Origin of the sequence: Streptomyces sp. NBC_00080 (genome assembly GCF_045041255.1) — a bacterium.
GTDB classification, from domain to species: Bacteria; Actinomycetota; Actinomycetes; order Streptomycetales; family Streptomycetaceae; genus Streptomyces; species Streptomyces coriariae.
In genome coordinates this window covers 975,231-1,432,978 of the sequence record NZ_CP108235.1, presented here as the reverse complement: position 1 = coordinate 1,432,978, position 457,748 = coordinate 975,231, and the positions used below count along the sequence as shown (strand labels likewise).

396 protein-coding genes, 12 pseudogenes and 1 riboswitch (2 of these 409 cut by a window edge) are annotated in these 457,748 nt (G+C 71.8%); of the genes and pseudogenes, 200 read left to right on the top strand and 208 right to left on the bottom strand.

The window, feature by feature from the left end:
• Nucleotides 1–538: the beginning of an amidase gene (locus OHU34_RS06370; protein WP_230196673.1), read on the bottom strand. It extends 884 nt beyond the left edge of the window; the window shows 538 of its 1,422 coding nt (coding positions 1–538); its start codon is at nt 536–538; its stop codon lies off the left edge, out of view.
• Between the two features lie 259 nt (nt 539–797).
• Between OHU34_RS06370 and OHU34_RS06365 the strand changes: the two genes are divergently transcribed.
• Nucleotides 798–2,186: a glycoside hydrolase family 43 protein gene (locus tag OHU34_RS06365; protein WP_405765274.1), complete on the top strand. Its 1,389-nt coding sequence runs from the start codon at nt 798–800 to the stop codon at nt 2,184–2,186.
• Between the two features lie 57 nt (nt 2,187–2,243).
• Here OHU34_RS06365 and OHU34_RS06360 read toward each other — a convergent pair whose 3' ends face one another.
• The 4 genes from OHU34_RS06360 to OHU34_RS06345 all read right to left on the bottom strand — a co-directional run bounded on the left by OHU34_RS06360 (nt 2,244) and on the right by OHU34_RS06345 (nt 7,264).
• Entirely contained in the window at nt 2,244–3,584 is a 1,341-nt protein-coding gene (locus OHU34_RS06360) for a DUF3500 domain-containing protein (RefSeq protein ID WP_405765271.1), read from the bottom strand.
• Nucleotides 3,585–3,750: 166 nt separating this feature from the next.
• On the bottom strand, nt 3,751–5,265 hold the full coding sequence (locus OHU34_RS06355; RefSeq protein WP_405765268.1) for a sensor histidine kinase: 1,515 nt from the start codon (nt 5,263–5,265) through the stop codon (nt 3,751–3,753).
• Nucleotides 5,262–5,987: a response regulator transcription factor gene (locus OHU34_RS06350; protein WP_142267313.1), complete on the bottom strand. Its 726-nt coding sequence runs from the start codon at nt 5,985–5,987 to the stop codon at nt 5,262–5,264. The genes OHU34_RS06355 and OHU34_RS06350 overlap by 4 nt, the downstream gene beginning before the upstream one ends.
• 155 nt (nt 5,988–6,142) lie before the next feature.
• Complete coding sequence (locus tag OHU34_RS06345; protein ID WP_142267314.1) at nt 6,143–7,264, bottom strand: PP2C family protein-serine/threonine phosphatase; 1,122 nt, start codon at nt 7,262–7,264, stop codon at nt 6,143–6,145.
• A 640-nt stretch (nt 7,265–7,904) separates the two neighbouring features.
• Between OHU34_RS06345 and OHU34_RS06340 the strand changes: the two genes are divergently transcribed.
• On the top strand, nt 7,905–8,723 hold the full coding sequence (locus OHU34_RS06340) for an SGNH/GDSL hydrolase family protein (RefSeq protein ID WP_405765265.1): 819 nt from the start codon (nt 7,905–7,907) through the stop codon (nt 8,721–8,723).
• A gap of 71 nt (nt 8,724–8,794) precedes the next feature.
• Here the strand turns inward: OHU34_RS06340 and OHU34_RS06335 are convergent, their stop codons facing one another.
• The 4 genes from OHU34_RS06335 to OHU34_RS06320 all read right to left on the bottom strand — a co-directional run bounded on the left by OHU34_RS06335 (nt 8,795) and on the right by OHU34_RS06320 (nt 14,793).
• Nucleotides 8,795–9,337: a DUF1707 domain-containing protein gene (locus tag OHU34_RS06335; RefSeq protein WP_230196679.1), complete on the bottom strand. Its 543-nt coding sequence runs from the start codon at nt 9,335–9,337 to the stop codon at nt 8,795–8,797.
• 138 nt (nt 9,338–9,475) lie between these two features.
• Nucleotides 9,476–10,612 (bottom strand): NlpC/P60 family protein, encoded by a 1,137-nt coding sequence (locus OHU34_RS06330; RefSeq protein ID WP_142267317.1) that lies wholly within the window; start codon nt 10,610–10,612, stop codon nt 9,476–9,478.
• A 169-nt stretch (nt 10,613–10,781) separates the two neighbouring features.
• The gene (locus OHU34_RS06325; RefSeq protein WP_230196681.1) at nt 10,782–11,450 is read right to left on the bottom strand and encodes a M15 family metallopeptidase; all 669 of its coding nucleotides are present in this window, start codon (nt 11,448–11,450) and stop codon (nt 10,782–10,784) included.
• A gap of 184 nt (nt 11,451–11,634) precedes the next feature.
• Nucleotides 11,635–14,793, bottom strand: a complete 3,159-nt coding sequence (locus OHU34_RS06320; protein WP_405765261.1) for an AfsR/SARP family transcriptional regulator — start codon at nt 14,791–14,793, stop codon at nt 11,635–11,637.
• A 499-nt stretch (nt 14,794–15,292) separates the two neighbouring features.
• Here OHU34_RS06320 and OHU34_RS06315 point away from each other — a divergent pair, with 499 nt between their 5' ends.
• A complete protein-coding gene (locus OHU34_RS06315) occupies nt 15,293–15,982 on the top strand; it encodes a GAF and ANTAR domain-containing protein (protein ID WP_142267319.1) in 690 nt (229 codons plus the stop codon).
• 148 nt (nt 15,983–16,130) lie between these two features.
• Here OHU34_RS06315 and OHU34_RS06310 read toward each other — a convergent pair whose 3' ends face one another.
• Nucleotides 16,131–17,192 (bottom strand): hypothetical protein, encoded by a 1,062-nt coding sequence (locus OHU34_RS06310; RefSeq protein ID WP_405765258.1) that lies wholly within the window; start codon nt 17,190–17,192, stop codon nt 16,131–16,133.
• A gap of 233 nt (nt 17,193–17,425) precedes the next feature.
• On the opposite strand from OHU34_RS06310, the gene OHU34_RS06305 reads away from it, so the two are divergent.
• The gene (locus tag OHU34_RS06305; protein ID WP_405765255.1) at nt 17,426–18,064 is read left to right on the top strand and encodes a hypothetical protein; all 639 of its coding nucleotides are present in this window, start codon (nt 17,426–17,428) and stop codon (nt 18,062–18,064) included.
• A 37-nt stretch (nt 18,065–18,101) separates the two neighbouring features.
• On the opposite strand, the pseudogene OHU34_RS06300 reads toward OHU34_RS06305, so the two are convergent.
• The 3 genes and pseudogenes from OHU34_RS06300 to OHU34_RS06290 form a co-directional block, all read right to left on the bottom strand.
• Nucleotides 18,102–18,224 (bottom strand): annotated as a pseudogene (locus tag OHU34_RS06300) (IS5/IS1182 family transposase); the annotation flags it as partial.
• A 685-nt stretch (nt 18,225–18,909) separates the two neighbouring features.
• Nucleotides 18,910–20,028, bottom strand: coding sequence for an acyl-CoA desaturase (locus tag OHU34_RS06295; protein ID WP_142267322.1), 1,119 nt, complete (start codon nt 20,026–20,028; stop codon nt 18,910–18,912).
• A 7-nt stretch (nt 20,029–20,035) separates the two neighbouring features.
• Nucleotides 20,036–21,091: a ferredoxin reductase gene (locus OHU34_RS06290; protein WP_142267323.1), complete on the bottom strand. Its 1,056-nt coding sequence runs from the start codon at nt 21,089–21,091 to the stop codon at nt 20,036–20,038.
• Between the two features lie 86 nt (nt 21,092–21,177).
• Here OHU34_RS06290 and OHU34_RS06285 point away from each other — a divergent pair, with 86 nt between their 5' ends.
• Together OHU34_RS06285 and OHU34_RS06280 are read left to right on the top strand one after the other, a co-directional pair.
• Entirely contained in the window at nt 21,178–22,317 is a 1,140-nt protein-coding gene (locus OHU34_RS06285) for a PucR family transcriptional regulator (RefSeq protein WP_405765251.1), read from the top strand.
• 116 nt (nt 22,318–22,433) lie between these two features.
• Entirely contained in the window at nt 22,434–22,772 is a 339-nt protein-coding gene (locus OHU34_RS06280; RefSeq protein WP_142267325.1) for a co-chaperone YbbN, read from the top strand.
• Between the two features lie 316 nt (nt 22,773–23,088).
• Here the strand turns inward: OHU34_RS06280 and OHU34_RS06275 are convergent, their stop codons facing one another.
• Entirely contained in the window at nt 23,089–23,514 is a 426-nt protein-coding gene (locus OHU34_RS06275; RefSeq protein WP_142267326.1) for a hypothetical protein, read from the bottom strand.
• 379 nt (nt 23,515–23,893) lie between these two features.
• On the opposite strand from OHU34_RS06275, the gene OHU34_RS06270 reads away from it, so the two are divergent.
• Nucleotides 23,894–26,440 carry a hypothetical protein gene (locus tag OHU34_RS06270; protein ID WP_142267327.1) on the top strand — a complete coding sequence of 849 codons (2,547 nt, stop codon included), beginning with the start codon at nt 23,894–23,896 and terminating at the stop codon, nt 26,438–26,440.
• 391 nt (nt 26,441–26,831) lie between these two features.
• On the opposite strand, the gene OHU34_RS06265 is transcribed toward OHU34_RS06270, so the two are convergent.
• The 8 genes from OHU34_RS06265 to OHU34_RS06230 form a co-directional block, all read right to left on the bottom strand.
• Complete coding sequence (locus OHU34_RS06265) at nt 26,832–29,048, bottom strand: glycoside hydrolase family 3 N-terminal domain-containing protein (RefSeq protein ID WP_405765247.1); 2,217 nt, start codon at nt 29,046–29,048, stop codon at nt 26,832–26,834.
• 508 nt (nt 29,049–29,556) lie between these two features.
• Nucleotides 29,557–30,393, bottom strand: a complete 837-nt coding sequence (locus OHU34_RS06260) for a carbohydrate ABC transporter permease (RefSeq protein ID WP_142267328.1) — start codon at nt 30,391–30,393, stop codon at nt 29,557–29,559.
• A gap of 2 nt (nt 30,394–30,395) precedes the next feature.
• Entirely contained in the window at nt 30,396–31,385 is a 990-nt protein-coding gene (locus OHU34_RS06255) for a carbohydrate ABC transporter permease (RefSeq protein WP_142267329.1), read from the bottom strand.
• A 77-nt stretch (nt 31,386–31,462) separates the two neighbouring features.
• Nucleotides 31,463–32,806: a sugar ABC transporter substrate-binding protein gene (locus OHU34_RS06250; RefSeq protein ID WP_230196685.1), complete on the bottom strand. Its 1,344-nt coding sequence runs from the start codon at nt 32,804–32,806 to the stop codon at nt 31,463–31,465.
• Between the two features lie 133 nt (nt 32,807–32,939).
• A complete protein-coding gene (locus OHU34_RS06245; protein WP_405765243.1) occupies nt 32,940–34,409 on the bottom strand; it encodes a glycoside hydrolase family 32 protein in 1,470 nt (489 codons plus the stop codon).
• Nucleotides 34,410–34,632: 223 nt separating this feature from the next.
• On the bottom strand, nt 34,633–34,785 hold the full coding sequence (locus OHU34_RS06240) for a hypothetical protein (protein ID WP_160160022.1): 153 nt from the start codon (nt 34,783–34,785) through the stop codon (nt 34,633–34,635).
• A 94-nt stretch (nt 34,786–34,879) separates the two neighbouring features.
• Nucleotides 34,880–35,938 (bottom strand): LacI family DNA-binding transcriptional regulator, encoded by a 1,059-nt coding sequence (locus OHU34_RS06235; protein WP_142267332.1) that lies wholly within the window; start codon nt 35,936–35,938, stop codon nt 34,880–34,882.
• Nucleotides 35,939–36,171: 233 nt separating this feature from the next.
• On the bottom strand, nt 36,172–36,318 hold the full coding sequence (locus tag OHU34_RS06230; protein ID WP_200839876.1) for a hypothetical protein: 147 nt from the start codon (nt 36,316–36,318) through the stop codon (nt 36,172–36,174).
• A gap of 478 nt (nt 36,319–36,796) precedes the next feature.
• Between OHU34_RS06230 and OHU34_RS06225 the strand changes: the two genes are divergently transcribed.
• Entirely contained in the window at nt 36,797–40,105 is a 3,309-nt protein-coding gene (locus OHU34_RS06225) for an RHS repeat-associated core domain-containing protein (protein ID WP_230196693.1), read from the top strand.
• Nucleotides 40,106–40,817: 712 nt separating this feature from the next.
• Here OHU34_RS06225 and OHU34_RS06220 read toward each other — a convergent pair.
• Nucleotides 40,818–42,050, bottom strand: coding sequence for a DUF418 domain-containing protein (locus OHU34_RS06220; RefSeq protein WP_142267334.1), 1,233 nt, complete (start codon nt 42,048–42,050; stop codon nt 40,818–40,820).
• 212 nt (nt 42,051–42,262) lie between these two features.
• On the opposite strand from OHU34_RS06220, the gene OHU34_RS06215 reads away from it, so the two are divergent.
• Both OHU34_RS06215 and OHU34_RS06210 read left to right on the top strand, forming a co-directional pair.
• Nucleotides 42,263–42,475 carry a hypothetical protein gene (locus tag OHU34_RS06215; protein WP_142267335.1) on the top strand — a complete coding sequence of 71 codons (213 nt, stop codon included), beginning with the start codon at nt 42,263–42,265 and terminating at the stop codon, nt 42,473–42,475.
• 74 nt (nt 42,476–42,549) lie between these two features.
• The gene (locus OHU34_RS06210) at nt 42,550–44,337 is read left to right on the top strand and encodes an ABC transporter ATP-binding protein (protein ID WP_142267336.1); all 1,788 of its coding nucleotides are present in this window, start codon (nt 42,550–42,552) and stop codon (nt 44,335–44,337) included.
• A gap of 204 nt (nt 44,338–44,541) precedes the next feature.
• Here the strand turns inward: OHU34_RS06210 and OHU34_RS06205 are convergent, their stop codons facing one another.
• Both OHU34_RS06205 and OHU34_RS06200 read right to left on the bottom strand, forming a co-directional pair.
• Nucleotides 44,542–45,660: a sensor histidine kinase gene (locus OHU34_RS06205; RefSeq protein WP_405765237.1), complete on the bottom strand. Its 1,119-nt coding sequence runs from the start codon at nt 45,658–45,660 to the stop codon at nt 44,542–44,544.
• Complete coding sequence (locus OHU34_RS06200) at nt 45,657–46,316, bottom strand: response regulator (RefSeq protein ID WP_405772163.1); 660 nt, start codon at nt 46,314–46,316, stop codon at nt 45,657–45,659. Before OHU34_RS06200 ends, OHU34_RS06205 begins: the two co-directional genes overlap by 4 nt.
• 211 nt (nt 46,317–46,527) lie before the next feature.
• Here OHU34_RS06200 and OHU34_RS06195 point away from each other — a divergent pair, with 211 nt between their 5' ends.
• From OHU34_RS06195 to OHU34_RS06185, 3 genes are all read left to right on the top strand, one after another.
• A complete protein-coding gene (locus OHU34_RS06195; protein WP_405765234.1) occupies nt 46,528–47,733 on the top strand; it encodes a DUF418 domain-containing protein in 1,206 nt (401 codons plus the stop codon).
• A gap of 60 nt (nt 47,734–47,793) precedes the next feature.
• Nucleotides 47,794–48,390 carry a hypothetical protein gene (locus tag OHU34_RS06190; RefSeq protein ID WP_405765231.1) on the top strand — a complete coding sequence of 199 codons (597 nt, stop codon included), beginning with the start codon at nt 47,794–47,796 and terminating at the stop codon, nt 48,388–48,390.
• Between the two features lie 380 nt (nt 48,391–48,770).
• Complete coding sequence (locus OHU34_RS06185) at nt 48,771–49,250, top strand: hypothetical protein (RefSeq protein ID WP_230196690.1); 480 nt, start codon at nt 48,771–48,773, stop codon at nt 49,248–49,250.
• Nucleotides 49,251–49,319: 69 nt separating this feature from the next.
• Here the strand turns inward: OHU34_RS06185 and OHU34_RS06180 are convergent, their stop codons facing one another.
• Nucleotides 49,320–49,775 carry a MarR family winged helix-turn-helix transcriptional regulator gene (locus tag OHU34_RS06180; protein WP_020127572.1) on the bottom strand — a complete coding sequence of 152 codons (456 nt, stop codon included), beginning with the start codon at nt 49,773–49,775 and terminating at the stop codon, nt 49,320–49,322.
• A 167-nt stretch (nt 49,776–49,942) separates the two neighbouring features.
• Between OHU34_RS06180 and OHU34_RS06175 the strand changes: the two genes are divergently transcribed.
• A complete protein-coding gene (locus OHU34_RS06175; RefSeq protein ID WP_405765226.1) occupies nt 49,943–51,400 on the top strand; it encodes an MFS transporter in 1,458 nt (485 codons plus the stop codon).
• Nucleotides 51,401–51,468: 68 nt separating this feature from the next.
• On the opposite strand, the gene OHU34_RS06170 is transcribed toward OHU34_RS06175, so the two are convergent.
• The 4 genes from OHU34_RS06170 to OHU34_RS06155 form a co-directional block, all read right to left on the bottom strand.
• The gene (locus OHU34_RS06170) at nt 51,469–52,113 is read right to left on the bottom strand and encodes a response regulator (RefSeq protein WP_405765223.1); all 645 of its coding nucleotides are present in this window, start codon (nt 52,111–52,113) and stop codon (nt 51,469–51,471) included.
• Nucleotides 52,110–52,766: a sensor histidine kinase gene (locus OHU34_RS06165; protein WP_200839877.1), complete on the bottom strand. Its 657-nt coding sequence runs from the start codon at nt 52,764–52,766 to the stop codon at nt 52,110–52,112. The genes OHU34_RS06170 and OHU34_RS06165 overlap by 4 nt, the downstream gene beginning before the upstream one ends.
• Nucleotides 52,767–52,956: 190 nt before the next feature.
• Nucleotides 52,957–53,946 (bottom strand): helix-turn-helix domain-containing protein, encoded by a 990-nt coding sequence (locus tag OHU34_RS06160; protein WP_142267343.1) that lies wholly within the window; start codon nt 53,944–53,946, stop codon nt 52,957–52,959.
• Between the two features lie 392 nt (nt 53,947–54,338).
• Nucleotides 54,339–55,313 carry an alpha/beta hydrolase gene (locus OHU34_RS06155; protein WP_142267344.1) on the bottom strand — a complete coding sequence of 325 codons (975 nt, stop codon included), beginning with the start codon at nt 55,311–55,313 and terminating at the stop codon, nt 54,339–54,341.
• A 240-nt stretch (nt 55,314–55,553) separates the two neighbouring features.
• Here OHU34_RS06155 and OHU34_RS06150 point away from each other — a divergent pair, with 240 nt between their 5' ends.
• Entirely contained in the window at nt 55,554–56,588 is a 1,035-nt protein-coding gene (locus OHU34_RS06150) for a TerC family protein (protein WP_405765218.1), read from the top strand.
• Here the strand turns inward: OHU34_RS06150 and OHU34_RS06145 are convergent.
• Nucleotides 56,578–57,525 carry an FkbM family methyltransferase gene (locus OHU34_RS06145; RefSeq protein WP_142267346.1) on the bottom strand — a complete coding sequence of 316 codons (948 nt, stop codon included), beginning with the start codon at nt 57,523–57,525 and terminating at the stop codon, nt 56,578–56,580. The genes OHU34_RS06150 and OHU34_RS06145 overlap by 11 nt on opposite strands.
• A 192-nt stretch (nt 57,526–57,717) precedes the next feature.
• On the opposite strand from OHU34_RS06145, the gene OHU34_RS06140 reads away from it, so the two are divergent.
• Complete coding sequence (locus OHU34_RS06140) at nt 57,718–58,599, top strand: LLM class F420-dependent oxidoreductase (RefSeq protein WP_142267347.1); 882 nt, start codon at nt 57,718–57,720, stop codon at nt 58,597–58,599.
• 105 nt (nt 58,600–58,704) lie between these two features.
• Here OHU34_RS06140 and OHU34_RS06135 read toward each other — a convergent pair whose 3' ends face one another.
• Nucleotides 58,705–59,268, bottom strand: a complete 564-nt coding sequence (locus tag OHU34_RS06135; protein WP_142267348.1) for an NAD(P)H-dependent oxidoreductase — start codon at nt 59,266–59,268, stop codon at nt 58,705–58,707.
• A gap of 100 nt (nt 59,269–59,368) precedes the next feature.
• On the opposite strand from OHU34_RS06135, the gene OHU34_RS06130 reads away from it, so the two are divergent.
• On the top strand, nt 59,369–60,070 hold the full coding sequence (locus tag OHU34_RS06130; RefSeq protein ID WP_142267349.1) for a TetR/AcrR family transcriptional regulator: 702 nt from the start codon (nt 59,369–59,371) through the stop codon (nt 60,068–60,070).
• Here OHU34_RS06130 and OHU34_RS06125 read toward each other — a convergent pair.
• A complete protein-coding gene (locus OHU34_RS06125) occupies nt 60,054–61,205 on the bottom strand; it encodes an FAD-dependent oxidoreductase (RefSeq protein WP_405765214.1) in 1,152 nt (383 codons plus the stop codon). The genes OHU34_RS06130 and OHU34_RS06125 overlap by 17 nt on opposite strands.
• On the bottom strand, nt 61,202–61,873 hold the full coding sequence (locus OHU34_RS06120) for a TetR/AcrR family transcriptional regulator C-terminal domain-containing protein (RefSeq protein ID WP_142267351.1): 672 nt from the start codon (nt 61,871–61,873) through the stop codon (nt 61,202–61,204). Before OHU34_RS06120 ends, OHU34_RS06125 begins: the two co-directional genes overlap by 4 nt.
• Before the next feature lie 116 nt (nt 61,874–61,989).
• Between OHU34_RS06120 and OHU34_RS06115 the strand changes: the two genes are divergently transcribed.
• Genes OHU34_RS06115 through OHU34_RS06105 form a run of 3 tightly spaced genes read left to right on the top strand, consistent with a single transcriptional unit; the run spans nt 61,990 to nt 65,719 of the window.
• Nucleotides 61,990–63,039: a LacI family DNA-binding transcriptional regulator gene (locus OHU34_RS06115; RefSeq protein ID WP_200839878.1), complete on the top strand. Its 1,050-nt coding sequence runs from the start codon at nt 61,990–61,992 to the stop codon at nt 63,037–63,039.
• Nucleotides 63,040–63,064: 25 nt separating this feature from the next.
• On the top strand, nt 63,065–64,243 hold the full coding sequence (locus tag OHU34_RS06110; RefSeq protein ID WP_405765210.1) for a 4-hydroxybenzoate 3-monooxygenase: 1,179 nt from the start codon (nt 63,065–63,067) through the stop codon (nt 64,241–64,243).
• 39 nt (nt 64,244–64,282) lie between these two features.
• A complete protein-coding gene (locus OHU34_RS06105) occupies nt 64,283–65,719 on the top strand; it encodes an aldehyde dehydrogenase family protein (protein WP_142267354.1) in 1,437 nt (478 codons plus the stop codon).
• Between the two features lie 48 nt (nt 65,720–65,767).
• Here the strand turns inward: OHU34_RS06105 and trxA are convergent, their stop codons facing one another.
• Nucleotides 65,768–66,172, bottom strand: a complete 405-nt coding sequence (trxA, locus tag OHU34_RS06100; protein WP_142267355.1) for a thioredoxin — start codon at nt 66,170–66,172, stop codon at nt 65,768–65,770.
• Nucleotides 66,173–66,315: 143 nt separating this feature from the next.
• Here trxA and OHU34_RS06095 point away from each other — a divergent pair, with 143 nt between their 5' ends.
• A complete protein-coding gene (locus OHU34_RS06095; RefSeq protein WP_405765206.1) occupies nt 66,316–67,734 on the top strand; it encodes a dihydrolipoyl dehydrogenase family protein in 1,419 nt (472 codons plus the stop codon).
• A 26-nt stretch (nt 67,735–67,760) separates the two neighbouring features.
• Here the strand turns inward: OHU34_RS06095 and OHU34_RS06090 are convergent, their stop codons facing one another.
• Nucleotides 67,761–68,405 carry a peptide deformylase gene (locus OHU34_RS06090; RefSeq protein WP_230194007.1) on the bottom strand — a complete coding sequence of 215 codons (645 nt, stop codon included), beginning with the start codon at nt 68,403–68,405 and terminating at the stop codon, nt 67,761–67,763.
• A gap of 160 nt (nt 68,406–68,565) precedes the next feature.
• Between OHU34_RS06090 and OHU34_RS06085 the strand changes: the two genes are divergently transcribed.
• The gene (locus OHU34_RS06085) at nt 68,566–69,993 is read left to right on the top strand and encodes a PepSY domain-containing protein (RefSeq protein ID WP_142267358.1); all 1,428 of its coding nucleotides are present in this window, start codon (nt 68,566–68,568) and stop codon (nt 69,991–69,993) included.
• Between the two features lie 65 nt (nt 69,994–70,058).
• On the opposite strand, the gene OHU34_RS06080 is transcribed toward OHU34_RS06085, so the two are convergent.
• The 4 genes from OHU34_RS06080 to OHU34_RS06065 all read right to left on the bottom strand — a co-directional run bounded on the left by OHU34_RS06080 (nt 70,059) and on the right by OHU34_RS06065 (nt 71,813).
• The gene (locus OHU34_RS06080; protein ID WP_405765202.1) at nt 70,059–70,430 is read right to left on the bottom strand and encodes a tetratricopeptide repeat protein; all 372 of its coding nucleotides are present in this window, start codon (nt 70,428–70,430) and stop codon (nt 70,059–70,061) included.
• A 72-nt stretch (nt 70,431–70,502) separates the two neighbouring features.
• Nucleotides 70,503–70,955, bottom strand: coding sequence for a MarR family transcriptional regulator (locus OHU34_RS06075; RefSeq protein ID WP_142267360.1), 453 nt, complete (start codon nt 70,953–70,955; stop codon nt 70,503–70,505).
• 2 nt (nt 70,956–70,957) lie between these two features.
• Nucleotides 70,958–71,440: a MarR family winged helix-turn-helix transcriptional regulator gene (locus tag OHU34_RS06070; protein WP_405765199.1), complete on the bottom strand. Its 483-nt coding sequence runs from the start codon at nt 71,438–71,440 to the stop codon at nt 70,958–70,960.
• Nucleotides 71,441–71,528: 88 nt separating this feature from the next.
• A complete protein-coding gene (locus OHU34_RS06065; protein WP_405765197.1) occupies nt 71,529–71,813 on the bottom strand; it encodes an Atu4866 domain-containing protein in 285 nt (94 codons plus the stop codon).
• 304 nt (nt 71,814–72,117) lie between these two features.
• Between OHU34_RS06065 and OHU34_RS06060 the strand changes: the two genes are divergently transcribed.
• A complete protein-coding gene (locus tag OHU34_RS06060) occupies nt 72,118–73,509 on the top strand; it encodes an amidohydrolase family protein (RefSeq protein WP_405765194.1) in 1,392 nt (463 codons plus the stop codon).
• Between the two features lie 67 nt (nt 73,510–73,576).
• Here OHU34_RS06060 and OHU34_RS06055 read toward each other — a convergent pair whose 3' ends face one another.
• Entirely contained in the window at nt 73,577–73,924 is a 348-nt protein-coding gene (locus OHU34_RS06055; RefSeq protein ID WP_405765191.1) for a hypothetical protein, read from the bottom strand.
• Nucleotides 73,925–73,976: 52 nt separating this feature from the next.
• Nucleotides 73,977–75,923: a glycoside hydrolase family 9 protein gene (locus tag OHU34_RS06050; RefSeq protein ID WP_405765189.1), complete on the bottom strand. Its 1,947-nt coding sequence runs from the start codon at nt 75,921–75,923 to the stop codon at nt 73,977–73,979.
• 115 nt (nt 75,924–76,038) lie between these two features.
• On the opposite strand from OHU34_RS06050, the gene OHU34_RS06045 reads away from it, so the two are divergent.
• Nucleotides 76,039–76,893 carry a helix-turn-helix transcriptional regulator gene (locus OHU34_RS06045; RefSeq protein WP_405772160.1) on the top strand — a complete coding sequence of 285 codons (855 nt, stop codon included), beginning with the start codon at nt 76,039–76,041 and terminating at the stop codon, nt 76,891–76,893.
• Between the two features lie 41 nt (nt 76,894–76,934).
• Here the strand turns inward: OHU34_RS06045 and OHU34_RS06040 are convergent, their stop codons facing one another.
• The 3 genes and pseudogenes from OHU34_RS06040 to OHU34_RS06030 form a co-directional block, all read right to left on the bottom strand.
• Nucleotides 76,935–77,501 carry a universal stress protein gene (locus OHU34_RS06040; protein WP_405765186.1) on the bottom strand — a complete coding sequence of 189 codons (567 nt, stop codon included), beginning with the start codon at nt 77,499–77,501 and terminating at the stop codon, nt 76,935–76,937.
• A gap of 117 nt (nt 77,502–77,618) precedes the next feature.
• Entirely contained in the window at nt 77,619–77,798 is a 180-nt protein-coding gene (locus OHU34_RS06035) for a hypothetical protein (protein ID WP_230194003.1), read from the bottom strand.
• Nucleotides 77,799–78,078: 280 nt separating this feature from the next.
• A pseudogene (locus OHU34_RS06030) lies at nt 78,079–78,792 on the bottom strand (5-methyltetrahydropteroyltriglutamate--homocysteine S-methyltransferase); the annotation flags it as partial.
• 191 nt (nt 78,793–78,983) lie between these two features.
• On the opposite strand from OHU34_RS06030, the gene OHU34_RS06025 reads away from it, so the two are divergent.
• Nucleotides 78,984–79,253 (top strand): hypothetical protein, encoded by a 270-nt coding sequence (locus OHU34_RS06025; RefSeq protein ID WP_142267366.1) that lies wholly within the window; start codon nt 78,984–78,986, stop codon nt 79,251–79,253.
• 33 nt (nt 79,254–79,286) lie between these two features.
• Here the strand turns inward: OHU34_RS06025 and OHU34_RS06020 are convergent, their stop codons facing one another.
• A complete protein-coding gene (locus tag OHU34_RS06020; RefSeq protein ID WP_230194001.1) occupies nt 79,287–79,775 on the bottom strand; it encodes a nuclear transport factor 2 family protein in 489 nt (162 codons plus the stop codon).
• A 70-nt stretch (nt 79,776–79,845) separates the two neighbouring features.
• A complete protein-coding gene (locus OHU34_RS06015) occupies nt 79,846–80,214 on the bottom strand; it encodes an STAS domain-containing protein (protein WP_142267368.1) in 369 nt (122 codons plus the stop codon).
• 172 nt (nt 80,215–80,386) lie between these two features.
• Between OHU34_RS06015 and OHU34_RS06010 the strand changes: the two genes are divergently transcribed.
• A complete protein-coding gene (locus OHU34_RS06010; RefSeq protein ID WP_142267369.1) occupies nt 80,387–80,836 on the top strand; it encodes an ATP-binding protein in 450 nt (149 codons plus the stop codon).
• A gap of 71 nt (nt 80,837–80,907) precedes the next feature.
• Here OHU34_RS06010 and OHU34_RS06005 read toward each other — a convergent pair whose 3' ends face one another.
• Nucleotides 80,908–82,275: a M1 family metallopeptidase gene (locus tag OHU34_RS06005; RefSeq protein WP_405765180.1), complete on the bottom strand. Its 1,368-nt coding sequence runs from the start codon at nt 82,273–82,275 to the stop codon at nt 80,908–80,910.
• Between the two features lie 244 nt (nt 82,276–82,519).
• The gene (locus tag OHU34_RS06000; RefSeq protein WP_142267371.1) at nt 82,520–83,164 is read right to left on the bottom strand and encodes a dihydrofolate reductase family protein; all 645 of its coding nucleotides are present in this window, start codon (nt 83,162–83,164) and stop codon (nt 82,520–82,522) included.
• Nucleotides 83,165–84,045: 881 nt separating this feature from the next.
• On the opposite strand from OHU34_RS06000, the gene OHU34_RS05995 reads away from it, so the two are divergent.
• Nucleotides 84,046–85,059: a hypothetical protein gene (locus tag OHU34_RS05995; RefSeq protein WP_142267372.1), complete on the top strand. Its 1,014-nt coding sequence runs from the start codon at nt 84,046–84,048 to the stop codon at nt 85,057–85,059.
• A gap of 326 nt (nt 85,060–85,385) precedes the next feature.
• Nucleotides 85,386–86,246, top strand: coding sequence for a glycosyltransferase family 4 protein (locus tag OHU34_RS05990; protein ID WP_160160024.1), 861 nt, complete (start codon nt 85,386–85,388; stop codon nt 86,244–86,246).
• Here the strand turns inward: OHU34_RS05990 and OHU34_RS05985 are convergent.
• The 4 genes and pseudogenes from OHU34_RS05985 to OHU34_RS05970 form a co-directional block, all read right to left on the bottom strand.
• Complete coding sequence (locus OHU34_RS05985) at nt 86,235–88,853, bottom strand: hypothetical protein (protein WP_142267374.1); 2,619 nt, start codon at nt 88,851–88,853, stop codon at nt 86,235–86,237. The two genes, OHU34_RS05990 and OHU34_RS05985, sit on opposite strands and share 12 nt — an antisense overlap.
• 213 nt (nt 88,854–89,066) lie before the next feature.
• Nucleotides 89,067–89,212: pseudogene (locus tag OHU34_RS05980) on the bottom strand (IS5/IS1182 family transposase); the annotation flags it as partial.
• A gap of 616 nt (nt 89,213–89,828) precedes the next feature.
• A complete protein-coding gene (locus OHU34_RS05975; protein ID WP_142267375.1) occupies nt 89,829–90,605 on the bottom strand; it encodes a hypothetical protein in 777 nt (258 codons plus the stop codon).
• Nucleotides 90,606–90,833: 228 nt separating this feature from the next.
• A complete protein-coding gene (locus tag OHU34_RS05970) occupies nt 90,834–91,418 on the bottom strand; it encodes an ALF repeat-containing protein (protein WP_405765176.1) in 585 nt (194 codons plus the stop codon).
• A 224-nt stretch (nt 91,419–91,642) separates the two neighbouring features.
• On the opposite strand from OHU34_RS05970, the pseudogene OHU34_RS05965 reads away from it, so the two are divergent.
• A pseudogene (locus tag OHU34_RS05965) lies at nt 91,643–91,899 on the top strand (alpha/beta fold hydrolase); the annotation flags it as partial.
• A gap of 764 nt (nt 91,900–92,663) precedes the next feature.
• Here OHU34_RS05965 and OHU34_RS05960 read toward each other — a convergent pair.
• Nucleotides 92,664–93,497: a helix-turn-helix transcriptional regulator gene (locus OHU34_RS05960; RefSeq protein ID WP_405765173.1), complete on the bottom strand. Its 834-nt coding sequence runs from the start codon at nt 93,495–93,497 to the stop codon at nt 92,664–92,666.
• Nucleotides 93,498–93,614: 117 nt separating this feature from the next.
• Here OHU34_RS05960 and OHU34_RS05955 point away from each other — a divergent pair, with 117 nt between their 5' ends.
• Complete coding sequence (locus OHU34_RS05955; protein WP_142267378.1) at nt 93,615–94,679, top strand: aldo/keto reductase; 1,065 nt, start codon at nt 93,615–93,617, stop codon at nt 94,677–94,679.
• A 115-nt stretch (nt 94,680–94,794) separates the two neighbouring features.
• Here the strand turns inward: OHU34_RS05955 and OHU34_RS05950 are convergent, their stop codons facing one another.
• Complete coding sequence (locus tag OHU34_RS05950) at nt 94,795–94,956, bottom strand: hypothetical protein (protein ID WP_405765170.1); 162 nt, start codon at nt 94,954–94,956, stop codon at nt 94,795–94,797.
• 92 nt (nt 94,957–95,048) lie between these two features.
• Here OHU34_RS05950 and OHU34_RS05945 point away from each other — a divergent pair, with 92 nt between their 5' ends.
• Nucleotides 95,049–95,378 (top strand): hypothetical protein, encoded by a 330-nt coding sequence (locus OHU34_RS05945; protein ID WP_405765168.1) that lies wholly within the window; start codon nt 95,049–95,051, stop codon nt 95,376–95,378.
• On the opposite strand, the gene OHU34_RS05940 is transcribed toward OHU34_RS05945, so the two are convergent.
• Complete coding sequence (locus OHU34_RS05940; protein ID WP_142267380.1) at nt 95,362–95,955, bottom strand: snapalysin family zinc-dependent metalloprotease; 594 nt, start codon at nt 95,953–95,955, stop codon at nt 95,362–95,364. The genes OHU34_RS05945 and OHU34_RS05940 overlap by 17 nt on opposite strands.
• Nucleotides 95,956–96,194: 239 nt before the next feature.
• A complete protein-coding gene (locus tag OHU34_RS05935; RefSeq protein ID WP_405765165.1) occupies nt 96,195–96,482 on the bottom strand; it encodes a hypothetical protein in 288 nt (95 codons plus the stop codon).
• 13 nt (nt 96,483–96,495) lie between these two features.
• Between OHU34_RS05935 and OHU34_RS05930 the strand changes: the two genes are divergently transcribed.
• Nucleotides 96,496–96,846 carry a hypothetical protein gene (locus tag OHU34_RS05930; RefSeq protein ID WP_405765162.1) on the top strand — a complete coding sequence of 117 codons (351 nt, stop codon included), beginning with the start codon at nt 96,496–96,498 and terminating at the stop codon, nt 96,844–96,846.
• A gap of 408 nt (nt 96,847–97,254) precedes the next feature.
• Here the strand turns inward: OHU34_RS05930 and OHU34_RS05925 are convergent, their stop codons facing one another.
• The 3 genes from OHU34_RS05925 to OHU34_RS05915 form a co-directional block, all read right to left on the bottom strand.
• Nucleotides 97,255–98,220, bottom strand: a complete 966-nt coding sequence (locus tag OHU34_RS05925) for a pirin family protein (RefSeq protein ID WP_142267382.1) — start codon at nt 98,218–98,220, stop codon at nt 97,255–97,257.
• Between the two features lie 77 nt (nt 98,221–98,297).
• On the bottom strand, nt 98,298–98,786 hold the full coding sequence (locus OHU34_RS05920) for a hypothetical protein (protein WP_230193988.1): 489 nt from the start codon (nt 98,784–98,786) through the stop codon (nt 98,298–98,300).
• Between the two features lies 1 nt (nt 98,787).
• Nucleotides 98,788–99,279 carry an ATP-binding protein gene (locus OHU34_RS05915; RefSeq protein WP_230193987.1) on the bottom strand — a complete coding sequence of 164 codons (492 nt, stop codon included), beginning with the start codon at nt 99,277–99,279 and terminating at the stop codon, nt 98,788–98,790.
• A gap of 123 nt (nt 99,280–99,402) precedes the next feature.
• Between OHU34_RS05915 and OHU34_RS05910 the strand changes: the two genes are divergently transcribed.
• Both OHU34_RS05910 and OHU34_RS05905 read left to right on the top strand, forming a co-directional pair.
• A complete protein-coding gene (locus tag OHU34_RS05910) occupies nt 99,403–99,633 on the top strand; it encodes a DUF397 domain-containing protein (protein WP_107095593.1) in 231 nt (76 codons plus the stop codon).
• Nucleotides 99,634–99,788: 155 nt separating this feature from the next.
• Nucleotides 99,789–100,712: a helix-turn-helix transcriptional regulator gene (locus tag OHU34_RS05905; protein WP_028806474.1), complete on the top strand. Its 924-nt coding sequence runs from the start codon at nt 99,789–99,791 to the stop codon at nt 100,710–100,712.
• 11 nt (nt 100,713–100,723) lie between these two features.
• Here the strand turns inward: OHU34_RS05905 and OHU34_RS05900 are convergent, their stop codons facing one another.
• Nucleotides 100,724–101,542: an SAM-dependent methyltransferase gene (locus tag OHU34_RS05900; RefSeq protein WP_142267384.1), complete on the bottom strand. Its 819-nt coding sequence runs from the start codon at nt 101,540–101,542 to the stop codon at nt 100,724–100,726.
• A 173-nt stretch (nt 101,543–101,715) separates the two neighbouring features.
• Between OHU34_RS05900 and OHU34_RS05895 the strand changes: the two genes are divergently transcribed.
• From OHU34_RS05895 to OHU34_RS05885, 3 genes are all read left to right on the top strand, one after another.
• Entirely contained in the window at nt 101,716–102,444 is a 729-nt protein-coding gene (locus tag OHU34_RS05895; protein ID WP_405765157.1) for a transcriptional regulator, read from the top strand.
• On the top strand, nt 102,441–103,415 hold the full coding sequence (locus tag OHU34_RS05890; protein WP_142267386.1) for a threo-3-hydroxy-L-aspartate ammonia-lyase: 975 nt from the start codon (nt 102,441–102,443) through the stop codon (nt 103,413–103,415). The genes OHU34_RS05895 and OHU34_RS05890 overlap by 4 nt, the downstream gene beginning before the upstream one ends.
• A 141-nt stretch (nt 103,416–103,556) precedes the next feature.
• The gene (locus OHU34_RS05885) at nt 103,557–103,916 is read left to right on the top strand and encodes a cupin domain-containing protein (protein ID WP_142267387.1); all 360 of its coding nucleotides are present in this window, start codon (nt 103,557–103,559) and stop codon (nt 103,914–103,916) included.
• Between the two features lie 17 nt (nt 103,917–103,933).
• Here OHU34_RS05885 and OHU34_RS05880 read toward each other — a convergent pair whose 3' ends face one another.
• The gene (locus OHU34_RS05880; RefSeq protein ID WP_405765153.1) at nt 103,934–105,286 is read right to left on the bottom strand and encodes a vWA domain-containing protein; all 1,353 of its coding nucleotides are present in this window, start codon (nt 105,284–105,286) and stop codon (nt 103,934–103,936) included.
• Nucleotides 105,283–106,140, bottom strand: coding sequence for a MoxR family ATPase (locus OHU34_RS05875; RefSeq protein WP_230193983.1), 858 nt, complete (start codon nt 106,138–106,140; stop codon nt 105,283–105,285). The genes OHU34_RS05880 and OHU34_RS05875 overlap by 4 nt, the downstream gene beginning before the upstream one ends.
• A 123-nt stretch (nt 106,141–106,263) precedes the next feature.
• Between OHU34_RS05875 and OHU34_RS05870 the strand changes: the two genes are divergently transcribed.
• The gene (locus OHU34_RS05870) at nt 106,264–106,842 is read left to right on the top strand and encodes a hypothetical protein (protein WP_142267390.1); all 579 of its coding nucleotides are present in this window, start codon (nt 106,264–106,266) and stop codon (nt 106,840–106,842) included.
• 2 nt (nt 106,843–106,844) lie between these two features.
• On the opposite strand, the gene OHU34_RS05865 is transcribed toward OHU34_RS05870, so the two are convergent.
• Nucleotides 106,845–107,690, bottom strand: coding sequence for an SDR family oxidoreductase (locus OHU34_RS05865; RefSeq protein WP_230193981.1), 846 nt, complete (start codon nt 107,688–107,690; stop codon nt 106,845–106,847).
• A 103-nt stretch (nt 107,691–107,793) separates the two neighbouring features.
• Here OHU34_RS05865 and OHU34_RS05860 point away from each other — a divergent pair, with 103 nt between their 5' ends.
• On the top strand, nt 107,794–108,159 hold the full coding sequence (locus OHU34_RS05860; RefSeq protein ID WP_142267392.1) for a helix-turn-helix domain-containing protein: 366 nt from the start codon (nt 107,794–107,796) through the stop codon (nt 108,157–108,159).
• Between the two features lie 48 nt (nt 108,160–108,207).
• On the opposite strand, the gene OHU34_RS05855 is transcribed toward OHU34_RS05860, so the two are convergent.
• From OHU34_RS05855 to rhaI, 6 genes are all read right to left on the bottom strand, one after another.
• Nucleotides 108,208–108,849 carry an LUD domain-containing protein gene (locus tag OHU34_RS05855; RefSeq protein WP_142267393.1) on the bottom strand — a complete coding sequence of 214 codons (642 nt, stop codon included), beginning with the start codon at nt 108,847–108,849 and terminating at the stop codon, nt 108,208–108,210.
• Complete coding sequence (locus tag OHU34_RS05850; RefSeq protein WP_142267394.1) at nt 108,846–110,330, bottom strand: LutB/LldF family L-lactate oxidation iron-sulfur protein; 1,485 nt, start codon at nt 110,328–110,330, stop codon at nt 108,846–108,848. Before OHU34_RS05850 ends, OHU34_RS05855 begins: the two co-directional genes overlap by 4 nt.
• Complete coding sequence (locus OHU34_RS05845) at nt 110,327–111,082, bottom strand: (Fe-S)-binding protein (protein ID WP_142267395.1); 756 nt, start codon at nt 111,080–111,082, stop codon at nt 110,327–110,329. Before OHU34_RS05845 ends, OHU34_RS05850 begins: the two co-directional genes overlap by 4 nt.
• 74 nt (nt 111,083–111,156) lie before the next feature.
• Nucleotides 111,157–112,593 (bottom strand): rhamnulokinase family protein, encoded by a 1,437-nt coding sequence (locus OHU34_RS05840; protein ID WP_142268199.1) that lies wholly within the window; start codon nt 112,591–112,593, stop codon nt 111,157–111,159.
• A 5-nt stretch (nt 112,594–112,598) separates the two neighbouring features.
• A complete protein-coding gene (locus OHU34_RS05835) occupies nt 112,599–114,638 on the bottom strand; it encodes a bifunctional aldolase/short-chain dehydrogenase (RefSeq protein WP_230194016.1) in 2,040 nt (679 codons plus the stop codon).
• Nucleotides 114,639–114,758: 120 nt separating this feature from the next.
• On the bottom strand, nt 114,759–115,919 hold the full coding sequence (gene rhaI / locus OHU34_RS05830) for an L-rhamnose isomerase (protein WP_142267396.1): 1,161 nt from the start codon (nt 115,917–115,919) through the stop codon (nt 114,759–114,761).
• Between the two features lie 261 nt (nt 115,920–116,180).
• Here rhaI and OHU34_RS05825 point away from each other — a divergent pair, with 261 nt between their 5' ends.
• The 10 genes from OHU34_RS05825 to OHU34_RS05780 all read left to right on the top strand — a co-directional run bounded on the left by OHU34_RS05825 (nt 116,181) and on the right by OHU34_RS05780 (nt 127,006).
• A complete protein-coding gene (locus OHU34_RS05825; RefSeq protein ID WP_020127635.1) occupies nt 116,181–117,698 on the top strand; it encodes a sugar ABC transporter ATP-binding protein in 1,518 nt (505 codons plus the stop codon).
• Nucleotides 117,695–118,789, top strand: a complete 1,095-nt coding sequence (locus OHU34_RS05820; RefSeq protein ID WP_142267397.1) for an ABC transporter permease — start codon at nt 117,695–117,697, stop codon at nt 118,787–118,789. Before OHU34_RS05825 ends, OHU34_RS05820 begins: the two co-directional genes overlap by 4 nt.
• Nucleotides 118,782–119,774 (top strand): ABC transporter permease, encoded by a 993-nt coding sequence (locus OHU34_RS05815; RefSeq protein WP_020127637.1) that lies wholly within the window; start codon nt 118,782–118,784, stop codon nt 119,772–119,774. The genes OHU34_RS05820 and OHU34_RS05815 overlap by 8 nt, the downstream gene beginning before the upstream one ends.
• A 34-nt stretch (nt 119,775–119,808) precedes the next feature.
• Nucleotides 119,809–120,891: a rhamnose ABC transporter substrate-binding protein gene (rhaS, locus tag OHU34_RS05810; protein WP_142267398.1), complete on the top strand. Its 1,083-nt coding sequence runs from the start codon at nt 119,809–119,811 to the stop codon at nt 120,889–120,891.
• Between the two features lie 40 nt (nt 120,892–120,931).
• The gene (locus OHU34_RS05805) at nt 120,932–121,252 is read left to right on the top strand and encodes an L-rhamnose mutarotase (RefSeq protein WP_020127639.1); all 321 of its coding nucleotides are present in this window, start codon (nt 120,932–120,934) and stop codon (nt 121,250–121,252) included.
• A 95-nt stretch (nt 121,253–121,347) separates the two neighbouring features.
• Nucleotides 121,348–122,772 (top strand): BNR repeat-containing protein, encoded by a 1,425-nt coding sequence (locus tag OHU34_RS05800; protein WP_142267399.1) that lies wholly within the window; start codon nt 121,348–121,350, stop codon nt 122,770–122,772.
• Between the two features lie 102 nt (nt 122,773–122,874).
• Nucleotides 122,875–123,933 carry a LacI family DNA-binding transcriptional regulator gene (locus OHU34_RS05795; protein WP_142267400.1) on the top strand — a complete coding sequence of 353 codons (1,059 nt, stop codon included), beginning with the start codon at nt 122,875–122,877 and terminating at the stop codon, nt 123,931–123,933.
• 127 nt (nt 123,934–124,060) lie between these two features.
• Nucleotides 124,061–125,362, top strand: a complete 1,302-nt coding sequence (locus tag OHU34_RS05790; RefSeq protein WP_142267401.1) for an alpha/beta fold hydrolase — start codon at nt 124,061–124,063, stop codon at nt 125,360–125,362.
• A 28-nt stretch (nt 125,363–125,390) separates the two neighbouring features.
• Nucleotides 125,391–126,134, top strand: a complete 744-nt coding sequence (locus OHU34_RS05785) for a PIG-L deacetylase family protein (protein ID WP_142267402.1) — start codon at nt 125,391–125,393, stop codon at nt 126,132–126,134.
• A 41-nt stretch (nt 126,135–126,175) separates the two neighbouring features.
• The gene (locus tag OHU34_RS05780) at nt 126,176–127,006 is read left to right on the top strand and encodes a pentapeptide repeat-containing protein (protein ID WP_142267403.1); all 831 of its coding nucleotides are present in this window, start codon (nt 126,176–126,178) and stop codon (nt 127,004–127,006) included.
• On the opposite strand, the gene OHU34_RS05775 is transcribed toward OHU34_RS05780, so the two are convergent.
• The gene (locus OHU34_RS05775) at nt 126,968–128,551 is read right to left on the bottom strand and encodes a cytochrome P450 (protein WP_142267404.1); all 1,584 of its coding nucleotides are present in this window, start codon (nt 128,549–128,551) and stop codon (nt 126,968–126,970) included. The genes OHU34_RS05780 and OHU34_RS05775 overlap by 39 nt on opposite strands.
• A gap of 107 nt (nt 128,552–128,658) precedes the next feature.
• On the opposite strand from OHU34_RS05775, the gene OHU34_RS05770 reads away from it, so the two are divergent.
• Together OHU34_RS05770 and OHU34_RS05765 are read left to right on the top strand one after the other, a co-directional pair.
• Nucleotides 128,659–129,273 (top strand): TetR/AcrR family transcriptional regulator, encoded by a 615-nt coding sequence (locus OHU34_RS05770; protein ID WP_405765143.1) that lies wholly within the window; start codon nt 128,659–128,661, stop codon nt 129,271–129,273.
• Nucleotides 129,274–129,408: 135 nt separating this feature from the next.
• On the top strand, nt 129,409–130,134 hold the full coding sequence (locus OHU34_RS05765; RefSeq protein WP_142267406.1) for a DUF2470 domain-containing protein: 726 nt from the start codon (nt 129,409–129,411) through the stop codon (nt 130,132–130,134).
• Here OHU34_RS05765 and OHU34_RS05760 read toward each other — a convergent pair.
• Both OHU34_RS05760 and OHU34_RS05755 read right to left on the bottom strand, forming a co-directional pair.
• On the bottom strand, nt 130,102–131,286 hold the full coding sequence (locus OHU34_RS05760; protein WP_405772158.1) for a lactonase family protein: 1,185 nt from the start codon (nt 131,284–131,286) through the stop codon (nt 130,102–130,104). The genes OHU34_RS05765 and OHU34_RS05760 overlap by 33 nt on opposite strands.
• Before the next feature lie 222 nt (nt 131,287–131,508).
• Nucleotides 131,509–132,765: an aromatic acid exporter family protein gene (locus OHU34_RS05755; protein ID WP_142267407.1), complete on the bottom strand. Its 1,257-nt coding sequence runs from the start codon at nt 132,763–132,765 to the stop codon at nt 131,509–131,511.
• Nucleotides 132,766–132,947: 182 nt separating this feature from the next.
• Here OHU34_RS05755 and OHU34_RS05750 point away from each other — a divergent pair, with 182 nt between their 5' ends.
• Nucleotides 132,948–133,595 carry a TIGR03086 family metal-binding protein gene (locus tag OHU34_RS05750; RefSeq protein ID WP_142267408.1) on the top strand — a complete coding sequence of 216 codons (648 nt, stop codon included), beginning with the start codon at nt 132,948–132,950 and terminating at the stop codon, nt 133,593–133,595.
• A 351-nt stretch (nt 133,596–133,946) separates the two neighbouring features.
• On the opposite strand, the gene OHU34_RS05745 is transcribed toward OHU34_RS05750, so the two are convergent.
• Nucleotides 133,947–134,546, bottom strand: a complete 600-nt coding sequence (locus OHU34_RS05745; RefSeq protein WP_142267409.1) for an HD domain-containing protein — start codon at nt 134,544–134,546, stop codon at nt 133,947–133,949.
• Between the two features lie 69 nt (nt 134,547–134,615).
• Here OHU34_RS05745 and OHU34_RS05740 point away from each other — a divergent pair, with 69 nt between their 5' ends.
• The 4 genes from OHU34_RS05740 (at nt 134,616) to OHU34_RS05725 (ending at nt 137,922) form a co-directional block, all read left to right on the top strand.
• The gene (locus tag OHU34_RS05740) at nt 134,616–135,029 is read left to right on the top strand and encodes a hypothetical protein (RefSeq protein ID WP_405765139.1); all 414 of its coding nucleotides are present in this window, start codon (nt 134,616–134,618) and stop codon (nt 135,027–135,029) included.
• Between the two features lie 22 nt (nt 135,030–135,051).
• Nucleotides 135,052–136,014 carry a phosphotransferase family protein gene (locus tag OHU34_RS05735; RefSeq protein WP_405765137.1) on the top strand — a complete coding sequence of 321 codons (963 nt, stop codon included), beginning with the start codon at nt 135,052–135,054 and terminating at the stop codon, nt 136,012–136,014.
• Between the two features lie 91 nt (nt 136,015–136,105).
• Complete coding sequence (locus OHU34_RS05730; RefSeq protein ID WP_405765134.1) at nt 136,106–137,398, top strand: ROK family protein; 1,293 nt, start codon at nt 136,106–136,108, stop codon at nt 137,396–137,398.
• Nucleotides 137,399–137,658: 260 nt separating this feature from the next.
• Nucleotides 137,659–137,922 carry a hypothetical protein gene (locus OHU34_RS05725; RefSeq protein WP_142267412.1) on the top strand — a complete coding sequence of 88 codons (264 nt, stop codon included), beginning with the start codon at nt 137,659–137,661 and terminating at the stop codon, nt 137,920–137,922.
• A 103-nt stretch (nt 137,923–138,025) separates the two neighbouring features.
• Here OHU34_RS05725 and OHU34_RS05720 read toward each other — a convergent pair whose 3' ends face one another.
• The 3 genes from OHU34_RS05720 to OHU34_RS05710 all read right to left on the bottom strand — a co-directional run bounded on the left by OHU34_RS05720 (nt 138,026) and on the right by OHU34_RS05710 (nt 141,130).
• Nucleotides 138,026–138,988 carry an SDR family NAD(P)-dependent oxidoreductase gene (locus tag OHU34_RS05720; protein ID WP_230193975.1) on the bottom strand — a complete coding sequence of 321 codons (963 nt, stop codon included), beginning with the start codon at nt 138,986–138,988 and terminating at the stop codon, nt 138,026–138,028.
• 408 nt (nt 138,989–139,396) lie between these two features.
• Nucleotides 139,397–140,053 carry an HAD family hydrolase gene (locus OHU34_RS05715; protein WP_142267414.1) on the bottom strand — a complete coding sequence of 219 codons (657 nt, stop codon included), beginning with the start codon at nt 140,051–140,053 and terminating at the stop codon, nt 139,397–139,399.
• A gap of 36 nt (nt 140,054–140,089) precedes the next feature.
• Nucleotides 140,090–141,130 carry a PHP domain-containing protein gene (locus tag OHU34_RS05710; protein ID WP_142267415.1) on the bottom strand — a complete coding sequence of 347 codons (1,041 nt, stop codon included), beginning with the start codon at nt 141,128–141,130 and terminating at the stop codon, nt 140,090–140,092.
• Nucleotides 141,131–141,226: 96 nt separating this feature from the next.
• Here OHU34_RS05710 and OHU34_RS05705 point away from each other — a divergent pair, with 96 nt between their 5' ends.
• On the top strand, nt 141,227–141,463 hold the full coding sequence (locus OHU34_RS05705) for a hypothetical protein (RefSeq protein WP_028806480.1): 237 nt from the start codon (nt 141,227–141,229) through the stop codon (nt 141,461–141,463).
• A 6-nt stretch (nt 141,464–141,469) separates the two neighbouring features.
• Here the strand turns inward: OHU34_RS05705 and OHU34_RS05700 are convergent, their stop codons facing one another.
• Together OHU34_RS05700 and OHU34_RS05695 are read right to left on the bottom strand one after the other, a co-directional pair.
• Nucleotides 141,470–141,946 (bottom strand): VanZ family protein, encoded by a 477-nt coding sequence (locus OHU34_RS05700; RefSeq protein ID WP_142268202.1) that lies wholly within the window; start codon nt 141,944–141,946, stop codon nt 141,470–141,472.
• A gap of 604 nt (nt 141,947–142,550) precedes the next feature.
• Nucleotides 142,551–143,231 carry a DUF4230 domain-containing protein gene (locus OHU34_RS05695; protein WP_020127661.1) on the bottom strand — a complete coding sequence of 227 codons (681 nt, stop codon included), beginning with the start codon at nt 143,229–143,231 and terminating at the stop codon, nt 142,551–142,553.
• 429 nt (nt 143,232–143,660) lie between these two features.
• Between OHU34_RS05695 and OHU34_RS05690 the strand changes: the two genes are divergently transcribed.
• A complete protein-coding gene (locus tag OHU34_RS05690) occupies nt 143,661–144,611 on the top strand; it encodes a ribose-phosphate pyrophosphokinase (RefSeq protein WP_142267416.1) in 951 nt (316 codons plus the stop codon).
• A gap of 54 nt (nt 144,612–144,665) precedes the next feature.
• Here OHU34_RS05690 and OHU34_RS05685 read toward each other — a convergent pair whose 3' ends face one another.
• Together OHU34_RS05685 and OHU34_RS05680 are read right to left on the bottom strand one after the other, a co-directional pair.
• Nucleotides 144,666–145,073 carry an anti-sigma factor antagonist gene (locus tag OHU34_RS05685; RefSeq protein ID WP_082412745.1) on the bottom strand — a complete coding sequence of 136 codons (408 nt, stop codon included), beginning with the start codon at nt 145,071–145,073 and terminating at the stop codon, nt 144,666–144,668.
• A gap of 164 nt (nt 145,074–145,237) precedes the next feature.
• The gene (locus OHU34_RS05680) at nt 145,238–145,702 is read right to left on the bottom strand and encodes a MarR family winged helix-turn-helix transcriptional regulator (RefSeq protein ID WP_142267417.1); all 465 of its coding nucleotides are present in this window, start codon (nt 145,700–145,702) and stop codon (nt 145,238–145,240) included.
• Nucleotides 145,703–145,806: 104 nt separating this feature from the next.
• On the opposite strand from OHU34_RS05680, the gene OHU34_RS05675 reads away from it, so the two are divergent.
• Entirely contained in the window at nt 145,807–147,261 is a 1,455-nt protein-coding gene (locus OHU34_RS05675; RefSeq protein ID WP_230193972.1) for an aldehyde dehydrogenase, read from the top strand.
• Nucleotides 147,262–147,291: 30 nt separating this feature from the next.
• Complete coding sequence (locus OHU34_RS05670; RefSeq protein ID WP_405765126.1) at nt 147,292–148,398, top strand: NAD(P)-dependent alcohol dehydrogenase; 1,107 nt, start codon at nt 147,292–147,294, stop codon at nt 148,396–148,398.
• 7 nt (nt 148,399–148,405) lie between these two features.
• On the opposite strand, the gene OHU34_RS05665 is transcribed toward OHU34_RS05670, so the two are convergent.
• Nucleotides 148,406–149,356: an NADP-dependent oxidoreductase gene (locus tag OHU34_RS05665; RefSeq protein WP_037734603.1), complete on the bottom strand. Its 951-nt coding sequence runs from the start codon at nt 149,354–149,356 to the stop codon at nt 148,406–148,408.
• 71 nt (nt 149,357–149,427) lie between these two features.
• Between OHU34_RS05665 and OHU34_RS05660 the strand changes: the two genes are divergently transcribed.
• Together OHU34_RS05660 and OHU34_RS05655 are read left to right on the top strand one after the other, a co-directional pair.
• Nucleotides 149,428–150,384: a GlxA family transcriptional regulator gene (locus tag OHU34_RS05660; RefSeq protein ID WP_142267420.1), complete on the top strand. Its 957-nt coding sequence runs from the start codon at nt 149,428–149,430 to the stop codon at nt 150,382–150,384.
• Between the two features lie 74 nt (nt 150,385–150,458).
• Nucleotides 150,459–151,313, top strand: a complete 855-nt coding sequence (locus tag OHU34_RS05655) for a hypothetical protein (protein WP_405765123.1) — start codon at nt 150,459–150,461, stop codon at nt 151,311–151,313.
• 7 nt (nt 151,314–151,320) lie between these two features.
• Here the strand turns inward: OHU34_RS05655 and OHU34_RS05650 are convergent, their stop codons facing one another.
• Nucleotides 151,321–151,884 carry a TetR/AcrR family transcriptional regulator gene (locus OHU34_RS05650; RefSeq protein WP_142267422.1) on the bottom strand — a complete coding sequence of 188 codons (564 nt, stop codon included), beginning with the start codon at nt 151,882–151,884 and terminating at the stop codon, nt 151,321–151,323.
• Nucleotides 151,881–152,243 carry a DUF1304 domain-containing protein gene (locus tag OHU34_RS05645; protein ID WP_020127671.1) on the bottom strand — a complete coding sequence of 121 codons (363 nt, stop codon included), beginning with the start codon at nt 152,241–152,243 and terminating at the stop codon, nt 151,881–151,883. Before OHU34_RS05645 ends, OHU34_RS05650 begins: the two co-directional genes overlap by 4 nt.
• 136 nt (nt 152,244–152,379) lie before the next feature.
• Between OHU34_RS05645 and OHU34_RS05640 the strand changes: the two genes are divergently transcribed.
• Nucleotides 152,380–152,844 (top strand): pyridoxamine 5'-phosphate oxidase family protein, encoded by a 465-nt coding sequence (locus OHU34_RS05640; RefSeq protein WP_054241085.1) that lies wholly within the window; start codon nt 152,380–152,382, stop codon nt 152,842–152,844.
• Between the two features lie 74 nt (nt 152,845–152,918).
• Entirely contained in the window at nt 152,919–153,311 is a 393-nt protein-coding gene (locus OHU34_RS05635) for a VOC family protein (protein ID WP_142267423.1), read from the top strand.
• Between the two features lie 70 nt (nt 153,312–153,381).
• Here the strand turns inward: OHU34_RS05635 and OHU34_RS05630 are convergent, their stop codons facing one another.
• Complete coding sequence (locus OHU34_RS05630) at nt 153,382–153,678, bottom strand: DUF4235 domain-containing protein (RefSeq protein ID WP_020127674.1); 297 nt, start codon at nt 153,676–153,678, stop codon at nt 153,382–153,384.
• Nucleotides 153,679–153,720: 42 nt separating this feature from the next.
• Nucleotides 153,721–154,740, bottom strand: coding sequence for a glutathione S-transferase family protein (locus tag OHU34_RS05625; protein ID WP_142267424.1), 1,020 nt, complete (start codon nt 154,738–154,740; stop codon nt 153,721–153,723).
• A gap of 126 nt (nt 154,741–154,866) precedes the next feature.
• On the opposite strand from OHU34_RS05625, the gene OHU34_RS05620 reads away from it, so the two are divergent.
• On the top strand, nt 154,867–155,970 hold the full coding sequence (locus tag OHU34_RS05620; RefSeq protein ID WP_142267425.1) for a cation diffusion facilitator family transporter: 1,104 nt from the start codon (nt 154,867–154,869) through the stop codon (nt 155,968–155,970).
• Between the two features lie 134 nt (nt 155,971–156,104).
• Here the strand turns inward: OHU34_RS05620 and OHU34_RS05615 are convergent, their stop codons facing one another.
• Together OHU34_RS05615 and OHU34_RS05610 are read right to left on the bottom strand one after the other, a co-directional pair.
• Nucleotides 156,105–156,554, bottom strand: a complete 450-nt coding sequence (locus OHU34_RS05615; protein ID WP_142267426.1) for a nitroreductase family deazaflavin-dependent oxidoreductase — start codon at nt 156,552–156,554, stop codon at nt 156,105–156,107.
• 107 nt (nt 156,555–156,661) lie between these two features.
• Complete coding sequence (locus OHU34_RS05610) at nt 156,662–157,285, bottom strand: LysE family transporter (RefSeq protein ID WP_230193968.1); 624 nt, start codon at nt 157,283–157,285, stop codon at nt 156,662–156,664.
• Nucleotides 157,286–157,588: 303 nt separating this feature from the next.
• Here OHU34_RS05610 and OHU34_RS05605 point away from each other — a divergent pair.
• Both OHU34_RS05605 and OHU34_RS05600 read left to right on the top strand, forming a co-directional pair.
• Nucleotides 157,589–158,188: pseudogene (locus OHU34_RS05605) on the top strand (cytochrome P450); the annotation flags it as partial.
• 5 nt (nt 158,189–158,193) lie between these two features.
• Complete coding sequence (locus OHU34_RS05600) at nt 158,194–158,397, top strand: ferredoxin (protein WP_054241080.1); 204 nt, start codon at nt 158,194–158,196, stop codon at nt 158,395–158,397.
• Between the two features lie 277 nt (nt 158,398–158,674).
• Here OHU34_RS05600 and OHU34_RS05595 read toward each other — a convergent pair whose 3' ends face one another.
• Complete coding sequence (locus OHU34_RS05595; RefSeq protein WP_405765116.1) at nt 158,675–159,253, bottom strand: TetR/AcrR family transcriptional regulator; 579 nt, start codon at nt 159,251–159,253, stop codon at nt 158,675–158,677.
• Between the two features lie 116 nt (nt 159,254–159,369).
• Here OHU34_RS05595 and OHU34_RS05590 point away from each other — a divergent pair, with 116 nt between their 5' ends.
• The 3 genes from OHU34_RS05590 to OHU34_RS05580 all read left to right on the top strand — a co-directional run bounded on the left by OHU34_RS05590 (nt 159,370) and on the right by OHU34_RS05580 (nt 161,396).
• Nucleotides 159,370–159,831: a nuclear transport factor 2 family protein gene (locus tag OHU34_RS05590; RefSeq protein WP_142267429.1), complete on the top strand. Its 462-nt coding sequence runs from the start codon at nt 159,370–159,372 to the stop codon at nt 159,829–159,831.
• A gap of 9 nt (nt 159,832–159,840) precedes the next feature.
• Entirely contained in the window at nt 159,841–160,356 is a 516-nt protein-coding gene (locus OHU34_RS05585; protein ID WP_230193966.1) for a flavoprotein, read from the top strand.
• Between the two features lie 71 nt (nt 160,357–160,427).
• Nucleotides 160,428–161,396 (top strand): aldo/keto reductase, encoded by a 969-nt coding sequence (locus OHU34_RS05580; protein WP_142267431.1) that lies wholly within the window; start codon nt 160,428–160,430, stop codon nt 161,394–161,396.
• Between the two features lie 81 nt (nt 161,397–161,477).
• On the opposite strand, the gene OHU34_RS05575 is transcribed toward OHU34_RS05580, so the two are convergent.
• A complete protein-coding gene (locus tag OHU34_RS05575; protein WP_142267432.1) occupies nt 161,478–162,302 on the bottom strand; it encodes a phytanoyl-CoA dioxygenase family protein in 825 nt (274 codons plus the stop codon).
• 68 nt (nt 162,303–162,370) lie between these two features.
• Between OHU34_RS05575 and OHU34_RS05570 the strand changes: the two genes are divergently transcribed.
• Both OHU34_RS05570 and OHU34_RS05565 read left to right on the top strand, forming a co-directional pair.
• Entirely contained in the window at nt 162,371–163,330 is a 960-nt protein-coding gene (locus OHU34_RS05570) for a helix-turn-helix domain-containing protein (RefSeq protein ID WP_405765113.1), read from the top strand.
• Nucleotides 163,331–163,635: 305 nt separating this feature from the next.
• Nucleotides 163,636–165,633, top strand: a complete 1,998-nt coding sequence (locus tag OHU34_RS05565; RefSeq protein WP_405772156.1) for an RICIN domain-containing protein — start codon at nt 163,636–163,638, stop codon at nt 165,631–165,633.
• 9 nt (nt 165,634–165,642) lie between these two features.
• Here the strand turns inward: OHU34_RS05565 and OHU34_RS05560 are convergent, their stop codons facing one another.
• Together OHU34_RS05560 and OHU34_RS05555 are read right to left on the bottom strand one after the other, a co-directional pair.
• The gene (locus OHU34_RS05560; protein ID WP_230193962.1) at nt 165,643–166,938 is read right to left on the bottom strand and encodes an arsenic transporter; all 1,296 of its coding nucleotides are present in this window, start codon (nt 166,936–166,938) and stop codon (nt 165,643–165,645) included.
• A 72-nt stretch (nt 166,939–167,010) separates the two neighbouring features.
• Nucleotides 167,011–169,380, bottom strand: a complete 2,370-nt coding sequence (locus OHU34_RS05555; RefSeq protein ID WP_405765110.1) for a SpoIIE family protein phosphatase — start codon at nt 169,378–169,380, stop codon at nt 167,011–167,013.
• 300 nt (nt 169,381–169,680) lie between these two features.
• Between OHU34_RS05555 and OHU34_RS05550 the strand changes: the two genes are divergently transcribed.
• On the top strand, nt 169,681–172,767 hold the full coding sequence (locus tag OHU34_RS05550) for a glycoside hydrolase family 2 TIM barrel-domain containing protein (RefSeq protein WP_405765107.1): 3,087 nt from the start codon (nt 169,681–169,683) through the stop codon (nt 172,765–172,767).
• A gap of 89 nt (nt 172,768–172,856) precedes the next feature.
• Here OHU34_RS05550 and OHU34_RS05545 read toward each other — a convergent pair whose 3' ends face one another.
• Complete coding sequence (locus OHU34_RS05545; RefSeq protein WP_142267436.1) at nt 172,857–173,423, bottom strand: isochorismatase family protein; 567 nt, start codon at nt 173,421–173,423, stop codon at nt 172,857–172,859.
• 216 nt (nt 173,424–173,639) lie between these two features.
• Here OHU34_RS05545 and OHU34_RS05540 point away from each other — a divergent pair, with 216 nt between their 5' ends.
• The 4 genes from OHU34_RS05540 to OHU34_RS05525 all read left to right on the top strand — a co-directional run bounded on the left by OHU34_RS05540 (nt 173,640) and on the right by OHU34_RS05525 (nt 178,741).
• A complete protein-coding gene (locus OHU34_RS05540; protein WP_405765103.1) occupies nt 173,640–175,880 on the top strand; it encodes a glycoside hydrolase family 9 protein in 2,241 nt (746 codons plus the stop codon).
• Nucleotides 175,881–176,031: 151 nt separating this feature from the next.
• Nucleotides 176,032–176,277 carry a hypothetical protein gene (locus OHU34_RS05535; protein WP_037735240.1) on the top strand — a complete coding sequence of 82 codons (246 nt, stop codon included), beginning with the start codon at nt 176,032–176,034 and terminating at the stop codon, nt 176,275–176,277.
• 3 nt (nt 176,278–176,280) lie between these two features.
• Nucleotides 176,281–176,658 carry a hypothetical protein gene (locus OHU34_RS05530; protein ID WP_020128970.1) on the top strand — a complete coding sequence of 126 codons (378 nt, stop codon included), beginning with the start codon at nt 176,281–176,283 and terminating at the stop codon, nt 176,656–176,658.
• Nucleotides 176,659–177,097: 439 nt separating this feature from the next.
• The gene (locus OHU34_RS05525) at nt 177,098–178,741 is read left to right on the top strand and encodes an RICIN domain-containing protein (protein WP_142267438.1); all 1,644 of its coding nucleotides are present in this window, start codon (nt 177,098–177,100) and stop codon (nt 178,739–178,741) included.
• A 100-nt stretch (nt 178,742–178,841) separates the two neighbouring features.
• Here OHU34_RS05525 and OHU34_RS05520 read toward each other — a convergent pair whose 3' ends face one another.
• From OHU34_RS05520 to OHU34_RS05510, 3 genes are all read right to left on the bottom strand, one after another.
• Nucleotides 178,842–180,011 carry a lactate 2-monooxygenase gene (locus tag OHU34_RS05520; protein ID WP_142267439.1) on the bottom strand — a complete coding sequence of 390 codons (1,170 nt, stop codon included), beginning with the start codon at nt 180,009–180,011 and terminating at the stop codon, nt 178,842–178,844.
• A gap of 92 nt (nt 180,012–180,103) precedes the next feature.
• Nucleotides 180,104–181,702: a purine-cytosine permease family protein gene (locus OHU34_RS05515; RefSeq protein ID WP_405765099.1), complete on the bottom strand. Its 1,599-nt coding sequence runs from the start codon at nt 181,700–181,702 to the stop codon at nt 180,104–180,106.
• A gap of 156 nt (nt 181,703–181,858) precedes the next feature.
• Entirely contained in the window at nt 181,859–182,464 is a 606-nt protein-coding gene (locus OHU34_RS05510) for a hypothetical protein (RefSeq protein WP_142267441.1), read from the bottom strand.
• A 369-nt stretch (nt 182,465–182,833) separates the two neighbouring features.
• Here OHU34_RS05510 and OHU34_RS05505 point away from each other — a divergent pair, with 369 nt between their 5' ends.
• Nucleotides 182,834–183,268 carry a protease inhibitor gene (locus tag OHU34_RS05505; protein WP_054241066.1) on the top strand — a complete coding sequence of 145 codons (435 nt, stop codon included), beginning with the start codon at nt 182,834–182,836 and terminating at the stop codon, nt 183,266–183,268.
• A 199-nt stretch (nt 183,269–183,467) separates the two neighbouring features.
• On the opposite strand, the pseudogene OHU34_RS05500 reads toward OHU34_RS05505, so the two are convergent.
• The 10 genes and pseudogenes from OHU34_RS05500 to OHU34_RS05455 all read right to left on the bottom strand — a co-directional run bounded on the left by OHU34_RS05500 (nt 183,468) and on the right by OHU34_RS05455 (nt 195,443).
• Nucleotides 183,468–184,231, bottom strand: a pseudogene (locus OHU34_RS05500) (IS5 family transposase).
• Between the two features lie 106 nt (nt 184,232–184,337).
• The gene (locus OHU34_RS05495; protein WP_142267442.1) at nt 184,338–184,535 is read right to left on the bottom strand and encodes a CDGSH iron-sulfur domain-containing protein; all 198 of its coding nucleotides are present in this window, start codon (nt 184,533–184,535) and stop codon (nt 184,338–184,340) included.
• A complete protein-coding gene (locus OHU34_RS05490) occupies nt 184,516–185,178 on the bottom strand; it encodes a HemK2/MTQ2 family protein methyltransferase (RefSeq protein WP_142268205.1) in 663 nt (220 codons plus the stop codon). Before OHU34_RS05490 ends, OHU34_RS05495 begins: the two co-directional genes overlap by 20 nt.
• A 12-nt stretch (nt 185,179–185,190) precedes the next feature.
• Nucleotides 185,191–186,207, bottom strand: coding sequence for an iron-containing redox enzyme family protein (locus tag OHU34_RS05485; RefSeq protein ID WP_230193958.1), 1,017 nt, complete (start codon nt 186,205–186,207; stop codon nt 185,191–185,193).
• Between the two features lie 164 nt (nt 186,208–186,371).
• Nucleotides 186,372–187,457, bottom strand: coding sequence for a Ppx/GppA family phosphatase (locus OHU34_RS05480; RefSeq protein WP_142267444.1), 1,086 nt, complete (start codon nt 187,455–187,457; stop codon nt 186,372–186,374).
• A 119-nt stretch (nt 187,458–187,576) separates the two neighbouring features.
• Entirely contained in the window at nt 187,577–189,079 is a 1,503-nt protein-coding gene (locus OHU34_RS05475) for an MFS transporter (RefSeq protein WP_230193956.1), read from the bottom strand.
• 155 nt (nt 189,080–189,234) lie between these two features.
• Nucleotides 189,235–192,114, bottom strand: coding sequence for an NHLP bacteriocin export ABC transporter permease/ATPase subunit (locus OHU34_RS05470; RefSeq protein WP_405765093.1), 2,880 nt, complete (start codon nt 192,112–192,114; stop codon nt 189,235–189,237).
• Between the two features lies 1 nt (nt 192,115).
• The gene (locus OHU34_RS05465; RefSeq protein WP_142267447.1) at nt 192,116–194,338 is read right to left on the bottom strand and encodes an NHLP family bacteriocin export ABC transporter peptidase/permease/ATPase subunit; all 2,223 of its coding nucleotides are present in this window, start codon (nt 194,336–194,338) and stop codon (nt 192,116–192,118) included.
• Nucleotides 194,335–195,141, bottom strand: a complete 807-nt coding sequence (locus OHU34_RS05460; RefSeq protein WP_142267448.1) for an HlyD family efflux transporter periplasmic adaptor subunit — start codon at nt 195,139–195,141, stop codon at nt 194,335–194,337. Before OHU34_RS05460 ends, OHU34_RS05465 begins: the two co-directional genes overlap by 4 nt.
• Nucleotides 195,142–195,227: 86 nt before the next feature.
• On the bottom strand, nt 195,228–195,443 hold the full coding sequence (locus OHU34_RS05455) for a hypothetical protein (protein ID WP_020128984.1): 216 nt from the start codon (nt 195,441–195,443) through the stop codon (nt 195,228–195,230).
• 1,028 nt (nt 195,444–196,471) lie between these two features.
• Between OHU34_RS05455 and OHU34_RS05450 the strand changes: the two genes are divergently transcribed.
• The gene (locus OHU34_RS05450) at nt 196,472–197,983 is read left to right on the top strand and encodes a S1 family peptidase (RefSeq protein ID WP_142267449.1); all 1,512 of its coding nucleotides are present in this window, start codon (nt 196,472–196,474) and stop codon (nt 197,981–197,983) included.
• A 72-nt stretch (nt 197,984–198,055) separates the two neighbouring features.
• On the opposite strand, the gene OHU34_RS05445 is transcribed toward OHU34_RS05450, so the two are convergent.
• On the bottom strand, nt 198,056–200,212 hold the full coding sequence (locus OHU34_RS05445; protein WP_405765089.1) for a SpoIIE family protein phosphatase: 2,157 nt from the start codon (nt 200,210–200,212) through the stop codon (nt 198,056–198,058).
• Between the two features lie 225 nt (nt 200,213–200,437).
• On the opposite strand from OHU34_RS05445, the pseudogene OHU34_RS05440 reads away from it, so the two are divergent.
• Nucleotides 200,438–201,043 (top strand): annotated as a pseudogene (locus OHU34_RS05440) (LuxR C-terminal-related transcriptional regulator); the annotation flags it as partial.
• Here OHU34_RS05440 and OHU34_RS05435 read toward each other — a convergent pair.
• The 4 genes from OHU34_RS05435 to lanKC all read right to left on the bottom strand — a co-directional run bounded on the left by OHU34_RS05435 (nt 200,966) and on the right by lanKC (nt 207,843).
• Nucleotides 200,966–203,098: an ATP-binding cassette domain-containing protein gene (locus OHU34_RS05435; RefSeq protein WP_405765087.1), complete on the bottom strand. Its 2,133-nt coding sequence runs from the start codon at nt 203,096–203,098 to the stop codon at nt 200,966–200,968. The pseudogene OHU34_RS05440 and the gene OHU34_RS05435 sit on opposite strands and share 78 nt — an antisense overlap.
• The gene (locus tag OHU34_RS05430; protein ID WP_405765085.1) at nt 203,095–204,873 is read right to left on the bottom strand and encodes an ABC transporter ATP-binding protein; all 1,779 of its coding nucleotides are present in this window, start codon (nt 204,871–204,873) and stop codon (nt 203,095–203,097) included. The genes OHU34_RS05435 and OHU34_RS05430 overlap by 4 nt, the downstream gene beginning before the upstream one ends.
• 113 nt (nt 204,874–204,986) lie before the next feature.
• Complete coding sequence (locus tag OHU34_RS05425) at nt 204,987–205,103, bottom strand: SapB/AmfS family lanthipeptide (RefSeq protein WP_020128989.1); 117 nt, start codon at nt 205,101–205,103, stop codon at nt 204,987–204,989.
• 88 nt (nt 205,104–205,191) lie between these two features.
• The gene (lanKC, locus tag OHU34_RS05420) at nt 205,192–207,843 is read right to left on the bottom strand and encodes a class III lanthionine synthetase LanKC (RefSeq protein ID WP_142267453.1); all 2,652 of its coding nucleotides are present in this window, start codon (nt 207,841–207,843) and stop codon (nt 205,192–205,194) included.
• Between the two features lie 210 nt (nt 207,844–208,053).
• On the opposite strand from lanKC, the gene OHU34_RS05415 reads away from it, so the two are divergent.
• The 7 genes from OHU34_RS05415 to OHU34_RS05385 all read left to right on the top strand — a co-directional run bounded on the left by OHU34_RS05415 (nt 208,054) and on the right by OHU34_RS05385 (nt 214,981).
• Nucleotides 208,054–210,504 carry a SpoIIE family protein phosphatase gene (locus OHU34_RS05415; RefSeq protein ID WP_142267454.1) on the top strand — a complete coding sequence of 817 codons (2,451 nt, stop codon included), beginning with the start codon at nt 208,054–208,056 and terminating at the stop codon, nt 210,502–210,504.
• 49 nt (nt 210,505–210,553) lie between these two features.
• A complete protein-coding gene (locus OHU34_RS05410) occupies nt 210,554–210,928 on the top strand; it encodes a DUF6479 family protein (RefSeq protein ID WP_142267455.1) in 375 nt (124 codons plus the stop codon).
• Between the two features lie 75 nt (nt 210,929–211,003).
• The gene (locus OHU34_RS05405) at nt 211,004–211,186 is read left to right on the top strand and encodes a hypothetical protein (protein WP_142267456.1); all 183 of its coding nucleotides are present in this window, start codon (nt 211,004–211,006) and stop codon (nt 211,184–211,186) included.
• A 67-nt stretch (nt 211,187–211,253) separates the two neighbouring features.
• On the top strand, nt 211,254–212,321 hold the full coding sequence (locus tag OHU34_RS05400) for a glucose-1-phosphate thymidylyltransferase (RefSeq protein WP_230193947.1): 1,068 nt from the start codon (nt 211,254–211,256) through the stop codon (nt 212,319–212,321).
• Nucleotides 212,318–213,286, top strand: a complete 969-nt coding sequence (gene rfbB / locus OHU34_RS05395; protein ID WP_142267458.1) for a dTDP-glucose 4,6-dehydratase — start codon at nt 212,318–212,320, stop codon at nt 213,284–213,286. The genes OHU34_RS05400 and rfbB overlap by 4 nt, the downstream gene beginning before the upstream one ends.
• Nucleotides 213,283–214,191: a dTDP-4-dehydrorhamnose reductase gene (gene rfbD / locus OHU34_RS05390; RefSeq protein ID WP_405765078.1), complete on the top strand. Its 909-nt coding sequence runs from the start codon at nt 213,283–213,285 to the stop codon at nt 214,189–214,191. Before rfbB ends, rfbD begins: the two co-directional genes overlap by 4 nt.
• Nucleotides 214,178–214,981 carry a class I SAM-dependent methyltransferase gene (locus OHU34_RS05385; protein WP_405765075.1) on the top strand — a complete coding sequence of 268 codons (804 nt, stop codon included), beginning with the start codon at nt 214,178–214,180 and terminating at the stop codon, nt 214,979–214,981. The genes rfbD and OHU34_RS05385 overlap by 14 nt, the downstream gene beginning before the upstream one ends.
• Here the strand turns inward: OHU34_RS05385 and rfbC are convergent.
• Both rfbC and OHU34_RS05375 read right to left on the bottom strand, forming a co-directional pair.
• The gene (gene rfbC, locus OHU34_RS05380; RefSeq protein ID WP_142267461.1) at nt 214,971–215,570 is read right to left on the bottom strand and encodes a dTDP-4-dehydrorhamnose 3,5-epimerase; all 600 of its coding nucleotides are present in this window, start codon (nt 215,568–215,570) and stop codon (nt 214,971–214,973) included. The two genes, OHU34_RS05385 and rfbC, sit on opposite strands and share 11 nt — an antisense overlap.
• 4 nt (nt 215,571–215,574) lie before the next feature.
• Nucleotides 215,575–217,506, bottom strand: a complete 1,932-nt coding sequence (locus OHU34_RS05375; protein WP_142267462.1) for a glycosyltransferase — start codon at nt 217,504–217,506, stop codon at nt 215,575–215,577.
• Nucleotides 217,507–217,640: 134 nt separating this feature from the next.
• Between OHU34_RS05375 and OHU34_RS05370 the strand changes: the two genes are divergently transcribed.
• Nucleotides 217,641–218,144 carry a metallophosphoesterase gene (locus tag OHU34_RS05370; RefSeq protein WP_020129000.1) on the top strand — a complete coding sequence of 168 codons (504 nt, stop codon included), beginning with the start codon at nt 217,641–217,643 and terminating at the stop codon, nt 218,142–218,144.
• Between the two features lie 204 nt (nt 218,145–218,348).
• Here OHU34_RS05370 and OHU34_RS05365 read toward each other — a convergent pair whose 3' ends face one another.
• Complete coding sequence (locus OHU34_RS05365; RefSeq protein ID WP_405765071.1) at nt 218,349–219,449, bottom strand: XdhC family protein; 1,101 nt, start codon at nt 219,447–219,449, stop codon at nt 218,349–218,351.
• A gap of 203 nt (nt 219,450–219,652) precedes the next feature.
• Here OHU34_RS05365 and OHU34_RS05360 point away from each other — a divergent pair, with 203 nt between their 5' ends.
• Nucleotides 219,653–221,515, top strand: coding sequence for a cellulase family glycosylhydrolase (locus OHU34_RS05360; RefSeq protein WP_200839881.1), 1,863 nt, complete (start codon nt 219,653–219,655; stop codon nt 221,513–221,515).
• 76 nt (nt 221,516–221,591) lie between these two features.
• Here OHU34_RS05360 and OHU34_RS05355 read toward each other — a convergent pair whose 3' ends face one another.
• Nucleotides 221,592–222,851: a YncE family protein gene (locus tag OHU34_RS05355; protein WP_142267464.1), complete on the bottom strand. Its 1,260-nt coding sequence runs from the start codon at nt 222,849–222,851 to the stop codon at nt 221,592–221,594.
• A 180-nt stretch (nt 222,852–223,031) separates the two neighbouring features.
• Here OHU34_RS05355 and OHU34_RS05350 point away from each other — a divergent pair, with 180 nt between their 5' ends.
• Nucleotides 223,032–223,694: a TetR/AcrR family transcriptional regulator gene (locus tag OHU34_RS05350; RefSeq protein WP_142267465.1), complete on the top strand. Its 663-nt coding sequence runs from the start codon at nt 223,032–223,034 to the stop codon at nt 223,692–223,694.
• 32 nt (nt 223,695–223,726) lie between these two features.
• A complete protein-coding gene (locus tag OHU34_RS05345) occupies nt 223,727–226,513 on the top strand; it encodes a P-loop NTPase fold protein (RefSeq protein ID WP_230193944.1) in 2,787 nt (928 codons plus the stop codon).
• Nucleotides 226,514–226,522: 9 nt separating this feature from the next.
• Here OHU34_RS05345 and OHU34_RS05340 read toward each other — a convergent pair whose 3' ends face one another.
• Nucleotides 226,523–227,758 (bottom strand): glycosyltransferase, encoded by a 1,236-nt coding sequence (locus tag OHU34_RS05340; protein WP_142268207.1) that lies wholly within the window; start codon nt 227,756–227,758, stop codon nt 226,523–226,525.
• Between the two features lie 208 nt (nt 227,759–227,966).
• Here OHU34_RS05340 and OHU34_RS05335 point away from each other — a divergent pair, with 208 nt between their 5' ends.
• The gene (locus tag OHU34_RS05335) at nt 227,967–229,925 is read left to right on the top strand and encodes a ricin-type beta-trefoil lectin domain protein (RefSeq protein ID WP_405765067.1); all 1,959 of its coding nucleotides are present in this window, start codon (nt 227,967–227,969) and stop codon (nt 229,923–229,925) included.
• 147 nt (nt 229,926–230,072) lie between these two features.
• Nucleotides 230,073–230,864, top strand: a complete 792-nt coding sequence (locus tag OHU34_RS05330; RefSeq protein WP_405765065.1) for a hypothetical protein — start codon at nt 230,073–230,075, stop codon at nt 230,862–230,864.
• 347 nt (nt 230,865–231,211) lie between these two features.
• Here OHU34_RS05330 and OHU34_RS05325 read toward each other — a convergent pair whose 3' ends face one another.
• Nucleotides 231,212–231,577 carry a nuclear transport factor 2 family protein gene (locus OHU34_RS05325; protein WP_142267469.1) on the bottom strand — a complete coding sequence of 122 codons (366 nt, stop codon included), beginning with the start codon at nt 231,575–231,577 and terminating at the stop codon, nt 231,212–231,214.
• Nucleotides 231,578–231,748: 171 nt separating this feature from the next.
• On the opposite strand from OHU34_RS05325, the gene OHU34_RS05320 reads away from it, so the two are divergent.
• Nucleotides 231,749–232,045, top strand: a complete 297-nt coding sequence (locus tag OHU34_RS05320; RefSeq protein ID WP_142267470.1) for a hypothetical protein — start codon at nt 231,749–231,751, stop codon at nt 232,043–232,045.
• A gap of 67 nt (nt 232,046–232,112) precedes the next feature.
• On the opposite strand, the gene OHU34_RS05315 is transcribed toward OHU34_RS05320, so the two are convergent.
• Nucleotides 232,113–233,867, bottom strand: coding sequence for an ABC transporter ATP-binding protein (locus OHU34_RS05315; protein WP_405765061.1), 1,755 nt, complete (start codon nt 233,865–233,867; stop codon nt 232,113–232,115).
• A 173-nt stretch (nt 233,868–234,040) separates the two neighbouring features.
• Here OHU34_RS05315 and OHU34_RS05310 point away from each other — a divergent pair, with 173 nt between their 5' ends.
• The 3 genes from OHU34_RS05310 to OHU34_RS05300 all read left to right on the top strand — a co-directional run bounded on the left by OHU34_RS05310 (nt 234,041) and on the right by OHU34_RS05300 (nt 236,805).
• Nucleotides 234,041–235,126, top strand: a complete 1,086-nt coding sequence (locus tag OHU34_RS05310; RefSeq protein ID WP_142267472.1) for an S-(hydroxymethyl)mycothiol dehydrogenase — start codon at nt 234,041–234,043, stop codon at nt 235,124–235,126.
• Complete coding sequence (locus OHU34_RS05305; protein WP_142267473.1) at nt 235,126–235,755, top strand: MBL fold metallo-hydrolase; 630 nt, start codon at nt 235,126–235,128, stop codon at nt 235,753–235,755. The genes OHU34_RS05310 and OHU34_RS05305 overlap by 1 nt, the downstream gene beginning before the upstream one ends.
• A 135-nt stretch (nt 235,756–235,890) precedes the next feature.
• Complete coding sequence (locus OHU34_RS05300; RefSeq protein WP_405765059.1) at nt 235,891–236,805, top strand: SDR family oxidoreductase; 915 nt, start codon at nt 235,891–235,893, stop codon at nt 236,803–236,805.
• A gap of 4 nt (nt 236,806–236,809) precedes the next feature.
• On the opposite strand, the gene OHU34_RS05295 is transcribed toward OHU34_RS05300, so the two are convergent.
• Nucleotides 236,810–237,346, bottom strand: a complete 537-nt coding sequence (locus OHU34_RS05295; RefSeq protein ID WP_142267475.1) for a hypothetical protein — start codon at nt 237,344–237,346, stop codon at nt 236,810–236,812.
• A gap of 100 nt (nt 237,347–237,446) precedes the next feature.
• Here OHU34_RS05295 and OHU34_RS05290 point away from each other — a divergent pair, with 100 nt between their 5' ends.
• The gene (locus OHU34_RS05290) at nt 237,447–238,727 is read left to right on the top strand and encodes an MFS transporter (protein ID WP_405765057.1); all 1,281 of its coding nucleotides are present in this window, start codon (nt 237,447–237,449) and stop codon (nt 238,725–238,727) included.
• Here OHU34_RS05290 and OHU34_RS05285 read toward each other — a convergent pair.
• Nucleotides 238,705–240,093 (bottom strand): pyridoxal phosphate-dependent decarboxylase family protein, encoded by a 1,389-nt coding sequence (locus OHU34_RS05285; RefSeq protein ID WP_405765054.1) that lies wholly within the window; start codon nt 240,091–240,093, stop codon nt 238,705–238,707. The two genes, OHU34_RS05290 and OHU34_RS05285, sit on opposite strands and share 23 nt — an antisense overlap.
• Nucleotides 240,094–240,154: 61 nt before the next feature.
• Between OHU34_RS05285 and OHU34_RS05280 the strand changes: the two genes are divergently transcribed.
• The 3 genes from OHU34_RS05280 to OHU34_RS05270 are packed head-to-tail and all read left to right on the top strand — an operon-like array spanning nt 240,155 to nt 241,505.
• The gene (locus OHU34_RS05280) at nt 240,155–240,307 is read left to right on the top strand and encodes a hypothetical protein (RefSeq protein ID WP_405765051.1); all 153 of its coding nucleotides are present in this window, start codon (nt 240,155–240,157) and stop codon (nt 240,305–240,307) included.
• Nucleotides 240,304–240,768: an aminotransferase class I/II-fold pyridoxal phosphate-dependent enzyme gene (locus OHU34_RS05275; protein ID WP_405765048.1), complete on the top strand. Its 465-nt coding sequence runs from the start codon at nt 240,304–240,306 to the stop codon at nt 240,766–240,768. The genes OHU34_RS05280 and OHU34_RS05275 overlap by 4 nt, the downstream gene beginning before the upstream one ends.
• Before the next feature lie 41 nt (nt 240,769–240,809).
• On the top strand, nt 240,810–241,505 hold the full coding sequence (locus tag OHU34_RS05270) for a L,D-transpeptidase family protein (RefSeq protein WP_142267478.1): 696 nt from the start codon (nt 240,810–240,812) through the stop codon (nt 241,503–241,505).
• Between the two features lie 48 nt (nt 241,506–241,553).
• On the opposite strand, the gene OHU34_RS05265 is transcribed toward OHU34_RS05270, so the two are convergent.
• The 4 genes from OHU34_RS05265 to OHU34_RS05250 are packed head-to-tail and all read right to left on the bottom strand — an operon-like array spanning nt 241,554 to nt 246,049.
• Entirely contained in the window at nt 241,554–242,756 is a 1,203-nt protein-coding gene (locus tag OHU34_RS05265) for a Gfo/Idh/MocA family protein (RefSeq protein WP_142267479.1), read from the bottom strand.
• A gap of 15 nt (nt 242,757–242,771) precedes the next feature.
• Nucleotides 242,772–244,118 (bottom strand): ABC transporter substrate-binding protein, encoded by a 1,347-nt coding sequence (locus OHU34_RS05260; RefSeq protein WP_405765045.1) that lies wholly within the window; start codon nt 244,116–244,118, stop codon nt 242,772–242,774.
• 11 nt (nt 244,119–244,129) lie between these two features.
• Entirely contained in the window at nt 244,130–245,068 is a 939-nt protein-coding gene (locus tag OHU34_RS05255) for a carbohydrate ABC transporter permease (RefSeq protein WP_142267481.1), read from the bottom strand.
• A 15-nt stretch (nt 245,069–245,083) separates the two neighbouring features.
• On the bottom strand, nt 245,084–246,049 hold the full coding sequence (locus OHU34_RS05250) for a carbohydrate ABC transporter permease (RefSeq protein WP_405765042.1): 966 nt from the start codon (nt 246,047–246,049) through the stop codon (nt 245,084–245,086).
• Nucleotides 246,050–246,221: 172 nt separating this feature from the next.
• Between OHU34_RS05250 and OHU34_RS05245 the strand changes: the two genes are divergently transcribed.
• The gene (locus OHU34_RS05245; protein WP_142267483.1) at nt 246,222–247,382 is read left to right on the top strand and encodes an ROK family transcriptional regulator; all 1,161 of its coding nucleotides are present in this window, start codon (nt 246,222–246,224) and stop codon (nt 247,380–247,382) included.
• 111 nt (nt 247,383–247,493) lie between these two features.
• On the top strand, nt 247,494–247,664 hold the full coding sequence (locus OHU34_RS05240; RefSeq protein ID WP_020129024.1) for a hypothetical protein: 171 nt from the start codon (nt 247,494–247,496) through the stop codon (nt 247,662–247,664).
• Between the two features lie 60 nt (nt 247,665–247,724).
• Here the strand turns inward: OHU34_RS05240 and OHU34_RS05235 are convergent, their stop codons facing one another.
• The 3 genes from OHU34_RS05235 to OHU34_RS05225 form a co-directional block, all read right to left on the bottom strand.
• Entirely contained in the window at nt 247,725–249,083 is a 1,359-nt protein-coding gene (locus OHU34_RS05235; RefSeq protein ID WP_230193938.1) for a S1 family peptidase, read from the bottom strand.
• 152 nt (nt 249,084–249,235) lie between these two features.
• Complete coding sequence (locus OHU34_RS05230; protein ID WP_142267485.1) at nt 249,236–250,069, bottom strand: SAM-dependent methyltransferase; 834 nt, start codon at nt 250,067–250,069, stop codon at nt 249,236–249,238.
• A 50-nt stretch (nt 250,070–250,119) separates the two neighbouring features.
• Entirely contained in the window at nt 250,120–251,154 is a 1,035-nt protein-coding gene (locus OHU34_RS05225; RefSeq protein WP_405765038.1) for a hypothetical protein, read from the bottom strand.
• A gap of 25 nt (nt 251,155–251,179) precedes the next feature.
• Here OHU34_RS05225 and OHU34_RS05220 point away from each other — a divergent pair, with 25 nt between their 5' ends.
• The 7 genes from OHU34_RS05220 (at nt 251,180) to OHU34_RS05190 (ending at nt 258,376) form a co-directional block, all read left to right on the top strand.
• A complete protein-coding gene (locus OHU34_RS05220; protein ID WP_142267486.1) occupies nt 251,180–252,358 on the top strand; it encodes a MalY/PatB family protein in 1,179 nt (392 codons plus the stop codon).
• A gap of 216 nt (nt 252,359–252,574) precedes the next feature.
• Nucleotides 252,575–253,906, top strand: a complete 1,332-nt coding sequence (locus tag OHU34_RS05215) for a sugar ABC transporter substrate-binding protein (protein ID WP_142267487.1) — start codon at nt 252,575–252,577, stop codon at nt 253,904–253,906.
• Complete coding sequence (locus OHU34_RS05210; protein WP_405765034.1) at nt 253,903–254,817, top strand: carbohydrate ABC transporter permease; 915 nt, start codon at nt 253,903–253,905, stop codon at nt 254,815–254,817. Before OHU34_RS05215 ends, OHU34_RS05210 begins: the two co-directional genes overlap by 4 nt.
• Nucleotides 254,814–255,758, top strand: a complete 945-nt coding sequence (locus tag OHU34_RS05205) for a carbohydrate ABC transporter permease (RefSeq protein ID WP_142267488.1) — start codon at nt 254,814–254,816, stop codon at nt 255,756–255,758. The genes OHU34_RS05210 and OHU34_RS05205 overlap by 4 nt, the downstream gene beginning before the upstream one ends.
• 49 nt (nt 255,759–255,807) lie before the next feature.
• Entirely contained in the window at nt 255,808–256,716 is a 909-nt protein-coding gene (locus OHU34_RS05200) for a 5-dehydro-4-deoxyglucarate dehydratase (RefSeq protein WP_142267489.1), read from the top strand.
• Nucleotides 256,713–257,969 carry a glucarate dehydratase family protein gene (locus OHU34_RS05195; protein WP_230193934.1) on the top strand — a complete coding sequence of 419 codons (1,257 nt, stop codon included), beginning with the start codon at nt 256,713–256,715 and terminating at the stop codon, nt 257,967–257,969. The genes OHU34_RS05200 and OHU34_RS05195 overlap by 4 nt, the downstream gene beginning before the upstream one ends.
• A 26-nt stretch (nt 257,970–257,995) precedes the next feature.
• On the top strand, nt 257,996–258,376 hold the full coding sequence (locus OHU34_RS05190; RefSeq protein ID WP_142267491.1) for a PPOX class F420-dependent oxidoreductase: 381 nt from the start codon (nt 257,996–257,998) through the stop codon (nt 258,374–258,376).
• Nucleotides 258,377–258,441: 65 nt separating this feature from the next.
• Here OHU34_RS05190 and OHU34_RS05185 read toward each other — a convergent pair whose 3' ends face one another.
• The 6 genes and pseudogenes from OHU34_RS05185 to OHU34_RS05160 form a co-directional block, all read right to left on the bottom strand.
• A complete protein-coding gene (locus tag OHU34_RS05185) occupies nt 258,442–261,252 on the bottom strand; it encodes an alpha/beta hydrolase family protein (RefSeq protein ID WP_405765030.1) in 2,811 nt (936 codons plus the stop codon).
• A 197-nt stretch (nt 261,253–261,449) separates the two neighbouring features.
• Nucleotides 261,450–262,213, bottom strand: a pseudogene (locus OHU34_RS05180) (IS5 family transposase).
• 221 nt (nt 262,214–262,434) lie between these two features.
• On the bottom strand, nt 262,435–263,685 hold the full coding sequence (locus tag OHU34_RS05175; protein WP_405772108.1) for an IS701 family transposase: 1,251 nt from the start codon (nt 263,683–263,685) through the stop codon (nt 262,435–262,437).
• Nucleotides 263,686–263,765: 80 nt separating this feature from the next.
• Entirely contained in the window at nt 263,766–264,179 is a 414-nt protein-coding gene (locus OHU34_RS05170; RefSeq protein ID WP_020129036.1) for a Zn-ribbon domain-containing OB-fold protein, read from the bottom strand.
• A gap of 196 nt (nt 264,180–264,375) precedes the next feature.
• Nucleotides 264,376–265,215, bottom strand: coding sequence for a TetR family transcriptional regulator (locus OHU34_RS05165; RefSeq protein ID WP_405765027.1), 840 nt, complete (start codon nt 265,213–265,215; stop codon nt 264,376–264,378).
• Between the two features lie 85 nt (nt 265,216–265,300).
• Entirely contained in the window at nt 265,301–266,149 is an 849-nt protein-coding gene (locus OHU34_RS05160; RefSeq protein ID WP_142267494.1) for a bifunctional methylenetetrahydrofolate dehydrogenase/methenyltetrahydrofolate cyclohydrolase, read from the bottom strand.
• Between the two features lie 185 nt (nt 266,150–266,334).
• Between OHU34_RS05160 and OHU34_RS05155 the strand changes: the two genes are divergently transcribed.
• Together OHU34_RS05155 and OHU34_RS05150 are read left to right on the top strand one after the other, a co-directional pair.
• On the top strand, nt 266,335–267,162 hold the full coding sequence (locus OHU34_RS05155; RefSeq protein ID WP_142267495.1) for a hypothetical protein: 828 nt from the start codon (nt 266,335–266,337) through the stop codon (nt 267,160–267,162).
• A gap of 57 nt (nt 267,163–267,219) precedes the next feature.
• Complete coding sequence (locus OHU34_RS05150) at nt 267,220–268,059, top strand: peptidoglycan-binding protein (protein WP_405765023.1); 840 nt, start codon at nt 267,220–267,222, stop codon at nt 268,057–268,059.
• A 217-nt stretch (nt 268,060–268,276) separates the two neighbouring features.
• On the opposite strand, the gene OHU34_RS05145 is transcribed toward OHU34_RS05150, so the two are convergent.
• The 7 genes and pseudogenes from OHU34_RS05145 to OHU34_RS05115 form a co-directional block, all read right to left on the bottom strand.
• Nucleotides 268,277–270,655, bottom strand: coding sequence for a SpoIIE family protein phosphatase (locus OHU34_RS05145; protein ID WP_405765021.1), 2,379 nt, complete (start codon nt 270,653–270,655; stop codon nt 268,277–268,279).
• A 101-nt stretch (nt 270,656–270,756) separates the two neighbouring features.
• A complete protein-coding gene (locus OHU34_RS05140) occupies nt 270,757–271,137 on the bottom strand; it encodes a hypothetical protein (protein WP_020129043.1) in 381 nt (126 codons plus the stop codon).
• A gap of 303 nt (nt 271,138–271,440) precedes the next feature.
• The gene (locus OHU34_RS05135; protein WP_054241013.1) at nt 271,441–272,364 is read right to left on the bottom strand and encodes a MurR/RpiR family transcriptional regulator; all 924 of its coding nucleotides are present in this window, start codon (nt 272,362–272,364) and stop codon (nt 271,441–271,443) included.
• A 98-nt stretch (nt 272,365–272,462) separates the two neighbouring features.
• A pseudogene (locus tag OHU34_RS05130) lies at nt 272,463–272,872 on the bottom strand (phospholipid carrier-dependent glycosyltransferase); the annotation flags it as partial.
• Nucleotides 272,851–273,240 (bottom strand): hypothetical protein, encoded by a 390-nt coding sequence (locus tag OHU34_RS05125; protein WP_230193929.1) that lies wholly within the window; start codon nt 273,238–273,240, stop codon nt 272,851–272,853. The pseudogene OHU34_RS05130 and the gene OHU34_RS05125, both read right to left, overlap by 22 nt.
• Before the next feature lie 21 nt (nt 273,241–273,261).
• On the bottom strand, nt 273,262–275,178 hold the full coding sequence (locus OHU34_RS05120) for a phosphatase PAP2 family protein (RefSeq protein WP_230193928.1): 1,917 nt from the start codon (nt 275,176–275,178) through the stop codon (nt 273,262–273,264).
• A 236-nt stretch (nt 275,179–275,414) separates the two neighbouring features.
• Nucleotides 275,415–276,323 (bottom strand): BadF/BadG/BcrA/BcrD ATPase family protein, encoded by a 909-nt coding sequence (locus tag OHU34_RS05115; RefSeq protein WP_142267500.1) that lies wholly within the window; start codon nt 276,321–276,323, stop codon nt 275,415–275,417.
• Nucleotides 276,324–276,643: 320 nt separating this feature from the next.
• Here OHU34_RS05115 and OHU34_RS05110 point away from each other — a divergent pair, with 320 nt between their 5' ends.
• From OHU34_RS05110 to OHU34_RS05085, 6 genes are all read left to right on the top strand, one after another.
• Nucleotides 276,644–277,777 (top strand): ROK family transcriptional regulator, encoded by a 1,134-nt coding sequence (locus tag OHU34_RS05110; RefSeq protein WP_235034602.1) that lies wholly within the window; start codon nt 276,644–276,646, stop codon nt 277,775–277,777.
• A 277-nt stretch (nt 277,778–278,054) separates the two neighbouring features.
• A complete protein-coding gene (locus OHU34_RS05105) occupies nt 278,055–279,383 on the top strand; it encodes an extracellular solute-binding protein (protein WP_142267501.1) in 1,329 nt (442 codons plus the stop codon).
• Nucleotides 279,384–279,493: 110 nt separating this feature from the next.
• Nucleotides 279,494–280,405, top strand: a complete 912-nt coding sequence (locus OHU34_RS05100) for a carbohydrate ABC transporter permease (RefSeq protein ID WP_142267502.1) — start codon at nt 279,494–279,496, stop codon at nt 280,403–280,405.
• On the top strand, nt 280,402–281,304 hold the full coding sequence (locus OHU34_RS05095; protein ID WP_142267503.1) for a carbohydrate ABC transporter permease: 903 nt from the start codon (nt 280,402–280,404) through the stop codon (nt 281,302–281,304). Before OHU34_RS05100 ends, OHU34_RS05095 begins: the two co-directional genes overlap by 4 nt.
• Nucleotides 281,305–281,306: 2 nt before the next feature.
• A complete protein-coding gene (locus OHU34_RS05090) occupies nt 281,307–283,025 on the top strand; it encodes a hypothetical protein (protein WP_405765014.1) in 1,719 nt (572 codons plus the stop codon).
• A gap of 49 nt (nt 283,026–283,074) precedes the next feature.
• On the top strand, nt 283,075–284,931 hold the full coding sequence (locus OHU34_RS05085; RefSeq protein ID WP_405765011.1) for a hypothetical protein: 1,857 nt from the start codon (nt 283,075–283,077) through the stop codon (nt 284,929–284,931).
• Here OHU34_RS05085 and OHU34_RS05080 read toward each other — a convergent pair.
• Both OHU34_RS05080 and OHU34_RS05075 read right to left on the bottom strand, forming a co-directional pair.
• Nucleotides 284,921–285,556 (bottom strand): DUF6461 domain-containing protein, encoded by a 636-nt coding sequence (locus OHU34_RS05080; RefSeq protein ID WP_405765009.1) that lies wholly within the window; start codon nt 285,554–285,556, stop codon nt 284,921–284,923. The genes OHU34_RS05085 and OHU34_RS05080 overlap by 11 nt on opposite strands.
• A gap of 10 nt (nt 285,557–285,566) precedes the next feature.
• On the bottom strand, nt 285,567–286,247 hold the full coding sequence (locus OHU34_RS05075) for a nucleoside/nucleotide kinase family protein (protein ID WP_405765006.1): 681 nt from the start codon (nt 286,245–286,247) through the stop codon (nt 285,567–285,569).
• A 63-nt stretch (nt 286,248–286,310) separates the two neighbouring features.
• Here OHU34_RS05075 and OHU34_RS05070 point away from each other — a divergent pair, with 63 nt between their 5' ends.
• From OHU34_RS05070 to prcB, 4 genes are all read left to right on the top strand, one after another.
• Nucleotides 286,311–286,706 (top strand): SgcJ/EcaC family oxidoreductase, encoded by a 396-nt coding sequence (locus tag OHU34_RS05070; RefSeq protein ID WP_020129056.1) that lies wholly within the window; start codon nt 286,311–286,313, stop codon nt 286,704–286,706.
• A gap of 57 nt (nt 286,707–286,763) precedes the next feature.
• Nucleotides 286,764–287,534, top strand: a complete 771-nt coding sequence (locus tag OHU34_RS05065) for a beta-phosphoglucomutase family hydrolase (RefSeq protein WP_405765002.1) — start codon at nt 286,764–286,766, stop codon at nt 287,532–287,534.
• Complete coding sequence (locus OHU34_RS05060; protein ID WP_142267510.1) at nt 287,531–289,873, top strand: glycoside hydrolase family 65 protein; 2,343 nt, start codon at nt 287,531–287,533, stop codon at nt 289,871–289,873. The genes OHU34_RS05065 and OHU34_RS05060 overlap by 4 nt, the downstream gene beginning before the upstream one ends.
• 86 nt (nt 289,874–289,959) lie before the next feature.
• Nucleotides 289,960–290,823: a proteasome subunit beta gene (gene prcB / locus OHU34_RS05055; RefSeq protein ID WP_405765000.1), complete on the top strand. Its 864-nt coding sequence runs from the start codon at nt 289,960–289,962 to the stop codon at nt 290,821–290,823.
• Between the two features lie 487 nt (nt 290,824–291,310).
• On the opposite strand, the gene OHU34_RS05050 is transcribed toward prcB, so the two are convergent.
• Both OHU34_RS05050 and OHU34_RS05045 read right to left on the bottom strand, forming a co-directional pair.
• A complete protein-coding gene (locus tag OHU34_RS05050; RefSeq protein ID WP_142267512.1) occupies nt 291,311–292,270 on the bottom strand; it encodes a hypothetical protein in 960 nt (319 codons plus the stop codon).
• Between the two features lie 11 nt (nt 292,271–292,281).
• Nucleotides 292,282–293,754, bottom strand: coding sequence for an APC family permease (locus tag OHU34_RS05045; RefSeq protein ID WP_405764997.1), 1,473 nt, complete (start codon nt 293,752–293,754; stop codon nt 292,282–292,284).
• 332 nt (nt 293,755–294,086) lie between these two features.
• Between OHU34_RS05045 and OHU34_RS05040 the strand changes: the two genes are divergently transcribed.
• Complete coding sequence (locus OHU34_RS05040) at nt 294,087–294,548, top strand: DUF5709 domain-containing protein (protein WP_054238856.1); 462 nt, start codon at nt 294,087–294,089, stop codon at nt 294,546–294,548.
• A gap of 37 nt (nt 294,549–294,585) precedes the next feature.
• Here OHU34_RS05040 and sthA read toward each other — a convergent pair whose 3' ends face one another.
• Entirely contained in the window at nt 294,586–295,989 is a 1,404-nt protein-coding gene (gene sthA / locus OHU34_RS05035) for a Si-specific NAD(P)(+) transhydrogenase (RefSeq protein WP_142267514.1), read from the bottom strand.
• A 63-nt stretch (nt 295,990–296,052) separates the two neighbouring features.
• A complete protein-coding gene (locus OHU34_RS05030) occupies nt 296,053–296,259 on the bottom strand; it encodes a hypothetical protein (RefSeq protein ID WP_057603951.1) in 207 nt (68 codons plus the stop codon).
• A gap of 140 nt (nt 296,260–296,399) precedes the next feature.
• On the opposite strand from OHU34_RS05030, the gene OHU34_RS05025 reads away from it, so the two are divergent.
• Nucleotides 296,400–298,664 (top strand): MMPL family transporter, encoded by a 2,265-nt coding sequence (locus OHU34_RS05025; RefSeq protein ID WP_372481675.1) that lies wholly within the window; start codon nt 296,400–296,402, stop codon nt 298,662–298,664.
• Here OHU34_RS05025 and OHU34_RS05020 read toward each other — a convergent pair.
• Nucleotides 298,609–299,712 (bottom strand): PP2C family protein-serine/threonine phosphatase, encoded by a 1,104-nt coding sequence (locus tag OHU34_RS05020; RefSeq protein WP_405764993.1) that lies wholly within the window; start codon nt 299,710–299,712, stop codon nt 298,609–298,611. The two genes, OHU34_RS05025 and OHU34_RS05020, sit on opposite strands and share 56 nt — an antisense overlap.
• 230 nt (nt 299,713–299,942) lie before the next feature.
• Here OHU34_RS05020 and OHU34_RS05015 point away from each other — a divergent pair, with 230 nt between their 5' ends.
• Nucleotides 299,943–300,830 (top strand): GNAT family N-acetyltransferase, encoded by an 888-nt coding sequence (locus tag OHU34_RS05015; RefSeq protein ID WP_142267517.1) that lies wholly within the window; start codon nt 299,943–299,945, stop codon nt 300,828–300,830.
• 29 nt (nt 300,831–300,859) lie between these two features.
• Here OHU34_RS05015 and OHU34_RS05010 read toward each other — a convergent pair whose 3' ends face one another.
• From OHU34_RS05010 to OHU34_RS04995, 4 genes are all read right to left on the bottom strand, one after another.
• Nucleotides 300,860–301,750, bottom strand: a complete 891-nt coding sequence (locus tag OHU34_RS05010) for a Gfo/Idh/MocA family protein (RefSeq protein WP_405764989.1) — start codon at nt 301,748–301,750, stop codon at nt 300,860–300,862.
• Nucleotides 301,751–301,882: 132 nt separating this feature from the next.
• Complete coding sequence (locus OHU34_RS05005) at nt 301,883–302,086, bottom strand: hypothetical protein (RefSeq protein ID WP_020129069.1); 204 nt, start codon at nt 302,084–302,086, stop codon at nt 301,883–301,885.
• 71 nt (nt 302,087–302,157) lie between these two features.
• Nucleotides 302,158–303,549 (bottom strand): diaminopimelate decarboxylase, encoded by a 1,392-nt coding sequence (locus OHU34_RS05000; RefSeq protein ID WP_405764986.1) that lies wholly within the window; start codon nt 303,547–303,549, stop codon nt 302,158–302,160.
• Nucleotides 303,550–303,699: 150 nt separating this feature from the next.
• Nucleotides 303,700–305,526, bottom strand: coding sequence for a CdaR family transcriptional regulator (locus tag OHU34_RS04995; protein WP_142267520.1), 1,827 nt, complete (start codon nt 305,524–305,526; stop codon nt 303,700–303,702).
• A gap of 250 nt (nt 305,527–305,776) precedes the next feature.
• On the opposite strand from OHU34_RS04995, the gene OHU34_RS04990 reads away from it, so the two are divergent.
• The 11 genes from OHU34_RS04990 to OHU34_RS04940 all read left to right on the top strand — a co-directional run bounded on the left by OHU34_RS04990 (nt 305,777) and on the right by OHU34_RS04940 (nt 319,975).
• Nucleotides 305,777–306,697 (top strand): dienelactone hydrolase family protein, encoded by a 921-nt coding sequence (locus OHU34_RS04990; RefSeq protein WP_200839883.1) that lies wholly within the window; start codon nt 305,777–305,779, stop codon nt 306,695–306,697.
• Between the two features lie 231 nt (nt 306,698–306,928).
• Nucleotides 306,929–309,916, top strand: coding sequence for a LuxR C-terminal-related transcriptional regulator (locus tag OHU34_RS04985; RefSeq protein ID WP_405764983.1), 2,988 nt, complete (start codon nt 306,929–306,931; stop codon nt 309,914–309,916).
• A 108-nt stretch (nt 309,917–310,024) separates the two neighbouring features.
• Nucleotides 310,025–311,356: a PucR family transcriptional regulator gene (locus OHU34_RS04980; RefSeq protein WP_405764980.1), complete on the top strand. Its 1,332-nt coding sequence runs from the start codon at nt 310,025–310,027 to the stop codon at nt 311,354–311,356.
• A gap of 470 nt (nt 311,357–311,826) precedes the next feature.
• Complete coding sequence (locus OHU34_RS04975; protein WP_054238842.1) at nt 311,827–312,609, top strand: ABC transporter ATP-binding protein; 783 nt, start codon at nt 311,827–311,829, stop codon at nt 312,607–312,609.
• Nucleotides 312,606–313,526: an ABC transporter ATP-binding protein gene (locus OHU34_RS04970; protein WP_405764976.1), complete on the top strand. Its 921-nt coding sequence runs from the start codon at nt 312,606–312,608 to the stop codon at nt 313,524–313,526. The genes OHU34_RS04975 and OHU34_RS04970 overlap by 4 nt, the downstream gene beginning before the upstream one ends.
• Nucleotides 313,523–314,419 (top strand): branched-chain amino acid ABC transporter permease, encoded by an 897-nt coding sequence (locus OHU34_RS04965; protein WP_054238840.1) that lies wholly within the window; start codon nt 313,523–313,525, stop codon nt 314,417–314,419. The genes OHU34_RS04970 and OHU34_RS04965 overlap by 4 nt, the downstream gene beginning before the upstream one ends.
• Nucleotides 314,412–315,524, top strand: a complete 1,113-nt coding sequence (locus OHU34_RS04960) for a branched-chain amino acid ABC transporter permease (RefSeq protein WP_405764973.1) — start codon at nt 314,412–314,414, stop codon at nt 315,522–315,524. The genes OHU34_RS04965 and OHU34_RS04960 overlap by 8 nt, the downstream gene beginning before the upstream one ends.
• The gene (locus OHU34_RS04955; protein WP_142267529.1) at nt 315,521–316,798 is read left to right on the top strand and encodes an ABC transporter substrate-binding protein; all 1,278 of its coding nucleotides are present in this window, start codon (nt 315,521–315,523) and stop codon (nt 316,796–316,798) included. Before OHU34_RS04960 ends, OHU34_RS04955 begins: the two co-directional genes overlap by 4 nt.
• Before the next feature lie 169 nt (nt 316,799–316,967).
• Nucleotides 316,968–317,828 carry an aldo/keto reductase gene (locus OHU34_RS04950; protein ID WP_405764970.1) on the top strand — a complete coding sequence of 287 codons (861 nt, stop codon included), beginning with the start codon at nt 316,968–316,970 and terminating at the stop codon, nt 317,826–317,828.
• Nucleotides 317,829–317,854: 26 nt separating this feature from the next.
• Nucleotides 317,855–319,624, top strand: coding sequence for an ABC transporter ATP-binding protein (locus OHU34_RS04945; protein WP_230193575.1), 1,770 nt, complete (start codon nt 317,855–317,857; stop codon nt 319,622–319,624).
• Nucleotides 319,625–319,729: 105 nt separating this feature from the next.
• Entirely contained in the window at nt 319,730–319,975 is a 246-nt protein-coding gene (locus tag OHU34_RS04940) for a DUF5133 domain-containing protein (protein WP_142267532.1), read from the top strand.
• Between the two features lie 64 nt (nt 319,976–320,039).
• Here OHU34_RS04940 and tgmB read toward each other — a convergent pair whose 3' ends face one another.
• The 3 genes from tgmB to OHU34_RS04925 form a co-directional block, all read right to left on the bottom strand.
• Nucleotides 320,040–321,026, bottom strand: a complete 987-nt coding sequence (gene tgmB / locus OHU34_RS04935) for an ATP-grasp ribosomal peptide maturase (protein WP_142267533.1) — start codon at nt 321,024–321,026, stop codon at nt 320,040–320,042.
• A gap of 16 nt (nt 321,027–321,042) precedes the next feature.
• Entirely contained in the window at nt 321,043–321,234 is a 192-nt protein-coding gene (gene tgmA, locus OHU34_RS04930) for a putative ATP-grasp-modified RiPP (protein ID WP_405764966.1), read from the bottom strand.
• A gap of 223 nt (nt 321,235–321,457) precedes the next feature.
• Entirely contained in the window at nt 321,458–321,742 is a 285-nt protein-coding gene (locus OHU34_RS04925) for a DUF1232 domain-containing protein (protein WP_200839884.1), read from the bottom strand.
• A 227-nt stretch (nt 321,743–321,969) separates the two neighbouring features.
• On the opposite strand from OHU34_RS04925, the gene OHU34_RS04920 reads away from it, so the two are divergent.
• Nucleotides 321,970–323,067 (top strand): hypothetical protein, encoded by a 1,098-nt coding sequence (locus tag OHU34_RS04920; protein ID WP_405764963.1) that lies wholly within the window; start codon nt 321,970–321,972, stop codon nt 323,065–323,067.
• Here the strand turns inward: OHU34_RS04920 and OHU34_RS04915 are convergent.
• The 4 genes from OHU34_RS04915 to OHU34_RS04900 all read right to left on the bottom strand — a co-directional run bounded on the left by OHU34_RS04915 (nt 323,064) and on the right by OHU34_RS04900 (nt 328,173).
• A complete protein-coding gene (locus OHU34_RS04915) occupies nt 323,064–325,178 on the bottom strand; it encodes a xanthine dehydrogenase family protein molybdopterin-binding subunit (protein ID WP_405764960.1) in 2,115 nt (704 codons plus the stop codon). The genes OHU34_RS04920 and OHU34_RS04915 overlap by 4 nt on opposite strands.
• Complete coding sequence (locus tag OHU34_RS04910; protein WP_405764958.1) at nt 325,175–326,215, bottom strand: FAD binding domain-containing protein; 1,041 nt, start codon at nt 326,213–326,215, stop codon at nt 325,175–325,177. The genes OHU34_RS04915 and OHU34_RS04910 overlap by 4 nt, the downstream gene beginning before the upstream one ends.
• Nucleotides 326,216–326,281: 66 nt before the next feature.
• Nucleotides 326,282–326,842, bottom strand: coding sequence for a (2Fe-2S)-binding protein (locus tag OHU34_RS04905; RefSeq protein WP_142267538.1), 561 nt, complete (start codon nt 326,840–326,842; stop codon nt 326,282–326,284).
• Nucleotides 326,843–327,003: 161 nt separating this feature from the next.
• Complete coding sequence (locus OHU34_RS04900) at nt 327,004–328,173, bottom strand: hypothetical protein (protein WP_142267539.1); 1,170 nt, start codon at nt 328,171–328,173, stop codon at nt 327,004–327,006.
• 910 nt (nt 328,174–329,083) lie between these two features.
• Between OHU34_RS04900 and OHU34_RS04895 the strand changes: the two genes are divergently transcribed.
• The 4 genes from OHU34_RS04895 (at nt 329,084) to OHU34_RS04880 (ending at nt 332,905) form a co-directional block, all read left to right on the top strand.
• Nucleotides 329,084–330,160: an enoyl-CoA hydratase/isomerase family protein gene (locus tag OHU34_RS04895; RefSeq protein WP_142267541.1), complete on the top strand. Its 1,077-nt coding sequence runs from the start codon at nt 329,084–329,086 to the stop codon at nt 330,158–330,160.
• A 76-nt stretch (nt 330,161–330,236) separates the two neighbouring features.
• Nucleotides 330,237–330,384: riboswitch (cobalamin riboswitch) on the top strand.
• A 36-nt stretch (nt 330,385–330,420) separates the two neighbouring features.
• On the top strand, nt 330,421–330,642 hold the full coding sequence (locus OHU34_RS04890) for a CbtB-domain containing protein (RefSeq protein WP_020129103.1): 222 nt from the start codon (nt 330,421–330,423) through the stop codon (nt 330,640–330,642).
• A 25-nt stretch (nt 330,643–330,667) separates the two neighbouring features.
• Nucleotides 330,668–331,429 (top strand): CbtA family protein, encoded by a 762-nt coding sequence (locus tag OHU34_RS04885; protein WP_028806727.1) that lies wholly within the window; start codon nt 330,668–330,670, stop codon nt 331,427–331,429.
• A 387-nt stretch (nt 331,430–331,816) separates the two neighbouring features.
• A complete protein-coding gene (locus OHU34_RS04880; protein WP_142267543.1) occupies nt 331,817–332,905 on the top strand; it encodes an FAD-dependent oxidoreductase in 1,089 nt (362 codons plus the stop codon).
• A gap of 18 nt (nt 332,906–332,923) precedes the next feature.
• On the opposite strand, the gene OHU34_RS04875 is transcribed toward OHU34_RS04880, so the two are convergent.
• Nucleotides 332,924–333,073, bottom strand: coding sequence for a hypothetical protein (locus OHU34_RS04875; protein WP_327486915.1), 150 nt, complete (start codon nt 333,071–333,073; stop codon nt 332,924–332,926).
• 170 nt (nt 333,074–333,243) lie between these two features.
• A pseudogene (locus OHU34_RS04870) lies at nt 333,244–333,408 on the bottom strand (PadR family transcriptional regulator); the annotation flags it as partial.
• A gap of 189 nt (nt 333,409–333,597) precedes the next feature.
• Here OHU34_RS04870 and msrA point away from each other — a divergent pair.
• Together msrA and OHU34_RS04860 are read left to right on the top strand one after the other, a co-directional pair.
• Nucleotides 333,598–334,110, top strand: coding sequence for a peptide-methionine (S)-S-oxide reductase MsrA (gene msrA, locus OHU34_RS04865; protein ID WP_142267544.1), 513 nt, complete (start codon nt 333,598–333,600; stop codon nt 334,108–334,110).
• Nucleotides 334,111–334,845: 735 nt separating this feature from the next.
• The gene (locus OHU34_RS04860) at nt 334,846–336,423 is read left to right on the top strand and encodes a protein kinase domain-containing protein (protein WP_142267545.1); all 1,578 of its coding nucleotides are present in this window, start codon (nt 334,846–334,848) and stop codon (nt 336,421–336,423) included.
• 111 nt (nt 336,424–336,534) lie between these two features.
• On the opposite strand, the gene OHU34_RS04855 is transcribed toward OHU34_RS04860, so the two are convergent.
• On the bottom strand, nt 336,535–336,945 hold the full coding sequence (locus tag OHU34_RS04855) for a MarR family winged helix-turn-helix transcriptional regulator (protein WP_230193581.1): 411 nt from the start codon (nt 336,943–336,945) through the stop codon (nt 336,535–336,537).
• Between the two features lie 64 nt (nt 336,946–337,009).
• Here OHU34_RS04855 and OHU34_RS04850 point away from each other — a divergent pair, with 64 nt between their 5' ends.
• Nucleotides 337,010–337,771, top strand: a complete 762-nt coding sequence (locus OHU34_RS04850; protein WP_142267547.1) for an alpha/beta fold hydrolase — start codon at nt 337,010–337,012, stop codon at nt 337,769–337,771.
• Between the two features lie 27 nt (nt 337,772–337,798).
• Here the strand turns inward: OHU34_RS04850 and OHU34_RS04845 are convergent, their stop codons facing one another.
• Both OHU34_RS04845 and ppk2 read right to left on the bottom strand, forming a co-directional pair.
• On the bottom strand, nt 337,799–339,511 hold the full coding sequence (locus tag OHU34_RS04845; RefSeq protein ID WP_230193582.1) for a sulfate permease: 1,713 nt from the start codon (nt 339,509–339,511) through the stop codon (nt 337,799–337,801).
• A gap of 639 nt (nt 339,512–340,150) precedes the next feature.
• Nucleotides 340,151–340,954 (bottom strand): polyphosphate kinase 2, encoded by an 804-nt coding sequence (ppk2, locus tag OHU34_RS04840; protein WP_142267549.1) that lies wholly within the window; start codon nt 340,952–340,954, stop codon nt 340,151–340,153.
• Between the two features lie 51 nt (nt 340,955–341,005).
• Here ppk2 and OHU34_RS04835 point away from each other — a divergent pair, with 51 nt between their 5' ends.
• Entirely contained in the window at nt 341,006–341,215 is a 210-nt protein-coding gene (locus OHU34_RS04835; RefSeq protein WP_230193583.1) for a hypothetical protein, read from the top strand.
• A gap of 18 nt (nt 341,216–341,233) precedes the next feature.
• On the opposite strand, the gene OHU34_RS04830 is transcribed toward OHU34_RS04835, so the two are convergent.
• From OHU34_RS04830 to OHU34_RS04820, 3 genes are all read right to left on the bottom strand, one after another.
• Nucleotides 341,234–341,752 (bottom strand): GNAT family N-acetyltransferase, encoded by a 519-nt coding sequence (locus OHU34_RS04830; RefSeq protein ID WP_200839887.1) that lies wholly within the window; start codon nt 341,750–341,752, stop codon nt 341,234–341,236.
• A 308-nt stretch (nt 341,753–342,060) separates the two neighbouring features.
• Nucleotides 342,061–343,065 carry an NADP-dependent oxidoreductase gene (locus OHU34_RS04825; protein WP_142267552.1) on the bottom strand — a complete coding sequence of 335 codons (1,005 nt, stop codon included), beginning with the start codon at nt 343,063–343,065 and terminating at the stop codon, nt 342,061–342,063.
• 113 nt (nt 343,066–343,178) lie between these two features.
• Nucleotides 343,179–343,379, bottom strand: a complete 201-nt coding sequence (locus OHU34_RS04820; RefSeq protein ID WP_230193584.1) for a hypothetical protein — start codon at nt 343,377–343,379, stop codon at nt 343,179–343,181.
• Between the two features lie 32 nt (nt 343,380–343,411).
• Between OHU34_RS04820 and OHU34_RS04815 the strand changes: the two genes are divergently transcribed.
• Nucleotides 343,412–343,729, top strand: coding sequence for an antibiotic biosynthesis monooxygenase (locus tag OHU34_RS04815; protein ID WP_230193585.1), 318 nt, complete (start codon nt 343,412–343,414; stop codon nt 343,727–343,729).
• A 526-nt stretch (nt 343,730–344,255) separates the two neighbouring features.
• Here the strand turns inward: OHU34_RS04815 and OHU34_RS04810 are convergent.
• From OHU34_RS04810 to OHU34_RS04785, 6 genes are all read right to left on the bottom strand, one after another.
• Nucleotides 344,256–345,107 carry a class I SAM-dependent methyltransferase gene (locus OHU34_RS04810; protein WP_405764939.1) on the bottom strand — a complete coding sequence of 284 codons (852 nt, stop codon included), beginning with the start codon at nt 345,105–345,107 and terminating at the stop codon, nt 344,256–344,258.
• A 234-nt stretch (nt 345,108–345,341) separates the two neighbouring features.
• Nucleotides 345,342–345,542 carry a hypothetical protein gene (locus tag OHU34_RS04805; protein WP_142267556.1) on the bottom strand — a complete coding sequence of 67 codons (201 nt, stop codon included), beginning with the start codon at nt 345,540–345,542 and terminating at the stop codon, nt 345,342–345,344.
• 76 nt (nt 345,543–345,618) lie between these two features.
• Nucleotides 345,619–346,191, bottom strand: a complete 573-nt coding sequence (locus tag OHU34_RS04800; protein ID WP_405764937.1) for a TetR/AcrR family transcriptional regulator — start codon at nt 346,189–346,191, stop codon at nt 345,619–345,621.
• Between the two features lie 149 nt (nt 346,192–346,340).
• Complete coding sequence (locus tag OHU34_RS04795; RefSeq protein ID WP_230193586.1) at nt 346,341–347,408, bottom strand: alkene reductase; 1,068 nt, start codon at nt 347,406–347,408, stop codon at nt 346,341–346,343.
• A gap of 379 nt (nt 347,409–347,787) precedes the next feature.
• A complete protein-coding gene (locus tag OHU34_RS04790; RefSeq protein WP_405764935.1) occupies nt 347,788–349,677 on the bottom strand; it encodes a propionyl-CoA synthetase in 1,890 nt (629 codons plus the stop codon).
• A gap of 211 nt (nt 349,678–349,888) precedes the next feature.
• A complete protein-coding gene (locus OHU34_RS04785; RefSeq protein WP_142267559.1) occupies nt 349,889–350,281 on the bottom strand; it encodes a signal peptidase I in 393 nt (130 codons plus the stop codon).
• 305 nt (nt 350,282–350,586) lie between these two features.
• Here OHU34_RS04785 and OHU34_RS04780 point away from each other — a divergent pair, with 305 nt between their 5' ends.
• The 7 genes from OHU34_RS04780 (at nt 350,587) to araB (ending at nt 361,374) form a co-directional block, all read left to right on the top strand.
• A complete protein-coding gene (locus tag OHU34_RS04780) occupies nt 350,587–351,660 on the top strand; it encodes a LacI family DNA-binding transcriptional regulator (protein WP_405764933.1) in 1,074 nt (357 codons plus the stop codon).
• A 425-nt stretch (nt 351,661–352,085) separates the two neighbouring features.
• The gene (locus tag OHU34_RS04775) at nt 352,086–353,477 is read left to right on the top strand and encodes an ABC transporter substrate-binding protein (RefSeq protein ID WP_405764930.1); all 1,392 of its coding nucleotides are present in this window, start codon (nt 352,086–352,088) and stop codon (nt 353,475–353,477) included.
• Between the two features lie 75 nt (nt 353,478–353,552).
• Complete coding sequence (locus tag OHU34_RS04770; RefSeq protein WP_372481661.1) at nt 353,553–354,497, top strand: carbohydrate ABC transporter permease; 945 nt, start codon at nt 353,553–353,555, stop codon at nt 354,495–354,497.
• Nucleotides 354,494–355,429, top strand: coding sequence for a carbohydrate ABC transporter permease (locus OHU34_RS04765; RefSeq protein WP_142267562.1), 936 nt, complete (start codon nt 354,494–354,496; stop codon nt 355,427–355,429). The genes OHU34_RS04770 and OHU34_RS04765 overlap by 4 nt, the downstream gene beginning before the upstream one ends.
• 50 nt (nt 355,430–355,479) lie before the next feature.
• Nucleotides 355,480–357,663, top strand: coding sequence for a beta-galactosidase (locus OHU34_RS04760; RefSeq protein WP_142267563.1), 2,184 nt, complete (start codon nt 355,480–355,482; stop codon nt 357,661–357,663).
• Between the two features lie 90 nt (nt 357,664–357,753).
• Nucleotides 357,754–359,490: an RICIN domain-containing protein gene (locus OHU34_RS04755; RefSeq protein ID WP_405764927.1), complete on the top strand. Its 1,737-nt coding sequence runs from the start codon at nt 357,754–357,756 to the stop codon at nt 359,488–359,490.
• 162 nt (nt 359,491–359,652) lie between these two features.
• On the top strand, nt 359,653–361,374 hold the full coding sequence (araB, locus tag OHU34_RS04750) for a ribulokinase (protein ID WP_142267565.1): 1,722 nt from the start codon (nt 359,653–359,655) through the stop codon (nt 361,372–361,374).
• A 64-nt stretch (nt 361,375–361,438) separates the two neighbouring features.
• On the opposite strand, the gene OHU34_RS04745 is transcribed toward araB, so the two are convergent.
• The gene (locus tag OHU34_RS04745; RefSeq protein ID WP_230193616.1) at nt 361,439–362,473 is read right to left on the bottom strand and encodes a LacI family DNA-binding transcriptional regulator; all 1,035 of its coding nucleotides are present in this window, start codon (nt 362,471–362,473) and stop codon (nt 361,439–361,441) included.
• A gap of 201 nt (nt 362,474–362,674) precedes the next feature.
• On the opposite strand from OHU34_RS04745, the gene OHU34_RS04740 reads away from it, so the two are divergent.
• The 5 genes from OHU34_RS04740 to OHU34_RS04720 all read left to right on the top strand — a co-directional run bounded on the left by OHU34_RS04740 (nt 362,675) and on the right by OHU34_RS04720 (nt 366,459).
• Entirely contained in the window at nt 362,675–363,172 is a 498-nt protein-coding gene (locus OHU34_RS04740; RefSeq protein WP_142267566.1) for a helix-turn-helix domain-containing protein, read from the top strand.
• A 111-nt stretch (nt 363,173–363,283) separates the two neighbouring features.
• Nucleotides 363,284–363,817, top strand: coding sequence for an SRPBCC family protein (locus OHU34_RS04735; protein ID WP_142267567.1), 534 nt, complete (start codon nt 363,284–363,286; stop codon nt 363,815–363,817).
• Nucleotides 363,817–364,908: an LLM class flavin-dependent oxidoreductase gene (locus OHU34_RS04730; RefSeq protein ID WP_405764923.1), complete on the top strand. Its 1,092-nt coding sequence runs from the start codon at nt 363,817–363,819 to the stop codon at nt 364,906–364,908. Before OHU34_RS04735 ends, OHU34_RS04730 begins: the two co-directional genes overlap by 1 nt.
• Before the next feature lie 220 nt (nt 364,909–365,128).
• On the top strand, nt 365,129–365,743 hold the full coding sequence (locus OHU34_RS04725; RefSeq protein WP_230193590.1) for a TetR/AcrR family transcriptional regulator: 615 nt from the start codon (nt 365,129–365,131) through the stop codon (nt 365,741–365,743).
• A 44-nt stretch (nt 365,744–365,787) separates the two neighbouring features.
• Nucleotides 365,788–366,459, top strand: a complete 672-nt coding sequence (locus OHU34_RS04720; RefSeq protein WP_405764920.1) for an enoyl-CoA hydratase-related protein — start codon at nt 365,788–365,790, stop codon at nt 366,457–366,459.
• A gap of 85 nt (nt 366,460–366,544) precedes the next feature.
• On the opposite strand, the gene OHU34_RS04715 is transcribed toward OHU34_RS04720, so the two are convergent.
• The 6 genes from OHU34_RS04715 to OHU34_RS04690 all read right to left on the bottom strand — a co-directional run bounded on the left by OHU34_RS04715 (nt 366,545) and on the right by OHU34_RS04690 (nt 375,311).
• Nucleotides 366,545–367,231 (bottom strand): DUF5825 family protein, encoded by a 687-nt coding sequence (locus OHU34_RS04715; RefSeq protein ID WP_142267570.1) that lies wholly within the window; start codon nt 367,229–367,231, stop codon nt 366,545–366,547.
• A gap of 95 nt (nt 367,232–367,326) precedes the next feature.
• Nucleotides 367,327–369,258: a RiPP maturation radical SAM C-methyltransferase gene (locus OHU34_RS04710; RefSeq protein WP_142267571.1), complete on the bottom strand. Its 1,932-nt coding sequence runs from the start codon at nt 369,256–369,258 to the stop codon at nt 367,327–367,329.
• Between the two features lie 284 nt (nt 369,259–369,542).
• A complete protein-coding gene (locus OHU34_RS04705) occupies nt 369,543–371,516 on the bottom strand; it encodes an alpha/beta hydrolase family protein (RefSeq protein WP_405764917.1) in 1,974 nt (657 codons plus the stop codon).
• Entirely contained in the window at nt 371,513–372,997 is a 1,485-nt protein-coding gene (locus OHU34_RS04700) for an MFS transporter (protein WP_405764916.1), read from the bottom strand. Before OHU34_RS04700 ends, OHU34_RS04705 begins: the two co-directional genes overlap by 4 nt.
• A 989-nt stretch (nt 372,998–373,986) precedes the next feature.
• Nucleotides 373,987–375,003: a DNA-directed RNA polymerase subunit alpha gene (locus OHU34_RS04695; RefSeq protein ID WP_054238786.1), complete on the bottom strand. Its 1,017-nt coding sequence runs from the start codon at nt 375,001–375,003 to the stop codon at nt 373,987–373,989.
• 155 nt (nt 375,004–375,158) lie between these two features.
• Nucleotides 375,159–375,311 (bottom strand): hypothetical protein, encoded by a 153-nt coding sequence (locus OHU34_RS04690; RefSeq protein WP_160160026.1) that lies wholly within the window; start codon nt 375,309–375,311, stop codon nt 375,159–375,161.
• A 278-nt stretch (nt 375,312–375,589) separates the two neighbouring features.
• Between OHU34_RS04690 and OHU34_RS04685 the strand changes: the two genes are divergently transcribed.
• From OHU34_RS04685 to OHU34_RS04670, 4 genes and pseudogenes are all read left to right on the top strand, one after another.
• Nucleotides 375,590–376,198: a DM13 domain-containing protein gene (locus tag OHU34_RS04685; RefSeq protein ID WP_405764914.1), complete on the top strand. Its 609-nt coding sequence runs from the start codon at nt 375,590–375,592 to the stop codon at nt 376,196–376,198.
• Between the two features lie 192 nt (nt 376,199–376,390).
• Entirely contained in the window at nt 376,391–376,822 is a 432-nt protein-coding gene (locus OHU34_RS04680) for an NfeD family protein (protein ID WP_142267575.1), read from the top strand.
• 4 nt (nt 376,823–376,826) lie between these two features.
• Nucleotides 376,827–377,864 (top strand): SPFH domain-containing protein, encoded by a 1,038-nt coding sequence (locus tag OHU34_RS04675; RefSeq protein WP_142267576.1) that lies wholly within the window; start codon nt 376,827–376,829, stop codon nt 377,862–377,864.
• Between the two features lie 89 nt (nt 377,865–377,953).
• Nucleotides 377,954–378,698 (top strand): annotated as a pseudogene (locus tag OHU34_RS04670) (sulfite exporter TauE/SafE family protein).
• Nucleotides 378,699–378,729: 31 nt separating this feature from the next.
• Here the strand turns inward: OHU34_RS04670 and OHU34_RS04665 are convergent.
• Entirely contained in the window at nt 378,730–379,017 is a 288-nt protein-coding gene (locus OHU34_RS04665) for a metal-sensitive transcriptional regulator (protein ID WP_142268214.1), read from the bottom strand.
• A gap of 100 nt (nt 379,018–379,117) precedes the next feature.
• Here OHU34_RS04665 and OHU34_RS04660 point away from each other — a divergent pair.
• Nucleotides 379,118–379,716, top strand: a pseudogene (locus OHU34_RS04660) (rhodanese-like domain-containing protein).
• Between the two features lie 139 nt (nt 379,717–379,855).
• Here the strand turns inward: OHU34_RS04660 and OHU34_RS04655 are convergent.
• Together OHU34_RS04655 and OHU34_RS04650 are read right to left on the bottom strand one after the other, a co-directional pair.
• Complete coding sequence (locus OHU34_RS04655; RefSeq protein WP_142267577.1) at nt 379,856–381,427, bottom strand: oleate hydratase; 1,572 nt, start codon at nt 381,425–381,427, stop codon at nt 379,856–379,858.
• 405 nt (nt 381,428–381,832) lie between these two features.
• Nucleotides 381,833–382,414 (bottom strand): hypothetical protein, encoded by a 582-nt coding sequence (locus OHU34_RS04650; RefSeq protein ID WP_405764910.1) that lies wholly within the window; start codon nt 382,412–382,414, stop codon nt 381,833–381,835.
• Nucleotides 382,415–382,725: 311 nt separating this feature from the next.
• Between OHU34_RS04650 and OHU34_RS04645 the strand changes: the two genes are divergently transcribed.
• Nucleotides 382,726–383,730, top strand: a complete 1,005-nt coding sequence (locus OHU34_RS04645) for an Acg family FMN-binding oxidoreductase (protein WP_142267579.1) — start codon at nt 382,726–382,728, stop codon at nt 383,728–383,730.
• A gap of 174 nt (nt 383,731–383,904) precedes the next feature.
• Nucleotides 383,905–384,732 (top strand): universal stress protein, encoded by an 828-nt coding sequence (locus tag OHU34_RS04640; RefSeq protein WP_200839888.1) that lies wholly within the window; start codon nt 383,905–383,907, stop codon nt 384,730–384,732.
• A 562-nt stretch (nt 384,733–385,294) separates the two neighbouring features.
• On the opposite strand, the gene adhE is transcribed toward OHU34_RS04640, so the two are convergent.
• Entirely contained in the window at nt 385,295–387,955 is a 2,661-nt protein-coding gene (gene adhE / locus OHU34_RS04635; protein ID WP_230193595.1) for a bifunctional acetaldehyde-CoA/alcohol dehydrogenase, read from the bottom strand.
• A 218-nt stretch (nt 387,956–388,173) separates the two neighbouring features.
• Complete coding sequence (locus OHU34_RS04630; protein WP_142267581.1) at nt 388,174–388,884, bottom strand: CBS domain-containing protein; 711 nt, start codon at nt 388,882–388,884, stop codon at nt 388,174–388,176.
• A gap of 560 nt (nt 388,885–389,444) precedes the next feature.
• On the opposite strand from OHU34_RS04630, the gene OHU34_RS04625 reads away from it, so the two are divergent.
• From OHU34_RS04625 to OHU34_RS04615, 3 genes are all read left to right on the top strand, one after another.
• A complete protein-coding gene (locus OHU34_RS04625) occupies nt 389,445–390,137 on the top strand; it encodes a response regulator transcription factor (protein WP_142267582.1) in 693 nt (230 codons plus the stop codon).
• A gap of 141 nt (nt 390,138–390,278) precedes the next feature.
• On the top strand, nt 390,279–391,307 hold the full coding sequence (gene gap / locus OHU34_RS04620) for a type I glyceraldehyde-3-phosphate dehydrogenase (RefSeq protein WP_405764904.1): 1,029 nt from the start codon (nt 390,279–390,281) through the stop codon (nt 391,305–391,307).
• A 244-nt stretch (nt 391,308–391,551) separates the two neighbouring features.
• Nucleotides 391,552–392,541: an Acg family FMN-binding oxidoreductase gene (locus tag OHU34_RS04615; RefSeq protein ID WP_142267584.1), complete on the top strand. Its 990-nt coding sequence runs from the start codon at nt 391,552–391,554 to the stop codon at nt 392,539–392,541.
• 258 nt (nt 392,542–392,799) lie between these two features.
• On the opposite strand, the gene OHU34_RS04610 is transcribed toward OHU34_RS04615, so the two are convergent.
• Nucleotides 392,800–393,483: a CBS domain-containing protein gene (locus tag OHU34_RS04610; protein ID WP_405764902.1), complete on the bottom strand. Its 684-nt coding sequence runs from the start codon at nt 393,481–393,483 to the stop codon at nt 392,800–392,802.
• 37 nt (nt 393,484–393,520) lie between these two features.
• The gene (locus tag OHU34_RS04605) at nt 393,521–393,985 is read right to left on the bottom strand and encodes a cyclic nucleotide-binding domain-containing protein (protein WP_028806818.1); all 465 of its coding nucleotides are present in this window, start codon (nt 393,983–393,985) and stop codon (nt 393,521–393,523) included.
• A gap of 244 nt (nt 393,986–394,229) precedes the next feature.
• Here OHU34_RS04605 and OHU34_RS04600 point away from each other — a divergent pair, with 244 nt between their 5' ends.
• The 15 genes from OHU34_RS04600 to OHU34_RS04530 all read left to right on the top strand — a co-directional run bounded on the left by OHU34_RS04600 (nt 394,230) and on the right by OHU34_RS04530 (nt 413,686).
• On the top strand, nt 394,230–395,711 hold the full coding sequence (locus OHU34_RS04600) for an APC family permease (RefSeq protein ID WP_405764899.1): 1,482 nt from the start codon (nt 394,230–394,232) through the stop codon (nt 395,709–395,711).
• Nucleotides 395,712–395,762: 51 nt separating this feature from the next.
• Entirely contained in the window at nt 395,763–396,977 is a 1,215-nt protein-coding gene (locus OHU34_RS04595; protein ID WP_405764896.1) for an arginine deiminase, read from the top strand.
• A gap of 34 nt (nt 396,978–397,011) precedes the next feature.
• Complete coding sequence (gene argF / locus OHU34_RS04590; protein WP_405764893.1) at nt 397,012–398,013, top strand: ornithine carbamoyltransferase; 1,002 nt, start codon at nt 397,012–397,014, stop codon at nt 398,011–398,013.
• Nucleotides 398,014–398,017: 4 nt separating this feature from the next.
• Nucleotides 398,018–398,941, top strand: coding sequence for a carbamate kinase (locus OHU34_RS04585; protein WP_405764891.1), 924 nt, complete (start codon nt 398,018–398,020; stop codon nt 398,939–398,941).
• Between the two features lie 140 nt (nt 398,942–399,081).
• On the top strand, nt 399,082–401,340 hold the full coding sequence (pflB, locus tag OHU34_RS04580; RefSeq protein WP_405764888.1) for a formate C-acetyltransferase: 2,259 nt from the start codon (nt 399,082–399,084) through the stop codon (nt 401,338–401,340).
• A gap of 5 nt (nt 401,341–401,345) precedes the next feature.
• A complete protein-coding gene (gene pflA, locus OHU34_RS04575; RefSeq protein WP_200839977.1) occupies nt 401,346–402,074 on the top strand; it encodes a pyruvate formate-lyase-activating protein in 729 nt (242 codons plus the stop codon).
• Between the two features lie 162 nt (nt 402,075–402,236).
• Nucleotides 402,237–403,148, top strand: a complete 912-nt coding sequence (locus OHU34_RS04570; protein WP_142267590.1) for a universal stress protein — start codon at nt 402,237–402,239, stop codon at nt 403,146–403,148.
• 385 nt (nt 403,149–403,533) lie between these two features.
• A complete protein-coding gene (locus tag OHU34_RS04565; RefSeq protein ID WP_142267591.1) occupies nt 403,534–404,172 on the top strand; it encodes a DoxX family membrane protein in 639 nt (212 codons plus the stop codon).
• A gap of 152 nt (nt 404,173–404,324) precedes the next feature.
• Nucleotides 404,325–405,230 (top strand): universal stress protein, encoded by a 906-nt coding sequence (locus tag OHU34_RS04560; protein ID WP_142267592.1) that lies wholly within the window; start codon nt 404,325–404,327, stop codon nt 405,228–405,230.
• A gap of 29 nt (nt 405,231–405,259) precedes the next feature.
• On the top strand, nt 405,260–406,282 hold the full coding sequence (locus OHU34_RS04555) for a zinc-dependent alcohol dehydrogenase (protein ID WP_142267593.1): 1,023 nt from the start codon (nt 405,260–405,262) through the stop codon (nt 406,280–406,282).
• Entirely contained in the window at nt 406,279–407,160 is an 882-nt protein-coding gene (locus OHU34_RS04550) for a universal stress protein (RefSeq protein WP_142267594.1), read from the top strand. Before OHU34_RS04555 ends, OHU34_RS04550 begins: the two co-directional genes overlap by 4 nt.
• 44 nt (nt 407,161–407,204) lie before the next feature.
• Nucleotides 407,205–409,589: a phosphoketolase gene (locus OHU34_RS04545; protein WP_142267595.1), complete on the top strand. Its 2,385-nt coding sequence runs from the start codon at nt 407,205–407,207 to the stop codon at nt 409,587–409,589.
• 144 nt (nt 409,590–409,733) lie between these two features.
• Nucleotides 409,734–412,427, top strand: a complete 2,694-nt coding sequence (locus OHU34_RS04540) for a bifunctional GNAT family N-acetyltransferase/acetate--CoA ligase family protein (RefSeq protein ID WP_142267596.1) — start codon at nt 409,734–409,736, stop codon at nt 412,425–412,427.
• A gap of 13 nt (nt 412,428–412,440) precedes the next feature.
• Nucleotides 412,441–413,172, top strand: coding sequence for a CBS domain-containing protein (locus OHU34_RS04535; RefSeq protein WP_142267597.1), 732 nt, complete (start codon nt 412,441–412,443; stop codon nt 413,170–413,172).
• Between the two features lie 16 nt (nt 413,173–413,188).
• Nucleotides 413,189–413,686, top strand: coding sequence for a flavodoxin domain-containing protein (locus OHU34_RS04530; protein WP_230193600.1), 498 nt, complete (start codon nt 413,189–413,191; stop codon nt 413,684–413,686).
• Nucleotides 413,687–413,807: 121 nt separating this feature from the next.
• Here OHU34_RS04530 and OHU34_RS04525 read toward each other — a convergent pair whose 3' ends face one another.
• Both OHU34_RS04525 and OHU34_RS04520 read right to left on the bottom strand, forming a co-directional pair.
• Complete coding sequence (locus OHU34_RS04525) at nt 413,808–414,419, bottom strand: hypothetical protein (protein ID WP_230193601.1); 612 nt, start codon at nt 414,417–414,419, stop codon at nt 413,808–413,810.
• A 102-nt stretch (nt 414,420–414,521) separates the two neighbouring features.
• A complete protein-coding gene (locus OHU34_RS04520; RefSeq protein WP_230193602.1) occupies nt 414,522–414,830 on the bottom strand; it encodes an STAS domain-containing protein in 309 nt (102 codons plus the stop codon).
• Nucleotides 414,831–415,174: 344 nt separating this feature from the next.
• Here OHU34_RS04520 and OHU34_RS04515 point away from each other — a divergent pair, with 344 nt between their 5' ends.
• The 3 genes from OHU34_RS04515 (at nt 415,175) to OHU34_RS04505 (ending at nt 417,510) form a co-directional block, all read left to right on the top strand.
• The gene (locus OHU34_RS04515; RefSeq protein ID WP_142267600.1) at nt 415,175–416,245 is read left to right on the top strand and encodes a zinc-dependent alcohol dehydrogenase family protein; all 1,071 of its coding nucleotides are present in this window, start codon (nt 415,175–415,177) and stop codon (nt 416,243–416,245) included.
• A gap of 19 nt (nt 416,246–416,264) precedes the next feature.
• On the top strand, nt 416,265–416,939 hold the full coding sequence (locus OHU34_RS04510) for a pyridoxamine 5'-phosphate oxidase family protein (RefSeq protein ID WP_142267601.1): 675 nt from the start codon (nt 416,265–416,267) through the stop codon (nt 416,937–416,939).
• A 130-nt stretch (nt 416,940–417,069) separates the two neighbouring features.
• Nucleotides 417,070–417,510, top strand: coding sequence for a pyridoxamine 5'-phosphate oxidase family protein (locus OHU34_RS04505; RefSeq protein ID WP_142267602.1), 441 nt, complete (start codon nt 417,070–417,072; stop codon nt 417,508–417,510).
• A 64-nt stretch (nt 417,511–417,574) separates the two neighbouring features.
• Here the strand turns inward: OHU34_RS04505 and OHU34_RS04500 are convergent, their stop codons facing one another.
• The 7 genes from OHU34_RS04500 to OHU34_RS04470 all read right to left on the bottom strand — a co-directional run bounded on the left by OHU34_RS04500 (nt 417,575) and on the right by OHU34_RS04470 (nt 424,968).
• Nucleotides 417,575–418,627: a class I fructose-bisphosphate aldolase gene (locus tag OHU34_RS04500; RefSeq protein WP_142267603.1), complete on the bottom strand. Its 1,053-nt coding sequence runs from the start codon at nt 418,625–418,627 to the stop codon at nt 417,575–417,577.
• Between the two features lie 369 nt (nt 418,628–418,996).
• A complete protein-coding gene (locus tag OHU34_RS04495) occupies nt 418,997–420,022 on the bottom strand; it encodes a 6-phosphofructokinase (RefSeq protein WP_142267604.1) in 1,026 nt (341 codons plus the stop codon).
• A gap of 506 nt (nt 420,023–420,528) precedes the next feature.
• A complete protein-coding gene (locus tag OHU34_RS04490; protein ID WP_372481662.1) occupies nt 420,529–421,521 on the bottom strand; it encodes an Acg family FMN-binding oxidoreductase in 993 nt (330 codons plus the stop codon).
• Nucleotides 421,522–421,579: 58 nt separating this feature from the next.
• Complete coding sequence (locus tag OHU34_RS04485) at nt 421,580–422,482, bottom strand: pyridoxamine 5'-phosphate oxidase family protein (protein WP_405764877.1); 903 nt, start codon at nt 422,480–422,482, stop codon at nt 421,580–421,582.
• Nucleotides 422,483–422,619: 137 nt separating this feature from the next.
• Nucleotides 422,620–422,907, bottom strand: coding sequence for a DUF1876 domain-containing protein (locus OHU34_RS04480; protein ID WP_142267606.1), 288 nt, complete (start codon nt 422,905–422,907; stop codon nt 422,620–422,622).
• A gap of 11 nt (nt 422,908–422,918) precedes the next feature.
• The gene (locus tag OHU34_RS04475) at nt 422,919–424,310 is read right to left on the bottom strand and encodes a nicotinate phosphoribosyltransferase (RefSeq protein WP_405764875.1); all 1,392 of its coding nucleotides are present in this window, start codon (nt 424,308–424,310) and stop codon (nt 422,919–422,921) included.
• A 52-nt stretch (nt 424,311–424,362) separates the two neighbouring features.
• On the bottom strand, nt 424,363–424,968 hold the full coding sequence (locus tag OHU34_RS04470; protein WP_142267608.1) for a hypothetical protein: 606 nt from the start codon (nt 424,966–424,968) through the stop codon (nt 424,363–424,365).
• Nucleotides 424,969–425,289: 321 nt separating this feature from the next.
• Between OHU34_RS04470 and OHU34_RS04465 the strand changes: the two genes are divergently transcribed.
• Both OHU34_RS04465 and OHU34_RS04460 read left to right on the top strand, forming a co-directional pair.
• Nucleotides 425,290–426,159 carry a universal stress protein gene (locus OHU34_RS04465; protein ID WP_230193606.1) on the top strand — a complete coding sequence of 290 codons (870 nt, stop codon included), beginning with the start codon at nt 425,290–425,292 and terminating at the stop codon, nt 426,157–426,159.
• Nucleotides 426,152–427,672 carry an AAA family ATPase gene (locus tag OHU34_RS04460; RefSeq protein WP_405764872.1) on the top strand — a complete coding sequence of 507 codons (1,521 nt, stop codon included), beginning with the start codon at nt 426,152–426,154 and terminating at the stop codon, nt 427,670–427,672. The genes OHU34_RS04465 and OHU34_RS04460 overlap by 8 nt, the downstream gene beginning before the upstream one ends.
• A 394-nt stretch (nt 427,673–428,066) precedes the next feature.
• Here the strand turns inward: OHU34_RS04460 and ppdK are convergent, their stop codons facing one another.
• Nucleotides 428,067–430,754 (bottom strand): pyruvate, phosphate dikinase, encoded by a 2,688-nt coding sequence (gene ppdK / locus OHU34_RS04455; RefSeq protein WP_142267610.1) that lies wholly within the window; start codon nt 430,752–430,754, stop codon nt 428,067–428,069.
• A 262-nt stretch (nt 430,755–431,016) separates the two neighbouring features.
• Between ppdK and OHU34_RS04450 the strand changes: the two genes are divergently transcribed.
• Nucleotides 431,017–432,735 carry a GAF domain-containing protein gene (locus OHU34_RS04450; protein WP_405764868.1) on the top strand — a complete coding sequence of 573 codons (1,719 nt, stop codon included), beginning with the start codon at nt 431,017–431,019 and terminating at the stop codon, nt 432,733–432,735.
• Nucleotides 432,736–432,808: 73 nt separating this feature from the next.
• Here OHU34_RS04450 and OHU34_RS04445 read toward each other — a convergent pair whose 3' ends face one another.
• Nucleotides 432,809–433,465: a CBS domain-containing protein gene (locus tag OHU34_RS04445; RefSeq protein WP_142267612.1), complete on the bottom strand. Its 657-nt coding sequence runs from the start codon at nt 433,463–433,465 to the stop codon at nt 432,809–432,811.
• 592 nt (nt 433,466–434,057) lie between these two features.
• On the opposite strand from OHU34_RS04445, the gene OHU34_RS04440 reads away from it, so the two are divergent.
• A complete protein-coding gene (locus OHU34_RS04440; protein WP_235034604.1) occupies nt 434,058–434,261 on the top strand; it encodes a hypothetical protein in 204 nt (67 codons plus the stop codon).
• 333 nt (nt 434,262–434,594) lie between these two features.
• Here OHU34_RS04440 and OHU34_RS04435 read toward each other — a convergent pair whose 3' ends face one another.
• Entirely contained in the window at nt 434,595–434,816 is a 222-nt protein-coding gene (locus OHU34_RS04435; RefSeq protein WP_405764865.1) for a hypothetical protein, read from the bottom strand.
• A gap of 62 nt (nt 434,817–434,878) precedes the next feature.
• Nucleotides 434,879–435,607, bottom strand: a complete 729-nt coding sequence (locus OHU34_RS04430) for a CBS domain-containing protein (protein WP_230193609.1) — start codon at nt 435,605–435,607, stop codon at nt 434,879–434,881.
• Between the two features lie 307 nt (nt 435,608–435,914).
• Here OHU34_RS04430 and OHU34_RS04425 point away from each other — a divergent pair, with 307 nt between their 5' ends.
• The 5 genes from OHU34_RS04425 to OHU34_RS04405 all read left to right on the top strand — a co-directional run bounded on the left by OHU34_RS04425 (nt 435,915) and on the right by OHU34_RS04405 (nt 441,966).
• Nucleotides 435,915–436,790, top strand: a complete 876-nt coding sequence (locus tag OHU34_RS04425) for a universal stress protein (RefSeq protein ID WP_142268223.1) — start codon at nt 435,915–435,917, stop codon at nt 436,788–436,790.
• Nucleotides 436,791–436,838: 48 nt separating this feature from the next.
• Entirely contained in the window at nt 436,839–437,597 is a 759-nt protein-coding gene (locus tag OHU34_RS04420) for an HAD family phosphatase (RefSeq protein WP_142267613.1), read from the top strand.
• Nucleotides 437,594–440,026 carry a glycoside hydrolase family 65 protein gene (locus tag OHU34_RS04415; RefSeq protein ID WP_405764858.1) on the top strand — a complete coding sequence of 811 codons (2,433 nt, stop codon included), beginning with the start codon at nt 437,594–437,596 and terminating at the stop codon, nt 440,024–440,026. Before OHU34_RS04420 ends, OHU34_RS04415 begins: the two co-directional genes overlap by 4 nt.
• A 63-nt stretch (nt 440,027–440,089) precedes the next feature.
• Entirely contained in the window at nt 440,090–440,989 is a 900-nt protein-coding gene (locus OHU34_RS04410) for a universal stress protein (protein ID WP_230193610.1), read from the top strand.
• Between the two features lie 80 nt (nt 440,990–441,069).
• Nucleotides 441,070–441,966, top strand: a complete 897-nt coding sequence (locus tag OHU34_RS04405; RefSeq protein WP_230193611.1) for a universal stress protein — start codon at nt 441,070–441,072, stop codon at nt 441,964–441,966.
• A 41-nt stretch (nt 441,967–442,007) separates the two neighbouring features.
• Here OHU34_RS04405 and OHU34_RS04400 read toward each other — a convergent pair whose 3' ends face one another.
• Nucleotides 442,008–442,889, bottom strand: a complete 882-nt coding sequence (locus OHU34_RS04400; protein WP_142267616.1) for a universal stress protein — start codon at nt 442,887–442,889, stop codon at nt 442,008–442,010.
• 309 nt (nt 442,890–443,198) lie between these two features.
• On the opposite strand from OHU34_RS04400, the gene OHU34_RS04395 reads away from it, so the two are divergent.
• Nucleotides 443,199–444,023 carry a universal stress protein gene (locus OHU34_RS04395; protein ID WP_405764853.1) on the top strand — a complete coding sequence of 275 codons (825 nt, stop codon included), beginning with the start codon at nt 443,199–443,201 and terminating at the stop codon, nt 444,021–444,023.
• Between the two features lie 201 nt (nt 444,024–444,224).
• Here OHU34_RS04395 and OHU34_RS04390 read toward each other — a convergent pair whose 3' ends face one another.
• Together OHU34_RS04390 and OHU34_RS04385 are read right to left on the bottom strand one after the other, a co-directional pair.
• On the bottom strand, nt 444,225–444,926 hold the full coding sequence (locus OHU34_RS04390) for a CBS domain-containing protein (protein ID WP_142267618.1): 702 nt from the start codon (nt 444,924–444,926) through the stop codon (nt 444,225–444,227).
• Between the two features lie 292 nt (nt 444,927–445,218).
• Nucleotides 445,219–445,641, bottom strand: a complete 423-nt coding sequence (locus tag OHU34_RS04385) for a pyridoxamine 5'-phosphate oxidase family protein (RefSeq protein ID WP_230193612.1) — start codon at nt 445,639–445,641, stop codon at nt 445,219–445,221.
• A 398-nt stretch (nt 445,642–446,039) separates the two neighbouring features.
• On the opposite strand from OHU34_RS04385, the gene OHU34_RS04380 reads away from it, so the two are divergent.
• A complete protein-coding gene (locus OHU34_RS04380; protein WP_142267620.1) occupies nt 446,040–446,525 on the top strand; it encodes a roadblock/LC7 domain-containing protein in 486 nt (161 codons plus the stop codon).
• A 49-nt stretch (nt 446,526–446,574) separates the two neighbouring features.
• Here OHU34_RS04380 and OHU34_RS04375 read toward each other — a convergent pair whose 3' ends face one another.
• Nucleotides 446,575–447,147, bottom strand: a complete 573-nt coding sequence (locus OHU34_RS04375; protein ID WP_405764851.1) for a hypothetical protein — start codon at nt 447,145–447,147, stop codon at nt 446,575–446,577.
• 242 nt (nt 447,148–447,389) lie between these two features.
• Here OHU34_RS04375 and OHU34_RS04370 point away from each other — a divergent pair, with 242 nt between their 5' ends.
• On the top strand, nt 447,390–449,021 hold the full coding sequence (locus OHU34_RS04370) for a serine/threonine-protein kinase (RefSeq protein ID WP_142267621.1): 1,632 nt from the start codon (nt 447,390–447,392) through the stop codon (nt 449,019–449,021).
• A 28-nt stretch (nt 449,022–449,049) separates the two neighbouring features.
• Here the strand turns inward: OHU34_RS04370 and OHU34_RS04365 are convergent, their stop codons facing one another.
• Entirely contained in the window at nt 449,050–450,645 is a 1,596-nt protein-coding gene (locus OHU34_RS04365) for a serine hydrolase (protein ID WP_142267622.1), read from the bottom strand.
• Between the two features lie 112 nt (nt 450,646–450,757).
• Here OHU34_RS04365 and OHU34_RS04360 point away from each other — a divergent pair, with 112 nt between their 5' ends.
• Both OHU34_RS04360 and OHU34_RS04355 read left to right on the top strand, forming a co-directional pair.
• Nucleotides 450,758–451,126, top strand: coding sequence for a PadR family transcriptional regulator (locus tag OHU34_RS04360; RefSeq protein ID WP_405772149.1), 369 nt, complete (start codon nt 450,758–450,760; stop codon nt 451,124–451,126).
• Nucleotides 451,123–452,154: a hypothetical protein gene (locus OHU34_RS04355; RefSeq protein WP_230193614.1), complete on the top strand. Its 1,032-nt coding sequence runs from the start codon at nt 451,123–451,125 to the stop codon at nt 452,152–452,154. Before OHU34_RS04360 ends, OHU34_RS04355 begins: the two co-directional genes overlap by 4 nt.
• Nucleotides 452,155–452,192: 38 nt before the next feature.
• Here the strand turns inward: OHU34_RS04355 and OHU34_RS04350 are convergent, their stop codons facing one another.
• From OHU34_RS04350 to OHU34_RS04335, 4 genes are all read right to left on the bottom strand, one after another.
• Nucleotides 452,193–453,158 carry a DUF1152 domain-containing protein gene (locus OHU34_RS04350; RefSeq protein WP_405764846.1) on the bottom strand — a complete coding sequence of 322 codons (966 nt, stop codon included), beginning with the start codon at nt 453,156–453,158 and terminating at the stop codon, nt 452,193–452,195.
• A 142-nt stretch (nt 453,159–453,300) separates the two neighbouring features.
• Nucleotides 453,301–454,665, bottom strand: coding sequence for an FAD-dependent oxidoreductase (locus OHU34_RS04345; RefSeq protein ID WP_142267624.1), 1,365 nt, complete (start codon nt 454,663–454,665; stop codon nt 453,301–453,303).
• Nucleotides 454,666–454,797: 132 nt separating this feature from the next.
• Nucleotides 454,798–457,494, bottom strand: a complete 2,697-nt coding sequence (locus OHU34_RS04340; RefSeq protein ID WP_405764843.1) for a SpoIIE family protein phosphatase — start codon at nt 457,492–457,494, stop codon at nt 454,798–454,800.
• 51 nt (nt 457,495–457,545) lie between these two features.
• Nucleotides 457,546–457,748, bottom strand: the 3' end of a protein-coding gene (locus OHU34_RS04335; protein WP_142267625.1) for a SpoIIE family protein phosphatase. The gene runs 2,404 nt beyond the window's last position; only the last 203 of its 2,607 coding nucleotides appear in the window; its start codon lies beyond the right edge, outside the window — the gene reads right to left on this strand; its stop codon occupies nt 457,546–457,548.

The window sequence follows — 457,748 nt, the reverse complement described above, 5'->3', positions numbered from 1 at the left end:
TGCGGACCGAGCCGGCCCCGTCCGAGCCGAGCGCGGCCGGCACCAGACCCGCCGCCACCGCGGCCGCCGAACCGCCGGAGGAGCCGCCCGGGGTGTGCTCGGTGCTCCACGGGTTACGGGTCGCGCCGAAGGCCGGGCCCTCGGTGAACGGCCACTGGCCCAGCTCGCAGGTGTTGGTCTTCCCGACGATCACGGCCCCGGCCGCGCGCAGCCGGCGGACCGCCTCGCCGTCCTCGGTGACCGCGGCGTGCACGCCCTGGCAGCCGAAGGCGGTCGGCTCGCCCGCCACGTCCATGTCGTCCTTGACGGCGACGGGGACGCCGAGCAGCGGCCGTCGGCCCCCGGCCGCCAACTCCCGGTCGGCCGCGTCGGCTTCGGCGAGCGCGGCCTCGGCCCGGACGATCCGGAAGGCGTTGAGGGTGCCCTGGCTCGCCTCGATCCGGGCGAGGGTGTGCTCGACGAGCGTGCGGGAGGACACCTCGCCCTCGGCCAGCGCGCGGGCGGTGGCGGTCAGGCCTGCGGCACGGTCGGGCGTCATGCGGGCACCTCCGGGACGACGATGTCTACCGCACGGTAACGTCTGGCGGCCCGGCGGTGGAACGGCACGCGGGCGGAAGGGGTTTGCCCGTCCGCCACAAGGGCGGCGGCCGTCCCGCCACAGACGTCCCACAGGCATCGTCCGTTCCTGCGCAAAGGATTGACGTGTTCCTGCCTCACCCCTACCTTCTGATCGACTTTCCGAACTTTGTTCGGAATATCGAACCGCTGGACGTGCCTTGAGCCGTAGGAGAGCCGCCATGACGCCCCGTCCCCCCGCCCCGTCCCGCCGTGCCCTGCTGCGCGCGATGGCCGTCCTGCCCGCCACGGCACTCGTGCTCGGCGAGGCGCCCGGCCTGCTCGGCACGGCCCTGGCCGCCGCACCGGCCGCCGGTTCGGCCACCCGCTACACGATCGTGCCGTTCCTCAACAGCAACGACGGAACGGTGAACGTGTACCAGTCCGACGACGCCACCGACTTCCGGCTGCTGCAGTCCTCCGCCTACACCCCGCCGAGCAACCGCATCCGCGACGCGAGCGTCTTCAAGCACACCAACGGCTACTACTACGTCACCTACACGACCCACACCTGGCAGGACGCCAGCACCACCATCGGCTTCGCCCGCAGCTCCGACCGGGTCAACTGGACGTTCCTGTACGACTACACGGTCCCGATCGTCAACCTCTCCCGCGCCTGGGCGCCGGAGTGGTTCGTCGACAGCGACGGCAGCGTCAACGTCATCGTGTCCTGCTCCGTGACCAGCGACGAGTGGATCTTCACCCCTTATCTGCTGAAGGCCACCAACTCCGCGCTCACCGCCTGGACTTCACCGGTCGCCCTGTCCGGCATCGGGCCGAACCACATCGACACCTACATCGTGAAGGTCGGCTCGACCTACCACGCGTTCACGAAGAACGAGACGGCGAAGTACATCGAGTACGGCACGGCGTCGAGTCTGGCCGGTCCCTACACGATCACCAGGACCGGCGACTGGGCGGGCTGGGGCAGCTACCGCGAGGGCCCGTCCGTCATCCAGCTCGACAACGGCGCCTGGCGGATCTTCTTCGACGGCTACGGCGACGGCAACTACTACTACAGCGACAGCTACGACTCGTTCGCCACCTGGAGCGCGCCCAAGGCGCTGCCCGGCATCTCCGGTACGGCACGCCACTTCACGGTCATCAAGGAGACGGTGACCGGTGGCCCCGCCCTCACGAAGAACGCCACCCGCTCCTTCCGGTCCGGCAACTACACCACCCGGTACTGGCAGGAGCAGTCCGCGCTGCTCAACCTGCCCGTGGTGACCAGCTCCAGCACCACCGCCGAGAAGCAGGCGTCCACCTTCACCGTGGTGGCGGGCCTCGCCGACGCGAACGCCTACTCGTTCCGCGACGCCGCCGGAAACTACCTGCGCCACTACTCCTTCCGGGGCCGCTTCGACGCCAACGACGGCACGGCGTCCTTCGCGAAGGACGCCACCTTCATCGCCCGGACGGGCTCGGCGAGCGGTTCGGTCCGCTTCGAGTCGTACAACTACCCCGGCTACTACCTGCGCCACTACAACTACCAGCTCCGGGTGGAACAACCCGACGGCACCGACCTGTTCCGCCAGGACAGCTCCTTCGTGGCGGCGACCGCCTGGGCCTGAGCCGGTGGACCGGGCCGGGACGACGGGGCCCCGGCCCGGTGGCTCACCGGTACGACCTCACCGGTGGTGCGGCGACGTCAGGTAGTGCTGCCTGAGGAGCTCCTTGCCGTAGTCGTTGCCGTTGGGGGTACGCACGACGGAGTGGACGTGCTTCTGGGTGGCGCCGCTGCCCTGGCTGGCGCCGTACGCGCCCGCGAGGGGTCCCGGGGCCTGGCAGTCGACCTCGATCCAGACGACGGGGCTGTGGACGCGGACGTAGAAGGCGTCGTCGTCGCCGGTGCCGCCGGCCCAGGTGACGTAGGTGTCGTCGACGTGCTTGCGGACCTCGGCCAGCGTCACCTTCGCCACATCGGCCTTGGCCCGCCCGGTGAAGGCCTGCACGATGCCGAGGAGCTTGGTCTTCTGGGCGGCGGTCAGGGCGTTGCCGCGGATGCCGGTGTACTCCTGGACCGCGTTGTCGCAGAACGCGCCCGCCTTCATCGACTCGTTGGACTTGGTGGAAGACTCGATGGCGACCGCCTGCTGCGCCGCGCTCAGGGAGTTGATGAAGGCGAGGCCGGCGACGACCTCCTCGTGGCAGACCGTCACCGTCTCGCCGTCGATCTCCATCGAGGTCGGCTCCGAACCCCAGAAGCAGGGGCTCATCACGACCTGGTCGCCGAGGACGAAGTAGTTGATGACCAGGTGGTGGCCGTCGAACTGGAAGCCCCAGGGCTCGGTCGCCGACGGGGTGCCCATCACGGTCCAGTAGTAGGCGTCCTCGTTGAAGGAGTTGGTGTTGCCGATGGCCTCGCCGGCCGCCTGGTTGATCTTCCGGATCTTCTCGGTGGTCTCCAGGCCGTCGGCGCTGAGCGCCGACTTCAACAGAGCCGTGCCCAGGGCCTTCTGGTCGTCGCTCAGGTCGGCGAGGGACACGCCCTGGCGGGCGTAGGAGTCGACGTTGCTCCACAGCCGCCACTCGGTCGAGCGGACCGTGAACTGCGTCGAGGTCTTCTGGGTGTCGCTGAGCCCGGCCAGGAAGGCGTTCGCGGCGGCGACCACCGGGGCGGTCCTCACGCCCGTGGAGTGGATCGTGAACAGGTCGTCGACCCGCGTGCCGTCGGTGGTGAGGCCGAAGAAGTCCTCGGTGATCGACTGGTTGCCGGGGCCTCCGGCGCCGCCGCCCGGACCCCCGCTGGGCGCGCCGCTCGGCACCGCGCTCGGATCGGCGGCGGCGGTGGTGGTGGTGGCGTCGGCCAGCGCCGCCCAGGCGCCGGCCCCGCCCATGGTCGCGACGGCCGTGGCACCGCTGGCGAAGAAGACCTTGCGCATGAAGTTGCGGCGGCTCGCGTGAGCACGGCGGCCGGCTTCGGACTGGGTCTCGTGGGCCGTCGGTTCACCGGAGTCGAGCTCGGTCATCGTCGCTGCTTCCCTTCGTCAGGGGCACGTCCCCGCTGGACGGCCGCCGGGTGATCACTCTGGGGGAGCCGGCTGAGGCAGGCCTGAAGCGGTGACCGGGCGGCCGTCGCAATCGGTGCGCGCGGGGCCTGCGCACCCGGTCCGAACTGCGGTTCTGTGAGGGTCCTTAGAGTTGCGGGGAGGACGGGGCGGCGGAGCGGCCGGCCGTCGGAAGCGTCACCGAGAACTCGGTTCGCCCCGGTTCGCTCTCCACGTCGATCCGGCCGCCGTGTGCCTCCGTGAGGGCCGCCGCGATGGCCAGGCCCAGGCCCGTGCCGCCCCCTTCGCCGGGCATGCGGGAGCGGGAGCCGTCGGCCCGGGTGAACCGCTCGAAGATCGAGGGGAGCAGGCCGGGCGGGATGCCCGGACCGTCGTCCCGTACACGAATCACGCATCGGGCGGTCTCCAGCGACTCCACGACGACGGTGACCTTGGTGCCGGCCGGCGTGTGCACACGGGCGTTGGCCAACAGGTTGGCCACCACTTGATGGAGCCGGGACGGGTCGGCGACGACCGTCACCGGCCCGTCGAGGCGCAGCGCGAGCTGCCAGTCGTGCTCGCCTCCCGCGGCCTGCGCGTCCCAGACGGCCTCCGCCACCAGCGTCGCGAGGTTCACCTCGGTCCGCCGGAGCGGCCGCCCCTCGTCGAGGCGGGCGAGCAGCAGCAGATCCTCCACCAGACCGGTCATCCGGGCCGACTGGGCGCAGACGCGACGCCAGGCCAGCTCCGGCGCGATCGTCCGGTTGCCGCCGTTCATGTACTCGGCGTACCCCGCGATCGAGGCGAGCGGTGTGCGCAGTTCATGACTGGCGTCGGCGAGGAACCGGCGCATGCGTTCCTCGGTGCGCCGACGTTCGGCGAGCGAGGACTCCACGTGGTCGATCAGCTGGTTGAGCACGACGCCGACCTGCCCGGCCTCGGTGCCGGGGTCGGTGTCCCGCGCGGCGACACGGGCGAGGACGGCGACCTCGCCCCGGTCCAGCGGCACCCGGGCGACCTCGGCGGCGGTGGCCGCGACCCGGCCCAGCGGGCGCAGCTGCCGGCGTATGACGACGGCGGAGGCGCAGGCCGCGGTGGCCGGTCCGACGGCGGCGATCGCCGCCTCGACGACGACGAGACGGTCGATCACGCGCTGCACGTCGGTCATCGGGAGCCCGGCCAGGACGGGCACCCCGTCGCCGCCGAGCGCGGTCACCCGGTACGTGCCGAGACCGGGAAGGTCGCGGGTGTGCAGCGACCCGTCCGCGGTGATCCCCTGCAGGGCGGCACGCTGAGCGGCGGTGAGGACCCGCTGACGGCCCTCCTCGGTCACCACCTCGGCGGCGATGATCTCCCCGTCGGCGAACCGGGCCGCCAGGGTGCCGGCCGGCTGCCCGCGTTCGTTGAGGAACCCCAGATCCGTCGCACCGCCCGTACGGCGCTGCAATCCGCCCTGGCTGCGCTCGGCGGCGTCGGTGACACGCTGGTCCAGGTCCCCGAGCAGATAGACGCGTTGGACGAGGACGGTGCTGAGCGCCATGACCGCGCACACGGCGACCAGGGTCACGGAGACGAAGAGCACGAGGCGCACCCGCAGGGACCGCTGGCCCAGACCGGTGCCGGACGGGCTCGCCCCGCGCCGCCGGCCCGACAGGACCGTCATGCCCCTTCGTCCGCGGCTCTGATCGCGTACCCCGCGCCGCGCACGGTACGGATCATCGGCGTCCGCCCTTTGTCGATCTTGGCGCGCAGTCCGTAGATGTAGACCTCGACCAGGTTCCCCTCGCCGTCGAAGGAGGCGTTCCAGACGTGGTCGAGGATCTGGGCCTTGCTGAGCACCTGGTGCGGGTGGCTCATGAGGAACCGGAGGAGGTCGAACTCCTTGGTGGTCAGCGGGACCGGCACTCCGCCGCGCCGCACCTCGCGGGTGCTCTCGGCCAGCACGAGATCGCCCAGCACCCGCACGGGACCCTGGTCGGCGCTGTCGCCGGGGCCGGACCTGCGCAGCAGACCGCGCAGCCGCAACACGACCTCTTCCAGGGAGAACGGCTTGGTCACATAGTCGTCCGCGCCGGCCGACAGCCCGTCGATGCGGTGCTCCAGGGCATCCCGTGCGGTGAGCATCAGCACGGGCAGCCGGGTGTTCTCGCTGCGCAGCCTGCGCAGTACCTCGACCCCGTCGACGTCGGGCAGCATGCCGTCGAGGACGACGACGTGCGGGGCGCAGTCGCGCGCGATGCGCAGCGCGCTGCGTCCGTCGGCCGCCGCGAAGGACCGCCACCCCGCCTCGGTCACGGCGGCCGACAGCAGCTCGGTGAGCTCGGGCTCGTCGTCGACTATCAGCACGCGAACCGTGCCTGTACGGGTACCGGGGACGCCAGACATGGCTCGACCCTCTCTCCGTTCACCATGAGGAGCATGTGCGCGAGCTGAGCGCGCGCCATGGGATGGACGAGGCGGGGGCCGGACGAGGCAGGGGGCGGACGAGGCAGGGGGCGGACGAGGCAGGGACGGACCGGCCGCCGGGCCGGCGGCCGTGTTCAGTGACGCGGTGACCGGCGGACGGTCAGCACGGCGACGTCGTCGTGCCGGTGGTCGTACCCGGCGTACGCGCGGGCGTCCTCGTGCAGGGCCAGGGGCAGCTCGGTGGGGGAGAGGTCGAGGTGCTGCAGCAGACGCTCGTCGACCGGGTAGAAGGTGCCGTCGTGGGCGCGGGTCTCGGTGAGGCCGTCGGTGGTCAGCACCAGCGTGGAACCGGCCGGGAACGCGAACCACCCGACCGTGGTGGGTTCGGCGGCCAGGTCCGCGAGCCCGAGCGGGACGCCGGTGTCCACCGCCGGCGTGGTGACGGCGCCGTCGTGCACCAACCGGGGCGGAATGTGCCCGCAGTTGACGAACTGCGCCTCCGCGCCCGCGTCGACGCCGATGATCAGGGCGGTGACGAACCGCTCGTCGTCGCCGGTCTGTTCGGCGTAGGAGTTGTGCCGGACGACCGCGGCGTCCAGGGCGTCGACGAGCGCGGTGAGCGTGGGCTCCCGGTGGGCCGCCTCACGGAAGGCGCCGATGACGGCGAACGCGGCGCCCACCGCGGCCAGCCCCTTGCCCTGCACGTCCCCGATCAGCACGCGCGTGCCGAAGGGCGAGGCCACGACGTCGTAGATGTCGCCGCCGACGAGCCGGTCCTCCTGCACGGGTTCGTAGACGCCGTTGACCAGCACGTCGTCCGTGAGCAGGGGCAGGGGGTGCAGGATGTGCCGCTGCATCGCGGCGGCGGTGGAGCGCAGCCGCAGCATCTCGCGTTCGCGCGCGATGCGCCGGTGGCAGGCGTAGACGGAGGCGGCTCCCAGGGCGAGGGTGAGCAGCACCAGCAGCGCCCGGTCGAGCCACCGGCCGTTGTCGTCGGCCCGTACGAGCAGGGTGAGGGTGACGAACAGGGTGGTCCAGGCGGCGACGAACTTCGTCTGCTGGACGGTGCACAGCGCCGACGCCGTACCCGGCAGGAAGACCAGCAGCCCGAGGAGCCACACCTCGGATCCGGACAGGACGCCGAGCACCTCCACCAGGACCGTCACCGACAGCACACCGACGACCGTCTCGGCGTTGCCCGGGGGCTCGATGGCTTCGAGGGCGTCGGCGGGGCGCGTCCGACGAGGACCGGTCATGGGAACTCCCGCGCAGGTGGTGATCTCTCTGTACTTTAGACAGGTCCTCGGCCCGGGTGGGTGGTGCTGTCGGCCGGGGAGCACGTCGGCCCCGGACGCGCGACGCGGCCGGGGCTTCCGGAACCACCAGGGCCCCCCGGCCGCAGCAGCGACAGGGGCAAGGGCCGGGGCCGGGACGGAAACCCGGGTCGCGGACACCGCAGCCGGCTCCCGACAGGGCCCGCGCCGCGCCTCGTCCAGACCGCACACGGCCGGGAGATCGGCGACGAACTCCCACTCCGGCAGCCTGTCCCGCGACAGCACAACCTCCCGCGGCGGCCGCGCCGGCGGCCGTGCCGATGCCGGGCGGGCCAGCCGGGGAGCGGCGCCGGAGGCGGGGGCTGTACCGATGCAGGATCAACGAATTCCTGTCTTTCCGGGCTCGGCGGCACGACACTTCCCCGCAGCGGCGCGCAAGCGTTCAGAGGTCTCCCGGCCTCTCCTGAAGCCAAGGATGTTATTAGTCATTTTATTGACTATGATGAGGTGGCGGACGAGGCAAGGGGGGCTCCGGCAACTGCGCGGCTCCGCCTTCGAGAACGGCCACCGGGACGGGTGCCTGCGGATCGCAACGGTCCTGCGGAAAGGCGGACGACGACTCATGCCGAGCGGTGCGTACCTGCGCTACGTCGCCCTGGGCGACAGCCAGACCGAAGGACTGGGCGACGGCGACGACACCGTCGGCCTACGCGGCTTCGCCGACCGGTTCGCCGAGCACCTCGCAGTCCTCGACCCAGGCCTCCGATACGCCAATCTGGCCGTACGCGGACGTACCGCCGGCCAGGTCCGCACGGAACAGCTGGGACCTGCCCTGGCCCTGCGCCCCGACCTGGCCACCGTCGTCGCCGGGGTCAACGACCTGCTCCGGCCGCGGTACGACGCCGCGGAGGTGGCCGGGCACCTGGAAGAGATGTTCGCCGCGCTCACGGATGCCGGGACCCACGTGGTGACACTGACCTTCCCCGACATCGCGAAGATCGCGCCCCTTGCCCGGCCCCTCAGATCCCGCGTGGCCGACCTCAACACCCGCATCCGCGCCGCGGCCGCCCGTCACGGCGTCACGGTCGCCGAAACCGGCCGGCACGCCGTCACCACCGACCCCCGGCTGTGGACCGCGGACCGACTGCACGCAAGCGCCCTCGGCCACGAACGGATCGCCGCAGCCCTCGCCCAGGCCGTCCACCTGCCCGGAAGCGACGACGCCTGGACACTTCCTCTCCCGCCCCAGAGGGTCCCCTCGCGCCGGCAGGCCGTAGGAGCCGAACTGCGCTGGGCGTCCGCACACCTCGGCCCCTGGCTCGGACGCCGTCTGCGCGGCCGGTCCTCCGGCGACGCCCGCACCGCGAAACGCCCCCGGCTCCTGCCCGTGCACGCCACGCCCGACCCCGCGGCGGACACCGGCCGACGCCCGTCCCCGTAAGGGCAGCACGGCCGTCGTGCCGGCACGGACCTGGCGCCCGACACAACCTCAACGCCGTGCGTGGGGGATCTTCAACGCCGTGCGTGACGGATCTTCAGCCGTCCGAACCCCATGGCCCCGGAGATCCGGATCCTCGGACCGCCCCCGCGGGGACTGCGCGGCGCCCGGTACCGCGTGTCCTTCCACCCGGTGTGCAGCTCCTCGTACTCGACGATCGCGTCGCGCGGCACCGTGATCTTCGCCCGGCCGGTGCCGAGCCGCAGCTCGATGTCGACCACCGGATGCTCGACGACCGCCCGCGACAGGTCCAGACGCACACTCGCGAAAGCGGACTCGACCTTGAGGAACCGCGGTACCCGCCATGCCCCGCTGCGCTTGATCCGTCCGCCGGCCGCGGCGATCGTGGACGTGGTGCCCGCGTTCTCCTCCGGCAGCGAGGCCAGCGCCGCCACGAGCTCGCCGTGCGTGGTGACGGTGAGCACCCGGTGCAGGCGTTCGTCCAGATCCTCGTGCGAGAGGTGGCCTTCGGCGTACGCCTCCCGCAGGCGCCGTACCGCCGTGTCACGGTCCTCTTCGCCGATCAGCGGCGGCCGGTCGTCCGGCAGAGCGGTCACCCTTTCACCCTACTGCCGGGCCGGCGACCCGCACCCGATCCCGCCGCGCCCCGCGGACCGTACGGCCGCCCGGCGACGGACACCGCGGCAGCCGACGACGCGTCGGGCGACGCCGAGGCAGCCGATCACTCGCACCGTTCAGCAGGCGGGGACACCGGGCAGCCAGGCCGGACCCTCGATGTAGATGTTGGTCAGCCACGAGCCGTCGGTCAGCCGGGACCAGGCGTCGTTGGTGTAACCCTCCGCCGTCACCTCCTGGGCATGGGCCTGGCACACCACGTTGATCGTCGTCGGCTGCGCGAAGTATCCGACCACCGCGGCGTTGACGCTCGGTTCGCTGTGCGTGCGCACACCGGTGCCCCACGTCCGGTGCGCCGTGCTGCCGGCGGCCGGCGGCGGAGCGCTGCTGCCGGCGCAGTCCGCGACACCGGGCAGCCAGGCCGGGCCCTTGATGTAGATGTTGGTCAGCCACGAGCCGTCGGCCAGCCGGGACCAGACATCATTGGTGTAGCCCTCGGCGGAGACGGACTCCGCATGCTGCTGGCACTGGACCGACACCTGGGCGGGACCGGCGAAGGTGTCCACGACCGCGGCGCGCACACTCGGCGTCGCACGGGTACGGACGCCGGTGCCCCAGGTCTCGAACGTCGAACCCCCGTTCGCGGGCGGGGGAGTGGGGGTGCCGGACCCGTTGACCCGGACCGCTCCCGCGTAGTCGCCGCCGGTGCGCACCGGCGCGACCCGGATACGGGTACCCGACTCGTACGCCTCGACCATCTGCCCCGCGCCCAGGTACATGGCGACGTGGTGGATGTGCCCGCTGCCCCAGAACATCAGATCGCCCGGCAGCAGCGGACCGGTGCCCTCGGCGGCGGAGATGCGGGCGGAGGCCTGCGAGGTGTGGAACTGGTCGTCGGCCGTGCCGTTGAGCAGGTCCTTGCCCGTCGCCCGGTAGTACGCGTACCGCATCAGGCCGGAGCAGTCGAAGCCCATGCGCTCGTTGTCGTGCAGGCTGTCCGGGTCCGAGCCGTCGTAGTAGCCGTAGCTGGCGCCCGGCGTGGCCCCGTGGCCGCCGCCCCAGCTGTACCAGACGCCGGTCTGCGCGCAGGCCGCGGCCACGGCGGCCTGCGCGGTGGCCGAGGCGCCCGGCGCGAGAACCGAACAGGAGGCGTCAGGCGCGGCGTGGGCCGGCACGCAGCACCACGCGGAAAGGGCCAGGACACAGGCGCCCAGGAGTGCGCCGCCCGTCCGGCGGCGGGTACGGGTGATCTTCAAGGAACTCTTCCTTCGTCGACGTGAGGTCACCGGCACCCCGGTGACGGCCAATTGACGGCCAGAGCGCACGGCCCCGTGTCACACCCCACCCCCGTGGAGGTGCGACACGGAGACCGGCGGATGAACGCGGCCCCCTCCCGGGCGGCCGGACCCCCGGTCGGAGCGTCGGTCAGACCGCCGGGCGGGGCGCAGTTGCAGGGCCGTAGCGGGCGGCCGGCGCCCCGCGCAGCAGGGCCCAGTACCGGTCGCCGTACGACCAGTGCCACCACTCGGTCGGATAGTTGACGAAACCGGCCGCCGTCAGAGCCCAGGCCATCAACGCCCGGTTCGCACGCGCCTCGGCGCCGATGTCGCCCGCCTCGGTACGACAGGCGCCCCTGCTCTCCTGCGGGGTCGCGTTGACCTCCGTACCCAGCGGCAGCTCTCGGCCGTCCTGGTTGCACAGCGTCAGATCGACCGCACCGCCGCTCACGTGCGGGGCGACCTCCGGCGGGGAGATGTAGGCACTCGCCAGCTCCCGTATCCGCTCCGGTGCCGCGTCCGGATGCTCCCGCCACAACGCCGCCGCGTACTCCTCGAAGTAACGCCGCTGCAGGCCCGGCGGCCGGTACCCCTCCACCACCAGGAACCGCACCCCGGCCGGCAACAGGCGCTGCGCCCGCACGAGCCGGTCCAGCGCCCCCGACCGCAGATGGGCGAAGCTGCCGTCTTCGTCGGCCTGCCGGTGATCGAGCCACAGCGAGCCGCACCCGCGCAGGTCGACCAGCGGCTCCCCGCATTCGTCCTCCACGACCGCGGCGACCCTGGGGTCCGAAAGCGTGATGATGTCGTCTGTCACGGCAACAGCGTCACCCCACCCCCTGCAAATCCTCTGCAGGTCGCCTGCAAGCAGCCCACCGGGCTTCCCCGGGGTCGACCGGTCCGAACGACAGGGTGGGCTTCTCGGCCGGCCAGGGCCCACGCCCCCACGACCTCCACAAGGCGCTCCCGCCTCGCTACCCCCCGCCTCCGTCCCCGCCTCGCTACCCCCCGCCTCCGTCCCCGCCCCGCTCCCGCGCCTCGCGGCACCCCAGCTCCGCGAAGACCGCCACCGCTTCCGAGCGGGCCGCCCGTGCCCGGCCCCCGTCACCGTCCGCCGCCCACACCTCGGCCAGATCCCAGACCGTACGCGCCCGCCACAGCGGCAGCCGCAGAGCCTCCCAGCCCGCCAGGGCCCGCTCCAGCGGCTCCCGGGCCCGGCCGGGATCACCGGCCGCCAGATGCCATTCGCCCAGGGTCCGCAGGACCAGCGCCTCCCCGAACCGGTCCTGCCGCTCCCGCGCCACCGCCAGGCATCGGCGCAGCCGGTCGGCCGCCTCCTCCAGCCGGCCCTCCCGCAACTCCACCTTGGCCAGCGACTGCTCGGTGTACATCACGCCGAACGTGTCCCCGAGACCACCGAAGATCCGCAGCGCCTCGTGCAGCAGCAGCCCGGCCTGCGCCCGTGCCCCCTCCGCCCGGTGACACAGGGCCAGCGACCGCAGCGTGAGCGCCTCGCCGTGCCGGTCCGTCTCCGCCCGGTACAGCTCCAGCGCCCGCTCCAGGGCCTCCCGTGCCTGCGCACCGCGGCCCTGCTCCCGGTGCACGTACCCGATGCCGTACAGCACGCGGGCCCGGGCACCGCGGTCGGCGTCCGGCCCGAACCGCTCGAGCGCCGCACCGAGCAGCTCGAGCGCCTCGGCGTAGCGGGCCTGCTCGCGCCGGGCCGTGCCCATCCCCGCCAGCGCCGTCGCCGCCCCCTGCGAAGGCCCCCCGCGCTCCTCGAACAGGCGCAGCGCGTCACCGAACCGGGCGTACGACTCCTCGAACTCATCTTGTTCGTAACGCAGTTGACCCAGACCGGTGAGCAGCCACGCCTCGCCCTCACCGTCCTCGCCGCGGCGCACCGCCGCCATGGCCGCGGCATGCGAACGCGACCAGGCGTCGAACTGGTTGTACAGCGCGGCCGAACTCGCCATCAGCGCCCCGGCGAGATCCCGGGCCGGCCGCTCCATGCCGTGGTCGGCGCAGTACTCCACCGCCGCCAGCAGACAGGACTGTTCGGCGGCGAACCAGGCCGCCGGCCGCTCCAGCAGCGCCTCCTCGATCTGCGCACCCAGCGCACGCACGGCCGCCGGCTCGGGGAAGTACCTGGCCGCGCCGCCCGGCCCGCGGGCGGCCGCCTTCCTGGCCAGCCCCAGCCAGCAGGCCACCAGCCGCAGCACGGCCGCCTCGCGCTGCTCGGCGCTCTCCTCGACCAGACAGCGCTCGCGGGCGTGCTCACGGGCCAGGTCGTGAATGCGGTAGCGGCTGCGGCCGGTGTCGTCCACGCCGATCACGTCGACGAAGTGACAGTCCACCAGCCGCTCCACCGCCTCCTCGGCCTCCTCGCCGTCGATGTCCAGCAACGGAGCCGCGATCCAGCCCGCGAAGTCGGGCAGGTCGAGCAGCGCCAGCCGGCGCAGCGCCCGGCGCTCCTGCAAGTCGAGGTCGGTGTAACCGAGTTCCAGGCTGGTGCGCAACTCCAGGTCCCCGGCCCGCAGTTCGTTGAGCCGGCGGCGTTCGTCGCGCAGCCGCCGCGCGAGCTGCCCCGGCGCCCAGTGCGGGCGGGCCGCCAGCCGCGCCCCGGCGATCCGCACGGCCAGCGGCAGCCGCCCGCACAGCGAGACGATCTCCGCCGCCCGCTCCGGCTCCGCCCCCGTACGGTCCCCGCCCGCCACACGCCGCAGCAGCTCCAGCGCCTCCTCCCCGCCCGGCACGGCCAGATCCAGATGGGCGGCCCCCTCCAGCGCCACCAGCCGTCGGCGGCTGGTCACGAGCACCGCGGAGCCCGGACCGGGCGGCAGCAGCGGCCGTACATGCGCCTCCCCGGCCGCGTTGTCGAGGATCAGCAGGATGCGCCGGTGCCCGATGTGCGTGCGGTACAGCCCCGTCAGCTCCTCGACCGAGCCGGGCAGCATCTCGGGATCGGCGCCCATCGCGCGCAGCAGCCGGGCCAGCGCGTCGGCCGGCTGGAGCGGCGCGGTGTCGGCGGCCCGCAGATCCACGAACAGGCGGCCGTCGGGGAAGAGGCCGGCCGTGCGGTGACCGACATGCACGGCCAGCGCCGTCTTGCCGGTCCCCGAGCGCCCGGAGATCACACCGATCGGCGGCGCGGTACGGCCGGCGTCGCCGACCCCCTTCAGCAGCGCGGTGGCCCACCCGATCTGCTCCGTGCGGCCCACGAAGTCGGCGATGTCGGGCGGGACATGGGACGGCGCGGGCCCCGCCCGCACCCCCGCCCGCACCCCCGCCCCTGCCCCCGCGCCCGTCCCGGGGGCCGGTGCCGCCGTGCCCGCGGCCCCCCGCGCCTCCCCGGCACCCGCCCCGGTGCCGGTGCCGTCCGGCGCCGCCGACGGCGGGTCCGCGCCCAGCACCGCGGTGTCGCCGGTCAGCACCGCCCGGTGCAGCGCCCGCAGCTCCGGGCCGGCGTCGATGCCCAGTTCGTCACGCAGGACCGCGCGCCCCTGCTGATACGTGCGCAGGGCATCGGAGACCCTGCCCGTACGGAACAGCGCGGTCATCAGCAGGGCGCGCGGCCGTTCCCTGAGCGGGTGGGCGGCCACGTGCGCGAGCAGCGGCGCGATCGCCCGGTCCGCGCGTCCGAGCCCCAGCTCGAGCGCGAAGCGCTCCTCCTGGGCGACCAGCCGCAGCTCCGCCAGCCGCGCCGCCTCGATCCGGGCGAACGACTGGCCGAGCCCCTCCAGTGCCTCCTGGCCCCGCCACAGCCCCAGCGCCGCGGCCAGCAGCTCGGCGGCCTCGTCCGGGCGGCCGCGCGCGGCCGACGCCCGGCCCGCCGCGAGCAGTTGCTCGAAGCGGCGGGCGTCGATCTGGGAGGGGTCGAGTTCGGCGAGGTAGCCGGGCGCCCGGGTCCGGATCACCTCGGCCCCGCCGACGCGGGCCAGCGCCCGACGCACCGCGGAGACATGAGTGGCGACCAGCGCGCCGGCGGTCGCGGGAACCTGTTCGTCCCAGACGAAGTCCACGAGCCGCTCGGTGGAGAGCACCTGGCCGAGATGGACGACCAGCGCGGACAGCACGGCCAGGGGCCTGACCCCACCGAGCGGCGCCCGCCGGCCCCCTTCCCACACCTCGACCGGACCGAGTAGACGCACCTCGAGCATGAGTCCCCGATCGCTGTACCGTCCCCGCACCACGGAGCGCGACAACGATATCGGCGGCCGCCGCCCGCAGAATGCCGCACAACGGCCCGCCTGGCCGGATCCCGCCGGTGCCCCGGCCCGGACACACCCGCCCCCGGACCCCCGGCCCCCGTCAGCGGCAGTCGCCCGCCGGGCCCCGCACCCCACGGCACCTGACCGGATCCGGACGGTGGGACCGGCGCGGCGCGTCCGAGGAACAGCACACACGCTGCCCCCGATGACCAGGACCGTCATGAACGGACACCGTAGCGAACACACCGTCACCGGTCGCCCTCGTCGCCGCGGCGTCTGCTACGCGCCGGACGGGGGCCGCGCGGGCCTGCCGTGCCGGGTGCCCCTCCGGCACCGTGGGCAGGTCGCCTTCCGGTCAGATGGAGCGCCATCCACAGGCACCGCTGTGCAGGTTGCGTGAAAGGCTGGGTAGGAGGCTTCTCCAGGCAGGCGACGGACAGGAGTCGGAGTGGACTGGGGTCGGTTCGCACAGCAGATGGCCTCGATGGCGCGTGACCTGCTTGCGCAGGATTCGGTCGACGACACACTGGAGCGGATCACCGCATCGGCCACCGAACTGGTCGACGGCTGCGACGCCGCCGGCATTCTCGTACGGCACACCGCGAAGGTGCGGACCCTCGCCCCCACCGACCAACTCGTCGTCGACAGCGACCGCCTCCAGGAACAGCTCGGCGAAGGACCCTGCTTCGACGCCGCCCGCAGCACGCGCGGAGAACGGCTCTTCCGCATCGCCGACCTCACCGGCGAGAACCAGCGCTGGCCCGCCTACGCCCCCAGGGCCCACTCGCTCGGCGTGGGCAGCATGATGGGCTTCCTGCTGTTCACCGAGGACGAGAACCTCGGGGCGCTGAACCTCTACTCCCGCAAGCCCGGCGCCTTCACCGAGGCCGGCGAGACGGCCGGCTGGCTGCTCGCCTCCCACGCCGCGGTCGCCCTCGCCAGCGCCCGCACCCACGCCCAGATGGAACAGGCCATCGCCACCCGGCACGCCATCGGCGAGGCCATGGGCATCCTCATGGGCAGCCACCACATCACCGAGGAACAGGCCTTCGACGTGCTGCGCCGCTACTCGCAGGAGAACAACGTCAAACTCCGCGAAGTCGCCCGCCTGGTCTGCGCAGACGGCGGCCTGCCATAACCATGCAAGTCGGCCTGCCGCAACGGGGGGAGGGCGGCCTCCCCGGCTGGTGGGCCGGACCGGCGAACGAAGCCAGGGCCAGGGCCGCACCGCCCGGCATCCGGCATCCGGCGCCCGGACTGCGCACCGCCGCCGGTGCGCCGACAGATCACCGGCCGGTGAAATGCGCTTCGCGGTAGTCGTCGAGCCGGTCGAGGACCAGCAGCAGGAGGCCGCGAAGCAGACCGTCGTGCCGCCCGCTCCCGGCAGGCCCGCCCTGTTCGCCGATCACCCGGGCCCGGGCGATCGGTTCCGCGGGATCGGCGCCGGCCAGCGCGCGGACCAGCGCGTGCCGCACGGCGTCCAGCAACGGGCCGAGGCCCTCGCAGACATGAGCGTCACCGGGGCGGGCCGCCGCCGGCCCGCCCGCGGCCTGCAACTGCGCGGTGAGGCAGTGCAAGGGAGCCGCGGTGCGTTCGGCCAGCCGGATGCGGTGTCCGACCTCGTCGAGCGCGGCGGCCGAACGACGGTGCGTCACACTCCAGCGCAGCGCCCGCCGGGCCCGGCCCAGATCCCGCGCGAGGTCATGGGGCTGCTGCCACAGGTCCCCCGCCTGCACCGACCCCTGCACCGCCCCCTGCCCAAGCGGGGCCCGGCCGGGACGGCGGCCCAGCTCCACCAGCAGGCGGTCGAGCCGGCCGCGGTAGGCGTCGAGCCGGCCGGACAGCAGACGGAAGGGGTCGGGAGGCCACAGCAGGGGACCCAGGAGGATGACCACCGCGATCCCCACCAGGTTCTCCAGAACGCGCTGCTCCGGATAGCCGGAGACGGGCACACCGAAGACGAGCACGGCGCTGACGAGCACCTGCTGGCTGGGAGCACCGTCGATACGCAGCAGGAGACTCGCGAGGTATCCGGCGCTCACCACGACGGCGAGGGAGAGCGTGGACACGGGAAGCCAGCGCAGGGCGACCGCGGCGATGCCCACCCCCAGCAGGACACTGCCCAGACGGTAGAGCCCCAGCCGGGGGGCCCACAGCGGGATCCCCGACAAGGTGAACACCGCGGGCAGCACAGCGGCGATGGGGGCACTGTTGATGCCCAGCTCGACCGCCAGGTACCACGACAGCGTGGCGCACAGCACCATCCGGGCCCCGCCCCGCACCTCCTGCACGCTCAGCCGGCGCAGCCCGCCGCGCACCGGACGGCAGAGGCGGCCCAGGACGCTCACCGCCGACGGCAACGCGCAGCCCAGCCCGCAGCCCCATCCCCGTACGGCGGCACGAGCACACTCCCCTCCCACAGGCGATGAGACCCGACCAGATTACGAGCCGCCCGCACGCCCGCGGCTCTGTGCGGAACGTGTCTCCCGCCCTCCCTCAACGTGCCGGTCGGCAGCCGTCTACGCTCGTCGACCGGCGCGGCACGGATCGCGCCGGACGGGTTCACAACGGGGGAGTTGCGGTGCGCGCGGGACTGATCGGGCTGTGGCGGTGGACGGCGTGGGGCGGGATCGGGCTGAGCCTGTACGCGGGCTGGCTGACGGCCGACGACCTCCGCGACCGCGCCTCCAGCGAGCGCGACATCAGCGCGGCGTGCGACGGCCTCGTGTCGGGGGCCGCGGTGATGGACCTCCAGGGCGGCATGATCCGGGCGAAGGCCAGCGACTACGACGAGTACCGGATCGACACCCGCGAACTGCACAGTTCCTGCACCGTCTACAAGGTGCCCGGCCCCGGAAAGACCACGAGCCTGTTCACGCTGGTGGTGCGGCGCAGCGACGCCTCCGAGCCGATGAACTGGATCGGTGACGACAGCGGACTCGAGCCGTTCTATGACACCGATGACACCGAGGTCCTCGGCGGCCAGGACGCGATCATCGAGGCGGGAACGGCCGGACACGCCGACGGAGCGTGGTGGGCCTCCTCCGTCTGCGACGGCAAGCCCGCCCTGCACACGCTCAGTTCCAGCTACACCTACGACGACATCCTCGGCTCCCGGCGACTGAACACCCTGTTCCGCGCCTACGTCGACGACATCACCAAGCGGCGCGGCTGCACCGACGTGACCTACCCGGACGCGAAGGACTTCCGCAGCCTCTGAATCGCGACGACACCACCCGGGCACAACGGATCTCTGAGCGGGCTCGGGCTCCCGCTGCATGCTGATGGGCCCGACAGGAAGTGGAGTCCATGCTCACCATGCCCTGATCAATCCGGCCCTCAGCATCCGCATCGGCCTGAACGACCCGCAGGACCCGGTCCCGACAGGTGCCGGCCGTCCTGGCGGATGGCGGGATGCCCTGCACGGACATCCGCCATCCGTCTCACAGACCCAGGCAGGTCTCATGGACTGGGAGCATCCACCGCACCGGCATCGCGTACTGCGGCGACCACCGGCGGATGCGCGCTCCCGTAGCGATCTCCCCGGGCGCGCAGCGCGGGCCAGGCCGGGAGAGCGCGTACGAGGGCGCCGGCTGTTCCCGGATTCGATCTCCGGGAACGAAGCCGCCAGGCTCGTGCCGCGCCGGGAGTGCAGCACTACTAGGCCCGCGTCGACGGAGTCCAGGGCCCGCCACCCGTCCCACGCCGGCTACCCGCCCAGCCCGACAGCAGCGCGGGGTCGGACACAGGGGCGGCGAGCATCGGTTCCGGCAGTGTCCGTGTCACGGCCCATGCCTTCCGCCCAGCCCGCCCGTCGGCACACCGAGTGCGCGTACGCACCCGACTACCGGCCCGACCATGGCAGGTCAGCGCACGACAACACCTCGCCGGGTGCTGTGTGCCGAGCTTCTGGCGCGCGCACAGGCAGCAGCGCAGCCGGACACCGGCTGCCCCGGATCCCGTGCCGTACGGTCTGCCGTCGCGGTCGCCCGCCGTCCGCGACGGATCTCACCGAAACCGGCGGTGCCGCCGGTACGGCCGAGAGATCTGAATCAATCCCGGGAATCAGGCCGCGACCAGCTCCTGCTCGCGGTCCGGCGTCCTGACCTTCGGCTTCTTGTTCGGCAGCGAGAGCCGGAAGACCTTGTGCCAGGCGGAGAACACCTGCTTGGGCAGCGGGCCGGTGACGTACTCCAGCTCGTACTTCTCGAACAGCGCGCGCACCTTCACCGCGACCTCGGCGTACCGGTTGCTCGGCAGGTCCGGGAACAGGTGGTGCTCGATCTGGTGCGACAGGTTGCCGGTCATGAAGTGCATGGCCTTGCTGCCGCTGATGTTCGCCGAGCCCATCATCTGGCGCAGATACCACTGGCCGCGCGTCTCGCCCCTGATCGACCGGCGCTCGAAGACCTGCACGCCCTCGGGGAAGTGCCCGCACATGATCACCGAGTGGGTCCAGATGTTGCGGACCAGGTTCGCGGTGAACGTGGCGGCGAGCGTGGTGAGGAACGACGGGCCCGACAGCAGCGGGTGGATCACGTAGTCCTTGAGCACCTGCTTGCGGATCTTGCGGCCCACGGCCCTGGCCCGCGCGCGGAACTCCGGGTTCTTGCGGCGGCGCTTGTGCAGGTTCTTGCCGAGCTCCAGGTCGTACGCCGCGATGCCGTACTCGAAGAAGCAGGCGTTGATGAAGTTCCACAGCGGCTGGCCGAGGTGGAACGGGTGCCACTTCTGGTCCTCGTCGACGCGCATGATGCCGTAGCCGAGGTCGTTGTCCTTGCCGATCACGTTGGTGTACGTGTGGTGCAGCTCGTTGTGCGAGTGCTTCCACTGGTCGGCCGGCGAGACGTGATCCCAGTCCCAGGTGGTGGAGTGGATCTTCGGGTCCCGCATCCAGTCCCACTGGCCGTGCAGGATGTTGTGGCCGATCTCCATGTTGTCCATGATCTTCGCCACGGACAGACCGGCGGTGCCGATCAGCCATGCGGGCGGGAAGATCGAGAACAGCAGCACGCCCCTGCTGGCCAGCTCGAGCTTGCGCTGCGCCGAGATGACCTTGCGGATGTAGGCGGCGTCCTTCTCGCCGCGGCCGGCGATCACCTCGTCGCGGATCGCGTCCAGCTCGCGGCCCAGTTCCTCGATCTGCTCCGCGGTCAGGTGGGCGGTGGGGTCGATGGCGGTCAAGGTGCTCCTACCGTTCGATGTCGCAGGGGCCCGCCGCGGCGGACACGCAGGTCTGGATGAGGACGCCCGGCTCGGCCTCGGTGATCTCGCCGGTGCGCAGGTCGCGGACGGCGCCCGCCTTGAGCGGCGTGACACAGCCGAAGCAGATGCCCATGCGGCACCCGGAGGGCATGAGCACGCCGGCCTCCTCGCCGACGTCCAGCAACGGCGTGGCGCCGTCCGCGTCGACGGTCTTGCCGGTGGCGCTGAACGTGACCTCGCCGCCGTCGCCGGTGACGACGATGCCGGGGCGGAAGCGTTCGGTGTGCAGGCGCTCCTGGACGCCGTGCTCGCTCCAGTGCTCCTCGGCGGCGTCGAGCAGGCCCGCGGGCCCGCAAGCCCAGGTCTCGCGCTCGGCCCAGTCGGGCACGAGTTCGTCGAGACGAGAGATGTCGAGCATGCCGTCCGTGTCGGTGTGCACCTCGGTCAGCCGCAGCTTCTTGTCCGCGACCAGGCCGTGCAGATCGTTGCGGAAGATCACGTCGTGCGGCTGTGGCGCGCAGTGGACCATGACGACGTCGTCGAACTCGATGTCGCGCAGCATGCCCATCACGGGCGTGATGCCGCTGCCGGCCGTCAGGAAGAGCACCTTGGCGGGCTTGGCCTGCGGCAGCACGAAGTCACCGGTCGCCTGGTCGAGCTGGATCAGCGTGCCCGGTCTCGCCCTGCGGACCAGGTGGTTGCTGACCTTGCCGTCCGGGATCGCCTTCACGGTGATCGTGACGCGGCCGTCCTGGCGGTTTGTCGGCGAGGTGATGGAGTAGGCACGCCACAGGCGCACCCCGTCGACGTCGACCCCGATCCGCACGTACTGGCCGGCCGTGTGGCCGCGCCAGCCCCGTCCAGGCCTGATCACGACAGTCGCGGCGTCATCCGTCTCGGGGTGCACGGCCTCGATGCGCCCACGCAGGTCAGCGCCCGCACGCAGCGGGCTGACCAGGTCGAGGTAGTCCGACGGCAGCAGCGGCGTCGTGACCATCTCCAGCAGTTTCCACGCCCTGCTGCGGAGGGCTGCACTCGTCATGACTCCAGCTTGCTGCGCCTCAGGGCGTAAAGTCCTGACCGCAGGACGTAAATCTGGTCGGCTGAATTGTTCGCAGGGAACAAAACATGAGTCATGCGCTCCGCAGGGCCACCGAACTGGCCCTGGACGAGCCGACGGTCACCGCACTTCGGGCCGCGCTGAAGACCACCGCCGACGAGGTCGTCCAGGCGATCATCGACGAGGTCCCTCCCTACGCCAACGCCCTTTCGGGCCGCATGGGCGCCACCATCCGCCGAGCCGTCCGCACCGCCCTGGGGCACTACCTGGACCTCGCGAGCGGGAACGCCACGGGCGGCGACGGCGGTGACGCAGCCTACGAGCTGGGCCGCGGCGAGGTGCGCGACGGCCGTTCGATGGACGCCCTGCTCAGCGCCTACCGCGTCGGCGCCCGCGTGGCCTGGCGATGCCTGGCAGCGGGTGCCGTACCCGCAGGTCTGCCCGCTGCCGAGGTCGCCAAGTTCGCCGAGCTGACCTTCGCCTACATCGACGAGCTCTCCGCCGCGAGCGCCGCGGGCCACGCCGACGAACTGGCCGCCCGGGGCAGGGCCCACGAGCGCCACCTGGAACACCTGGCCCGCGACCTCCTCGCCGGCGCGAGCCCGGACGTGCTGCTGGCCTCTGCCCAACGGGCCGGGTGGCAGCCTCCGGCGTCGCTGACCGCGGTCCTGCTGCCCGCCGACCAGGCCCGGCCCGCCTACCGCGCGCTCGACCCGAGCACCCTCGTCCTCGACGATCTGCCGGATGCCACCGGTGTGCTGCTCGTCCCCGATGCCGACCGATCACATCTCCTGCGGCAGCTGACCGACCGCACCGCCGTGGTCGGCCCGGCCCGGCCATGGACTCGTGCGTCCGCCTCGTACGCACGAGCCGTACGCGCGCGCTCCCTCTCCTCGGACATTCGCGACACCGAGGACCACCTGCCCGAGCTGGTGCTGAGCGCCGACGTGGAAGCGTTCGCGGACCTGCGCGCCAGGGCCCTCGCACCGTTGCGGACCTTGCCTGTCGCGACCGCACGGCGGCTGGAGGAGACGTTGCGGGCGTGGCTGCTGCACCAGGGCAGGCGGGACGAGGTGGCGGCGGCGTTGTTCGTCCATCCCCAGACGGTCCGGTACCGGATGTCGCAGCTGCGGGAGCTGTTTCCGGATCTCGGATCGCCACACCGGGTCCTCGAACTGACGCTGGCGGTCGGTCTTCGGGCCGGCTGACGCGTACTACGACCCGTCCACGACCACGTCCAGCCGGACGACCGACCGGGCCGGCCCGGCACACCGCGCGGGGGATGATGGGGATGGAATGACGGAACATGAGGTCAGGAGCTTCCATGGCGACGCGGGTTCACCGACCCCGTGAGGACGCGGAGTTCAATTTCATCCTCGGGATGAGCAAGGTTCCGGTCCTCGCGTACTTCACCGGGACATGGCCCAAGGCAATCGAGCCCTGCCGGGTGATGGACCTCGTCGTGGGTGACATCGCCGAGGACTACACGGGCCGCCTGACGGCCGTCCGCACCGACATCACGCGCTGCCCGGCCGCAACCGAGCGCTACGGGATCACCGGAGCCCCGTCCTACGTCCTGCTGAAGGACGGAGAGGCCGTGGCGCACGGCACCGGGCCCATGACCATCGCCGAGGTACGGAAGTTCCTGGACGGCCACCTCTGAGCGGCCGCGGCGGCACCTGGCCGCGACGCCGTCACGTCTCGTCCATGGGAGCTGCGCCGCCTGAGACCCCCTGGGGCCGAGACACCCCCACAGGTCACACAATCCCGTCCTCCGTCTCGGCGATGGGCCCTTCCAGCGGTGCCCATGCCCAGGCCTGTTCGCGCCGGCCGTCCACTTCCACGGGTACACAGGACGGGGACGCGGTCGGCGCGGTGTGCACCGACTTCGGCTCTGGGCGGAGTGGGGATGGCCGCCTCCCTCCGGGCGCGCGAAGACCCGGCCGTCGCGGGAACGGTCGGGCCAGGCTGTGGGTGGGTCAGCTCGTACAGAACCCTGTCTCCTCCAGAGCCTCGTTGATCCTCTTGCCCTGGGCCTCGCTGGTGACGACGTCCTGGTATGTGAAGCGCTGCGAGGCGAGGTAGTCCAGTTTCTGGGCGCCGCCGTTGATGGCACCGCACTGGTTGCGGGCGGCGTCGATGGCCTTGTCCTCGTACTTCACGACGTCGGGCGAGGCCTGGGTGAGCGCGTCGAGGAGCGCCTGGCGTCTGGCGCCGGTCGGCTTGGACGGGATGCCGGAGTCCGCGAGGGCGGCGCTGGTGTCGGGTGTGGCCGATGTCTTTGCCGCGGTGGCCTTCGGCGTGCCGGCTTTCGCGTCGTCGCCGGTGTCGACGCTGCACGCGGTGAGTGCGAGTGCGGTGATCGCGGTGGCCGTGGTGAGGTGTGCGATGTGGCGGTTGCGCATGTTCCCCCCTGGAACGTGTGGTGAGGGGGCATCATGCCGCATTCGCACTGATCGTTTCCGGGCATGCCGGATCTGCGGGACGCGATCTCGGTGGGGGCGCAGCCCGGCAACCACTGGACGCAGGACTTCGGCACGGTCCGCTGAAGCTCACGGGGTTCGTGAGCCCGGCCGGGGGTGGTACCGGCGGGTCGGCGCTCGGCGGAAGCCACCGCCGCACCGGCGCCCCGGCGGGTCGGTGCTCGGCGGAAGCCACCGCCGCACCGGCGCCCCGGCGGAAGCCGCCGCGCACTGCCCGCCCGTAGTGCGCCCCCGCTTCCGGGCGTATCGGGTCGGCGGGATATCGTCCCGCTGCTTGTTCACTTTTTCTCACAGGAGCCTCATGCGCCTCAGACAGGTCTCCCTGGTCGCGACCCTCTCGCTCGTGGCCGGCCTGACCGCCGCCACCGTCGGACCGGCCGGCTCCGCGGTGTACGCCGACGGCACGGCCGCGCTGCCGCTGTCCGGTTACGCGCATCTGGTGGTCGACCCCGCCCACCGGCACGTCTTCGTCAGCCAGGGCGCCGGCTCGACCGGCATCGTGGTGACCGATCTGTCCGGCACCCCGATCACCACCGTTGCGGGGGAGCAGGGCGCCACGGGTCTGGCGCTGTCGCCCGACGGCGGCACGCTGTACGCGGCACTGGCGGACGGCGGCGCGATCGCCGCGATCGACACCGCGACGCTCATTGAGACCGCCCGCTGGTCCACCGGCGCGGGCAGCTCCCCGGTCTCCGTCGCGGTGGCGGGCGGCCGCGTCTGGTACGGCTACACGGCCGACGGCAAGGGCGGCATCGGCTCGGTCGACCCGTCCGCGCCCGCGCCCGCAGCGATTCCGCAGCCCGCCCTGTCGCAGTGGACGTCCGCACCCCTGCTCGCCACCGGCGGCGATGTGCTCGCGGCCGAGGAACCGCAGGGCAACCTCAGCCACGTGGCGACCTTCGGCGTCGCTTCGGGCACGGCGTCGGTCAAGGCGGACACCCTGGTCCACGGCGGCACGGCAACCGGGCTCGCCGTCACCGGCGACGGCACGCGGGTGCTGCTGGCCGCCCCGCAGCAGCTCGCCCTGCGGGCGTACCGCAGCACGGACCTCGCGGCCGCAGACCCCGCCGGGTACTTCACCGGCGGCTCCGGTTCCGCGCCCGGCTCGTTGGCCGTCGACACCGACGGCACGGTCGCCGTCGCCGGCACCTCCGGCGTATACCTCTACGCCGCCACGAACACCCTCGCCGAGAACCACCTCACCCTGCCGTCCGGCACGGTCGCCCCGGACGGCCTGGAGTGGGGTGGCGACGGCACGACCCTCTACGCCGTCACCAAGGACTCCTCGGGTGCCTACAGCCTGAACGTGCTGGGCGCCCCGAAGCTGACGGACAGCGAACTCGCCCTGCGCCACCCGCAGTACGCGGTGCCGACCGAGCGGTACACGGTCGGTGGCTCGCTGAGCACCCTCGGCCTCCTGCCGGCCGGCGCCGCGCTGAAGGTCACCCGCGACGGCACCGCCCTGCCCGACACCACGCTCGGCGCGGACGGCACGTTCACGTTCACCGATCTCCGGCAGGACGAGGGCCCGTACACCTACCAGGTGGCGTACGCCGGTGACGCCACCCACCGCCCCGCGGCGGCCTCACTGATCGTGAACGTGGCGAAGCTGCCGACCGATGTCGTGGGCACCGACATCACCTCGGCGAACCCCGGCTCGGTCGTCCTCACCGGCCGCCTCATGGCCCAGCTGGGCCTGGGCACCTTCCCGCCGGGCACCACGGTCCAGGTCGCCCGGCGCGACGAGAGCACCCAGCAGACCGTGCCGCTGGGATCCGTACCCGTGGACCCGACCACCCTCCGGTTCACCGTCACCGACGCCCCGGGCGTCGCCGGCTCGTTCATGTACGTCTTCACATACGCCGGGGACGCCACCCACCAGCCGTCCGAGAGCGGCATGAGCCTCCTGGTCGCCCCGTACGCCCCGGCGCTGACGCTGAGCGCCCCGGCGACCGCCGTCCGAGGGGCGGCCCTGTCCTTCGGCGGCAAGCTCGGTGACGGCCCGTACGCCGCCGGCCGGACGGTCACCGTCTCCCGCAAGGACGCCGCCCACAGCACCCCGGTGACCTGGACCACGCCGGTGGCCGCCGACGGCACCATCACGGTGAAGAACACCCCCGACATCGGCGGCGCCAACACCTACACGGTCACCTACCCGGGTGACGCCTCCCACAAGGCGGCCACCGCGGTCGCCACCGTCCAGGTGTCCCGCGCGGCGGCCGCCCTGACCGTCACCAGCAGCGCGCCCTCGTACGCGTACGGCGCGACGGCCACCGTCACCGCACACCTGGGCACCACCTACAACGGCCGCACGGTGTCGATCCACGCCACGCCCTACGGCGGGGCGAAGACCCTGGTCACGACGGGCACCGTGGACGCCTACGGCAACCTGAGGACCACCTACAAGGTCACCCGCAACACCACCTTCACCGCGTCCTTCGCGGGCGACTACCGCTACGCCCCCGCGACGGCCACCCGCGCCGTCAACGGCTACGTGAAGATCGCGACGGCGCTCGGCGGCTACTACACGAGCACCACGTACAGCGGGATCACCTACCGCGTCTTCCACAAGACGGTGAAGCCCACGGTGACCGCGACCGTCACGCCCAACAAAGCGGGCCAGTGCGAGCGTTTCGAGGTCCAGCGGTACTACAGCGCCGCCTGGCACACGCTCACCACGTCGGGCTGCTACGCCCTGTCGTCGGCGAGCAGTGCGAAGGCGCAGCTCAGCCTCACCAACGCGCTCAACCAGAAGTTCCGCGTCCGCCCCAAGTACGAGCGCTCCACGAAGGACCTCAGCAACGTGAGCACATGGGGCGGCTGGCTCTACTTCGTGGTGCGCACCTGAAACCCGTGACGCGGCCGGAGGCCGCCCGGACGACGCCGGGCTGTGCCCGCCATGTGCAGCCTGGCGTACGCCGCACCGGCCCTGCCGGACCAGCCCTCAGGGACCTGTCCGTGCTGGATGTCGTCTGGCTCGACTGAACCACCCCCGTACGAGCATCGGCCCGTCCCCGGCATCGGAGTTGCCGGGGACGGTGAGGCTGGATTTCAGCGGGTCCTCCTCGGGGCGCCGCGCCTGCTCGGCCTGCCGCCGGCCCCGGTTGTGCCGCATCCGGTCTACCGGTGCCCGCATCGCCTCGTACGAGAGCGCCTCGCCCACCAGACCCGCCACGTGCGCACGGTCTTCACAGCCCTCGGGTTGGCGGGGCGCTGGGCTTCGAGCCCGTGTGCGGGATTCAGGGCCGGATGCGGAATCCTGCGCTCAGCTGTTGCTCCCGCCGTGAGCTGGCGCCGACGCGGAGTGCGAACTCACCTGGTTCGACCACGCGGCGGTTGTCGGCCGTGACGAGTGAGCAGTGCGAGGCAGGGACGCTGAGGTGGACCTCCAGGCTTTCGCCGGGAAGGATCTCGATCTGGGTGAAGCCCTTCAGCTCCTGCTCGGTCCAGGTCACGCTGGTGGTCAGGTCGCTGACGTATGCCTGGACCGTTTCCAGGGCCGGACGGCTGCCGGTGTTGGTGAGCCGTACCGTGGCGTCGACAGTGCCGTCAGCCGTGACGTCCGGGCCGTGTACGACAAGGTCGGAGTAGGTGACGGTGGTGTAGGTGAGGCCCTCGCCGAACGCGAACAGGGGGTCCTGGGTGAGGTCCGCGTAGCGGCTCCCGTGCTGGCCTCGCACCTGGTTGTAGAAGACCGGTTGCTGTCCGACGTGGCGTGCGAAGGAGACCGGGAGCCGGCCGCTGGGTTCGGTGAGTCCGAGGAGGAGTTCGGCGACGGCGCGGCCGCCGCGCATGCCCGGGTTGAACGCCTCGATGAGTGCCGCCGCGTTCAGTGCCGAGTCCGGCAGGGTGCTCGGCTTGGACTGGGCGAGTACGACGATCGTGGGTGTGCCGGTGGCGGCGACCGCGTCCAGCAGTGCGATCTGGCCTCCTTGGAGGTCGAGCGTGGCTGTGGAGCGCAGCTCACCGGTGAGGGCGATGGTGTCTCCCACGACCACGACGGCGTAGTCGGCGGCCTCCGCGGCGGCGGTCGCCTCCCGAAGCTGTGCCTGGTCGACCGGGGCGGGGATGAAGACGGGCGGCTGCGGTTGGCCGTCGGGCCCGACCGACCAATCGCCCATGGACGCAGGGCTTTCGATGTCGGCTCCGCGGGCGTGGGTGATGGTCCAGTCGGCGGGTGCGACGGCGCGCAGGCCGTCGAGCACCGTCTCCACCGTCTCGCGTGGATGCCCGTCGGGCATCCACCCGACCTGTCCGGATGCGCCCGCCCAGTCGCCGAGCATGGCTTCCTGGCTGTCGGCGTTGGGGCCGATGACCGCGATCGTCCGCGGCGTGCCCCGGTTCGCGGCGCGGCCGGTTCCGTCGGCGGTCAGCCCGCCGTCGAGGGGCAGGGTGCCGTCGTTGCGCAGCAGCACCAGGGAGCGTCGGGCGGTTTCCAGGTTGAGGTCGGCGTGCGCGCGGCAGCCGATCACCTGCGCCTGCCGCTCGGGGTCGGGGGTGCGGGGGTCCTCGAACAGCCCAAGTTCGAACTTCAGCCGCAGAATCCGCCGTACGGCGTCGTCGATCTGTTTCTCGTCGATCAGGCCGCGGGTGACCGCCTCCTGCGCGCCCTCGAAGAACGCCGGCGTGGCCATGATGAGGTCGTTGCCGGCGTTGACGGCGACCGCCGCCGCCTCGACGTGGTCGGCGCAGGTCCGCTGGTCGTAGACCATCCGGCCGACGTTGTCCCAGTCGGTCACCAGGGTGCCGGTGAAGCCCCACTCGCCCTTGAGTACGTCGTTGATCAGCCACTGATGCGCGGTGATGGGCACGCCGTCGATCGACTGGTAGCCCAGCATGAAAGTGCTGCAGCCGGCCTGAGCCGCCTTTTCGAAGGGGGGCAGGAACCAGGAGCGCAGCTTGCGCGGGCTGAGATCGGCTTCGCTCGCGTCGCGCCCGCCCAGGGTCTCGGAGTAGCCCGCGAAGTGCTTGGCGCACGCCAGCACGGCTGTCGGATCGCTGAGGCCCTCGCCCTGGTAGCCACGCACCATCGCCGCCCCGAGTTCACCGATCAGGAACGGGTCCTCGCCGAACGTCTCGTTGACCCGGCCCCAGCGCAGGTCCCGGGTGATGCACAGCACCGGCGAGAACGTCCACTGGATTCCGGTCGCCGCGATCTCGGTCGCGGCCACCCGGGCGACACGGTGGAGCAAGGAGGGGTCCCAGGTGCAGGCCATGGCCAGCTGGGTCGGGAAGATGGTCGCGCCCGGCCAGAACGAGTGGCCGTGGATGCCGTCGTCTGCCGTCAGCAGCGGAATACCGAGCCGTGTCCGCCGGGCCAGTTCCATGGCATCCGGCATCCTCTCGGGCGACACGTGCAGGACCGATCCGGCCAGCTTGGCCGACACGATGTCCGCCAGGTCCCCGTGTTGTGCGTCGAGCGTCAGCAACTGCCCGACCTTCTCCGGGATAGTCATCCGTGCCAGCAAGTCTTCGATCCTCGCTTCCACGGACGCTTCCGGATCCAGGTACGCGGCAGAGTGGACCGGCTGTCCCACTGTGTTCTCCAAGGGATGAGTCGTACGGGGGCAGGAGGTTGATCGGCGACGGCGGGTGCCTCTGCCATCAGGTGCGCATCGCGACGCCGTCGCGTCGGTGCGGGCTCGGCTGTGACGTCGGGCCACGGATCACGAGGCTGGTGGGAATGGTGCGCGAGGGGGCGGCCTCGGGCGATCCGCGCACGGGCTCGCCCTTGCCGTTCAGCACCCGGGAGACCGGCGTCCTGCCGACCCGGCCCGCGAGGCCACGTCGGCGACAGTGACTCCCATGCCACCTCCCCTCCCTTCCAGCAGAGGCGGAAGACTTCCCTCCCGCACCGAAGGACCGATCGCACAGAGCCCTCGCGGAATCGGTGTCGGAAGCGGTCCCGGAACCGGTTCCGGGACCGGAAGTGACGCGCCGAAAGGCTCGACCGGTAAAGCGGGCTCAGCCCTTTACGGCGGAGCTGGCCACGCCCTGCACGAACCACCGCTGGAAGAACGTGAAGACGATCAGTACCGGCAGGACCAGCAGGACGCCGAAGGCGAGGACCTGGCCCCAGTCCACGGGCTGCTGGCCCTGGAAGACGCTCATCTGCAGCGGGAGGGGACGTACTGAGGGGTCGGAGACCATCAGGACGGGCCAGAGGAAGGAGCCCCACTGGCCGAGGAAGGTCAGGATCGCCACCGACGCGTACACCGGCTTCGACATCGGGACGACGATCGCGAAGAAGGTGCGCCAGGGGCCGGCGCCGTCGATGCGGGCGGCTTCCTCGATGCTGGGCGGGATCGCGCGGAAGTAGGTGGCGAACTGGAAGATGGAGAAGGCTTGGGCGATGAAGGGGATGGCCTGGATGTAGATGGTGTTGCGCTGGTCGTTGAACATGTAGAACAGCGGGACGGCCACTGCTTCGAACGGGACGAGCAACAGCAGCAGCACGAGCGTGAAGACGGTGTTCTGGCCTTTCCACCGCAGCCGGGTGAGCCCGTAGGCGGCCATGGAGTTGACGATCAGCCCGCCGAGCACGACGACGGCGGACAGGAGCAGTGAGATGCCCATGAACCGCCAGAAGTAGCCGGTGGCGTCGGAGTCGAAGCTGTCCAGGACGGCCGTGTAGTTGTCCAGCGACAGGTGGGTGGGCAGGAAGCCGGTCAGGCCGTTCAGCACTTCGTCGGAGGGCTTGAAGCTGCCCAGGAACAGGTAGAGGACGGGCAGGACGAAGATGAAGGCCAGGACGCTCAGGACGGCGTAGTCGAGGAAGTGGCGCAGGGGTGAGCGGGTCATGGTCAGTCCTCGTTGCCCGCGCGGACGACGCGGCGCTGGGTGAGGGTCAGGGCGACGACGATCAGGAAGAAGACGACGGTGATCGCGGACGCCTGGCCGATGTTGTTCTGGTCGAAGGCCGTGGTGACGGCCTGGTACATCACCGTGCGGGTGGCGTCCTCGTCGAGTCCGCCGCCCTTGACGAGGACGTAGACCTGGTCGAAGACGCGGAAGGAGAACACCGAGGTGAGCAGGGCCACGAAGACGAGGGTGCCGCGGATGCCGGGCAGGGTGACGTGGCGGAACTGCTGCCGGCGGGAGGCACGGTCGAGCTGGGCGGCCTCGTAGAGCTCGCCGGGGATCTGCTGGAGTCCGGCGAGGAGGATGACCATCTGGAAGCCGACGCCCTGCCAGACGGACAGCACGATGATCGAGGCCATGGCGGTGAGCCCGTCGCCGAGCCAGTCGAAGGCGCCCCAGTTGCCGAAAGTCACCGCGTCCAGGGCGGAGTTGAGCAGGCCGTCGCCGCTGCGGGCGAGGATGAGCCGCCAGATGACGGCGACCAGGGCCATGGGGAAGACGACGGGCAGGAAGAACAGGGACCGGAACAGTCCGATGGCCTTGAGTTTGCGGTTGAGGAGGATCGCCAGGGCCAGTGCCAGGCCGGTCTGCAGGGGTACGACGACCACGGCGAAGGTCAGGTTGTTGAGCAGGGCCCGCAGGAACGGGCCGGACATGTCGGGGTCGGTGAAGATGCGCCGGTACTGCTCCAGGCCGAAGAAGCGGGGCGGGAGCGGCGAGCCGAGGCGCACGTTGTAGAAGGAGAGCACGACCGCGTAGACGAAGGGGGCGCCGACGAAGGTGATGAGGCCGACGAGGGCGGGTGCGGACATCAGCAGCCCGTGCAGCCAGTCGCGGTTTCTGCGCCCGGACCGTTTGGGCTTGGCGGATGTCGGTGGTGAGGTCGGTTTCCTGCCGGCGGGCGTGGCGGGTGCGGGATTGACGGTGGTCACGGTAGGGGTCCTCTTCCCGGCCGGGAGGGGCGGGTGCTGCCAGGGTGCGCCCGGCCCTCCCGGCTGCTGGATGCCGGTTACGGCAGCTGGTAACCGTCGTTGTCCGAGTAGTCCTGGTCGATGGCGCGGGCGGCCTTGGCGAGAGCGGTCTTCGGGTCGGCGCCGCCGTAGATGTCGCTCAGCGCCTGGCTGAACTTGGCGGTGACCGTGGGGTATCCGGCGGTGACCGGGCGGGTCACGGCCACGCAGGACTTCGTGATGTCACTGTCGCCACACGGCTTGGCCAGCTGGTCGGCGTAGAGCTGGAGCGGGCCGCCCTGCTTGTACAGCGGGCTCTCGGCGAGCACGGACTTGGTGCCGGGAGGGGCACCGTTGGCCGTGGTCATCGCGGAGACGTTGGTGTCGTTCATGAGGGAGTCGAGGAAGGCGCCGGCGGCCTTTCCGTTCTTGGTGTCGGCGCCGATGCCCCAGGCCCAGGAGCCCTGGCCGGTCTTGGGGCCGTTGCCGAAGTCGGGCAGCGGCAGCACGACGAGGTCGTCACCGAGGGCCTTGCTGTAGGCGGGGTACATCCAGTGGCCCACCCAGCTGAGGGCGACGCGGCCCTTGGTGAAGGCGTTCGAGTCGGTGTTGGGGTCGACGTAGTTCTTCCAGGACTGGAAGGTCTTCAGCGCCGAGGCCACGGCCGGGGTGTCGAGAGCGCCTTCGGCCTTGCCGTTCTTCAGCAGCGAGCCGCCCGCCGACCAGACGACCGGGCCGAAGCCGTAGGTGCCCCACTCGTTGGCGAAGCCGCCGCCCTCCTGAAGGTCCAGGCTCTTGCCGTCGGGGTCCTTGGCGGCCAGCTTCTTGACGGCCGCGGTGAACTCGGCCGCCGTCCAGGCGTCGGACACACCGGTGGGGTACTTCACCCCGGCCGCGTCCAGCAGCTTCTTGTTGCCGTAGATGCCGAGCCCGGAGTCGTACATGCCCAGGCCGTAGTGCTTGCCGTCGATCTCGCCCTCGGCCTTGACGGCGTCCGTGGCGTTGGCCAGGGTCTTGGCGGAGACGTAGTCGTCGATCGCGGCGAGCTTCTGGTTGTAGACGAAGTTCGCCATGGTGGGGCCGTCGAACTCCATCACGTCCGGCAGCTTGGAGGCGTCGGTCGTGGTGATGGTCTTGGTGTAGTCGTTGTCGGGGATCAGCGTCAGCTTGACCTTGACCTTCTTCTGCGAGGAGTTGAAGGTCTTCACCGCGTTCTGCACGGCGCCGGCCTCGCTCTGCTGACCCTGGTGGGCCCAGACAGTGATGGTGCCCGTGCCGCTGCCCTTCTCGGCGGAGGTGTCGGTGCCACTGCCCCCGCCGCAGGCGGCCAGCGCGGCCAGCGGAAGGACGAGGGCCAGGGCCGTACAAGCCGTCCGGCGGGAATTTCTACTGCCGATGTTCATGGTGGGTGCCTCCGGTGTGTGGTGCGGGTCAGGGCGGGAGGTGCGGATGGGGCGTGGAGGGTGGAGAACTGGGGTGGGAACGGGCCCTACGGCGTGGGCAGGGCTGCCTGCGCGTGCGGAGAGAGGTGGGGGCTCATGCGGACTGTCCTTCGGGCTTGGCGGAGTTGCCGCTCGCCTCCTTGATCACGAGAGGCCGCAGCTCCCAGGCGTCGACCGCGTAGCCGAGGTGCGCGTTGGGCGCGCTGCGTGCCTGGAGCCGCCACGGGCCGTCCCCGGTCGGGTAGAAGCGCAGGGTGAGGACCTGGCCGGTGGAGGTCAGGAAGACTTCGGCGATGGAGTGGTCGACGACCACGCGCAGGTCGACCGGCCGGCTGGTGAGACAGGGCATCCGGTAGGAGCCGCCGCGGGCCCGGGTGTCCAGCGAGGCGTGGTCGCGGTCGACGACCAGTTCGCCCGTGTCGGCGTCGAGGCGGATGTCGAGGTACTCCGAGCCGTCCGGGGTGGTGAGCAGCCGCAGACCGGCGTTCCCGGTCGGCTCCAGACGGGCCGTCAGGTCGAAGGCGCGGCCCACGCTGCCGAGGTCCACCGGGCCATCTGTCACGCCCTCGGTGTGGACGGCGTGCTCGCCGCGCAGGTCGAGCAGTTCGGTGGCGGGCTGCTGGCGCAGCGTTCCGTCGCCGCCGACCGAGATCTCGCGAGGCAGGGTCAGCACGCCGGCCCATCCGTCCGCGACCGCCCAGGCTTCCTCCCGGGCTTCCACGGACCAGCCCCACAGCAGCCATCTGCCGCCGGGCGCACGCAGCAGGGCGGGTGCATAGCAGTCAGGGCCGTGGTCCACGAGGACTGGCGCGCCGGCCTCGAAGACGGCGCCGTGTTCCTCGCCGACCAGAGCCGTGACGCACCGTGGGCTGTCGTCGTCGTTCCAGGCGCTGAAGACAAGAGCACCGGGCCGTCCGGACTGCGCCGGGAGGTACTGGGGACATTCCCAGCCCTCGCCGGTGTGCAGGTCGGTGCCGCCGACCGGCTCCTGCTCGCGGGCGTCGAAGGGACCCAGGTAGGTCCAGGTCTCCAGGTCGGGCGACTCGTAGAGCAGGGCCGCGCCACGGCCGTCCGCGAGTGCGGCGCCGACCAGCATCCGCCAGCCGTCGCCGTCCTGCCAGACGTACGGGTCGCGGTACATGGTGCAGCTCTCGGGCCAAGCGGGGACGACCAGTTCGCCGCGCGGGCGGAAGGTCAGGCCGCCGTCATGGGAGGTGGCGTAGGTGACGGGCTGGTGCTGGGGCGAGCGGTCCTCGCGGTGCGCGGAGTAGAAGGCGACCAACCGGTCGCCATCGGAGACGGCGTTACCGGAGAAACAGCCGTCGGCGTCCAGGCCGCCCGGGGTCGGGGACAGGGCGATCGGCAGCGGCTCCCAGGTCAGCAGGTCGGGGCTGCGGAAGTGGCCCCAGTGCATGTTCGCGTGGGTCGACCCGTACGGGTTGTACTGGTGGAAGACGTGGTAATGGCCGTCATGGAAGACGAGCCCATTGGGGTCATTGATCCAGTTGTGGGGCGGGCGCAAGTGCGCAACGGGCCGGAACAGATCACGGGGCGCGGTGGACACACACGTGCCTTTCGGTAAGTACAGAGGGCATGCGAAGGGCGGTCACCGGACGAAACCGGCCACGATCCCTTCGCAGAATTCGAAGAAAGTGACCTTCACCAGCACACGCGGCAGGCCCCCGGTGACATGCCAACGGAAGCGAGGTCCGGCGCGATGCCGGCGGCGAGCTGCGGGAGAGAGGCCTGGTGACGCGCCGACACCTGGTCGGCGAGGAGCGCGAGGCTCAGTGCCCTCGCGCCTGAGGGGCCGGGCCGCTGGAGGAGCGGGACGAACTGGCGCGGACCAATCCGCCCGCGCCTACCGGCGGGGCGGAGGCGGCGTCCAGCACCAGCAGGGTGCGACGGCTCGACGCCTCGTTGAAAATCTCAGGGGACATGTGTGTACCCTCACTGTGTTCCAAGTACTGACAGGACCGACGACCGGTTGCGACGGTCGCCTGTCATGGTGTGAAATGCTTCGCCGTCCCGGGGTCAGAGTCGGGGCGGCGAAGCAACCGATGCCCGCGCCACCAGCGGGCAAAGCAGAATCTCCTGGATGTCCGGGCCCGGTGGCCGGCCCGGCGTCTTGGTGAGCGTGAGCAGCTGGGCCACAGCCCGTGCCCCCATCTCGTAGTGCGGGAGCTGAACCGTGCTCAGCGCGGGGTAGACGGCCTCGCAGACCAGCTCTTGGTTGTCGAACCCGATGACCGACAGATCACCGGGGATGGACAGTCCCAACTCGGCGGCAGCGCGATAAGCACCGGCGGCCATCCGGTCGTTGAAACAGAACAGTGCCGTGGGGCGCTGCTCCGCCGTCAGCAGGCGCCGGGCAGCCCGGTAGCCCGCGTCCACATCGCCGACCGTCGTCCCGAAGGACACTGCCGTCTCCGCGGCGACCAAAGACGGGTCATAGGGGACACCGACCTCGGCCAGCGCCTTGCGGTAGCCCTCCAAGCGGCCCTGCCGGGCGGGAACGTCGACGGTCTGCACGGTCATGCCGATCCTGCGGTGCCCGTGGTCGATCAGCTCACGCACCGCCGTGTATCCGCCCTGGACCTCATCGGGCACCACGAAGGGGATGGCGGGGTCCTCGGAGCGCGCGTCCAGCAGCACGGTGGGCGTCGAGCCCAGGCTCTCCGGCACGCGCACGTTCCGGTGGTACATCGCCGCGTACAGCACGCCGTCCACCTGCCGCTGGAGCAGCATCTCGATGCTGGTGCGCTCCAGTTCGGCATCGCCGCTGGTGTTGACCAGCAGCAGCACCAGGCCCGCGGCTGTGGCGGCCTCCTGGGCGCCCAGGATCGTCCGGCTGGCATGGGGGGTGGTGGCGATCTCATCGCTGACGAAGCCGATGGTCTGCGACCGCTTCAGCCTCAGCCCCCTTGCGAGGCCGTTCGGCGCGTACCCGAGTTCGTCGGCGACCCGCAGGACGCGCTGCCGGGTCTCCGCACTGGCCCGCTTGCCCTCGACGCCGTTCAGAATGTGCGACACAGTCGCGGTCGACACACCAGCCGCCGCGGCCACGTCCTTGATCCCGATCCGGCGCGCCATTGCCCCTGCCCAAAGTAGTAGATACCGGGTTGGTTAATCGTTTAGTCAACCGCGTGCCCATGAGATTGCCCATGGCCAGAGCTCCTGTCAATGGCTCGTTACGAACTCTTGGCCGTCGGATGTCCCATGCGGAGGTCCAGCGGCAACGTCGCGCCCACTCCACGCCGATCGCCTGAGCCAAGCCACCCACCTCCAGACGCGACGTCGTACACGACCCCGGTCCGCGCCGGACCTCAGGCGTTGCCGACGAGGTCGGCCTCGATCCCCGCCAGGACGGCATCTTCCTGTCCTCGAGCGATGGTCAGGTGCGGCACGATCTCGGCGAACCGGCCGCCTCGTCCCGGCACCTCCGCGAGAGCGAAGCAGGCGAGCGCATCCATTCGGCTCTCGTCGAGGAACGGGAAGAGCACGGTGATGTGGGCTGGAACCCCGGCCCGGGCCGAGGGGCGCTCACCACCGACGTCGGATGGACGGCCAGTTGTCGGTGCGGCCTGCGTACCCGCACTTCACCACGTCCGGAGATTCGAGCCGGTGCAGTCTCAGGGGGAGGCTTTCGGCCGCGTTCTGCCTGCGGGAGGCGTGCGGTTGCCGCCCAGCCGTGTTCTCTGCGTGTCCTATGCGAGCTTCTGTACCTTTCATGCACTCGAAGGGGAGGGGCTGATTCCTGCCCGAATGGCGAGGCGAACGGTGGGAATCGCACGGATTCTTGTGCGATTCCTGTGTCAGTTTGTGTGCACCTGGTGACCACTGGGGTCGCCGGGGCCGTCTTTCATGTGGGGGAATTCCATGTACACGCGTGCCTTCGGCATGCCCTTTCGGCGTGCCCGCGAAAGATCAGCCGCTCTCGCCGCCTCGGCGATGATGGTCTCCGCGGCGCTGGCCCTGTCGGCACTGCCGGCCGCCGCGGTCGCCGACGACACCAAGCCCACTTCGGTCTGGGGCCCGGACAGCCCCGACTTCGAAGTGCCGGCAGTGAAAGTCGGCCCGAACCGGCCCGTGAAGACTGAGCCATCGCAGAATCCGACCGACGAGGTGTACGCGCCCTGGCTGCGGGAGCAGCGCGAACACGCCAAGGGCGCACCGTCCGAGAAGGCCAAGTCCCGTAGCAGCGCGGCGGGCACCTCGGCGGCGTCGCTGGTGCCGGAGGGGCAGGGCAACGTGCCCTGGCACCGGTACACCAGCTTCGCCATCACCGATGCTCTGACGGCGAAGGTCGATTACTCGACCGGCAACCTGATGCTGACGGCCACCGACTTCGACATCGCCGGGGTGGGGCAGCGCCTGACGCTGGCGCGGACGTACAACTCGCTGGACGCGCCGTGGGGGAAGGTCTCGCAGCGCTGGTGGCAGCAGTACGAGCGCTACCTGTCCCTGTCCTCCACCGAGGCGCTCTTCTACGACGCCTCCGGCGCCACGGTCCGCTTCGCCAAGAACGGCGACGGCTCCTTCACCACGCCTAAGGGCTACTCCGAGGACCTGAAGAAGAACGCGGACGGCACCTACACGCTGACGAAGTGGAAGTCAGGGGCGACGGAAACCTATGACGCCAACGGCACGCTGACGAAGGTCACCGACCGCAACAAAGGCACGGTCACCGTCACCCAGCACGACGAGGGCGGCGAGCACAAGGGTTTCAAGCTGACCGAGACGCGCTCCGGGCGTTGGATCGACCTGCTGAAGACGGACGCCTCGCAGTGGCAGGCCAAGGACAACACCGGCCGCACCGCCGTCTTCAACCTCGACAGCACCGGCAACCTGGCCACCACCACGGACACCGAGGGCAAGACGGTCACCTTCCGCTACGACACCTCGGGCCGTATCGACAAGATCACCACCGTGGAGGGGCGGGTGACCGTCTTCACCTACGACGACGCCAACCGCGTCACCTCCATGTTGCGTGGCACCGGCTTCAACAGTGACGGCCACACCGGTCCGACCTGGACCTACAGCTACACCAGTGACTCCGCAACCGCCGCCGGCACGACCACCGCCACCGACCCGGAGACGCACGCCACGAAGTACACGCACGATGGCGACGGCCAGGTCACCGAGGTGACCGACGCGCTCGGCCACAAGCGGTCCACCAAGTTCGACGCCAACCACAACATCGACACCGCCACCGACGCGATGGGCTCCGGCACCACCCCGGGCAACGTCACCGACTACGGCTTCGACACCCGCAACAACCTCAAGACCGCCACCCTGCCAACCGGTGGGGCGACGGTCAACAACTGGCAGACCATCGCCGGCGGCGACGTACCCAAGGACTCCACCAACCCCGACGGTGAGAAGACCGCCTTCACCTACGACACGGCCGGCAACACCAAGACGGTCGCGCAGACCGGCACCGGCGGCGGCAGCGTCTCCTACGACTACAACCCCGCCACCGCCGGCTGCGGCGGCTTCGAGGGCCAGCGCTGCGCGCAGAAGACGAAGATGACCTCCTCCAAGACGGTGGAGACGGACTTCCACTACGACGCCAAGGGCAACCTGGAATGGGCCAAGGCACCGGCGCCACTGGGAAAGACGACGTACACCTACGACGACCTGGGCCGCACCAGGACCGTCACCGACGCCCGTGGTGTCACGGTCACCTACACCTATGACAACCGCGACCGCCTCCGCACCGTCACCTCACCGAACACGGTGAAGGTCGAGTACTGGTACGACGGTGACGGCAACCTCAGGCAGCGCTCCGACAACACCGGCACCATCTCCTACGAGTTCGACCCGCTGCAGCGCGAGACGGTCCGCCACCTCCAGGACGGCTCCCAGACCCTGCTGACCTACACGGCGGCCGGCAACGTCGACTCCTACCAGGACCCGGCCGGCACGGTCGACTACACGTGGAACGAGGTCAACAAGCTCAAGGAGCTCAAAGACCCACAGGGCCGGGTCACTTCGTACGCGTACAACAACAACGACGTCCGCAGGACGACCACGTACCCCGGCGGCACGGTCCAGACGGTCGAGGTCGACAAGTCCAGCCGGCCGCAGTCCATCAAGGTCACCTCGGACCAGGGCACCCTGGTGAACCTGGCCTACACCTACGGATACGGCACCAACAGCGCCACCGACGGCAGCAAGATCCGCACCAGCACCGACAGCGTCACCGGGCTGAAGCGGACGTACAGCTACGACGGGGCGGGCCGCTTCTCCTACGCCAAGGAGGAGAAGGCGGGCGCGATCGCCGACTCCTGGCAGTACTGCTACGACCTGGCCGGCAACCTCACCTCCCAGGGCACCGAACCCGGCTGCCCGCGCGGCACCACCTACACCTACAACGACGCCCAGCAGCTGACGAACAAGTCGAGTTCCACGGGCACTTGGTCCTACGACGCCATCGGCAACGAGACCGCCGCCGCCTCCACCGACGACTACCTCCGCACCGGCGAGACCTGGACCGACCACTCGCAGATGACGTCGATCACCGTCGACAGCAAGACGTACGTGGGCCAGTACGGCTCCACCGACCAGAGTGAACGCGTCAAGCTCGGCGACACGTTCTTCCACAACGGTCCGCTGGGCCTGTCCGCGAAGACGACCGCCGGTGTGGACATGGGCTTCAACCGGGAACCCGGGGGCACGTTGAACTCCATGACGACCGGGGACAAGACGTACTTCTACCTCACCGACGCGATCGGCAGCGTGATCGGTCTGGCGGACGAGGGCGGCAACAAGGTCGACACCTACACCTACAGCCCCCGCGGCGTCCGCGTCCTGGCCCAGTCCACCGAACCGGTCGCCCAGCCCTACCGCTTCGCCGGCAATTACCAGGACTCCACCGGCCTCTACCACCTGCGGGCCCGCTACTACGACGCCAACATAGGCCGCTTCACCCAGCCCGACCCCTCGGGCCAGGAACAGAACCCGTACCTGTACGCCGAAGGCGACCCCGTCAACCGCATCGACCCCGACGGATTGCTGAGCCTGGGAAGCATCGGGGACGGACTCGGCGTCGCGACCATCCTCTACGAGGGATTCACCGGCGGCACGGGCGCGGCTGAGAAAGCCACCGCAGCCATGATCGCGGACATCGGTATCACGGGGCTCTGCGAAGCTGGAGCCGCGGCGTTCACCGGACCGGGTGCTGTCCCGGCGCTCCCATACTGCATGACCATCGGCGCGGCCGCAGGCACTTACATCGGTGCCACCTACAAGAGCTGACGAACGGACCGATCGTGTTTGCCGGAGCAGGCGTTGTCTTGCTCCGGCACCCGCGGTTCCGAACAGGGAGAATGAGATGATCCAACCGGGAAGAGGGCGCCAGATCCTACTCTTCGGCATGCTAGCTCTCGTCTGCGGTGCACTTCTCCTGGCAATCTCCTCCGGGAGCCCGGCAGGCGCATTCGGATGGCTGCTCATTGCGGGTGGAGCCCTCTGTGTGCCTGTGAGTCTGATCAGCAAAAAGAAGGGGCAGAGGTGATGTGGTCTCTTTCTGCCCCGCCGTTGCTGCGAGATGGGCAATCGGCGCTCTTGTTCACCGTCGGATTTATCGTGCTGGTAGGAGTCGCTATTTTCTTCTTCAGCAAGAGGAACAGGTGAAGTGCCCGTGACGTCGTAGCACGAACGCGGTGGGTGTGGCCCGACCCAGCGGTACGCATACGTCAGCCGGCCACGAGGCCGGTCTGCGTACGGCGCGAGCTGCTGCGCCAGTCGCGGCCGCTGCTGCCCATCCTCGACGCCAACGTCCTCCTGGTCGAAGCCCGCGCTCCGGCCAAGAGCAACGGGAAGCACACGATATGCGCGTCGGCAGCGGCAGCGGCTCTGACCGCGCGCTCGGCTCGCACCACGGAGTCAGAACCGACCTGAAGGTGGCGTCAACCGTCACCTACGAAGCCAGGGGTGGGACGCGGCGGCGAGCCACCCCGGCTGGGGTTCATCGGATGTGCTTCGCCGGCTTGGTGGCGGCGTTGAGCAGGTACTCCAGGGGGCCGCGGCGGAAGAAGCGGGACCAGATCGCGGCGAACACGATCGCCCCGAGGACGAACATGAGAAGCGGCACCCAGGACTGCTCGGTGCCGGGCCCGACCCCGAGCTCGGACAGCCAGGACTGTACGACGAAGTGGCCGACGTAGGCGGTCAGGGACATGGTGCCCACGGCGACGACCGGTTTGGCCAGGCGGCGCAGTCGCGGGAGGCGGTCCATGACCGCCGTCGCGCCCACGATCACGAGGATCGCGACTCCCACGCTGCCGATGATGTCGAACGTGGTCCCGCTGTGCGGCCCGGCTGTCAAGAGCATCGATGCCTGGGGCTCGAACGACCCGCCGTCGGAGGGCATCGACCCGGAGCTACCGGACGACCCTCCGCTTTCCGCCAAGCTGTCCAACGCGTGCTTGCCGGCCAGCAGCAAGGACATGCCGTACGCGGCCACGGTGAGGCCGGCGCCGAGCGCGGCCAGGCGCCACTGGACGGCGGTCCGGGACAGGTCGAGGCGGGCCAGCGCCATACCGGCGATCACGAACGATATCCACGTGATCGTCGGGTAGAAGCCGGTGAACAGCAGATCGAGCACTCCCACGTCGCTGAGCCGGTGGAGCGGGTCGTAGGCGTTGATGCTCTGCTGGACCGGCTCGGTCAGCAGCGAGCTCAGGGCGAAGGACAGCTGTGGTGTGACGAGCGCGAGGGCGAGGCCGAGGACCGCGAGCGTCCTGGCCCGCAGTCGCACCAGGGGCAGCGCCAGGAGGAAGTAGACCCCGTAGAAGCCGAGGATGATCACTCCGCCGTATTCCATCGCCATCACGGTGCCCAGCGCCAGCAGAACCACGGCGCGGATCGCGATCCTGGCCTTCGCCTGCCGGCCGGCCAGGCCGGTCTTCGGCTGACGTCGGCCGGAGAGCAGCATCAGGGAGAACCCGGCGAGGGTGGCGAACAGGACCGACGAGTGACCGTCCGCAAGGTACCGGATCCAGTTGGCGACGCCGTCCGTGGCCGACAGCGGGGGGCCGATGTGCACGACGTACATGCCGAAAACCGCCAGCGCGCGGGCCAGATCCACCCCGACGAGGCGTTCCGTCGAAGGACCGGGCGAGGCCGGCACGGCGGACTCGGGGGAGGAGGTTCGGGGCTGCGGAGCTGACGTCTCCCGCAGCGGCTGCGACTTTGTCATACGGAGAATCTCGCGTGGACGTCAGGAGGCGGACCATCCGGCAGGCTTCGGTATCGGCCCCGCCGATCGGCGGGTACCACCCTGCCGACCGGCGGAGTCTCCTCACGACCGGTCCGACGTGACCGGACAGCGGACTTTTCCAGCCACTCGGCGGGGGTGCACCCGACAGTTGCCGGATGGGCGCGAGGCGGCCGGACTTCCAGGCTGGAGGTATGACACACCGTGCCCGACACAAGGAGCGCCAGGACTTCCCCGGATCATCGGCCGATGTACCGCGCCGTGACGCCGTCCCGGGCAGGGGCGAGTTTCTGGAATTCCTCGGCATGACGCTGGCGGCCGGCGCCTTCACCCTGTTCGTCGTGCGCCCTGAGGCATCCGAGGCGTTGGTGCACCTCGCCGCGAGAGCGGCCGCATTCGTCCACTGAGCCGACGCAGGCTCACCCCTGATGTGCCGGACCGCTGATGCGGTGCTCGGCGGACTGCAAAAGAGAGGCATTTCGTGAACACCGCATCCGCCCCGATGACGGATGACAGGTCCCTGTCCGCCCGAGAGACGCTCACGACACTGTGCGCGTATGTCCGGCCGCACCGGTGGGCCGTCGCTCTCGGCCTGCTGTGCGCCCTGGCCGGGGCCGCCGGGGGACTGCTGCAGCCGCTGGCCACGAAAGCCCTGGTGGACCGGCTCGCGACCGGTGAGACCGTCGCCGGGATCCTGATCGGGCTCACCGTGCTGGTGGTGCTGGGCACGGCGGTCGAGGCGTTCGGCGCGTATGTGCTGGAGCGGACGGCGGAGTCGGTGGTCCTGGCCGCGCGGCGCACCCTTGTGGGGCGGTTGCTGCGGCTGCGGATCGCGGAGTGGGAGCGGATCGCGCCGGGTGACCTGATGTCGCGGGTCACCTCGGACACCACGCTGCTGCGGGCGGTCAGCACCCAGGCGGTCGTCTCCGCGGCCACCGGCGCGGTGGCCTTCGTGGCGGCGTTCGTGATGATGGCGTTCCTGGACGTCGTGCTGCTGGGGGTGACACTCGGTGTGGTCGTGCTGGTCGGCGGGGCCGCCGCGCTGGTGATGCCGAGGATCGCGCAGGCCACCGAGCGGTCGCAGGAGGCGGTCGGGGAGATCTCCGTCGCGTTGGAGCGGGCCTTCGGGGCGTTTCGCACGGTGAAGGCGTCCGGTGCCGAGGAGCGGGAGACCGCCCGGGTGGAAGCGGCGGCACGGCGGGCGTGGCGGCACGGCGTGAAGAGCGCGAAGTGGGAGTCCGTGGCAGGCTCGACGGACGAACTCGCCGTACAGCTGGCCTTCCTCGCGGTGCTCGCGGTCGGCGGGGCGCGGGTGGCGTCCGGGGAGATCCCCGTATCCACCCTCATCGCCTTCCTGCTGTACCTCTTCTACCTGATCGAACCGGTGTCCAAGCTGGTCGACGCCATGTCCCACTACCAGGAGGGAGCGGCCGCGATCTCCCGGATCGCGCAGGTGGAACGCCTGCCGACGGAACCGCCCGCCCGACGGACGGGCGCCCTGCCCCGGCAGCGGGCAACGGTGTCGGGTCCGGCGTCGGTCCGCTTCGAGGACGTGTCCTTCCGCTACCGTCCGGGCCTGCCGTACATCCATCAGCAGGTGAGTTTCGAGGTACCGGGGACCGGGATGACGGCCTTCGTGGGCCCCTCCGGTGCGGGCAAGTCGACGGTCTTCGCGCTCATCGAGCGGTTCTACGAGGCCACCGGCGGCCGGGTCCTGGTCGACGGCGAGGATGTACAGGACTGGTCCCTGTCCGAGCTGCGGTCCGCCATCGGGTACGTGGAGCAGGACGCTCCGGTGCTGGCCGGCACGCTGCGCGAGAACCTGGTCTTCGCCGCGCCCCGCGCGACGGACGACGACATCCGCGACGTCCTGTCCCGGACGAGGCTCGACACCCTCGTCGAGCGCCTGCCCCACGGCCTGGACACCCCGGTCGGACACCGCGGCTCGAAGCTGTCCGGCGGCGAGCGGCAGCGCGTCGCCATCGCCCGCGCCCTGCTGCGGCGGCCCCGGCTGCTGCTTTTGGACGAGGCGACCTCGCAGCTCGACGCCGTCAACGAGCTGGCGCTGCGGGACGTCGTCGCGGACGTGGCACGGGAGACGACCGTGCTGGTGGTGGCCCACCGCCTGTCGACGGTGACAGGCGCCGACCGGATCGTCGTCATGGACGCCGGACGAGTACGGGCCGTGGGCACCCATGAGGAACTTGCGGCCCAGGACCAGCTGTACGCCCGGCTGGCGGCCACCCAGTTCCTGACCCCCACGCGATGACCCACCACACGCAGGGTTGTGCATGTTGGGTCACGGCCGCCGAGGACCCCTCGTCAAGCTCCTGTCGTCCGCCCGTGGGTGAGGCGTGAACCGGTGCTGTCAGCCTGGTGCCGGGATCTTTGCCGTCCTGACGTGGTACCGAACACGGTCAGGGCGGGGAGCCGGACGAGCGCGCAGGACTGGGCCGGCGAGAGTCCTGGTCGGTCAGTCCGCGCTGAGGGGAATCCGCAGCCGCACCCGGTAGCCGCCCTCCGTGGTCGGGCCCGCCTCCAGTGTTCCGTGCAGGATGTCAGCCCGTTCCCGCAGGCCGACCAAACCCTGCTGTGATCCCGGGAGGGACAGAGAAGGGCGCGTGGGCGGGGTGTTGGCGACGGTCACGCCGACGTGGTCGCCGTCCTGCCACAGCTCGACGCAGGCCGTGGCGCCGGGGGCGTGCTTGCGGACATTGGTCAGCGCCTCCTGGACCGTGCGGTACAGAGCCCGTTGGGCAGGTGTGCCCACGATGGGCGGGAGGTCGCCCTTCAGCTGTGCGTGAGTGCCGCTTGACTCCACCAACTTGTGCAGGTCGGCCAGGGTGGGCTGAGGCGTCAGCTCGGTGGCCTGGCCGCCGGAGGCGCGCAGCAGCGTGACCATGGTGCGCAGTTCGTCGAGTGTGGTGACGCTCAGCGAACGGATCGTACGGGCGGCCTCTTTGGCGTTCGGGTCCTTGGCGGCGACCTGCATGGCTCCGGCCTGGACGGCGATCAGGCTGACCTGGTGGGAGACCACGTCGTGCATCTCACGGGCCAGCTGGGCACGTTCGCGGGCGAGCACGGCCTGGGCATGCAGGGCCCGCTCGTGCTCCCTGGCCTCCTCGATCTCCGCCAGCCGCCGCGCCAAGTCCCGGTGCGCCTGGAGGAGTTGCCCGAAAAGGACCGGGGCGACAGCGGTGGCCAGGCTGTACACGAAGTCGATCAGTGTCATGGTCCGGCCGACCTCGGAGAAGCTGGCCAGGGGCCACGGAAAGCTGCTCGCCACGGCGGTCAGGGCGACGCATCCCGCGAGGAGAGGACGGCTGCGGGAGCGTTCGGCCAGGGTGAACAGCGCCACCAGCGGGGCGAGGGCGACCGGCTGCGTCAGTGCGATGGGCAGGGTGAGCAGAAAGACGCCGAGCGGGAACCTGCGCCGGAAACCCAACGCGGCACAGCCGAGCGTGGCCAGCCCGACGCCGAGGCGCGTGTGGTCCCACATGGTCAGCCATACGTCCACGGCCGCCACCGCCACCAGGACGATGTCGACGACCGGCGCGGGCCCCCGCTCCCACAGAGCGCGTCCCCGGCTCATCGTGTGGCTTTGGGCTGCGGGCGCTCATCGAGCAGCCCGGCCCGCTGCGCCAGCAGCGCGGCCTGCACCCGGCTGGTCACCCGCAGCTTGGTGAGGATCGCGCTGACGTGGTCCTTCACGGTGCCGGCACCCAGGTGGATGCGCGCCCCGATGTCGGCGTTCGACAACCCCTCGGCCACCAGGACGAGGACATCGCGCTCACGGGCGGTGAGCAGCCGGACGCGGGCCGCTTCCTCGTCGACGGCGGCTTCGGCGCGGGAGTGGCTGTGCAGCAGGGTCCGCGAGGCCTTGGGGGACAGCACCACACCGCCCGCGGCCAGAGTGCGCACCAGGTGGGCGAGTTGCTCCGGTTCGGTGTCCTTGAGCAGGAAACCGGCGGCTCCGGAGTGCAGCGCGGTCAGGATGTACTCGTCGGCGTCGAACGTGGTCAGCATCGCCACCACCGGAGCATCCGGCATCGTCCGCAGTTCGCGCAGGACGGTGAGTCCGTCGACGTCCGGCATCCGGATGTCCAACAGCACCACGTCGGGCCGCTCCCGGCGGACGGTCTCCACGGCGTCGCCGCCGCTCGCGGTCGCGACGACCTCGATGTCCTCGGACGCGCCGAGAATGAGCCCGAAACCCGAGCGGACCAGTGCCTCGTCGTCCACCACCACTACCCGCACCACCCGGTTCACGTGCGCTCCGCCTCACCTTCGTCCCTACCGCCCGGCTCATACCGCCTCGACCCTAAAGCCCCGGAGCGTCCCTGCAGCGTCTCGGGTGGCAGCTCCAGCCACCCGGCGGGGTATCGCCCTCCAGTCGGCAGGGGCACGGCAGCCTTCTGCCGGATACTCCGCGGCTCGCCCGGCTTCCAGCCTGAGAGCCATGACACAGCGCGCAGACTCCCCGCCGGCCGATGCACCATCCCCTGACCACGAGCGCGGTGAGCCCGTGCCGGGCACGCACGGCACGGGCCGGCTGGTCGGACTGGACCTGGCCCGCGGCCTCGCCGTCTTCGGCATGTACGCGGTCCATGTCGGCCCCGCCCCGGGCCAGGACGGTGTCATCGGCTTCCTGATGGAGCCGGCGCAAGGCCGTTCCTCCGCTCTGTTCGCCGTCCTGGCCGGCTTCGCGGTCGCCCTCATCACGGGGCGCCGCACACCGAAGACCGGGCTGGCCGGCCGCCAGGCCGTCGCCAAGGTCGTCATCCGGGCCGTGATCCTGATGGCCCTCGGCACCGCCTTGACCTTGACCGGCACCCCGGTCGTGCCGATCCTCGCCTTCTACGGACTGTTCTTCCTGCTCGTGCTCCCCCTGTACCGGCTGGGCACCAAGCCGCTGGCGCTGATCGCGGTGGGCTGGGCCCTGGTGGGTCCGCAGCTGCTGTACGCGCTGAAGCCGGTGGTCGGCGGCCGCGTATTCCTCTCCTACGGCCAGGCCGACGGCCCCGTCTCGCTGTTCTTCACCGGCGGCTATCCGGCCCTGACCTGGGTCCCGTTCGTCATCGCCGGCATGGCTGTCGCCCGCTGCGACCTCGCCGCCAAGGCTGTCCGGATACGCCTCGCCCTCACCGGCGTCGCCCTCGCCGTCACCGCCTACGGCGGCTCCTGGCTGGCGGTGCGTCTCGTGCCCGGTGCCGCCGAGGCCGTCCGGAAAGCCGAAGAAGGAGCGGGCATGTCGTCAATGTCGTCCGTATCGCCGGACAGCATCGGCATCTTCGGCGACACCCCCGCCGGGATGCTGGCCTCCGCCCCGCACAGCGAGGCGACCCTGTCCATCGTGGGCGCCACCGGTGTGGCGATCCTCGTGATCACCGCGTGCCTGGCCGCCATGGACGCCCTCCCCCGGCTGCGCCGCCCGGCGGGGCCCGTCATCGCGGTCGGCACGATGTCGCTGACGGCGTACGTCTACCACATCGTCGCCATCTGGCTCCTGGACACCGAGACCCTGACCGTCCAGCCGCTGTACATCCTGCTCGGCTTCATCACGTCCGTCACCGTCCTGGCCACCGTATGGTCCCGCTTCTTCCGGCGAGGGCCGCTCGAATGGCTGATGGGCAGGGCGACCGGGATTGCCCGCCGAATTCAATGAGGCGCATTCGCAGCATGGCGGGTGCACTTCACTCGTCGCGAACTGGCACGGCCACGCGAAGTGACCTCGTTCATAAGGGAGTTCGGCTCGCCGTTCGCCGGACCCGATCGGTGGTCGGACGAGCGGGGCGTGCCGGAGGGGCAGCCGTTCTTGTGGTTTGCGCGGGACGAGTGCAGTTGGAGGGTTGCGACGGCGGACGACCGTGCGGCGTACGAGTGGCGGCGTCGGTGGGACGAGCAGGGGCCGCGTGTTGAAGACGGCACTTGGGACCGGGAGGTGTCCCCGGTCGATCAGTGTCTGTGGGCGATCGAGCAGGACCTCGTACGGGCAAATCCGTTCCGGCAAAACGGGCCTGAGGTTGTGCCGCAGTCGGCACTGACGGTGTTCGAGCTGCCGGAGATGCCGTCTGCCGGGTCGGGCATTGTCAACGCCCGTACGGTGCTGCCGCATGCGATCGCCAAGGGCTCCTCGGGGCGGGCGGTGCACTGGCCGGTGCCGGCGTTGCGGGATGTGCGCGACTACATGAAGTGGGACCGGCGTGCCGACCACTGGGAGATGCACCCGGAGGCCGAGGGTCCAACGCGCGACAGTTGCCGTGGCTCGTCGCGGGCGCCGCCTTCGTCATCGGCGTGCCGATGTTCTTCGAGGTCGGCCTGATCGTGCCTCGCAGTCGGTGTCGGGGTCGGCCGCGCGGGCGTCGGAGAGGGCGGCGGCGACGATGGCTCCGACCGCCGCAGCGGCCACGCCGCCGATCACGGCCGGTTCGCCGGCGCCTCCAAGGCCAGTCCATCCGTCAGCGATGCGCCGACGCAGGGCCTTCTTCCCATCGCTGCCTTTTGGCGGCGGGTCGGCCTGCGTGTCCTCTGAAGAGGGTTCCGGGCAGTGAGTGTCTTCGGCGGAGGCCATGCGGGGAGCCTGGTGGTCGCTGAACAGGCGCCGGTGTCCGCCCGTACCCCTTGCCGAACGCCCGTCCACGGGCCCGTCGGCAGGCGCGTCCACGGGAGGTGACGGGAAGAGCGCCGACCACGGAGTTGTACGTGCTTCAGCAGTCCACGGCCCGCCTCGTGCGCGGTGCCGCACTGGCAGGCAGCCTGGCCCTGCTCTCCTTCGCCACCGCGTGCGGCGGCGCCGGGAGCGAGGCCACCGCCGAGAAGGGCACACCCGCGCCGACCGCGGTCACCGCCGCTCCCGCGGCGGGCGTCGTGGCACCGGCGAAGGTCGAGGTGATCGCCGGACTGACCGGCTGCACGGCCGAGATCCGCATCGACGCGGCCGAGCTGCGCCAGGGTGTCTGCCACACCGAGGAATCCGACTACCTCATCACCACCTTCCCCGAGGAGCAGTACAAGGAGACGTGGCTCGAGTCCGCGAGCATCTACGGGGGCCAGTACCTCGTGGGTTCCCGCTGGGTCGTCAGCGCGCAGCCGAAGATGCTGACGCGGTTGCGGCCCGTGCTCGGCGGGGCGATCCGGCAGCTGGGCTCCACGGGCCCGAGCGCGGCGCCCGGCGCGTCGTAGCGCCGCCGCCTGCGGCCATGGCCGGCTCGGCGACGGCGACGAGGTCATCCGGCCAGGAGGGTCACGCCGTCACGGGCGTGGCCAGGGGCGGCCGCCGATCGCCTCGATGCCGTAGTTGAAGCGCCGTAGATAGCCCGCGAAGGCGGCGATGTCCTCGTCCGGCCAGTCGGTCATCACCTGGTCCAGGATGTCCACGATCCCCTCGCGCTCCGAGTCCAGCAGGCGCGTGCCCTCGTCGGTGAGCCGGAACTTGCGGGCCATCCCGCCCTCCGGGTCGGGGATCCGCTCGATGAGCCCCGCCCGCATGGCCGCCGCGGTCTGCCGGTTCAGGGTGGAGGCGTCCAGTCCGAAGGCCTCGCTGAGTTCCCCGATCGACATGGGCCCCTGGACCCGGATCCGGCTGAGCAGGATGTAGGCGCTGCGCTCCATGAGGCTGTTCTTGCGGCGGCCGCCCCGCTGGTTCAGGAACGTGTGGCGGCTGAGCAGCATCTGCTCGTACTCGACCTCGTGTGTCGGCGTGTCCATGTGCCCGACCTCCTGCTTCCGTGCGCCCGCACCATCCTGGCACACCGCTGTGCACGGGCCACAGCATGTGCTTGATACACACGACATGTACGATGCACATCCTTCGCGTGCTGCGCGCAGACCCTTCCCGCGGACCTTCACCGCACATCCCAAGTCGAGGAGTCCCCATGGGCGCCCCCGCTCTCCAGCCCACGGCCCGCCCAGGTGCCGTGATCGCCACGCTGGCCTTCGCCGGCACCACCGCGGCGATCATGCAGACGCTGGTCACCCCGCTCATCGCCGAGCTGCCGCAGATCCTGGACACCTCGTCCTCGAACGCGGCCTGGGTAATCACGGTGACCCTGCTGGTGGCCGCCGTGTGCGTGCCCGTCGTCGGCCGCCTCGGCGATCTGCTGGGCAAGCGCCGGATGCTGCTCGCCTGTTCCGTGCCGCTGATCGTGGGTTCGGTGGTGTGCGCGTTCGCCTCCGACGTCGTGACGATGATCGTGGGGCGCGGTCTCCAGGGCATGGGCATGGGCATGGTGCCCCTCGGCATCGCGCTGCTGCGGGACGTCGTACCGGCCGAGAAGCTCAGCGGCTCCATCGCGCTGGTCAGCGCCTCCATGGGCATCGGCGGGGCCGTCGGCCTGCCGCTGGCCGCCGCGGTCGCCCAGTACGCGAACTGGCGCGTGCTGTTCTGGGGCTCCGCCGCCCTGGCCGCCGTCGTCGCCGTCCTGATCTTCGTGCTCGTCCCGGACGTCCCGGCCGGCGCCAGGGGCCAGCGGTTCGACCTGCCCGGCGCGATCGGCCTCGGCGTCGGCCTCGTCTCGCTGCTGCTCGCTGTCTCCAAGGGCGCCGACTGGGGCTGGGCCTCGGGCACCACGCTCGGTCTGTTCGCCGCCGCCGTCGTGGCCCTCGTCGGCTGGGGCGTGTGGGAGGTGCGCACCACCGACCCGCTGATCGACCTGCGCACCACGGCCCGTCCCCGGGTGCTCCTCACCAACCTCGCCTCGGTCTTCATCGGCTTCGGCATGTACGCGAGCATGCTGGTGATGCCGCAGCTCCTCCAGTTCCCGGAGGCCACCGGCTACGGCCTCGGCCAGTCGATGCTCGCGGCCGGCCTGTGGATGGCGCCCGGCGGCCTGATGATGATGCTGATCTCCCCGCTCGGCGGAAGGCTCACCAACGCCCGCGGTCCGAAGTTCACCCTGGTCTGCGGTGCCCTGGTGCTGGCCGCCGGCTACTTCGTCTCCCTGGCGCTGATGGGGTCCGCCTGGGGCGTCATGGTGGTCACGCTCATCACCAGCGGTGGTGTGGGCCTCGCCTACGGCGCCATGCCCGCCCTGATCATGAGCTCGGTCCCGCTCACCGAGACCGCCGCCGCCAACGGCTTCAACACCCTGATGCGTTCGCTCGGCACCTCGATCGGCTCCGCCGTCATCGGCGTGATCCTCTCCCAGATGACCACGACCATGGGCGGCCACACCTTCGCCTCCGAGGACGGCTTCCGCACCGCGCTCCTGGTCGGCGGCGCCCTCGCCCTGATCTCCGCGGCCATCGCCGCCGTCATCCCCGCCGCCCGCGCCGCTGCGGCCGCCGAGGACGCGACCGGCCAGAGCGCCGAGCCCGAGCAGGCCAAGGTCTGAGACACCGGAGGGGGCGACCGCGGCAGGTCGCCCCCTCCGTGCCGCCTCCGCTGCGTGCCGCCCCCGCGCTACGCCAGATCCAGCAGTCCCCTGCGTACCGCCTCCGACACCGCCGCCGCCCGGTTGTCCGCACCCAGCTCGCGGTAGACCCGCACCAGGTGCGTCTTGACGGTCGCCTCGCTCAGGAACAGCGCCTCGGCGATCGCCCGGTTGCTCAGCCCCTCCGCGAGCAGCCGCACCACCTCCACCTCCCGCCCGCTCAACTCCCCCTGCGGAGCCGGATTCTGGGCGACCAGCTCGCCCACCACCTCCGACGCCAGCCCGAGCGCACCGGCCGCGGCACCCCGTACCGCCCGGAACAGCTCCTGCGGTGGCCCCGCCTTCAGCACATATCCCCGGGCACCCGCCTCCAGCGCGCGCACCACGTCGGCCCGGCCCGAATAGCTCGTCAGCATCACCACCGGGATCCCCGGCGCCTCGGCCGCGAACCTGCGCACCGCCTCGATCCCGTCGATGCCGGCGCCGCTGCCGAACCGCAGGTCCATCAGCACCAGGTCCGGCAGCAGCCGCGCCGCGAGCCGTACGGCGTCCTCCCCGGACCCCGCCTCGGCGACCACCTCGAGATCCGGCTCGCCCTCCAGCAGCGCGCGCAGCCCCGCCCTGACGACGGCGTGGTCGTCCGCCACCAGCAGACGCAACGACGCACCGCTCACCGGGCGGCCACCTGAGCCGCCGGGCGGCTCTTCGCCAGGGCCGGCACCGTCGCCCGGACGCACGTGCCGCGCCCCGGCACGCTGCCCACGACGAGATCCCCGCCGCACTCCCGCAGCCGCGCCCGGGCGGCCGGGATGCCGAGCCCCCGGACGGCCCTTGCCGGGACGCCGACCCGGCCGGTCTCGAACCCCGCGCCGTCGTCGCGCACTTCGAGCTCCGTCCGGTCCGCGTACCCGTGCAGCGTGACCAGGACGTTCACCGCGCGCGCGTGTTCGCGGACATTGGCCAGTGTGCTCTGTGCCACCCGGAACAGGGTCGCCGCCGTGGGCCCGTCCAGGACCGGCCGGCGCTCGCCCGCCGAGAGGAACCGCACCCGGGCCGCCGCGCCCTCCGCCTCCGCCCGCACGCACAGCAGCCGCAGCGCGCCCTGGCGTGTCGCCGCCGGCGTAGACGACGAGCCGCCGCCTTCCGCGAGCGCGGCCCGGTACAGCTCGTCGAGGGACCTGCTCTCCTCGGCGCCGGAGGCCCGCGCGGGAGCGGCCGATGCCGGGGTGGCGGATGCCGGGGAGGCGGCGGCGCCGAGCGCGCCGAGGCCGAGGGCGGCACCGGCACCGGTGCTGAGCAGGCGTCTTCTGCTGGGGAAGCTGGGCATGGCGGGGAGACCTCTTGCGAACACTGAGGGGGTGGGGGACCGGGCGCCACGGCCGAGGTCGATTCTGCTGCGCCCGGCGGTCGGCCCGCGTCGTCCGGACGGAGCGAAGGACGCGCGTGCGGTGGAATCCCCGTTCAACCGATCGGCTGAACGCCCCCTCCCCGAGGAGCGCGGCCGCGCGGGAGCGCCGTCACGGCCGTGCCAGCCGCCGCATCGTCAGCGCGAGGTGCAGCCGCAGCCGGCCCTGGGGCGTGCGCACCGGCCACCCCAGCAGATGCTCCGCGTGGGCCAGCCGGTCCTGGAGGGTGGAGTGATGGACGTTCGCCTCGGCCGCCGCCGACCGCAGGCTCGCGGTGGCGGTGACGGCGTGCAGGGTGGTGAGCAGCCAGGGTGCGTCCGCGGCCGCCGCCTCGACCGCGAGGACGTCCGCCGGGGGTTCGGCCCCCGGTGCGACGAGGTCGGCCAGCAGGGCGATGCCGCCCAGCTCGTCGGCGTACACGACCCGGGGGCCCGGGTCCTGCGCGGTGCCGTCCGCGGTGAAGCGGAGCGCGGTGCGGGCCTCGGCCCAGGAGCGCGGCAGGTCTGTCACGGGCACGGCGGGCCCGACCCCCACCCGGCCGGCCGGAACGGCGTCCCGGGCGTCGGCGGGCAGCACCCTGGGCCGGCCGCCGGGCGTGGCCAGGGCGCGGGCCGGGGCCGCGGGGCCCAGGCCGAGGTGGCGGGCCGCGTGCAGCCGGGCCGGTTCGGCGGCCGTGGCGTCGAGGAGCGTCTCGACCAGGGCGGGGTCGTCGAGCGGCGCCCGCCCCCGGGTGCGGTCGAGCACGGCGCGGGCCGCGCCGGCCGCCCGTTCCAGGATCACGGCGTCCACGACGCTGGGCATCGCACCGGCGCGTTCCAGCCACAGCGCGGGCGGCCCGTCGGGCGTCAGTGCCGTGCACGGCCAGTCCGGGTCCGGCGGCAGCTCCGTGTCCCGGCGCGTGCCGTCGGGCTCCACCCGGACCCGCACCCGCCGGTCCTCGTCGACGAGCCGCGCGGGCACCCCGGCGAGCACCGCGGCCCCGCGCAGCAGCGCCTCCACCCCGGCCCGGGACTCGGCCAGCCGGTCGAAGTAGGCGATGACCCGCACGGCGGCGCCGGCGTCCGGGTCCAGCGCGGTCAGGCGCCCGGCCAGCTCTTTCATACGGCCATGATGCGCCACGCGAGCGCCGACGAGGAGGGGTGCGGCCACCGCTTCCGCTCGGAACCGGCCTCGACGTCCGGCTCCGAGCTCCCTGCGCCACAGTGGCGAAAGACCGACGGACGGTGGGGGCGGGATGCCGGAGCGCGGCAAAGGGCGGAACACGGCGCCGGGGGCCGCACCGGTGCGGGCGGAGCCCATCGCCGGCCGGTCCTGCACGCGGACGGGACCACGGCGACGAACGCGGCCCCGCGGAGTTCAAGCGCCGCCGAGCGGCCCCGCCGCTGGGCCGCCCGCGGGGTGTGGCCGGGCGCGGGGTGTGGCCGGGCGCGGGCCGGAGCGGCGGGGCCCAGGCCGAGGCGGCGGGCCGGGTGCGGGCCCGCCGCCCGTGCGCGTCACTCGGCGAGCAGCCGTCGCAGCCAGTCCAGGTGGGCCGCGCGGGCCGACCTGGACAGCGCGGCCTGCGGCGCGAAGCCGTCGAAGCCGTGGAAACCGCCCGGCCAGACATGCAGCTCCGCGATCCCGCCGGCCTGCCAGATCCGGGAGGCGTAGGCCACCACCTCGTCCCGGAACGTCTCGGCGGAGCCCACGTCGAGAAAGGCCGGCGGCAGCCCGGACAGGTCCTCGGCCCGGGCGGGCGCCGCGTACGGGGAGACGTCCGGGCCGCCGCGCCGCTCGCCGAGCAGGGCCGTCCACCCGGTCTCGTTGGCCGTGCGGTCCCAGACGCCGAGGCCCGCCATCTGGTGGCTGGAAGGGGTGTCGTTGCGGTCGTCGAGCATCGGGCACATCAGCAACTGGCCGAGCGGCCGTGGCCCTTGGCGGTCGCGCAGCAGCAGGGCGAGCGCGGCGCCGAGGCCGCCGCCCGCGCTGGCCCCGGCGAGCACGATCCGCTCGGGGTCCGCGCCCAGTTCCGCGGCGTGCTCCGCCGTCCACAGCAGACCGGCGTACACGTCCTCGACCGGCGCCGGGTGCGGGTGCTCGGGCGCCAGCCGGTACTCCACGGAGACCACGACCATGTCGAGTTCGCGCGCCCAGTCCAGGGCCACGTCCACGCCGACCCGGTTGTTGCCGAGGACCATGCCGCCGCCGTGCACGTGATAGACGACCGGACGCGGGCGTGCCGGAGCCGGTGCGGTGGGCCGGCAGATCAGCAGCGAGATCCCGGGAGCGCCCCGGGGTCCCGGCACCGTCCGGTCCTCGACCTCGAAGGCCCCGCCCAGCGTCAGGTCCAGTTCGGCCAGCAGGGCGATACCCGGCCCCTGGCGGACGGTTGCGATGTCCTCGGCGGTCAGCCCCGGCTGGATCATCTCCCGGATGAGTTCCAGGGCGGCGCCGAGTTCGGGGTCGAAGGGCGGCGGTGCGGACGTCATGGGCTTCTCCTCACGCGGAGCGCGGTTGCGCGGCGGCTCGTGCGGCCCATGATCGGCGCGGCCGCCGCCCGCAGGGGCGCCGCCGTACGGCGGGAGCTGCCCGCCGTACGGCGGGTGACAGCCCTGCCCCGCACCGCAGCTTGCCAGCTCATGACCTTCTGTTCACCAGAGTGGGGTGGAAAGAAGCAGCCGCGGGCGACAACGATTTTCACCCCCACACAGGTACCAGGAGTGACCCCGGTGAACGTCTCGCTCTTCGTCTGGCTGCTGACCGTCGGGGCGCTGTGCGCGCTCGTCGCCGTCGACTTCCTCATCGGCCGTAAACCGCATGACGTCTCGGTCCGCGAGGCCGGGACCTGGACCGTCGTCTGGGTCGTCCTGGCCTGTCTGTTCGGCCTCGGCGTGTTCCTCTTCGGGGGCGGCAGGCCGACGGGGGAGTTCTTCGCGGGCTACATCACCGAGAAGTCGCTGAGCGTGGACAACCTGTTCGTGTTCGTCCTGATCATGGGCAAGTTCGCGGTGCCCTCGCAGTACCAGCAACGGGTGCTGATGGTGGGCGTGCTGATGGCCCTCGTGCTGCGCGCGCTGTTCATCGCGGCGGGCGCGGCGATCATCTCGACGTTCTCCTGGGTGTTCTACCTCTTCGGCGCCTTCCTGATCTGGACGGCCTGGAAACTGATCCAGGATGCCAAGAAGGGCGGCCACGAGGAGGAGTTCGAGGAGAACAAGCTGCTGAAGGCCGTGGAGAAGCAGTTCGGCGTGGCCGACCGCTATCACGGGACGAAGCTGTGGATCGAACAGAACGGCAAGCGGGTCATGACCCCGATGCTGGTCGTGATGCTCGCGATCGGTTCCACCGACGTGCTGTTCGCGCTCGACTCGATCCCCGCCATCTACGGGCTGACCGAGGACCCGTACATCGTGTTCACCGCCAACGCGTTCGCGCTGATGGGGCTCAGGCAGCTGTACTTCCTGATCGGCGGCCTGCTGAGGAAGCTGGTCCACCTCGGCTACGGCCTGTCGGTCATCCTCGGTTTCATCGGCGTCAAGCTGGTGCTGCACGCGCTGCACGAGTCCGGGGTGCACGTGCCCGAGATCGGCATCCCCTTCTCGCTCGGCTTCATCGTGCTCGTCCTGGCGGTCACCACCGTCACCAGCCTGCGTGCCTCCGCCCGACAGGAGCGACAGGAGCAGCAAGAGCGAGAGGAGCAGCAAGAGCGACAGGAGGGAGAGGGGCGGCCGGAGGGGACGGCGCGGGACGGCTCTACGGTGTAGGCGCGGCGTCCGCGCGCATCATCACGCAGTCGAACTCGATCACCCGCCCCGTGGTCGCCTCGCGCGTCACGGGGTACATGCCGGTGATGCCGAACCCGGCGGCCTCGTACACCGCGACGGCCTCGCCCATGCCGGGACTGCCCTCGTACAGCTTCAGCACCGCGACCTCGGACTGCATCCCCACGAACTCCGCGATCCGCTCGCCGGCACCGGCGAACACCTCGAGGTCGTAGCCCTGGGTGTCCATCTTCAGGTAGGGGCGCGGATCGGCGAGGCCGTCCAGTGCCTCGGTCATGGCCTCGTCCAGTCGGCGGACCCGGATCTCCTCGGTGTCGGACTTCGCGAACCTGCTGTAGCGGCCCTTGCCGTAGTCGCTGGCCGGCAGCAGGGAGTTCATCGTCTTCCAGCCGACATGGATCTCGGCCGTCGTCTCCTCGCGGCCCAGTCCGCACCGGTACACCTGCCAGTCGGGGTCGTCCGCCGCGGCCTTCTCGAGCCGGGCGAACGTCTCCGAGGTGGGCTCGAAGGACACGATCCGGCCGGTGTAGCCGAGTTTCCGCAGCCGCCTGGCGTACTGGCCGTTGTTGGCGCCGACGTCGAAGACGCAGTTCACGCCGTAGAGCTCCAGCATGGCGGCCACGTGCTGGGTGCAGAGGTACTCGGCGGCCGCAAGCTGGAGTCTGCGCTCGTCCTGGCCGTCCGGGGTCTCCGTCAGGAGCAGCGCGCCGGTGTCGCCCAGCCGCACGGCGCCGCCCGCGGCGACCTCGGAACGGGCCTTGTCCCGGGTCCGCCGCAGCACCCAGGTGTCCTTGTCCGCGCGGGTCACCCGGTACGCGCCGCCGCGCCGCGAGACCACCGCCGTCCCCGGTCCGAGGTCGGTCACCTGGACACCGATACGGGGCATCAGGCCGAGCAGTCGTCGATAGAGGGTCTGCATCTGCCCAGCCCTATCAGACGCGACGGCAGGCGGTCTTCGGCTTGAACGAGATTCGCCGACCGGATGACCGGACGAAGACGCGGGGGCCGGGTCCGGCCGGTCTCCCTTGACTTCGAGAGCGCTTCAAGGTCTAGCGTCACCGGGGCCGGTGAACGGCGAGAAGACCGCGGGACCGGACGATCGGAGACGGACATGCGTGTGGGCGTGCACATCAATCGGTTCGGCGAGGCGGGAGGCGCGCCCGCGCTGGGCGCCGAGCTGGCCGCGGCCGGTGCCGCCGCTGAGGCGGCCGGGGTGAGCCGGCTGTCGGTGATGGACCACTACTTCCAGATGGAGTTCAACGGCGGCGCCGAGGCCCCGATGCTGGAGGCCTACACGACGCTGGCGTTCCTCGCGGCCCACACCTCCACGGTCAGACTCGGCACCCTGGTCACCGGTGTGACCTACCGGCATCCCGGACTGCTCGCCAAGATCGTCACCACGCTCGACGTGCTGTCCGGCGGACGGGCCTCGCTGGGTATCGGGGCGGCCTGGTACGACCGTGAGCACGAGGGGCTCGGGGTGGCGTTCCCGTCGACGGCGGAGCGGTTCGAGCGGCTGGAGGAGACCCTGCGCATCTGCCTGCGGATGTGGGACCCGGAGGACAACGGGCCGTTCGAGGGCGAGCACTACCGGCTGGCCGAGACCCTGTGCGTGCCCGCGCCGGTCAGCTCGCCGCGCCCGGAGATCCTGATCGGCGGCGGAGGCGAGCGCAAGACGCTGCGGCTGGTCGCCCGGTACGCGGACGCGTGCAATCTGTTCGTCTCGACCCCGGAGGAGGTCCGGCACAAGCTGGACGTCCTGCGCGGGCACTGCGAGGCGGAGCGGCGCGACTACGACACCGTCCTGAAGACGATCACCTACTCCGGCGACGCCGCCGACGAGGGTGATCTGGACGGCCTTCTGCGTGACCTCACCGGCTACTCGAAGCTCGGTATCGACACGGTGATCCTCGCGCCGCGCCTGGGCGAGACGGCCGGCTGGATCGAGCGTTTCGTGGCACCGGCCGTGGTGCGGCTGGCCGAGCTGGACTGACCGGACCGGGGGCGCGGGGTGCGGGAGCCGCGTACGGGGAAAGGGGCCCGGAAAGAGTTCCGGACCCCTGTGTCCTCGCGTCCTGCTGTGTCAGGTTGCCGTCGGTCAGGCGGCCGCGACCTCGCCCGCGTGGCCGTGCAGACGGGCCACGACCTCGGTCAGCTGGGCGGCGACCTCGGCGTCGTCCACCGGGTGGGTCTCGGCGAAGCGGGTCAGCGAGCCCGGGATGGAGAGCTTGAGGTCCTCGATGACCTTGCCGCCGGCGATGCCCACGGCCTTGCGGGCCTCGTCCTGCGCCCACACGCCACCGAACTGGCCGAACGCGGTACCGACCACGGCGACGGGCTTGCCGCCGAAGGCGCCGGCGCCGTACGGGCGGGACAGCCAGTCGATGGCGTTCTTCAGGACGGCCGGGATGGTGCCGTTGTACTCGGGGGAGAAGAGCAGGAAGGCATCGGCGGCCTGGGCGGCCGCACGCAGCTTGGCGGCGGCGGCCGGGACGGCGCCCTCGACGTCGAGGTCCTCGTTGTAGAAGGGAATCTCGGCCAGGCCCTCGAAGAGGTCGACGGTGGCGCCCTCGGGAGCGACCTTGACGGCCGCCTCGGCGAGCTGGCGGTTGGTCGAACCGGCGCGAAGGCTGCCGACGAGCGCGAGGATGCGGACAGACATGGGTACTCCCAGAGGCTGAAACATGGCCGTTACGAATACGGACCGGGGTCCGTTTAATGTTCTAGCATCCTAACCGGACCGCGGTCCAGTTTCATTCCCGATGCTTTACGCTGAGTTCATGTCCGCCGTTCTGCCTCCCTGTCCGGAGCCCGAGGAGAGCCTGACCGAGCCCGAGCTGCTGCACCTGGGGTCGGCCGAGGACGAGCCGTGTCTGCGCGCCGACGCGGCCCGCAACCGGGCCAGGCTGCTGGACGCCGCCGCCCGGCTGATCGCCGAGCACGGCGCGGCCGGGGTCACGATGGAGGCGGTGGCGAGCGCGGCGAACGTGGGCAAGGGCACGGTGTTCCGGCGTTTCGGCGACCGCACCGGGCTGCTGACCGCGCTCCTGGACCACTCGGAGCGCAACTTCCAGGCCGCCTTCCTCAGCGGCCCCCCGCCGCTGGGACCGGGCGCGGAGCCCGTGGAGCGACTGCGGGCGTTCGGCGTCGCCATGCTCAGGCGGGCCGTGGACGAACTGGACCTCCAGCTGGCGGCCGAGCCCGGACCGGACCGCCGGTACTCGGTGCCGCCGCGCCGTGTCCACCACAGCCACCTGGTACTGCTGCTGCGCCAGGCCCTGCCCGACGCGGACGCCGAACTGCTGGCCCACACGCTGATGGGCTACCTCAGCCCGGTCCTCGTCCACCACCTCACCCGCCAGTGCGGCATGCCGGCGGCGCGCCTGGAGGCGGGCTGGAGCGAACTGGTCGACCGGGTGGCCGGCGGGGTGCCGAGCGGGGCGCCGGTCAGGGCGCCGCGGTGAAGAGGTCGACGACGGCCCGCGGGGCGTCCTCGGCGAACAGGGCCACGCTGCTGTGGGCGGAGGCGGCCGCGGCAGCCTCGCCGCGCGGGAACAGCTTCTCCTCGTAGGCGGCCAGCGCGGCCTCGCGCTCGCCCGGGTGCGCGGCCAGGGCCAGGCCCAGTTCGGCGCCGTCCAGCATCGCGAGGTTGGCGCCCTCGCCCGCGAACGGCGACATCAGGTGGGCGGCGTCGCCGAGCAGGGTGACGCCGGGGATGCGGGCCCAGCGGTGGCCGACCGGCAGGGCGTGGATCAGGCGCGGCACCAGTGGTCCGTCGGCGTCGGCGACCAGTGCCCGCAGGCTCTTGTCCCAGTCCGCGAAGTGCTCCAGGACGTGCCCCTTGGCCGCCTCGGCGTCGCCGAAGTCGACGCGGTCCGCCCAGTCCTCGCCGACCCGCAGGGCGGTGTAGACGTGCAGGCTCCCGTCGGGTTCGCGGTGCGCGAGGAAGCCCTTGCCGGCGCCGAGCGCGAGGAGGAACCCGCCGCCGACCACGCCGGCGCTCACCGGATGGCGTGCGTCCGCCTCCAGCAGGTCCGTCTCGACGAACGACACGCCCGTGTACGCGGGCCGGGCGTCGGAGAGCAGCGGCCGGATCCGTGACCAGGCTCCGTCGGCGCCGACCAGCAGGTCCGTGGTGAAGGCGGAGCCGTCCTCGAGACGCACCTCGTGCCTCCCGTGGCCCAGCGGACGTGCGCCGGTGACCTTCGCGCCCCAGTGGACCGTTCCCTCGGGCAACGCGTTCAGCAGCAGGTCGCGCAGGGCGCCCCGGTCGACCTCGGGGCGCTCGCCGGTCCCGTCGTCGGCCCCCTCGAAGCGGACCACCGCGTCCTTGTCGAGGACCCGGGTGGCCTGGCCGCCGGGCAGGACGAGCGCGCGGAACTTCTCGTGCAGTCCGGCGGCGCGCAGCGCCTCCTGGCCGGAGTCCGGATGGATGTCGAGCATGCCGCCCTGGGTGCGGGCGCCGGGCGAGGCGTCCAGGTCGAGGACGGTCGCCTCGATGCCGTGCACGTGCAGTACACGGGCGAGGGTGAGGCCGCCGAGTCCGGCGCCGATGATGGCTATGGGGTGGTGCACGGTTCCTCCTGTGGTCGTCGTCATTCGGGTACGGCGGTCCGCTCGATGCCGCTGATCAGTGCCTGGAGTCCCCAGGAGAGGCGGGATCCGGGCGATCCCGAGAGCAGCGGTCCGGCGAGGCCGGCGATGTGCGGATGGGTCCGCTCCGACGCCTCGCGCACCGCGTGCACCAGGGCGTCCCAGTCCTGCGGGGAGGCCTCGTCCGTGTGCTCGGCGGCCGTCGCGGTGGCGTGCTGGAGCAGCAGGTCGACGCCCCACGCGGCCTGCGTGGGCGGTACCCCGCCCTCGTCGAGCAGGGCCAGCAGGGTCTCGATCAGGTTGAGGTAGTGCGGGCCGCTGGGCCGGGCGGTGATCGCGGAGCGGGCGAGGTCGGGATAGGCGAACAGCATCGCGGTGTACGAGGCGAGCACGCCCTCCAGCCGCTCGCGCCAGCTCCCCGCGGCCGGGGCGGGCAGGGCCGTGCCCAGCAGTTCGTCGAGCACGGCCGCGTGCAGCTCCGCCGTGTTGCGGACGTAGACGTACAGGGAGGCCGGGCCGGTGTCGAGCTCCTGTGCCAGGCGCCGCATGGTCAGCTTCCGCAGGCCTTCGGCGCGCAGCACCGCGAGGGCGGCGGCCACGATGCCCTCCCTGGTCAGAGCGGGCTTGGCCGGGCGTTCGCGGCGGCTGCGCGGGGTGTCGGGGCGTGCTGTCATGTCTTCACCGTACCGAACATGTTCGTTGCGAACAAGTACGTCACGAACATGTTCGTTGACGCCTCATCGGATTTCGGTGTCCCCCGCCCGGAAGGTCGCTCACAGCTTCTGCCAAGATGCCGTACGTCATGGTGCAGATACAGAACACGCCCGCGCCGACGAAGTCGCCGGTGCCGCGCCCCGTGCCCACGAGCGCCGACGTGGCCCGCCTGGCCGGCGTCTCGCGCGCGACCGTCTCCTACGTCCTGAACAACGCCAGCGCCGTACGCATCAGCGAGCCCACCCGCCGCCGCGTGCACGAGGCCGCCAAGGAACTCGGGTACGTGCCGCACGCGGCCGCCCGTACCCTGCGGGCCGGCCACAGCCGCATGGTCCTGATGCCCACCCTGCCCGTCCCGGCCGGCCCCCTCTACTCCCAGTTCGTGCACGACTTCCAGGGGGCGCTGAGCCGCCTCGACTACACCGTCGTCCAGTACGGCGCCACCGGTCTGCGCGGTGACGACGCGGCCCGGGCCTGGGCCGAACTGCGGCCCGTCGCCGTCCTGGTGCCGAGCCCCGGCGTCGGCCCGGAGGGGGTCGCCGTACTGAAGAGGTCCGGCGCCCGGGCCGTGGTGACCCTCGGTCCCGAGGCGGTCGAGGGCGCCCGCGCGCTGCTTCTGGACCATGCCGACGTCGGCCGCAGCGCCGCCGCGCACCTGTACGCCCGTGGCCGCCGCCGGATCGGGGTGGTCGTCCCGGCCGAGCGCGGCATGGAGATGTTCTCCGCGCCCCGCCTGGCCGGCTCCCGTGAGGCGCTGCACGGCACGGACGCCACCGTCACCGAGCTGTCCCTGGCCTACACGGAGGAGTCCGCGGCCGCCCTCGCCGCCCGCTGGCCCGCCCTCGGCCTCGATGCCGTCTTCGCCCACAACGACGAGTACGCGATGCTGCTGATGCGCGCCCTTCAGGACGCGGGTGTGCGCGTCCCCGAGGACGTCGCCGTCATCGGTGCCGACGATCTGATGCTCGGCCGGCTGGTGCGGCCCAGGCTCAGCACCGTGCGGATCGCGCTGCCGTCCGGCCGCGATCTCGCCTCGCTGGTCGACCGGGCGGTGCGCAGCCCCGCGGCCGCCCCCGAGGCGCACGAACCGTTCGGAGCCACCGTGGTGCAGCGCGACTCCAGCTGAACTACGGTCTCAGGGGAGGCGTGCCATGCGTGCGACGGTCGGCATCATCGGCGGCGGCCCCGCGGGACTGCTGCTCGCCCGGCTGCTGCACCGCGCGGGAGTCGACTGCGTGGTCCTGGAGAGCAGGGCCAGGCAGTACGTGGAGCGGCGCCAGCGTGCCGGAATGCTGGAGCAGGGCACGGTCGACGCCCTGCGCGCGGCGGGCGCCGCCGACCGGCTCGACGCCGAGGGCCTGGTGCACCACGGCATCGAGCTGCGTTTCGACCGTGAACGCCACCATCTCGACTTCCCCGTGCTCACCGGCGGCCGCACGGTCACGATCTACGCCCAGACGGAGATCGTGAAGGATCTCGTCGCGCTTCAACTCGCCGACGGTCCGCCCCTGTTGTTCGGGGCGGCGGCGCTGGCCGTGGAGAAGCCGCTGAGCGGGTCGCCCGTCGTGCGGTTCCAGTACGAGGGCCGCGAACAGACCCTCTCCTGCGACTGGGTGGTCGGCTGCGACGGCTCGCACGGCGTCGCCCGCGAGGCCTTCCCGGCGACCGCGGGCCGGACGTACACGCACGACTACCCCTACTCGTGGCTCGGCGTCCTCGCCGAAGTGCCGCCCTCCTGCGCGGAATTGATCTACGCACGCCACGAACGCGGCTTCGCCCTGCACAGCATGCGTTCGCCGCGCATCTCCCGGCTCTACCTCCAGGTCCCCAACGGAACCGAACTGCGGGAGTGGCCCGACGACCGGATCTGGGACGAACTCGCCGCCCGCTTCGCCGTCGACGCCGACTGGACGCTGCGCCCCGGCCCGATCATCAGCAGGTCCGTGACGCCGATGCGCAGTCTCGTCCACGAGCCGATGCGCCACGGCCGGCTCCTGCTCGCCGGGGACGCGGCCCACATCGTCCCGCCGACCGGTGCCAAGGGGCTCAACCTGGCCGTATCGGACGTACGGCTGCTCGCGCGGGCCTTCGCCGAACTGCGCGACACCGGGTCCACGAGGCTGCTGGACGGGTACTCGGATCTTTGTCTGCGACGTGTGTGGCAGGCGACCCGCTTTTCCGACGACATGACTAGGATGTTGCACGCTCAACCAGATGGAGATGCGTTCGACCATCGGCTGCAGCTCGCCCGGCTGCGCCGGATCACCGCATCCCGCCACGCCGCCGCCGAACTGGCGGCCAACTACACGGGACTTCCCCTCACCTCGTGAGAGCCGCGAGTCCCGCGGGTCACCGATCGGAGAGCCTTCATGCCGCTGCTCGACCCCAAGAACTGGCAGTCCCGCACCTTGTCGGGCCCCCGGTACACCGTCACCGAGCCCGCCACCGGCGACCCGCTGGGCACCGTCGACCTGGCGGGCGCCGTGGACGTCGGTCCGGCCGCCGAGGCCGCCCGGGCCGCGCAGACCGAGTGGGCCCGGCTGCCCCACTTCGTGCGCGCCGGTGTGCTGCGCAAGGCCGGTGACCTGTTCACCGCCCACGCCGACGAACTGCGCGAGTGGATCGTCCGCGAGTCCGGATCCATCCCGGGCAAGGCCGACTTCGAGCTGCATGTCGCCGCCCAGGAGTGCTACGAGGCCGCCGCACTCGCCTCCCGCCCGGCCGGACAGGTCCTGCCCAGCGAGGCGCCCCGGCTGTCGTACACCCGGCGGGTGCCCGTCGGAGTCGTGGGCGTGATCTCCCCGTTCAACGCCCCGCTCATCCTGTCGATCCGGTCCGTCGCGCCGGCCCTCGCGCTCGGCAACGCCGTCGTCCTCAAGCCGGACCCGCGGACGGCGGTGTGCGGCGGACTGGCCCTGGCCGCGGTCTTCGCGGAGGCGGGCCTTCCCGAGAACCTCCTGCACATCCTCCCGGGCGGCGCCGAAACCGGCGCGGCCCTGGTGGCCGACCCGCAGGTGCCGGTGATCTCCTTCACCGGATCCACCGGGGCCGGCCGGGCGGTCGGCGAGGCCGCCGGCCGCCACCTCAAGCGGGCCCACCTGGAGCTCGGCGGCAACTCCGCCCTGATCGTGCTGGAGGACGCCGACCTGGACGCGGTGATCTCCACCGCGGCCTGGGGCTCCTTCTTCCACCAGGGCCAGATCTGCATGACCACCGGCCGCCACCTGGTGCACACCTCCCTCTACGAGGAGTACGTGGAGCGCCTCGCGGCGAAGGCCGACGCCCTCGCCGTCGGCGACCCGCACCGCGCGCAGGTCCACCTCGGCCCGCTCATCGACGGCGGCCAGCTCACCAAGGTGCACGGCCTGGTGGAGGCCAGCACCGCGGCCGGCGCGAAGCTCGCCGCGGGCGGCAGGCACGAGGACCTCTTCTACCGGCCGACCGTCCTCGCGGGCGTCGACGAGGACACCCCCGCCTACGCGGAGGAGGTCTTCGGCCCGGTGGCCCCCGTCCGCTCCTTCGGCACCACGGACGAAGCGGCGGCCCTGGCCGCGCGCAGCTCCTACGGCCTCTCGCTCGGCATCGTCACCCGGGACGCCGCCCGCGGTCTGGACCTCGCCGAACGGATCCCGACCGGCATCGTGCACATCAACGACCAGACGGTGAACGACGAGGCCGTCGCCCCCTTCGGCGGGGTCGCCGCCTCCGGCACCGGCGCCCGCTTCGGCGGCGAGGCCAACCTCGAGGCCTTCACCGACGTCCGCTGGACGACGGTCCGCGCGGACGTGGCGCCGTACCCCTTCTAGGGGTTCCCGGGGTTCCCGGGGTTCCCGGGATTCGGGGGACTCCCGGGCCTACTCGCCCTGAGCGGCCGGGGAGCCGTCGGCCCCGGCCTTCGCCTGCTCTTCCTCGATCGACTTGCGGACCTCGTCCATGTCCAGCTCGCGCGCCTGTCCGATGACGTCCGTGAGGGCGGCCTCGGGCAGGGCGCCCGGCTGCGCGAACACGGCGACCCGGTCCCGCACGATCATCAGCGTCGGGATGGACTGGATACCGAAGGCCGCGGCCAGCTCCGGCTGCGCCTCGGTGTCCACCTTGCCGAACACCAGGTCCGGGTTCTCCTGCGCGGCCTTGTCGTAGACCGGGGCGAACTGACGGCACGGGCCGCACCAGGACGCCCAGAAGTCGATCAGGACGAAGTCGTTGTCGGTGACCGTCTGGTCGAAGTTCTCCTTGGTGAGCTCCACGGTGCTGCTCATGGCGTGATTCCTCTTCCCGGTGCTTCCTGCCAGGGGTCTCCTGACATGGGGTGAAGCCGTCCGCCACAACACGGCCGGCCCGACGCGTATTCCGCGCCCCTACCCGTGTGGCCACCCCGCACACCACCCACCAGACTGACCCCATGACGGAAACGGAAACCAACCTGTACGACGTGGTTGTGCTCGGAGCCGGGCCCGTGGGGGAGAACGTCGCCGACCGCACCCGTGCGGCCGGCCTCACCACCGCGGTCGTGGAGAGTGAACTGGTCGGCGGCGAGTGCTCGTACTGGGCCTGCATGCCCAGCAAGGCCCTGCTGCGCCCGGTGATCGCCCGCGCGGACGCACGCAGACTGCCCGGCCTGCGCGACGCGGTGCAAGGCCCCCTGGACGCGGCGGCGGTCCTCGCCCGCCGCAACTGGTTCACCGGCGACTGGACGGACGACGGCCAGGTCGACTGGATCAAGAGCATCGGCGCGGACCTCTACCGCGGCCACGGGAGACTGACCGGCCCGCGCACGGTGACGGTGGGGGACAAGGTGCTCACGGCCCGCCACGCGGTCGTCGTCGCCACCGGTACCCGCGCGGCGCTGCCCGACCTGCCGGGCCTCGCCGAGGTCAGGCCCTGGACGAGCCGGGAGGCGACCAGCGCCCAGTCGGCGCCCGGCCGGCTCGTCGTGGTCGGCGGGGGAGTCGTCGCCACCGAGATGGCCACCGCCTGGCAGGCGCTCGGCTCACAGGTCACGCTCCTCGTGCGGGGCAAGGGCCTGCTCGACCGGATGGAGCCGTTCGCGGGCGAACTGGTCGCCGAGGCGCTCACCGAGGCCGGCGCGGACGTGCGCACGGGCACCTCGGTGGCGTCGGTGACCCGCTCCGACGGCACCGTCGTGGTCGTCACCGACACCGGCGAGCGCATCGAGGCCGACGAGATCCTCTTCGCCGTCGGCCGCGCCCCGCGCACCGAGGACATCGGCCTGGACACGGTCGGCCTGGCGCCCGGCTCCTGGCTCACCGTCGACGACAGTCTGCGCGTCACCGGCACCGACTGGCTCTACGGGGTGGGCGACGTCAACCACCGGGCCCTCCTCACCCACCAGGGCAAGTACCAGGCCCGGATCGCGGGCGCCGCCATCGCCGCCCGCGCGGCCGGTACCGACCTGCCGGAGAGCGACCCGTGGAGCGCCCACGCCGCCACGGCCGACCACGAGTCCGTCCCCCAGGTCGTCTTCACCGACCCGGAGGCGGCCGCCGTCGGCCTCTCGCTCGCCGAGGCGGAACAGGCCGGACACCGGGTACGGGCCGTCGACGTCGACATGTCGTCCGTGGCCGGAGCCGGTCTGTACGCCGAGGGCTACAAGGGCCGCGCCCGGATGGTCGTCGACCTGGAGCGGGAGATCCTGCGCGGCGTCACCTTCGTCGGTCCCGGTGTCGGCGAGCTGATCCACTCGGCGACGATCGCGGTCGCCGGGCAGGTCCCGCTCGCCCGGCTGTGGCACGCCGTCCCGTCCTACCCGACGCTCAGCGAGGTGTGGCTGCGGCTGCTGGAGGCCTACCGGGACAACTGAGCGCACCCGGCCGACGGGCCCGCCGCTCAGGGGAGTTCGAACCCCAGCGCCCTCGCGGCCAGGTCCGCCGTCGGCTGCGTCCAGCGGTCGAGCACGGCCTCGTTGGCCGCGAGGGAGCGCGGTTCGGCCCGGTCGAGGTAGAGCAGGCCGTCGAGGTGGTCCGTCTCGTGCTGGACGATACGGGCGGGCCAGCCGGCGAACACCTCGTCCAGCGGCCGGCCGTGCTCGTCGGCGCCCGTGAGCCGCACCTCGGCGTGCCGGGCCACCACCGCCTGGTAGCCCGGCACGCTCAGGCAGCCCTCGAAGAAGGCGGCACGGGCCGAACCGACCGGCTCGTAGGAGGGGTTGACCAGGACCCGGAACGGCTGCGGCACCCGGCCGCGGGCCAGCCGCACCTCCTCGGGCACCGGTGCCGGGTCCTCGATGACGGCGATCCGCAGTTCCACACCGACCTGCGGGGCGGCGAGGCCGACGCCCGGCGCCGCGTGCATGGTGACCCGCAGGGCCTCGACGAAGCGGGCCAGCAGGGCGGGGTCGAGCTGGCCCTCGTAGCGCGTCGTGCCCGTCCGCAGGACCGGGTCTCCGGCCGCGACGATGGGCAACGGGCCGCCGGGAGCGAGGAGTTCCTCGATCCGATCGGCAAGGGGTGCGCGAGGACTGGGAGATGCCATCGGGCCAGCATGCCACGGCCGCATGGCATGTGACGCGCGTCACTCGAAGTGGCGGGAACTCGGCGCCGTCCGCCACCGACTACTGGTGCGTCACGGCTGAAAAGCGTCCCCCGGGCCGCTGTCCCCGACCCACTCCTCCTGCCCCCGGAGAAGCGCCACGATGTCCACCGCTCCCTCGACCTCCCCCACCCCCGGCTCCGCTCGAGCCGGGGGATCGGACGAGGCCCCGCAAGCCGGGGCCCCCGCGCCGAAGTCCCGCGGCCCGTGGGCCCCGCTGCGCCCGCTGATATTGCGTCTGCACTTCTACGCCGGCGTGTTCGTGGCGCCGTTCCTGCTGGTCGCCGCCGCCACCGGGTTCCTGTACGCCGCCGCGTTCCAGGCCGAGAAGCTCGTGTACTCCCACGAGTTGACCGTGCCGGTCGGCGACGCGTCGCTGCCGATATCCGAGCAGGTGGACGCCGCCCGCAAGGCCTACCCCGAGGGTACGGTTTCGGCCGTCCGCCCCTCGCCGGAGGACGACGCCACGACCCGGGTGATGCTGTCCGGCGTCGAGGGCGTCGATGCCACCCACACCCTCGCCGTGTTCGTCGACCCGTACACGGGCAAGGTACGCGGCGCGCTGGAGCAGTACGGCTCCACCGGCGCGCTGCCGTTGCGCACCTGGATCGACGAGTTCCACCGCGATCTGCACCTCGGCGAGAACGGCCGCCTCTACAGCGAACTCGCCGCCAGCTGGCTGTGGGTGATCGCGGGCGGCGGTCTGGTGCTCTGGTTCTCCCGGCGGCGCGCCCTGCGCAAGGTCCGCGGCACCACCGGACGGCGCCGGACGCTGGGTCTGCACGGCACCGTCGGCGTGTGGGCCGCCGCCGGCTTCATCTTCCTGTCCGCGACCGGACTGACCTGGTCCACCTACGCGGGCGCCAACATCGACGTCCTGCGCACCTCGCTCGGCCAGGCGACCCCGTCGGTCTCGGCGGCCGCGAGCGGCGGCGACCACGCCGGTCACGACACGGCCTCCGGCGCGGGCGGGGACGCCGAGCACGGCGTCGGCCTCGACAGGGTTCTGGCCGCGGCGCGGGCCGAGGGGCTGGGCGACCCGGTCGAGATCGTCCCGCCCGCGGACGCCTCCTCCGCGTTCGTGGTCAAGCAGGTGCAGCGCAGCTGGCCCGAGAAGCAGGACGCGGTGGCGATCGACCCGGCCACCGGCGAGGTCACCGACGTGCTGCGGTTCGACGACCACCCGCTGCTCGCCAAGCTGACCCGCTGGGGCATCGACCTGCACACCGGCGTCCTGTTCGGTCTGGCCAACCAGCTCGCGCTGATGGCTCTCGCGGGGTCCCTGATCCTGTTGATCGTGTGGGGCTACCGCATGTGGTGGCAGCGCGGCCGCGGGTCCGCCTTCGGCCGGCCCGTCCCGCGCGGTGCCTGGGCGCAGGTCCCGCCGTACGTCCTCGTCCCGCTGATGGCGACGGTCGCCGTGATCGCCTACTTCGTGCCGCTCCTCGGCATCCCGCTCGTCGCCTTCCTGGTCGTGGACGTCGTCCTCGGCGAGATCGCGCACCGGCGGGGGCGGCGGGCGGCTGTCTGAGCGGGCCCGTGCACGGCGGCGGCCCGGCGGTGGAAGCCACCGCCGGGCCGCTCGCTGTTGCGGGCTCAGGTTTCGGGGAACTCCCCGGCCAGCGCCGAGGCGAGCCGCAGGTGCGGTCCCGCCTCGGCGTGCCGCCCCTGGCGCTCCAGGGTCCGGCCCAGCATCAGCCGGGCGTACTGCTCCACCGGGTCCCGCTCGACGATCAGCCGCAACTGGGTCTCGGCGCGGAGAAGTTGGGCCGAGTGGTAGTAGGAACGGGCCAGCAGCAGCCGCGGTCCGGTCTGCTCCGGCACCTCCTCGACCAGCCCGGCCAGCACCCGCGCGGCGGCGGCGTATTCCTTCGCGGCGAAGAACAGCCGCGCCCGCTCCCACCGCTCGGCCGGCGTTCCGTGGGCGTAGTAGGCGGTGTTGTCGGTCGTCTCGTATGTGGTGTCCACTCGTGCCTCCTTCGAGGCCGACAACCGGGCGTGGTGATTGAATATTCCACTACCCGGAGGGGGTGCACTGCGCTACCGGGCCGCGCGTGTCAGCTCCGCCAGCTCCGCCTCGGCCCGCTCGGTGACGCGGGCCAGGACGCGGCCGGTGGTCGCCAGATCCTCCGGAGGGATCCCGGCATAGATCCGGGCCGAGATCTCGCCCGTCTCGGCGCCGACGACGGCGAACAGTTCGCGCCCGGCGTCCGTGGGCCGGATCAGAAGGCCGTCGGCCGCCAGCAGCCCTGCGGCGAGCAGCCCGTCGACGGTGGCGTGTGCGTCCGCCGCTTCGGTCTTGAGTGCGCCGGTCACCTGCTCGACGAGCGCGCCGCGTGCCAGCGGTCCGGCGGCGGTGACGGCCGCCCGCAGGGTGATCTGCTGCTGGAAGGTGGCGCCGTGCCGTGCCAGGACGCGCTCCAGGACGGCGCGGCCCGCGTAGTGGGCCAGCCCTATGGTGCGGCCGCCGACGGGCGGTGCGGTGTCGGTCATCGTCACTCCTGCGTTCTCTCGTCGGTGAGGTCGAGCGGTACGTCGAGCAGAAGGGCCAGTTCGCCGGTGAACGCGCGCGTTCGCGGGCTCTTCAGGCCGCCGAGCGGTTCCAGCAGCTGTTCCAGCAGCCCCTGGACCACCCTGACGGCCCGCTGTGTCACGTCCTGGCCCCGCTCGGTCAGAGCGAGCTGTACGGCGCGCGGGTCGCGGGGATCCCGGGTGCGCTCGACGAGGCCGGCGGACTCCAGGGCGCGCGCCAGCTTGGAGACGTAGAGCGGCTCGAGGCCGGTGTGGTCGGCGAGCCGGCGCTGGCTGGGCCGTTCCCCGGCGCGCTGCATGCCGTAGAGCGAGGCGACCAGCGAGTACTGGGCGTGGGTCAGACCGAGCGGGGCCACCGCCCGGTCCACGGCCACGCGCCACTTCGTCGACAGCCGCCACACCAGAAAACCGGGCGTCGCCCCTTCGGGACCCTTGCGCTCACTCATGCACAATAGAGTACATGGCTACTATGTCCATGGCTACTTAATCTGCTCGGATTCGGTCGGCGCGGAGCCGTGGCCCGGCCCGTGGTCGTCAGGCTCGCTGCCGGGTGTGCGCTTCGTCCTCGCGGTGGAGGACCAGGTGCTCGTGGAAGAGAACGCCGTCGCGGACGTCGCCGGTGGCGGTGAAGCCGGTGTCGTCGGCGTAGTCGATGTGGCTGCCGGTGACGGTGTAGCTGCCGGTGTAGGCGCTGCGGCGGTTGCCGCGGGCCTCGTCGTAGCGGCCGTTCGGCAGCCGTTCCTGGCGGATGAAGCCGTCCGCGGTCACCCACATCCCGACGTACAGGTGCGGGTCGCGGGGCGTGTCGTTGCTGGTCACGGCTCCACGATCACCCCGGCTGCCGATGCCAACCAGGCCGCCGTCTCCCCAGGTGACAGCTTCCTGGGTGCCGCACACCCAGCATCGCGGGCGACGGGGCCTTCCCGGGGGTACGGCGACGGCGCGGGCGCCGTCAGGGCGTCGTCCGGGGCCTCCCCAGGCCCCTCCGTCGTACGCGACGGGACGAACCCTGGGTGTCCGACACCCAGGGACAGTGCGGCCTGGTTCCGGTTCCCCCGCGCCACGAACCTGTTGGTCGGGCGGCCACCTGGGCCGACTCCGCCGTACGGAAGGAAGACCTCTCATGAACGTGCACGACACCACCAGCGCCGCCGTGCTCGAAGAGCTCCGGCGCAGGCCGGCCGACCGGCGGCGCATCCTGTTCACGGGCGCGACCGTCGTCACCATGGACCCCGACCTCGGTGTCGTCGACGGCGGTGACCTGCTCGTCGAGGGCGACACGATCACCGCCGTCGGACGCGATCTCGCCGCGGGCGACGCCGTGGTCGTCGACGCCACCGGCACACTCCTCGCCCCCGGCTTCGTCGACACCCACCGGCACGCCTGGGAGGCCCAGCTGCGCAGGATCATGCCGGACGTCGACGACCTCGGCGGCTACGTCATGGCCACCCTGGCCGGCTACGCCACGGTCTACCGGCCCGAGGACATGTACATCGGCACCCGGTTGGCCGCCCTGACCGCGATCGACAGCGGCATCACGACCATGCTCGACTTCTCCCACAACTCCCGCACCCGCGAGCACTCCGACGCCGCCGTCGAGGCCCTCCTGGACACCGGAATCCGCGGTGTGCACGCCTCCATGGGCCCGCACTTCGGGCAGTGGGACCGGCAGTGGCCCGGCGACCTGACCCGCCTCAAGGACCGGTACTTCAGCAGCGACGACCAGTTGCTCACGCTGCGCCTGGCGGCCCTGGCCACCGACGAGATCGCCGGACCGGCGCTCGCCTACGGCCCCGAACTCTCCCGTGCCGCCGCCGAATTGGGAATCGGAGTGAGCGTGGACGCCGTCTTCGGCACGTCCTCCTCCGAGGCGGTCCTGCGGTGGGCCGAGGACGGTGTTCTCGGCCCCGCCGTCACCCTCATCCACTCCACCGGACTGACTCCCGAGGCGTGGAAGGCGATGGGGGAGACCGGCACCACCGTGGCCCTCGCCCCGACCTCCGACGCGCAGATCGGCCTGGAGACCGCCGTCCCCGCCGTCGACGAGGCCCTGTCCGTCGGCATCCGCCCCGGACTGAGCATCGACGTCGAAGTCGCCCTCGCCAGCGACATGTTCACGCAGATGCGGGCCCTGCACGCCATCCAGCGGATGCGGGCCGTCAACGCCGCTCACGGCACCGACCGGCAGCCCTCCCGCATCACCACCCACGACGTCCTCGACTTCGCCACCCTCCAGGGTGCCCGTACCAACGGCCTGGCCGCCGTCACCGGCTCCCTCACCCCCGGCAAGAAGGCCGACCTGCTGGTCATCCAGGCCGAGGACCTCAACAACATGCCGCTCAACGACCCGATCGGCACGATCGTGCTGGGCTCCGACGCCCGCAACATCAGCGCCGTCCTCGTCAACGGCGAGCCCCGCAAGTGGGACGGACACGTTCTCGACGTCGACCTGGCCGCCCTGCGCGGCGAGGTGCACGCCTCGCGCGAGTACGTGCTGAACACCCCGGCCGTCTGAGGAGAGACAGGAGTGGCCGTGACGGTGGTCGATCGCGGCGTGCCGGATCACCCGGATCACCCCCGGTTCACTCCGGATGGGCCGCTGCGTCTGCCACTGCCTCCCTCTGCAGTTGCACCGCCGCCAGCAGGCTCAGCTTCCGTTCGGCCTGGCGCAGCGCCTTCACCGCCGCGACCGAGGCGATGTCGCCCGTGAAACCGACGGCGGCCAGCCGGGAGCGGACCCAGCGGGCACGCAGCTGGGTTTCGGTGGCGGCGGCGGTGGACTCGACGAGTGCGGCGGCGCGTTCCAGGCCCGGGCGCTCCTGCGGCGAGGCCTCGGCCAGCGCCCGCCGCAGAGCCCCCGCGATCAGGTCCGCGTCCCGGATCGCCAGCACGAAGTTGTTCTTCTTGCTCAGTCCCGTGATTCCTGTCATGGGCGACAGCCTGACGGCCATGATCCGTGCGTGCCAAGCGACTTGAGGAGTCTCAGAGGCTCGGTTGTTCGCTGCCGCCCTGTGCGGTCAGGGCGAAGGCCAGGAGCGCCGTCGTGGTGAAGTCCAGTGCGGGCTCCACCGTCTGCCAGGCGCCCACGTCGTCGACGTACCGTGCGCCCTTCCCGTCGAAGTCGGTCCAGGCGCCGGTCGGCGGGGCGGCCGTGCACTTCTTCATGGTCGGGAAGCCGTTCAACTCCCTGAGCCGCGCCGCGGCGTTGGGGCCGTTGACCACGGCGCCCCGCAGAATGGCGCCCGTTCCGTCACGGCTGCCCCGGAGGTTGGCGAGCTGGTGTTCCGGGCAGTGCGGGTAGACCTCACCGGCACCGATCACGAAGCTGGTTCCCCAGGCGTTGGCACCGAGGGCCCAGCCTCGCTGCCGGCCGGCGAAGGCCGCGTAGCGGGTGTCCCCGGTGGCCTTGGCGTACAGGCGGGCGGTGGCCACCAGCCCGAAGGTGTGCGGTACGGCGTCGAAGTCGTCGTAGACGGCGCCGGCGCCGAACGGGTCGTGCCCGGCGCGGGCGACACCGTCGTCCAACTGGCGGCGCAGGTCCGCGTACAGCTCCTCGGCCCCGATGCCGTTCGTCCGGGTGCCGTCCAGGACCGTGGCCAGGTCGACGTGGGCCAGGGCGCTGACGTCCGCGACGTTGAGAGTGCCCTTGACGTCGGAGTCGAGATAGTCCCCGGCCCATCCGGCGGCGGCATCGGCCCAGTCGCCCTCCCGGTCGTCCCCGAGTTCCCGTGCCGCCAGGGCCAGCTCCGCGCCGCCGAACTCCATGTCGTCCTGCCATGAGTCCTCGGGATAGAAGGCGCCCGGGAATGCGGTGACGAGCTGCTCGTCGGGCTCGTGGCCGGTGTCGGCCAGGTCGTAGACGGCGGCCGCCTTGTCCAGCCAGTCCTGCGCCTCCTCCGGCTCCGTGGCGGCGGCGCGCTGTGCGGCGAGGGCGAAGGCCGCGGCCACCCGTCCCGCCAGGTTGGGGCTGATCGGCTCGCCCGGTGCGGCCGCGCGGAAGACCGGCCGGTGCTTGATCGTGTAGTCCGGGTCGCCGGGGGACGCGTCGAGTCGGTCGTCGGCCTCCGGCAGCCGCCACACGTCGTGGTCCGTCAGTACGGCGTCGTTGCCCGCGCCGATGCCGACCTGTGCGTAGAGGGTCTCGCTCTCCTCGTCCCACATCCTGTCCAGCCAGGCCAGCCCGTGCGAGGCCTCGGCGGACAGCTCGGTCAGGCCCGGCAAGCCGCGCTGGGCCAGCAGGAGTTCGGCGACCGAGTAGGAGGTGGTGCCGGTGAACTTGAGGAAGTCCCCCGCGTCGAACCAGCCGCCCGAGACATCGACCCGGTCGCCGGTCGGGGTCAGCTGCTCGTCGAGCAGCTCGTCCCCCTCCTCGTCGTAGTCCGGGTCGGCGTAGACGGTCGCGTCCTGGTCGGCCAGATGCGAAGGGCCGCGCCGCAGGGCGCCGGGAAGCACGTCGGATCCGTCGCGCTGTGCCTGCAGGAAGCGGACGTTGTCCCGGACGAGCGGGGTCATCAGCTCGCGGGCACCGGCGATCCGGAATGCGGGCGAGCGGCCGGCCGCGGTGCCGGTCAGGACGATGCGGTAGGTGCCGGGGGTGTCGAGCGTGGTGAGGTCGACGGTACGCACCGACGGGTACTTGGCGTTCCAGCGGCCGGTGGAGGCACCGAGCCGCCCCGCCGTGACGACGTCGTTCTCGGCGTCGACGACCTTGAAGCGCGCTCCGGCGAGGGCCGCCGAGGGCCCAATGACGTAGGCCTGCTTCGCCTCGCCTCGTACATAGCCGACCTGGTCGACCCGGATGGCCACCTCGGTCGAGGCAGGCCCGTTGTCGTCGCCGAAGGGCAGGCCGTGCACGGTCGCGGCGAGGAGCAGGGTGCCGAGTCCCGCGGCGGTTCCGACCAACAGCCGGGGCTTGCGCAGAGTGTTCATGCGCCCATCTTGAGATCCGCGACGGCCACGCTCCGCGCGGGGGCCGTCGCGAACCCCACGCCCCGAGGCTGGGCAGCAAGCCGTCTAGTCTTTGCGTGTGACCAATGGGACGCCTTTGGGTGACTTCCTCAGAGCCCGCCGAGAAGCCTTGAAGCCACACGACGTCGGTCTTCCGGCATACGGGCGACGCAGGGTGCCGGGACTGCGCAGAGAGGAAGTCGCGCTGCTCGCCGGCGTCAGCTCCGACTACTACATCAGGCTGGAACAGGGGCGCGAGAACAGCCCGTCGCCACAGGTCCTCGATGCCGTGGCGCAGGCGCTGAAACTGGACGCGGAAGCCACCGACCATCTCAACCGCCTCTGTCTCACCGCCTCGCAACGCCCGCGCGACCGGGGCGAGACGGACGTCAGCGGGCAGCTGCTGCGGCTGATGGACGGATGGGAGCACACTCCGGCCTTCGTCGTCGGCCCGGCCCTCGACATCATGGCGGCCAACTCCCTCGCCACGGCGCTGCACAGCGGGTTCGACCGGTTCGACAACCTCGCCCGGATGGTGTTCGTCGACCCGGCAGGACGCGATTTCTACCAGGAATGGGAGCGAGCCGCCCACTCCTGTGTCGCCGAGATCAGGGCCGCCCACGGCCACGACCCCGCGTCGGCCCGTATCGCCGAAGTCGTGGCGGAACTGTCCGCACAGAGCCACGAGTTCGCCGCGATCTGGCGGCTGCACGAGGTCAAGAGCAAGTCCCAGGAATGCAAGCAGCTCAAACACCCCCAGGTCGGGGACCTGTTCATCGAATTCGCGGCTTTCACCGTCAACGGGGCCCCGCACCAGCAACTGGTGGTCTACCAGGCCGAACCGGCCGGCCCGACGGCGGCCGCCTTCGAGACGCTGAGGTCCCTGGCCACCCGGCCGGAACAGACCCAGGCAGCCGTGCCCGCGGCCGTCCGCGCCGTCAACGAGCAGTAACGGCGGCCTTCATGAGGGAGGCGCTCACCGAATCCGTCGCCTCAGGCGTCGGGCGGCACGGTGTCGAACTCCCTCGCCACATGCCTGGTGTCCAGTCGCAGCCGCCACGCGTTCCGGCGCCGCGCAGCCGCGAGGGTGGCCTCGAGAGGTGACGGCGGCACCGCCAGGACCGGGCATCCGGCACGGGCGAGGCAGTAGCGGCTGGTGGACGGCCACAGCGCACGGTGCAGCAGGCCACGCCGTCCGGCGCCGACCACGAGGAGGTCGCCCTCCCGGTCGGCGGTACCGACCAGCGCCGGACCCGGGGTGCCGCGCGCGATGAGGGGGCGTGTACGCAACCCGTGGCCGTCACCGTCGAACACCTCACGCAGGGCACCGCGCAGCCGCTCACGCGCCAGCCGTTCCCAGTCCTCGACCAGAACGGCCGCGGCCGTCGTCCTGCGGGCGGCGAGCTCCCCGCCCGGCGGCTCCCAGGCCAGCACCGGCCAGAGCTCGGCTCCCCGGCGCCGCGCCTCGTCGGCGGCCCGGACCAGGGCGGTGAGACTGCCCAGTGAGCCGCTCACCCCCACGACGACACGGCCGGCCGAGGACGGGCGGAACTCGGACATCGCTTCCTCCGTTCTGCGTGCGCCGGCCGGTCCCTCCGGGCGGCGACCTTCCGCAAAACCGCTTCCACCCCACCTACCCTGCAAGGCTCCGAACAGCCCGTACTCTCCTTCCCTACGTCACCACCCACCCTCCTTGGCCGGTTCCAGGGCTTCGAAAACGGTGAGCGCGTCGCGGAGGGCGGCGACATCGTGGGTGCGGATGTAGTCGGCCCCGCCGCGCGCGCCCGAGTTCGATGACGGCGGCCCCCGGATCGCGGTCCAGAGTCCGGCTTCGGCCGCCGCGCTGCGGGGCGGCATTAATTCGAACGAGCAGGACCGGCCACCTCGTGCGAGGAGGTCGCGAATCGATACCGCGCTGTCCGTTCTCGTGCTGGGGATACCGAGCGCCGTGTGAACAAGCCGTCCGTTCCTCGCCGTTCGAGGGCTTTCGCCCCGCCGATGCTGTCTCCGATGCCGATGCCGATGCCGATGCCGATGCCGATGCCGATGCCGATGCGGATGCGGATGCCGAGGGCCGGGGGCCGGGGGAGGACGGCGACTGCTTCCTCCCCCGGCCGCTCGGCGGCTCGGCCTGCCGTCAGGACGCGGAGAGTTGCTCACGCACGGCGCGGGCGGCGGCGACCAGGTTCACCAGCGAGGCCCGGGTCTCGGGCCAGCCGCGGGTCTTCAGGCCGCAGTCGGGGTTGACCCAGAGACGCTCGGCGGGAATGGCCCTGAGCCCGGTACGGAGCAGCTCGGCGGCCTCCTCGGCGCTCGGGACGCGGGGGGAGTGGATGTCGTAGACACCCGGCCCGGCCTCACGCGGGTAGCCGTGCGCGGCGAGTTCGCGGGCCACCTGCATGTGCGAGCGGGGGGCTTCGAGGCTGATGACGTCGGCGTCGAGGTCGTCGATGGCCTGGACGACGTCGCCGAACTCGGCGTAGCACATGTGGGTGTGGATCTGCGTGTCCGGACGCGCTCCGCCGGTGCTGAGCCGGAACGCCTCCGTGGCCCAGGCCAGGTAGGCCGGGCGGTCGACGGCCCGCAGCGGCAGGGTCTCGCGCAGCGCGGGTTCGTCCACCTGGATCACCGAGGTCCCGGCCGCCTCCAGGTCGTCGACCTCGTCGCGCAGGGCGAGGGCGACCTGGCGGGCGGTGTCGCCGAGGGGCTGGTCGTCGCGGACGAAGGACCAGGCCAGCATGGTGACGGGGCCGGTGAGCATGCCCTTGACCGGGCGGTCGGTGAGGGACCGGGCGTACGTCGTCCAGCGCACGGTCATCGGTTCGGGGCGGGAGATGTCGCCGGCCAGGATGCGACGCATCCCGCCTGGCGGACGGGGCGAACCAACGGCACCGGCCAGCCTACGGGGCGGTCCTCCGGCGTGGTGGATCACCTCGGCCATTCGGATGGTGAGGTGGAGCACGCGTTCGGCATGCTGGAACGCGCCGAGGGCGGGAAACGCCGCACTCGCGCTTCCCGCCCGTCCACGCAGCGAGGATGACCATGTCCAAGGACCGTCCCTGGAACCGCAGTCCCGAATCCGAGCCGGCCGGGCAGCCCGAACCGGCGCACATCGTCCCGCCGTTGGCCGGGCTCGAGATCCACGGCATGAACGACGAGCAGGTCAGGGCCCACTGTCTGCGTCAGGCCCGGTACTGGCTCGCCTCGTACGAACACCTGCGTCGCCGCAATGACGAGCACCTGGAGACCGCCACCAGGTACGCGGTCCTCGCTGATGCCTTCCGGCCCGGGTCCACGCCCACGGAGCAGTAGCCGCGCGCACCACGGGCCGATCGCGGCGACGCGTCACACAACCGGAGCCGGCCGGATCTCCGGGGCCGGCTCGGGCGGCCGACCTGTGGTCCACAACGCCTGGACGGACATGCGGCTGATGCGCCAGCCCTCGCGCTCGCGCCGCAGTTCGGCCTCCCAGTAGCCGCCCACCGTGAAGAGAGGGTCGGCGTCCTCGCCGCGCTGCCGAAGAGTGGTGTCGTGGTGAACGTGCGTCATCAACGCGTTCCAGGACGCCGTGGCCCTCCCCGAGGCCGGTTCGACGTCGACCAGGACGTCGGAGGCGATGTGCTGGGTGCGGGCGTACCTCTCGAGTGCCTCCCTGGCGTGTGCCATCGCTTCGGCGCCGTCGGCCGCGCCGATCGGGGTCGTCGTCCGGACGTCGTCGGTGACATAGTCACGGGCCCAGTCGCCCTCGAACTTCCGCTCGTCCAGCGCTCGGAAGAATCGGCTGACGAGCATGCTGATCTCGATGTGATCCGTCTGCGTGGTCGTAGTGGTCATAGCCGAAGCGTCGGCCCTCGACCGCACTTGAGGTCAAGGCCGGAGCACCTCGGGTCGGAGCACATCGGCCTCAGGGGTTCAGGGCCTGCTCGGTGGTGGTGTGACAGGAGAGGAGGGCGTCGACGCCGACCAGTCGCAGGACCTGCAGGACGGGCTCCTGCGCCGCGGCGATGCGCAACCAGCCCTGCGCGCCGCTCACCTGCCGGTGGGCGGCGAGGACGACGTTGATGCCCCTGGAGTCCATGAAGGTCACGCCACCGAGGTCTGCCACGATCCGCGGGGGCGGCACCGCTCCGTCCGCGCCGAGCAGGGCTTCACCGAGGACGTCCTTGACGTCGTGGTCGATCTCGCCCCGCATGGTCACGACACGGACGCCGTCGACCACGCGCTGTTCGACGGACAGGCTCTTCGGCCGGTCCGCTTTCCCGATGTCGGTCACCGTCTCCTCGACTGCGTTTAGGCTGGCCCCGGGTGAGGGCGTGCGCGGAGGATTCTGCCCCACCACCGCGGCGGGACGCACCCGGGCGGCTGTGCCGAGCGGCATCCCGTGGCATGCATGGCGCGATCGCGGGTACCGGCGCACGTGACCGGGGGAGTGAGGGCGAGGACACGTGGAATCCCACGCCGGAGGCGACGGCTCTACCGGGCTGGACGGCCACCTGATGCGCGTCGGCTACTCCCTGGGCGCGGACGACGGCAGCATCGCGGACGCCCGCCACCATGCCGTCGACTTCCTCGACCAGGCCCATGACCACCATCGCCTGCCCGATCCCGCCCGCGCGCGCGACCTGACGCAGCTGGTGGTGAGCGAGCTGGTCACCAACGCCCGCAAGTACGCCCCCGGCCCCGTGCTGATGGAACTGCGCCTCACGGCCCACGCGGTGGAAGTCGTCGTGTGGGACAGCGACCCCACGGTGCCCACAGCCCGGGCGAGCGATCCCGGCCGGATCGGCCAGCACGGCCTGGAGATCGTCAAGGCCGTGACGGAAGACCTCTTCGTCGAGCAGGAACCGGTCGGCAAACGCATCACCGCCCGGATCGCCCTCGACGGTCCCCGCTGACCCGCCCCGCACCGGCGCCACCCGCACCGGGCGCGGTGGCAAGACACCTCTGCCCGGCGGTCGTTGTACCGTCACCGGATGCGGTGGATCTCCCAGAAGGGGCGCAGGTCCTCGTCCGTCACGGACTGGGCGGCCTTCTTGAAGTCGGCGGTGGTGGAGACGCCGTACCAGTGGTCCCGGGCGTACTGCTCCAGGAGCCGGGCCATGGTGTCGGCGCCGAGGACGCGTTCCAGGTCGGCCAGGGCGCAGGGCCCGGCCGTGTAGACGAGGTGGTACGTGCCGCGGTGTTGCGACCAGTAGGCCATGGAGGCGGTCAGCTCGGCGTCGTCGTCGGGCCAGTAGACGTCGGACCAGCAGTCGTCGGTCTCCCAGCCGTAGAAACGGGCGTTGGCGTACTGGGCGAAGCTCTCGTCCAGCCACGGTGAGGTGTACTCGTCGTTGCCGACGATGCCGTACCACCACTGGTGCGCCAGTTCGTGGACGACGGCGCCGCCCTCCTCGGTGGTACCGAGGAGGACGAGGCCGGGGTACTCCATGCCGCCGCCGAACCCGGGGGTCATCACGAGGTCGATCTCGCCGTACGGATAGCGGCCGAACTCCCGGCCGAACCGGTCGATCGCGGCGACGGCGTCCGCGCGGGTGAGGCGCACTCCCGCGGTGGGGGTGTCGGCCGCCCAGTACGACTTCACGCGCACGCCCCCGGGTGTGGTCTGCGCCGCCGTGCGGAACGGGCCCGCGGCCCACGCGAAGTCCCGCACCCGGTCCGCGACACCGAGGGTGACCGTACGGCCGGGTCCGCCGGGGAGGGTGCGGGTGTGACCGGTCGTGGGCACCTTCAGGGCCGACGGGTGGTCGAGACGGACGCGGAAGTCGCTCGTCAGGGCGTAGAAACTCTCACCGAGCGCCACGTACGGGTCGAGGTGCCACCCCTTCGTGTCGTGGACGGCGAGCACCGGCAACGCGTTGCCGAGAAAGCGGTAGGCGCCTTCACGGCCGAAGCGGGCATTGCGCTCGGGCACCGTGACGGAGACATCGAAGGCGACGGCCGTCCGCGCGCCGCGCGCGAGCGGCTTCGGCAGGGCGATGCGCAGGGCCGTGCACTCCACGGCGGGACGCCCCGGGGTGCCTCCCGCCACGTTCGACACGACGACGGGGGAGGGCGCGCCGGGTGTGCCGCACGTGTCCTCGCCGTTGCCCCACAGCCGCAGGTACACCTCACGCAGCGGCCGGTCGGACGCGTTACGGAACGACACCCGCTGCCGGCCGGTCCAGTGGCCGCCGTCGGCGTCGGAGCGCAGAGTCACGTCGTAGCGCGCGCGATCGGGCGTCGCCGCTGCACTGGGCACCCCCGGCCCGGCTGCCGCGCCGGCCTCACGCACACCGGCGCCGGCCGCCGAGAGCAGCACGAGCAGCACGACGAACAGACGACGAACGGGCATGGGCGCCCACACGGCCAACGGCGACATGCCAGCCGATACTGCCACAACACCCCGACTGTGGCGCCGAGTCGGCCGGACCTGCCGCCGGGACCACTCCTCGAACTCGTCGTCTTCCTTCCCGCGGACGACGCGACGGTGCAGGCCGTCGAACAACTCCGCCAACGGTCCCACGGACGACTCCGGGCCATCTCGTAGCGGACTCCGCCTCGCCGACGACCCGGGCCCGCCCGGCCGCGGGACGCGCTCAGTCGCCGCGCCCCGCGCCGCGATCGGGTGCGCTCATGTCGCCCGTCCCGGGTGTGCCTTCGGCGAGCCCGTAGCGCAGGTACACGGTGCCCTTCGGGCCCGCTGCCGGCGGTTCGAGGAGGGTGACGTTCGTGGGCACCGCGCCACCGTCGAACACCTTCTTCCCGACGCCGAGCACGATCGGGTGCACCCAGAGGTCGAGACGGTCGAATAGCTGCTCGCGCAGGAGGGTCTGCACGAGGTTCAGGCTCCCGACGACCTTCACGTGCTCGTGCCTGTCCCGGATCTCGCGCACCGCGCCGGCCAGATCCGGCCCGAGCTGGGTCGACCCGGCCCACGCGAGGTCGGGCCTGCCCCGGGAGGCCACGTACTTCGGGACCCTGTTGAAGAGCGTGGCGATCTCGTTGTCCTCGCCGCCCTCCTGGTGCGGCCAGTAGGCGGCGAAGATGTCGTACGTCCGCCGGCCGAGCAGGAGGGCGTCCGTCCCCTCGTAAGCGGCCATGACCTGCGCCCCGGCGACCTCGTCCAGCAGGGGCGCCTGCCAGCCGCCGAACGGGAACCCCGCCGGGTCCTCCTCGGGACCGCCGGGCGCCTGCCCGACGAGGTCGAGGGTCGCGAACAGTTCGATGTGGATGAGGCCCATGTCTGGTCTCCCGGTGGGATCGACTCGGTGGGGAGGTAGACCGGTGGGCGCCGGCGGACTCATCGCCGCGACGACGACCGATGCGTACGCGTCTCGGCACTCCCGACTCACGATAGATCACCGGCCGCCTTCCCACCGGGTGACCGCCCTTCGTCCCGCGTCACCGGAGGTCACCGGCGCGATCCAGGGCCGCGGCCGACTTGCCGGCGGCCCAGGACCGGCAGGCGCAGGCCGACGGCCCGGGACCGGCCTGCGGCGACGAACTTGCGGCCGGGAGAGGCGGCAGCCGACGCGTGGAGCGCTGCGAGGCCTCGTCCGGGCGGACGCCTGCCGTCTCCGGTGTCAGGAAGGCGCGGCAGTGGGCCGTCGAGCGTCCGAGTGGCGGCTTACGAGCACCCTCGCCCACTGAGATTCTCGTTGCGGTACCGATGACGAGACGGCCTCGACCGCTTCGGCCCGGCAGCCTGGTCTGCCGGTGGAAGTGCGCCCGCCTTTACAGGATCCGGTGCGGGCCGGCGGCAGTGGAGCCGACGGAGGAGTCCAGCTTCGCGACCCAGGACAGGGCCATCGAGCGATTGTTGGAGGTCTCCGACGAGAAGAAGGCGCCGCCGCAGTATCAGACGAAGACGGAGCGCCTTCGGAAGTAGCGGGACGACTCGGTTCGAGGAGTACGTCGAGGAGTGGAAAGCCGGCCAACGCCACCTGGCTGCGGCCTCGATACGGCACGTCGAGTCGCGGTGAGGCAGGGTGCCCGTCGGATCGAGCCAAATTTCCCAGGGTGGGTCGCTCCCCCACACTTCCCTCGGACGGCGCTACCGAACCCCTATAGAATTGGCTGTCGGTGAGCAGACATTCGCGACCGTGGGGGGATATGCATGGCCATGAGCGTTTACCCCGATCAGGCCCGGAAGGCATCGGATGCCGGCGTTCAATGGTTACGCGGAAATCTCACGGAAGAGGGCGGCTACGGAATTCCGGCATTGCTCCCGCATTACAAGACACCCATGGCTCTGGCAGCTGCCGGATTTCTGGACGAAGCGCGTGCTTCGCTCTCCTGGATCACCGAGAGATACGTCGGGCCCGACTGGCATGCGCGGGACCCGCAGGACGCGGCAGCCGCAAGTCGTCAGTGTGACCTGTATGAGGACCTCTGGTTGGCGTGGGGCGCGCAGAAGATCGGAATGCTTCGGGAGTCGCACGGCATCTACAGCCGGTGTCGTGACCTGCAGGACCCGGCGACAGGCGGAGTGAGATCCCGGATAGGCCCTGATTCGGCGAATTTCTACGACCTGAGATCCACGGCGCTGACCGGACTCGTCGGCCTCATTGTGGGAGACGAACAGGCCGTTGCCGGGGCGGTGGAATTCACGCTACGGCTTATCGCTGATCAACCGGATCAATCCCAAGGCTTCTTTCTCGTGCGCGATGGGAATGGGGATCTGGTCACATCGTTCCCTGAGGAGGACGCGAGGCTCTTCGTAGTCGGATTCGCCGAGCAACAGGCAGATCCGCTCTATTATGCGCTCGGCCTCGGCTTGACGTTTCTGGCCGCCGCGTATGAGCAGGGCGGTGTACGTGCCTGCCTGACCGGTGCGTTCCGATACGCCGAGCAGTGCATGGCCCGGACCGACGCGATCCTCCGTCACCACTACACGGGGAAGATCGGCTGGGGCATGGCGCTGCTGTACCGGGTCGGAGGGCATTCTGAGCACCGAGTGATGGCCGAGCAGGCGGTGAGTCATCTGCTGCGGACGCAACTCGACTCGGGTGCCTGGTGGATTCCCACCCTCTACAGGACACTCGAGGAACAGCCCAGGGCCGTCACACTCGACCGGACAGCGGAGCACTCGCTGTGGCTCCGCCTCTTCAGTGACACGATGCGAGCGGAGGGCTGAACTCCTGGGGCAGGGACGGCAGGGACCATCATCGGAATCCGTGAACAGGAGAATCCATGCGCCGTCCTCCTATCGATTGGTACGGACCGCTCGAGGACACCGAGGGATTCGCCGAGGAGGGTCGCGGTTTGATCGCCGCCCTCCGGAAGGCTGGGGGTGACGTGCGCGCCACGAGCATCCCGCACCCTCGGACGTTCGCCCGTATCCCCCTCGTGAGGGATATTTCCGGTGGCGGGGGTTCGCTTCTTCGGGACGCCGCGCGTGTCTATCACCGGTATTGGACCGCGAATCCCCTGCCCGGCCGCGGGCCGCATATTTGGCGCAGCATGTTCGAGACGGACGCCGTGCCGAGGGAGTGGGTCGACGCGGCAAAGGGATACGACCAGATTTGGGTACCGACCGATTTTAACGTACAGACCTATGCCGACGCGGGGATCCCCCATGCGAAGTTGGTGACGGTACCGTGCCCGCTTCCCGTCTGGTCCTCCCAACTACTGGCAAACCTGGAGCGTCCCATTGCGACCGGCCGTGCGCCTTACATGTTCCTCAGCGTAATGCGGTGGCACTTGAGGAAGGGCTGGGACATTCTGGTCCGGTCCTTCGCCCAAGAGTTCGGAGACGACCTCGACGTCCGTCTCGTGATCAAGGCGAGGCCGTTCGACCTGGCGGACCCCGAGGGTCCACACCGTGAACTGGCCCGCTTCTTCGCCGATATGGGCGAATCCGTGCCGGCCAACATCAGCGTACGAACCGACGAAATGTCCCATGCTGAACTGGCTGCCCTCTACGGTCGCGCCGACGCCTTCGTGCTGCCGTCCAGAGGAGAGGGGTGGGGGCGGCCGTTCATCGAGTCCATGCTCAGTGGCCTGCCGACGATTGGCCCGCGCTGGGGCGGCAACCTGGAGTTCATGAACGACGGCAACAGTGTCCTGGTCGATGGAACACTCACACCCGTCCTCGGCCGGGCTGCTGAGGAATGGCCGTACTTCACCGGGCACCGATGGTGGGAGGTCTCGGTCGATGAACTGCGTCGCGCGATGCGCCGCACGGTCGTGGCCTCCGGGGCAGACGAGTCGGCGACGGAAGCCGTCGGGAAGCGGTGGGAGATCGCGAAACGGCTGCTGGACGCGTATGCCGAGGACGCGTTAGGGCAACTGATGATGCGTCACCTCGCGTCATTGGAGTGAGCCGCGCCAGGTGGCCCTCATACGCTCTGAGATCCCTGACCAGCGAGCTCGTGCCGCTGTCGCCGAGTCGTACCATTCGACGGCATCGAAGTCGGCGAGGTCACGCCGGTCCGCCCAGAGGGCGGAAACCGCGAGCCAGGTGTGGCGGCGCTCGGATGCGTGTGGTTGTGCCGAAAGGATGGCGTCCACGGCCTCGGTCACCGCTTGGACGTCACCGCGAGCCTGGGCGAAAAGGACCTCGATCATGCCTGTGTGGCCGATTGCGATGGGGTTGATGCCGTGGCTCCAGCAATCCCGCAACGCGCTGCGCGCCCGGCCCCATTCACCCTTCCAGGCCCAGGCCGTCGCAGAGGCCAGATCGCACTGCGCCACGCCGATCCGCTCGTCCAGACTCTCGTTCATCTCGCGTGCGTCGGGAAGCGTCGCCAGTGCCCGGTCGGCGTCGTACCACGCGTGTGCGATGGCCTGATGCCGCATGCCGCGCGCCACCCAAACGGGTGCTCCGACCGTCTGCGCCTCGGTAAGTGCGCGACCGAACCAGTCGGCGGCCACGCGGTGGTCGCCGCCCTGAAGGTGAATGTGTCCCAACAGGTCGAATCTGGCGCAACGCTGGTGACCGTTGCCCGCCTCGCTGGGTACGAGGGCCAGCGCCGTTGCCAGTCGGCCGTTGCGCAGGGCGTTTCCCGCCAGGCCCAGCGCGCCGTAGTAGGCGAGTTGCGGGTTTGCGTTGCCAAGGCTTCGGTAAGCGTGTTCCGCTCCAGGATAGTCGCCGGATACCTCTGCTGCGCGTGCGAACTGCGCGGCCACATAATGGTCGTACGGGTCATTGCCGAAGGTGGTGCATTCCCGCAGCGCCGCGTACCGGGCCGACTCGTTGTACGTGGTGTTGGCCAGGGCACGGGATGCTGACAGCAGTCGGCCCAGCGGCGTAGGGGAGGCGGCGGCCGTCGGTGTCGGCATGGATTCAAAGACCCTGGAATAGCCGAACTCGGCCACCGTGAAGGCGAGTTCTCCGAAGCGAGCCGGCGTGTGGCCGTGCTCCAACGCTGAATTCCCGATCAGCAGTACCGCCGCGACCATGCGTCGTAATTGCTCCTGGTTCGGGTCCCAAGGGGTGTGTGGGTCGGGGAGCGCCTGGCGAATGACCCAGTCGGAGGCGCGCTCCGCATTCGTACGCCATTCCTCGCCCACCCATGCATCGTCCGTCAGATGGTCGTGCCTGATGACGGCTTGCCGCAGATTCTCGTGAAGGGAGAACGGCATCCAGGAATTGGGAGTGCGAGTCACGAACGAGCGATGCAGGAAGGTTTGCACGTGGATTGTGCGCACCGCGGGCAGGATCTCGGCGAGCAGTTCGGAGCTGAACGCCCTCAGCAAGGCCGCGCCCCGCAACAGGTCACGCTCCTGGGGGGACAGGTCACGGACGACGCGCAGGACGAGCTCCGGGAACGTCTCGGCGACCAGCGCGGCAGATGGAGCCGCTCCTTGTGCCAACAAGTTGCGGTACCAGCTGATTGACAACTCCAGGTGCAGGGGAAGGCCGTTGGAACCGTGGATGACGCGTTCCCTTACCTCGGCCGGCATAGCGGGCCGTCCCGCGAATTCGAGCGAGTTGCTGAGCAGCTCGTCCGCAGACTGAGCGTCCAGTCCGCCGATCCGGAGCTGTCCGGGACGACCGGGGGGCAGATCGGGCCATCGGTCGGCTCCGCCGTAGGTGAGTCGTACCGCACTTCGATCGTCGTGCCAGGTCAGCGCCGTGCGGCTGGCGACGACGTAGGCGATGCCAGGTGTGAGGTACACCAGGCGGCAAACCAGGTCCTCCAGCGAGCCGCGCTCGGCCCCTGCCCGCTGCACGTTCTCCAGGGTGTCGAGCAGGCAGAGGACTTGGACCCTGCGGCGCTCCGCGACGCGGCCCAGGTCGTAGTTGAGCAACGCGGGCAGATACCCGATGACCTTGTCCGGATCCGTCTCGTCGACGATGACTCCGAACGGCGGGCAGTTCTCGCGCAACTTCTTGATGGTCCGTGACTCCTGGATCCGGGTGCGCAGCAGACCCGTCAGTTTGTAGACGGAGGACACCAGGCCCGTACCGCCGAGCACCCCGTCCACAGTGGCAGCGACTTGATCGCTCAGGACGGTTCGCTGCTCCTCGCCCAGGAAGTTGGCCTGGGAGATGAACCTGACCAGCGGAACGCCCGGGTGCTTCCTCGACCAGTAGTGCGCGAAGGCGATGTCAAAGGCGCTCCACGTGTCGGACAGTCCGGCCAGGGAGGCGCGGATCTGCATGAGGACGACTTCGAAGTTGTGCCGGGAGTAGTCGCCGAAGTCGACGGAAGCCACAATCTTCTGGACGTTGGCTTGCTCGTCGCCAGTGAATTCCGCAGCCACCTTCTGAAGCAACGCGGTTTTGCCGATTCCGCCCTGGCCGCTGACCGCGGTCACGTTGACGGCGGGTCGGCCGAAGTCGTACTGCGTGGTCGCGGGCCGCTCCACGGTCTCCCGGATGCGGCGCAGTATGGCCTGCCTTTCCACCACCCGGTCGGTGAACAGTGTCCTGCGGATGACGCTGTCGTCGCCCCGGCCCAGAAAGAAGTCTTCGATCGACATGCTGCCCCCCAGACCCGAGAGCGTGTGGTCCCACCCGTCGGCTGCACGCTGCCGCCACATTCTCTTTGTTGCGCCTTCCCGGCGCCAGAGGGCGCTGTGGGGACCGCCGGCGCCGCAGCGAGCCCTCTGATCACGGAATGTCCTTACCGCCCCTGAGAGAGCCTTTGGGCGTGGCGGGTGGGTGATCAGGCAGACGGTGAGCCTTTTCCATCCTCAGTCTGAGCTGGCCAGGTGGAGGGTGAGGACGGCTTGGACGAGGCTCGTGATCCGGTTGTCGAGCAACGGAGCCTGCGCAGGAGGCGCCAGGATTTGGGGGTGGCTGTGGCTTGTTCGACCAGTGCCCTGACCTTCGCATGGGCCGATGCCCCACCAGTCGTTGGCGCCGAAGACCTGCCCTTGTAGGTGTAAGGGCCCATGGGGTCGGTGCCGGCGCTCTCCAGGACGTGGACGCGCTGGGACCCGATGTCGCCGGTGCCGGCGGAGTAGTAGATGTAACCGCGCTTGCCGTCCGGTCCGTCCAACAGGTGCATCTCCGGCGACCACACCTGACAGCAGCGGTCCGCGGGGAAGTCGTCGAAGACGGGTACCGGGGCCGCCTGCTTGAGGGCTTCGATCGTCGGGGCCTTGCGCATGGTCAGCGGCGCAGCCGTCTCCGTCCTGCGTAGCCGATCGACCGCCTGCGCAGCCGATAGGGCATTGCAGCCAGGTGGCTGCGCAATCGGCCCGGTCGCCGATTGCGCAGGACTGGGGCGGTGGGCGGCGGCCGTGCTCAGCCGGCCCTCCTGCGCAGTCGGCCGGGCGGTTGCGGGGCACCTGGGGGAGGTCTTCCCCGCGGGGTGCCTGCGGCCGACGGTCCGCGCCCATGCGACGAGCCCGTTCTCGCGAGCCGACCGGAGCCGAATGCGGCGGCAGATTCCGGGAGCCGCGCACACGTGGGAACCGTGCGCAGTGGGCAGAGCGCAGGGGCGGGCCCGATCAGTTGGCCGACGTGTTCCGTGTCATCTCGGCTGCCTCGGTGATGGCGCGTTGTCTGAGATCGCCGAACAGCTGCATCGTGACGGCGGCCAGGACGTCGTCCCCGCCAACAGTCCGCCCGTCCCCGCGGCGGGTGGACAGGGCGAGGAGGGGGTCCTTGAGCAGCGGGGCCGGGGCCGGCTCGCCCGGCAGCACCAGACTGACCGTCCCGAAGCGCTTGACCCCGCCCTCGCGGACGACCTTGGCCGCGTCCCGGGCCAGGGCCGTCAGGAACACGCTCGCGATTCCGTCCAGGTCGCGGACCATCGCCGGCACGGCCCGCACCCCCCGGCGCCCCAGCAGCCTCCTCACCCCGGCCTCGAACCGGTGGGCGCCAGCCACACCACTCGGTGTACGCGCCCCGCGGCGCTCACGAAGAGACACGAGCGCACCATCGGCGTTGCGCACCTCGCCCATCAGGCCGTGGAAGGTCGGGCTGTGCAGGTACCACGCCGATCCCACCTCCACCTCGACGTTCCGGTCGATCGCCGAGATGAGGTCCTTGGGAGTCAGCCTCGTCCTGGCCTCCTCGGCCGCCGCGCTTCTCGCGCCGTCGATGATCTCCGTCAGCACGGTCCGCGTCACCGACGCGGCGGCCCACGCGGCCGGCCGGGAGACGTGCAACGAGGTCACGTCCCTGAACACCGCTTTGACGAGCTGAGGCTTGAACGGCAGGTCGGTCACGACGGAAGCGGTCTGTGGACCGCTGCGCTCGGTGCCCAGGAGTTGTGTGGTCATCGACGAATGTGCTTTCTGCTGTCGGAGGTGTCAGTGGTCCATGCCGCACCGGGCGGCGAGACCACAGAGCTCTGCGGAGGGCGCCGAGCCGGCACAGGGCCTGCCGGGCGTGGCCGCCGGCACACAGAGGTGCAGGGCGGCCCCGCCCGGATTCTCGGCGTTCCGGCGACCGGGCGTGCGGCAGGGGGTGCCACCCGGGCGACGCGCTGTGGTGCGGCGCCGTGCCGGTCAGGCGACCTGGTACCTGCCGACTTCCAGGAAGTGGCGCAGTGCTTCGGGTGTGTTGTCGTCGAGGGCGGCGTTGGCTGCCGCGCGCAGGGCCGGGCTGATGGACGGGTCGGCGAGGATGCGGGCGATGGCGACGCGGTCGTCCTCGGCCTGGGCGATCCGGTAGCCGGTCTCCAGCCAGGCGCGGATCGCGTCGGAGTCGTTGGCGTCCAGGAGGGCGTTGACCTCGGCGATGACGCGTCGGCCGCTGTCGGGGTCGGCGAGCAGGCGCGTGATGGCGACGCGGTCGTCCTCGGCCTGGGCGATCCGGTAGCCGGTCTCCAGCCAGGCGCGCATCGCCTCGGGGTCGTTGGCGTCCAGGAGGGCGTTGGCTTCTCGTGTCACACGCCGGCCGCTGTCCGGGTCGGCGAGGATCCGGGCTATGGCCACCCTCAGGTCGTCGGCGTCCGGCTCGTCCGCGGACGAGGACACCGCGGGCACCGTCACCGCGGTCGGTGCCGCCGTGGCGGCGAAGGACGGGGTGGCGAGCAGGGCCGGGGCGAGGATGCCCGCGGCAATGCCGGGCGCTACGCGATGCAGTCGCAAGGGGAATGCTCCTCTTCGTGGGCTACGGAGGTGAGTTGAGGACGCCTCATGGCGTTCACTTCGGTGATGCTGTCACCTGGGTCTGACAGTGGCAGTTGCCCCGCTGCGGTCGCAGGGCACCGTCGCCGCGGACGTGGCCGGTGTTTCATGGCGGCGCGCCTTCGAGAAGGGCGGCCTTGAGCGCGGCTCGTGGCTGTCGGGGCGTGATCGGGGCGAGACGATTCATGGGGGCGGTCGTGGTGTGGTCCGAGCGTGTGGTGGTGCGCGACGGGGTTCGGCTTGTCTGCCGGGACCGGGGCGGGCCGGGGGAGCCGGTCGTGCTGCTGCACGGCTTGGCCGTCATGCGGGCGAGTGGGAGGTGGTGGCCTCGCGGCTGATTGCCCGGTATCGGGTCGGCGCGGTCGATCAGCGCGGGCACGGCGCGAGCGAGCGTCATCCGCAGGATGTCTCCCGGGCCGCCTATGTCGCCGACGTCGTCGCTGCACCCGTGCCCCGGGACCAACACCCCATAAACCGGGAGCCGCGCTCAAGGGGGCGGTGGGCCAGGGCCGCACCGCCGGGGCCCTACTTTCTGTGCCTGCTCGTCGGCCTGCTCGAGGATCCGCCTGCGCGTCCAGCGCCGGCGCGGACGGAGTGGGCGTGGACCAGGAACCGTGGTCTGTACGTACAACCTCGCATCCGTCACCGCAGTAGGCGCAGCCCGCCACCTGGGCGAACGTCACGGCGCCGCTGAGGCTCCTGGACTGGGAGGGCTGGGGCGAGCTCCAGCGGGGAGTCACACGAAACCTTGCATCGGCCCAAGCCGGCGATTCGCGACCGAGCTCAGGACGTGGACCGGCTCACCTGACGCCTCTGCATCCAGGGCCACGGTCCGAGGAGCGGGGAAGGGGCGCGTCGACCTCCTCAGGCGTTGCCGGCCCTTCCCGCAACAGGCGTCCGTCCACCCTGCGTGGCCGCGGGCGCTGACACCATCGTGTCCGGGCCTGCGGCAGGAGATGACGGCTGGGTCAACGCTTGGGAGGCCGGGGCGGCGAGGGGCAGCACAGTGAGGGCGAGCACGGCGGCGATGCGGGGCACGGGGATCCCAGCCGGGAGAGGCGGGACGGGACGGCCCGGCGCGGCAGGTCTGTCATCCCGGCATGCTTTCGGCCCGGATCTCACCGATGGATTCCGAAACACGTCGGAAAGACGGTTCGATTGTGCCGGAGCGACGGTTGGAGTCAGGTACGAATGGACGGTTCGACGTCACCGTGCGCACAACCGGTCCAATGCCGACTGGCTCTCATCGTCCGCTGCACGGCAGATCATCAACCGCTGGTCCGGATCTTGGAGTGGCATAAGTACTTCGAAGTGCACGGCGATCACACCGGCGCCCGGATGCCGCATCACCTTGTGTCCGCGGCCGTTGACCTTGATGTCTCGCTCGGCCCACAATCGCGCGAATTCCTCGCTATGGGTGGTGCACTCGGTGATGAGGTCGGTCAACGCCTGGTCCTCCGGGTGCGCGGCCCACGCTGCGCGCAGGTGAGCGATTCCCTCCCGCACGACGCGTTTGCGGTCGACATAGAACTCGCGTATTTCCGGGTGTAGCAGGCACAGCCACATCGCATTGCGCTGCGACGGCGGCAGGCTGTCGAAATCCAGCAGAAGCCTCGCCATTTCGCCGTTCCAGGCCAGGATGTCGTAGCGGTGGTTCATGAGCATGGCCGGCAGCGGCGACAGGTCGGCGACCAGCCGAGCCAGCGGCGGCGCTGCAGTGATGGCGGGCTCGTCAGCGTCTCGGGGGCGCTGCTGAGTCAGGTTGAAGAGGTAGGCGCGTTCGTCGGGGGCCAGGCGCAGAGCCCGGGACAGCGCCTCCACCACGTTCGCTGAGGGCCGCAGCCCGCGGGCCTGTTCCAGCCGCACGATGTAGTCGATGCTGACTCCGGCCAGTTCGGCGACTTCTTCGCGGCGCAGTCCCGGGGTTCGCCGGGCCTGCTGACGCGACGGCAGGTTGAAATCGCGCGGGTCCAGGCGTTCGCGCCGGGTCCGCAGGAACGCGGCCAGCTCCTGTGTCGTGTCCACGGTGCGGGTCATCATGTTCGATCCAACCGCCAGGGTAGGACTGGTGTTCCCAGGAACTTCTTTCCCTTATCCCTGGCTCGCGGCGGTCACAGACTTGTTCCCGATAGCGGATCACAAGCACAGGAGGACACGATGTCGCTCACCCTCGACACCTACCGGCTGCTGGGCCGCTCCGGGCTGCGGGTCTCACCGCTGGCGCTGGGCGCGGCGACCTTCGGCACCGAGTGGGGCTGGGGCGCCGAGCAGGACGAGGCGCGTAAGCTGTTCGACCTCTATGTCGAGCGCGGCGGTAACTTCATCGACACTGCCAATACCTATACCAATGGCAGTTCCGAGCGCCTGCTGGGCGAATTCACCCGCGACAATCGCGAAAGCCTGGTGCTGGCAACGAAATACACCACGCTGCGCCGGCCCGGCGACCCGAATTCCGGGGGCCCTCACCGCAAGAGCCTGCTCGCGTCGGTGGAAGCCAGTCTGCGTCAGTTGAATACGGACTACATCGATCTGCTCTACCTGCACGTGTGGGATTTCACGACACCGGTCGAAGAGATCCTGCGCGGCATGGACGATCTGGTCCGGCAGGGCAAGGTCTTGTACGTGGCGATCTCCAACGCCCCGGCCTGGCAGGTGTCGCGTATGCAGGCGATCGCCGACCTGCGCGGCTGGTCGCCGCTGGTCGCCCTGCAGATCGAGTACAACCTGATCGAGCGTACCGGGGAACGTGATCTGATCCCCATGGCACGCGAGATGGGGTTGGGCGTAGTGCCGTATTCGCCACTGGCCGGCGGGGTGCTCACCGGTAAGTACAGCCGTGACGACCTGACCGCGACGAACGCCGCGGTCGACGACGGCACCCGTAAGAATTTCAACATCGCCAACGGCGGGCTCACCGAACGCAACTTGGACATCGCTGATGTCGTGAAGGAGGTCGCCACCGAGCTGGGCCGCACAGCCGCCCAGGTCGGGATGGCCTGGACCCTGCAGAACGCGGATGTGACGGCATCGCTCATCGGCGCCCGCACTCTCGCGCAGTTGGAGGACAATTTGGGCGCTCTGGAGGTCGACTTCACGGCCTCCCAACTGGCCCGCCTCGATGAGTCCAGCGCGATCGGACTCGGCTTCCCGCACGACATGCTCGCAAGTGACAGGATGCGCGCGGTGACCCACGGCGACCTGAAGGTCGAAACCCGCCGCTGATACCCGGTGATCACCCCGAGGGCAGCACTACCGCCCCCTCGAGGTGATCATGGGCACACCCTGTTGCCGGGCTGTTCCGGCGGCGAGGCTCGCCGCGCTCCTGGCGGGCCCCTTCTCAGAAGGCCGGCTGCCTGGGCGGGGGTGGGGAGCAGGCGGGCGAAGGGGTGGCCGGTGGCGGGGTCGACGGCCGCCGGCCGATGTCGGTGAGCCGCACGGCCAGGCGGAGCCGGGCGTTGGGCCCCACTCCGCCGTAGACCTCGCCGGTCTCGTCCAGCACCAGCCCAGTCGTACCGGTTCGGGTGAGGGTGAGTTGGGCTTCCTCTGCGGCTTCGCGGTGGAGGGTGTCCTCGGGTGTCCTACGGTGTCGTGGTGTCCAGCTTCGTCACCTCCGGCGGTACCGCGAAGGTCACCCTGCACTACGGCGACCTGAAGGCGAACACCACCTACGCCTTTCGCACCTCCGCCTACGACGGCAGCCTGTACGAGACGGACTGGTCGGCGTGGGCGAAGTTCAAGACCCGTGGGCGTGCCGTGGACATCAAGCTCCCGGAGCCGGGCAAGAGCGCACCGGCGGGCCTCATCACTACCGACGTTTCCGCGAACCGCGCGACGGTGTGGGGGACTACGCCCCGGGGATCTCGTCGAGACCCCCGGGAGGCACGTCCGCTTGATGGCCGTGTGGTCAGGGCGCGTCGATGAGGATCCGGCCGTCAGCGGGCACGAGCGCGGCGATTCCGCCTGCGTAGGCGGACTGTACGCGGGAGCGCTCGGTGGCGTTCGGTGTGGCGTTGGTGCAGGCCGTGCCGGCGCTCGATCCCGACATCAGCTGTGAGCAGGGGCCGGGCTTGGTGTCCGGCAGGCCGAGACTGTGACCCAGTTCGTGAGCGGCGATCCGGGTCTTGTCGTAGCCCTGATCCACGGCCTGGCTGCCGAGCTCGACGCGGACCTGACGGCCCGGACGAACGGGGCCGAGCGTGGCCTGCGGCCAGCCCGTGGTCGCGACGATCACGATCTCGGCCACGGTGCCGGGCGCCGCTTCCACCAGATGGACGTTGCTCACGTTCGCGTTCCATGAGGCGACTCCGGCCGCGATCGCGGCTTCCCAGCCTCCGGCGCGACTGTCGTCGTAGCGAAGGGTCACCGCTGCCGCCCGAGCGGCGGACGATTCACCCGCGGGAGCGGGAGCGGGAGCGGGGGCGGCGGTCGCGGCGCCCGCCATGGCGAGGACGAGCGCTGCGGCGGAAGTGCCTGCCTTGAACCAAGTGCCGAGGGGCATTGCTGCTCCTTCATCCGTGGGGGGAATCCGGCCCCGGCGGGGCCGGGTACGCGAAGGAGCGGTAGGGGTCGTCCGGCGGGGGCCGGACGCACCGTCGACCGCCCTCCGGGGCGTTGCGATGGTATGCCCTACAATCCCCGTTCGCCATGTACCTGACATAATGAATACCCGTCAGAATGCGGTCCCCAAGGCGAAATTGCCCGGCCAGCCACCGAACACCGCGGTCGCGGCCGAGCGGTTCAGGCTGCCGGAGCGGGTGTTGGTGTCCTCGGCGGGCACGGTGGCCCCTGGGTGGGGGCGTTGTGGATCAGGTGTGCGTGATCAGGTAGGCGGGGGCCCTCGTCGCGCCGGGCTCGTTCGATGGCGTCGAGGCGGGCGAAGGCGCGCGGCGCCATCAGCTCCTGCCAGGTCGCGAGGTCGTGGACGGCCCACATGTCGTGCTCTGCGGGATCGAGTCGGATCCGGCCGAGCTGGTCGGCGGTCAGCTGGCCTCTCGCGCTGAAAATCTGGACGGAGCGCCCTGCCAAGACCGACGCCGAAGTGGTCGTTCGCCGATACTTCAGCCTGCTCCGAGCCGGGAGGATCCCCGAGGCCGAACACGTCATCGATCACTACCCGGTCCGGCAGGTGCTCAAGTCGCTGTGGACCGGTTCCGTCGAAGCGAGCGCCGATGGGGACGAGGCGAGCGGCAGCCCTGCCGCCGACGAGTGGGAGCAGGACCTGTCCTGGCTCGGCGAACTCGATCTCGCGGACTTCCACCGGGGCCACACCGGGAGCCATGTCAACGTTGAGATCACCTACCGCGCAAAGATGATCGAGGTGGCATTGGGCTTCTGGGTCAGGCCCACCGACGTCGGCTGGGTCGTCGCGGGACCGGCCACAGCCTGGTAGGACACACGAAAGAGCAGCACGATCCCGGTGTCAGCGCAATTCTCCCGCTGGCGAACCGTCACATGTTGTCGATCGAGGACACGACCAGCCCGAGCATCCCGCCCCGTCCCACGCCCCCCCGTGACCTGCAGCTTCAGCTTGGAAAAGGCTGGGTGAGTCCAGGGAAGCCCTCAGGGAGGTCATCGCGGCGTTCCAGCGGAGGCGCGAGCCGTGTGCCCCGCCGACGCGCGGTGCGTCGGCGGGGCACGGCGGGGCGTGGTGAGTCGCGCTGGGGAACTGTCTGAGGGAACGCCATGGCCGTGGAGTTCGATGCCGTGATCGACCGGGACGGCGTGACGTGGCAGGCGTTCACGGACGATGACGGGGTGCTGGTCATCGATGTGGCCCGGCAGCCCGACGTTCCCCGGGTCAGCGCACCCTTCCGCGTGGCTTCAGCGGTGTCGGCGGCAGTTCCGGGGCGCGCAGTGGTGCGCCGTCGTAGCCCTTCACCTCGCCGAAGCGGGTGCCCGTCGTCCAGTCCTCGCGGGCCTGGGCGATCTCCTCCTGGGAGCGGCCGACGAAGTTCCACCACATGACGAGCTCCTCCTCGAACGGCTCGCCGCCGAGGAGCATCAGGCCCGCGTCGGACTCGGCCCGCAGGGACAGTTCGGTGCGGCCGCAGCCGAGGTAGAGCATCGAGCCCGGCAGTACGGGCACCCCGTCCACGTGTGCCTCGCCGGACATCGACAGCACGCCGTACTCGAAGTCGGGGTCCAGCGGCAGCCGGACGTCGGCGCCCCGGGCGAGTGCCAGGTCGGCGCCGACGAGGGGGGTGTACGTGGTGCCGGGGGAGGCGACGCCGTCGAGGGCGCCGAGGAGCACGGTGGCGCTGAGGCCGGGCGCGGTGACCGTGGGCAGGTCGGCGTGGTGCTCGAAGCGGGGGTCGGTGTGCCGGTGGGCGTCCGGCAGCGCCACCCACAGCTGGGCGCCGTGCAGGTAGCGGGCGTGCGACCGCGGGCTCTCCTCGGAGTGGCTGATCGCCCGCCCCGAGGTCATCAGCCCGAGTTCCCTGGGCCGGATGGTCTGGAGGCTGCCGGTCGAGTCGCGGTGCAGCACCTCGCCCTCGTGCAGCCAGCTGACGGTCTGCAGTCCCATGTGCGGATGCGGCGGGACCTGCATGCCGGGCTCGTCGGCGATGTCGTCGGGGCCGTAATGGTCGACGAACGCCCAAGCGCCGATCATGCGCCGTCCGAGGTTCGGCAGCAGCCGGCGCACCTCGGTCGACCCGCCGAGCTTCACCTGCCGGGGGCTCAGCAGTTCGCGGACGGGTTCGGCTACGACGAATCCACGGCCGCCGCACAGACTCGGTACGGGCGCGCGGTCAAGGTTGCTCATGCGGTCAACCTAGCGGTCGCGTGCGGCGGTGTGCAGAACGGGCGGCGCGGGCCGGGGCGTGGCTCCCGGCGGCGGCTTCAGTCGGCCAGGGTCGCGGCGAGCTCCGTGGTGGCCCGCACGAGGTCGGTGTCCCGCTCGGCGAGCAGTTGACGCAGGACGTCGCGCTGGGCGTGGACGGCGTGCCGGGCCGCGCGTTCCCAGGCCACGTAGTTGGCGGGGTGGTGCAGCAGCTTGGGGTAGGCGGCGGCGGTGGTCTCCCACTGGCGGGCGTCGGCGATGCTCTTCAGCAGGCCCAGGATCTCCGCGCGGCAGGTGACCTGGGGGAGCCGGACCAGTTCCCAGAGGAAGGGCACGGTGGCCGCCGTCGCCTCGTCGACCACGAAGCCGAACTGGCAGATCCGGCGGCGTAGTTGGCCGAGCGCCGTGCCGGCGCTCTCGGCGTCGCCGCGGGCGAGCGTGGTGAGCAGGAAGGGGATGCCCGCCGCGGAGCCGGTGGAGTCCTTGATCTCGGGCCACGGCACGTGTCCCAGGTCCTTGAGCGGTGCGGGTCTCTTCGTCGCAGTCATGTCAGGTGTCAAGAATCGGGTAGGGGTCGGTACGGGAGTGGGTCGGCAGCATCGCCCAGACGGTCTTGCCCACGGGAGGACGCCTGGTCCAGCCCCAGTGTTCGGAGAGGGCCTCGATGATGCGCAGGCCGCGGCCGTGTTCCAGGAGGTCGTCCGCGGTGCGCGAGTGGACGGGCAGGCTGTCGCTCGGATCCGTGACCGCGCACACCAGGTGCGCGCGGCGAAGGGTGAGCCGGAGCCGTACGTGGAACTCGTCCGTCGAGGTGTGCGGGAGCGCGTGCAGGACGGCGTTGGCGGCCAGTTCCGTGACGACGGTGACCGCGTCGTCGGTGCAGCGCTCCAGGGACCAGCAGTCGAGGGTGCGCTGGGTGAACTCCCGTGCCTGGGCGAATCCCTCCCGGCTGCCCGCGAGGTACAGGGCGGCGGTTCTGGGGGATTCGCGGACGGAGACGGACTCGTGGCTCCGGAACTGCGCAGGTGATGACACGGGCATCTCCCTGAAGCGGCGTCAGGACGTCTGGTTGGAAGTGCGGTTGACGGCATGGCTATTATCCACGCTGACGAGGTCCTCGTGCAATTTCACGAGAAATTGCGCGTACGAAGCGAGGAGAGTGCAGTGTCGTCAGTGTCGAACGGAGTGCGGGCGAGTTCGCTGGGCGTCCGCTGGATCAAGAGCAGTCACAGCAACGCCGAGGGCAACTGTGTGGAGGTCGCGGCCCTGGTCGGGGGAGGCGTCGCGGTGCGCAACTCCCGTGATCCCGACGGTCCGGCGCTGGTCTACACACCGGCCGAGGTGGCCGCGTTCGTGGCCGGGGCGAAGGACGGGGAGTTCGACCACCTCGTCTGACGCGAGGGCCGGCATGCGGTTCCGGCCCCTGGCCGGGCAGCTGGTCCGAGGGTCCGAGGGGATGGTGTGGAGACTCAATTCCCCTGCCGCGTGCGGTCGGAGGCCTTCGGATGCGATACTGCGGTCTGTCGTCTGCCGGTCCACGGGGAGTCAGGATGTCTGTCGAGTCGCCTCGAGTGTCCCGCCTCGAACCGTATCTGAACCGGGCCGAGCCCGCCCCGACCTTGCTGAAAATGCTGGTCGGTGTCCAGTTGGCGGGTATCCGGGAGGACGCGGGACTCTCCCAGGACCAGGCCGCGAAGGCCGTCGGGTTCAGTCCGGCGAAGCTGTCGCGCATCGAGGCGGGCAAGGGCCGCAGGCCACCCGTCGAGGCGGACGTCCGTGCGCTGCTGTCCCTGTACGAGACCGACGAGCACGAAGCCTCCGTGCTGCTCCGGTTGCTGCGGCAGGCGGGCGAGCCGGGCTGGTGGCAGCGCTACGACAAGCGGCTCATGCCCGAGTGGTTCGACCGGCTGGTCGGCCTTCAGGAAGCGGCCACCGCGATCCGCACCTTCGAGATCCAGTACGTGCCGGGCCTGTTGCAGACCCCCGCGTACGCACGTGCCGTCGTCGAGCGCGGGCTGCCTTCGGCGACCTCCCGGGAGGTCGAGCGCCGGGTGGAGCTGCGGACGCGGCGCACCGAACTGCTGCGCAGACCGGACGCCCCGCGGGTGTGGGCGGTCCTCGACGAGTCGGTGCTGCTGCGGGTGCTGGGCGGCCAGGACGTGATGCGCGAGCAGCTCACCCACCTCGTGGAGCTGGCCGGGCTGCCCCATGTCACGGTCCAGGTCGTCCCGTTGGACGTCACGCATGCCTCCGCGCCGGCCATACCGGTCACCTATCTGCGGTTCGGTGGCGTCGATCTGCCCGACGTCGTGTACCTGGAGCAGATCAGGAGCGCGACCTTCCTGGAGGACCGGGACGAGACGGAGGAGTACCGGGTCGCGCTGGACCGGCTCGCGGACGAGGCCCTCGATCCGCGTGCCTCGATGGCGCTGCTGAAGGAGACGGCGGAGCGGCGATACGCCGCCGCTCCGTGAGGTGAGCCGGCTCAGCCCAGGCGGCCCACTCCGCCGAACTCGATCCACTCCTGCGTGAGTTGGCGGGGAGCGACCTCGGTGTCGGGCCGCCAGGTGGAGACCTCCACCAGTCCCGGGTCGAGGATCTCCGTGCCCTCGAAGAGCGCGGCGAGGTCCTTCTCCTGACGGACCCGGCCCCAGTGGCCCTGCGTGGCCTTGTCCATGAAGTCGGTGACGAACGCCCTGACCTCAGGATCCTCGCTGACCAGCTGGCACATCACCAGGAAGCTGCCGGGCGCGAGGCGTTCGGTCACCCGGCGGACCACCGCCTGCGGGCCGTCGGTGTCGCTGTCGGGGATGCAGTGGAAGACCGAGTTGAACAGCACGGCCACCGGCTGCGAGAAGTCGATCAGCCGTCGGGTGTCCTCGTGCGTGAAGATCGCCTCGGTCTCCCGCAGGTCGGCGTGGATGACGGTGGTGCGCTCGTCCTGCTCCAGCAGGGCCCGGCCGTGCACGAGCACCATGGGGTCGTTGTCGACGTAGACGACGTGCGCGGTCGGGTCGACGCGCTGGGCGACCTGGTGCACGTTGTCCTGGGTGGGCAGGCCGGAGCCGTGGTCCAGGAACTGCCGGATCCCGAACTCCTGCGTCAGGGTCCTCACGACCCGTTGGAGGAAGCGCCGGTTGTTCAGCGCGAGGGCGCGTGTGCTCGGGACGACCTTGTCGAGCTCCTCGCAGGCCGCCCGGTCGGCCGCGTAGTTGTCCTTGCCGCCCAGGTAGTGGTCGTACATGCGTGCGGCTGTGGGGACGGCCGCATCGATCGACGTGGACAGCTGGTTGCCAGGCTGCATCTCTTCCCCCAGAACGCCGCCGCACCACGGACGGGCGCGGTCGACAACACATCCTAGGGAACCGGTAATTGGCGAACCACCCCCTTGATCGACGGTTCCCCTGAAGGTGTCGACGCGAGCGTCCTGATCTGGACTGATGGTCCAGAAGCTGGACGTGTGGTCTAATTTCACTCATGGAATCCCGGGAGTCCGAGCAGGACGTGATCCTGCGTGCGCTCACCCCCGTCGTCGACGGGATCGCGGCCACGTTCGGTCCGGTGTGCGAGGTGGTGCTGCACGACTACCGGCGGCCGGAGCGGTCCGTCGTCGCCGTCGCCGGATCGGTGACGGGGCGGACGGTCGGCGGGGCGATGAGCGAGATCGGCATGCGGGTCCTCGCCCGCGGCGACGACGCCGTCGACGAGCTGAACTACGTCACCCGCACCGGCGCCGGACGGCTGGTGAAGTCGTCCACGATGGTGCTGCGCGACTCCACGGGCGCGGTGTTCGGCGCGCTGTGCGTCAACGTGGACGTCACCGAGGTGGACCGGGTGCAGGGGCTGCTGGCGGCGCTCGCGGGGGCGGCGGGCGGCCGGGCCGAGGCGCCCGTGACCACGTTCGGCGACGACATCGACTCCGTCGTCGACGCCCTCCTCGACGACCGGCTGCGGCGCCAGGGGCAGACCTGGGCAGGCCTCGACCGGTCGCGGCGCCTGACGCTGTTCCGCAGCCTGGACGAACGCGGCGTGTTCGCCGTGCGCCGCGCGATCGAGCAGGTCGCCGCCCGCCTCGGCATCTCCCGCGCGTCCGCCTACAGCTACCTCTCCCAGGCCAGGGCCACGGACGGGACCGGAGTCGACGGCACCGCAGGCACCGGCACCGCAGGCGCCGACGACGACAACCCCGAGGGAGCACACCCGTGACGACCACACCCCCGACGATCACCCTGGACGACGTGCGCGACGCGGCCGCCCGGCTCAAGGGCGTCGCGCACCGTACGCCCGTGCTCCGCTCCCGCACCCTGGACGCGCTGGTCGGCGCCGAGGTCCTGCTGAAGTGCGAGAACTTCCAGCGCGTCGGCGCGTTCAAGTTCCGCGGCGCCTACAACGCGGCCTCCCGGCTGGCCCCCGAGCAACTCGCCCGGGGCATCGCCGCGTACTCCTCGGGCAACCACGCCCAGGCCGTCGCGCTGGCCGCGCGGGAACTCGGCACCACCGCGGTGATCGTCATGCCCGAGGACGCGCCCGGCTCCAAGCGGGCCGCGACGGAGGGCTACGGCGCCGAGATCGTGACCTACGACCGCTACACCGAAGACCGGGTGGCCATCGCCGACGCGCTGGCCGCCGACCGGGGACTGGCACTCATCCCGCCCTACGAGCACCCGCACGTCATGGCGGGCCAGGGCACCGCCGCCCTGGAACTCCTGGAGGAGGCGGGTGAACTGGACGCCCTGCTGGTGCCGGTCGGGGGCGGCGGACTGATCGCCGGCAGCGCGACCGCGGTCAAGGGGCTGCGGCCGGGCACCCGGATCGTCGGTGTGGAACCGGAGGCCGGTGACGACACCAAACGCTCGCTGGAGGCGGGCCGACGCGTCGAGATCCCGGTGCCGCGCACCATCGCCGACGGCCAGGCCCTGCACACACCGGGGGAGCTGACCTTCTCCGTGAACCAGCGGCTCGTGGACGAGATCGCCCTGGTCTCCGACGACGAGATCCGCGCGGCCATGCGGTTCGCCTTCGAACGCCTGAAGATCGTCGTGGAGCCGAGCGGCGCCACCCCGCTCGCCGCCCTCCTCGCCGGGCGGGCCGGCACCCTGCCCCGGCGCGTCGGCGTGATCGTCTCCGGCGGCAACATCGACACCGGCCGCTTCGCCGAGCTGTGCGGCGGCGTCTGAGGGCCCGCTACCACCGATTGGCGCCCCCCGCCCGACGGGCGGAGGATGGAGGGGTGGGGCTCGGCCCCCGACCGGCGACGCCCAGGGCCGCCGGGGGACCGGCCCCGGCCGTGGTGAGGCGCGGCCGGAAGGAGAAGCGTCATGATGGAAGTGAAGGCGCTCGATAAGCCGGACGAGCGGCGTGATTTCCCCCGGGGGCATCTGGAGGCCGTCCATTTGACGGGGCTCGATTTCGCGGTAGCGACCTTCGAACCAGGATGGCGCTGGTCCGAGTCGCTCGCGTCGCTGGCGGGCACCGACACCTGCCAGATCCACCACAACGGGTACGTGGTCCAGGGGCGTATGCACATCACCATGGACGAGGGCGGCGAGAGCGAACTGGGCCCGGGCGACGTCTTCGTGGTGTCGCCCGGCCATGACGCGTGGGTCGTGGGCGACGAACAGTGCGTGGTGTACGACTTCGCCGGGGCGATGGCCAAGGACTACGCGAAGGCGCAGTAGGACGGCGCCGGATACGGCTAGACCGGGAGGAGCCTGCTCACCAGGGCGCCGAGTTGGTGGGCGTTTCGGCACTCGTGCATCGCGATCGACCCGGCGTACTCGGGGGCGGCCGAGTCGCCCGTGCCCCACAGGGAACGGGGCTCCGGGTTCAACCAGTGGGCGTGACGGGCCTGTTCGGCGATCCGCCGGATCGCCGGCAGGTTCGGGTCGCTCATGTTCGTGCGCGCGTCGCCGAGCACGAACACCGTGGTGCGCGGGCCGACCGCCGCACCGTACCGCTCGGTGAACTCGCCCAGAGCCACGCCGTAGTCGCTGCTGCCGTGATATCCCGTCAGGTTCGCCTCCGCCCGGATGCGGGCGCCGAGGCCCTCCGGGTCGGCCGCGCCGTGTTCGAGGAGGCCGGTCACCTCGTCGATCCGGTTGACGAAGGCGAACACCCGCACCTTGCCGAACTGGTCGTGCAGCGCCTGTACCAGCAGCATCGTGAAGTCGGAGAAGCCGGACACCGACCCCGACACATCGCACAGCAGCACCAGTTCGGGGCGGGCCGGACGCCGCCGGCGCAGCACGGGCCGCATCGGCACCCCGCCCGTCGAGAGCGAGCCGCGCAGGGTCCGCCGCAGGTCGATGGTGCCCCGGGCGGCCCGGCGGCGCCGCGCGGCCATACGCGTCGCCAACCTGCGGGCCAACGGCTGTACCGTCCGCCGCAGTTCGGCCAGCCGGTCCTTGCCCGCGTACAGGAAGTCGACCCGGTCGGCGGTCGGCGCCACAGCCCGCCGGGCGATCTCGTCCCGCCCCCGCCGCTCCGCCACCCGGCGCCGCGCCTCCCCGGCCACCAGTGCGCGGAAGGCCTCGATGCGGCGCCGGATCTCGTCCTCGAGGAGCCGGTCGGTGAACCCGACGTCACCGCCCCGGGCCCGGACGTCGTCCCGTACCCGCGCCAACAGCGTCTGCGGACGCAGGCGTTCCAGCGTCTGGTGCGACGACCAGCCGTCAGCGCCCGGTGAACTCCCGTACCCGCCCAGCCCGTCGACGGCCTCGATCGCCAACCGCGCCAGCATCGTCTCGTCGTCGGCGGCGAGTGCGGCGGCCAGCCGGTCACGCAGATCGTCACGGTCGCCGGGCTCGCCCTGGGGCGGGCCGACGCCGCGCGGGAAGTACAGGTCGAAGACGGTGTCGAACACCCGCCGCTGGTCCGTCGAGTGCAGCAGCGTCGCGGCCAGCCCCTCGCGCAGCAGTCCGCGGTCCGCGAAGCCCAGTGCCGCCGCGGCCTCGGCGGCGTCCACCGACTCGCCGGTGCCGACGCGCAGACCGTGCGCGCGCAGCGCGGCGACGAAGCCGACCAGGCGGTCGGCGACCTCGGCGCTCACACGGCGTCCAGGTCGAGCTTCGCACCGGCCTTGAGGATGTCGTCCTGGTGCTTGAGGATCACGCCCAGGCTGTCGCGTACGACGCTCTCGTCGAGGGTGGTGGCGCCGAGCGCGAGCAGGGTGCGCGCCCAGTCGATGGTCTCGGCGACGGAGGGCGCCTTGCGCAGGTCCATCGCGCGCAGCGCGCCGATCACCCGGACCACCGACTCGGCCAGCGCCGCTTCGACGCCCGGCACCTTCAGCCGGACGATCCGCCGCTCCAGCTCCTCCTCCGGGAAGTCGATGTGGAGGAACAGACAGCGGCGGCGCAGCGCCTCCGACAGCTCACGGCTCGCGTTGGAGGTGAGCACCACGAACGGGCGGCGCGTGGCGGTGATCGTGCCGAGTTCCGGGACGGTCACCTGGAAGTCGCTGAGCACTTCGAGGAGCAGTCCCTCCACCTCGACGTCGGCCTTGTCGGTCTCGTCGATCAGCAGGACGGTCGGCTCGTCGCCGCGGATGGCGGTCAGCAGCGGCCGGGGGAGAAGGAACTCCTCGCTGAAGATGTCCGTGCGGGTCTCGTCCCAGGTCTCGTCCCGGCCCGCGCTGATACGCAGCAGCTGCTTGGCGTGGTTCCACTCGTACAGCGCCCGGGACTCGTCGACGCCCTCGTAGCACTGGAGCCGCACCAGCCGCGCCCCCGCCACCCGGGCCACGGCCTTGGCGAGTTCCGTCTTGCCGACGCCGGCCGGGCCCTCCACGAGCAGTGGCTTGCCGAGCCGGTCGGCGAGGAAGACGGTCGTGGCGACGGCGGGGGAGGCCAGGTAGCCGCTCTCGGCGAGCCGGGCGCAGACATCGTCGACGGACGTGAACAACGGGGCCTCCGTGCGGATCGGTCGCGGTCTCGGCGAGTGGTCGATCACCTATCTAAGCGCTTGTTCACCCCCGTGTCATCAGCGGCCGGAGGTGTTGTCGGTGGCGGGCGGTACGTTGCGATCATGGGTGTGTATCTGGTGAGCGTCACCGCGCAGGACTGGTCGGAGCCCGGCGAGGACGGGTACGGGGACGTCGCGGCCGCGCTGAACACGGAGTTGGGGCGGCGCGGGCTGCCCCCGTACGAGCCGCGAAAGGCGGTGCGGGAGGCGCCGGGCTGGTTCGAGGAGAAGGTCAGCCCCTCCATGGACGGCTTCGACGGGCTGTGCCGGGCGCGGCTGACCCCCGAGGAGCGGCACACCCTCCTCGACTGGACGGTGCTGGTGCCGTTCGCGCTGGACGACGGCGTCCTGCTGCCCGTCGGCTCCGCGTACACGGACGAGACCCTGGTCGTCGGAGCGCCGCACGTCCTCGCGCTCGCCGAGCGGCTCGCCGCGGCCCTCGGCCTGCCGCTGGACCTGATGCCGGCGACCTTCGGCAACCTCGAACTGACCTTCTGGTTCCTTGAAGGCGAGGCGGAGAGGGCCGCCGCCACCCGGCCGGGCCCCTGGGCCGACGACCTGGCCACGGCCTTCTACACGGCGCTCTATCTGCGCGCGGCCCGGTATTCGCTACGGCACGGCTGCCCGATGACCTACTGCTGAGTTCACCGGAACGCGGCCGCGTTGCGCCGTGCCCAGTCCTCGAAGGTGTGCGGCGCGCGGCCCAGGACGCGTTCCACGTCCGGGCTGACGAGCCGTTCGGCGGGCGTCGGTTCGCCGAGGATGGACAGGGTGGTCTCGACGACCGGTTCCGGCATGAACGCCAGCATCTGCTCGCGCGCCTCCTCCCGCGTCTGCTCGACGAACCGGACCGGCTCCCCGATCGCCCTGCCGATGGCCTCCGCCCGCCCGCGGGGAGTCGTGGGGGCGGGCCCGGTCAACTCGTGGACCCGGCCGTGGTGTCCGTCCTGCCGCAGGGCCACCGCGGCGACCTCGGCGATGTCGGCCGGGTCGACGGTGGGCAGCGCGACGTCGCCGAAGGGGGCCGCGACGGTGCGGTGGGTACGGACCGGCTCCGCCCAGGCGTAGGCGTTGGAATGGAAGCCGCCCGGCCGCAGGATCGTCCACTCCAGGCCGGACTCCCGGACGGCGTCCTCGATCGCGCCCGCCAGGGCGCCGTGCGACTCCGACTCCGGCCGGGTCGCCACCCCTTGGGAGGACAGCAGGACCACCCGGCCGACCCCGGCGGACTTGGCCACGTCGAGGAGGTCCCGCGGCCTGAGCAGGTGGAGGCCGGCGCCGCCGTTCTGGAGGAACAGCGCCTCGGCCCCTTCGAGCACCGGCCGCAGGCTCTCCGCGTCGGTGAGGTCCGACCGCACCGTCCGTACGGCGTCCGGGACTTCGCTCGCCGAGATGTGCCGGGACGTGGCGGTCACCCGCTCGCCCGCAGCCGCCAGCGAACGCACCAGTTCCCGGCCGACGTTCCCGGTCGCCCCCGTCACCACGATCATGGGTAACTCCTTGTTCGGAATGGGTTGTTGACGTTTCGGAACGACGCTAACACCGCCGGTATAGTAGGTACCCAGAGGAAAGTGACTTCCCCGAGGGGTACGCATGACCGGTGACCCGAACGATCCCGAACTCGCCTGCCCCATCGCCCCCGTGGTGGACATCGTCTTCAGCCGCTGGACCACACCGATCCTGTGGACGCTGCACGCGCGGGGCCGTCAGCGGTTCGGCGAGCTGGAACGCGCGATCACGAACATCACGCCCAAGGTGCTGACCCAGCGACTGCGCCAGTTGGAGCGCGACGGCCTGGTGGTGCGCACCTACCACCCGGAGGTGCCGCCGCGCGTCGAGTACGAGATCAGCGAACTCGGCCTCAGCCTGGCCCCGCTCTTCGCCCACCTCGCGGACTGGGCCACCGGGAACCTGCCCAAGGTGGCGCAGGCCCGGGAGGGGTACGACCGCAGAGCATGAGCCGACCCGGGGATCCTCGCGATCTCCGGGCCGGGCACTCGGGAGCGTTCAGCCGACCAGGATCACCTCCAGGGTGCGCGGGCCGTGCACCCCTTCCACCCGGTCCAGCTCGATGTCACTGGTCGCCGAAGGACCGGAGATCCACGTCAACGGGCGCGCCGGATCGAGCCGTTCGAGAGCCTGCGGCACGGACGACACCACCTGCCCGGGGACGCGCACCACACAGATGTGGTGGTCCGGGACCAGGGTGATACGGCGCCGCCCCTGGTCGGGACCGCCGTCCAGCACGATCGTCCCGGTCTCGGCGACCGCCACCGCGCACGCCGTGACCACGCTGTCCACCCGGTCGAGTTCGTGCGCGTCGCTCTCCGCCCGGTCCGCCACCCGGGCGGTGTCCGCCTCCGCCAGCCACGCCTCGTCGAGCCCGGGCGGCACGAGCACGGTCGCCGCCTTCCGCTCCGCGAGCAACCGGGCCAGCACGGACGGGAGTTCGGCCGCGCCACACCGGTGCACGACGGCCCGGTAGTCCGCCAGGTTCTCCGCCAGCAGCTCGACCGTCTCCTCGGTGGACCGGGCGCCGTGCTCGCGCAGATAGTCGCGCGCGACGGCTTCCCCGTACGAAGGGTCGTCCTGCGGCACATCGGCCAGCGCGCGCCGCACCCGGCCCAGAATCCGCTCCCTGCTGCTCACTTCGCCGTCCCCTCGCTGGTCCCGCCGTTCGTACGCTGCCACCAGTCGCGGAACGGCTCCGCGGGCACCGGCGGCAGATCCCGCGTAGCGCTCCACGCCTTGCCGGGGCCGGGCAGCGTACGAGGATGCAGCCGACGTGTCCGGGACGCCACCCGCTGCCCGGCGCGCAGGGCGCCGGGCCGGCCGAACGCCCAGCGCGCCGCCCGCATCGCGGCCCGCTCGGCGGCATGGCCCTTGGCCGGCTTCAGCACCACCTTGTTGCCCTCCCGCGTCACCGGCCCGCCCTGGACGACCCGTTCCCGCAGGTGCACCAGTACCTCCGGGATGTCGATGGCCACCGGGCACACCTCGTAGCAGGCCCCGCACAGCGACGAGGCGTACGGCAGTGAGGCGTCGATCTCGCTCCCGGTGCCCCGGAGCTGGGGACTGAGGATCGCGCCGATCGGGCCGGGGTACACCGAGCCGTAGGCGTGGCCGCCGGCCCGCTCGTACACCGGGCACACGTTCAGACACGCGGAGCAGCGGATGCAGCGCAGCGCCTGCCGGCCGACCTCGTCGGCGAGCGTGTCGGTGCGGCCGTTGTCCAGCAGCACCAGATGGAAGGTGCGGGGGCCGTCGCCGTCCGTCGTGCCCGTCCAGGTCGACGTGTACGGGTTCATGCGCTCGGCCGTCGAGGAACGGGGGAGCGTCTGCAGGAAGACCTCCAGGTCCCGCCAGGTCGGCACGATCTTCTCGATGCCGACGACGGAGATCAGCGTCTCGGGGAGGGTCAGGCACATCCGCCCGTTGCCCTCGGACTCGACGACCACCAGGGTGCCGGTCTCGGCGACCATGAAGTTGGCGCCGGAGACGCCGACCTTGGCGCGCAGGAACTTCTCGCGCAGGTGCAGACGGGCCGCGTCGGCGAGTTCGGCGGGGGTGTCGGTCAGGCCCTCGGGCGCGGGGCGGCCCCACTCGCTCATCTCACGGGTGAAGATGTCCCGGATCTCACCCCGGTTGCGGTGGATCGCGGGGACCAGGATGTGCGACGGCCGGTCCTTGCCCAACTGCACGATCAGCTCGGCGAGGTCGGTCTCGTAGGCGCGGATGCCCTCCGCCTCCAGCGCCTCGTTGAGCCCGATCTCCTGCGTGGCCATGGACTTGACCTTGACGACCTCCGACTCGCCGGTCTCCTTGACCAGGTCGGCCACGATCCGGTTGGCCTCGTCCGCGTCGGCGGCCCAGTGGACGATGCCGCCCGCCGCCGTCACCGACTCCTCCAACTGCACCAGATACCGGTCGAGATGACGCAGCGTGTGGTCCTTGATCCGCTTGCCCGCCTCCCGCAGCTCCGCCCAGTCGGACACCTCGGCCACGGCGTTCGCCCGTTTGGCCCGGATGGTGTGGGTGGCGTGCCGCAGATTGGCGCGCAGGGTCCGGTTGCCGACCGCCTCGTGCGCGGCCTTCGGGAAGGCCGGCATTCCCACGAACGTTCCGCTCATACGGCCGGTTCCCCCTCCGTGCTCGCCAGGATCTCCGCGATGTGCACGGGCCGCATGCCGGTCTCCAGCCGGGTCATGGTCCCGCCGATGTGCATCAGGCAGGAGTTGTCCGCCGCGCACAGCACCTCGGCGCCCGTCGACTCGGCGTTGCGCACCTTGTCGGCGCCCATCGCCGCCGAGACGTCGGCGTTCTTCAGCGCGAAGGTCCCGCCGAAGCCGCAGCACTCGTCGGCCCCCGGCAGCTCCACCAGCTCCAGTCCCCTGACGGCCTGGAGCAGCCGCCGGGGCCGCTCCCCGAGACCCAGTCCCCGTAGCCCGTGACAGGTCGGGTGATAGGTCACCGTGTGCGGGTAGTAGGCGCCGACGTCCGTCACCCCGAGCACGTCCACCAGGAACTCGGTGAGCTCGTACGTCTTCGGGACCACCGGCGCCAGGGTGGCGGCCAGGGTGTCCCCGCGCCCCTCGGCCCGGGCCCGCTCGCCCATCCGCGGATACAGCTCCCGCACCATCGCCCCGCACGACCCGGAGGGCGTCACGATCGCCTCGTACTCCCCGAAGACATCGGAGAAGTGCCGGGCGAGCGGCTCGGCCTCATGGCGGTAGCCGGTGTTGTAGTGGGCCTGGCCGCAGCAGGTCTGGGCCATCGGGAAGTCGACCTCGACGCCCAGCCTGGTCAGGAGTTTTACGACGGCGCGGCCGGTCTCGGGATAGAGCGTGTCGTTGACACAGGTCAGGAACAGTGCGACACGCATCGCGGCTCCTTGCGGGTAGGTCATCGGATGAGTGCAGAGTAGCCCTGTGCAGGGGCCCCGGGGGAGGCCCCGGCTCACCGCGTGGCGAGCCGGGCCTCCGCCTCGCGCCACCGCTCGGCGTCGCCCTGCGGCTCGTAGCGGGTCAGGGGCTGCGTACGGGCGAGCAGCCGGCGCATGTCGGCGCGGTCGCCGACCAGTCCGTGCACCCGTGCCTGGACGAGCACGTTGCCGAGGGCCGCGGCCTCCGTCGGACCGGCCACCACCGGCAGCCCGCAGGCGTCGGCGGTGAGCTGGCACAGCAGCGCGTTACGCGTGCCGCCCCCGACGACGTGCACGACGTCCACGGGATGGTCGGCGAGCCGCTGCGCCTCGTCGACGGCCCGCCGGTGGGCCAGGGCGAGCGAGTCGAGGATGCACCGCGTGATCTCCGCGGGCGTGCCGGGCACCGGCTGCCCGGTCGCGCGGCACGCCTCGGCGATCCGCTCCGGCATCCGCCCGGGCGCCAGGAAGGCGGCGTCCCCGGCGTCCACGACCGAGCGCAGCGCGGGCACGGCGGCCGCTTCCCGCAGGAGTCCGCCCAGGTCCGGGTCGCCCCAGGCGCGCTGGCACTCCTGGAGGAGCCACAGTCCCATGATGTTGCGCAGGTAGCGGACCGTGCCGTCCAGCCCGAGCTCGTTGGTGAAGTTGGCGGTCCGGCTCTCCTCGGTGAGCACGGGCTCCGTCAGCTCCAGGCCGGCCAGCGACCAGGTGCCGGTGCAGATGTAGGCGAACCGTTCCCCGGTCGCCGGGACCGCGGCCACGGCGGAGGCGGTGTCGTGCGAGCCGACCGTGGTCACCGGCACCGGCCCGGTCAGCCCCGTCTCCTGAAGCACTTCCGCCCGCAGCAGCCCCGCGGGGTCGCCGGGCCGCCGCAGCGGCGCGAACAGCTCCAGGTCGATACCGAGCCGGTCGGCGACGTCGTACGACCAGTCGCCGGTCGCGGGATCGATCAGCTGGGTGGTGGAGGCGTTGGTGAGCTCGGTGCCCTGCTCACCCGTCAGCCAGTACGCCAGCAGGTCGGGGATGAGCAACAGACGGCGGGCGTGGGCCAGTTGCCGGGTCCCGCTCGCCGCCGCCAGCTGGTAGAGGGTGTTGAAGGGCGCGTACTGGAGGCCGGTGGCCGCGTAGAGCTCGGCCGGGGGCACGGTCGCCCACACCTTCTCGGCGACTCCCTCGGTACGGGCGTCCCGGTAGTGCACCGGGTTGCCGAGCAGGGTCCCGTCGGCGTCGAGCAGGCCGTAGTCCACGGCCCAGCTGTCGATGCCGACCGAGTCCACCTGGCCGGCCGCCCGCAGGCCCTGGAGAACTCCCGCGTAGAGGGACAGCACATCCCAGCGCAGTCCCTCGGGGACCCGGACCGGCCGGTTGGGGAAGCGGTGCGCCTCCGCCAGCTCCAGCGAGTCCGGGCCCACCCGGCCGACCATGACGCGCCCGCTGGACGCGCCGAGGTCGACCGCCGCGTACGACCGCACGGCCGTCACCGGAGGAACGCGGCCGCCACACCCGCGTCGACGGGGACGTGCAGTCCGGTGGTGTGGGTGAGTTCGCCGCCGGTGAGCGCGAACACCGCGTTCGCGACGTGGTCCGGCAGCACCTCACGCTTGAGGATGGTCCGCTGGGCGTAGAACTCGCCGAGCTTCTCCTCGTCGATGCCGTAGGTCGCGGCCCGCTGCGCGCCCCAGCCGCCCGCGAAGATGCCCGACCCGCGCACCACGCCGTCCGGGTTGACGCCGTTGACGCGGATGCCGTGCTCGCCCAGCTCGGCGGCCAGCAGGCGCACCTGGTGGGCCTGGTCGGCCTTGGTGGCGGAGTAGGCGATGTTGTTCGGGCCGGCGAAGACGGCGTTCTTCGACGCGATGTAGACGATGTCGCCGCCCAGCTCCTGGGCGATCATCACCCGCGCCGCCTCGCGCGAGACGAGGAAGGACCCGCGCGCCATGATGTCGTGCTGGAGGTCCCAGTCGCGTGCCGACGTCTCCAGCAGCGGCTTGGAGATGGAGATCCCGGCGTTGTTGACGACGAGGTCGACGCCGCCGAAGGCGAGCACGGCGTCCCGGAAGGCACCGGCGATCTGCTCCTCGGAGGTCACGTCCACGGTGACGGCGACCGCCTTGTCGGGCCCGCCGAGCTCTTCCGCCACGGCGGCCGCGTTCCCGGCGTCGAGGTCGGCGATCACGACACACGCGCCCTCGGCCGCCAGCCGGTGCGCGATGGCCTTGCCGATCCCGCTGCCGGCTCCCGTGACCAGGGCCACCCGGGTGGCCAGCGGCTTCGGCGCGGGCATCCGCTGGAGCTTGGCCTCCTCCAGGGCCCAGTACTCGATGCGGAACTTCTCCGACTCCTCGATCGGCGCGTACGAGGACACCGCCTCCGCGCCACGCATCACGTTGATCGCGTTGACGTAGAACTCGCCGGCCACGCGCGCGGTCTGCTTGTCCTTGCCGAAGGAGAACATGCCCACCCCCGGGACCAGCACGATCGCCGGGTCGGCGCCGCGCATGGCGGGCGAGTCGGCGTCGGCGTGCCGTCGGTAGTAGGCGGCGTACTCCTCGCGGTACCCGGCGTGCAGCTCCTTGAGCCGCGCGATCGCGTCCTCCACCGTGACGGTGGGCGGCAGGTCCAGGACCAGCGGCCGCACCTTGGTCCGCAGGAAGTGGTCGGGGCAGGAGGTGCCGAGAGCGGCGAGCCGCGGGTGCTCGGCCCGGGCCACGAAGTCGAGTACGGCGTCGGAGTCGGTGAAGTGCCCGACCTGGGGGCGGTCCTGGGAGGCGATGGCCCGCACGTAGGGCGCGAGCGCGGCGGCCCGCTCCCGGCGCTCGTCCTCGGGCAGCGCCGCGAAGCCGTCGAGCACCGGCCCGAACGGATCGGCCTTCCCCTTCTCCGCGAGGAAGGCCTCGGCGGTCCGGATGATGTGCAGCGAGTTGCGCTCGCACTCCTCGGAGGTGTCGCCCCAGGCGGTGATCCCGTGCCCGCCGAGGACGACACCGATCGCCTGCGGGTTCGCCGCCTTGATGGCGGCGATGTCCAGCCCCAGCTGGAAGCCGGGCCGTCGCCAGGGCACCCACGCGACGGTGTCGCCGAAGCACTCGGCCGTCAGCTTCTCGCCGTCGGCGGCGCAGGCCAGCGCGATCCCGGAGTCGGGGTGCAGGTGATCGACGTGTGCGGCGTCGACGAGGCCGTGCATGGCGGTGTCGATCGAGGGCGCCGCCCCGCCCTTGCCGTGCAGGCAGTAGTCGAACGCGGCGACCATCTCGTCCTCGCGCTCGACGCCCGGGTAGACGTCGACGAGCCCCCGCAGCCGGTCCAACCGCAGCACGGCGAGCCCGGCCCCGGTCAGGGTGCCCAGGTCCCCACCGGACCCCTTCACCCACATCAGCTCGACGTCCCCGCCGGTCACGGGGTCGGTGTCGGTGCCCTTGGCGGAGGTGTTGCCGCCGGCGTAGTTGGTGTTACGGGGATCGGCGCCGAGCCGATGGGACCGACCGAGGAGGGCGGCGGCTTCGGGGTGCGATGCCATGACTGTCATTTCCTAACTTCTTGGACACGGGTGAGGGGAGCGCCCCCGAGGGGCGCGGGGAACTGCGCGGCCGGCCACATCAGGCCCGCAGTCCGCGAACCGTCGGAACTCGGCAGACGCTCACGCCCCCCAGCCGGCCTGCTCCCCACCGACCCGCGAGGCGACGATCTTCTCGGCGTAACCGGACGCCCGGTACGCGGCCATGGGGTCGGGGTCCAGCCCCGTCTCCTCCCGCACCTCCCGCAGCAGCGGACGCACGTCCGTGTTGTACGCGTCCATCACCACCGCGTTCGCCTCCAGCACGTCGCCGGACGCCTGCGCGGCGGCCAGCGCCGACCGGTCGACCAGCAGCGCCTTCGCGGTGGCCTCCTGCACGTTCATCACGGACCGGATGATCGCCGGGATCTTCGCCTCGATGTTGTGGCACTGGTCGAGCATGAACGCCACATCGGACGTGAACCCGCCGCCGCGCACGACCTCGTACATGATCCGGAACAGCTGGAACGGGTCGGCGGCGCCCACCATGAGGTCGTCGTCCGCGTAGAACCGCGAGTTGAAGTCGAACCCGCCGAGCTTCCCCTCGCGCAGCAGGGTGGCGACGATGAACTCGATGTTGGTGCCGGGCGCGTGGTGCCCGGTGTCCACCACGACCTGTGCCTTCGGCCCGAGCTTCAGGCAGTGCGCGTACGCCGTGCCCCAGTCCGGTACGTCCGTGGAGTAGAAGGCGGGCTCGAAGAACTTGTACTCCAGCAGCATCCGCTGCCCGTCCCCGAGCCGCTCGTACACCGCGGAGAGGCCCTCGGCGAGCCGGTCCTGCCGCTCCCGGAGGTCGTCCTGGCCGGGATAGTTCGTGCCGTCGGCGAACCACAGCTTCAGATCGGCGGAGCCGGTCGCGTCCATGATGTCGACGCATTCGAGCAGATGATCGAGAGCCTTGCGCCGCACCGCCGCGTCCGGGTGGCAGATGCTGCCCAGCTTGTAGGCGTCGTCCTGGAAGGTGTTGGAGTTGATCGCCCCCAGCTTCACCCCGCGATCCTCGGCATGTTTCGCAAGTGCGGAGTAGTCCTCCACCTTGTCCCACGGGATGTGCAGGGCCACGGTCGGGGCGGCGCCGGTGAAGCGATGCACCTGCGCCGCGTCGTCCAGCTTCTCCTGCGGGGTGCGCGGGACGCCCTCCTGGGCGAACACCTTGAAACGGGTGCCTGAGTTCCCGTACGCCCACGACGGCGTCTCGACGGCCTGGGTCTTCAGCGCGGCCTTCACCGCGGCGAGGTCGGTCACTTCGGGCTCCTGTGACATCGGTCCGGAACAACTCCCGGATGAAACGATTCAGAACGGGAAGCTATGAGGCTGCGGGAAGAGTGTCAAGCCCTCCGGCCTGCTTCGTTCTCCGTGACCGCCGCGTGACCTTCGGCTATCGAAAACTTTTCGAGACGTACCCATTGACGTGACATGGCCCGGATGCCTAACGTCCCGGCAATCCAGTTGAAACCTTTCACGACGCCGTGAGGGCACGTCCCGGGCGTCGTCGAGGAGCCATCCATGACCTACCCGTCCGACGCGGGACCGGCCCCGGTGCTGGCGTTGAAGGACGTAACCAAGTCCTTCGGTGCCGTTCGCGCCCTGCGGGGCGTCTCCCTGGAGCTGTTCCCCGGCGAGGTGCACGCCCTCGCCGGCGAGAACGGCGCGGGCAAGTCCACGCTCATCAAGGCCCTCGCGGGAGTGCACCGACCCGACGCGGGCCGGGTGCTGCTCGACGGTGAGCCCGTCACCTTCCACGGTCCCGGCGACGCCCGCGACGCCGGCATCGCCGTGATCTACCAGGAGCCCACGCTCTTCCCCGACCTGTCGATCGCCGAGAACATCTTCATGGGCCGTCAGCCCCGGCGGGCCCTCGGCCGCATCGACCACAAGGCCACCCACGCGGCCACCGCCGCCCTGATGCGGCGCCTCGGCGTCGAGCTCGACCCCGACCGTCCGGCGCGCGGCCTGTCCATCGCGGACCAGCAGATCGTCGAGATCGCCAAGGCGCTCTCCTTCGACGCCCGGGTCCTGATCATGGACGAGCCGACCGCCGCTCTCACCGGCAGCGAGGTCGCCCGGCTGTTCGGCGTCGTGCGCACCCTGCGCGAGCAGGGCGCGGCGGTGCTGTTCATCTCGCACCGGCTGGAGGAGATCTTCGAGATCTGCCAGCGGGTGACCACCCTGCGCGACGGAGCCTGGATCGCCAGCGAGCCGCTGGCGGACATGACCGAGGACGACCTGGTCCGCCGGATGGTCGGCCGCGACCTCGACGAGCTCTACCCCAAGCAGGACGTGACGCCGGGCGAGGTCGCCCTCAGCGTCCGTCGGCTGACCCGCGAGGGTGTCTTCACCGACGTCTCCTTCGAGGTCAGGCGCGGCGAGATCGTCGGCCTCGCCGGACTCGTCGGCGCCGGCCGTACGGAGGTCGCCCGGGCGGTCTTCGGCATCGACCGCTGGGACGCCGGGGAGGTCGCCGTGGACGGCCGCACGCTGACCAACGGCGCCCCCTCCACCGCGATGGCGGCCGGCCTCGCGCTGGTCCCCGAGGACCGGCGGGCCCAGGGCCTCGTGATGGACATGTCCATCGAGCGCAACATCGGCCTGACCGGCCTGCGCACGACCGTGAAGGCCGGCCTGATGGACCGCGGCGCCGAGCGCAGCCGCTCCCTCGACTGGGCGGTCAAGCTCCAGGTGAAGTACGCCCGGATCGCCGACACCGTCAACACACTGTCCGGCGGGAACCAGCAGAAGGTCGTCCTCGCCAAGTGGCTGGCCACCGGCCCCAAGGTGCTCATCGTCGACGAGCCGACCCGTGGCATCGACGTCGGCACCAAGGCCGAAGTGCACCGGCTGCTCAGCGAGTTGGCCGCCGACGGGGTCGCCGTCCTGATGATCTCCTCCGACCTGCCCGAGATCCTCGGCATGGCCGACCGCGTGCTGGTGATGCACGAGGGCCGGCTCGCCGCCGAGATCCCCCGCACCGAAGCCACCGAGGAAACCGTGATGGCCGCAGCCACCGGGAGGGCAGCCGCATGACGGTGACCACCTCCCACGAGGCCCCCGTCGCCGAGGTGCCGAAGTCCAGCGGCACCCGGCTGGTCGACCGCGTCTTCAAGATGCGCGAACTCGCCATCCTGGTCGTCTTCCTGGTGATGATCGCCGTCACCCAGGCCGGAAACAGCGAGTTCCTGTCCGAGCAGGGCATCAAGGACCTGCTGCTGAACGCGACCATCCTGGTGCTGGTCGCCACCGGCCAGTCCCTGGTCGTCATCACCCGCAACGTCGATCTGTCGGTCGGCTCCACCCTGGGCATCAGCGCCTTCGCCGCCGGTACGTATCTGCAGGGCGGCGGCAACCCGGTGATCGCGATCGTGCTGGCGATCCTGCTGGGCATCGGCTTCGGGCTCCTCAACGGCCTGCTGGTCAGCCTCGGTCAGGTGCCCGCCCTGGTCGTCACCCTCGGCACGCTCTACATCATCCGCGGTATCGACTCCATCTGGGTCGGCTCCCGCCAGATCACCGCCGCCGACCTGCCCGACTCCTTCGTGGACTTCGGCTCCGGCGGTCTGTCCGCGGTGCCGTGGCTGGCGCTCATCGCGCTCGCCGTCCTCATCGCCACCGCGTACTACCTCAAGCACTTCGGCAGCGGCCGCGAGCTGTACGCGCTCGGCTCCAACCCGGAGGCCGCCCGGCTCGCCGGCATCCCGGTCCGCAAGCGGATCCTCGCCGCGTACACCTTCTGCGGCGGCCTCGCCGGCCTCGCGGGAGCGATGTACCTGGCCCGGTTCGGCAACGTCGACTCCGGGACCGGCAACGGCTACGAACTCACCGTCGTCAGCGCGGTCGTGGTCGGCGGCGTCGTGTTCACCGGCGGCTCCGGCAGCGTCTACGGCGCGGCCCTCGGCGCGCTGCTGCTCACCTCCATCAACAGCGTCCTGCCCGCGCTCGGCGTCAGCTCGGTCTGGGTGCTCGCCATCAACGGCGTGCTGCTCCTGCTGGCCATCGCGGTCGACCGGGTCGTCGCCCTGCGGGTGGCGTCCGCGCTGAAGAAGAAGTCGGCCGCGGCCAGGACCACCACCGCCCCCGAGAAGACCACCGTCAAGAAGGGAGACGCCGGCCATGCCTGAGTCGCTCACCCGCGCCGTCCGCTGGGACACGGTCGTCGGCGCCCTCCTGATCGTCCTGCTGCTGTTCTCGTTCTCCTTCGTGGACGGCTTCGGCAACGCCCTCAACCTGTCGTTCCTGATCGGCAACACCCTGCCCATCGCGCTCATCGCGCTGCCGATGACCCTGCTGGTCGTCTCCGGCGAGATCGACCTGTCCGTCGCCTCCACCGCCGGGCTGTCCGGCGCGGTGATGGGAGCCCTGTGGAACCAGGGCCTCACGATCGAGGCGATCATCCCGATCTGCCTGCTGCTCGGTGTGGTGTGCGGGCTGGTCAACGGCCTGCTCGTGACCCGCCTCGGGCTCCCGTCGCTCGCCGTCACCATCGGTACCATGGCCGCCTACCGGGGCATCGCGCAGATCGTGCTCGGCTCCGACGCGGTCACCGACTTCCCCACCCAGTACCTGGACTTCGCGGCCGGCCGGCTGGGGGACACCTTCCTCCCGCAGGCCCTCCTGCCCTTCGTCGTCCTGCTCGCGATCGCCGTGGTCGTCCTGCACGCCACTCCGTTCGGCCGCTCGCTGTTCGCGATCGGCGCCAGCGAGGAGGCCGCCCGGTTCGCCGGCATCCGGGTCAGGCGGCACAAGCTGATCCTGTTCACGGTGACCGGCCTGCTGGCCTCCCTCACCGGCATCTTCTGGGCCCTGCACTACGCCAGCGCCCGCTACGACAACGCCACCGGCCTGGAACTCTCCGTCATCGCGGCCGTCCTGCTCGGCGGAATCGACTTCGACGGCGGCAAGGGCACGCTCGGCGGCGCGATCGCGGGAGTCTTCCTGCTCGGCGCCGCGCAGAACGTGATGAGCCTCCAGGACGTCTCCGCACAGTCGCAGATCGTCGTCACCGGCGTCCTGCTCGTCGTCTCCGTGCTCGGCCCCCGGGTCGCACGGCAGATCTCCGTCGCACGGGCGGGCCGTAGAGCCACGGCCCCGACTCCGACGGCTTAACTCCGCCTCGCACACCTCGTAAAGGAACCCCGTGATGCGCAAGTCATCCCTCCGTCGTGCCTGTGCGGCCCTCGCCGCCGTCTCCTCCCTCGCGCTCGCCGCCACCGCCTGCGGCGGCACGACCAAGGAGGACGTGAAGAACGAGAGCACCGGCGCCGCCGCCTCGGCCGGCAAGGCCGACCCGAACGCGGCCACCAAGAAGGGCCTGACCGTCGGCTTCCTGCCCAAGCAGGTCAACAATCCCTACTTCACCAGCTCCGACAAGGGCGGCGAGGCGGCTCTGAAGGAGCTGGGCTCCAGCTACAAGGAGGTCGGCACCAACAGCGGCACCGACACCTCCGGTCAGGTCTCCTACGTCAACACGCTGACCCAGCAGCAGGTCGACGCGATTGCCGTGTCCGCCCAGGACCCGGGCGCCCTGTGCACCGCGCTCAAGCAGGCCATGAGCAACAAGATCAAGGTCGTCACCTACGACTCGGACACCAACCCCGAGTGCCGCAACGCCTTCGTCTCGCAGGCGTCCGCCGAGGACCTGGGCCGTACCGAGGTGCAGCTGCTCGCCGAACAGATCGGCTACAAGGGCGAGATCGCGATTCTGTCCGCCGCGCAGACCGCGACGAACCAGAACACCTGGATCGACTTCATGAAGGACGAGCTGAAGGACGCCAAGTACAAGGACATCAAGCTCGTCAAGGTCGCGTACGGCGACGACGACGCCCAGAAGTCCTTCCAGCAGACCCAGGGCCTGCTCCAGGAGTACCCGAACCTGAAGGGGATCATCTCCCCGACCACCGTCGGCATCAAGGCGGCCGCCCAGTACCTGTCGGGCTCCAAGTACAAGGGCAAGGTCAAGCTGACCGGCCTCGGTACCCCGAACGACATGCGCACCTACGTCAAGAACGGCACCGTCGACGCCTTCGAGCTGTGGGACCCCTCGAAGCTCGGCGCGCTGGCCGCCCAGACGGCGGTGGCGCTGGTCTCGGGCCAGATCACCGGCGCGGAGGGGGAGACCTTCAAGGCCGGCGGCACCACGTACACCATCGGCAAGGGCGGCGTGATCAGCCTCGGCAAGCCGACCGTGTTCGACGCCAAGAACATCGACCAGTTCAACTTCTAGTCGCCGGACACCTCAACCCCCCACGGAGGAGCGGTACTTCATGCAGCGCGTCTGTTTCCTGCTCAAGGTCCGACAGGACCGGCTCGCCGAGTACCGCGAACGCCATGCCGCCGTGTGGCCGGAGATGCTCGAAGCTCTCTCGGCCACCGGCTGGCACAACTACTCCCTGTTCCTGAGAGACGACGGCCTGCTCGTCGGCTATCTGGAGACCGAGGACTTCGCCGCCGCCCAGGCCGGCATGGAGGCCGCCGACGTCAACGCCCGTTGGCAGGCGGAGATGGCCCCGTTCTTCGAGTCGCTCGACGGAGCCCGGCCCGACGAGGCGATGAAGCCCCTCACCGAAGTGTTCCACCTCGCCTGACACCCCCGTCCCCTCCCCGCTGTTCCCGGCCCTCCCCGGCTGTTCCTCGCCGTTCCCCCTGCTTCCCGCTCTCGCAGACGATGGAGTCCCCCGAGATGAGACGACGCACCCTGCTGGCCGGCGCTCTCCTCAGTGCCGCGGCGTCCCCCGTCCTCGCCGCCGGCACCGCCCGCGCCGCCGACCCCGGCCCCTCGGTCACCAGGAAGGCCACCACCCAACTCGATGCCACGGCCGTGTTCTTCGTGTCCTACGACGGCCTGGTCAACAACAACTCGTTCCAGAAGAACGGCCTGTTGACCTACAAGGGCTACCAGTACGCCGCCTGGTACACCTCGACCAAGAACGCGGTCGTCGCCCGTCGCGTCCTCGGTGGCACCACCTGGTCCACCGTCACCCTCTCGCACCAGCTCAAGGCCAGCGACTCGCACAACGTCATCTCCATGGGCGTCTCGAAGGTCGACGGCCGTCTGCACCTCAACATGGACTCCCACAGCGACGGCTTCTTCTACGTGAAGTCGGCTGCCGGACTCCTGGACAACCCGGCGGCCACCTCCTGGACGTCGTCCGTCTTCGGCGCCGTCCAGACCACCCTGGACGGCCTCGCGCTCACCACCCAGTTCACCTACCCGCAGTTCATCGCCACCCCCGAGGGCAAACTCCAGCTCAGCTACCGGGTCGGCATCTCCGGCAACGGCCGCAACGCCCTCGCCGAGTACGACGGTTCGACCTGGACGAACCTCGGCGAGTGGTCCAGCTCGACCGGCACCTACACCAGCGAGCACGGCTCCTCGACCGTCCGCAACATGTACCTGCACGGCATGGACTACGACGTCAACGGCCGGCTGCACTCCTTCTTCACCTGGCGCGAGCAGAACGGCGCCGTGATGTGCTCCAGCGGCGGCATCACCAACCACGACACCGGCTACGTCTACTCCACCGACCGCGGCCGCACCTGGCTGAACAACGCGGGCACCGTCGTCGGCACCACGGGCGGCTCCGACAAGGTCGCCGTCACGGACGCCGGACTCGTCGTGGACGCGCTCAACCCGGACCACTCCCTGATGAACCAGGAGAGCCAGGCCACCGGCTCCACCGGCCTTCCGCACGCGATCATCAGCTACGTCCCCGGCCGCTTCGGCCAGTGCACCACCAACTACGTCAGCGACCGCACCGCCAACGGCCGCGCCTTCCATCTGCGCAAGAACTCCTCCGGGAGCTGGCAGAAGACGGAGATACCCGTCGTCCTCGGCTCCAGCCAGCGCACCAAGCTGGTCCTGGACAAGTACGACAACGCGTACGCGATCTTCCCCTTCGGCCGGATCGCCGGTGCTTCCAAGGCCTCCGGCTACACGGACTGGACCGTGCTCTTCGACGGCAGCGGCCTCAACGCCTTCGGCGAGGTCGTGATCGACGAACTGCGCGTCAAGGCCGACAACGTGCTGTCGTTCATGTATCAGGAGAAGTCGAGCGGGACGACCCCCTCGGCGCTCCACGTCGTCGACTTCGCACTGCCCGCATGACCCGAATCCGACCCGTATCCGTACTCGGACAGGGGTGCGGCGGGGTGACGGTAATGTGAAGGCCGTCCCGCCGTATCCCGTTCACCTGGAGGTCCCCGCCTGATGGCCCAGCCGGTGGGAATCAAGGACGTCGCCCGTGCCGCCGGAGTCTCCGTCGGCACGGTGTCGAACGTCATCAACCGCCCGGACACCGTCGCCACCGAGACCCGGGCGCGCGTGCTGTCGGCGATAGACCGGCTCGGCTACGTGCGCAGCGAGTCCGCCCGGCAGCTGCGCGCGGGACGCAGCCGGATCATGGGGCTGCTCGTCCTCGACATGGGCAACCCCTTCTTCGTGGACGTCGCCCGCGGCGCCGAGCGGGCCGCCCGCGACGCCGGGCTCGGTGTGATGGTCTGCAACAGCGCCGAGAGCGCCGGCGAGGAGGCCGAGTACCTGTCGCTCTTCGCGGAGCAGCGGGTGCGGGGCGTGCTGCTCACCCCGGCCGACGCGACCGGCCGCAACATCGCCTCTTTCCGCCGGCACGGCATCCCCTTCGTCCTCGTGGACCGCGTCTCCGAGGGCACCACCGAGTGCTCGGTCTCGGTGGACGACGTGGCGGGCGGCGCGCTCGCCGTACGGCATCTGGTCGACGCCGGGCACCGCTCGATCGCCTACGTCAGCGGCCCGCCCGGTTTCACCCAGGTCCGCGACCGCCGTACCGGAGCCCTGAACGCGCTCGCCGAGGCGGGCCTCGGCCCGGAGTGCCTGCGTGAGCTGCCCACCGAACGGCTCGACGTGGCCGCCGGGCGGGACGCGGGCGCCCGCCTGCTGGGCCTCGGCGACCGCCGCCCGACCGCCGTGTTCTGCGCCAACGACCTGCTCGCCCTCGGCGTGCTCCAGGCGATGTACTCGGCGGGGGTGAAGGTGCCGGAGGAGCTGGCCATCGTCGGCTACGACGACATCGAGTTCGCGGCCGCCGCGGCCGTCCCCCTCACCTCGGTCCGGCAGCCCGCCGTCACCATGGGCGCGCTGGCCGCCGAGATGCTGCTGGAGGAGACCGAGGAAGGAGGAGCGGGAGGGGCGGGAGGAGCAGGAGGCGCGGGCACCGGCCGGCACGAACACCGGCGGGTGGTGCTCCAGCCGGAGCTGGTGGTGCGCAGGTCCAGCCTGTCGGCGCGCTGAGCGACGGTTCAGTAACCGTGCTGAGTGCCCGTTCAGTAGCTGTTCATGATCCCCCGGGCTCCTGCACCGCCCGGACATGTGCTGAACTGGGACGCGGCCCTTACACCGATCGTCCCGGGAGCCTCCGTTGTCCGTCAGCTACCGCCAGCCCGGCGTCGTCCTCACCGACCGTCGCTTCACCGTCCCCCTCGACCACGCCGACCCGGGCGGGGAGACGATCGGGCTCTACGCCCGCGAGGTCGTCGCGAGCGAGAAGGCGGATCAGGACCTGCCCTGGCTGCTCTACCTCCAGGGCGGCCCCGGCTTCGGCGCCAACCGGTTCGTCGGCAGGCCGGCCTGGCTCGGGCGGGCGCTGAAGGAGTACCGCGTCCTCCTCCTCGACCAGCGGGGCACCGGCCACTCCACCCCGGCCAACCGCCAGACGCTCCCGCTGCGCGGCGGCCCGGCCGAACAGGCCGACTACCTGGCGCACTTCCGCGCAGACTCCATCGTCCGCGACTGTGAGCTGATCCGCCGCGAGGTCACCGGCGGCGCCCCCTGGACCGTGCTCGGCCAGAGCTTCGGCGGCTTCTGCACGGTCGCCTACCTCTCCCTCGCGCCCGAGGGCCTCGCCGCCGCCCTGATCACCGGCGGTCTGCCCGCTCTCGACGCGCACGCCGACGACGTGTACCGCGCCGCCTACCCGCGCATGGAGCGCAAGGTCGCCGCGCACTACGCCCGCTACCCGCAGGACGTCGACCGCGTCCGCCGGATCGCCGACCACCTCCTCCACCACGAGGTGACCCTCCCGAACGGCTACCGCCTCACCGTCGAGGCCTTCCAGACGCTCGGCATCCTCCTCGGCGGCGGCGAGGGCAGCCACCGCCTGCACCACCTCCTCGAAGAGGCATTCGTCCCCACCCCGCACGGCCCGGCGCTCTCCGACGCCTTCCAGGAGGAGATGCAGAGCCAGCTCTCCTACGCCGGACACCCTCTCTACGCCCTGGTCCACGAGGCGATCTACGGCCAGGACGGCCGCCCCACCGCCTGGGCCGCCGACCGGGTGCGCGCCGAGTTCCCGCAGTTCGACGCGGCGAAGGCGCTCACCGGCGACGGACCGCTGCTGCTCACCGGCGAGACGGTCCACCCCTGGATGTTCGACATCGACCCCGCGCTGCGCCCGCTGCGCGAGACCGCCGAGCTCCTCGCCGCCCGCACCGACTGGCCACCGCTGTACGACCCCGCGCGCCTCGCCGCCAACGAGGTGCCGGTCGCGGCGGCGATCTACCACGACGACCTGTACGTCGACACCGCTCACTCGCTGCGCACCGCCCGCGCCATCCGCGGCCTGCGCACCTGGGTCACCGACGAGTTCGAGCACGACGGCGTCCGGGCCGGCGGACCCCGCGTCCTGGACCGGCTGCTCGCCCTCGCCCGTGACGAGGCGTGACCCCTTCGTCACCGGTTAGTCTGCGGGCATGACCGAGCCGACGATCACCCAGCTCCAGCCCATGCCCGAGGACTGGCGGCGGGCCCTCGCCGTGGTGGCGCACCCGGACGATCTGGAGTACGGGTGCTCCGCGGCGGTCGCCGCCTGGACCGACGCCGGCCGCGAGGTCGCCTATGTGCTGGCGACGCGGGGCGAGGCGGGCATCGACACCCTCGCGCCCGCCGAGTGCGGTCCGCTGCGCGAGCGGGAGCAGCGGGCCAGTGCCGCCGTGGTGGGTGTGTCGACGGTCGAGTTCCTGGACCACCGGGACGGCGTCGTCGAGTACGGTCCCGCCCTGCGCCGCGACATCGCCGCCGCGATCCGCCGGCACCGCCCCGAACTGGTGATCACCCTGAATCACCGTGACACCTGGGGCGGGGCCGCCTGGAACACCCCCGACCATGTCGCGGTCGGCCGCGCCACCCTGGACGCGGCCGGTGACGCGGGGAACCGCTGGATCTTCCCGGAGCTTCTCGAACAGGGCCTGGAGCCCTGGAACGGCGTGCGCTGGGTCGCGGTGGCCGGCTCCGCGACGCCCACCCACGCCGTGGACGCGTCGGCGGGACTCGAGCGGGCGGTGGGCTCGCTGCTCGAACACCGCGCCTATATCGAGGCGCTGACCGACGAGGAGCCGGAGAGCTATGTACGGGGCTTCCTGACCGGGGTGGCGAAGTCGGTGGGCGAACGGTTCGGCGGCCGCCCGGCGGTGGCGTTCGAGCTGTTCGGCCGGTAACCGGGCAGGTCGGCCCGTATCGCATGCGTAGGCTGGACGGCATGCAAGACAAGACGGTGGACCGGAGCGGACTGCGCGGCGACTGCGAGAACTGTTTCGGCCTGTGCTGCGTGGCCCTGCCCTTCGCCCGCTCCGCGGACTTCGCGATCGACAAGCCCGCGGGCAGGGACTGCCCCAACCTCGGCGAGGACCATCGCTGCGGGATCCACGCGCGACTGCGGCAGAGCGGCTTCACCGGCTGTACGGTCTATGACTGCTTCGGCGCCGGGCAGAAGGTCTCGCAGCTCACCTTCGGCGGCCGGGACCGGCGTACGGCCGCGCCCGAGGACGCCCGCCGGATGTCCGAGGTGTTCCCGGTCGTCCGGCAGCTCCACGAACTCCTCTGGTACCTCACCGAGGCGCTCGGTCTGCCCGCCGCCCGCCCGATCCACGGCGAGCTGCGCCGGACCCTGGCGAAGACCGAGGAACTCACCCGGCTGTCCCCGAAGAAGCTGCTCGCCCTCGACGTCCCGGCGCACCGTCAGGACGTCAACGTGCTGCTGCTGAAGACCAGTGAACTGGCCCGGGCGGGTATCCGCGGGCGCAAGAAGGAGCGCCGGGGCGCCGACCTGATGGGTGCCCGTCTGCGGGGCGCCGACCTGCGGGGCGCGAACCTGCGCGGTGCCTGTCTGATCGCCGCCGATCTCACCGGCGCGGATCTGCGCGGAGCGGATCTGATCGGCGCGGACCTGCGCGACACCGGCCTCGCCGACGCCGACCTGACCGACGCCTTCTTCCTGACCCAGCCGCAGCTGAACGCGGCCCGGGGGAGCACGGGCACCAGGCTGCCGGCGTCAGTCACCCGCCCCGTGCACTGGACAGCGGGGCTCTGAGGACGCCGTCGCCGCGCGCGCCTCGCCGACCGTCCCGCCGGACGGCCTCGGCGTCGGTGCCGGTGTCGGAGTGCGTCGGTCCAGGTACATCCGCAGCCCGTCCGGCATCAGCGTCAGCCGCTCCGTGACCCGCAGCCGGTATGCCGGGTCGGGCCGCAGCTCGTAGCGGCGCAGCAGCAGCCCGAGCACCAGTGTGGCCTCGTGCAGCGCGAACTGCCGTCCGATGCAGGCCCGCGCCCCGGTGCCGAAGGGCTTGAAGGTGTGCGGGGCACGCGCGCGTACGGCCGCCGCGTCGAAGCGGTCCGGGTCGAACCGGTCGGCGTCCGGCCCCCAGGCCTCGGGGTCCCGGTGCAGCATGGCCGTCAGGATCAGCGCCCAGCCGCCCCGCCGCATCGGGTGCTCCCCGCCCAGCACGGTGTCCGCCCGGGCCTCGCGCGCGAACGCGGGCGCCGTCGGCCACAGCCGTAGCGCCTCGTCGAGGACCCGGCGGACGTATCGCAGCTTCGCGACCTGCTCGTACCCCGGCACGGCGGCGTCCCCCCACACCCGGTCCACCTCGGCGCGGGCGCGGGCCGCGATCTCGGGGTGGCGGGACAGATAGTGCAGGGCGAAGGAGAGCGCGCCCGAGGTGGTCTCGTGGCCGGCGACCAGGAAGGTGACGACCTGACGGCGCACGTTCTGCGCCGACAGCCGTTCGCCCGTCTCCGGGTGGGCGGTGTCGAGCATCCGGTCGAGCAGGTCGCCGTCCCCGCCACCGCCGTCGCGGCGCGCCCGCACCAGCTCGTCGACCGTGCGGTTCAGGTAGGCGATGTCGGCCTCGTTGCGGCGCGTGGCCCGGCGCAGCAGGGCCGGGGAGGGCACGGTGTTGAGGCGCTGCGCGTAGGTGAGGGTGCCCACCATCGCCGTCACGAAGGGGTGCGGCCGGGCGCGCTCGAAGGACGCGAAGTCGTGCCCGAAGCCGGTGCGGGCGATCGTCTCCAGGGTCAGTTTGGTCATGTCGCCGGGTACGTCCACCGCCCGGCCCGCGGCCAGCTCGCGGTCCCAGTGGCCGGTGAGCCGCTCCGCCACGTCCAGCATCATCGGGTGGTAGGCCGCCATCGCCTCCCGGCTGAACCCCGGAGCCAGGACGTCGTGGGCCAGCTGCCAGTTGGGTTCGTGGTTGTACGCCGTGAACAGGGCGTCCCCGACGACGGGCCGCAGATTGGCGATGCCCAGCCCCACATGCTTGGCGAACCGCGTCTCGTCGGCCATGTCCGCGGCCAGGCCGGCGCCCCAGACGAACACGAACTCCCGGTTGAACGCCTTGCGGCGGAAGATCGGCCCCAGCTGCCCGGCGTACCGCAGGGAGTCCTGGAGGGGCGTGCGCCGGCTCGCGCCCAGCACATCGCCGAGCAGGGGGAGCCGGCGCGGCGGATGCGGTATGCGCTCCAGTTCGGGCCAGCCGAGCTCCGCGCTGCGGAACCCCTTCGGCAGGACGTCCCCCGCCGCGGGCCCCGTCGTCCCTGTCGTGGCCGGTCCACCCGTCGTCCCCGTCGTCTCCGCCATGACGCGATCTCCCTTGATGCAGCGGCAGGTTGAGCATGTTGTACGTGGGTTCAATAGCGGGCTCAGTCTGCTGCCGCTGTTGAACCGGCGTCAAGTAAGGTGCGGGGATGGCCGCGAACCAGGGGGAGCGCACCCGGCGCCGACTCAGCACCGAGGAGCGCAGGGAGCAGCTCCTGTCGGTCGGCGCGCGGCTGTTCTCCGAGAGCCCGTACGACGACGTGTGGATCGAGCAGGTCGCCGAGATCGCCGGGGTCTCCCGGGGGCTGCTGTACCACTACTTCCCCACCAAGCGGGACTTCTTCGCGGCGGTCGTGGAGCGCGAGAGCCGGCGGATGCTGCGCATGACGGCGGCGGTTCCCGGTGTCCCGGTGCGCGAACAGCTGGCGTCCGGCCTCGACACCTACCTGGCGTACGTGGCGGCCCACGCCCACGGCTACCGGGCCTTCCACCGCGCCGACGCCTCCGGTGACCAGGCCGTGCGCCGGGTCTACCGGCAGGCGCTCGCGGCACAGGAGCGGCAGATCCTGGCGGCGCTCGGTGCCGACCCGGAGTTCGGGCCGGTCTTCGAGGAGCGCCCCGACGTACGACTGGCGGTGCGCGGCTGGCTGGCGTTCACGACGGCGGTCTGCCTGGAGTGGCTGCGGGGGTCGGACCTGTCACGGGGGCAGGTGGGGGAGTTGTGCGCGCGGGCGCTGCTGGGGGTCATCGCAGGCCCGGCGTGATCACCTGCCGGCGGGTCTGAGCCTTCGTTGCCGAGGTCGGGCGGCCGGTGTCCCGGTCGAACAAGGTGCGGTCATGGTTGGCGAACCCCCGGATCTCCGATAGGTTAGGCAAGGCTTACCTAAGGAGGATTTGGGATGGGTGACAGCCAAAGCTGGGCGGCCGTGCCTGCCGCTGCCGAGCGGGCCCGTTCGGTACTCGCGGCCTCATGGTCCTGTGCGGTGACCGCGGACGGCGGGCGCGAGGAGTTCGTCGGTGCGCACACCGTCGACGAGGACGGCAGGGTGATCCTGCACGTGCCCGAGGACAGCGCTCTGCTGACGGCCGCGATCTGCGCGCCCCGCGGCGAGCCGTCCGCCGTGCTGGAGTTCGCGGACGTGGCGCCCGTCCCGGTCCGCGACCGTATCCGCGCTCGGCTCTGGCTGGCCGGCTGGTTCACCCCCGAGGACGGCCACCTCGCCTTCCACGCCACCCGTGCCGTACTGAAAGAGCCCACCGGTGCGGTCGTCGTCGACCTCGAGGAGTTCGCCGACGCCGAGCCCGACCCGCTCGCCACCGCCGAGGCGCACCTGCTCACGCATCTCGCCGACGCCCACCCCGACGCCGTGGAGCGCCTCACCCGGCTCGTCCGGCGGGACTGCCTGCACGGCGCCGTCCGGGTCCAGCCGCTCGCCGTCGACCGGCACGGACTGACGCTGCGCATCGAGCGCGCCCGCGCCCACGGCGACGTACGCCTGCCCTTCCACGCGCCCGCCGACGACGTCGGCCGGCTCACCGAGCGCATGCACGTCCTGCTCACCCAGGCGGCGGCCGCCGCCTGCCCCCGAGCCCTACAGCGGCAGCGCACAGACGGCGACGGGTGATGCGAACGGCTCGCCCGCGAGCCGTAGTCCACCGTCGGTGCCGTCCACCCGGAAGACGCTGACCGTGCCGGAGCGCTGGTTGGCGGCGAACAGCAGGCCGCCGTCGGGGGAGAGGGCGATCTGCCGGGGGAAGTCGCCTTCCACCGGCACCGTGCCGAGCAGCCGCAGCCGGGCCCCGTCCGCCTCCACCGCGTAACGGGCGAGCGTGTTGTCGCCGCGGTTGGCGAGGAAGGCGTACCCGCCGTCCGGCGTGACCACCAGCTGCGCCGGATAGTTGGTGTCCGCCTTCGCGCCCGTGGACTGCGGCCTCCCGATCGTCAGCCGGCCGCTCGACGGCTCGTACGCGCAGACCGCGACCGAGTCGTCCGCCTCGTCGGCGAGATAGGCGTACCGGCCGCCGGGATGGAACGTGAGGTGCCGTGGACCGGCGCCCGCCCGGGTGTGTGCCTGCGCGACCTCCGTGAGCGTCCCGGCCTGCTCGTCCAGGCGGTAGCTGTACACCGTGTCCGTGCCGAAGTCGACGGCGAGGACGTGGCCGCCGTCCGGAGCCGTGATGAACTGGTGTGCGTGCGGCCCCTGTTGGCCCGACCGGGGTGCCGGACGGCTGTGCTTCACCCGGTCGGTGCGCTCGCCGATCGCCCCCGAGGCGGCGATCGGGTGCACGGCCACGCTGCCCGAGCCGTAGTCCGCGCTCAGCAGCCACCGCCCGCCCGGATGGACCGACAGGTGGCAGGTGTGCGCCCCGCCCGTAGGCCGGCCGCCCAGCACCTTCCCGTCGGACAGCCGCACGGCGGTCACCGCGCCCCGCTCACGTTCGTTCACCGCGTACAGCGTTCCGCCGTCCGGGTGCACCGCGAGATACGACGGGTCCGGGACACCCGTGATCGTGCCCCGTCCGGTGATCCGCCCCGAGGCGGGGTCGTACGAGGCGATGCCGATGCCCTTCCCGCCGCCCTCGGCCGAGGTGTAGGTGCCCAGGTAGAGCGGGCGGGGGCCGGCGGAACTCCGCGAGGGATCCGGGGCGGCGGACGCCGACGCCGGCGGCTGCCCCGGCGGTGCGGCCTGCGGTGAGTCCTGGCTCTTCGCCGGGCCACCGTCGCCGCCACTGCCGCACCCGGCGAGGGCCGACGCGGCGGCCGCGCCGCCGAGCATCCCGACGAAGCCGCGCCTGCTCCGGCCTCCGCCGAGCTCTCGGCCTGGCCCGGCGCCGGGGGAACCCCGGCGCGCCGCTTCCGTCCCACTGCCCATGCCCGCACCTCAGGTCGTCGTACGCCTCCGCCGTGACAGCCACCTTGACCCGGCCGGGCCGTCGAACGCAAAAGCGGACCCTTCGGCGCGGCGGACGGCCGGCGCGAACGGCGAGGCGGGGCCGACTCAGGAAGAACGCCGGCCGAACCCCGTACGGCTCCGCCACAGCTGGTCCTGCACGCCCAGGCGCTCGCGCAGCCGGTTCAGCCGGGGCATCCGCTCACGCTGCTCACGGCTGTTGCGGTCCAGCTCCTCCAGGAGGCGGCGGGAGCGGTGCTCGGTGTCGAGCTCGTCGATGATGCGGGTGGCCTCGGTCAGCACCGCGCCGTGCAGCTGCCACTGGCGCGCGTCGTGCTGGAGCTGCTCCAGCAGCAGCTGGGCGAGCTTGTCGCGGGTGGCCGCAGCCTGCCGCAGCTCGGCGGTGAGCCGCTCCTCGGCGGCGTCCGCGTTGAGGCTGACGCTCGTCGTCACCAGCACCGCGAAACTGACCACCGCGTCGGCGACCTCGGACAGCAGCCGCTCCACGACCTCGCCGGTCCCGTCCGGGAACAGCGGCTGCGGCTCGCGCTCCTTGGCGAGATCGGTGAGGGTCCGGGCGAGCACCCGCAGGACGACCGTGCAGATCTCCAGCGTGTCCAGACCGGTGCGCAGCACCACCCGGTGCAGCAGCCCCTCACGCACGCGTGGATTGAACCGCAGGCTGTCCTCGGCCTGCCGCAGGGCCGCGTCCACCTGGACGATGTCGTGGTCCAGGCGGCGCGCCTCGTGCAGCCGGGCGGCCGCCTGCTCCACCGGGGTACGGCCGGAGGCCTCCTCGCCGATGCGCAGCATCAGCTGGCGCAGCCGGCGGGCCAGCCCCTCGATCGACTCGCCCGCCTCCTCCACCCACACCGGAGGCGGCAGCAGCAGATTGCAGCCGAGCCCGACGAACGCGCCGATCAGCGTCTCCACCACGCGCGCCCACGCCGTGTCCCCGACGGTGGTCACGCCCAGCACCAGCATGGCGCTGATCGCCACTTCGGGGACGTACTCGTCGACCCGCACCAGATGCCCCACCGCCAGCGAGGACACGATCAGCAGCGCGAGACTCCACCAGGTCAGACCCACCAGGAGGCTGAAGGCGATGGCCACGAGCACGCCGGCGACGACGGCGTTCACCCGGCGGATGCCGTTGGTGAGCGTCGCGTACAGGGTGACCTGGACGACGAGCAGCGCGGTCAGCGGCGCGGTGAGGGGCAGCGCCTCGGGGCTCAGGCGCAGCGCGATGACATAGGCGATCGTCGCCGCGGTGGCGGACCGCACTGCCTGGACGACGACGGGTTCCCGGTGGCGCTGTACCAATCGCACGAGCGGTGCCGCTCGCTCACGTACTTCTTCTTGCATCGACAGTCCAGTTCCCCTTCCCTCACGGCCTCGAACGTTTCTTCACCACCTCGCGGCACGCGAGGGGCGACCGGCTGCCTCGATCGGCCGCATTGAGGACCGTCACTGTCCGCAAGTGAGCCTAGATTGATCTCATCAGCCGGGGATGGCAACCGGATACGCACGACGGAGGGGGAAGCTCCATGGCGGACAAGGCAGCCGGGTCGCGGGAAGCGGCCACGGCCGACCGGGCCGACGGGGCGGGCGCGTCGGACATCGAGCTCCTCACCAGGGCGCACGCCTACCTGCGGGAGGTGGTCGCGGCGGTCGGCGACGAGCAGTGGGGAGCTGCGACCCCGTGCGAGGCGTGGACGGTACGCCAGGTGCTCAACCACGCCCGCATCGACCAGCAGGGCTACGGCCTCGCACTCACCGGAGGGCGGCCCGACAGCGACCCCTTCCACCCGGCCGACGCGCTCGACGGCGATCCGGCGGCCGAGCTGGCGAAGGTGCTGGACGCGGTGGCCGGGGCGTACGCCGGTCTGCCCGCGGACACCGGGCAGGTGCCGACGCCGCTGGGCCCGCTGCCGCTGCCCCTCGCCATCGGCGCCGCCGCGATGGACGCGGCCGTGCACGCCTGGGACATCGCCGTGGCCACCGGCCAGGACCGCCCCCTGCCGGCCGGGACGGCCGAAGGGATCGGGCCGGCGGCGGAACACCTCGTGGACCACCTGCGCGACTCGTACCAGGTCTTCGCTCCGGCGCGCGAGACCCCGGACGGCCACGACCGGTCGGCGACGCTGCTGGCCTTCCTCGGCCGCGACCCCCGCTGGTCCCCGCGCGCGAACTGACGGGACCGCGTCGGCGGCGGGCGGTCCCGCCGACGCCTCGCCGGCCGGCGAGGGCGGCCACGCCCCTGCCGTCGGAACTCCCCGCGCACGGGCGCGGGCGACCTTCCCCACGGTTGGCCGCGCCCCGGCGCGTGGACAGGCGCCGCAGGTGATGGGTCACGCCGTCCCGGGCGGGACCGGCCTCGCGGGCGGCGGGGCCGTCGTGGCGCCGCCCGCGAGCAGCGCGAGGATCCGCGCCTCGACCGGCGTGCAGCACGGCGCCGTACACATCGCCCACGCGAGCGGCATCGCACCCGGTCGAAGAGCAGCAGCGCGCGGTTGCGTCACACCACGGCGTCCCGCCCGGCCCGCTCACCCATGGACGGGATGCGCCGCCTGCCAGGCCAGCCGCTGGTCCGCGCCCTCACCGAGCGCGGTGAGGAACTCGTCGAGGTCCAGGAACTCCTGCCACACCGGCCGCCCGCCCGCTCGCGACAGCTCGGCCACCACCAGGTCCTCCAGGTCGGCCACCCGCTTGTTCTTCCACACCTTGTCGGCCAGGCTCACCAGCAGATCCTCCACGGTCACGCCCGGCGTCCCCCAGGAGGCGTGCGTCCCGGCGAACCGCGCCGCCCCGGGGCGCACCCCGTGGGCCAGCAGCAGCTCCCGTCCGGCCGCCTCGTGCCGGGCGCCGGGGCCGGACAGCTCGTCGGGGTGCAGCGTCTTGCCTATGTCGTGCGTGGCCGCGCCGAACAGCACCGCCTCCCGGTCCACGGCCAGCGCCGGGCAGTGCCGTCCGACCCATTCGACGAGCCGGCCCGCGACGTCGTGGACGGCCCGCAGATGAGCGACCAGCCGGGGCGGCGAACCGACCTCGTCCAGGAGCGCCGCCACCTCCCCCGGCAGCGGGCGCAGCGCAGGGTCCGAGGTCTCGTCCAGGGCGATGGACCGCACGGTCGGGGTGAAGGTCATCGGCCCAGCCTAATAACCGTCGCAAGGCACCTCGGGCAACTCCGCACGTGCCTTTTCCGCTGCACGAACATGCAGTCCGGCGGCACGGCCCCGGCCACCGGGTGGACCAGGCCGGAGTGCCGTACGTCCGTCCGACGAAGGGCAGTTGTCGCCGTTGCCTGCACGCGGGCGGAGCCGCGCGCCGCCGAGGGCGCCGGAGCGGTCTCGCCGCGCCCGGCCCTCGGCGCGGCTCCGGAGAACGGGGAGACGTTCGTCCAGCACCGCATCGCCGCCGAGTCCGACGCGGTGTGGCCGCTGCCGGCCGCCGGTGCCCGCGCGTACGTGTGCGGCGGCGGTTCACGGATGGCGCCGGGGCGTCCGGGGGCGTTCCGTACGCTGTACCGGGACCGCACGCCCGGCGCCGGTGACACGGCCGCCGGGGCGTGGCTCGACGGGCTGATCGCGGACGGCCGTCAGGTGGAGGACGTCTGCGCGGCCGGGTGACCGGGAGGAAGGAGCGGGCGGGGTGGCGGATTCCTGGGAGCGTGCCCTGAGCGTCCTGGCGACGGCGGGCATCCCGCCCGACCGGCTGGCCCATGTGGGGCCGCTCGGCGGCGGCACGTACAACACCGTCGAGGAGCTCCGTCTGACGGACGGCGGCCACTACGTACTGAAGGTGGCGCCCACGGCACCGGGCCTGAGCCACGAGACCGGACTGCTGTCCGCGGAGGCGGAGTTCTGCCGCGGGGCGGCCCTGGCCGATGTGCCCGCGCCACGGGTGGTGGCCCTCGACGGGCAGTGGCTGCTGATGACGGTGTGCCCGGGCGACCCCTGGAGTGAATCACTCGGTCCCACCGAACGGGCGGATCTGCGCAGGGAGTTGGGGAGCCGGATGGCCCGGCTGCACCGGGTGACCGGGCCGGGCTTCGGCTACCCTTCCGGCGCCTTCGGCCCGCTCGCCCCCGACTGGCGCACGGCGTTCACGGGGATGTTCGACGCCCTCCTCGCCGACGCCCGCAGCTACGGCGCCTGGCTGCCCCGTCCCGCCGACGAGGTGGCCGCCGCCGCGCGGGCCGCGTACGACGCCCTGGACGAGGTGACCGTCGCCCGTCTCGTCCACTTCGACCTGTGGCCGGGCAACATCCTGGTCGACCGGGTCGGCGCGACACCCCGGATCGGGGGCCTCATCGACGGCGAGCGCATGTTCTGGGGCGATCCCCTCGCGGACTTCGTCTCGGCGGCCCTGCTCGGGGACATCCGGAAGGACGAGCCGTTCCTGGAGGGGTATCGCGGGGCCGGAGGGCACGCCGTGTTCGACAGGTCCGAGCGGCTGCGGCTCGCCCTGTACCGCGCCTACCTCTACCTGATCATGCTCATCGAGACGGTCCCGCGGGCGTACGGCACGGATCACGACCACTGGCTGCGCGAGACGGTCGCGCCGGAGCTCCTCGCGGCACTGGACGAGATCGAGTCCGCGGGCGTCTCTTAGCTCACATCGTGAACTAAGGGTTGGAGGAATGTCGCGTGAGGCCGCCCACAGGGGTATGTTGCAGGTCGGGCAGGGGGCGAAGGGGAGCGACATGACGGGGCGGAACGGGCGCACGGTACGCGACCTGAGGCGGGCCAACCGTACGGCTGTGCTGCAACGGCTCTACTTCGACGGGCCCCTCAGCCGCTTCGAACTCGGCCCGACCACCGGCCTGAGCTCCGGCTCGGTGAGCAATGTCGTCGCCGACCTGGTCGCCGACGGACTGGTCGAGGAGGCCGGCAGCGTCGACTCCGACGGCGGCCGCCCGCGCATCCTGCTGCGCGTCGTCCCCGCCAGCGGGCACATGATCGGCGTGGACGTCGGCGAGACCCGGGTGCGGATCGAGCTGTTCGACCTCACCCTCACCGAACTCGCGCGGGTGGAAAGGCCGTTGGAGCAGCGGCGGTACGAGGTCGACGGGATCGTCGGGCACATCCGGGACGGCGTCGCCGAGGTGCTGAGCGCCGCCGGCATCGGTCCGGAGCAACTGCTCGGGGTCGGCATCGGCGTCCCGGGCATCATCGAGCACACCCCGGAGCGGGGCGCCGTCGTGCACGGCCAGACGATCGGCTGGGACGCCGTCCCGCTGGAGGCGCTGCTGCGCGAGGGCGCCCTCCTCCCCGAGAGCGTGCCGTACTTCATCGACAACGGAGCCAAGACCCTCGGCCAGGCCGAGATGTGGTTCGGCGGCGGACGCGGTGCGCACAACGCGGTCGTCGTCCTCTTCGGCTCGGGTGTCGGCGCCTGTCTCGTCACGCCCGAGGTGGAGCACGGCCGGGCCGTCGAGTGGGGGCATCTGACCGTACGGGTGCGGGGCCGCCGCTGCCGGTGCGGCGCCCTCGGCTGTCTGGAGGCGTACGCGGGCGCCGAGGCGCTGCTGGAACGCTGGCGGGAACAGGGGGGCCGGCCGCCGGAGGGCGCGGACGAGGAGAGCGCGCTGACCGCGATGCTCAGCGCCGCCTACCCCCTCGGGAGCGCGGAGGCACCCGACCCCGTGGCGCTCGAGGTGCTGGAGGAGACGGCCGAGTACCTCGGCGCCGGTCTCTCCGACCTGATCAACCTCTTCCAGCCCGAGCGCATCCTCATCGGCGGCTGGGCCGGACTCCAGCTCGGCGCCCGCTTCCTGCCCGCCGTACGCCGCCACGCGACCGCGTACGCGCTGCGTCATCCCGCGCAGAAGGTCACCGTGGAGCTCGGGCGGCTCGGCCCCGACGCGGTCACCGTAGGCGCGGCGATCCTCCCGCTCGCCGACTTCTTCGCCCGGGGCGGCCGACGCCCCGAACCCGCCCCCGCCGGTCCGGCCCCCGCCTGGCGCACGGTCCTGGAGGAACGCGCCCCACGATGAGCTCGTGCCGACCGGGCCTTGCGTCGGCGCCGGCCGTCCCGCGCCGGTTCGTGGCGGCCGGCGGTGGCCGCGCCTCGCGTCGAGGCCGTGTCGCCACCGCCTCGACCGGTGGGCCGGACGTCCGCCCCCGCCTCCGTGCACCCGGCCGCGCCGCCACGTTTCGCTGATCACCGTGGAGGTACTCGCCTCCTCGCCCGGACGATCGCCGCCCGGGAAAGTCGCCCGCGCCCGGCGCGGCGCGACGGTGAAGGGAGGACGTCGTGGCCGCACAGCGCCCCGAAGGCCCCGGCGAGAACGGCACGCCGATACCGCGCGACCCGCCGGACCAGCAGGCCGACGGGGGAGAGGACCCCTGGGACATCGGCGACCCCGAGCCGCCCGCCCCGCCCGGGCAGTCCGACGGGTCCGGGGAGGACGCCTCCGACGTTCCCGACACCGACGAGGCGGGTACCGGCCGGCAGGACGCGCCCCGCGCGGGCAGCGGTCAGACCGACCGGCCCGTGCCCGAAGAGCCGGCCGACTGAGGAGCCGGCAGGGATGTGGAGCCGTGCTCGTCGTCCACGACACCCACGACACCTCCGGGCCCGTCGCGCTGACCGGCCGCCGTGCGGCTGACCCGGTGTCCCGCTACGCGAACGCGTTCACACCGGTCAGCCGCGCCGACAGCTCCCACAGCCGGGCCGCCTGCTCGGGGTCCGTCGCCCAGTCCTTGACGCCGACCCGCTCGCCGTCCGCAGGGGCGGGCTCGGCGATGTCGCAGTCCTCCAGGTAGACGCCGCCCCTATCGGCCAGCTGCGGCGAGGTGGCCGCCCACACCTGGGTGGCCGCGCCCTGCTCCGGGGTCTTGAAGCCCTCGACGTCGAGCACGTTGCCGTCCTCGTCGATCCAGCCGCGGTCCACCATCTCCTGCTTCGGCAGATGCCGCTGGAGCGGTGTGATGATGCCACCGGGGTGGAGGGAGAACGCGCGGACGCCCCGGTCCCGGGCCAGCCGGTCGAGGTGGCCGGCGAACAGCACGTTCGCGGTCTTGGCCTGCCCGTAGGCCTCCCACTTGTCGTAACCGTCGCGCCAGTGGACGTCGTCCCAGCGCATCCCCGAGAAGTGGTGGCCGCGAGAGGACACCGAGACGATCCGGGCGCCGCCGGGCTCGATCGCCGGCCAGAGCCGGTTGACGAGGGCGAAGTGGCCGAGGTGGTTCGTGGCGAACTGGGCCTCCCAGCCGGGGCCCACACGGGTCTCCGGGCAGGCCATGATCCCGGCGCTGTCGATGACGAGGTCGATGGTCCGGCCGGACGCGAGGAACCGGTCGGCGAAGGCGCGCACGCTCTCCAGGTCGCCGAGGTCGAGGGTGTCCGTCTCGACCCCGGCGAGGCCGGCGAGGTTCTCGCGGGCGGTGTCCGGGCGGCGCGCGGGCACGACGACCCGGGCGCCGGCCTTGGCCAGCGCGCGCGTGCTCTCCAGCCCGAGGCCGGAGTATCCGCCGGTGACGACGGCCAGCTGCCCGGTCAGGTCGATGCCCCGCAGGACGTCGTCGGCGGTGCTCGTGGCGCCGAAGCCCGAGCCGATCTTGTGCTGTGCGGTGTCGCTCATGTCCGGAACGCTACGGATTGAAGTGCACTCGAAGTCAAGCGCCCGAGGACGAGCCCTCGACGTCGAGCCTCGACGTCGAACACTCGAACTCGGGCGCTCGGATGCGCGGGCGGCGGAGCCGCGGGGGTCCGGTCCGTGTGGACAGAGGAAAGCCCCGACCGGACGGGGGAATCACGGTCGGGGCGGTCTGCGTGTGGGTGCAGACAGCGGTCGCCTGTCGGCGAAAGGCTCCACAGGGCTTCAGCCGAACGATCGTCCCTGCGGGCAAAAGGTGAGGCCCGGGGACACTGTCCCATCCACACCCACGAATGGTTCAACGGAGAACTTCCTATGGGTGTTCCCGGGTCCGGGGCCACGCGCGGTGATGCGCGTCACCCGCCCCGGGGAGCCCGCGCGGATCACCGTCCCTCAGGCCAGCGGGCTGTCCTTCAGGGATGCCAGGAGCTCAGCGGGATCGGCGTACACCGCCTCCGCGCCCGCCTCCAGCAGGTCGGCGCGGGGGATGCCGCCGCACAGGACGCCCACGCAGCGCACCCCGGCCCGGCGGCCGGCCCGCATGTCCCACACGGTGTCCCCGACGAACACCGCCGTTCCGGCGGGCGCCCCGGCCAGCTCCAGCGCGTGTTGCACGGGTTCCGGAGCCGGCTTGCCCTCCTCGACGTCGTCCGCGCTCGCCGTCGCGGCGATGACCTCGTCGGCGTCGATGGCGCGCCGCAGAGCGGACAGTTCGGCCCCGCTCGCGGAGGTGGCGAGGACGACCGTCCAGCCGTCGTCGTGCAGCCTGCGCAGCAGCGGACCGGCGTCCCGCAGCGCCGGCAGCCGGTCGAAGTACTGTCCGTAGAGGGCCTTGTGGGCGGCACTGATCCCGGCGTCCTCGTCCTGGTCCCGGTCGTCGCCGAGCAGGTGGGCGATGAGATCGTCGGAGCCCAGCCCGACCGCCCGGTGCACCGCGTGCATCGGGACCCGGTGGCCCGCCTGCCGGAAGGCCTCCCACCAGGTGGTGACGTGCAGGTGGTTGGTGTCGACCAGGGTGCCGTCGACGTCGAACACGGCGGCGCGTGTCATCACGGGTCCTTTCTCTCGAGCCCCCCGGGTACCACCTCAGGCACCCGTCACGCCCGCCGGTACCCGCCCCTCCCGCGTCCAGGCCAGCAGGTCCTCCAGCGGCCAGGCGTTCACGATGCGCTCTTCCGGCACCTCGCACTCCTCGGCCCGCGCACAGCCCAGGATCTGCCAGTCCAGCTGGCCGGGCGCGTGCGCGTCGGTGTCGACCGAGAACAGCACGCCCGCCCCCACGGCCCGGCGCAGCAGCCGGCGTGGCGGGTCGAGCCGCTCGGGCCGGCTGTTGATCTCGACGGCCGTACCGGACTCCGCGCACGCGGCGAACACCGCGTGCGCGTCGAACTCCGACTCCGGCCGTCCCCGCCCGGTCACCAGCCGCCCGGTGCAGTGGCCGAGGATGTCGGCGTGCGGGTCGCGCACGGCGTTCACCATGCGACGCGTCATCGCGCGGGACTCCATGCGCAGCTTGGAGTGCACGGACACGACCACGACGTCGAGCCGCTCCAGCAGCTCCGGCTCCTGGTCCAGCGACCCGTCGTCGAGGATGTCGCACTCGATACCGGTCAGCAGCCGGAACGGCGCCCAGGTGGCGTTGAGCTCCTCGACCACCTCCAACTGCCGGCGCAGCCGCTCGGGCGAGAGCCCGCGGGCCACCGTCAGCCGGGGTGAGTGGTCGGTCAGCACGGCCCACTCGTGGCCGAGCGCGGCCGCGGCCCGGCCCATCTCGTCGACGGGGCTGCCGCCGTCCGACCAGTCGGAGTGCAGATGGCAGTCCCCGCGCAGCAGCTCCCGCAGTCGTTCGCCGGCGCCGTCCGTGAGCGGCTTGCCCGCCTCGTCCTCCAGCGCGCGCAGATAGGACGGCGTCTCCCCGGCGAGCGCCTCGCGTGCCACCTGGGCGGTCTTCGGACCCACGCCCTTCAGCGACTCCAGGGTCCCGGCCCCGGCCCGCTCGCGGACCTCCTCCGCAGGGAGCCGCGACAGGACCCGGGCCGCCGTGCGGAAGGCCTTCACGCGATAGGTCGGCGCCAGGGACCGTTCCAGCAGGAAGGCGATCCGGTCCAGAGCTTCGACGGGATCCATCGCCACCTCCTGGCTCCAGAGTTCCCCACCCGCGCGCCGCGCGCACCAGGAAATCGGATGATTCGCATGACCTGGTTCCGTTTTATCCTCTATGTCATGACCGAAATCGCGAGCCTCCGTATCTCCCAGCCGCGGATCATGGTGCTCGGGGTCCAGCCGGGCCTGTCGCCGTTCCGCATCGTGGAAATCGACTCCGAGGTGGTCGGCGAGGCGAGGGACGTGACCGACGTCCTCGAGATCGCCGCCGCCTACGGAATCACGGTTCACGACCTCGACGACCCCGACGTCGTGCGATGGGTGGGCGGGGACCGGTACACCTGGACGCCGCGCTGACGGCGGTCAGGCCCCCTCTCGGGCGCCCCGACGCAGGTGCCGTTCCCGTGCGTGCACGGCACGGCTCATCCGGCGGCCCACGAGCAGGTAACCGATCAGGGCGCCCGTGGTGTTGAGGATGACGTCGTCGATGTCGAAGGCGCGGCCGTTCACCACCGCGCCCTGGGCGAACTCCACCATCAGCATGACGGTCGCGGTCAGCAGCAGCACCCGCAGCAGCCCGCGTGCCCGAGGCGCGACCACCGGCACCAGGACGCCGAAGGGCACGCCGAGCAGTATGTTCCCGCCGATCTGCTTCACCGCGTCGCGGAGCTCGGGCTGGTCGAGGTAGGCACGCAGGGAGTCGCCCGGACGCAGGTTGGAGTGCACCAGTGCGGCGGAGGCGGGTGACGGCTCCAGGGTCAGCCGGGCGAGCACGACGGCGAACGCCACCATGAACGCGAAGGCGAACAGCATCGCCAGCAGCCGGAGCGGGAGCGGCAACGGCCGACGCTCGGCGCGTGCCGCCTTCTTCGACGAGCCCGCCTTCGAACCGGGCTTCGAGCCTGACTTCGAGCTGGGCTTGGGGCCGGCCTTCGGAACCGACTTCGAGCCGGATTTCGAGCGCGTCCAGAAGGGGAAACCGCGCTTCGGAGCCGACTTCCCGGCCCCGTTCTTCGGCGGGGCGGGCTCCTCCGTCCTGGTGGCGCGTGGGCGGAACACGGCAAGCGGACGTAGAGCTGCACGGGCCATTCGGTCCTCCAGTTGGCAACTTCCCTGCGTGATATGGCGATTACCCGCGAACGGCCGAGGGATGCGGTTCCGCCTCGCCGTGGTCGGCGTCGACTTCGGGGTGGCCGGCTCGCTCAGCGTCCACGCGATGCCCATGAGCATCGGCCGCTGTACGCGCGCCCGAGACCGGGGCCGGGCATCACGCCCGGCCCCGGTCCCGCCCACGTCGTGGCGAACGCCGTGAACGAGACCGGTTCGGGAGGCGCCCTCCCCTCCGTCACACTGGACCTGGACCGGTGCCCCGCTGGGCCGCGCGCCGGCTCTGCCGGGCGTGGTCGGCGGCTGACGCGCCGGGACGGGCACCGCGGGTGGCCGGTCAGGCGTGGTACGTCACCTTCACCTCCGTGAAGCCGAGGGAGCGCAGCAGCCCCTGGAGCATGTCGGTGGTGTTGGTCTCGGCGCGCGCGATCAGCTCGCTCTCCTTCGCCGCCTCGCCGATGTGCTTGACGGCCAGCTTCTGCACGGCCTGCTCACCGCTCGGGTTGTCCGAGAAGAGGTCACCGAGACGGTCGAACAGCCCGCGCTGCTTGGAGACCGCGTAGGAGCGGTCGGGGTCGAGCGCCGGTGTGCCGAGCAGGGCGTGGGGCAGCCGGAGCGTGGCCGAGGTGCGGTCGTCGTCGACCGTCACGTCCTTGTCGCCGACCTTGCCGAGGTCGACGTAGGCGTCCACGGTGCCCGCCCCGACGTACAGGGTGCGGGTGCCGCGGATCGCGTCGGGGAGATATTTGGCGTCCTTCTCCAGGTCGACGACGACCTGGAAGTTCCCGGAGGCGGCGTCGTAGCGGCTCATGTCCTGGATGGATTCCAGCAGGGCGGGGCCCGAGCGGTCGTGGGTCTCGGTGCCGAAGAAGTCGCGCAGTCCCGGCAGCAGGCTCAGCCGGATCCCGGCGAACATCACGACGAGTACGACCACGACGGCGGTGAGCACCTTGGCCCAGCCGGGCATGCGCCGGGGGAGGCGTGTGGTGGGCTTCTCGGGCTTGGTGTCAGTCGTCATGCGACGGCCCTCCTTCCTCCTGTCCGGATGCCCGTCAAATCCCCTGTCAGACCGCGCTGTTGACAACCTGTGACAGTGAGGGCACGGATGGCCTGCCCCTCAGGTGAGCGTGCCGGTGCGTGCCCGTACGTGCCGCGAGGTCACCCCGGGACGCCGGGGGAGGGCCCCGCCCCGTCGGCCCGGCCCCCGGGCCGACGACGTGCGCCGCCGCGACCGGCGCGGTTCCGGCGGTTCCACCCGGTTGGCCGCGCGGAGCGGTGCGGGGCTCCGCGGCAGGCGACGACCCGTTTCCCCGGGGGCCGAGGGGCCGCGAGTGACGTCGAGTGACCGGACGGGACTCCCACGCACTCCTGAGGGTGGGCAAAACGGACCCGGTCCGTAGCATGAGAGCTCCCGCCCCAGCCGGACATGATCAGCGAGGAGCCGATCGTGCGAGACATCTCCGTGTTCAGCGGCAGTGCCCACCCCGAGCTGGCCGCCGAGGTCTGTGCCCACCTCGGCGTGCCCCTGAGCCCCACCCGACTCAGCAGGTTCGCCAACGACTGCCTGGAGGTCCAGCTCCAGGCGAACTGCCGGGAACGGGACGTCTTCCTGGTCCAGCCCCTGGTCCGGCCCGTGCAGGAGCACCTCGTCGAGCTGCTGCTGATGTGCGACGCGGCCCGTGGGGCGTCGGCGGGCCGGATCACCGTCGTCATGCCGCACTACTCCTACGCCCGCTCCGACAAGAAGGACGCGCCCCGCATCTCCCTGGGGGGACGCCTGGTCGCGGACCTGATGGCGGCGGCGGGCGTCCACCGGGTCCTCACCATGACCCTGCACTCGCCCCAGGTGCACGGCTTCTTCTCGATGCCCGTGGACCACCTGCACGCCCACCGGGAGCTGGCGGCCCACTTCCGTCGCTACGACCTCACCCGCACCACCGTGGTCTCGCCCGACCTCGGCAACGCCAAGGAGGCCGCCGCCTTCGCGCGGATGATCGGCGCCCAGGTGGCGGCCGGCGCCAAACAGCGGTACGCCGACGACCGGGTCAGTATCAGCGCCGTGATCGGCGAGGTGGCCGGGCGGGACGTGATCGTCCTCGACGACGAGATCGCCAAGGGCAGCACGGTCCTGGAACTGCTGGACCGGCTGAGGGAGTTGGAACCGAGGTCGATACGGGTGGCGTGCACGCACGGCCTGTTCGCGGCCGGTGCCCTCAAGCGGCTCAGCGAGCAGAGCGACGTGCTGGAGATCGTGTGCACCAACACCGTGCCGGTGCCCGCCGAGGAGCACACCGAGAAGCTGCGGATCCTGTCCATCGCGCCCGCCCTCGCGGAGGCGGTGCGCCGTATTCACAACGGTGAGTCCGTCAGCGCCCTGTTCGACGCGGCGCGCCAGTAGCCCGGGGCCGGGATCGGGGGGATTGCAGGAGCGGGAGGAGCGCTTCGAGCGCCGTCATAACGTGCCGGAGGTGGCCTCGGGCTGTTCCAGGGCCGCGTCCAGCGTCGTGGCGGGCGGCAGCAGCCGGTACAGCCCCGTGGCCCGCAGGATCCGCAGGGTGAGCCGATGGGTGCAGACGAGGTGCAGATGCCCGCCGTGGTCGAGGACGCGGCGGCGGGCCCGGTACAGCAGGCGCAGCCCGGAGCAGTCGAAGAACTCGATCCGGCTCAGGTCGATCACGATCCGGGGCGCCGGGCCGCCGGTCGCGTCGTCGAGATGCGGGGTGATCTCGGTCGCCGCGACGATGTCGATCTCGCCGCGGAACTCCAGCACCGTGTACCCCCGGTCCTCGCGGACGCGCAGATGCGGGGTGTCCGCTGCGGGTTTCTCCAGCACGACGACATCGCCTCCAACCCGCTCCACCGGTCGGGAGCCTCCAACGGCCGGGGAGCAGACAGCAGTTCCCCGCCCCAGCAAGTTACCCCCGATCGAGTGAATTCCAGCATGTTCGATTGACATATGTCTTCGAAATGCAACCGACTCTGTCGGAGTTTTTTCGCGCCGTGAGCGAAGGGGTGCGCCGAGCGCTACGACAGGGCGTGCCAGGCCTTGGAGAGCGCTGTGCGCAACTGCTCCGTCTGGTGTGCGGTGAGCTCCCGCACCATGCGCTCCTCCAGCTCCCGCACCGGCCCGGCGTGCCGGTCGAGCAGCTCGCGCCCCTGCGTGGTGAGCAGGATCAGCAGCTCGCGCCGGTTGCGCGGATTGCGTTCGCGGCGGATGAGGCCGCGCGTCTCCAGGGAGCGCACCAGATCGGCGATGGACTGGGCGGTCACGAAGGAGTCCCGGGCCAGCTGGGCGGCGGACAGGCCGTCGTGCCGTTCCAGCACGGTGAGCGCCGTGTACTGCAGGGCCGTGATCCCCGACGGCTTGACCAGCTCGTCCAGGTGGGATCGCACGACCAGCTCCACCTGCTTCACCATGTAGAGCAGGGACGGGGGTGTCCGGTGGGGCTGAGGTGCGGACGCTGCCTTGGTTGTCTGGGTGCCGGCCATGGTGCCGAGCGTAGACCATTGACAGGAAACCTGTCTGTAATGAGACTGCGGACCAACAGGAATCCTGTTTGTTGAAATCTTGGCGACGATGCTGAGGAGTGGTGATGACCACCTTCGAGATCGACCCCGGTCGACTGTTCATCGGGGGACAGTGGCGCGAGGCCGCGGACGGAGCGCGGACCGAGGTGGTCGACCCGTCCCGGGGCACGGTCGTCACCACCGTCGCGGAGGCGGGCGCCGTCGATGTCGACGCCGCCGTAAAGGCCGCGCGGGCGGCCTTCGACGCCGGGCAGTGGTCCGGCCTGAGTGGCCGGGAGCGCGGCCGCGTCCTGCTCCGGGTGGCGGAGCTGATCCGCGCGGAGGCCGGCGAGATCGCCCGGCTGGAGAGCCTGGACGTCGGCAAGCCGATCACCCTGGCGCACGCGGTCGACGTCACGAACGCGGCCAACGACTACGAGTACTTCGCCTCCCTCGCCTTCTCCCTGGACGGCGCGACCCGCGACACCCCGATGAACGCCCTCGCCTACACCAGGCGCGGCCCGCTCGGTGTGGTCGCCGCGATCACCCCGTTCAACTTCCCGTTGATCCTGGCCGGTTCGAAGATCGCCCCGGCGCTGGCCGCCGGCAACACGGTCGTTCACAAGCCCGCCGACGAGACCCCGCTCAGCGCCCTGTACATGGCGGGACTGTTCCAGCGGGCCGGCGTCCCGGACGGGGTCGTCAACGTCGTCACCGGTGCCGGTCCGGTCGCCGGTGAGGCGCTGCTGCGGCATCCCGGCGTGGACAAGATCGCCTTCACCGGCTCCACCGCGATCGGCCGGCACGCCGCGAGCGTCGCCGGCGAGAACCTCAAGCCCGTCACCATGGAACTCGGCGGCAACGCCGCGCACATCGTCTTCGAGGACGCCGACCTGGAGAAGGCCGTCGGCGCCGTCATCAAGGGCTTCGTCTTCAACACCGGGCAGTTCTGCATGGGCGGCCCGCGGCTGCTGGTGGCCCGCCCCGTCTACCGCACCCTGCTGAACATCCTCGCCGAGGCGGTGCCCGGAGTGCCGGTCGGCGACCCGCGGAAGGTGGAGACCGTCGTCGGCCCGATGGCCGGGGAGAAGCACCTGCGCAAGGTCGAGGAGTACGTCGAACTGGCCCGCAAGGAGGGTGCCCGCATCGTCTGCGGCGGCGAGCGGCTCGACCTCGACGGCGGCTACTACTACAAGCCCACCGTGATCGCCGACCTCGCGAACGACTCCCGTGTCGTCCAGGAGGAGATCTTCGGCCCGGTCCTCACCGTCCAGCCCTTCGACGACGAGGACGAGGCCGTCGCACTGGCCAACTCCACGCCGTACGGCCTGGCTTCGGGCGTCCAGACCGGCAGCCTGGCCCGCGCGCACCGCGTCGCCGACCGCCTCCAGGCCGGCATCGTCTGGGTGAACGACTGGGCGATGCTCGACCCGGCCGTCCCCTTCGGCGGCGTCAAGGACTCCGGGTTCGGCCGGGAGTACGGCCCCGAGGCGCTCAGCGCCTACACCAAGGTCAAGTCCGTCGTCGTCTCGCTCGACTGAACGCGCCGCGAAACAGAGGGAGTTCAACCGATGTCCATCACCACACGCGCCGCCGTCGTCGAGTCCGGCGGAGCCCCCTTCACCCTGTCCGAGGTCGTCCTCGACGACCCCGCCCCGCACGAGGCGGTCGTCCGTCTGGTGGCGGCCGGACTCTGTCACACCGACCTCGGCGTGGCGAGCGGCGGTCTGCCCTTCCCGCTGCCCGGAGTCCTCGGCCACGAGGGTGCGGGCGTCGTGGAGTCGGTCGGCTCGGCCGTCACCGGGGTGGCGCCCGGCGACCATGTCGTGCTGTCCTTCACCTCCTGCGGCGACTGCCGCAACTGCCACGGTGGCCATCCCGCCTACTGCGCCACCTGGCTGCCGCTGAACCTCATCGGCGGCCGCCGAGCCGACGGCACCAGCACCATCAGCCGGGACGGCGAGCCCCTCGGCGGCCACTTCTTCGGCCAGTCCTCCTTCGCCGAGCGGGCCCTGGTCGACGAGCGCAGCCTCGTCAAGGTCGACCCCGGGGTACCCCTGGCGTCGATCGCCCCGCTGGGCTGCGGGGTCCAGACCGGCGTCGGCGCCGTCTGGAACGTTCTGAAGCCGGCGACCGGCAGCACGATCGTCGTCCTCGGCGCGGGCGCCGTCGGCCTGTCGGCGGTCATGGCGGCCGCCCTCACCCCGGCCACCACGATCATCGCGGTCGACCGGGTCGCCGAACGCCTCCAACTGGCCAAGGAGCTGGGCGCCACGCACACCGTCGACGCGAGCGCGGTCACGCCGGTCGAGGCGGTCACCGAGATCACCGGCGGGCGGGGCGCCGACGGCATCGTGGAGACCACGGGCAGCACGGCCGTGCTGCGCCAGGGCGTCGACACGCTCGCCGCCCGCGGCACCCTCGTCGTCGTGGGCGCACCGCCCTTCGGCAGCGAGGTCGCCCTCGACGTCAACGGGCTGCTGGGCGGCAAGCGGGTCGTCGGGCTCACCCTCGGCGACAGTGAGACGCAGTCCTTCATCCCGGCCCTGGTCGAGCTGGTCAAGGAAGGGCGGCTCCCGCTGGACCGCCTGATCGGCACCTATCCGTTCGCGGACATCGACCAGGCGGTGCGGGACATGACCGCGGGCAGGACCATCAAGCCCGTGCTGCTGTTCTGACGGCTCGTCAGTCGACCGTCAGGACCAGCTTGCCGGTGGTCCGGCCGGTGTCGCCGAGTGTGTGTGCCTCGGCGGCATCGGCCAGCGCGAACGTCCCCGCGATCGTGGCGCGCAGCTTCCCCGCCTCGACCAGTTCGGCGATCGTCCGCATCCCGGCCCGGTCGGCGTCCACGAGCATCCGCACCGCCCGGACGCCGAGCCGCTCCGCCTCCTCGTAGAACTCGTTCGACCCCACCGGCAGGATCGACACCACGGTCCCGCCCGGCCGCAGCACGCGCAGGGACCGCACGGAGGTGTCCCCGCCCAGCGTGTCCAGGACCACGTCGACGTCCTTGACGGCTTCGGTGACGTCGTTCTCCCGGTAGTCGATCACCTCGTCGACGCCGAGCTCCCGCAGGAAGTCGTGCTTGCCCGCGCTGGCCGTACCGATCACATACGCGCCGCGCGCCTTGGCGATCTGCACGGCGACATGGCCCACACCGCCCGCGGCCGCGTGGATCAGGACCCGCTGTCCGGCCTCGAGGCCGGCGTTCTCGACCAGCGCCTGCCAGGCGGTCAGCGAGACCAGCGGCAGCGCGGCCGCCTGGACGTGGTCGATCCCGGCCGGCTTGTGCCAGAGGGCGCGGACCGGGGCGATGGCGTACTCGGCGTGCGAGCCGTGGCCGTAGGGGTACGGCAGCATGCCGAAGACCTCGTCGCCGGGGGCGAAGGCCGCCACGCCGATGCCGACCGCCTCCACGGTCCCGGAGAGGTCCCAGCCCAGGACGAAGGGCGGCTCGCCCAGGAACCCGCCCGTCGCGCGGTGCTTCCAGTCGGTCGGGTTGACGCCGGCGGCGCGCACCCGGACCAGTACCTCGTTCGGACGCGGCGCGGGCCGCTCCACTTCCCTCTCCGTCAGGACCTCGGGACCGCCGAGGACGTGCTGGTCGATGACGCGCATGGTGTTCACAGTGCTCATGGTGGACCAGCCTGCCGGGCCGCGCCCGACCGGGAAATGGCAAGATTGTCAAGCTTCGATAGGATCGTGCCATGCAGGCACAGCAACGCAAGCACCGGGTGGTCGTCCTCGCCCTCGACGGCGTCTACCCCTTCGAACTCGGCATCCCCAGCCGGATCCTCGGCGCGGCCGACGGCCACTACGAGATCCTGACCTGCTCGGTCGACGGTGGTCCTGTCCAGACCAACGCCGATTTCACGGTCGGCGTGCAGCACGGCCCCGAGGCGCTGGCCACGGCCGACACGGTCGTCGTCGCCCCGGTGGCGTCCGACCGGGTCAGCGCCGAACTGCCGGACGGCGTCGCCGAGGCGCTCGCCCGGATCCGTCCCGAGGCGCGCATCGTCTCCATCTGCACCGCCGCCTTCGTCCTCGCCGCCGCCGGCCTCCTGGACGGCCGCCGGGCCACCACCCACTGGCAGGTCGCCGAGGCGTTCGGCCGGATGTACCCGCAGGTCGACCTCGACCCGGACGTCCTCTTCGTCGACGACGACCGCGTGCTGACCTCGGCGGGCGCCGCCTCCGGGGTCGACGTCTGTCTGCACCTCGTCCGCAAGGACCACGGCAGCGAACTCGCCAACAAGGTGGCCCGCCGCTGCGTGGTCCCGCCGTTCCGCGACGGCGGCCAGGCGCAGTACATCGAACAGCCCGTTCCCGAGACCGGCGCAGCGAGCACGGCGGCCACCCGCGCCTGGGCCATGGGGCGCCTGGACCAGCCCCTCGCCCTCGCCGACCTCGCCGCCCACGCCCGGATGAGCCCGCGCACCTTCGCCCGTCGTTTCCACGACGAGGTGGGCATCAGCCCCGGCCGCTGGCTGATCCAGCAGCGCGTGGTGCACGCCCGGCACCTGCTGGAGGCCAGTGACCTCTCCGTCGACCAGATCGCCGGCCGGGTCGGCTTCGCCACCGGCGCCTCACTGCGCCAGCACCTGCACGCGGCCATCGGCGTCTCCCCCCAGGCGTACCGCAGGACGTTCCAGACGGCCCGCTGAACGTTCCGGATCGCTGCCGCGTCACAGGAGCGGGCGCGAACGGGCGGCCGAGGGACGAGACGGGGGGGGCGGGTATGCGCACACGGTTCGTGGCGTCAGGGCTGCTGGTGGTACTGGCGGCCGTGGGATGCGGTGCGGGCGACGAGACGGACGTGGTCGTCGAGGGGACGCCGCCGGCGACGCCGTACGCCGGTCCGCTGGACATCGCCACGAAGGAGCTGGACGAGAGTACGCCGGAGGCCTTGCGCACCGCGTCCGGCGCCGCGGGCCGGGCGCTGGAGTGCGACGGGGAGATCTCCTCGGGCGGCGGGCCGGACGGCTGGAGCGAGGACGACGGCGGTGACACGCCGCAGGAGGGGCTGCGGCTCTACTTCGACATGTTCGAGCCGACGGGTCCGCACTCCGGCTTCCGGGTGGAGCGCGAGGAGGCGGACCGGGTGCTGTTCTCCTACGACGTGACCGGGCGGACGAAGGTCGCGGTGGTCGTCGCCCGGGACCAGAAGGAGAGGCCGGGCTGGGGTCCGGAGACCAACGCCTCCTGCGATCCGGCCGAACTTCCCGCGAGCGTCACCGACTCCGGCGACGAGGAGATCTGGACCGACCGGCACGGTGGGCGGGTCGCGACCACGACCCTGAGCAGCTACCCCGGTGCCGAGCACTGCGACTGGCAGACGGCGCACTTCCTGGGGATGGGCCGGGGAGAGGACCACCGGCAGTACGTCCGCGACCCCGACGGCGTGATCGAGGTGGACCTGCTGACCTCGCCGTACGACGGCGACGCCGCCCTGCCGGCCGACGCCCACGACACCGGGTACCGCTACGGCGACTGGCGGTTGTGGCTGACGGACGACGCCTCGACGGCGTACGTCCGCACCTCCGACGGCGTCGAGGCCTGGCCCCTGGCGAAGGACGCGGTGGCGTGCCGCTGACCGTCGGTCAGCGGCTGGCGTGCAGCGCGACCAGCAACTGCCACACCTGGTCGGCGATCTCACCGGGCGTGCCCTCGAGGTCGCCGTGCAGCCAGTCCGCCAGCACCCCCGCGAAGGTCGCGGCGACGGCCGAGGCGACCAGGGGTGCGTCGGCCGCACCCGCCCGCTCTCGTTCCCGCAGGCTGTAGGCCCGCAGGTCCCGGTGCAGCACGCGGCCGAGCGGGCCGCCGCCCCCCGGCGCGAGCAGGGTGCGGTACAGCGCGGCGTGCGGCGTCAGGGAGCCGAAGAACTCCGGCAGCGCGGCCGGCGCCCGTACCGGGTCGGGTCGGCCCTGCCAGGCGTGCAGCGCCTCCACGGCCTCGCGTACGACGTCCGCGCAGGCGTCGACCGCGAGCGCCTCCAGGTCGGGATAGTGCACGTAGAAGGTGGCCCGGCCGACCCCCGCCCGCCGCACCAGCGCGGCGACGCCGACCTCCTCCAGCGGCCGCTCGGCGCATTCCGCCAGCAACGCGGAACGCAGCCGCGCCCGGGTGCGGGCCGCGCGCGGGTCCTCGGGCTCGCCGCGGGTCACTGCGCGATCAGGACGGCGGCCAGGGCGAGCGCACCGGGCAGGGCCTGGGCGACCAGGATCCGGCGGTTCGCCGTGGCCGCGCCGTACACGCCGGCCACGATCACACAGGACAGGAAGAACACCTGCGCCCGGAAGCCGGTCGGGTCGGCCGCGATCAGCCCCCACACCAGGCCCGCCGCGAGGAAACCGTTGTAGAGCCCCTGGTTGGCGGCCATCGGGGCGGTCCGCTTCGCCATCTCGGCGTCCAGGCCGTGGAACGACATCCCCGGCTTCCTCTGCCACAGGAACATCTCCATCACCAGGATGTAGAGATGCAGTGCGGCCACCAGAACGACCAGAACGTTCGCCAGGATCTCCATGGTCTCCCTCAGTTTCTTGGACAGGTGTCCACTATAACGGGACACCTGTCCAGGAAGTCCGGTCGTCGGTGGGAATCGCGACCTCCCGGCGTGGGGCTCTTGATGCGAAACGGGCGGCGGCGGCCAGACTGAAAGCATGACGCCAGCACCCGCACGCCCCGCGAAGCAGCGCAAGCTCGACACCCTCCACCGGCTGGAACACGACGTCGACGCGTGGGTCGCCACGGCCGCCGAAGGCGGCTCGGCCCCCTACCTGGTCCCCCTCTCCTTCGTCTGGGACGGCGCGACCCTGCTCTTCGCCACGCCCGCCACCAGCCCCACCGGCCGCAACCTGCTGGCCACCGGTGTCGCGCGCATCGCCGTCGGCCCGACCCAGGACGTCGTGATGATCGAGGGCACCGCCGTGGCCGTGCCGCCGCTCGAACTGCCGGAGGAGGACGCCGAGATCTTCGCGGGCAAGACCGGCTTCGACCCGCGCGAACTGGCCGCGCCCTACCTGTACTTCCGGGTCCTCCCCGGCCGGATCCAGGCCTGGCGGGCGGCCAACGAGATCCAGGGGCGGGAGCTGATGCGGGACGGGACCTGGCTGGTGGCCGACTGAAACCGGGGTATCCGCAAGGTCCGGGGGGCGGGATTCGCCCGCCCCGGGCCGGATCTCGCGGAGGAGACGACGACATGGCATTGGTGAAAGCGGGCGTTGTGGTGCTCGACTGTGCCGAGCCCGAGAAGCTCGCCGAGTTCTACAAGGGGCTGCTGGACGCCGAGGAGATCGTCGCGTCCGCCAACCGCGTGGAGATCAGGGGCGCCGACGGGACCCGGCTGGCCTTCCGGCGCGACGTCAACGCGACCCCGCCGAGCTGGCCCCGCCCCGAGAACTCCTTTCAGGCCCACCTGGACTTCCTCGTCGACGACCTCGACGAGGTGGAACGCAGGGTCGTGGGCCTGGGGGGCCGCCCCCTGGAGACCAAGGGTGCCCCCGGCCCGCACGAGGAGCGCGGCTACTCCGACCCGTCCGGCCACTCCTTCACCATCCGCCTCGCGCCCCCCACGGCACCGAAGCAGGGCTGAAGCCGGGTACGGGAGCGGCCCGGCCCTCATCCGGACGATGCCGGAGAGGGCCGGGCCGCGGTAGGGCCCCTCAGTCCCGGCCGCCCTTGTCCTGGGCCGGCCACACGCCCGTGGACCGTTCGATCGCCTTGGCGCCGGTGCGGTCGGCGGCGCTGCGGACCGCCGCGAAGATCGCGCCCTGGACCGCCGCGGCCAGCAGGATCTCGCCCCAGCCGCGGTCCCGGTCGAGAGCGTCCGGTGCGTCGTCCTCGTGTCGAATCGCCTTCCACGCCTTGCGGAACGCGGCTCCCGCCAGGGCGCCGCTCGCCCAGCCGAGCACGAAACCGACGGGCTTGTAGACAAGGGGGAGTTTCCTCTTCTTGGCCACGTGTGTCTCACTCCTTCTTCCGGTGTTGCGTGGATAGGGGTCTCAGGGTCGTCCCCGCGCCGGGACCTCCTCGTCGACGCGGACCGGATCGGGCGGCGTCCCGGTGCCGAACGGACGGCCGCCGAGTTCCTCGCGGTGATGGGAGGCGTGCCAGTCGGCCAGATCCGGGCCCAGGGGGACGATCCGGGTCGGGTTGATGCCGGTGTGCACCCGGTAGTAGTGCCGCTTGATGTGATCGAAGTCGACGGTGTCGCCGAAGCCGGGCGTCTGGAAGAGATCCCGGACGTACGCCCACAGGACCGGATTCTCCGTCAGTTTCCAGCGGTTGCACTTGAAGTGGCCGTGATAGACGGCGTCGAAACGCACCAGTGTGGTGAACAGCCGGATGTCCGCCTCGGTGATCGTGTCCCCCACCAGGTAGCGCTGCCGGGCCAGCCGGGACGCCAGCAGCTCCAGCCGCCGGAACACTCCCGCGCACGCCTGCTCGTACTCGTCCTGCTCACTGGCGAAACCCGCCCGGTACACCCCGTTGTTGACGTCCTCGTACACGTCGGCCATGACCGTGTCGATCTCGTCGCGCAGCCCGTCGGGGTAGAGGTCGGGGGCACCCGGACGGTGCAGCGCCGTCCACTCGGTGGCGAGGTCCAGGGTGAGCTGCTGGTAGTCGTTCGTCACCAGTTCACCGCTGGGCACGTCCACGATCGCCGGCACGCTGACGCCGCCGCCGTGGTCGCGCTCCCGGCGGTCGTAGGCCTCGCTGAGATAACGGATGCCGAGGACGGGGTCGCGGCCGTCCGGGTCGAGGGTGAAGCGCCAGCTGCGGTCGTCCTGGATGGGGTCGGCGATCGCCATGGGCAGGGCGTCCTCCAGGCCGAGGAGGCGCCGGGAGATCACCGCCCGGCTCGCCCACGGGCAGGCACGGCTGACCACCAGACGGTAACGGCCCGCCGTCACGGGCCAGCCGTCCCGGCCGTCCGCGGTGATCCGGTCGGTGAAGTGACTCTTGGACCGCCGGAACGCCTTGTGGCCGTACGCGCTGTTGCCGTCGCCCCCGCCGCTCATGGTTCCTCCCGCTGGCTTTCCGTGCTCTCGTGCATGTCCTGTGCCCGTGCATGTCCTGCTGAACGCGTTCCCCGATTTCCGCCGACGGCACGGTATGAGCCCCACCTGCCTGGGCAGTCGGCGAAGGTGACAGGGACATCTTCAGAGCGCCGGACCGCACGGACCGCCGAACGGACCGCCGAAACGACCGCCGAAACGACCGCCGAAACGAACGCCGAAACGAACGCCGGAAGGGCGGCAGAGGAGAAGGCGCGAGGGAGAGGAGACCGCGCCAGGTCGTCGAACGCCGACCGCAGGACCCGCGTCACCGTCCTCGTCGCGCTCGTCGCCAATCTGGTGATCGCCGTGGCCAAGGCCGTGGGCGGTCTGTTCGCGGGCTCGCCCGCGCTGCTGTCGGAGGCCGCGCACTCCGTGGCCGACAGTCTGAACGAGGTCTTCCTCCTCGCCGCACTGCGCCGCAGCCGACGCCCGGCCGACGCACGGCACCCCTTCGGCTACGGCAAGGAACGCTTCTTCTGGTCGCTGCTGGCCGCCGTGGGGATCTTCGTCATGGGCGGCTGCTTCTCCTTCTTCCAGGGCGTCGAGGCCCTGCGGTCCGGCGTCGACGAAGAGCTCAGCGGCTATGTGGCCGGCTTGGTCGTGCTCGGCGTCGCCTTCCTCGCCGAGGGCGCCTCACTGCTGCGGGCCCTGCACCAGGTGCGCAAGCAGGGCGGCGGACTCGCGGGCCTGCGCGACCCGGCCCTGCGCACGGTCGTCGCCGAGGACGGCACCGCCGTGCTCGGCGTCACCCTGGCCGCGATCGGCATGGTCCTGCACATGGTGACCGGGCAGGTCGTGTGGGAGGCCTCCGCCTCGCTCGCGATCGGCGCGCTGCTCGTCTACGTCGCCTACCGGCTGGGGCGGGAGGCCCGCGACCAGCTCATCGGCGAGGCCGCCGACCCGGAGACCGGGGCGCGGATCCGCGCGCTGCTCGACGCCCAGCCCGAGATCGACAGCGTGGAAGCGCTGTTCACGATGAAGATGGGCCTCGACGCGGCGCTGGTGGCGGCCCGCGTCGACCTCATGCCGGGCCTGGACAGCGAGCGGGTCGAGGAGGTCGCCGTGCGCATCAAGCGTTCGATCGCGGCGACGGTGCCCGAGGCGGACCAGATCTTCCTCGATGTGACCGACCGCGGCGCGCGCGAGGCAGGGGAAAGCCCCGCCGCGACGGGGGAACGCGGCGGGGCCTGACAGTCGGGTGCCCGGTGGGAGCACCGTCATGCGTTTTCCGAGACAGATTTTTTCTACGACCTCGTCGAGGAGTCCTCGAGAGTCGCTCGAAGGGCGCCCGGAGGGACACCTTCCGCGCCCGGACGGAGGCCGGCTCAGCTGCCGGCGGCGGGCTCCACGACGAACACCGGGATCTCCCGCTCGGTCTTCTTCTGGTAGTCCGCGTACGCCGGAAACGCGGCGACGGCGCGTTCCCACCACTCGGCCTTCTCCGTACCGGTGACCTCACGGGCCGTCATGTCCTGCTTCAGCGGGCCGTCCTGGAGCTCCACCTGGGTGTCGGCCTTGAGGTTGTGGTACCAGACCGGGTGCTTGGGCGCCCCGCCCTGCGAGGCGACCAGGGCGTACCGGCCGTCGTGCTCGACCCGCATCAGCGGCGTCTTGCGGAGCTTCCCGCTCTTCGCGCCCCGGGTCGTCAGCAGGATGACGGGCAGGCCCGTGTCCCGCAGCGTCGTCCCCTCGGTGCCGCCGGAGCGCTCGTACTGCTCCACCTGCTCGCGCACCCACTGCGTCGGGCTGGCTTCGTACTCGCCTTCGAGAGGCATGGCATCCGTCCCCTTCGTCATCGTGCCGCGTCGTTCGCGCCACGTACGTCCGACTCGCACCCCGATTCAACACCGGTGACCGCGAGATTCATCCGCCCCTGGGCCTCCTAGGTCATCATGCGCACGGCCAGCACCGTCATCACCGCGCTCGACACGAGCGCCGTCACCAGCCGCCCCCGGTGCCCGGTCAGCACGCGGCCCAGCAGCGCGCCGCCGCCGGCGAGCGACACCTGCCAGCTCGCCGACGCGAGAAAGGCCGCCAGTACGAACACGCCCTGCTCCAGGGGCCGTACGGATGCGGTGGTGCCGGTACCGAGAACCAGGGCGGCGAAGTAGATGACGGTCGTCGGGTTGAGGAGGGTGATGCCGAACAGGCTCAGACAGGCCCGGGCCGGGCTCGGCGGCGGGGGCGCGGACCGGGTGCTGAGCCGCCGGGCGCGGTACTGGCGCAGGGCCGCCACCGCGCCGCGTGCCGCCAGCGCCAGCAGGACCAGCGCGGAAGCCCAGCGCAGCGGCGTCAGTACCGGTCGCAGTACGGCGCCGACGGTGGCGCCCCCGACCGTGGCGACCAGGGCGTAGAGGCCGTCGGCGAGGGCGACGCCGAGGGCGGCGCACACGCCGGTGCGCAGGGAGGTGCGGGCGGTGAGGGAGACGAGGTAGGTCGCGACCGCGCCGACGGGTACGGCGATGCCGTAGCCCGCGACCAGGCCCGCGACGAGCGCGGCCGTCACGGGCGCGCGGTGTCGGGCCTCCGGTGACGGCCGGGCTGCTGCTGTCGGCCGCATGCCGGAAGGGCGGTGGCGGGCGTCAGCGGCAGGAGGGCGTCGAAAGTGGACATGGCCGGATCCTGCGGGTGGAGGCGGGGCGGCGGCAATCGATTTTCCCGCCGCCGCCCCGGGAGCGGCGCTTCGGAGCGAATGGTTCCGGCGGAATCGCCCCATTGGGCGATCTGGCCGAACTGCGCGTCGTCCTATAGGTGCCCGGGGCATCTAATGAAGATCGGCACGACGCACTCTTCGTCTGCGAGGTCACCCATGACGGACACGACCGACACCACGGATGCGACGGACACCACGGGCCCGACGGATGTGAGGCGCGGGCCGGCGCCTGTCGCCTTCCCGCAGGACCGCACCTGCCCCTATCAGCCGCCCGCCGCCTACGACGCCCTGCGGGACTCCCGTCCGCTGGCCCGCGTCACCCTCTACGACGGCCGGGTCGCCTGGCTGGTCACCGGGCACGAGGCGGCCCGCGACCTGCTCGCCGACCCCCGCCTGTCGACCGACCGCACCCGCCCCGGCTACCCGGCGACCTCACCCCGCTTCAAGGCGCTGCGCGACCGCCGGACGGCCCTGCTCAACGTCGACGACCCCGAGCACCACGTCCAGCGCCGCCTGCTGATCGCGAACTTCACCCTCAAACGCGCCACCGCCCTGCGCCCGGCCATCCGGCGGATCGTCGACTAGCGCATCGACGCCATGCTCGCGCAGGGGCCGCCCGCGGAACTCGTGAGCGCCTTCGCGCTGCCCGTGCCGTCCACGGTGATCTGTGAACTGCTCGGCGTCCCGTACGCCGACCACGAGTTCTTCGAGGAGCAGTCGCGACGGCTGCTGCGCAGCCGGGTGCCGGAGGAGGTGCGCCCGTGACGGACATTCACATCGACACGGACGTCTGTATCGGCGCCGGCCAGTGCGCGCTGGCCGCCCCGGGCGTCTTCACCCAGGACGACGACGGCTTCAGCGCCCTGCTGCCCGGCCGGGAGGGCGGCGGCGGTGACCCGATGGTCCGGGAGGCCGCGCGGGCCTGCCCGGTCGGCGCGATCAAGGTGTCCGAGTCGGCCGGATGAGGCCCGGGCCCGGGTGCGGCCGACGCGGAGCGGGCCGCGGCGGCCCTGCGCGAGGCGTTCCCGGAACGGTTCACGGACGACGCCCTCGTGCACCGGGGCGCCAAGGACGGCCGGTAGATCTTCGCCGGGGCGGCGTCGGCACGACGGGTGGGAGGACACCTGCCTCGTCGGCCGAGGGAGGTGTCCTCGTGGGGGATGACGCCCGGGAGCGCGCGTTCGCCAGGGAAGCCGGGCCGCTCTGCCCCGACGTGTCCTTCCTCGGCTGCCGGGCCGGTGGTCAGCCGGCCCCGGCCCGACCCGCGGACCGCGTGCTGCCCAGCAGCAGCCGCGCCGCCTCGCGTGCCTCGGCCGCCGGGGCTGCGCCCCCGCTGATCCCGGCGGTCACCATCGCGCCCTCCGACAGCAGGAACAGCGGCCCGGTGAGCGCGTCGGGCAGCCCCGCGTCGGCCACGAGCCCGCCGAGATACTCGCGGAACGCCCTTTTGTGGGACCGTACTTGGCGTGCCACCCGCTCCGAGGTCGCGCCCAGCTCGCCGTACGCGTTGATCCACGCGCAGCCGCGGAAGTCCGGCTCGCCGAACCACTCCGCCAGCCAGTCGAACACGGCCAGGATCCGCTCCCGGGGGTCCTCCCGCCGTGCGACGGCCTCCGCGAGCAGCCCGCGCCAGCGCACGTCGCGCCGCTCCAGGTAGGCCTCCACCAACTGCTCCTTGGCCGGGAACAGCTGGTAGAGGCGCTTGAGCGACACCCCCGAGGCGCCCCGGAGGTCGTCCATCCCGACGGCCTGCACGCCGCGCCCGTAGAACAGCTTCTCCGCGGCGTCGAGCGCCTGCTCACGGGCCGTTGCGCTGTCCACGGGCGACCACCGCTCCTCGCGTTGCTGGTTCCTTGACGGGAGAACGTGCGTTCTCTACGTTAGCAGCCAAGCCGGAGAACGATCGTTCTCTACAGTTCGGGAACTCAGGAGACGCCATGTCGGACGCCCGACCACCCCTGCCGCCCTTCACCCGGGAGACCGCGGCCCGCAAGGTGCAGGCCGCCGAGGACGCCTGGAACACCCGTGACCCGCACAAGGTCGCCCTCGCCTACTCCGAGGACTCGGTCTGGCGCAACCGCGACACCTTCCTCACCGGACGTGCCGCGATCGTCGAGTTCCTCACCGCCAAGTGGGCCCGCGAGCACGAGTACGCGCTCCGCAAGGACCTCTGGGCCCACGACGGCCATCGCATCGCCGTCCGCTTCCAGTACGAGTCGCGTGACGCGACCGGACAGTGCTGGCGCAGCTACGGCAACGAACTGTGGGAGTTCGACGAGCGCGGGCTGATGACCCGCCGGGAGGCGAGCATCGACGACGTGCCGATCGAGGAGGCGGACCGCCGTATCCACGGGCCGCGCCCCGAGGCCGAACGAGGGCTGTCCTTCCCGCTTCAGTAGGGTGCGCGGGTGACCGCACAGGACGAACCGCCACCCTTTCTCCATGTCGTCGTCTGCGCCGCCGGCATCGCCGCGGACATCGGCAGGCTGATCTCCGCCGCCCAGGAACGGGAGTGGCAGGTGGGCGTCATCGCGACGCCCCACGCCATGAACGGCTTCTTCGACACCGCCGCCGTCGAGGCACAGACCGGGCGCCCGATCCGCTCCGCCTGGCGGCGCCCCGGCGACCCGCGGCCCTTCCCCGATCCCGACGCGGTCGTCGTCGCCCCGGCCACCTTCAACACCATCAACAAATGGGCGGCGGGCATCGCCGACACCCTCGCCCTGGGCACCCTGTGCGAGGTGTCCGGGCTGGGCGTCCCGCTCGGGGTCCTGCCCTGTGTGAACGAGACCCTCGCGAGCCACCCCGCCTACCAGGAGAGTCTGATACGGCTGCGCGGCATGGGTGTCCGGTTCGGGTACCCCTACGACCGTGACCGGGGCGAGGAGTTCGACTGGGAGCGGGCGCTGGACCTGATCGAATGAGTCACACGGTGGCCCGCCGGGCCGTCGTACGCTCCACTTCTGTACCTCCACCGATGTCAGGAGCGGCCGCGATGCAGTACGTGAAGCTCGGTTCGACGGGTCTGGACGTGTCCAGGATCTGTCTGGGCTGCATGACCTACGGACTCCCCGACCGGGGCGCGCACGAGTGGACCCTCGACGAGGCGGCGTCGCGCCCGCTCATCAGGCAGGCCCTGGACGCGGGTGTCACCTTCTTCGACACCGCGAACGTCTACTCCGACGGCACCAGCGAGGAGATCGTCGGCAGGGCCCTGCGCGACTTCGCCCGCCGCGAGGAGATCGTGCTCGCGACGAAGGTGAACGGCCGGATGCGGCCCGGACCCAACGGCGCCGGACTCTCCCGCAAGGCGATCCTGTCCGAGATCGACCACAGTCTGCGCCGCCTGGGCACCGACTACGTCGACCTGTACCAGATCCACCGCTTCGACCCGTTCACCCCGGTCGAGGAGACGATGGAGGCGCTGCACGACCTGGTGAAGGCGGGCAAGGTCCGTTACATCGGGGCGAGTTCGATGTACGCCTGGCAGTTCTCCAAGATGCAGTACACCGCCGAGCGGCACGGCTGGACCAGGTTCGTGTCGATGCAGAACCACTACAACCTCCTCTACCGCGAGGAGGAGCGCGAGATGCTGCCGCTCTGCGCGGACCAGGGCGTCGGCGTACTGCCGTGGAGCCCGCTGGCCCGCGGCCGCCTCACCCGTGACTGGGGCACCGAGACCGGCCGCAGCTCCACGGACGGCTTCGGCGGCTCCCTCTACCTGGAGGGCGACCGCAGCACCGTCGAGGCGGTCACCCGCATCGCGGCCGACCGGGGCGTCCCCCGCGCCAGGGTCGCCCTCGCCTGGCTCCTCCACCAGCCCACGGTGACCGCCCCGATCGTCGGAGCCGCGCAGCCCCACCACCTCGAGGACGCGGTGGCCGCCACCGAACTGGCCCTGACCGAAAAGGAGTTGGCGGAACTGGAGGAGCCCTACCGGCCCCACCCGATCGCCGGCCACTGAAAGCGCCCGGTCAGGGCGCGGGGAACCGCGCGACCAACCCCCGCGCACCGACAGCCGAAGAGCCGCCCGGCGAGCGGAGCGCTAATGCGGGCCTTGCGGTGCGAACTCGGTACCGCAGGGCCCCGCCCCCTCGCTGACCGCCAGTGGCACTCGCTCACCACCCATCGACACCGTCCGGTAGTACTGCCCGATGCGCTCCGCCGACTGCCCCGCATAGTGCCCGATGAACGACCGCCGGAACCGGTCCCCGCTGGCGTTGGGCCCCGACCCGTGCACCAGGCTGCCGTTGAAGAACAGCACGTCACCCGGCGCCATGTCGACCGGCACGGCGGCGAGCCCGGGCGGCGGCGGCACGTACTCGCGCGCGAACGACACCTCCGCGTCCGCCTCCTCGGGGCAGAACAGCCCCATCCGGTGGGTGCCGGGCACGACCTCCAGCCCGCCGTTGTCCCGGTCGATCACGTCACAGGCCAGCCAGGCCGCCACACACGTGCCCGGCTCGACCCGCAGATAGAAGTTGTCCTGGTGCAGCGCCTGCCCCCGGGCGCCCGGGGGCTTGAAATAGAACATGCTCTGCGCGGCCAGCACCTCCTCACCGAGCAGGTCCTCCAGCACGTTCCGCAACCGCGCGTCCAGCAGCACCTGCCGGGCGAGGGAGCTGATCTCGTGCGGGTGCATCACCCTCGGGTACGCGTACAGCGGGTCGGTGGTGCCGGGGCGCGGTTCGAAGTGCCCGGGCACCGGCCGCCCGGCCGCGTGCAACTCCGTGAACTCGGCACACAGCCGCTCGACCTCGTCGTACCCGAACAACCCGCGTACGACGGTGAAGCCGTCCTCCCGGTACTGCCGCAGCCCCGCGCGGGTCAGGACGGGTGCCCCGGCGGCGCCGGTGTCCGTGACGGTCATACTTGCCCTCCTCGGTCCACTGGTCTCGACCGCCACGCTAGGCCGACGCACCCCCCGGGAGGATGCCCATGCGTGCTGACGACCTGCCCAGGACTGCCGGGCCCGCGGATCCGTCCCCGCCGCCCGGCCTGGTGGTGGTCGGTCACTTCGACGAGGACGCCGGGTACGGCGTCGACCGGCCCCAGGGGTCGGACAGTTGGCTGTTCACCTGGACGACGGGTGGACGTGGCCGGCTTCGGCAGGGCGGGAGCGAGGTACGGGCCCGCGCCGGAGACCTGGTGGTGCTCGCGCCGGGCGTTCCGCACACCTATGCCGTCGAACCCGGCGCCCGGCACTGGCGGTTCTGGTGGGCGCACTGCCAGGCACGGCCCTCCTGGACACCCTGGCTCCGCCCCTACGCCACCGGCGACGGCCCGGACGGTCTGTACGCCGTCGGCCCCGTCCCGGCCGCGTTGCACGACCGGATGGCGGGAGCCTGGCGACGCCTGCACGCGGACGCCCGGTGGACCGGTGCCGAACTGCCGTCCGGTGACCTGGGGATCGTGGTGGCCCAGGGCTCCGCGGCCCGCGAACTCGCCCTGTGCGGGCTGGAGGAGGCCCTCCTGCTGGCGGCCGCCTCGGCCCTGGCTCCCGCCTCCCCGCCCGGCCTCGACGACCGGGTGCGCCGGGCACAGGCGCGGATGGTGGCGGATCCCGGCGCCCCGCACACCGTCCGCTCGCTCGCCGCGGAGGTCGCGTTGTCGCCCTCGCGCTTCGCCCATCTCTTCACGGAGCAGGTCGGCCGGTCCCCGATGCGGGCCTTGCTCGAGACCCGGCTGAGCCACGCCGCCCGGCTGCTGGAGGGCACCGACCTGTCCGTGGAACGCGTGGCGTCGGCCTCGGGCTTCGCGAGCGCGTTCCACTTCAGCCGCGTCTTCCGTGCCCGCCACGGCACTCCGCCGGGCGCGTACCGGGACGGAATGCGGCCGGCAATTACCGTCCTGAAAGGCACGTCGAAAGGGGCGCCAAAAGGGACACCGATACCGTGACCACCCCACAGCGGTTACGCGGTTGACGTTTCGTCAAAATTATTCGGCTCACCCGCAAGTCTCGAAACCGCGAGATCCCTTGTTCCGCCTGGTCCGGCTGTGCAAAGGTGAGCCCTGTCGGCGCTCGGACAACGATTTCCCCGGTGCGCGCGAGACACCTCCCGTTCACACCCCCCACGCTTCAAAAGAGCGGTACCCCCCCCGCGGACGTCAGAGGTGCCGAACCCTGTGCGAGTCGATCCCGCTTCGTGGGCGGGATCGCATACCCGATGGTATGGACTTTATGCCGCATGCCCCCGGAAGGAATGCAGACCGTGAATGACGCAGGCCTGTCGAATTCCCCTTCGGCGCGCCGCTTCGACGCGACGGACGAACAGCTGAGCTCCGAGCTGAAGAAGTGGACGGGGGCGTCACCCGCACTGCATCCCGTCGGTGAGCTGCTGGACCGCCACTGGGCGGCCGCTTTCGCCTACGCACGGCTGTGCACCGACGGCGAGCGCGCGGCGGGCATGCTCACCACGGCCGCCTTCACCCGGCTCTTCGGTGAGAGCCTGCGCCAGAACGGGCCGACCGCCGCCTGGCGCCCCCATCTGCTGGTGACCGTGCGCCGCATCGCCGGTGAATGGGACGCCGACGGCCGCCGTGACCTGCTGCACCCGGCACTGCGCTCCGAGGGCGAGGACGGCGACCGCGCCGCCGCCCGGCTGCTGCCGCCGCTGAACCGGCGCATCCTGTCCCGGGCGTTCCAGCGGCTGCCCCAGTCCGCGCGCTGCCTGCTCTGGCACATCGAGGTCGAGGCCGAGCCCTTGGCGGTACCGGCCGGACTGCTGGGGCTCGAGGAGGAGGGTGCCCGGGTCGAACTGCGCCGGGCCCGCGAGCGGTTGCGCGAGGAGTGCCTCCAGGTGCACCGCGAACTCGCCACCGACGACGAGTGCCACCGCTACGACCGGCTGCTGGACGTCACCTGCCGCCGCGGCGGTGCCGACCTCGACCCCGATCTGCGCGGCCACCTGGAGCGCTGCCGGCACTGCCTGCACACCGCCGACCAGCTCCGGCAGTTCGAGGGTCTGCTCGGCGCCGCCCTGGCCGAGGGCATCCTGGGCTGGGCCGCCGCGGCCTATGTCGAGGTCAGGATGGCCGGCGACGGCGAATCCGGCGAGACCCCCGCGGAGCGGCCCCGGAGCTACTCGGGCGAGGCCTTCACCGACGGGACCGCCGCCCCCGCGGCGGCCGGTACCGACGCAGAACCGAACCCCCGCACCCGGCTGCGTGCCGGGGCGATCACCCGCATCGGATCGCGGGTCGGTGCCGCCGCGCGCACCGGGGCCGGATCCGGCGCAGACTCCCGCCCCGGTGGGAGCCGTTCGGCCCAGAAGGCGGCCCGTCGCGCCCGCCGCCGCAATCTCGCCGCCGCCGTGCTGACCGTGAGCGGGCTGGTCGTGCTGCCGCTCGGAGTGTGGGCCGCCATCGGCTCCGGGGACGGAGCCGCGCCCGGCGCCGGCAGCGAGTCGGCGAAGACGCCGGCCCCCGGGACGGACACGGCCACCTCCGACCCGTCCTGGGTCGACGTCGGTGAGGACGCCCAGGGCACCCTGCGCGGCCGGCTGCACAACGTGGCCTCCGGGCTGTGCATAGGCATCGTCGGCACCAAGGCCGTCAGCGGCGCCGAGACCGAACTCGCCGCCTGCTCCTCGGTGGCCGGCCAGCAGTGGTCGTACGAACCGGACGGGCTGGTGCGCAGCGCCGCCGACGCCGATCTGTGTCTCGACTCCCGCCTGGGCTTCTCGGTGCGGCTGGCCCCGTGCGCGGGAGCCTCCCAGCCCGACCCCAAGAACGTCCGGTACGACTTCACGCTCCAGGGCACGCTCGTCCCGCGCTCGGGCCAGAACCTCGCGCTGGCACCCGCCGCCACCGACGGATCGGGCGCCCTCGTCCTGAAGAACCGGGTGGACAGCGCGGCCCAGCGCTGGGTGATCGACACCTCGCAGCCCGACCCGCAGATGCAGTTCGTCAACTGGGGCGCCGACAGCACCTCCTCGGGCACTCCCGCGCCGACCCCGACGCCCAAGGCCGCGAAGCCCCCGGCGCCCACGCCGTCCGCCACCCCGACCACCACGAGCCCGACGGGCTCCTCCTCGGGCTCCACCACCACGTCCTGCTCGTACTACACCTATGACTACTGTTCCTGGGGCGGCCAGTCGGGCTCGTCCGGTGGCTCGGGGTACGGCTACGGCGGCTCCGGGTACGGCGGCGGCTCCGGGGGATACGGCTCGGGCTCCGGGTTCGGCGGCGGGCGCAACTGACCCGGGCGGTCAGACGCCGATCACCTGGAGCGAGGCCCACAGCGCCACGACGGCCGGGACCAGCGCGGCCGGCACCGTGAGCAGACCCAGCCGGGTGAACTCCCCGAGCCCGACACGCTCCGCACGCGCCTGCACCACGCGCCGCCACAGCAGCGTCGCCAGCGATCCGGCGTAGGTGAGGTTCGGGCCGATGTTCACCCCGAGCAGCACCGCCAGCACCGCCCCGGTCCCGGCCGGGGCGGCGAGTGGCACCAGGACCAGCACCGCGGGCAGGTTGTTGATCAGGTTGGCCAGGACGGCGGCCAGCACGGCGACCGCGAGCAGGGCGAGCAGGCCCGAGCCGTCCGGCAGGACGTGCCGCAGCGCGTCGGCGAGTCCGTTGTCGACGACCGCGCGCACCACGATGCCGAGGGCCAGCACGAACGCCAGGAACCCCGGCGCGGCGGCCCGCACCACGGCGACCGGTGTCGCCCGCCGCCGCACCAGCGCACGTCCGGCCATGACCAGGGCGCCGGCGAACGCGGCCCAGGCCGGCTCGATCCCCACGGCGGACGCCACCACGAACCCGACGAGCGTGCAGGCGACCGTGACCAGCGCGAACAGCGGCAGCGCTGGCGCCGGGCCGTCGTCGGCGGCGGGTTCGGCGGCCGGCAGGTCGCCGGCGAAGAAGCGCCGGAAGACCACGTACTCGGCACTGATCGCGACCACCCAGGGCAGGGCCATCAGCGCGGCGAACCGGGTGAAGCTCAGCCCGCTCGCCTCGAACGCCAGCAGGTTGGTGAGGTTGGAGACCGGCAGCAGCAGCGAAGCGGTGTTCGACAGATGCGCGCAGGCGTACACGTGCGGCCTGGCGCGCACGCCCATCCGGGCGGCGGTGGCGAACACCACCGGCGTCAGCAGCACCACGGTCGCGTCCAGACTGAGCACGGCGGTGATCACCGAGGCCAGCACGAACACCGCGACCAGCAGGCGTCGGGGGCTGCCCGCCGACTTCCGGGCCATCCACGCCCCGCACGCCGTGAAGAGGCCCTCGACGTCGCACAGGTGCGCCAGCACCAGCACCGCCGCGAGGAAGCCGACGACCGGTCCGAGCCGCTCGGCCTCCGCCAGCGCGTGCTCCGGCGAGACCGCCCCCAGGGCGATCACCAGGGCGGCGGCGGGGACGGCGACCAGCGCCTCGGACCGCCCGGCGGGGCGCAGCACCGCCCATCCCAGGGCGGCGGCGAGCAGGACGACGGACAGCGTTTCGGCGAGCGGGGAGTTGATGTGTGTCTCCGGGAGCGGGGTGCGGTGGTGCCCGCCCATCTGACTGGTCCGGGTGTCCGTCCATGAAAACACGCGGGGGTAAAGCGCCGGCCAAGCGCCCGGGAGGCCGCCTCACTCCTCGTCGAGCAGGCTCAGCTCCGCCCAGATCGTCTTGCCCTCGGGGGTGTGCCGGCTGCCCCAGCGCTGGGTGAGCTGGGCGACCAGCAGCAGACCGCGGCCGCCCTCGTCCCAGGTCTTCGCCCGGCGCAGGTGCGGGGCGGTGTGGCTGGTGTCGGACACCTCGCAGATCAGCGTGGCCGCGTCATGGATCAGCCGGAGCCGGATGGGGTGGGCGCCGTAGCGGATGGCGTTGGTGACCAGTTCGCTCACCACCAGCTCGGTGGTGAAGGAGGCCTCGCTCAGTTCCCAGCGGGAGAGCTGGTCGACCGCTTGTTTTCGGATCGGCGCGACCAGCGAGGGGTCGGCGGGGATGTCCCAGGTCGCGACCTGGGAGGCGGGCAGGCCCCGGGTGCGCGCGAGCAGCAGGGCCACGTCGTCGGCGGTGCCGCCGGGCGGGAGCAGGGCGTGCAGTATCCGGTCGCAGGTCTCGTCCAGGGAGTCCGAGTACGCCGCCAGCGTGTCGCTCAGCAGCCGGAGAGCGGAGTCCGCCTCCCGCTCGCGGGACTCGATCAGGCCGTCGGTGTAGAAGGCGAGCACGCTGCCCTCGGCGAGCTCCAGCTCGGCCGACTCGAAGGGCAGCCCGCCCAGGCCCAGCGCGGGACCGGCCGGCAGCTCGACCCGGCGGGCCGGGCCGTCGGGCCGCAGCACCACGGGCGGGGGGTGCCCGGCCCGGGCCAGCGTGCAGCGTCGCGACACGGGGTCGTACACCGCGTACAGACAGCTGGCGCCGACTTCGCCGGGGTCGCCGTCGCCGCCGGCCTCCTCCGACAGCCGGACGACCAGGTCGTCCAGGTGAGTGAGCAGCTCGTCGGGCGCGAGGTCGATGTCGGCGAGGGTGCGCACGGCGGTGCGCAGCCTTCCCATGGTGGCCGAGGCCTGGATGCCGTGCCCGAGGACGTCCCCGACGACCATGGCGACACGCATCCCGGACAGCGGGATCACGTCGAACCAGTCGCCGCCGACACCGGCGCGGGCGGCGGGCAGATAACGGGAGGCGGCGTCGACGGCGGCGGTGCGGGGCAGGGAGCGCGGCAGCAGGCTGCGCTGGAGGGCGAGGGCCGTCTCGCGCTCGCGGGAGAACCGGCGGGCGTTGTCGATGCAGACGGCTGCCCGGGCCGTGATCTCCTCGGCCAGCAGCACGTCGTCAGGGGTGAACGGGTCCGGCCGGCGGAACCGGGTGAGGACGGCGACGCCGAGCGTCATGCCGCGCGCCTGGATCGGCACGGACATCGTGGAGTGGATGCCGAGCTCGCGCACCCGGGCGCCGCGCGCCGGGTCCCAGGCGAGCCAGGCGTCCAGACCGCCCCCCGCCAGGGAGCCGATGATGGTGTGTCCCGCGACCAGCGAGTCGGCCTGCGGCGACCCGGTCGGGTACTGCTGTACCTCGCCGGGCTTGGCCACCGCCTCCGGGCTGCCGGCGTTCACCGAGTGGTGCGCGGCACGCCGCAGCCCCACCGGCGGGCTGAACCGGCTCGGCGGCTCCCCGCCGTCCTGCGGGTCGAGCAGGTCGACGCTGACGAAGTCGGCGAGCGCGGGCACGCAGACCTCCGCCAGCTCCTGAGCCGTCCGGATGACGTCGAGGGTGCTGCCGATGCGCACGCTGGCCTCGTTGACCAGCTGGAGCCGCTCGCGTGCGAGGTAGTTCTCGGTGAAGTCGTGGGCGGACAGGCACACGCCCCGGACCCTGCCGTCGGCGTCGACGACCGGCGCCATCCGGGCCAGCCAGGCGTGGGCCCGCGATTCGCCGCCGGTGCGGATGTACGTCTGCACGTCCTGCGGCCGGCCGCTGGTGAGCACCTGCAGCATGTGCTCTTCGAGCTCCGTGCTCTGCGGTCCGCCGCCGATCTCGGCGAGCCTGAGCCCCCGGACCCGTTCCTCGGGCAGTCCGATGACCTCGCGCATCGCGTCGTTGAGCCGGCGCAGTCGCAGGCGTTCGTCGTAGACGGCCACGGCGCAGGGGGACTGGACGAGGCCCGCCGCGGCGAGGAGAGCGTCCGACGGGTCGGTGCCGTCCCCGGCGAGCGGGGTGACGACGAGCCACTGTCCCGGGTCGTCGGCCCGGGCGGGGAGACGGTGGGCGAGCAGCCACACCCGGACCGGGCGGCCGTCGCGATGGCGCAAAGTGACCGTTCCGTCCCAGCGGGTACCGGTGAAGTCGGGTGTCCCATCGGTCAGCAGTTCGGTGGCTGGTCGGCCCAGGACGTCGGCCGGGGTCCAGCCCAGGAGGGCCCGTGCGCCCTCGTTCCACCCGATCAGCGCGCCCGAGTCGTCGACGACCGCCCGGGCCGTCGCGGCCTCGTCGAACGGGTACTCCGGGCTCATCTCGGCACTCCATCGCGGACACTCACAGTGAACAGGTACGTCACTTCCGTTCCAGCCTAGTGTGTCCCGCTCCCCGGCGGACGGGAACCCCCAGGGCTCGGCTGAACAGCGAGTTCCCGCCGGGGTCAAGGGCCAAAACCGGCCGATCCCGTGCGATCCCCGGGTGAGGGCGCCCCGGTCCGCCGCCGCAGCGGGCGGGCGCGTCGGGCCCCTTGACGGGCGGGAGCGGCCCGTCGTCAGATTCTGTTTGTTAACGATCAGTTGTGAGTACTTCTGGTTCCTGATGAGGGAGAGCCGACCATGACGGTCACTCGCAGATCGGTCCTTCTCGCGTCCGCGGCCGCACCGGCCGCCGGAGCGCTCCTCGGCACACCGGCGGCGCAGGCCGCCGCGGACGCCGTGCGCGCATCCGGCCGCCACACGGTCGCGCTGCGTGACGGCTGGCGCTTCGCGCTGGCCAACCCGGGCGGGATCACCGACCCGACCGGGCAGTACGCGGACGCCGCCGCCCCCGGCTACGACGACTCGACCTGGCGCGCGGTGGCGGTCCCGCACGACTGGAGCATCGAGCAGACGCCCACCACACAGAACGGCACGACCAGCGGCACCGGCTTCTTCCCCGGCGGCCTGGGCTGGTACCGCCTCGCCTTCACACTGCCGCCCGGCCACGCGGGCCGGCGGATCTCGGTCGAGTTCGACGGCGTCTACATGGACTCGTACGTCTACTGCAACGGCACCGAGGTCGGCCACCACCCCTACGGCTACACCGGTTTCGCCTTCGACCTCACCGACCTGCTGCACACCGACGGCACCACCGAGAACGTGATCGCGGTCAAGGTGCAGAACCGGCTCCCGAGCAGCCGCTGGTACTCCGGCAGCGGCATCTACCGCGAGGCCCGCCTGGTCGTCACCGAACCGGTGCACGTGGACCGCTGGGGCACATACGTCACCACCCCCGAGGTCACCGACGAACGGGCCGTCGTCCGGGTCGCGACCACCGTGGCGAACGCGTCCGGCGCGGGCGCGGACGTCGAGGTCGTCTCCCGCGTCCTCGCCCCCAACGGCCGCACCGTCGCCCGCACGTCCTCCACGGTCACCGTCGCCGACCGGGCCACGCAGACCCAGGAACTCACCGTGACCGACCCGCAGCGATGGGACTTCGAGACCCCGCGCCGCTACACCCTGGAGACCGAGCTGCGGGTCGCCGGCCGGGTCACCGACACCTACCGCACCCCGTTCGGCATCCGCACCTTCCGCTTCGACCCGGACGAGGGCTTCCACCTCAACGGCAGCCACGCCAAGATCAAGGGCGTCGACCTGCACCACGACCTCGGCGCGCTCGGCGCCGCGATCAGCGTCGACGCCGTCCGCAGACAGATGACGATCATGAAGTCCATGGGCGTCAACGCCTTCCGCACCTCCCACAACCCGCCGTCCCCGGAGATGATCCGGATCTGCGAGGAGCTGGGCATCGTGATGCTGGTGGAGGCCTTCGACTGCTGGAAGACCGGCAAGACGCGGTACGACTACGGGCGGTTCTTCGACGAGTGGTGCGAGCGGGACGCCACCGAGATGGTGCTCGCGGCCCGCAACTCGCCCGCCGTCCTGCTGTGGTCCATCGGCAACGAGATCACCGACTCCACCTCCACCGCCGGTCTCGCCATGGCGGACCGGATCATCACCGCGATCAGGGCCGCGGACGACACCCGCCCGCTCATCATCGGCTCGGACAAGTACCGCACCCCGCCCGCCAAGGGCTCCGCCGCCGACCTGATGCTCGCCAAGCTGGACGGCCTCGGCCTGAACTACAACACCGCCAAGTCGGTGGACGCCCTGCACACGGCCTACCCGCACCTCTTCCTCTTCGAGTCCGAGTCGTCCTCGGAGACCTCGACCCGCGGCACCTACCAGGAACCCGAGCACCTCAACACCGGCGAGAACCACACCCCCGGCAGGCGGGCGACCTCCTCCTACGACAACAACCTCGCCTCCTGGACGATGAGCGGCGAGTACGGCCACAAGAAGGACCGCGACCGGAAGTGGTTCACGGGTCAGTTCCTGTGGTCCGGCATCGACTACATCGGTGAACCCACCCCGTACAACGTCTTCCCGGTGAAGGCGTCCTTCTTCGGCGCGGTCGACACGGCCGGGTTCCCGAAGGACATGTACCACCTCTTCCGGAGCCAGTGGGTCGACGAGCCGATGGTCCATCTGCTGCCGACGACCTGGAACCACGAGGCGGGCGACACGGTCGAGGTGTGGGCCTATTCCAACGTCGACACCGTGGAGTTGTATCTCAACGGAAGGTCTCTGGGCGTAAGGAAGTTCGACACCAAGAAGACCCTCGACGGCCGCGCCTACCTGGAGACCACCGAGGCCACCGGCGACGACAAGACCTTCACCACCGGCCCCTATCCCGGCAGTTACACCAGCCCGAACGGCAGCGCGGGCAAGCTGCATCTGACCTGGCGGGTGCCCTACCGGCCGGGCGAGCTGAAGGCGGTGGCCCGCCGGGGCGGCAGGACGGTCGCCACCGACGTGCTGCGCACGGCCGGCGCCCCGCATGCCGTACGCCTCACCCCGGACCGCACGTCCCTTCCCGCGGACGGGCGGTCACTGGTCTTCGTCACCGCCGAGGTGGTCGACGCGCACGGGACCGTGGTGCCCGACGCCGAACACCTCATCTCCTTCGAGGTCGGCGGCGGCTCTCTCGCCGGTCTCGACAACGGGCGGCAGGAGAGCGCCGAGCGCTATCAGGCCGGCACACGCACCGCCTTCCACGGCAAGGCCCTCGCCATCGTGCGCTCCGGCACCGGGGCCGGCGCCCTGAGGGTGACCGCCCGCGTGGAGGGGCTGCGCAAGGGCACCGCCATCGTGCGCACCACGCCCGCCCGGGCGAAGGCGACCACTCCGCCCGCCGCCTTCACTCCCGACCTGCCGGCGCCGGTGAACCACCCCTACGCGGACGCCAGTTACTCCGGCCGCCCGGACACCCTGCCCGCCGCCATGCTGGACGGCGACCCCGCCACCGGCTGGTCCAACGCCTTCGCCAAGTCGGCCACCGCCCTGCTGCCCGCGTTCGACGGTGCCAGGCCGCGGGACTGGGTCTCGGTGGACTACGGGCGCACCCGGGACTTCGACCGGGTGGAGGTGTCCTTCACCGTCGACGCCACGCACAGCCTGCCCGCGACGGTCGAGGCGGAGGTCTGGGACGGCGAGCGCTATGCGCCGGTCACCGGGGTGACCGTCGACTGGGCCACCGCCTCGGACGCGCCGACGGCTCTCACCTTCGACCCGGTCCGCGGCTCCGGACTGCGGCTGACCCTGACCAGCAGCGCACCCGGCACGCCCGAAGGAGCGGTCCGCATCACCAAGCTGGAATCCTGACCGCCCGGACCGCCCGGACCGGTCCGGCCCGTTCCGGGCGGCGGCGGCCCTGCGCTGCCGCCGCCCGGTCACCCCGCGCCCGAGACGCCTCAGCACGCGTCGGTCGCCTCGAAGGTCACCTTCGCCGTGTCCACCGTCCCCGCGGCACGCCCGGGTGCGCTCTGCCACGACCAGTACAGGTTGGTGTGGGCCATCACCTGCTCCGGCGCCGGAGCGCCGTACTTGCTCAGGTCCTCCGTCGTGTGCGCGTCGCCGACCAGCGTCACGTCGTATCCCCGTACGAAGGCGCCGTGCAGCGTCGAGCGGATGCACGCGTCGGTCTGCGCCCCGGTGACGACGACCCGGCCCACCCCGCGCTCCGCGAGCACCGACTCCAGCTCGGTGGCCTCGAAGGAGTCCTGGTAGGTCTTGTGGACGAGCGGCTCGGCGTCGAGGCGGACCAGTTCCTCGACGTACTCCCAGTTCCCGCTGCCCCGTTCGAGGTCGTCGTCGGAGTGCTGTACCCAGACGACCGGCACGTCCTGCGCGCGGGCCGCGTCGACCAGGGTGCGGATGTTCGCGATCACCTCGTCGCGCCGGGGCGCGCCCGCCACCAGGCCCTTCTGGACGTCGATCACGAGCAGGGCGGTGTTCGGCCGGTCGGGCAGGGTGGTCATGGAGAACTCCGGTTCCTCGTCATGGGTGATCGGTGCTCGGACGGTCCACATTAGGACGCACCACTGACAACGACCTCGAAGCCATCTCGTCCGGACCGTTGACGCAGTGTCATGACTCCAACAAACATGTCCTGCGACCCTGCTCTGGGAGCGCTCCCACGAGATGGCACCCGCATCCCGCACGGAGCGTCCCGCACCTCATCGAGGAGCCCGGACGTGAAACGACGCAGAACCACCCTGCTGTCCCTCGCGGCCCTGCTGGGCGCGGCGCTCACCGCGCTGCCCGCGCAGCGGGCCGGTGCCGAGGAGGTCGAACAGGTCAGGAACGGCGGCTTCGGCACCTCCGCCGACCCGTGGTGGACCAGCAACGTCACCGCCGGTCTCAGCGACGGCCGGCTGTGCGCGGACGTGCCGGGCGGCACCGTCAACCGCTGGGACTCCGCCATCGGTCAGGACGCGATCACCCTGGTGAAGGGGTCGTCGTACCGCTTCTCCTTCAGCGCCTCCGGGGTGCCCGAGGGGCATGTGGCGCGGGCGATCGTGGGCCTCGGTGTCTCCCCGTACGACACCTGGTACGAGGCGACCCCGGTGCTGAACGAGTCGGGAGACGCCTACACGTACACGTTCACCTCGCCGGTCGACAGCACCCAGGGGCAGGTCGCCTTCCAGGTCGGCGGGAGCGCCGATCCCTGGCGGTTCTGCCTGGACGACGTGTCGCTGCTGGGCGGGGTGCCGCCGGAGGTGTACCAGCCGGACACCGGGCCACGCGTGCGCGTCAACCAGGTCGCCTATCTCCCGGCCGGACCGAAGAACGCCACCCTGGTCACCGACGCCGGCGCGAAGCTGCCCTGGCAGCTCAAGAACGGCTCCGGGGTGACGGTCGCGCACGGCTGGAGCGTGCCGCGCGGACTCGACGTCTCCTCCGGACAGAACGTCCACTCCATCGACTTCGGCGGCTACCGCACGCGCGGGACGGGCTTCACGCTGGTCGCCGACGGCGAGACCAGTCGCCCCTTCGACATCGGCACGGCCGACTACGACCGGCTGCGGCTGGACGCGGTGAAGTACTACTACACGCAGCGCAGCGGCATCGCGATACGGGACGACCTGCGGCCCGGGTACGGCAGGGCGGCCGGTCATGTGAACGCGGCCCCCAACCAGGGCGACTCCGCGGTCCCGTGTCAGCCCGGGGTGTGCGACTACACCCTCGACGTCACCGGCGGCTGGTACGACGCAGGCGACCACGGCAAGTACGTCGTCAACGGCGGCATCGCCACCTGGGAGCTGCTGAGCACCTACGAACGTTCCCGGCTCGCCCGCACCGGCGACCCGGCCGCTCTCGGCGACGGGACGCTCGCCCTCCCGGAGAGCGGCAACAAGGTGCCGGACATCCTCGACGAGGCCCGCTGGGAGCTCGACTTCCTGCTGAAGATGCAGGTGCCGGACGGGCAGCCGCTCGCCGGCATGGCCCACCACAAGATCCACGACGAGCAGTGGACCGGCCTGCCGCTGCTGCCGGGCGACGATCCGCAGAAGCGCGAACTGCACCCGCCGACCACCACCGCGACCCTCAACCTGGCCGCCACGGCCGCCCAGGCGGCCCGCCTGTACCGGCCCTACGACAAGGCCTTCGCGGCGAAGGCACTGACGGCCGCGCGCAAGGCCTTCGCGGCGGCCCTCGCGCATCCGGACGTGTACGCCGACCCGAACGACGGCATCGGCGGCGGCGCCTACAACGACGACGACGCGACCGACGAGTTCTACTGGGCGGCCGCCGAGCTGTACCTCAGCACGGGGGAGAAGCAGTTCGCCGACCAGGTGGTGAACTCCCCGGTGCACACGGCCGACATCTTCGTCGCCAACGGCTTCGACTGGTCCCGCACGGCCGCCGCCGGCCGGCTCGACCTGGCGACCGTCCCGAACCGGCTGCCCGGCCGCGACAAGGTCCGCGCATCGGTCGTGCGGGGTGCCGACACGTATCTCGCCACGCTGGCCGGACAGCCGTACGGCATGCCCTACGCCCCCGACGGCAACCGCTACGACTGGGGTTCCAGCCACCAGGTCCTCAACAACGCCGTGGTCATCGCCACGGCCTACGACCTCACCGGCGCCTCGAAGTACCGGGCGGGGGCCGTCCAGAGCATGGACTACGTGCTCGGGCGCAACGCGCTCAACGTGTCGTACGTCACGGGCTACGGCGAGGTGAACTCCCACCACCAGCACAGCCGCTGGTACGCGCGCCAGCTGGACCCGAACCTGCCGGACCCGCCGCGGGGGACCCTGGCGGGCGGCGCGAACTCGAGCATTCAGGACCCCTACGCGCAGGGCAAGCTCCAGGGCTGCGTGGGCCAGTTCTGCTACATCGACGACATCCAGTCCTGGTCCACGAACGAGACCGCGATCAACTGGAACGCGGCGCTGGCCCGACTGGCCTCCTTCGTGGCGGACCAGGGATAGGAGGGGATCGGCAACCGGATCGGCAAAGGGATCGGCAATAGGCCCTGCCTGATCGACAGTGTGCAGGGTCGAACACCTTCCGGTACCGCGCGGTCATCAGTTTGACCTGGGGATATTTACGAGTAAGTACCCGCGCGGTACCGTGAAGGGCATGCCAGCCCTCAATGTGGAATTCAGCGATCGCGAGCTGGAGGACCTGCGGCAGATCGCCAAGGAACGCGGTACGTCGATGAAGGCACTCGTGCGGGAGGCGGCCGCCGCCGACATCGCGCGGCACCGGGCGCTCCAGGAGGGCGCGGAGGCCTTCCGCAGGTTCTTCGCCTCGCACGCGGACGAGTTCGCCGCCGCCTTCCCCGAGGACGAACGCTCCGTGCGGGGCGAGGGGCGGGTCGCCTGACCGATGACCTCCGTCATCCACATCGACGTGCCCTGGCTGCTCCAGCGCCACGAAGAGGTTCTGCCGGAGCAGCCCACCGTCAACGACTTCTCGGCACTGGTCGCCGCCGTCGCCCGGCACCGGGTCGATCCGCCCAAACTCGGTGTGGACTCCGACCCCGCCTGGCGGGCCGCCGCGCTGCTGCACACCCTCACCGTGCTCAAGCCCCTGCCCTCGGCCAACGCCCGCTTCGCCTGCGCGACGGCGGTGGCGTACATGTTCACCAGTGGGGTCGGTATCGATCCGCCGTACGGCGCGCTCGTCGACCTCGCCCGCGATCTGCTGGACGGCAAGACGGACGTCTACGGCGCGGCGGACCGGCTGCGGTCCTGGCAGATATAGGCAAAGCGCAAAGCGTTCAGGGCCGCCGGCCGAGGGCGGGAGGAACAAGGCCGGCGGCCGTTTCGCGCAGGAGAGCCGCCGTCCTGCGCGGGGCCTCCGAGGAAGTGGCCGGTTCCAGCCAACTACCGCGGGCCGGTGCGCCGGGAGAGTGCGCGGCGCCCTGCCGCGTGCGCGTGTTTCACACGGGGCGCAGGGGCGAATTCCGGCCGGGTCGGCAGAGGCCGCGGAAAGGCGCGATGCCCGGTGTGGGCCGGCCCCGCCTATCGACTTTCTATCAACAAGGCGCAGCTTCAGCCGTCGCCTTGTTGTGCGCGACTCAGTTGTGCAAAGGTGAACCGCCCGTGCGGGGGGTCATGACCAAACCCCCCGCGTTCGTCGGCGGAGGCGAATTCACGCTCCCTGCCGCACCGGACAGGTACGTACCAAAGGAATGCGCTCAGTGCCCACCCCTCAGCCTCCTCGTCCTCCCTACCCTCCGCCGGGCGGGGGTCCCGGAGAATCCGACGAGTCACTCGCCGCGGGTATACGCGGCGGCGCGGACAGCGAGGTCGCCCAGTCCACCGCTCTGCTGATCGCCCGGCACTGGCGGCCGGTGCACGAGTACGCGGTCATCTGCCTCGCCTCCTCCGGGAGCGTCGCCTCCATGGTCACCGCGGGCGCCTTCCACCAGGTCCTCGACCGGCTGAAGCTGGGCGAGCCGGGGACCGCGCTGCGGCCCCGACTGCTGGTGACCGTGCGGGACATGGCCCGGCTGTGGTCCGCGGACGAGGAGCTGTCCGGCGTGCTGCCGGTGCTGCGCAAGCCGGCCGGCGCCCGGGGAATGCGGACCGCGAAGTCCATGATCCCGGAGAACCGGGTGCTGGCGGAACGCTCGTTCCAGGGCCTTCCCGCGGTCGCCCGGTGCGTCCTGTGGCATGTGGAGGTCGAGGCCGAGGAGGTCACCGTCGCCGCCGGTCTGCTCGGTATGGACACCGACACCGTGACCGCGGTCCTGGAGCAGGCCCGGGACAAACTGCGTGAGGGAGTCGTCCGCGCCCACCGGGAACTCGCGCCCAGCAAGGACTGCCGCTTCTACAACAGGCTTCTGGACGTCCCGATCCGCCGCGGCGGCGACCTCCTGCCGGACGTGCGCAAGCACCTGGACGAGTGCCGCTACTGCCGTGCCGCCGCCGAACAGCTCGGCCACTTCGAGAGCGGCCTCGGTGTGCTGCTCGCCGAGGCGGTGCTCGGCTGGGGCGCCCGCCGCTACCACGACACCCGCCCGGGCCGCGCCAAGCAGCAGACCGTGCGGCTCAAGGGCTCCGCACGGCACGGCGGCCGTGGCGGCCGAGGCACCCGCGGCAGGGGCGGCAACCTGTTCTCGCGCATCCCCTCGCCCCGCCGGCGGTCGTCGGGGGAGAGCCGTTCGCCGCGCGCTCTGTTCACCGGTGTCGGCCTGGCCTCGGCGGGTCTGCTGACCACCCTGCTCGCCTCCGGCATGTGGTCCGACGACGGCGGCGCCGACCCGGCCGCCTCCACCAGCGGCAGCGTCCCCGGCATCGACTCGCAGGCCGCCACCGCCTCGCCGACCGCCCCGGACACCGCCCAACTGCCCACCGCGCCCCGGCAGACCAGGCTGCGCAACGCCGCCGCCGACCTCTGCCTGGACGTCCGGGGCGAGGCGAGGGCGGGCGCCTCCGTCGAACTCGCGGACTGCTCCTCCGACGCGACCCAGCAGTGGTCGTACGACGACGACGGGCAGTTGCGCAGCGTCGCCGGGCCCGGCCTGTGCGTGGACTCGCACGCGGACGCCGGGGTGGTCATCCTCGGCGCGTGCGTGGACGAGACCGACGCCCGGGGGGACGACGTCCGCTACGACCTCACCGTGCAGGGCGAGTTGCTGCCCCGATGGGACGACGCGCTCGCCCTCGCACCGGCCGGTGAGGAGCCGGGCGCGGACGTGGTCGTGAAGGTCCGCGACCACTCCACCGGCCAGCGCTGGCTCACCGACGCCGCCTCCGCCACGCCCGGTTCGCTCGCGGTCACCGGCACGGACGCGCCCGCGTCGGCCCAGCCGGTCGACCTGGCGGACGGCACCGCCTGAGGCACGAGGCACACGCACCCCGGCCGGCCCGCGGGCACGCCGGTGACCGGTGGCCGCGGCTACCCGACCGCCGTCACCCGACCGCGTCACCCGCCTGTCGTCACCCGGCGTCCTCGACGAGGTCCGCCGGGCCCACGGTCCCGGGCCCGGCGTGGCCGGACAGTGCCAGGGTGAGGTCCAACTCGGCGAGCAGGCAGCGGATCACGTGCTCGACGCCCGGCTGTCCGTCCAGGCCGAGGCCGTAGACGTAGGGACGGCCGAGGAGTACCGCCCGCGCGCCGAGGGCCAGTGCTTTGAAGACGTCGTCGCCGGTGCGCACCCCGCTGTCGAACAGCACCGTCAGCCGGTCGCCGACCGCCCGCGCCACCCGGGGCAGCGCGTCGGCGGCCGCGACCGAACCGGCGACCTGGCGGCCCCCGTGGTTGGAGACCACCACGCCGTCCATTCCGGCGTCGGCGGCCAGCCGGGCGTCGTCGGGGTGCAGCACGCCCTTGAGGACGATCGGCCCGTCCCAGTTCTCCCGCAGGAACGCCAGGTCCGGCCAGGTCTTGCCGGGGTCCGCGAACAGACTCACGAAGTGCAGCACGGCCGCGTTCGGGTCCTCGTGCACCGGCTTGGCCAGGCCTGCCAGGAAGGCCGGGTCGGTGAAGTAGTTGGCGGTGCCCACCCCGTGCAGGAACGGCAGATAGGCCTGGTCGAGGTCGCGGGGCCGCCACGCCAGCAGCGGGGTGTCCAGGGTGACGACGAGCACCGTGAACCCGCTCGTCCGCGCCCGCCGCAGGAAGCTGCGGGTCACCTCGCGGTCCTTGGACCAGTACAGCTGGAACCAGCGCTCGGCGTCCCCCATCGCCTCGGCCACCTGCTCGATCGGCGTGCTGGACGCCGACGACAGGACGAACGGCACCCCCTGCGCCGCCGCCGCCCGGGCCGCCGCGGATTCGGCCTCGGGATGCATGATCGACAGCACGCCGACGGGCGCGAGGGCCAGCGGCGCGGGCAGGGCACGGCCCAGCACCTCGACCGACAGGTCCCGCTCGTGCACGTCCCGCAGCATGCGCGGCACGATCCGGCGACGCTCCAGGGCCGCACGGTTCGCCCGCGCCGTGCTGCCGTCCCCCGCGCTGCCCGCCACATAGCCGACCGGCCCCGGCCCGAGGCGCCGTTCGGTGAGCTCCTCGAGCCGGGTCAGGTCGGTGGGCAGCCGGGGGACCGCGCCCGTCATCCCGTTGAGATAGATCTCGTACTGGAAGTCCGCCCAGTGCTTCGCCATCCGTACGTCCCGCCTCTCGCCGTCCCGCGGTCCGGCGTCGTCGCCGTCGCAGGGCGACCATACCGGCGGGTCGGTCGCGCCGGTCCGGCGGTTCAGTCGACGGCCGACCCGGACGGTACGGCGGCGGGTTCGCCGGCGTCCGCGCCCGGACCGGTGATCGGCGGCACCGCCACCTCCACTGTCCTGGCCAGCCGCGGCCCCTCGGGCCCGTACACCGCCCGGGGTTCGGGGAACAGCCGCAGCAACGCCAGGTAGAGCACGGCGGCGACGGCCAGGGACAGCGGCAGGCCGATGTCGATGCCGTTCGCCAGATCACCCAGCGGGCCCACGAACTGGCCCGGGATGTTCGTGAACAGCACACCGAGCAGCGCCGATACCCACCAGGCGGTCGTGCCCCGCCAGTTCCAGCCGTGCGTGAACCAGTAACGCCCGCCGCGCTGACGGCGGTTGAAGACCTGGAGGGCTTCGGGGTCGTACCAGCCGCGCCGGGTGAAGAAGCCCAGCATCATCACGACCATCCACGGCGTCGTACAGGTGATGATCATCGTGGCGAACGTCGAGATGGACTGCACCAGGTCCAGACCGAACCGGCCGACGAAGATGAACACGATCGACAGCAGACCGACCAGCACGGTCGCCTGCACCCGCGACAGCCGCGGGAACACCGACGAGAAGTCCAGACCGGTGCCGTAGAGCGAGGTCGTGCCCGTGGACATCCCGCCGATCAGGGCGAGCAGACACACCGGCAGGAAGAACCAGGACGGTGAGATCGCCAGCAGCCCGCCCACGAAGTCGGGGGCGGCCGGGTCGACGTAATCCGGGGCCTTCGACGCGATGATGCTCGCGGTCGCCAGGCCGAAGACGAACGGCAGCAGGGTCGCGATCTGCGACAGGAACGCGGCGCCGACCACCCTGCGGCGCGGGGTGGTGGCCGGGATGTAGCGGGACCAGTCGCCGAGGAACGCCCCGAACGACACCGGGTTGGACAGCACGATCAGCGCCGCGCCGATGAACGACGGCCAGAACAGCGCGTCGGTGGCCGCGTTCGCGGAGTCCGTGAAGACGCCCGCGTACGACGCGTCGAAGTCGTCGGCGAAGGCGATCGCGCCGAGGAGGAACAGCACCGTGGCCGAGGCGACCGCGACCTTGTTGACGAACAGCATGAACCGGAAGCCGTACACGCACACCGCGAGCACCAGCCCGGCGAACACCGCGTAGGCGACGGCGTACGTCAGGTCGCCGCGGGAGAGGCCGAAGAGGCGGTGGGCGCCGCCGACCAAGGCGTCGCCGGAGCTCCACACCGAGATGGAGAAGAACGCGATCGCCGTCAGCAGGGAGAGGAACGAGCCGACCACACGGCCGTGCACTCCGAGGTGCGCGGAGGAGGAGACCGCGTTGTTGGTGCCGTTGACCGGGCCGAACACCGCCATCGGGCACAGGATCAGCGCGCCCACGAAGACCCCGAGGAGGGTGGCGGCGAGGCCCTGCCAGAAGGACAGGCCGAAGAGGATCGGGAAGGCGCCGAGCACGCAGGTGGAGAAGGTGTTCGCGCCGCCGAAGGCGAGCCGGAACAGGTCGAGGGGGGTCGCGGTGCGCTCGGCGTCGGGGATGCGGTCCACACCGTGGGACTCGACCTCGGTGAGTGACGGGGGAGCGGCGGACGGCGCGGGTTCGGGGGACGGCGGGGTCAAGGGAGCTCCAGCAACAGGCGGTCGACGGTGGAGCGCGGGGTGGCGCGGCACGGTGAACGGCCGCCCGGTCGCGGGGTGGGCGACGCGGGCGGATGCCGTCACTGATCGGGGTCTGCCGAACGTACGGCGTGGGCAAGACCCCGACCAGAGGGTGAATCATCCTTCTTCCGCGTCGGGAGTGGACGAATCCGCCACCTCTCCGTGACCGGGGCCGGAATCGGGGTCGGAGGCGGAGTCGGGGTCCGCGTCCGGTCCCTGGGCCCGCACCCGCTGGACGTGTTCGAGGGAGTCGCGCAGCTCGGCGAGCCAGTCGTCGGTGTGGCGCTGGACCAGCCGGACGCACCAGGCGAGCGCGTCGCTGCGGCTGCGGGCCACGCCCGCGGCGATCAGGGTGTCGAGGACCTGACGTTCGGGCTGCCGCAGCCGGGTCATGACGGGCGCGGCCACGTGGGTGAACAGGGCGCGCTCCCCGTCGCACACCACACCCCAGGACACCTTCCGGCGGAACCGGTGTTCGGCGTCGCGGGCCACGGCGATCCGGGTCTCCCGGGTGCGCTCCCGGAACTCCTGGATCCGGGCGGTGACCGCCGCCTCCCGCTCGGCGGCCGAGACGTCCTCGGCCAGCCGGGGCGCGGGGATGCGGCCGAGCACGGTGATCTCCTCGCGGTCGACCGTCACCTCGGCGGGTTCCTCGAAGAGGCCGTCCGGCAGACGGCCGGCGAACCAGCCCCTCAGCTTCTCTTTCTGCTCGTTCGTAATCATGTAATTACCATTACTCCGCAGGTACATGAACACAAGTGGTCGAGAAGAAGTCCGCCGAGAGCGGAACGGAGGGGTGTGCGGGGGGATCCGCGGAGGGATCCGGAGGCGGAGGCGGAATGTTTCAGGCCGATTAACGAAGCTATGGAAACCGGTCATCGAGTCGACCGAAGGGATCATGAAGCGCTTGCTTTCGGCGTTGGAACGTTCGAATTCCGTTACTTCTCGCCACTGATTCAATACGCAAGGTTACTGAAACCCATGGGGTCGATGTGAGATTCGGCGGTGGACTCGGCAGACTCGCGCTCGCCGCGTTCGACACCGACCGAGCCGGACCGGCACACCCCCGAATCGAGCGGAAGGATGCACACAATGCGGAACACCGCGCGCTGGGCAGCGACCCTCGGCCTCACGGCCGCCACCGTCTGCGGATCCCTCACCGGATCCGCGCTCGCCGCCCCGGCCGCAGCGCCGACCTCCCTGTACGCCCCGTCGGCCTTCGTGCTGACCGTGGGCCACGGAGAGACCGCCGCCACCGTCAACGCGGCCCGGGCCGTCACCCTGAACTGCGCCCCGACGCCCTCCGGCACCCATCCCGCCGCCGCTCGCGCCTGCGCCGAACTGCGCGCCGCCGGCGGCGATCTGGACGCCCTCGCGGGCCCGGGCGACGCCGTCTGCACGAGGCAGTACGACCCGGTGGTCGTCACCGTCGACGGCGTATGGCAGGGCAAGCGCGTCTCCTTCGAGCGCGCCTTCTCCAACGAGTGCGTGAAGAACGCTGCCGGGAGCAGCCTCTTCGCGTTCTGAGACCGGGATCGCGTGGTCCCCGTGGACGCCGAGAGAGGCTCGTGAGGTGGGGAGTGCGAGCCCCTGACACGGGAGCAGCGTGATTCCGTACCCGGAGGCCGGAGGACAGTGTGGGGCTGTCCGCCGGCCTCCGGTGCACCCGTTTTCGCGAAGGACCCGCGGGAGGGTGCCCGGCAATCCCTAGGTCGTGTCCGCAATGTCAGGGGAGCCAGAGTCGTAGGCAGGCGATGGTGACCAGGGCTTGGTAGTGGCGGGCGCGTTTGTCGTAGCGGGTGGCGAGGGCTTTGTTGTGCTTGAGCTTGTTGAAGCAGCGTTCGACGACGTTGCGGCGGCGGTAGGCCGCCCGGTCGAGGCGGCAGAGGCTTTCGCCTCGGCGGACGCGGCCGTTGATCTGGTCGATGCGTTCGGGGATCACGGCCCGGATGCCTCGTCTGCGCAGGTAGCTGCGGATCTTCAGGGACGAGTAGCCCTTGTCCGCGGCCACCTGGACGGGGCGGGTGCGGGGCCGGCCGGGTCCGCACCGCTGGATGCGGATGCGGGCCAGGACCGGCTCGAACTGGGTGCAGTCATTGACGTTCCCGGCGGTGATCGTGAAGGCCAGCGGGCGGCCCTGCCCGTCGCAGGCAAGGTGGATCTTCGTGGTCAGCCCGCCACGGGACCGGCCGATCGCCTCGCCCGGCCAGAGCCCCCTTTTCGCGCCCCGGCCGCATGCTGGTGGGCCCGCACGGTAGTGGAGTCGACGCACACGATCGACCAGTCCACGGCTCCGATCGCGTCGGAGTGCTGCTGGACGTGAGCCAGCAGGCGGTCCCAGGTGCCGTCGGCCGACCAGCGGCGGAAGCGTTCGTAGACCGTCTTCCACGGCCCGTAGCGTTCCGGCAGATCACGCCAGGCCGCCCCGGTGGACAGCTTCCACAGGATGCCGTTGAGGACCTGACGACGGTCCCGCACCGGCCGCCCCATGCGAGACGGAGCCAGCAACGGCTCGATCACTGCCCAGGCCTGATCAGTCAGCTCATGACGACGCACCACGAACAGACCAACGCACCAACCACTTTGCGGACACGACCTAGGACCGGTCCCGGTGGCTGGTGTCGCACCAGGGATAGCGGCGGCTGCGCCGGCAGGTGCACAGGGCGACCCGGAAGCGGTCGGAGGCGACCGTGGTGCCGTCCTCCAGTTCCACCTCGACCGGTCCCTCGACGAGCAGGGGGCCCCGGCGCTGGACGGTGATCCGACAGGGCCTGTCAGCTGGGGAGTTCGGCACGGACGACCACCAGTTCCTCGTTCTCGTCGTCGGCGGACAGCAGACCCCGCTCCCGCAGCCAGTCCCTGCGCTCGCGCAGGACGGGGCCGAAGGGAATGCGGCGGCGTCGCGTCACGGACGCCTTGAGGCCGGACGCGCGCAGGACCGTCAGGGTGCTCGCGGGATCGCTGAGCGCGGAGTGGACCATCAGCAGCACGCCACCGGGCCGCAACAGCGGGGGCGCCTCGAGGCAGATCCGGTCGAGCAGGAGCCTGCCGTCACCGCCGCCGTCCCAGGCCCGGGCCGTCCCGCGGCCCCCGCGGTGGCCGGCCGGCGCGGGCACGTACGGCGGGTTGGTCAGGATCAGGTCGAAGGACTGGCCGTACACCGGGGCGAAGAGGTTGCCGCGGTGCACGCGCACCGGGAGCCGTTCCCGCCAGGCGTTGAGGCGGGCGGAGTAGACCGCGCGCCAGGACACGTCGACCGCGGTGACCCGCGTGCCGCGCCGTGCGGCCTCCAGCGCCAGCGCGCCGGTGCCGGTGCCCACGTCGAGGACGTCGGAGCCCGGGAGCAGCGGTTCTTCGGACAGTGCCCCGGCCAGCAGGGCGGTGTCCTCCTGAGGGGCGTACACGCCCGGGAGTACGAGAGGGTTCACGCCGACCAAGTACCCAGACAATCAGGAAATATGGGCTTTTTCCTGATCGGGGAGTGGGGTACGCAGGGAGGACTCTCCCGAGCGCCAGGCGCTGAGCAGGCGGGCGGCGAGGCGGTCCTCCAGGTGCCCGGTGGCCCCGAGGCCGAAGGTGATGTCGGGGGCCAGGTGCGGTTCCTCGTCCAGCAGACCGCCGATGACGTCATGGCGTACCACCTGCTCGTGCACGGCGTCGGCCTCGACGTGCTCGTCGTAGAAGTGCACGGCGGCGGGCCCGGCGTCCGCGCGGCGCATCGCCTGCGCGAGCCGCCGGGAACCGGGCGAGGAGGTGATCTCGACCGCCGCGAAGTGGCCCACGAGGGCGCCCCTGAGGGCCCGGTGCAGGCCGAAGAGCGACATCAGGTTGACCGTGGCCAGCGTCTCGGCGCACGCGGCGTCCAGATAGCGGCCGTAGGTGGTGTCCAGGCCCAGGTCCGTCATCAGGTCCGCGAACAGCCGTGCGTGGACGCGGTCGGGGCGGCCGCCGCCCCACTCGTCGAACTCCACCGCCGCCATCGCCGCCTTGGCCCGGCCCCACAGCCTCGGCAGCACCCACGCGTGCGGGTCCGCCTCCTTGAGGTGGTAGAGGGACCGCTGGGCCGCGTACTCGCGAAGCTGCCACAACTCGCCCTCGGCCGCGAGGAAATGACTGACGCCCGAGCCCTCGACGGGCTCGACGAGAAGCTCCGCGAGCGCGTCCTCCACGGAGTCGTGGACCGGTGTGTCCTCGCGCAGGGCGGTCAGAAAGCGGTGCTCCAGCGCGGCCCGCACCCGCAGCAGACCGGGATCCCACTCCCGGTCCGGGGCCACCCCCGCGAATCCCCGGTAGTGCAGCTCGTAGCAGAGGTACAGGGCCAGCTGGAGGTCGTCGCCGTACGCGGACGCGAGCGCCACCGTCTCCGCCGCCGGAAGCGCGTCCGAGCCCGCCAGATATCCGCGGACGGCCGCGGACACCGGGCCCCGGGCGGCCGGCAGCTGTGGTCCATGGGGGTCGTGTGCCATGCGCGCCGGGTACCCCACGGAGGCCGGACCACCCGCCGGGGCCCACACGACGTGGAGCGACACTCCGTAACTCCGCACCCGGCGGCCCTGCGGCCCGGCGACACTCCGTATCCGGCGGCCCTGCGGTCCCTTGGCTGGGGCTCGCGCCAGGGGGCGGCGTGGGGTCAGCGTGCTCGGTCCGTGGCGGGTTCTTCCGGTGGGCGCCGCGAGGCGGTTCCGGACGGTGTCCGGGCAGGGGAGGGGACGTGTTGGGTGAGGCGCAGGGGTACCGGCTCCAGGGGTGCCTCCTCCTCGTTGTCGGTGAGCCGGCCGGCCTCGGCCCACCAGGCCGGGCCGTCCTCCATGTGCCGCAGCATGACGCCCTCGCGGATCGCCCACGGGCATACGGTGACCGAGGTCAGTCCGGTGAGCTTCATCGCGGTGTGCCCGATCACCGCGCCGGCCAGGCTCTGCGCGGCGCGCGGCGCGGAGATCCCGGGCAGCCGGGCGCGTTCGGCGGCGGGCAGGGCGGCCAGGGTGGCGATGGCTTCGCGCAGGTCGCCGCGGCGCAGGGTGCGGTCCATGAAGGGGCCGTGCCGTCCGGGGGCGGCCCCGCACAGCCGGCCGAGCTGCTGGAAGGTGCGGGAGGTGGCCACCGCCGTACGCGGACCCTCCCAGCGGACCCGGGCCGCCACGTCCCTGAGCTGGTGGCGGATCCTGCGCCGCGCCGCACGGAGGGCTTCGGGGGAGGGCGGGTCGTGGTCCGCGAAGAAGTCGTGGGTGAGCCGGCCCGCCCCCAGGGGGAGTGAGGCCACGAAGTCCGGCAACCGGCCCCGGCCGAAGGCCACTTCGAAAGAGCCGCCGCCGATGTCCAGCAGGGCGAGCGGGCCGCAGCGCCAGCCCATCCAGCGGCGGGCCCCGAGGAACGTCAGCTCGGCCTCCACCTCCCCCGGCAGGGTGCACAGCGCCACGCCGGTCCGGGACCGGACCGCGCGCAGGACCTCGCGCCGGTTGGGGGCCGCGCGCACGACGGCGGTCGCGAAGGCGAGCGGGCCGGCCGCACCCCAGCGGTCCGCGGTCCGGGCCGCCGCGGCGACCGCTCGGACGAGGCGTTCCACGGCCTCCTCCGGGATGGGGTCACCGGGCGCGACCTGCTCGGCCAGCCGCAACCGCCACTTGGCCGTGTGGACCGGCAGAGGGACCCCGCCCGCCGCGTCCGCCACCACCAGCCGCACGGTGTTCGAGCCCACGTCGAGCACGCTGATTCTCATGGACCGCGAGTACCCAGGGCTAAACCTGCGGGCGCCCGCCCTTGCGGGCACGACACAGAGGAGCCGCCGTCCCTCGCGGACGGCGGCCCCTCTCCCCGGCGCGGCGGGTGGCGGGCCCGTCACATGTGGACCACCGGTGCCGCGTCCGCGTCCTGCTGCGGCACCCCGCGGCGGAAGAGCAGGAACGCGATGACCGCGCCCGCGGCGAAGAAGACGGCCGACCACCAGAAGGCGGTGGTGTAGCTCTCGATGGTCGCCTGCGCCTGGACCAGCTGGTTCGCCGGGTTCTTTCCGACCAGGTAGTCGGCGGCGGCGCTCGCGGCCAGGGTGTTCAGCAGGGCCGTGCCGATCGAACCGCCCACCTGCTGCATGGCGTTGACCGTGGCGGAGGCCACGCCCGCGTCCTCGGCGGCGACCCCGCCGGTGGCCATCTGCATGGCGGGCGGCATGACCAGACCGAGGCCGATACCGGTGATGACCAACTGCGGCAGCACCGCGCTCAGGTAGTGGGAGCCGACGCCGATCCCGGTCAGCCAGGCCATGCCCACCGCGGCGATCGCGAAGCCCAGCGGGATGACCGCCTTCGGGCCCAGGCGCGGCACCAGGGCCGTGGTGCCGATCTGCGCCGCCACCATGAGCGCCCCCACCATCGGCAGGAACGCCACACCCGTCTTCGTCGGGCTGAAGCCCAGGTTCAGCTGGAGGTAGTAGGTGAGGAAGAGGAACACGCCGAACATGCCGGCGCCGGAGATCAGCACGGCCAGGAAGGAGGCCGCCCGGTTGCGGTCGAGGAGGATGCGCAGCGGCAGCAGCGGGTGCGCGGCCCGGGTCTGCCACCAGGTGAAGGCCGCGAGCAGCGCCCCGCCCGCGAGCAGGAAGCCCCAGGTCTGCGGCGAGTCCCAGTCGTGGGTCTCCGCGTTGGAGAAGCCGTACACCAGGGAGAACAGACCGGCGGCGACCAGGACCGTACCCGGCACGTCCAGCTTGGAGTTCTCGGCGTCACGGTGGTTGGACAGCAGCAGCCAGCCGCCCGCGAAGGCGACGACGGCGATGGCCACGTTGACGTACAGCGTCCAGCGCCAGTCGAGCGCGTCGGTCAGGATGCCGCCGAGGAGCAGGCCCACCGCGCCGCCCGCGCCGGCGATGGCGCCGTAGACGCTGAACGCCTTGGCGCGTTCCTTGGCGTCGGTGAACGTGGTGTTGAGCAGCGAGAGCGCGGCGGGAGCGAGGAGCGCGCCGAAGGCGCCCTGGAGCGCGCGGGCGGTGACCAGCATCTCGAAGTTGGTCGCGGCACCGCCGAGGGCGGAGACGGCGGCGAAGCCGACGACCCCGATCAGGAAGGCCGTCTTACGGCCGAAGAGGTCGGCTATCCGGCCGCCTAGCAGCAACAGGGAGGCGAACGCCAGCGCGTACGCGGTGACGATCCATTGCCGGTTGCCGTCGGAGAAACCGAGGTCGGCCTGGGCCGAGGGCAGGGCGATGTTCACGATGGTGGCGTCCAGCACCACCATCAACTGGGCCAGGGCGACGACCGCGAGGATCCACCACTTCTTGGCGGACGCTGCGGACGGCCCCTGGTCGGCGCCCGTGCGGGTGCCGTCCGTCAAGGTCTTCGGAGACATGGGGAACCACTCCAGGGACGTGAGGGCAAAGGCCACGTAAACGAAACTGTTTCGTACACCTGGAGGCTAGACCAGTTTCTGCGAAACGGCAAAGTTTCGCTAGTGGCGGCCGCGTCGGGGGCGGGGCCGGTGTGTGGGTGGGTGGGTCCGGGGCCTCAGGCCAGCTGCCGCCGCACCAACTCGTGCAGCCTTCCGCCGGTGTCCGCGAGAAGCTGGGCGGGCGGGCCCTGCTGGGCGACCTTGCCGTTCTCCATCACCACGACCCGGTCGGCGTCCATCACCGTCGACAGGCGGTGCGCGATGACGACCCGGGTGGCGTTGAGCTTGCGGGTGCTCTCGATGACCGTGCGCTGGGTCTCGTTGTCGAGGGCGCTGGTCGCCTCGTCGAAGAACAGGATGCGCGGCCGGCGGATCAGCGCCTGGGCGATCATCAGGCGCTGACGCTGGCCGCCCGAGACCGACCCGCTGCCCGAGACGATCGTGTGCAGTCCCATCGGCATGCGCTTGATGTCCTCGGCGAGGCCGGCCAGCTCGGCGGCCGCCATCGCCTCCTCCGGCGTGTAGGCCTCGGTGCCGCAGATGACGTCCAGCAGGGAGCCGGTGAACGGCTGGGCGTGCTGGAGCACCACCCCGCACTGCCGGCGAACCGCCGACTGGTCGAGGGCCGCCAGGTCCTGGCCGTCGTACAGCACACTGCCCGAGACCGGCTTGTCGAAGCCGATGAGCAGCCGGAGCAGCGTCGACTTCCCGCAGCCGCTCGGGCCGACGATCGCCACGAACTCGCCCGGCCGCACCTCGAAGGAGACGTCGTCGAGGACGAGGGGACCGTCGTCGGAGTAGCGGAAGGACAGCCGGCGGGCCTCCAGCGCGCCGGTCAGCGGGCCGGGGCGGGTGTTCGCCGTGCGGACCTCCGGCGTCGCCTCCAGCACCGGCCGGATCTCCTCGAACAGCGGCAGCGCGGCCACCGCCGAGACGAACGCGCCGGTCAACGAGGTCACCGAGGTGAGCAGCATCGTCATCGACGTGTTGAAGGTGAGGAAGTCCGCCGCCGACAGCGCACCCCGCGCCGGACCGGCCAGCAGCATGAACATCAGCAGGGAACACAGCGGCAGATACACCGAACCCAGCACCGTGTTGAGGTTCTTGATCCGGCCGAGGCGCTGCTGGAGCTCCCGGCTGCGCGCGAACTGTGCCGCCCAGGCCGCGTACGCGTAGTTCTCGGCGGCCGCCACCCGCAGCTTCGGCAGTCCGCGCAGGGTCTGGAAAGCCTGGTTGTTGAGCTTGTTGGAGAGCACCACGAGCCGTCGCTGCCAGCGCACCTGCCACAGCCCGAGCGCCAGGAACACGGAGGCGATGACGACCAGCATGCCGATCGCGGCGAGGGCCATCGGCACGCTGTACCAGAGCAGCAGCCCCAGGTTCATCGCACCGATGGTGACGGACTGCGCGACCGAGGGACCGAGTCCCGCCAGCAGCCGGCGGATCGCGCTGATGCCCATCGCGGCACTCGCCAGCTCGCCCGTCGAACGCTCGGCGAAGAACTTCGTCGGCAGCCTGAGCAGCCGGTCCCACACCGCCGGCTGGAGCGTCGCCTCGATCCGGCCCTCCAGCCGCAGCATGGTCAGGTTCTGCAGCAGCATGAACGCCGCCGCCACCACGCCGCTGACCATCACCGCCAGACACACCTGCACGATCAGCCCCTGCTGGGCCTTCGGCACGTACTCGCCGAGCACCTTGCCGGTCGCGATCGGCACCAGCGCCCCGATCACCACCGTCACCAGCCCGCTCAGCAGCAGGTTCGTCAGGTCCCCCGCCGTGCCCCGCATGCTGAAGCGCAGCAGCCCGAGGGGGCCGAGGCCCTGTTCCGGCAGCGGGCGGTAGAACATGACCGCACGCGGCTCGAACTCCTCCGCGTTTGCCTTCTCGACCGGGGTCTCCCGCCCGGTCGCCGGGTGCACGGCGACATAGCCGCCGCGCCGCCACAGCAGCGCGACCGGCGCCCCGGACAGGGCCCGGTGCCCGACCAGCGGCCCCACGTCGTCCCGCCACCAGTGGCCGTCCAGACGTACGGCCCGCGCGCGCACCCGCGAGGCCAGAGCGACCCGCTCCACCGGGTCCAGCCGGTCGCTGTCGGCGCCCATCTGCGAGGGTTCGGCCAGGGTGATCCCGGCGGCCCGGGCGACGAGCCCGCACGCCGCGTAGGTGGCGTCGGTGTCGGCGGCCGTGGCGCGCTTGTCCGTGCCCCTGCCGTTCCTGTCGCCCCGGCCGCTCTTGCCGATCGACGCGAGCAGAGTCCGGTCGGCCTGGGCGCGCACCGCCTCGCCGGCCTTGATCCCGGCGGCCGTGCGGGTCTCGTGAGTGTGCTCGAGCTGCTCGATCCAGCGGTCGAGCGTGGTCAGCAGCCGGAACTGCTGGTCGACCATGCTCTGCCACACCGCAGGGTCCATCAGCAGGTCGGCGGTCGCCTCCGCGCCGTACAACGAGCCGTACTGCACGCTGCCCGGCGGCACCTGCATCCAGAACACGTCGTCGTCCTCCCCCATGCTCGAATTCGCTCGCACGGGGGCACCCCCAACTCCGGCGGCCCCTTCGGTGGCCATCGGCGCCTGGAAGAGGATCGACAGACCGCGGCCCACACCGAGGGCGAGCGCGTACTCCAGGGGGCTCGAAGTCGGCGGCACGTACTGGGGGTTGCCGTACTCGTCATAGGACCAGGTCTGGGTGTTCGCGGGCTGGTACAGCTCCCGCAGCCCGATGCGGTGCACGACGCAGTCGCGCAACGGGCGTGCGACGAGCGTGTGGTGGGGTCCGGTGACCGGACCGAGCAGCAGCGAGCCCGCCTCCAGCCGCCCCAAGTGGTGCCAGTGGCCCTGCTGTTCGGCGTCCACCGCGAACAGGTCCAGGGCGCCCGACGCGACCAGCCACAGCACCTGCGGCCCTTCCAGGTCGAGCCGGCTGAAGCCCGCGCAGTCGATCCGCGCGCCCAGCTGCCCCAGCGCGGCGAGCACGACGTCGCCTTCGGACACGGCAGTCATCTCATCGCTCCCTGACCAGCGCCGCGTACGAGCCGCCGCGCGCCACCAGTTCCTCGTGCCGCCCGCGCTCCACGACCGTGCCGTGCTGGAGTACGACGATCTCGTCGCTGTCGCGCACCGTGCTGAGCCGGTGGGCGATCACCACGCACGCGCAGCCGCGCCGGCGCAGGTTGTCCATCACCACCTGCTCCGTCTCCGCGTCCAGCGCGCTGGTCACCTCGTCCAGCACCAGGATGCTGGGTCGGCGCACCAACGCCCGCGCGATCTCCAGGCGCTGGCGCTGACCGCCGGAGAAGTTGCGGCCGTCCTGCTCGACCTTGCCGTGGATGCCGCCGGGCCGTCGGACGACCGTGTCGTAGAGCGCCGCGTCCCGGAGCGCGTCGACGACGGCGTCGTCCGGGATCGACGGGTCCCACAGCGCCACGTTGTCCCGCACCGAGCCCTCGAAGAGGAACACCTCCTGGTCGACGAAGGACACCGAGGAGGCGAGCGCCCCGCGCGGAATGTCCTCCAGGCGCTGCCCGTCGACCCGGATCACGCCCTCCCAGGGCGCGTACAGACCCGAGATCAGCCGGGACACCGTCGACTTGCCGCTTCCCGAACCACCGACCAGAGCCACCTGCTGTCCCGGTCCGACGGTCAGGTCGAAGCCGGTCAGCAGCGGCTTGTCCAGCGGGCTGTAACCGAAGGTGATGTTCTCCAGCTCGACATGACCGTGCAGCCGGCGCGTGGAGTCCCCGCCGGCGCGTCGGTCGTAGAGCGGGTCGGCGCGGAAGTTCTCCACGTCCTTCAGCCGGGCCACGTCCGCCGCGAAGTCCTGGATGCGGCCCGCGACCCCGTTGAGGCGGGTCAGCGGGGCGGTGAAACGGGTGACCAGAGCCTGGAAGGCGACCAGCAGACCCACCGAGATATGGCCCTCGATCGCCCGCATACCGCCGATCCACAGGATCAGCGCGCTGTTGAGCGTCGCGAGCGTCGGCGCGACCACGCCCAGCCAGGCGCTCGGCACCCCGAGCCGCTGCTGCTCCTCCAGCGTGGTGGCGTGCTGCCCGGCCCACTTGCGGAAGTACCCGTCCTCGCCGCCGGTCGCCTTCATCGTCTCGATCAACTGAAGCCCGGTGTAAGCCGTGTTGGTGAGCCGCGCGTTGTCCGCGCGCAGTTTCGCCGTCCGGGTCGCGCGCATCCGGATGACGATCCGCATGGCGACGATGTTCAGCAGCGCCACGCCGATCCCGACGGCCGTCAGCTGAGGGTCGTAGGTGTAGAGGAGGACGGCGTACAGGACGACGACGATCGCGTCCACGCCCGCCGACGCGAGGTCGCGGGCCAGTGTCTCGGCGACCGCGTCGTTCGACTGCAACCGCTGGACCAGGTCGGCCGGACTGCGCTGGGAGAAGAAGGTGACCGGCAGTCGCAGCAGATGGCGCAGGAAGCGGGCGCTGGAGAGGGTCGAGGAGATGATCCGGCCGTGGTGCAGGTTGGCCTGCTGGAGCCAGGTCAGAGCCACCGTGAGGGCCACACAGGTGCCCATCGAGACGAACAGCACGCCCAGCAGCGAGGTCTGCCGTCCGATCAGGAACATGTCGATGTAGGTCCGGCTGAGCGCCGGCACGGCCGCGCCCACCAGGACCAGCAGCAGGCTCGCCAGCACGGCTGCCGGCAGGGTGCCCGCGGTGCCCCGCAGCCGGGCCGGCATCGCGCCCAGCACACCCGGTCTGCGTCCGCCCCGTTCGAAGTCCTCGCCCGGCTCCAGCACCAGCACGACGCCGGTGAAGCTGCCGTCGAAGTCCTCGATCGGCACGAAACGCCGGCCCTTGCCTGGGTCGTTGATGTACACGCCCCGGCGGCCGAAGCGACGGCCGAGGCCCTCGTAGACGACGTAGTGGTTGAACTCCCAGAAGAGGATCGCGGGCGACCTGACTCCGGCGAGGGCCGCCAGGTCCATCTGCATGCCCTTGGCCGTGAGGCCGTAACTGCGGGCCGCCTTCAGCAGGTTGCTCGCCCGCGAGCCGTCACGGGAGACACCGCAGGCGATGCGCAGCTCCTCCAGCGGGATGTGCCGGCCGTAGTGCCCGAGGACCATGGCGAGCGAGGCCGCCCCGCACTCCACCGCCTCCATCTGGAGCACGGTGGGCGTGCGGACGGTCTTCGTCCGGCTCTTGGGAACCGTGCGTCGGGGCGGTGCGGCACGCCGCCGGGTCCGCGGCTGCTCGGTGGTGGTCACGGGAGCAGCCAATCGACGGGACGCTGGTCGGCCAGCCGGATCGAACCCGTGGCCATGGTCATGGAGGTGAGGGCGAACGGCGGCCCGTCCGCGGACGACCACCGGTAGCCGCTCTTCGTCGCCGAGGACCTGTCCAGGCGGACCAGGACCGCCACCGGGCGGCCGTCCTCGGTGAACTGCTCGCCCAGTTGGCTGTCGCCGAGGAACGCGGCGATCGCCTGCGCCGACTGGGCCGCGCGGTCCACCGACTTCACATGACCGCGCAGCACGCCGTACTCCTGCGAGGGCACGGTCTGCACGGTCAGGTCGACGGCCGCGCCGGAGGGGATGGAGGCGGCGTTCTCCGCGGGGACGTACACCGTGGCGTACAGCGGGTCGTCGGCGTCGGCGACCTTCTCGACGGCGGCGACGTTCGCGCCGGTGGAGATGATCTGACCGATGGTGGCGGCGAGTGCGGTGATCCGGCCCGCGGCGACCGTCCGCACCACGGCGTCGCCCTGCGCCGTACGCACCTTCAGCACGGGCGAGCCGGCGGCCAGCCGCTCGCCCTCCTTGGCCAGGACCGCGGTGACCTGGCCGGCGGCCGGGCTCTGCAGGATGTAGCTGCCCTCGCCGTGGGTGAGGACGGCGGGCGCGCTCACCGTGGAGGCGACCGAACCGGTCACCGCCCACACGGAGGCGGCCGCCATGACGGCCACGGTCACGGACAGCACCAGCCAGCCCTGGGGGCGCGCGAAACGCACCGGCAGGTCGAGTTCCTCCGGCGACTGGAGCTTGGCGAGGGCCTGTTGGCGGAACTGCACGGGCCTACCTAGGGAGTTTCAGGGCGCCGATGAGCCCCGGAGCCGGGTGACGGCTCCGGGACTCAAAGGGGTCACGAAAGGTGCGATCAGAGACCGGCGACCAGGTTGGTGACCGGGGCCGTGTTCAGGCCGGTGACACCCTCGACGGTGCCGACGGCCGTGTTGACCAGGCCGGAGACCGGGGCGATGCCGTCCACCAGGCCGGTGACGGTGCCGACGGCGTTCAGGGACAGACCGCCGGAGACGTTGTCCAGCTCGGCGTCGGAGATCTCGACGGTCTCAACCTGGGGGGTGGAGTTCATGGTGGAACTTCCCTTCACATGGATATCTCATAAGGGGGGAGCGGCCCCCTCTGGGGACAGATGACGGCCGCGAGCACGGGCACCGGGCACCCCGTCTCCGGGAGGCCGCGATGACCCTGCGGTGCGTTGGATCAAAGCAGGTCCGCGGCCGGCGCAGCCAATCAATCACCGCGTTCACCTGGGAACTTGTGTCACGGGAGCGTGAAACGGTGCAGGCGCGCCCACTGCTTGTAGGCGACTTCTTCACACCATGGGCGGGATCTGCTCGGATGAGCGTCCGGCGGTCTCGCGGCGAATCCGACACTCCCGTACCAAAGGCGTGGCGGGCGCCGGGCAGTTGTGCAGAACCCCTGCTCGCGGTGACCCGCTTGGGCATTCGATGTGCAGATTCTCTGAAGCGGGGATTCGGCCCGCGGATATGAACACGAAGTCACCACTCGACTCCGAGGCGTGTCGGTCCGTCGGGGGTCGGCCGACGGGGCGCATAGCTGACGCACAGATCCGCAACCGCTTTCGGTGGGCGGGCTTCATCGGTACCGCTCGGTTCAGGACATCCGAATCGGGCACCGCTCACCGGAACGAAGTCGGCCGCCATGCCGTCTTCCTTCGTCCGGGGTCTCGCGGACGGCCGGGGCGGCGAGCGCGGCCGTCCTGTCCGTGGCCGCCGCCGACAGCTCCCCCGGCAGTCCTCCGTCCTTCCGTGCCGACGCCCCTGACCAGGGAATACACCGAACCGGCGGGAGTCGTGGACAACTTCGGCGAACAGGCCCGGAGCGAGCCCCCGGAGCGCTGGAGCAGGCCGAAAGGATCTTGTCGGCTTCGGCGGTCGTCATCGCCATATGGGCGTTTGTTCCCGAGGTCGCGAGGTCGGACTCCGGTCATGGCCGATTCACGGTTGAGCAAAGGAAGTTGGCAAACGCGATTGAACGCACCCCTCGACCCCTGCGTACTCATGGCCAACCAGGCGCCGCTGTACGGAGCTGCCGAACCCCGGCAGCCAGACCCCGTCCCCCAGGAGGTCGAGTTTTTTGAGTCACAAGCGAGTTACGAAGCGCAAGGCCATCATCGCCGCAGGCGGTGTGGCTGCGCTCGGAGCGGCAGCCATCCTGCTTCCCCAGGCCAACGCCTCCCAGGACGGCGGTTCCGACAACGCCGCCACGGTGAAGACGCTCAAGGCGGGCGACGCCTCGGACCTCGCCGCACAGCTCGAGAAGCTGCTCGGTGACGCCTTCGCCGGCTCGTACTACGACAGCGAGGGCAAGCAGCTCGTCGTCAACGTCATCAGCGTCGAGGGCGATGACATCGACATCGACGGCGACGAGAACCAGGTCATCGTGCAGGCCAAGAAGGCGGGCGCCAAGATCCGCCAGGTCGACAACAGCACCGCCGAACTCGAGGCGGCCGCGAAGACGCTGAAGAAGGAAGCGACCATCCCGGGCACCGCCTGGGCCGTCGACCCCAAGACGAACAAGATCCTCGTCACCGCCGACTCCACGGTCACCGGCACCAAGTGGGACCAGATCGAGTCGACCGTCAAGACCCTCGGCACGGGCATGGCGACGATCCAGAAGTCGGCCGGCACCTTCACCACGAAGGTCGCCGGAGGCGACGCGATATTCGGCGGCGGGGCACGCTGTTCCCTCGGCTTCAACGTGACGGCCGGCGACGGCTCCCCGGCCTTCCTGACGGCCGGTCACTGCGGGGTCGCGGCCGAGAAGTGGTCCGACTCCGAGGACGGCGAGCCGATCGCGACCGTCGACCAGGCGACCTTCCCCGGGGACGGCGACTTCGCGCTCGTGAAGTACGACGACGCCGCCACCGTTGCCGCGAGCGAGGTCAACCTCGGCGACCAGACCCTCGCGATCACCGAGGCCGCCGAGGCGACGGTCGGCACGCAGGTCTTCCGGATGGGCAGCACCACCGGTCTCAACGACGGTCAGGTCCTCGCCCTCGACGCCACCGTGAACTACCCCGAGGGCACCGTCACGGGCCTCATCCAGACGGACGTCTGCGCCGAGCCCGGCGACAGCGGCGGCTCGCTCTTCACCCAGGAAGGCCAGGCGATCGGCCTGACCTCGGGTGGCAGCGGCGACTGCACCGTCGGTGGCGAGACCTTCTTCCAGCCGGTGACCACCGCGCTCGAGGCGGTCGGCGCGACCCTCGGCGACGGCGGCGTCGGCGCCGGTGACGCGGTCGGCGGCGAGGAAGCCGGCGCGGGCGCCGTGGACGAGAACGGTGACGGCATCGACGACCAGACCGGCGAGGCCATCGTGGGCGGCGGCGAGGAAGCCGGTGCCGGTGCGGTGGACGAGAACGGTGACGGCATCGACGACCAGACCGGCGAGGCCATCGTGGGCGGCGGCGAAGAGGCCGGTGCCGGTGCGGTGGACGAGAACGGTGACGGCATCGACGACCAGACCGGCGAGGCCATCGTCGGTGGCGCGGACGAGAACGCCGACGGCGGCGCGGACGAGAACGCAGGCGGCCACGACCAGAACGACGGCGCGGCGGACGGCTCGGGTGTGACCGAGTCGCACTGATCCGGCATCAGCTGAACGGTCCGACCCTCCGGCGGGGGTCGGACCGTTCCTGTCTGCGCCCGGCGACGGTGCTCACGCGTCATCCCGCGCCCGCAGCAACAGCAGGGCCACGTCGTCCCGCCGCTCGTCCGCCGCCGCGTAGGGACCCACCAGCTCGTCGGCCAGCTCCGTCAGCGGACGGTCCCCGGCCTCGCCGAGCCGCCGCCCCAGGTCGGCGACCGCGTCCTCGATGTCCACCCCCGGCGTCTCGATGAGCCCGTCGGTGTAGAGGGCGAGGACACAGCCGTCGGTCAGCTCGACCTCTGTCGTCGGATAGGTCGCCGAGGCGTCGATGCCCAGCAGCGGACCGCCCGCGAGGTCGAGAACACGCACCCGGCCGTCCGCCCGGCGCAGCAGCGGCGGGGGATGCCCCGCCCGGGCCATGACGGCCCGCCCCCGGGCAGGATCCAGCCGCAGGTAGAGACAGCTCGCGAACAGGTCGGAGCCGAAGTCGATCAGTAGCCGGTTGGTGCTGCGCATGACCTCCGCCGGCTCCTGCCCCACCGTCGTGTACGCGCGGACGGCGGTACGGATCTGCCCCATCAGCCCGGCCGCGGTCACGTTGTGCCCCTGCACGTCCCCGATCACGGCCGCCGCGTGCGGGTGCGAGGGCACCAGGTCGTAGAAGTCCCCGCCGATCTCCATGCCCCGGGTGGCGGGCAGATAGCGGGCGGTCGCCTCGATCCCGGGCAGCGACGGCAGCGAGTGCGGCAGCAGCGCCGCCTGGAGCCCGTGCGCCAGCTGGTGTTTGACGTCGTAGAGCAGGGCGCGGTCCAGTGCCTGTGCGATCAGCCCGGCGAGGCTGGTCAGCACCGCCCGTTCGTGCGTGGAGAACGGGTGCGGTTCGGCGTAGGCCAACACACAGGCGCCCACCGGGCGGCCGGAGGCGATCAACGGCAGGAAGGCCCAGGCGGCGAACCCGTCGGGTGTGGAGTGCCGGGCCGGGTACAGCCGCTCCAGGTCCTGCCGGGAGTCGAAGAACGCCGGGACGCCGGTGGTGGCCGCGTGCGCACCCGGCGTCGGGGAGGACAGCGGCGTCCGGTCGAACCGCTCCACGACACGCGGGTCGGGGTACCCGTGGTGCCCGAGCACGTGCAGCCGCCCGGCCCGCGCGCCGAGCAGCGCCAGCGCCTGACTGCCCACCGCCGGCGCGATCTCGTCGGCCACCAGCCCCACCACGTCCTGCACGCTCACCGTCTCGGTGAGCGCCCCGGCCATGCTCAGCGCCTGCGACATCGACACCAGCCGGGTCGGCGCGTCCTCCGAGCGGGGACCGGTCGGGCTCATCTCCGACACCGCGCGGGCCCGGCTGATCCGCACGCTGATCCCGGTGGTACTCGGATACAGCCGGAACGACAGCCACTGCGAGGGCGGGCGCAGCGCCACGAACGAGGTGGCCTCCTGGCTGAGCAGCGCGGCCCGGTAGCGCTCCTCGTACAGGGGATCGTTCAACCAGGGAACCGTCGCCCACAGCTGCGAACCGAGCAGGCCGCCCACCGGGACGCCGAGCAGTTCGGAGGCCGCCTCGTTCGCGAACCCGACCCGTCCGCTCACGTCGAGCGAGCACATTCCGTACGGCAGCCGCGACACCATCCGTGCCGCCTCGATCGTGCCGAGCGAGTCGGCCACGGCGCCCAGCGGGCCCACGCCCAGCAGATCGGTCTCGGCCCGCACCGAACGGTTCCTCGACGCGGCGCGTTCCAGCCGCAGCGCGAGCCGCTCACAGGCCGCCGTCAGCTCCCGGCGCTCCCGGTCGGAGAGCTCCGGCGGGTGCGAGCCGGGCCAGGTGACGAAGACCGCGCCGTACACCCGGGTCGCGGTCAGCACCGGCAGCGCGGCCAGCGCGAAGGGATAGGGCAGCACGACGGCGATCCGCGGATAGCGGCGGGCCATGTCCTCCACCCCGCCCACCCACACCAGCCGCCGCTCGCGCACCGCCTCGGAGACCGGGATCGGCGCGCTCAGCCCCACCCGCTCCCAGGGTGCCGCGAAGGACCGGGGCAGCCCCGCCATCACCGCCATCTCCAGCAGCGGCTCGTCGCCCGGACGCAGGTACACGGCACCCGAGTGCGCACCGACGGCGTCCATCATCGACGTCAGCGCCAGTGAGAGCAGCGGTTGGCCGACCGGCGCCCATTCGGTCGCAGGTGCCTGACCGGACGACATCTGCCCGTCCGACACGGCGACCACCTCCTCGCCCGGCGCCGCGCGAGCCTTCAGGGTCCAAATCTGCCCCCTGGGGGACCGGCGCGCACGGCGAGCGACGCGCCCGCCGAGGGCTGACCCCGTACCCCGTCGGACCACCCTCATGCCCCCTCGGTCGAAGCGCGCGACGGCGTACGGGCGCCCCGCGTGCGCCCCCGCGCATCCCGATGGCCGGATCTTCGCGCCGAGAAAGGGTCCCGGAGCCGAAGAATGGGCACGCGTTCAACACCACGGACAACACCACGAACAACACCATGGAACCGGCGTACGGCGAGAGCTGAAGGGGCGGCAGTGATCCGCGTACTACTGGTGCACGACGCGTGTCTGGTCAGATCGGTCCTCGCACAGTGGCTGGCCCGGGAACCCGATCTCCGGGTGGAGGACGTTCCCTGGCGCAGCGCGGCCGGCCGCGTCGGGGCGGTGCGCCCGGACGTGTGCGCGGCGGATCTCGACTGCTCCGACGCCTACGGCCTCCCACCCCTGGGGGACTTATGCCAGCGGGGCGGCGGTCCGGTGCCGCCCCGCTTGCTGGTCCTCGCCAGTGCGAACCGGCCCGGCCTGCTGAAACGGGCCCTGGAGGCGGGGGCACTCGGCTATGTCGACAAGGCGGGCACGCCGGAGCAGTTGCTGCGCGGCATCCGGCAGGTCGCCCAGGGGGAACGTTTCGTCAATGATTCGCTGGGCTTCGGCTTCCTCAAGGCCGCCGAGATGCCGCTGACCCGGCGGGAGCTGAGCGTGTTAACCCTCGCTGCCGAGGGCGCCTCCATCGCGGAGATCGCCGGGAACCTGCACCTGTCCCACGGGACGGTGCGCAACTACATGGCGGCGATCACCCGCAAGACCGGCGCCCGCAACCGGGTCGACGCCATCCGTATCTCCCAGGGGCAGGGCTGGCTTTGAGCCGCCCCCCGCTTTCCCTCCTTCCTCGGCTACGGCCACTCCGTCCTCCCAGCCGCCGACGAGATCGCGGTACAGGGGCGAGCGTCGCACCACCTCGTCGTGGGTCCCGTACGTGGTCCGCGGCCCGTCCATGACCAGCACCCGGCCGGCGCGCCTGGCCGAGCTGATGCGGTGGGCGACGACGACCAGGGTGCCGCCCGGCCGGGCGGCGAAGGCGCGCTCGGCCCGGGCCTCCGCCTCCTGGTCCAGGTGGCTGGTCGCCTCGTCGAGGAGGGCGAGCGGGGCGGGCGACAGGTAGGCGCGGGTGAGGGCGATCAACTGGCGTTCGCCGGCCGACAGCGCCGCCGGATCCACCCTCTCCGCAGGTCCGCCCAGCGCGTCGAGCAGTGGGGTCAGGCCGACCGCCTCGGCCGCCGCGAGCAGTTCCGCCTCGGGCACGGGGCCGGGCCGCAGATGTGTGAGGTTCGCGGCGAGGGTGTCGCTGAACACGTACGCCTCCTGCGGGATGAGCACGCGCCGAGCGGACGCGTCACCGCCCGGCACCGGCCGGCCGCAGATCCGTATCTCCCCCCGCACCGGCTTCAGCAGCCCGGCGACCAGCCCGGTCAACGTGGACTTCCCGACCCCGCTCGGACCCACGACGGCCAGATGCGCCCCGACGGGCAGGGTGAGCGTGAGGCCGTCGACGACTGGCGCGGAGGCGGGACCGTAGGCGAAGGTGAGGGAGGTCAGCGAGAGCGCGGGGGGTGCGGGGCTCGGCGGTACCACCGGCGGGGCCACCTGAGGGGCGGGCCGAAGGGGAGGGGCCTGTGGGGCCGCGCTCGGCCGGGGACCGTCGGTGGACGGGGTGTGTCCGGTCCGCGGGCGGTGGCCGGCGAACGAGTGGTCCGGCGCTTCGCGGGGCCGGCTCCGGGGCAGAGCCGGGTCGGTGCCTGCCGGTCGCCGAGCGGCGGGCGGCCGGTGGGGGCCGTGCGGCCGTTGGTGCCGGGTCGCCGTCCGGTCCTCGTGGTCGGCCGGGAGTACCGGTGCCTCGCCGCGTGGTGCCAGTCGCCGAAGGACGACCGTCAGGCGGGAGCCGCTCGTGCCCAGGCCGTGGACCAGGGCGGTCAGGGCCGGGAGCAGGGACTGGGTGACATAGGCGAGGGCGCCGACGAGGGCGCCGGGGGTCACGCCGTGGTCAAGGAGCCAGGGGGCGCCGGCCAGCAGCAGGACCAGTGGCAGCTGGCCGCCGAGCGCCAGGCACGCCACCCGGGCCACGCCCCAGTGGGCCAGGGCGCGGGCCGCGTGCAGCTCGGTGTCGACGAGTGCGCCGGTGTCCAGGGCGATCCGGTCCTCCGCGCCGGCCGCCGTGACGTCCCTGAGCCCCGGGCAGACGACGCCCAGGTGCCCCGCCAGAGCCTCGTCGGCCGCGAGGAACGCCTCCTGCCGTCGCGCCAGCGGACGCAGGGTCACCGCGAACAGGCCCACGCCGGCGGCGAGCGGCGCTGCGACGACCAGCAGGAGCTGCGGCGCGAGCGCGCACAGACCGACCAGAGCCCCGGCGGACGTGAACACGAACGAGCGCGAGACCATCACCAGGCCCGCGAAGCTGTCCCGCGCGATCTCCACCTGCTGGGTGAGCCCGGACAGCGCCCCACCGTCCGCCTCCCGCACGCCCTGCCGCACCACCCGGGTGACCAGCCGGTCCCGCAGCGGTTCCACCAGCGCGGCGACCGCCCCGTACACCCGCCCGGTCCCGTACGCGCCCACGAGCACCCCGAGCCCGGCCACCGCGAGCCACCGCAGCCCCGCCTCGGCACGCCCGGCCAGGAACCCGTCGTCCAAGGCCCGCGCCAGGGCGTAGCCGAGCAGGAACGTCTGCCCGGTCTCCAGCACCGACCAGCCCATCAGCCGGCCCAGGGCCCGCCGACGCTCCAGCAGAAAGCGGAGTCCCCTCGCCCCCAACCCGTCCGCGCCGGCCGCCCGGCTCATCGCCGTGCCTCCGGGCCGGACTCGGCCTCCGTCCGCGTACCCGTCCGCCCGCCCGCCGCCGTACCCGCCCGCGCACCGGCGCCGACTTCCTCCGCCGTCCCGAACACGGCCCGGTACCCCGCCGTGCGCCACAGCTGTTCGTGCGTCCCCACCGCCCGCACCCGGCCCCCGTCCAGCCAGGCCACCGTGTCGGCGCGGGCGGCCGTGGAGGCGCGGTGGGCGACCACGAGGCGGGTGGCGGTCGTGGTGCGGCCGAACACGGACCGGGTGACCTGGCGTTCGGTGATCGTGTCGAGGCTGGAGAGGGCGTCGTCGAGGATGAGGAGCCGGCCGCCGTGGGCGAACGCGCGGGCCAGGCCGAGACGTTGGGCCTCGCCGCCGGAGTGCGGGGCGTCCGCGCAGGGCGTGGACCAGCCGTCGGGCAGGCGGCGGACGAAGTCGTCGGCGCAGGCCGAGCGGGCGGCCTCCCGGACCCGGGCCGGTGTGGCGAGGCCGAGGGAGACGGTGTCCTCGATCGTCGTGCCCAGCAGGGCCGGGCGGTCGAAGGCCTGGGCGATCGCGGCCCGCAGTTCGGCCCGGGGGAGCGCGGGCAGCGGCACGCCGTCCAGCAGGACCTCGCCGGCGTCGGGGTCGGTGAGCCTGCCCGCCAGCGCGGCCAGGAGTGACTTGCCGGCGCCCGAGCGGCCCACCAGGGCCAGGGTCGTTCCGCCCGGTACCACCAGGTCGACGCCGTCCAGCACCGTACGGTCACCGCGGCGGGCGGTCACGCCGCGCAGTTCGAGCCGGCCCGGGCCGCCTCGTGGCAGGCGGCGGTCGCCGTAGGGGGGAGCCGGTTCGGTCAGGACCTCGCCGAGGCGGGCGGCCGCCGTGCGGGACCTGACCAGGCCGGAGAGCTGTCCGACCAGCACGCCGACGCCGGTGGCGAGCACCGCGTAGCGCGACGCGGCGAGGACGTCGCCCGGCGACAGCCGGTGCCGGGTGAGCAGCAGGCCCGCGACGGCGACGACCGCGAGGTGCAGCAGGGGCGCCACCGCGGTCGCCTGCGCGGCGGCCCGGCCCTGCACCCGCCACATGCGCCGGCCCGCCCGGGACAGTTCGGGCAGCGGCCGCAGGATCCGTGCGGCGTCCCGGTCCGCGGTGCCCGCCGCGCGGATCGTGCGGGCCCCGCCGACCGCCTCCGTGAGCGCGTCCGCGATCCGCCCCTGCGCCCGTTGGTAGTCCGCCACGCACGCCGAGGTGCTCCGGGCGAGGGACCGCAGCACAAGGGTCAGGACCGGCGCACCGGTCAGGAAGACGACCGCGAGCCACGGGTCGATGAGGGCCAGCGCCGCCACGGCGCCGACCGGGCCGGCCGGCGCGGCCAGCAGAGCGGCGCGGGCGCCGGGCGCCGTACCGGCCTGGGCGGCGCTGCCGACGACCCGCGCGACGAGGTCCCCGGCGCCGAAACGGGCCGTGGCGCGCGGGCCCACGGCCAGGACGTGGCCGGTGACCCGGCGGCGCAGGAAGGCGGTGGTCCGGGCGTCGAGTGTGCCGCGGAGGACGGTCTCGCAGGCGTCGAGCAGGGTGAGCAGCAGGGCGAGGGCCGCGCAGCACAGCACCCAGCGGGTCGCGGGGGAGTGGGTGAGCAGGAGGTCCAGGGCCCGGCCGAGGGCCGCGGGCAGCAGCAGTTGGGCGCCGGTCGCCGCCACGCTCACCAGAGCCAGGACCACGCAGCGGGCTCCGCTGTGCCGGGTGGCCGCGCCGAGCAGCTCACCGGTCGTCCGGTCCATCGGCATCCTGCTCCCGCGCTTCCTCGGAGGTAGGGACAAGGGGAAAACGGGACCCGGGCGGCCCCTCCCTGGGGAGCGGACCGCCCGGAGCCGTCAGCGTGTCGTGCGCGCCGCGGGTGTCAGAGACAGAGCAGAACGCTGGCCGCGCTGATGCAGGACAGCAGGCTCACGGTGCTGTTGCCGCCGCCGCTGGTGTGCTCGTCGGATTCCATCGTCTGAAGGTCGAGCAGGGCCATGGTGTGTCCTCTCATCGGTTCATCGGTGGGATGTCACGTCCCGTGGGGACGGGTTGCGTCACGACTCCGTCGGTTGCGCGGAGCCGCGTCATGAGGGCCGCCGGTGCGGCGGCGGGAGGAACGGCAGGTGCGCGGTGGCGCCCGTGCCGTCCGGGTCGAGGGCGGCGGCGAGGGCCAGCAGACAGCCCGCAGTTCCGGTGCCGAGGTCCATGGAGAGCCGCATCATCTGATGCCCGGGGAAGGCGAGTTGGCCCTGGTAGGGCATCGCGAACCAGCCCAGCGCGGCGATCTGCTCGTCGAGCCTGCTCCGGGTGGCGCCGGGCGTGCTGGTGCGGGCGAGATGCAGGATCATCCCGGCGCGGCCCTGGAACAGGCCGGGCTGCGCGTAGAAGCGCGAGGTGGCCGCGGTGAGGATGCCGGCGCGGGCGCGGTCGAACTCCCCCGTGGCGTCCCCGGTATGGGCCGCGTGGTCGTCGAGCACGGCTCCCACCCCCACGCTCCCGTCCCCGAGATACGGCAGGGTCCGCCACCCCTCGTCGACCTCCAGCGCACCGCCCTCGCGCTCGCTGCATACCGCCAGGTCCCGGCGCAGGGCGATGCCGGCCGCCTCCAGCAACCGGCGCTCGCCGGTCTGCTCGTACTGCCTGAGCAGGAACAGCGCGGGTCCGCTCGCGCCCCGCAGCAGCCCGGCCCGACGCCGCCGGGGTGTGTCCGGCACGGGTTCGGCGAGTCGCGTCACGACGATGTCCGCGGCCTCGGCGGCCCGCTCGCGAAGCCCCGGCTCACCCGTCCTGCGTGCCAGGTCGCCGAGGACGAGCCCCAGTCCGGCCAGCCCGCCGTGCAGGTCCGAGGAGAGGTTCTGCCACCGCTCGCGCAGGATGCCGTCGACCAGGTCCAGTGCCCGCTGCCGGTGACCCAGCAGGTCCAGCACGTGGGCGACGCCCGCGAGGCCGTCGTACAGGCCGAGCGGGGTGCCCGTCGGGGCGGGGGCGGTGTGGTCGAGGAGCCAGCGCTCGCCGTCGTCGTGGCGTTCGGCGCCGGTCGCCGCCAACGCGTACAGCACGCCGGCCGCGCCGTGCGCCAGCCCGAGACCGCCGCCGTCGGAGAACTGCGCGACGTCCCCGGGGAAGAGCCGGTCGTCGCGTTCCGGAGTCGCCGACGCGAGGATCGCCTTGACCATCGAGTCACGGCTGTGCGGCCAGTCACCGGGCTCCACCCTGAAGGCCGGCGCCGACGGCACCCGGGCGGCGGCCCGCACCGGTGCGCCGGACCCGCCGCCGTCCGGCGCGGGTCCGTCCGCGCGGACGTCGCGGGTGATCTCCGCGACCGCCCCGTCCAGGAACTCCCCGGGTACGTCCGGGAACTGCTCGGCGATCACCTCGGCCAGATGGGCCGCCTTGCCCCGGTCCACCACGAACAGCGTGGTGACGGGCAGGAACAGCGCCAGCCGCAGGCAGGCCAGCGCGTACCGGTCGACGTCGGCGCCCCGCCGGTCGGGCGGCGCGAAGAAGCCGGGGTGCGCCACGACCTGGCGGCCGTTCTCCCCGGCGGGGGCCGCCGCCTCGAAGTCGATCAGGTACACGGACTCCTCGTCCGGCGCGACCATGATGTTGAAGACGTGCAGGTCGTTGAAGACGATCCCGCGCGCGTGCACCTTGCGCACCGCACGCTCCACCGCCCCGTGGATCCGTACCGCCCACGCCGTGTACGCGGCGACGGCCCGCGGATCGGGGTCGGGGGAGAGCAGCGGGTGCCGCTCCGCGAAGAAGGAGTTGAGCGGACGCCCCTCGACGAGGTCCATGACCAGGAAGCGGTGGTCGCCGAGGGTGAACCAGTCCCGCACCTCGGGCACCACGCCGGTCCCGGCCACCGCCTCCAGCGCCCGCTTCTCCCGCTCCAGCCGGGTGATCGCGTCGGCCCCGTCCGAGGCCAGCCCCGCGTGCGGCCGGCCCTCCTTGAGGACCACCTTGCGCCCGTCCCGGGTGTCGGTGCCCGCGTAGACCCCGCCGCCGTTGGAGAAGTGCAGCGCCTTCTCGATGCGGTAGGGCAGTTCGCCCACGGTCGTCGTGTTGCGGGCCGCCAGATGCGGCTCCAGGAACGGGGGCAGCGTCACCCACTCCGGCACCTGGAAGGAGGGCGCCCGCCGGTCCGGGACCAGGGTTCCCGCGCCGTCGCGCACCGCCGGCACCAGCGAGCCCCGGTCGTCGACGACGTAACTGCGGGCGAACGCCCCGTAGCGGACGTAGAGCGGGCCGTCGGACCAGCGCAGGTCGGTCAGGATGTACGGGCCCTCGAAGCCCTCCAGCAGCGCGCCCAGCTCGCGCAGCACCGTGTGCAGCTGCTCCTCGTCGGACGGGTAGACGGTGACGAACTTGCCGCTGGTGTCGCGGCCCGCGTACTTGGTGTTGCGCAGATGCAGCAGGTGCGGGCCGGGCACGAACTTGAACGGGACGCGGCGCGGGACGCAGTAGTCCCACACGATCGCCGCGATCCGCTCCGCGTTCGCCCGGGTGGCCGAGGCGTGGATCTTCCAGCCTTGGGCGGGGCCCGGTGCCGGGGAGCCGTCCGCGTCGAGCGGCGTCAGGGTCAGCCAGTCGCCGGTCCGCGCCGAGGCCCAGCCCTCGGGGACCGGGCGGCATGCCGTGTCGAACTGCGGAGCGGGACCGTCGCCGGTCAGCCGGTCGGGTGTCTCGTAGAAGTGCGCGTCCGCCAGCGCGTACACCTCGTACCGCTTGTCCATGCGTCCCCTTCCGCGGCCCTTTCCGTGGCCAGGGCAAGAGACTCGCAAGCGGACGAGGGCCGTGGACAGTCACGCCTGTCACGAGATCCCTGTGCGGAACGCACGCGTAAAGACATGTTCGGTCCGTTTCGAGCACGGCCGGCGCCCGTACCCCGGATCGCCTGCATGAAACGGCCGCAGGGGCTGCGCGGGCGCACCTTTGGCGCTGTAATGGCGGACGTGGTCGATGAGGGTGCCGCGGAGCGCAGAACGGGGCCCCTGCGTGCCGAAATCGCGCTGAAAACGATCACAGCCGATCCCGTCTCGCCCGAACGGGTGAGGCGCACGCTCGAACAGGCACTCGTCTTCGCGGGCGCGGCCCTCGCCGCGGTCTACACACCCGGCGGGGACGGCGACCCGCTCCGGCTGGTCGATTCGGCCGGCGTGCCGAGGACGCTGTACGGACTGCGCGAGAGCTACCCGCTCGACGGCCACTCGCCGGCCGCCGACGCCCACCGCGCCGGCCGGCCGCTGTGGCTGGGCCCGGCGGAGCTCGCCGACCGCGCGGAGGCGCGCCGGATGCCCGCCCGCGACGTCCACCTGGCCGTCCTGCCCGTGCCCGGCGGCACGGGCGGCTGCCTGCTCGCGGTGAGCGAGCGCCCCGGCGGCTTCGGGGCCGAAGAACGTGCCTGCCTGGAGCTCGTCGCCGAAGCCGTCGCCCTGCCCGCACCCGCCGTTCCCGCCGAGGACGAGGAACTGCGTCCCCACGCCTTCAGCCTGGCCATGGACACCGGCCGGGTCGAGGTCGGCGACGCGCTCCTGGAACTGTTCGGGCTGAGCCGGGACCGTTTCGACGGCCGGGTGGAGACGCTGCTCGGGCTCACCGTCCCCGAGGACCTGCCCTCGCTGATGTCCGTCGTCGAGGCCGGTCACATGTCGATCGGCGAGCGCGAGCTGGAGTTCCGCGTCCTCCAGCCCACCGGGCCGCCGAGGTGGCTCAGGCTGCGCGGCCGGCTGCTGCCCGGCGACGGCAGGCCGGCCCGGCTCGTCGGCACCGTCACGGACGCCTCCACCCTGCGCGGCGAGGTCACCGACGTCGCCCGCGTCCAGCGGCTGGCCGCCGCGCTCGCCACCGCGGGCACCGTCAGCGACGTCGGCCGGGCCGTCGTCGCCGCGCTGCGCAAGCCGCTGCGGGCCGACCGGATCGCGCTCGCCGAACTGGAGAACGACCGGCTCGTGGTCACCGTCCTCGACCCGCCCGAACCCGAGTCCTGGCCGGAGCTGTGGCAGCTGGAGTGGCGCGCCGAGTGGCCCGACGCGCCCGTGCGCGCCATGCCCACCCTCGCCGCCGCCCTGCGTGAGGGCCGCGCCCGGATCTGGCCCGCCGGCACCGCCCTGGAACCGGCCCTCGCCGAGGTAGGCCCCGGCGGCCTCGCCGTCCTGCCGCTGTCCGCCGGGGGACGGATGGCCGGCGCGTGTCTGATCGGCTGGGACGAGCCGCACGACTTCGGCCCCGACGAACGCGCCCTGCTCACCGCCTCCGCCGGCCTCGCGGGCCAGGCCCTGACCCGCGCCCGCGCCTTCGACGCCGAACACGAACTCGTCGGCATGCTCCAGCGCCAGCTGCTCCCGCGCCGCCTGCCGGAACTCCCCGGCGCCGTCGCCGTCGCCCGCTATCTGCCGGCCACCGCGGGCCTCGAGGTGGGCGGCGACTGGTACGACGTGATCCCGCTGTCCGACCACCACGTGGCCCTCGTCATCGGTGACGTCCAGGGACACAGCGCGGGCGCCGCCACCCTCATGGGCCAGATGCGCACGGCGCTGCGCGCCTACGCGGCCGAGGGGCACCCGCCTGACGTGGTGGTCTCCCACTCCAACCGGCTCCTGATGGAGCTGGAGACCGACCTCTTCGTCACCTGCTGCTATGTCGACGTCGACATGGAGGAGGGCACCGCCTGGTGCGTACGGGCCGGACATCCGCCACCCGTCCTGCGGTACCCGGACGGATCGACCGACATCGCCGAGACGGACGGCGGCCCGCCCCTCGGCGTGGTGACCCGGGCCGAGTTCCCGATGACCCCGCTGCGCCTGCTGCCCGGCACCGTCATCGCCCTCACCACGGACGGCCTCGTGGAGTCCGCCGACCTGGACATCGACACCGGCCTGGACCGCCTCGCCCACGAACTGGCCGTGTCCGACCCCGCCCACCTGGGTCTCGTCGCCGACGCCCTGCTCGGCAACGCCCACCGCGGCGACGACGTCGCCCTGCTCCTCATGCGCTACGACGGCATGGCCGTCAAACCCCTGCGCGAGGGCTGGACGGTGTGGCGGGTGCCCGAGGCGGCCCGGCAGGCCCGCCGCTTCACCCGGCGCACCCTGCGCACCTGGGGCGTGCCCGCCGAGGCCATGGACACCGCCCTGCTCGTCGTCTCCGAACTGGTGACCAACGCCCTGGTGCACACCGACGGCCGGGTCCGCCTCGACCTCGTCCTGATCGGCCACCGGCTGCGCGTCGCCGTCACCGACGCCTCGCCCCGCACCCCCGTCAAGCCGACGAGTCTGGGCTGGGAGGCCACCGGCGGCCGCGGCATCCTCCTCGTCGAGGCCATGTCCGACGCCTGGGGGACGGTACCGGTCAGCGGCGGCAAGCAGGTGTGGAGCGAACTGGCGCTGGACCACTGAGCCGCAGCGCGCCGCGTGTCGCGCAGCACGAACGGGGTACCCGCCGCCCATGGACACCTTCGCCTCCGCCGTCCTTGCGGCATCCGGAAAGTCCGTGCTGGCCACCGTCGTCTTCATCGTCGTCGGGATCGTGCTCGTCGGCGGTCTGATCTGGGCCTTCCGGCTCGGTATCAAGGTCCGGGCCCGCGAGCCCGCGCCTCCCAAGCCGCACGAACAGCCCCGTAGGCCCGGCTCCGGCCCGGCCCACGAGACGCGCCGGGCCCGCGAGCCCAACGAGATGCCGCGGGCGACGGACGAGAGCGAACGCCTCACCCCGCACGAGCTGCGGCCCACCGGCAGCCGGGACAGCGCCGACCAGCGCCGCCCCCGCTGGGACGGCGGTTCCGGCGGCTCGTTCGGCAGCGGCGGCCAGGGTGCCCCCTGACCCGGGGCGAGAGCCTCATGATCGAGAAGGGCCCCCGGGCGAGAGCCCGGGGGCCGAGAAGGGTGATGAACCGTCGTGACCGCGTACGTTCAGGAGAAGCCGGCGACCCGCCGGGCCGAGACCGGCTGGGCCAGGGCCCGTCGGCTGCGCCGCGCGGCCGCCGCGCCGCGCACCTGTCTGGCGGCCGTGGCCGTCCCCGGGGCGGTCGCCGGGATGCAGTCCGGCCCGGAATGGAACATTGTCAGGGGTGAGGACTGACCGGCAGACGGTCGGCGTGAGCGAATGAATCGGTTGCCGCCGGGCGGCCGGGGCTGGAGTGAGGCTGATGAAGGCTCTCGTGCTGTCCGGCGGCGCCGGGACACGCCTTCGACCGATCACCCACACCTCCGCCAAGCAGCTCGTACCGGTCGCCAACAAGGCCGTGCTGTTCTACGGCCTGGAGTCCATCGCCGCCGCGGGTGTCACCGAGGTCGGCGTGATCGTCGGTGACACCGCGCAGGAGATCCGGGAGGCCGTCGGCGACGGCTCCCGGTTCGGCCTCGACATCACCTACATCCCGCAGGACAGGCCCCTCGGCCTCGCCCACGCGGTGATCGTCGGCCGTGACTTCCTCGGCGATGACGACTTCGTGATGTACCTCGGCGACAACTTCATCGTCGGCGGCATCACCGACCTCGTCGACGAGTTCCGCAGGACCCGGCCCGACGCCCAGATCCTGCTCACCCGGGTCCCCGACCCCCGCGCCTTCGGCGTCGCCGAACTCGACCCCGCGGGACAGGTCGTCGGCCTGGAGGAGAAGCCCGCGCACCCCAAGAGCGACCTCGCCCTGGTCGGCGTCTACCTCTTCACCCCCGCGATCCACGACGCCGTACGCGCCATCGGTCCGTCCCGGCGCGGCGAGCTGGAGATCACCGACGCCGTCCAGCGGCTCATCGACACCGGCGCCCGGGTGCGGTCCACGATCATCAAGGGTTACTGGAAGGACACCGGGAACGTCGTCGACATGCTGGAGGTCAACCGGACCGTGCTGGAGGGCGTCGAGCGCCGGATCGACGGCGACGTCGACGAGGCCTCCGAGACGGTCGGCCGGGTCGTCGTGGAGACCGGCGCCCGGGTGGTGAACTCACGCGTGGTCGGGCCCGTCGTCCTCGGCGCGGGCAGCGAGGTCCGCGACTCCTACATCGGCCCCTTCACCTCCGTCGGCGAGAACTGCCGGATCACCGACAGCGAGCTGGAGTTCTCCATCGTGCTGCGCGACTCCTCCATCGACGGGGTGGGCCGCATCGAGAACTCCCTGATCGGCCGGCATGTCGAGGTCACCCCGGCGGCCGGTGTGTCCAGCGCCCACCGGCTGGTTCTCGGCGACCACAGCAAGGTACAGATCCACACATGAACCTCCTCGTCACCGGGGCCGCCGGATTCATCGGCTCCACGTACGTGCGCGGCCTGCTGGCCCGCGACCCCGATGTGCGCGTCACGGTCCTGGACAAGCTCACCTACGCCGGCAGCCGCACCAACCTGCCGGCCGGGCATCCCCGGCTGGAGTTCGAGCACGGCGACATCTGCGACGCCGACCTCGTCGACAAGCTGACGGCCGCCGCCGACCAGGTCGTCCACTTCGCCGCCGAGTCCCACGTCGACCGGTCCATCGACGGCGCGGGCGCCTTCGTCCGCACCAACGTCCTCGGCACCCAGACGCTGCTGGACGCGGCCCTGCGGCACGGCGTCGGTCCCTTCGTGCACGTCTCCACCGACGAGGTGTACGGCTCCATCGAGACCGGCGCCTGGACCGAGGACCACCCGGTGCGCCCCAACTCCCCGTACGCCGCCTCGAAGGCCTCCTCCGACCTGATCGCCCTCTCCTACCACCGCACCCACGGCCTCGACGTCCGCGTCACCCGCTGCTCCAACAACTACGGCCCGTACCAGTTCCCCGAGAAGCTGATCCCGCTCTTCGTCACGAACCTCCTGGACGGTGAGCAGGTCCCCCTCTACGGCGACGGACGCAACGTCCGCGACTGGCTGCACGTCGAGGACCACTGCGAGGCCGTCGACCTCGTCCGTACCGTGGGCCGCCCCGGCGAGGTCCACAACATCGGCGGCGGCACCCAGCTGAGCAACCGCGAGCTCACCGGTCTGCTCCTCGACGCCTGCGGGGCCGACTGGGACCGGGTCCGGCACGTCGAGGACCGCAAGGGCCACGACCTGCGCTACTGCGTCGACTGGACGAAGGCCCGCACCGAGCTCGGCTACCGGCCCCGCCACGACTTCGCCACCGGTCTCGCCGAGACCGTCGCCTGGTACCGGGACCACCGCGACTGGTGGGAACCCCTCAAACGCACCGCGCGGCTGCCATGAGGTGGCTGGTCACCGGCGCGGGCGGAATGCTCGGCCGGGACACGGTGGAGGAACTGGCCCGGCGCGGCGAGGACGTGACCGGCCTCGACCGCACCGGCCTGGACATCACCCGGCCCCGTTCCGTGGCCCGGGCGTTCGCCGCGCACCGGCCCGACCTGGTGGTCAACTGCGCGGCCTACACGGCCGTCGACGACGCCGAGACCGACGAGGCCCGCGCGCTGCTGGTCAACGGCGAGGGGCCCCGGCTGCTGGCCGCCGCCTGCGCCGCGCACGGCGCCCGGCTGGTCCATGTCTCCACCGACTACGTATTCGACGGCGCGGCCCGCGCCCCCTACCGCGAGGACGGTCCCCCGTCCCCCCGCACCGCCTACGGCCGCACGAAGCTGGCCGGCGAGCGGGCCGTCCGCGCCGTTCTCCCCGACGCCGGCGTGATCGTGCGCACCGCCTGGCTCTACGGCGTCCACGGCCGCAGTTTCGTCCGCACCATGCTGGAACTGGAGGCCCGCCGCGACACCGTCGACGTCGTCGACGACCAGCGCGGCCAGCCCACCTGGAGCGCGGACGTCGCCGCCCGTATCGCCGATCTGGGGCCGAAGGCCGGCCGCGGCGCGACGGGCGTCTTCCACGCCACCGCGGCCGGCGAGGCCACCTGGTACGACCTGGCCCGCGAGGTGTTCCGCGCGCTCGGCGCCGACCCGGACCGGGTGCGCCCCACCACCGGCGACGCCTTTCCCCGGCCCGCGCCCCGGCCGGCCTACAGCGTCCTCGCGCACGGCCGGTGGCGGGAGGTGGGTCTGTCGCCGCCACGGGACTGGCGCACCGCCCTGGCGCAGGCACTTCCCGTCATCCGCAAGGCGTCCTTCGACACGGTGTCCCTCAAGGAGTCCCTTCGTGAAACGCCATGAGTTCCTGCGGGAACTGCACAAGGCCACCGCCAACCGCAACTACCTGGAGATCGGCGTCAACGACGGCCGCAGCCTGCGGCTGTCCCGGGTGCCCAGCATCGCGGTGGACCCCGCCTTCAAGGTGACCTCGGAGATCCGCTGCGACGTCCACCTGGTGAAGGCCACCAGCGACGACTTCTTCGCGCGCCGCAACCCCCTCGCCCACCTCAAGGGCGGCCGCCACCCGCTGCGCAACCTCGCCCGGGGCCGCCACCCTGCCGGTCACTGGCGCCGCACCACCCTCGACCTGTCCTTCATCGACGGCATGCACCTGTTCGAGTACGCGCTGCGGGACTTCATCAACGTCGAGCGGCACTCCGACTGGTCGAGCGTGATCGTCCTCGACGACATGCTGCCCCGTGGTGTCGACGAGGCCGCCCGCGACCGGCACACCACCGCCTGGACCGGTGACGTCTACAAGCTCATCGAGATCCTGTCCCGCTACCGCCCCGACCTGGTGGCCGTCCCCGTCGACACCCAGCCGACCGGACAGCTCGTCGTCTTCGGCGCCGACCCCCGCAACCCGGTGCTGCGCGAGAAGTACCACGAGATCATCGCCGAGTTCGACGTCCCCGACCCGCAGAAGGTCCCCGAGGCGGTCCTGGAACGGGTGCGTGCGGTGCGGCCCGAGTCCCTGCTGCGGGCGGGTTTCTGGAAGCCCCTCGTACGGGCCCGCAACCGTGGTCTCGACCGCTCCCGGGGCTGGGAACCGCTGCGCGGAGCGCTGGAGCGGGTGACCGTCAGCCGCTGACCCTCAGTTCCCGGTAACGGTCCCGGCAGGAGGCGTACGACGGCAACAGCCCCGACGCCGCCGCCCGGGCCAGCGACGGCGCCTGCGCGTCCTTCGGCGACAGCACCGGCTCCACGCCCCGCGGCCAGTCGATGCCCAGGGCCGGGTCGAGCGGGTGCACCCCGTGCTCGTGCTCGGGCGCGTATCCGGTCGAGCAGAGGTAGACCACGGTGGCCTCGTCGGTGAGGGCCAGGAAGGCATGGCCGAGGCCCTCGGCGAGGAACACCGCGTGCCGGGTGTCGTCGTCCAGCCGGACCGCCTCCCACCGTCCGAACCGGGGGGAGCCCACCCGCAGGTCGACCACCACGTCGAGCACCGCCCCGCGGACACAGGTGACGTACTTGGCCTGCCCCGGCGGCACGTCCGAGAAATGCACCCCGCGCAGCACACCCCGGCGGGAGACGGAGCAGTTGGCCTGGGCGATCCCCAGGTCGTACCCGGTGGCCTCCCGGAACTCCGGCGTCCGGTACCACTCGTGGAAGCTGCCCCGCCCGTCCGGGAAGACCTTGGGCTCCAGCACCCAGGCGCCCTCGATGTCCAGTGGCCGCATGTCGTCACTTCCTCCGGGGAGTGATGCTCTGGAGTGCCCGGTACAGCGCCCGTCGCACCCTGCGGGCCAGCCGTCGCACACCCGCGGGCTGGGGCGCCGGCACCACGAGGACGCCGTCCGACGCGACGTGCAGGGCGAAGGGCAGCGGGTGGAAGCGCGCCCCCTCCGCGTCCGGGGTGAGGCAGACCGTCGTCAGCCAGGTCCTGCCCAGCAGATCACCGACCGGCAGGACGGCCGAGAGGCGGCCGCCCGGCGAGAGCGTCCCGAAGACCTCGCGCGAGCCGCCGGACTTCGCTCCCGTCAGCCGCAGCAGCACATCGGCGGCCTCGGGCACGTGCAGCGGCAGGACCACGTGGAGGCGGTCGTCCGCGACGGCGACGTCCTCGGCCGCCACGCGGCCCAGGCCCAGCCGCCTGCCCGCGTGCCCGACGTCCAGCGCCAGGCTCGCGTACCGGTCGGTCCAGTACGGCAGCACCACGCGCCCCGCGACCACCCCGGCGGGCGGGACGGGACGGCCGTGGCGGGGCGCCGGGCCCAGCCGCAGCTCCTTCGTCCAGCCGCCCAGGCCGACGCGCACGAACACGTCCCACAACCCCTCGCCCGCCGGCCCGCCGCTGAGCGCGGTGGCGGGATCGATGGTGGCGGTCGCCCGCAGGACGAGCCGCACCTGGCTGCCGTCGCCGGCCGGGACCGTCTCCCGGACCACGTCCACCGGCTGGAAGTACTGCGCCGAGCTGGCCCGCTCGCGCAGCAGCAGGTCGGGCGTGGCCCGGTCGAACCGGCCCACGGTGTCCGTGCCCAGCCACCGGACCGCCCCGGCCACGTCCCGTGGCGGCCACTGCGGGGAGCCCCCGGCGGACGGGAAGGTCATCGGCCCGCCGTCGTGCGTCAGCTCGGCGGCGAAGGCGATCCGCAGCACGCCGCCCTGCCAGGTGACGTCCTCCGGGTCGACGGCGAGCCCGACGCCCGCCTCCCACTCCGCGAAGGCGACGACGTCGTCGTAGCGTCCGTCGGCGGCCAGCGCGGCGACGACCCGCTGGGTGGGCTGGAGCGGTGCCGCCACCCCCGGCCCGAACCGCTCGACGACGACGGAGTGGATCTCCTCGAACAGCTCCCTGCGGTAGTCCTCGGGCAGGCCGAGGAAGCGCTTGCCGCGCAGCCGCTCGACCATCTCCACGCGCAGCCACCGCCGGAACAGCTTGTCGCGCAGCGGACCCGGCTCGGTGTACCGCTCGACGACATCGAGGGCCTCCCGGAGGTTCTTGAAGTACCCCACCGGGTCGAACCGCTGGAAGCCCGCGTTCGCGGCGTCGTCGCGTCGGACGTGGTAGTAGCAGACGTAGTCGCTCAGCACCGAGACGTTGTCCGCGCGCAGATAGGCCTCGGTGACGAAGACATGGTCCTCCAGGCGCCGCCGCCCCTCGGGAAAGCGCAGGCCGGTGCGGTCCAGGAAGTCACGGCGGAGCATCTTGTGCGGGGTGAGGCTGTCGATCAGCGGCGCGTTGTCGACGGTGGCGTGCGGGCGGTTGACGCGGAACAGCTCCACCGGCACCCCGCGTCCCTTGCCGGCCATCTTGCCGACGACGACGTCGGCGTCGTTCGCCACCCCGTAGGCGTACATCCGCTCCAGGGCCTCGTCGCCGAGGTGGTCGTCGTTGTCGACGAACATCACGTACTCGCCCCGGGAGACGTCGATGCCGACGTTGCGGGGCTTGCCCGCCCAGCCGGAGTTCTCCTGGTGGACGACCCGGATCCGGGAGTCCTCGGCGGCGGCCGCGTCGAGGAGCGCGGGGGTGGCGTCGGTGGAGCCGTCGTCGACGAAGATCACCTCGTACTCGTCCGGCGGGAGCGACTGCCTCAGCAGCGAGGCGAGACAGTCCTCGATGTAGGGACCGGGGTTGTAGACGGGGACGATGACGCTGACCTTGACCGGCATCGGGCTCCTGGCCCCCTTGCTGGATCGCTCTGCCGTGCGCGGGACGGAGGGTGCGCGTGGCCCGATGCTAACCCCGGCGCCGACGCCCCACCTGTCCGGATTGGTCCGAGTCGGGGATTTTGTAGTCTGGCGCCGTGCGCCTGCTGATGATGTCCGACACCCACCTCCCCAAGCGCGCCAGGGCGCTGCCCGCCCCGCTGCTCGACGAGCTGCCGCACGCGGACGTGGTGATCCACGCCGGGGACTGGGTCGACACGGACACCCTCGACCTGCTGGAGCGCCGCAGCCGCCGGGTCGTCGGCGTGTACGGCAACAACGACGGGCCCGAGCTGCGCGCCCGGCTGCCCGAGGTCGCCTTCGCCGAACTGGGCGGACTGCGCTTCGGGGTCGTCCACGAGACGGGTCCCGCCCAGGGCCGCGAGGCCCGCTGCGCCGCCCGCTTCCCCGACCTGGACGTGCTGGTCTTCGGCCACAGCCACATCCCGTGGGACACCACCGCCCCCGGCGGGCCGCGGCTGCTCAACCCGGGTTCCCCTACCGACCGGCGGCGTCAGCCGCACTGCACCTACCTGACCGCCACCGCGGCCGACGGACGGCTCACGGACCTCGTCCTGCACCGGCTGCCACCGCGCCGATGACACAGAACCGGGCCGCGCCCGGCCGAGAGGGTCGGGGGCGGCCCGGAACTTGCGAGTGTGCGTTGATTCAACGGGCCTCCTTCCTTCGCGAGACGAAGGACAGAGGACATGCATGCCTGTCCGTTATGGGCGCGTACCCCGTCCGCGCGCGCTTCACACCTCCTCGTGGAAAACCGGAGCGAAGGGCGGCCGGCTCACCTCACGTCACCTCGCGCGGTGGATCGCCCCGGCCGTCGCGGTCAGCGGAGCCCCGCTGCCGCCCCAGCGCAGCGCGACGATCTCGGCGGCCACCGACACCGCCACCTCCTCGGGTGTACGGGCCCCCAGATCCAGCCCGACCGGTGAGCGCAGCCGGGCCAGCTCGGTGTCCGTGAGGCCGGCCTCGACGAGTCGCGCCCGGCGTTCGTCGTGGGTGCGGCGGCTGCCCATCGCCCCGATGTACGCGGCCGGCCGGCGCAGCGCCACCTCCAGCAGCGGCACGTCGAACTTCGGGTCGTGGGTCAGCACGCAGACGGCCGTGCGGCCGTCGGTGTCCGTGTCGCGCAGATACCGGTGCGGCCACTCCACGACCACCTCGACGCCCGGAGGGAAACGCTTCGGGGTGGCGAAGACCGGCCGGGCGTCGCACACCGTGACCCGGTAGCCGAGGAAGTCGCCGATCCGGGCCACGGCGGCCGCGTAGTCGATCGCGCCGAACACCAGCATGCGCGGCGGCGGCGCGAAGGAGTGCAGGAACACCGGGACGGCGTCCTCCCGCCGCTGGCCGCGCGGCCCGTAGTGCCGGACGCCGGTGAGGCCGAGGGAGAGCTCGCCGCGCGCGTCGGCCGTGACGGCGGCGTCCAGCCCTTCCGTGCCCAGCGTGCCGCAGGTCCGGTCCGGCCAGACGGCGAGGGTGGCCCCGCGTGGTGCGGGGCCGTCGGTCACCGTGGCCACCGTCACCGGCTCGCCCGCGGCGACCGACTCCGCGACGGCGCCGAACGACGGGTCGAGGCCGGGCGTGACGGGGCGGACGAGCAGCGTGATCTCGCCGCCGCAGGTCAGCCCCACGGCGAAGGCGTCCTCGTCGCTGTAGTCGAAGGTCTCGAGACGGGCCGCCCCGTCGGCCACTACCTCCCGGGCCAGCTCGAACACCGCGCCCTCCACGCAGCCCCCGGACACGCTGCCCACGACCTCGTCGTCCGGCCCCACCGCCATCGCCGCGCCCGGATCGCGCGGCGTGCTGCGGCTGACGGCGACCACGGTGGCGAGCCCGAACGGCGCACCGGCCGCGTACCACCCGTTCAGCACCGGGAGAATCTCGCGCACGATCGGTTTCCTTCCGGCCGCGACGGCCGAATCGGCCGTTTCCCTGAACGGTAATCCGCCGCTGTGCCGCCCGCCGGTCCGCACCGCGCGGGACACCTGGTGAACCGACGGAGCCGGGTTGCCAACTGGGTTGACAGGGAATGAACTTACTCGCGGGTCAGAAGGTATTGACGGTGTCCGGAAATCACCGGACTGTAGTGGACATGCCGAATATCCGGGCACGTCTGCTCGCTGTTCTGGTGGTCCTCTGCGGACTCTGTGGCTTCCTGACGGTGGCGGGCTCCCCGACCGCCGGCGCGGCCACGCTCCCCGACTCCCTCTCCTTCGACGGCACGGCGCTCACCGTGTCGGGCGGCCGCTTCCTCGACGCGAACGGCCGCGAGGTCGTACTGCGCGGATACAACGTCTCCGGCGAGACCAAGCTCGCGGAGAACAAGGGCCTGCCCTTCGCCTCCGTCGCCGACGCCAGGAAGTCCGCCGCGGCCCTGCGCGCCCTCGGCGGCGGCAACTCCGTCCGCTTCCTGCTCTCCTGGGCCTACGCCGAACCGGTGCGCGGTCAGGTCGACACCACCTACCTGGCCGCCGCCACCGCACAGATGGGTGCCTTCCTGGACGCGGGCATCCGGGTCTACCCCGACTTCCACCAGGACCTCTACTCCCGCTACCTGTTCAACTCGGGCAGCTGGTACACCGGAGACGGCGCCCCCGCGTGGGCGGTCGCACTCGGCGGCTACCCCGCCGAGTCCTGCGGCATCTGCTTCCTCTGGGGCCAGAACATCACCCAGAACGGCGCGGTGAAGGCCGCCCAGTACGACTTCTGGCACAACAATCACGGTCTCCAGGACTTCTTCCTGGCCACCGCCCAGAAGACCATGGCGTACGTCAAGGCGAACCTCACCACCGAGCAGTTCAACGGCGTCCTGGGCTTCGACCCCTACAACGAGCCCTACGCCGGCACCTACGACTCCGGCCAGAACAGCCGCACCTGGGAACGCGACCTGCTGTGGCCCTTCTACGTGAAGTTCCGGGCCCGGATGGACGCGGCCGGCTGGACCGACAAGCCGGCCTTCGTCGAACCGAACCTCTTCTGGAACGGCAACGTCAGCAAGGAGGAGGGCGGTCTCCTCGACGCGGGCACGCTCGGCTCCCGCTATGTCTTCAACACCCACTTCTACGACCAGAAGGCCATCTCCGGGGTCCTGATGTGGGGCAACGCGGAGGACGGCCAGTACGTGACCGACTTCGGCACGGTCCGCGACCGGGCGTCGGCGGCCGGGACGACGGCGATCGTCAGCGAGTTCGGCCACCCTCTGAACGGCACGACCGCCGGCAAGGCGCCGACCGTCGTGAAGGCGATGTACCAGGCACTCGACTCCCGGGTGAAGGGCGCCGGTTGGTGGACCACCCCGGCGACCTCGGGTCCTGTCCTGTCCGGTTCGCAGTGGCAGTGGGACATCTACAGCGGCCGTCACCACGAGCTGATGAACGGCAACGCCGACAAGGTGCTCACGACCGGTGACGCCTGGAACGACGAGGACATGTCGGCCGTACGCCTGGACGACAGCGGCACGGCGACCCTCCGTCAGGACGCCCGGCTGCTCGACCGGATCTACCCGAGCGCCACCTCCGGCACCACGGTCGCCTTCACCTACGAGGACCGCTCCCGCGACGGCTCCACCACCCTCACCTGGAATCCGGTCCCCAGCTCCCTGCCCAACACGAAACAGCTCGTCGGCTCCGGCCAGTACGGGCTGCTGGTGTGGCGTTCGAACGGCGGCACGGCACCCACCGAACTGCACCTGCCGGCCTCCTTCCCGACCGCCACGACGACCGTCGTGTCCGACCTCGGCACGGTGTACGCCCCGCCCGCGTACACGACGACCACGAAGATCGCCGCGGCCGCCGAACCGGGCGGCACGGGCAGCCGGCGCCTGCTGCTCAGCGCCCCGGACTCGGGCACCGTGCACTACGCCCTGGTCGCCAACGGGGCGACCGCACCTTCCGCGAGCCTGCTGGCCGCCGCCCGTACGGAGCTGTCGGCGTGGGTGACCCAGAAGGTGGGATAGCCCCACCGGGCACGACAGCACGACAGCAGGGGTGGGTGGCGGTCACCGCCACCCACCCCTGCTGTCTGAGAAGCCGTCAGCCGGCGTTTGTTCCGCTCCAGTTCGCCGCGACATGGCCGATCCGGACCCGCTGCGGATGGTCGCCCACCGGCACCGACACGACCTTCTGCCCGGTGGCGAAGTCGATCGCCGTGACCTGGTCGGCGCCGCTCTCGGAGATGACACAGCTCCTGCCGTCGCCGCTGACCGTGGCCCAGTAGGGCTTGGAGGCGGTGACCAGGGGGCCCTCCTGGAGGGTCGCGCGGTCGACGACCGTCGCGTAGTCGTCCATCGTGCCCGCCACGCACAGCTTGCTGCCGTCGGGGCTCATCGAGATGCCGTGGTGGCGCGAGTCGTTGACGAAGGTGGTGCGGTCGTCGCTGGTCGCCGGGTTCTTCGGCAGGGTCTTCGTCCGGGTGATGCGGTCCGTGGCGAGGTCGTACTCGAAGAAGCCGTTGAAGAACGAGACCTGGAAGTACAGCTTGGACTCGTCCGGTGAGAAGACCGCCGGACGCACCGCGTCCGAGTAGTCCTTGAGGCCGATCGCGTCCAGTCGCTGCCGCATGTCGATGACCCTGACCTGCTGGTACGTGGTCGCGTCGACGACGGTGATGCGCCGGTCGCCCTTGGTGAAGTCCTGCCACGGGGCGTCCTGCGAGGTGTTCACGTCGCCGATCGACATGTTGTAGATGTACTTGCCGTCCTTGGTGAAGATGTTCTCGTGCGGCTTGTCGCCGGTCTTGAACGAGCCCAGCTGCCTGCCGGTGCCGATGTCCAGGACGTGCACGGTGTTCGAGATCGACGCGGAGACCGCGACCCGGGTGCCGTCGGGCGAGACGGCCATGTGGTCGGAGCGGTAACCGGACACCGGGAAGCGCCAGTTGATGTTCCCGGTGGCCAGGTCGATGGAGACGACGTCGGCGAAGCTGGGCCGGGAGACGACCACCGAGGCGCCGTCCGGCGTGGTGTACATGTCGTCGACGAACTGGTCGTGGCCCTCGCCGACACCGTTGCGGATGGCCTGGAAGTAGATCCACTTGATCGGGTCGGCGTTGATCTCCGCCATCCGGGCGCTCTTGTCGGGGATCACGTTGATCCGGCCGACCTTGGCGAAGTCACCACTGGACTTGATGACGTCCGCGGTGCCCTCCCAGTTGTTGCCGACGAAGAGCACCTCGCGCAGCGCGGCGGCGGTCGGGGCGTCGGAGACGGCGGTGGCGGCGGTGGCAGGGGCGGTGACGGTCAGCACGAGGGCGGCGGCTACGGAGCAAAGGTGCCTGGATCTGAAGGCAGGCATGGCTGCTCTCTCCTCTGGGGGCGCAGGTGTGGGGGCAGGGCGGAACAGGGCCGCCCAATCTGAACACGGAGGCATTCAGACTTTACTTACTGGAAAGTAAGGAAGGGGGGGCCTTCGCCACAAGACTCCGTACACGACAAAATTGGCGGCGGGGGAGCACGGAGCGACGAGGGAGGGTCAGTGGCGGGCAGGCTCAGGGCGCCGACCGGCCGTTACGGCGGCAAGACCGCAGAGCAGCGGCAGGCCGAGCGGCGCGGGAGATTTCTGGCGGCGGCGTTGCAGCTGTTCGGGGACGTTCCCGGCTACCGCGGCACCACGGTCGCGTCACTCAGCGAGACGGCAGGTCTGTCGACCCGCCAGTTCTACGAGGAGTTCCGCACCCTGGAGGACGTCCTGGCCGCGCTGCACCTCCAGGTGAACGACTGGGCCGAGGAGGCGGTCCTCGCCGCCTTCGCCGCCGCCCAGGACCTGCCGCTCCTGGAGCGGGTCACGGCGCTGTTCCGCGCCTACGCGGCCGACGTGACCTCCGACCCGCGCCGCATCCGGATCACCTTCGTGGAGATCGTCGGGGTCAGCACCCGGCTGGAGGAACAGCGACTGGCCCGCCGCGCCCGCTGGGTCGACCTCATCTGCGCCGAGGCCTCGGCGGCCGCCGCCCGTGGCGAGGCGGCCCCCCGCGACTACCGCCTCGCGGCGACCGCCTTCATCGGCAGTGTCAACGGCCTCCTCCACGACTGGAGCGCCGGGTGGGTGGACGCGACCCTGGACGAGGTGGTCGACGAACTGGTGCGCCAACTGCTGGGAATCCTGCGGCCGCCGGGGTGGGAGCGGCAGCCATCCTGAACGGCATCGGGGACGACGGGGGGCTTGGCGAGTTGCAGGATGACGAGGACCGGGAACTGCTCGAGGCCGGTCTGGACGACGAGGGGGAGCGGGCGGCCTACGCACGGGCTCTGGAGATGAGCCTGAAGGCTCCCGGCTCGGCCGACGAACCCTCGACCGTCTCGAGTGCTCAGGTGGCGATCCGTCTGGACCGGCGCCCCGGCGCGTTCCGGACGGACGTCCTACGGGCGATGCGTCTGCGGGAGAACGTCGCCCGGGTGCGGCGGGCGCCTCTGTACCAGCAGGCCGTGCTGCGCTACGAGGTCGCGCGCGACAGGCTGGACGAGGCCGAGGACCGCATCGCGCCGCTGCTGCCCCGCCTGACCTGGGACGTGCCGTTGGCCGTGGCCGCCCTGTCCTCGACGGCCCCGGTCGTTCTGTGGGCGACCGGGAGCGGCTGGTGGCCCGCCGGGCTCGGCGTCGCACTGACCGCCATCGGCGGGGCCCTGTGGCGACCGGAGTCACGCGGCCGGGTACGGGCGTTCCTCGTCTTCGTCTTCGCGCTGACGGCGAGGGTCGTGCGGGTTCGGGCGGTACGGAACCGGACCGCCGAACTCACACATGTCGCCGCGCGGGACGTCATGCCCTCGGTGGTGCAGAACGTGGTCTCGGAACTCCTCGGTGAGGATCCCGACTGTCTGCTCGTCGCCACGGAGTACGAGGGCATCAGAGACCACCGTGACCAACGGTATGTGGTCGACAACCAGGCCATGGCGGAGATCCGTCAGAAGCTCGACGCCCTGGTCGACGGGACCATCGCCGTGTGCGGACCACGCGGCTCCGGGAAGTCGACCCTGCTCGCCACGTACGGCGACACGCACGACCTGAAGGTCTCCGTGCAGGCACCCGCCTCCTACGCGCCTCTGGAGTTCCTCACCTCGCTCTTCGTCGTCCTGTGTGAGACCTACTTGACGGACCACGGGTACGGCTTTCCCGAGTTCCGCCGCCTCAGCCCGCTGCGCACCGGGCTGCGCAGGCTCGGCGCGGCCGTACGGGCGCTCACCCGAAGCCTCCTCGTGGGCCTGCTGGCACTCGGGCTGTTCCTGGTGGGTGTCTTCTCCGCCGCGCGTGACTTCGTGGAGCACCACTTCGGAGCGGTCGTGCGAGCCGGCGACGACACGGCGGAGCGGCTGCGGGATGGCCTGGTGGCCGTCCTGGAGGGCAGGCGGCCGTGGCAGGCGCTGTCTGCCGTCGTCCTCGGCCTTCTGGTCTGGAAGTACGTCAGGAAGTGGCGGTTCAGCGGCTTCACCGGCGTCGGGCGCCAGGTCCTTCTCGCTCCGGTCGGCCGGGTGCTGATGGTGCTGGGGCTGGTGACCGTGTGGTCGCCGAGGCCGGTGATCGCCTGGTTCGAGGACTGGCGCCACGACGAACCGGCCGTCTACTACCCCACGATGGCGGTCGTGGGGGTGCTCGCCGCCATCGCCGTCTGGCTGGTGGTCACGCCTTTCTGGGAATACGTGCGCGGGACCACCGCGCGGGTCGCGGCCCTGGTCTTCGTCCTCGGGTTGGGAGTGGTGTTCGTCGACGACCGGACGAGGCACGCGGCCTTCGGATGGGATCTGTCGCAACGAGTGGCCCTGATCTTCCTGGGCGCCGTCATGATCAGGGCGTCCCGGTGGAGGCGCGGAAAGCGGGAGCCGACCCTGGCCAGACGGTGCCGGGACCACCTCTACCGGCTCCAGACGGTCCAGAGCGTGACGTACGGCGCGAGCGGGGCCCCGGCAGGCGGGCTGCTCAGCCTGGGTTCCACCTACGGCACCTCGTTCACCGCGTCCCCCCTCACCCTGCCCGAGCTCGTCCAGCAGCTGAGGCGCACCCTGGCCGAGGTGGCCGCGGAACTCCGGCCGCAGGAACGGCGCCTGGTGGTCACCATCGACGAGATCGACCGTCTCGGATCCACCGCCAAGGCACTGGAGTTCCTCGGAGAGATCAAGGCCATCCTGGGCGTCACCGGCGTGCACTTCCTCATCTCGGTGTCGGAGGACGTGGGGGCGGCTTTCGTCCGGCGGGGACTGCCCGGACGCGATGTCGCGGACAGCACGTTCGACGACGTCGTCCATGTGCGGCCGTGCTCGTTGGAGGAGTCGAAGCGGATACTGGGCCAGCGTGCCGCCGGTGTCTCTGAGCCGTTCGTGGCGCTCGCCCACGCTCTGTCCGGCGGTGTGCCGCGGGACCTGATCCGGTACTCCCGCGAGATGGTGTCACTGCGCGAGAGCAGGGGCGAGGTCGAGTTGCGGAACATCGCCGCCTGGCTCGTCACCCGCGCGATGCGGGAGACGGTCGACGCCTTCAGGGCCGGGGTGAGGGAGGGCGCCCTCCCCACCCGGAGTACGGATGTGGTCTTCGGGGCGACCAGACGGCTGGCGGAATTCCTGCACGCCGACTGCCTGTGCGAACTCGACAGGATGCGAGGGCACATCGGCCGGTTCGCGCGGTGGGCGGACGGTCCCGGCGGTGGCGAACTGCGGGCAGACCTGCCCGCCGACGCCCTGGAGCGTCTGGAGGAGGCCGCCGCCTACGCCTACTTCTGCGTCACCCTCCTCGACGTGTTCGCGGCACCGGGGTTCGAGCGTCGCCGTACGCAGGCGCACGTGCACAGACCGGACGGAAGTCTCGAGCGGCTGGCGGTCGTGCGGGGGGAACTCTCCCTCTCGCCGCACAGCGCCCGTCGGCTCCTCGACGACACCAGGGCGGCGTGGGGGCTGCCGCGTGTGCCTGCTCCCGACCTGCCGGAGATCGTCGAGACCGCGCGCAGGTCCTGCCCGCACTACGCCGACTGAGTCGGCCGGTCACCCCTCTCCCAGCCGGCCCACCACATCCACCACCCGTGCCGTTCCGTCCTCCTCGCGTACCCGCACGCCCAACTCCCCTGCGCACCGAGCGAATTCAGGCTCCCGGGTGACCCGCAGGAGCGCGGCGGTCAGGGTCTGTGCCGTCAGCCGGCGCAGGGGCACCGCGTGCGGTGCCACGCCGAGGTCGACCAGGCGGTCGGCCCAGAAGGTCTCGTCGAACTGGATCGGCACCGGTACGGCGGGGACCCCGGCCCGTACGCCCGCCGCCGTCGTCCCCGCCCCGCAGTGGTGGACCACCGCGGCCGTCTCCGGGAAGAGCAGCGCGTGCGGGACGTCGTCGACGGTCAGCATGTCGTCGCCGTCGGCCGCGAGGCCCGCCCAGCCGCGCTGGATCACCCCGCGCAGCCCCGCTCGCCGCAGCGCCCGGACGATCTCGGCGCTCAGCCGGCGCGGGTCGGGCACGGTCGCGCTGCCCAGCCCGACGAAGACCGGCGGCGGCCCGGCGTCGAGGAACTCCCGCAGAGCGGGCGGGAGTCGGGTCTCCCGGTCGTACGGCCACCAGTACCCGGTGACGTCCAGCTCCGCCCGCCAGTCGCGGGGCCGGGGCACCACCAGCGGGCTGAAACCGTGCAGGACCGGCCAGCCGTGCCGGGCCCGGCCGCGCAGACCGGTGCCGGGACGGCGTACGGCGGGCAGCCCCAGCCGGGCCCGTACCGCCGGTAGAACCGGCGCGAAGATCTGCTCGACGGCCACCCCGACTCCGTGCCCGGCGAGCCGGTTGCCGACCGCTCCCCATGAGCCGCCGCCCAGCATCGGTGGCGCGAACTCCCTGGTGGGGGCGACGGGTTGGAGGTAGAGGCCGAGGCTCGGCAGGGACAGTCCCGCGGCGATCGTGTGCCCCAGTGGCGCCACCGAGGCGGACAGCAGCAGGACGTCGCTCGCGTACGCGGCGGTCAGGAGGTCGTCGGTCATCCGCCCCACCAGTGACCGCGCCATCCGGGCCACCCGCAGCAGCTTGCCCGTACCGGTGGTGCTGCGGTGCAGCCCCCGGCCCCGCTCGGACTCCAGCTCCGCCCGCGGATCCACCGGCAGCGCGTGGAAGCCCACCCCCGAACCGGCCACCAACGGCGCGAACCGCGCGTGGGTGACCAGGGTGACCTCGTGTCCCGCCCGCACCAGAGCATGGCCCAGTCCCGTGAAGGGGGCCACGTCACCCCGGGAGCCCGCTGTCATGATCGCCACTCGCACGACGGACAGTATGGGGGCGGGGGGCGCGGTCCGGGGTGAACGACCCTGCGAATGTGGCCACTTCGTCGTTGAGAGCGGTCACATCACTTCTGTCGCAGCCGTTGACTTCACTCTCCGGCGGCTCTACTTTCGGCGCGCAACGCGTTCGGTTTGCCGACCCTTGTTCGATATATCGAAGCTTGGAGCCGCCCGTATGTTTCCCCCACCCCCCGCGCACCCGGTCCGGCGCTGGAGATCCGCCGCCTCCCGGGTGCTCGCCCTGCTGCTGACGGTGACCGCCGCCCTGGTGTTCGCCCAAGCCGGCCCGGCCCAGGCCGCGACCTCGCGGCAGATCGCCGTGCCCACCGCCCCGATGGGCTGGGCCTCCTGGAACAGCTTCGCCGCGAAGATCGACTACAACGTCATCAAGCAGCAGGTCGACGCGTTCGTCGCCGCGGGACTGCCGGCGGCCGGATACAAGTACATCAACATCGACGAGGGCTGGTGGCAGGGCACCCGCGACAGCGGGGGCGACATCACCGTCGACGAGTCCGAGTGGCCCGGCGGCATGAGCGCCATCGCCGACTACATCCACAGCAAGGGCCTCAAGGCCGGCATCTACACGGACGCCGGCAAGGACGGCTGCGGCTACTACTACCCGACCGGCCGGCCCGCCGCCCCGGGCAGCGGCAGCGAGGGCCACTACGACCAGGACATGCTCCGGTTCTCGCAGTGGGGCTTCGACTTCGTGAAGGTCGACTGGTGCGGCGGTGACGCCGAGGGCCTCGACGCGGCGACGGCGTACACCGCGATCAGCGGCGCCGTCACGAAGGCGACGGCCGCCACCGGCCGCCCGCTCACCCTCTCCATCTGCAACTGGGGCTACCAGAACACCTGGAACTGGGCCCCCGGCCTCGCCCCGATGTTCCGGACCAGCACCGACATCATCTACTACGGCAACAACCCGTCGATGACGAACCTGCTGTCCAACTTCGACCAGGGCCTGCACCCCACCTCCCAGCACACCGGGTACTACAACGACCCGGACATGCTGATGGTCGGCATGACCGGCTTCACCGCCGCCCAGAACCGCACCCACATGAACCTGTGGGCGGTCTCCGGCGCCCCGCTCCTCGCCGGCAACGACCTGACCACGATGACCACGGAGACGGCCAACATCCTCAAGAACCCCGAGGTCATCGCCGTCGACCAGGACGCGCGCGGCCTCCAGGGCGTCAAGGTCGCCGAGGACACCTCCGGGGCGCAGGTCTACGGCAAGGTCCTCGCCGGCAGCGGCAAGCGTGCCGTCGTCCTGCTCAACCGCACCTCCGCCGCCCAGAACATCACCGTCCGCTGGTCCGACCTGGGTCTGACCAACGCCTCCGCCACCGTCCGTGACCTGTGGGCCCGCGCCGACGTCGGCTCGTACGCCACGAGCTACACGGCGAGCGTCCCGGCGGGCGGCTCCGTCATGCTCACCGTCACCGGCGGCACCGAGGCGTCGGGCAGCACCTACACCGGCACGTCGAGCTTCTCCGGTGTGGTCGCCGGGAGCACCGGCCTGAAGGTCGTCGACGTCGCCTACACCAACACGGCCTCCACCGCGCGTACCGCGACGCTGAAGGTCAACGGCCAGACCGCGACGACGGTCTCCTTCCCGCCGACGGGCTCCGCGCAGGGCACCGTCTCCCTCCAGGTGGCCCTGTCGAAGGGCTCGTCCAACACGCTCGCCTTCACGGGCGCCCCGACCCTCGCCGACATCACGGTCAAGCCCCTCGCCGGCGCGAACGGCACCCTCGTCGTCGGCAAGCAGTCCGGCCGCTGCCTGGACCTGTACAACAGCACGATCACCAACGGCGCCCAGGCCGAACTGTGGGACTGCAACGGCGGCTCCAACCAGGCCTGGACGTACACCTCCCGCAAGGAACTCGTGGTGTACGGGAACAAGTGCCTGGACGCCTACAACCTCGGTACCACCAACGGCACCAAGGTCGTCATCTGGGACTGCAACGGCCAGAACAACCAGAAGTGGAACGTCAACAGCGACGGCACGATCACCAACGTCAACGCGGGACTGTGCCTCGACGCCAACGGGGCGGGTACGGCCAACCGCACCCCGATCGTGCTCTGGACCTGCGGCACCGCCGACAACCAGAAGTGGACCCTGACCTGACCCTGCGGACCGGTGCCCCGACCCGCGGGTCGGGGCACCGGTCCCCGGGCAGAGGCGTCCGAGCACCGGTGTCGGGGAACCGGCCGGGCGTTTCCCGTGTCTGTCGACATGCCGGACCAGTCGACGTGCGGGACCAGGGGGGGGACCATGTCGGACACCAGCGAGGCCGAGCCGACCGGGAGCGGGAGCGGGCGCGGGAGCGGGGGCGGGCGCGTCCGGCGCGCGGTGTTCCGCCTCGTCATGGCCGTCCTGATCCTGCTGCTCGCCGGACGCACCTACCAGGAGACGGCCGTGGCGCACGCCCGGTCGGACGGATCCCTGGACACCGCCGCGGCGAGCGTGACGGAGCTGACCTCGCACACGGTGTCCGGGTACTCGGGCGGCGGCCAGGCCGGCGGCAGCGGCACGTACTTCACCCACACCGAGTACACCGTGCGACTCGCCCTGGGCGCAGGGCAGAAGAGGGTCGACAAGGTCGCGGACCAGGTCGGGCACGACCTCTGGGAGGGCAAGCGGGTCGTGCTCGGTCTGTGGCACGGCCGGGTCGTGGAGATCGACGGCCAGGACGTCTGGCCCGGCTGGCACTTCGGGACGCTGGACGTGACGCTGATCGTGCTCACCCCGCTGACGACGTCGTATCTGATCTCGCTCGCCGTGTCCGCCACCGCCTTCCTGGCGGCCAGGACGGGCCGGGTCCGGGCGAGCCGCGACGACCGCTTCGGGCCGTGCGCGCTCGGGGCCACCGTCGGCATGACGGCGCTGCTCGCGCTTCTCGTCTGCGCGGCCTTCGGGAACGTCCTCGCGTACTGGCCCGCCGTTCCCGTCTGCGCCGGCACGGCGGTGGCACTGGCGAGGCTGAGCGCGGTGATCCGGCGCCTCGGGCGAATCGCCGCCGAGGACACCGAGGCCGCCAGGGGGAGCGCCTCCGCACGGGCTTGAGGCCTGCTGCAGCGCGGCGGGCGGCGGTCGTCGAGGCCGACTCCGCTGCGGCGGGCGGCGCGGACCGACCGCCCGGGCCCGGGAGAGCGGCGACGGGCGGCTCGTGCGGGTACGGCGTCACCGGCGCCGGCCGTACCGCGTGCGAACAGCGGGCGGTGTCGGACGGCGTGGACGGGACGGCACGGCTCGCAGCGCCGTCCGCAGCAGAGCCACGGACAGGCGCCGACCCGCTGCGGAGACCGGTACCGACAGCGCAGACCGGGCGGGACGCGACCGCCCCCGTACCGCCCGCACCGAGAAGGTCCAGGTCAGCCTGGAGGTGACCTGGACCCCTGTGGTCTTCCTGCCTACTCGTCCCATGCCTGGATCATGGTCTGCTCGACGATCTTGCCGTCCCGCAGCGTGATCATCGACTCGGCGAGGACGCGCATGCCGTCCGAGTACCGACACGACTCGCTGAATGCGGCACGGTCGCCCTGGACGATGCACTCCTCGAGCTTGTGGGTCATGTCCCGGCTGTAGACGTCCTCCAGCATCCGGCCGATCTCGTCCCGGCCGTGCAGCACTTTGGGTTGGCTGGGCTGGGAGTTGTGGTCGATGACGCGTATCTCCGCGTCGTCGGCGTAGAGCGACAGCAAAGCCGTCGCGGTGTTGCCCTCCACGCCCCTGCGCAGGGTCTCGGTGTCGAAGGCGGAGCCTGCCGCGGTGCCCATGGTGACCTCCTCCGAGGGCCGCGGCCGAGGGGAGGTCGGGCCGCCCGACCCTCACCTTCGAGGCTCCTCCGGCAGGCCGGGCTCGGCAAGCGCAGCCGCTGACCTCCGCCTGTCGGGTGAGCGCCGCCCCCCACCCGTGTCCACCAGGGCACCGGTGGCGTTGCTGTAGGCATGATCTCCACTCGACGCATCGCCGCAATCGCCGCTCTCGCCGCCGGGGTCACGGGCCTCGCGGCGCCCATGGCGAACGCGGCCGAAGCTCCGGCCGCCGGCCGGATCAACCCGATGACCGCGCTGGACTCGCTCGCCACGAGCCAGATTCCCGCGGAGTACCGGGCCGACCTCCCGCCGGTCTCCAGGCAGCTGGGCGAACTCAACAAGGTCAGCCAGCTCGAGCAGCTGAACGAGCTGCACCAGGTCACCGACCTCGTCGCGCCCGTCACCGGGCTGCTGCCCGCTGTCGGCTGAGCGGCGCACCTCGCTCCGTGGGGGCCGTCCGGACGACCGGGCGGCCCCCACGCGCGTCCGGGCCCGCTCACTCGATCGTCGCCAGGAACTGCGTGGCCGCCAGCTCCGCGTAGAGCGGGTCGCCCGCCACCAGCTCACGGTGCGTTCCCACCGCGCGGACCCGGCCCGCGTCCATGACGACGATCCGGTCGGCCATGGTGACCGTCGACAACCGGTGCGCGACGACGAGGACGGTGGTCGTCCGGGCGACATCGGCGACGGTGTCGCGCAGCGCCGCCTCGTTCACCGCGTCCAACTGCGAGGTCGCCTCGTCCAGGAGGAGGAGCCTCGGGCGGCGCAGCAGCGCGCGGGCGATGGCCACCCGCTGCCGCTCGCCGCCGGACAGCTTCGTCCCGCGATGCCCGACCAGGGTGTCCAGCCCCTGCGGCAGCCGTTCGACCAGACCCTCCAGCCGGGTCGTCTTCAGCACGCCCCGCACGGCGTCGTCGTCCGCCGTCGGATTCCCCAGCAGCAGGTTGTCGCGCAGCGAGCCCGACAGCACGGGGGCGTCCTGCTCGACATAGCCGATGGAGGAGCGCAGCCGGGACAGGTCCCAGTCCGCGAGGTCGCGCCCGTCGAGGGCGATCGTGCCGGACTCCGGGTCGTAGAACCGCTCGATGAGCGAGAACACCGTGGTCTTGCCCGCGCCCGAAGGGCCGACGAACGCGGTCATGCCGCGGGGCGGCACGGTGAACGTCACCCCGTGGTGGACGTAGGGCAGGTCGTCGGCGTACCGGAACCGGACGTCGGCGAAGCCCAGCGAGGCCGGTTCGGCGGCGGGCGAGGGCAGCGGCTCGGGCCGGGACGCCGGCTCGGCGGGCAGCCGCAGGGCCTCCTGGATGCGGCTCAGGGCCGCCGAACCCGTCTGGTACTGGGTGAACGCGCCGACGACCTGCTGGATCGGCGACATGAGATAGAAGACGTACAGCAGGAATGCCACCAGCGTGCCGATCTCGATGGCGCCCGTCGCGACCCGCGCGCCGCCCACCGCGAGGACGGTGATGAAGGCCGTCTGCATCGCCAGTCCTGCCGTGTTGCCCGCGGCCGCCGACCACTTGGCGGCCCGCACGCTCTGCCGCCAGGACTCCTCGGCCGTCGCGTGCAGCGTCTCCTCCTCGCGGTGCTCGGCGCCCGACGCCTTCACCGTGCGCAGCGCGCCGAGCACCCGCTCCAGCGAGGCGCCCATCACGCCGACGGCGTCCTGCGCCCGGCGGCTCGCCCGGTTGATCCGCGGCACGATCACGCCCAGGACCGTCCCCGCACAGACGATCACGGCCAGCGTGACCCCCAGCAGTACCGGGTCCACCAGGCCCATCATCACGACCGTGGCGGCCAGCGTGAGCCCGCCGGTGCCGAGGCCCACCAGCGAGTCGGTGGTCACCTCGCGCAGCAGCGTCGTGTCGGAGGTGATCCGGGCCATGAGATCGCCGGGCTCGCTCCGGTCCACGGCGGTGATCCGCAGCCGCAGCAGATACGAGGAGAGTGCCCGCCGCGCGCCGAGCACCACCGACTCCGCGGTGCGCCGCAACACGAACGAACCCAGCGCGCCCACCGCCGAGTTGGCGACGACCAGTGCCGTCAGTGCGAGCAACGCACCGGATATCGAACGGTCCTGGCCCAGGTCGTCGATCAACTTCCGTGCCACCAGGGGCAGAAGCAGCCCGGTGGCGCCGGTGACGAGGGACAGCACCGCACCCGCCAGCAGGGACCGGCGGTGTGGCCGTACGTAGTCGAGCAACAGCCGCCACGGGGGCCGGTCGCCGGCGGTCTCTGCGATGGTCACGGGGCTCCTCGGGAGGTCGGGTCGCAGGCCTCAGGCTACGTGGGCCGCGGCGCGGTGCGGCCGGGAAGGGCGTGTTCAGGGCGGGCGTCGGCCCTGCCGTCCGTGCCCTTACCGATCAGTCACGCGTAGGGTCGGCAGCGGGACGGACGACCGCCGACGAAAGGGGCAGCACCATGCCGCAGGAAGTGCGCGCAGTGATCGCGCCGGGGAAGAACGAGCCGGTACGGGTGGAGACGATCGTGATCCCCGACCCCGGCCCCGGCGAGGCCGTGGTGCAGGTACAGGCCTGCGGGGTCTGCCATACCGACCTGCACTACAAGCAGGGCGGGATCAACGACGAGTTCCCCTTCCTGCTCGGTCATGAGGCGGCGGGTGTCGTGGAGTCGGTCGGCGAGGGCGTCACCGACGTCGCTCCCGGCGACTTCGTCATCCTGAACTGGCGTGCGGTGTGCGGGCAGTGCCGGGCGTGCCTGCGCGGCAGGCCCTGGTACTGCTTCGACACCCACAACGCCAAGCAGCGGATGACCCTGACCGACGGCACCGAGCTGTCCCCGGCGCTGGGCATCGGGGCGTTCGCGGAGAAGACCCTGGTGGCGGCCGGGCAGTGCACGAAGGTCGACGCGTCGGTGTCGGCGGCGGTGGCGGGGCTCCTGGGCTGCGGGGTGATGGCCGGTATCGGTGCGGCGATCAACACCGGCAACGTGGGCCGCGGCGACACGGTCGCGGTGATCGGCTGCGGCGGTGTCGGCGACGCGGCGATCGCCGGGTCGAACCTGGCCGGCGCGGCGAAGATCATCGCCGTCGACATCGACGACCGCAAACTCGAGACAGCCCGCAAGATGGGCGCCACGCACACGGTCAACTCCAAGGAGACCGACCCCGTCGAGGCGATCCGCGAGCTGACCGGCGGCTTCGGCGCGGACGTGGTGATCGAGGCCGTCGGCCGTCCGGAGACCTACAAGCAGGCCTTCTACGGCCGTGACCTGGCCGGCACGGTCGTCCTGGTCGGCGTGCCGACGCCGGAGATGAAGCTCGAGCTGCCCCTGCTGGACGTCTTCGGGCGCGGCGGGGCACTGAAGTCCTCCTGGTACGGCGACTGTCTGCCCTCCCGTGACTTCCCGATGCTGATCGACCTGCATCTCCAAGGCCGCCTGGATCTCGGGGCGTTCGTGACCGAGACCATCCGACTCGACGAGGTGGAGCAGGCGTTCGAGCGGATGCACCACGGAGACGTCCTTCGCTCGGTGGTGGTGCTGTGATGGCCGCGCGCATCGAACGCCTCGTCACCTCGGGCCAGTTCAGCCTCGACGGCGGCACCTGGGACGTCGACAACAACGTGTGGATCGTCGGCGACGACCACGAGGCGATCGTCATCGACGCCGCGCACGACGCCGACGCCATCCTGGCCGCCGTGGGCGACCGCCGGCTGACGGCCATCGTGTGCACCCACGCCCACAACGACCACATCGACGCCGCGCCCGCCCTCGCCGACGCGACCGGCGCCACGATCTGGCTGCACCCCGACGACCTGCCGCTGTGGAAGCTCACCCACCCGGACCGCGAGCCCGACGCCCACCTGGCCGACGGACAGGTCATCGAGGCCGCCGGCGCCGACCTCACGGTCCTGCACACCCCCGGGCACGCGCCCGGCGCGGTCTGCCTCCACGACCCCGGCCTCGGGGTGCTCTTCACCGGCGACACCCTCTTCCAGGGCGGACCGGGCGCCACCGGTCGCTCCTACTCCCACTTCCCGACGATCATCACCTCCATCAAGGACCGGCTGCTCGCCCTGCCGCCCGAGACGAAGGTGCTGACCGGTCACGGCGACACGACGACCATCGGCGCGGAGGCCCCCCATCTGGAGGAGTGGATCGCCCGCGGGCACTGAGAGCGACCGCGGCCCGCGCCCGATCGGGTGACCCGGCGGGGAAAAGCCGACAGGAGATGTCCGGCTTCCGCGCGATCCTCGTTCACGCCATCGATCCTCGATGGCGACACCGACGGAACACGCAGGAGGTCGGACATGTCCGGTCCGCTGGAAGGCAAGGTCGCCCTGGTCGCCGGGGCGACACGGGGTGCGGGACGCGGCATCGCCGTGGAACTGGGGGCGGCCGGTGCCACCGTCTACGTGACGGGACGCACCACCCGCGCCCGGCGCTCCGAGAGCGACCGCCCCGAGACGATCGAGGACACCGCCGACCTGGTCACCGAGGCGGGCGGCCACGGCATCGCCGTGCCCACCGACCACCTCGACGCGGCCCAGGTCCGCGCCCTCGTCGACCGGGTCGCGGACGAGCAGGACCGCCTCGACGTCCTCGTCAACGACATCTGGGGCGCCGAGCACCTCTTCGCCTGGGACACCCCGCTCTGGGAGCACGACCTGGACAACGGGCTCCGGCTGCTCCGGCTCGCCGTCGAGACCCACGCGATCACCAGCCACCACGCGCTGCCGCTGCTGCTGCGCCGGCCCGGCGGACTGGTCGTCGAGATGACCGACGGCACCGCCGAGTACAACCGCGACACCTATCGAGTGAACTTCTTCTACGACCTCGCCAAGACATCCGTCCTGCGCATGGCCTTCGCCCTCGGCCACGAACTCGGGCCGCGCGGCGCCACCGCCCTCGCGCTCACCCCCGGCTGGCTGCGCTCGGAGCTGATGCTCGAAACCTTCGGTGTACGCGAGGACAACTGGCGGGACGCCCTGGACCGCGTCCCCCACTTCGCCATCTCGGAGACACCCCGCTACGTCGGCCGGGCGGTCGCCGCCCTGGCCGCCGACCCCGACGTGGCCCGCTTCAACGGGCGGTCCCTGTCCAGCGGGGGTCTCGCCCCGGTGTACGGCTTCACCGACCTCGACGGCAGCCGCCCGGACGCCTGGCGCTACATGGTCGAGGTGCAGGACCCCGGGAAGGCGGCGGACACCACCGGCTACCGCTGAGCACTCAGGCGTCGGAGAGCGGAGCGGTCGCCCAGCGCGCCGGGTGCCCCGGCGGCAGGGCGAGATCCTCGCGTACGGCTGCGTAGTAGCCCTCCCGGCCGGCCCGCTGCCGCTCCAGCAGCGCCTGCCAGGCCTGCGGGTCGTGCGTCCCCTCGCGCATGAACCGTTCCATGTCCATCACCGTGGTCACCCACACCCGCGCCCGATCCACCACCTCCCGGCTGCCCAGCATGATCAGCGCCTCTCCGGCCGGGTCGCGTCCGTCGGTGGCCTCCGCGAGCAGCGGCTCGGCCTGCGCGGGGGACAGGGGGTGCGGGTGCGGGTCGTTGCCGAGGTGGGAGGCGACGCGGTACGTCAGGTTCACCGACTTCTTCAGCGCCCGCGCGTAGTCGCCGTACACGCTCAGCCGCCGCTCCTCCCACCGGGCCGCCGTCTCGCGTTGGAACCTGGCCCCGTCGCTGCGCACGATCGCCAGATACGAGCCGAGGGCACCGACCACGACACCTATGAGAGCGGGGAGTTGCTGGAGGAAAGCGGACATCTCCGCACGGTCTCCGTCCTGTTGACGTGGTAGGGGCGCTTAACCGCCTGTGCAGATCTTTTCACTTGTCCGCCCGGAGAACGTCGGGCAGCGTGCAACCGTGCACACCCCCACCGAGCCGACCGCCTCACCCTGGCGCGTCCGCGACTTCCGCGTCCTGTTCTCGGCCACCGCGCTGAGCCAACTCGGCACGAACGTGAGTTACGTCGCCGTACCGCTCGTCGCGGTGACCGCGCTCGACGCGCGTCCCGGACAGGTCGGTGCCCTGGCCGCGCTGAGCACGGTCGCGTTCCTGTTCATCGGGCTGCCGGCCGGGGTCTGGGTGGACCGGATGCGGCACGGCCGCATCCTGATCGGCGCGGACCTGGGCCGGGCGGTGCTGTTCTCCTCCGTGCCCGTCGCCTGGTGGTCCGGCACGCTCACCCTCGCCCAGTTGTACGCGGTGGTCCTGCTCAACGGGTGCGCGACCGTGTTCTTCGACGTCGGCTCGCAGAGCGTGCTGCCCCGGCTGGTCGACCGCGCCGCCCTGGTGCAGGCCAACACGGCCGTCGTGAGCCTCCAGGCCGCGGGCAACATCGCGGGACGCGGCGCGGGCGGCGGACTCGTCCAACTGCTCACCGCACCCGTGGCCGTGCTCTGCGCGGCCGGCGCCTACCTCGTCTCCGCGCTCCAGCTCTGCGCGCTGCGGCCGGGCGACGAACCGCCGCGCCCGGCGCCCGAGAGCCGGCTGGGCGCCCAGATCGCGGAGGGCGTACGACACGTCCTCGGCGACCGGGAGCTGCGGGCGCTCGCGCTCACCGCCGCCCTCAGCAACTTCGGCTCGCAGATCGTCACCACCATGCTGCCGATCCTGTTCGTCCGTGAACCAGGCCTCTCCGCAGGCGCGTTGGGTCTGTTCTGGGGAGCGGGCGGGCTCGGGCTGCTGCTCGGTGCGTGGTGCGCCCGCCCGCTGGCGGCACGCCTCGGACACGGCCGGGCACTCGGCCTCACCGGGCTGGCCCTGGCACCCGCGGCCCTGCTCGTACCCCTGGTCGGCAGGGGGCCCTGGCTGTGGATCGCGGGGGCGGCCTGGGTGTTGACCCTGCTCAAGACCGGCGTGGACAACGTCCTCGGCGTGAGCCTGCGCCAGCGGATGACCCCGGACGCGCTCCTGGGCCGGATGAACGCCACCTTCCGCTTCCTCCTGACCGGGGCGCTGGCCGTGGGCGCCGCCGTCTCCGGCCTCATCGGCGAACTGGCCGGAGTGCGGGCCACCCTCTGGGTGGGCGGCGCGCTGCTGGCGGTGAACTTCCTGCCCGTCTTCCTCTCCCCGGTCCGCGCCCGCCGCGAACTTCCGTACCAGCGGGGCACAGTGACGATCAGCCGGAAAGTGCCGCGCTGAGAGCCTTCAGCACCCGCTCCCCATCCGCCGGCGACGTACGCCAGTTGCTGAACGCCGCCCGCAGCGCCGGCACCCCGCCGTACACCGTCGGCGTCAGGAACGCCTCCCCGGACGCGGCCACGGCGTCCGCGAGCGCGCCGACCCGCTCCTGCGTCGGGTCGTCGGAGAGAGTGAAGCAGACGACGTTCAGCCGCACCGGGGCAAGCAGCCGCAGCCCGTCCAGCGCGGCGACCCCCGCACCGAGCCGGGCGGCGAGGTCCACGCTCCGCTCGACGATCTCGCGGTGCCCGGCCCGCCCGTAGGCCACCAGCGAGAACCAGGCAGGCAGCGCCCGCAGCCGCCGCGAGTTCTCCGGTGTGAGATGGACGAAGTCGGGCCCGCCGGTGGGCAGCCCGAGATACGGCGAGGCGTTGTGGAAGACCCGCACCTGGAGGTCGCGGCGCCGGGTGAACTGCACGGCCGCGTCGTACGGCACGTTGAGCCACTTGTGCAGGTCCACACAGACCGAGTCGGCCGCGTCGAGCCCGTCCACGAGGTGCGCGTGCGCGGGGGAGAGCGCGGCGAAACCGCCGAACGCCGCGTCCACGTGCAACCAGAAGTCGTACCGCTCCTTCAGGGCCGCGATCGCCCGCAGATCGTCGAAGTCGACGGTGTTGACGGTGCCCGCGTTGGCCACGACGACCGCCGGCCGCCCGTCCAGCGCGGCCAGCGCCGTCTCGAGCGCCTCGATGTCGACGGCCTCCCGGCCGTCGAGCACGGGCACCTGCCGCAGCCGGTCCCGGCCGATGCCCAGCACCGAGAGCGCCTTGGCGACACTGGAGTGCGGGCTGCCCGAGAGCACCTCCACCGGCCCCAGCGCGGCCACGCCCTCACGCGACACGTCCACCCCCAGCCGCTCGCCCAGCCACTCACGGGCGATGGCGAGCCCGACGGTGTTGGAGACCGTCGCGCCCGTCACGAACGCTCCGCCGTGCGCCTCGCCCAGCCCGAACAGCTCACCCAGCCAGGCCACCGTCTCCCGCTCCAGCGCCGCCGCCCACGAGCCGCCCGCCCCGGAGACGTTCTGGTCGTACGCGCCGGTCAGCCAGTCCCCGGCGACCGACGCGGGCGTCGCCCCGCCCGTGACGAAGCCGAGGTAGCGCGGCCCGGCCGAGCCGGAGAACCCGGGCGCCCAGTGTTCGGCGAACCGGGCGAGAGCGCCCTCGGCCCCGGTCCCCTCGTCGGGCAGGGCCACCCGGCCGGGCGCCCGGTCGAGGCGGACCACCGGCCGCTCCGCCAGGCCGGTCACCTCACCTACGGCGAAGTCACGGGCGGACTGGAGGAGGTCGGGAAGCCGGGAGAGATCGCCGGCGAGAGTGCGATGCATACGGCGAGCCTAGGACGGGGGCGCCCGGCGGCGACCGGTCCACCTGAGGGAAACTGGACCGATGCACGATGGTTTCGCCGCCGCCCTCGGCGCCTGGCGCGAGCGCCCCGGACCGCTGGCCCGCTCCCTCGCCGACGCCGTGCGCGAGGCGGTGGTCGACGGCAGACTGCCGCCCCGCCCGGCACCGAGCCGCACCTGGCCGGACCCGGCGTGATCCAGATCGGCTCGGCCGCCAAGACCGTGTGGAGCGGCCTGCGCATCGGCTGGATCCGCACGACCGCCGACCTCGTGGGGAGCCTGTGCGCCAACCCCCTGCAGGCCTTGCTGTCCCCGCCACCCCTGGAACAGCTCATCGCCTGCCAGCTGCTGGCCGACGACAGCGGCTTCGCCGACGTTCTCGCCGACCGCAGGGCACGGCTGCGCGCCCAGCGCGACCATCTCGCACATCGCCTCGACGGCACCGGATGGACCTACGAACTCCCGCACGGCGGACTGACCCTGTGGCTGCACCTGCGGACGGCCACCCGGGCCGCCGACCTCGCGACCCGGGCCGCCGCCCGCGGCCTCGTCGTGATCCCGGGCCCGCACTTCGCCGTCCGGCGAACTGACGCGAAGTTCACTGTTTCGTCACAGCCCGGACCGGACTACAACCGATGCCCCCGGAGAGCTGTCTAGGAGGGTGAGATCGCCACTGATGTGCCAGGGAGAGGGCAGCCATGGGGGACATACGCAGACGAGGGGCCGTCGTGCTCGGGCTCACGGGCCTGGTCGCGCCGTTGACGCTGGCGCTGGGCGCCGGGCCGGCGCAGGCCGCCAGCTGTACGACGACGGCCGGGCCGTACCAGAAGCAGGTCGAGAAGTTCCTCGGCCGGCCCGTCGACGGCAAGCAGTCGACCACCGACTGCAAGGCCATCCGGGCCTTCCAGACCAAGCACGGCATCACCCCGAACATCGGCTACGCCGGGCCCGTCACCTGGGGCGTGATGGACCTCATGAACAAGCAGAAGGCGGTCGGCAACAAGCCCAACAAGGCCGGCAAGTGCCCGACCAACAAGGGCCGCATCGCCTGCGTCAACCTCACCCTCCAGATCAGCTGGATCCAGGACGGCAGCAAGCTCGTCTACGGGCCCGTCCCGGTCCGTACCGGCCGCAACGGGTACGAGACCCGCACCGGTCTGAAGAAGATCTACTGGCGGAACATCGACCACGTGTCGACCATCTACAACGTGCCGATGCCCTACAGCCAGTTCTTCGACGGCGGCCAGGCCTTCCACTCGGTCGGTCTCAGCATGTGGAACCCGCCGGGTTCCCACGGCTGCGTCAACATGACCACCACGACCGCCAAGAAGTACTGGTCGCTGCTGAAGAACGGCGACGACGTCTTCGTGTACGGCCGCAAGCCGGGCACCTGAGTCCACCCAGATCGCTGACGTGGCGCGGGCGCCCGGCCGTCCCGGGCGTCACGCCCCGGGCGCGTCCCCGAAGTCCGGGATCTCCAGCCTGGCCCCGCCCTGCCGCGCGGACTCGTGCGCGATGATGCCCGGCAGGGTGTAGCGGGCCGCGACCCAGGCGTTCACGGACGGCAGCGTACGGGTGCCGACCGCGGTCACGAAGTCGTCCACCAGGAAGTGGTGGCTGCCCTCGTGCCCGTTGTGCAGTTCGTCGAACTCCCGCGGCAGTCGCGCACGGTCGTGCACCGGCGCCGAACCCGAGGTGAAGGCGGCCCGCAGCTCGGGCGCGATGTGCTGGAGCGACGGGTCGTCGGGGGACAGGGTGGGCTTGGGTTCGAGCAGTTCGCTGATGTCCTTCACCCCGTTCTTGTCCTGCCACAGCGCCACCGTCGCCAGCTGCTCCATGCTCGCCTCGGTACCGAAGAAGCGGAAACGGGACTCGCGGATGTGGGACGGGTACCCCACCCGCCGGAACTCGTTGGTGCGGAACGAACCACCGCCCGCCACCTCGAACAGCGCGGTGGCGTTGGAGAAGTCGTTGCCGAACCGGCTGACCTCCTTGTCGAAGACACCGTCCCCCCGTCCGTCGACGACACCGATCGCCGACACGCTCACCGCGTGCGTCCCCCAGGCGCCCAGGACGCCGCCCACCGAGTGCGTCGGGTAGAGCAGCGGGGGATAGCTGGCGGTCTCCTTCCAGTTCTCGCCGCCGCTGTACCGGTAGGCCTCGTAGAAGCCGAGGTCCATGTCGTGGACGTAGTCGCCCTCGGCGTAGAAGATCCGCCCGAAGGCGCCCTCCGCGATCTGGTTGCGGGCGTGCACGGTCGCCGGGTTGTACTGGCTGGTCTCACCCATCATGTACGTCAGCCCGGTCGCCCTGACGGCGTCGATGATCGCCGCGATCTCCTCGGTGGTGATCGCCATGGGGACGGCGGAGTACACGTGCTTGCCCGCCTCCAGACCCTGGAGAACCAGCGGGCCGTGCGTCCAGCGCTGGGTGAAGACGGCGACCGCGTCGACCGCCTCGGACGCCAGCATCGCCTCGTAACTGGGGAACGTCCCGGTCAGGCCCACGTCGGCGGCGAGCCGCTCGGCGCGCTCGGGCAGCAGATCGGTGACGTACACGTCACCGACGCCGGGGTGGGCCAGGAACAGCGTGGCGAACTGGCCCGAGAACTGTCCGGCACCGACGATGCCGAGGGAGAACGTCATGGGTGGCTGTGCCCTTCACTGGTCGAGAATGAGGTTGATCTGGCTGTTGGTCCGGTCGAGACCGCTCACGGAGCCGCCGTTGCCGAATATGTCCTGCATGGCGGGGTGCATCAGCGCGTACACGTCGGCCGCGTAGTTGGTGATCGGATACGAGAAGGTGGTGAAGTCCTTCTTGTCGGCGACCGGTTCGGTGAACGCGCCGACGTCGATGCCCTTCTTCTCGTACGCCGCCACCGCGGCCTTCGTGCCGTCGGGCGTCGCCGGGAAGACGATCCCGTAACTCCCCACCGTCCGCTGGCACTCGTCCGACGCCAGGTAGGCGACCCACTTCTTCGCCCCCGCCTTGTTGCGGGCGTTCCTGGTGATCGAGTCGGCGAGTCCGTTCATCATCGTGGCGCGCTTGCCGGACGGGCCGGCGGGCGTGACGGCGGTGCCGATGTCCAGGCCCTTGAAACCGTCGTACGAAGAGATCATCCACGCGCCGTCGAAGGCGGCGGCCGCCTTGCCCGCGGCCACTTGCGTGTTGGCCTGGTTGGACTGGGAGTTGTAGTCCGTGAAGGGCACCATGTAGCCCTTCTTCGCCAGGCCGAAGTACCACTCGACGACCGACTGGAAGGTCTTGCTGTCGTACCGGTACTTCGTGCCCCACCGCTTCTGGTCCGTGTAGGTCCAGCCGGCGGAGGCGGTGAAGGTGCTCCACTGGGTCTGGCCGTCGCCGTCCCCGCCGCCGTTGGTGGCGAGGCCGTACACCTTGACGTGGTTCTTGTCGAAGCCGGGCTCGTCGCCCCGCCTGCCCTTGGTGTCGACGGTGAGGTGTGCGATGGCCTTCTCGAAGGTGCCGCCGTCCTCGGGGTTCCAGGAAAGACCGTTCAGCTGCGCGGCGGTGAGGCCCGCGGCCTTCGCCAGCTCGCGGTTGTAGAAGAGGGCGACGGTGTCCCAGTCCTTCGGGGCGCCGTAGCGCCGGCCGTCCTGGCCCATCCAGTTGGCGCCGAGCCCCGGCTGGTAGTCGGCGTCGTCGATGCCCAGGTCGTCGAGCGGTTCCAGCACCTTCAGGTCCGCGAACTGGCCGAACTTCTGGATGTGGTCGGTGAACACGTCCGGCTCGGTGCCCGCGATGAAGCTCGCGGTGAGCTTGGTCCAGTAGTCGTCCCAGCCCAACTGGGTGATCTTCACGGTGAGTCCGGGGTTCTGCTTCTCGAAGTCCTTCGCGCAGGCCTCGTAGGCGGGCTGCTGGTTGGCGTCCCACAGCCAGTACGTCACCGTGTCCGCCGACGACCCGGCGCCCCCCTGGGCGCAGCCGCTCACCAGGGACAGCCCGAGCACCCCGGCCAGTGCGGTGAGCGTACGCATCCGTATCCGCATGTCCGTCTCCATTACTTGATCCCGGTGAAGCTGATGGTGCTGACGATGCGGCGGGCGAAGAACCCGAAGAGCACGAGCATGGGCAGGGCCGCGATCAGCGTCGCCGCCATCAGGCCCGACCAGTCGGTGCCGGTCTGCGGGGTCTGTGCCCGGAAGACGGCCAGCGCCACGGTGAGCACCCGTGAGCCGTCGCTGTAGGACACCATCAACGGCCAGAAGTAGTCGTTCCAGGAGGTGATGTACGTCAGCACGGCCAGGGTCAGTACCGGCGTGGACGCCATCGGCAGCAGCACCCGGAAGAAGATCCGTACCTTCCCCGCGCCGTCCAGCAGTGCCGCTTCCTCGACCTCTCGCGGAACGTTCATGAAGAACTGGCGCAGGAAGAACACCGCGAACGGCGTCATGAACATCGTCGGCAGGGCGATCCCCAACAGGGAGTCCACCAGGCCGAGTTCCTTGATGAGCACGAAGTTCGGCAGCAGGGTGAAGATGGTCGGCACCATCAGACCGGCGAGGAACAGGGCGAACACCTTGTCCCGGCCGCGCCAGCGAAGGCGGGCGAAGGCGTACGCGGCCATCGCGGAGAAGAAGATCTGGCAGACGGTGACGAGGGTCGAGACGACCACCGAGTTGAGCAGATACCGCCAGAACCTCAGCCCGCCGCCCGCCCCGCCCTGGGCGATCGCCTCCTTGGTGGACTGCAGGCCGAGCGCTCGTTCGAAGCCGCCCGCCGTCGGATCGACCGGCAGGGGATCGCCCGGGCTCGCGGCGAGTCCGGAGTTGGTGGACAGCGCGGTGCGCAGGATCCAGTAGAACGGCAACAGGGTGACGAGCACGATCACGGCCAGCACCACCCAGGCCACGATCCGCCCGGGGGTGGGCCGGCGCCTGACGGGCCGTACGGGTGTCGCCTGTGGTGCCGGTGCCGTCGGGACGGTCACAGCGGTCATGTCGACTCCTTCCGCTCAGCCGAGGTCGGTCTGACCGGCTCGGGTGAGCCGGTACTGGACGAAGGTGATCGCGCTGAGCACGACGAGCAGGGCCACCGACATCGCGGAGGCGTAACCGAACTGGAAGCGGCCGAAGGCGGCGCCGTAGATGTAGTACTGGAGCACGTTGGTGGCGTCCGCCGGGCCGCCCCTGGTGGTCACGGCGACGGTGTCGAACACCTGGAACGAACCGATCACCGTCATGATCAGCACGACCGCGAGGACCGGACGCAACAGCGGCATCGTGATCCGCCAGAACATCCGCCACTCGCTCGCGCCGTCCACCTTCGCCGCCTCGTACATGTCGTTCGGGATGGCCTGGAGGCCGGCGAACAGCAGCAGCGCGGTGTAGCCGACGTGCCGCCACACATTGATCAGGGCGATGGTGGGGATCGCCCAGGTCTCGTCCGCCAGGAAGGGGATGCGGTCGAGACCGAGCGCCGCGACGATCTCGTTGCCGACGCCGAGCTGGGTGTCGAGGATCCAGAGCCAGACGATGCCGGCGACGACGTTCGACATCAGATACGGCGTGAGCACGATCCCGCGCAGCAGCGCCGACTGCGTCAGCCGCTGGAGCAGTACGGCGATCGCGAGCGCCGAGACCGTCTGTACCCCGATGTTGACGACCACGTAGACGACCGTGACCCTGAGGGAGCTCCAGAAGATCGGGTCGTGCGCCATGCGCACGTAGTTGTCGAAGCCCACCCATTCCGCCGGCGTGAGCAGGTTGAAGCGGGTGAAGCTCAGGTAGATGCCGCGCAGCGTCGGCCAGAGCAGGAAGACGACGAATCCCAGCAGGGCCGGCGCGATGAACACGGCGGCGAGCCGCCCGTCACCCCGGCTCTCGCCCGTCCCCGGCCGCCGGTCCGTCCTCGACTTGGTCGCAAACCCGGCGCCGCCCGGTGGCAGGCGCGACGGTGGGCTGCTGGAGGCGATGGTCATCGTGAGACTCCCTTGTCCGCGGCGGCTCGTCCTCGGCACTTACTTTTGTGGCGAAAGAATCCAGCCGTCAAGAGGTCGGGGAACATCTTTTGTGGAGGCTGTACGGCCCGTATGCTGACCTAGATACTTCCAAGGCAAAAGAAATCAGCGATCGTGTGGGAGTCTGACCCTCATGACCACAGGTACCGCCAGCTGGCTGCCGCTGAGCCCGGGGGAGCGCTCGGTCGCCATCGAGGTGCTCGTCCACGGCCCGCTCTCGCGCTCCGACCTCGCGCGGCGGCTCAACCTCTCCGCCGGTAGCCTCACCCGGCTGACCAAACCGCTGATCGAGTCGGGACTGCTGGTCGAGGTGCCCGACGGGGGCGTCGCGGAGGAGACACGGCAGGGGCGCCCCTCACAGCCGCTCGACGTGGTCGCCCAGTCCCGCTCCTTCATCGGCTTCAAGATCACCGGTGACATGGTGTACGGCGTCGTCACCACCCTGCGCAGCGACATCGTCGCCCGTCACGACCGCCCGCTCCGCACGCACGACCCCGAAGGTGTCGTCGCGCTGCTGGGTGAGATGACCGACGAACTGGCCCGTGCGCATCCCGGCCTCGCCGGGATCGGCATCGGGGTGGGCGGGCGCGTCGAGGACCGCGCGACGGTCGGGGAGTCGCCCTTCCTGGGGTGGCGGGACATCCCGCTGGCCGCACTGGTCGAGGAGCGCACCGGACTGCCCGTGGTCCTGGAGAACGACGTCGCCGCCCTGGTGGAGGCCGAGACCTGGTTCGGCGCGGGGCGCGGACTCGACCGGTTCGTGGTCCTCACCATCGGCGCGGGCTTCGGCTACGGCCTGGTCCTCTCGGGCAGGCGGGTGCCCTGCGTCGAGGAGGACGGCGGCTTCGGTCGGCACATCATCATCGACCCCGGCGGCCCGCTCACCCCCGACGGGGAACGCGGCAGTGCCGTCTCGCTGCTGACCATCCCCAGCATCCGTTACCAGGTCCAGGCCGCCACCGGCCGTGAGCACACGTACGAGGAGATCCTCGCCCTGGCCGCGGCCGGGGAGCCGATGGCCGCCCGGGTCGTCGACGAGGCGGCCCGCGCGCTGGGCACCCTGATCGCGCAGATCGCCCACTTCGTCATGCCGCAGAAGATCCTGCTCGCCGGTGAGGGGGTCGGTCTGATGGACGTCGGCGGGGCGACGGTGGAGGCGGCCGTCCGTGCCCACCGGCATCCGCTGGCCGCCCCGGTGGCCCTGGAGACCAAGGTGTCGGACTTCCATGACTGGGCGCGCGGCGCCGCCGTGCTGGCCATTCAGGTGCTGGTCCTCGGCGCCGCGGAGGGGTGAACGGTGCGCTGGGGGTTGACAGATGGACGTGATCAGTAACACGTCCGTTATGTCCGGTTCGTTCGTGATGACTCACGTGGTCTTCACTTCCGAAGCCGTAAGCTTCACGCCATGTCCACCACTGTTGAATCCCTCTCCGAGCGATCGGCCGCAGAGGTCAACGAGGAGATCCGGGCCCTGTGGCTCCGGTCGGGCGGGACACTGAGCGTCGAGCAGCGTGCGGAATACCAGCGGCTCGTCCTGGAGTGGGCCGCCGCTCCGTCCTCCGTCGAAGCGGCCTGACAACCACCCGGCCGCGGGGCCGCCCGACAGCGGCGCCCCGCACCGGGCACCCCCCAGCCGTCACCCCCATGTCGCCGAGTAGTACCGCTGGTAGGCCTTGCGGTCCTGCTCGGCGCGGAAGTACCGGGTCGCGACGAGCGCGACCATACTGCCCGCGATGACCAGCAGACCGGGGCCGATGTTCCTGGGGTCGGTCAGCCGGGCTGCCAGGGTCTCGCTGACCCCGCTCTCCGTCACGGGAGTGGTCGTACCCGGCGATGCCGCGCCCGGGGAGAGCCCCGCCTGGGTGGAGGAGGCCGAGGGCGCGGGATCGGCGGACGACGTGGACGCCCCGGCGTTGTCGGAGGGGGCGGCCACGATCAGCTGTACGCCGAGCTGTGCCAGCGCCCTGGTCACCGGCTGGAAGAACGTCGTCCCGCCGGTGGTGCAGTCGCCGCTGCCGCCCGAGGTGACACCGAGGGCGATGCCGTCGGAGAACATCGGACCACCGCTGTCGCCCGGTTCGGCGCACACGCTCGTCTCGATGAGCCCGCTGACCGTGCCCTCCGGGTAGTTCACCGTCGCGTCCAGACCGGTGACCTCGCCGTCACGCAACCCGCTGGTGCTGCCGCTGCGGAAGACCCGCTGGCCGACGGCCGCGTCGCCGGTGCCCGTGATCCGCACCCCGTTGCCGTTGCCGATGGCCACCACGTCGGCGCCCGCGCCGGCCTTGCCGCTCGCGTACTGCACCAGGGAGAAGTCGCCACCGGGGAAGTTGGAGTTCACCGTCCGGCCCACCTGCTGCTTGGCCTGGTTGTCCGCGAACCAGGTGGAGCCGGTGGGCCCGCAGTGCCCGGCGGTGAGGATGAAGTCGTTCGTCCCGTTGGTCACGTTGAAGCCGGCCGAACAGCGTCCGCCGGTCGACAGGATCGGCTGGGCGCCGTTGATCCGGGTGGTGAACTCGCCGGTGGTGCGCTCCATGCGGACGAAGCTGCCGATGCCGGTGGCCGTCTGCGTCAGCCGTGACCAGTCGTCGGCCGACACGGTGCTGTCGGCCTGCACGACGACCTGGTTCGTCCGGTAGTCCATCACCCAGGCGGTGCCGGGCACCTTGGGCGCCGAACGCAAGGTGGCCGTGGCCGACTTGAGCTCGTTCATGCTGTGCGGGACGACCTTGGCCTCGGCGCCCGCCGCCCGGACCGTGTCGGCCGTCTCCTCGTCGGTGACGGCGACGACCGGGCGCCCGTCGGCGCCGAGCCAGGTGCCCGCCGTGCGCGAGGTGCCGAGCTTCTTGACGAGGGTCGCCCCCGGATTCGTGACGACGGACTCCGCCGCACTGCGCGGCGCCGCGGCCGTGCCGCCCGGCTCGCTCGCCATGGCCGCCTGCGTGACCATGGCCCCTCCCAGGAGGAGTCCGCCGACGGCCGCCAGCCGTGTCACTCGCCGGACGGTCCGTCGTCGTACATGCCTCATGTCATGGCTCCCGAAACCCCGAACGCACGGCCTCAACACCGCGGGGCGCTCCGGTCGTTGAGTGCCCTCACCTCCATACGTGCGTGGACCCCGCAGCGTTCAGCGCGGAGGTGATCACCTCATGGTTTGCGTGCCACCCCGCCGAACATCGCGACCTCGTCCGGTTCGGCCCCGCCCGCGATGTCCTGCGGACGCCAGCGCGAGCAGGACACCACGCCCGGCTCCAGCAGCTCCAGACCGTCGAAGAAGCGGCCCACGTCCTTCGGGGCGCGCTGGGTCAGCTTCGGCGTGCCGTGCTCGTTCCAGAACGCGACGGCCCCGTCCACATCGGGCATCGCCGGGCTGGTGACGGTGTGCGAGAGCACCAGATGACTGCCCGCGGGCAGCCGGTCGAGCAGGCGCCGCACCAGGCCGTACGGGTCCTCGTCGTCGCCGACGAAGATGACCACGCCGAGCAGCATCAGGGCGACGGGCGCGTCGAAGTCCAGCGTTTTCGCGGCGTGTTCGAGGAGCGCGTCGACGTTGCGCAGGTCCTCGTCGAGATAGTCGGTGCGTCCCTCGGGCGTGCTGGTGAGCAGGGCGCGGGCGTGTGCCAGGACCAGCGGGTCGTTGTCGACGTAGACGATCCGGGAATCCGGGGCGAGACGCTGCGCGACCTCGTGCGTGTTGTCCGCGGTGGGCAGCCCGGTCCCGATGTCGAGGAACTGCCGGACACCGGCCTCGGTCACCAGGTGCCGCACGGCACGGCCCAGGAAGAGCCGGTCGGCGCGGGCGTATGCGCCGATGCCCGGATGTAACTCCCTGATCCGGTCCCCGGTGGCCCGGTCGACCTCGTAGTTGTCCCTGCCGCCGAGCCAGTAGTTCCAGATGCGGGCGGTGTGCGGCCGGGAGGTGTCGATACGGAGGTACGGCGACTGGGCGGCCGCTTCGACGGTCGGCGCGTTCTCGGTCACGGGCAGGCTCCTGTCCGGAAGAAGGGGAGCGGGAAGTGACAACCAGCAATCTAGACGGGCGAGTTGAGCGGCGCGGAGCATCCTCCCGATTCCGCCGCGGGCCCGAGCCGCGCCCAGCTCCGCTCGTCGCCCCACACGGCGGCCGCGCCGGTGTAGGGGCGCAACAGCGCGGTCAGCGCCGGGTCGCCGCGGCCGTTGAGTTCGTCGGAGGCGATCCGGCGGGCGATGCCGGCCAGGAAGTCGGCGAGCTGCACCCGCGCGTCGAGCCGCGAGACGACGAGCCGGAGCCCGGCCAGGCGGATGCCCCGCACCCGGGCCGCGCCCTCGATCCAGGCGATCCGCTCCGGGGTGAGCATGTTCTGCCGGTCGTGCGCGAGCCGGACCGGGCGGCCGCCGGCGCTCCAATGGGCGGCCGTGTGCAGGATCGAGGGCAGCAGGGGATTGAGGGCCGGGGTCAGCACGAACGGGCCGTCCTGAATTCCGGCCCGATAGGCGAGCGCGCGGGAGCGTTCCGCCGCGAGCCGTGAGAGCGTCTCGGCCACCGCCGTCCCCGGATACCGCTGCCGCAGTTCTTCGAGGGTGCGGAAGAAATGTCCGACGGGCGTGTCCGACGCGTCCTCGTGGCGCACCCACAGCAATTGGTTGGCCGCCTCCAGGAATTGTCTCCATTCCGCCTCGGTGAAAGTCCGCCGCCCGTGCCGGAACAGCGGGACGGCCGCCCCGGGGTCACCGAGCAGCAGGTCGGCGGCGCGGTCCACGACGAAGAAGGACTTCTCGACGAGGTGTACGTGGGCGTGCCCGTACAGCGGCCCCGATGCCGAGAGCAGCCATTCCAGCACCGCCCGGTGTTTCTCCCGGAGCAGATGGTTCGCCTTGTACTCCTCGGCGGGCGAACGGATCCGGTTCCGGATCTCCTGTACATGTGCGGCGGCGGAATCTGCGGACAGCAGCACACTCGCATGGGCGAACACGTCCGTGTTCCCGCCGGTGAGGTTCTCGCCGTCCGAACCCGACTCGTCACAGGCGATCTCCGGAATGCCGCCGGCGTCCGCCACAGCTGTCCCGTTCAGGTGATCCCAGGTCACACCACAGCCCCCTATCTTGTGCCCCATGACCAGCATCCCGCACGAGACGCCCGGTGAACCGAACCCTTTACAGGCCCTCACGCTCGACCGGCTCCGATGTCGTACGAGCATGAAGTGGCGTACCCATCCGGCGGACGTCCTTCCGCTGTGGGTCGCGGAGATGGACGTGCCCCTCGCCGAGCCGGTCGTCGGCGCGGTGACGCGGGCCCTGGCGCTCGGTGACACCGGCTATCCGGCGGGCACGGCCTACGCCGAGGCGCTGGCCCTGTTCGCCGCGAAGCGGTGGGCCTGGGACGGTCTGGCGGTCGAGCGGACGGCGATCGTGCCCGATGTGATGCTGGGCGTCGTCGAGATGCTGAAGCTGGTGACGGGGCCCGGCGATCCGGTGATCGTCAACCCGCCGGTGTACCCGCCGTTCTTCCAGTTCGTCGCGCACATGGACCGGCGGATCGCCGAGGCGCCCCTCGGCGCGGACGGCCGGCTCGACCTCGCCGTACTGGAGGACGCCTACCGGCGCGCCGTCGCCGGCGGCGGCCGCGCCGCGCACCTGCTGTGCAGCCCGCACAACCCGACCGGGACCGTGCACACCGCGCGGGAACTGGCCGCCGTGGCCGCGCTCGCCGGGCGGTACGGCGTGCGGGTGGTCGCCGACGAGATCCACGCGCCGCTGACCGCCCCGGGGGTCGACTTCGTCCCCTACCTCGCCGTCCCCGGCGCGGAGCGCGGCCTGTCGCTGATGTCGGCCTCCAAGGGGTGGAATCTGGCCGGGCTCAAGGCGGCCCTGGCCGTCGCGGGCCCCGAGGCGGCGGCCGACCTGGCCCTGCTTCCCGAGGAGGTGTCCCACGGACCGAGCCACGTCGGTGTGCTGGCGCACACCGCGGCCCTGCTCGAGGGCACGGCGTGGCTGGACGCCCTGCTGGCAGGCCTCGACGACAACCGGCGCCTGCTCACCGCACTGCTGGCCGAGCAGCTGCCCGGCGTCGGGTACCGGCCGGGGGACGCCACCTATCTCGCCTGGCTCGACTGCCGGGCGCTGGGCCTCGGGGACGATCCGTCCGCGGTCTTCCTGGAGCGGGGGCGGGTCGCCCTCAGCCGCGGGCTCGACTTCGGCACGGGCGGGGCCGGGCATGTCCGGCTGAACATCGCCACCTCGCCGGAGATCCTCACCGAGGGTGTACGGCGGATGGCGGCCGCCCTTCGCTGAGCCGCAGGTCTTCCCGTCGGACGGCCGCCCCGCCGGAGCTCCTCCGGTGGGGCGGCCGTGTTCCGCGCGAGGCGTGTGACGGTCGCCCCACAGCCCCCGCGTCACGGGCTCGCAATGTCACAGCCATGTCTTGACATACGGCTGAAACCGTTCGTAGCTTGGGCGCCTCAATTTAGATTCGTGAAGCGAGTTCATGAATATGAACGGAGTGTGCCCATGGGGGATCGCCGACGAAGTCGCCGCCCGGCCACCACGCTTGCCCTCGCGGGACTGCTGTTCGGATCGGCCGCCTGCGGCTCCGGTGCGGACGGCGCCGGGAGCGGTGACCCGAACACCCTGGAGGTCTGGACCCGGAGCAACCCGGATCCCGCGGCCACGTACGAGCGGGTGTTCGCCGCCTTCACCGAGAAGACCGGCATCAAGATCGACTATCAGCCGGTCATCAACTTCGACCAGCAGCTCCAGAGCCGCGCGTCCACCAAGGACCTGCCGGACGTCATGATCAACGACACGGCGCTGATGGGCAGTTACCAGAGCCAGGGCCTGCTCCAGCGGATCGACCCGGCCGACATCGCCGGCGGTGACCGGATCGACGCCAAGACCTGGTCCTCCACCGTCGGCGTCGACGGCTCGCACTACGGGATCCCCTACTCCCGTCAGGCCATGACCCTGATGATCCGCAAGGACTGGCGGGAGAAGCTGGGCCTGCCGCAGCCGCGGACCTGGCAGGACATGCTCACCCTCGCCAAGGCCTTCGCCGACGACGACCCCGACGGGGACGGCAGGAAGAACACCTACGGGATGGTCGTCCCGGGCAGCGCCCAGAACGGCTACGCCGCCTGGTGGGGCGCCAGTTTCCTGTGGCAGGGCGGCGCCCGCATCATCGAGGCCACGAAGGACGGCGGCTACCGGCCGGTTGTCGACTCGGCCGCCGCCGTACGCTCCGTCTCCTGGCTGAAGAAGAACCTCTTCTGCACGTCTGACAACGCTGTCATCCAGCCGGGCGCCCTCACCGCCATCACCGGCAACGCCACCAACTTCCAGGACGGCAACGCCGGTATGTACCTCACCGGCCCCTACAACATCGCCACCTTCGACCAGGCCCTCGGCAAGGACAAGTTCGAGGTGGTGCAGGCCCCGGCCGGTCCGGCCGGCAACGACGTCCTCGCGGACGGCGAGAACATCTACTTCGGCGCCAGGACCGGCAAGACCGAGCAGGAACGGGCCCTCGCCGCCTTCCTCGTCTCGCCCGAGGGACAGCGCCTCGCGATGACCGGCAAGAACCAGCCCGTCGTCCGGATCCCCGTCAACTCCACCCTCGACGCGGCGACCGTGCGCAACGACCCCCGCTGGGGCGTCGTCCAGAAGGCCTACGAGGACGCCTCCGTGCAGTTCCCCAACGCGCCGGACTTCGCCCCCATCAAGCAGGACACCGCGGACGCCCTCAACGCGATCTTCACGTACTGCGGCAGCGACGTCCGCGCCGGCCTGAAAGAACTCGACGACACCCTCGCCGGCGACCTCAAGGACCAGGACCTGCTGAAATGACAGCCACGACAGCCCCCGTGCGCGGCTCCCGGGTCCGCAGCGCATTCAGCAAGCGAAACGTTTTGCCTTGGGTGTTCCTCGCCCCCGGCCTGCTGCTCGCCCTCGTCTTCAAGTTCCTGCCCATGGGCAAGGGCGTCTGGCTCAGCTTCTTCGAGGTGCGGCCCTTCCTGGGCGACCGGTGGGTGGGCCTGGACAACTACACCCGCGTCCTCACCGACCACCGCTTCCAGGAAGCCATCGGGCACACCCTCCTCCTCGGCCTCGGACAGTCCCTCGGCGCCATCGCCGTCGGCTTCGCGCTCGCACTGCTGCTGGAGGGCCAGGCCCGCTCCCTGAAGATCATCCGCACGGCCGTGTTCCTGCCGGTCGTCACCGCCACCGCCGTCGTCGGCGAGATGTGGCGGCTGCTGTACTACCCGACCTCCGACGGCATCATCAACCAGGGACTCGGCCTCCTCGGCCTCGGACCGACCCAGTTCCTCGACAACCCGGACACCGCCCTGTGGGCCACCATGGTGATGAGCGTCTGGATGCTCGCCCCCTACAACATGGTGATCATCCTCGCCGGACTGGCCGGGGTGGACCGGACGCTGTACGAGGCCGCCGCGATGGACGGCGTGTCACTGTGGCAGCGCCTGCGGTACGTCACCCTCCCCGCGATCCGCCCCGCCCTCGGCATCGTCCTCACCCTCGCCGCCATCCGCGGCCTGCGCGTCTTCACCGAGGTCTACGTCCTCACCGGTGGCGGCCCGGCCGGCTCCACCGAGGTGTGGATGACCCGGGCCTACACCCTCGGCTTCACCCGCAACGACATCGGCGGCGCCTCCGCGGCCTCCGTCGTGCTGCTCTGCGTGACCCTGCTGCTCACCGTCACGGTCAATCACTTCCGCAAGAGGGGAGACGTGCGATGAGCGCACCCGCCATCGACCCCGTCCGGACACCCGCGCCGACGGCCACGACAAGGAAGTCCGCCAGGGCGGCCCGGGCCACCCCCGCCCGCTTCGACACCGCCCTCGGCTGGAGCGACCGGCCGGGCGTCGCACGGTGCCTGCGGATCCTGCTCTGCGCGATCGCGATCGGCGTCTTCGCGGCGCCGTTCCTGACCGTCGTCTCCGGCGCCTTCACCACCCACGCCAGCGGATCCTCCCTCTCCTTCCTCCCGCACGACAGCACCTGGCAGAACTTCCAGGTGGCGGGGGAGCGGGGCATCTGGGACTACTTCACCAACTCGCTCGTCATCGCGGGCGGCGCGCTGCTGCTCCAGCTCACCGTGTCCGTGCTGGCCGCCTACGCGCTGGCCCGGCACCGCTTCCGCGGCCAGGCCCTGATCCTCACCCTGTTCATGCTGACGATGATGCTCCCCGAGGAGGTCATCGCGATCCCGCTGTCCCTGGTCCTCGGTCATGTCCCGGTCGTCGGGCTGGACCTGAAGGGCACCGCGTGGGGCGTGATCCTGCCGCTCGGCGCCTGGGGCTTCTCCGTGATGCTCCTGACCGAGTTCATGAAGGACATCCCCACCGAGATAGAGGAGGCCGCCCGGCTCGACGGCGTCGGCGAGTTCCGCATGCTGTGGCAGATCGTCCTGCCGCTGTGCAAGCCCGCGCTCGGCGTCGCCGGTGTCCTCGGCTTCGTGATGATCTGGGACCAGTACCTGTTGCCGCTGATCGCCTCCAAGGACCCCACCGACTACACGGTCACCGTCGCCCTGTCCATTCTGCGCACCGACCCCGAGGTCGGGTCCGGAGTGGTCCTCGCCGGGGCCGTCATCGCCCTCGTCCCCAGCCTGATCGTCTACCTGCTCCTGCAGCGCTCGTTGGTGACCGGCATCGCGGCCGGCGCCACCAAGGGCTGACACCCCGGCACAACCCCCCCCACGCCCACCACGCAGTTACGAGGGAGACATGAAGTTCCAAGGAGTCCTGTTCTTCCCGGTCACGCCGTTCGCCGCGGACGGCTCGCTGGACGAGGAACGGCTCGGCCGGCACATCGAGGCCGGTGTCGCGGCCGGCGCGGGCGGCGTGTTCGTCGCCTGCGGGACGGGTGAGTTCCACGCACTCGACCCGGACGAGCTCGAACGCGCCACCCGGGTCGCCGTCGAGACGACCGCCGGACGCGTTCCCGTCCTGGCGGCCGCCGGCGGGCCGGTCCCCGTCGCCCGCGACCACGCCGTACGCGTGGCCCGGGCCGGCGCCGACGGCATCCTGCTGCTGCCGCCCTACCTGGTGACCGCGCCCGCACAGGGCCTGGTCCGCTACGTCGAGGAGGTCACCGCCGCCACCGACCTCCCCGTGGTCTTCTACCAGCGCGGCACCGCCCGCCTCACCGGCGCCACCGCCGCGGAGATCGCCGCCCTGCCCAAGGTCATCGGCCTGAAGGACGGCATCGGCGACATCGAGCACATGCAGCGCATCGTCCGGGCGGTGCGGGCCGTTCCCGGCACCGAGGACTTCCTGTTCTTCAACGGCCTGCCCACCGCCGAGACGACCGCTCCCGCCTACCGGGGAATCGGCGTCGGCCTCTACTCCTCTGCCGTCTTCGCCTTCGCCCCCGAGATCGCGCTCGCCTTCCACCGGGCCCTGTCGCAAGGGGACGACACCCTCGTCGCCCATCTCCTCGACGAGTTCTACGGCCCGCTCGTCGAACTGCGCGACGAGGTCCCGGGATACGCCGTGGCCCTGGTCAAGGCCGGGGTGACGATCCGGGGCCTGGACGTAGGGGGCGTACGGGCACCCCTGCTCGACCCCACGCCGGAGCATGTCGCCCGGCTGGCCGAGCTCATCGACCGGGGACTGGAGGCCGTCGCCGTATGACCACCCCTGCCACACGCATCCGCGAACTCGTCGTCACACCCATCGCCTTCTCCGACCCGCCGCTGCTGAACTCGGGCGGCGTCCACGAACCGCTCGCGCTCCGGGTGATCCTGCGACTCGTCCTGGAGGACGGCACGGTGGGCCTCGGCGAGTCGCCCGGCGGTACGGCGCGCCTCGAACGACTGATGGTCGCGGCCAGGACGGTCGTCGGCATGGACGTCTTCGACACGACCGCCGTCGCCGCCGCGATCGACGCCGCCCTGCTGCCGGGCGTGCCCAGCTCGCACGAGCGCGGCTGGACCACCTCGGCCGTCGAGGTCGCCTGCCTGGACGCCCAGGGCAAGCTGCTCGGCCGCCCGGTCTCCGACCTGCTCGGCGGCCGGGTGCGCGACTCCGTGCCCTTCGCCGCCTACCTCTTCTACAAGTGGGCCGAACACCCCGCGCTCGACGGCCGCCCCGCCATCGGCGACGACTGGCCCGAGGCACTCGACCCGGCCGGGATCGTCGAGCAGGCCCGGCTGATGCAGCAGCGGTACGGCTTCGATTCGTTCAAGCTCAAGGGGGGAGTCTTCCCGCCGGACGAGGAGATCGCCGCGATCAGGGCGCTGGCGGAGGCGTTCCCCGGCCGGCCGCTTCGCCTGGACCCCAACGCGGCGTGGTCGGTGGAGACCTCGAAGTATGTCGCCCGGCAACTCGACGGCGTCCTGGAGTACCTGGAGGACCCGACCGGAACCATCGAGGGCATGGCGGCGGTCGCGCGGGACTCGCCGCTGCCGCTCGCCACCAACATGTGTGTCATCGCCTGGGAACACCTCAGGCCGGCCGTCGAGCAGAACGCGATCCAGGTACTCCTCACCGACCACCACTACTGGGGCGGACTGCGCCGCACCCGCGAACTGGCCGCCGTCTGCGAGGCGTTCGGGATCGCGCTGTCCATGCACTCCAACTCGCACCTGGGCATCAGCCTCGCCGCGATGACCCACCTCGCCGCGGCCATCCCGAACCTCGACCACTCCTGCGACACGCACTACCCGTGGAACAGCGCCGACGACGTGATCGTCCCGGGGGCGCTGGAGCTGTCGGACGGCGCGGTGGAGGTACCGACCGGCCCGGGGCTCGGGGTCGAGCTGGACACCGACGTCCTCGACCGGCTGCACCGCCGCTACCTCGACTCGGGTGTGCGACAGCGCGACGACACCGGGTACATGCGGCGGGTCCGGCCGGACTACGAGCCGATGCTGCCGAGGTGGTGAGGCGTACGGATGCCTAGACTTCGGGAATGGCTGAGAACGCACTCGACCGGCTGGCAGCGGGCAAGTACCTGCTGATCACCAGCTATCGCAAGAACGGCACCGGGGTCGCCACACCCGTATGGGTGGTGCGGGACGGGGACACGCTCGGGGTCTGGTCGGTCGCGGACGCCTGGAAGGTGAAGCGGATCCGGGCCCGCGGCGATGTCCTCGTGGGTCCCTGTGACGCCCGCGGCAACCCCACCGGCGAGCAGATCCCGGCCACCGCCGAGATCTGCGACGCGCGGACCACCGCCCGCTATCGCACCCTGCTCGCCCGCAAGTACGGCGTCGTGGGCCGCCTCACCCTGCTCGGCAGCCGACTGCGCAGGGGGCTGGACGGAACCGTCGGGATCCGCGTCACGCTGTGAGCACGGAAACGGAGAAAGGGGGCCCGGACCGTGTGGTCCGGGCCCACCTTCGGGCAGCGTGCGTCCTACGGCGCGTCCACGACCGTTCCCGTCAGCGCCGGCCGGTCCGGCAGCGGCTCGGCGCTGTCGTCGGTCAGCGCGAGACGCATCGACTCGGCCGGCTCGGCCACCTGGTCCTTCACCGTGGGTACGGTGAAGTCGACCTCGGTGGTCCCGGCCGGGACGTTCAGCCAGACCCACAGGTTCGCGTCCGACAGCGGACGCTCCGGGTCGGGCACGTCACCGGAGTAGTCGAGCAGCCACTGCGGGTCCACGTCCTTGGTGGACAGCTCGGCGCCCTCGGTGGCCGGCAGTACCCGGACCGGCTGCCAGAAGTCCACGTCGGCGGTCTCGGAGAGCGTGATCCGCCAGCTCAGCGACTCGCCCTCGGTCACCCGGTCGGCGACCGGAGCCAGGGTCACCTTCGGTGCCGGGTCGTCGTTCTGCACCGTGACCCCGCCCCGGTAGGAGCCGACGACCGCGCCGCGAACGGCCTTCACGAGAAGGTCCTGTGTCACGTCGTAGGCGAAGCGGGTGTCGCCCTTCACCTCGATCGGCACGTCGATCGGCGTGCTGCCCGGCCGGACCGTGACCACCTTCTCCGCGGCCTCGAGGGTCTCCGGGTCGACGACATAGAAGCGGACCCGGCCGCTGCCGTGCCCGGACACCTGGACCGGGACGTGATAGGTGCGGGTGCCGGAGTCGCCCTCCTTGGCCGTGATGCGGCCGATGTCGACCCGCGGCAGCGCCGCCGCCCTGACCGCCGGTGTGCCGGGGGCCCAGCCCCAGGCGTCCATGAACCACGCCTGCCCGGATCCCGAACGCGGAGTCAGCGCAAGGGACTTGACGTGCCCGAGATCGAGCCCGGCGCGAGTGGCGGCGGTCAGCGGGACACGCAGCTCGCGGGCCCAGTACGAGGCGGTCCGGTCGGAGCCCGGCAGGCCGTCGACCGTGACCCGGCCGAGCGCGGCGCGGCGGCCGGCCGCGTCGGTGACGGACACGTCCAGCTCGGTGCCGGTGGTGTTCGGCGGCACGAAGACCCGCAGCGCCAGGCTCTCGGCACCGGAGAGGGAGACCGGAGCGAGGGAACGGATGGTCGTCGGTGTGCCCGGCGCGGACCACTTCAGCGCGACCGCGCTCTTGCCGGAGTCCTTCTCCAGATCCCACCAGCCGAAGTGCGGGGACATCCCCGTGGCGTCCGCGCCCAGACATGACCTGGCCGGGTCGGGGTCCGCCCAGCACACCCGGCCGCCGGTCACCTCGACGCCGCCGTCGGGCACGAAGCCGCCCGTGCGGCGGGCGCCGACCGCGTGCGTCAGGACGCGGGCCGGGTCGGCGGAGGGCGCACGCTTCCCGGTGCCGTCGAGCAGCGGGCGCACCCGGTCGTCACCGGCGACGAAGAGTCGGGCCGCGGCGGCGATGTAGGTCGCGCCGGCCCGGTGCTGCTGGTCGGCGGTCAGCCGGGTGGGGGCACCGGTGGAACAGACCGGGTCGGGCTGCTGCGCGTCCGGGTCCTCCCAGAAGTCGTCGAAGGAGGGCGCCACGGCCTTGCCCGGCGTCCACTCGGTGTTGAAGAAGTTGTGGTTGGCGCCGACCATGTAGACCGCGCTGTGCAGGGCCTTGCCGTTGCTGATGCCGCGCGTCCCGTCGAGGTACGTCTCGCCCTCGAGATCGGCGACGTCGCCGTCGCAGCCGGGCAGGATGGTCGCGGAGGGGACGTCCGCGACCGGATTCTGGCCGAAGATCGTCGGTCCGACGAGAACGGTCCCGCGGATCTTCCAGCGGACCGGGCCCCGGTAGCCGTCCTGCGCGGCGGGCGGCGGGTACAGGCTGTCCAGGGCGGCACGGTTGACGCCCTCGCCGCCGCGCGAGTGGCCGACCAGCAGGACACGGGAGAGGTCGGCCTTCGTCGCGTCGGGCACCGACGCCGGGGCGTGGTCCGGATGCGCGGCCCAGTCGGCCCACGTGGCGAGGTGCCGGCGCACCAGCGAGGAACGCGCCTGCGCACCGCCGTCCTCGGCCTCGCCGTCCTGGCCGTTGATGCCGTTCGCGGAGATCGACACGGTGACGTAGCCCTGCGAGGCGAGGAGCTTCTGGTCCTCGAGGTAGCCCCGGTAGCTCGGGATCGACTTCATGCCGGCCGGGCAGGGCCAGGAGATGTCGAAGTCGTCGCTGCCCGGCTGGTAGCAGGTGGTGTGCCGGCCGTGCAGGAACAGTGCGAGGGGCCGTTTGCCGGTGGCTCCCTTCGGGGCCACCACGACGGCTTTCATCTCCACCGGTCGGGCGAAGCCCGGCAACTTCACCGGGGCGAGGTCGTACTCGCCGCTGACCGTGCGGTACGCGCCCGGCCTGCCGGGGTCGACGGAGTTCGCCGGAGCCGGAGCCGGAGCAGGGGCCTGGGCCGGGGGCTGATCGGCGGTGAGGGAACGCCGTTCACCCGGGCCGGAGTTGTCGGCCGGGGCGGAGTTGTCGGCGGCGTCCAGACGGCGCCCGCCGGCCAGGACCCGCAGGTCCTTCAAGGGGGCGTCCCCCGCGTCGGCGAGGGAGAGCCGGAACGTGCGGCCGTCCCTCTCCGTCTTCGGTACGCCGAGCAGTCGGTCGCCCGAGCGGAACTCCACGCGGGCGTCGCCGAGGGGCACGGGCGTGGGCGACCGCCAGACCAGCGCACGCGCGGTGCCCTCCCCGCCGACCTGCCATCCCTGCGGCAGCGCGCTGTCGGTGGTCGTGGTCGTCGGTCTCGTCTCGGAAGGCTGTCGGGCTTGTGCCAGTCCCGGTGTTCCCGCCAGGGCCGCGAGCGCGGCCACGGCGGTGACACCTATTCGCCGGGCACGGATCAAGGTCCACTCCTCAACACTCGGAGCGCGGGGGCCCCGTCCGTATCGGGAGCCCCTCGCGCCCCGAAGGAAGCGAAAGCACCTCTGTGGGTTGCCTGTGACCGGGAATCAGGTCGGCGGAGCGCAAAGATCCGGACAGCGGGGACCCGCTGTCCGGACTCGGCCCGGTGACGCGAAGGCTCTAGGTCGTGTCCGCAATGTCAGGGGAGCCAGAGTCGTAGGCAGGCGATGGTGACCAGGGCTTGGTAGTGGCGGGCGCGTTTGTCGTAGCGGGTGGCGAGGGCTTTGTTGTGCTTGAGCTTGTTGAAGCAGCGTTCGACGACGTTGCGGCGGCGGTAGGCCGCCCGGTCGAGGCGGCAGAGGCTTTCGCCTCGGCGGACGCGGCCGTTGATCTGGTCGATGCGTTCGGGGATCACGGCCCGGATGCCTCGTCTGCGCAGGTAGCTGCGGATCTTCAGGGACGAGTAGCCCTTGTCCGCGGCCACCTGGACGGGGCGGGTGCGGGGCCGGCCGGGTCCGCACCGCTGGATGCGGATGCGGGCCAGGACCGGCTCGAACTGGGTGCAGTCATTGACGTTCCCGGCGGTGATCGTGAAGGCCAGCGGGCGGCCCTGCCCGTCGCAGGCAAGGTGGATCTTCGTGGTCAGCCCGCCACGGGACCGGCCGATCGCCTCGCCCGGCCAGAGCCCCCTTTTCGCGCCCCGGCCGCATGCTGGTGGGCCCGCACGGTAGTGGAGTCGACGCACACGATCGACCAGTCCACGGCTCCGATCGCGTCGGAGTGCTGCTGGACGTGAGCCAGCAGGCGGTCCCAGGTGCCGTCGGCCGACCAGCGGCGGAAGCGTTCGTAGACCGTCTTCCACGGCCCGTAGCGTTCCGGCAGATCACGCCAGGCCGCCCCGGTGGACAGCTTCCACAGGATGCCGTTGAGGACCTGACGACGGTCCCGCACCGGCCGCCCCATGCGAGACGGAGCCAGCAACGGCTCGATCACTGCCCAGGCCTGATCAGTCAGCTCATGACGACGCACCACGAACAGACCAACGCACCAACCACTTTGCGGACACGACCTAGTAGGGCTTGGTCAGGTCCGTATCGGTGTGGGTATGTCGCGGTGGCAGGTGGGGCAGGCGCCAGCCCAGGCGGCGAGAAGTGTCTGGAGTTCTCGGACGACTTGGTAGAGGCTCAGACCTGCGCCGCGTCTTTTGGGTCTCGTGCCAGTCGTTGCAGGGTGCAGAAGGCGTGGGCGGCCGAGACGAGGGTGACGTGGTGGTGCCAGCCGCCCCAGGTGCGGCCTTCGAAGTGGGCCAGGCCCAGGGCCTGTTTCATCTCGCGGTAGTCGTGTTCGATGCGCCAGCGGAGCTTGACCAGCCGGACCAGGGTCGCCAGCGGCATGCCGGAGGGCAGGCTGGAGAGCCAGAACTGCACGGGTTCGGGTTCGGTGGCCGGCCATTCGGCCAGCAGCCAGCGTTCGGGCAGTTCAGGACCGTCGGCGGCCTGGCGGACGCCGCGTCCGGCCGGGCGGATGCGCAGAGCCACGAACCGCGAGTGCATGCGTTTGACGCCGCTGATTCCTCTGCCCGGGCGGGAGCCTTCTCGCCAGGACACCGGCCTCGCGGCCGTCCTCCCGGCCGCGACGACCAGGTCTTTCACGGTCTGTGCAGGCTCGGGATACTGCATTCGCGGTGGCCGGCCGGTGCCCGCATAGGCGGGCTGGACCGGCCGGGCGTCGGCCGGATGGGCGGTGTGGCGGGAGGAAATGCCCACCGCATAGGGCAGGTCGCGTTCTTCCAGACCGTGGCGGAAGGCGGCGGCGTCCCCGTATCCGGCGTCCGCGACGACCAGGGGGATGTCGATGCCCCACGAGCGGGTCTCGTCGATCATGTCCAGGGCCAGCTGCCACTTCTCGACGTGGCCCACCCGGTCGGGGATGCCGCAGCGACTGCGGCGGGCGACCTTGTCCGCATCCGCTTCCGCAGAGACCGGATCCCAGGACGCGGGCATGAACAGCCGCCAGTTCACCGCCGCCGAGGCATGATCCCGGGCCAGGTGCAGCGACACCCCCACCTGGCATTTGGTGACCTTGCCCGCGGTGCCGGTGTACTGCCGCGACACACACGCCGAGGCGTCCCCGTCCTTCAAGAAGCCGGTGTCGTCGACGATCAATGCCTCCGCCCCGATCGCCTCGTGCATCCGCCAGGCCAGCCGGGCCCGCACATGCGCCGGATCCCACGGGCTGGAGGTGATGAAGTGCGCCAGCGCCTGACGGTTACCGTCCTCACCCAGTCGGGCCGCCATCGGCTCCACCGACTTGCGCCGCCCGTCCAAAAGCAATCCGCGCACATACGCCTGCCCCCACCGCCGCTGATCCGCACGGAAGAACCCGTCGAACAACTCCGCCGCGAACGCCTCCAGGTCCTCCCGGACCCCGGCCATCTCCTCAGGTGTCACACCACCTCAACGACCCTCACGGACCAGCGGACACGCCACCCACGAGTGAAGCTGACCAAGCCCTACTAGTGCCAGGCCCGGTACGGCTCGTCGAGGAGCTGGAAGACCGGTTCGCCGCGTACCGGGTCCTTCACGGTGGACAGCCGGACGCGGTCGCCGCTGTGGATGCCGATGAGCGGGCCCATGACCCGGCCGCGTACGACGAACCCCTCGGCCATCTCGACCAGGGACACATTGCGGGCGGCGGGGGTGTTGCGGTTCACCACGGTGGCGTGGCGGACGGTGCCGGCGCCCTCGCTGCGCTCCGTGCGCAGGTCGCTGCCCTGACACACCGGGCACAGCAGCCGGTGGTACATGGCGGTGCCGCACCAGGTGCAGCGCTGGAAGAGGATCGTGTCGCCGTCGGTGCTCGCGCGGTCGAGGACGCCCGCCGCGGAGCCGGCGGCCTGCTGAACGGCGTTTCCTGAGTAGTGGTACACGCGGGTCAACTCCCTGCACTCGGCCGGAATCCACGTGCCCGGCCGACCCGTGCACGCACGTGCCCGGTCAGCCGTGCCACCGTGCACGCCCACAGAGTATGGCACTCAGTGCCACTCGTAAAGGCACTGCGTACCCACAATATTGAGGGGGTTCGGCGGGGGTTCGGCGAGGGTGCGGAGGGGGTGCGGAGGGGGTTCAGTCCCGTCCGAGGGTCGTCTCGATCTCCTGCACCACACGCCACAGCGGTGCCCCGCGCCGGGAGACCACCACGACGACGTCGTCCGGCATGTCGCCGGTGGGCGGCATCGGGAGCGAGGGGAACGCAGGGCCCGCCGTTGTTGCCGTCGTTGCCGTCGTTGCCGTCGTTGCCGTCGTTGCCGTCGTTGCCGTCGTTGCCGTCGTTGCGGTCGTTGCCGTGGATGTCGAGGAGGCCGAGGCGGTCGGGGGTGCGCCGAACGCCGACTGCACATACCCCAGCGCGTGGTCCACGGTCGTGCTCGCGTCGCCCTGTCCGGCCGAACGCAGCCAGGAGCGCAGGGCGTTGTTGTGCGCGGCGACCACGGCGGCCGCGATCACGTCGGCGTGCAGGGTGCCGTCGGGCCGGCCGGTGAAGCGGCCCCGGAGGTACTCGGCGAGGGCGCGCTCGTAACGCCAGACGACCGACAGTTCGTACGCCCGGAGCCCGGGGACCTGCTTGGTGAGCCGGTAGCGCTGGACGGAGAAGGAAGGGTTCTCGGCGTACATCAGCAGGACGAGCCGGGCGGCGTCACAGACGCGGCGCACCGGTTCGTGCTCCTTGCCGCTCGCGGCGAGGAAGGCCGTCATGTCGGCGAGGCACCGCTCGTGGTCGGGGAAGACCACGTCCTCCTTGGAGGGGAAGTAGCGGAAGAAGGACCGCCGGCCGACGCCCGCCAGGGCGACGATGTCGTCGACGGTGGTCTGCTCGTAGCCCCGCTCCAGGAACAGCCGGAAGGCCGCCGCGACCAGGGCGTCCCGCATGGGCGGTTTGGCCTCCGCCTTGTGAGTGGCGCTCATGGACGCGAACGTAACACCTGATCGGCACCGATGGCACTCAGTTCCCTCCGTCGGGGAACCGAGTGCCCGGCGCCGGGCGCGGGCGTCACATCCGCTCGGCGGCCTCGACCACGTTGGTCAGCAGCATCGCCCGCGTCATCGGCCCGACCCCGCCGACCGGCGGCGAGAAGGACCCGGCGACACCGCTCACGTCGGGGTGGACGTCGCCGAGGATGCCCTCGACCGTGCGCGTCAGACCGACGGACAGCACCGTCGCGCCCGGCTTGATCCAGTCGGGCCTGACCAGGTGCGCCACTCCGGCCGCGGCCACCACCACGTCCGCCTCCCGGGCGTGCGCGGCCGTGTCCTGGGTGGCCTCGTGGCACAGGGTCACGGTGGCGTGCTCGGTGCTGCGGGTCAGCATCAGGCCCAGTGGCCTGCCCACCGTGACACCGCAGCCGATGACGCAGAACTGCTGGCCCGTGATCTCCACCCGGTTGCGCCGCAGCAGGTCGATGATGCCGCGCGGGGTGCAGGGCAGCGGGGCCGGGATCCCCAGCACCAGCCGGCCGAGGTTGGTCGGGTGGAGTCCGTCGGCGTCCTTGACCGGGTCGATCAGCTCCAGCACGGCATGGGTGTCGATATGGGCCGGGAGCGGGAGCTGCACGATGAAGCCGGTGCAGGCCGGATCGGCGTTGAGTCGCAGCACGGCGGCCTCGACGTCGGCCTGGGAGGCGTCGGCGGGGAGTTCCACGCGGATCGAGGCGATGCCGACCTGCGCGCAGTCGCGGTGCTTGCCGCCGACGTAGGAACGGCTGCCCGCGTCGTCGCCGACGAGGATCGTGCCCAGCCCCGGATGGATGCCCCGCTCCTTCAACGCCTGGACGCGGAGGGCGAGTTCGTTCTTGATGTCGGCCGCGGCGGCCTTGCCGTCGAGCAGTGTTGCGGTGGTCACGGGAGTCGACGAGCCCTTCGGGAGAAAAACGACGGTCCTGTCATCGTACGACCCGCGCGCCCACCGTCCCTCGAGAGTCCCGGGGGCCGCGGCCGTCCCTCCTGCCGCGGCGGTCCCGCGCCGGACCGCCCGCACGCGCTCTGACGTAACCTTTCCGCACCGTTCGACCGTCATCAGGAGACCGCATGTCCGCCGCCCGCCCCCGTCTCCTCTACGTCACGGATCTCGCCTACCAGGCGCGCGGGCGCCGCTACTGCGACGAGGACGTCTTCCTCACCTCCCGGCTGCGCGCGGAGTTCGACCTGGCTCTGTGCCACCCGCTGGACGCGGCCGCCCTGATGCATTCCTTCGACGGCGTCGTCGTCCGCAACAGCGGCCCGGTCCTGGGCTATCGGAAGGAGTACGAAGCCTTCCGGGAGCGCGCGCTCCACGACGGCGTACGCGTCTACAACCCGCTCACCGGCCGCGCCGACATGGCCGGCAAGCAGTACCTCCTCGATCTGAGCGCCGCGGGCCGGCCCGTCATCCCCACCGTCGACCGCCCCGAGGACCTGCACCGGCTGCCCGAGGCCGAGCGGTACGTCGTCAAGCCCAAGCTCGGCGCCGACTCCATAGGCCTGCGGATCCTCCCGCCCGACGCGCTCCCCGCCCTGGCCGACGGCTCGGTGCTGGTCCAGCCGTGCGTCGACTTCGCCTACGAGGTGTCCTTCACCTACATCGACCACGACTTCCAGTACGCCCTGTACGCTCCCCGTCCCGACCGCCGCTGGCAGCTGGAGCCCTACCGCCCCACCGTGCGGGACCTGGAGTTCGCCCGGCGCTTCATCGACTGGAACGGCCTCGCGCACGGCATCCAGCGCGTCGACGCCTGCCGCGCCCCGGACGGCGAGCTGCTGCTGGTCGAGCTGGAGGACCTCAACCCGTACCTCTCCCTCGACGCCCTGGACGAGGCCGGACAGGACTCCTTCGTCGCCGCGACGAAGCGTTCCCTGCACCGTTTCCTCGCGGGCTGAACCCGTCCGCCCGTCCGCCCGTATCTCTCCTGGGGGACCCACGGGAGGGAGACGAGCGTGCCGACACCGGACGAACCCGGAAAGCCGCACGAACGCCCGGTCCTGGAACCCATCCGGGTCCTGCGACCGCGCAACACCGATGCCCTCGCGGAGCTGTTCCGCGAGATGGCCGAACTGACCCAGGACCCGGACGCCTACGAAGCCATACCGCTGCGGCCCGAGGCGGCCGGGGACGACGCAAAGACGGAGGAGCTCCCGCCACTGGACCACCTCCGGACGGCGACCACGGCCACGGCCACGCGGCTGACCACGCCGACGCCACGCGGAGGCCGGGACTGGGCGAGTGAGCACGGCGGCCCCCGGCCCCTGCCCGGCGGCGACGGCCCCGGCGGCCGCAGGAGTGCGGCGCGGGAGCGGAGCGGATCACGGGCCGTGCCGGCGACGGAGGGTGCGCGGGCCCGCACCCGCACCGGGTCCGGCGCGGGTGTGCGACGCGGCGCCATCACGGTCGGCGTGTGCGCGGCGGCCCTCGTCGGCTTCGCCTGCGCGCTGCTGCTGCTGCCGGGCCGGGGCGGCGAGGCCGCCGCGCAGACACCTCCGCCGACGGCCGCCACGCCCGCCCCGGCCGCCACCGCGGCCGAGTCCGCCGACCCGGACGGGGCCGGCACCCTGCGGGAAGGGGACAGCGGCGACGAGGTGGCCGACCTCCAGCAGCGCCTGCTGCGTATCCCGGACGTGTACGCCAACGGCCCCACCGACGGCCGTTACGGCACCGTTCTCACCGAGGCCGTGGCGCGGTTCCAGCTCTGGTACGGCATCCGCGGCGACGAGAGCGGCGTCTACGGCGACGACACCCGCCGCGATCTGGAGTCCCGAACCGCCTCGGCCGGCGGATGACCGGGTAAAGCCTCGGGAACAGGCCACGGCCGGGCCGTGTGCCGCGTGTCACCATGGACGGCGGGTCGGCGCGCGTTCGGCACCCCGGCCCGTCGAGCCGAAAGCCGTCCGCATGAACGTGTCCCGCATCCCGGGTCTGGTGCTGCCCGTCGTGTTCCTGCTGGCCGTCGTCGTCGGGGCGCTGTGGTACTGGCGGCACCGCGACGACTGAGCCGTCCTACCGCTCGGCGTCCGCCGGCACCCGGATGTCGAGCACGCACACGTCGTCCCGTCCCTCGGGTTCCAGCGTCGCGCCGAGCAACTGGTCCAGCGAGGCGGGTGCGGCGCCGGGCCGGGGTGCGGCGGCCCTGGCCAGTCGCTCCAGGCCGCGGTCGATGCTCTCCGTGGGCCGTTCCACCAGACCGTCGGTGTAAAGCAGGATCTGGTCGCCGGGCTCCAGGCGGACCTCCGCCGCCTCGTAGCGGGGCGCGTCGGTCGCGCCGAGCAGCATCCCGAAGGGACGCTCCAGGTAGTGCGCCTCACCGGCGCGCACCAGCAACGGCGGCGGGTGGCCGGCCTGCGCCCACTCCAGCCGTCGTGCGCGCGGGCTGTAGCGGGCCAGCATCATGGTGGCCGAGCCGTGCGGGTCGCGGGAGTGCAGCAGCAGGGCGTTGAGGCGGTTGAGGGCTCCGGTCAGCGTCGAACCCGTGATCACCATGCCTTTGGCGGTGAACCGCAGCAGGGCCATCGAGGCCACGGCGCCCATGCCGTGCCCGGCCACGTCACCCACCACGAACAGGGCGTCGCCGTCGGGCAGTTCGATGGCGCTGAACCAGTCGCCGCCGACGCTGAGGCCCGACTGCGCGGGCAGGTAGGCGATGTCCACGCGCAGCCCGGCCAGCCGGACGGGCTCCTTCGGCAGGGGCAGCAGCGCGTCCTGCAGGCGGGCGGCCACCAGGCGCTCGGCCTCGAGCACCCCGTGCTGGGTGAGCATGGCCCGCTCGCTCGCGACGAGGGCGAGTTCGGCGCTGCGCTGCGCGGTGAGGTCCTGCACGAAGCCGTGCACCTCGACGGGCGTGCCGTGGGCGTCCGAGACGGCCTCGGCGACCACCCGCAGATGCCGGACGCCGGTCCGGGTGAGGATCCGGAACGGCAGATCGCACGGCCGGCCGTGCCGCACCAGCTCGCCGACGGCGCGGGCGAGCGTCGGCAGGTCCTCGGGGGAGGCGAGGCGCGGCAGCCCGGAGAGCGGGACGATCCCCAGTGCGGCGTCGCGCTCGAAGATGCTGAAGACCTGGGAGGACCAGTTCCCCTCGCCCGTGTCCAGGTTCCAGGTGACCCAGCCGAGGTTGCCCAGCCGCTGCACGTCCGCCAGCCGCTGCTCCTGCCGGTCGGAGGGATCGTGCCGGACCCAGCTGACGACCAGCCCGTCGCCCAACCCCCTCACCCGCGCCGAGTAGGTGGCCAGCTCGCTGACCCCGGACACCATCTGCTGCCGGGCGAACGGCTCGCTCTCGTAGGGCCGTTCGTCGGCCAGCACCTGGAGGCAACCCTCCCACAGCGGATCGCGGGCGACCTCCGGCCAGCACTCCAGGAAGCGCAGGCCGACCAGCTCGCGCCCGCTGCGGCCCACGGCGTCGGACGTCACGCTGGTCGCGGCATCGATGCGGAAGTCCTCGACGTCCCCCGACGCGGAGCGCAGCGGGGCGAGGAGCACGGCCGCGACGGGCAGCCGGTCGAGCACCGTCTGCACGGCGTCCGCGGCCTCGCCGACGGGGTCCGGCCGGGTGCCGAACGTGTGCAGCGGACCGGCGCACAACCGGGCGACGGCCAGCAGGTGTTCGCGCACCGGGGGCGGGAAGGCGCCCTCGCGGTGGCGCAGGATCCCGAGCACGACGTCGGCCGACTCGCCGGTCTTCACCGGCAGCCAGGCCCGGGACGGCCACCGCTCGGGCGGGTTCCCGATCAGCCGGTACCGCTCGCCGTCCTCCCGGAGGTTCTCCAGCCAGCGGGCCTGCCCGGCGGTGAGGGCGTCCAGCGCGGCGATCCCGCCGACCGGCGGCACCCGGCTCCACTGTTCGGCCAGCGTCCTGTCGATGCCGGCGTGCCCGATGAGCTCCAGTCCGTCGCTCGGCCGCCGAGCGAAGATCATCACGGCGCCGGCGCCCACGTCCACGGCGAGCCGGTCCAGCAGGCATCGGGCGAGATCGTGCGGGGTGCAGACCCGGACGAGGGCCCGGCTCAGGCGGCCGAGGGCCGCGGCGTCGATCTCGTCGGGGGCGGGCCCGGGCGTGGTCCTCACCGCGGGGGGTTCGGCCGGAGTCGGCTCGGCGGCGCCGTGCGGCTGGGCGCAGAGCGCGCCGAGGCTGATCCAGCACTCCTCGAGCAGCGTCCGCTCCCTGGCCTTGGCCCGCTGCTGAAGCTCCTCCTGCGCGGCGTCCGGCGAGCAGCCGAGCTGCGCCATCACCGCGCCCTTGGCGCGTTCCAGCACCGCCGCGGTGGCCGCCAGATCCTGCAGCCGGTCCAGCTCCGCGCGCTGGCGCGCCACGACCCGGGTCAGTGCCGCCACGTCGGGCACGTCGCCTGACTGTGCGGGCAGGGCGGGTTCGCTCGTCACGCCTTGAGCATGGCACATCCGGGTGACTTCGATCGGGGTCTTGCGGCAACGCTCCCGCCAGGCGTGATGCCCGTCCGGGGGAGGCGAACGGATCTTCCCGGTCAGCGTCCGGAGGTCTGCTCGACCAGGGCCTGGGTGACCGCTCGGACGCTGCGGGCGATGTGCTGCAACTGCATGACCTCGGCCGCGTACATCTTGATCGTGTGCTCGATGACGGACTCGGGCAGGCCCAGCCGGGGCAGGTCGGCGCGGGCGGTCTGCAGAGCGGTGCGGGCCACCCGGACCTCGTTCTGGACCTGGATCTGCGCATGACGGGCGAGCAGTACCGGGTGGCGCAGCAGCGCCGGGTAGCTCGCGTAGCGCGCGGGCACCAGCTCGCGCAGCCACTTGGCCGCCGAGCGCTCCCAGTCGTAGCTGCCGGGAGTCTTGACCTGGCACGGCCAGTCCGAGCTGATGCGCGTCGTCGTCAGGGTCATGATCATCGCTTCCGGTGTTGGCGTCGTGACGGTGGTCCGACGGTTGGGGGTGGCCCCGGCCCAGGGGAAGACCGGGGCCACCACGGGCGCTCGCGCAAGCGATGCCCCGAACACCCTGGGCGCCGACGCGGGTAGGGGACGGCGGCTTCGGGTGCCCGTACATGAGCCCTTGGCGGGCGGATGCGGCCGTGAGCAGTATTTATATATGCCGACTGCTTTGCAAGACGTATGAAAACATTCATGCGCGAAATGCCCGCAATGATCCCTCTGCGTATTGCCGGGGGAGGGGGGTGGCCTTCGGGAGGCCGGTCACTCACGCAGGAAGAACTGGTGCTGCTCGGCGATCTGCTCGTACTCCTCGAGCCGCGCCTGGGTGCGTTCGGGGCCCGCGTCCGTCATGGCCTGGAGCAGCGCGGCGGCCATCACGCCGGGAGCCGCGTAGGAGTCGAAGACCAGACGGGATCCGGTGCCGGTGGCGAAGGTGGCGTCGGCCTCGTCGGCCACCGGCCCCAGCGCCAGGTCGGTGATCAGCGCGACCTTGAGACCGGCGCTGCGCGCGACCCGTACGGCGGTCAGCGTCTCCTGCGCGTGCCTCGGCATCGAGAACGCAAGCACCCAGGTTCCGCCCGCCTCCCGGGACTGCAGGAGCGCGTCGTAGGCGACGCTGCCGCCCCGGGTCACCAGCCGCACGTCCGGATGGACCCGGCGGGCGGCGTAGGCGAAGTACTCGGCGAGCGAGACGGAGATCCGCAGCCCCAGGACGGTCAGCGGCGTCGACTGCGACAGCTTGCGGCCCACGTCGATGACGCGGTCCGGGTCGGCGAAGTCGCGCCGCAGGTTCTCCAGGTTCTCGATCTCCGCCTCGACCGCCGCCTGAAGCTCGTTGCTCCGGTTCACCTCGGCCGCCGCCGGACCCCCGGCCAGGGCGCCCAGCGCGATCGACTGGAGCCTCTCCCGCAGCGCGGGATACCCGCTGAAGCCGACCGCCGCGGCGAACCGGGTCACCGAGGGCTGGCTGACCCCGACGCGGTCCGCGAGGTCGGTGATCGACAGGAACGCCGCCTCGGTGATGTGCTCGATCAGATACTGGGCGATGCGCCGTTGCCCCGGAGACAGATGGGGTCCGTCGAAGAGCGCCCTGAGCCGGGAGGTCGGGGACACCTCCGTCTCCGGACCGGTTCTGCCCGAGGTGATCGCGGATGCCTGTGCGCGTGCCTGTTGCGGCGATGGCACCGGTGCGCCTCCTTTGTCTTCCACGGGCTCAACATACTTCAGCCACCGCGCCCGACAGGGTGCGTGAAGACGCCCCTGACGCACCCGGTGATCGTGGATTACCGCCGGTACAGCGTGATCGAGTCGCCGACCTCGTCGACCGGCCGGCTGGAGCGCAGCAGCACGGCCGGCCCGTCCCTGGCCTCGGCGACCGCGGAGTCCGACACGACCAGCAGCCCGTGCGCCTGCCCCGGCGCCACCCGCCTCGGGTCGGAGGGGCCTCGATGCCGTAGTAGGCGGGCACCCCGCTGCCCTCGTACACGAGCCACACCCGCTTCCCCCGGTAGCGGCCGTGCAGCCGGTCCGCCGGCCGTCCGAGGTCGTGGCCCCGGTCCACGTCGGAGTCGTGCAGCCGCAGAGGCGTCCTGGCCGGTCCGCCGAACGCCTCGTTGCAGTACGGCAGGTGGTAGGGGTACGTCCGCACCGAGCTGACGGCGACGAACACCGTCAGCGCCCCCACCACCGCGGGTGCTCACCGTCGGCGCACCGTCCGACGGCGACGACGAGCTTGCCGAGGGGCGGGTGCTCCGGGTTGAGCCGCACCCGGTGTTCGTGGAGGCAGCCGGCCGCCGCGGCGACGTACACCGGCTCGTCGATGGTCGGGGTCCGCCGTACCGCCGTGGTGACCATCGCGACGGCCGTCTGGGTCAGCAGGACGGCCACCAGGACCGGGACGAGCAGACGCCGGCGGGCCGACCGCGGGGGCCGCGCCGGCTCCGCGTCGGGGGTGGTCTCCGGGACCGGATGCGGTGGGGTCGCCATCGTCCGCCGTGCGGTGACACCGGCCGGGCGGCGGCCGGGGCCGGTGCGCAGCCGCCTCGGGGGCTCGCTGCGCACCGGCTCCCGCCGCGAAGGGTGTTACCGCTTCAGGAGTCGTACCGACAGACCGTCCGCCGTGTACACGGGTACGGCGCGCAGGTGGTCGGAGTTCAGCTCGACACGGTCGAACTGACCGCGCAGCGCGGAGGCGTCGATCACCGGGACCGTCGTCCCCGCGGCCGGCGGCCGGTCGGCGTCCAGGCGCAGCGACAGCACGGCGCCCCGGTCCAGCCGGACCCGCCCGGACACCGTGAGGACGGGCCCGTGGTGCCCGCGCAGGGTCAGGTCCAGCACCGCGCCGGACTCCTGGGCCCACGCGCCGCGCACCCGAACCGGGGCGTCCGCGCGCAGCGTGCCGCCGGTCAGCCGCACATCGCCCTGGCCGAGAGCATTGGCGTGCCCGGCGACGAGCACGCCTTCCGCCAGCACGGTGCCGCCGTGGTAGCGGTTGTGCCCGGTCAGCGTGAGCGTGCCCGAGCCGCGCTTGGTGAGACCGCCCTCGCCCTCGATGTCGTGGCGCCAGACGTCGGCAGCGTCGAAACCGCCCTTCGACGCGTCCAGGGTGACCGTGACGTCGGAGTCGAAGGCGCCGTACCCGTCCGCCGCGGCGAACAGGTTCAGCCGGCCCCACTGCTCGAAGCCGTCCAGCATGACGTACCCGGAGGGCAGCGCGGTCGTGCGCAGCACCTCGCGGCGCTGGGCGGCCGTCAGATACGGCAGCCGGGTCTCCAGCAGCACCTCGGCGCCCTTGGGCACGGTGAGGGGTGTCCTGCGGCCCTGGCGCTCGAGGACATAGGTCAGGCGGGGCCCGTTGGCCCGTGCGTTGGCCTCCCGGTCGGCGTACGCGTCCGAGGGGTCGGAGTGGGCGTAGGCGGGCAGGGTGTCGGCCGTGGTGCCGGTCTTCTCGGTGAAGTAGGCCAGGGCCTGGGCGCGGGCGGCCGCCTTGAGGGCGGCGTTGGCCGGGTCGGCGAGCGCGGCGGCGGCGAGGGCGGTGGCCATGATGCGGCCGCCGAGGACGTCCACCGTGGAGTGCATGCCGGAGACGATCCGGGTGTGGCTGAGTTCGAGGGCGCGGGTCACCAGTTCCTGGAACCGCTCGGGCACCGCGTAAGCGAACGCCAGCGACGCCAGGTGGAAGGCGTTGGTGTGGCCGCTGGGGAAGCCGCCGTCGTCGGCCGCGGAGGTACCGCGCTGACGCAGCAGCTGCGGGACGACGACCACCTTCGAGTCGTACACCGGGAAGCCGAGGGCATCGGTCTTCCCGGTGTCGACGACCTCGCTGTTCTCGTTCATGCGCCACGGACGCGGGTACTGGAAGGCGTACTTGCCCGGGTTGCCGGAGGCGAACGGGCCGCGCACGGTGTCGACGAGCTTGGCGACCTGACCGAGGTCGGAGGTGTAGGAGCCGGCGCCGATGGCGGAGCCGGCGGGCGCGTCGGCGGGCACGGCGTCACTGATCGTGGTGGCGGGAGTGGTGTCCGGCGCGCTGGTGATCGACGTGACGGCCTGGGCGCCGGTCTTGTAAAGATCCGTCAGGGGACCGAGTCCGGCGATCATCGCGTAGCTCTGGTGCTGACGGTCGTAGACGAACGCCTGCCGGCCCGCGGCCTCCGTGCGGGAACGGGTGATCGCGATGCAGTAGCGCATGTTGGCGCGCAGTATCTCCGGGCGCAGCGGGGTGCCGGTGTTCCAGGCGGCGCCCGTCTTCCACACCTGGGCGAATCCGCCCAGGATCCGCACCACGGCGTTGGTCTCGGGCGTGAGGTTCGTCGTGATGTTCGTCTTGTAGTCGTCGACGAACGGCAGCGGGCCGGCGGCGGCCTTCGCGTCGGCGGCGCCCAGCCAGGAGACGAGCGTCGGGGCGGCCACCAGGGCGGCCGAGCCACCGAAGGAGACCTTCAGGAAGCGCCTTCTGTTCACGGCCGAGGGGGTGGACTGCCCGGCGGGTGACGGCATGAGTGTGCCTCTCTCGAGTTCTTCGGCCGTGTGGCCGGGGAGGACGTGCGGGATACCTGTGGCGATCCGTGCGGGGATACGTGCGGGGCACGTGCGATCGGGTGCGGCCCGTCTGTCTGGTGACGACGTGTGAGCCGGAAGGCGCGTACGAGCGAAGATCTACGGCCGAGTCGTGTCGCTTCCGCGATGACCCGGCGACCGGTGCGTGTCCTGCGGGTGAACGAGCGGACCGCGCCTCACAGGAGGGCACGCGCCAACGCCACCGCGCCCTCGACCGGCGGCACGGTGAGCGGCTGCGGCCGCGCCCCCGGCACCACGTCGGCGAGCGCGGCGGCGAACGCCTCGTAGAGCGCCGGCTGGCCGAGCACCGTGCCGCCCGCCACGACCACGTCGTCGACCGCGACGCCGCGTGCGGCCAGGCGGGCGACGAGCGCGGCGAGCGCCGTACCGGCGTCGGCGATCACGGAGCGGGCGAGCGCGGAGCCGTCGGCCGCCGCCGCGAAGACGGCGGGCGCGCGCCGTCCCCACTCGGCGGAGACGTCCGAGGCGCCCTCCAGGGCCGCGCCGAGCGCCGGGACCTCGGGTACGCCGAAAGCGGCGAGAAGGCCCCGGGCCAGGGCTCCGGGTTCCTCGCCGCGGTCGTGGGCCGCCCATACGGCCCGGGCCGCCTCGCGGACCAGACCGGCGGCGCCGCCCTCGTCGCCGAGGACCGCGCCCCAGCCGCCGACCTGGACGGGGTCGCCGCCCGGGAGCCGGCCCACCGCCACCGAGCCGGTGCCGGCCACGAGGCCGACGCCCTTGTCGAGTCCGGCGGCGGGTACGAGCAGTTCGGCGTCGCCCACCACGCGCGCGGGCACACCGAGGGAGAGCTGAAGGGCATCGCGGATCTCCGCGCACTGGCGGGGTGTCTCGCAGGCGTGCGCGCCCACGGCGACGGCGGCCGGGCGCATGCCCCCGGGCAGCGTCTCGCGGACGAGGCGGGTGAGCCAACGTGCGGCGGCGGCCGCGTCGTGCGGCCGCCAGCCGGCGCTGGCGCGGACGTGGTCGGTCACGACGGCGTCGCCCGTGAGGGCGCGGAGATGGGTTTTGGTGCCGCCCACGTCGACGCCGACCACGAGGGCGGCCGAAGGTGGAGAGTCCTGCACGGATCCTCTTTCGTCGTTGCTGCGTCGAGCTGCGACGGCGGGCGAACCGTGTCTGAGGGATTGCGGATCGGTGAACTAGGGAAGCCCCGGGACGGGCTTCTGACGAGCACGGCAGGCGAGTACCGTGAAGTTCGTTAGGAAGTTAACTAACGAAGTACAGTGCGTCAAGAGCAATCGCGCACTCGACCGTCCAGGCTCCCGTCGGGCCGCCGCGGGACGGGAACGCGCGACGTCGGAGCATCCCATCGCCGCAGCCCGCCGGGACGACCGGTCCGGGCGCGCGGCCCTGTACCCGTGTGGGGGAAACTGTGGAACTCGACGTGGCGGAAGCCCCCCGCCTGACGGAGAGCGCGAGTGCGGTGTTCGCCGTGCTGGCCCAGGCGGGCAGCGCGACCCGGCCGCAGCTCGCGAGCCTGGCGGGCCTGTCCAAGCCGACGGTGTCGGCCGCCGTGGCGGAGCTGGAGAGCGCCCGGCTCGCCACGCACTCCGGGACCTCCTCCGGCGGCACCGGGCGTTCCGCGGCCGTGTACTGCCTCGGGCCGGCCGCCGGGGCCGTGCTGGCCGTCGACCTCGGCCCCGCCCTCACCCGGGTCCGCAGCTGCGCCCTGGACGGCTCCCTGCTCGCCGAGGCGACCGCCTCCCGGACGGACGCCGCCGACGCCGTACGCGAGGCGCTCACCGCGCTGCCCGCAGGCCTTCCGCTGCGCAGCATCGTCGTCGCCGTCGGTGACGTGGCCGCGCGGGACCGGCAGGGCAGCGGTATGCGCCCGGCGACCGCCAAGGCGGGTCCGGTCTTCGACGCCATGGCCGTCGCGCTGCCGCCGGGCGTGCCCGTCCACCTGGAGAACAACGTCAACTGCGCCGCGCTCGCGGAGCTGCACGAGGGGGCCGCGCGCGGCCGGCACACCTTCGGATATCTGCGGATCGGCGTGGGCATCGGCCTCGGCATCGTCGTCGGCGGCTCGGTGCTGCGCGGCTCGAACGGTGCCGCCGGAGAGCTGGCCCGGCTGCCCTATCCCTGGGACGACGGCCGTGAACCGCGCCAGGAGGCCCTGGAGGAGTACATCGGGGCACGTTCCCTGCTGCGCCGGGCCGCGGCGGCCTGGCAGGGCACCGACGGCCCCTGTCCGCGCACCACCGAGCGGCTCTTCGCCCTCGCCGGGGAGGGCCGGGCCCCGGCCCTCGAGGTCGTCGGCCGTCATGCCGCGGACGTGGGCCGGCTGGCCGCCGCCGTGACCGCCGTGCTGGACCCGGGCCTGATCGTGCTGGGGGGCAGTACGGGCGCCGATCCGCAGCTCCTGCCGGGTGTGCGGGCCGAGCTGGGGCGGCTGAGCTGGCCCACCGAGGTGGTCAGCAGCACGGTCGGGGACACCGGCACCGTCGCGGGTGCCGCGCGGCTCGCGGTCGCCCGGGGAGTCCAAACCGTGACCGAGGCCGCGCGGGCCAAGGATTGACGGCCCGCGACTCAGTCTGCCAATGTCCGGACAAGCGCTTTCTAAGTCGGTCGGGACGCCGGCTTGGGTTGAGCATCCCGCCCGTACGTGAAGTACGGCAGCCGCACGAGGGCGTGCTTGTGCGACGACGGCCCTCATGGCCGGGGATCCCACCCGTAGAGGCGACGCGGCCGGGCGAGGCCGACGCCACCGGAAAGCAACCTTCCTGCAAAATGCACCCGTGCCGCTTCGGTCGGCGCCGTGCTCCGTCCCCTACGACGAAAAAAAGGGATCGAAGATGACCACTGTGGGTGTGCGGCGCTCCCGCCGACTCGGCCGCGGCGGCATACGCCGCCTGGTTCCCCTCGCTGCCGGGGCCGCGGCAGGTGCCCTGCTTCTCTCCGCCTGCGGGTCGGGATCCGACTCGGGCGGGACCTCCAAGTCGCTGACGTTCTGGATCTCCACGGTTCCGGGGCAGGACGCGGGCTGGAAGGCGTCGGTGGCGGCGTACAAGAAGGAAACCGGCGTCAACGTCAAGCTCGTCAACATCCCGTACGACGGCTACGACGCGAAGCTGCGCAACGCCGCGCAGGCGAGCTCCCTGCCCGACGTGGCGGCGGTGCCGAAGATCGACCCGATCTGGTCGAACAAGCTGCTCGACCTCAGCTCCATCGCCAACAACAAGACCAACAAGATCAACGCCAACTTCGTCGCCAAGGACTCGTCCGGGAAGGTGCTGTCCATCCCCTCGGACGTCACCGCGTCCGGCATGTTCATCAACAAGTCGCTCTTCGACAAGGCCGGCGTCTCCTACCCGACCTCGCCCTCCAAGACCTGGACCTGGACCGAGTTCATCAAGGCGGCGAACGAGGTCCGGGAGAAGACCAAGGCCAAGTACTCCCTGACGTTCGACCAGTCGCCGTCCAGACTCCGCGCCATGGTGTACGAGATGGGCGGGCAGTACATGCACGCCGACTCCTCCGGCAAGTTCTCGGCGGACGAGGCGACCAAGAAGGCCGTGAACACCTTCGTCGGCTGGAACGACGACAAGACCATGCCGAAGTCGGTGTGGACCAGCGGCGCCGACCCGTCGGCCATGTTCCAGAGTGGTGACGTCGTCGCCTACTGGTCCGGTGTGTGGCAGGTCGCCTCCTTCGCGGAGAGCGTCACGAAGTTCGAGTGGGCGAGCGTCCCGACCCCCGCCGAGCCGGTGCAGGCCAGCGACGTCAACAGCGGCGGCATGGTCGTGGGCTTCAACAACAACGGCGACGCGGCCACCGCCGCGAACAAGTTCATCTCGTGGCTGTACGAGCCCGAGCACTACAAGGCGCTGTGCGAGGCGTCCGGGTTCCTGCCGGTCGAGAGCGGCCTGAACCCGACGTACCCCTTCAAGTCCGAGGCGGCGCAGGCGGCGTTCAAGCTCTACAACGAGTCGATTCCGCTCTACGCCCCCATCTCCGGCTACTTCAACGTCGCGCAGACGAACTGGGCGCTGAACGGCAAGAGCCTCACCGACGACCCGACCAAGGCGGAGATCGGCAAGGCGATCAACGGTGAGCAGTCGGCCGACAAGGCCCTGGAGAACATCGTGGCCGGCTACAACCAGCAGGTCGGCGGCGTGAAGTAGGCCCGTCCGGGCGGCGGTGCGAGCCACCGCCGCCCGGACCTGGACGTCCGCGTGATGCCGGGCCCATGTGAGCCCACCGCAATCCCATCCACCAGCACGGAGTCAGGAAGATGACAAAACGAGCCTCGGACGTGTCCGTGAGCCCGCCCAGGAGCCGTAGTAAGTACACCCTTGCGCCGCTCGTCCTCATCGCGGCCAATGTCGTGCTCTTCGCGCTGTTCTTCGTCTGGCCGGCGGTGATCGGGCTCGTTTACTCCTTCACGAACTACACGGGCGTGGGGTCGTTCCAGTTCGTCGGACTGGACAACTACCAGAAGCTGCTCGGGGACTCGACCTTCTACGACGCGACGACCCGCACGCTGCTGTACACCGTGCTCTTCGTTCCGCTGAACTTCGTGCTGTCGCTGCTCATCGCCAACGTGCTGGTGAGCAAGCACGCCAAGGGCGCGTCGGTCGCCCGGCTCTTCTTCTTCATCCCGTGGCTGCTGTCGCCCATCATCGTGGGCGTCCTGTGGCGATGGCTGTTCGGTGAGAACTTCGGACTGGTCAACTACCTCATCGAGAAGCTCGGCGGAAGCGCCGTTCCGTGGCAGTCGAACGCGGACCTGTCACTGATCGTGGTCGTGGTGGCGGCCGCCTGGGCCTGGACGGGCTTCTCGATGCTGCTGTTCATCGCGGCGATCAAGAACGTACCGACGTCGTACTACGAGGCGGCGGCGCTCGACGGCGCCGGTCCGTGGCGCCAGTTCATCAGCATCACGCTGCCGAGTATCGCGCCCACCTCCTTCATCGTCATCCTGCTCAACACGATCCACGCGATGAAGGAATACGCGGTGTTCGCCTCCCTCAACAGCGGCGGACCCGGAACGTCGAACAACCTGCTGGTCCAGTACATCTACCAGACGGGGTTCAAGGCAGGCCAGATCGGCTACGCGAGCGCCGCGTCGTTCGTGCTCATGCTCATCCTGATGGGCGTCGCGATCATCCAGATGATGGTCAACCGGCGGGTGGAGAACCGATGACAACCACAGACATGCCGCGCAAGTCCGACGCCGACTCCGTACGGGCCGTCTCCAAGAAGAGGTCCCGCGGGTCGGCGACCGGCGGGCTTCGGCGCGCGATTGCCCCGACGACTCTGCTGTGGGTCCTGGCGGGCCTCTACGGGATCCCGGTGCTGTGGTTCGTCCTCAGCTCCTTCAAACCGGCGGGAGACCTGTTCTCCCTCCCGCTGACGGTGCTCCCGCAGAACCCCACCGTGTCGGGTTACAAGGAAGCGTGGGCAAGCGCCAACTTCGCCCAGTACTTCATCAACACGACCCTCGTCTGTGTGATCGCGACGATCCTCACGGTGGGTGTCAGCTGCTGCACCGGGTACGCGCTGGCCAAGTACGACAACAGATGGCTCAAGGCCTTCTTCCTCTGCATCCTGGCCACCACGATGCTCCCTGCCGAGGTCATGCTCGCCCCGCTGTTTCTGGTGGTCCGCGACCTGGGCTTCTACAACTCGCTCGCCGGCATCATCCTCCCGGCCCTGCTCACCGCGACCGGGTGCTTCATGTTCCGCCAGTTCTTCCTGACGGTCCCCGACGAGCTCATCGAGGCCGCCCGCATCGACGGCGCCAAGGAGCTGTCGATCTTCCTGCGGATCATGGTGCCGCTCTCCCGGCCCATCATGCTGACGCTCGCCATCCTGTCGTTCCAGTGGCGGTGGAACGACTACATCTGGCCGTTGCTCATGCTGAACGACCCCGAGAAGTTCACCGTGCAGATCGGCATCCAGAGCCTCGTAGGGGCGCAGAACATCAACTGGTCGGTGCTGCTCGGCGGGTCGGTCATCTCCATGATCCCGCTGATCGTCGTCTTCCTGGTGTTCCAGAAGTACGTCATGAACGCCGACATCAACGCCGGACTGAAGGACTGACCTTGCCCACCCCGCTCGACCACGAGTTCGTCCGCGCGGTGGCCGGCGCCGCCGACCGGCTGGCCGCCCCGCTGGCGGCCGGCCCCGGCGAGGAACCCGCCGGTGTGACCCACCGGGTTCTCGCCCGCCGGGTCAAGACTCTGGTCGCGGCGTACCGTTCCACCGACTCGGCACTCCAGGGCAGCAAGCAGGCCGTCACCGCCGCGACGACCCACCTCCGCGCCCTGCGGGCCGCGCAGACACCCACCGGCCTCTTCGCCGGCGGCGACAACGTGCAGTCACCCCCGGACTCCGCGTTCACCGTCAACGACGTGTGCGACGCGTACGTCCTCGCCGCCGGCGCGGGGCCGGAACTGCACGACGTCACGGCCGCGCTCGCCGAGATCGCCGGCGCCGCCTCCGGCGCCCTCCTGACCGGCGGGGTGCACACCCCGAACCACCGTTGGGAGCTGTCGGCGGCACTGGCCCGGCTGCATCGGTCGTTCCCGGACGACCGGCTGCTCGACCGCGCCGAGGAGTGGCTCGCCGAGGGCGTCGACATCGACGCGGAGGGCCTGTACTCGGAACGCAGCGCCAACTACGCGGCCCACGTGTCCAACCCGTCGCTGCTCCTGCTGGCCGATGTGCTCGGCCGCGCCGACCTGCTGGACGCCGTCGAACGCAATCTCGCCACCACCTTGGACCTCATCAGGCCGGACGGCACGGTGGAGACCGTCCATTCGCGACGGCAGGACCAGAACCACCCGTTCCCGCTGGCGCCCTACCTGCCGCACTACCGGCTGCTCGCGATCCGCACCGGCCGGGGCGACTTCGGCCGGGCGGCACGGCTGGCGGCCGCCGGCGGTATCGACGACCCCGACCTGCTCGCCCAGACCCTCCTCACCCCGGACCTGTGCCGCGTCCTGCCCGCACCGGCCGTGGAGAGAGTGCCCCGAGACCGGTACCTCACCACCGCCCGTCTCGCCGCACGCGCCTCGGCCACCGCACACACGGTGGTGTACGGCGGCTCCGACGTGCCCGCGCACCGGCGCATCCGCTCGGGCCTCGCCTGCAACCCCACCTTCCTGCGCCTGTTCGCGGGCGACGCCGTCCTCGACGCGGTCCGGCTCTCACGGGGATTCTTCGACCTGGGCCCGTTCCGCGCCGCCGAGATGCACCAGCTCGCCGACCACCGCTACCGGCTCTCCGAAACCCTCACGGCCGCCTACTACCAGCCGCTGCCGCCGGACCGGCGACGGGACGACGGCGCCTACCGGCTGGCGGACGACGGACGCTTCTCGGCCGCGATGGCCTTCCCGGACCGGCCTCGGGACGAGGTCTCCCACACGACCCGTGTCGAGGTGGACCTGCGGGAGGACGGTGCGGACCTGCGGATCGACATCAGCGGACCACGGGTGCCCTGGGCCCTCGAACTGACCTTCCGGCCGGGTGGCGTGCCGGAGGGCGCCCTACCGATCGGCGACGGGCGCTGGTGCCTGACGACCGGGCCGATGACCTACCGGGTCGGCCACGACGAGATCCGGGTCGAGGCCGACGTCGAGGCAGGCGAACCGCTTGCCGGGCCGGAGCGGAGTGACGTACTGCGGTACGACCCGGGTCAGGACTGGACCGTGGTGGGCGGCACCGATGCGACGACCGGGAACCGCGTCCACATCGGTGGACTCGGCCCGCACACGCTGACCCTCGCACTGCGCGCCCGCCGGCCCGCACCTGTCGTGTGACTCCGACGACCCACGCCGTGGCCATCTCAGGCATGAAGGGCTGATCCCCGTGGACCTTACGTCCCCTCCCGCGTACCTCCCCCACCAGCGCGGCCCGCTGCACGACCTGCCCGACACCCCGCAGGCGTACGACGCCGTCCTCACCGACGTCACCGAACAGGCGCTGCGCCGCCTGACCCCGCAGGGCAACCTGGAGCACCCCGACTGCGTCGACGACATCGGCGACACCTCGCTCGGCATCACCTCCCTGCTGGCCCTGGCCTGGCAGCGCACCAAGGATCCGCGGCTCCCGGACGCGGTGCACCGCAGCCTCACCTTCCACCTGCGCGAACGGGTCTACCGGGACGACAACCCGGGCTACCCCAACCTGAGGGTGCGCGGCTCCGGACTCCCGTACGCCCGCTACACCCTGGCGGCCGGCGCGCACCCCGTCGGCGACTGGCCGAGCACGGTGTGGGCGCTGCTCCAGGCCGTGAACGTGCTCGACACCGCCGACGGCCTGGTGCCGGACGAGCGGCGCGCCGAGCTGCTGGAGGTGGCGCGCGGCTACTGGAGCTGGCTGACCGAGGCGACCTTCTTCAACCCGCAGGAAGCGGGCAACCAGGCCATCGGCTGCGTGGTCGGCGGCCTGATGCTGGCCCGCCACCTCGCGCCGGAGGACGGCGAGCCGGTCCGCGCTCGGGCCCTCGCGCTGTACTCCGACGAGATCCGCGCCCACCGGGTCCGCGACCGGGGCGCCCTGCTGCCCCCCGAGCACGGCGGCGCCTACGACAACAACTACGGCCCGATCTCCCTCTCCTTCCTCGCCCAGGCCCACCGGGTCAGCGGCGAGGAGGTCTTCGCGGAGGACGGCGAGGCGCTCGCCCGCTACCTCGACGCCCGCCTCACCGGCGGCGGCTTCGACAACGGTGGCCCCCGCTACAGCGAGCAGCACTCGGCCTTCGAGTCCGTCCTCGGCCTGCGCTACTTCGGCGCCCGGATCGGCGCCGACCTGGGCCGCTACCGGGGCGACAGCCGCTGGGCACGGCACGCCGTCAAGGCGGACGGCGGCGTCGACGGCCACTTCGCGTGGATGCTGGTCTGGCAGATCCAGGACACCACGCGCTGGCACCGCGAACCGTCCACCGGGCCCGCACGGCACCAACTGCGCGCCGGCACGGTCTCGGTGGCCTTCGACGACCGGATGACCCCCGCGGTCGTCGAGGCGGCCGGTACCTACTACCTGCCCGCCGCCGTCAACCGCCAGCACGGCTTCGGCCCCGTCACCGACGGCTTCCTGCTGTGCCGGCCGATGGGCGAGGTCCGGGTCCGCGACGCCCGCGCCGACGGCCTGAGGGCCAAGCTGGTCACCAAGCCGGTCGTCGGCCGCGACCACGTCCTGCGCAGCGTGCGCTCCCTGTACGTCACCGACGGCACCACCCTGTGGACGACGGTGGCCGTGGAGCGCCTCGACGGGACGCCGTACCTCTTGGCCGGCCTGCCCTACGCCGAGGACGACGGTGACCGGGTCCGGCGCACCGCGCACGGAGCCGTCTCCTCACCGGGCGGCCTGCGCCTCACGCACCCCGAAGCCGAGGGCGCGGAGCACTTCGACGCGCGCACCGAACTCACCCAGCAGCAGGCCGCCTTCGCGCTCGCCGCCGACCCGCGCGGTTACGGCAACCCCGACGAGGGCTGGCGCCACCTGGTCAGCTCGACGGCGCTGGAGGCGGGACCGCTCCCGGACGCGCCGGACGACCTGCACGTGTTCGCGGTGCGCCACGGCACCGAGGAGCCGCTCACGGTCGCGGTCGAGTGGGCCGAGGAGGGCCTGACCGTGCGGACGGACGCCTTCACCGCCGTTCTCGGCCCCGACGACGCGCACGCCGAGCCGACGCTGACGCTGCGCGCCGCCGTCAGGGGCTGAGGGTCATCCGCGGGGTGCCGCGCACCGCGTACGCGGGCAGCCGGGCGTCCCGCAGGAACGCGGGGGACAGGGACAGTCCGAACCGCCGCTCCACGACGCCGAGGCTGTGACGGTAGCCCGTCCGGTAGTCCTCGTCCTCCGGCGGGAGAAAGGTGTTTCCGTCGGAGGACAGGATGCCCGCCGCGACCAGCTCGGGCAGCAGCAGATCCGGCTCGGCGCCCCAGCGCCACACCTCCTCCCGCAGCCCGTAGCCGGACACGAACACGCCGTCGCGCGCGTAGTGGAAGTCGGCGGGCGGGTGTTCCTGGGGCGGCACGTACCGCACGACCTCCACGCCGTCGCGCGATATCTCCGCGAGCAGGTCCCCGCCGGTCGAGTCCCCGTACTCCAGGGCGAACGACCAGTCCCCGGATCTGCCCACCCGGACCACGCCGTCCCCGTCCTCGGCCGGCCGCCACTGCGTGATCCCGAGCTGCCACACCTCGGCGTCGGTGATCGGCTCCGTGGCCCCGTCCGGCTCGGCTCCCATGCGGTGGGCCAGCTCCTCGGGGGAGATCCCGCGCGCGAACACGACGCTGGACATCCAGCCGTCCAGATCCACCAGCCACACGATTCCGTCGGTCATGGGACCGAAGCTAACGCGTGGCACCGACAACGCCCCCGGCGGGCCGGGGCCGGACGGGCAGGGGCACGACCAGATCGGCCCGGTCCCTCGTCGCCGCCACCAGCTCGGCGTTGCGCTGGTCGCTCCGCAGCACCCAGGCCACCGCCTCCTCGTGGCCCTTGCCGAACTCCTCGTGCCGGGCGATCAGCCGGCGGACCCGCTCGTCCTCGTCCGTCTCGCAGAACCACACCTCGTCCAGGGCGGCCCGCACCCGCGTCCACGCATCCGAGCCGACGAGCAGGTAGTTGCCCTCCGTGACGATCAACCGGGCCGTCGGCGGCACCGGCACGGCCCCCGCGACCGGCTGCTCCAGCTCCCGCTCGAAGCCCGGCGCGTAGACCAGGTCCTCGCCGTCCGTCTCCTCCCGCAGCCGCCGCAGCAGGGCCGCGTAACCGGCCGCGTCGAAGGTGTCGGGCGCCCCCTTGCGGTGCCGTCGGCCGAGGCGGTCCAGTTCCACGTCGGCGAGATGGAAGCCGTCCATCGGGACGTGCGCGACCCAGGGATCGCCGGTGCCGTTCAGCTCCCGCACCAGACGCTCGGCGAGCGTCGTCTTGCCCGCGCCCGGACCGCCCGCGATACCGAGGAGCGCGCGTCTGCGGCCGTCCCCGGCGAGGGCACGGGCACGTACGAGCAGATCGTCGAAAGTAAGCACACAGCAGAGTGTCGCAGTCTCCTGGAAGGTGACCCGCAAGGCCGCAAGGAAAGGAGGACGACCGTGTCCGACGACGAGCTGCAGATCCGCACCCTGATCACCCGCTGGGCCGAGGCCGTCCACCGGGGCGACCTCGACACCGTCCTCGACCAGCACGCCGAGGACCTGGTGATGTACGACGTACCCGCGCCCCACGAGGGCATCCGGGGCCTGGCCGCCTACCGGGCGACCTGGCCGCCCTTCTTCGTCTGGCAGGCCCAGGGCGCCCGTTTCGACATCGACACCCTCGACGTCACCGCAGGCCACGACGTCGCCTACGCCCACGCCCTGCTGCGCTGCGGCACGCCCGAGGAACTCGCCGAGTGTCCGAGCCTGCGGCTGCGGCTCACCTTCGGCCTGCGCAAGGAGCACGGCCGCTGGCTCATCGCCCACGAGCACCACTCCTTCCCGCACGACTGACCGGATGTGGCGCGCAACACACCGGTGAGGGGCCCGATGTGGGGGAACCAGGGCCGTATGACGTCGACGCTCGGTCTCCCCGAAACGATCCAGGCCTGCCTCTTCGACCTCGACGGGGTCGTCACCCGAACGGCCGCGGTGCACGCGGCCGCCTGGAAGGAGACCTTCGACGCGTTCCTGTACGCGAGCGGAGGCAAGGACTTCCGGCCGTTCGACGAGGCCCGCGACTACGACGAGTACGTCGACGGACGCCCCCGCGCCGACGGCGTCCGCACCTTCCTCGCCTCCCGCGGCATCGAACTGCCCGAGGGCGAACCCGGTGACCCGCCCGACGCGCAGAGCGTCCACGGGCTGGGCAACCGCAAGAACGAGCTGCTCCTGGAGAAGATCCGCACCCAGGGCGTCCGGCCGTACGACGGCACCCTGCGCTACATAGCGGCGGCACGCGCGCGTGGCCTGCGGACGGCGATCGTCTCCTCCAGCGCCAACACCCGCGACGTGCTGCGCTCGATCGACGCCGAGCACCTCTTCGAGGTACGGATCGACGGCGTCGTGGCGGCCGAGCGGAAGCTGCCGGGCAAGCCGCGCCCCGACACCTTCCTGGCGGCCGCCTGCGACCTCGGCGTCGAGCCGGCGCGGGCGGCCGTCTTCGAGGACGCGCTGGCCGGGATGGACGCGGGCCGCGCCGGGAACTTCGGGTACGTCGTCGGCGTCGACCGGGTGGGGCAGGGCGACGCGCTGTACACGCACGGCGCCGACATCGTGGTGAAGGACCTCGCGGACCTCGGCGGCCTCCAGGGCGGCGTCGACGGGGGAGGGCGGGAGTGATCAAGGACCGGTCCTACACCGTCGAGCCCTGGTACGTGCGCGAGACGCGGCTCGACCTCGACGTCCTGGCGCAGAGCGAGTCCGTCTTCGCGCTCTCCAACGGCCACGTCGGCTGGCGCGGCAACCTGGACGAGGGCGAGCCGCACGGCCTGCCCGGCGCCTACCTCAACGGCGTCCACGAACTGCACCCGCTGCCCTACGCCGAGGCCGGGTACGGCTACCCGGAGTCCGGGCAGACCGTCATCAACGTCACCAACGGCAAGATCCTGCGGCTGCTGGTCGACGACGAGCCGTTCGACCTGCGTTACGGGCGGCTCGTCACGCACGAGCGGGTGCTCGACCTGCGCCGGGGCGTCCTGGAGCGGACCTGCGAGTGGACCTCGCCCGCCGGATCCACGGTCCGCGTGCGCTCGACCCGGCTGGTCTCGCTCACCCAGCGGGCGGTGGCCGCCGTCGCCTACGAGGTGGAGGCCGTCGGCAGCAGCTCCCGGGTGGTGATCCAGTCCGAGCTGGTCACCAACGAGAGCCTGCCCGACCCGAACGGCGACCCGCGCGCGGCCCGTGCCCTGAAGTCACCGCTGGAGCCGGAGGAGGACGTGGCCGTCGGCCGCCGGCTGCGGCTCGTCCACCGCACGAAGCGCAGCGGACTGCGGGTGGCCGTGGCCGCCGACCACGAGGTCACCGGCCCCGAGCGGACCACCGTCGACAGCGAGAGCAACGTCGACGTCGCCCGGCTCACCGTCACCTCCGTGCTGGAGCCCGGTGAGCGGCTGCGGGTGGAGAAGATCGTCGCGCACGGCTGGTCCGGCGCCCGCTCCCGGCCCGCGATGAGCGACCAGGTGGAGGCGGCCCTCGCGGCGGCCGGGCACAGCGGCTGGGCGGGCCTCCTCGACGACCAGCGCACCTACCTCGACGACTTCTGGTCCCGCGCGGACGTCGAGGTCGACGGCGACGAGGAGATCCAGCAGGCCGTCCGCTTCGCCCTCTTCCATGTGCTCCAGGCCGGTGCCCGCGCCGAACAACGCGCCATCCCCGCCAAGGGACTGACCGGATCCGGCTACGACGGCCATGCCTTCTGGGACACCGAGACCTTCGTGCTGCCCCTGCTCACCTACACCGCTCCCGGCGCCGTCACCGAGGCCCTGCGCTGGCGGCAGAACACCCTGCCCGCCGCCCGCGAACGGGCCAGCCAACTCGGCCTGCGCGGCGCCGCGTTCCCCTGGCGGACGATCGAGGGCTCGGAGGGCTCGGCGTACTGGCCGGCCGGGACCGCCGCCTTCCACGTCAACGCCGACATCGCCGACGCCGTGGTCCGGTACGTCACGGCGACCGGGGACACGGACTTCGAAGCGGCCACCGGTGTCGAGCTGCTGGTGGAGACCGCGCGGCTGTGGCGCTCGCTCGGCCACCACGACGCGCACGGCACCTTCCACATCGACGGTGTCACCGGACCCGACGAGTACAGCGCGGTCGCCGACGACAACACCTACACCAACCTCATGGCCCGGGCGAACCTCTTCGCCGCCGCGGACGTCGTGGCCCGGCACCCGGGCGAGGCCGCCCGGCTCGGCGTGGACGAGGAGGAGAGCGCGGCCTGGCGGGACGCGGCCGAAGCGGTGCACGTGCCCTACAACCACGAACTCGGCGTGCACGAACAGCACGCGGGCTTCACCCGCTACCAGCAGTGGGACTTCGCCGGCACCCGCCCCGACCAGTACCCCCTGCTGCTCAACTTCCCCTACTTCGACCTCTACCGCAAACAGGTCGTCAAGCAGGCCGACCTGGTCCTGGCGATGTACACCTGCGCGGACCACTTCGACGAGGAGCAGATCGCCCGCAACTTCGCCTACTACGAGCCGCTGACCGTCCGCGACTCCTCCCTCTCGGCCTGCTGCCAGGCGGTGATCGCCGCGCAGGCCGGCCATCTGGGACTGGCCTACGACTACACGACCGAGGCCGCGCTGATGGACCTGGCCGACCTGGAGCACAACACCCGCGACGGGCTGCACATCGCGTCCCTGGCGGGCACCTGGATGGCCCTGGTCGCGGGCTTCGGCGGGCTGCGCGGTGACCGCGAGGGCCTGCGATTCGCCCCCCGGCTGCCGGAGCGGTTCAGCCGGCTCGCCTTCAGCGTCCAACTCCTCGGCCGCCGACTGAGGGTGGAGATCGGCCCGGACAAGGCCACGTACACCCTGCTGTCAGGCTCCCCCCTGACGATCCGGCACCACGGCACTCCCGTGCTGGTGAACGGCGACGGCCCCGTCGTCCGCGCCGTAACGCCGGTGCCGGACCGGCCGACGCCCCGGCAGCCGCCGCACCGGGGGCCGAACACCCGCTGAGCACCGGGCCGGCGTCCGGGGTCGTGTTTCCCGGCCGCCGGGTGCTGGTAGGTAGTGGGGAGTCGCGGGCGGCGAGGGGGAGTGGCATGGCGGAGAGTGGGCACGACGGGCGGCTCGCGGACGAGTTCTTCACGGCGGGCGGCTCGTCCTTCAGTGACTTCCTGGCGGCGCACCGCCCCGAACTGCTGGCGACGCGCAGTCCGTTCGCCGACGGCTTCCGCGCCGCCCCGGACAGCTTCCCGCACGGTACGACCGTGCTGGCCCTCGTCTACCGCGACGGTGTGCTGATCGCCGGCGACCGCCGGGCCACGATGGGCAACCTCATCGCGCAGCGCGACCTGGAGAAGGTGTACCCGGCGGACGACCACACCGCCGTCGCCTTCGCCGGCACCGTCGGACTCGCCGTGGACATGGTCAAGCTGTACCAGGTCGAGCTCACGCACTTCGAGAAGGTCGAGGGCGCCGCGATGACCCTCGGCGCGAAGGCACGCAGACTGGCCACGATGATCCGGCAGAACCTCGGCCAGGCCATGCAGGGCCTCGCCGTCGTCCCGCTCCTCGCGGGCTACGACACGGCGGCCGCCCCGGGCGCCAGGAGCCGCATCTTCAGCTTCGACGTGGCGGGCGGCCTGTACGAGAAGGCGCCCTTCCACGCCGAGGGCTCCGGATCGCCGTACGCCCGCGGGGCGTTGAAGAAGCTGTACCGCGCCGGCATGTCCCGGCGCGAGGCGGCGCTGGCCGCACTCCAGGCGCTGTACGACGCGGCCGACGACGACTCCGCGACCGGCGGCCCCGACATCGGCCGCCGCATCTTCCCGATCGTCTCGGTCGTCACCGAGGAGGGCTTCGAGCGGCTGCCGGAGGCGGAGACGGAGCGACTCAGCCACGAGATGGTCGAGCAACGCCGCAACAGGCCCGACGGCCCCCACGCCACCCAGCCGCGCCCGTAGGCGACGACGCCGTGAGCCGATCGGGCCCGCGCGGGTAACGGGCCCTCGCGCGAACGGACTCTTCACTCGGGTTCCGGCCACTCATTGCGGTGAGCCTGTCCCGCCGGGCAGGCTCACCGGCACCTCAGGCCTTGCCGTGCTGGCCGCTCTGGGTGAAGTCGCAGTCGTGACCGGCGCTGAGCACGCCGTCGCCGGTGTTGACGTATCCGTCGCTCATGCTGCCGCAGGCCCTCACCCACACGTCCGTGCCCTCGGGAATGTTCCGGGGGTGCCTCGTGTCCGTGGCGTTGCATCCAGAAGTGTTGTGAATCGTCCGGAAGTACCATCCCTGGCCGGGCTTGTGCCAGTTCGGCTGGGCCCGGATGGTGCCGCTGTCGCCTTTGCGCAAGCCTTGTTGACGCTCCGTCAGTAGTGCGATGACCGACCGGGACGGGCCGGGACCACCGCGGCCACCGAGGGCCGCGAACCCGCCGCCCGGTCTCCGGTCTCAGTCGCGTACGCCCCACTCCTTGCGCCGTCTGGCGATCTGCTGGAGCGGGTCGCCGGTGTACGACCAGGGCGTGCGGGTCGCCCGGTGGCCGAGGATCCGCAGCAGCGGCGTCGCCACGTCCGCAGTGCCCGCCGAACACGCCGCGTGGGCAAGGTAGTTGAAGTCGCGCAGCTCGCCCGGGGCGACGGTGTCGTCCTTGCGGCCCATGATCCAGCGTTCCCAGGTGCGCCGGACGTCGCTGACGGCCCCGTCGTTGTTCCAGTGCTGGCCGAGCCCCACCGCGGTGGAGCGGTCCTGCGCGGTGTCGAGGGTGTGGCGGAACTCCTCGACGCGTGCGTACTGCACCAGCACCGGCAGCGGACAGCCCGGCGGGGCCGCGCCGGCCGCGTCACGGGCGAAGTCGTACATCAGCCCGTGCGAGCCGTGCCAGCGTGCGGAGTAGTAGTGCAGCACCTGGAGGTGGCCCTCCATGCTGTACGGATCCCGCTGGTGCAACTCGTCCCACCAGCGGGCCAGTTCCTGCCGGCGCACCCCGGCCGGATAGAGACGGGCGACCGAGATCAGCGAGGTCCACGGCGTCGGGTCGTCCAGGTACGCCTCGGCGGCGGACAGGCACGACAGCACCGCGGCGTCGACCCGGGTCTGGTCGATCGGCACACCGCGGCCCGCGGTGATCGCCAGGTTGAACGCCCGGGCCGTCTCCGTGGCCGCCCGCAGCACCAGCGCGTCGGCGCTGTGCGGCTCGGCGGCCAGCCAGGTCTCCACCGTCGAACTGCCCGCGCAGGCCTGCGCCAGCAGCCGCACCCGGTGGCCGCGGGCGAGCCAGGCGGGGCCGGTGGCGCGCAGCAGGTCCCGCAGGCCCTGCCAGCGGCCGATGACGATGTCGTGCCGGGTGGAGGAGAGGGGAGCGTCCCCGCAGTCGGGGTCGAAATCGGGAGCGAAGCGGTCGCGCGCCATCGGGGCCCCTCTCAGAAGTCGGTGGAGAGGCCCTCGTGGCCGGCGGCGCGCGTCGCCGGGCGACCCACCGGCACGTAGTCGGCCTCGACGGTGCGCGAGGCGTCCAGCCGGGCGGGCCGGTAGTAGTCGCTGCCCTGCCGCCAGTACCAGAGCATCGGCACCAGTCCCACGGCGAGCCCGCCGATGCCGATGACGACCGCCGCGGGGGCCAGCTCACCGAGCGACTCCACGAAGATCCAGAACATGAACGCGGCGCCGAACAGCGGCCACAGCCCGCCGAGGAGGAAGTCGGCAGGGGACTTCAGCAGCGTCTTGCGGTACGCGACGACCGCCGCCAGGCCCGCCAGCCCGTAGTAGACGGCGATCTGGAGCCCGATCGCCGAGATGGCGTCGGCGAGGATGTCGCCCACCGAGCCCAGCGCGTTGGAGGCGACGAACAGCACCAGCGCCACCCCGCCCACCACCGCGATCGCCACCCAGGGCGTGTTCCAGGTGCGGTGCACCCGGCCCAGCGCGGACGGCATCGTACGGTCCCGGCCCATCGCGAACAGCGAGCGCGTCACCTGGATCAGGGTCGTCTCCAGGGTGGCGACGGTGGACAGCAGCACGGCCACGACCAGCACCTTGCCGCCCCAGCCCGGCCACACCTCCTCGCCCAGCGCCGCCAGCACGTTGGCGCCGTTCTTCTCGATCTGCTGCGAGCTGAGGATGACGTTGACCGCGATGGTGAAGACCTCGAAGAGGAGAAAGACGATGCCCACCCCGATCAGCCCCGCCAGGCCCGTCGTGCGGCGACTGTCGCGGGTCTCCTCGCTGAGGTTGCTGGTCACGTCCCAGCCCCAGTAGTAGAAGGCCGCGACCAGCGCCCCCGAGGCGAAGCCGGACACCCCGTCGAAGTGGCTGAATCCGAGCCATGACCAGTCGAACGGCAGCGAGTTGTCCGCGTGGAAGACGGCGAGCACCGCGAACACCGCCAGGATCGCCAGCTCCACACCCGACATGATCAACTGTGCGCGCACGGTGAGCCGGGCCCCGCCCAGCACCACCGCCAGCATCACCAGGAACCAGGCGGCGCCGACGACGGTCGACAGTGCCGTGTTGTCGGCGAGGCCCTCGTCGAAAAGGGCCAGCGTCATCGACCCGGCCGGCAGCGATCCCGCCACCATGAAGATGGTCGCCGAGATCACCAGCGCCCAGCCGCTGATGAAGCCCAGGAAGGGGTGCAGCGTGCGCCCCACCCAGGAGTAGCTGGCGCCCGCGTTGACGTCGATCCGGCTGAGTCGGCTGAAGGCCAGCGCGATGCCCAGCATCGGTATCGCGCAGTACAGCAGCGCCGCCGGTCCGGCCAGGCCCACGGCGCCGGCCAGGACCGCCGTGGTGGCGGCGATGGAGTAGGCCGGCGCGCTGCCGGCGACCGCCATCACCACCGTGTCGAAGGTGCCCAGGACATTCGCCTGGAGGCCTCTTCCGGTGCTGTTGCTCATGGTTGCGCTGCTTTCCGTCGTGCACGCCGCCCGAGCGGGGAGGACCCGGCGGCGTATGGGGGGTGAGGGATGGAGCGCCGCCGCGCGTCGAGAGGGGTGACCTCGGGAAACGTCGGCGGAGAAAGCGCGGAGGGGTACCGTGCCAGCACTGCGTCGGCGGACGGTCACACCGAGTGTGCGAGTGACTATAGCCCTAACGATTGAGCTTTCAAGATTGACGGATAAGTAATGTCCGGGGCCGCCCTTGCAGGTGGCATGTGCCGCGATTGGAGTGGCCCGCACGGGAAACGCGGACGGGGAGACCACAGTCCCCGACGGCGAAGGAGCAACCCATGGGTACGGAGTCAGAGGCGATGGGCGACGACGTCTACCAGCCCACCGGAACGAACGAGGAACAGCAGGACGCCGCCCCGCTCGACCTTCAGGACGCCATCGGCGAACGCACCTACGACGACACCCTCGACGAGGGCTACTCCCCGCCCGAGAAGCCGCTCGGCGTGACCAAGTACGGCACCACCGCGGCCGAACAGCACGAGGGCGAGAACCTCGACCAGCGCCTCGCCCAGGAGGTCCCGGACGTCTCGGAACCGGCCGGCGACGGCGTCGGCGACCTCCCCGACGGCGAGGGCGAACCCGTCGACGCCGAGGCCGGTGACCGGCGCGCCGGCCGGCTGGTCGCCCCCGACGAGGGCGCCCACCCCGACGCCGTCAAGGAGGAGATCGCCCAGGACGTGGGCATCGACGGCGGGGCCGCGGGCGCCGAGGAAGCCGCCGTCCACATCGTGGAGGAGTGAGCGGCCCCCCGCGCGCCCGTCAGTCGCCCGCGCGCCGTCAGTCGCCGATGCGGTCCAACTGCCGCAGCCGGTTGGTGGCGTCGAGGGCGGCGACCTTGTACGACTCCGCCAGCGTCGGATAGTTGAACACCGCGTCGACCAGGTAGTCGACGGTCCCGCCGCAGCCCATCACCGACTGCCCGATGTGGATCAGCTCGGTCGCTCCGGTGCCGAAGCAGTGCACCCCGAGCAGCGTCCGGTCCCCGGGCGAGACCAGCAGCTTCAGCATGCCGTGGGCGTCGCCGATGATCTGCCCGCGGGCCAGTTCGCGGTAGCGGGCTATACCCACCTCGAACGGCACGCTGTCCTCGGTGAGCTGGTCCTCCGTCCGCCCCACGAAGCTGATCTCCGGGATCGTGTAGATGCCGATCGGCTGGAGGTGGTGCATCTGCCCGACGGGCTCGCCGCACGCGTGGTAGGCGGCCGCCCGGCCCTGCTCCATCGCCGTCGCCGCGAGGGCCGGGAAGCCGATGACATCGCCCACCGCGTAGATGTGCGGGACCGGCGTGCGGTAGTGCTCGTCGACCTCGATCCGGCCGCGTCGGTCGGCCGCCAACCCGGCCTTGTCCAGATCCAGTTCGTCGGTCAGGCCCTGTCGGCCCGCCGAGTACATCACCGCGTCCGCGGGGATCTTCTTGCCGCTCTCCAGCACGGTCAGCGCACCCCGCGCATGCCGTTCCACGGCGGCGACGGTCTCCCCGAACCGGAAGGTCACCGCCAGGTCCCGCAGGTGGTACTTGAGCGACTCGATGACCTCGACGTCGCACATGTCGAGCATCCCGGCCCGCTTCTCCACCACCGTGACCTTGCTGCCGAGCGCGGCGAACATGGACGCGTACTCCATGCCGATCACACCGGCGCCGACGATCACCATGGACTGCGGAACCCGCTCGATCGTCAGCACGTTGTCGGAGTCGAGGATGGTCCGCCCGTCGAACTCCACGCTGTCCGGCCGGGCCGGGCGCGTCCCGGTGGCGATCACGATGTGCTCGGCGCTGATCAGCCGCTCCTGCCCGGTGATCTCGCGCAGCGCCACGGTGTGGGCGTCGACGAACCGCCCGGTGCCGGCGAACAGGGCGACGTGGTTGCGGGACAACTGACTGCGGATGACATCGATCTCACGCCCGACCACATGCTCGGTACGGGCGGTCAGGTCGGCGACGGTGATGTTCTCCTTGAGGCGGTAGCTCTGTCCGTACAGGTCCCGCTGGGTCAGACCGGTGAGATACAGCACCGCCTCGCGCAGCGTCTTGGAGGGAATGGTGCCGGTGTGGAGGGAGACCCCGCCGACCATGTCGGGGCGGTCTACGACGGCGACCCGGCGGCCCAGTTTGGCCGCGGCGATGGCGGCCTTCTGACCGCCGGGACCTGATCCGAGGACGAGCATGTCGAAGTCGGGCACGCTCCGGAGTCTGGCAGCCGTAGGGCCCGCCGCGAAAGGGCGGGCCCCGATTGCCCCGGATTACTAGGGCAGCAGCTTCTCGATCGCGCTGGGTCCCTCCTCGGCGAGCTTGCGCCGTGCCCACTCGAGACTGCGCGGGGTGATGTCCCGGCCGGTGGCGAGGACCATGTCCTCCGGCGACACCTCCGTTCCGGTACGCGTGTGGAGCAGGTTGTCCGGGGTGGCGCGCTCCGGGGAGGGCCGGGAGCCGCCTGGCTGTGACGTCGGCATGATGTCTGCTCCTCGCGTCCGAAGGGAGGCTTCGGCCCGGTGCGGTCATCGGGTCCACTAACACCATTCATCCTGGAGCCGCACCCTGCAATCCCGATCAGCTCCGGCCCGAGATGCCGGGAAGATCCACCGGGCGTCTAATGGGCTCCATGGCACCCACCAACGCCGGGAACCCGCACCGCGGGGGACTGCGCAGGCTCGGCGCCTGGTGCGCCCGTCACTTCCTGATCGTCATCATCGCGTGGCTCGTGGGCGTCGTCGCCCTCCAGGTGGTCGGCCGCTCCGTCGGTGGGACCTACGAGGACAATTTTCAACTGCCGGGCGTGCAGTCCACGGACGGCCAGGACGTGCTCAAGGAGCACGACCCGCAGGCCGGCGGCTACAGCAGCCAGATCGTCCTGCACGACGACCAGCCCGTGAGCACCCTGAGCTCACAGTTGTCCACGGCCGTCGGCGACCTCCAGAAGCTCCCCCATGTGCTCTCGGCGCAGAACCCGCTCTCCGTGACGTCGTCGAAGGTCGGCCCGGTGTCGAGCGACGGCAAGACCGCCTATGTCACCGTCCGCTTCGACGTGCAGCCCTCCACCCTCGGCGACGACTATCTGAACGGCGTCGACAAGGCCGTCCAGCCGCTGCGGGCGGCCGGCGCCGACGTCGAGTACGGCGGTTCGCTCGGCGAGCTCGCCCGGCCCGCCGCGAACGACCGGATCAGCGAGCTGATCGGCTTCGCGGTCGCCATCGTCGTCCTGCTCGTCGGCTTCGGCAGCGTCATCGCGGCCGGACTGCCCCTGGTCACCGCCCTGATCAGCGTGGTCGGCGGACTCGCCTGTCTCGGGCTGCTGGCCGCCGCCTTCACCTTCGCCACCGTCTCGCCGACCCTCGCCACCATGATCGGGCTGGGCGTCGGCATCGACTACGCCCTCTTCCTGACCACCCGGCACCGGCAGAACCTGATGGACGGCGCAGATCCCGCCGAGGCCGCCGGACACGCCAACGCCACCAGCGGCCGCGCCGTGCTCGTGTCCGGCACCACCGTGATCATCGCGCTCTTCGGCCTGTACGCGTCCGGGGTGTCCTTCATCGGCAAACTCGGACTCGCCGCCGCCGTCACCGTCGTCTCCGCCGTCGTCGGCGCCCTCACCCTCGTGCCGGCCCTCCTCGGGCTCATCGGCAGACACATCGACCGCTACCACGTCCGCAAGCCGGTCGCCGAGACCGACGCCGAACCGGGCGCCACCCCGCACGGCACCTGGCACCGCTACGCCAAACGCGTCGAGCGCAGGCCCTGGCAGTACCTCGGCGCCGGGGTGGCCGTCATCGCGATCCTCGCGATCCCGGTCTTCTCCATCCAGCTCGGCCACATCGGCGACGGCGCCGACCCGACCTCCTTCACCGACCGGCGGGCCTACGACCTGATGACCGACGCCTTCGGGCCCGGCTCCAACGGACCCCTCACCGTCGTCATCGACCAGACGTCCGTCCCGTCCGACAAGCGCTCCGACCTCTCCGCCCAGGCGCAGAAGACGCTGGGCGCGGTGCCCGGCGCCGTCACGGTCACCCCGCTGACCCCCACCAGCGACGGCGACGTGCTGCTCGCGACCGTCTACTCCAAGCAGGCCCCGCAGGACGCGAGCACCACCGAACTGACGAACCGGCTCGTCGACGACACCCTCCCCGACGCGGTCTCCGGCTACGACGCCAAGGGCTACGTCACCGGCACCACGGCCGCCCAGGTCGACTTCCGGGACATCGTCGCCAGCCGGCTGCCCCTGATCATCGGCGTGGTCGTCCTCCTCGCCTTCCTGATCATCCTCGCCGTGTTCCGCGGGCTCCTCGTCGCGGTCAAGGCCGCCGTCCTCAACGTCCTGTCGATCACCGCCTCGTACGGCGTCGTCGTCGCCGTCTTCCAGTGGGGCTGGGGCGGGCCCGCGCTGGGCGTGCACGGCGACGTGCCCATCGAGAGCTATGTGCCGATGATGATGTTCGCGATCATCTTCGGCCTCAGCATGGACTACGAGATCTTCCTGCTGTCCCGGGTGCACGAGGCCTGGCTGCGCACCGGCGATGCCAAGGACTCCGTCGCCCACGCACTGGAGATCACCGCCCGGGTCATCACCTGCGCGGCCCTGATCATGGTGAGCGTGTTCTCGGCGTTCATCATCAGCGACAACATCGTCGTCAAGATGCTGGGCCTCGGCCTTGCCGTCAGCGTGCTGATCGACGCCACCGTGGTAAGGCTGCTCATGGTGCCCGCCGTCATGACCCTGCTGGGCGCGCGCGCCTGGTGGACCCCGCACTGGCTGGACCGGATCCTGCCGCACATCGACGCCGAGGGCGACGCGGAGACCCTCAGCGGTCCGCCCGGTGGGCCGTTCGACCCGCCGGCTCGAGAACGAGCATCGTGACGTCGTCGCGGACGGCGGGGCAGTGGCGCAGGACGTCCGTCCACACCCGTTCCGCCGTCGTCGCCGGGTCTGCGCCGGCGGCGAGGGCGGGCAGGCGGTCGAGCAGGGGGTAGAAGACTCCGGCGGCGTCCCTGGCCTCCGAGACGCCGTCGGAGGCCAGGAAGAGGCGGTCGCCGGGGCGCAGGGGCAGTACGCGGGCGGTGAGCGGGGCGCCCTCGGGGAGACCGAGCCCCAGCGGCGTCCACGGGACGACGTCCAGCTCCGTGGCCGTGCCCTCGCGCAGCAGCACCGGCGGGGGATGCCCGCAGACGACCACGCTCACGGTGTCCGCGTCCGGCGTGAACTCCAGCAGGACCGCCGTCGCGAACAGCTCGGCGTGCGTCACCCGCGCCGAGTCCACCGTCAGCCGCCGGTCCAGCCGGGCGGCGACCCGCGCCAGGTCCGGCTGGTCGAGCACCGCCTCCCGGAACGCTCCCAGGAGCGAGGCCACCGTCGCCACGGCCGCCAGTCCGTGCCCCTGGACGTCGCCGAGCACCGCCCGCACCCCGTGGTCGCTCGCCCGGACGTCGAAGAAGTCACCGCCGACCAGCGTCCCGCGCTGGGCCGCCCGGTACAGACCCGCGCAGCGCACCGGACCCACCCGCTCGGGGACCGGCGGCACAAGGGCGTTCTGCGCGGCCTCGGCGATCGTGCGCTCGGTGTCCAGCTGGGCGTCCCGGCGGCGGCGGACGAACGCCACGAACACGCTCAGCACCGCGACGAAGCACACCGTCAGCACATCGGTCTGGCCCGGCTGGTCGAGCTGGAACGCGGGCAGATTGAGCATCACGACCACGGCCACGCCGAGCAGCGCGGTCGCCGCCGGACCGTACGACAGCACCGCCAGCGGCGGGATCGCGCCCAGCATGAACCCGATGTCCAGCGGCTCGGGGCTGGTCAGGGTGGCGACGCAGACGCCCGCGATCAGGAGAAGCGGCAACGCCCGTACCCAGCGAGGGGGCGGCGCGCCGCGCAGCCAGCCCCGGCGGTCCCCGTCGAGTCGTCCCACACCCCCACGCTCCACCGTGGCCGCGACGGGCGCACGCCGAAAAACCCGTGGACGCGATCGAGAGCGGCCCCCTAACGTGTGATCGCACGCCCGGACACCCACGGAAGGAGGCGAGCGCCATGCGAACCGCATTCATCCCGCGCTCCCGCTCCGTGACCCCGGCGTGCCGCGTCTGACCGTCGTCCGACGCCCCGGGAGCGCACCACGCCGTACGCGACCCGGAGGAATCCGTGACCGATCTGGTCATCCGCGCTCTCGACGAGAGCGACGTCCATCTGTTCGACACCCTGCCCGACCCGCTGCGCGCCGCCGACGCCTTCGGCAGGATCACCTACCGGCCCGACTGGAAGCGCGTCGCCCTGCGGGACGGCCGGGTCGTCGCCCGCGCCGTCTGGTGGGGCGGACCCGAGGACACCGAACCGCTCGTGGTGGAGTGGTTCGACTTCGCCGACGGCGAGGAGGAGGCCGCGGCCGAACTCCTGCGCACAGCCCCCTGGCAGGTCGGCCTGGAACTCGTCATGCCCGGCGGCTGGCGCGACGACCCCGCCATGCGGGCCGCCGCCGAGGCCCGGCACCGCGCCGCCCGCGCGGCCGGCCACACCCCGCTGGTGGAACGCTTCGTGTACCGCTGGACCCCGGAGTGCGGACTGCCCGACCGTCCCGGCCGCCTGAGCTTCGCCCCCGAACCGGACGACGCCGTGTTCTTCGACGCGCTGCGCCGCATCCACTCCGACACCCTCGACGCCCACGCCCGCAAGGCCATCGGGGAAGGCGGCCTCGACCGGGCCGCCCAGGAGGAGATCGACTTCTTCCGCTGGTGCCCGTCGCCGCGCGAGTGGTGGCAGGTGGCCCGCACCCCGAGGGGAGAACCGGCCGGCATCCACATCCCGGCCCACAACCCCTCAGGACCCTGCGTCGGCTTCATCGGCGTGCTGCCGGAACACCGGGGTCACGGCTACGCCTACGACCTGCTCGCCGAGTGCACCCACTATCTCGTCGAGCGGGGTGCCGAGTTCATCGCCGCCGCCACCGACCAGGGGAACTTCCCGATGGCGGCGCACTTCGCCAAGGCCGGCTATCCGATCGTGCGGGAGCGGGTGAACTTCGAGACCGGGTGACGGCCCGAAGGCCCGGGGAGGGCGGTGCGTCAGTGCGCTCCGTCCTCCAGCAGGGCCTCGACGTCGGCCAGGATCTCCGTGACGCGCAGGCCGAACGCGGCGTCGCAGGCGTGGGGGCGGCCGTCCCGGGCCGACACGAGCAGTTCGTCGGCGGCCCGGGTGAGGGCGTCGGCGGCGTCGCCGCCGCCCTGGGGGAGCCGCGTCACCCCGGCGGTGCCGCGCAGCTCCACGCCCGAGCCCGTCGCCGCGGGCGGGGCCGTCAGACTGAGCGTCAGCGTGCCGGAGGCGCCGTCCGCATGGTCCAGGACCACGTGGACGGTGTCCCGGGGACCACGGGCCGCGGCCGTCACCCGGCGGACGTCGCCCAGGACCGGCAGCAGCACGGACAGCGCGTGTGGACCCACGTCCCACAGGGCACCCTTCTCACCGCGCCAGGGCGTGGCGAAGGGGTGGTCGCCCGTACCGTGGAACACGTCGCCCAGCCACTCGGCGTGTCCCGTGAACCATCCCCCGGTCTCCGCCTGTTCGGCGATCCAGGCACCCGCCTCGGGCACGAACCGGGTGGTGAAGAAGACGACCGAGGCGACGCCGGCCTCCCGCACGGCCCGGACCACGGCCCGCGCTCCCGGCACCGTCGTGGCGACGGGCTTGTCGAGCAGGAGATGACAGCCGGCCCCGGCGGCCCGCACCGCGAGCTCCGCCTGGACGTCCGGCGGCAGGGCGACGGCCACCGCGTCCACGTCCGTGAGCAGGGCGTCCACGTCGTCGTAGGCAGATGTCCCGTGCCGGTCGGCGAGTTCCTTCGCCGCCTCCGGGCGACGGCCCCAGACACCGACGAAGTCGAGCGCTTCGTGCGCTTGGAGGACGGGGGCGTGGACCATCTGTGCCCAGGGGCCGGTGCCGAGCAGACCGATGCGCATACCGCTGACTCTCCCTGATGCCGACCGACGTGACGGGTGGTGACGGGTGACGTCCCGCCGGGACGCCGACTCCGACCGCGAGCCTCGCACACCGCCGTCGCGCGGGACACCCCCGGGCGGTGCTCCCGGCCGTCAGGCCGCCCGGGCCTGAGCCGGACGGGAGTCGTCCGCCACCGGAGCGGCTGCGGAGGTGCCCCGGACCAGCCGCAGATGCCGCCTGCGCCCGGCATGGCGTCGCTTGTCCCGGACCGGTGCGAGCAGGCGTTCCTCGACCCGGTCCATGACGGCGATCAGGACGGACAGCAGCGGCAGCAGCAGCACGGCGACCCAGAGCACGGTTCTCTCCTCGGCAGGCGACGCCGTGCCGGGTGCTCAGAATCGGGCCGTTGATGCCTGCCGTGCGCGCATCAGGTGCGAGGAGGCGCGGGGAAGCCCGTCAACAGGGCGTCCGCCTGGGCCAGCCCGCTCTCCGCGGAGATCTCCCGCACCGTCTGCGCGGACCGGATGGTGGCGAACGTGACCCCGCCGTCCGCGAGCCGATAGCCGTACACGGCGGGCCTCGGCAGGCTGTTGTACGACCAGTGCGCAGAGAAGTAGTACCCGCCCGTGTCGTGCAGCACCACCAGGTCCCCCTCGGAGAGGGCGGGCAGCGGCCGGTCGTGCGCCACGACGTCCCCGGCGAAGCAGAGCGGTCCGGCGACGTCCTGCCGGACGAGCGGCGTGCGCTTGGGCGCGCCGTCCGGACCGTACGCGGACACCCGCACAGGCCAGTCGTCCGGCATGAAGACGGTGCGGGTGGCGACCTGCCCGCCGGCGTGGGTGAGCGCGACCCGGCGTCCACCGGCGTCCTTGACGTACTCGACCAGGGCCACCGTGAAGCCGTTCTTCGCGATCAGGGAGCGGCCGAACTCGGTGACCACCTGATAGCGGCCGTCCAGCAGCGCGGGCTCGGCGGCGGTGAGCGCGGCCACGTATTCCGCGTAGGTGGGCGTGACCGTGTCGTCGGCGAAGTTCACCGGCAGCCCGCCGCCCAGGTCGAGGCTGGTCACCTGACGGCGGCCGACGTACGCGTTGATCTCCTCGGCGAGCCGGTGCGTCTGCGCGAGCCCCTCCGCGATCAGCGGCAGGGGGCAGCCCTGCGAGCCCACGTGCGCGTGCAGCCGGGTCAGCCACGGCCGCCGCGCGAAGGCCTCCACGACGCGGGTGCGGGCCCCCGGATCACGCAGGGCCACCCCGAACTTGGAGTGCGCGGTCGCCGTGCTCATCGCACCGATCGACCCGCCCCCGACCTGCGGGTTCACCCGCACTCCGAGCACCGACGCGCAGTCCTCGGGGCGCAGCGCGTCGATCCGGTCCAGCTCGTCGAGGTTGTCCGCGTTGAGCGCGACGCCCAGGGCGAGGGCCTCCCGGATCTCCCGGCGGGTCTTCGCCGGCGAGTCCAGCACGATGCGCGCCGGGGCGAACCCCGCGTCCAGCGCCAGTCGCAGCTCGCCGGGGCTCGCCACCTCGCAGCCCATGCCGGCGTCGGCGAGCAGCCGCAGCACGGGTACCAGGGAACAGGCCTTGGCGGCGAAGGTGTGCAGGACGTCCGGCACCCGCGTGAACGCCTCGTGCAGGCCGGCGACGCTGTCGCGCACGCCCCGCACGTCGACGAACCCGGCCAGCGGCCGGTCCTCGCCGAGCAGCCCGTCCATGACGGCCTGCCGGACGGCGAGGGCGACGGGAGAGTCGTCGGTCGGCTGGTCGGTCTGCTGGTCGGCTGGCGGGCCGGTCCGCTGGTTCTCGGTGGGGAGCAGCACGTGCTCGTCTCCTTCGGGCGAGGAAGGGTGTCACGCGGTCGGGTGACACTTCCAGATTCCTCCCGTGCCGCCCGCACGTCTTTGGGGAGCGGGCCAAAGACAAGCGGAACCTTTGTGTCATCGGACGGACGGCATCCGACACTCGGGCGCTCAGGACTCCTCGGGCGGGACCAGCCGGGCCGCGAGGGTCAGCAGCAGCCGGGTGTCGGGATCGTCGAGGTCCACGCCGTACCGCTCCCGGACCCGGCCCAGCCGGTAACGGAGCGTGTTGGCGTGCACGACCAGGCGTCGCGCCGCCTCGGGGACGTCGCCCCCGGCGTCGAAGTAGGCCGCCAGGGTCCGTACCAGCTCGCCCCCCGCCGCGAGGTCCGCGCGGATCAGGTCGTGGACCGGCCCGCTGCCGGACTCCCACACCGGACGCGCCGCGTCCAGGATCCGCAGCACCTCCAGCGCCGCGCCCGCACCGGCCGCGTCGGCAAACCGCGGGGGCCGGGGCCGCCCGGCGGCCGATGCCCTGGCCTCCCGCTCCCGCAACGCCCGGACGACGAGCCCGGCCCGCCCGTACGACAGGTCGGCCCGCTCCGGGGTGACGACCGGGCCGACACCCAGCCACACCGCCGGCGCACCCGGCAACGACGAGACGACCGCGTCCAGTTCGCGCACGACGCCGAGCACGGCCCCCGCATGGTCCGCCGCGACGGCATCCCCGGTGAGGAACAGCGCCAGGCGGTCGCCGCCCCGCAGGATCCCGGTGCCGGGCCGGTGCGCGGAGATCTCCAGGGCGAGGACGTCCAGGGCCCGGTCGTCGGCCCGCGCGCCCGGCCGTCGTTCGGCCACCACCACCGCGCACGGCGCGTCCGGGGACAACCCCAGCGACCAGGCGTGCGTACGCCGGTCCCCGAGACCGTGCAGCAGACCGCGCAGCGCGGCCTCCCGGCGGTGGGCCGTACCGCTCTCGCTCAGCCGCTCGCGCACCAGCAGCGGAGCGGCGAGCCCCGCGGCCGTACGCAGATGGCGGGCGGCGTCCGGGGCCAGGGCGGCACCGTCCGCGGCGGCCCAGATCGAGCCGAGAACCTCCCGCCCGCTGCGCACGGCGACGACCAGCCGCTCCGGGTTGTCGCCGTCGGCGGGCCGGTGGATGACGTCCTCGGAGGTCCACAGGGCGCGCAGCAGACCGCTGCGCCGCAGCTCGGCGACCCGCCAGTCGGGCACCCGGCCGCCGAGGATGACGGTCCGGCGCAGGGGGTCGGCGCCGGGGCCGGTGGCGGAGTGGGCCAGGACCCGCAACCGGGTGTCCTCGATGGTGATCGACCCCTTCACGTCCGCCGCGACGCGCGCCGCCAGGACCGCGAGGGAGGGCGCCGTCTCCGGGCCCCGGAGCGCCCCGGCGTCGTCGGCCCGACCGGCCCGGACGTAGGAGAGCGCCGAGCGCAACAGCGCGGCGGCCTCGGCCCAGCCGGTGCCCTCGGCACGGGCGAGCAGGGCGACGCCGGTCTCCCGGGCCGCCTCCACCGGACCGGTGATCCCCGCACCGGTGACCTCCTGGTCCGTGACCTCCTCGCCGGTGTCGCCCAGCACGACGGCACAGGCACCCCGCCGCGCGGCCTCGCGCACGGTACGGGCGTCCGGGGCGGCGCCCACGGCCAGCAGCAGAACGCCGGCGGTCGCCGGATGTCCCGGACCTGGATCTGGACCCGGCTCCGGTCCCGGTCCGGACGCCGATCCAGGACGAGGCCCCGGTCCCTGATCCCGCCTGAGGTCGTCCGGCTCGTCGAGGCCGTGCGGCAGGTCGAGGTCGCCGTGGCCTACGGGATCGTCGAGGTCGTCGAGGTCGTCCAGGCCGACGGCGATCCGCCGGACGACGGTGTCGGGCGCGGCGGGTGCGTACAGCAGCCGCACCGCGTTGCCGTCCTCGAAGGCCAGCAGGGACCGCAGCGTCGCGGCGGCCTCTCGCAGGGCCGGAGCCTCCTCGTTCATCGTCCGACGCTCCCGCCCTCGTCCCTACGACGCACCCCGTGTGCTCCCCGCCGACGATAGGCGTCCCGGCCGGCGACGCGGGCCGCGCCGGGGCGCCGTCTCCCCGGTCTCCTCCGCTGGAGAGCCACGAGACCGGTGACATCGCTGATCCCCACGCACCGGTCCCGCCCCGACAGTGGCAACGCCAACCCAGCGGCGGCGTCCCCCGCGGCCCGCCCGACCGAGAGGACGACTCCTCGTGCAGGATCACATGCGCACCGGTGCGGCCCATCGCGCCTCCACCGGTTTCCCCCACCGCAGGTCCGGACAGCTCGCCCGGCTCGCGACGGCGGTCGCCGCCGTCGTCGGCCTCACCACGCTCAGCGGCCCCGGCGCGCAGGCGGCGGACAACCCCTACGAGCGGGGCCCGGCGCCGACCACCGCGAGCATCGAGGCGGCACGCGGCCCCTACGCGGTCTCGCAGACCACCGTCTCCTCGCTCGCCGTGACCGGCTTCGGCGGCGGCACGATCTACTACCCGACCAGTACCAGCGACGGCACCTTCGGCGCGATCGCCGTCTCGCCCGGCTACACCGCCACCCAGTCCTCCATCGCCTGGCTGGGCCCGCGGCTGGCGTCCCAGGGCTTCGTCGTCTTCACCATCGACACCCTCACCACGCTGGACCAGCCCGACTCCCGCGGCCGTCAGCTGCTCGCCGCCCTGGACCACCTCACGCAGGTCAGCTCCGTGCGTACCCGCGTCGACAGCAGCCGGCTCGGCGTCATGGGCCACTCGATGGGCGGCGGCGGCAGCCTGGAGGCCGCCAAGGCACGGCCCTCGCTCCAGGCCGCGATCCCGCTCACGCCGTGGAACCTCGACAAGTCCTGGCCCGAGGTCGGCACCCCCACGCTGATCGTCGGCGCCGACGGCGACACGGTCGCCCCCGTCGCCAGTCACGCCGAGCCGTTCTACTCCAGCCTGCCGTCCTCCCTGGACCGCGCCTATCTGGAGCTGAACAACGCCACCCACTTCACCCCGAACTCGTCGAACACGACGATCGCGAAGTACGGCATCTCGTGGCTGAAGCGCTTCGTCGACAACGACACGCGCTACGAGCAGTTCCTGTGCCCGCTCCCGCGGCCGAGCACGACGATCGACGAGTACCGGGGCAACTGCCCGCACACCTCCTGAGTCAGGGTGAGGAGAACGGGGTCGCTGCCGCTGCCGCTGCCGCCGTCGCCGTCGCCGTCGCTGTGCCCGTGCACGCGGCGCGGCGGCGGCCGTTGGGACCCGGCACAAGGTGTGCCGGGCCCATCGCACACGAACCCACTGGTGACAGGCCCCGAACGGCCCGCGTCGGCGTCATCGCCCGCGCGGTCGCACGGCTTCCACCGCCCGTTACCCGTACGTAACGTCACGGGAATGACCGGACAGACGACCGCCGCCGACGGCGGTGTGCGGGTGGTGACCGGTGAACCCGGTTGCGGCCGCACGGCGTTCCTGGCCCGCGTCGCCCGCTCGTGCCCGGCCGCGTCCGTGGTCGATGTCCGGGCCGACCGGGTGACGTCGGCCGTACCCCTAGGGGGGCTGCGCGCGCTGCTGCGCGTCCTCGGCGCACCGGTGGGCCCGTGGTCCGCCACGGGGCAGCCCTGCGCTGCGCTCCTCGACGCCTTGCGGGCCGCCTCCGCCGGCCGGCCGATGCTGCTGTGCGTCGACGACGCCCATCTGTGGGACGCCCCCACCAGGGCCGCGGTGGGGCGCGCCGCCGAGCAGTTGCGCGGGAACGGCCGGGTGGGCGTGCTGCTGAGTGTGTCGGGACACCGCCCGGTCGACCGGGAGTTCGCCGCGCTGCCGGTGGTCCGTGTCGACCCGCTCTCCCCGGTGGAGGCGGCCGCGCTCCTGGACGAGGCGACGGGCGGGGCCCTCGACCGGGCCGTGCGCGACGATCTGGTCGACGCGGCCGAGGGCAGTCCGGCCCTGCTGCTGGCCATGGTCCGGCGGCTGTCGCCCGCCCAGATCCGCGGTCACCGCAGGCTGCCGGGCCCGCCGGCCGACGCCGAGCTCCTGACCGGCCTGGCCGGCGGCTTCCTGACCGGGTTCACGTCCGCGCAGGAGGACCTGCTGCTGACGGTCGCGGCGGCCGTACGGGACGCGGACGACACGGAGGACTCCCGGATCGGCCTGGCACTCGCCCGGCGGGCAGCGGAGCACCTGCGGGGGACGCGTCCCGGCACGGAGTCCGTCCTTCCGTCCGATCCGCTTCCCGACGTGCTCGTCCTGGCCGACGGCGAGGTCGGGTTCCACAGCGATCTGCTGCGCCGCGCGGTGTACGCGGGGGCGCGGCCCGAACGGCGCCGTGCCGCGCACCGCGCGCTGGCCCGGGCGCTGGAGGAGGTGGGTGCCGCAAGGCTGCGCGCCCTGCTGCACCGGGCCCGGTCCGCCACGGTGCCCCGTCGCGGGACGGCGACCGAACTGGCCGTGGCGGCCGGCGACCGGAGGCATCCCCGGAGCCTGCGGTGCGCGGCGTACGCCCACGCCGCCGCACTGGCCGAGGACGGCACGCGGCGCGCGGAGTGGTACACGGCCGCGGCCGAGCAGGCCCTGCTCGGGGGCCGCACGCACCGGGCCCTGCGGTTGCTCGACAGGGCCCGGGACAGCGCGGCGCCCACGGCACTGCGCGGCCGGGTCGAACTGGTCCGCGGTACCACGGTCCTGTACGACGGCCCGGTCGACGAGGCCCGAGCGTCCCTGCTCCTGGCGGCCCGCCTGCTCACCGAGTCGTCCCCACGGCAAGCCCAATCGGCCCTCCTGGCCGCAGTGGACGCCGCCTGGGCGGCAGGCGACGCCCAGGGCTGCCTGCACCTGCTGAGCACCGGCGCCGACGCCCCGGATACCGCCTCGGGGCGCCCGCACGTACTGCTCGACGGTGAGAACGGCCTCCCGGATCCCGGCGCGTGGCCCGGCCCCCGGCAGTTCGGGGAGCGGCCGGCGGACCGGTCGGGGCGGCTGGGCGATGCGGCGGGCAGGCCGTGCCTGCTGGATGGCGAGGACGGTGGCCCGGGCACCGGTCCACTGGCCGGCGTCCGGCCGTCCCGGGACCTTTCGGTGGTCCGGTCTGCGCCTCCGGACGATCCGGTGTACAACGGTGTGCCGGTCCGGGCAGGCAGCAGTGCCGTGCTGGGTGGCTATCGCACCGGCCTCCGGGCCCTGCTCGAAGGGCAGTTCGCGCAGGCGGCGGGGCCTCTGCGGCGGCTGGTGGTGGACGCGGAGGCTGCGGGTGACGCGGCCGGCGCCGACGAGCCGGACACGGCGTTGCGCGCGGCCGCAGCCGCCCTGTTGCTGGGCGACCTGGCGGCCGCCCGCCGCGCCGGGGCGCGGGCCCTGGCCGCCGCCCGTACCCCCGGGACCGCCGCGGCCCTCGCGCGGGCCCGGGAGTACCTCGCCTACGCCGAGCTGCGCGCCGGACGGCACACGCTGGCAAGGACCCACGCGGAGGAGGGGCTGCGGGCCGCGCACCGCACGGGGCAGCGCAACACGGCCGCCCACCACCACGCGGTGCTCGCCCTCGCCGCGTCGATCGAGGGCGCTCCGGAGGAGGTCGCCGCCCATGTGGACACCGCGCTGGCCACCGCTCGCGGACACGGCCTGGTCCAGGCCGCGACGCTGGCGGAGTGGGCGGCGGCCCGCGCCGACCTCGCCCGCGGGCGCCCCCGGGAGGCCGCGGACCGGCTCGGTCCCCTCGTGCGCCCGGGGCCGCGCAGGGGGCACTTCGCGGTGTGGATGCTCGCCGTGCCCTGCTTCGTGGAGGCCGCCGCCTCGACCGGACGGGCCGACGACGGCGTCGCCGAGGTCGTCGAGGAGTTCGCCCGGTGGGCCGGATTCGGCGCCGACCCGCAGGCCCCCGCCCAACTGACGCGTTGCCGTGCGCTGCTGGCTCCGGCCGACCGGCCCGACGCCCTGTTCCGCCGCGCGCTGGACCTGCACGACGTGGCCGCCGGCGGCGACTTCGAACGTGCCCGCACCGAACTGCTGCACGGCAAGTGGCTGCGCAGGCGCCGCCGGCTGAGCGAGGCCCGCGATCGTCTCGGCGCCGCCCTGGTCGGGTTCGAACGCTGCGGCGCGCGCGCCTGGGCGGACCAGGCCCGCGCCGAACTGCGGGCGGGTGGCGTGGCACCGGGAGGCGGTGTGAGAGCGACGGGACCGGGCCTGGGGCTGGACGGACTGACACCACAGCAACTGCGGATCGCCCGGTGCGTCGCCGAGGGCGCCACCAACCGGGAGGTGGCGCTGACCCTCTCGGTCAGCACCCGAACCGTCGACTACCACCTGCGAAAGGTCTTCGCGGCGCTGGGCGTCCGCTCCCGCGTCGAACTGGTGCGCATGGTCGAGAAGGCCGGACAGGAGGGTTGACCGGAGAGAAAACAATGGTGCACACCCCTAGGGACCGACCGGACGGTATGCCATCCTTCGTGGCAGGACGAGTCGGACGGCTGGACACTGCCCCGGGGGAGGACCGCGATGCATCAGGCCCTACGGTCACGGACCGTCTTCCGCCCCGCGGCCGGCGCACCGGCGGCCCCCGGCCCCCGGCCGCATCCCCAGCACGTCCGGTCGCTGATCGACGCCGACGCCCTCCGGGTCCTGCACCGTGCCGCCCGGGTGCTGCTGGCGGACCTGCCCGATCTCACCGACCGGCTGGTGGCCGCGCTCCAGGACCAGGAGCCCGCCTACCGGGCTGCCGTGACGAGCGATCCCGCCGCCATCTGGCAGGAGGTGCACCGCTCGCTGCGGCACAGCGTGGCCTCGCTGATCGACCCGCGCGGCAGCCGGGACGCGGCCCGCCGTTGCTCGTGGAAGATCGGCGCCACCCGCGCGGAGCAGGGCCTGCCGCTGGACGCCCTGCTGCACGCGTTCCGGCTGGGCGGGTCCCTGGTGTGGCAGGGCCTCATCGAGGAGACCTGCCGCACGGCTCCCGAGGACGTGCGGCTGCTCGTGCACATCGCCGCCGACGTGTGGAACTTCGTCGACGAGCACTGCACCCTCGTCGCGGACGCCTACCGGCAGGTCGAGCGGCAGCTCGCCTGGCGGCGCGAGAACCGGCTGCGGGTGCTGGCCGACGCCCTGCTCGACGGCGCCAGCCGGATCGCGGACCTGCCGGAGACCGCCCAGGCGCTGGACCTCCCCGAAGAGGGCCGGTACGTCGTCGTGGCGGTGACGGCCGGCTGTCCTTCCGACGCCGCCGGCGCGCGGGCCGCCCACGGCCGGGGCAGGCGCGTGTACTGGCACACGGGGGTGGAGGCGGACTACGGCATCGTCCTCCTGGGCGAGAACGAGAGCGGGATCGAGGGCGGAAGCGAGGTCGGGAGCGGGAGTCGGGACGTCGGCTCCCCGGGGCCGACGTCGGCCGTCCCGCCGGCCTCCGGCAGCGCACGGACCGGGGTGAGCACGGCGGTGTCGGGGCTGGCCGCGGTCGGGGACGCCCGCCGCCTCGCGGACATCGCGCTCGACATGTGCCCGCGGACCGGCGGCACGATCCGGCTGACCGAGCACCTCCCGGCCGCACTGGTGGTCTCGACCCCCGACCTGGGTGCGGCGCTGGTCGAGCGGGTGCTCGGCCCGCTGAGCGGTCTGGAACCCGCCGACGAGGCCGTCCTGCTCGACACCCTGGCCACCTGGCTGGCCTGCGACGGCTCCGCCCAGCGGGCGGGGGAGCGGCTGTACTGCCACCGCAACACCGTCCTCAACCGACTGCGCCGCTACGAGCAGTTGACGGGCCGTTCCCTGTCCCGGCCGGCCGACCTGGTGGAGATCAGCCTCGCCCTGACGGCACGGGGCTTGCGCACCCGCTGATGCCCCGGGCCCGCACACGCACACCTGAACTCCGGCCCCGTTCCCTGAGTCCCCCCACCTCACCGCTCCCGGGGTACCTGTGGCCGGTCTGCCGGGCATCCGCGTCGCAGCTCGCGCGGGGTGCCTGCGGCCCGTCTCCGGGGCGTCGGCGTTCCGGCTCTCCCGGATGCCCCGGCACGCCGCCGGGGGCGTCCGCGTCCCGTCTCTCCCGAAGCTCCGGCCCGCCGCCCGGGCGTCCGCCTCTCATCCTTCCCAGAGACCCCGGCCCGCCCTCTGGCCACTCGCGTCCTGCCTCTGGGCGGTTGTCCGCGGTCCGTTCGCCTGGGCAGCCGCACAACCCCGCCGACCTCCCGTTGGGGTGGCGCAGCGACCCCGCGTCCGCGCCTGTACCGGCCCTCCTCCGGCGTGCTGTCGTGAGCTCCCCTTCCCCCGAAACTCCGTGCCCGCCGGCACGGACCCGAGGAGCCGCGATGCCCGGAGTACCCCCGCAGGAGCGGCCCGCGCTGCACGTCGAGGGTCTCGACGTGACGTACGGGCGGGCCTTGTCAGCCCTGCGCTCCGTGTCCCTGACCGTCCCGCACGGCGCGGTCGTGGCGCTGCTGGGCGCCAACGGCGCCGGCAAGTCCACGCTGTTGCGGGCGGTGTCGGGCACCCTGCGCCTGCACCGCGGCACCGTCACGGCCGGCCTCGTCCGCTACGGAGACACGGTCCTGGACGGCCGTGACCCGGTGGCGGCGGTGCGGGCCGGCGTCGTCCAGGTCCCGGAGGGCCGCCGGGTCTTCGCCGGCCTGACCGTGGAGGAGAACCTGCGCACCGGCGGCCTCGGCCTCGGCCGACGGGCACCCGAACAGGTCCGGGAGGCCCGCGACCGCGTGTACACGCTGTTCCCGGTGCTCGCCGAGCGCGGTCGGCAGGCGGCCGGTCTGCTGTCCGGGGGAGAGCAGCAGATGCTGGCCATCGGGCGGGCGCTGATGGCCGCACCACGGCTGCTCCTGCTCGACGAGCCCTCTCTCGGCCTGGCCCCTCGCATGGTGTTCCGGATCGCCGAGGTGATCCGGGAGATCAACGCCCAGGGCACGGCCGTCCTGCTGGTCGAACAGAACGCCGGCATGGCGCTGTCCCTCGCCGACCACGCCTACGTCCTGGAAGTGGGCGAGGTCCGGCTGTCCGGCCCGGCCGACGACCTCGCGAGCACGGACGCGGTACGGCGTCTCTACCTCGGTGACGACGCCGGCGACCAGGGGGCCGCGTGAGCCTGCGCCCCACCATCGCCGCCGTTCCCGGCCGTCTCGCGGCAGCGCCTCCCGAACTCCGGGTCCAGGACGTGACCGTGCGCTTCGCCGGTCTGACGGCGCTGGACACGGTGTCGTTCACCGTCGCCCCGGGATCCGTGCACGCCCTGATCGGCCCCAACGGCGCCGGGAAGTCCACCTGCTTCAACGTGCTGTCGGGCCTGTACCGCCCGGTGTCCGGACAGGTCCGGCTCGGCGACGTGACACTCACCGGACTCGCGCCCCACCGGATCGCCGCCCTCGGCGTGGCCCGTACCTTCCAGAACATCGTCACCACCGAGGGCACCGTCGCCGACAACCTCATGCTCGGCCGGCACGTCCTCTCCCACGCGGGCTTCGCCGCGACCGCGCTGCGTCTGCCCCGGGCGGTGCGCGAACAGCGCGCCCACCTCGCCCGGGCCCGGGAGATCGCCGAACTCACCGGACTGGCGGCCCGCTTCGAGACGCCCGTCGCCCTGCTGTCGTACGGCGACCGCAAGCGCGTGGAGCTCGCCCGGGCCCTCTGTCTCGAGCCGCGCGTCCTGCTGCTCGACGAGCCCGTGGCCGGCATGAACGGCGCCGAACGCGCCCGGACGGCCGAGGTGATCCACACCGTCCGCGCGGAACTCGGCCTGTCCGTCCTGCTGGTGGAGCACGACATGGGCCTCGTGATGCGACTGGCCGACGAGGTCACGGTGCTCGACTTCGGCCGGTGCATCGCCCACGGCACGCCCGACGAGGTCCGCCGCCATCCCGAAGTGCTGCGCGCCTACCTCGGCACCCCCGGCGAGGACACCCCCGGCGAGGACACCCCCGGCGAGGACTCCGCCGCGCAGGACACCACCGCACAGGGCACCGCCCTCGAAGAGGTAACCGACTCCGAAGGGGACTCCGTATGACCGCCTTCCTCGACAGCATCCTCACCGGGCTCGCGCTCGGCGCGGTCTACGCCCTGGTCGCGCTCGGCTTCGTCGTGATCTTCAAGGCGTCGGGGGTGCTCAACTTCGCCCACGGATCGCTGCTCCTGTTCGGCGGCTACCTCGTCGCCGTCCTGCACGACGACCTCGGTTTCGCCGGCGCCCTCGCGGTGTCCGTCCTGGCCACCGCGGCGCTCGCCGGAGCCCTCGACCGGCTGCTGCTCCAGCGCGGCGACCCCGACCCCAAGGCCGCCCATGTCCAGACCATCGTCACCATCGGCGTGGACATCGTGCTGCTCACCGACCTCTCCCGGCGCATCGGCGGTGACCTGCTGACCCTCGGCGACCCGTGGGGCGATTCGGTGACCCGCCTGGGGTCCGTGACCGTCGCGGACAGCCGGCTCGCGGCGATCGCCGTCTCCGCGCTCGCCATCGGCGCGGTCTTCGCCCTGTTCCGCTACACGTCCTGGGGCCTGTCCCTGCGGGCCGCCGCGGAGGACACGGAGGCGGCCGCCCTGATGGGCGTACGGCTGAGCCGGGTGCGGATGCTCGCCTGGTGCCTGGCCGGCGCCCTGGCCGCGCTGGCCGCCGTCTTCCTCGCCGCGTTCCCCGCCCCCGGGCTGGAACGGACCACCGGTCAGATCGCCCTCAAGGCCTTCCCGGCCGCGATCCTCGGCGGCCTGACCTCCCCACCGGGCGCCCTGGCCGGCAGCCTGCTGATCGGCCTGACCGAGGCCCTGGCGGCCGGCTACCAGTCCGAACTGCACGTGCTGGGCGAGGGGTTCGGCGACGTCGCCCCGTACGCCGTCATGGTGGCCGTCCTGCTGGTGCGGCCCACCGGACTGTTCGGCGCGAGGGGAGCGGCTCGTGTCTGAGCGGATCCCCAAGGGCGCCGTCGTGCTCCTGGCCGCCCTCCTGCTGTGCGCGCCGCCCTTCTACCTTGACGCCTTCTGGCTGCGTATCGGCCTGTTCTCGATGGCCGCCGCCATCGGCGCCGTCGGCCTCGGCCTGCTCACCGGCACCGCCGGCCAGCTCTCCCTGGGGCACGCCTTCTTCCTCGCGGTGGGCGCCTACGGCTACACCTGGCTGGCCGGAGAACCCGGCCCCGGACTGCCGACCGGGCTCGCCGCCCTTCTCGCCGTGCTGCTCGCCGGGGCGGCGGGCGGACTGTTCAGTCCCGTGGCCGGCCGGGTGCGCGGCATCTACCTGGGCGTCGCCACGCTCGCCCTGGTCTTCCTGGGCCACCACGTGCTGCTCACCGCCGACTCCGTCACCGGCGGGTTCAACGGCCGCTCCGTGCCCCCGCTGAGCCTCGGCGGGTTCTCCTTCGGCGACGACGGTGACGGTCTCGTCGTCCTCGGCGTGCCGTTCGGCGCCGAGGAACGCCTGTGGTTCCTCGGTCTCGCCCTGCTGGCCGGCACCTGGTGGACCGCGCGCGGTCTCCTGCGCGGACGCCCGGGGCGCGCCCTCGCCGCCCTGCGCGACAGCGAGACGGCGGCCGCGGTGATGGGCGTCGACGTCGCCCGCCATCGCGCGTCGGCCTTCGTCGTGTCGTCGATGTACGCGGGCCTGGCGGGGGTGCTGCTCGCGTTGGCCTTCCGGCGGGTCGTCCCCGACTACTTCGGCCTGGCCCTCTCGGTCGACTACCTGGCGATGATCGTGATCGGCGGCCTCGGCTCGGTGGCCGGGGCCGCCGCGGGCGCCGTCTTCGTCACCGCGCTGCCCCTGCTGATGACCCGTTACGCCGATCAGCTGCCCCTGGTGACCGCCCCCGGCACCACCGACGGCGGGGTGGGCCCGACCGAGGCGGCCCGCTACCTCTACGGCGCGGCGATCGTCCTGGTCCTGCTGTACGCCCCCGACGGACTGACCGGCATCACCCGCCGGGTCCGCACCCGTCTGCGCCCCGCCGCCCCGGCCCCGGCGCCCGCCACCCGTCCATCCGCCTCCGCCGTCCGAACCAAGGAGCCCACCCCGTGAACCGCACGCACCACAGACACCGCGTCCCCGGAACCTTCCTCGCCGCCGCGCTCGCGGCCCTGCTCGTCGCGGCCACCGGCTGCAGCTCCAAGGCGGACGGCGACAGCGGCTCCGACAGCGCCGACGGCGTCAAGTCCGGCCCGGGCGTGACCGCGAAGACCATCAAGCTCGGCGCCCTCACCGACCTGACCGGCCCCTACGCCACCCTCGGCAAGAGCATCGTCCAGGCCCAGCAGCTGTGGGCCGACGAGACCAACGCCGCCGGCGGCATCTGCGACCGCAAGGTCGAGATCGTCGTCAAGGACCACGGCTACGACGTGCAGAAGGCGGTCACCGCCTACGCCGACATCTCCCCGGACGTGGTCGCGCTGCCGCAGGTGATCGGATCCCCCGTCGTCGCCGCCCTCCTCGACGACATCGAGCGCGACCACCTGCTCACCTTCCCGCAGGCCTGGGCGGCTTCCCTGCTGGGCAAGGACTCCGTCCAGGTCATGGGCACCACCTACGACGTCGACATGATCACGGCCGTCGACTTCCTCACCCGCACCAAGGGCCTCGCCAAGGGTGACTCCATCGGGCACGTCTACTTCGAGGGCGACTACGGCGCGAACGCCCTGGAGGGTTCGACCTGGGCGGCCGAGAAGGCCGGGCTGAAGATCGTCCCGCAGAAGATCAAGGCGACGGACACGGATCTGACCGCTCAGGTGTCGGCGCTGAGCAAGGCGGGCGTGAAGGCCGTCCTGATCAGCGCGGGCCCGGCCCAGACCGCCTCCCTGGTCGGGGTCGCCGCCTCCCGCGGACTGAAGGTGCCCGTCGTCAGCAGCGCGCCCGGCTACGCGCCCCAGTTGTTGAAGACGCCGGCGGCGCCGGCCCTGCTGGGCCTGCTGAACGTGGTCAGTGCGGCGCCCGCCGTCAGCTCGGACCTGCCCGGTGTCCAGAAGATGGTGACCGCGTACGGGAAGAAGTACCCGGCCTCCCCGGTGGACTCCGGGGTGCTGTCCGGTTACAACGCCGCCCAACTGCTGGGCGCCGACCTCAAGAAGGCCTGCGCGGCCGGCAGCCTCGCCCGGGAGGACGTGGTGAAGGCGCACCGCGGGCAGAAGAGCGTCGACACCGGACTCGGATCCCCGCAGGACTTCTCCGACGTGTCCCGCCCCGCCGCCCTGTCGACCTATGTGCTCAAGCCCGACGCGAAGGCGGTCGGCGGCCTGGTGAATGTGGAGGACGCGCACGAGGCACCGGGCGTGACGGAGTACCTGGCGAGCCGCTCCTGACCCGCACTCCCGTGATTCAGCGGCCGTGCTGCTGAATGCGTTCGCTTATCTCCATTGGACCCGCGGGTGACGGCGGGGCCAGGCTGGAGGATGTCCGGTGCACCGCGATCACCTCCCGGTGCACCGGACTTCGCCCTGCCCGCCCGCATCCGAAAGAGGTCGCGAGCCCATGCAGACCCGCCGTATCGGTGACCTGGACATCAGCGCGATCGGCCTCGGCGCCATGCCCATGTCGATCGAAGGACGACCGGACGAGGCCCGGTCCCTCGCCACGATCCACGCCGCACTCGACGCAGGTGTCACCCTGATCGACACCGCGGACGCCTACCACCTCCACGCCGACGAGGTCGGCCACAACGAGACCCTGATCGCCAAGGCCCTCGCCGGCCACGACCGAGGCCGGGACGTCCTGGTCGCCACCAAGGGCGGCCATCTGCGCCCCGGCGACGGCAGCTGGACCCTGGACGGCAGCCCCGCACACCTCAGGGCGGCCTGCGAGGCGTCGCTGCGCCGGCTCGGCGTGGACGCCATCGGCCTGTACCAGTTCCACCGCCCCGACCCGCGGATCCCCTACGAAGAGTCCGTCGGCGCGGTACAGGAGCTGCTGGACGAGGGCAAGATCCGCGCCGCCGGCATCTCCAACGCGAACCCCGAGCAGATCAGGCAGGCGAACGACATCCTCGGCGGGCGCCTGGTCGCCGTACAGAACCAGTTCTCCCCGGCCTTCCGCTCCAGCGAGCCCGAACTGCGCCTGTGCGACGAACTCGGCATCGCGTTCCTGCCGTGGAGCCCGCTCGGCGGCATCTCCCGGGCCCGCGAACTGGGCTCCTCCTACGCCCCGTTCGCCCATGTGGCCGAGGCCCACGGGGTCAGCCCGCAACGGGTGTGCCTGGCCTGGATGCTCGCCCTGTCACCGGTCGTGGTGCCCATTCCCGGCGCGAGCCGCCCCGAGACGATCCTCGACTCCCTCGCCGCGACGGACCTCGTCCTCACCGCCGCCGAACTCGCCGAGCTGGACGCCGCCCTCTGACACGACCACCGGGAGGACCGCCGTCCATGGCGTCGTCGTACGAAAGACCGCTCGACCACCGGTACCGGGGCGAGCACCCGATCCGCACCCTCGCCTACCTCCTGCGCGCCGACCGGCGCAGCCTCGCCGCCGCAGCCGGTGTGTTCACCGTCAAGCACAGCCCGATCTGGCTGCTGCCGCTGATCACCGCGTCCATCATCGACACCGTCGTCCAGCACCAGCCGATCGGCAGACTCTGGACGAGCACCGGCGTCATCCTGTTCATCCTGCTGGTCAACTTCCCCCTGCACCTCCTCTACGTGCGGCTGCTCTACGGCAGCGTCCGCCGCATGGGCACCACGCTGCGGTCCGCGCTGTGCACCCGTATGCAGCAGCTGTCCATCGGCTACCACTCCCGGGTCAGCGCCGGCGTGCTCCAGGCCAAGGTGGTGCGGGACGTGGAGACCGTGGAGCAGATGGTGCAGCAGACCGCCGAGCAGGGGCTCGGCGCGCTGACCGTGCTCACCGGCGGCCTCGTCATCATCGCCGTGCGCACCCCCGAGTTCGTGCCCGTCTTCCTCGTCGTCGTGCCGGTCGCCGCCGTGCTCGTGGACCGCCTCAGGGCCCGGCTGCGCACCCACAACGAGGACTTCCGGCACGAGGTGGAGACCCTGTCCTCGCGCGTCACCGAGATGACCCGCCTGATCCCGGTCACCCGCGCCCACGGGCTGGAGGGCAAGGCGCTGCGCCGCATGGACGGCACCCTGAGCCGGCTGCTCACCTCCGGGATGCGACTCGACCTGCTCAACGGCCGCTTCGGCTCACTGGCCTGGGTGCTGCTCAACGTCATCGGGGTGCTCGTCCTCACCGGCGCCGCGCTCATCTCGTACTACGGCGTCTGGGGCGTCAGCGCGGGCGACGTCGTGATGCTGAGCGCCTTCCTGACCACCCTCACCAACTCCACCACCACCCTGACCGGCCTGGCCCCGGTCATCACCAAGGGCCTGGAGTCGGTGCGTTCGGTCGGCGAGGTCCTCCAGGCACCCGAACTGGAGGACAACGAGGGCAAGTCCGAACTCACCGCACTGCACGGCTCCGTGACCTTCGAGGACGTCGGCTACTCCTACGACAACGGCAGCGCGGCGGTGCGCGACTTCACCCTCTCCGTGACCCCAGGGGAGACGGTCGCGCTGGTGGGAGCCTCCGGCGCGGGCAAGTCCACGGTGCTCAGCCTCGTCATCGGCTTCATCCGGCCGACCTCGGGCCGGGTGCTGCTCGACGGAACCGACATGAACAGCCTGGACCTGCGCACCTACCGACGGTTCGTGTCGGTGGTGCCCCAGGAGTCGATCCTGTTCGACGGCACGATCCGCGAGAACGTCGCCTACGGCATGGAGGACGAGGCCGACGAGGAGACGGTCCGCGCCGCCCTGCGCGACGCCAACGCGCTGGAGTTCGTCGAACGGCTTCCGGAGGGCCTGCACACCCTCGTCGGGGAGCGCGGGGCCCGGCTGTCGGGCGGGCAGAAGCAGCGGCTGGCCATCGCCCGCGCCCTGATCCGGGACCCGAAGGTGCTGGTCCTGGACGAGGCGACGTCCGCGCTGGACACGCGGTCCGAGGCGCTGGTCCAGCAGGCCCTCGCCCGGCTGCTGCGCGGCCGCACCACGTTCGTGGTGGCGCACCGGCTGTCCACCGTGCGCGGCGCGGACCGGATCGTGGTGATGGGGGAGGGGCGGATCCTGGAGACCGGCACGCACGACGAGCTGCTGCACCGGGGCGGCGCCTACACGGAGCTGCACAGCGGGCAGGTCGCGTGAGCGCAGGTGGCCGGATCATGACCCCGGCGGGTGACATTCCCGCCCGCCGTGCATGATTCGCCCAGGTCCGGGCACACGCAGCGCAAACAGGAGAGAGGGGCGCTCGTGATCGTTCCGGACCCGAAGGTCGCCAGGACGTTGCTGACCCGGTACGCGACGCTGAGGATCGCTCAGGCGGAGTGGGACAGGCCGCAGACGGCTCGTGAACTACAGGACGTGACGTACACCTTGTGCGTGCTGATGGACACGCCCGACGTCCGGGAGGCGGTCGCCGCGGCGGACGCCCTGCTCGAGGCCGCGGCGGCGGTGCCGGCGCGTGACCCGGAGAGCGGGCTGTCCCTGGCCGTCTGAGGGCGGCACCGAGCGGACCCGGCGCGGCGGTGCGCCCCAGCGGTGCCCGCCGCGCCCGGACGTCTCACGAGGCGGTGGAGCCGCACCGGTCGGGCTGCCGGGCATCGCGCTCCGGGGGCGCGTCGGCCAGCCACTCCGCGATGGTGCGGGCGATCGGCTGCCCGGTGTCCACCTCCACGAAGCCGAACTGGCCGGACTGGTTGCACTCCAGGAACCACCACGTCCCGTCGGCGTCCTCCGCGAAGTCGAAGGCTCCGTAGGCCAGTTCCGCCTCCCGCAGATACCTGCGCACGGCCTCGGCGAGGCGCGGTGGGACGTCGGCGGGACGCCACGGTGTGGTGGAGGGCGAGTAGCGCACGTCCACCACGTCGGGGTCGCCGCCGGGGGCCGTCTCCTTGCGGGCGGCCAGGATGCGGTCGCCGACCGCGGTCAGCCGTATGTCGGCCCGCTTGGCCACCCGGCGCTGGAGCAGCGTCGGTCCGTAGGCGACGGCGGCGAAGTCCGCGCCCGGCGGGACCCGGGTGGTGGGCACCGCCCGGGGCGGGTCCTGCGGATGTGCGCCGGACACCGGCTTGACCACCAGGTCCGGGTAGCGGTCCGCGAACGCGCGCGCCGCCTGCGGGAACGTCGTGACGATCGTGGCCGGCACGGGCAGCCCGCTGAGCTGCGCGAGTCGCAGCTGCCAGGGCTTGTACCGGGCGCGCCGGGACGCGTCCGGGTGGTTCATCCAGCGTGCCCCGGTACCGCGGAGCATGCCGTACAGCGCCTGTGAGGCCTCCTCCGTGAGCCACGCGGACGGCTGGGCCGCCCGGGCCGCCGCCTCGCCGGGCCGCCGGACCCACACCGATCGCAGCCCGTCGAGGCTCACCAGCCGTCCGGCGGACGACAGATGGCCCCGGAAGGCACCGTGCACGTACTCGCCGGAGAGCGCGACGGAGTGGGTCAGGTCGGCCGGGTCCAGCCGGACGACGGGGACGCCCGCGGCGTTCAGGTGCACGACCACCATGTCCGCCGTGACGTCTTCTTCACAGGTAAGGATGAGCACGGTCATTTTCGTCGGTCCGTGTTCAGTCGTCGAAGTGGGTCTTGGAGCCCGCCGTCGAGGTCGTTGTCCCGAGTTCTCTCAGGAGGGCGTGGTCACGAGCGGCGATCCGGCCGTCGAGAGTGACGTTCAACTGCATTCCGGGGTCATAGGCGTACGGAGTGGTGAACTCCAACTCGGCCGCTGGGCGTGCGTAGTTGAGCGTGAACGGTTGCATCGTCTCTCCCTCGTCGGTACTGCTTCGATCAAGCGGTGCCGCTGTGCGACGTCACTCGGGCCCGCTGCGTGGTGCTGGATAGGTGCGTCCTTCAGTCACTTATACGAATCGAACGGGTGGTTGGTTTCCTTACTCTCCGTGATCATCGCGCGGTCGGGCACCGAACAGGGCGCGGAGCAGGGGAGATCGGGTCGAGCGGGGGTGAAAACCTCTTCCCGGACGGTCAGTCGGGGAGGCGTGCGGTGTCACCGGGGGTACGGCGCAGGGAACGCAGAGCCAGCAGGAGGACACCGATGTCGTCGAGATAGACGGGGTCCGGCAGTACGTCGGTGGGAAGCACGAAGTACAGGACCGCCCCCCAGAACACCCAGCGCGGCCCGGTGGGAAGCCCCGCTCGTCTCAGGCCCCGGCGGGCGCGGACCAGACGCACGAGCACGGCGGCGGCCACGGCGAACAGCGCCGCGGCGGCCAGCACCGCGACGACGACGAGCGTGGTTGGCGCATCCACGGGCCCTCCCATATGGTCCGTCGCGCGGCGTCTGCACTTACTCGATTTCCCCGCTTTCGGTTTCCGGATTCCCGTTTCCGGCGGGATTACCGCATCGGACGCGGCTCACACGCCTGCCGCGTCCGAGTGGCGGAGCGTGCCGGGCGGCCCGTGTAATGGGCAGCGTCACGTCGCGCGTCGCATCTCGGGGATGCAGGGGCGACCGCACCCTCCAGAGAGAGCTCAGCATGATCACCCGCTCCACACGGTCCCTCACGGACCGTTCCGTCCCACCCCTCCCCGACCCTTCCGCCACCACCGCACTGCCCCCGGTCCCCCCGACCGCTCCCGCGTACGGGCCCGACGCCGGCCCGCCGAGCGAGGCCGGACCCGCGTACCCCGACCCCGTCGACGGTCTTCTCCACGCAGCCGCGGCCAACCGGCCCCTGGAGGACGTCGCCCGGCTCATCACCCTGCTCGAACGGTGCGAGGGGGGCGAGGACGCGGCCGCCGGTGTACTGCGCGTGGTCGGCACCGACCGGCCCCTGGAGGACGTACCCCTGCTGGTGACCGTGCTGTCCCGGCCGCCGCACCACGCGGAGCACGCCGGCCACATGATCCGCGCCGCGGCCGAGAGCCGCTCCGTGGAGGAGGTCACCCGGCTCATGGCGCTGCTGTACCGCGAGCCCCTGGAGCCGCGGTGCGGCGAGGAGGCGGTCCGCACCGCGGCCACCCACCGGCCGGTCGAGGAGGTCGTGGAACTCGTCGAACGGCTCGCGCGGGAGCGGGCGGGGCTCGCGGCGCCGCCGTCCGTCCCGCAGGGGGAGGGACCACCCGCGCCGTCCCCCGCCGACGGCGAACCCCGGCCCGCACGACCGCTTCGGGCCCAGGCGCAGGCACCTCAAGCGCCACCGGACCGGTCGGCGGCGGTCGTGCCGTGGTCGGCGTGGGCCACCGCCGTGGCACTGGCCCTGTGCGCCGCCGCGTACATCCCCGTGCACCATGACGATGCCCCCGTGGCCGTCCTGGCGGCCGCCCTCGCGTCGGCCGGGATCTGCCTGCTGCTGGCCCTGCTGCTGGTCCGCGGGCCCACGCCGGCACTGCTCATGGTGGCCGTACTGGTGCCGGCGGCGCTGGCCGGCGCCCAACTGCTCGCCCCGCGCTTCGAGATGACGGAATCGGCCGGGATCACGGAGGCGACCCTCGCGCCGGCCTGGCTCGCCGCCCCGACGGCCGCGGCCGCCGCGCTGACGGCGCTCCTCGCACTCCTCCTGAGCCTGCTGGGTGGGCGGCGGAGGAGCGTGGCGCCGAGCACCCCGGACCGGCGCCCGCTCAGCGGCGGCTAGCCGGCCGGTACCGGGTGCTGAGGGGTATCCAGCAGGCCCGTCAGCACCCGGTCGGGGGTCAGGGGCAGTTCGCGGAAGCGGACGCCCGTGGCGTGGTGCACGGCGTTGCCGAGGGCGGCCGCCGTGCCCACGATGCCGATCTCTCCGATCCCCTTGCCGCCCAGCGGGTTGAGATGCGGATCGTCCTCGTCGATCCAGTGCGCCTCGATGTCCGGGACGTCGGCGTGCGCGGGCACGTGATAGGCCGCGAGATCCGACTCCGTGAAGTCGCCGAAGGCGGGGTCCAGGGTGCTTCCCTCGGTCAGCGCCATGCCCAGGCCCATGGTCATCCCGCCGACGAACTGGGAGCGCGCGGTACGGGGGTTGAGGACGCGTCCCGCCGCGTACACCCCGAGCAGCCGGCGCACCCGCACCTCTCCGGTCACCGTGTCCACGGAGACCTCCGCGAAGTGCGCCCCGAACGCGTGCCGAGCGAAGGGACTTTCGGCGTCGGCCGCCCCCTTGGTGTCGGCGCGCGCCTCCAACCCCCGCTCGGGGAGCGGACCCTGATGTTCCGCCAGCTGTGCGGCGAGTCGTGTGCAGGCCTCGTGCACCGCCCAGCCCCAGGAGGCGGTACCCGAGGAACCGCCCGCCAGCGGGGCCGGCGGCAGATCACTGCTGCCCACCCGGATCCGCACCCGCTCCAGGGGTGCCTGCAGGGCGTCCGCCGCGGCCTGCGCCAGGACCGTACGGGCGCCGGTGCCGATGTCCGCGGCGTTCACCTCGACGAGGAAGGACCCGTCCGGCAGGGCACGCGCCGCCGCCTTCGACGGATACACCTGTACCGGGTACGTGGCGGCGGCCACGCCCGTCCCGAGCAGCAGCGGGCCGGCGGAACGCGTGCGGGGACGGGGGTCCCGGTCGGACCACCCGAACCGGCGGGCGCCCTCCCGCAGGCACTCGACGAGGTGCCGACTGCTGAACGGTTTGCCGCTGTCCGGTTCGGCGTCCGGCTCGTTGCGCACCCGCACCTCGACCGGATCCATCCCGAGGGCCTCGGCGAGCTCGTCCAGCGCCGACTCCAGGGCGTACATGCCCGGTGCCTCACCGGGGGCCCGCATCCAGGACGGCGTCGGCACGTCGAGCCGGACCACGTGATGCCGGCTGCGCAGGTTCGGGGCGGCGTACATGATGCGGGCCGGCATGCCCGCGTACTCGACGAACTCCTTGATCCGCGACGTGTAGGTGGTCACCTCGTGCACGAGCGACGTCAGCCGGCCGTCGGAGTCCGCGCCCAGGCGCAGCCGGTGCAGGGTGGACGCCCGGTGGCCGACGGAGGTGGGCAGCATCCGGCGGGGGAGGACCACGGTGACCGGTCGTCCGGTGTGCCAGGTTGCCATCGCGGCGAGCACCACGTCCGGCCGGGGCGTGCCCTTGGAGCCGAAGCCACCGCCGACATGCTCGGCGACGACCGTGATCCGCTCGTCCGCCAGCCCGAACATCGCGCCGAGCACGGTGCGTACGACCGTGGTGCCCTGGCTGGAGGTGTGCACGGTGAGCCGTTCGCCGTCCCAGTGCGCGGTGCTGGCGTGCGGCTCCATGGCGTGGTTGTGCAGGGGCGGCACCCGGTAGCCGACGTCGACCCGCACGTCCGCGTCGGCGAACGCGCCGTCGGGGTCGCCCAGTTCGCGTACGCCCGGAAACATCCCGTTGATCTTCTCGGGGACGTACGCCTGCGGGTGCGTCGCGGTGAGCGTGACGTCGTGCTTCTCCTCGACACAGGTGACCCGCACGGCGGCGGCGCCGGCCCGGGCCGCCTCCGGGCTGTCGGCCACCACCAGGGCGACGAACCAGCCCCGGTTCGGTACCTCGGGGTCCTGGAGCACGGCGAGGGTGGCGTCGTCCGCGGAGGCGAGGCGGGGCGCGTTGCGGTGGGTGAGCACGGTGACGACACCGGGCAGCGCCAGCGCCGCCGTGTCGTCGATGTCGGTCACCCGGCCGCACACGATCGCCGCTGGGACCGGACGGGCGAACAGCCGCCCGGGAAGGGGCTGTTCGGCGGCGTAGCGGGCGGTTCCGGTGACCTTCTCCCGGCCCTCCCTGCGCTCGGCGGGAGCGCCCACGGCGGTCATGAGTCCTCCTCCCGCGATCCGGGCTCGTGCGGTGGCGGCCCGTCCGGTCCGGGGTCGTGCGGTACGAGTCGGGTCAGGACGTCGATGGCGAGGTTGCGGGCCAGCGGTACCTTGTACGCGTTGTCGCGCAGCGGCCGGGCTTCGGAGAGTTCCAGCTCGGCGGCGCGTTCGAAGGCCGCCCGGGTGGGGGCCGCGCCCAGCAGTGCCTCCTCGGCCCGCCGGGCCCGCCACGGGCGATGGGCCAACGCCCCGAAGGCGATCCCCACCTGCGCGACGACACCGTCGGCGACCTCCAGGACCACGGCGACGGAGGCCAGCGCGAAGGCGTACGAGGTCCGGTCGCGCGCCTTGCGGTAGGCGGAGGGCAGCCCGGCCGTGGTGGCGGGCAGCAGGACGGCGGTGACGAGCTCGCCGGGTTCGATGACGGTGTCCCGCTCCGGTTCCTCCCCGGGCAGCCGGTGGAACTCGGCCGCCGCCACCCGGCGCACACCCGCCGTGCCGTACAGCTCGACCTCGGCGTCCAGCGCGGCCAGGGCCACCGCCATGTCCGACGGGTGGGTGGCGATGCAGTGCTCGGAGTACCCGAACACCGCGTGGTCGCGGTGCACGCCGTCCCGGGCGGCGCAGCCGCTGCCCGGCTCCCGTTTGTTGCACGGTTTGGAGACGTCCTGGAAGTACGGGCAGCGGGTGCGCTGGAGCAGGTTCCCGCCGGTGGTGGCGGCGTTGCGCAGCTGGCCCGAGGCGCCCGCGAGCACAGCCTGGGAGAGCACGGGGTAGCGGTCACGCACGCGTGGGTGCGCCGCGAGGTCGCTGTTGCGCACCAGGGCGCCGATCCGCAGCGACCCGTCCGGCAGCTCCGTCACCTCGTCCAGCGGCAGCCGGGTGACGTCGACGAGGGCGGTCGGCCGTTCCACGCCGAGCTTCATCAGGTCGACGAGGTTGGTGCCGCCGCCCAGATAGCGTGCGCCCGGGTGCGTGGCGAAGGCTTCGGCGGCCTCCGCGAGACTGCCGGCCCGTACGTAGGCGAAGGTTTCCACCGGATCACGTCCTCTGGTTGCCCCGGTCGTGCCCTTGGGCCGTCGGCCCCGTCATGTGCTGCCCGGTCATGTGCTGCCCGCCCCGCTCACGTCCTCGACGGCGTCGACGATGCGCGGGTACGCGCCGCAGCGGCAGAGATTGCCGCTGAGCCGCTCGCGGATCTCGTCCCGGTCCAGCGCGACCGGTCGTCCGGAGGGCGCCGCCGGATCCGTGACGTGCGAGGGATGGCCCGACTCCGCCTCGGCGAGCGCGCCCACCGCCGAGCAGATCTGTCCGGGCGTGCAGTACCCGCACTGGAAGGCGTCGCGCTCCAGGAAGGCCTGCTGGAGCGGATGCGGATCCTCGCCGTCGCCGGACAGGCCCTCGACGGTCGTGATGTCGCTGCCCTCCAGGGTGACGGCGAGCAGCAGACAGCTGTTGACGCGCCGACCGTCGACGAGGACGGTACACGCGCCGCACTGACCGTGGTCGCAGCCCTTCTTCGCTCCGGTGAGGTCAAGATCCTCCCGCAGCAGGTCCAGCAGCACGCGCCGGTGGTCGACGGTGAGGGTGTGCGGCTTGCCGTTGACGCGCAGCGTCGTGTCGGATCGGTGCGGCGACGACCGGGGGCCGTGCTCACTGCCCATGTGCGGGTCCCTTCCGGTGCGGTCCGTGGTGCCGTGGGGACCGCGTATCCAGACAGGGGCGTGTGACACGTCCCGGTACGAGGTAATTCATGCGCGGACGGACACGAGCGCCCGCAGGGCGCCCACCGGCGCCTACCGACCTACCTGCCGCCCCCCGACCCCTACCGGTCGGTGACCTCGGTTTCGTCGCCGCCGGTGGCACCGGTCATGCTCCCGGTGCCACCGGTGCGGTCCTGTTCCGGTGACTCCACCCGAGCCGCGGGAGCGGCGGACGCCACCGGGCGCAGGCCCTTGGTCGTCTCCTTGAACCGCTCAAGGGTCCGGCCCAGCTGCTGGAACGGCGAGCCGCTCTTCCTGGCCGGCGCCTGCCGCGGTTCCCCGGCCTCGGCCGCCGCCTCCCGGTACGCGGCCAGCGCCTCATGGGCGTGCTCGGCGGCCTCCCGGTACAGGTCCCGGGACTCCGTCATCGCCGCCAGCGCCTCCTTGTACATCACCACGAGCTTGCGTTCGCGCGCGAGCTCCTCCTCCGGGGTGAGCAACTGCCACTCCTCCCGCAGGGCGGTGAGCGCGGCGTCGGCGTCCTCCGGCAGCGGCCTGGGCAGCGCCGCGTAGCGCCGTACCGCGTCCAGCAGCTCGGTGGGATGCGTGCCGTCCAGGAACACACTGCGCACCGAGTGGTCGGCGGCGTCGTAGTCGGCCGGGGCGGGGATCCCCGGCAGCACCAGCGCCCCGCCGCGCGGCACCTCCACCCGGGCCTCCTTGAGCGCCCAGTTCACGGTGCGCAGCTGGTGCGGGGCCGCGCGGTGCTCGACGACCCGGTGGTGCAGGCCGGGCGGCAGCAGCGGGACCAGCGACCGCCGGCCCAGCTCGTCGGGTGTCATGGCCTCGTGCACGACGAGGTGGACGGCCCAGGTGTCCCGCAGGGCGCCCCGGAGCACGCGCCGCAGCTCCTTGTCGTCGGCCGGAAGCGGGTTCGCGACGAGGAAACGCTCACCGGTGACGGTCTCGTTGCCCCAGGGGGTGTCCGCCTCCCAGGACCAGAACATCCCGGCGGGCGAGGGCCACCGCTGGTCCCACGGCCGCTCCGCCTCCGCCGTCAGCGTCCATTCCTGGCCCTGGCCCGACCACTCGGCGAGCCTGAGCCGGGCACGGACGGTCACCTCCTCCGCGACCAGCCACCGGGCTTCGAAGGCCGTCTCCCCCTCGGGGGTGTCGGCGTCCGGCAGCTCCATGAAGTCCTGGACGGTCTCGGCGTCCTTGAGTGCCTGAAGGTGCTTGCGCAGGACGTCCGGAGCGGTGGGGCCGGTGTGACGGCCACGGGTCTGCCACACCGTGGAGGGCGTCGTGGGCGGAACGGTCGCGGAGATGTGGTGAGTCCATTCGTGAGTGCGGTGACGACGTGGCGACGACGTGCGAAGGCCAGTATCGCCCGCCGCGGGGGGTGTGCGATCAAGCGGGTCGGCGGCGTGGACACCGGTGGGCGCCCCGCCGGGGTGTGCCTTCCCCGGCGCGGCACAGGTCACGCGTCCGGATCCGGTCCACGGGCCGGTGGTCCGGGCGGGGGGTGTGCGCCACTCGTACGGGGTGTGCGCCGTTCACCACGGCCGGCACCCCCGCACCCATGGGCCCGCCGGCCTCCTGGACCCGAGAATCGGAGCCGGTGGACAGGGCCCGCTCTCCATCCGCGTCGGGGCGAGCCCTGTCCGTCGTCCCGCGGGCTTCCCTGCCGTCGACGGGATCCCGGCACCTGCGACGCGATCCGCGTGCCGCGCGGGCAGGCGCAGCATGCTGCGGCGGCCCGAGAACGAACGGCGTCCGCTGACCCACGCGGGCGGTCCGGCAGGCCGGCGATCAGACTGCCAGGCGACGGATCGCGACTGCGGCCGCGTCGACGCCGAGCACCAGTTCACGCGCCACCGCTCCCCCCTCCACCCGGGTCGCGCGCGCCGACCGGCACGGCCGCCGTGCCGCCGTCGGCTTGCCGGCCGGGGACCGGAACGGCCGCCTCCACGCCGCTCACCTGGTCGATCGTCCCCACCGGGGCAGGTCGGCCCGCCCGGACCGGCCGGGTCGGAAGCCGAACGCGCTTGTAGGCGGCCGGTTTCGGCGGCAGGGCCGGCGCTTCCGCATCGACCACGGAGTGGGGAAGATCGTCCATGACCTGTGCGTCCAGCGGATCCTGGAAGGAAGCAACGAGATCATGCACGTCATCGTGGCCCGCGGCCTGACGGAGGAATCCCGATGAACGACATCGAGGTGCCCGTCCTGCTGCACACCGCCGGCCGAGCCGCCCACATCACGCTCAACCGACCGAGGGCCATCAACGCCCTGAACCATGCGATGGTGCGCCGCATCGACGCCGCGCTGACGGCATGGGAGCGCGACCCGGCCGTCGAGACCGTCGTCGTCTCCGGCGCGGGGGAGCGCGGCCTGTGCGCGGGCGGCGACATCCGTGCCGTCCACGACGACGCCCGCGACGACGACGGCACCGCCTCAGCCGCCTTCTGGCGCGACGAGTACCACCTCAACGCCCGCATCGCCCGCTACCCCAAGCCCTACGTCGCCCTGATGGACGGCATCGTGATGGGAGGCGGTGTCGGCGTCTCCGCGCACGGCAGCGTCCGGATCGTCACCGAGCGGTCGAGGATCGCGATGCCCGAGACCGGCATCGGCTTCGTGCCGGACGTCGGCGGCACCCACCTGCTCGCTCGCGCCCCGGGCGAACTGGGCACCCATCTCGCCCTGACGGGCGCCCAGATCGGTGCCGGGGACGCGGTGTCGTGCGGGCTCGCCGACCACTGCGTGCCGTCCGCCTCCCTCCGGCAGTTGGCCGACGACCTCGCCGAACTGCCCGTACGGGAGGCCCTGGACCGTCATGTACAGCCCTTGCCGGCAGGAGAGTTGGCCGGACACCGGGCGTGGATCGACACCTGTTACGCGGCCGACACCGTCGAGGAGATCGTCCGACGGCTGTTCGCCCACGGCGACCCGGCGGCGAAGGAGGCCGCGGAGACCCTCCTGACCAGGTCGCCCACCTCGCTCAAGGTCACCCTGGCCGCCCTGCGCCGTGCCCGGCGACTCGGCTCCCTGGAACGGGTGCTGGACCAGGAGTACCGCGTCTCCTGCGCCGCCCTGACCACGCCCGACCTGGTCGAGGGCATCCGCGCCCAGGTCATCGACAAGGACCGGGACCCGCGTTGGTCGCCGGCCACCCTCGCCGAGGTCACCGCGGCCGACGTCGAGCGCTTCTTCACCCCGCTCGGCGAGCGCGAACTCGGGCTCGCCCGACCCGACACCACCGCGGAGGGGCTCCGCTGAGCGGGACCGGCATGGTGATCCGGGCCACCTGGCCGTGGAGAGTGGAATCACGCCAGGTGGGGCGGTATTGGCCAGGGGCCCGGCACGCGGTACCGTCGCTCTGATATCGACGACGGCGAGACGGAAGCCGGTGAGAACCCGGCACGGTCGCGCCACTGTGGACGGTGTACCCCGAAGGGGCACACACCGCGAGTCAGACCCGTGGCCGTCGTCATGTGCACCACCGAGATGGGACGCGAACTCCCAGAGGAGGTCCTGCCATGGCGCAGCATGTCGCCCAGCCGACTACCACCACGCCCGTCGTACCCGCCAAGTTGCCGTTGAAGGACATCGCCCCGTGGGCGGTCTTCTTCGGCGTCCTGATGCTGGTCCTGCTGTACTTCGTCGGCGCGGAGCAGGGCGCGACAGCCGTCGTCTCCGGCGAGGACGTTCACGAGTGGGTGCACGACGCCCGCCACCTGCTCGGTTTCCCCTGCCACTGATCCCGAGGGGAACCCCAGCACACTCATGAACTCCGCAACGGTAAGAAACCTCCTCGTGCGGGGCATGCTCGCCGGCCTCGGTGCCGGCGTGCTCGCCCTGATCGTCGCCTACTTCCTCGGTGAGCCGAACGTCGACAGCGCGATCGGTTTCGAGGAGTCGCACGCCGCGGGCCACGAGCACCACGAGGTGGAACTCGTCTCCCGCAGCCTCCAGTCCACCGCCGGCCTCGCCACCGGCGTGCTGATCTACGGGGTGGCCTTCGGCGGGATCGCCGCCCTCGCCTTCTGCTTCGCCCTCGGCCGGGTCGGCCGCTTCAGCCCCCGGGCGACGGCACTTCTGCTGTCGGGGGCCGCTCTGCTCGCCGTGTACGTCGTGCCGTTCCTGAAGTACCCGGCGAACCCGCCCGCGGTCGGCGACCCCGACACCATCGGCAAGCGCACCACCCTGTACTTCCTGATGATGGTGCTCGGCGTGCTGCTCGCGGTCGCCGCGGTGATCCTGGGCAAGCGGCTCGCACCGAGGCTGGGCACCTGGAACGCCACCGTCGCGGCCGTCCTCGGCTTCGTGCTCGTCATCGGGCTCGCCTACGAGTTCCTGCCGGCCGTCAACGAGGTGCCGAGCGACTTCCCGGCCGCCCTGCTGTGGCGGTTCCGCCTGTCCGCCCTCGCCATGCAGGTCACGCTCTGGGCAGGCTTCGGCCTCGTCTTCGGCGAACTGGCCGAACGGCTGCTGCACCCCAAGCCCGCCACGGTGACCGCGGGCACACCGGTGGCCGCCCCACACTGACCCGACCGGCACGACGTTGCGACGAGAGGGCCCACGGAACCACCCCGGGGCCCTTCTCGCGTTCACGAGCGCGTTCGCCAACCGACGCCGGATCAGCACTGCGAGCGCCGCGCGAAGATGGCGGCATGAACCTCCGACCGGCCGTCCGTACAGGGCAGCGCGACCTCACCCTGATCGCTTCTCTGGCCGGTCTCACCGTCACGCTCAGCGCGTTCGGGCTGCCGGCCGCCCATCCCGCCGCGTCGGTGGTCCTGGTGTTCCTCACGGGGCGGTTCGGCTTCGCGAGCGTTCCCGGGAACCCGAGGACCTGGTCGCCCGTACGATCGAGTCTGCTGTCATGGCCCGCGTTCCCTTCGCGGGCACCGACCGGATCCCCGGGGAGGGACTGTGATCGCCGTCGTCGGTGCCGGACTCATGGGCGCGGCCACCGCCTGGCAACTGGCCCGCCGAGGCCATGAGGTCACGCTCGTCGAGGCGTACGACATCGGCCATCGGCACGGAAGTTCGCACGGCAGCTCACGGATCTTCCGGCGGGTGTACGCCGACCCCTTCTACGTACGGCTGACCGGACAGGCCCAGGAGCAGTGGCGGGAGCTGGAGGACGACGGGTCGACCTCCTTGCTGCGCACGACCGGTGGGCTCGACATGGGCGAGGACCACGACCCGAAGGCGCTCGCCGACCTCCTCGGCGCGGCCGGAGTGCCCCACGAACTCCTGGGCGCGGAAGCCGCCGCGGAGCGCTGGCCGTACATCCGCATCACCGGGCCGGTGCTCCACCATCCGGACGCGGGCGTGGTCGACGCCGACGAGACCGTCGGGACCTGCGTCCGGCGGGCGATCGAACACGGAGCGCGGGCGGTCATCGGCACCCGCGTCACCGGCATCGACGTCCGGGGGAGCGAGAAGGTGCGTCTGCACACCGACGACGGCCGCGAGATCGTCGCCGACACGGTGGTGATCGCGGCCGGCGCCTGGCTGCCCGAGCTCGAACTGCCCGTCAACCTGCCGCCGTTGGCGGTGACCCAGCAGCAGGTCTTCCACTTCCGGCAGCGGGACCCGTCCGTCAGGTGGCCGACCCTGATCTGGGACGGCGCGCTGCACCTCTACGGCCTGCCGTCCGGAAGTGACGGGGGCCCGCTCCCGGCGGTCAAGGTCGCCGAGCACGACCGCGGCACCCCGGCCACCGCCCGCACCCGCAGCGGGGTCGTCGACCCGTCGTCGCGGACGCGCGTGAGCGGCTTCGTCCGCGACCGCCTCCCGGGCCTCGAGCCCGACCCGGTCGCCGAGGCGACCTGCTTGTACACCACCACCCCGGACGAGGACTTCGTCCTGGACCGCCACGGGCCCTTCGTCATCGTCTCCCCGTGCTCCGGACACGGCGCGAAATTCGCCCCGCTCATCGGCGCGATGGCCGCCGACCTCGCCACCGGCCGCGCCGAGCCGCATCCCCGCTTCCGCCTGGGACGCACGGCATAGGTCCGGAGAGCGGTGCGGTCAATGCCGGTCGCGCCGGCACTGCCGGACCTGGATCCAGGGCCGGGGGCAGCCGGGGACGGTGACCAGCACCCGGCCGCGTCCACCCGCGTCCACCCGGTCGTGCGCCTCCGCGATGTCCGCCAGCGCGAAGCGGCCGCCGACGTCCACGGTGAGGGCGCCGGCCGCGGCCGACGCGGCCGGCTCGCGGGCGGCCTGCCGCTTCGGGTGAAGTCGGTGATCTCGTGGTCTGCCGGTGTACGCAGGCGCTCCAGCATGCCGGCGTGACCGGCCTCGGTCAGACTGAGGACGAAGCGGGCGGCGCCGGCCCGGGGGTCCGCCTGACGATCCAGGAGTCCCGCCCTGGCCAGCCGGTTGATCGCCGGATAGAGGCTGCCGTCGCTGACGGGTCGCGTGGAGCCGATCAGCTGGGAGACCTTGCGGCGCACATCATGGCCCGGCAGAGGGCCTTCGGCGAGGAATCCCAGGATGGCCAGTTCCAGCATGGGGTCGTCGTCTCGCCGATCGCATCGATTCGATGTGTACCTCGATTCGATGACGCCCTCCGGCCGACTGCGCGGGCGCGGAATTGTTCAGGCCACTCACGTGCTGTTGTATCCACAGAGGCTGGTACGTCGACGGTGTGCGAGCGAGCGGTTCGCATGGCCGGGACGAGAGATACGGAAGGTGCTGAGATGGCAGCGCAGACGCAGAGGGCCGTGCTGGCGGGCGGATGCTTCTGGGGGATGCAGGACTTGATCCGCAGGCTCCCGGGCGTGACGGCGACCCGGGTCGGATACACCGGGGGTGACGTACCGAACGCGACGTACCGCAACCACGGCACCCACGCGGAGGCCATCGAGATCCTCTTCGACCCCGAGAAGACCGACTTCCGCACGCTCCTGGAGTTCTTCTTCCAGATCCACGACCCGAGCACCAAGAACCGCCAGGGCAACGACATCGGCCTCAGCTACCGCTCGGCGATCTACTACGTGGACGACGAGCAGAAGCGGATCGCCGAGGACACCATCGCGGACGTGGACGCCTCCGGACTGTGGCCGGGCAAGGCCGTCACCGAGGTCGAGCCGGTCGGTCCCTTCTGGGAGGCCGAGCCCGAGCACCAGGACTACCTGGAGCGTTACCCCGAGGGCTACACCTGCCACTTCCCGCGCCCGGGATGGCGGCTTCCGGCCCGCACGCAGGGCTGAACCACCGCGCCGAGGCCCCGGACCTCTGCTCCAGGGCCTCGGCGGGCAGGACGTAAGGCGGGCAGGACGTCCTGCCCGCAGGCGTAACGCGGGTCGGCGAGTTCCGGGCCTTCCCCACGGCGGGTCATCGATCTGGCCGCCGATGCCGGAGCGGCCTTCGGGAACGGCCGGCAGCCCGACCGCCACCTGATGCCGTACCTGCTCCTGTTGCTCATGCCGCGGATGGCCGGGGGAAGCGCATCCCCGTGCCCGAGGCGCTGGAAGCGCAGTCGCCGGCGCCTCGTCACCTCTCCCTGCCGCCACTTCGTGTCTGGGGGAAGTCCGAGGAGGCCCTAGGGATGAAGTCCGGGTCCGTAAGGGCAGGAGCGGGGAAGCTTCGGGGCACAAGGGCGGGAGCCGGGCGGGGCGCGCGTGGTGCGCGGACGTCCCTCCGAGCCGGTGGTACCCGCAATCCGGTGCCCGGGACCGGGCGGGGGAGGTCGGGCAACCTCCCGTTGTCGTGCGGATATCTGCCGGTTTCATGATGTCCATCGGTCTTCGCGGTCAGGGCGGACGGTTCCGGAAAGTCCCCCGGCCGGGCACAACTTCTGCTCGACGTCGGTGAGTTGGAGAGAAGCACGAAGGGTGGACCCGTCCGGCATACTTGCGGGCGCGGACCACCCTGCTCACCAGCACGCAAGCCAAGGCCCAGCGCGTGGTTCGAGCGCTGACGCACACTTCCGGGGAACAGTCGTCATGAACAACCTTCAGCCTTCGGACCCGACATCCATAGGCGGCTATCCGTTGCTCGGCCGGCTCGGTGCGGGCGGCATGGGGCAGGTGTTCCTGTCCCGTACGGGTTCGGGCCGGCTGCTCGCGCTGAAGACGATCCGCGACGATCTCAGCTCCGAGCCGGGGTTCGAGGAGCGGTTCGCCCGCGAGATACGCAACAGTGACCGCGTCCGCTCGCCGTGGACCGTGACCGTCGTGGACTACAGCGCCCCGGGCCAACGCCCGCAGTGGCTGGCCACCGAGTATGTGCCCGCGCCGTCGCTCGCCGAATGGGTCACGGCCCACGGTCCGCTGCCGCAGGCCGCGTTGCTCGCCCTCGCCGCCGAACTGTGCGGCGCCCTGCAGGCCGTGCATCAGGCCGGCCTCGCGCACCGGGACGTCAAGCCCGGGAACGTCCTGTTGGCACGCGACCGTCCACGGCTGATCGACTTCGGTGTCGCACGGGCCGCCGACGACAGCCGCCACACCCGCCTCGGCGTCTCCGTGGGCTCCCCCGGCTTTCTCGCACCGGACCAGGCCATCGGCAGCGTCGCCGCCGAACCCGCCGACGTGTTCTCGCTGGCCGCGACGCTGGTGTACGCCGCGACCGGACGCGGCCCCTTCTCGCGCGCGGGGGAGCAGATCCCCGCGGCCACCCTGATGTACCGAGTGGTCCACGAGGAGGCCGACCTCGCAGGCGTCCCCCCGGAGCTGGTGCCGCCGCTCGCCGCGTGTCTGGCGAAGGACCCGGCCGAGCGTCCGACGGCGGCCCGGCTGGGCGCTTGGCTGGAGGAGAGGGGCGGCAGGACCGGGCGTTGGCCCGACGAATGTCCCACGGTTCTCGCCGGTGAACTGACCGAGGTCGAGCACGCGGCGCACACCCTGGTCGACCTCGCGCAGCACGCCACGGCGGTCTCCGCCGGTCAGGAATCAGCCCCGACGACGGCGAGGGCCGACACCGTGCTCGCCGCTCCGGCGGAGCCCCGTCGGCGGCTTCGGCCCGCCTGGCTGCTGACCGCGGCCCTCGCGGCGGTCGCGGTCGTGGTGGCCGTGGTGGCCGCCGTCCACTTCGGTACGCAGCGTTCCTCGGCCGACTCCTCCCCGTCCGTGCAGGGCCGACCGTCCGGCTCGACCGCCTCGTCGACGGCGGGGGAGACGCCGTCCGCCTCGACAGAACAGCCTCAGCAGCCCCAGGAGTCCCAGGAAGGCCGGGAGCCGCAGGGAGAGGACGCGGCGCCCAAGGTCGTACAGGCCCCGTTCGGGCTGGCCACCGGAGAGTCCGTGGGGACCGGGGCAAGGAGTCTGATCATCCAGCAGGACGGCAACCTCGTGATCTACGACCGGGATCGCAAGGCGCGTTGGGCCGCGATGACCAGCGGCGAGGGCAACACCGCCCGCTTCCAGGCGGACGGCAACCTGGTCGTCTACAACAGCGGCGGGCAGCCCGTGTGGGCCTCACGGACCAATGGCCACGCAGGAGCGGTCCTCGTGTTCCAGGCCGACGGGAACGTCGTGATCACGTCCGGAGACACCGTGCTCTGGGCGGCGGGAACGGAGAACTGACCTTTCCGGTGCCCGGGAGGGGCAGCGCCCTCGTGGCGTGCGCCCGGCCGGTCACCGGACGCTGGACCCGGCCTCGTTCAGGCGGCGTTTCCCCGCTTGGACGGTGAGATCTCAGTGCTCCTCGATCTTCCGCAGCAGACCCAGCAGTGCCTCTCGTTCCGGCTCTGTCAGACCCTCGAAGCACTCCGTGAGCACCGAGTTCGCCACCTCGTGGCCCGCCTCCAGTACCCGCTCCCCGTCGGGGGTGAGGTGGTGCTCGAAACGGCGGCCGTGCCCGGGGCGCCGGTCCACCAGCCCCTGCGTCACCAGGCGTCCGGCCAGCGTGCCGAACGCCTGCTCGCTCTGGAACGTCGCCGCCGCCAGCTCCCGTGCGCTGGAGCCCGGCGTGCGGCCGATCGCCCGTAGCGCGTCCCACTGCGCGAGCGTGCTGCCGACGGACGCGAGGCGGCTGTCGAGCGCTCGGTGCTGGCGGTACTGGACGGCCTTCACGGCCCTTCCGAGGATCTGTGGTTCGACGGACATGCTCCTCAGGCTAGCACCCTGACTAAACTTGCTTATATAAACATCCTTAGTTACAGTCCTGGTCATGACTCCGGAACTGACGCTCACCGAATCCGGCCCCACCACCGGCCGCCCCGTCCTCGTCCTGCACGGCGGCGGTGGCCCCGCCACCATCGCCTCGATCGCCGAGCACTTCGCCGCGACGGCCCACACCGTGCTGCCCACCCACCCGGGCTGGAACGGCACCCCCCGGCCCGATCACTTCACCCACGTGGCCGACCTCGCCGCCGCCTACCTCCGCCTCCTCCGCGAGCGCCACCTGTCCGACGTCCTGGTCATCGGCTCCTCGCTCGGCGGCTGGATCGCCGCCGAGCTGGCCACGGCCGACACGCAGGGCCTGATCAGCGGGGTCGTGCTCATGAACTCGGTCGGCATCGAGGTCGAGGGCGAACCGATCCGGGACTTCTTCAGCCTCGACGCGCGCGGCGTCGCCGAGTACGCCTACCACGACTCCGAGCGCTTCTACGTCGACCCGGCGACCGTGCCGGCCGAGCGACTCGCCGTCTTCCAGGGCAACATGGCGGCCCTGCGCGTCTTCTCCGGCGGCCCCGCCATGAGCGACCCCACCCTCCGCCCCCGCCTCGCGGCCGTCACCACCCCCACCCTCGTCCTGTGGGGCGAGAGCGACCGCATCGCGACCCCGGCATACGGCAAGGAGTACGCCGCGTCGTTCGGCAACGCCCGCTTCGAGGTCGTGCCGGAAGCGGGCCACCTGCCCCATCTTGAACAGCCTGCGCGCACCTTCTCCCTGCTCGACGGCTTCGCGGCGCAGACGGCGCTCAGTTGAGGGGGGCACCGAAGCGGAGTTCTCGGGCTACTGACGGTCGAGCCACGCCTGGTACGCGGCCACGGCGGTCGGGAGCGTGGGAAATATCCGGTCCGCTCCGAGCGTGTCAGCGAGGCCGTACGCCTCCAGGTCGTCCAGCAGATCCTGCTTCACCCGCGCGAGGGCGAACAGGATGCCGCGGTGGGTCAGTTCGCGGCGCAGTGCGTCGACCGCGTCGAGGGCGGTGATGTCGACCTCGACATTGGCCTCGGTGTTGAGGACGAACCAGCGGACGGGGTCGGTCTGTCCGTCGACGGCGGCCAGGGCCCGGCGCCGGAAGTCCTCCGCGTTGGCGAAGAACAGGGGCGAGTCGTAGCGGTAGACCAGCAGACCGGGGATCGTCCGGGCCTGCGGGTAGTCGTCGACGTCGTGCATGCCGGCCACACCGGGGACCAGACCCTCGACGGCGTCGTGCGGACGCGCCACCCGGGTCAGCAGCTCGGCCACCGACAGGCCGACGGCCACGATCACCCCGTACAGGATGTCGAGGGCGAGCACCCCCGCGAGACAGCCGAGCGCCAGGAGCAGTTCCCGGCGGCGGAAGGAGGCGAGCCGCCGGAAGCCGGCGAGGTCGATCATGCGGACCGCCGCGTAGACGACGAGCGCGCCGAGCACCGCGGAGGGAGTCCGCGCCAGCAGCGGGCTCAGGAAGAGCAGCACGGCGAGCACCACCGCTCCCGCCACCAGCGAGTACGCCTGGCTGCGGGCGCCCGCCGAGGACGCGAGGGCGGTGCGGCTGGCGCTGCTGCTCACCGGGAAGCCGTGCAGTGCCCCGGCGCCCAGATTGGCCGCCCCCAGGGCGAGGAACTCCTGGTCGGCGTCGAGCCCGGGGCCTTCGTCGTCGTGGTCGGCGAACGCCCGTGCGGTGAGGATGAAGTCGGTGTAGGCGACCAGCAGCACCCCGAGCGCCGGCAGCACGAGATGGGGCAGCTCGCTCAGGTCCGGGACGGCAGGGCTCGGCAGACCGCCCGGAACCTCGCCGATCACCTTGATCCCGTACCGCCCGTCGAGGTCGAAGACCACGACCGCGGCGGTCCCGAGGACGAAGGCGACCAGCGGGCCGGGCACGGCACGGGCGTAACGGGCCGTCACGAAGAGGAACACGAGGACGGCGGCGGAGAAGACGACGGTCGCCGGGTCCGCGTCGGGCAGGTGGACGAGGAAGGACCACACCTGGGGAAAGAACTCCGCGCCCGTCGTCCGCACGCCGGTGAGCTTGGACAGCTGGTCCACCATCATGATGAGCGCCACGCCCGCGAGATAGCCGATCAGAACGGGGCGGGACAGCAGGTCCGCGAGGAAGCCCAGCCGCACCGCCCGGGCGACCAGGCAGAGCAGCCCGACCGTGACGGCGAGCGCCGCCGCCAGCGACGCGTAACGCGCCGCGTCCCCGGCGGCGAGCGGCGCGACCACGGCGGCCGTCATGAGGGCGGTCGTGGACTCGGGGCCGACCGACAGCAGCCGCGAGGAACCGAACACCGCGTACAGCCCCAGGGCCGGGAGGATCGCCCACAGACCGGCGACCGGCGGCAGCCCGGCCACCCCCGCGTAGGCCATGACCTGCGGCACCAGATAGGCCGCCACGGTCACCCCGGCGAGCAGATCGCCCGTGAGCCACGCGCGCCGGTAGCCGAGGAGCGCGACGAGACCGGGCACCAGGCGGCGCCACTGCGGGGCCTGTCTGCCCGAGGCCTTGGACATGTGCCGCCTTCCGTCGTCTGCCCTCATGATCCACCGGACACGTGATGGCCCTGATACGGGCCGCCGAGCGGCCGCCCGCCCGGCACATCTCGGACGGCCTCCCGAGCATGTCGCCGAACCCGGTGGCCGACCACCACCTGATCTACGCCGTCGCCCTGATCGCCCCGGCCGCAGCTGCCGCCGGCGACACCCTGGGCGCGGGTCGGGGCTGGGCCGAGCTGCCCTTCGTCCGCGACCACAGCTGGCTGCGCTCAACACCGATGGCGCGGTGGGCCCGTCAACCGGCCCGCCGCGCCGAGTCGTGCCGTGGGCCGTGCGGCCCCGATCCGGGACTGCCGGCCCCTGCGTCGGAGCAGGCCTCCGGTCACCCCGGTGACGCACCGGCCGAGGCGGCGAAGAGCGCCGAACTGCACGTCCGGGGCGCGCGGCCTCGGCGGGATCGGCTAGTTCCTGGGTCGGCTCGGTCGCGCCCACGTCGGGCACGTCACGTACGCCGTCCTGCACCACTCCACCGTCGGGTGAGTCCTCGGCGGCGGCCGGCGTACGCCTGCCTCCGCTTCCCCCACGAGCGCTACGAGGGCACTCGGTCTGTACCGTCACGGTCGTACCCGAGCGGCGGCGAGTGCGATGCCCGGCCGCTCAGAGGCTCGCCGCGTGGTCGGGGACGTAGGTCTGGAGATCCCGCGGCGGGCGCTGGTAGCCGGTGGACGGCGGTCGCTCCGGGAGCTCCAGCACCGGCGGCGGCACCTCGCGGTACGGCACGGACGACAGCAGATGGGCGATCATGTTCAGCCGTGCCCGGCGCTTGTCGTCGCTCTCGACGACGTACCAGGGCGCCTCGGAGATGTCGGTGTGCACCAGCATCTCGTCCTTGGCACGGGAGTAGGCCTCCCAGTGAGTGATCGACTCCAGGTCCATCGGCGAGAGCTTCCACCGCCGCAGCGGGTCCTCCAGCCGGCGCCGGAAGCGCTCCTGCTGCTCGGTGTCGCTCACCGAGAACCAGTACTTGCGCAGCAGGACCCCGGCCTCGACCAGCATGCGTTCGAAGATCGGACACTGGCGGAGGAAGAGCTGGTGCTCCTCCTTCGTGCAGAAACCCATCACGTGCTCGACCCCGGCACGGTTGTACCAGGACCGGTCGAACAGCACGATCTCCCCGGCCGCCGGCAGATGCTCCGCATACCGCTGGAAGTACCACTGGGTGCGTTCGCGCTCGGTCGGCTTCGGGAGCGCCGCGATGCGGGCCACCCGTGGGTTGAGGTGCTCGGCGACCCGCTTGATCGTCCCGCCCTTGCCCGCCGCGTCCCGCCCCTCGAAGACCACCACCAGCCGGGTGCCGGTGGCCCGCACCCACTCCTGGAGCTTCACCAACTCCGTCTGCAGTCGCAGCAGTTCCTTCTCGTACGCCTTGCGCGGCAGCTGCGCCGCGTTCTTGCCGGCCATGCCGCCTCCACCGCCCGTTGATCCAACGCCGACGACTTCCGGCGCCCCACCATGTCCACGGTCGAACACCAGGACGCCACCGTACTGACAGACGAAGGGCCGCGCACCCCGGACGCGCACTGGCGGACCGCCAACCATCCGGCCGCCGGACCGATCTGTCTGCTGGCCAACCCGCCGCTGACCGAGCCCCTGAACCCCGAGCACATCAAGCCCCGGCTGCTCGGCCTCAGCGGCTCGCGGAGTCCGGTGCCGGTCGGCTGAGCCGGCGGAGTCGTCACCTCACTCGACTGCGCTGCCGCGTGCCGTCGTCACATCGGGTGGAATGCGGAACTCGAACTCGGGACGGTCCCATGCCACGGCCGGAGGGTTCGCGGCCGCGGTTCCGATGCGCACCGCACCCTCGCCGCGGTAGAAGCCCTCGGCAGGAGGATGCGACACCACCAGGACGCGATCGAGTTCGGCGGCGCGGGCCTCGGACTTCATGTGTGCCACGAGCAGCCGCCCGATGCCACGTCCCTGTGCGCTGTCGGCCACGAACAGCAGGTCGAGCTCCGGTGGGGCGAGGACGAGCGAGTAGAACCCGAGGGCAGGGCCGTGGTGCTCGTCGGCGGCGTGGGCCACGAAGACGCGGTGGGTCTCGATGTAGTCCGGACCCACCCGGTAGTCCGCGACCATGGGCGCGTACCGACCTTGGTAGGCGCGTGAGCCACGCACGAGCCGCGTGAGCCGTTTGGCATCCCGCGCCACGGCCCGGCGTATCGTGATCGGCCCGCCCCTGGGCGTAATGCCTGAGTTCATCAAGAGAATATTACGCATCGGGAAGCGACTTCTTGCCACGCCTCCGGTCGAGGGCGATCGGCCGTGGGGACGGCGCGTGACGATTCGAGCGTACCGCCGCGTACCGCCGAGTAGTGGAGCCGACGGGCGCGTCCCGGTGCGACGACGTCGAGGGGGACGGCGGATTCCGCCGGACGTTCATGGCGAGGTCCCTGTCGAGGTCCTTCCGGTGCGGATTCCAGGGCTCTCTTCGTTGCCACGTGCGCTTGTGCGTGCGCTGTCGTTCCGGCGTTCGCGGACGGCTGCGACCCGTCGGCGGGACTGCTCCCTCACGGCATCCTGACGACGACCTTGCCGGCCTTCGCGCGCCCCGCCTCGACGTACTCCAGCGCCTCTCGGGTGGACTCGAACGGGAACACGGTGTCGACGACGGGCCGGATCGTGCCGGCCTCGATGAGAGGGGTGAGCTTGCGCAACTGGTCCCCGTCGGCCTTCATGAACAGGAACGAGTACGACACGTTGCGGCGCCGGGCGCGGCGTCGGATCCGGAAACTCAGCGCGGACATCACCAGCCGGACGACCGGATTCGCTCCCAGCTCTCTGCCGAGAGCCGCGTCGGGCGGGCCCGCGACACTGATGACCTGCCCGCCGGGCTTGAGCACGTCCAGTGACTTCTCGAGCGTCTCGCCGCCCAGCGAGTCCAGGACGACGTCATAGTCGTGCAGCACCGTCTCGAACGCCTGCTTCTTGTAGTCGACGACGACGTCCGCGCCCAGACGCTTCACCAGGTCCACGTTGGCCGTGCTCGTGGTGGTCGCCACGTGCGCGCCCAGCTGCTTCGCCAGCTGGATGGCGATGGTGCCCAGGCCGCCGGAGCCCGCATGGACGAGGACCTTCTGGCCGGGCTGGATGTGTGCCCGTTCGACCAGCACCTGCCACGAGGTGAGGGCGACGAGGGGAAGGGAGGCCGCCTCCTCCATGGTCAGTGTGGCCGGTTTGATCGCCACGTCGTCCCGGTGCACCGCGATGAGTTCGGCGAAGGTGCCGATCCGGTCCTTGTCGGGCCGTGCGAAGACCTCGTCGCCCACCGCGAAATCTGTGACCGCCGAGCCCACCTCGATCACGACGCCGGCCAGGTCGTTGCCCAGGACGAACGGGACCCGGTACGGCAGGATCGTCTTCATCTCGCCGTCGCGGATCATGCGATCGAGCGGGTTGATGCTCGCGGCCCGGATCCGGACCAGCACGTCGTCCGCACCCACCTCCGGATCCGGTACCTCGCCCGCGCGTACACCGGCCTTGTCGCCGTAGCGCTCCACCGTGAAGGCCCTCATGGTCGTCTCCATATCTCGTCCGCCGACGGTCGGGGGTGAGTCCACCGGCGGAAGGGGGGGTGATGTGCATCCCGGGTTCGAGTGCCGACCCTTATTGGATTACGTTCGTAATGTTAAATGGTGAGCCGTCGGGTCGCAAGCGGGCTCGTGGTCATCGGGGCCGCCGTGTCGGCGAGCCGCTGGTCGGCGAGGGCTGGGGAGAGCTGCGGCGTTCCGGCCGTCATGGCGTAGGCGCTGAGGGCTCTGGGGCGGGCCGAGAGCGGATCGTCGGGTGTCAGGAGGGCGGCGATACCGTCGATGGTGCGGTGCCCCATGCCGGACGCAGACTCGCTGGCGCCCGCTCCGCATGCGTGACACCCTGACGACCGTGATCATCAGGGTGAGTGAGGCACGCGTACGTCCTGAACGGTTCGAGGCATTCCGCGACATGATCGTCTCTGCGGTACGCGAGTTCCCCGGCCGCTACCCCGGGCTGGTCGACCACGAGGTACTGCTCGCGCCGCCTGATGCGCTGCTGTACGTCAGTCGCTGGCGCAGTGAGCAGGATCTGGTCGCTTACGCCGGCGAACACTGGCGTGACGAGCCCGTGGTTCTGCCGGGCGAGGACGAGTACCTTGCCGCACCACTTCAGGTACGGCACTTCACACTCGCGTCTCTGAGCTGATCCGACTGCGGGGCACTGGCTGCCTCCTGGCCGGTGCTCGTTCGCCTCATGCGTTGTCGTTGGCCTGGGCGCCGTTGACCGTGGACGCGGATGGAGCAGCAGCTCCCGGACCGGCCGCCGGGGCGAGGTGGCCGCTGTCGGCCCCACCACGGACGCGGACTTCGCATCCCAACGGGGGAAGCCCCCAGGGGTCCAGCCCGCCGCCGGCCCAGTCCGCAACGAACTGAACGGCGCCGCCCGTGTAATGCCACCAACCACCGTTTCGGGAAGCTACCGTGACGGGCCAGTCGTCCGGAACGGCACCGGTCGTCGTCCACAAGATGACGTCGCCCGACAGCGATTCGGCCCACGGGAGCAGACCGCCCGGAGCAGGGTGAGGGCGCAAGCCGATGGACATGTCGGCCTCCCGACCACACCACCCTCCAACCAGGCGCTTCTCGGGCGAACTTCAGTGGTCGTGGGCGGTCGGTGCGCGCATGATCGGTCGGCCGCGAAGGAACCTGCTTCATTCCTCAGGGGAGGCGCTCTACCGGCGGACCGCCGAGATCAGTCCGCCGGGCCGCTCCTCGCGCTGCGGCGGGGTGCTGATCGGGCGGCCGTAGGCGGCAGCGCGCTCGCGCAGGGTGTGGCTGTCGGCCTCCCAGCCGTGCCCGGCCAGCCAGTCCACCGGGTCGTCGGGCATCTCCGAGACCCACATGGACGCCGCCGATCCCGGCGCGGCGCCCGCGCCGAAGCGTTCGATCACGCCGCGCGAGCCCAAGGTCAGCCCCATCCGACTGCCTGCCGCCGACTGCGTGCTGATCCGGGCCAGCAGCAGTTCCACCGCATCCTCGGCCAGATGGATCAGCAGTCCTTCGGCGATCCACGCGGTCGGCACGGCCGGGTCGTGCCCCGCGGCGGCCAGCGCGCCTGGCCAGTCCTCACGCAGATCCACCGCGACGGTGATCCGCTCGCAGCGTGCGACGGCCTGTTCCTGGCGCAGTACCGAAGCCTTGAAGTCCAGTGGCGCGGCGGTGTCGACCTCGAACAGTCGGGTGCCCTCGGGCCAGTCCATCCGGAAGGCCCGGCTGTCCATGCCGGCTCCGAGCACCACGACCTGCCGGACCCCGGACACGGAGGCCTGCTGCAGCACGTCGTCGAGGAACTTCGTCCTGATGACGATGGAGAACGACACGGCCAGTCGGCGGCGTCGCGCGGCCTCGTCATCGGGCAGCGGCGGCGAGGAGGGCCACAGGCCGCCGGCGGTGGCGAAGGCCCGTGCCAGTGGGTCGCGGAACAGCGCGTTCTCCCGCTCGGTCTCCAGCGCCCGCACCCTGGCCACCCCCACCGCCGTGGCCCACACTCCCGACGGCCGCACCCGCTCCTGCTCATCAGTCACCACGCCAGCCTAGAAGATCGATTCCAAGGGGCCTGACGAGGGGAACCGAGGCGAAGATCAACAGTCACCCTGTCTACGCGACCGCACGACGTGGACCGGAGGCCGAGTAGTGACGTCGTCGCAGCGTGAAACCGGAAGTCGCACGCTCACGGGTACAGCTGATGTGCGTGACTTCGGGCGTCGCGCACCTCTCTCGGCGGTTGGTGACATCGCATCAGGCCACCGAGCGGGCACCTACCGGTAGCAAGGGTTGCCGCACATCAGGGTGATCGTGCTGCTGCCGCCGATCGCGTCGACGGTGGCGTGGCGGGTCGTGGTTGTGGGGGTCTCGCCGGTCTCCCAGGGCATGGGGGCGGCCATGGCCTGGGGGGCGAGGGTGGTGAAGGCTGCGGCGACCACGAACACGACGGCAACGGCTCGCTTGCGCAGACGCATCTGAACTCCCGATCGGCCAGGGGGGGGCGGCGGCCGGCGCACTGCTCGGAGCGGCCGCCACGGCTCACTGACAGTCTCACCGCATGAACGCGAGAGCGTTCTCGATTCCCTGCTCCAGGACCTCGTCGGCGAACTTCCGGTCGGAGAGGGCGCGTGACAGTTGCAACGTCCCCACCAGCATGGTGAAGAGTCCGATGGCCGTGCCGCGAGCGGACTTCGGGTCCTCGGGTGTCAGACGGGCGGCGATCTCTTCCACGATGTCCCGCGCGCCCTCGGTGTAGGCCTGCTTGGTCCCGTCCTCGCACCGGCTGATCTCGTCGAGCAGGGCGGCGGAAGGGCATCCGAGGCCGGGGTGGTCCCGATGCTCAGGAGACAGGTACTCGCGGACAAAGTCCTCGAGTCCCTGGCGCCCGGGCCGCAGGGTGCCGTACCTCTCGACCTGCGTGCGCAGTTCGGCGGCCACGACATGGGCGACGAGGTCGTCCTTGGAGGCGAAGTGGGCGTAGAAGGCTCCGTTGGTGAGCCCCGCGTCCGACATCAGCGTGGAGACGCCCGACCCGTCGATCCCGTCCTGCTTGAAACGGTGACCGGCCTTCTCGATGATGCGTTGCCGCGTCACCTGCTTGTGCTCCTTGGCGTAGCGCACCACGGGCTTCCTCCGTTCGCTCCGTAAGGCCGTTGCCTCGCGCCCAAGAATAGGCCATGACCTGACGCACGTAATATTACGAACGCCGGATGATCTTCGAGCGTTGTGGCGCCCGGGGCCGGTGGTTCCCTCGGGCGCCGGGCTGTCCTTCGTCAGGCGGCCTGGGTGGGGTAGTCGGTGTAGCCGGCCGCGCCGCCGCCGTAGAAGGTGGCGGGGTCGGGAGTGTTCAGGGGCGCGCCGGAGCGTACGCGCTCGACCAGGTCGGGGTTGGCGAGAGCCATGGTGCCGACGGTGACGACGTCGGCCAGACCGTCCTCGATGTCCTTGGCGCGGGTGGCGATGTCGGCGCCGGCCCGGTTGAGGATCAGTGTGGTGGGCCACAACTTGCGGAGGGTGAAGAGGAGTTCCTCGTCGTTGCCGTGGCCGATGTGCAGGTAGGCGAGGTCGAGGGGGGCGAGGGCGCGCAGAAGGTGCGGGTAGAGCTCCTGGGGGTCGCTCTCGACGAGGTCGTTGATCTGGAAGGGGTTGCCGGGAGAGACGCGGATGCCCGTGCGGCCGGCGCCGATCTCGTCGGCCACGGCCGTGGCGACCTCGACCGCGAAACGGATGCGGTTGTCGAGGGAGCCCCCGTACCGGTCGGACCGCTGGTTGGTGCTGGGGAAGAGGAACTGGTTGACCAGGTAGCCGTTGGCCCCGTGGATCTCCACGCCGTCGGCGCCGGCCGCGATGGCGGCCGCTGCGGCGCGGCGGAAGTCGTCGACCGTAGCGGCGACCTCCTCGGTGGTCAGCTCGCGTGGCACCGGCATCTCCTGGAGCCCGGACGGGGTGAACGTCAGCCCCGTCGGCTTGATCGCGGAGGGAGCGACCGGCTGGCGCCCGTGGGGCGTGCTGTCCGGGTGGGCGATGCGTCCGGCGTGCATCAGCTGGATGACGATGCGCCCGTCGGCGCCGTGTACGGCGTCGGTGACCTTGCGCCAGCCCGCGATGTGCTCCTCGGTGTAGATGCCAGGGGTCACGGGGTAACCCTGGCCGTCGGCGGAGGGCTGGGTGCCCTCGGTGATGATGAGCGCGTGCGAGGCGCGCTGGGCGTAGTACTCGGCGTTCAGCTCGGTCGGGACGCCTTCCGGGGTGGCCCGGCTGCGGGTCAGGGGGGCCATGGCCAGCCGGTGGGCCAGGGGGATCTCCCCGACGACGGTCGGGTTCCACAGGGCGTTGAGCATGGGGGATTCCTCAGGTGATGGGTGGTGTATCGCAAGGGGGCGGGGACGGACGCGGGCCGGGCGTGGCCGTCCGGGAGGTACCTGGCTCTCGTGCTTCCGAGCCTGATGACGCACCCGCTGGGAACCGTGTCGGTCGAGCTGACGGCGCCCGGATCATTCATATTATGAATATAATACTATGTCGCTTGGGCGCGAGGAACCACGAGGAAGCGCGAAGAACCACGAGGAAGCGCGAAGAAGCCACGAGGAGCAAGAGGGCGAGTAGGCGCAGGGGCGCCGGCAACTGCCACCGAGCGGACGCAGGGCATCGGTGGGCGGGCCGTGCCCCCGTGCAGGGGCCACGGCCCACCCGGTGGTTCGGGCTACGTCGGGCAACCGTTCACGGAGTGTGACCGGCACGACGGAGGACGGGGCGCAGAGCGTCGATGACGCCGGCGTCGTCCACCGTGGAGGGGATGGGCTCGTCCCGGCCGTCCGCGATGCCACGCATCGTCTTGCGCAGGATCTTTCCCGAGCGGGTCTTGGGCAGGGCGGCCACGACCGCGACGTCCTTGAGGGAGGCGACGGCGCCGATGCGGTCGCGTACGAGCCGGACGAGTTCGGCCTCGACCTCGCCAGGTTCGCGGTCGGTGCCGGCCTTCAGGACGACGAGGCCGCGCGGCACCTGTCCCTTCAGTGCGTCGGCGACGCCGATGACGGCGCATTCGGCGACGTCGGGGTGGGAGGCCAGGGCCTCTTCCATGCTGCCGGTGGACAGCCGGTGCCCGGCGACGTTGATGACGTCGTCGGTGCGGCCCATGACGAAGACGTAGCCGTCGTCGTCGATGTGGCCGCTGTCGCCGGTGAGGTAGTAGCCGTCGTGGGCGGAGAGGTAGGAGGCGATGTAGCGGTCGTCGTCGTTCCAGAGGGTGGGGAGCGCGCCGGGCGGCAGGGGGAGCTTCACGACGATCGCGCCGTCGACGCCCGGGGGCACCGGCTCGCCCGAAGGGTCGAGGACGCGGACGTCCCAGCCCGGCAGCGGACGGGTGGGGGAGCCGGGCTTGAGAGGGGCGACCTCGATGCCGACGGGGTTGGCGACGATGGGCCAGCCGGTCTCCGTCTGCCACCAGTGGTCGATCACCGGAACGCCCAGCAGGGCGCTCGCCCAGTGATAGGTCTCCGGGTCGAGGCGCTCGCCGGCGAGGAAGAGGTAGCGCAGGTGGGAGAGGTCGTGGTCCTCGGTGAGGGCTCCCGTCGGGTCCTCCTTGCGGATGGCCCGGAAGGCGGTGGGCGCGGTGAACATGGTCTTGACGCGGTACTCGTCGGCGATACGCCAGAACTGGCCCGCGTCCGGGGTGCCGACCGGCTTGCCTTCGTACAGGATCGTCGTGGCACCGGCCAGCAGGGGCGCGTAGACGATGTACGAGTGCCCGACGACCCAGCCGACATCGGAGCCGGTGAACATCGTCTCGCCCGGGCCCACGTCGTAGACGGCTTCCATCGACCAGCACAGGGCGACCGCGTAGCCGCCGCAGTCACGCACGACTCCCTTGGGCCTTCCGGTCGTTCCGGAGGTGTAGAGGATGTAGAGGGGGTCGGTGGCGGGCACGGGAGTGCAGTCGGCCGGAGGTGCGGCGGCCACCAGGTCGGCCCAGTCGAGATCGTCTGGCCCCAACTCCGCCGGTTCCTGGGGGCGTTGCAGGATCACCCTCTTCTCCGGCTTGTGGGCGGCGAGTTCGATCGCCCGGTCGAGCAGGGGCTGGTACGCGATGACGCGCTTGCCCTCGATGCCGCAGGACGCGGAGACGACCACCTTGGGGGCCGCGTCATCGATACGGAGGGCGAGTTCGCGTGCGGCGAAGCCGCCGAAGACGACCGAGTGGACCGCGCCGATGCGTGCGCAGGCCAACATCGCGATCGCGGCCTCGGGGACCATCGGCATGTAGATGACGACTCGGTCGCCGTGCCCCACGCCGAGCTGGGCGAGTGCCCCGGCGAAGGCCGCCACCTCGTCCCTCAGCTGCGCGTAGGTGTAGGTGCGCCGGGTGTCGGTCACGGGGGAGTCGTAGATGAGCGCGGGCTGTTCGCCGCGGCCGGCTTCGACGTGCCGGTCGACCGCGTTGAAACAGACGTTGAGCCGTCCCTCGGGAAACCAGCGGTAGAAGGGTGCGCCCGAGGAGTCCAGGGCGCGATGCGGAGAGACCTCCCAGTCGATGGCCTCCGCCGCCTTCAGCCAGAACCTCTCCGGGTCTTCGGCACTGGAGCGGAAGACGTCCTCGTACGTTCCCATCGCGCACTCCTTCGTGGCATCGAGGGGCGGGGTGTTCGGCGTGCGGAACCGTCTCGGCTACAAGTACCACCGTATGCCGGGCGGCAGTCGGTCAGTCCCTGTGCGGTGGGCCTGTCACCCGGCCGACGCCCGACGTCTTCCCTGAGCTCGATAGCGCCTCGCGCGCCGACCTCGACCGCGCCGACTTCGAGGGCGGACCGTTCTCGCGTGCTCAGCTTCCTCGGGCGCGTTCCCGGCCGTTCTCGGCCACCGCGTAGCCGGCCACGGACGGCCAGCGGACCGTCAGTACTACCGACTCCTCCTCGGCGAACCACGAGTGGTCGACTCCGCGCCCCCACACGACGTAATCACCCTGCTCCTGCAGAAGTACGCTGCGGCCGGGCAGTTCGACGCGGAAGCGGCCGCTGACAAGGACCAGGAGCGCTGTGCGTTCCTCGCCCCGCACCCACTCCGAACGCTCGTCACCGCGGGGGTGGACGCCCCATTTGATCTCCACGGCGTCGCTGTGACGCGGATCGCCGACATCCTTGAAATGGCCGAGAAGCCAGCCCTTGTCCAGTGGCGCATCCTTGCCTGCGTTGCCCACATACACGCTGTCGTTCACGCTGCCGGATGCTAGCAACCGGTCTCGTCGGCGCTATCGGCACGTTCGCCACACCTCTTGGATCGGCGGCGGTGACTCGGTGGCGGTGACTGCGCGGCGGTGACGCGGCAGTCGTGGTTCGGGCAGTGAGACAGCCGGGGGCGCGTCGGCCGGGCGCCGCTCCGACAGCGCGCCTCGACGGCGGAGATCTTGCGCGAACTCTTGACGTGTCCCGCCCCAGTGCGTAGATATGTCTGCGCAGTCATGGCAGCGCAGTCAGACGAGAACAGGCCAAGCCGCCGGCTGCCCGAGACCGGGAGACACCCATGGCACGACTGGCAGGCCGCAGCACCGGCACCGCGCCACGCAGCCTTGACGTGGCGCAGCTGGCGGGCGTCTCGCAGAAGACGGTGTCCCGGGTCATGAACGGTGAGCAGTACGTCTCCGACGGCGTGCGCCGACGTGTCCTGGAAGCCGCCGAAGAACTCGGATACCGGCTGAATCACGCCGCCCGTGCGCTGGCCTCCGGGCGGACCCGGTCCATCGGGGTGGTGACGCTCGGAACGGCGCTGTACGGTCCCGCGTCACTGCTCATGGGCGTCGAGCGCACCGTCCGGGACACCGGTTACGCGCTCCGCGTGGTCAACACGATGGAGGGCGATGCCTCGGGTGTCGCAGGCGCCGTCGACTCGCTCCTCGATCAGGGCGTGGACGGCATCGTCATCTCCGAGCCGATCGACGAGGACAACGGTGCGGACCTGTCCGTCCGCGTCGACGTGCCGGTCCTGGTCCTCGGCGCACCGCCGCCGTTCGCCGCCTCCCGGGTGGTGACCGCGGGCCTCGTCTCCCACGAGCAGGCGCGGGCCGCCACGGAGTACCTGCTCGAACTGGGACACCCGACCGTCCACCACCTCGCCGGTCCCCGACGCTGGTTCGCCGCCAGGGACCGCCTCGAAGGATGGCGGGCGACGCTGGCCGCGCACGGCAGACGCGAACCGCCTGTCATCGCGGGCGACTGGTCGGCCGCCTCCGGATACGCGGCCGGTCGCCGGCTGGCCGACGACGACAGCGTGACGGCCGTCTTCGTCGCCAACGACGACATGGCCATCGGTCTGATCCGCGCGCTGCTCGAAGCCGGCCGGCGCATACCGGAGGACATCAGTGTCGTCGGACTCGACGATGTTCCGGTCGCCGCCTACGTGTCTCCTCCTCTGACGACGGTGCGACAGCCGTTCGAGGCGACGGCGCAGGACGGCCTCAAACGGCTCGTGCACGCCATCGAGAATCCGGACGCGGCCCCGATCCCGGAGCAGGACCCGCCGGTCGACCTCGTCGTCCGGGCGTCGACCGCACCCCCGCCGAACCGGACGACCCCGGAATCCCGGCGCACCACGGCCTGAGTCCCCGTCAACCCCGTCACCTGGCACGAGGGGAGTTCCGTCACCCGTAGTCCGTCCACCCGTACTCCGTCCACCAGCAGTCCCTCCACCACGCCACCTGTTTCGACACCCGCTTCGACACCCGCCTGTCAGTGCGCGAGCCGACTGTCCTTACCTGGTCGTCGCACCACGCACTCCCTCCCCAGCGCCGCGGCCCGGGCGCCCCTCATGAGCCGATCACCGCCCAGGCCTCCGCCCCCGTCTCACGCCCTCACAACCACCGGGCCCCTCCGGCCGGGGAGCGTGACGTACTCGGCCCCGGTTCCGTGAGCAACGCACTCGCCCCGCCGGGCCCCGCCCCTCACGCCCGACCCCACCTCATGGCATCCCTTCAGCACGCCGCCGCCCAGCGCGCGGATCCCCTAGGCACCCCTGCGGAGTCCACCATGTCCAGATTTTTCACAGCCCCCTCCTCGGCCCACCTCAACCGTCGTGGCTTCCTCGCCGCGACCGGGGCCCTGACGCTGGCGACCGCGCTGTCCGCCTGCGGCGGCGGAGACGACACGAGCGGCGGCACCTCCGCCGAGCCGGTCGGCCAGGCCGACATCGACAAGGCGATGAAGACGCCGACCGAGCTGACGTTCTGGACCTGGGTCCCGAACATCGACAAGGAGGTCGCGCTCTTCGAGGCGAAGTACCCGGCCGTCAAGATCAAGGTGGTCAACGCCGGCCAGGGAACCCCCCAGTACACGAAGCTCCGTACGGCTCTGAAGGCAGGCAGCGGCGCACCGGACATGGTGCAGATCGAGTACCAGGCCATCCCCACCTTCACGATCACCAACAGCCTGCTGGACCTGCGACCGTACGGGGCGTCCGCGCTGAAGGACCGGTTCGTCGACTGGACCTGGAGCCAGGTCAGCGGCAGCAAGGGCGAGGTCTGGGCGATCCCCCAGGACACCGGCCCGATGGGCATGCTGTACCGGCAGGACATCTTCGACCGGCACGGCATCGAAGTGCCGGGTACCTGGGACGAGTTCGCCGCGGCGGCCCGCAAGCTGCACAAGGCCGACCCGGACGTCTACCTGACCAACCTCGCCGCGAACCAGGCGGCGGCCTGGCACGGACTGCTCTGGCAGGCGAACGCGAAGCCGTACGTGATGTCCGGCAGGAGCGACATCACCGTCAGCGTCGACGACGACGTCTCCAAGATGCTCGGCGCGTACTGGGGGACCCTCGCGAAGGAGGGCGTCATCGGGGTCGAGCCGGACTTCACCGACTCCTGGTACGCCGGGCTCAACAAGGGCAAGTACGCCACCTGGCTCACCGCCGCCTGGGGGCCGGTCTTCCTCTCCGGGTCGGCCAAGTCCACCGCCGGCAAGTGGCGGGCGGCCCCGCTGCCGCAGTGGGACGCCGCCAAGCCCAGCTCGGGCAACTGGGGCGGTTCGACGACCGCGGTCATCCGGGCGACCAAGAACCCGATCGCGGCGGCGGTGTTCGCGCAGTTCCTCAACACCGACGTGGCCAGCACCAAGATGTTCGCCACCGAACAGTTCTTCTTCCCCGCGACCAAGGCGCTGCTCGCGGACGGGTCCTTCGTCGGCCAGGAGTCCCCGTTCTACGGCGGCCAGAAGGTCAACCAGGTCTTCGCCGACATCGGCACCACGGTCAACACGACGTTCCAGTGGCCGCCGTTCCTCGACCAGGCGGCGACGGACTGGACGGAGACCGTCGGCAAGTCCCTCGCCGACAAGACCGACACCGTGCGCGCGCTCGGCACCTGGCAGTCGCGGCTCACCACGTACGCCAAGACCCAGGGCTTCACGGTCCACACGTCCTGACGGCACGTCGGGCCCGCGCGTCGGGCCCGCACGGGGCCCACCCGCACACGCCGTCCCCTCCCTCGGAAAGGTTCGATGATGACTGCCACGCCCGCGGCCTCCCCCAAGGGTCGGCGCCGAGACGGGCCCACCCGCCCCCGGGGCGGCGGCATGCTCCGCCGCCGGTCGGCAGGGCCACTGTTCGTCGCTCCCTTCATGGCCCTGTTCCTCCTGCTCTTCCTCGCGCCGCTCGGCTACGCCGCCTACCTGAGCCTCTTCCAGGAACGCCTGGTCGGCGGAACGGCGTTCGTCGGACTCGACAACTACGTCCGGGCCCTGGAGGACCCCCAGCTCATCCACGGGGTCGGGCGCGTCGCGTTGTTCTTCGTGATCCAGGTCCCCGTGATGTTGGCGTTGGCGTTGGCGTTCGCGCTGGCCCTCGACAGCGGTCTGTTGCGGCTGTCCCGGGTGATCCGGCTGGGCATCTTCGTCCCGTACGCCGTCCCGAGCGTGGTCGCCGCACTCATGTGGGGCTATCTCTACGGGCCGGACTTCGGGCCCTTCGCCCAGCTCAGCCGCGAACTCGGCCTGCCCGCTCCGGACTTCCTCAGCGACGGCTGGATGCTCGGCAGCCTGGCGAACATCGTGACCTGGGAGTTCGTCGGCTACAACATGATCATCCTGTACGCAGCCCTGCGCACTGTTCCCACCGAGCTGTACGAGGCGGCGGCCGTGGACGGGGCCGGCGCCTGGCGGATCGCCCGGTCCATCAAACTGCCCGCCCTCAGGTCGGCGTTGATGCTCACCCTGCTGTTCTCGGTGATCGGCAGCTTCCAGCTGTTCAACGAGCCGAACCTGCTGATGAAGGTCGCCCCGGACGTGATCAGCAGCTCCTACACCGCCAATCTCTACGCCTACACGCTCGCCTTCACCGGCCAGCAGGTCAACTACGCGGCCACGGTGTCCTTCCTGCTCGGCCTCGTCATCGTGATCGTCTCGTACGCCGTCCTGCTCACCGCGAACCGCAGGAGGACCTCGTGACGACCACCGCTCCGACGGCGGCCGCCGCATCGTCGGCGGACCCGGCTGCCGCGACACCCGCGAAGCGGCGCCGCTCCCCGTCGGCCCGCCGCAGCACCCCGCTGACCATCGCGATGCTGGCCGCCCTCGCCTACTTCCTCCTGCCGCTGCTGTGGCTGCTGATCGCCTCGACCAAGAGCACCCAGGACCTGTTCAACAGCTTCGGCCTGTGGTTCTCGCACGCCCCGCAGCTGCTGACGAACGTGCGGGAGACCTTCGCCCAGGACAACGGGGTCTTCGCGCGCTGGCTGCTCAACACGGCCGTGTACGCGGGTGTCAGCGCCTTCGGAGCCGCCCTGCTCGCGGCGGCGGGCGGGTACGGGTTCGCCAAGTTCCGCTTCCGCGGCGACCGAGCCGCCTTCAACCTCGTCGTGGGCGCCGTCATGGTCCCGGCCACCGCGCTGGCGATCCCCACCTACCTGCTCTTCGCGAAGGCGGGCCTGGTCAACACCCCCTGGGCGGTCATCCTGCCCTCCCTCGTCAACCCGTTCGGTCTCTATCTGATGCGGGTCTACGCCGAGGACGCCGTGCCCGACAGCATCCTGGAGGCCGCCCGCATCGACGGGGCCGGCGAGCCGCGGATCTTCTTCCGGATCGTTCTCCGGCTGCTCGGCCCGGGCCTGGTGACGGTCCTGCTGTTCACGCTGGTGGCGACCTGGAACAACTACTTCCTACCGCTGATCATGCTCAACGACCCGGACCTGTACCCGATCACGGTCGGGCTCTCCTCCTGGGCCGCCCAGGCGCAGAACGGCGGAGCGGGCTCCAGCAGCGACATGCTCGCGCTGGTCGTGACCGGCTCCCTGATCTCGATCATCCCGCTCGTCGTGGCGTTCCTGATGCTCCAGCGGTACTGGCAGAGCGGCCTGGCCGCCGGCGGCGTCAAGCAGTAGCCGCCCGCCCCGTCCTCGTTCCACTCCCGTTTCCTCGGAGGTTCCCCTTCATGGCGGCTCTGCCTGCCCGCGTCCTCTTCGGCGCCGCTTACTACCACGAGTACACGCCCGCCTACGACCCCCATGTGCAGCCCGACGAACGGCTCAAGAGCGACCTGGACCTGATGGCCGAGGCGCACTTCACCGTCATCCGGGTGGGCGAGTCGGTCTGGTCGACCTGGGAACCGGAGAACGGCCGGTTCGACCTCGACTGGCTGCAGCCCGTCCTCGACGGCGCCCACGAGCGTGGCATCTCCGTCATCATCGGCACCCCGACGTACGCCGCACCGCCGTGGCTCGCCCGCCAGTACCCGGAGATCACCGGCGAGCGGCGCACCGGTGAGCGCATCGGCTGGGGCGCCCGGCAGGAGGCCGACTTCACCCACCCCGCCTTCCGGTTCCACGCCGAGCGGGTGATCCGCAAAGTGGTTGCCCGGTACGCCGACCACCCGGCGGTGATCGGCTGGCAGGTGGACAACGAGCCGGGCCTGCACCTCTTCCACAACCGCGGTGTCTTCCAGCGCTTCGTGGACCACCTGCGGGAGAAGTACGGGGACGTCGAGACCCTGAACCGCGAATGGGGCCTGGTCTACTGGTCGCACCGGCTGTCGACCTGGGCCGACCTGTGGACGCCGGACGGCAACGAACAGCCCCAGTACGACGTCGCCTGGCGGGAGTTCCAGGCCCGGCAGGTCACCGAGTTCATCGGTTGGCAGGCCGACATCGTCCGCGAGTACGCCCACCCCGAGCACTTCGTCACCACCTGCATCTCCTACACCCGCCAAGGGGTGGAGGACGACGAGCTGACGGACCGCCTCGACATCGCCTCCGGCAACCCGTACTACGACATGCAGGACGGCCTGCTCCTGCCCGACCCCACGCCCGACGACCACGAGCAGAAGTGGAAGAGCACCGGCGTCTGGTCGATGTACCAGACCGCCGACTGGATGTTCTCCTCCCGCCAGGAGCCGTTCCTGGTCACCGAGACCAACGCCCAGAGCATCGGTTTTCCGTGGGACAACCGGCCCGGCTACGACGGCCAGTGGCGCCAGGCCGCCTGGGCCCTCGTCGGCCGCGGCGCCCGCATGATCGAGTACTGGCAGTGGCAGACCCTGCGCTTCGGCGCGGAGACCTACTGGGGCGGCGTCCTCCCGCACAGCGGGCGGCCCGGCCGTACGTATGCCGAAATCGCCCGTCTCGGCGCGGAGTTCGAGACGGCGGGCCCGCTCGTCGCCGGCCTTGAGCCGGACGCCGACATCACGATGGTCTACTCGGTGCCGAGCAAGTGGCTGATGCAGAAGTACCCGCCGCTCGCGACCGCCGAGGGTGAACCGGACGCCACCGCCTACCACCGGTTCTTCGACCCCTTCTACCGCGGCGCGTTCGACGCCGGCCGTCAGGTGCGCATCGTCCACGCCCGCCAACTGCACGACCCACGCGGCGAGCAGAGGGGAATGACGCCCGAGGAGGCGGTACAGCGCCACCCCGTCCTCGTCGCCCCCGCCCTGTACGTCGTCGACGACGGCACGCTCGACTGGCTGGAGGCCTACGCCCGGGCAGGCGGCCACCTGGTCCTCGGCCCGCGTACCGCGTACGCCGACCACGAGGCCCGGGCCCGCCACGAGCCGACACCCGGACGTCTCGTCCCTGCCGCCGGCGTCCGGTACGAGGAGTTCAGCAACCTCACGCGTGACATCGCGGTCCGCGCCGTGCCCGGTGGGCCGCTCGACGTCCCCGAGAACGCCACGGCGACGCGGTGGATCGAGGGCCTCACGGTCGTCGACGCCGACGTCCTCGCCCAGTACGAGCACCCGCACCACGGCCGCTGGCCCGCCGTCACCACACGGCGCCACGGCGGGGGACGCGTCACCTGCGTCGGCACCGTGCCGGGCCGCGACCTCGCCCGGACGCTGGCCGAGTGGCTGGCCCCGGCCGCCGGCAGCGGGTGGCGCGACCTGCCCGCCCGCGTCACCGCGACCACGGGCACGTCGACCGACGGGCGCCGTGTGCACATCGTCCACAACTGGAGCTGGGAGCCCGTGAGCGTCCCCGCCCCGGCGGACCTCTCCGATGCCCTGACGGGCACTCCGGTCCTCTCGGGCTCGGCGCTGGACCTCGGCCCCTGGGACGTACGCGTGCTCGTCTCCACCGACGCCGACAACGCGCCGGCCCCCGCAGCAGCCCACCGTTCCTGATCCATCCCCTGAGGAGGGCCAGTGCCACGAAGAAGGCTTGGACGAGCTTTCGGTGTCTTCACCGCCACATCCGCGATCCTCGCGATACCCATGGTCACCGCGCAGGCGTACGACCCGACGGGCGGGATCATGTACCAGCTCGGCAGCGAGCCGTGTCTGAAGGGCCGGGCCAACTGCGCGGTCTACCCGAAGTCCGCCGAGCTGCCGAGCGGACGTCTTCTCGCGTCGTTCGAGAAGTCCACGGTCGTCACGGCGACGGGGAGCGCCGACAGGCAGACCCTTCCGGTCTACAAGAGCGACGACCGCGGAACGACGTGGCAGCCCCTGTCGGAGGTCAAGGCTCCGGCGTATCTCTCCAGCGACCCCCGGTACGCGAAGTACACCAGCAACTGGACCAACCCCTACCTGTACGTCCTTCCGCAGGACGTCGGGAACCTGAAGCAGGGCACGCTGCTGCTCGCGAGCGTCGTGTCGGGCGACGACCACTACTACAAGGAGCACAAGGCGGCCGACCCGAGCTGGACGCCGACCAACGACGGCGACCGCGAGAATCTGGCGATCGCCCTGTACTCCAGCACCGACGAAGGCGCGACGTGGAAGGTCGAGAACGTCGTCGCGACCGGTGGCTGGCAGGGCGGCAGCGCCGGCGCGGTCGGCCAGAACATCGCCGACGCGAACACCGACCACCAGGTGGACCCCATCTGGGAGCCTTACCTGATGGTCTACAAGGGTCGGCTCGTCTGCTACTACTCCGACGAGAACGACTACACCGGCTTCAACGCGACCACGGGTGTCCCGACCCTCGACACCGCCAACGACACCGCCACGGACTCGCAGGGCCAGATCCTCGCGCACAAGACCTGGGACGGTCGCAGCCCGGCGTGGAGCGCGCCCGTGGTCGACGTCGCGGGACTGACCCAGAACATGGGCGGCGGCAAGACGGAGATCGGCGGCGGGCGGCCGGGGATGGCGAACGTCGTCCGCACGACCGACGGCAAATGGCTGCTGACCTTCGAGTACTGGGGCGGAGGAGCCAACACCAGGTACGTGCTCGCCGACGACCCGCTGAAGTTCTACACCGGATCCGCCACCGGCACGGGCGTCAACGCGCTGCCGCTCGACGCAGGCTCCCACACCCTGGCGGCCGGCGGCAGCCCGGTCCTCATCCGGCTTCCCGGCGGGCGCCTGGTCTACAACGCGGCCGGCAGCGGCAACGTCTGGGTCAACGACAGCGGACGCAGCGACAGCACGTGGAAGGAGTACCGGACGACCTCACCGGCCGGCTACAGCCGCAACCTCCAGTACGTCGACGGCACCGGCCGCATCGCGATCCTCAACAACCAGGGCACCTCCACGATCGCCTACGCCGAAGTCGACCTCGGTCACTCGGACGGCCCCTACCACCAACTGGTGAACCGAAGGACCGACCAGGTGATCGGCACCGGGAACAAGTCCAACGACGCGGACATCGGCAACGCGGACGTGCCCGACGTCCGGCTCGAGGTCCCGGGCTCGGCGGGCAACGCGGACACTCAGTACTGGCATCTGACGACCGAGCCGAACGGGGGCGTGAGCCTGCTGAACAAGTCGGGCGGCCGCGCGGCGGCCATCTGGACCGGCAACGCCACGGCCGGCCAGAAGATCGGCCAGTGGGTCGACAACAGCGACACGGGCAGCTGGAACCTCGTCAAGACAGCCGACGGGTTCTACAAGCTCCAGTCCGTCAAGAACACCGGTCTGTATCTGACCGGTGCGACCGCCGGAGCGCAGCTGACCCTGCAGACCGCGGTCACGGACGGTTCACAGGACTGGGAACTCGTCCGGTAGACACCTGGAATCCGGGGTCCGGCACGCGTTGCCGGACCCCGCGCCTTTCTTGGTACGACCGGACATCGGCCGACACATCGGCCGACACATCGGCCGACACCTCGAACGCCAGGTCCGCACGGTCCGCCCGCCCGATCTCCTCATCAACCAGGATGGCTGGTTGTGAACACCGAGCGAGATGACCGTGCACACCTCGAATCCTGTGTCGTCGGAGTCGACTTCGGCACCTTGTCCGGGCGGGCCGTGGTGGTCCGCGTCCGGGACGGAGCGGAGCTGGGGACCGCGGAGCATCCCTACGCCCACGCGGTCCTGGACCGGCAGCTCCCCGACGGCACGACGCTGCCGCCGGACTGGGCCCTGCAGGTTCCGTCGGACTACATCGACGTCCTGCGCCACGCCGTACCGCAGGCGCTGTCCCGTGCCGGAGTGCGACCGGAGCAGGTGACCGCTGTCGGCACGGACTTCACCGCCTGCACGTTCCTGCCGGTCCTCGCCGACGCCACACCCCTGTGCGAACTCCCCGACCTCGTCAGCCGCCCGCACGCCTACCCGAAGCTGTGGCGCCACCACGCCGCACAGAGCCACGCCGACCGCATCAACACACTCGCCGCCGAGCGGAAGGAGAAGTGGCCGGCCCGGTACGGCGGCAAGATCTCCTCGGAGTGGGAGTTCGCCAAGGCGCTCCAGGTGCTGGAGGAGGATCCGGAGGTCTACCGCCGGACCGAGCGGTGGGTGGAGGCCGCGGACTGGATCGTCTGGAGGCTGTGCGGCACCTACGTCCGCAACGCCTGCAGCGCCGGCTACAAGGGCCAGTTCCAGGACGGCGCCTACCCTTCCCGCGACTACCTCGCGGCGCTCAACCCGGACTTCGCCGGCTTCGTGACCGACAAGCTGGACCAGCCGATCGGCGAACTGGGCTCACCGGCCGGGACGTTGACGGCCGAGGCGGCGGCCTGGACGGGGCTGCCCGAGGGCATCACCGTGTGCGTGGGCCATGTCGACGCCCATGTGACGGCGCCCGCGGCGGGAGCCGTGGATCCGGGACAGATGGTCGTCATCATGGGCACCTCGACCTGCCACGTGATGAGCTCCGACCGGCAGGCCACGGTACCCGGCATGTGCGGGGTCGTGGACGGCGGCATCCTGCCGGGCCTGTGGGGATACGAGGCCGGACAGAGCGGCGTCGGCGACATCTTCGCCTGGTTCGTGCGCAGCGGCCTTCCCGCGTCGTACGCCGAAGAGGCCGCGGCCCTGGGCCGCGACCCGCACGAACACCTCACCGCCCTCGCCGCCGTTCAGCAGGTCGGCGAGCACGGCCTCGTCGCCCTGGACTGGCACAGCGGCAACCGCTCCGTCCTGGTCGATCACGACCTCAGCGGCGTGCTGGTCGGACTGACCCTCTCCACCCGGCCCGAGGACATCTACCGCGCGCTGCTGGAGGCCACGGCCTTCGGCACCCGTACCATCATCGAGGCCTTCGAGGCATCCGACGTGCCGGTGGCGGAACTCGTCATCGCCGGAGGCCTGACCAAGAACCCGCTGCTGATGCAGATCTACGCCGACGTCACCCGCCGCCCGCTCGGCGTCATCGGCGCCGCCCAGGGCCCCGCACTCGGCGCGGCGATGCATGCCGCGGTCGCCGCCGGAGCCCACCCCGACATCCGGGCCGCGGCCCACGCCATGGGCACGGTCCACCGCGAGGCCTACCTGCCGGACCCCGAACGCGCCGCGGCCTACGACCGCCTGTACGCCGAATACCGGCTCCTGCACGACTACTTCGGCCGGGGCGCCAACGAGGTCATGCACCGGCTGCGCCGCCTCCGCGCGGAAGCGTCCGCCGGAGCGCGGCACACGCGGCCGAGCACGGAAGGAACCCCGTCATGACGACACCGGCCCTCACCTGCGCGGGCCGGCTCCGACCCTTGCCGCCCGGGCCGGCCGACGCCCCTCAGTGGTGGGCGAACGTGCCACGGCCCGCAGGCGGAGGCGCGGTCGAGGCGCGGACGATGAGGTCGACCGGTGGTTCACTCGCCGCCAAGGGGTCGGCTCGCGGGTTCTCGATGGCGTGCACGAGACGTTTGATGCCGTCCTGGGCCACCGCGTCGAACGGCTGGCGCACCGTCGTCAGGGGAGGGGTTACATAGGCGGCGACCGGGATGTCGTCGAAACCCACGACGCTCACGTCGTCCGGAACGCGTCGGCCGGCCTCCGTCAGCGCGCGGATCAGGCCGATGGCCATGTCGTCGTTGGCTGCGAAGACCGCCGTCACGTCGGGGTCACGGGCCAGTTCACGGCCCGCGGCGTAGCCGGAGGCGGCCGACCAGTCGCCCTCGGCCGGTGGCGGCTCGCGCCGGTCCTGGGCCGCCAGCGCCGCCCGCCATCCGGCGAGCCGGTCCCGGGCGGCGTACCACCGCTGTGGACCGGCGAGATGATGGACGGTGAGATGTCCCAGGCCGAGCAGGTGCTCCGTGACCGTGCGCGCCAACCGGTCGGCGCCGACCCCGGCAGCCAGCACCTTGGGCGCGGCGAACGGCGGTGGCGCGCCGCAGACGAGGACCGGCACGTCGACCTGGACGGAGACCTCCGACCCGTCCGCGTCCCCGTTCCCGCTCTCGTCGATCGGCTCGGAGATGACGATGCCGTCCACGCCCTGGTCCAGGAGCGAGTCCACGGCTCCGGCGATGCCCGTCGGGTCGCCTTCCACGGTGTTGACCACACGGAGCGCGTATCCCGTGTCCCGGACGGCTCGCTCGACGCCCATCAGCAACGACGCGGGTCCGTACAGGGCGGTACCCAGCGTCACCACGCCGATGGAACGTGTCCGGCCCGAGGCCAGGGCGCGAGCCGCGTTGTTGCGCCGGTAGCCGAGTTCCGCGGCGGCTGCGAGCACGCGTCCGCGTACCTCCGCGGAGACGTAGGCCTCGTTGTTGAAGACCCTCGACACCGTCTTCTGCGAGACGCCTGCCAGCCGGGCCACGTCCATGCTGCGCGGCGCGGCGGAAGTCCCGCCTCGTCCTGTTTCCCGCGCCATGGCGCCTCCCGGTGGTCACGCATCCGGGGCCCATGATGTCAGAGACCCCCTGACCACCCGCGTCCTCACGCCTGCGCGGTCAGAGCGTCCCCGCACCCGGTCGTTCGCTGGACCTGCTGGGTCTCACGACCGGACGAACCTATGCTGGCTGTCATGAGGCGGACATCCTTTGCGCAGTGGCCCTGCTCGATCGCGCGGACCATGGACCTGCTCGGGGACTGGTGGACGCCGTTGGTGCTCCGTGAGGCGTTCTACGGGATCCGGCGGTTCGACGCGTTCCAGGAGTCGCTGGGGATCGCCCGCAACACGCTGACGGACCGGCTCCGCCGACTGGTGGAGGAAGGGCTGTTGGAGAAGCGGCCGTACCAGACGGAGCCGCTGCGGTACGACTACGTGCTGACCGAGAAGGGGCGCGACTTCTACGGTGTGCTGCTGGTGATGAACCGGTGGGGAGACCGCTGGCTGGCCGGTGAAGCGGGTCCGCCGGTGGCCATGCGGCACGAGGTGTGCGGGCAGGAGACCCATGCCGAGGTGGTGTGTGCCGCCTGCGGCGAGCCGATGACCGCCGACAACACCCGCCCCCTGATGGGCCCCGGTTATCCACCGCATCTGGCCGAGCGGCCGGATGTACGCGAGCGTTTCGCGGACTGACCCAGCGTCCCGGAGGGCGCGCGTCCGCCCTTGACAAGTGAGTCTATCTACGCAACTTTACTGGTCAGACCTGGTAAGAGGTTCTCGGACGGGCAGGGAGGCCGCAGGATCATGGAGTGGACTGGCGCGCGCTACGCGGACAGGCCGACGGTCGAGGTGCACACCTGGATCGCCGCTTCGCCGACACGGGTATGGACGCTGGTGTCCGACATCGAGCTGATGCCGCGTTTCAGCGCGGAGCTGCGGTCGGTGGAATGGCTGGACGGCCGCAGCGGTCCCGCGCCGGGGGCCCGGTTCATCGGCCGGAGCAAGCACGAGGCACTGGGGGAGTGGGCGACCACCTCCCACATCGTCGAGTACGAGCCGTCGAGAGTGCTCGCGTGGGCGGTCGAGGATCCAGAACACCCCACCGCCGTCTGGCGGTTCACCCTGGAGCCGCGGGACGGCGGCACTCTGCTGACGCAATGGATGCAGATGGGGCCGGGCCGCTCGGGCCTGTCCTTCGCCATCGATCGCATGCCGGAGAAGGAGCAGAAGATCGTCTTCGTGCGTATGCGGGAGTTCGAGGCCAACATGACCGTCACCCTGGAAGAGATCAAGAAGCTGGCCGAGAGCGCCCGGACCTCGGGCGAGGCGGGCCTCTGATGCGCACCTCCACCACGATCGAGGCCTCCGGTGCCGACTGGCGCGAGATCGTCGACTACGTCACCGAGGCCGAGAAGCTCGGTCTGGACATCTGTTGGGTGGCGGAGGCCTGGGGCTCGGAGGCGCCCTCCCCGTTGGGCTACCTCGCCGCGAAGACCGAGCGCATGCTGCTCGGATCGGGAATCATCCAGCTCGGCACCCGGACGCCGATGGCCATCGCCCGCGCCGCGATCACGCTGTCGCAGATCTCCCGAGGGCGCTTCCTCCTCGGACTGGGTCCCTCCGGACCGCAGGTGATCGAAGGGCTGCACGGCGTGCCCTTCGCCCGACCTCTGTCACGGATGCGCGAGACCGTCGAGATCGTGCGCCGAGCCGTGTCGGGCGAGAAGGTCTCCTACTCCGGCCGGGAGTTCCGGATCCCGCTGCCCGGCGACACGAAACCCATGCGGCTGTCGATGCGCGCCGAGTACGACATCCCCGTCTACCTTGCGACCCTCTCACCGAAGATGCTGCACCTGACCGGTGAGGTCGCCGACGGCTGGCTGGGCACCAGTTTCGTGCCCGAGGGCGCCAAAGAGGCGTACTTCGACCATCTGGACCAGGGTCTGGCCGCCGCCGGGCGCACCCGCTCCGACCTCGACATCTGCCAGGGCGCCGAGGTCGCCTTCGCCGAGGACGAGGACGCGTTGCGCGCGATGGTGTCCGGACGCAAGAAGGAACTGGCCTTCAGTCTCGGCGGCATGGGCTCCTCGACCACGAACTTCTACAACAACGCCTACAGCCGCCAGGGATGGGCCGAGGTGGCGGCCGAGGTCCGGACCCGCTGGCAGGCCGGCGACCGGGACGGCGCCGCCGGCCTGGTCACCGACGAGATGGTGCTGGCGACCACGCTCATCGGAACCGAGGACATGGTGCGCGAGCGGCTGCGCGTATGGCGCGCCGCCGGTGTCGACACCGTTCGCTTCTATCCGGCCGGCGAGACGCTCGACGCCCGACTCGCCACCCTGGGCCGGGCCATCGAGCTGGTCCGCGACCTGGAGCAGGAGGCGGCAGGCCGACGCGGGCCTGGGCGGTCGAGGGAGGGCGACTGAGGTGGGTGGGGGTGGCGTGCGGGTCACTGCTGAGTCGCCGACCCCCGTTGAGTCGCCGACCGCCGGCGCCTGCCCCTGATCCCCGGCCCACGGGGCGAGCGGATGCGGGCCGCCGACAGCTCCGTCTCCTGTCCTCTTGCATGTTCTATGCCATACCCCATAAGTTACCGACAGGTAGCTCGTTCGGCGGGCCATCTCGTCGCCGGGAGGGGTGAGGCAAGTGAGTCCGCGCAAGAGCGACAGCCGTGACCGGATGATCCTCAGTGCTGCTGCGCTGCTGCGTGAGTACGGGGCAAGCGCGACCAGCATCGACCGTGTGCTCGCCCACAGCGGAGCTCCCCGAGGCTCGGTGTATCACCACTTTCCCGGCGGGCGGACTCAGCTCATCGACGAGGCGGTGGCACTGGCGGGGGACTTCATCGCGGGAATGATCGACGCCGCCATGCAGGCGGATGATCCGGTGGAGGCCGTCGACGCGTTCTTCGCACTGTGGCGCGACCGGCTCGTGGAGAGCGGCTTTCGGGCCGGCTGCCCGATCGTGGCGGTGGCCGTCGAGACCAACGACGACGCACCCCAGCTCGTCGTCTCGGCAGCCGCCGTCTTCGGCCGCTGGCAGGAGGCTCTCGCGGCCCTGTTCGTCCGCCACGGCCTGCCCGAGGAACGCAGCCGTCGGCTGGGCGCCTTCGTCATCGCCGCCGTCGAAGGCGCGGTGATCATGTGCCGGGCCGAGCGCAGCACCGCCCCGATCGAGGCGGCCGCCGCCGAGATCCACGACCTGCTCCTGCACACCTTGCGCGACCGCCCCGGCGCCGAACCCGGGCAGCCCCGGCCGTAGCCCGCAACCACACGCTCCAGTCAGTTCAGTTCGAAGGAGTCGCCATGCCCTCGCTCGACCGTCACGACATCGTCTTCGTCCTCGACCTCGGGGACGGGGAGAACCGCTTCCACCCCGACTGGCTCACCGCCGTCGGTGCCGCGCTCGACGAGGTGGAGAAGGCGGAAGGCCCCCGGGCCCTGGTCACCGCCGCCACCGGCAAGTTCTACTCCAACGGGCTCGACCTGGACTGGCTGTTCGCCCACGCCGACCAGCATCAGGACTACGTCGTCTCCGTCCACGAGCTGTTCGCGCGGCTGCTGTCGCTGCCCGTCGTCACGGTGGCCGCGCTGCAGGGGCACACCTTCGCCGCCGGCGCGATGTTCTCCCTCGCCCACGACTTCCGTGTGATGCGCGCCGACCGCGGATACTGGTGCCTGCCCGAAGCGGACATCAACATCCCCTTCACCCCCGGCATGGCCGCCCTGATCCAGTCCCGGCTGGCGCCGCAGACCGCGCACGAGGCCATGCTCACCGCCCGCCGCTACGGCGGCGACGATGCCGCAGCGGCCGGCATCGTCGACCAGGCGGTCACCGAGGACGCCGTGCGCTCCACCGCCATCGAGATCGCCCGGACGCAGGTGACCAAGGCCGGCGACACCCTCGGCACCATCAAGGCCCGGATGTACGCCCCTGCCCTGGCCACCCTGCGCGAAACAACCGACCCGCTCGGCTGACCGGCACCCTCACCCGCACCCCACCGATCGTCACCCCGCGTCCCGGCTCACCCCGGGGCGAGGGTCGCGCGGGAACACCCCCGCCTCAGATCGTCATCGCCTCCTGTATCCAGCGGTTGACGCGGTACGGCAGCCACCACTCCACGCCGCCGACCGCCAGCACGAGTCGCTCCTCGCGGAGGTCGGCGAGCGCGTCCGACGGCACCGCCGACGCGGGAGCACCGTATGCCAGGCGTTCTATCGCTTCCTGGTAGTGCGGCTCGTCCACCGTGAAACGCCGGAGATCTCCCCAGCGGCGGTCGCGGATCTGGACGAAGCCCGGCCCCCGCCGCCAGAGGCACTTGCCCAGGTAATGCCCGTTGCGCCAGGTCCGCAGCGCGTCCTCCGCCCTTGCCGGGTCCACCCCCTCGATCCGCTGCGGTGGCTGGAGGTGGCTCAGGAGGCGGCTGACGTCCTCGGTGGCCGTCGTGCCCCCGTCCGGATCCGGCCGCAGGTCCCACTCGACGAGCACCGCGCGTGCGGTGAGGTCCCTGACCATACTGAGGGTCCGTACCGCACGGGCCGCCGCGTCCGGCGTTCCCGTGTCCGCGAGATCCACGACGTCGGACAGCCGGACGCGGCGCGCGCCCAGTTTCCACAGCCGGTCGCACTCCTCGGCGACGGGACCGGTGAGCGCGATGTCGCCGAGGAACATCCCCGGCAGCGCGCAGGCGACGGGGTCGTAGTCACGCCAGACGGCGGCGGACGGGGTGAGGGTGGAGCTGCGACTCATCGGACTGACCTCCTGGTGCGCCTGCACGGTCGGACGGCGGTGGGACGGCGCTCGGGCGAGGGCTGAGGAAAGAGGGAGGGAAGAGAAAAGACAGGTCAGACTCCGCTCATGTGCGGCTCGGCCGGCGTGGTGGCCGGTACGGGCGCCGCGTGCCGGTGCCGCATGAAGTCCAGCCGCAGCAGGTCCTCGTTCACCGCCGAGGGTGCGATGTGCACGTACTGCCCGTTGTCGGTGAAGACCAGCCCGAGCCCCACCCAGCGGTCGAGCAACTTCTGCACCTCGTCCTCCTGGAGCGCCCCGCCCGGCACCCGGCCCGCGGCCTTGCGGGTGAGGGCCGACGGCGTGTGCGGCTGGTCCAGCAGCCGGAACGCGGCGATCTCGTACGGGTCGGTCAGCTCCATCGCCCGCCACTCGAAGGCCCGGCGCCTGCTGACCAGGACGATGCGGTCCCCCAGGTCGGCCTGCGTGAGACGCGCGTCGGCGTGGTGCTTGCGCCAGGCGCCGAGCGCGGCGTTGAGCGCGGTGACGGTGGGCTTGCCGATGCCCCGCTCCGGCGCCTCGAAGACGTAGGCGAGTCCGTAGAGCTCCTCCTCCGGCAGGTCGTAGGTGAAGCGGTAGTGCGCCTCCGGGCGCAAGCCGGAGAAGCCCAGCTCGGGCCGGTTGAAGTAGGGGCTGAACCGTTCGATGGCGATACGGGCCGAGAGGTCGACCGGCGGGTTGAGGTGTTCCAGCGCAGGTATCTGAGCGATGACCGGGTCGTAGTCGTCCGCGCTCTCTCCCGGGAAGCCGTGCAGATAGTTCCAGGACACCGACAGGCCGGTCTCGGCGCCGTCGCGGAGCATGCGTACGTTCTGGCAGCCGCTGACGCCCTTGTCCATCAGATCCAGTACGCGGCTGTTCAGGCTCTCGATGCCCGGCTGCACGTAGATCAGGCCCGCGTCGGAGAGCGTACGGAGGTGGGCGCGGCGCATGTTGGCCTTGATCTCGATGTGCAGCCGCAGGTCGTAGCCGCTCTCGATGATCCGGGGCAGGACGGTGGAGAGGTAGCCCATGTCGAGGATGTTGTCGACCACGTACATGTCCAGCACACGGTGGCGGCGGGCGAGATCCATGATCTCGTCGTAGAAGGTGTCCGGGCTCTTGCTGCGGAACTGCATGAAGGATCCGTTGAGTCCGCAGAACGTGCAGTGGTGCTTCTCACCCCACCAGCAGCCTCTGGCGCCCTCGACGACGAGCTTGGGCTCGACCCAGTTGCGGGCCACGGAGGCGCCGAGGCGTTCGAAGTAGCCGCTGTAGTCGGGCGGCAGGATGGTCGCGGGCGGCAGCGGGCTGGTCGCCATCGAGTTGGCGGTGCTCGCACCGTCCGGACCGCGATGGCACAGCCCGGCTACGGTGGAGAGGTCCGGGTGTTCCTCACCGAGCGCGGACAGGAGCTGCGGAAACGCGGCTTCGCCCTCGCCCCGGATCACGTAGTCCGTGAACGGGAAGTTGCGGTGGACCGTCGCGCCCTGCTCGCCGTCGCAGTTGGCGCCGCCGATGACGGTCACGATGTGCGGCGCGAGCTGCTTGACCCGGCGGGCGGCCGCGAGCGCGGCGGTGTTCTGCTGGAAGGTGGAGGTGAAGCCCACGACATCGGGTGCCGCGTCGACGATCCGCCGGGCGATGTCCGCCACGAACTCCGGTACCAGCCGGTGCAGTTCGCGGGTCATCCGCATCCGGGACGCGCCGAGCTTCCCCTTCATCGCGGCGGTGAACTCGTCGTCCCGCCAGTCGGGGTCGTCGTAGAGCGCGGAGGAGAAGACCCAGTCGCCGCAGCCCATGAAGTAGGAGGCCAGCGCGTAGTACTCGTAGTCCTCGGCGGTGAACTCCATACGCCGGGTGATCCAGTCGGTGAACTCGAGGTTGGCGTGCAGGACTTCGGCACTGCCGTCCGGCACGTGCTCGTCCACACTCCGCTTGAGGATTCCCAGGGCCAGAGACGGAAGGTCGATGGGAGACCAGGGCATGTTGACCAGCAGTACGCGCAATGTCAGCTCCTCGTGGGACGGCCGGGAGACGGGGAACGGGGAAGACGGCAGACAGGGGAGGCGGGGCACTTCGGGCAACCGACCGGGGTCGTCGCGGGGACGCACCCGACCCCGTCGGGACGGACGACCCCTCTGCCGCGCGCCCCTGGGTGCCGGGCCGACCGGCCGGCCCGGCATCGGTTGCCGCCGGGCCGGCCGGCGAGGATCAGTCCTCTTCCGCGTCCTCCGCGTTGCGGAACGGGATGGTGATCGTGACGCCGACGCTCGGCTTCCGGTTCTCCTCGTCACCCTCGAGCGGGTCGTTGTGGATGATGTCCTTCTGCATGGACGGTTCTCCTCTCGGTGTGTTCGGCGCTGTCCGTCCCGGCCGCCGCCGCGGTACCGACGCGGCCGGAATCCCCCCTCCGGATGGCGGGGGGCGTCTTGGGGGCGTGGTGCGGGCCGTGCGTGCCGCGCAGCTCGCGGTCGAGGAAGACCACGGCGCGGCGCAGTACGGCGACGTGGTCGCCGCCCTCGTAGCCGTCGTGCCCGCTGTCGAGCCACATCGACTCGTGGCGGGCTCCGGCGGCGCGCAGCGCGGCGAGGTAGCCGCGCACCTGGCCGGGCGGGCACTTGGCGTCCCGGGTGGCGGCCACGACCAGCAGCGGTGCCCGCACGCGCGAGGCGTACTGGATCGGCGAGCTGCGGGCGTACGCCTCGGGCACGTCGTCGGGAGTGCCTCCGTACAGGCGCTCGTCCAGGGTGCGCAGCGCGGACGTGGTGGTGCGGTAGGCGGCGACGCCGTCGGCGACGGGCTTGACGGCGACGCCCGCCTGCCACAGCCCGGGACGGGTGCCGAGGGCCAGCAGCGTGAGGTAGCCGCCCCACGATGTGCCCCACAGCCCGACGGCGTCCGGCCGTGCCAGCCCGCGCCCGATCAGATCGGCGCGCACCGCCACCAGGTCCTCGACCTGCGTGAGCCCCACGCCCGCGCCGAAGGCCCGGCGCCAGCGGGGGCCGTAGCCGGTGGAGCCCCGGTAGTTGACGCGTGCCACGGCGAAGCCCGAGGCCACGAGCGAGTGCACGACACCGTCGTAGGCATCACGGTCGTGGTCGGCGGGACCGCCGTGTACGAGGAAGACGACGGGCGGCGGCGCGCCCCGCTCCCTGGTCGCCCGGCCCTCGGAGGTTTCGTCCTGCGGGCCTTCGGGACCCTGTGGCAGGCCGTGGCCTTCGGGAAGGCTGAGCCACGAGTGCACGGGGCCGTCCGGGGTCGGCGTCCACAGGTCGCGGTGGTCGCCGGGTACGCGCCCCGGCACGGTGCCGAGGGCAGGCAGCGCGGTACCGGCCGTGGAGTACATGCGCGGCGGATGCGCCGTGTCCGTCCACAGGTAGTGCACATCGCCACCGGCCCGCGGCGCGGCGTCCAGCAGACTGCCGGGCGGCGTCGGCACGCGCGTGAGGGTGCCGGAGTCCAGGCGGGCCCGGTGCAGGGTGCTGCGGCCGTGGCGGTCCTCGCGGATCAGGACGGTACGGCCCTCGTTCTCGTCCGGGTACCAGCGGGCGGTGATCTCACTGTCGAACGCGCACCACGCGTACGTACGGATCCCCGTGTCCGGGCGCCAACTGGCCAGCAGATAGCGGTCGTCGTCCTCGCGCACCAGCAGCAGTTCGTCGCGTTCGGCGGTGGGCGCGAAGCCGAGCGACCAGAGTCTGCCGTGTTCCCCGGAGCCGGAGAGCACCGCGCGCGGTGTGCCGTCCGCGGTCAGGACGGTCACGGCGTGCGCGGAGCCGGCGGGTCCGCTGATCGCGAGCAGGCCGGCCGCGGCGGTGATCCCGGACAGCGTGGCGTGCCGTTCGACGCGCGTCACCTCGCGGGCCGAAGCGCCACGCCGGCCCAGGTGGACGGTGGTCGTCCGGCCGTCCCCCAGACCTATGGCGACGATCCCGTCGTCACTCACGGCCAGGCCGCGCGGGGTGCCCGGGGGCACGCCGGTCAGCCCGGGGAGGTCGGGGCCGCCGTGGAAGGGCTGGAACCGCCAGTGACCCTCGCCGTGCGCGTCCTCGTCGAACCACCACACGTTCGCGTCCCGGTCGATCGTTCCGTGCAGGGTGCCCCGCGGCCGGTCGGTGACCTGGCGGGCGCGCCTGGTTTCGGCGTTCCAGGCGAACACCTCGCACCGGCCTTTCGCGTCCGCGGTGAACGCCATCAGTGCCGGATCGGCGGCGCAGACCTCGGGCAGGGCGGCGAGGTAGACCTGGTAGCGGGATCCGGTCATGCGTCTCGCCCCCTCGCCCGAACGTCTTCCGCCGGTGTGCCCTTCGGCGGTGCGCCCGACGCCAGGGTGCGTCCCGCGCGGAGGGTCGTGTGCAGAGCGAGCAGGACCAGTACCCCGGCGGAGACGAGCGCGGGCCCGGCGGCCCCCGCGTGAGCCGTCAGGAACCCGGCGAGCGCGGGCGCCGTGGCTGCGGCTCCGCCGGCGGCGGTGGCGAGGACGGAGCCGGCGCGGGCCTGGAGTTCGGGCGGCGTTCCCTGAATGGCCCGGGCCTGGAGGATCACGGTGGCCGGCGGCATGATCAGGCACAACCCGCCGAACAGCGCCCCGTACGCCCACGGTCCCCCGGCCGTCGCGAGCGCGGCGGCGAGCGGGACCATGAGCCAGGACACCGTCACAACCGCCCGTACGGGGCTCAGTCCGCGCACCAGCCGGGGCGCGGCGAGCGAACCGGCGAGTCCGGCGGCGCCGGACAGCGCCAGGACCAGCCCCATGGACGTGCCGCCGTGGCCGCTCTCCTGCAAGGTGAAGACGGCGTCGTAGTACAGCGCGGCCAGTACGCCGTTGACGGTGGTGGTCCATACAAGTACCAGCCGCAGCAGGGGCGTCGTGCGGACGAGCCGGACTCCGGCGCTCGCCTCGGCGGCCAGAGCGGACCATGTGCCGGGTGCGGAGCGAGGCACGGGTCGTGGCACGGGCCGCGGAACGCAAGCGTCCTGGGCCGCGCTCCCGGCCGACTCCGACGCGCCGTCGGACCGGTCCGACGCGTCGGCCCGGTTTGTCATGTCCACCGCGTCCGCGCTGTCGGTCCGGTCGGCCCGCAGGTGCGAGCGCATGGCCCGGACGCACGCGGCCGTGACGGCGTACGAGACCGCGTCCAACACGAAGGGCAGCGCGCGCGAGACCTGGTACAGCATGCCGCCCAGAGCGGGTCCCGCGACCAGGGCGCCCCGGTCACCCGCCTCCAGCCCGGCCACCACGCGGGGGAGGTTCCCGGGCGTGGAGATCAGGGCTACCGTGCCGCGGGCCGCCGCCTCGTAGCAGGCGGTGGCGGTACGTTCCACAAGTACGGCGGCGAGCAGATGGACCAGTGAAGGCCGTCCTTCCGCGACGGCCAGGACCACGGCCACGGAGCCCATCGCGAGCGCCGAGACCACCGCCGACCAGAACATCACCCGCTTGCGCGCGCCACGGTCGGCGGGTACGGCGACGAGCGGGCCGAGCATCAGCCCGGTCGCCGTTGACACCCCCGCGACCAGCCCCACCACCGCCGGCGAGTAGCCGAGCCCGAGGAGCAGCAGCGGCAGGACGACCCCGGACGCCTGGCTGCCCAGGGAGTCGGCGGCGTTCGCGCACCAGAAGAGCCGGACGTCGCGGGTGGGGGGTCCGGTGTCCTCGGCAGGCTCGGTGTCGTTGATCAGGTCCGCCGGAGTCGAAACGGCCCGGACGCGCGAGGCCCCTGTTTCGGGGACGGAAGATCCCATGCGCAGCCCTCCCCGTTCTGCCGTCACTCTCGAAGTCACATGCGAGATCGCATGCGAAATAGCGCCACAGTTGACAAAGGTGTGCAGAAAAGGTGCAGGAATTGAAACGCTCGGGAGCTTAACCAGGAGCCGATGTGAAGGACAAGGACGCCCGAACGAGGGCCGGTTCGATTTCACGCGAGCGGCGTGGGGCGCGCCAGGGCCCCGTCCGGCGGCATCGGGACGAGTGTCTCTCGGCGCGCCCGACGTCCGCGATCACCGCGTCGGGGTAGCGAATTCGGGCGGCGGCGGCACGGCGCCCGGGATTCCCGCTTCGCTTTGGCATCCGCGGCGCCGAATGAATCTTCCGGGCGGGGGAGCCCCTTGTGGATCGTCGTCGATCACGCCGGACATAAGCCGGAATTCGCCACTCCGTGTGGGGAACGGCATCTGAACTGCGGGGGGAACGGGACGGGACCCCGTGGACCGGCCTCGGCCACACCACGTGCCGCCACGCCTCGCCATGAATGCCGGACACGCCCCCCACGCCCGCCGCCGACGGCATGGGCAGCCTTCCCGGTGGCGAACGCGACTCCCGGCGTCGACGCGCCTTACGCCGCGCACCCCACCCGAGGAGAAGACCCCGACGGAAGTGCGTGGGCCCGTGCGGTATCCGGAATCCAACTCCCCGGATATCGCCGGACCTACGGCAACGGGCTCAAGTTATTGGCCGGAATCGTGCGAGAGACAAGCGGGAAAGAGCCAGGCGGGCAGGGAGAACCGAGATCGTCTTCCCGACGCCGCAGCCTGCCCTGGCACAGGCCGCCCGGCCCGTACCGGCCGCTGCGGCGCCGGGCTGCCCTGTCACAGGCTGCCCGTCCCGTACCGGCCGGCTGCGGCGTCGGCGGTGGCTTGTGCTCCGGCCACGGTGCGGGCCTCGGCTGCGCAGTGGCGTCGCCGACTGCCTTCGCCGGCCGTGAAGGGTGTCCATGACCGGCGCGGCGCAGCGTTCAGTACTGCTCGGTCTCCACGAATCCCGCGTCGGCGTCGTCGTCCGCACCGATGGCGGCGGCGGTCGGGTCGAATCCGGGCGGGCTGTCCTTGAGGCCCAGGCCCATGCCGGCCAGCTTCGCCTTGACCTCGTCGATGGACTTCGCACCGAAGTTGCGGATGTCCAGGAGGTCGGCCTCGGAGCGGGCGACGAGCTCACCCACGGAATGGACGCCCTCACGCTTGAGGCAGTTGTACGACCGGACGGTGAGCTCGAGCTCCTCGATCGGCATGACCAGGTCGGCGGCGAGAGCGGCGTCCACCGGGGACGGGCCCATGTCGATGCCCTCGGCGTCGATGTTCAGCTCGCGGGCGAGACCGAACAGCTCGACCAGCGTCTTACCGGCGGAGGCCATGGCGTCACGGGGACGCATCGCCTGCTTGGTCTCGACGTCGACGATCAGCTTGTCGAAGTCGGTGCGCTGCTCGACACGCGTGGCCTCGACCTTGTACGTGACCTTGAGAACCGGCGAGTAGATCGAGTCGACCGGGACGCGCCCGATCTCCTGACCGAGCTGCTTGTTCTGCACCGCGGAGACGTAACCGCGACCGCGCTCGACGGTCAGCTCCATCTCCAGCTTGCCCTTGCCGTTGAGCGTGGCGAGGACGAGGTCGGGGTTGTGCACCTCGACACCGGCCGGGGGCGCGATGTCGGCGGCGGTGACCAGACCCGGGCCCTGCTTGCGCAGGTACATCACGACCGGCTCGTCGTGCTCCGAGGAGACGACCAGCTGCTTGATGTTGAGGATCAGGTCGGTGACGTCCTCCTTGACGCCCGGCACGGTGGTGAACTCGTGCAGCACGCCGTCGATACGGATGGACGTGACCGCCGCACCCGGGATCGAGGACAGAAGCGTCCGGCGCAGGGAGTTTCCGAGGGTGTAACCGAAGCCCGGCTCCAGCGGCTCGATCACGAACCGGGAACGGAACTCGTCGACGACCTCTTCGGTCAGGGACGGACGCTGAGCGATCAGCACGTGGTGTTGCCTCCAAGGGTTTGGCGCCCATCATGGACACCGTGGTCAGCATCAAGGGTACGTGCGATACGAGCGATACAGCCGCCGCGGAGGCCGACCCGCCCGACTTTGCCCCGGCAAGGCTCCTTTCCGCCTGCCGCCCCCACGCCCCTTTCTCATGTGCCCGCGTCCGGCTCGCGGGCACGCAGGACGGTCAGGCGGACCTGCGCGGCCACGGCTGCTGATGCCGTGATCACGGCATTGGCCGGCACCGTCGGCAGGGGCGGTGCCCACTGCTCGTGGGGCCGCGCGCCGACGCGTCCCGGCACGGAACACCCGCTCGCCTTCCGACCGCGTCCCGCGTTGCCGACCTTCGGCCCGTGGACGGGGGCACGGGGCGCCGGCGGCCCTGGCTCCTCTTGAGCGGCCCGGAGGACGGTGTGCGGACGACCCCGAGCACCGCTGAGCAGAACCGGCCGCCTCCTGTTCCCGACCCTGTGGTCGACGGCACGACGTAAGGATTCCGTCATCAGCTGCGGGGTGCGGGATGTCCGCCGGTGTCCGTTGAATGGGAGGGCAGGAAAGAAGTCTCGGGAGGACGAGGGGGATGGGGCGCGTGCGAAAGGCATTGACCGGGCCGTTGGTCATCGCGGTGCTGGTGGCGGCGGTCGGTGGGGTCGGCTTCGGGCTGTACTGGTTCCAGCCCTGGAAGCTGTGGCAGGACCAGACCGTCCAGGAGGCCCTGCCAGGGGGCACGGAGACCTCCGCGCCGCCTGCCGCGGCGCCCTCGGGCGAGACCTCCGCGCCGCCCGCCGCGGCGCCCTCGGGCGAGCCCTCCGCGCCGTCCTCCCCGGCCACCGGGCCGCAGACGCTGGCCAGTGGTGAGCTGATCAGCCACGAGCACGCGACATCGGGCACGGTGAAGCTCGTACGGCTGGCCGACGGCTCCTTTGTCGTCCGGCTGGAGAACCTCGACACCAGCAACGGGCCGGACCTGCGGGTCCTGCTGACCGACGCGCCGGTGAAGCACGGGAGGGCCGGGTGGCGTGTGTTCGACGACGGGAAACATGTCAGCCTCGGCAAACTGAAGGGCAACAAAGGAAGTCAGAACTACGACCTGCCCACCGAGGTGAATCCGTCGGACTATGGCAGCGTGAGCATCTGGTGCGACCGTTTCGACGTGTCGTTCGGCGCCGCCGAGCTCACCCGAGTCTGACGGCGGTGGCTCGCCGCTCACGGACGGCAGGCGGAAGCGGGTAAGGCCCGCGCACCGAAGGCCCGTGAGCGGTCGGTGCGTCCGGAGCCGGACGGGGTTTCCTTTCCCCAGGGGTATCGCGGCCGTCCGCGGCGGGGTCCAATGGATAGGGGCAGGCGCTTTCGCGCCCGCACCGGTCAGAAGAGGCACGCAATGGATCCATGGCTGATCTGGTTGATCATCGCAGCCGTGTTGGCTGCGGCGGAGATCTTCACCCTGACCGCTGCGCTCGGAATGCTGAGCGTGGCCGCGCTGGTCACGGCGGGGTCGGCCGCATTCGGGCTGCCACTGCCCTGGCAATTCCTGGTGTTCACCGTCGTCGCCACGGTCACCGTGCTGTTCGTGCGCCCCATTGCGCTGCGCCACGTCCTCCAGCCCCAAGCGGAGAGGTTCGGCGTGGACGCGCTGATCGGCAAGGGTGCCTATGTCGTCTCCGAGGTGACGGCCCTGGGCGGCAGGGTCCGCATCGACGGTGAGGAGTGGACGGCCCGCGCCTATGACGAGACGCTGGTGATTCCTCCTGGAAAGACCGTCGATGTCATGGAGATCAGCGGCGCCACCGCGATTGTCTACCCCCGGGACTGAAGCCATGGAAACCTCGGCGTTCCTGATTGCCGGCCTGCTCGTCGCGCTGATCGTGGTTTTCACCGTGGTGCGGGCGGTCCGTATCGTGCCCCAGGCACGCGCTCGCAACGTCGAGCGGCTCGGCCGCTACCACCGGACCCTGAATCCCGGTCTCAGCCTCGTGATCCCGTACATCGACCGCGTTCACCCGGTGATCGATCTGCGCGAGCAGGTCGTTTCCTTCAAACCGCAACCGGTCATCACCGAGGACAATCTTGTTGTCGAGATCGACACCGTTCTGTATTTCCAGGTCACGGACCCGCGTGCGGCTTTCTACGAGATCGCCAATTTCCTTCAGGCGGTCGAGCAGCTCACCGTCACCACCTTGCGCAACGTCGTGGGATCCATGGACCTGGAAAAGACGCTGACCTCGCGGGACACCATCAACAGTCAGCTGCGTGGCGTGTTGGACGAGGCCACCGGAAAGTGGGGGTTGAGGGTCAACCGGGTGGAGATCAAGGCCATCGATCCTCCGCAGTCCATCAAGGACGCGATGCAGAAGCAGATGCGGGCCGAGCGGGACAAGCGCGCTGCGATTCTCGGGGCCGAGGGGCAGCGTCAGTCACAGATCCTCACCGCCGAAGGCGACAAACAGGCGGCCGTCCTGCGCGCGGAGGGTAACCGTACCGCCGCGATCCTCCAGGCCGAGGGCCAGTCCCGGGCCATCGACGAGGTGTTCCAGGCCGTGCATCGCAACGACCCCGACCCCAAGCTGCTGGCCTACCAGTACCTTCAGACGCTGCCGCAACTCGCGCAGGGCTCGGGGAACAATTTCTGGGTGATCCCCAGCGAGATCACCTCCGCACTCCAGGGTGTGTCCCGCGCCTTCACCGAGGTGCTGCCTCCGTCGCCGGCCACCCGCGAGAAGCCCGCGGACGACATGGTCGCCCAGGCCGCCAACGACAAGGCTCAGGCCGAACAGGCCGCCGCCGCGGCGCTCGCCGACGCGGCTCAGGCCGAGGGCGTCGACCCCGATGCCCACCCGTCTCACCCGCCTCACTGACGGCGGGCAGCGCCTCACGCGACGCGCACATCGGCAATCGTTCGAGCACCTGACGATCCGCCCATGACTGCCCGCCAAGCCTGCGCGGTGTGAGTTCCGAACGGTGCCGGTGGCCAGCTGCCCGAGTCCCGGTGCTGCCGACAGTCAGCCCATGGGGCGTGGCCCGATTCGGCGGCGAGTACCGCGGGGGTGCTGCCGAAACCCCGGCCACGACCGCGAGCCTGGTCATCGTCACGGTCACCTCGGCCACCGCCCTGTCGGCGCATGCCCGGGACGGGCACGTCCGCCGGCGGACGGGGCTGCTGTTCGCAGCGGCGGGGATCGGCCCCGCGATGCTGGGCGGCGCGCTCGCCGGCCGTGTCCCCGAGGCACTGCTGACGGCGGCCTTCGCCCTGGTCGCGGGCGGAGCCGCACTCCTTGTGCTCCGGCCGCGCGTGACACCGGACGCCGCGGTGACGTCGCGTCCGGGCCGGGCCGGGCCGGGCCGCGGCTGCGGGGGCCGGGCTCGGCGCCGTCACCGGCGTCCTCGGCGTCGGTGGGGGCTTCCTCGCCGTACCGGCACCGGTGAGCGTGGTCGGGATGCGGATGGGCGACGCGGTGGGCACCGGCCTGCTGGTCATCACCGTCAACTCCCTGGCCGCGCTGACAGCGCGCGCCGGCACGGTCGACGGCCTGGAGTGGGCGGTCGTCGGGCCGTTCGTCGGGGCCGCGATCCTCGGCGCTTGGGACGGGAAACGGCTGGCCGCGAAGGTCTCCGAGCACGCGCTGCGGCGGACTTTCGCCCTGGTGCTCCTGGCCGTGGCCGCGTCCATGCTGGTCGACGCGGTGCTGTGAGCCGCCGAAGCCCGCCGATCCGGGCTGAGCCCTACGCGAGGGAGAGGAACAGCTTTTCCAGACGGGCACGCATCTGGGTGCTGTCCTCGCCGTTCTTCCGGTCGGACTCGATGTCCGCCACACACTGCTGCAAGCCCGTCGCGATGATCGCGAAACCGGCCCGGTCGAGGGCCCGGGAGGCAGCCGCCAACTGCGTGACGACGTCCTCGCAATCGCGCCCCTCCTCGATCATCCGGATCACACCGGCGATCTGACCCTGCGCTCGGCGCAGCCGGTTCAGCACGGCCTTCAGGTCAGCACCCGCAAGCTCCAGCTCCACGATCACTCCTTCGAATCACATACCCCTAGGGGTATGGTATGTCCCGGTTCGGGACGGCGTCGCCCATCAGGAATCCCGACCACCAAGGATCACACCTGCCATGACCGGTTCTCCCACGCCCGTCGCCCTCGGTGCCGATCAGGCGCGCACCCGGCTCCACGAGCTCACCGTCATCGACGTCCGCCCGCCCGCCGAGTACGCCTCCGGCCACTTGCCCGGCGCCCTGAACATCCGCCTCGACCTCGTCCCGCGCACGCTGCCGGAGATACGGCACGCCGCCGAACGCGGCGACGTCCTGGTCGTGTGGGCCTCCGGCGTCCGCTCGGAGAGCACCTGCAAGCTGCCGGCCGAGCGGGGCATTCCCGCCGCCACCCTGGCCGGAGGTACCGGTGCCTGGGCCGCCGAGGGGCACGACCTGCACACACGGCCGCCCGTGGCACGCGGGCCGGCTGGAGCATGGAACGCCAGGTCCGTTTCACGGCCGGTGTCGTGGTGCTCCTGGGCCTCGTCCTCGGCCTGCTCGTGCATCCGGCCTTCCAGGTCCTGTCGGCGGGCATCGCGGGCGGGCTTGTCTTCTCCGCGGTCACCCATACGTGCGGCATGGCCGTCGCCCTGGGCAAGCTGCCTCACAACCGCCCCCGCGCGGCCGAGCTCTACGCCGCGCTCGCCGCCCTGCGCGGTCGCCGAGACGGGCGCTGAAGGGCGCTGCCGTCGTCCTGCGGCCTGCCGGTGCACGTCCGGCGACCAGGTGGCCGCCACCGGACCCGGAATCCCCGCCTCGACTTCGTCAGCCGGTCGAGCAGCTCACCGTCCGGTGGCGGTCGGACCGCGCTCCTGGCTACCGGCGGTGCATGGTCTCCAGAGCTCCGGCGAGGACGTGGGGATCGTGGTGGCCCTTGTAGACCGCGGGTGGTTGTTTTTCGAGGCCGAGGAGTCGGGACACCGCCGTCCAGGCGGTGCGTACGGAGTACTCGACGGTGAAGACGACGTCGTCGGGCACCTCGGCGAACTGTCCGATGAAGGCGAGGTTGACCGATACCTCGGGAACGACCTTGGGACGGTCGTCGCGCCGACGGGCCAGGAACTGGCTGGTGATGTACGGCATCACGCAGGGCACGACGGTGGAGGTGGCCAGGACGCGGGCCGTGAGTGCCTCGTCGAACCGCAGGTGGCGCAACACTTCTTCCAGGATCTCCCGGCCGGAGCACATCGTCATCGGTTTGGGCGTGTGGTTGCCCGCGCGGCCGGGGAAGAGGCCGTAACCCCACCAGACCGAGACCCCGTCGGGCTGGTCGCGGTAGACGGGCTGGCGCTGGGCGACGATGGTGAGCAGCCAGTTGGAATCGGTGAACGTCATCAAGCCGGCCTTGCCCGTGTCCCGGCCCGTGAACTCCTCCAACGCCTGGAGGAAAGCGGGATCCTCGGTCGTGACGGTGAACGACTCCCAGCGGGACTCCTTGACGTGCTTGTCGAAGGCGGCGGGGTTGCCGAAGTCCTCACGCCCCCGGGCAAGCCGGTGCCACAGCAGCCAGGCGTCGGAGCGATGGGGCGCCGGTCGGGGCGCCGCGCTGTGTGAGCCGAGGCTGGAGGCATCGGTCATGGAGCCGTTGGTGACCAGGACCAGGTCCTCGGGAGCGACGGTGATCTTCTCGTCGTGGCCGCCACGGGTGAGGTGGACGGTCTGCACGGTGCCACTCCGAGGACCGGGTGTGAACCCGAGGTCGGTGACACTGCAGCCGGTGTGGAAGGTGACGCCGCGCTCGCGCAGCCAGGTCGTCAGCGGCAGCACGATGGAGTCGTACTGGTTGTAACGGGTCCGCTGGATGCCTGACATGGAGGCGAACTCGGGGAAGAGGTGGACGAAACGCCTGAGGTAGCGGCGGAACTCGATCGCGCTGTGCCAGGGCTGGAAGGCGAACGTGGTGCACCACATGAACCAGAAGTTCGTGGTGAAGAAGTGTTCGCCGAAGCAGTCGGTGATCCGCTTGCCGTCCAAGTGTCCTTCAGGGGTCGCCAGACACCTGACCAGGTCTATCCGGTCCCGCTCGGAGAACCCCATCGAGCGGACGTCGACGATCTTTCCCTCTCCGTCGACGAGACGGCTGATGTCGTCCCAGGCGAAGTCCTCGTGCCCGGCCAGGGTCTCCTGGGTCACCGACACCGAGGGGTCGTCGAGGGAGGGGATGCCGGACAGCAGGTCGTACGTGCAGCGGAACTCGGCCTCGAACATCCGCCCGCCGCGCATCGTGTAACCGGTCTGCGCCGTGCCACCCGCGTCCAGGCTCCCGCCGATGCTCCGCTGCTCCTCGTAGAGGTGGATGTCGGATCCGTCGAAACCGCCGTCGCGGACGAGGAACGTCGCCGCGGCGAGCGCGGCGATGCCGCTGCCCACCAGATACGCCTTGGCCACCGCACAACTCCTTGTTCTGTCCAGCTGATCGGGAACCGCACGGCCACTCTCGTCCGTGCCGCGACGGCGGTCAGTGGGCCGATGGTCACCGGCTGGGTCCGTATGGCCCATGCGGCGGGCCCGGCCGGCCGTTCGAGGGCAGAGGGCAGAGGGCAGCCGAAGGGCAGCCGAAGGGCAGCCGAAGGGCAGACGAAGGCCCGGCCGGTGGACCGTCACCGACCGGGCCCGTCCTTGCCTCGGACTCACGCCGGGCGGGGTTCGCCTCTCGCGCCGGCAGCCGGTGGACGGCGGCAGCTCCGGGAGCTCCCACCCGGGAGACGGGACCGGGATCCTGTTGGGGCACAGGAGGGGCCGTCCGGCCGATGACGAACCGCCCTCCCGGGCGTCCCGGCAGCCGAGCGCGCATCAACCGGTCTTGTGACCCCACTCAGGGCCGACCAGGTCCCACTCGCTGCCCCATTGAGCGATGCGCCGCCGGTCGAGCCTCCACCGCGCGACGGCTCCGGCGCCGAAGGCCATGCCCGTGAGGGCGAGCGCCGCCGCGGCGGCCAGGACGCCGCCTTCGATGGCTGCCTCCGTGGGACTCGGCGGCTCGGCGGTGATCTCTCCTCGGCCGTCTGTCCAGACGACGACCTCGGTTCCGGCCTTCAGACCGTCCTCCACCAAGGTCTCGTCGGTGTGGACGGAGCCGTCAGGGCCCGTCCAGCGGACGCGCGCCGCGGTCTGTCCGCCGGTCGTCCCGATCCCCGACACCTCTCGCGGTACGTCGGTGAGGAGCGTGGCGTGTACCGAGGAGCGTTCGGCGCGCTGGCGGGCGAACATCTCATCGGATGCGTGGACCGTCACCAGGCCGACCACGGTGCCGCCCACCGCGGCCACCACCCATACGGCAAGCACGATCCAGGCCTCGACGACGTCGTCGCGCCGGCGCAGCGGATTGCCTCGCCACCGCCAGAGCCTCTTCCGTGTACGCGTGATGCCCTTCATCGGCCCGCCCCTCCTCCTCGTCGTGACACCACGAAAGTGACAGTCGGGAGCGATCCGCGGGATGGGCCGAGGGGGCAGCACATGAGGGCCGGCCGGCGCCGATTCGCAGAGGAGGCCGGTTCGTTCGGCCCATGACCGAGGCGATCGGAGGAGGAGAGCTGCGGCGATGTCGCGGTGCCCCCGATCGCTGCGTCGGGTGTGGCCTCTTCGGGCCCGACGCCGGGACCAACGGCCTCTGACGGGGCCGTGGCCGGGCGCACACGCTGGTGGGACAGAACCCCCGTCCTACGCCCACGCGTGAGGAGGGCATCATGCACAACACCCGCCTGGACGCCATGAATCCCGAGACCTGTGTGACGGCCGCGGTCGCCGCACCGTCGATCCACAACACCCAGCCATGGCGTTTCGGCCTGGACACCGAGTCCGCCACGTTCCAGGTCCGCGCCGCCCCGGAGCGTGGCCTGCGACATGCGGATCCGACAGGTCGCGCCCTGCACCTTTCGGTGGGTGCGTGCCTCCTGAATCTCAGGATCGCGATCGCCCATTCCGGTTGCGCTCCGGTCGGCCGTCTGTTGCCGAGCCCGGAGGATCCCGGACTGCTCGCGATCGTCCGCCTGGCAGGTGCCGCACCCGGTCGTCCGACGGAGCACCGGGCCGATCTGTACGAGGCGATCTGGCGCCGACACAGCAGCCGACTTCCGTTCTCGGATCGGCCGCTGCCGGCGTGTCTGCGCAACGAGCTCGGTGAGGCCGCCCGTGCGGAAGGCGCGCGGCTCTGGTTTCCCGACACCTTCGCGACGACACGGCTGCTTCGCCTGACCACCGAAGCCGAACGCCGCAACCGCGCCGACACCGACCGTGCCACGGAGAGCGGCCGATGGGTGCACGCAGACCTGCCGCCGACACCCGATGTGGGTCTGCCGCAGGCAGTGTTGGGCCCGCAGGACGCGCGCGAACATGTGCCCCTGCGGGACTTCACCGCGCAGCGGCACACGGAGAAGCTGGTCACTCGACCGTTCGAGGTCGAACCCACCATCGCCGTGCTGATCACCGAACACGACCGCCGTGCCGACTGGCTGCGAGCGGGACAGGCGCTCCAGCATGTGTGGCTTCTCGCCACGGCACACGGTCTGCGCGCCTCTCTGTTCCACCAGGCACTGGAGTGGCCGGACCTGCGGAACTCCTTGAGCCCCACGACCGGGCGGACCGGTCATGTGCAGATGCTCATCCGCCTCGGCTACGGCCCCGAGGGCGCCGCGAGCCCGAGGCGCGACCCACGCACGGTGGTGCTCGATGACGTGCTGATGAGCCGCTGACCTGATGGAGCCGCTTCTGAGGCGGCCGAGCGCGGGGGCCGTGCGGCCTCGGCGAGAAGGGGCCGCACGGCGGGTCGCCGGGCCCCGAAGGCTTCTGCCCGATGCGTCCGCGAACGACGAACATCCTCCCGAGAGAGCGAACACCAGCGCACGTAGAGAGAAGGGAGCAGGACAATGACTGTCCGTCATGTGACCGTCGGAGTCGACGGTTCACTGGTCGCCGTGCGGGCCCTGGACTGGGCCGTCGGGGAAGCGGTGCGCCGTGGCTGCGCGTTACGCATCGTCTACGCCGTGGCCGACCGTGACGAGGCGGGGCCGGTGCTGTCGTCGGCTGCCTCGCGCGTCCGTGAGCGCAGGCCCGGTCTCCTGGTGGAGACCAAGGCCGTGGAGGGCGGCGTCGTGCCGGCGCTGACGAAGGAGAGCGAGGAAGCGGACCTCACCGTCGTGGGCGCCCGGGGGTTCGGCGGTGTCGTCGGCGTGCTGGCACGCTCGGTGAGCCGGCGCCTGGCCGCGCACGTGCGAGGCCCGCTGTTGGTCGTCGGAGGGGATCACCCCTGCGACGAGGGGCGTGAAGTGCTGCTCGGACTGGAGAGTGACGCCGAAGCGGCTGCCGTGTACGCGTTCGAGGAGGCGGCGCGGCGCGGCGTGAGGCTGCGCGTCCTGCATTCCTCGACACACCGCCACACCGCACCCGAATTGCCGTCGCTGGTGGCCGCGACGAGCCCCGGCCAGGAGCGTCAGGCGAGGCAGAGCCGCGCGGAGGAGGCTGTTCCGCGGTTCGGCATCGCTCGGCTGCGGGAGGCGCACCCCACGATCGAGGTCGACAGCCGCACGGTGCGCACCGGTCCGGCACAGGCCCTGCTGGCCGGTACGCGGGAGGCCGGTGTCGTGGTCATCGGCGCGCGCCGCCGTGCGGGTCGCTTCGGCCTCCAGCTGGGCCCGGTCGCGCACGTCCTGCTGCACAACTCCCACTGTCCCGTGGTGCTGGTGCCGACGACGTGAGCGTGTCGTCCGACTGTCCGGCCGCCCGCCTCCATGGTGCGTTCCCGTCTCCGGGACACGTCGCGTGTCCGACGTTCGCGTCGGGCACGCGACGCACCGACCAAGATGTGTCGGCGGCCTCGCGGCCCGCGAGCCGCGACAGGACACCCGTCGCCCCGTGCCGCCCGCGTGAGGACTCGCGGGCGGCACGGGGCGTGATCGCGGGGTGCGGCGGAAGGGGGACGCTGTGAGGTTCGGCTGCCCCGCCGTGCTCGACCGGTTCCTCAGGGCCGGTTCCCGGGAGGGGCGGTCAAGAGGGGCGCTGTCCTGCGGAGCGCGGTCATGCGCGAGATGAGGGGCGCGGCGGCCATGGCGGACGCCCTCCCGAGATGCCGGGACCGACCGGGATCATCGTGTCGGCCCCCCTATCTGCCTCCGCAGGGACTGCGAGGCGGAGGCGGGGGACCGGCGGACGAGCTGCGAGGGCGCCGTGCCGGGAGCTGGGCACGGCCGAACGGACTTGTCCCCGGGCTCCCGGCACGGCGGAACGGCACGGCATCTCGCGTGGCAGGCACCGCCGGACCTACTGGTCGGGTGTGCCTGTCGGCCCGTAGAAGGCGGCTCGCATGATCCCCTGCATGTCGTCGAGCATGGGCATCCGCGGGTTGGCGGGCGCGCACTGGTCTTCGTAGGCGTTCATGGCCTGTTGGGGCAATGCGTCGAGGAAGGTCCTCTCGTCGATGCCGAGGGACTGGAACGACGGTTCGATGCCCACGGCGTCGCGCAGACGCTCCACGGCGCGGGCAAGGGATTCGACGCCCTCGGCCGGGGTGCCGGCCGGCAGGCCCAGGGTGCGGGCGATGTCCTGGAAGCGTTCGGGAGCGCGGTAGCTCTCGTACTTGGGCCAGCCCGTGAGCTTGGTCGGAACGGTGCCGTTGTAGCGGATGACGAGGGGGAGCAGGACGGCGTTGGTCCTGCCGTGCGCGATGTGGAACGTGGCGCCGAGGGTGTGGGACATGGCGTGGACGATGCCGAGGAAGGCGTTCCCGAAGGCCATGCCCGCGATGGTGCCGGCGTTGTGCATCCTCTCGCGCGCCTGCGGGCTGTCCGTCCGGTCGTTCACGGCGGCCTCGATGTGGCCGAAGATCAGCCGAATCGCGTGCAGGGCGAGGCCGTCGGTGAAGTCGTTGGCGTAGACGGACACGTACGCCTCGATGGCGTGGGTGAGGGCGTCGAAGCCGCTGTCCGCCGCCAGCGCCGGGGGCAGCCCGGTGGTGAGCAGCGGGTCGACGATGGCCACGCTCGGCGTGAGCGCGTAATCGGCGAGCGGGTACTTCTTGCCGGTCGCCGGGTCGGAGATGACGGCGAAGGGGGTGACCTCGGCGCCGGTACCGGAAGTGGTGGGCACGCACACGAGACGGGCCAGACGACCGAGGACGGGGAAGCGGAAGGCCCGCTTGCGGATGTCGGAGAACTTCTGCCGCATGTCCGCGAAATCGATGTCCGGCTGCTCGTACAGCAACCACATCACCTTGGCCGCGTCCATCGGCGAGCCGCCGCCCAGCGCGATGATCGTGTCCGGTCGGAAGTCACGCATCAGCCGGGCGCCGCGCTGCACGGAGTCGATGCTCGGCTCGGGCTCGACGTTGTCGATGATCTGGACGGTCACCGCCTCGTGGCGCCGCTGGAGCACACGCGTGACGCGGTCGACGAAGCCGAGGCGGGTCATCGTCGCGTCGGTGACGACCGTGACCCGGTGCACGTCCGGCATGGACGCCAGGTACCGGATCGCCTGCGGCTCGAAGTAGATCTTCGGCGGCACCTTGAACCACTGCAGGTTGTTGCGGCGGGTGCCGACCCGCTTGACGTTCAACAGTTGCGCGGCGGACACGTTGTTGGACACCGACGTGCTGCCCCAGGAGCCGCAGCCCAGTGTCAGCGACGGCAGCAGGCCGTTGTAGATGCCGCCGATCGCGCCCTGCGAGGACGGCGCGTTCACGATGATCCGCACGGTCTTCATCCGCTTCCCGTACGCCTCCGCCAGCGCGCGGTCCTCGGTGTGGATGACGGCGCTGTGGCCCTGGCCGTGGAAGGCGACCATGTCCGCGGCCAGGTCGAAGCCCTGCCGTTCCGAACGGGCGCGCAGCACGGCGAGCACCGGGCAGAGCTTCTCCCGGGTCAGCGGCTCCTCCGGGCCGACCCGGTCCGTCTCGACCAGGATGAGCGAGGTGCCGGCGGGCACCCGGAAACCCGCGCGCTCCGCGATCCACTCGGGACTCCGGCCCACGGCGGCGGCGTTGACCTTGGGCTCACAGCCCGCACCCGCGGTGCCCGCAGGGAACAGGAAGGTCTCCAGCTTCGCCTTCTCCTCGGCCGTCGCCAGGTGGGCGTGCAGCGTGCGGAACTCGGCGAGCGCCGGGTCGTAGATCTCGTCGTCCAGGATGACGGCCTGCTCGGAGGCGCAGATCATGCCGTTGTCGAAGGACTTGGACAGCACCAGGTCGTTGACGGCGCGGCGCAGCCTGGCGCTCTTGTGGACGTACGCGGGGACGTTGCCGGCGCCGACCCCCAGGGCGGGCTTACCCGCCGAGTAGGCCGCCCTGACCATGGCGTTGCCGCCCGTGGCGAGTATCAGCGAGACGCCCGGGTGGCGCATCAGAGTGCCGGTCGCCTCGACGGACGGAGCCTCGATCCACTGGATGCAGTGCTCGGGAGCTCCCGCCGCGAGGGCGGCGTCGCGCACGACGCGGGCCGCCTGCGCGCTGCAGCGCTGGGCGGAGGGATGGAAGGCGAAAACGACGGGGTTGCGGGTCTTCAGCGCCATCAGCGCCTTGAAGATCGTGGTGGAGGTCGGGTTGGTGACGGGAGTGACCGCGCACACCACGCCCACCGGTTCCGCCACCTCGACCATGTCCTCGATGTCGTCGCGGGCGATGACGCCCACGGTCTTCATGGGAGCCATGCTGTGGGTGACGTGCTCGCAGGCGAACATGTTCTTGGCCGCCTTGTCCTCGAAGACGCCCCGTCCGGTCTCCTCCACCGCGAGGCGGGCCAGCGCGGTGTGCTGGTCCAGAGCGGCGACCGACGCCTTCTTGACGATGTGGTCGACCTGCTCCTGGTCCAGGGCCTCGTAGTCGGCCAAGGCCTTGAGGCCGTTGGCGACGAGCTGGTCAACGGCGATGACGGTGTCCGACGGCGCCTCGGCGGTGGCCCTGGTCGCGGTGCGGTCGTCGTGGCGGGTCATGGGTGTGCCTCCGTCGTCGAGTGGTGAGGCCGCACTGTCCGGCGGCCCGTACGAGAGCGGCGCCGTGGGTGACCGGTGCCGCTCCGTCAGCAGCGTCTCGTCGGCAGCGCTGCCCCGAGCAGGTCCTCCCGGTTCCCGGCGGGTGCCTGACCGGCCCCGAGTGCGCGGGCCGAGTGGCCCTTACTCCCCGTGGAACGCTGCGCGGTGCGAGCCGCTTGTCAGAGCGGCCAGGGGTGCGCGATCCCGCCCGTGTGCCGCTCGGGCGGACGGGTGTCGTCGACGCGGGACGTGAGGTTGTTCACGACGCCCACCACTCCGTCCACCCGCCACGTCAGCTGGATGGCCAGGGGGATGCCGCTGCGCTGCTCCAGCCGACCCTGCAAGGTGACCATGCCGTCTTTGACCGAGACGTCCACCGTGTGGGGCGGCACGCACATGGCCCGCGTCAGCACGTCCTCGAGCACTTCCCGGCCGATCTCCTCGTCCGTGCGCAGGAAGACGCGCAGCAGGTCCCGTCGGGTGGCGATGCCGATCAGCCGGTCTTCCTCGTCCACCACGGGAAGCCGGTCCACGTGGCGGCGTTCCATGATGCGTGCGGCGTCCGCGACGCGCTGTTCGGGGTGCACGGTGACAGCGGGCGTCGACATCAGCTCGCCGGCGGTCGTGGCCCGGGCCGCAGCCGCCGCGTCAGGGGTGGAGCCGCGGGCGGACTTGCGGCCACGCCGGACGCGGCCGTGAGGGGGCCGAGCCGCCTGATGGCGGATCAGGTCGGTCTCGGAGACGACCCCGAGGACCTTGTCGTCGTCGTCCACCACGGGCACGCCGCTGATTCGGTGCCGGTCCAGCAGGCGTGCCACGTCCTTGAAGAGTGTCTCCCGGCGCGCTTCGACGACCTCGCTGGTCATCACCTCGCCGACGATGCGGGTCATCACGCCACTCCTTCCCTCGACCGTCCGCGGGACAAGCGAGGCGGACGGTGTTGTGCCCGGGCGCCCACAGGCCGGAAGCCCTGCGCGGCAGGTCGTCCGTGAACGCACCGGGGCCGGAGCGCACGGGCTGTGTCGGCCGTCGGCCGTCGATGTCCCTACGGACCGTCCCGGGGAACCGGCCCCCGGTACGAATTCAGCGTCCGGCACGACGAGCCGCCGGGGCAGGGGCCAACCGTCCCGAAGCCGGGACCGAATGCCCCGACTCCAGGAATCCGGCCCTGTCACCTGCGCAATCCGCCGCTTCGGGATGCGCGCGATCGGGCGCAGGGCCGCGCAGGAAAGGGGGCTCGTCGACGATCTCCCGCCGCCGAAGGGTGGTCCGAGGAACGCGGCGAGGGCCTTGCTCGACACCGGAGTTCGACGGTCCGCAGCAGTGTAGGGCCGACCGGCCCTGGCCCTTCGGCCCTGGAACGCGCACGATCTACGGTAGGCAGGGACCGGGGCACGCGGTGGGCGTCTTCCGGCGCAGGTACGAGACGGCGCAGAACGAGGAGCATTCGATGGCGGACGGCAAGCGGCCCGGACCCGACGATCCGATCCAGGTCTTCCTGCTGGACGACCACGAGGTGGTACGCCGCGGGGTGCGCGACCTGCTGAACGACGAGCCGGACATCGACGTGGTCGGTGAGGCGGGCACCGTGGAACAGGCGCTGGTGCGTGTCCCCGCGCTGCGCCCGCAGGTGGCGGTGCTCGACGTCCGCCTGCCGGACGGCGACGGTGTGACCGTCTGCCGGGAGCTGCGGTCGCGCATGCCGGAGCTGGCCTGTCTGATGCTGACCTCGTTCGACGACGAGGAGGCGCTGCTCGACTCCATCATGGCCGGCGCCTCCGGATACGTCCTGAAGCAGATCCAGGGATCGGACCTGGTTTCGGCCGTCCGTACCGTGGCCGCCGGCCAGTCCCTGCTCGACCCCAGCGCCACCGCCAGGCTGATGGCCCGCCTGCGCCAGGGCCCGGAGCCGGAGCCGGAGCCCGACGCCCTCCCGGGCCTGACGGACCGGGAGCGGGAGATCCTGGCCCTCATCGGTGAAGGACTCACCAACCGGCAGATCGGTCAGCGGCTCTACCTCGCGGAGAAGACGGTCAAGAACCACATCTCACGGCTGTTGGCCAAACTCGGTGTGGAGCGCCGCATCCAGGCGGCAGTCATCGCCACCCAGGCCCAGGACCGGCTCAGGCAGCAAGGCCGTTGAGCCCGCCCGCACGCCAGGCCCACCGGGCCGAACGGCCCTCCTCCCAGCCCCGTGCGGCCCAAGCCGGATCCCTTTCCGGGCCGTCAGGCTGGCAGCGCACCCGGACATCACCGGACGGCACTCATCGGGAGGATGACGGACATGAGCGTGCGCGTCGGCATCAACGGCTTCGGCCGCATCGGACGCAACTACCTGCGCTGTGTGCTGGAGCGCGCGGAGACCTCGGCCGGCACACCGGTCGAGGTCGTCGCGGTCAACGACCTCACCTCGCCGGCGGCGCTGGCCCATCTGCTGGAGTTCGACTCCACGTACGGCCGGCTGCACCGCGTGGTCGAGCACGACGACAGCTCGCTCACGGTCGACGGGCACCGGATCGTCGTGACCGCCGAGCGCGATCCGGCAGCTCTGGCCTGGGGTGACTCCGGGGTCGATGTCGTCATCGAGTCCACCGGTCGATTCCGCACCCGCGAGCAGGCAGGGCTGCACCTGAAGGCCGGCGCCCGCAAGGTGCTGCTGTCGGTGCCGGGCAAGGACGTCGACGCCACCGTGGTGATGGGTGTCAACGAAGGCACGTACGACCCGGAGCGGCACCACGTGGTCTCCAACGCCTCCTGCACCACCAACTGCGTGGCGCCCATGGTGAAGGTCCTCGACGAGCACTTCGGCCTGGTCAAGGGCCTGATGACCACCATCCACGGCTATACCAACGACCAGGTGGTCCTGGACGGCCCGCACAAGGACCTGCGCCGTGGCCGCAGCGCCGCCGTCAACATGATCCCCACCAGCACGGGGGCCGCGCGTGCCGTCGGTCTGGTGCTGCCGGAGCTGGCCGGGACCCTGGACGGCATCGCCGTGCGGGTGCCGGTCGAGGACGGCTCGCTGACCGACCTGAGCGTGGTCCTGGAGCGGCCCGTGACCACGGACGAGGTCACTGCCGCCTTCCGTGAGGCCGCCGACGGACCGCTCAAGGGCATCCTGCGGGTGTCAGACGCCCCGATCGTCTCCCGGGACGTCGTGGGCGATCCCGCCTCGTGCGTCCTGGACGCCCCGCTGACCCAGGCACACGGTGACCTGGTCAAGATCTTCGGCTGGTACGACAACGAGTGGGGTTACACCAACCGGCTGCTGGACCTCACGGAGTACGTCGCGGCCCGGCTTTCGCAGAGCTGACGAGCCTGGTCGCACGCGATGACCTTTCCGGACATGCGGGGGCCAGGGGCGACCTGGCCTTGCGTCCTGTGTTCGGACGTGGTGAATGGAGGTAGGGCACACCTGGACAGAGCTGCGCGTTCGCGCCCGGCGTCGGCCGGCGGGAACGCACACCGCTTCGAAGAAGCCCGCGTGTGCGGCGCCCCGCCCGTCACGACCGACGGGCGGGACTCGCCGCGTATCCCGAGCGTGTGAGGAGGATGCCATGGCATCCCGACTCGACGACAAGACGGTGGCGAAGCTGGTGGCCGAGGCCACGGCGGCGCCGTCCATGCACAACGCGCAGCCGTGGCGGTTCCGCTTCGTGACCGGTGAACGCCTCATGCTGTTGTACGCGGATCTCGAGCGGGCCATGCCCCGCTCGGACCCCGGCAACCGGGCGTTGCACATCGGCTGCGGGGCGGCGCTGTTCAACCTCCGCGTCGCCGCCGCGCATGCGGACCTCGTCGCGGAGACAGCACTGTCGCCCGATCCGCAGGACCCGACGCTGCTTGCGGCCGTACGTCTGCTCGATCCTGTCGGGCGTCTTCGGGACGACGACCTGGTGCGGCTGCACCCGGGGATCCAGCAACGGCACACGAGCCGCCACCCGTTCGCGGACAAGGCCGTCCCGGAAGAAGTGCAGGCCACCCTGTGCGAGGCCGCGGCACGCGAAGGCGCCGAGCTGTTGTTCCCCGGCCCCTGGCACACCGAGACCGTTCTCGACCTCGTCCGCGACGCCGAGAGCCGCGACGTCATGGACCCCGGCTCCGACGAGGACCTGGTGCGCTGGACGCGGCTCGGGCCGGAAGCGGACATCGCCGTCGACGGCGTCCCGGAGTACGCCTTCGGTCCCCGCAAGTGGGACGGCAAGGCTCCCGTACGGGACTTCGCCGGCCGTCGGCGCGTGGCCGACCGTGGCACCACCACCTTCGAACACACCCCGCACCTGGCCCTGCTCAGCACCCCCGGCGACGGCTCCGACGACTGGCTGCGCGCGGGGCAGGCACTGGAACGCGTCCTGCTGGAGGCCACCCTGGCCGACCTGGCCACCTCCCTGACCTCTCACGCGCTGGAGACCCGCGACCTGCGCCTGCTGGCCCGAGACCCCGGAGAGGGCACAGGCCAGGTACAGATGGTGCTGCGACTCGGCTACGGCCCGCGCGGGCCGGCCACGCCTCGGCGCGCGGTGGGGGAGGTCCTCGACCTCGCGTGACCTCGGCACGACGGGTTTCTCGGCGGGGCGTGGCGCGGTCCCCCGCGTCTGGTGGCGGGCGAGGCCCGCACCGACGGCAGCCCGTTCCTTGCGGGCCGCGGGCACTCCGATCAGCGGGGGTGTCGCTCTCGGGCGCGGTCAGGTCGCCTGATCACGGTGGCAGTCATGAGGCGCCTGCTCGCGGTGGTGCACGAAGGGGGACGGCGAGCCACCGATCGCGCCCGGATGGGCGCGATCGGTGAACTCCGCCGGTGAGCGTCACCGCGGCGCGGCGGCTTCCTCCGGCTCGGGCGGCCCTCCGTGGGGAGCGAGGTCGAATTCCACGTCCACCACGCCCTCGACGGCACGGGCCAGACGCGCTGCCACCGGCACCAGTGCGGTGTCCCGGACGCGGCCGGTGAGCTGTACGACCCCGTCCCGCACGCTCACGAGCACGACCGACTTCGGTGAGGGGAAGAGGTAGGACACGACCTCGCGCCGTACCTCCTCGCCGATCTCCTCGTCGTCGCGCAGGAAGACCTTGAGCAGGTCGGCGCGGCTGACGACGCCCTCGAGCATGCCCAGGGCGTCGACCACGGGCAGCCGCTTGACCTTCGCGCGCGCCATGGTGCGAGCCGCCTGCGCGAGGGTGGCGTCCGCGTGGACGCTGAGGGCAGGGGATGTCATCAGCTGCTCGGCGGTGAGCGCACCCGCCTTCTCCAGGTCCTTCAGACGCCGCAGCTGCGTACAGCGGTCGGGATCGCCGTCGCGGAACTCCTCCTTGGGCAGCAGATCCGCCTCGGAGACCACGCCGACGACCCGGCCCTCGCCCTCGATCACGGGCAGGGCGCTGATCTTCCACTCCTGCATCAGCTGGACGATCTCCTTGAAGGCCGCCCCGCGGCCGACCGCGGCGACCGTGTGGGTCATGACATCGCTGACGATGTGCGGGGTGCCGTGCATGGTCACTCCTTCGTTCTTCGTCCGGGAGCCGGCGGGGTCAGACGGAGCTGCCTGCGCCGTACGGGGCGTACAGGTCCAGCAGATGCGTCCTGGCCGAACGGAGCCGGTGGGCAAGGACCTGCCCGACCCACTGGGAGACGTCCCGGCCCAGGTCGGCGTCGTCCTGGCACAGGGAACGGACCGCCGCGCCGTCGAACTCGTAGGCCCTGACCGGTGTCGTCGCCTCGGCGCCCAGGTGCCACGCGTGCGGCGGGAAGAGCCAGGACCAGCCGACCAGTTCGTTGTGGCCGAGGTTCTCGATCACGGCGGGGCGTCGGCCGGGGACGCGCATGTCGAGGTCGATCCTGCCGGTGCGGATGATCCAGAACCGATCGGCGCGCGATCCCTCCTCGAACAGGCGGGTTCCCTGGGGAATGGACACCTCCCGGGCGAACCGCATCAACCGCTCGCGGTGTTCTGCGGTCAGGGAGCGAAGCATGGTGGGGGTGGGGGAAGGGCTCATGGCGTGCCTCCGCGAGGGCTGTACGACGTTCCACGGCCAGCGTGTGCGACAAGCCCCTGAGCAGGGCAGGGGCCACCCGGTCCCTCGGCCGGGACCTTCGGGGCACCCCGGGCCGGTCGGCCCTCGCGGCCCGGGACTCTCGGCACCGCCTCGGGCCGTGTGGCCGCTGCCTGCGCCCGGCACGGCGCAGAAAGATCGTTCACGGATCGACCCATCCGCATCGAACCGCACAAGGAGCACAGCCATGCCCAGGACCACCAGGACAGGGGAGCGAGCGGCGCCGAGACCGTCACTCGGCCTGCCCGCCGCGTCCTCGCTCGTGATCGGCACCATCATCGGCACGGGGATCTTCGCCCTGCCTTCCGCCCTGGCACCGTACGGACCGATCTCCCTGGTGGCGTTCGTCGTCGTGACGCTGGGCGCGCTGGCGCTGGCACTGACCTTCGGAGCCCTGTCGAAGAGGGCGCCGGCGAGCGGCGGGCCGTACGTCTACGCCCGCGAGGCGTTCGGGGAGTTCGCCGGATTCCTCAACGCGTGGTCGTACTGGATCACCGCCTGGGCCGGGAACGCGGCCATCGCCGTGGCATGGGTCGGTTACGTCGAGGTGTTCGTCAACACGGGCCACAAGACGTGGGTCTCCATGGGGCTCGCCCTCGGCGGACTCTGGACCGCGGCCGCGATCAACCTCACCGGCGTCCGCAACATGGGCGCGTTCCAGGTGGTCACGACCGTGCTGAAGTTCGTCCCGCTCGTCTTCATGGCCACCGTCGGGCTGCTGTTCATCGACCCGGACAACTTCGGGACCTTCAACGCCGGCGGTCGGTCCGCCGTCGGCGCGATCTCGGCAGCGGCCGCCATCGCCCTGTTCAGCTACCTCGGCCTGGAGGCCGCCTCCGTGGTCGCCGGCCGGGTGCGCGATCCGGAGCGGAACGTGTCCCGCGCCACCGTGTACGGCACCCTCCTGTGCGCCGTCCTCTACATCCTCGGCACCCTCGCCGTGTTCGGCACCGTCTCGCACGGCGAGCTCGGCGCCACCACCGCGCCGTTCACCGACTCCGCGAACAACATCTTCGGCGGTACCTGGGCCGGGGACGTCGTGGCTGTCGCCGCCGTCATCTCCGGCATCGGCGCCCTGAACGGCTGGACCATGCTGTGCGCCGAGATGCCGTACGCCGCAGCCCGCGACGGTCTCTTTCCCGGCTCCTTCGCCAAGCTTCGCGGGCAGAGCGGTGTCCCGGCGTTCGGAATCGTCGCCTCGACCGTGCTGGCCTCGTTGATCACGGTGTTCAGCTACTCGCGCTTCGAGGACGTCTTCACGAAGATCGTGCTGCTGAGCGTGCTGACCGCCGTGATCCCGTACCTGTTCTCCGCCGCCGCCCAGCTGTACTGGCTCCTGGTGCGCGGCCGGGAGAGCATCGGCCCCCGGCGCCTGGCCCGCGATGTCACCGTCGCCGGTCTGGCACTCGTCTTCTCCTACTGGTCGATCCAGGGCAGCGGCTACCAGACCGTCTACTACGGGCTGTTCGTGCTGCTGCTCGGAGTTCCGGTCTACGTCTGGCTGAAGCGGGGCGAGGGCGTCTACGGCGGTACCGACCTGCCGATTCCCGCCGCCCGCGTTCCCCGGGAGGAGCAGGCGCCGGAGACGCCGACACCGCCCCGGGCGCGCCCGCGCGGCAGCGGCACCGGTTCCCCGCGCAAGCGCAACGTCCAGCCTCACCAGGAGTGATCACCCTCACCAGGAATGACCACCCCACCTCCCGACAGAGGAACCCACGCCATGAACACGTTCCACGTCGACTCCGAGGCCGGCCCGCTGCGCCAGGTGATCCTGCACCGCCCCGGCATCGAACTGTCCCGACTGACCCCGCGCAATGTCGACGCTCTCCTCTTCGACGACATCCTGTGGGCCAAGCGAGCCCGCGAGGAGCACGACGCCTTCGCCCAGGTGCTGCGCGACCACGGAACGAAGGTCCACTACTTCGCCGACCTGCTCGCCCGGACCCTCGACCTTCCCGAGGCCCGCGACTGGCTGCTGGACCGAGTGATCACCCCCGCCACCGTCGGACCGGCCCTGATCGACCCGGTCCGCGAGTTGTGCGCCGCACTCGACGGCGACACCCTCGCCGGACACCTCATCGGCGGGCTGCTCAAGAGCGATCTGCCGCTGGCCAGCCCGCACAGCCTGGTCTGGAACGCGCTCGATGCCGAGGACTTCGCGCTCGCCCCGCTGCCCAACCACCTCTTCCCGCGCGACAACTCCTGCTGGGTCTACGACCGGCTCTCGGTCAATCCCATGGCCAAGCCCGCCCGCCGTCGCGAGAGCCTGCACGCCGAAGCCATCTACCGGTTCCACCCGATGTTCGCCGACGCGGTGCCCGTACCGCTTCTCGACGGCCCCGTGGGCACGCTGGAAGGCGGTGACGTCCACGTCCTCGGGGGCGGGGCGGTCATGGTCGGCATGGGAGAGCGGACCACCGCCCAGGCCGTGGAGAACCTCGCCGCCCGGCTTTTCGCCGACGGCACGGCAAACCGGCTGGTCGCCGTCCAACTCCCCGCCACACGGGCGTACATGCACCTCGACACCGTGCTGACGATGGTCGACCGCGACACCTTCGTCGTCCATCCGGGCCTCGCCGACTCGCTGCGCTCCTGGACGCTCACCCCGAGCGACACGCGGGAGTGCGGCTTCGAGGTCGCGCCGAACTCGGACCTCGCCACCGCACTCGCCGAGGCACTCGACCTCGACAAGGTCCGGATGTTCTCCGCCCCGCAGGACATCCGCAACGCCGAGCGCGAGCAGTGGGACGACGGCAGCAACTTCCTCGCCCTCGCTCCCGGCGTGATCGTCGGCTACGAGCGCAACGTCACCACCAACACCTATCTGCGCAAGCAGGGCATCGAGATCGTCACGATCGCCGGCGCCGAACTCGGCCGCGGACGCGGTGGCCCGCGCTGCATGAGCTGCCCCATCGAGCGCGACCCGGTCGCCTGACCCGCGACCGACCGCCCCAGGGAGGGATTCCACCATGACCGTCGACCTCCGAGGCCGCTCCTGTCTGAGCGAACTCGACTTCACCGCCCGCGAGATCCACCATCTCCTCGACCTCGCAGCCGACCTCAAGGCGGCCAGGCGTGCCGGTACCGAGCGGCCCCGGCTCACCGGCAGGCACCTTGCGCTGATCTTCGAGAAGACCTCCACCCGCACCCGCTGTGCCTTCGAGGTCGCCGCCGCCGATCAGGGCGTCGCCACTACCTACCTGGGCCCCGGCGACACCCATGTCGGAGTCAAGGAGTCCATCGCCGACACCGCCCGTGTGCTCGGTCGTATGTTCGACGCCATCGAGTACCGGGGCTCGGCCCACTCGCTGGTCACCGAGTTGGCCGCCCACTCCGGGGTCCCGGTCTACAACGGCCTGACCGACACCGCGCACCCCACCCAGAGCCTGTGCGACGTCCTCACCATGCGCGAACACAGCCTCAAACCGGTGCCTGACATCGGCTACTGCTACCTCGGCGACGCCCGCAACAACATGGGCAACTCCCTGCTGTCCATGGGCGCCCTGCTCGGCATGGACGTACGGATCGCCGCGCCCGCCCGCCTCTGGCCGGACCCGGCGCTGGTGACCAGGTGCCGAGAACTCGCCGAGCGCAGCGGCGCCCGGATCACCCTCACCGAGGACGTCGAGACGGCCGTTCGCGGCGCCGACTTCCTGCACACCGACGTCTGGGTCTCCATGGGCGAGCCCGCCGAGACCTGGCGGGAGCGGATCAAACTGCTGCTGCCGTACCAGGTCAACGACAAGACGCTGGCCGCCACCGGCAACCCGGACGTGAAGTTCATGCACTGCCTGCCGGCCCTGCACGACCGCCGTACCCGCCTCGGGCAGGACCTCTTCGACGCCTACGGCCTGGACGGACTCGAAGTCACCGACGACGTCTTCTCCTCGCCCGCGTCGATCGTCTTCGACCAGGCCGAGAACCGGCTGCACACCATCAAGGCCGTGCTTGTGGCCACCCTGGAGGGCTGAAGCCATGCGTATCGTCGTCGCCCTCGGCGGCAACGCCCTGCTCCACCGCGGCGAGCGCCCCGACGCCGCCGTCCAGCAGGCGAACATCGACCGGGTGGCCACCGCCCTGGCGGCTCTGGCACACGAGCACGAGGTCGTCCTCACCCACGGCAACGGCCCCCAGATCGGCCTGCTCGCCATGGAAAGCGCGTCCGACCCCGCCCTCAGCGCCCCCTATCCGCTGCACCTGCTCGGCGCCCAGACCCAGGGGATGATCGGCTCCCTGCTGGCCTGCACCCTGCACGACGCCCTGCCCGGCCGCCGGATCGCCACGCTCGTCACCCACACCCTCGTACGGGCCGACGATCCGGCCTTCGCACGACCCACGAAATTCGTGGGACAGACCTACTCCCGGGAGGTGGCTCGGTCCCTGGCACGCAAGCGGGGCTGGCACATCGCCCGGGACACCGGCGGCTGGCGCCGCGTGGTGCCCTCCCCGGTACCGGAACGGATCCTGGAGACCGACACGGTCCACGAACTGCTGAACGCCGGCGCTCTGGTGATCTGCGCCGGCGGGGGAGGCGTTCCCGTCACCGCCGACAAGGTCACCGGGGCGCTGACCGGGGTCGAGGCCGTCGTGGACAAGGACCTCACGGCCGCGCTGCTCGCCGAGGACCTCAAGGGCGACTTCCTGCTCGTCCTCACCGACGTCCCCTGCGTGTACGAGGACTACGGCACACCGGCCCAGCGGCCCGTACTCGACGCCACCCCCGCCGAACTGCGGCGAAGGGGCCTTCCCGAAGGCTCGATGGGCCCCAAGGCCGAGGCGTGCGCCCGGTTCGTGGAACGCACGGGGGGACTGGCCGCGATCGGCGCCCTGGACGCGGCGTACGAGATCGTCCACGGCCGATCGGGCACGCTCGTCCGCCCCGAGATGACAGCGGGCTGAGACGAAGGGCCGATCGGCCCGGGTGTGAGGGGCCGGTGGCCGCCCGCTGGTGTGCCGACGGACCCTCCCGGCGGCCGGGGCCGACGAGAAGGATCGGCAGTACAGAAGGAGCAACCGTGCGAACCGAGGAGAGACCGGCGATGACGGTAACGGTGACGGCTGGACCCCGGACGCCGCAGGCGTGGCGGGACTTCGCCGGCGCGGGCTGGCGCGAGCGGATCGACGTCCGCGACTTCATCCAGGCGAACTACACGCCGTACGAGGGTGACGCGGCCTTCCTGGTCGGCCACACCGAGCGCACGCGCGCGGTGTGGGAGAAGGTGAGCTCCCTGTTTCCCGAGGAGCGGCGCCGGGGCATCCTCGATGTCGACCCGGCCAATCCGTCCACGATCACCTCGCACCGGCCGGGCTTCATCGACCGTGACCGCGAGCTGATCGTCGGCCTCCAGACCGATGCCCCGCTGCGGCGGGCCATCATGCCCAACGGCGGCCTGCGGATGGTCGAGAACGGGCTGAAGGCGTACGGCTACCAGGCAGATCCCTTCGTCACCCGGGTCTTCGGCACCTACCGCAAGACCCACAACGACGGAGTCTTCGACGCCTACACTCCCGAAATGCGCACCGCACGCAAGGTGGGCATCATCACCGGACTGCCGGACGCCTACGGCCGTGGCCGGATCATCGGCGACTACCGGCGGGTCGCCCTGTACGGCACCGACCGGCTGATCGAGGCCAAGCAGGCCGAGAAGGCCCTGCTGGACACGCAGCCCTCCACCGCGGACGTCATCCGCGATCGCGAGGAACTCACCGAGCAGATCAGGGCGTTGAGGGAACTGGCTGAGATGGCGGCCACCTACGGCTGCGACGTCTCCCGTCCCGCCGCCACCGCCCACGAGGCCGTGCAATGGCTCTACCTCGGCTTCCTGGCCGCGGTGAAGGAGCAGAACGGCGCCGCGATGTCGCTGGGCCGCACCTCCACCTTCCTGGACGTCTACCTCCAGCGGGACCTGGTCGCGGGGCTCATCGACGAGACGCGTGCCCAGGAACTGATCGACGACTTCGTGATCAAGCTGCGGATCGTGCGGTTCCTGCGCACCCCCGAGTACGACGCGCTGTTCTCCGGCGACCCCACCTGGGTGACGGAGTCCATCGGCGGCATCGGCGACGACGGCCGCACGCTGGTCACCCGCACCTCATTTCGCTTCCTTCAGACCCTGTACAACCTCGGTCCGGCCCCCGAGCCCAATCTGACCGTGCTGTGGTCGCCGCGACTCCCCGCCGGCTTCAAGAAGTTCTGCGCCCAGGTCTCCATCGACACCAGTGCGATCCAGTACGAGTCCGACGACCTCATGCGCCCGCGCACGGGCGACGACACCGCGATCGCCTGCTGTGTCTCGGCGATGGCCGTCGGCAAGCAGATGCAGTTCTTCGGGGCGCGGGTCAACCTCGCCAAGGCACTGCTGTACGCCGTCAACGGCGGCCGGGACGAGATGACCGGCGAACAGGTCGCCCCCGAGGCACCTGCGCTGACGGGTGAGTACCTGGACTTCGCCGAGCTGTCGGCGGCGTACGACCGCGTCCTGGACTGGCTGGCGGAGACATACGTCAACACCCTCAACGTCATCCACTTCATGCACGACAAGTACGCCTACGAGCGCATCGAGATGGCCCTGCACGATCATCCGGTGCACCGGTTCATGGCCTGCGGGATCGCCGGGCTCTCGGTCGCCGCCGACAGCCTGTCCGCCGTCAAGCACGCGCGGGTGAAGGTGTTCCGCGACGCCACCCGCCTCGCCGTCGATTTCCGCACCGAGGGGGAGTTCCCGGCCTACGGCAACAACGACGACCGCGCCGACAGCATCGCCGTCGGCCTCGTGGAGTCCTTCATGGCCAAGGTCCGCAAGCACCCCACCTACCGGGACGCCGAACACACCCAGTCGGTACTGACCATCACCTCGAACGTCGTCTACGGCAAGCACACCGGCAACACGCCCGACGGCCGGCGGGCCGGCGCGCCCTTCGCGCCCGGCGCCAACCCGATGAACGGGCGCGACCGCCACGGCGTGGCCGCCTCCGCCCTCTCCGTCGCCAAGCTGCCGTACGAACAGGCGCGGGACGGGATCTCGCTGACCACGACGATCACTCCGGAAGGCCTGGGTCACGACCCGGACGAGCGCGCGGATCACCTGGCCGGGATCCTGGACGCGTACATGTCCTCCGGCGGCTTCCACATGAACGTCAACGTCCTGGACCGGGCGACCCTGGAGGACGCCATGGAGCACCCGGAGAAGTATCCGGAGCTGACGGTCCGGGTCTCCGGATACGCCGTCAACTTCGTCCGGCTGACCCGTGAACAGCAGCTCGACGTGATCAGCCGCACCTTCCACGGTTCGCTGTGAGCACGATGATCAAGGGCCGGATCCACTCCTGGGACCTCTCCACCGGCGTGGACGGTCCCGGGACCCGGTTCGTGCTCTTCGTCAGCGGCTGCTCGTTGCGCTGCCTGTACTGCGCCAACCCCGACACCTGGCACATGCGCGACGGCCGGGAGACCACGGTGGAGGAGGTGATGGCCGAGATCGAGAAGTACCGGGCCTTCGTCACGACGGCAGGCGGCGGAGTCACTCTCACCGGTGGCGAGCCCCTTCTCCAGTCCGCCTTCACCGCTGCCGTGCTCCATCGCTGCAAGGAACTCGGGCTGCACACCGCCCTCGACACCTCCGGCTTCCTCGGCGTCCGTGCCGACGACACGCTCCTCGCGGACACCGACCTGGTGCTCCTGGACATCAAGTCCTTCGACATCGGTACGTATCGCAAGCTCACCGGCGGCGAGCTGGCCCCCACCCTCAACTTCGCCACCCGCCTGGACCGGCTCGGCGTCCCCGTGTGGATCCGTTACGTCCTGGTCCCCGGCTGGACCGACGACGAGACCGCCGTCGACGGCCTGGGCGCGTTCCTGGCCGGGCTGGGCAACGTCGACCGGGTCGACGTCCTGCCCTTCCACAAGCTCGGCAGCCACAAGTACGAGGCCCTCGGGATCCCCTTCCCGCTCAAGGACACCCCGACGCCCGACCGGGACCTCGTCCAGCGGGTCCGTGCACAGTTCCGCGAGCACGGGGTGCGGGCGGTGTGAGCCGACACCCGCCTGTCCGCGCGATCCCGCCGCCACCCTGTGGACGCGGGGCGTTCGCCCCTCTCGTGGGCCGGTCGGCCCTCAGGAGGGACCCTCCGGCCTCTTCTGCCTCGGATCACGGGGCTCGGAGACTTACGGTGCATCCCCCAAGGAGGTTCGCACATGCCCACCATCACCGTCGGTCTCGACGGCTCGCCCGCAAGTCTCGCCGCCGCAGACTGGGCGGCTCGGGAAGCGGTACAACGCGATGCGCTCCTGCACCTCGTTCATGCCGAGGACCCGCCCCCTCCCTACGCGCCGTTCGGTGGTGTTCCGTCGCTCGGCGCGATCGAGGGGCAGCACGAGTGGGCCGCGGATCTGCTGCGCAAGGCCGAGTCCCGGCTCGCGCGGCGCCACCCCGGTCTGCTGATCACCAGCCGGCTCACCGGAGACCAGGCCGTCCCCGCACTGCTCGCCGCCGCCGAGGACAGCGATCTGCTGGTCCTGGGGTCCCGGGGCCTGGGTACCGTCGCCGGGTTCCTGGTCGGCTCCGTGGCACAGGCCGTCGTGGCGCGTACCGTACGACCCGTCGTCCTCGTTCGGGCCACTGAGCACGCAGCGGACGAGCACCTGCCGGACGCCGCGGGCGCCGGGGTGACCACCACTCCGTACCGTGACGTGGTGCTGGGGCTGGACCTGGAAGAGCCGAGCGATGCCGTCATCGAGTTCGCCTTCAGGGCCGCTCAGCAGCGCGCGGCCGGCCTGCGCGTGGTCCATGGCTGGAACCCGGCCGCCGTCTACGGCTACGCCGCCGCCGTGGACGCGGGACTCAACGAAGAGCTGGCCGAGGAAACACGGAACGGGCTGAGCGACGTCCTGCGACCGTGGAAGGACAGGTTCCCCGGGGTCAAAGTGCATGAGCAGGCCGTGATCGGTGGCGCCGGCCGTCATCTCGTGCACGCCTCGCGGGACGCGGCGCTCGTCGTCGTCGGCCGCAAGAAGCGCCGCGCGGCGGTCGGTGGCCACGTCGGCCCGGTGACACACGCCGTGCTGCAACACGCCTGCGCACCGGTCGCTGTGGTGCCGCACGACTGACCTCGGGCCGGGCGTCCGCCGCTCGCCGCACCACCTCCGGTACGCGTCCACGGCAGTGGGCAGGGAAGATCGAGTCCTCGCCCGCTGGCTCCGTCAGGCAGGCCGTGTGCGTCCAAGTCGTCCCGCAGGCGCTGCTTCACACGGGTGAGGGCGAACACGACTTCGTGCCGGGCGAGTTCGCGGCACGGTTCGTCGAGGAGAGGTGCCCTGGGCCCCGGCGCACTCCGTGTGTCGGGGCGTGCCGTGTCGATGCCCAACAGCCTCTCGAAACAGGGCCGTTCAGCCCCATGGTCGCGGACCTTCGGCATCCGGCGCCGTCCGGTGCACAGGACCAGAGTGAGTCACGTCAGACAACGACCCGACCGCCTTCGAAGGGAAACCCACCATGTCCGTGCACGAGCACCCGCACCGGAGCACCGGCTTCCACCTGCCGTCACTGCGCGGGAACCGGGCCGCCACCGCATCCGAGTCCGCCGAGTCGGCCGTGTCGCCGGACACCGTCACGCACACCGTGCCGGCCTACGCCCTCGCCTCCCTGCGCCTGCTCACCGGGTTCGTCTTCCTGTGGGCCTTCCTCGACAAGACCTTCGGCCTCGGCTACGCGACTCCGTCCGGCAAGGGCTGGATCGACGGCGGATCGCCGACGAAGGGCTTCCTCGGCTCCGTCGCCGTCGGGCCGATGGAGTCCACCTTCCACTCCTGGGCCGGCGACCCGTGGGCGAACTGGCTGTTCATGCTCGGTCTGCTCGGGATCGGCCTCGCGCTTGTCCTCGGTGTCGCGCTGCGGATCGCCGCCGTCGCCGGGACCGCGATGATGATCCTGATGTGGGTCGCCGAGTGGCCGCCCGCGCGGCACATCTCGGACGGCTCGCTGAGCATGTCGACGAACCCGTTCGCCGACTACCACCTGATCTACGCCGTCGCCCTGATCGTCCTGGCCGCCACAGCGGCCGGCGACACCCTCGGCGCGGGTCGGCTCTGGGCCCGGCTGCCGATGGTGCGCGACCACGGCTGGCTGCGCTGAACACCGGCGGCGCGGTGGGCCCGTCATCCGGCCCACCGCGCCGAGCCCTTTCCCGGGCCGTCCGGTCCCGATCCGGGACCAGTGGCCCCTGCACAACGAACCCCCCTAAGACGACGCTGGAATCGGATCCCTCGCCCCAGGAGGTGGAGATCATGCTCCGCACCATCACCGTAGGTCTCGACGGCTCGCAGGAGAGCCGGGCAGCCGCCGAATGGGCGGCTCGCGAAGCTCGGCTGCGCGACCTGCCCCTGAAGATCGTCCACGTCTGGGAACCGGTGCCGGAGCCCATGGCCCAGGCGCCGCTCCTCGGTGCGGAGACCCAGCAGCACTGGACCGAGCGGATCCCCCGGGAGGCCGCCGAGGGCATCAGCCTGCGGCACCCCGGAGTCGAGGTGATCAGGGAGCAGCTCTCCGGCTACCCGGGTCACGCGCTGGCCGAGGCGGCGAAGAGCGCCGAACTGCTCGTCCTGGGCTCTCGTGGTTTCGGCGGGATCGGCGGGTTCATGGTCGGCTCGGTCGGCATGTCCGTCATCGCCCACACGGACCGCCCCGTGGTGCTGGTGCGGGCACTGGAGCAGGCCGCCGACGAGCACGAGCCGGACCCGGCGGGCGTTCCGTCCGCCGCGACCCCGTTCCGGCCGGTGGTGCTCGGACTCGACATCGGGCACCCGGACGAGACGCTGATCGAGTTCGCCTTCGACGCCGCCAGGCGCCGCGCGACGTCCCTGAGGGTCGTCCACGGCTGGAACCCGCCGCCCTACTACGCGTACGGCACACCGGCCAACCCCGCACTGCACGAGGCACTGGCCCTGACAGATGCCGAGGCGCTGGCCGAGGCCGTGGCCCCCTGGCGGAAGAAGTTCCCGGACGTGGAGGTCGTCGAGCAGTCCCGCTACGGCAGCCCCGCGATCCACGTCGTGGAGGCCTCCCGTCACGCATCTCTGGTCGTCGTGGGCCGGCGCATCCGCCGCAGCTCCTTCGGCGCCCACATCGGGCACGTCACCCACGCGGCCCTGCACCACTCCACCGCCCCCGTCGCCGTCGTCCCGCACAGCTGACCACCCTGAGGACCTGAGGAGAAGAGACCATGAAGGCAGCGGTCGTACGCGCGTTCGGTGAGCCACTGGTCATCGAGGAGCGACCCGATCCGGAGCCCGGCCCCGGCCAGGTCCGCGTCCGGGTGGAGGCGTCCGGGCTGTGCCACACCGACATCCACGCGGCCCACGGCGACTGGCCGGTCAAGCCGAACCCGCCGTTCGTTCCCGGGCACGAGGGTGTCGGTCTGGTGGAGGCGCTCGGCGAAGGCGTCACCCATCTCGCACTCGGGCAGCGCGTCGCCGTGCCCTGGCTCGGCAGGGCCTGCGGGCGGTGCGAGCACTGCCTGTCCGGCTGGGAGACCCTGTGCGAGCAGCAGATCAACACCGGCTACGGCTGCGACGGCGGCTACGCCGAGAAGATGCTCGCCTGGGCCGACTTCGCCCAGCCCGTGCCCGACGGGATCAGCGCCCTGGAAGCCGCCCCGCTGACCTGTGCGGGCGTGACGACGTACAAGGCGCTGAAGGTCGCCGACGTCAGGCCCGCCCAGCTCGTCGCGATCTCCGGGATCGGCGGGCTCGGCCATCTGGCCGTGCAGTACGCGAAGATCGCGGGCGCCACGGTCGCCGCGATCGACGTCACCGACGAGAAGCTCCGGCTGGCCGCGGAACTAGGCGCGGACATCGTCATCGACGCCCGCAAGGAGAACGTCGGCGAGGCGCTCAAGCGGCACGGCGGCGCCCACACCGCCATCGCGCTCGCGGTGAACGACGCGGCCTTCGAAGCCGTCAACTCCGGGCTGCGGCGCGGCGGCAAGCTGGTCATGGTGGCCCTGCCCGCGCACGGCACGGTCCGCGTGCCCATCTTCGACACCGTTCTCAACGGCACCTCGGTGATCGGCTCGATCGTCGGCACCCGGCAGGACCTCGCCGAGGTCTTCCAGCTGCACGCGGCCGGCCGCACGAAGGTCATCTACGAGACCCGACCTCTGGCCTCGGTGAACGAGTCCATCGACGAGGTACTGCGCGGCCAGGTCAAGGCACGCATCGTCTTCGACCTCGGAGCGCAGCGGTGAACACGGTGGGACTGCCCCTGGTCGTCGGTGTGGACGGCTCCGAGCCGAGCCTGCGCGCCGTCGACTGGGCGGCCGACGAAGCAGTTCTGCGCGCGGTGCCGCTGAAGGTGGTGTACGCCTCCCTCTGGGAGCGCTATGAGGGCAGCGCACTCGCTTCGGACGTCGGCAAGCCGTCGGAGGAGGTGAGGGCGGACGACATCGTGGGAGCCGCCGCGCGGCGTGCCCTCCGCCGTCGACCGGGCCTGAAGGTCTCCGCGGACGTGCTGCCCGAGGAGCCGGAATACGCGCTGGTGCGGGAAGGGCGCAATGCCTCCGCGCTGGTGCTCGGCACCCGGGGCCGCAGCGGCCTCGTCGAGATGCTGCTCGGGTCCGTCAGCCTCACCGTGGCCGCACACGCGGACTGCCCGGTGATCGTGCTGCGCGGCAGCCACGACAACCGGGTGGGCGCGGGGTCGCGAGGGCGCGTCGTGCTCGGCGTGGGGGAGGCGGGGAAGGACTCCGCGGCGACGGGCTTCGCCTTCCAGGAGGCGAGGCTGCGCGCCGCACCCCTGGACGCCGTGCGCGCGTGGCGGTGCCCCGCACACGAGAGCGTGGACCACCCTCTCCTCGCCGGCGAGCCGGCGCGACTGCACGAGGAACACGCCGCCGAAGCTCTGGAAGAGGCCCTGAAGGACGCCCCGACGGACGTCGAACTGCACCGACGCACCGTCGAGGGACCCGCCCGCAGAGTCCTGCTCGACGCCTCGCGCGACGCCGGCCTGCTGGTGGTCGGTGCCCGGCGCAACCCCGGGCACCTCGGGCTCCAGCTCGGGCGTGTCGCCCACGGAGTCCTGCACCACGCCGCCTGCCCTGTCGCGATCGTGCCCGAGCAGGCGTGAGCGCCCAACGACCCGACCGACCACTCGACGCCTTCGGAGTCACCATGTCCACCGTCCGGCACCAGGACGCCACCGCACCCACCGACGAAGAGCTGCGCACCCTGGACGCACACTGGCGCGCCGCCAACTACCTGGCCGCGGGACAGATCTACCTGATGGCGAACCCGCTGCTGCGGGAGCCGCTGCGACCCGAGCACATCAAGCCGCGGCTGCTCGGGCACTGGGGGACGTCGCCAGGCCTGAACCTCGTCCACACGCACCTCAACCGGGTGATCAAGGCCCGCGGGCTCGACGCGCTGTGCGTCTGGGGTCCGGGCCACGGCGGTCCCTCGGTCCTCGCCAACTCCTGGCTGGAGGGCAGCTACACCGAGACGTATCCGGACGTGACGCGCGACGAGGACGGCATGGCCCGGCTGTTCCGGCAGTTCTCGTTCCCCGGTGGCGTGCCCAGTCACGTCGCCCCGGAGACGCCCGGTTCGATCCACGAGGGCGGCGAGCTCGGCTACTCGCTGGCCCACGCCTACGGCGCCGCCTTCGACAATCCGGATCTCCTCGTGGCCTGCGTGATCGGCGACGGCGAGGCGGAGACCGGGCCGCTGGCCGCCGCCTGGCACTCCAACAAGTTCCTCGACCCCCTCCACGACGGAGCTGTCCTGCCGATCCTGCACCTCAACGGCTACAAGATCGCCAACCCGACGGTGCTCTCCCGGATCCCGGAGGCCGAACTCGACGAGCTGCTGCGCGGCTACGGCCACGACCCGATCCACGTCACCGGCGACGACCCCGCCAAGGTCCACCGGGCCATGGCCGCGGCGATGGACGACGCACTCGACCGCATCGCCGTCATGCAGCGCACCGCCCGCGAGGACGGTGTCACCGAGCGCGTGCACTGGCCCATGATCGTGCTGCGCACCCCGAAGGGCTGGACAGGACCGGCCGAGGTGGACGGCGAACCCGTCGAGGGCACCTGGCGCGCCCACCAGGTGCCCCTGTCCGGCGTCCGTGAGAATCCGGAGCACCTGCGGCAGCTGGAGGCGTGGCTGCGCTCGTACCGGCCCCGGGAACTCTTCGGACCCGACGGCCGTCCCACTGCCGACGTCCTCGCCTGTGTCCCGGACGGCGCCCAGCGGCTCGGCGCCACCCCGCACGCCAACGGCGGCCTGCTCGTGCGCGACCTGCCCGTCCCACCGCTCGACGACTTCGCCGTACCCGTCGACAAGCCGGGCACCACCCTGCACGAACCGACCCGCGTTCTCGGCGACCTCCTCGCCCGGGTGATGAAGGACACCGGCGAGCGACGGGACTTCCGCCTCGTCGGCCCGGACGAGACCGCGTCCAACCGGCTTCAGGCCGTCTTCGACGTCAGCGGAAAGGCGTGGCAGGCCGAACACCTGCCGGTCGACGAGCACCTCGAGCACCACGGCCGGGTGATGGAGATCCTCTCCGAACACACCTGCCAGGGCTGGCTGGAGGGCTATCTGCTGACCGGCCGGCACGGCCTGTTCTCCTGCTACGAGGCGTTCGTGCACATCGTCGACTCGATGGTCAACCAGCACATCAAGTGGCTCAAGACGTCGAGGGAGTTGTCCTGGCGCGCGCCCATCGCCTCCCTCAACTACCTGCTCACCTCGCACGTCTGGCGCCAGGACCACAACGGCTTCTCGCACCAGGACCCCGGCTTCGTCGACCACGTCCTCAACAAGAGTCCCGAGGTCGTCCGCGTCTACCTCCCGCCGGACGCCAACACGCTCCTGTCGGTCGCGGAGCACGCCCTGCGCAGCCGCGACTATGTCAACGTCATCGTGGCGGGCAAGCAGCCCTGCTTCGACTGGCTCTCCCTGGACGCCGCCCGGGCCCACTGCGCCCGCGGGGCCGGCATCTGGGAGTGGGCGGGCACCGAGAACGGCACCCGCGAACCCGACGTGGTCCTCGCCTGCGCGGGCGACGTGCCCACCCTGGAGGTGCTGGCCGCCGCGCAACTGCTCCGCCGGCATCTGCCCGACCTGGCCGTGCGCGTGGTCAACGTCGTCGACATGACCCGGCTCCTCCCGCGCGAGGAACACCCGCACGGGATGAGCGACTTCGAGTACGACGGACTGTTCACCACCGACAGGCCGGTGATCTTCGCCTACCACGGGTACCCGTGGCTGATCCACCGCCTCGCCTACCGCCGCACCGGGCACAAGAACCTTCACGTGCGCGGCTACAAGGAGTCCGGCACGACGACCACGCCGTTCGACATGGTCGTCCGCAACGACCTCGACCGCTACCGCCTCGTCATGGACGTCATCGACCGGGTCCCCGGCCTCGCCGTGCGGGCCGCCGCGGTACGCCAGCGGATGGCCGACGCCCGCACCCGTCACCAGGCCTGGATCCGGGAGCACGGCACCGACCTGCCCGAGGTCGCCGACTGGACCTGGACGGCCTGACCCGGCCCGACGACGCCGACCGCCCCGGGACCATCAGCGGAACGGGGGGCCGATCGGCCCCCCGTTCCGCCCCGGACAGCCCATGGGGCCGCCCTCCGGTCTGCCGGACGATCGAAGTGTCGAGAGGCATGGAGGAGACCTGCGATGACGGACGACCTGATCGACCGGCCCACGGTCCACGCCCTGCTCGCCGACGGCACCACCGTGTGCATACGGCCCGTGCGGCCGAGTGACCACGACCAGGTGCAGGGGTTCTACGAGGAGATGTCGGCGGACAACCTCCGCCTGCGGTTCTTCTCGGCGAGCCGACGGTCGGCCGCCATGGCCGCGGACCGGGCCAGCGCCCCGACCCGTCCGGGCTACCGGGCCCTGCTGGCCGAGGCGGACGGTCGGGTGATCGGCCTCGCCGAGTACGACACCGCCGGGGAGAAGGACGACGCGGAGGTCTCCATCGCCGTTGCCGACGGTCTGCACCACCGGGGCGTGGGCACCCTGCTCGTCGAGCACCTGGTCTCGGCGGCGCACGCGGAGGGCATCACCACCTTCACGGCCGACGCGCTGAGCGAGAACCACGAGGTGCTCCGTCTCTTCGCCGACCTCGGCCTGCGCACCTCCCGCCGCTTCGAGGGACCGGAGGTGCGCTGCACCGTCCACCTCGACCAGGACGACACCTACCTGTCTGCCGTCGAGGCCAGGGGCCGCGCCGCCGACGTGGCCAGCCTCCTGCCGTTGCTGCGCCCGGACGCCGTCGCCGTCGTCGGTGCCGGACGCACGCCGGGGTCGGTGGGCCGGGCGATCCTCCACCATCTGCACCAGGGCGGCTTCACCCGGCGGCTCTTCGCCGTGAACCCCCGCGTCACCTCGGTGCTCGGTGTGCCGTCCCACCCGTCCGTCGCGGCCCTGCCCAAGACTCCCGACCTCGTGATCGTGGCCGTGCCGGCCGGCGCGGTCCCGGCCGTCGCCGACGAGTGCGGCCGGGCCGGGGTGCGTGCGCTCGTCGTCGTCACCGCCGGACTCGACCACACCCAGGCGCGGTCCCTGCTGGACGCCTGCCGCACCTACGGCATGCGGCTCGTCGGACCCAACTGCCTCGGCGTCGCCAACACGGACCCCGAGCTGAACCTCGACGCCACCTTCGCCGCCGAACACCCCCGACCCGGGACGGCCGGTGTCGCCGTGCAGTCCGGAGGCGTCGGCATCGCCCTGCTCGACGGGCTCTCCCGGCTGGGCATCGGAGTCTCGTCCTTCGTCTCGCTCGGCGACAAGTACGACGTCAGCGGCAACGATCTGCTGCAGTGGTGGGAGAGCGACGGCCGCACCGACCTCGCCCTGCTGCACCTGGAGTCCTTCGGCAACCCGCGCGCCTTCTCCCGGACCGCCCGCCGCGTCACGCGTCGCGTCCCGGTGCTCACCGTCGACACCGGACGCACGGACGCGGGGCGCCGCGCGGCCGCCTCGCACACCGCTGCCGCCGCCACCCGCACCATGACCCGCGGAGCGCTGTTCACCCAGGCGGGCATCACCGCGACCCGCTCGGTCGGCGAGCTCCTCGAAACCGCGGCCCTGCTGCACTCCCAGCCGCTGCCGGAAGGCACCCGCGTCGCGATCGTCACCAACGCGGGCGGCGCGGGAGTGCTGGCCGCCGACGCCTGCGTGGAGGCGGGGCTGGCCCTTCCCCCGTTCACCCCCGCCATGGTCGAGGAACTGCTCGGCGTGCTGCCGGACGGCGCCGCCATCGGCAACCCCGTCGACGCCACCGCCGCCGTGTCCGAGCAGCAGTTGACCGAATGCGTCGACCGTCTGACCCGGTGCACCGGTATCGACGCCGTCGTCGTGGCCCTCGTCCCGACGGCGGTCGCGGTGGCCACCGGTGACGACCTGGTGCGGGCCGTCACCGCCGCTCCCGGCCGGCGGGCGATGCCCGTGGTCGCCGTACGCCTGGAGCAGGACCGGTCCATCAGACTGCTGCCCGCCGCCGACGGCGGCACGATCCCCTCCTACGCCGAACCGCAGGCCGCGGCCCGTGCCCTCGCCCGCGCCGCCGACCGGGCCGCCTGGCTGGCCAGGCCCGCCGGTGTGGTCCCGGTCCTCGACGACGTCGAGACCGTGCGGGCCCGAACGGTGGTCGAGGAGTACCTCGCGCTGACACCCGACGGCGGCTGGCTCGACCCCCGCGCCTGCGCCGACCTGCTCGCCTGCTACTGCATTCCGCAGATCCCCTGGGCCTGGGCCGAGACCGAGGACGAGGCCGTCCTGGCCGCCGAGCGGCTGCCCGGACTCGACGGCCGGGTGGTCATGAAGGCCCAGTGGCCCGGACTCGTCCACAAGAGCGCACAGCACGCCGTCCACCTCGACCTGCGCGGCGACTCCCAGGTGCGAGCGGCCTTCCGTGACCTGGCGAACCGCTTCGACGGACTGATGACCGGAGTGGTCCTGCAGCCGCTCGCCGCACGCGGCACCGAGCTGTTCGCGGGCGTCGTCCAGGACGAGGTCTTCGGCCCGCTCGTCCTGTTCGGGCTCGGCGGTACCGCGACGGAGGTGCTCGCCGATCACGCGGCCCGCCTCGCCCCGCTCACCGACCGCGACGTGCACGAACTGATCACCGCGCCACGCTGCGCCCCGCTGCTGCTGGGCGCGGACGGAAGCGCCCCCGTCGACCTGGAGGAGCTGGAACAACTGCTCCAGCGGTTGTCCCGGATGGCCTCCGACCTCCCGCAGCTCGCCGAGGTCGACTTCAACCCCGTTCTGGCGGCGCCCGGCGGTGTCACCGTGCTCGACGCGCGAGTGCGACTTCTGCCGCGCCGCCCCCAGGACCCCTACCTGCGCCGACTGCGCTGAGGAGGAAACGGCCATGAGGCACGACAAGGTCGGCTCCGTGATGACCACGGATGTCGTCCGCGCCGAGTACGCCACACCGTTCAAGGAGGTGGCGCGCCGGCTCGCGGACCACCGGATCAGCGGACTGCCGGTGGTGGACGAGCAGGACAAAGTCATCGGCGTCCTGTCCGAAACGGACCTGATGCTGCACCAGGCGGCCGCACCCGACCCCTACGAGCCACAGCGCCGCACCGCGTTCCGCGTGCTGATGCCCGGCGCCAGGCGGCGGGCCGCGAAGGCGAACGCCCGCACAGCCGGCCGGCTCATGACCGAACCGCCCGTCACCGTCCACGCCGACGACACCATCGCCGAGGCAGCCCGGACCATGACCCGGCGTCGGGTGGAGAGACTTCCCGTCGTGGACGAGCAGGGGCGGCTCGTCGGCATCGTCACCCGGCGCGACTTGCTCCGGGGTTTCCTGCGGCCGGACGCGGAGATCCGGGACGAGGTGATCGAGGAGGTACTGACACGCGCGCTGTGGATGCCGCTCAGAAGCGTCGACGTCACCGTCACCGCCGGCGTCGTCACTCTCACGGGACACATGGAGCGCAAGACCGAGACGGAGATCGCCCTCGCCATGACCCGACGCACGGTCGGCGTCGTCGACGTGGTCGACCACCTCACCTACCGACTGGACGACGCGGCCCTGCGTGCCGAAGCGCAGGCGCCGCACGGCGCGGCCGACGACCGGCCGCGCCGGCTGTGAGAGGAGGCGCATCGCCATGACCGACACCGTGCTGGTCACCTACGGATCCACGAACGGGTCGACAGCGCAGATCGCCGAAGCGGTCGCCGAGGTACTGCGCAAGGACGGGCTGACGGTCGACGCACTGCCGGCAGGCGCCGTGACGAGCGTGGCGTCGTACGACGCCGTGGTGGTCGGCGGCGGGCTGTACGCCGGGCGCTGGCAGAAGGACGCGCGCCGCTTCGTCCGCCGCCACCGCCATCTCCTCGCGGAGCGACCGGTCTGGTTCTTCAGCAGTGGCCCGCTGGACGCATCGGCATCGGAACGGGACATCCCGCCCGTGCGCGGTGTGAGGCGGGCGATGACACGCCTGTCCGTCCGGGAGCACGTCACCTTCGGTGGCTGCCTCGAGGAAGGCGCGAAGGGGCGTGTGGCCGGGATGATCCTCCGCTCCGGCAAGGGCGGCGACTTCCGGAACTTCGACGCGATCGAGACGTGGGCAGCGGGCGTGGCCCGCGAGCTGACGCGGGCGTAGGAGCGTGCTTCACGTCGGCGGCCGCGTCGGCACCACGGCAACGGGACAGGTCGCTCCCCGTAACAGCACGTGAGTGATGCTGTCCCGTTCCGTGCCTTGTGCGCGGCCCACCACGAGCTCGTCAGTTGGTCCTGTGGTTCCATCGGGGTCCGTCCAGGTCCCACTCCCGGCCCCACGCATCGATGCGCCGCCGGTCGAGCGGCCGCCGTGCGGCCGCGCCCGCTCCGCACGCCAGTCCGGTGAGAGCGAGGGCCGCCGCGGCGCCGAGCAGGCCCGCCTCGATGGCGGCCGTCGCGGGATCGGTCGGCTCGGAGACCAGGTGGCCCTGGCCGTCCTGCCAGACCGTGACCTCGGCTCCGGCCTCGTGACCGGTACTCACCGAAGTCCTGCCGGTCCGGGAGACGCCGTCGGGCGACGTCCAGCGCACGGACGCCGTCGTGCGATCGGCCGAGCGCACCGTCGCGGTCATCGTTCGAGGAACGTCGGTCAGGAGCACGGCTCGGACCGCGTGCCGTTCGGCCCTCTGTTCCGTGAACACCTCGTTCGCGGCCCGGGCCGTCGTCAGGCCTGCGACGGTGCCGCCCCCGATGACGGCCGTCCAGACGGCGAGCACGATCCAGGCCTCGACGATGTCGTCGCGCCGCCGCAGCGGGCTGTTCCGCCAGCGCCACAGCCGCTTCCTCGCGTACGCGCTGCCGTGCATGGGTCCGCGCCTCCGCCTCTTCGTCGTCATGGTGACTCCTTCGAAGGTGACAGCGGGGTTCGTGCCGAGGGATGGGCCGAACCGGGGCCGCATGGGGCCGTCCGGCCCCGACGCGCCGGCAGACGGAGGCCTTCAGCCCGGCAGCGGCACGAGGGCATCCGAGGAATCCGGCATCTCCGGCCGAATGTCGAAGACGCCGGACAGCCCGGTGGATCGAAGTATCCGGAGGAAGGAGGACTTGTCGGCGATCAGCCGCAGCCGACCCCGTCGCGCTCTGACGCGGTTGCGCGTTCGGCACAGGACGCTGAGCCCGACGCAGTCGATGAAGGACACGTCACGCAGGTCGATCACCAGATCGGGGTGCGGGCCGGCAGTGAGCGCGTCCAGGCGCGTCCTGAGCGGCTGTACGACCAGGAGGTCTATCTCACCGTGCAGTGTCACGACGGTCGCGCCTGCGGCACGGCGATCCGCTTGGTACGGCGCTGGCCTCGTGTGGTTTTCGGCCATGGGATCAGCAAAGTCGTCCGACAGGGTGGGAGGAAGGGCCGTTCGGTCCCTGTCGCGTGGGGCCGACAGGACTGCGCCGATCCTGCGGGCCGCCGACCGCTGGTGGACCCGTTCGGCAGGCCATGGGGGCCGGACGGCCCATGCGTCGCACCTCGGCACCGGACAGGCTGGACCCGCGGGGCGATCCCGGCGCTCAAGTCGACGCCGGGTCCGCAGAGGGCGGCGACCACCACCGCTCCTCCCGGCTCCGCACCAGACCGACGAGGGTGAGGAAGGTCATGAAAGGCTTTGTCTTCCACGGTCCCGGGCAGTCCGCCTGGCAGGAGGTCCCGGACCCCGCCGTCAAGGAGCCCACCGACGCCATCGTGCGGGTCGACGCCGTCACCATCTGCGGCACGGACCTGCACATCCTCAAAGGCGACGTCCCCGAGGTACGCCCGGGCACGGTCCTGGGGCATGAGGCCGTCGGCGAGATCGTGGAGGTCGGCGGCGACGTCCGGACCGTCCGTCCGGGCGACCGTGTGCTGGTCTCCTGCATCAGTGCCTGCGGGCGCTGCCGCTTCTGCCGCGAGAGCGCCTACGGCCAGTGCCGGGGCGGCGGGGGCTGGATCCTCGGCCACCTGATCGACGGCACCCAGGCCGAGTACGTCCGCGTCCCCTACGCCGACCTGTCCGTGCACGCCCTGCCCAGCGCGGTGCAGAGCAAGGACGCCGTCCTGCTGGCGGACATCTTCCCGACGTCGTACGAGGTGGGCGTCCTGAACGGCCACGTACGCCCGGGCGACACCGTCGCCGTCGTCGGAGCGGGCCCCATCGGCCTCGCGGCGATCACCACGGCGCGACTGTTCGCGCCCGAGCGGATCGTCGCCGTCGACCTGGCCCCGTCCCGGCTGGAAGCGGCCCGGCGGCTCGGCGCCGACGCCGTGGCCGACGCGCGTGAGGACCCCGAGCAGCTGATCGCCGACCTCACCGACGGGCTCGGCGCCGACGTCGTCATCGAGGCGGTCGGCGTGCCGGAGAGCTTCGAGCTCTGCACGCGGATGGTGCGCCCCGGCGGCCACGTGGCCAACGTCGGAGTCCACGGCAAGCCCGTCACGCTCCACCTGGAAGACCTGTGGATCAAGAACGTCACGATCACCACGGGCCTGGTGGACACGCACTCCACCCCGACCCTGCTGCGCATGGCCGCCGCCGGCCGACTGCCCACCGCACAGCTGGTCACCCACACCTTCCCGCTGGACCGCATGGAGGAGGCGTACGACGTCTTCGCCCGGGCCGCCGACACCGGCGCGCTCAAGGTGGTGCTCGGCGAACAGTCGCACGAGGAAGTCGCCGTCCCGGCGGCTTGACGAGAGGACGTGACGAGCCATGGCCGAACAGACACACGCGAGTGCGACGGAGCGGCTCCCTTCGGGTGACCTGGGTCGCCGACTCGCCGCACGCCGACTCCAACTCGGACTGACACACGAGGAGACGGCCGCCCGAGCGGACATGGACCCCGGCTATCTGCGTCACCTGGAGCAGCATTCCGACGCCGCCCCGAGCCGAGCCGCACTGCTCAAGCTGGCGGCTGCTCTGGAGACCACGCTCTCGGCGCTCACCGGAGGCGACGCCGAGCTGCCCCCCGGACCCGGACAGGCCGGGCATGATCCTCGATTCACCGAGCTGAGCAGGACCGAGTGCGGTGACCTGCTCTCGACCCACGGTGTGGGAAGGCTCGCGGTGCCCACGGCATCCGGGCCGGTGATCGTCCCCGTCAACTACGGCGTCATCGACGGCACGATCGTCTTCAGGACCGTACGCGGTGCGACGCCGGCGCTGGCGGTCGGCTGTTCCGTGGCCTTCGAGATCGACCGCATCGACGAGGCGTTCAGCCAGGGCTGGAGCGTACTGGTGCGGGGACACGCGCGCCTGGTGACGGACGTCTACGAAGCGAACCGCCTCACGGCACGGGCGCACAGCACACCATGGGCCGGCGGCCGGCGCGACATGTGGGTGCGGATCGATCCCTACTCCGTCACCGGACGCCGGATCACGGTCTGAACCGGGTCCTTCTCAGGGAGGCCCGGGACGGATGGCCCCTGGTCACGGCGTGCCGCACGGTCCGACCATGGACGCTGCGGCGCGCCCCCCATCGGGTGCGCGTCATCAGGTGCGAGAGAAGAGAAGGCAGATGTACGCCAACGACGGATTCCGCGAACTCGACCGGCAGGAGTGCGTACGCCTGCTGGGCACGGTCCCCGTGGGGCGCATCGTCCACACCCGGCAGGCGCTGCCCGCGGTGCTGCCCGTCAACTTCTGTCTGGACGGCGACGACGCGATCCTGCTGCGCACTTCCGCGACTTCGGAGTTGGTGGGTGCGATCGACGGGGCGGTGGTCGCCTTCGAGGCCGACGCGGTCGACGCCGCCGCTCACTCCGGCTGGAGCGTCGTGGTCACCGGCACCGCCACCTTGATCACCGACCCGGCCGAGCACACGCGGCTCCTGAGCGCGGGGCCGCGGTCCTGGGTGCCCGCGCCGCGGGAGGTCTTCGTCCGCATCGACCCGGAGCTGGTCCGGGGGCGTGAACTCGTCGGCGGACACACGTTGTACGGAGTGGACCTCGGCTCCTGAGCACTCAGGGCCGGGCCCGGCGCCTCACCGACTGTGAGGTCGCCCATTTTCCCCCGGACTTCGCTCATGCGACGGTGATGCTCTCGTCGAGGTAGACGTCCTGGACGGCGTGGAGAAGCTCGATGCCCTCGCCGGTGGGCCGCTGGAAGGCCTTGCGGCCGGTGATGAGGCCGGTGCCGCCGGCCCGTTTGTTGATCACCGCGGTCCGTACGGCCTGTGCGAGGTCCCCCTGGCCGGCCGAGGCGCCGCCGCTGTTGATCAGGCCGACACGGCCCATGTAGCAATTGGCCACCTGCCAGCGGGTGAGATCGATGGGGTGGTCGGTGCTGAGGGTGCCGTACAGGCGCTGATCGGTGCGGCCGAAGCCGAGTGCGCGGTAGCCGCCGTTGTTCTCCGGCTGCTTCTGCTTGACGATGTCTGCCTCGATGGTCACGCCGAGGTGATTGGCCTGGCCGGTGAGATCGGCCGACACCGAGTAGTCCACGCCGTCCTGCTTGAAGGCCGAGTTGCGCAGATAGCACCACAGCACGGTGAACATGCCCAGTTCATGAGCCCGGGCGAAGGCCACGCTGGCTTCCTGCAGCTGACGGTCCGACTGTTCCGAACCGAAGTAGACGGTGGCGCCGACGCCGGCGGCCCCGAGATCGAAGCACTGCTCGACATTGCCGAACATGATCTGGTCGTAGTGGTTCGGGTAGGTCAGCAGCTCGTTGTGATTCAGCTTCACGATGAAGGGGAGCTTGTGCGCGTACCACCGGGATACGGCTCCGAGCACCCCGAGCGTGCTGGCGACCGCGTTGCAGCCTCCCTCGACGGCGAGCTCGACGATGTTCTTGGGGTCCAGGTAGCGGGGGTTCGCGGCGAACGCCGATGCCGCTGAGTGCTCGATGCCCTGGTCGACCGGCAGTACGGACACGTACCCGGTACCGGCCAGACGGCCGTGGCCGAAGAGGGACTGGAGGTTGCGCAGCACCCGCGGCGAGCGGTCGGTGGCAGCCACGACCCGGTCGACGAAGTCATGACCGGGCAGTACGAGGTCTTCCCTGGGAATCCCGTGGGCGGTGTGGGTCAGCAGGTCCTTGGCCTCGTCGCCCAGCAGGCCCTGGATGTCGGTCATCGCTCCGCCTCTCCTGTGTACCGGGAGGCCACGTGCCGGTCTGTTGTGCATCGACGGACCCACCGGATGCGTGTCGCGTGCGAACCGTGAGCGGGAGCCCGGAGGCATCACGACCCGTTCGGCTTCGTCGCGTGTTCCCAGTCCACCATGGCGGGCGGCGCGGACGCTCGGCAGGGCCGTTCGGCCCCGCACCGAGGCCGAACGGCCCTTGCCGGTGAACCCGTCTCGGGGAGCGGACCCGCTGGTGGTGGGCCACCGCACCGGTCGCCGGACGGCCGAGGTGCGACGCGGGCCGGTCACTCACGCCGTACCGCACCACATCCGCTGCCCGGTGGCGGTCGTACCGCACGCCGGTCGACTGCGCGGAGGTCAGCCGAAGAACACCTCGAACTCGTCGTACAGCGACGGATCCACCCGCTTGGTCGTCGCCCTGGTCTCGGAGAGCGGGATACGGATGATCCGGGTACCGCGCAACGCCACCATGGTGCCGAAGTCCCCTTCTTTGACGGCGTCCACCGCGTGCAGCCCGAAGCGGGTCGCCAGCCACCGGTCGAAGGCGCTGGGTGTGCCGCCGCGCTGGACATGACCGAGTACCGTCGTGCGGGCATCCGTGCCGGTGCGTCGTGAGATCTCCTTGGCCAGCCACTCGCCGACACCGGACAGCCGCACATGACCGTATTCGTCCAGCGACCGGTCCTTGAGGATCATCTGTCCCTCTTTGGGAACCGCGCCCTCGGCGGCCACGACGATCGGCGCGTAGTTGAACTTGAATCGGCTCTGCACCCACGCACAGACCTCATCGACGTCGAACGGCTGCTCCGGGATGAGGATCACATTGGCGCCGCCCGCGACACCGGCGTGGAGCGCGATCCATCCGGAATGCCGTCCCATCACCTCTACCACCAGGGTGCGCATGTGCGACTCGGCGGTGGTGTGGAGACGGTCGATGGCCTCGGTCGCGATGTTGACCGCCGTGTCGAAGCCGAAGGTGTAGTCGGTGCCGGACACGTCGTTGTCGATCGTTTTCGGCACGCCGACCAGATTGATGCCCTGACGGCTCAGCTCGGAGGCGGCACCGAGAGTGTCCTCGCCGCCGATCACGACGAGCGCGTCGACCTGGTGGGCGGCCAGGGTGTTCTGGATGCGACGCACCCCGTCCTCGTGCTTGAACGGATTGGTGCGGGAGGAACCGAGAATGGTTCCTCCGCGTGGAAGGATCCCCCGCACGGTGGAGATGTCCAGCGGTACGACCTTGTCCTGGAGCGCACCGAGCCAGCCGTCACGCAGTCCGACGAAATCGAAGCCGTACTCCTGGACGCCTTTGCGGACGACGCTGCGGATCACGGCGTTGAGGCCGGGACAGTCCCCGCCGCCGGTCAGCACTCCTACCCTCATGGCTTCCTCCCATACCGGTCCGCGGTGAGGTCAGGCGGGTGGGACAGCCCTGGCCTCTCGGTGTGCGGCGCGGGACGCTTTCGCGTACAGGCGGCTCTTCCTCCAGCATGAGCGACGGCGACCGGGTCTGCGACCCGCCTCGGGCCCTGCCACCGGGGGCCTCCGGCCGCGCGAGGGGAGCGCGTTCTGCCGTGGCACACGGCCCTGCCGATGGTTCGACAGTCAGCACGGCCGGTGGGCGGGCCGGGACACCGCCGTCCAGGATCAACGCCGTACACGTGACCGCCCCTGCTGCGGTGAAGAGCGCAGTTCCATCGCCGCCACCGCCTATCCCGTCCGGCTGCTGAGAGGATCCCTCGGAATACCGTCGCACCGCCCGTGAACCGCCGCGACATACGGACCGGCTCCCGGATCCGGCGGCCTTCGCAGAGCACCAGGTCCGGGCCGTGGAGGGGGCGGTGGACGCCGAACCCCGGCCGGTCGGCGAAGGCCTCGGTCAGGTTCGGTCAGGGCTGGATGTCGAGTACCTGGGACACCGGGCGGCGCGGTGTGCCGGGACCCTTGGGGCCGTAGCCCAGACGAAGCACGATCTGTGTGTAGCCCGTACCGGTCAACGGGTCGCGCAGCGGCCAGCGCAGGTCCGTCCATTCGAGGGGCTGGGTCGCGAGGGAACCGGACAGGCCGTGGAGGGTGGCCAGCAACAGGACGCGTTCCATGGCCTGGCCGGCGCGGAGCCAGTCCTCCGGGCGGTCGTCGACCGTGCTGACGAGTGCCAACCGAGGTGCCTGTTCGAAATCGGCTGCCTCACGTCCCGCCACCTGCCGGGAACCCGCGAAGTCGCGCATGGGAGCCCGGCCCCCGCGCTTGCGCGGCCCGAAGGCGTAGTGCGGGACTCCGTCGTCGGCCGTGCCCGTCGACGGGGCGTCGATACGGGTCCACCGGGCCAGATCCTGGTCGCTTCCCGGGTCGGTGAGGTTGCGGGCTTCGGCTTCCTGTACCAGTTCCAGCACCTCCCACAGGCGCCATGAGGTGGGGAACGTCAGCTCCGCTCCCTCCACGCGGGCTGCCTCGGCCAGGACGTCACGCACGGCCTCGGGGATCTCCCTCTCGTCGAACGGGTAACGGCTGCTGTGGCGCTGGTGGATCGCGGCCCAGAGCGCGCCGAGACCTCCCTCGCCGCTTGCGGGACCGGCCACCCGCACGGTCGCCAGGAGGCCACGCTCAGCGAGGTCGGGCAGCAGCGCGGCATCCGGGTGCAGGCCCTCGTGGACCAGGGCGACCCTCAGATTCATCAGGGCGGCGCCGCAGCCGAGGTGCAGGCCGCGGGTGTCGGGGTCGGAGTGCGGCATGGCGCGCTCGAAGTCGGCACGCAGCTCGAAGGTGCGGTCCCGCCGGAGATAGCGGAAGCGCCAGGGCTGGGCGTTGTGCATCGAGGGGGCGGCAGCGGCGTCGTGGACCAGGGCCGTCACCTGATCCTCGGACAGGACTTGTCGGCTCACTGGAGCCTCCCTCGTGAGTCGGCGGCGTGCCGGGACGAGCACACCCACCGGTGGCCGGCTACCGATCGGCGGCCGTGATCCTGCGGCCGGTGACACTCGTCGGCCGGATCGACACCCACATCTCGCGTTCACCGCCCGGCCAGGGCGTGGTGTGGGCACGCTCGGTGAGCCTGCGCACGGTGTCGGGATCCGTGATGACGCCGGCTGGGCCGACGGCGAGCACGCTCCAGCCCTGGCTCAGGGCCTCGTCCACCTGGTCGACCTCGAAGGCGACCTCGGTTCCGACGGCGGCTGCGGGCAACGAGTCGGGTGCGGTCCGGAAGACGACCGTGTCGTCGACGACCTCGTAATTGACCGGGACGACCGCCGGCCGTCCGTCGGGCGCCGACACCGCGAGGCGCCCCACGCCGTGCGTGGAGAGCAGTCCACGGCATTCGTCCGGGCCGAGGTCTCGCAGCTGCGGGTGCGGCACGGCTTGGCCCCGGCCCGACGGAAGATCGATTCCCCCTCCGCGCAGAGCGGCGACGGTGGTGCCCAGTGCGTCGGCGAGCCGGATGAGGGCCCCCACGCTCGGGTCGGAGGGCTGCTCCTCCAGGTAGGCGAGGTAGCCGGGGGCCATGCGGGCGCGGCGGGCCGTCTCCTCCCGGCTGAGCCTCTGTCTCCCGCGCTCCACGGCCACGCGCCGGCCGATGTCGCCGGGGTTGCCCGCGGATGCGGCCCGCGCCTCGTCCGCCATCGGCCGAGCGGACTCGCCGGCGGTCTCATGTCGGACGTGCTCGACCGGGTGGACGTGCGCGTCGGCCCCGGGGAACACGAGCGTCACCTCGTCGGTGTCCGACCAGCGGACGTCGTAGGGAGGTGTTCCGTCCTCGTGGTGGAGCCCGACGATCTCACCTTCGCGTCTGGTGGCGCCCGTCGTCGTGCTCTCTATGACGAGCTGGTCGCCGAGGTGCGCTCGCATGCTGGCCGCCCTCTCCTCGTGATGGTCGGGACCCCTTCTGGTGAGTCCTCGATCTTCAGTCCCGCGCTGATGTGCCCGGTGTCGGAGTTCGGCGGGGCCGGCGTGCGGGACGTGTCATGGGTGATCCCTTCTTGGCGTCACGTGGGCCATCCGGCGACCTTGCGATCGCTCGGTCGGGATGTACCCATGCCCTGGATGTCGCGCTCGGCGGCCTTCAGCAGCTGCTGGGCGAGCTCGTTCATGGCCCGGCCCACCGCCAGCTCGTCGCCGATCTCCGGCACGTTCGCGTCCGTCGGGTGGCAGTGCGCGGCACCGCGGCTGGTCAGCGCGGTGGTGCCGGTGTCCAGGACCAGATGTGCTTTCGTCGTTCCCTCGTCGTCCTCGAAGAGATGGATACGGACCTTCCATTCCGACGTGTGCGGCATCGCTTACCTCCTCATCGCGTGCCGGTCCGATGTGGTCCGGGCACGGTTCGTTCCGGGATCGGGGAAGGCGTCGGGGCTGCCGACAGCTGCTCCTCGATGTGGTGCCGGACGCGGGCGGTGAGTTCACCGAGCGCCCGCGAGGCAACTGGGCGGGGCGCGACGGGTGCTCGGATCCGGCGCGCCGCCGACGGCAGCCCGTCCAGGTCCGCGCAGCATCCGGCCCGGCTCTCGGCGAGCGTGGGTGGCCCGCCGGTGCGCCGCCCTTCGCGCATCACCGTCTCCAGCAACGGAAGAGCCCCCTCGGGAGGCTGCTCGCCGGCGAGGCAGATCACGTCGGCGCACCCGGGGCGGCGGAACACCTGCTTGGGGCCGGGTGCCGTCACCTTGGCCGACGACAGCTTCATCACCGGCCTGCCGTCGTACTCCACCAGCTTGTACGCGGAGTCCAGATAGGGTGCGTCGGCCGACACCCCGACCCGGGTGCCGACGGCGAAGGTGTCGATGGGCGCCCCGGAGCGGACCAGGTCGTCCAGGGCGTACTCGTCGAGACCGCCGCTGGCGACGATCCGCACGTCTGTCAGACCCGCCCCGTCGAGGATGGCTCGCGCCCGTACCGCCAGGCTCCCGAGGTCGCCGCTGTCCAGCCGTACGGCGCAACCTGGCCCGCGGTCCAGGTCCCGCAGGACGCGTGCCGCGACCAGGACGCCCCCTTCGGTGTCGTAGGTGTCCACCAGGAGGGTCACCGGCCCGGGATGAGACCTCGCGAAGGCCCGGAAGGCGTCCTCCTCGCAGGAGAACGCCTCCACGAAGGAGTGCGCCATCGTGCCGACGGCGGGAACACCGAGAGCCGTGGCCGCCGCCACGTTGCTCGTCCCGGCGAAGCCGACCAGCGCGCCCAGGCGTGCGGCCTGGAACCCGGCCTGGGGACCGTGCGTGCGCCGCAGGGAGAAGTCCACGACCGGACGTCCCGCCGCCGCGAGCACACACCGCGCGGCCTTCGAAGCGACCGCCGTCTGATGACTCAGCTGATTCAGTACGTACGTCTCGACCAACTGCGCCTGCGGAAGTGGTGCCGTCACCTCGAGCAGGGGTTCTCCCGCGAGTACGACCCGCCCCTCCGGGACCGCCCGCACGCGGCCGGTGAACTCCGTTCCGAGCAGTGGCTGAAGATCTCGTGGCGGCCGGTGCAGAGCGGAGGCGAAGGCGTCGACGTCCTCCGGGCCCACACGGAAGCCGGACAAGTAGTCCAGGACCGACTCCAGCCCGGCCGCGATCAGGAAGCCACGCCCAGGAGGGAGGTCACGGACGAACAGGCTGAATGTCGCCGGGCCCGTCATTCCCTCTTGCAGGTAGGACATGACCATCGTCACTTCGTACAGATCGGTGGTCGTCGCATCCGACATCTGGGCACCTCCTCGGCCTCCGTCCTGTGTTCCCCGGCCCGTGTACCGCCTGTCACGGGTGGAAGCGTCCGGACCATCGCGGCTCCACCAGGTCCCACTCGGCGTCCCACCGCGCGTACCTGCCCCGGTCCAGCACCAGGCGCGTTCCCGCCCATGCCCCGTAGGTCCCGACGGCCACGCCGAAGGCCGCCACAACGCCCACGAACCAACCAGAAGTGGTCGCGGCCAGTGTGCTCATCGGCGGAGCGACGATGGTTCCGTCACGGTTCACCCACACCCGCACGGCCGCGCCCTCGGGCGTTCCCGGCCTCACGAGGGCAGCTCCCGTGCGCGCGACACCCTTGCCGTCGGTCCAGCGGACCTGCGCCGCTCGTTTCGCCCGGTCGTCGCCGCTCTTGACGCTCGCAGTCAGTCGGGCGGTGACCTCGTGCCGCTCCGCCCGCTGGACCCGCACGGTGCTCATCGATGCCTCGTAGGCCGTCAGACCCGCGCTGATCGCGGCGGTCGGCAGCCCGAGGACGAGGATGATCATCAGGACGCGACGGAGCTGGCGTTCGAACGTGTCCGACCTGCGCTTCAGCGGGTTCGCGCCCTTCGGCGCGTGTGCGTCGCGCGGCGAGGGCGGACCGGATGCGTACGGCGGTCCCTGTGCGCTCATGACTCGGCCTCCAGCAGGCAGCTGGTTCGTCGCCCCCTGTTCCCACCGTCGGGCGGCACGGGCCTCCGGCACAGGGCCGAAGGTCCCTGAGTGACCGACTTCCGGCCCGGAGCCGGTCTCCGGCGGACGCGGTCGTAACGGCACTTTCAGCATCCCTCCTCCTCGGGTCCACATGCGCCCGGGGAGGGAATGGGGTTCTCTCGAAGAAGGAACGCAGCACGCCCGGCATGCCGGCGACATCAGCCCGGACGACACGCCATCGGACTCGTTCATCGTCATTCACCGGCACATCCAGCTTCGTACGAGACGGAGGCCGCCGCCATGCAACCAGTTGTCACCGTGGGCCTTGACGGCTCACCCGAGAGCCTTGCCGCCGCCAGATGGGCGGCAGACGAGGCCGAGAAGCGCAAGCTCACCTTGCGCCTGCTGCACGCGTGGCCGCTGCTGGCCCCGCAACCGGCCGGCGCCCCCGCCGAAGTCGACCAGAACTACTGGGCGAAGCGTCTCGTCCACACCGCGCAGGCGGAATTGCAGGCGCACCACCCGGGTCTGTCCGTCATCGGGAGCCTGGTTGCCGAAGACGCCCAGGAGGCTTTGCTCCACGCGGCGTCGGAGTCCGAGATGCTCGTGCTGGGGTCTCGAGGGATGGACACAGTCCAGAGCTATTTCATGGGCGACGTCAGCATGCCTGTCGTGGCGCGGGCCGAGCGGCCGGTCGTCCTCGTCCGCGCGGAGAGCGCGCAGGACGGAGCACACCCCGCACCCGCACATCGCGTGGTCGTCGCGTTGCAACTGCACGGTTCCAGCGACGACCTGCTCGACTTCGCGTTCCACAGCGCCGCCGCCAGGGACGTTCCCCTCCTGGCCGTACACGGCCGAAGCGTGCCGCTCCACGCGCGCATGCCCTGGGGCGTCGACCACGACGTCACCGACGAGGTGACGCGGAACGCACAGAAGGAGTTGAACAACGCGCTCCGGCCCTGGCGCGAGAAGTACCCGCAGGTGGACGTGGCCCACAGCATCCGTCTGGAGAGCCCCGCCAAGGCCGTCGTGCAGGCTGCCCACGGCGCCGCGCTGCTGGTCGTCGGCCGGCGCGCGCACCGACACGGTGTGGCACCCCACCTGGGTTCCGTCGCGCACGCCGCCCTCCATCACGGCCGCTGCCCCGTCGCCGTCGTCCCCCATGACTGAACCCGGCCACACCGGGACGGAGCCGTGGCGCGCGCAGGTGTGCGAGACCCACACCGCGATCGTTTTCTTCGCCGGTGGCCGTGCCTACAAGGTCAAGAAGCCGGTGAACCTGGGATTCCTCGACTACAGCACGCGGACGGCACGCCTCGCGGCGTGCGAACGCGAGGTCGCACTCAACCGCCGCTTCGCTCCGGACGTGTATCTGGGCCTGGGCGAAGTGACCGGTCCTGGAGCCGACGCCCCGGAACCGCTCGTGGTGATGCGGCGCATGCCGGCGGACCGGCGTCTGTCCCGGCTGGTACGAGGAGGCGCCGACGTCGACGACAGCCTCCGGGCCGTCGCCCGGCGCCTGGCCGTGTGGCACGCGGAGGCGCCCCGCGGCCGGGACGTGGACGAACAGGGCACGCGGGACGCTCTGTCATCCAGGTGGGAGGCGAGCTTCGCCCAGGTCCGCGCGCTGACCGGCGAAGGCTCCGTGCCCGACGGTGTGCCCGAGGCCGAGCGGCTGGTGCGCCGGTATCTCGCAGGCCGCGAGCCGCTGTTCGACTCCCGCATCCAGCAGCGGCGGGTGGTCGACGGCCACGGCGACCTTCTGGCCGAGGACGTCTTCTGCCTCGACGACGGTCCCCGTGTCCTGGACTGCCTGGAGTTCGACGACCGCCTCCGCTACGTCGACGGCCTCGACGACGCCGCCTTCCTCGCCATGGACCTGGAACAGCTCGGCGCCCCGGAGGAAGCGGCGTACTTCCTCGCCCGTTACAGCGAGTACTCCGGCGATCCGGCGCCGCCGTCCCTGTGGCATCACTACGTCGCCTACCGCGCGTTCGTCCGCGCCAAGGTCTCCCTGATCCAGGCCCGTCAGGGGACGCCCGGCATGGAAGCGGCATCACAACGGCTGGTCGCGACGACCTTGCGCCATCTGCGTACCTCGGCGGTCTGCGTGACGGTCGTGGGTGGACTGCCCGGGAGCGGGAAGTCCACCCTCTCCGGTGCCCTGGCCGACCGGCTGGGAGTCACCCTGCTCAGCAGCGACCGCATGCGCAAGGAGCTGGCCGGCATCGCCCCGGAGCAGTCCGCGGCGGCCGGCTACGGCGAGGGACTGTACACACCCGAATGGACGGCCAGGACCTACGCCGCCCTGCTCGACCGCGCGGCCGCGCTGCTGTCGTCCGGTGAGTCGGTCGTACTGGACGCCACCTGGTCCGACGCCGAGCAGCGCGCGGCGGCGCACCGCATGGCCGAGCGCACCAGCGCCGACCTGGTCGCTCTGCACTGCGATGTTCCGGCCGACGTGTCAGCGGCACGGCTGAGCACGCGTGCTTCCGGCCCGTCCGACGCCGACGTCGGCATCGCCGCCGCCATGGCGGCGGACGAACCGCCGTGGCCGGAAGCCGTCGCGGTCGACACCGGCGGGGCTCTGGAGTCCGCGGTCTCCCGGGCGCTCGCTGCCGCAAGGCCATGGGGCACGGATCAGGCACCGGTCTTCCGCCGCCCCTACATGGAGCCGGGCTAGAGGAGCCGCCCGAGATCGTCCCGCACCGCGGCCGGCGACGACATCGGTTCCCCTGAGCACGCAGTTGCGAGCTTCCAGCGATGAGGCGGCGGCCACCGGGTCGGCCGTACGGACCACGGCGTTGCTCTCGCCGGTCGACGGAGCGTTGTTCGCTGTCGGCTCGTGCGCCTCGACCACCCGGCAGTCCGCCGGCACCGCGTCCCGGCCTCCAGCACCACCATGTCGCTTCGTCCCGGCCTGGCGGGCGCACGTTCCCGGACTGCCGCGCGCGGAGACGGGCGGAGCGACACCGCGGGGGATCGGTGCCGCTCCTGTTCACCCGGTGCGATGGATCGTCCATGCGGCTGACGGCGGTGATGGCCCCACCTCCTGGGGCCGAACGCCCCCGGGCACGTCAGCGGCTGTCGCTCCCTTCCGTCACGGGCAGGGCGGCCCGGCCGGCCTCCAGCCGCGCCACCGGGACACGGAACGGGGAGCAGGAGACGTAGTCCAGGCCCGCCGCATGGAAGAAGTGCACGGACTCGGGGTCGCCGCCGTGTTCGCCGCAGACGCCGATCTTCAGGTCGGGGCGTGCGGCGCGGCCCTCGTCGACCGCGATCCGGATGAGTCGGCCCACTCCTTCGCGGTCGAGGGTCTCGAAGGGGGAGGTGGCGAAGATGCCCTTGTCGAGGTAGGCGGAGAAGAACGCGGCCTCGACGTCGTCGCGGGAGAAGCCCCACGTGGTCTGCGTCAGGTCGTTCGTGCCGAAGGAGAAGAACTCGGCCTCCTCGGCGATCCGGCCCGCGGTGAGCGCCGCCCGGGGAAGTTCGATCATGGTGCCGACGGGGCAGTGCAGGGGCACGCCCGTCTCGGCGGTGACCTCGGCGAGCACCCGCTCCACCTCCTCGCGGGCGAGCCGGAGTTCCTCGACCGCGCCGACCAGCGGCACCATGATCTCGGCCTCGGGGGAGCCCCCTGCCCTCATTCGTGCCACGACCGCCTCGGCGATCGCCCGTACCTGCATGGCGACCAGTCCGGGCACCACCAGGCCCAGCCGCACGCCCCGCAGACCGAGCATCGGGTTCTCCTCGTGCATGCGGTTCACCGCGTCGAGCAACTCGACGTCATGCGGGTCCGGTTGCCCGCCACGGGCCTCGGCTGCGGCGATCCGTACGGCGAGTCCGGTGTGGTCGGGGAGGAACTCGTGCAGCGGCGGGTCGAGCAGGCGGATGGTCACGGGCAGACCGTCCATGGCCTCCAGGATGCCGGCGAAGTCCTGCCGCTGAAGTGGGAGAAGAGCGTTCAGCGCCCGGTCGCGTTCGGCGTCGGTGCGGGCGAGGATCATCCGCTCGACCAGCTTGCGCCGCTCGCCGAGGAACATGTGCTCGGTACGGCACAGACCGATGCCCTGCGCGCCGAAGCGGCGGGCGCGGGCCGCGTCCTCGGGGGTGTCGGCGTTCGCCCGGACCTCCAGCCGCCGTACGGAGTCGGCGTGCTGGAGGGCGCGGGCCACCCCGGCCACCACGCGGTCGGACTCTTCGCCGGTCTCCAGGTAGCGCATGGCGGCGGAGGCGACCAGCGGGACTTCACCCGCGTACACGGCGCCGACGGAGCCGTCCACCGAGATGACCGTGCCCTGCTCGACGACGGTGCCGTCGGGGGTGGTGAACCGCCGGGCCTCGGTGTGCACGGTGAGTTCCTCCGCGCCGCAGACGCACACCTTGCCCATGCCGCGGGCGACGACGGCCGCGTGGCTCGTCTTGCCGCCCCGGCTGGTCAGCACGGCTTCGGCGGCCACCATGCCGGGCAGGTCGTCCGGGGTGGTCTCCTGGCGGACGAGCACCACCTTCTCGCCGGCCGCGGCACGCCGTACGGCCTCGGCGGAGTCGAACACCGCCGCGCCGACCGCCGCACCCGGGGAGGCCGGAAGCCCGTGGGCGAGCGCCTCGCCGGTGACGGCGGTGTCGAAGCGGGGGAACATCAGCCGGGCGAGGCCGTCCCCGCCGACCCGGGCCAGTGCTTCCTCCGGCGTGATCTGCCCTTCGTCCACCAACTCGGCGGCGATGGCGAACGCGGCCTCTGCGGTCCGCTTGCCGACCCGGGTCTGGAGCATCCACAGCGTGCCGCGCTCGATCGTGAACTCGATGTCGCAGAGGTCGCGGTAGTGGCGCTCCAGGGTCCCCATGTGGTCGAGCAGCCGTCGGTACGAGTCCGCGTCCAGCCGCTCGAGATCGGCCAGCGGCACGGTGTTGCGGATGCCGGCGACGACGTCCTCGCCCTGGGCGTTGGAGAGGTAGTCGCCGTAGAGGCCGGGCCGCCCGGTGGCGGGGTCGCGGGTGAAGGCGACGCCGCTGCCGGAGTCGGTGCCCCGGTTGCCGTACACCATGCGCTGTACGGTGACGGCGGTGCCCAGGTCGTCGGGGATGTGCTCGCGCCTGCGGTACAGCCGGGCCCGTTCGCCGTTCCAGGAACGGAAGACCGCGAGGATCGCCAGGCGCAGTTGCTCGGCGGGGGACTGGGGGAACTCCTGTCCCGTCTCGTCGTGGATCAGCCGCTTGTACGTCTCGACGAGCCAGGCGAGGTCGTTCGCGTCGAGGTGCAGGTCGTCAGGGGCTTCGCGGGTCTCCTTGAGCAGGGTCATGGCCTCGTCGAACAGGGCCGAGTCGACCCCCATGACCGTGCTGCCGAACATCTGAACGAGTCGGCGGTAGGAGTCCCAGGCGAAGCGGTCGCTGCCGGACGCCTTGGCCAGTCCGAGGACGGATTCGTCGTTGAGGCCGATGTCCAGGACGGTCTCCATCATGCCGGGCATGGAGAACCGCGCTCCGGACCGGACGGACACCAGCAGCGGATCGTCACGCTGGCCCAGCAGGCGCCCGGCGGACTTCTCCAGGACGGACAGGTGCCGGGACACCTCCTCCAGCATGCCCTCCGGTTCCGCGCCGTTCGCCAGGAAGGCCCGACACGCCTCGGTGGTCACGGTGAAGCCCGACGGGACCGGCAGGCCCAGCCGGGTCATCTCGGCCAGGTTGGCCCCCTTGCCACCGAGCAGGTCGGCCATGTCACGGCCGCCGTCTGTGAACTCGTACACGTAACGGACCATGACGCCGGTCTCCTCGCTGTGTCCGCGGACTCGGTACGACTCCAGCGTCCGGCGACGGCGGCGCCGGGGACAGGTGCTGTCCGTCCCGTCCGGTGGGCCGACCGGCCCCCCTTTGCACGCACCGGGTCCGGCCTGTGGCGGGCACACCGACGGGCATGGCGACTCGGCCGGTTCCGCTTACGCCCCGGACCGGCGACCGTTACCGTGGCACATGGTCGGACCAGTGGGTGTCCGTTCGGTGAGCGGACTTGGAGGAACACAGGTGGGAAGCCCCGAGGAAGCCCGTGTACGGCTGCCTCAGCTCAGGCTGGACGAGCTGCTGGAGGAGTTGCAGGCCCGGCTGGACGCCGCGCGAGGCACTCGGGACCGGGTGCACAGCCTGCTGGAGGCCGTGCTCTCGGTCGGCCGGGAGCTGGACCTCGAGCAGGCCCTCCACAGCATTGTCGAAGCGGCTGCGGCGCTCGTCGACGCGGAGTACGCCGCGCTGGGCGTGATCGGTCCTGACGGCAAGCGGCTGTCGGCCTTCCACACCATCGGGGTCGCCGAGGAGCAGATCGACGCGATCGGCCCCTACCCCGAGGGGCACGGCATCCTCGGAGAGCTGATCCGCCACCCGGAGCCCCTCCGGCTCGCGAAGATCTCCGAGCACCCGGCCTCGTACGGCTTCCCGCCCGACCACCCGCCGATGAACACCTTCCTCGGCGTCCCGATCCGGGTCCGCGACCAGGTGTTCGGCAACCTGTACCTGACCGAGAAGCGCGGCGGTGGGCAGTTCGACGAGGAGGACATCTCCGTCACGCTCACCCTGGCCGTCGCGGCCGGCGTCGCCATCGACAACGCCCGGCTGTACGCCGAGTCCCGGTTGCGCGAGCGCTGGCTTCGGGCGAACGCCGAGATCACCCACAGCCTGATGGCGGGTGGTGGGCGCACCGAGGTCCTTCGCCTGATCGCCGAACGGGCGGGCGAGATCACCGAGGCGGCGCTGGCGGCGGTCGCCCTGCCCCTGGAGGACACCGGGTCGCTCGGCGTCGAGATCGCCGTCGGACTGGACGCCGACGCGCACCGGGGCCTCGTCCTGTCGATGGACAGGAGCCTGATGGGACTTGCCTTCTCCGGAGCGGCTCCGGTCACCAGCGAGGACGTCGCCCACGACGAGCGGATCTCCCTGGAGCCTCCGCGCTTCGGGGGGCTGGGCCCCGCCGTGGCCATGCCCATCGGTACCGGCGACGCGGGTGCGCGTGGTGTGGTGCTGCTGGCGCGGGAAGCCGGCCGGCCGGTGTTCACTGCGACGGAGACCGAGACCTTGCGGGTATTCGCCGCGCAGGCCGCCGTCGCGATGGAGCTGGCGGAGCGCCGTCAGGACGCCGAGCGGATCGCCGTGCTCACGGACCGCGACCGCATCGCACGCGACCTGCACGACCTCGCGATCCAGCGGCTCTTCGCCACCGGCATGACGCTGCAGAGCGCGGGCCGCTTCATCGAACATCCCGAGGCTTCCGAGCGCGTGGCGCGGGCTGTCGACGACCTCGACGAGACCATCAAGATCATCCGCTCGACGATCTTCGGCCTACGCACCCGCGAGGGAGCCGACGGCACCGGACTACGGGCCCGCGCGATGCGGGTCGTGGGGGAGGCGGCGCCGGTCCTGGCCTTCGCCCCCAGTGTGCGGATGGAAGGCCTGCTGGACACCGATGTGCCGAAGGAGGTCGCCGATCACGTCGTGGCCGTCCTCTCCGAGGCTCTGACCAACATCGCGCGTCACGCCCGTGCCGACCGGGCCGAGGTGGTCCTCACGACCGACGGGCGCGAGGTGCGGTTGTCGATCACGGACAACGGCGTCGGCATTCCGCCCGAGGGCCGCCGCAGCGGACTGCGGAACATGGCGGAGCGGGCCGAGCAACTGGGCGGTCGCCTCGAACTGGCGAAACCCTCCGGCGGTGGCACCTCGCTGATGTGGCGGGCACCGGTGCAGGAAGGTTAGGCGTCCGTCCCACACACCGCTGCGGCGCGACGCCGTAGGGCGCCGATCGCTCGTCGAGGTACGTCACAGCAGGTCACTCCGCTCCGAGGCGTGCGGAGAGGTGGCAGCGGACGTCGACGACGCCCTCGACGGCCCGCGCCAGGCGTTCGGCCACCGGTACCAACCGCGGGCCCTCCACCCATCCCGTGAGGGTGACGACGCCCTCGGCCACCTCGACCCGGATGTGGTCGGCGGACAGCGGGAACAGACGGTCGACGACCTCATGGCGCACCTCCTCGGTGAGCTCCTCGTCGTCGCGCAGGAACACCTTGAGCAGATCCGAGCGGCTGACGACGCCCTGGAGCATGCCCTCGTCGTCGATCACCGGCAGCCGCTTGACGCCGCGCCGGGCCATGATGCGGGCCGCCTCGGCCAGAGTGGTGGTGCCGTGCACGGTGATCGCCGGGCTGCTCATCAGTTCCTCGGCAGTCACCGCGCCGGCCTTGGCCAGGTCGGACAGCCTCCGCTGCTGGGTGAACCGGTCCGGATCGCTGTCCCGGAACTCTTCCTTCGGCAGCAGATCCGCCTCCGAGACGACGCCGATCACCCGGCCCTCGCCCTCGAGCACGGGGAGGGCGCTGACCTTCCAACGCTCCATGAGCTGGACGATGTCCTTGAACAACGCGTCGCGGCCGACGGCGATGACGGCGCGTGTCATCACGTCGCTCACGACGTGCGGGCTGCTGTTCATGGTCTCCTCCTCGAAGGGTCGGACGAGGTCGGGAGACGCGGGCCGAGCCGCGGCTGCGCCCCGCGTCCTCGCGCGTGGCCGCCTGCCCGGGCTCGGCGTCGTCCGTGCCTCGCTCACGTCGCGCACGCCGACCGCTGGGACGATCCGGCTGCTGTTCGGTGTTCAGGACCATCGGCGGACCCGGTTTCCGGCGGACCCGGTCTCCGGCGCACTCGGTTTCCGGCGCCGGATGTCCGCGCCAGGTCCAGAAGGCGCCGCGAACACAGGACGGGAAGGGCGTCACCCGCTTCTCGCGGATCCTGATTGCGCGGTGCACGACCGCCGTCGATCGCTTCTCCGCGTCTGTGTCGCGCCCCTCCCGTCGTCTCCACCACACCACGGAGGACCGCCCGGCCACCAGGGCCGATCGGCCCCGATCGGCCGCGGCGTGGGCGCATCCGGGGCACTCATCCGGTCGTGAACCGGCCGACGGGCCCATACGGGCTTGCGTGCAGGTACCTTGCGGACCTCTGCGCGGACCGGTCGGCTCATGCGCCCTCGCCTCCTTCGCGGTTGGCTGGACTCAGAGAGAACACACCGATCAGGGAGGGTGATGACAGTGGGTACGAGTCTCACGCCGGAGTTCTGGGAGCGGTTCGCGCTCCTGTTCGTGCTGGCGACGGGCGTGACGTTCGTGCTCGCGGCGACCTTCGACGCCCTGGCTGTCCGCCTGCTGCGTAGCCGAACGCAGCGGACGCCGCCGCACAGGACGCATCTGGAGCAGCCAAGCGACCATCGTATGTCGACGCACTGCTGAACGCCGATCGCTCCCCGGTCGTGGCCGAGGAGCTCCTCGGTTTCCGGTGCGCGGCAGAAGGCGGCTCCGTAACCGTGTTCTTCTGCCAGGAGACACGCGGCTCCGTTGAGAGGGTCGACTCCTCTCAGCATGTATCCGTCGTGCGGCACGAGTCGCGCGATCTGCCGTGAAGTCACCATGCCCGGTTCGGGAACGGTGGTGGCCTCCGCTGTCGCACAGGACAGGGCGCGGGAGATCAGTTCCAGGTCCGGATTCATGGAGGGAGCCCACGAACGCCGCCCCGCAGCAGCGGCGGAGCGACGTCGTGGGAGGAGGGCCGACATCCGGCGACGATCACTTCCGGAACTCCCGGTGGTCGTCGTGCTCGCCGAAGTAGTGCCGCTCCTCGACGAACTCCAGCTCACCGGGGCGCAGGACCGCGCCCGGCGTCGCCAGGAAGGCGATGAGCCCCAGAACGCCGACGACCATCAGGGAGAAGCCGACGACGAACGAGCTGTAGCCGAAGACCAGGCAGGCGCCCAGTACGGCGGCGACGATCAGAACGATGGGGATCATGGCTGTTGTCCTTTCTCTCCGCTGAGAATCCGAGATACGACCGAGGGCGCCGGAGCGCGGGTTCAGAGCTTGCGCAGCCAGTCGTCGGCGACGCCCCGCATCCCCGGTCCGGCAGGCTGAAGGCGCTTGTCGTCGATCCGGTAGGAAAGGTGATCGACGACATCCACGACACCGTCCAGCCGTCGTGTCATGCCCACCGCGACGGGGATCTCGCTGCGTCGTTCCAGCCGGCCGGTGAGCGTGACCACGCCGTCCAGCACGGTCGCCTCGACCGTGTGCGGGGCCAGCCAGAGCGTGTTGACGAAGACCTCCTGCTGTACGTCCCGCCGGATCTCGTCGTCGGTGCGCAGGAATACCTGGAGCAGGTCCCGGCGCGTGACGATGCCGATGAGCCGGTTCTCCTCGTCCACCACCGGAAGCCGTTCGATGCGGTGGTCCGCCATCAACCGGGCGGCCTCGATGACGGTGGCGTCGGCACGCACGGTGACGGGGGGCGTGGACATCACTCCGCCGGCCGTCCTTGCCCGGCTCTTGGCGGCGGCCCGTCGGGCACTGCCGCCGAACAGACGCAGACGGCGCGTCCGGCCGCCGGAGACGCGTGGTTCTCGGGCCTGACGCAGCATGAGATCGGTCTCGGAGACCACACCGATGACCTTGTCGTCGTCGTCGACCACCGGAAGCCCGCTGATGCCGTGCTCCTCGAGCAGGCGTACCACTTCCTTGAACGGTGTGCCGTACCGCGCGGTGACGACTTCGTCGACCATGAGAGCGGCTGTTCTCGTGGGCTTCATCGCTGCGCCTCCCTGTCCTGGATGGGCCCGATCACGAACACCCCTTCCGGGGAGTCGAGTTCAGCTTCCTGCGAGGGACCGACGGACCAAAGAGGTTGAGTGGGCCACGCGCGGGCCGAATGGCCCATTCGGCCCGGCCCACGCGTTCGGCGTTCCCGCGATCAGCGGGCGCTCTTCCTGCGACGGCATGGGCCGAACGGCCCCATCGGGGGCCGAACCGCCCCTCGTAGGAACAGCCGACCGGTGAGACGGTGGGGGCATGGCCCCGAGCGCCCTTGGGGCCGTCCGACGGAAGGCGGTGGGGATGATGACACTCCCCCTGGTCGTGGGCGTCGACGGATCGGGCGCGAGCCTGCTCGCGGTGGACTGGGCGGTGGACGAGGCTGCTCGACACGGCCTCCCGCTCAGGCTGGTGCACGCGTCCCGCTGGGAACGTTACGAGAGGTTTGTCCCCTCCGGCGGCCTCGACCGCCCGTCCGAGCGCGTGGTCGCGGAGAACCTCGTGGCCGCCGCGGCCGAGCGCGCCGAGCTGCGCGATCCCCAGGTGAAGGTCACCGCGGACGTCGTCGCCGACGACGCGGCGGACGCTCTCCTGCGGGAGGCGAACGACGCCTTCGCCGTGGTGACGGGATCGCGCGGCCGTGGTGAGCTGAAGGGACTGCTCCTCGGCTCGGTCGGCCTGGCCGTGGCGGCCCGCGCGCACTGCCCGGTGATCGTGGTCAGAGGCGACAAGCCCGGTCTTGCCGGCTCGCACGGGCGGGTCCTGTTGGGTGCGGGAGAACCCGTCACCTGTGCCGAAGCCGCTCGCTTCGCCTTCCGGGAGGCCGAGGCACGCGACTGCGGCCTCGACGTCGTCCGCGCCTGGCGCTGCCCCGCGCACGAGAGTGCCGACGATCCCGCGCTCGCGGAGGAACCGGTGCGCCGGCACGAGGAGCGGGCCTCGGCCCTGCTGGACGCGCTGCTGCGGGACGGCGTAACCGATCACTCCGCTGTCCGGGTGCGGCGGGTCACGGCCGAGGGCCCCGCCCACAGCGTCCTGGTGCGCCGCTCGGCCGCCGCCGACCTCGTGATCGTCGGAGCCCGGCGCAGGCGCGGTCACCTCGGGCTCCAGATCGGACGGGTGGCGCACACCCTGCTCCACCACGCGGACTGTCCGGTGGCGATCGTCCCGCAGACAGTGTGAGTGTTGTCCTGGTCCACGCCTGTCCGACCGCGCACAGGGGGAGTGATGATGGCCGCTCGGTCCCATGAGGTACTTGCACCCGTGCTGCGGGACATCGAGGCGGTCGTCCTCGACACGGACGGAGTGATCACCGATTCGGCGAAGGTGCACGCGGCCGCCTGGAAGACCGCCTTCGACACCTTCCTGACCGAGCACCCGCCCGACGACCTCGCTCAGCGGCGTCCCTTCGACGCCGGCGAAGACTACCTGCGGTACGTGGACGGCAGGTCCCGGCTCGACGGCGCCACCGCGTTCCTGGTGTCGCGAGGTCTCGATCCGACCGAGGCGTCCGTGCACGCGGTGGCCGGGGACAAGGAGCGGCTGTTCACCGAGCGGCTCCGCGAGCACGGTGTCGACGCGTATCCCGGGACGGTACGGCTGGTGCGCGCGCTGCGTGACGCCGAGGTGCCCGTCGCCGCGGCCTCCGCGTCACGGCACGCCCGCGAACTGCTCACCGGAGCGGGCGTGCTGGACCTCTTCGACGCCCTGGTCGACGGCGGTGAGGCGGCTCGCCTGGGGCTGGCGGGCAAGCCGAGGCCCGACCTGTTCCTGGAAGCGGCCCGTCGACTCGGTGTTCCGCCTGCTCGCGCCGCGGTCGTGGAGGACGCCCTGGCAGGCGTCGAAGGGGGCCGTCGCGGCGGATTCGCCCTGGTCGTCGGTGTGGACCGCGCCGACGGTCCGGACACCCGAAGGCGACTCCTGCGCCACGGCGCGGACGTCGTCGTGAACGATCTCCTGGAGTTGCTCGTCGAGGGAGCAGGACGATGACGGGCCGGACCTGGGAGTACGAAGGCTACGACCCGGCGGACGAACGCCTGCGGGAGTCGCTGTGCACACTGGGCAACGGGTACTTCGCCACCCGCGGGGCGTTGCCGGAGTGCACGGCGGACGACGTGCACTACCCCGGCACCTACGTCGCCGGCTGCTACGACCGGCTCACCACGGACGTCGCGGGATGCCGGGTGGCGAACGAGGACATGGTCAACCTCCCGAACTGGCTGCCCCTGAGGTACCGCCTCTCCGGGCAGCAGTGGCTCAGCCCCGACACGGCCGAGGTCCTCCACCACCGGCAGGTGCTGCATCTGGACTCCGGACTGCTGGAGCGCAGCACGCGGTACACGCTCGGCGAGGGCCGATCGCTCACCGTCCGGCAGCAACGTCTCGTACACATGGCAGACCCCCATCTGGCCTGTCTGCGCACCGACTTCAGGGCCGAGGGCTTCTCCGGAGACCTCGAGGTCGAGGCGGCTCTGGACGGCGGAGTCGCCAACGCGGGGGTACCGCGCTACCGGGAACTGGACGGCCACCACCTGACCCACGTGCACACGGGTACCGCCGCGCCGGACACCGTGTGGTTGCGCTGCCGGACCCGCACCTCCGACGTCCGGATCGGCATGGCGGCCCGGCTGACCGCCGACGTGCCCGTCGTCACCGACCGGCACGAGGGACCGCGCGCCGGTCAGCGAGTGCGCCTGAGTCTGCTGCCGGGCCGTACGGTCACCGTCGTCAAGACCGTCGCTCTGCACACCTCCCGGGACCCCGCGATCAGTGACCCGCTGGACGCCGCGATCCAACGGGTGGGCGCGGCACCCGCCTTCGACGAGTTGCTCGAAGCACACCTGACGGCCTGGGACCAGCTGTGGCGGAGGGCCGAGCTGGACGTCCCCGGCGAGGCGGGCCGCGTCCTGCGGCTGCACCTGTTCCACGTACTGCAGACCCTCTCCCCGCACACGGCGGACCTCGACGTCGGCGTCCCGGCCCGCGGCCTGCACGGCGAGGCGTACCGCGGCCATGTCTTCTGGGACGAGCTGTTCGTGCTGCCGTACCTCAACCTGCACTTCCCGGAGGTGTCCCGCGCCCTGCTCCGCTACCGTCATCGTCGCCTCGACCAGGCCTGTGCCGCCGCCCGCGCGGCCGGCCGGCGCGGAGCCCTGTACCCGTGGCAGAGCGGCAGCGACGGGCGCGAGGAGACACAGGAGCTGCACCTCAACCCCCGCTCGGGACGCTGGCTGCCCGACCACTCCCGGCTCCAGCGGCATGTCGGCTCCGCCGTGGCGTACAACGTGTGGCAGTACTGCGAGGCCAGCGGCGACGCCGAGTTCCTGCACACCAAGGGCGCCGAGATGCTGCTGCAGATCGCCCGTTTCTGGGCGGACTCGGCGACCTGGGACGAGGAGTTGGGCCGGCACCGCATCCTAGGCGTGATGGGCCCCGACGAGTACCACGACGGGTATCCCGGCGCGAGGGAACCCGGCCTCGACGACAACACGTACACGAACGTCACCGCGGCATGGGTACTCACCCGCACCCTGGAGGTGCTGGGGGCCCTGCCGGAGCCCCGGCGGCGCGAACTCGCCGAGCGCACCGGCCTGGACGACGGCGAGCTCGAACAGTGGGAGGACGTCTCACGCACACTCCATGTGCCCTTCCATGACGGTGTCATCAGCCAGTTCGAGGGCTACGGCAGCCTCGCCGAGCTCGACTGGGAGGCCTACCGGCAGCGGTACGGCGACATCCGGCGGCTGGACCGGATCCTCGAGGCGGAGGGCGACACCGTCAACCGGTACCGGGCGTCCAAACAGGCCGACGTCCTGATGCTCGGCTATCTCTTCTCGCCGGCCGAACTCAGCTCCCTCTTCGGCAGGTTGGGCTATCACCTCGACGACGACGGCTGGCAGCGCACCGTCGACCACTACCTGCACCGCACCAGCCACGGTTCCACTCTCAGCGGCCTGGTCCATGGCTGGGTCCTGGCCCGGTCCCGGCGGGCGGAGGCATGGACGTACTGCCAGGAAGCCCTGCTCGGTGACGTCGCCGACCTGCAGGGCGGTACCACGGGAGAAGGCATCCACCTCGGCGCCATGGCCGGCTCCCTCGACCTCGTCCAACGCGGACTGCCCGGACTGGAGACCCGCGCGGGCGCGCTGTGGCTCGACCCCGTACCGCTGCCGGAACTCTCTTCCTACGGGTTCTCCCTTCACTACCAGGGGCACTGGGGCGTCCGGCTGCGACTGGAGAGCGGCCTGCTGGAGGTGGCCGTGCCGCCGTCCGACCGTGCACCGATCGACATCCGGCTGCCGGACCGGACGGTCCGCGTGCAGCCGGGGGAGACGTGCCGGCTGTCGCTCCCGGTGCCGGCTGTCGCTCCCGGGCCGAAGGGGCCGGACGGCCCTGTGAGAGGACCTGCCGGCCCCTGACCCCGCTCCGGGTTCGGTACGACGCTGGAAGCGGATGAGAGTGCTGTCGCTGGAGGTGCCGAGATGCTTCTTCCCGTTGTCGCCGGAGTGGACGGATCCGCCGAGAGCCTGGCCGCCGCCGCGTGGGCGGCCCGCGAGGCCCGGCGACGTGACCGATGGCTGCACCTGGTGCATGTCCGGGACTGGCACCCCCGTCAGGAGCACGAGACGGCGGGCGCCGCTCAACGGCACCTGGCCCGGCGTGCCCTGCGGCAGGCGGAGGAGCGGGTCCGTGTCGAGTGCCCGGACGTCCGCCTCTCCGACGAGCAGATGGAGGGTCCGGCCACCGCCGCCCTGTCGAAGGCCGCGGACCAGGCCGACATGATCGTCCTGGGCTCACGCGGCCTGAGCGGCTTCACCGGATTCCTCGTGGGTTCCGTAGCGCTCGGCGTGGTCGCGAAGGCCACCCGCCCCGTCGTCCTCGTCCGGGCCGGAGAGGAGGCGTCGGACGAACACGTGCCGACGGACGACGGCGACACCTCGACCGACACCGGATACCGGGACGTGGTGCTGGCCGTCGATCTCGCCGATGCCTGCGACGAGGTCGTCGAGTTCGCCTTCGAGGCGGCCCGTCTCCGGCACGCGCGCCTGCGGACCGTGCACGCCTGGCACGCGCCCGGCCCGCTCGGGCTCGGCGCAGGTGACATCGGCCTGGTGGACGAACCCCGGCGGGGCGAGGAGTGGCTGGGCTTCCTCAAGGCCGTGCTCCAGCCGTGGCGCCGGAAGTACCCCGACGTGGAGGTCCTGGAGACGGTGGTGGAGGACAAGCCCACGACCGTGCTCGTCCGGGCCTCGACCGGAGCGGGTCTCCTGGTCGTGGGGCACCGCCTCGACGAACGGCCCGTCGGCCCGCGCACCGGACCCGTCACCCACGCCGCGATCCATCACGTCGGCTGCCCCGTGGCGGTCGTCCCCCATATGTAGGCACATCCGGGACCGCGCTGAGCGGCCGGGGTGCGTCGGAGACCGGGCCTCGGCCCAGCCGGACGAAGGAGGTGACGGTCATGGCGAGGCCGGTGGTGGTCGGTCTGGACGGCTCGCGACAGAGCCTCGCCGCTGCCGACTGGGCGGCCAGGGAAGCCCTGCTGAGAGGGCTGCCGCTCCGGCTGGTGCACGCCTGGGAGGGACTGCCCGACGACGTCACCGATGCCGACCTGCCCGAGATCCGCGCCCCGCAGTACCGTGCCCGCCGCTTGCTGCACACGGCTGTCGAACAACTGAACGATCGCTATCCGCGGTTGTACATCGCCGCCGAGCAGGTGCGCAGGCAGCCCGGCCCCGCACTCCTCGCCGAGGCGGCGAACGCGGAGCTGCTGGTCATCGGTAGCCAGGGGACGGGCAGCGTCGGCGGGTTCATGTCGGGATCGGTGGCCATGTCGACCGTGGCTCACGTGGACCGGCCCGTCGTCCTGGTGCGTGGAGGTGAGACGGCGACGGACGAACGCCACCCCGACGGCTCGGGGAAGGCATCGACGCATACCCCCTACCGGGATGTCGTGGTCGCCGTCGACACCGACGGGCCCTGCGACGATGTCCTGGACTTCGCCTTCCGCGCGGCTGAACTCCGGCAGGCCCCACTGCGCGCCGTCCACGCCTGGCGCGTGCCGCGCGCCAGGGGCGTCCCGGGGGTCGAGGAGAACACCCGGGCCAGGGCGGAGGCCGAGCGCGAGCTCGCGGAGATGCTCGGCCCGTGGTGCGCGAAGTACCCCGACGTGGTCGTCCGGGAGAACCTGCACGAAGGGCGCGCGGCCCACGTCCTCGTGCGCGCCGCGGGTGGGGGCGGGCTGCTGGTGGTCGGCCGCCGGAAGCGGCGTACCGCGATCGGCCCGCACACCGGGCCGGTCGCCCACGCGCTGATCCACCACGTGAGCCGGCCGGTCGTGCTGGTCGCGCACGACTGACGGCGCAGAGCAGGAGGCAGCGCTCCCCGTCACAGGCGCCCTCAGTCATGCGGCACGACGGCGACGGGGCCCGGAGCGTGGTGCAGCACCGCGTGGGCGACAGGCCCGAGCTTCCACGTCAGGTGGGACGGATGACTGTGGCGGCCCACCACCGTGAGCCGGCTGTGCGGGGTGGCCGACAGGAGCGCATGGGCAGCCGATCCGGTGACGACCTGCTGCACGACGGGGACGTCGGGGAGCGTCTCGCGCCACCGCGCCAACGTGGTGGTGAGTGCCGAGTCCTCCGTCGAGTCGCGGTGGCCGTCCTCGCCGCCGACAGAGGTCAGGTGCGGGGCGGAACGAGGCACGGCACGCACGACCCTTACCCCGATGCCGTACGACTTCGCGGCGGTGAAACCGACCTCCAGCAGCGGGTCGCTCGTCGGTCCCGGGTTCTGCACGCCGACCACGACCTCGTCGCGGTCCGTCGCCGGGTTGCTCCGGCCGGCTTCGGCTTCGACGGAGGGATCACCCGCTCTGACGGTGACAGCCGGGCACTGTGTGAGGCCCAGCACATGCAGGCTGATGGAACCGAGCAGAAAACCCGCCATCGAACCGAGGCCGCGAGACCCGAGCACCAGCAAGGACGCGCTTTCGCTGTGTTCGACGAGGGTGTGAGCGGCCGTGTCCGACACCAGTTCCGTCGTCAATCTCAGATCGCCGTACCGATGCAGCAGCTCGGTCTCCATGCGCTGGAGCACATCCCGCCCGTGCCGCTGGCTGCTTCGGACCTCCTGCGGGAAGGGCACGGTCAGCGGTCGATCGGTCCACGAGTGGAGGAGAACCAGGGGCAGGTTCCTTCGAGCGGCCTGGTCGGCGGCCCACCATGCGGCAGTCACGCTCCCGGGAGAACCGTCGAGTCCCACTACGACGGGTCCGGTCATGGGGCACCTCCTGTGCTCGACGCGGCAGGCGCCCGACGGATCGGCTGACGCTTGCTGTTTCCTCCGGTCCCTCCATCGTCCGGACCCCCGGCCGGCGGGGACAAGGGCCGGACGGTGCGCCGCGGGGAGCCGGTCGGCCCCTGTCGGCGTACCCCGTGCCAGGAGAACGTGGGGTCAGGAAGCCGGGCAGGGTTCCGTCGGCCTCGCGGCGCCGACCGCGAGGCCGACGGCACGCGGCCGTCCGTCTCCGAGCCGGGGAGCAGGGTTCCCCGGTCCTCAGAAGCATGTGAAGGGAAGGGGGGAGCCGTCATGAGCGGCCCCGTACTGGTGGGAGTGGACGGCTCGGCGACGAGCATGGCCGCGGTGGAGGCCGCCGCACGCGAGGCGGACCGTCTGGGGGTGGAACTGCAGCTGACACACGCCTTCGAGTGGTCGGCGACCCGTGTGCCGCCGGGCGTGCCGCCATGGGATCCGGGCGGGTCCCGGGTGCACGGCTCGGTGAACAGCGCGCTGACGGAGGCAGAGCGCCGGGCCCGTGGCGCCGCTCCCGGGCTGAGCGTCACGCGCACGGTCCTCATGGGTGAACCCATGACGGTGCTGGAGACAGAGTCCCGCCGGGCGTCGCTCACCGTCGTCGGCAGCCGGCCGCCGAGCCGGGCCGCAGGCAGCCGACGCGGCTCCCTCGCCGTGCGGTTGGCCGCCCACGGACGGTCCCCGGTACTGATGGTGCGGGGCAGACCGGACCCGGCCGGTCCGGTCGTACTGGTCGGCGATCACGGGAGGGGCGGCCGAGCGGCGGCCGAGTTCGCCTTCGCCGAGGCGTCCGCCCGCGGCACGGACCTGGTGGTGCTCAACGGGTGGGACACGCGGACAGGGAAGCCCCGGAACGGGTTCGCGGCCACCCTGTCCACGCTGCGAAGGAGCAACCCGGACATCGTCGTGCGCCGTCCTCGTGTCCGGGGCGGCATCCGGCGGGCGGTCGTCGAGGCGAGCGCCCGCGCGCAGCTCGTCGTGGTCGGCATGAACGGTTGTGTCGGCTGGACGGCCGCGTCCCGGACCCGGATCAGCCGAGCGACCCTGCGGCACGCCGACTGCCCCGTCGCGGTGATCCGTGCGGAGGAGGAAACCCGATGACAAGGCCGATGACAAGGCCGACGGGGAGCTTCTGATCGACGGGGAGCTTCTGATCGCAGCCGTGGTGGCGGCAGCCGTAGGAGTAGTAGGTGACCCGCCGGCTTCAGCGCAGCACGCCCAGGTTGAAGTCGAACAAGGCACGCGGGTAGCGCTCGTGCCAGGTCGGTGCAGTCCCCGGGGAGCCGACGCAGCCGACCGCGCTCACGTGGCAAGTCCGGCACGGCGAGAAGCTCCGGGCTCCGGTTCCGCCTGAATGTCGTCGACCCGGTGGCGCAGGTCGGCGGAGACGTCGACCACCCCGTCCACGCCCTGGCACAGACGGACGACGACCGGGACGAGCGACTTGCGCTCGACCGTGCCCTTCAGCGCGACCCGTCCGTCGACGACGCGCACGTCGATCCCGTCGGGGGTGATTCCGAGAGTGCGCAGGAGCACCTCCCCGGTGATCTCCTCCCGGATCGCGCTGTCCCCGCGCAGGAAGACGCTGAGCAGGTCGGCGCGGCTGATCACGCCGACCAGCGTGCCTGTCTCGTCGACCACGGGCAGCCGCTTGACGTGGTTGCGTTCCATCACCTGGGCGGCTTCCACTGCGGTCCACCCGGGCCTGGCGGTCACGACAGGGCTGTTCATCAGCCCCTCGGCCGTCGCAGCCTCGGCCTTCGTCCTCGATGTGGGTGCAAGGTGCGGAGAGGGCGACAGGCCGGCCGGGTCCAGGTGAGAGGCTTCCTTGCGCAGCAGATCCGCCTCGGAGACCACGCCCACCGGATGTTCGTCGTCGTCCACGACCGGTACGGCGGTGATGTCGTACTCGGCAAGCAGTTTGGCGATCTCCTTGAAGCCGGTGTCCCGGCGCACTCGGACGACCGGCGCGGTCATGAGGTCGCTCACCATTCGGTGCCACATGGACTCCCGCCTCCTGATGTCGTGTGTGTTCCTCCTTCCACTCTCCGCCTGGCATGCGGCTGCCGCATGGGCCGGTCGGCCCCTTCCCCACGGATTCGCCGCTCCGGGCTTCGCCGATCCCGCGATCGAGGTCGGATGGCCGCAGTCCACTCGCCCCCTCGGCCGCCCGGCGAGTGAGGCCCTACGCCTGGTGCGCATGGGCCGGTCACGGCGCACTGACCTCACGCCGGCGACTCCACCCCGGTCCGTGGGGCCCGGAAGCGCCGTCCGGCGGGCCGATGCGCGCCGCGCCTCACTGCGTGGCTGTTGTTCCCCTGAGGTCGCGTCCGGTGACGATCTCCGACTCGATCCGTACGAAGACCCCGTCCTGCACGGGCATCCAGGAGTGAGGGCCGGTCTGCGACAGCCGCTGCTGCTCGGCAGGATCCGTCACCACCGTGGCCCGGCCGGTGACGACGACACTCCACCCCGACCGGTCGGCCGGGTGGTACTCGTCCGCCTCGAAGGCGACCACGACGCCGGCGATGGCGCGGACAAGGTCGGATCCGGCCGAGGTGTACAGCAGGACAGAGGCGTCGGAGTCGAGGGCGAAGTTGACCGGGAGGACGGCGGGCAGTGCCTGCCGGGTGTACACCACCCTGCCGACCGGTGCCCTGGCCAGCAGGCGTAGGCACTCCTGCCGGTCGAGTGCGCGCGTGGAGTCGTTGTGCAACATCGGTCCATGGTCCCCGTGGCCGTCGCGCGGGGGTAGGGCCGGTCGGCCCCCGTCCGAGCCGCGCCGTTCCGCGGGCGAGGACCTGCGGGGCAGCGGGCAGCCCCTCTCGCGGGACACCCTTGGCCGGCACGAGTCCTGAAAAGCCAGGCGAAGCCTGCCCACACATACGACTCCTTGCCGGGTGGAGAGGCTTCTGAACCGCAAAAACGCAGGTAGGGCGCCTGGGCCCGGCGGCGGGTCCGGCGACGGATCCCGGCCGCCTGGCATGTTCCAAATGAAAATGCCGGAGCCATCGCTTCCGGTCGTTCCCTTCCGTAGCCTCAGGAGTAGCTGAACCACCGCGCGCCGCACCGCACTTGATCCGCGTCAGCCGACAACGCGCCGAAGGGGCAACGGTCATGGCCGTCGAGACCGAGGTTCTGAACGAACTGCACCGGCTGCGTACCCGGATACCTGAGCTGACGGGGGCGTTGGCGGCCGGTGCCGACGGTCTCGTCCTCGCCGAGGACATGCCGGACGTGCAGCCGGAAGGGCTGGCCGCGCTCACCGCGGCGGCGCTCGGCGTGGGGCGCCGGATGGTCGACCTCGCCGACCGCGGCGAGTTCCGCGAGCTGCTGGTGCGCGGGGCCGGGGGCTACCTCGCGACGTACGCGGCCGGGCCGTCGGCCGTCCTGACGTTGCTCGCCGACGACCGGGCCAACGTCGGCCGTCTGCACCTGGAGGGGCGGCGCGGCGGGGCGCGCATCGCCGAGCTGCTGGCGGCGCGGTCCATGGACGACGGGCCCGTCGTCCATGGCGGCGAGTCACCGGCTCCGCAGTTCCGCGGCCGGATCCTCGGCGCTCTGCCCATACGCATCCCGCCGCAGTCCCGATACGAGCCCTGACGGACTCCGGCGGAAACCGGCGGAAACCGACGGACTCCGTCGGGAGTGCCTACGACCCGGTGGCCCGGCCGCGGCGTCCGCCGACCCCGCGCCGTCGGTCGCCACCCCGTTCCGGGCCCGCACCCGCTCCCGACGAGGGGGCGCTGAACCCGCCGGGGACGAGACGCGGTGGCCCCACGGTCGGCGTCGTCGGCCCGGAGGGCGCCGGTCCTGTGCCCGCTTCCCGGCCGGTCTCCGTGCCTGTCCCCGTGACCGGTGCCGGGTCCGGGGCCGGAACGCGGGGCGGGGGTGGCGCCGCACGGGTCAGTACGCGCGCGTGGGGCAGCAACGGGGCGCAGGCGGCGCAGACTTCGCTGAGGGTCCACACCTGGCCGACCGCCGGGTCGTGCCGCAGGACGAGGACGACGGAGCCCGCGCAGGCGACCCGGGTGCCCTCGTGCAGCGCGCACCGCTGGCGACGGCACCAGCAGGCGGCGTCGGGGTGCACCGCCGCCGCTCTGGCGTGCGCGGCCGCGTGGGCCACCGCGAAGCGGCGCAGAGCCGCGATGTCCCGGGAGCGCGGCGGCATCACGCACGGCGAGGAGCAGGTGACCGACGCGGTGCGGTCCCGGTGCCCGACCACACGGATCGTCCAGCAGCGGCCCGGACGGCGGGCCGATGGGGCGTCAGGGTACATAAGAGCCAAAGCACATGTCCTTCGTGGGGGAGGGCGACGAGCGAATGGGGGAGCGGTCCGGGAGTGGTCCCGCACGGCCCGGCGGAAGTGACCTCGCTCACAGCATGCCCGGGACTCCCGCGGGCCATTCGCGCTGTGCCCTTCCGGCCGACGCACCGCCTGTCGGTCCGTACCCCTAAGCTCCCTCCATGAGCACAGCGGAACCCCACAGACGCGTCGTCGACGGCCGTTTCGAACTGGTCGGGCGACTCGGCGGCGGAGGCATGGGCCTGGTGTGGCGGGCCCACGACCTGGCGCTGCGTCGGGACGTGGCCGTGAAGGAGGTGCGGCCCCCGGACCCGGATCTCGCCGAGTACGACCCCGAGGGCGCCCGGACACTGCGTGAGCGCGTCCTGCGCGAGGCCCGCGCGCTGGCCCGCGTCCACCACCCCAACGTCGTGACGATCCACCACATCGTCGACGGTGGCGAGAGCACGTATCCGTGGATCGTGATGGAACTGGTCGAGGGCGGTTCCCTCCAGGACCGGCTCGACCGGGGCGTGCTGACGCCGGCCGAGGCCGCGCGCCTGGGCCGCGAGGTGCTGTCCGCGCTGCGCGCCGCGCACGCCGTCGGCATCGAGCACCGCGATGTGAAGCCCGCCAACGTTCTGCTCCGCCCCGACGGGCGACCCGTGCTCACCGACTTCGGTATCGCCGCCGTCCGCGAGTCCGCCGGTCTCACCGCCACCGGCGCCGTCATCGGCTCGCCCGACTTCATGGCGCCGGAACGGGTCAGCGGCAAGGAGGGCGGCCCCGCCGCCGACCTCTGGTCGCTGGGGATGCTGCTGTACGTCGCCGTGGAGGGCCACCATCCGCTGCGCAGGGCGAGCACGCTCGCCACGCTGGCCGCCGTGCTCGGCGAGGACGTGCCCGAACCGCGCCGGGCCGGCCCGCTGACCGGTGTCCTCAAGGCTCTGCTCGTGCGCGACCCGCAGGCCCGCCCCGACGCGGCGGAGGTCGACCGGATGCTCGCGGCCGTGACCGGGGACGCGCCCGGTCCGTCGCAGCCGGCGCCGACGTCGGTCCCGCACGCCCCGCCGACCTCCTACCCGCTCGCCCCGCCCGCGCCCGCAGGCGTCACCCCCGCCCCGCCGCACACCACCGCTCCGACCCGAGGACGCCGGACCCGTGGCAAGGCCATCACCGGAGCCGTCCTCGGCACGGCACTGACGGGTGTGCTGGTGTGGACGCTGCTCCCGAACACCGACGACGGCGACACCGGCGGTGCGGCCACGCCGAAGCCGTCCGTGTCGCAGAGCGCCCGGCAGACGTCCTCCGGCGGGTCCTCCGGCGGCTCGTCCGGCGGGGTCGCCGCCGCGGAGAAGGTCGACCTGCTCAGCGGGAAGGGCCTCAGAACGGCCGTGGCGAAGCTGACCGCCACCATGGGCGGGACGAAGGTCACCAGCCTCGTGGTGTACGGGGAGTACGCCATCGCCGACGCCCCCGTCGCCGGTCGTCCGAAGCTCTACGACCGGTACATGTACCGGGGCGGCGACGTGGCGGTGAAGGACGGGCCGGGCGGCACCGTCATGACCGGCGCGATCCCCGTCGACCTGGACGTCTACGACTGGGACGCCGTGCCCGCGTTGCTCGCCAGGGCCACCGAGGTCCTGGGCGTCGCCGAGCCGACGAGCCGTTACCTGGTGATCAACCCGGGCTCCTCCGTCTTCGACACCGGGCCGACGATGAGCGTCTATCTGTCCGACGACTACGGCAGCGCCTACCTCAGGGCCGATGTGCGGGCCCGGGTGATCGAGACCCACCCGCGCGACGACGGCTGACTCCCGGCCGCCGGTTCGCGCGCTCGCGCTATTCGCGGGTGAAGGTGCCCAGGCCGGTCTCGTCGAACGCCTCCACGGTCACCCGGGTCGCCTTGCCGTCGCGGTCGCCTTGGAAGGTGACGCCGGACAGTCCGACGGCGTTCTCGCCGACCGTCCGGAAGCTGAACGTGTCCCCGTCGTAGTGGGTCAGCCGGAACGTCGTCGGCTTCGGGCCCAGCCGCATGGTCAGTTCGCCGCCGGACGCGGAGACGGTCAGCGGACCGTAGAAGCTGTTGGCGTACGTCCCCGTGTAGGCGGCGTCGGGGCGGGCGGCGGCCGCGTCGGCGGGCGGGGTGGAGTAGTCGGTGGGCGAGACCTCCGCCTGTTCCTGCTGTGCGTAGACCTTCCCGATCAGGTCGAGCCAGTCGGCCGTGGCCTTCCCGTGCTCGGCGGTGTCGAAGAAGGTCTCCGCGATGGCGTCGGGAAGCCCGAGCGGCTTGCCGTTGGTGAGGACCACGATGCCCAGTTGCTCCGCGGGAAGCATGGTGACGTTGGTGTTCGCGCCGAGGGCGAAGGCGCCCGAGTGGCTCAGGCGCAGGCGGCCCAGGTCGTCGTAGCCGACGTTCCAGCCGAGGCCGTAGAAACCCGTGCGGCCGGCCGGCGTCTGCGGGGGGTTGGAGACGATCGCGGGGAGGTGGGTGCGCTCCAGCTGTTCGGCCGGGATGATCTGCTCGCCGTCGAGCTTGCCGTTCGCCAGCTGGAGGCGCAGCCAGCGGGACATGTCCCGGGCGGAGGAACTGGCGCCGCCCGCCGGGGACTGGGCGTCGGCGTCGCGCACGTACTGGGCCCGCCAGGTGCCGTCGGGGGCCTTCACATGCAGGTCGGCCCGGTTCTTCGCGGCCTCGTAGTCGGCGAAGAGGGAGCTGGTGGAGTCCATCCCGGCGGGCTTGTACAGGGTGTCCTCGGAGAGCTTCTCCCAGGTCGTGCCCTCGGCGTTCGCGACCGCCTGACCGGCCGCCGTCGGGCCGTAGTTGGTGTAGGCGTAGGAGGCGCGGAACGGGGCCAGGGGCTCGTACCGGAGATGGCTGAGGATGTAGTCGCGGTCGTAGCCGAGGTCCTCCAGCAGATCGCCCGAGTGGTCGGGCAGGCCGCTGCGGTGGGCGAACAGATCGGCCACCGTGACGTTCCGCGTCACCCACGGGTCCTTGAGGGCGAAGCCGGGCAGATGGGCGTCCACGGGGTCGTCCCAGCCGATCTTCTCGTCGCCCTCGCCCACCGCTCCGGCGACGACGGTCGACGCCAGCGGCTTGGACAGTGACGCCAGCTCGAACACCGTGTCGGGGTCGATCCGGGCGGACCGGCCTTCGTGGCGGACACCGAAGCCCTTCAGGTACGCGACCCGGTCCTTGTACACGACGGCGACCGCGACCCCGGGCACGCCCGTCCGTTCCATCCCGTCCCGCACGATCCCGTCGAGCTTCCCCACGGCCGCGTTGACCTCCGCCGCCGTCAGCTGCGCAGGCGGCTGGGGCGGGGGAGCGGCGGCGAGGACACCGGGGACGAGCAGGAGCGCGGCCACCGCCAAGGCGGCCGGGGCCTTCGCCCGGTGGCGAGTCGTCGTCTGCCGAACACCCATGCAGACCATTGAACGCCTCGCCGGGAACGGTGTCCTGCCGAGTCCTGTGCGCGACTCGGTGTGTTTCGCCGTGCAGGATATATCGGCTCCCGATATATTCAGTCCTATGGCATCGAGGAGCATGACCCAGGCCGCCTTCTTCGTGCTGACGGCCCTCGCCGACCAGCCCCGGCACGGCTACGGCATCCTGCGCGAGATAGAGGAACTCTCCGACGGCGAGGTGCGGTTGAGGGTCGGCACGCTGTACGGCGTGCTCGACCGGCTCACCGCCGACGGGCTCATCGCGCTGGACCGCGAGGAGGTCCGGCAGGGCCGGCTCAGGCGCTACTACCGCGTCACCGACGAGGGGGTCGACGCCCTCGTCGCGGAGGCCGACCGTATGGTGGCCGGAGCCGGTGCGGCCAGGCGCCGCATCGCCGAGGGCCGCCGCGCCCCCGGAACCGTCGCCCCGCCCGCCATCGGGCCCGGACTCGCCGGAGGCCTGGCATGACGACCGGTATGACGCCCGGCACGCCCACCCTGCTCGAAGGGCGCTACCGCACCGCCCTGCGCCTGCTGCCCGCGTACTACCGCAGGGAACGCGAGGAGGAGATGGTCGAGGTCTACCTGTGGGACACCGACCGCGACACCCAGGACCAGAGCCGGCCCACCTTCGGTGAGGTGGCGAGCATCGCCGCCCTCGCCGTGCGCACCCGGCTGGGCACCGCAGGCGCACCGCGCCGCTACGCCCTGCTCGGCTCGGGCGTCCGCCTCTTCGCGCTCTTCGCCGTGCTGCTCCAGGCGGCTGCCGCGGTCGTCGACCGGGTGCTGGAACTGACCTGGGTGTCGACCGGCGGAGCCGACCGGTGGGACATGTTCGGGTCGGGGTTCACGGGCCAGGGCGCCGTCGTGGCGACCGCGGCCGTCGCCGCCTGGCTGCTGCCGCTGCTGTGGACCGTGGGCTTCTTCGCCCTCCTGCGCGGCCGCCGACGCCTCGCGCGGATCAGTGTGCTGCTTGCCGCGCTGCCCACCCTCTGGCCGTTCCTCGCCCCGCTGGTGACCGGCTTCCCCCCGCCGGAGCCCGCCTACGCCACCGCCGCCGCGGCCTTTGCCTGGCTGCCCGCGCTGGCCCTGTGCGCCGCCCACCACCGTGACGCGCCCGCGGCCGTGCTGCCCGCCGGGACGGCCGGGCTCGCGTACCTGGGCAGCTGTGTCGTCATGGGTGCCTCGGTCGTGCTGCTGCCCGCCGCCGCCGACTCCGTCTGGGCGCCGACCACCTGCTTCGTCGGGGGCGCGCTCGGCTGGCTGGGGTGGCGGATCCGCGGCGCCCGGCCGGCGGGCGGGGAGGGCGCTCTCGCCCTGGCCGTGCTCGGGCTGCTGGTCCTGCTGCTGCGGCTGGCCGCCGTGTACACCTGGCTCGACGTGTCCGTCCCGCTGCCGGCGGTGCTGGTCGTCGGCTTTGCGGTCCAGGCGGCGGCCCTGCTGTTGCTCACCGCGGCTCTGGCGGTCGTCGGCGGCCGCGACCTCGCGGCCCGCTGACGACCGACGCACCGCATCGCCACCCGCGCGGCCGTGCCTCAGTGCGGGAAGGCGCGCGGCTGGCGCAGCAGGGGGAGTTCGTCGCGGAACTCCTCGATGCGGGAGCTGATCTGCCGCATCAGGACGGTGTCGGCGAGGCGGTCGAGGTAGAGGTTGTGACGGGCCAGGCCGGGCGCGTCGACGCAGAAGTACAGAGCCATGAGCGGATTGACGAACAGTTCGCTGTCCTTGGTCCGCTCGGTGAACCGCACGTTGCCGAAGGCACCGCGCACGGCGGCGGCGACGGATCCGTTGACGATGCTCGGGTGGCCCGGGGTGCAGGCCTGGGCGTCGGCCACGGCGTCCAGGTAGAGGGCCCCCTCGGGGCTCCGGTGCGACAGGGAGAACGCGCCGAGGTAGGCACCCTCGCGGTCCAGCGCGGCCAGGTTCTCCAGGACGAGGGAGTGGTTCACCCCGTGATGGGCGTCCACGCCGAAGCCGAGACAGGCCACCAGTCGGTGGGGGACGTCGTCGAGGCTCTGTACGGCGGCGAGGCTGGCCATGTCCTCCTCGGGCGTGCCCAGTCCGTGCTCGTCGCCGCGCATCAGGATGTCGGTTCCGCCGTCCACCAGGACGACGGCGTCCACCCCGCCCAGGTGGTCGAGGAGCGCCCGGTAGGCGGCTCGCAGGGGTTCCACCCCGGTGCGCGGGAAGGCGTACACCGTGGCCGGGAGGTCGTGCCGGTCGAGCCAGCGGGCCAGGGTGCGCTCGGGGAAGTAGTCGCCACGGGTGGGGATGTCGGGGCGGATGGCCGCGACGTCCGGCTGGAGCCAGACCTCGGAGGGCAGCCCGTACAGGTCGGCGAAGGAGAGGTTGGCCAGCTGGACCTCCTTGCCCGCCGAGCGCAGGGCGAGCGCCAGCGGAAGGCCCGCGTACACGTCGAAACCGCCGCCCGCACCGGCGATCAGCACCCGGCGCGCGTCGCGCAGCCGGGTGAAGAGGGGGGGCTCGTGGAGGGTGAACACCCCGGGACGCTAACAGGCGTCGATCGCGCGGCCCAACAGGATTTCGTCAACCACCCTGAAACGTGGGTGAGTTGGGGTTCGGTCGACCGTGGCCGGAGTGGCCCGACACGGCGGCCACGGTCGGCCGAACCCGCGTCCGGGACTACGCGCCGCTCTCCCGCAGCATGTCCTCACGCTCGACGATCTTCACGCGCTCGCGGCCCTGCGGCTCACCCAGCGCCTTCTCGGCGGCATCCAGCTTGTACCAGCCCTCCCAGGTGGTGAAGCGGACGTCGCGCTCGGCGAGGAACGTCTCCACGGCCTCCGGCTCGGGCGAGGCGGGCGTGTGCAGACGGCCGTTCGCGTGGTCGTCCAGCAGGTTCGACACCGTCTCGTTGGCGTCGCCCTTGGTGTGGCCGATGAGGCCGACAGGGCCGCGGCGGATCCAGCCGGTGACGTACGTCGACTGCAGGTGCTCGCCGGACTCCTCTATGACGCGGCCGCCCTCGTCCGGGACCGTGCCCGAGTCGAGGTCCCAGGGCAGCTTGGGGAGCTTGTCGGAGAGGTAGCCGACGGCGCGGTAGACCGCCGTGACGTCCCAGTCCTTGAACTCGCCGGTGCCCTTGACGTTGCCGGTGCCGTCGAGGGCGGTGCGCTCGGTGCGCAGACCGACGACCTTGCCGTCCTCGCCGAGGATCTCGGCCGGCGACTCGAAGAAGTGCAGGAACAGCTTGTGCGGGCGGTCGCCGACGTCGCGGATCGCCCAGTTCTCCAGCGTCTTGGCGACCATGTCGGCCTGCTTGTTGCCGCGCCGCGTGGCGATCGAGCCGTCGTCGTAGTCGATGTCCTCGGGGTCGACGATGACCTCGATGGTGGGAGAGTGGTCGAGCTCGCGCAGCTCCATCGGGGAGAACTTCGCCTGCGCCGGGCCACGGCGGCCGAAGACGTGGATCTCCAGTGCCTTGTTGGCCTTCAGACCCTCGTGGACATTGGCCGGGATCTCCGTCGGCAGCAGTTCGTCCGCCGTCTTGGCCAGGACGCGGGCCACGTCGAGGGCGACGTTGCCGACTCCCAGGACCGCGACCTTCTCGGCCTCCAGGGGCCAGGTGCGCGGCACGTCCGGGTGGCCGTCGTACCAGGAGACGAAGTCCGCGGCGCCGTAGGAGCCGTCGAGCTCGATGCCGGGGATCGACATGTCGCGGTCGGCCGTCGCGCCGGTCGAGAACACCACCGCGTCGTAGAAGGCGCGCAGGTCGTCCAGGCTGATGTCGGTGGGGTAGTCGACGTTGCCGAAGAGGCGGACCTGCGGCTTGTCGAGGACCTGGTGCAGGGCGTTGACGATGCCCTTGATGCGGGGGTGGTCCGGGGCGACGCCGTAGCGGATCAGACCGAACGGGGCCGGCATGCGCTCGAAGAGGTCGACGGAGACACCCGGGTCGGCGGCCACATCGGACTTGAGCAGCGCGTCGGCGGCGTAGATCCCGGCGGGGCCGGCTCCGACAATGGCTACCCGCAGGGGGCGGGGCATGATCAGGTTCCCTTCGAGTGGCGACAGATCGACTCGGGGGAAGCCTAAACTAAGGCAAACCTTACCCGGTACACGGGTCCGGTCTATGGACTCATAAGCATCATTTATGAGTGGAGCGGCGGCCGACTCGCCTCACGGCAGCGGCTGTTCGGCCCAGATGACCTTGCCCTTGGCGGTGTAACGGGTGCCCCAGCGGTCGGTGAGCTGCGACACGAGGAACAGACCGCGGCCCCCCTCGTCGGTCATGGCCGCGTACCGCAGATGCGGTGAGGTACTGCTGCTGTCGGCGACCTCGCAGATCAGGGTGCGGTCGCGCAGCAGCCGGACGCGCACCGGGGCGCTGCCGTAGCGGATCGCGTTGGTGACCAGCTCGCTCAGGATCAGTTCCGTCGTGAAGGACAGGTCCTCCAGGTCCCAGCGCGCCAGCTGCCGCACCACGGCCGCCCGCACCTCGCCGACCGCCGCCGGGTCCACCGGCACGTCCCACTCGGCTACCCGGTCGGCGCCCAGCGCCCGGGTCCGCGCGACGATCAGCGCGATGTCGTCGTTGGGGCGGGGCGGCAGCAGGGCGTCCAGGACGGCCTGGCAGGTCCCCTCCGGCGGGCCGGCGGAGCTCCGCTCCAGGGCGGTGCGCAGCAGCTCCAGACCGGTGTCGATGTCCCGTTCCCGGTCCTCCACCAGCCCGTCGGTGTACAGCACCAGCGAGCTGCCCTCGGCCAGCTCCAGCTCGACCGTCTCGAACGGCAGCCCGCCCAGTCCGAGCGGCAGTCCGGCGGGCACCTCGAGGTACTCGACCCGGCCGTCGGGGTGCACCAGCGCCGGCGGCGGATGGCCGGCCCGGGCGATCGTGCAGCGCCGGGAGACCGGGTCGTAGATGGCGTACAGACAGGTCGCCCCGGAGACGGCCGCGTCGGTGTCGTCGTCCGTCTCGTCCTGGTCGATCCGGGCCACCAGCTCGTCCAGCAGACCGAGGAGTTCCTCCGGGGCCAGATCCAGGGCGGAGAAGTTGTGCACCGCGGTACGCAGCCGGCCCATGGTGGCCGCCGCGTGCAGCCCGTGGCCCACCACGTCACCGACGACGAGGGCGACCCGGGCCCCGGACAGGGGCAGCACGTCGAACCAGTCGCCGCCCACACCCGCCTGCGCCGGCAGGTAGCGGTAGGCGATGTCCAGGGCGTTCTGTTCCGGCAGGGTGCGCGGCAGCAGGCTGCGCTGGAGGGTGACCGCCATGCCGTGCTCGCGGGTGAACCGGCGCGCGTTGTCGATGGAGATCGCGGCCCGCGCCACCAGCTCCTCCGCGAGCACCACCTCGTCCGGGTCGAACGGATCGGGCCGTTCCGAACGCCAGAAACTGACCACGCCCAGGATCAGGGACCCCGCCCGCACGGGCACGGTGATCAGCGAGTGGATGCCGAACTCCACGACCTGCTCGGTCCGTTCGAAGTCCTGGGCGCGCCAGCCCGGAGCCTCGGCGAGACGGGCCTCCAGGACCGCCCGCGCCTCGCCGAGACTGTGGGCCTGCGGGGCGGAGTCCACGAACCGGATCCGCTCGCCCACCGCGTACAGCGGCGCGCCCTTGCGGATCGCGCTGACCGCCGTGCGGCGCAGCGTGCCCCGGGCCCCCGGCTCCTCGCCCTGAAGGACGGCGTCGAACAGATCCACGGACGCGAAGTCCGCGAACCGCGGCACGGCCAGCTCCGTCAGCTCCTCGGCGGTCCTGGTGACGTCCAGGCTGGTCCCGATGCCCACCCCGGCCGCGTACAGCATGTCCAGGCGCTCGCGGGTCGCCTCCGCCCGGCCCGACAGGGCGCGCAGCTCCGTGGAATCGCGCAGGGTGGCGACGCTGCCCGCCGGTCCGCCCGCCAGGTCGGTGGGCCGCTGGTTGATCGCCAGCAGCCGCTCCCCGACCAGGTGCACCTCGTCGGTGACCATCCGCCCGGAGGCGAGCAGTTCGGCGGTGTCCCGGTCGAGTCCCAGATCGAGGACCTGGCGCCGTTCGGCGTCCGGGGGCAGGTCGAGCAGGCGTTGCGCCTCGTCGTTGGCGAGCAGCAGGTCGCCCTCGCCGCCGACGATGATCACCCCTTCCCGAACGGAGTGCAGGACGGCGTCGTGGTGCTCGTACATCCGGGTCATCTCGCGCGGGCCCAGGCCGTGGGTCTGGCGCAGTAGACGGCGGCTGACCAGCGCCGTGCTCGCCGTGGCCAGCGCGAGGGCGACCGCGGCGCTGCCGAGGACGAGCGGCAGCTGCCGGTCGGCGTTGCCGCCGACGTGCGCGGTGGTGATCCCGGACGACACAAGTCCGACCACCGTCCCGTCGGCCGTCTTCACCGGTACCACCGCCTGGACCAGCCGGCCGATGGTCCCGTTGACCTCCTCGACCACGATCCCGCCGTCCAGCGCCGGCTGGATGTTCCCGACGAACTTCTTGCCGATGCGGTCCGGCTTGGGATGCGTGTAGCGGATGCCCTCGGTGTTCATGACGACGAGGAAGTCCATGTCGGACGCCTCGCGGGCGGCCTCGGCCTTGGGCTGCAGCACGGCTGTCGGGTCGGGGGCGTTCAACGCCTCGACGATGCCCGGCGAGTTGGCGAAGGTCTGCGCGACCGCGACGGAGCGGTTACGGGCCTCCTGGGTAGTGTCGTGACGCACCTGGAGCAGCAGCGCCACCACGGCGGCCACGACCAGCAGCAGCACGATGACCACTTGGAGGACGAACACCTGCGCGGCGAGACTGCGCCCGCCCAGTGCGGACTCAGGCGTACGCCGGACCCGCGGGCCCCGGGGACGACGGGCCGGCCGGGCATCCGAGCGCCCCAGGAGTCGGACCATGTGCCATGTCTACACTGCCGGGCCGCGCGAGGCGAGAGCCGTCACGCTCGGTCACTGGCCGTGTCCCGCACGTTTGCCGTGAGTGACTTCGGTCGCCCGCCGGGTGGCCAGCAGCAGCGCGATGTCGTCCGCCCGATCCGCGGCCTGCCGGGCCGTCGCGGTGAGCAGGTCGGCGACGTCCGCGAGGGAACGGCCGGTACGAGCCTCGGCCGCGGGCCCGGCGGCGCCGGTCCCGGCGGGAGGGCGCCTGAACC

Excerpts from the sequence above, each read along its gene's own strand:
- OHU34_RS06365 (WP_405765274.1), top strand. The coding sequence starts at position 798 with ATGACGCCCCGTCCCCCCGCCCCGTCCCGCCGTGCCCTGCTGCGCGCG.
- OHU34_RS06360 (WP_405765271.1), bottom strand. The coding sequence starts at position 3,584 with ATGACCGAGCTCGACTCCGGTGAACCGACGGCCCACGAGACCCAGTCC.
- OHU34_RS06355 (WP_405765268.1), bottom strand. The coding sequence starts at position 5,265 with ATGACGGTCCTGTCGGGCCGGCGGCGCGGGGCGAGCCCGTCCGGCACC.
- OHU34_RS06350 (WP_142267313.1), bottom strand. The coding sequence starts at position 5,987 with ATGTCTGGCGTCCCCGGTACCCGTACAGGCACGGTTCGCGTGCTGATA.
- OHU34_RS06345 (WP_142267314.1), bottom strand. The coding sequence starts at position 7,264 with ATGACCGGTCCTCGTCGGACGCGCCCCGCCGACGCCCTCGAAGCCATC.
- OHU34_RS06340 (WP_405765265.1), top strand. The coding sequence starts at position 7,905 with ATGCCGAGCGGTGCGTACCTGCGCTACGTCGCCCTGGGCGACAGCCAG.
- OHU34_RS06320 (WP_405765261.1), bottom strand. The coding sequence starts at position 14,793 with ATGCTCGAGGTGCGTCTACTCGGTCCGGTCGAGGTGTGGGAAGGGGGC.
- OHU34_RS06290 (WP_142267323.1), bottom strand. The coding sequence starts at position 21,091 with ATGACGAGTGCAGCCCTCCGCAGCAGGGCGTGGAAACTGCTGGAGATG.
- OHU34_RS06285 (WP_405765251.1), top strand. The coding sequence starts at position 21,178 with ATGAGTCATGCGCTCCGCAGGGCCACCGAACTGGCCCTGGACGAGCCG.
- OHU34_RS06280 (WP_142267325.1), top strand. The coding sequence starts at position 22,434 with ATGGCGACGCGGGTTCACCGACCCCGTGAGGACGCGGAGTTCAATTTC.
- OHU34_RS06275 (WP_142267326.1), bottom strand. The coding sequence starts at position 23,514 with ATGCGCAACCGCCACATCGCACACCTCACCACGGCCACCGCGATCACC.
- OHU34_RS06270 (WP_142267327.1), top strand. The coding sequence starts at position 23,894 with ATGCGCCTCAGACAGGTCTCCCTGGTCGCGACCCTCTCGCTCGTGGCC.
- OHU34_RS06265 (WP_405765247.1), bottom strand. The coding sequence starts at position 29,048 with ATGACTATCCCGGAGAAGGTCGGGCAGTTGCTGACGCTCGACGCACAA.
- OHU34_RS06260 (WP_142267328.1), bottom strand. The coding sequence starts at position 30,393 with ATGACCCGCTCACCCCTGCGCCACTTCCTCGACTACGCCGTCCTGAGC.
- OHU34_RS06250 (WP_230196685.1), bottom strand. The coding sequence starts at position 32,806 with ATGAACATCGGCAGTAGAAATTCCCGCCGGACGGCTTGTACGGCCCTG.
- OHU34_RS06240 (WP_160160022.1), bottom strand. The coding sequence starts at position 34,785 with ATGTCCCCTGAGATTTTCAACGAGGCGTCGAGCCGTCGCACCCTGCTG.
- OHU34_RS06235 (WP_142267332.1), bottom strand. The coding sequence starts at position 35,938 with ATGGCGCGCCGGATCGGGATCAAGGACGTGGCCGCGGCGGCTGGTGTG.
- OHU34_RS06230 (WP_200839876.1), bottom strand. The coding sequence starts at position 36,318 with ATGGATGCGCTCGCCTGCTTCGCTCTCGCGGAGGTGCCGGGACGAGGC.
- OHU34_RS06225 (WP_230196693.1), top strand. The coding sequence starts at position 36,797 with ATGATGGTCTCCGCGGCGCTGGCCCTGTCGGCACTGCCGGCCGCCGCG.
- OHU34_RS06220 (WP_142267334.1), bottom strand. The coding sequence starts at position 42,050 with ATGACAAAGTCGCAGCCGCTGCGGGAGACGTCAGCTCCGCAGCCCCGA.
- OHU34_RS06215 (WP_142267335.1), top strand. The coding sequence starts at position 42,263 with ATGACACACCGTGCCCGACACAAGGAGCGCCAGGACTTCCCCGGATCA.
- OHU34_RS06205 (WP_405765237.1), bottom strand. The coding sequence starts at position 45,660 with ATGAGCCGGGGACGCGCTCTGTGGGAGCGGGGGCCCGCGCCGGTCGTC.
- OHU34_RS06195 (WP_405765234.1), top strand. The coding sequence starts at position 46,528 with ATGACACAGCGCGCAGACTCCCCGCCGGCCGATGCACCATCCCCTGAC.
- OHU34_RS06180 (WP_020127572.1), bottom strand. The coding sequence starts at position 49,775 with ATGGACACGCCGACACACGAGGTCGAGTACGAGCAGATGCTGCTCAGC.
- OHU34_RS06175 (WP_405765226.1), top strand. The coding sequence starts at position 49,943 with ATGGGCGCCCCCGCTCTCCAGCCCACGGCCCGCCCAGGTGCCGTGATC.
- OHU34_RS06165 (WP_200839877.1), bottom strand. The coding sequence starts at position 52,766 with ATGCCCAGCTTCCCCAGCAGAAGACGCCTGCTCAGCACCGGTGCCGGT.
- OHU34_RS06160 (WP_142267343.1), bottom strand. The coding sequence starts at position 53,946 with ATGAAAGAGCTGGCCGGGCGCCTGACCGCGCTGGACCCGGACGCCGGC.
- OHU34_RS06155 (WP_142267344.1), bottom strand. The coding sequence starts at position 55,313 with ATGACGTCCGCACCGCCGCCCTTCGACCCCGAACTCGGCGCCGCCCTG.
- OHU34_RS06145 (WP_142267346.1), bottom strand. The coding sequence starts at position 57,525 with ATGCAGACCCTCTATCGACGACTGCTCGGCCTGATGCCCCGTATCGGT.
- OHU34_RS06140 (WP_142267347.1), top strand. The coding sequence starts at position 57,718 with ATGCGTGTGGGCGTGCACATCAATCGGTTCGGCGAGGCGGGAGGCGCG.
- OHU34_RS06135 (WP_142267348.1), bottom strand. The coding sequence starts at position 59,268 with ATGTCTGTCCGCATCCTCGCGCTCGTCGGCAGCCTTCGCGCCGGTTCG.
- OHU34_RS06130 (WP_142267349.1), top strand. The coding sequence starts at position 59,369 with ATGCTTTACGCTGAGTTCATGTCCGCCGTTCTGCCTCCCTGTCCGGAG.
- OHU34_RS06125 (WP_405765214.1), bottom strand. The coding sequence starts at position 61,205 with ATGACGACGACCACAGGAGGAACCGTGCACCACCCCATAGCCATCATC.
- OHU34_RS06120 (WP_142267351.1), bottom strand. The coding sequence starts at position 61,873 with ATGACAGCACGCCCCGACACCCCGCGCAGCCGCCGCGAACGCCCGGCC.
- OHU34_RS06115 (WP_200839878.1), top strand. The coding sequence starts at position 61,990 with ATGCCGTACGTCATGGTGCAGATACAGAACACGCCCGCGCCGACGAAG.
- OHU34_RS06110 (WP_405765210.1), top strand. The coding sequence starts at position 63,065 with ATGCGTGCGACGGTCGGCATCATCGGCGGCGGCCCCGCGGGACTGCTG.
- OHU34_RS06105 (WP_142267354.1), top strand. The coding sequence starts at position 64,283 with ATGCCGCTGCTCGACCCCAAGAACTGGCAGTCCCGCACCTTGTCGGGC.
- trxA (WP_142267355.1), bottom strand. The coding sequence starts at position 66,172 with ATGAGCAGCACCGTGGAGCTCACCAAGGAGAACTTCGACCAGACGGTC.
- OHU34_RS06095 (WP_405765206.1), top strand. The coding sequence starts at position 66,316 with ATGACGGAAACGGAAACCAACCTGTACGACGTGGTTGTGCTCGGAGCC.
- OHU34_RS06090 (WP_230194007.1), bottom strand. The coding sequence starts at position 68,405 with ATGGCATCTCCCAGTCCTCGCGCACCCCTTGCCGATCGGATCGAGGAA.
- OHU34_RS06085 (WP_142267358.1), top strand. The coding sequence starts at position 68,566 with ATGTCCACCGCTCCCTCGACCTCCCCCACCCCCGGCTCCGCTCGAGCC.
- OHU34_RS06075 (WP_142267360.1), bottom strand. The coding sequence starts at position 70,955 with ATGACCGACACCGCACCGCCCGTCGGCGGCCGCACCATAGGGCTGGCC.
- OHU34_RS06070 (WP_405765199.1), bottom strand. The coding sequence starts at position 71,440 with ATGAGTGAGCGCAAGGGTCCCGAAGGGGCGACGCCCGGTTTTCTGGTG.
- OHU34_RS06060 (WP_405765194.1), top strand. The coding sequence starts at position 72,118 with ATGAACGTGCACGACACCACCAGCGCCGCCGTGCTCGAAGAGCTCCGG.
- OHU34_RS06055 (WP_405765191.1), bottom strand. The coding sequence starts at position 73,924 with ATGACAGGAATCACGGGACTGAGCAAGAAGAACAACTTCGTGCTGGCG.
- OHU34_RS06050 (WP_405765189.1), bottom strand. The coding sequence starts at position 75,923 with ATGAACACTCTGCGCAAGCCCCGGCTGTTGGTCGGAACCGCCGCGGGA.
- OHU34_RS06040 (WP_405765186.1), bottom strand. The coding sequence starts at position 77,501 with ATGTCCGAGTTCCGCCCGTCCTCGGCCGGCCGTGTCGTCGTGGGGGTG.
- OHU34_RS06035 (WP_230194003.1), bottom strand. The coding sequence starts at position 77,798 with ATGCCGCCCCGCAGCGCGGCGGCCGAAGCCGGACTCTGGACCGCGATC.
- OHU34_RS06025 (WP_142267366.1), top strand. The coding sequence starts at position 78,984 with ATGTCCAAGGACCGTCCCTGGAACCGCAGTCCCGAATCCGAGCCGGCC.
- OHU34_RS06020 (WP_230194001.1), bottom strand. The coding sequence starts at position 79,775 with ATGACCACTACGACCACGCAGACGGATCACATCGAGATCAGCATGCTC.
- OHU34_RS06005 (WP_405765180.1), bottom strand. The coding sequence starts at position 82,275 with ATGCCCGTTCGTCGTCTGTTCGTCGTGCTGCTCGTGCTGCTCTCGGCG.
- OHU34_RS06000 (WP_142267371.1), bottom strand. The coding sequence starts at position 83,164 with ATGGGCCTCATCCACATCGAACTGTTCGCGACCCTCGACCTCGTCGGG.
- OHU34_RS05995 (WP_142267372.1), top strand. The coding sequence starts at position 84,046 with ATGAGCGTTTACCCCGATCAGGCCCGGAAGGCATCGGATGCCGGCGTT.
- OHU34_RS05990 (WP_160160024.1), top strand. The coding sequence starts at position 85,386 with ATGTTCGAGACGGACGCCGTGCCGAGGGAGTGGGTCGACGCGGCAAAG.
- OHU34_RS05985 (WP_142267374.1), bottom strand. The coding sequence starts at position 88,853 with ATGTCGATCGAAGACTTCTTTCTGGGCCGGGGCGACGACAGCGTCATC.
- OHU34_RS05975 (WP_142267375.1), bottom strand. The coding sequence starts at position 90,605 with ATGACCACACAACTCCTGGGCACCGAGCGCAGCGGTCCACAGACCGCT.
- OHU34_RS05960 (WP_405765173.1), bottom strand. The coding sequence starts at position 93,497 with ATGATGACCCGCACCGTGGACACGACACAGGAGCTGGCCGCGTTCCTG.
- OHU34_RS05955 (WP_142267378.1), top strand. The coding sequence starts at position 93,615 with ATGTCGCTCACCCTCGACACCTACCGGCTGCTGGGCCGCTCCGGGCTG.
- OHU34_RS05940 (WP_142267380.1), bottom strand. The coding sequence starts at position 95,955 with ATGCCCCTCGGCACTTGGTTCAAGGCAGGCACTTCCGCCGCAGCGCTC.
- OHU34_RS05925 (WP_142267382.1), bottom strand. The coding sequence starts at position 98,220 with ATGAGCAACCTTGACCGCGCGCCCGTACCGAGTCTGTGCGGCGGCCGT.
- OHU34_RS05920 (WP_230193988.1), bottom strand. The coding sequence starts at position 98,786 with ATGACTGCGACGAAGAGACCCGCACCGCTCAAGGACCTGGGACACGTG.
- OHU34_RS05915 (WP_230193987.1), bottom strand. The coding sequence starts at position 99,279 with ATGCCCGTGTCATCACCTGCGCAGTTCCGGAGCCACGAGTCCGTCTCC.
- OHU34_RS05905 (WP_028806474.1), top strand. The coding sequence starts at position 99,789 with ATGTCTGTCGAGTCGCCTCGAGTGTCCCGCCTCGAACCGTATCTGAAC.
- OHU34_RS05900 (WP_142267384.1), bottom strand. The coding sequence starts at position 101,542 with ATGCAGCCTGGCAACCAGCTGTCCACGTCGATCGATGCGGCCGTCCCC.
- OHU34_RS05895 (WP_405765157.1), top strand. The coding sequence starts at position 101,716 with ATGGAATCCCGGGAGTCCGAGCAGGACGTGATCCTGCGTGCGCTCACC.
- OHU34_RS05885 (WP_142267387.1), top strand. The coding sequence starts at position 103,557 with ATGATGGAAGTGAAGGCGCTCGATAAGCCGGACGAGCGGCGTGATTTC.
- OHU34_RS05870 (WP_142267390.1), top strand. The coding sequence starts at position 106,264 with ATGGGTGTGTATCTGGTGAGCGTCACCGCGCAGGACTGGTCGGAGCCC.
- OHU34_RS05865 (WP_230193981.1), bottom strand. The coding sequence starts at position 107,690 with ATGATCGTGGTGACGGGGGCGACCGGGAACGTCGGCCGGGAACTGGTG.
- OHU34_RS05860 (WP_142267392.1), top strand. The coding sequence starts at position 107,794 with ATGACCGGTGACCCGAACGATCCCGAACTCGCCTGCCCCATCGCCCCC.
- OHU34_RS05850 (WP_142267394.1), bottom strand. The coding sequence starts at position 110,330 with ATGAGCGGAACGTTCGTGGGAATGCCGGCCTTCCCGAAGGCCGCGCAC.
- OHU34_RS05845 (WP_142267395.1), bottom strand. The coding sequence starts at position 111,082 with ATGCGTGTCGCACTGTTCCTGACCTGTGTCAACGACACGCTCTATCCC.
- OHU34_RS05835 (WP_230194016.1), bottom strand. The coding sequence starts at position 114,638 with ATGGCATCGCACCCCGAAGCCGCCGCCCTCCTCGGTCGGTCCCATCGG.
- OHU34_RS05825 (WP_020127635.1), top strand. The coding sequence starts at position 116,181 with ATGACCTACCCGTCCGACGCGGGACCGGCCCCGGTGCTGGCGTTGAAG.
- OHU34_RS05820 (WP_142267397.1), top strand. The coding sequence starts at position 117,695 with ATGACGGTGACCACCTCCCACGAGGCCCCCGTCGCCGAGGTGCCGAAG.
- OHU34_RS05815 (WP_020127637.1), top strand. The coding sequence starts at position 118,782 with ATGCCTGAGTCGCTCACCCGCGCCGTCCGCTGGGACACGGTCGTCGGC.
- rhaS (WP_142267398.1), top strand. The coding sequence starts at position 119,809 with ATGCGCAAGTCATCCCTCCGTCGTGCCTGTGCGGCCCTCGCCGCCGTC.
- OHU34_RS05805 (WP_020127639.1), top strand. The coding sequence starts at position 120,932 with ATGCAGCGCGTCTGTTTCCTGCTCAAGGTCCGACAGGACCGGCTCGCC.
- OHU34_RS05800 (WP_142267399.1), top strand. The coding sequence starts at position 121,348 with ATGAGACGACGCACCCTGCTGGCCGGCGCTCTCCTCAGTGCCGCGGCG.
- OHU34_RS05795 (WP_142267400.1), top strand. The coding sequence starts at position 122,875 with ATGGCCCAGCCGGTGGGAATCAAGGACGTCGCCCGTGCCGCCGGAGTC.
- OHU34_RS05785 (WP_142267402.1), top strand. The coding sequence starts at position 125,391 with ATGACCGAGCCGACGATCACCCAGCTCCAGCCCATGCCCGAGGACTGG.
- OHU34_RS05780 (WP_142267403.1), top strand. The coding sequence starts at position 126,176 with ATGCAAGACAAGACGGTGGACCGGAGCGGACTGCGCGGCGACTGCGAG.
- OHU34_RS05775 (WP_142267404.1), bottom strand. The coding sequence starts at position 128,551 with ATGGCGGAGACGACGGGGACGACGGGTGGACCGGCCACGACAGGGACG.
- OHU34_RS05770 (WP_405765143.1), top strand. The coding sequence starts at position 128,659 with ATGGCCGCGAACCAGGGGGAGCGCACCCGGCGCCGACTCAGCACCGAG.
- OHU34_RS05765 (WP_142267406.1), top strand. The coding sequence starts at position 129,409 with ATGGGTGACAGCCAAAGCTGGGCGGCCGTGCCTGCCGCTGCCGAGCGG.
- OHU34_RS05760 (WP_405772158.1), bottom strand. The coding sequence starts at position 131,286 with ATGCTCGGCGGCGCGGCCGCCGCGTCGGCCCTCGCCGGGTGCGGCAGT.
- OHU34_RS05755 (WP_142267407.1), bottom strand. The coding sequence starts at position 132,765 with ATGCAAGAAGAAGTACGTGAGCGAGCGGCACCGCTCGTGCGATTGGTA.
- OHU34_RS05750 (WP_142267408.1), top strand. The coding sequence starts at position 132,948 with ATGGCGGACAAGGCAGCCGGGTCGCGGGAAGCGGCCACGGCCGACCGG.
- OHU34_RS05745 (WP_142267409.1), bottom strand. The coding sequence starts at position 134,546 with ATGACCTTCACCCCGACCGTGCGGTCCATCGCCCTGGACGAGACCTCG.
- OHU34_RS05740 (WP_405765139.1), top strand. The coding sequence starts at position 134,616 with ATGCAGTCCGGCGGCACGGCCCCGGCCACCGGGTGGACCAGGCCGGAG.
- OHU34_RS05730 (WP_405765134.1), top strand. The coding sequence starts at position 136,106 with ATGACGGGGCGGAACGGGCGCACGGTACGCGACCTGAGGCGGGCCAAC.
- OHU34_RS05720 (WP_230193975.1), bottom strand. The coding sequence starts at position 138,988 with ATGAGCGACACCGCACAGCACAAGATCGGCTCGGGCTTCGGCGCCACG.
- OHU34_RS05715 (WP_142267414.1), bottom strand. The coding sequence starts at position 140,053 with ATGACACGCGCCGCCGTGTTCGACGTCGACGGCACCCTGGTCGACACC.
- OHU34_RS05710 (WP_142267415.1), bottom strand. The coding sequence starts at position 141,130 with ATGGATCCCGTCGAAGCTCTGGACCGGATCGCCTTCCTGCTGGAACGG.
- OHU34_RS05705 (WP_028806480.1), top strand. The coding sequence starts at position 141,227 with ATGACCGAAATCGCGAGCCTCCGTATCTCCCAGCCGCGGATCATGGTG.
- OHU34_RS05695 (WP_020127661.1), bottom strand. The coding sequence starts at position 143,231 with ATGACGACTGACACCAAGCCCGAGAAGCCCACCACACGCCTCCCCCGG.
- OHU34_RS05680 (WP_142267417.1), bottom strand. The coding sequence starts at position 145,702 with ATGGCCGGCACCCAGACAACCAAGGCAGCGTCCGCACCTCAGCCCCAC.
- OHU34_RS05675 (WP_230193972.1), top strand. The coding sequence starts at position 145,807 with ATGACCACCTTCGAGATCGACCCCGGTCGACTGTTCATCGGGGGACAG.
- OHU34_RS05670 (WP_405765126.1), top strand. The coding sequence starts at position 147,292 with ATGTCCATCACCACACGCGCCGCCGTCGTCGAGTCCGGCGGAGCCCCC.
- OHU34_RS05665 (WP_037734603.1), bottom strand. The coding sequence starts at position 149,356 with ATGAGCACTGTGAACACCATGCGCGTCATCGACCAGCACGTCCTCGGC.
- OHU34_RS05660 (WP_142267420.1), top strand. The coding sequence starts at position 149,428 with ATGCAGGCACAGCAACGCAAGCACCGGGTGGTCGTCCTCGCCCTCGAC.
- OHU34_RS05655 (WP_405765123.1), top strand. The coding sequence starts at position 150,459 with ATGCGCACACGGTTCGTGGCGTCAGGGCTGCTGGTGGTACTGGCGGCC.
- OHU34_RS05645 (WP_020127671.1), bottom strand. The coding sequence starts at position 152,243 with ATGGAGATCCTGGCGAACGTTCTGGTCGTTCTGGTGGCCGCACTGCAT.
- OHU34_RS05640 (WP_054241085.1), top strand. The coding sequence starts at position 152,380 with ATGACGCCAGCACCCGCACGCCCCGCGAAGCAGCGCAAGCTCGACACC.
- OHU34_RS05635 (WP_142267423.1), top strand. The coding sequence starts at position 152,919 with ATGGCATTGGTGAAAGCGGGCGTTGTGGTGCTCGACTGTGCCGAGCCC.
- OHU34_RS05625 (WP_142267424.1), bottom strand. The coding sequence starts at position 154,740 with ATGAGCGGCGGGGGCGACGGCAACAGCGCGTACGGCCACAAGGCGTTC.
- OHU34_RS05615 (WP_142267426.1), bottom strand. The coding sequence starts at position 156,554 with ATGCCTCTCGAAGGCGAGTACGAAGCCAGCCCGACGCAGTGGGTGCGC.
- OHU34_RS05590 (WP_142267429.1), top strand. The coding sequence starts at position 159,370 with ATGTCGGACGCCCGACCACCCCTGCCGCCCTTCACCCGGGAGACCGCG.
- OHU34_RS05580 (WP_142267431.1), top strand. The coding sequence starts at position 160,428 with ATGCAGTACGTGAAGCTCGGTTCGACGGGTCTGGACGTGTCCAGGATC.
- OHU34_RS05575 (WP_142267432.1), bottom strand. The coding sequence starts at position 162,302 with ATGACCGTCACGGACACCGGCGCCGCCGGGGCACCCGTCCTGACCCGC.
- OHU34_RS05570 (WP_405765113.1), top strand. The coding sequence starts at position 162,371 with ATGCGTGCTGACGACCTGCCCAGGACTGCCGGGCCCGCGGATCCGTCC.
- OHU34_RS05565 (WP_405772156.1), top strand. The coding sequence starts at position 163,636 with ATGCAGACCGTGAATGACGCAGGCCTGTCGAATTCCCCTTCGGCGCGC.
- OHU34_RS05560 (WP_230193962.1), bottom strand. The coding sequence starts at position 166,938 with ATGGGCGGGCACCACCGCACCCCGCTCCCGGAGACACACATCAACTCC.
- OHU34_RS05555 (WP_405765110.1), bottom strand. The coding sequence starts at position 169,380 with ATGAGCCCGGAGTACCCGTTCGACGAGGCCGCGACGGCCCGGGCGGTC.
- OHU34_RS05550 (WP_405765107.1), top strand. The coding sequence starts at position 169,681 with ATGACGGTCACTCGCAGATCGGTCCTTCTCGCGTCCGCGGCCGCACCG.
- OHU34_RS05545 (WP_142267436.1), bottom strand. The coding sequence starts at position 173,423 with ATGACCACCCTGCCCGACCGGCCGAACACCGCCCTGCTCGTGATCGAC.
- OHU34_RS05535 (WP_037735240.1), top strand. The coding sequence starts at position 176,032 with ATGCCAGCCCTCAATGTGGAATTCAGCGATCGCGAGCTGGAGGACCTG.
- OHU34_RS05530 (WP_020128970.1), top strand. The coding sequence starts at position 176,281 with ATGACCTCCGTCATCCACATCGACGTGCCCTGGCTGCTCCAGCGCCAC.
- OHU34_RS05520 (WP_142267439.1), bottom strand. The coding sequence starts at position 180,011 with ATGGCGAAGCACTGGGCGGACTTCCAGTACGAGATCTATCTCAACGGG.
- OHU34_RS05510 (WP_142267441.1), bottom strand. The coding sequence starts at position 182,464 with ATGATTACGAACGAGCAGAAAGAGAAGCTGAGGGGCTGGTTCGCCGGC.
- OHU34_RS05505 (WP_054241066.1), top strand. The coding sequence starts at position 182,834 with ATGCGGAACACCGCGCGCTGGGCAGCGACCCTCGGCCTCACGGCCGCC.
- OHU34_RS05485 (WP_230193958.1), bottom strand. The coding sequence starts at position 186,207 with ATGGCACACGACCCCCATGGACCACAGCTGCCGGCCGCCCGGGGCCCG.
- OHU34_RS05480 (WP_142267444.1), bottom strand. The coding sequence starts at position 187,457 with ATGAGAATCAGCGTGCTCGACGTGGGCTCGAACACCGTGCGGCTGGTG.
- OHU34_RS05475 (WP_230193956.1), bottom strand. The coding sequence starts at position 189,079 with ATGTCTCCGAAGACCTTGACGGACGGCACCCGCACGGGCGCCGACCAG.
- OHU34_RS05470 (WP_405765093.1), bottom strand. The coding sequence starts at position 192,114 with ATGACTGCCGTGTCCGAAGGCGACGTCGTGCTCGCCGCGCTGGGGCAG.
- OHU34_RS05455 (WP_020128984.1), bottom strand. The coding sequence starts at position 195,443 with ATGAACTCCACCCCCCAGGTTGAGACCGTCGAGATCTCCGACGCCGAG.
- OHU34_RS05435 (WP_405765087.1), bottom strand. The coding sequence starts at position 203,098 with ATGAGCCGGGCGGCCGGCGCGGACGGGTTGGGGGCGAGGGGACTCCGC.
- OHU34_RS05430 (WP_405765085.1), bottom strand. The coding sequence starts at position 204,873 with ATGCCGATGGACCGGACGACCGGTGAGCTGCTCGGCGCGGCCACCCGG.
- OHU34_RS05425 (WP_020128989.1), bottom strand. The coding sequence starts at position 205,103 with ATGGCCCTGCTCGACCTTCAGACGATGGAATCCGACGAGCACACCAGC.
- lanKC (WP_142267453.1), bottom strand. The coding sequence starts at position 207,843 with ATGGACAAGCGGTACGAGGTGTACGCGCTGGCGGACGCGCACTTCTAC.
- OHU34_RS05415 (WP_142267454.1), top strand. The coding sequence starts at position 208,054 with ATGGCGGACGTGGTCGATGAGGGTGCCGCGGAGCGCAGAACGGGGCCC.
- OHU34_RS05410 (WP_142267455.1), top strand. The coding sequence starts at position 210,554 with ATGGACACCTTCGCCTCCGCCGTCCTTGCGGCATCCGGAAAGTCCGTG.
- OHU34_RS05400 (WP_230193947.1), top strand. The coding sequence starts at position 211,254 with ATGAAGGCTCTCGTGCTGTCCGGCGGCGCCGGGACACGCCTTCGACCG.
- rfbB (WP_142267458.1), top strand. The coding sequence starts at position 212,318 with ATGAACCTCCTCGTCACCGGGGCCGCCGGATTCATCGGCTCCACGTAC.
- rfbD (WP_405765078.1), top strand. The coding sequence starts at position 213,283 with ATGAGGTGGCTGGTCACCGGCGCGGGCGGAATGCTCGGCCGGGACACG.
- rfbC (WP_142267461.1), bottom strand. The coding sequence starts at position 215,570 with ATGCGGCCACTGGACATCGAGGGCGCCTGGGTGCTGGAGCCCAAGGTC.
- OHU34_RS05375 (WP_142267462.1), bottom strand. The coding sequence starts at position 217,506 with ATGCCGGTCAAGGTCAGCGTCATCGTCCCCGTCTACAACCCCGGTCCC.
- OHU34_RS05360 (WP_200839881.1), top strand. The coding sequence starts at position 219,653 with ATGCCGAATATCCGGGCACGTCTGCTCGCTGTTCTGGTGGTCCTCTGC.
- OHU34_RS05355 (WP_142267464.1), bottom strand. The coding sequence starts at position 222,851 with ATGCCTGCCTTCAGATCCAGGCACCTTTGCTCCGTAGCCGCCGCCCTC.
- OHU34_RS05340 (WP_142268207.1), bottom strand. The coding sequence starts at position 227,758 with ATGACAGCGGGCTCCCGGGGTGACGTGGCCCCCTTCACGGGACTGGGC.
- OHU34_RS05335 (WP_405765067.1), top strand. The coding sequence starts at position 227,967 with ATGTTTCCCCCACCCCCCGCGCACCCGGTCCGGCGCTGGAGATCCGCC.
- OHU34_RS05330 (WP_405765065.1), top strand. The coding sequence starts at position 230,073 with ATGTCGGACACCAGCGAGGCCGAGCCGACCGGGAGCGGGAGCGGGCGC.
- OHU34_RS05325 (WP_142267469.1), bottom strand. The coding sequence starts at position 231,577 with ATGGGCACCGCGGCAGGCTCCGCCTTCGACACCGAGACCCTGCGCAGG.
- OHU34_RS05320 (WP_142267470.1), top strand. The coding sequence starts at position 231,749 with ATGATCTCCACTCGACGCATCGCCGCAATCGCCGCTCTCGCCGCCGGG.
- OHU34_RS05310 (WP_142267472.1), top strand. The coding sequence starts at position 234,041 with ATGCCGCAGGAAGTGCGCGCAGTGATCGCGCCGGGGAAGAACGAGCCG.
- OHU34_RS05305 (WP_142267473.1), top strand. The coding sequence starts at position 235,126 with ATGGCCGCGCGCATCGAACGCCTCGTCACCTCGGGCCAGTTCAGCCTC.
- OHU34_RS05300 (WP_405765059.1), top strand. The coding sequence starts at position 235,891 with ATGTCCGGTCCGCTGGAAGGCAAGGTCGCCCTGGTCGCCGGGGCGACA.
- OHU34_RS05295 (WP_142267475.1), bottom strand. The coding sequence starts at position 237,346 with ATGTCCGCTTTCCTCCAGCAACTCCCCGCTCTCATAGGTGTCGTGGTC.
- OHU34_RS05285 (WP_405765054.1), bottom strand. The coding sequence starts at position 240,093 with ATGCATCGCACTCTCGCCGGCGATCTCTCCCGGCTTCCCGACCTCCTC.
- OHU34_RS05280 (WP_405765051.1), top strand. The coding sequence starts at position 240,155 with ATGCACGATGGTTTCGCCGCCGCCCTCGGCGCCTGGCGCGAGCGCCCC.
- OHU34_RS05270 (WP_142267478.1), top strand. The coding sequence starts at position 240,810 with ATGGGGGACATACGCAGACGAGGGGCCGTCGTGCTCGGGCTCACGGGC.
- OHU34_RS05265 (WP_142267479.1), bottom strand. The coding sequence starts at position 242,756 with ATGACGTTCTCCCTCGGCATCGTCGGTGCCGGACAGTTCTCGGGCCAG.
- OHU34_RS05260 (WP_405765045.1), bottom strand. The coding sequence starts at position 244,118 with ATGCGGATACGGATGCGTACGCTCACCGCACTGGCCGGGGTGCTCGGG.
- OHU34_RS05255 (WP_142267481.1), bottom strand. The coding sequence starts at position 245,068 with ATGACCGCTGTGACCGTCCCGACGGCACCGGCACCACAGGCGACACCC.
- OHU34_RS05250 (WP_405765042.1), bottom strand. The coding sequence starts at position 246,049 with ATGACCATCGCCTCCAGCAGCCCACCGTCGCGCCTGCCACCGGGCGGC.
- OHU34_RS05245 (WP_142267483.1), top strand. The coding sequence starts at position 246,222 with ATGACCACAGGTACCGCCAGCTGGCTGCCGCTGAGCCCGGGGGAGCGC.
- OHU34_RS05240 (WP_020129024.1), top strand. The coding sequence starts at position 247,494 with ATGTCCACCACTGTTGAATCCCTCTCCGAGCGATCGGCCGCAGAGGTC.
- OHU34_RS05220 (WP_142267486.1), top strand. The coding sequence starts at position 251,180 with ATGACCAGCATCCCGCACGAGACGCCCGGTGAACCGAACCCTTTACAG.
- OHU34_RS05215 (WP_142267487.1), top strand. The coding sequence starts at position 252,575 with ATGGGGGATCGCCGACGAAGTCGCCGCCCGGCCACCACGCTTGCCCTC.
- OHU34_RS05210 (WP_405765034.1), top strand. The coding sequence starts at position 253,903 with ATGACAGCCACGACAGCCCCCGTGCGCGGCTCCCGGGTCCGCAGCGCA.
- OHU34_RS05205 (WP_142267488.1), top strand. The coding sequence starts at position 254,814 with ATGAGCGCACCCGCCATCGACCCCGTCCGGACACCCGCGCCGACGGCC.
- OHU34_RS05200 (WP_142267489.1), top strand. The coding sequence starts at position 255,808 with ATGAAGTTCCAAGGAGTCCTGTTCTTCCCGGTCACGCCGTTCGCCGCG.
- OHU34_RS05195 (WP_230193934.1), top strand. The coding sequence starts at position 256,713 with ATGACCACCCCTGCCACACGCATCCGCGAACTCGTCGTCACACCCATC.
- OHU34_RS05190 (WP_142267491.1), top strand. The coding sequence starts at position 257,996 with ATGGCTGAGAACGCACTCGACCGGCTGGCAGCGGGCAAGTACCTGCTG.
- OHU34_RS05175 (WP_405772108.1), bottom strand. The coding sequence starts at position 263,685 with ATGGCCGGGGTCCGGGAGGACCTGGAGGCGTTCGCGGCGGAGTTGTTC.
- OHU34_RS05165 (WP_405765027.1), bottom strand. The coding sequence starts at position 265,215 with ATGAGCGCCACTCACAAGGCGGAGGCCAAACCGCCCATGCGGGACGCC.
- OHU34_RS05155 (WP_142267495.1), top strand. The coding sequence starts at position 266,335 with ATGTCCGCCGCCCGCCCCCGTCTCCTCTACGTCACGGATCTCGCCTAC.
- OHU34_RS05140 (WP_020129043.1), bottom strand. The coding sequence starts at position 271,137 with ATGATCATGACCCTGACGACGACGCGCATCAGCTCGGACTGGCCGTGC.
- OHU34_RS05120 (WP_230193928.1), bottom strand. The coding sequence starts at position 275,178 with ATGCCGTCACCCGCCGGGCAGTCCACCCCCTCGGCCGTGAACAGAAGG.
- OHU34_RS05105 (WP_142267501.1), top strand. The coding sequence starts at position 278,055 with ATGACCACTGTGGGTGTGCGGCGCTCCCGCCGACTCGGCCGCGGCGGC.
- OHU34_RS05100 (WP_142267502.1), top strand. The coding sequence starts at position 279,494 with ATGACAAAACGAGCCTCGGACGTGTCCGTGAGCCCGCCCAGGAGCCGT.
- OHU34_RS05095 (WP_142267503.1), top strand. The coding sequence starts at position 280,402 with ATGACAACCACAGACATGCCGCGCAAGTCCGACGCCGACTCCGTACGG.
- OHU34_RS05080 (WP_405765009.1), bottom strand. The coding sequence starts at position 285,556 with ATGACCGACGGAATCGTGTGGCTGGTGGATCTGGACGGCTGGATGTCC.
- OHU34_RS05065 (WP_405765002.1), top strand. The coding sequence starts at position 286,764 with ATGACGTCGACGCTCGGTCTCCCCGAAACGATCCAGGCCTGCCTCTTC.
- prcB (WP_405765000.1), top strand. The coding sequence starts at position 289,960 with ATGGCGGAGAGTGGGCACGACGGGCGGCTCGCGGACGAGTTCTTCACG.
- OHU34_RS05050 (WP_142267512.1), bottom strand. The coding sequence starts at position 292,270 with ATGGCGCGCGACCGCTTCGCTCCCGATTTCGACCCCGACTGCGGGGAC.
- OHU34_RS05045 (WP_405764997.1), bottom strand. The coding sequence starts at position 293,754 with ATGAGCAACAGCACCGGAAGAGGCCTCCAGGCGAATGTCCTGGGCACC.
- OHU34_RS05040 (WP_054238856.1), top strand. The coding sequence starts at position 294,087 with ATGGGTACGGAGTCAGAGGCGATGGGCGACGACGTCTACCAGCCCACC.
- OHU34_RS05030 (WP_057603951.1), bottom strand. The coding sequence starts at position 296,259 with ATGCCGACGTCACAGCCAGGCGGCTCCCGGCCCTCCCCGGAGCGCGCC.
- OHU34_RS05025 (WP_372481675.1), top strand. The coding sequence starts at position 296,400 with ATGGGCTCCATGGCACCCACCAACGCCGGGAACCCGCACCGCGGGGGA.
- OHU34_RS05010 (WP_405764989.1), bottom strand. The coding sequence starts at position 301,750 with ATGCGCATCGGTCTGCTCGGCACCGGCCCCTGGGCACAGATGGTCCAC.
- OHU34_RS04995 (WP_142267520.1), bottom strand. The coding sequence starts at position 305,526 with ATGAACGAGGAGGCTCCGGCCCTGCGAGAGGCCGCCGCGACGCTGCGG.
- OHU34_RS04990 (WP_200839883.1), top strand. The coding sequence starts at position 305,777 with ATGCGCACCGGTGCGGCCCATCGCGCCTCCACCGGTTTCCCCCACCGC.
- OHU34_RS04985 (WP_405764983.1), top strand. The coding sequence starts at position 306,929 with ATGACCGGACAGACGACCGCCGCCGACGGCGGTGTGCGGGTGGTGACC.
- OHU34_RS04980 (WP_405764980.1), top strand. The coding sequence starts at position 310,025 with ATGCATCAGGCCCTACGGTCACGGACCGTCTTCCGCCCCGCGGCCGGC.
- OHU34_RS04975 (WP_054238842.1), top strand. The coding sequence starts at position 311,827 with ATGCCCGGAGTACCCCCGCAGGAGCGGCCCGCGCTGCACGTCGAGGGT.
- OHU34_RS04965 (WP_054238840.1), top strand. The coding sequence starts at position 313,523 with ATGACCGCCTTCCTCGACAGCATCCTCACCGGGCTCGCGCTCGGCGCG.
- OHU34_RS04950 (WP_405764970.1), top strand. The coding sequence starts at position 316,968 with ATGCAGACCCGCCGTATCGGTGACCTGGACATCAGCGCGATCGGCCTC.
- OHU34_RS04945 (WP_230193575.1), top strand. The coding sequence starts at position 317,855 with ATGGCGTCGTCGTACGAAAGACCGCTCGACCACCGGTACCGGGGCGAG.
- tgmB (WP_142267533.1), bottom strand. The coding sequence starts at position 321,026 with ATGACCGTGCTCATCCTTACCTGTGAAGAAGACGTCACGGCGGACATG.
- tgmA (WP_405764966.1), bottom strand. The coding sequence starts at position 321,234 with ATGCAACCGTTCACGCTCAACTACGCACGCCCAGCGGCCGAGTTGGAG.
- OHU34_RS04920 (WP_405764963.1), top strand. The coding sequence starts at position 321,970 with ATGATCACCCGCTCCACACGGTCCCTCACGGACCGTTCCGTCCCACCC.
- OHU34_RS04915 (WP_405764960.1), bottom strand. The coding sequence starts at position 325,178 with ATGACCGCCGTGGGCGCTCCCGCCGAGCGCAGGGAGGGCCGGGAGAAG.
- OHU34_RS04905 (WP_142267538.1), bottom strand. The coding sequence starts at position 326,842 with ATGGGCAGTGAGCACGGCCCCCGGTCGTCGCCGCACCGATCCGACACG.
- OHU34_RS04895 (WP_142267541.1), top strand. The coding sequence starts at position 329,084 with ATGAACGACATCGAGGTGCCCGTCCTGCTGCACACCGCCGGCCGAGCC.
- OHU34_RS04890 (WP_020129103.1), top strand. The coding sequence starts at position 330,421 with ATGGCGCAGCATGTCGCCCAGCCGACTACCACCACGCCCGTCGTACCC.
- OHU34_RS04885 (WP_028806727.1), top strand. The coding sequence starts at position 330,668 with ATGAACTCCGCAACGGTAAGAAACCTCCTCGTGCGGGGCATGCTCGCC.
- msrA (WP_142267544.1), top strand. The coding sequence starts at position 333,598 with ATGGCAGCGCAGACGCAGAGGGCCGTGCTGGCGGGCGGATGCTTCTGG.
- OHU34_RS04860 (WP_142267545.1), top strand. The coding sequence starts at position 334,846 with ATGAACAACCTTCAGCCTTCGGACCCGACATCCATAGGCGGCTATCCG.
- OHU34_RS04855 (WP_230193581.1), bottom strand. The coding sequence starts at position 336,945 with ATGTCCGTCGAACCACAGATCCTCGGAAGGGCCGTGAAGGCCGTCCAG.
- OHU34_RS04850 (WP_142267547.1), top strand. The coding sequence starts at position 337,010 with ATGACTCCGGAACTGACGCTCACCGAATCCGGCCCCACCACCGGCCGC.
- OHU34_RS04845 (WP_230193582.1), bottom strand. The coding sequence starts at position 339,511 with ATGTCCAAGGCCTCGGGCAGACAGGCCCCGCAGTGGCGCCGCCTGGTG.
- ppk2 (WP_142267549.1), bottom strand. The coding sequence starts at position 340,954 with ATGGCCGGCAAGAACGCGGCGCAGCTGCCGCGCAAGGCGTACGAGAAG.
- OHU34_RS04835 (WP_230193583.1), top strand. The coding sequence starts at position 341,006 with ATGTCCACGGTCGAACACCAGGACGCCACCGTACTGACAGACGAAGGG.
- OHU34_RS04830 (WP_200839887.1), bottom strand. The coding sequence starts at position 341,752 with ATGAACTCAGGCATTACGCCCAGGGGCGGGCCGATCACGATACGCCGG.
- OHU34_RS04825 (WP_142267552.1), bottom strand. The coding sequence starts at position 343,065 with ATGAGGGCCTTCACGGTGGAGCGCTACGGCGACAAGGCCGGTGTACGC.
- OHU34_RS04820 (WP_230193584.1), bottom strand. The coding sequence starts at position 343,379 with ATGGGGCACCGCACCATCGACGGTATCGCCGCCCTCCTGACACCCGAC.
- OHU34_RS04815 (WP_230193585.1), top strand. The coding sequence starts at position 343,412 with ATGCGTGACACCCTGACGACCGTGATCATCAGGGTGAGTGAGGCACGC.
- OHU34_RS04805 (WP_142267556.1), bottom strand. The coding sequence starts at position 345,542 with ATGCGTCTGCGCAAGCGAGCCGTTGCCGTCGTGTTCGTGGTCGCCGCA.
- OHU34_RS04795 (WP_230193586.1), bottom strand. The coding sequence starts at position 347,408 with ATGCTCAACGCCCTGTGGAACCCGACCGTCGTCGGGGAGATCCCCCTG.
- OHU34_RS04790 (WP_405764935.1), bottom strand. The coding sequence starts at position 349,677 with ATGGGAACGTACGAGGACGTCTTCCGCTCCAGTGCCGAAGACCCGGAG.
- OHU34_RS04780 (WP_405764933.1), top strand. The coding sequence starts at position 350,587 with ATGGCACGACTGGCAGGCCGCAGCACCGGCACCGCGCCACGCAGCCTT.
- OHU34_RS04775 (WP_405764930.1), top strand. The coding sequence starts at position 352,086 with ATGTCCAGATTTTTCACAGCCCCCTCCTCGGCCCACCTCAACCGTCGT.
- OHU34_RS04770 (WP_372481661.1), top strand. The coding sequence starts at position 353,553 with ATGATGACTGCCACGCCCGCGGCCTCCCCCAAGGGTCGGCGCCGAGAC.
- OHU34_RS04760 (WP_142267563.1), top strand. The coding sequence starts at position 355,480 with ATGGCGGCTCTGCCTGCCCGCGTCCTCTTCGGCGCCGCTTACTACCAC.
- OHU34_RS04755 (WP_405764927.1), top strand. The coding sequence starts at position 357,754 with ATGGTCACCGCGCAGGCGTACGACCCGACGGGCGGGATCATGTACCAG.
- OHU34_RS04745 (WP_230193616.1), bottom strand. The coding sequence starts at position 362,473 with ATGGACGTGGCCCGGCTGGCAGGCGTCTCGCAGAAGACGGTGTCGAGG.
- OHU34_RS04740 (WP_142267566.1), top strand. The coding sequence starts at position 362,675 with ATGAGGCGGACATCCTTTGCGCAGTGGCCCTGCTCGATCGCGCGGACC.
- OHU34_RS04735 (WP_142267567.1), top strand. The coding sequence starts at position 363,284 with ATGGAGTGGACTGGCGCGCGCTACGCGGACAGGCCGACGGTCGAGGTG.
- OHU34_RS04730 (WP_405764923.1), top strand. The coding sequence starts at position 363,817 with ATGCGCACCTCCACCACGATCGAGGCCTCCGGTGCCGACTGGCGCGAG.
- OHU34_RS04720 (WP_405764920.1), top strand. The coding sequence starts at position 365,788 with ATGCCCTCGCTCGACCGTCACGACATCGTCTTCGTCCTCGACCTCGGG.
- OHU34_RS04715 (WP_142267570.1), bottom strand. The coding sequence starts at position 367,231 with ATGAGTCGCAGCTCCACCCTCACCCCGTCCGCCGCCGTCTGGCGTGAC.
- OHU34_RS04705 (WP_405764917.1), bottom strand. The coding sequence starts at position 371,516 with ATGACCGGATCCCGCTACCAGGTCTACCTCGCCGCCCTGCCCGAGGTC.
- OHU34_RS04700 (WP_405764916.1), bottom strand. The coding sequence starts at position 372,997 with ATGGGATCTTCCGTCCCCGAAACAGGGGCCTCGCGCGTCCGGGCCGTT.
- OHU34_RS04685 (WP_405764914.1), top strand. The coding sequence starts at position 375,590 with ATGGGGCGCGTGCGAAAGGCATTGACCGGGCCGTTGGTCATCGCGGTG.
- OHU34_RS04680 (WP_142267575.1), top strand. The coding sequence starts at position 376,391 with ATGGATCCATGGCTGATCTGGTTGATCATCGCAGCCGTGTTGGCTGCG.
- OHU34_RS04675 (WP_142267576.1), top strand. The coding sequence starts at position 376,827 with ATGGAAACCTCGGCGTTCCTGATTGCCGGCCTGCTCGTCGCGCTGATC.
- OHU34_RS04650 (WP_405764910.1), bottom strand. The coding sequence starts at position 382,414 with ATGAAGGGCATCACGCGTACACGGAAGAGGCTCTGGCGGTGGCGAGGC.
- OHU34_RS04645 (WP_142267579.1), top strand. The coding sequence starts at position 382,726 with ATGCACAACACCCGCCTGGACGCCATGAATCCCGAGACCTGTGTGACG.
- OHU34_RS04640 (WP_200839888.1), top strand. The coding sequence starts at position 383,905 with ATGACTGTCCGTCATGTGACCGTCGGAGTCGACGGTTCACTGGTCGCC.
- adhE (WP_230193595.1), bottom strand. The coding sequence starts at position 387,955 with ATGACCCGCCACGACGACCGCACCGCGACCAGGGCCACCGCCGAGGCG.
- OHU34_RS04630 (WP_142267581.1), bottom strand. The coding sequence starts at position 388,884 with ATGACCCGCATCGTCGGCGAGGTGATGACCAGCGAGGTCGTCGAAGCG.
- OHU34_RS04625 (WP_142267582.1), top strand. The coding sequence starts at position 389,445 with ATGGCGGACGGCAAGCGGCCCGGACCCGACGATCCGATCCAGGTCTTC.
- gap (WP_405764904.1), top strand. The coding sequence starts at position 390,279 with ATGAGCGTGCGCGTCGGCATCAACGGCTTCGGCCGCATCGGACGCAAC.
- OHU34_RS04615 (WP_142267584.1), top strand. The coding sequence starts at position 391,552 with ATGGCATCCCGACTCGACGACAAGACGGTGGCGAAGCTGGTGGCCGAG.
- OHU34_RS04610 (WP_405764902.1), bottom strand. The coding sequence starts at position 393,483 with ATGCACGGCACCCCGCACATCGTCAGCGATGTCATGACCCACACGGTC.
- OHU34_RS04605 (WP_028806818.1), bottom strand. The coding sequence starts at position 393,985 with ATGAGCCCTTCCCCCACCCCCACCATGCTTCGCTCCCTGACCGCAGAA.
- OHU34_RS04600 (WP_405764899.1), top strand. The coding sequence starts at position 394,230 with ATGCCCAGGACCACCAGGACAGGGGAGCGAGCGGCGCCGAGACCGTCA.
- OHU34_RS04595 (WP_405764896.1), top strand. The coding sequence starts at position 395,763 with ATGAACACGTTCCACGTCGACTCCGAGGCCGGCCCGCTGCGCCAGGTG.
- argF (WP_405764893.1), top strand. The coding sequence starts at position 397,012 with ATGACCGTCGACCTCCGAGGCCGCTCCTGTCTGAGCGAACTCGACTTC.
- OHU34_RS04585 (WP_405764891.1), top strand. The coding sequence starts at position 398,018 with ATGCGTATCGTCGTCGCCCTCGGCGGCAACGCCCTGCTCCACCGCGGC.
- pflB (WP_405764888.1), top strand. The coding sequence starts at position 399,082 with ATGACGGTAACGGTGACGGCTGGACCCCGGACGCCGCAGGCGTGGCGG.
- pflA (WP_200839977.1), top strand. The coding sequence starts at position 401,346 with ATGATCAAGGGCCGGATCCACTCCTGGGACCTCTCCACCGGCGTGGAC.
- OHU34_RS04570 (WP_142267590.1), top strand. The coding sequence starts at position 402,237 with ATGCCCACCATCACCGTCGGTCTCGACGGCTCGCCCGCAAGTCTCGCC.
- OHU34_RS04565 (WP_142267591.1), top strand. The coding sequence starts at position 403,534 with ATGTCCGTGCACGAGCACCCGCACCGGAGCACCGGCTTCCACCTGCCG.
- OHU34_RS04560 (WP_142267592.1), top strand. The coding sequence starts at position 404,325 with ATGCTCCGCACCATCACCGTAGGTCTCGACGGCTCGCAGGAGAGCCGG.
- OHU34_RS04555 (WP_142267593.1), top strand. The coding sequence starts at position 405,260 with ATGAAGGCAGCGGTCGTACGCGCGTTCGGTGAGCCACTGGTCATCGAG.
- OHU34_RS04545 (WP_142267595.1), top strand. The coding sequence starts at position 407,205 with ATGTCCACCGTCCGGCACCAGGACGCCACCGCACCCACCGACGAAGAG.
- OHU34_RS04540 (WP_142267596.1), top strand. The coding sequence starts at position 409,734 with ATGACGGACGACCTGATCGACCGGCCCACGGTCCACGCCCTGCTCGCC.
- OHU34_RS04535 (WP_142267597.1), top strand. The coding sequence starts at position 412,441 with ATGAGGCACGACAAGGTCGGCTCCGTGATGACCACGGATGTCGTCCGC.
- OHU34_RS04530 (WP_230193600.1), top strand. The coding sequence starts at position 413,189 with ATGACCGACACCGTGCTGGTCACCTACGGATCCACGAACGGGTCGACA.
- OHU34_RS04525 (WP_230193601.1), bottom strand. The coding sequence starts at position 414,419 with ATGACGACGAAGAGGCGGAGGCGCGGACCCATGCACGGCAGCGCGTAC.
- OHU34_RS04515 (WP_142267600.1), top strand. The coding sequence starts at position 415,175 with ATGAAAGGCTTTGTCTTCCACGGTCCCGGGCAGTCCGCCTGGCAGGAG.
- OHU34_RS04510 (WP_142267601.1), top strand. The coding sequence starts at position 416,265 with ATGGCCGAACAGACACACGCGAGTGCGACGGAGCGGCTCCCTTCGGGT.
- OHU34_RS04505 (WP_142267602.1), top strand. The coding sequence starts at position 417,070 with ATGTACGCCAACGACGGATTCCGCGAACTCGACCGGCAGGAGTGCGTA.
- OHU34_RS04500 (WP_142267603.1), bottom strand. The coding sequence starts at position 418,627 with ATGACCGACATCCAGGGCCTGCTGGGCGACGAGGCCAAGGACCTGCTG.
- OHU34_RS04495 (WP_142267604.1), bottom strand. The coding sequence starts at position 420,022 with ATGAGGGTAGGAGTGCTGACCGGCGGCGGGGACTGTCCCGGCCTCAAC.
- OHU34_RS04485 (WP_405764877.1), bottom strand. The coding sequence starts at position 422,482 with ATGCGAGCGCACCTCGGCGACCAGCTCGTCATAGAGAGCACGACGACG.
- OHU34_RS04480 (WP_142267606.1), bottom strand. The coding sequence starts at position 422,907 with ATGCCGCACACGTCGGAATGGAAGGTCCGTATCCATCTCTTCGAGGAC.
- OHU34_RS04475 (WP_405764875.1), bottom strand. The coding sequence starts at position 424,310 with ATGTCGGATGCGACGACCACCGATCTGTACGAAGTGACGATGGTCATG.
- OHU34_RS04470 (WP_142267608.1), bottom strand. The coding sequence starts at position 424,968 with ATGAGCGCACAGGGACCGCCGTACGCATCCGGTCCGCCCTCGCCGCGC.
- OHU34_RS04465 (WP_230193606.1), top strand. The coding sequence starts at position 425,290 with ATGCAACCAGTTGTCACCGTGGGCCTTGACGGCTCACCCGAGAGCCTT.
- OHU34_RS04460 (WP_405764872.1), top strand. The coding sequence starts at position 426,152 with ATGACTGAACCCGGCCACACCGGGACGGAGCCGTGGCGCGCGCAGGTG.
- ppdK (WP_142267610.1), bottom strand. The coding sequence starts at position 430,754 with ATGGTCCGTTACGTGTACGAGTTCACAGACGGCGGCCGTGACATGGCC.
- OHU34_RS04445 (WP_142267612.1), bottom strand. The coding sequence starts at position 433,465 with ATGAACAGCAGCCCGCACGTCGTGAGCGACGTGATGACACGCGCCGTC.
- OHU34_RS04440 (WP_235034604.1), top strand. The coding sequence starts at position 434,058 with ATGACAGTGGGTACGAGTCTCACGCCGGAGTTCTGGGAGCGGTTCGCG.
- OHU34_RS04435 (WP_405764865.1), bottom strand. The coding sequence starts at position 434,816 with ATGATCCCCATCGTTCTGATCGTCGCCGCCGTACTGGGCGCCTGCCTG.
- OHU34_RS04430 (WP_230193609.1), bottom strand. The coding sequence starts at position 435,607 with ATGAAGCCCACGAGAACAGCCGCTCTCATGGTCGACGAAGTCGTCACC.
- OHU34_RS04425 (WP_142268223.1), top strand. The coding sequence starts at position 435,915 with ATGACACTCCCCCTGGTCGTGGGCGTCGACGGATCGGGCGCGAGCCTG.
- OHU34_RS04420 (WP_142267613.1), top strand. The coding sequence starts at position 436,839 with ATGGCCGCTCGGTCCCATGAGGTACTTGCACCCGTGCTGCGGGACATC.
- OHU34_RS04415 (WP_405764858.1), top strand. The coding sequence starts at position 437,594 with ATGACGGGCCGGACCTGGGAGTACGAAGGCTACGACCCGGCGGACGAA.
- OHU34_RS04410 (WP_230193610.1), top strand. The coding sequence starts at position 440,090 with ATGCTTCTTCCCGTTGTCGCCGGAGTGGACGGATCCGCCGAGAGCCTG.
- OHU34_RS04405 (WP_230193611.1), top strand. The coding sequence starts at position 441,070 with ATGGCGAGGCCGGTGGTGGTCGGTCTGGACGGCTCGCGACAGAGCCTC.
- OHU34_RS04400 (WP_142267616.1), bottom strand. The coding sequence starts at position 442,889 with ATGACCGGACCCGTCGTAGTGGGACTCGACGGTTCTCCCGGGAGCGTG.
- OHU34_RS04395 (WP_405764853.1), top strand. The coding sequence starts at position 443,199 with ATGAGCGGCCCCGTACTGGTGGGAGTGGACGGCTCGGCGACGAGCATG.
- OHU34_RS04390 (WP_142267618.1), bottom strand. The coding sequence starts at position 444,926 with ATGTGGCACCGAATGGTGAGCGACCTCATGACCGCGCCGGTCGTCCGA.
- OHU34_RS04385 (WP_230193612.1), bottom strand. The coding sequence starts at position 445,641 with ATGTTGCACAACGACTCCACGCGCGCACTCGACCGGCAGGAGTGCCTA.
- OHU34_RS04380 (WP_142267620.1), top strand. The coding sequence starts at position 446,040 with ATGGCCGTCGAGACCGAGGTTCTGAACGAACTGCACCGGCTGCGTACC.
- OHU34_RS04370 (WP_142267621.1), top strand. The coding sequence starts at position 447,390 with ATGAGCACAGCGGAACCCCACAGACGCGTCGTCGACGGCCGTTTCGAA.
- OHU34_RS04365 (WP_142267622.1), bottom strand. The coding sequence starts at position 450,645 with ATGGTCTGCATGGGTGTTCGGCAGACGACGACTCGCCACCGGGCGAAG.
- OHU34_RS04360 (WP_405772149.1), top strand. The coding sequence starts at position 450,758 with ATGACCCAGGCCGCCTTCTTCGTGCTGACGGCCCTCGCCGACCAGCCC.
- OHU34_RS04355 (WP_230193614.1), top strand. The coding sequence starts at position 451,123 with ATGACGACCGGTATGACGCCCGGCACGCCCACCCTGCTCGAAGGGCGC.
- OHU34_RS04345 (WP_142267624.1), bottom strand. The coding sequence starts at position 454,665 with ATGCCCCGCCCCCTGCGGGTAGCCATTGTCGGAGCCGGCCCCGCCGGG.
- OHU34_RS04340 (WP_405764843.1), bottom strand. The coding sequence starts at position 457,494 with ATGGTCCGACTCCTGGGGCGCTCGGATGCCCGGCCGGCCCGTCGTCCC.